We start from the raw sequence: 448723 nt of genomic DNA, 5'->3' as shown, positions 1-448723 counted from the left end.
GCGCCCGAGACGGTGGCCGACCTACTCGCCAACCATCCGCAGATCGCTAGAGGGCTGCGCAAAGCTCAGCTCGTCGACGAAGCCACCCTGCGCGAGTGGCTGGTCAACGTCGGTCGCCGCTCGGCTCCGGAGCGATTGGCGCACCTGTTCTGCGAGTTGCTCATGCGCCTGGAGGTGGTCGGATGCGCCTCGGAGGATGCCTACGAGTTGCCGGTCACACAGGTGGACCTGGCCGACACCGCCGGCCTTACCCCCGTGCACGTGAACCGCTCGCTCCGGGAACTTAGGCGGCAGGGTCTGATTGAGCTGGGGAAGGGGCGGCTGAAGATCCTCGACCTGCCGCGCTTGCGGGCGCTGGCGGAGTTCCGGCCCGACTACCTGCACCTGAGAGATCAAGCCGCCGCATGAACCTGCGCCTGCAGCCCGTGCAGGTCGCCACGAACAGTGACGACACTGAAAGCCGGCTCGTCTTCGCGGACGGCTTTCTCGTCGCGGTCCTGGTCCGCCTCTCCGAACAGCATGAGGACGAGGCGGGCAAGTGGTTTCTGGAGGCTGGGTTCGGTCCGGTCGATCCCCTTTTCCCGCCGCTGTTTGCCGATCTGGACGAGGCGCAGTCGTGGATACTGGAACAGCTGCCGTCTGAGCCGTGATGCCAGCACGACCCCGATTAAGGCCTGTTCAGAGAAGGTCTGCTTCAGAGGCCTAAAGATGGGAGAGTGGATGGCCGGATTGGGTCGGAGACGGAGCGTCCGCTTCTGGACAAAGAGCCAAGGTCCGGTCGCCACCCACAGCGGACCTAGCGCAGCATTGAGCTTCGTCTGATCAGGGGTGCTTCCCAAAGCCCACGGGACCGCCGCCTCCTCTGAGGCCACCTCATGATCCATGGAGCGTGCCTGCGGTTACAAGCAACGCGAAGAGTCCATCGAGACCAGCGTCCGAGGCTGCTCCCTCAGCGCGAGCCGTGTTGATGAACTGGTTGCTCGCGTACCTAGAGTTGACAGACCTCGCGCTTGACAGCGTTAGCCCGATGGCCAGAGCAAGCGGCAGGTGTCTAACCTGAAATGTCTAACCCTGGGGGTTAGACAGAGCAACTTGGAGCTAAGTCGTTGAAAAGATTGGCTCCCCGAGCAGGACTCGAACCTGCGACAAGGCGATTAACAGTCGCCTGCTCTACCAACTGAGCTATCGGGGATCACGGTCGCGTCTGTACACACCGGGATCGCGGGGCGCAAGGCCCTCGGCGCGCAATCTGTGCATCGCTGAAGCCTGTCGGCCGACGTTATAGGATCAAGGTGCTCGCCTGCGGCGTGACGGCAACAGACGGCGTGACCGGCACCGAACGATCGCGCACCCCGCCCTGCGGTCGGGACCGGGCGACGGCGTTCCGGCGCCGCAGGTCATCCGAGCGTCATGACCCAGGCCTACGGGACCGGCCTCGCCGGTCGAGCCGGCTTCTGCGCGCTGCACCCATGCTGACCCATTGCTGCCTCGACCCTCAGGATCCGTACGGTGAACGGGAGGTTCGCGTTGCCTTCGAGTGGATCGCCGACGGCCTGCGGCTGATCGCAGCCTTCGACGATCTGCAGGCCGACATCCTGCCCGATCTGGTCGAGGCCCAGTGCGACGACCTGCGTCGCGAGATCGTCACGGCCGTGCCCGGCCCTGAGACACGTCCGATCCGGACGGCGGAGGCGAGAATCTTGCAAGCCTGCGAGCACTGACGAGCCATCCTCGGCCGGTCGCGTCCCCGAGCCTGCACCGCGTAATGTCGACGAGCCGAGCCCGCGCCGCGCTGGCAGGCGTTCCGGCGCGACTTGAACACGGTCGGTAAATCTGCGCCCGTGAGACTGCATAGGCGCGGTGATGCCTGGCAGAGACCGAACGTAAGGTGCGCACATTTAAGTTGTTCTGAAAGATAGCGCGATAGTTCCTGTTCGTGCGCACGGTAACGATGAGAGAAAAATTATCGAATTTGCCGGCTATATTTAGATGTTCGGCACGTTCGGCGGCTGTATGTCTCGCCCGCTCCGGTTCTTCTGCGAACGTGGCCTCGGATCTATGCGCATTTCTCTGGGACTCAAGCTCTCGGCCGTCATCGGCCTGCTGGCCCTCGTGGCGGTCGGCATCTCGCTCTTCGCAATCCGCCAATCAAGCCGGGAGCAGGAGCGCGCCGCTGCCACCGACAAGATCTGGAACGCGGGGCTGCAGGCTGGGGCACTCGGGCAGGCCATCGAGCATGCCGTCGTGCAGGCGACTGCGCTCTTCACCGCCGAGGACAAGACGGAGGCGCGGACGCGTCTCTCCGCGCTCCACGAGGCCCTGACGGTTGTGGAGCAGGTCCGCGGGCCGTTTCTCGAGGCCATGACGGACCAGCTGCCCGAGGACCGGCGTCGCCGGTTCGACCTGTTCGTCAAGGAGTTCGTCGCCTACCAGAACGACACGGCCGAGTTGGGACTGACCATTTCGCCGAAGGCGGCCCTCATTCAGGCCACGGACGAGGCGACGGTCAGGAACCGCGAGCACATGATCGCCGAGATCGCTGCGCTCGGGCGCGAGGTGCTCGGCCGCCTGAACGCGCGCCGCGCCGCCGACGCGGCCGACCGCAGCCAAGCGCGGATCACCCTCATCGTCGTGCCGGCGGCGGCCCTGGCGATCGGCCTGCTTGCCGCGATCGGGATCATCGTCACGCAGGTCCGGCGGCCCCTGCACCGATTGAAGGTCTGCATGACGGCCCTTGCGGCCGATGAGCTCGACCGGACGATTCCGTTCACGAGCCGCCGCGATGAGATCGGCGAGATGGCGGACGCCATCGCGGCGTTTCGGACGGCGCTCATCGAGAAGCGGCGTCTCGACCGGGAGGCGCAGGCGCGCCGCGACCGCGACCGGATCCGGGCGCAGGCCCTGGCCCAGGCGACGCGCGCTTTCGAGATCGAGACCCGTCGCGCCGTCTTGGACCTCGCTGGCTCCGCCGAGGCGATGCAGGCGGCGGCCGACACGCTCTCGGGGAATGCCGGCGCCATGGCGGTGCAGGCAACCGTTGTGGCCGGCGCGTCCAGCCAGACTGCCGGGATCGTCGACAGCATCGCCAGCGCGGCCGAGGAACTCTCGGCCTCCGCGCGGCAGATCGAGACCCGTGTCCGCCATACCAGCGAGATCGCCTCGACGGCCCGCTCCGACACGCAGGGCCTTGCACAGACGGTGTCGAGCCTCGCGCAGGCGGCCGAGGAGATCGGTGCCGTGGTCACGCTGATCCGCGATGTTGCCGGGCAGACCAACCTGCTGGCACTCAATGCCACGATCGAGGCAGCGCGGGCGGGCGCCGCCGGCCGCGGCTTCGCCGTCGTCGCCGCCGAGGTCAAAGCGCTTGCCGGCCAGACGGCGCGCGCCACGGACCGCATCACCGGGCAGGTGGAGTCCATCCAGAACGCTGCGGATCGAACAGCCAGCGCCATTGCGGCGATCGGCGAGACGATCGCCCGGATGAGCCTGATCGCCGCGGAGGTCGCGGACGCCACCGACCAGCAGGGCCATGCCAGCCAGGAGATCGCGCGGGCGATCTTCAACGCGGCCGAGGATGCCCGGAAGGTCTCCGAGAGCGTGGCGGGTGTGCGGGCGGCCGCCGCGTCCAACGAGGCTCAGGCCGGACAGGTCCGGGGCAGCGCGTCCCGGGTGAATGCCGGCACGCACAGCCTTCAGCAGGCGATCGAGACCTTCATGGCCCAGGTCCACGGCGCGTGACTGCGGTCAGGCCCCTGGAACACGGCGAAGATCGATGAGGGGTAAGATGGAGGCCTCGCCCGGAATCGAACCGGGGTGCAAGGATTTGCAGTCCTCTGCGTAACCACTCCGCCACGAGGCCTTCTGAACGGCGCCGAAGCGCCGTGCGGAGCTTGGGCGGTCAGCTCCGGGTGCGCGTCTCTAGCAGAGGTCGGCGGCCGCAGGCAACGGCTGCGACACGCGAAGATGCAGGATCGTGTCAGCTCTGCCAGACCCGGGGCATCGGCAGGCCTCGATAGCCGGCGAGGAAGCGTGCGATCAGGCCGCGCAGCGGCCCGACGGCGCTGGACAGGGCCCGGATGGCGAGATGCCCGTTCCAGGCGCTGGCCGCCGCCTCGATCCCGGGCGCGCCGACTTCGGCCAGCCGCGCGCGCACCTCGTCCAGGCGCGTCTCGGCGCCGTCCGACGCATCGAGCAGGGTCGCGCAGGCGCCCGCCCCGCCACCGATCGCGGGCCGCGCCAGGAGCTCGCTGATCGGACCCTCCAGCACGAAGCTGTCGGCGTAGACCAGACGCCCGGCCCGGCGCACCCGCCAGGCATCGGCGAACAGTCCGTCCGCGATGCGCTCGCCCCGCGCGGCGCGACCGAACGCGACGATCTCCGCGGCAACCAGCGCGGCGCCCGGCGCGAGGTCGGCCTCGAAGCGGCGCCGCACGCGGGCGCGGTCGAAGAGGATGGTTTCCTGCGGCAGCCAGGCGAGCTTTGCGCCGGCGCTCAGGGAGACATGGTTCTCGATCCGGCTCACCGGTCCGTCCGAGCGGTAGATCTTCTCCGCGGCCGTGGTGGTCAGGACGAGATCGCCCCCCGCCGCGAGGTCAATGGCGATCGCGAAGTGATCGCCGCACGCGACGCCGCCGGCCGTGTTGACCAGCACGGCCTCGAGCGCGCCGTTGCCGCGCGGGAAACGCAGCCGGGACGGGCCGGACTCCGCAAGGTCGATGATGCGCGTCGCCCCTCCCGGATGCGCCGGGCCGGCCTGCAGCCGGACATGTCCGTTCGAGCGCTGACGCATGGGCGCCGCGCGGTCCACCGCGCGCAGCGCTTCCGGATCCGAGATGTGGCCGTGCATCAGGAGCGCTCGGAGATGTCACCGGAGACCGCCTCGATCGGCTGGGTCGGCCGGTCGAGGATGCGCCTTCCGAACACGCTGGCGACCAGCTCGACCAGCACCCGGGCACTGCGGCCGCGCTCATCCAGAAAGGGATTGAGCTCGACCACGTCGAGCGAGCGTACGAGACCGGAATCGTGCAGCATCTCCATGATCAGATGCGCCTCGCGGAACGTCGCGCCGCCCGGAACTGTCGTGCCGACCCCCGGTGCGATGGACGGGTCGAGGAAATCGATGTCGAGGCTGACATGCAGATGCGCGCCGAGGGCGGAAACCCCGTCGAGCACGCGCCGCAGCGGCGCGACCACGCCGAACTCGTCGATCGTGCGCATGTCGGTCACGCCGACGCGGCGGGCCGTGACCAGCGCGCGCTCGCCCGCATCGATCGAGCGCAGGCCGAACAGGTGGACGTGGCTCGGCGCGAGCGGCGGCGGCGCCGGCTCCGCGAACAGGCGCGGGAAGCCCGGCTCACCGCAGAGCGCGGCCAGCGGCATGCCGTGGACATTGCCGGAGGGCGAGGTCTCCGGCGTGTTGAAGTCGGCATGGGCGTCGAGCCAGAGCACGAAGAGCGGACGGCCCTGCGATGCGCAGTGGCGCATGACGCCATCGATGGAGCCGAGCGAGAGGCTGTGGTCGCCGCCGACCGCCAGGGGAAGCGCGCCGGCCTCGAGCGCGGCCAGGACCGCCCGGGACAGGGCACGCGACCACGCGGTGACCGCGGCGAGACCTCGCGACTCCGCCGGCTCGTCGGGAACGACGTCGCCGTGATCCGTGACCGCATGGCCGAGGTCGGAAAGTGCACGGACCAAGCCGGCGGTGCGCAGGGCCGCCGGACCCATGAGGGCGCCGGGCTCGCTGGTCCCGACCTCGATCGGGACGCCGATCAGCGCGATGCGGCACGCTGGGTCGGAAGTGGCCTCGCTCGTCATCCGATCTCCATCGGCCGCACGAATTCAGCGGCAACGCGTATCTCGCAGCAGCTCTAGCAGGCCCTGGGCCGCGGTTCGATCGCGGCGGCTGTCGGCGTCATCGGCCGCCGATGAGGAATCCCGCAGCGGAACGCCCCCGGATGGCCGGCCTGCTTTCGGGCCCGCCGCATGAACAGCAGATCGGCGGGACCAGCCCGACCGGGCGCCGTTTACGCGCCCTTCACGAGCGTTGCTTCTATGTTTCCGCGCAATTCTACCCCTCCAGAACGTCCAGAGCCCATCATGACCATGCTTTCGCGGCTGAGCGCGCGCCTTCCGGCGATGACCGTCGGGCTGGCGCTTCTCAGTGCCACCGCGATGGGCGGTTTCAGCTGGTACACGGCCCGGTCCGGGCTGATGGATGCGGCGCACGAGCGCCTGCAGCTGGCCGCGGCGGCGCGCCGGGACGGGATCGAGCTGGTCGCCGACCGGATGCAGGCCGACTTCCTGGCCGTCGCGGCCCATCCCCAGATCGTCTCCAACTTTCCCGACCTGATCGAGACCCTCGATCCGGCAAAGCCCGAGACCGCCGCCGTCATCGAGGCCTTCCGGGCGCCGCAGACGGTCGAGGCGCGCGTGGCGCTCGACGGCGCCGGGATGGCGTCGATGTACGGGCGCCGGCACGTCAAGGTGCAGGAGGTGGCCCGCAAGCTGATCGCCCAGCCGGGCTACGCCGACCTCATGTTCCTCGATGAGAGCGGCCGGATCGCCTACACCACGACCAAAGGCGCCGATTTCGCCAAGCCGATCTCGGACGACACCCTGGCGAGGACCGCCCTCGCGCGTCTGGTCGAGCGCCTCAAATCCGCAGATTCGAATGCCGTGCTGTTCGAGGATTTCGCCGCCTACCCGGTGGATGGGACTCCGGCCGCGTTCATCGGGCGGGCCATGACCAAGCGGGCGAACGTCGCCATGGGCACGGCTCAGGCGGCGGAGCGCATCGGCTTCATCGTCATGCGGGTCACGCCGACCCTGTTCGATCAGACCCTGGCCAAGCGGACCGGTCTGGGCGAGACGGGGCAGATCCTCGCGGCCGGTGCCGACGGGCTCCTGCGCAGCAATCCGCCGCTCAATCCGACGGTGAAGGCCGGGAGCGGGCTCGCGCCGCTCGGGATCGCCGCCGAGCAGCTCAAGGCGGGCGGCAGCGTCGGTTTCACTGCCGCCGACGGGCCGCACATGGCGGCCGTCTCGCCGCTCACCGTTCTGGGCGCGCCCTGGACGGTCATCGCGGAGCAGTCGCAGGCCGAGGCGATCGACGCCGTGCGCGCGCTGTCGCGGACGTTGATTTTGACCGGCCTTTTCGTCCTGCTGGGCACGGCTGTCCTGGGCCTGCTGCTCGCCCGCTCGATCGTGGCGCCGCTGGGCGCCCTCACCCGCGCCCTGAAGGCGCTCGCCGATCGGCAGAGCCTCGCCGACGTGCCCGGCAGCAAGCGGCGCGACGAGATCGGCGACATCGCCCGCGCCGTCGTGACGATCCGAGACATGTCCCTGGAGGATGCCGCGCAGCAATTGCAGACCACGGAGGCGGCGCGCCTGCGCGAGGAGCAGAGCCGTCGCGCCATGCTGAAGGAACTCGCGGACGGCTTCGAGCAGTCGGTCGGCGGCATCGTGCAGGGCCTGACCGGTGCGGTGGCGGCTTTGCAGGACGCCTCCGGCACCATGCGGGTCGCGGTCGCCGGCACCTCGCAGCGCTCGACCAGCGTCGCCGGCGCGGCCCAGCAGACGTCCGACAACGTCAACGCCGTGGCGGCGGCCGCGGAGGAGCTCGGCGCGACCGTGCAGGAGATCGGCCGCCAAGTGGAGCAGGCCGCCGGCATGTCGGCCACCGCCGTCGGCGAGGCCCGCCGGGCCGAGCAGACGATGGCCGATCTCGCTGCGGCGGCGACGCGGATCGGCGACGTGGTCGGCATGGTCTCGACGATCGCTGGGCAGACGAACCTCCTGGCTCTGAATGCCACGATCGAGGCCGCGCGCGCCGGTGAGGCCGGTCGCGGCTTCGCGGTGGTCGCCGCCGAGGTCAAGGACCTCGCCACCCAGACGGCCCGGGCGACCGAGGAGATCGGCCGGCAGGTGGAGGCGATCCAGACCGTGGCGCGCGATGCGGCCGGCGCGATCCAGGGTGTTGCCGGCCAGATCGAGGCAATGAGCCACGTCTCGACCAGCATTGCGGCGGCGGTTGATCAGCAGGGTGTCACCACCCAGGACATCGTCCGCAGCATGGGACAGGCATCGACCGGCACCGGCATGATGACGGCCGATATCGCGGAGGTCGCCCGGGTTGCCGGCGATGCGGGCCAAGCGGCGGCTTCCGTGGCCCAGGCCTCCGACGCCCTCGCGGCGCGCTCGGAGCAGCTTCGGGCCGAGGTTGCGCAGTTCTTGCGCAACGTGCGGGCGGCGTAGACGCGCCGGCCGCCGGGGCGGACGATTTCAGGCTGCCTTTGCCGGCATCGGCGCGGGCTTCTGCTCCCGCCGGCCGGCGAAGGTCTGGGCGGCCAGGGGCAGCTCGATCGCGGCGCAGAGGCCGCCCTCGCGCCGGTTCTCGAGGGTGAGCCGCCCGTTATGGGCCTCGACGATGGCCTGGACGATCGAGAGGCCCAGGCCGAACCCGCTCGCCTCATTGAGGTTGCGGGCCCGGTCGCCGCGCACGAACGGCTGGAGCATGGCCTCGCGCTCGGCCTCGGGTATGCCCGGGCCCTGATCGAGCACGCAGACGCGGACACCGCGCTCGGAGGCGTCCATGTGGACCTCGGCGCGGCCGCCGTACTTGATCGCGTTGTCCACGAGGTTGGTCACAGCGCGCTGCAATTCCTCCGGGCGGCCCTGGACCAGGACGTGCCGGCTGCGGCCGACGCTCACCGGCGCACCGAAATCCGAGAAATCGTCGCAGACGGTCTGAACCACCGAGGCGAGATCCACGAGGCTGTGGCTGCCGGTATCCCGGGTCTGGCCGTCGCGGACGAAGGACAGCGCGGTCTCAACCAGACCATTCATCTGGTCCAGGTCGCGCAGGGTGGCGGCCCGGGCGGTGTCGTCCTCGATGAACTCCGCCCGAAGGCGCAGCCGCGTGATCGGCGTGCGCAGGTCGTGGCTGATCGCCGCGAGCATCTGTGTCCGGTCATCGATCAGCCGGCGCACCCGCGAGCGCATCCGGTCGAGGGCCCGGGAGACCGCCAGCACCTCGCGGGGACCCGCCTCCGGCAGGGATACGTGATCGTCGCGGGTTCCGAACGCCTCGGCCGCGCCGGCCAGCCGCTTCAGCGGGGCCGTCAGGGCGCGGGTCGCCCAGACACTGAGCAGGGCCAGGGTCAGCGCCAGGAACACGACGGTGAAGATCAGCGCGCCCTGCTTAGGGGGCCGCAGCGGGTCATTGGGCAACGTCGCCTGGAGCATCGCCCCGGCGGAGGTGACGATGCCGATATGCAGCCGCGCCGGCGAGCGGTTCTGTTCCGGGTCTCCGCCCGACAGGTCCGTGATCGTCACAGGCCGCCCGGCGCCGTTGCGCAGGCGGTGGATGACAGGAAGGTCGGGAATAGGTTTCGCGCCGGGCGGCACTGTCCCGTCCCAGCTCTCAACATGGATCAGCGGCAGGCTGTGACCGCTGGCCAGGAGTGCGGGCCGGGCCGCCGGATCCACCGCATCGAGGAGCCGCGCCAGCGTGCCGAGGCGGCTCGCCGCCACGCCCGGCAGCTCGTCGGGATTCTGCGCCTCATGCAGCAGCAGGAACGCGACGGTCGCGACGACGTGCGCGACCGCGATGCCGGCGACCACTAGCAGCGCGATCTGGCCCGCGATGGTCGTCGGTCGCAACCGGAGGCGCAGGCGTCGCAGCGGGGTCATGAGCGCGTCACCTCGGGCGTGAACAGGTAGCCGCCCGAGCGGATCGTGCGAATGAACTCCGGATTGCGGGTGTCGCGCTCGATCTTCTGCCGGATGCGGGAGATCAGCACGTCGATGCTGCGCTCGAACGGACCTGCCGTGCGCCCCTGCGTGAGATCGAGAAGCTGATCACGGGACAGGACGCGACCCGGGCGCAGGCACAGCGCGTGGAGGAGGTCGAACTCGGCGCCCGTGATGGAGATTCGCGCACCCTCCGGTGAGAGCACCTGACGCAGGGAGACGTCGAGCGTCCAGCCGGAGAAATGCAGGCGCCGGCGCTCGTCCGTATCGGGCGCCTCGGCAGCGACCCGGCGCAGAATCGCCCGGATGCGGGCGAGCAATTCCCGCGGGTTGAACGGCTTGACGAGGTAATCGTCGGCCCCGAGTTCCAGTCCGAGGATCCGGTCCACATCCTCGGACTTCGCCGTGAGGATCAGGATCGGGATCTGCGAGGAGCCGCGCAGACGCTTGCACAGGCTCAGGCCATCCTCGCCCGGGAGCATCAGGTCCAGGACGACCAGATCGATGCGGGATTCCGCGAGGGCGCGGTCCATGTCGGTCCCGTCACCCGCGAGTGTGACGCGGCAATCGTTGCCCCGCAGATAGCGCGCGATCAGGGCCGAAATCTCCCGATCGTCCTCGACCACGAGGATGTGGGGTGTTGCCGGAGCAGTCATCGCGAAGGAGTCTGTGTGCGGTTCGGCCTGCATCATCAGGCTATTATGCGCCGATCCGACGACTATTCGAAGATGGTTGGCGGAACCAATTTGTAAGCGCGTGTTTCCCGCACGCATCCTGCATTGGGCTGCGACATGACGTGGGGGAACCGATGACCGAGAATGAGGCTCGGGGCGAACGGATCGCGCCGCATCCGCCGGAACTCGCCTCGCCGTGGCGGACCGACATCCGGATGGCGCTTCAGGACGAGGCCCGGACCTTCGCCCGCGACACGGTGCTCCCGCTGGCCGATGAGCTCGACCGGCAGAAGGGCGAGATGCCCCGGACGCTGATCGACGCCATGGCCGAGAAGGGGTGGTTCGGCATCACGATTCCGGAGCAGCAGGGCGGCCTGGGCTTCGGCGTGTTCGAGTACTGCCTCGTTTCGGAGGAGCTGGCGCGAGCCTGGCTCTCCGTCGGCAGCATCCTGGCGCGCGGCCAGGGGCTTGGGACGCAGACCCTCGATCCGGAGCGCCGCGCCGACCTGCTCCGGCGCTCTGCCCGCGGACAGTGGATCGGATCGATCTCCCTGTCGGAGCCCAATGCCGGCTCGGACCTCGCCGGCGTTCAGACCCGGGCGGTGCGCGACGGCGACAGCTGGCGCCTGACGGGCACGAAGCGCTGGGCCGGGTTCGCCAAGGGCGCGGACTTCGTCGAGGTCCTGGCTCGGACCCGCGACCCCGAGCCAGGAGAATCGCGCTCGGCCGGCCTGGAGCCGTTCCTAGTGATCAAGGAGCGCGACAGCTTTCCTCCCGGCATGACCGGCCGGGTCATCGACAAGATCGGCTATCACGGCTTCGAAACCTTCGAGCTGACCCTCGAGGATGTCCGCGTGCCCGAGAGCGACCGGCTCACCGGCCTCTACGGCGACCAGGGCGCCGACGCCGATTCCGGCGGGTTCGCGGCGGTCCAGCGCGGCCTCAACATCGCCCGGGTCCACACCGCGGCGCGCGCCGTCGGCGTGGCGTGGGCGGCCGTGGAAGACAGCCAAGCCTACCTTCAGGAACGCGTCCAGTTCGGGCATCCGATCGGCGACTTCCAGGCCCTGCGCTTCGCCCTGGCCGACATGGCCGCCGATGTCGCGCAGGCCCGGGCCTTCTGGCACCAGGTCGCGCATCTCCTCGATCAGGGTGAGTCCGCCGAGAGCGAGTCGGCCATGGTGAAGCTGCTGGCCACCGAGATGGCGGTGCGCGTCACCAACCAGGCCATGCAGCTGCACGGCGGCAACGGCTACACCACCGAGCGCCGGGTCGAGCGCTACTGGCGTGATGCGCGGCTGACCACGATCTTCGAGGGCACGAGCGAGATTCAGCGGCGCATCATCAGCGACCGAATGCTGCCCCGGGCCAAGACCTGAGCTGTCGTGCGGCGAATCGTCGAGCGGGACTCCCCGCTTGGCGTCGCCCGGCTACGTCCCTGAGACGATCCCGCCCGCCGCGGCGGACGCAGCCCTCCCCGGAAGCCACGTGTCGAAGCCCATCAGCGACTACGCCCTCATCGGCGATACCCATTCCTGCGCCCTGATCGCCCGCGACGGTTCGATCGACTGGCTGTGCTGGCCGCGCCACGACTCGCCCGCCCTGTTCCTGAAGCTCCTCGACGACGAGAAGGGCGGCGCCTGCAGCCTGGCCTTCGACGGCCTCGGCGGGACCACACGGCGTTACGTGCCGGACACAAACATCCTGGAGACCACCTTCGAGACCGCCACGGGCCGAGCCCGCCTCGTGGACGTGATGCCGGTCAACCCGCCGAGCCCGGAACCGGACGAAGGTCCCGACGGCGAGGGCGAGAGCCGGCTGATCCGGCTGCTCACCTGCGAGACCGGGCAGGTGACCGGCCGCTTCCTCGTGCGGCCGACCTTCGACTACGCACGCCGGGCCTGCACGCCGATCGTCGAGGGCGCCTCCGTGATCTTCGAGGCCGGAGACTGGCGGCTGCGGGTCAACGCCCATCCGCGGCCGGACCTCACAGGCGACGAGGCCGAGGTCCGTTTCACCCTGAGCGCGGGCGAGACCGCCTACATGGTACTCACCCACGGCGAGGATCAGGAGGAGGCGTGCATCGACGACTTCGCCGGCGCACAGCGCCGCATGAAGTCGACGGTCGATTACTGGCACCGCTGGTGCGCCCGCAGCACCTATCGCGGTGCCTATCGCGACGCGGTGATGCGCTCCGCGCTGTGCCTCAAGCTGCTGACCTACTCGCCCTCGGGCGGGATCCTGGCGGCGGCCACCGCCGGCCTGCCGGAAGCCGTCCCGGGCAATCGCAACTACGATTACCGCTTCACCTGGATGCGCGACGCCTCCTTCACGGTCACGGCCTTCGTGATGCTGGGCTACGTGCGCGAGGCGGCCGAATTCCTGCGCTTCCTGCGCGAGCGGGACGGGACCTACGGGCGCGAGACCCGGCTGATGTACGGCATCGCCGACGGCATGCCGCCCGAGGAGGAACTGACGCATCTCGCCGGCTGGAATGGCGTGCGGCCCGTGGTGATCGGCAACGTCGCGGAATTCCAGGACCAGCACGACATCTACGGTGAATTGCTGCGGGCGCTGTGCATCTTCCTGGAGGCGGTGGATTACGACCCGCCCGAGAAGGTCAACGACCGCCTGCCGAAGGTCCTCGATAATCTCACGGCGCGGGCGATCCGCCACCGGCACGAGGCGGATCACGGGATCTGGGAGCTTCGGACCGAGCGGCGCCAGCAGGTCCACACCAAGGCGATGATCTGGGTCGCGCTCACCGACGCAGCGCGCATCGGGCGCAACATCGCGGGCGTGCCCGAGGACAAGATCGCCGAGTGGGAGCGCGTCGCCGCGGAGGTCCGGGCGGAGTACCTCGAGAACGGCTGGAATGCCGAGAAGCAGGCCTATGTCGGCGCCTACGGCTCGCATCACCTCGACGCGGCGGTGCTGCGCGTCGCTCTGTTTGGGGCGCTGGATCCGAAGGATCCGCGCACGCGCTCGACCCTCGCGGCCGTCGAGCGGGAGCTGGGGCACGGCGACCTGATCTATCGCTACCGCATGGATGACGGCCTCGACGGCGACGAGGGCACCTTCACGGCCTGCGCCTTCTGGCGCGTGGGCTGCCTTGCCCTCGACGGCCGCACCGCCGAGGCCAAGGCCGCGTTCGAGCGGCTGATTGCGCGCGGTAACGATGTCGGGCTGTTCGCAGAGGAGATCGATCCGGAAACCGGCGAGCAACGCGGAAACACTCCGCAGGGCTTCTCCCACATGGCCCTGATCAACGCCGCCCTGCGGCTGGAGAGCAGCATCGAGCGCTACGGGCTCGCCGATCCGGCGGAGGCGGAAGAGCGCAGAGCGGCCGAGTAGGGACCTGCTCGGCGTCCGATCCGGTCGGCCGCTGCCTGTTCAGGCGGCGATCTTCACCACGCTGTCGGGCTCGGCGGCCTCCGCCGCCGGTGCGGCGGAGTCCTGGCTGGCGCGGAAGTGATCGAGCAGGCTCTCGCCGAGCCCGTCGAGCACCGCATCGGTGGCCGCCTGCGCCTCTGGATCCATCTCCGTCTCGTCGGTCCTGTACCAAGCCAGGATCTGGTCCGGCAGAGCCTCGAGGATCGCGCCGACCGGATTCTGGGGTTCCGCGGCCGCTGCAGTGGCCACGAACTCCGCCGCTGGGATGATCTCCGCCTCGTCCGTTGAGGGCGCGAATTCGGTCCGGCGCTGGCTGTCCAGGGCGGCGCGCCACGCGGCGTCGGCCGCCTGGGCATCGCGACGGGCGTTCTCCCGCGCGAGCGCCTCCGCGGCGATGGTTCGCGCGACCTCGCGGGCCTCGTCGCGGGCGGCCTCAACCTCATACCGATTCAACAGCGCGCGGACCGGATGCATGTCCGGCCCGGGCAGGTCGTCGCAAGCGCTGATCGCGCATTCGATGATCTGCCGCGACAGGCCGGCACCGCGGATTGCGGCCGGGCGGCGACTGACCGCCTGCCAAGCCGAGACCGCCGCCTGCATCGCCGGCAGGAGTGCGTCGTGCAGGCCGGCCCGCGCGTGAAGGTCGGCGAAGCTGCGCGGATCGCGCATGGCCCGGGCGACCCCAGCATGATCCTGGCCGGACAGGTCGGAAAGCGCCGCCAGGGCGAAGTCGATCCGACCGGACAGGACGGCGCGCAGGATCAGCCCGGCCGTGAGCTGATGGGTGGTGCGCAGATGGGCGACGAGCCGGGCCACGGCGGCCGCTCCCGCGCCTCCGCAGGCCTCGAGCGCAACGCGCTCGCCAGCCTCGCGGCTCAAGCGGTCGCAGCGCTCGGCTCCGAGCCAGCCGCGGTGTGTGACGAAGTCGGACAGGGCGTCCGCCACCGCGAGGCCGATCGCGTGGCGGACCTCCGGCGGCAGGTCGGCCCGGGTCAGCAGAGCCTCGCGCAGGGCGGCCTCGTCGCCGTGCCGCTCCAGCATGCGCAGCATCCGGCCGGCGGTGATCTTGGCCGTGGGATTACGCGCGAGAACCACGAGGATGTTCGGTTCACCGATTTCCGCGAGCGCCCCCGAGACGGCGTGCGTCAGGTGGTGGCGGGCCGCGATCACCGCGCGCGTCGTCTCGTCGCCGAGGGCCGCGGCATCCACGAGATCCGCATCGGTCAGCACCGGCGAGCGCGCCAGCACGAGCCGCGCGACCTCGGGCACGTCGCAGGACAGCGCGACCACCAGCGGGCGCGGCGTCCGCGCGGAGGCGGCACAGGTCTCGGCCAGGGCGCGACGGACCACCGGCGACGGATCGTCCAGAATCGTCAGCAGCGCGGTCTTGGCTTCCCACGCCTCGTCGGCCGTGAGGTTGCCGTAGAGATAGGTCCGCGCCAGGACCGCCGCGGCTTCGGCGCGGTGGTTGGCCGAGCCGTTCTGGGTCCGGGTCAGGAACTCGCGGATGATCATGGACCGCTCCGGGGGGCGAACAGGCTGGTCCTGCCGCCGGTCATGGCATTGCTCGCGGCGAACTCCGCCGGGCGGCGGGGCGGCAGCGGCGGATTGGTGAGCGCGGTCCCGGGCGGCGTCGCCGCGATCGCGGGAAGCGCGCCCGTCACGTCGGGATCGGGAGCGGTGACCCGCGCAGGCGCGTCCGAGTCGGAGCGCGGGAAGTAGGTCGGCTCGGCGTGCGCGGTGGGCTGCGCGCTGTTGCGCGCCTGCCAGAGCCGCGCGGCGGCGTCCGACACGGCCCCGCGCTGATCGGTCTGGAACAGGCTGCGCAGGTCGGAGCTTCCGCCGAACGCCGTGGCGGCGCTGGCATAGGCCGAGACGGCCTGCGTGGCCGGGGCGCTGTCCTGGCGCAGGGCGGTGATGTCGGTGGCCGCCGCACCCTGGGCGGCCGCCGAGAGGCTGGCGTAGAGTTCCGCCGCGCTGCGCGGTCGTCCCGCGCGGTCGTAGAACAGCGCGCGGTTGGCGGCCGCCGCGTCCGGAAGATCGAGGGCGGCGGCGCGCTCAGGAAACGCGCGGGCGGTCGAGATCAGGGCCGCCGCTCCTTTGGCGCCCAGGACGTGCGCCGCGTAGAGGTCACCCGCGGTCGGCTCCCGGCCGAGGGCGCCCGAGAGCGCTTCGGCATTCTGCTGCGTCAGGGCGCCGGCAAGCGTTGCGGAGACCTTCGGATCGCGGCGCAGATCGAGGATGGCCTGCCGCTGGCCCGCATCCGTGACCGTATAGGTGCCGTCGGCCTGGCGCGTGATGGCGTCGGCCTGTGCCTGGAGGCCGAGCCGCGGCCCGGCATTCTTCATCACGCCGAGCCAGGTCTGCTCGATGAACTGGAACAGCCCGGTGGCCGAGGATGTCCCGGCCTTCGCGGTGGGATCGAGGGACGATTCCCGCCTTGCCGTGGCGAGGAGGTAGTCGAACCCGACGCCGCTCGCCGTCGCGCCGTCGCGGATCGCCTGGACGACCGGTCCGGATGCGGCCGAGCCTGACGGCGCCCGCGCCTGGGGAGGCGGGCTTTCCGGAGGGCTGGACGGCGTGGTGAACAGGAACATCCGGGCGCGCACGGGGGCTGGAGACAGCCTGAACCTGCGCTCCGTATGGTAAATAAGTCCTCAATCCGCCTTGACGGACAGGTTCTCCTTTCAGGACCCGGCGAACTCGCCCGCGCCCTTCGGCCGGCGCATCTGGAACCGCGTATCCGCGGTCGCGTGGAAGTAGTCGAAATAGCCGCCGCGCATGATCGGATGCATGGCCGCGGTATCGACCATGCCGTCCTTCACGTAGCGCTCGTCGACATAGATCGACACGACTTGGCCGATGACGAGAAAGTTGTCCGCCTCCCCGCCCCCGAGCGGGACCAGTGGCACGGTCTGGAGCCATCGGCATTCCAGCGCCGCCGGCGAGGCCGCCACCCGGGGCGGACGCACCTTCTGCGAGGGCGCGGTCTCGAGGTTGGCGAAGGCGAATTCGCTCTGGCCGCGCGGCAGCGGCGCGGAGGAATCGTTCATCCCGTCGCGCAGGTCCCAGGTCGCGAGGCTGCAGACGAATTCGGCGCCGTCCTCGGCGAAGGTCATCGCGTCCTTGCGGCCCGAGGACGAGAACGCGACCATGTTGTCGGCCACGGCGTTGAAGAACGAGTACGGCGCGAGGTTGAGCTGACCGGCGCGATCCATGGCGCTGATCCAGCCGATCGGCCGCGGTGCCACGATGGCCTTGAGCGGATTGTGTGGCAGCGCGCGCGCGTCGCGCGGGACCTCGAGATCGTAGTGCACGGCCAAAGCCCCTCAGAAATACGTGACGATGTCGGCGAGCGCCGGTCGCGGACGATCGGACGGCACGTCGCGGGCCCGACCGATATGCACGAACCCGGCGAGCTTCTCGGTCGGCGATAAGCCCAACGCGTCGAGCACGCGGCGGTCGTAGGCGAACCACTCCGTCAACCAGGAGGTGGCGAAGCCGGCGGCGTTCGCGGCGATGACCAGGTTCATGGTGGCGGCCCCCGCGGAGAGGACCTGTTCCCATTCGGGGATTTTCACGTGCGGTCCCGCCCGCGACACGACGGCGATCGCCAGGGGCGCGTGCGTCAGGCGGCTGCGCTCCTGTGCGAGCCGCTCGGGCGCCGCGTCCGGATTGTCCGCCGCGTAGGTCTGGGCGATGATCTCGCCAAGCCGCTCACGGGCCTCGCCGGCGATCACGATGAAGCGCCAGGGCGCCAGCTTGCCGTGGTCCGGCACCCGCGAGGCCGCTGTCAGGATCGTCTCCAGCTGCGCGCTGTCCGGACCCGGGCCGTCCAGCAGCGGCGGCGGCACGGAGCGGCGGGTCTTCAGGAGGTCGAGGGTGGCGGTCATGCGCTCCGTCCCGGTATCGGGTCCCGATCGGGATGTGGCATGCGCGAGCCGCCGGTGGAAGAGCGGCCTTGCCGTCGCCATGGTCCGGATGCAGAGGCATTATCAGATGATCCGCCGACCAAGCCTCGGGGCTTTTGTGCGGATCTGCGGTGCGGCCCGGCGGCCGAGCCACGGGAAAGGTCGAAGAGGGTCCGAGCGATGTGCGTGAGGCTTGCCGCGATGGCGTTGGCCATGCTCGTCACGCTGCCCCTGATCGTTCCCGCGGCCGCGCAGCAGGACCCGTTCCAGGATCGCCTCGGCGGGCCCCTGCCCTCGCCTTCGATCACGACCCCGAACCTACCACCTGCCCTTCCGTCCGCCGAGCCGGACGCGCAGCTCTCGCTGTCCGCGCTCCTGTCGGGCCCCGGGACCCCGCTTCGGCAGGGGCTTGCGTGGCGCGTCTATGAGGATCGCGGCGACGGCACCAAGCCGTCGATCGTCGCCCGCTCGGCCGAGGCGGAGCCGCATTTTACCCTCGCCCCCGGCACCTACGTGGCGACCGTGACCTACGGCTTCGCCAGCGCCTCGAAGCGCATCGTGATGGGAGGCCAACCCACCACCGAGACGCTGCGCGTCGCGGCCGGCGCGCTGAAGCTGTCGGGCGCCGTCGGTGACCAGAAGATCCCGCCGGCGCAGGTCTTGTTCTCGGTCTTCGTGCCGGTGGGGACCAATTCGGAAGGCCGCCTCGTGCGCTCCGGAATCAAGACCGGCGAGCTGCTCCGCCTGCCCGAGGGCACCTATCACGTGGTGTCCACCTACGGGGAGTCGAACGCGATCCAGCGCGCGGATCTTCGGGTCGAGAACGGCAAGGTGACGGAGGCGACCCTGAACCACCGGGCCGCCACCGTGACCCTCAAGCTCGTGGCCGCAGCCGGCGCGGAGGCGTTCGCCGGAACCGCCTTCTCGGTCCTGACGCCCGGCGGCGACACGATCCGCGAGGCCATCGGTGCCTTCCCGGAGGTCACGCTGGCCGAGGGCGACTACGTGTTGATCGCCCGCCACGACGGGCAGGTCTACACGCGCGAGTTCAAGGTCGAGAGCGGTCTCGACCGCGACATCGAGGTCGTGGCCAAGTCCGGTTGAGGGCGCCAGACGGCCGGCCGGCGCCTCAGGCCAGGCGCCGCGCCAGCGCGACGCAGGCCGCGACCGCGATCGCGGCGCCGATCATCGCGGGCTCGATCCGCTCTCCGAGCACGAGGGCCGCGATGCCGAGCCCGAGGAAAGGCTGGAGCAGCTGGAGCTGACCGATGGTCGCGATGCCCCCCCGCGCCAAGGCCCGGTACCAGAACACGAAACCGATGAGCATGCTGAACAGCGCCACGTAGGCGAGGCCGGCCCAAGCCGGCATCGGGATCGCGGCCGGGTCGGCCGGGCTCAGGGCCAGCGCCAGGGGCAGGCTCAACGGCAGCGACAGCACTGTCGCCCAGGCGATCACCTGCCAGCCGCCGAGGCGGCGCGCGAGGACCCCGCCTTCCGCGTAGCCGAGGCCGCAGACTAGTACTGCGGCGAGCATGAGGCTGTCGCCGAGGCCCGGCGGGCCGTCGAGCCCGCGCGCCGCGAAGCCCACCGTGATCAGCGCGCCGACCAGCGACAGAAGCCAGAAGGCCAAAGACGGACGCTCGCCCGAACGGAGGGCTCCGAAGAGCGCGGTGGCGAGCGGCAGCAGGCCGACGAAGACCGTTCCGTGCGCGGCGCCGACAGTCCGCAAGGCCAGCGCGGTCAGCAGCGGAAAGCCGGCCACAACACCGCAGGCCACGATGACGAGCGACGGGACATCACGGCGGCTCGGCCGCTTCTGCCGGAAGGCGAGCAGGGCACTCGCTCCGGCAAGCCCCGCCAGAGCCGCCCGCGCTGCACTGAGAAACAGCGCGTCCATGCCGGTCAGGGCGAGGCGCGTAGCCACGAGCGACGCGCTGAAGATGGAGACGCCGATCAGGCCGTCGATCCATGCGCCCGGACTGCCCGCCGCGGACAAAGTCGCGCCCGAACTCTCGGCCACCATCGCTCTCCCGCCTCCAAACCTGCGAGCGGCATGCCCCGGCTCGCGCGCGGCAGCCAGGGACGATGGCGCGGCGTGCGGCCGATCTGTCCAGGCTTTCGATCAATACGGTCGTCGGATCTGGAATGGGATCACGAACCGATTTGCCGCTGCCCATCAGGCGTGCAAAGGTTCCATGTTCCGGGCATTAACATTTCGGGTAGCAACTGGAACGATCGCACAGGCTCCCGGCTTTCCAGCCACCCATTCCGGGAACTGGAGATCGCCATGCGCCGCCTCGTCCTCGCTACCCTTGCTGTCGCCGCCCTGGCCGGACCGGCCCTTGCCGCCAACGAGGCGCCCCCGACAGTCGCGCCGAAGTTCGAGACCGTCCCGCAGGATGCCGTGCTGAGCTACAACCTGATCGGGCTCACCGTCACGGACGCGCAGAACAACACCGTCGGTGAGATCAAGGACCTCGTGATCGATCACGAGAAGCTCACCGGCTACATCGTCTCGGTCGGCGGCTTCCTCGGAATGGGCGAGCGTTATGTGGCGGTCTCGCCTGCCTCGATCGCACTCGGCTACGACGCCGATGCCAAAAAGTGGAAGGCCATCATCGGGGCGAGCAAGGACCAGCTGAAGTCCGCCCCCGAGTTCAAGTACGACGGCAAGTTCAAGCGCTGATCCGCGGACACGCTAATCCAGAGCCGGGAGCGGATCGACGACGCGCCCGGCCGCTGCCTGGACGCCGTCAGGGCGCCGCGGCAGCCAGACCGGTCACGCTTGGACTTGTGCCTCCAGCGCCGCCCGCGTCATACGGGCGACGATGGCTTCCCGCTTGGCTTGCCGCATGATGATCCGGGCGGCCGCTCGCGCGTTCGCGGCGCGGAGTTCGGCCTGCGGGCCACCTTCGCGCAGGGCCCGCGACGCGAGGGCGCGGAACCACTTCACGTTGGCCAGCGCGGCGGCCCGACGGCTGATCGGCCCACCGACATCGAGCGGCTTCTCTACTGTAACGGACGCCATTGGCCTAATCCTGGACTGCGATTCGCCGCTTGTCCGTACTTAGGACAAGAGATGGCGATGTTTTGCGACTTGGGCAATAGTGACACCGATAATAAGTTCTGACGGATCGCCATGACCCGGCATCCTCGAAATGCGGTATGCCGCCGGTCGCCGAGTGACAGAAGGCACCGCATCCGCAGGTGCCCGTAACCTTACGGGAACGCCGGCCTGCAGAGATGACTTTTCTCCTCCGGAAACCGAAGCGACGCCGGAATTACTGGCGCATCCCGTGGAGGGGAGCGTGCCGACGATCTTCGATGCTCATACCTTTGCCCTGACCGCGCATGCGGGCCAGCTCGACAAGGGCGGCGAACCCTGCATGCGACACCTCGAACGCGTCGCGAACGCCGCCCTCGCCCGTGCCGGCCACGCCCGCTTGGTCGACGGACTGGACATCGACCCGATGCGAGTGATGCAGGCCGCGCTGCTGCATGATGTGCTGGAGGACACGCCACGCACGCCCGCCGACCTGCGGGCCGCGGGATTCGGCTCGGATGTGATCCGGACCGTGCTGATCCTCACCAAGCCGCAGGCCCGTATCGCCTATTCCGAGCGGATCGCCAGCCTGATCGAGGCCGGCGATCTCGCGGCGCTCCTGGTGAAGATGTCGGATACCGAGGACAACCTTTGCCCGTCCCGCATCCCGCCGAATGCCACCTTCCTGCGCGAGCGCTACGCAACCGCCTTCGCGCGCCTCAAGGAGGCTGCGACGGCGGCGGGCTATACGGGACGCTAACCGAGCGGCAGTGCCGCCGGCAGCCGGTCAGGCCCGATCCTGCGATAGGCAGTCGCGGATGAAGAGGCCGGCCTGGTCGAGGGCGCGGGCCGCTTCCGGGATCGGCGCGGCGACGAAGACGTGGCACAGGTCTTTATAGCTGTGCAGCGCAACGGACGTCTCCGCACGCGCCAGACGTTCGTGCAACCGCGTAGCGTCCGGATGAAGGAGATCGCGCGTCCCCGTGAAGATCGCCACCGGCGGCAGGTCGTCGAGCGGACCGTAGAGCGGGCTGACCTGCGGATCGTTCAGCGGCGTACCGGCGGCCCACAGACGCCCCGCCGCCCGGCAGCCCGCCACTGCGAGCATCGGATCATGGGGTTCGATGGCGAGAACGCGCGGATCCGAGAAGGTCAGGTCCAGCGCGGGCGAGAACAGCAGCAGCCCCGCCGGCAGGGCGCCGCCCCGTGCCCTCAACCGTTGGGCCATTCCCACCGACAGGCAACCGCCCGCGGAATCACCCGCGATGATCAGGCGATCACGTCCTGTGATGAGATGCGAGTCGAGCAGCCGATCGAGAAAGGCATACGTTTCGCGCCACGTGCTCTCGGGAGCGAGCGGGTAGCGCGGCACGACGACTCGCGCGCCGGTGCGGTCGATGACAGACTCGACGATCCACCAATGCGGTGCGAGCACGTCGAAAACCCAGGCGCCGCCATGCAAGTACAGGATCGTAGCATCAGACCCGCCGACGCGTGGCCGCACCTGGAAGACCTCCACGCCATCGACCATGAACGTGTCGATGGCGAACTTGCGGCGCAGGCGAGCCGAGGGACGTGCCGGCTCCACGCGCCGGTGAAGCGCGATCTGACGGCGCAAGTCGCGACCGTCGCCTGCCCTGCGCTTCATGCCGCTTAACGGCAGCACGACATCGTTGATCAGCCGGGCTTGGACACTGATGCCGGAGGTGCGCGACCAGGCAAATAGTCCAACGGCGACAATCCCGGTCGCCACAGCCGCCCAGGCCGCTCGTTCCGCATTCTTCGCCACGCCACCCGTCCTGCTCCGCGGAACTCGAGCGGTTCAATGGAGACGGTCCGCAGGCGTTCCAAGTCCGTCTCGACGAATCGTGCGGCGATCGCGCGGCCCGCAGCCGGCGAATGAAACCATCCTGCCGGACCGGGCGAACCATGAGGACCCAGGGCGCCCAAGCGCGTGTGCCGTGTCGCGCCTCTGGCAACCGGAGACGCTCAACATGGTCACGGACGGATGGATCGGCCGCGCATGGCAGGATTCGGGCAGCCACCGGCCCGCGCTCGCGCGATGGGCGCCGCTGCCGATCCGCCTGATCGTCGGATACGGCTTCCTCGAGCATGGGCTTGCCAAGGCGGCCCGGGGATTGGACGCTTTCCCATCGATCCTGCACGCCATGGGCGTCCCGCTCCCGTACCTGATGGGTGTCCTGACGATCGCCGTGGAGATCGTTGGTGGTTTCTGTGTGCTGATCGGTGCGCTCGTGCCTTTGGCCAGCCTGCCGATGGCGGCCGTGCTTCTCACGGCGATGTTCACGGTCCACTGGCAGTTCGGCTTCAGCTCGATCAAGCTGCAGGCGATCACGCCCGCCGGAGCGCAGTTCGGACCGCCCGGCTTCGAGACCGATCTTCTCTACCTTGCCGGATTGGCATCGCTGGTCCTCGGCGGATCCGGGCCTCTATCGGCAGGCCGAGGCCTGTCGCGCGCGCTGGGGCGGTCGCCGTCTGATCCTGCCGCCCAGGCTGCGCGTGAAGAACGCCCCGACATCCCGTCGATGCGACAGGACTGAAGTCGTCGCGTTCGTCGACCTGGTTCGGCGGGGCGGCTCCCGGTCAGGAACCCTGTAGTGGACCGTCCGGTTGGCCTAGGACGCGTCCGACGCGATGGCGTCAGGGCCTGCCCATCGAGGTCTGGACGATGTCCTTACCGCATAGCCGGGCCTGGACCCTGCCACCTGCGTTGCAGGCTTCGCGAGGCCGGGACTGCGCAGAGGCGGGCGCGCGATCACGCAGCAGCAGGATCCGAATGAGCACATCGAAGAAGTCTCCGGCGGCGGACCGTCATCACGGCGGCCCGGGCAGCAGCCATCAGGACGCCTCGAAGCCGCAAGCCGAGGAGCATCGCGGGCCGGCACCCGGCTCTCCGACAAGCAACTCGAAATCCCACGTTTCCGGCGGGGGCGGCGAGCGGGACAGCCACCACACGCACAGCACGCACGGCCGTGCACCGGACCGAACCGACCGGTCCCACTGAGCCCGGCCCAAGGGTACGGCGGAGATCTGCCAGAGCGACCATGCGCGCCTCGGTGCGGCGTGCGTGGTCGGCAGATCGCGCGCACCGGTGATCTCCGCGTCGGCCGTTCAGGCCGTTCCGGCGCGATTCTGAGACAGCCCCGGTATTGTGAGAAGACGCCGTGTCGACCACCGCGGAGGCGTTGTAGCGCCACATGATTGCGTCGGGTCCGCGGAAGCGTCTGCGAGCGCGCCGGTCCTCAGGCGGCTCACCGTGGCAGGCTGCTCCAGACAGTCGGGGCGGTGACGCTTCATATCCAACATTGGGTGTTCTCCGCGGGCCTCGGTGCAAGGTCAACCGCGGCCGAACTCGCGGGATCCTAGATGTTCGGCGCGCCGCCTCGCCGACGCAAGCGTGGCGGTCAGGCGCCGGCCGCCGGTAGCCCGAAGTCCCGAGACAACGGGTTCGATCCGGACCAGTCGCGGCGTGCCCAGCTGCGCCGGAAGGGACCGGCCGAACCGCCATCGACAGCCGGGAACATTTGCCCGACCGGACGGTAGATCATCTGCCCGCGACGCCTTCGCGTATCGAGGAATTCAGCTTGGTCGAGACACATCCGCGATCGACGGCCCGGATCGGGCATCATCCGATCCACGCCATGCTGGTTCCCATCCCGGTCGTGTGCTTCGTCGGGACGTTGGTGACCGACATCGCCTATTGGTACACGGCCAACATGCAATGGGCGAACTTCTCCGCCTGGCTCCTGAGTGTCGGATTGATCGTGTCCGGTCTGGCGGTCGTTGCGGGGTTGATCGACTTCTTCGGAGATCGCGGCATTCGCAGGCTTCGTCCGGCCTGGATCCATGCCGGCGGCAATGCCGTCGCGCTCGTGCTCAGCATCCTCAATATCTTCGTGCACAGCCGCGACGCCTACACGTCCGTGGTGCCGACCGGACTGATCCTCTCGGCGCTTGTCGTGCTCATCCTCTTGGTGACCGGATGGAACGGCGCGGCCCTGGTCCATCGCTACGGCGTCGGCGTCCAGTCGGGAGAGCGGGCATGACGTGCCTCCAACGGGTGCTCGCCGCGAGCGTGCTGCTGCCCCTCTCCGCATGCGGCCCCGACCCGATCGACCCGCAAACGCAGATCGGACCGAATCCGCCGCTTCCGGAGCTCCACCAGTACCTGCTGCCGCCGATGCACGTCTCCAGCGCGGTCGGCTGGAAGGACGGCGAGAAGCCGCAGGTCGCGGCTGGCCTGCAGGTCAAGGCGCTGGCGACGGGTCTCAAGAACCCGCGCTCCATCCTCGTCCTTCCGAACGGTGACATCCTGGTGGCGGAAAGCGGCGGCCCGACCCCGCCCGTCAACCGCCCCAAGGAGATCATCATGGGCTGGCTCGAGCGGAAATCCCATTCCGCGGAGACGCCCGGGCAGCGGATCACGCTCCTGCGCGACGCCGACGGCGACGGTGTTGCGGAGCAGCGCTCCGTGCTCCTCGATAAGCAGAACTCACCCTTCGGCATGGCCTTGGTGGGCAACGATCTGTACGTCGCTGACACCGATGCCGTGATGCGCTACCCCTACAAGGAGGGCGAGACGCAGATCACCGAGCCGGGCGTCAAGCTCACCGAGCTGCCGGCGGGGCACATCAACCATCACTGGACGAAGAGCCTGACGGCAAGCCCGGACGGGAGCAAGCTCTATGCCGGCGTCGGCTCGAACAGCAACGTCTCGGAGAATGGGCTCGACGAGGAGAAGGACCGGGCGGCGATCTGGGAGATCGACCGGGCGACCGGCGCGCACCGGCTCTACGCGACCGGCCTGCGCAACCCGAACGGTTTGACCTTCGAGCCGCAGACGAAGATGCTGTGGTGCGTCGTCAACGAGCGGGACGAGCTGGGGCCCGATCTCGTGCCGGACTATATGACTTCGGTGAAAGATGGCGGCTTCTACGGCTGGCCCTACAGCTACTGGGGTAGCCACGTGGATCCCCGCGTGATGCCACAGCGCCCGGAACTGGTCTCTGCTGCGATCATGCCCGACTATTCGTTGAGCTCGCACGTGGCCCCGCTCGGGATGACCTTCTATTCCGGGACCGGTCTGCCGCAGACCTATCAGGGCGGCGCCTTCGTGGGCGAGCACGGTAGCTGGAATCGGGATCCGCTGAACGGATACAAGGTGGTCTACATCCCGTTCGAGAACGGAAAGCCGGCCGGCAAGGCCCAGGATGTGGTCACCGGCTTCGTCAACGCGGACCGGCAAGCCCGCGGTCGGCCGGTTGGCCTCGCCGTCGACACGCATGGCGGCCTGCTGATCGCGGACGATGCGGGGGGCGTCGTCTGGCGCGTCACAGGTGCCCAGTCCCAATCACAGGCCGGGCAAAATCCGGTCATCCGCTGACGCCTCGGGCAGGATTCCACCGTGCCGCTCTCGTCCCGCTCACCGACCGCGATCAGCGACGAGGGCCGCCACGCCCGGGACCGCGGCGATCCGATCACCGCAAATCCCTATCCCGCCGGATCGGAGGCGCACCGGACCTGGGAGCGCGGCTATCGCATGCCGGACGCACAGGCCCAGGATCCGCCGACGAAGCCCGATGAAGCGCCACAGCCGGATTCATCGTCTTAGAACGATCGGACCGCGCAGCTGTCAGGTGAGTGAGATGAGGGCGACGCCGCCGATCATCAGCACGCCGCCGAGCATACGCCAGGGGCCTGCCGTGTGCTGCACGAAGCCGAGCCAGCCGAAATGGTCGAGGACCAGGGAGGCGACGATCGCGGCTGTGACGGTCAGGCCTGTGAAGATCGCTGCGCCGAGCTTGTCGGCCAGCAGGATCATCGCCAGGACGTAGGTGCCGCCCATCGCGCCGCCGAGCCAGGCCCACCAGGGGACAGCCGCGATGCGCGACCCGCCCGGCCAGTCGAGCCCGAGGAAGGGTGCGGCGAGGAGGTAGATCAAGGCGTTCGTGAACGCCACGATCAAGGCCGCCAGGATCGGCTGGTCGAGTGCCTTGTTGAGGCTCGCATTCGCGCCGGTCTGGACGGTGTTGAGGATGCCGGCCGCAATCGCGGCCAGGGCTATAAGGATCGGCATGCGAGAAGCGTGTCTCTGTCGTCCGGGTCTCGCATCAGGAACAGCCGTCCTGAATCGGTGTTCCCAGGAAGACCGACTGCGACGCTTCTCGATCAGCGGTCGGCAATACAGGGAGACACGCCATGAAGTTCATTGTGCTTGCCGTAGTCGGCCTCAGCGTTGCCGCCGCGCCCGCCCTGGCAGCCGAAAGCGGAGGCACGAGCCGATCCGGCACGGCCAACAGCACGGGCCCGAACGATGCCGGCTCCGGGTCGACGCCCGGCGCCAACGGCAGCGGCCCGTCGAGCGGCTCGCTGAGCCGCTCCGGGACCACGAACAGCACGGGTGCGAACGATGCCGGTTCCGGCTCGAAGCCGGGCGCCGGAAGCCGCTGACGCGACGAACGACCGTCTTCAGGCTCTGGTGAGCCGGGAGACGCTCCGCTCGACCCAGGCCGGGCGGAGCGCGGTCAGCGGAATGCTGGGCCAAACGCTCTGAATCCGTAACCTTTCGGACGCGTGACAGTGCGTCCTCGCGTCGAACCTGACCGCCACGGAGGTGTCATGCCCATTAAGCGATATGTGGTCGTCCTCGCACTTCTGTGTCTCGGCGTTTCGGCGTGCGACGACAAGCAGGCCCAGAACAACGCGCCGACCAAGCCTGACTCGACCAAGATGGAGCCGCAGACCGATCAATCCGCTCCGAGCCCGCAAAAGCGCTGACCGCTCCGGCATCGGTCTTCGGCGAGGCGTCGGACATAGCCGTAGGCCGAGCCTGAGGATCGGGGCGGCCCATTGCGGTGCCCCTGTGTCCGATCAGAAACCGATTTCTGTCGAGCGCGCATCTTCTATCGTCAGACGAAGTGCATCGGCAGCGCGCGATCCAAGACCTCGACATAGGTGCCGGCGAGCACCGCGACGGTTGCCGCGGCGACAGCGGCGGCCAGGGTCAGGCGAGCGAGAGCGGTCATGGGAAGTCTCCTTCGGTTCCGCGATTGTCGTCGCGGCATGACCCCGATGTAAGCTCAAGCTTTGCGGACCGGCGTGCTCCGGCACACCGAGTCGTCGGTGTCTTGAGCGTGTGCACGGATCATCGGCTCCGCAGCAACCGCGCGGCGACAATTCCGAGGCTCAGGCTGAAACCGAGACAGGCGACGGCAGGTCCGATGCGGTCGCCCGAGACAGATGCGTACCCCGAGACGAGCAGCAGGATTTCGCGCAGGCCGATCAGGCCGCAGGCTGCCGAGCCGAGTCCGGCGAGAAACGCCAAAGCCTTGAGCAACACCGTATCCGAACGCGTGCGGGACGAAGCGGGCGCCACTGTGCCTTTCTACTTCGAAAGGACCAGAGGTCGAATACAGGCCGGTTAAGCGGCGATGAGGCGGCTGACTAAAATAAACCGTGAAACTGCAGGTGGTTATGGATCCGAGTACGCGACGATCCTGCCTCGCGCCACCTGGGTCTTGAGCGTGACCAAAAGCTGGGGCTCGAAGCTGAGCCCGACCGCCGCGCGATCGAGCTCAGTTCACGGATGACGTCTTCGACCCGTTGGAATGGGCCGGGTGCGCTTTCGATCAGGGTCTCAGGCGGCGCGGACGGTGCCGAGGAAACGCCCGACCTCGGCGGCGAGGTGCTCGGACTGGCGCGACAGCTCGGAGGCCGCGCCGAGCACCTGGCTCGCCGCCGCCCCGGTCTCCTCCGCCGCGCCCGCCACGCCCGCGATGGTCCCGGTCACCGCGCCGGTGCCGGCCGCCGCCTGCGTGACGTTGCGCACGATCTCCTGCGTGGCCGCGCCCTGCTCCTCCACCGCCGCCGCGATGCCCGCCGCCACCCCGTTGATCTCCCGGATCCGGCCCGTGATCGCCCCGATCGCCCCCACCGCCTGACCCGTCACCCCCTGGATGCGCGCGATCTGCCCCGAGATCTCGCCGGTCGCCCGCGCGGTCTGCTCGGCCAGCGCCTTCACCTCGGAGGCCACCACCGCAAAGCCCCGGCCCGCCGCACCCGCGCGCGCCGCCTCGATCGTGGCGTTGAGCGCCAGCAGGTTGGTCTGGCCGGCGATCGAGGCGATCAGCCCGACCACGTCGCCGATCTTGGCCACGGCGGTGTTCAGCTCCTGCACCAGCGCGCCGGTCTGGTCGGCTTCCGCCGCCGCGACCCGGGCAAGTTCCGACGAGCCCTGCACCTGCCGGCCAATCTCCTGCACGGAGGAGCCGAGTTCCTCGGCCGCCGCCGCGACCGTGTTGACGTTGCTGGCAGCCTCTTCCGCGGCGGCCGCGACCGTGCCGGACTGGGCCGAGGTCTGGCCGGCGAGCGCCGACATCGCACCCGCCGTGGCCTGCAGCTCGGTGGCCGAGGCCGAGACCTGGCCGACGATGCCGCCGACCGCAGCCTCGAACCGGTCGGCCATCTCGCGCATCCCGGCCTTGCGCTGCTCCTCCGCGGCCAGCCGCGCCTGCGCGGTCTCCGCCTCCAGGGACTTCATCTGGATGAGACCGTCTTTGAACACCTGGACGGCGGTCGCGATCGTCCCGATCTCGGTCTTCGCGCCCCGATGCGGGATCTCCGCCGACAGGTCTCCGGCGATCAGGGCCTGCATCGGCCGCACGACCGAGGCGATGCCGCGGGTGACCCCGAGGACAATCACCACGCCTGAAAGGATCGAGAGGCCGAGGGCGAGGACGATCGCGACAAGGCTGACCGTCCAAGTCTCCTGGTAGACGGCCTTGCTCTGCGCCTGCGCGTCCTTGGCGCCTTCGTTGTTGATCGCGATCAGCTTCTCCAGCGCCTTGGACGCGGCGCGACGCGGGATCAGGCCCTTCGTCTCGTAGAGCTGGTAAGCCTCAGCCTTGTGGCCGCCGCGCGAGAGATCAACGACGTCGTTGCGAACGGATTTGAACATCTCGGATTCACGCGCGAACGTCTCATAATGAGTCCGCTCGTCGGCGGAGCTCATCATCGTCCGGTAGGACGCGATCTTGTCGGACAGCTTCTTGTCGAAGCTTTCCATGTCCTTCTCGATGCTCGCCAGAAGTGTCGCGTCGGTGGCTTGTGTGTGCCGCAACAGGAGGCCACTGCTGCGGGCCGTGAGGGTGTCGATCTCACCCAGGATGCGGATGCTCGGCAGCCAATTCTCTTCGATCTGGAGAGACTGCTCGCGCAGCTTGTACGTACTGACGAGCCCAAGCACCCCGAGGCCGACCGCGAAGACGGTCAGGATCGAGAAGGCGATCACCAGCTTGGTGCGGATGGAGACAGCTTGTAGCGACACGACGCCCTCTAAGCAGCCGAATAGAAGCATTCCGTGGCCGCTTGGGTCACAAGTACGGGGGATCATTTAACAACCGATAAGCAATGCTGCCGATCGCCCCGGTGCGCTGAACGGCCGACGGCTCGCCCGCGGACTGGATTTCCGAGCTGTGTCTGGGCTGAATCGCGCCGGGCCCTGCTGCCAATTGGAACGGGTCGCCGGCTGAGGTTCTGTCCGCGGCGCGGCCGCGTCGGCACCCTGAGCACCGCCCCCAGCCACTCTGCGAATCTTCAGTCCGCGCCGCGCAAGCCGTTGACGGCGCCGGCCTAGGCCAATAGATGATAGTCATAATTTTTAAGACCGCTCGGCAGAGACGGAGTACGTTAATGGACGCGAGATGGGTGATCGGGCTCGCCGGCTTGGCCCTGGCGGCATGCTCGCCGGCCGAGACCGCTGTCCCGCCGGAGCCACCCCTGGTTCAGACCATCGCGGTCGCGCCTGCGGAAGGGGTCGTCGCGCGCTACACCGGCGTCGTCCGGGCCCGGACCGAGAGCAACCTCGGGTTCCGCGTCGGCGGCAAGATCTTCGAGCGCCTCGTGGATCCGGGCGACCACGTGCGTCTCGGGCAGCCGCTGATGCGCCTCGATCGGACCGACTTCACCCTGGCGCTCAACGCAGCCCGCGCCTCGGTCGAGGCGGCCCGCGCGCAGATGATCAAGGCCAAAGCCGACGAGGAGCGCAGCCGGAAGCTCGTCGGCGACGGCTGGACGTCGAAGCAGACCTACGACCAGAACAAGGCCGCGGCGGATGCGGCCATTGCCCAATTTGCCAACGCCGAGGCGCAGGCGAGCCAGATCGCCAACCAAGCGGGCTACTCGGAGCTCCAGGCCGATGCCGACGGCGTGGTGATGGAGGTGCCGAGCGAGCCCGGCCAAGTCGTTGCCGCCGGTCAGACGGTCGTCAAGCTCGCCCGTGACGGCGCCCGCGAGGCGGAGGTGTTCCTGCCCGAAGGGAGCCGCGGCCTGGCGCAGGGTACGGCATCGGCAACGCTCTACGCCGAGGGCGAGACGACCTATCCGGCCAAGCTCCGGGAACTGTCGGCCACGGCAGACCCGGCGACCCGCACCTACCGGGCTCGCTACATTCTCCTCGGCGGCGGCGAGAGCGCGCCGCTCGGGGCAACCGTCACCCTCCGGCTGAAGCCGGCTCAGGCAGCGCCGACGACGTCGGTGTCGATCCCCCTCGGCGCCCTGTTCGACCAGGGCGGCGGCTCGGCCGTGTGGCGCTACGACGCCGAGACGCAAACCATCGCGGCGCAGCCGGTCGCCGTCGCGCGCCTCTCGGCGGAGAGCGCGGAGGTCGTTTCAGGTCTGAACCCGGGCGACCAGATCGTCGCGCTCGGCGCCCACTTGCTCAAGGCCGGACAGAAGGTCCGGCAGGCGGCCGTGCGCATCATCGGAGTCGATCGATGAGCGCCTCCGGCTTCAACCTTTCGGCCCTGGCGGTTCGTGAACGCGCCGTCACGCTGTTCCTCCTCCTCGCGGTCACCGCGGCCGGGTTCTTCGCCTTCGAAAAGCTCGGCCGGGCGGAGGACCCGACCTTCACGGTCAAGACGATGGCGGTCTCGGCCGCCTGGCCCGGAGCGACCACCGCCGAGATGCAGCGGCAGGTCGCCGATCCGCTGGAGAAGCGCCTGCAGGAACTTGTCTACTACGACCGCGTCGAGACGACGGTTCGTCCGGGCCTGCTGCTGATGAAGCTGTTCTTCAAGGACAGCATGCCGCCGGCGAAGCTCCCGTCGGAGTTCTACCAGGCGCGCAAGAAGCTGTCCGACCAGGCCTCCAGCCTGCCGCGCGGCGTGTTGGGGCCGCTGTTCAACGACGAGTTCTCCGACATCTATTTCGCGCTCTACGCGCTCCAGGCGCAAGGGTTGCCGCACCGGCACCTCGTGCTCCGCGCTGAGGACCTGCGCCAGCGGCTGCTGCGCGTGTCGGGCGTCGAGAAAATCAACATCCTCGGTGAGCAGGCGCAGAAGATCTTCGTCGAGATCTCCTATCAGCGCTTGGCCACGCTCGGCATCACCGGACAGCAACTGCTGGCCGCGCTGGCGAACCAGAACGACGTAACGCCGGCCGGCTTCATCGAGACAGACGGGCCGCGCGTGTACCTGCGCCTCGACGGCGCGATCGACGGTCTCGACGCGATCCGGAACCTGCCGGTGGCGGCCGGCGACCGCAGCCTCAAGCTCGGCGACATCGCCGAGGTCAAGCGCGGCTACGAGGATCCGAGAACCTTTGCGATCCGCAACGACGGCGAGCCGGCCCTGATGCTGGGTGTCGTCATGAAGCCGGGCTTCAACGGCCTCAGTCTGGGCGAGGCCCTCAATGCCGAGGAACTCGCGATCCATCACGAACTCCCGACCGGGATCAGCTTCATCAAGATCACCGATCAGGCGAAGGTGATCGCGGACGCCATCCACGAGTTCATGGTGAAGTTCTTCACCGCACTCTCGGTCGTGATCTTCGTCAGCCTCGTGGCTTTGGGCTTCCGGGTCGGGATCGTGGTGGCGCTGGCGGTCCCGCTGACCCTCTCGGCCGTGTTCGTGGTGATGATGGTCACCGGCCGCGACTTCGACCGCATCACGCTCGGCGCCCTGATCATCTCGCTCGGCCTCCTCGTCGACGACGCCATCATCGCCATCGAGATGATGGTGGTGCGTATGGAGGAAGGTGCCGACCGTATCTCCGCAGCGACCTACGCGTGGAGCGCCACCGCCGCGCCGATGCTGACCGGCACGATCGTCACGATCGCGGGCTTCCTACCGGTCGGCTTTGCCGCCTCCACGGCGGGCGAATATGCGGGCAATATCTTCTGGGTGGTAGCCTTCTCGCTGATCGTCTCGTGGATCGTGGCCGTGACCTTCACGCCGTATCTCGGTGTGAAGCTCCTGCCGGACATAAAACGCGTCCCCGGCGGCCACGAGGCGATCTACGCGACGAAGAATTATCAGCGTCTCCGCCGAATCGTGCGGCTGTCGGTCGATCACAAGTGGATGGCGGCCGGCATCACCGTGGCGTTGTTTGCCGCGGCCGCGGTCGGCATGGGCAAGGTCGAGAAGCAGTTCTTCCCGAATTCCGAGCGGTCCGAACTGATCGTCGAGGTGACGATGCCGACGGGGTCGGCATTCGCCGCCACCGAGGCCAGCGTCCGGAAGGTGGAGGCGGCCGTTCGGAGCTTGCCCGAGGCGCGCGAGATCACGAGCTACATCGGCCAGGGGATGCCGCGCTTCGTGCTCTCCTTCGATCCCGAGCTGCCCGATCCCGCCTTCGCGCAGATCGTCGTCCAGACCGCCGACGCCCAGGCCCGCGACGTGCTGCGGGGGAAGATGCGCCAGCTCGTCGATGAGGGGCGCTTTCCCGAGGCGCGGGTGCGCGTACTGCAGATCGTGTTCGGGCCGCCGGTCCGCTTCCCGGTGGCCTTCCGGGTGGTCGGACCCGACCTCGACGTCATCCGCGGCATGGCCGCTGAGGTGCGCGACGTCATGATGGCCAATCCCAATATGCGCCTCGTCCACCTCGATTGGGGCGACCGGACGCCGAGTCTGCACCTCGCCCTCGACCAGGAGCGTCTGCGCCTGATCGGCCTGACGCCGAAGGAGGCCGGCCAGCAATTGCAGAGCTACCTCAACGGCACGCCCGCGACGCAGGTCCGCGAGAATCTACGCGCCGTGGACGTGCTCCTGCGTAGCCCCGGCCCCGAACGCCGCTCCCTCGGCGACATCGGCGACCTCACGCTCGCCACGAAGGACGGGCGGCAGATCCCACTCTCCCAGGTCGCACACCTGGAGAGCCGCAACGAGGACGCGGTCCTCAAGCGCTACAACCGTGAGACCTACATCCGCCTGCAGGGCGACGTAATCGACGGCAAGCAGCCGCCGGACATCCACGCGCAAATCGTCCCCGAACTCGCCGCGATCAAGGCGAAGCTGCCGCCGGGTTACCGCATCGACACGGCCGGTTCGGTGGAGGAGAGCGAGAAGGCGATGAAAGCGCTGGTGACGGTCTTCCCGCTGATGCTGATCGTGACCCTGACGGTCATCATGCTGCAGGTCCGCGCGTTCACCACCATGTTCATGGTGTTCGCGACCGCGCCGCTCGGCCTCGTCGGCGCCGTCCCGACGCTGCTCGCCTTCCACCAGCCCTTCGGCTTCAACGCCATCCTCGGACTGATCGCGCTGTCTGGCATCCTGATGCGCAACACCCTAATCCTCGTGGATCAGATCCACCACGATCGCGCGGCGGGGTTGTCGGATTACGACGCCATCGTCGAGTCGACGGTGCGGCGGGCCCGTCCTGTGATCCTGACGGCCGCGGCCGCGATGCTGGCGTTCGTCCCGCTGACCCACTCGGTGTTCTGGGGCGCGCTGGCCTACGTGCTGATCGGCGGCGTCGGCGTCGGGACGCTTCTGACCCTGCTGTTCCTGCCGGCGCTCTACGCCCTCTGGTTCCGGGTGGCGCGCGAGCCGCGCGGGAAGGACGCTCCGGCCGGGCCGGAGACGATGCCGCATCGGGCCGGAGCCTGAGAGCCGCCGCAGATGGGTTCACGTCGCGATCTCGCGGCGTTCCAGGATCGCGCGCTCACCGGTGAGCGCGCGGTACGGCGACCGGCCTGCGCTTCGCCCCTCGCGCAGGCCGGCCTGTCGCCGTCGCGGGATCGCTTCCGCCTAGAGCTGCTCGGATGCCCCTTCTTTAGATGACAGCGCGCATCTATATGGGTGGCAGGAACGTCGAGGGATCAGGCCATGCCGAGAGTTTCGCAGGAACAGGCCAGGATCAACCGGCAGCGCGTCGTCGAAGTCGCCGCAGCCCTTTTCCGTGAGCGCGGTCTCCACGGTATCGGGGTGGTGGACATCATGGCTGCCGCCGGGCTGACCCATGGCGGCTTCTACGGCCAGTTCGCCAACAAGGATGCTCTGGCGGCCGAGGCGTTCGATGCGGCGCTCACCGAAGACCGGGGGGGCACGGACACCATGGTCGCGAACTACCTCTCTCTCGGCCATGTCCGGACGCCGGGCAAGGGATGTCCGCTGGCGGCGCTTGCGAACGACGTTTCCCGTGAGCTCTCGGGCAGCCTCGTCCGGCACCGGTTCACGCAAGGCGTCGAGCGACTGGCGTCCACCATCGCCGGTTTGATGCCGAAGGCATCGAAGGAGCGGCGTCGGCAACGCTCTCTCGCGACGATGTCCACGCTCGTCGGCGCCGTCGTCCTCGCGCGCGCCGTCGATGACGAAGCGTTGGCGCAGGAGCTTCTGGAGGCAGCCCAGGCCTCCGTGGCATCCTGAGACGCATGGGCTCGAGCGTCAGGCGGATCGTCCGGAGACCCTGCCTGCACAACGCAAATGAGCTTGTATGCTGCACCATTATAGATTATGAACGAAATTAAAATTCGATCCTGCGGATCGGCGCCGCCGCTCGTAGGTCGTGTCTTCTCGGGCTGCTCCCCGGCAATCCCAAGAGGTCCACCGATGACCGACGAAGCGTCTTCGAAGTCGCCTGCCTTTGCACGGCGGAGAACCGTTGAGTGGGTTGATCCCCATGTGATCGCTGCGGCGGGGCACAATGTTGCGGGGCTCGACTTCCTGCGTTCGCTGTTGGCCGGAGAAATCCCACCTCCGCCCGCGATCCAGTTGCTCGGTATCGAAATCGTGTCGGTTGATCCGGGTACGGCAAGCATGCGGATGCCGGCCGCGGAGTACCTCTTCAACCCGCTGGGCTCCGTACACGGTGGCTCCCTGGCCACGCTCCTCGACAGCGTCATGGGCTGTGCCGTGCATTCCACGCTGCCGGTCGGCCGCGGCTACACGACGCTCGAGTTCAAGATGAACTTCCTGCGTGCGGCCAACGAGAGGTCCGGTGTCCTGACCGCGGTCGGACAGGTCGTCCACGGCGGCCGTCGCCAGGCCGTAGCCGAAGGTCGCCTCAGCGACTCGTCTGGCCGCCTCGTCGCGACCGCCAGCACGACCTGCCTGCTGTTCGATCTGCCCGAGGCGGTGGCGCCCGCTCCCGCCGGCTGATCGGCAGCCGCACGCGCGGCTCCGAGTGCCGCGCACGGCGTCGTCGATCGGTCCTGCTCAGGAGCGCGCCGCGGATGACCGGTCTGCGGCTTTGCCCGCAGCGCCCATCCGAATTCATGCAGGCGCAGTGTTTTCGGGAGCCTGGGTCAGCCTGCCTTGGCACGGGTGCCGAAGGCCGATCGTCGGCCTGATCTGATGCGGTCGGCTCACGGCGTCCTACCTATCGGGTCACGCACGCGTGGCGATGTGTGGCCGGCAGTAGCTGTCGCGCACGGCCGGGATGTCATCGTAACCGTCAACGGTGCAGAAGAACGTGCATACAAGCCAGGCGGCCAGGGCGAGGCACAGCACGCCGTTGTAGAGCCACAGGCCGATCACGCGCTTGCTGGGCAGGTTCGCCAGCCCGACGACGGAGCCCGGCACCCAATCGACCGCGAACACGATGGTGCCGAAGGCGCCCAGAACGCCGGCAATCATTACGGCGAGAGCAGTGGCAGTCATTCCGCTTCTTGCCCGAGACACCCGTCCCACGCTGGCGCCGCCGCGACGGCTACGCCGAACGCGCACAATACGCGAACGGGGGACCGTTGGACCAGCACCAGGGTGACCGATCACCCCTGCCCGGTCGATGGCCCGGAGGTCAAGAACCTCCGTCGAACCGCCATCATCGCGCCGCTGTTCACGGACCTCTGGCTCAAGGATCGCAGGTCTTCGGCGGAACGTCCGGATCGTCGTCGGCAGCGCGCGGCTGCAACCGCATGACGGGGGATGACGCGGACGCTTCAGCCCGCGCCGCCAACGCGCCGGTAGACCGCCACAAACGCCTCAGCCGCCTCTTTTGTCAGGTCGGTGACGATCAAGCCCGGAACGGACACAGTCCAGAGGCCGTCGTCATTCTGCGAGATCCCGATCTCCGACATAAGAACCTCCGCTCGTCGACGTTTCTATGTCGCGAAAGCAGACGAAGTTCCGGATTGGCGACACTTACGCGCGGCGCTGCCCTGAGAAATGAGGATCGTAGGTCTCCCTGCCGGTCCGATCGAAAGTCGCCCGTCCGGACGCGGGAGGGCGGATGGGAAAATGGGGGTCGTAGATGTCGGCCGCCCGCTCGCGCGGCCTGATCGTGGCGGTCTGCGCGGCCGCCTTCGCGTTCGCTTTGCTCATCGCTGAAATCATCCTGCACCCCGCGTCCCGTTCTACCCCCGCTGGACGGGCGGATGGTTGCCGCGATGCAACGCTCGCCGCTTCACACACCGGACTCGTGGGGCACCAGTCTGGACGCCATCGACAACCCAGCCTCGACGCTGGGGAAGAGCGTCACCGACTTGGCAACTTCGTACGAACGATTGGGGCTGCGGCTGTCGGCCGGGATCTTGGTGATCGACCCTGACCTCTCGTCGGAGATCGAGAGCCTTGCCGGCCGGTTCGCCGATCGCCCCAAGATCCTCTGGCTGGCGCTCAGCGTTATGCTGTCCTTCATGCTGGCGGTCGGCGGCCGCGTCTACTGGCCGATATAGGACAAGCAGAACGACATGCGCGACGACATCAAGCATCGCGCTGGGCTGACGATCTCGGGCGCCGAGTTCGAGAATGGTCCGAAGATCGCCGCCGAATGCTGAGACGAACGTCAGGGTCAGGCGGAGCAGCGCGACAAGGACTCAAACGATGCGCGCGGAGATATGGCGGGCCAGTGACGAGCGATCCATGGACGAGCAGCACCAAGTGGACGACGTGAGGCGAGTGCTCGGAGACACGCTCAGGCTCCGCGGCGGGCTCCGGCAGATCCGGAAGCGCGTCGATGCGCTGGACGTCCATAGAGCCGCCAGGGGACGACCGGAGTCGCGCTCACTCCCGAGCGTCTTCCCGATAATCCCCAAGGCGACACCTGCCTTGAACCGCGCGGCTCCGGCCGAGGCGGCCACTTTTTTGCGCCCTGGCCGACGGCTTGTGGCTAAGGATCCGGTGCTTTAGGCCTTCAGACCTCCGCAGATACGCGGTCAATGCCTCGAAAGATCTGCGGCTCTCACGCCTTGCGGCCTCGGCCTTCGATGCCGTTGTACCCCGGATGCACGTCAATATCCGTTAAGCCGTGTTTTGCGAATAGATCTTTGAATTCATCTACCGATTGCGGGAAATCGTAGGCTGGCGATAGGAAATCGAAGATGTCCAGCACGGCAAATTCTTTGTGCCGGTGTTTATCCATGCCGGTAAGGCGCGCGCTGTAATCGTCCAGCATGAAGGACCGAAGCATCTCTACCCGAGCGGGCTGCGCCGACACCTTTCTATGAATTGGGAAAATAGCTGCCACATAGGCTCTGATGATTGAGTGAAGAAGGCGTGGAGGTAGGCGATTAAGGCCCAAACGTCTGAAGCGGTACTTGGCGCGGATGAGCTTATGACCGCCGCCTAGCTTCGGGTCAGGCCGGATGTAGCTGTCCGCGGCCAGATGCCCACCCGGACGGAGAACCTTGACTAGTTCGGCAAAGGCCTGCGCAGGGTCGGGCGTATGCTGAATCACTCCGAAGCAGTAGCAGCGATCGAACGTCCCGGGCTTGAACGGCATGGCAAACATGCTCGCCTGGACAAATAAATTGCGCGGCCCTTCTTTAACGATTTGACGTGCTTGATCGACGCTAGAGGAAAGATCCAGCGAGATTACAGTCGCTCCGCGCTCGATCGGGAATGGAGTCAGTGCACCTGGGCCGCAACCCGCTTCAAGCACCAATTCGTTTTCAAGATTTTGAGGCCATCTCGTTTCGTTGTTGAAACGCGTTCTGTACATCGTCATGTTGGAACTTAATTGATGCAGAATATCAGGATGCTTCTCCCATTCGACTCAGAAATTGTTGGCGTACCCGTCATCAGTAAAGCGTGGAATGAATTCGCGGATCGGATAGATCTTGCCCGATGCGCTCCTGAGCTCGCCGGAACGTACAAGCTCGCCTTCAAAGGTAGCGTTCAGCAACTCCAGCTCTGAATGATCCGTCGGGCAGACGAGATGCCGAATGAATGACGGGTGCATGGCGCGGTGTCTCGATCCTCTGAAAGCTCCGCGGCCTATAAGGCGAAACTCGGCTGTTCGCCAACTATCCAGGGTAGACGGCCATTGTAACGCCTGCTGCGAAACGCTCCTGACCGCGAGGCCGTCGGTCTTGAGGCCATCCGATGCGCGGGCCGCGCGTATGGCCGAGACCGTCGTCGGCAACCAGACCGCGCCCAAGGCTCCGCCCAGTGCCGGAACCCTCAGTCCACCCGCGCGTAGACCGACCTCTGATCCTCAGCGAAATCCCACTTCGAACCGCCCGGCTCCGGCCGAGGCAATTCTTTCGTGCGTCCCGGACTGTGACCTTGGACGATCCGGCGACTCGTCCCAGGCTTCTCAGCCCCGCCGGGCGGCTGCTCGGCGGGCTTTTCGCGTCCAGTCGGTGTTGACACTGACCTTGGCGCCCTTGATCGCGACCGGCTTGCCCGTGAAGATCACGTCTTTGTTGGTGGAGTAGCTGAGAGCCGACTGCCAGTAGTCGTCGAACGCCAGTTCGCGGCCCTCATGCACGAACGTGGCTTGCGCTATTTTGCTCTCGCTGATGAACAGAGTGTCGGAAGCATCATGATCACGGGTCGAAACCGCAGAGAAAAAGCCGGCTTTGACAAGGAAGGCTATATGCCGCGCCATCCGAATCCGTGGCCGCCAGACGTACTCAGCCACAGAGACGTTGGTCGTCATGAGTGCCTCTGCTGATGCGATGTGCCCTGACTGCATCCTGAAACAGAAACCGTAGTCAGGATCGTGCATCTCCCATCCATGCTCGCCTTTCATCTCAAGAAGATGGTGGGTGACGATGGAAGCTTTGGGCCAGTCTGAGTACAGAGTGACATGCCGCACCGGAATCCCGATGCTCTCGGCGATGGCCCCTGCGGCAAGGGCGCGGTGCCCGCATTCGAGATAGGGCGGGCTATCCCCATCTGCGGCGCGGACAAGCAGGCGCAGGTTCTCTTGGATATCGGGCGAGGGGAATGCTTCGCCCGCCCGCTCCATGACAGTCCGGTATTCCGAACCTGCCAACCAAATCCGTCGAGCCAGCGCTCTACGTGTGCGGTCCCGCCATATGCTGGCATCCCAGTAGTAATGCCAACTGTTCTCGTGGACGAAACGCGCGATGTCGATCGGCTTCGGTGTTCCCCCGGCGCCCGGCGATAAAGTTTCGGCTATCGCGCGAGCGATGCCCTGTTCATTGAGGTTTAAATTCTTCCAGAGCGATGGCGAGTGCGCGCGCTGACCGAAAATATACGTCGATACCTGCGACTTGAGCGCCAAGAGCATTCATCATCTGCTCGACTCCCGTCGAGCCCATCCCGCCATCGGGCTCGGGATTTATACGAAAAAACAGCCTCCCATCCTCACATAGGTTTTTTTGAACCAGATCATTGAGGAAAAAATACCATTCTTGTTGCCCCCACAGGTTGGGGCTTGAGTTGTTGTTGAAGCACGTAGCAAAGGCCATGATCAAGTCAAAACGCCCATGGTTTAGGGCCAGCGGTTCGAAAGCATTGATACGACATACAGTTCGTTTCACGCCCAGGGCCAACGTAACTTCATTGTAAAGTTGCAGTGTATCAATATCTATTGCCTCTGCGTCGTGACCGAAAGCTGAGCAAATATAGGGATAATAACCGAATCCCGTTCCGAGATCTAAAATTCTCAGCCTCGATCCTTCATTGAGCTCAAGCCGGATCATATCATTGAAATAGACTGGTATATATAATTCATAATTCAGGTATTTTTCGGCAGAAATACCAGGATTGTCGACCGTGTACTTGTTCCTGATCCCTTGAAAATTCTGATTGCGGTCAATTGAAGCTATGACATCTTTATCGGTCGTTGGTAAAACCGTTTCGGCGTTAGTATGCTGGGCCAAATCTGACATCGCGTGCACATTTTCCCCGTTTCAGGTCTCCTATATTTCGGAGTTTCTGCCGGCAATGATGAAGGTGAGGCGACGCGATCACATCTATATCAGGTGCTTGATATGAATTCGGATATTTCGCCCTGGCCGCCCCTGAGGTTCCCCGAAATGACCTCCAGCCCTGCCAGCACAGACGCGCGGGGCTTTTCATGCCTGGAGCCCCGAGCTGGGACGCGCCATGCGCCGGCCCGAAATGGCGTGGAAACGTCGCCGGTCATCCTGCCGCTGAGCCGGGCTACGTATCAGCTTGCCTCGCGCTGATGAGATCGAACGCTGCCCCGCCTGTGGTCATCGGGCCGGCGCCGAGCGGACGATTGGCGGGTCGGCAACCATTCAACCGTACCTCGCCGAAATATTCGAATCCCCGCCCGCCATTGCCTTCTGGCGCGACCAGGTCGAGCGCCGGTCTGAGCACGCCTCGCCTTGCCGGTACGTCCCGCCTGCAAAAGAAGCGGCGAGACGGGCGGTCGCGCTGGGGTTACTGAAGCTCACCGTCGAGGCGCGTCGGCTTGGCTGAAACGCTGCCGAGCTGTTCGCGGTGCAGCCTGATCGCGGAATCCTGCGCGGCGGTCACTGCGGGGCCTGATGGTAGTCGTCGGCCTGCCCGCGGTGTCGAGGCCCTGCGGATCCTGCTGGAGCCGCCGACCGTCTATCGGAACCAGCAGGGCAAGCAGTGGGCATCCCAGCCTGATAGTTTGCGGTGCGAGGCCGAGAGGACCGAGCATCACCGGATGGGCACCCTACACCTCGCTTGCTGGCGCCGATCTCGGCGAGCGGGTCGCGTCCTTCCTGCTTGATGAACCCCGCCCGGATTTCCCGTCCTGGACCGCGAGCCGCCGGAAGACGACCAGCCGGAACAGGTGCAGCGCCGGGTTCGGGGACGGACAGGCCTCGCGCCGCATCCTCCGCGGGCAAACCACGCAGTCACGCTGATGGCTGCGTACCGGGAAGTTGTTTACCGGGTTGCCCTGCCTGAGATGGGCTTTCCGGACCTGCAATCCGGCAAGGCTAAGTCTTGGTGGGCGCACTAGGGTTCGAACCTAGGACCCGCTGATTAAGAGCCGTTTTTAGGGCCATCTCGTAGGCTCTCACATCAGAACATCTCAGGCGTCAAAAGACCATGCACCGCTGCGCGTTGACGCGGTTTGCACCTCTCCGATAATAACACGGGGTAACGGCCCTTAACAGGCCATCCATGTTACCCCCAGGCTACCCAAAGCGGGCCAACTGATGGTGTCGCCGGCGTATCCTCGGGCTCAAGAGAGCCTAGATGTCGGCCTTCACCACCCGAGCCGTCGAGCTGCAAAAGCCGGATCCCGGCAGGCGTCTCGAAATTCCTGATAGCACGTTGCCGGGCTTCTACCTGGTCGTGCAGCCATCCGGCGCCAAAAGCTGGGCCGTGCGGTATCGGGCGGATGGAAAGACCCGCAAGCTTACCCTTGGCCCCTACCCTCGCCTGGGCCTCGCAGATGCCCGAGAGCGGGCGCGTACAGCTCTGCAGGCAGTATCCGAGGGCCGTGACCCTGCCGGCGAACGGACGGCGGTCCTGCGGGAGCAGGCCGCCGCCACCCGCCTCACGTTCGGTGCCGTGGTGGCCGACTTCATCCAGCGCTACGCCAAGCCGCGCAATCGCAGCTGGCCGGAAGCCGAGCGGCTTCTCAGCCGCGGCGATCTTGCCCCGTGACAGGACCGAGACGTGCGCTCAATAGGCCGGCGCGATGTACTCAACGTGATTGACGCCATGGTCGAGCGCGGCGCGCCGGTTCAGGCCAATCGCCAATTCGCTGCCATGCGGAAGCTGTTCGGTTGGGCGGTCGAGCGGGGCATCCTTGAGACCTCGCCTATGGCTACGCTCAGGCCGCCCTCGCCCGAGGTGGCCCGGGATCGCGTCTTGACTGACGCCGAGCTGCGGGCGGTCTGGTTGGCGGCCGCTGAAATCGGCTACCCGTTCGGCCATTCCGTGCAGCTGCTCATTTTGACGGGTCAGCGCCGAGCCGAGGTCCTTGAGGCCGAGTGGCGGGAATTCGACCTCGAAGGCGGCATGTGGACGATACCCCGCCAGCGCGCCAAGAATGACCGGTCGCATGCGGTCGCCCTGTCCGAGCAGGCGGTCTCGATCCTCAGCGCCCTTCCCCGCATCGGGCAGCCGGCGCGCTTCCTTTTCACCACTACCGGCACGACGCCGTTCTCGGGCGTTTCGAAAGCAACCGAGCGTCTATCGTCTCTGGCTGCAGGCAAGATGCCGGACGGCCAGGTTCTCGAGCCCTGGCGCCTTCACGACCTTCGTAGGACTTTTGCTAGCGGTTGCGCGCGGCTCGGCGTCGGCATCCACGTTGTCGAGAAGATCCTCAATCACACCTCTGGCACCTTCGGAGGCATCGTGGGTGTCTACCAGAGGCATGATTTTGCTAATGAACGGCGCCAAGCCCTCGATGTCTGGGCAAAACATCTCTCTGACCTGTCCGTTTCAGCAAGGTCAAAAGTTGATGTCCGATAACTGGACGCCTATATCGCTGTCAGAAACGCAGCTGCAACAGCTTCGGCGTGATTTAAAAATAGCCTCTGAGCCAGTACTCAATAGCGTTGTTCGTAGAATTGAAGGGGCGGCGAGCTACTTCCGGCTCCGGGTAGAGCAACGAAACAGAACGCCTGACGTGCAGACTGCTCGAACCGAAATGGTAAACGTCAGAACCCATGCTGAGTCTTTGCTTGCGGCTATAGATCTGTCAGCCCCAGCACTTTATTTGCTCGACTTCGATGGGGCCGACAGAGAGCCGGAAAATAAGGAAGAACTACACAGGCTATTATCTGGTATAGCACGACGTGCGAGAGCAGTTATTCAAGACGAAACGGCGCTGAGAGCGCTTTACGGGCTTCCAGAGGCGACTAGCGCAAACCAGAGCATCAAAACTCAATATCTGTGGCCGACACTATTCTCGATCTATTTTGACGTCACTGGTGGCTTATCCTATTCGCCTGGCGGCCCCTTGGAGCGATATCTAGGCATCGCGCACGAAGCAATTGGTCTAGAACAACCTTCCAGTGCGACGCTTCGGATAGCCGCTTCGCAGTGGCGCCTGGATAATACGTGCAGGTGAACCTCCCGGGCTTTGTCTATGGTCAAAGCTGCGGCGGAATTAGTATTGGAATTGGCCTCACGCGCGATTTGATATCTAAGCTACGCAAGCTCTCACGATATTAACGGGAGCGAATAAGTGGACGCGACGGGCAATTACCTTCCGACGAAGCGAGTGCTCGAGAGGTATGGCGTAAGCGCCATGACCCTATGGCGCTGGGAGAGAGAGGCCATTCTCCCCTTTCCGGCTCCGCTCGTAATCAATCGCCGAAAATTCTACTCACTTCCTAAAATCGAGGCGTGGGAGCGCGCTCGAGCAGCGGCGGTTGCCGGGCCCAGAGCTTCGACTGAAGAAGCGGCAGCAGCCTGAAGAAGCTAGCCGCAGCGAAATACACCGCTGTCAGCTGAGCCGACCAATACTCCAACGGCTGCCATCGTATGATGGTCCACGCGAGCCCGCGCCAGAATTCGGAGTGTTCGGCTCCGATAAAGCTAGAAAAATACCGTGCGGTGGGAGTTGCTACCTCACCGGTCTACGCATACGCCTGCAGCTTGTACCCAATAACCGAGGTATTGCCGCCGCGGAACCGAGATCCTGACAAAGCAACGGCCCCGCTCCTGGCAGAGCGAGGCCGTCTAAACCTGAAGCTTTTGAGGGCCCAGATCACAGCCCACCAAAAGCCATAACGCCCACCTTGGCGTCAAGCCGGAAATGCAATTTCCGGCAACGGGTAAGCTTTGCCCGAACCCTGGAGCGCGGCCCGATGAGGGACCGTGAAGGATGGTGTTTGACCAAATGCTGCAGGCCGTTCAGGCCGCGGCACCCGACCGGCTGAGCTCTGTCGTCAGCGCCGTTTGGAAGGCCTATGATGCCGGCGGCCTTACGGACCAGCAAGCCGAGCAGCTCGATGGGCTGCTGAATGCTCGGCGCGGCGCGGCTCGGGCGGCCTCCGCGAAGGCGCAGCCTCTCGCGGCCGTCGCGGCGCAGCTCGTCCCGGCGGTCGCCCCTCCACCTCGAGGGGAGGGAGCGCCGCCTGCCCGCTCGCATCACCGCATAGGCTCACGCCCTCGAACACCCGACAGCCTGGCTCGGCGCCGTCGCATGGCCGCGGCCGGCTATCTGCCCCCGGCACTCGCAGCCGCCTTCACGGGGGGTGAGCAGGCCGTACTGGCCGTCGTCGCCCTCGAGGTCGGGAAGCGGGGCACGTGCACGCTCGCCCTCGGCCACGTGGCAGCCATCGCCGGCGTGTGCCTGACCGTTGCCAAGCGCGCCTTGCGCCAGGCGCGCACGCTCGGCCTCGTGACTGTTGAGGAACGGCGCCTCTCGCGCTCTCGCAATGATACGAACGTCGTCCGGATCGCCAGCCGCGAATGGGCCGCCTGGCTGCGCCTACGCTTGCCCCGAGCGAGCCATGCCGGCTTCGGCAGCATAGGGGGCACAACTGCGAACGCCACGGCTACCAGGAATATCAGAGGGCCTTCCCCAAGCCATCCACAAGCTGGAAACAGGCGCCTGACAGCTCAGAATCGTACAAACCCACCTGCGACGCGAACTGTAGGCACCTGAGCCAGCCGCTTCGCTCGCATGAACGGCGAGCGGCTGGCTCAGGCTTCCGAAAGAACGTGCTCGATTCTGCAGCCTCGCGACCAGCAGGCAGGCAAAGGCTGCCGAGAAGCGGCGGGCAACCCAAGATGTCGTGAGCTAACGAGAATCGGTCGGGGTGGTATGCACGCAGCAATTTTATTGAAGGGTGTACTACAAAAGCTCATCGGAACGCTATCTAAACATCACTATGCTCGTTAACCGCAGAAGATAGTGAAATGCCGCAGACTGAAGAAGACAAAAAGCAGGCCGAGCTTGGTAGAGAGCACGTTATAGCTCTAATATTCGGGCTTCTCGGAGTCATACAAGGGCTAGCATTCACACACTTAGCAGACAAAATGGCTAAAAGTTCGCTCATATCTGATCTTGGAAGTTTGAAATTTAGATCGGAGATTTTCGCAAATTTCGTTTATTTCATAGTATGTTTTTTGATTGTCGCTCGAGTATTCCAGACGTATGCTTGCGGAGCCGTGTCTTATTCCAGATCTCGCCTGGAGACGTTTGAGCTATATGCTATTTTTCTTGCTGGATTGCTTCAATATTATATTTTCGAGGCAATATCCGAAAAGGGAGATGTAGATGCGCCTGTTCTATTTTTGCGCGTCATGTTGCTTGGGATACTAGCGCTCGCACTGCATGCAAACATAACTCGCCTTGAAAAAAAGAAAAACTTTAATGTCAAAGTTCAGTTTTGGAATATGTCCTTATCTGGCGTGATCGTTGTAATATGTGCTGCAGCAAGGTTTCTACCGATGGACTTTGTTCAAGATGATTATTTCAGATTGGCGGCAGCTTTGATTGTATGTGTTTGTTTGTTCTTGATGACCCGAAATTCTCTAAATAATACCGATTTTGGAGCACCGCCAGAGGTATTTGATACTCGTGTAGAGTGAGAAAAAATATCGAAATTTCGAAATAGGTAAAAGGATCAAAAGTCGTCATAATGCTGAATTATCTGCTCAAGCCCTTGCTATCCGGGAGCCGGACTTCCTTCGGTCAATCCGAAGCCCGAGGTCGGTCAGCTTCGGCCCAAGGCCAGATAGAGCTTCACGAAGCGCCACGTCGTCCTACCAGCCTCCTGCGGCCGCCAGAGCAGCTGCAGGATGCCGCCCGCCGGCGGCGAGCGGGGCAAGCGTGCGCACCATGCGCTCGCTCGTGCCGAGCCCGCCTGCCGTGCCGCGGATCGCAAGGGCGCCGACGTCGACCGCAAACAACCTTCCGGGCGACGAGCGCAGACCGGGCTGTACGAAACGCGTTAGCGCGCAGGCGGCCTCGACGTCTCGGGCGCAGCCTCGGCCTTCGCCCGAAGCCTGGCTATGTTCCGTGAGCTCGGCGGCCGCTTCACGGGCGCCGCGTTCGGATCAACCGGCGGCGGCACGATCCGGATCTCATGCGGGTTCTCGGCCGGATCCGGCTTGAAGCCGGCCCGGCCTGCCGCGCGTCGGCGAGCTAAGGGCATGGCGAAAGCGAGCTCAGATCAGGCGACCGGCTGCGGCGTACCGACCGCACACAAGGCCACGATCTTGCCCTTGAATGGCGCGCGGCGTGCCTGCGCGCCCTGGGTAGCGTAGACGGCGGTTGTGCGCTCGAGGCGCGGAGCCGCTGGCGCAGCATCGGGCTCGTCCGCCGGCTCGGCCGGGATCACGGTGAACGAGGCGAAGTTGACGGACCCAGCCATCGACAGAACCGACACGATCAGCTCGTGGCCCGCAGCTGCGGCCGGCACGACCGGCATGACGCTCACGGTGCCGTCGCCGACCTCGACCGAGCCGGTCCAGAGCTCGGAGAAATCCCCGTCTACCGTCGCGCGGCCGAGCAGAGTGATGGTCGCCTTTCATGATCCCCTCGTGGAATGGATGCGGCCACGCTCGCCTTGGCCGCCGAACTCATCGCGGGTGCGGAGGCGAGCTTCCCGTTTTCCGGCGGGCCGCGGCGCCGTCATGGGCCCCCGCGTAGATCAGGCCGGGCGCGCCTGGCGCCCGACAATTTCAGGCCCGCGCCTCGCTCTCGGGCGCGTCGGCGTACGGCCCCCGATACGACCGGGTCGGCGGCGGGGGCTCGAGCGCTTGCACGCGCTCGGCCCCGGGTGCCGGGATGAGCTGCGTGATGACGGCGCCTGAAGCCGAGGATGCGGGCTCAGGCTGCGAGTAGCGGAGCGCTTCCACCTGGCGGATGATCTCGCCCGGCTTCGGGAGGCTGCTCATGGGCCGCCAAATGTACGGGTCGCTTGCCAGGAAGCCCGGGAGCGAGATCTTCTCGGCAAGGCGATAAGCAGGCCTGTGCCCCGAGCCCCGCCGGAAGCGCCGCTCTGTGAAAGTGCGCATCTCGCATTGCGTACACTCGTTTACCGGCACGCCCTCAATCCTGATCACGCCCCGACCCGGGCCTGTCTTGTAGACGTTGGCCTGCTCGAACGTGCCTGGCTTGGTGTTGCCGACTGCGACCCACCTCCTGACCTCGACTTCCGAGAGAACATCATCGGCCTCAGCCGGAACGTCCCTGGCAGGATGTTCGACCGCGGCGAGCGGCTCAGCCCCGCGCGGAAGGTCGGCATTCGCGGCCTCGACCTCGACCTCAGCGCGCGCCACGAGCTCCATGAGCTTCACGATATCCTCGGCCAGAGCCGGGTAGAATTCGATGAGCGCCTTGCGCGCATCATCGGCCTGTGCGCGGGCGGCTTGATACACGGCAACCCGCTCGGCCTCGGCCTCACGGTCCCGGGCGTCGGCCAGGCGCTCGCGCAGGGTCTCGACCAGAGCCTCGGCACGCTCGACACGCATGCCGGCCTCGCGACGAGCTCCGTCGAGCTGTTGAAGGCCCTTTTCATCGGCCGTCAGGAGCCCGGCGCGGTAGGCAGCCTCGGCGCCGGCATGTGCCTCGCGGGCGGCGGCGAGCTCGGCCTCGGCTGCTGGCAGCGAGGGCAAGAGCTCGCTTGAAGTCGCATCTTCGCGCTGAGCGAGCCCAAACAGGGTCTTGAGGGCGCGGATCATCGAGATTTTCCCGGGATGAAAGCGTGAGCGGGGAGCGTGGCGTTCATGCGTGCCGCCATGCCGGCAGGGTTCCGCTCAGGTGCGCGTACGGAGGTGGGAATCACGGCATCAGGGCGAGTTTTGAGCAGCTCGGCGTTGAGCTTTGTGACCATGTCGTTCCTGGTTGCGCTGCTCACAACTGACGCATGGCCAGCGGCGCGCGTGGCCGTGGGGCTGCCCTGAGGGGTGGTGAGGCAGATGCGGCCAGCCTCGAGGTCTACAAGGGCGCCTTCAAACGAGCCGACCTCATCGGCCAGGCCGGCGTCGACGGCCGCCGCGCCCATGAAGGTCCTCGCCTGGGTCCCGCGGATTGCCTCGGCCGAGAGGTTTTTCCGGCCCGCAGCGACGCAATCGACAAAGGTCGCGTAGAAGCTGTCGATCTCGGCGCGCAGGTCCGCCCTCACGCTGGCTGGAAGCGGACCGTACGGATGGCCGTCGACCTTATGCGCGCCGGCATAGATCAGGGTCGGCTTGACCCCCGCCTTCGCCAGGGCGCCAGACACGTCTGTGTGCAGCATCACCACGCCGATGGATCCCGAGATGCCCGAGGGCGTCGTAACGATGCGGGTCGCCCCCGAGGCCATTGCGTACGCCGCGCTGGCACACAGCCCATTCACGACGGCCACCACGGGCTTCAGCGTCGCGAGACCCCGAACGACGGCGGCCGCCTCGAATGCGCCGACGGCCTCTCCTCCCGGGCATTCGAAATCGAGCAGCACGGCCCGGGTGCGGTCGTCCTGCGACGCGTGGGCGAGCTGGAACTTGAGCCCCTCGTACGACACGAGGCCGCTGCTGGCGCCGATCCAGGCGCCTCTGTTCACGGTGCTGCCGATCACGGGAATGATCGCCGTGCCAGCCGCCGTACGGCGATAGGGAAGGCTGCCCTGCGAGCCCGGCGCCTCGCGGTCGACGTGGCTGCCGACGAAGCGGGATGCCTCGGGCGTCAGCCCCGAGACCTCGAGCCCGATCCGCCCGCCGAGCACCGCGGCAATCGTCTCGAGCTTCGAAGGCAGGATCGCGAGCGGCCGGTTCAGGACTAGGCTGGCGATATGCGGCAGGGAGGTCATGGGCGGATCCGGGGCAAGCGGTCCACGAGGCGCTCGATGCTGGCCTCGGTCACGAGCGTCCGCCGCCCGACCTTCACGGCCTCAAGGGCGTGCGAGTTGACGAGCTCGCGCACCTTGGTCTTGCCGAGGCCAAGCCGAGCTCGAGTGTCATTGAGGGTGTTGAGGACGGGAGCGGGGGTGATTTTCATGCCTCGAGCCGGTCGCCTGCGGTCGGTTGCGAACTGGCACGATCATCGGCGACGGATCACGGCTCGTCATTGGCGAAAAGTTCCGCCAAGTGGTTGATTTCGCTTCGCGATAGCAATTGCCCGAGCCGGATCCAGACCAGGGGCGAGAGATTGCGCCAGCCAAGGCGGTCGAGGAGGCCTCGAGCATAGGCTCGGGCCCCGCTCGGCGCCGGCGAGTTCAGCATGGCGAGTAGGCAGCCCGAGAGGTGTACCCACGTCGCCGGCAGCCCCTCGAGCGCCCGATGCTTCCGAGCCAGCCTGCGGGCTGCTGTCTCGTGCCGCTCTGGCCCGGCGGCGAAGTCGGCACGAGCGATGATCGCGTCGCCTGCGAGGCGATGAGCGTACCTGACGCGCTGGCCACGCCCGGGCGCGAACAGCGCTGCCGCATGCCGTGCCGAGGACCAGCCGGAGCGGAGGCCGCCAAACTGAATGGGCGACGTCTCGCCGGCGAGCCCCATCGCTACCATGGCCGCGAGCGCGAACCTGTCGGGATCATCAAAGAAGCCCTTAGAGCAGTCGCCGCGCGTGCGTTTCCGGGTCCGATGATGATTCCGGTCGGCCTCGGCTTCGGCGGCGACGGCCTCGACAAGCGGTCGAAGGGAATTGGCCCTCAGGTGTCGGTTCGGCGATGTGGATAAGTCCGCCACGGCAGCTGCTCGAGCAAAATGGCAGGCTCGAGCAATGGTGCGGGCCGGCGCATCGAATGACGGAGCCAGATTAGCACATCAGGCTCAAGTACATCAGGTGGTTAGCACCAGATTTTGCGTTTTCAGACTGAAATGAAAGCGCGTTTGAGGTCCGGTGAAAAATGCGGGTTACAAGGGTTGCACATGCAGCCCGGACCATTTTTCGCTGGACGGGGCTCCTGAAGCACTCCCCTCCCCCCTCCTGCCGTGCCGCAAGGCATGCCCGAACCCCTGAGTGGGGCGCTGGCAGGTGCCGAGGCCGTGGGCGTGAGCCGGAGGGAAGTCGGCGAGCCCGTGCCCGCCAGCGACCAAATTTGCGGGCCTTGCGAGGCGAGGGCCTGTCCAGGCCTGCGCGCCTCAGCCCTGCCCCTCGAGGCAGGGGCGTGTGGGCGCTCGAGGGGGCAAGCGCCTGGCCGTGGCTGCGGGCGAGGCGTGAGCCCTGAGCTGTGCGCCTGCCCCTGTGGCCGCGCGTTCAAGGCCAAGCTCGAACCGAGCACCTCCGGCGGCGTTCGTCGTAATTGCCGGAGCGCACATGCCCGAACCTAATGAGGACAGTCTGCGCCGGGAGCTGCAAGCTCTACTGGCTGCCTCGCCGTCGCCTGCCGAACTGGAAGCAACCTACGCCGGCCGCATCCTGGCTTGGCTCGCCTCCCCAGATCCAGACACCAGCTCTGACAATATGAGCAAGCGGAGCCGGAAGCGCGCCAAGTTGCGGCGCTGAGGGGAGTGGCGGATGTAGAAAGCCCCGCCAGCTTGCAGCTGGGCGGGGCTTCAAGCTCGCGCTGCCCGGCATCCCGCCGGCGAACACGGCCTGCCCGTCGAGAGAGGCAGGCGAAGGAACGCACCGCGGCTGCGCTCCACGTGGTCGGTCAAAGCAACACGATCTCTTGAACCAAGACATGACCGAATAGGGCTGAGATTTCAAGATCAAGGGCGCCGAGCATTAGGGGCAGAGGCGTCGAAGACGAAGGATCGAGCCGGGCTGTGCTTTAAGGTCGAGCGCGACGGCTCTCTCATGCTCCCTCTAGCCGGCCTGCGACGTCGCCGGCGAGCTGCGGCTCGAGGGCTCGCGCTTTGTGGCAGAAGGGTGCGCGTTCATGATTAACGAAGAATGGCCGAGCTCGTTTCGAACCATTCACTGCGATTGTGTATTATTCCCTACATAGATCGCACATGTAGAGAGTAATCGGATGCATGAGCGTCGCTGGAAGCTTCGTGCTGACACTGCTGTTTCAGGCCGTGCCGCCTTCGCTGGGTCTGAGCACGACGTGGGATGCATGGCCCTGAACTTCTCGCCTGTCGGCGCCTGTCTCGCGTTCCCGGCGGGCACGACAGTGCCAAGGTACTTCGACTTGGTGCTCGGCCTTGAGCCCGCGCCCTCGCCCGTGAGGGTCGTTTGGCGCCAAGCTGAACGGGTCGGCGTGGCGTTCCAGGATGCCCGGCCTCACGTACCGGACGTGATGCCAGGCTGACGCGGCCGTCGGCTCTGAATAGGCACGCCAGCGAGGGGCTGCGCGCTCGCGTCTGCCCCCGGCAGCGTGAGCGAGAGCGCAGGCCCGGCCTCGCATGTGCTCGTGCGCGGGGGAGATGCACGGCCCGGGTCGTTTGGAAATCAGAACCCGGGGCAGGCGTTGGCGCTACCCGTGCCTCATGCGGCAGGGGCGGGCTCGACAGAACGGCCTTCACGCGCCCGGGGGGCGCTGGCCGCCCTGCCGACCCGCCTGAGCCAGGACGAGATGAACGTCTGCAACGTCTATGTCAGGCGGCAACGTGGCCCGGAAATGTGGATGCCTCTATACCTTCGGGAACGATCCACAAATCAGGGCCACACAGCCATCACTCGAAGGTGCCGGCCTCGAGCTCGCCGTTCCGCCGGCGCCGCTTCCAGGTGCTCTCGCTGATGCCCAGGGCATTCCACGGCTGGGTTCGCTTGAGCGACAAGGCATGAGGCTTCTTGACCTTGCCCTTGGCCAAGTTGTCCGCCCGCTGCCAAGCGGCCTTGTGGTCCAGCTGATCTCGTGCGCGCTGTTCGGGTGTCATGCCGGCCGGCCAGAAGTCGCTCAGGCCGAGAGCAAGGTACGTTTCGCGGTCGACCCCTACCATCGCGCCCTTCTGCTCGGGCGAGAAACACGTACCCTCCCGGCGCATTTTCCTGGCTAAGGCATCGATCCGCTTAAGCGACCATGTACGAGAGATCTCGGGCATGTAGAGCCTGATCCACCCATGAAGCGTTAAGGTCCACTTTTGCCGAGATGCCTCGATGGCGACGTATTGTGCTACCCCAATACGGAGCCACATCTCTTGCAATTCGACAGGCGGATGCTTGAGCCCCCAGTAGCGAAGCAGCTGCTTCAACTGGTTGAGAGTGTGGCCAGCCCTGGCGCCTGCAGCCTTCAGCCGTGCGAGGTCGGCATGATCCTCCCTCGTCGTGGTCTTCAGGAGGATGTTCCCGAAGCCGAAGACGTTCCTGGTCTGCCTAACGTTGAGAGCCTTGCGGGGTTGGTTCCGAAGCGCGGGCACGCTATGTAGACCACCATCACGAGTGGACTTGCTAAGGGCCTTCGTCGGTTGCACCCGGCGGGGCCCTTCTTCTGTTTGTATGTCGCCCGCGCCCCGTTTTGGGGCAGCTGTCATCCTCGTTTCCTCTCGCTCTCGGCTTGTGTGGCACGTACATCCAGAGCCGCGTCGAGCAGCTCGTGGGCGCAGTTTAATGCGTCTGCAGGGGTGATACCACGCCTAATCAGACGCCGTTCTACGTTGCGGCCAATTTTCACCCACTTCTTCTCAAACGCATCGTCGTAGAAGTGTGGCAAGCTCTCCACGGTAGCTGACAATACGCTGGCGTTTCTTGACAGCGGAAAGGCCAGCACAGGCGCGGAGCTCAGGTCGCGCGGCGTGCTGACACGAGAGCGCTGTCCGAGGCTCGACGGGGCCCTCGAGCGGCGGCCGCCTTCAAGGCGAGCTGCCGCGGCGCGCTCGGCCGGCGTTGGCGGCTTGGGCTTCCGGGGACGCTTCCGCCGGGAGATCGGCTCACTTTTGAGCCGATGTTCCTCGAGCACTAGGCCAGCGGCGTCGAACAGGTTGGGCGGGTCAGGTTCGGGCATGGCGGCGTTTTCCAGCTGCCTGCCTGTGCTGAGTCTCGTACGAGGCGACGCCAAGGAGGTGCGGCGAGTTATCCACAGGCCACGCGGGTCATAGATGGCGGCAGACAGTCGGCTCTGCGTTCCGGTCCCGACGCTTCGTCGTGATCGGACAGGCCAGTAACTTGATTACGGCTTGTCCTTCGGGAACGCAGCAGCCTTAAACCGCTCCCATTCCTCGCTGCTCACGCCATCAGGACCAGGGACAACCAACCTCTCGCTTGTAGGCTGAACTGCATCCGCAGCGCGCCGAGAGGGCCTTGCTGCAAATTCCAGAACACCGCCGATGACGAGGGCAACGGCGCCGATCCAGAAGAGGCCAGGGCGATACGGGTTGGCACCAACCATGGCCGCCAGTTCGATCACCTGCCCACATGGGCCGGCAACCGAATATAGGCACTGCAACGGCGGGTCAGCTTGAGCGCCAACGAAAGCGGCTACCTCGGCATAGAATTTCTGCCACCATGCAACAGAGCCGCCGACTAGCAGGACCCCCACCACCGCCAATGCGGTTCCGAGCCGGAACAGGTTCATCGCTGCCGCCTCGCTCTAATCGGCTCAGCAGCATGATCATGGTCGATACATTGCGCAACGGCGACACGGACGCCCGCTGTGGGACAGCTCAGCTGGACGCTCTGAAACCGCCGCTCAACGGATCCCAGGTACGACGCTACTGGGCCGCGTTGCGTATCGGCTCGGCTCACACGCTGGTGAGATCGGAAGCCCCCGCCTCGTGATCGGATCGAGGCGGGGCCGGCCCGAACAAACTAAATCAAGCCCACCTATAGAATTTACAGAGTTCGGGAGATGCAACGCCGCTCCAAAATTCGTTCAGGAGCTCAACGAATTTCTTTGCCGCCCTTAAAGACTTGAACCTCACTCTCATGAAGCCGCGAGCCAGTATCCTATCTACGGTTTCGCCTTTTTTACCGACAATGCCGTCTCGGCCAGTACAATCGGCCAGGGCTTGCCATTGTCTCAGCAGAAATCTCTGCCGATAGTTATTCGGCATTATCCGAACTCTAACAGAGTAGCCGTCTCTTATTCTTTTCATCGCGAGCTCCTTTTGGCCGCTCGCATTCCCTTTTTGCCATCAGAAGCGACAGGTGGGGTATACGTCAACCCAAAAAGCGCGGGCGTCGGCAGTGCCTCGGGTGCGTGCGGCAACGCGGCAGCCTCAGCCTCAGCGGCGGCGCTCGGCGCTGGCTCGGCCGCCTTCCGGCCGATCCGCGCCGTGTCCATGCGGGTCACGTTGCCGTGCCGGTCCTGATACGTGCGTGGGGCCGGCTCACTGTCATCCGATGACAGTGAAGCCCTCAGCCGAGACACGAAGTCGTTGCTAACGGCACAGCGCCGGGCAATCTCACGATCCGCCCCCGCGCCCCATTCCTCGTCCTCAAGGAGCATGAGCACGGCGCGGCGTATCGGATCGCGTTCAGGACGCTTGCACAAATTGCTTGAGTGACTGATCCATCATGGTGGTAAGGCGATGCCTAGACATAATCCTCAGATGAGACGCCTTTTCAGTCATAATCTTATACAATTCTTCTAGCCAAGGCTTTTCATCCTTCAGCTCACGGTCAAGTGCTCCAGTTTCGTAGCGAGCTTTAAAAGCGCTGAAAACCGTAACTTGGTTTTCGGGCGAAAGAGATATTATTCCATCGGCAAAAGTTGATGCGTCGATTTCTTTCAAGATCGGTATGTTATAATAGGTGCTTGCCTCAAAATTATTGATACACAGCTCTCTGAAGAATTTAGTCATGTCGGTTTGCATCAAGCTAAATAAACTAGATGCTAAGCGGGGCAGTGCAGCAAGGTAGGCCTTCTGCGCTGCTTCCATGTAGTATTCATATATTTCTCGAAATTCACTGGTTCCGGCGTTCGCTATCCCAAGACCGAAATAAGCCCTGGTAAAATCAAGACCAACGTCGTTTTCAATGCGATTGCCTATCCTATTGCTGGTGGCTAGATCATCTATGTACGCTTTGCATTGCTTTACGACCTCGCTCGCCGGATCGTTTATAGCTCCAATCTCAGAAAACATAAGCCGCAACCCAAATACGTGAAGTAGGGTGCCATTATCATCGTATTTCCTGTCGGCAAACTCTTTCTCGACTACAGGCACCACAGCTTCAAATTCGTCATCGCTTCTGTTGAAACCATGCCAAGCGATCTGCCATGGCAGCATTTCCTTTGGATCGGCGTAGTAGGAGCTTTTGTCGAGATCCTTCCTGATATTGTCCGGATCTACCCACCCGCTTACTAAGACATCCTCCAATATATCAACGTCAATGACATCTTGTGTTATGCTTACAGGAGTATATTTCTTTTCAAGTTGATCCAGCTTATCGGCCGATCCTTCTGTCTTTCTCTTCATCTGACGAAGGACCGGACTGATACTGAAAAGCTTGAAATCATCGTGATCAAGTTTGCCGCTTCGGAACTCCATGGAAAGCACCATGAAAGATTGCAGTATTTTGGCTACTACATCCTTCTTTGCCCAATGATTTTCGTTAAGGCAGCGGCCAATTTTTTCAAAATCCCAGAGCGCCTGTTTAAGGATGCGTAGATTGTCACGCAACGACTGTGAGTGAAGTTCTAGTATCGAAATCTTATACTCTTTCAGAAATTCACGCGTTTTATGATCTTTAATTTGGCCTATGAATTCGTCTATTGCTAATGGAGCGCTGGACTTAATCTCGAGCGTTTGGCCAATCAGTTTTTCTTTTATCTCTGTATATGCCGACCTCTCTTTTTCAATCAGAGGTTCTTCGTTTGCGATGATGATCGTCTTCAGTCCTTCATGTTCGACGAGTGCGTTTATGTAACCGAGGGCATTGCCTATAGGCATGTTGCATCGCTCAAGGTCGTCGAATATAAGTAAGCATTTATGAGGGTTCGCAAAGTATTTTTGAAAATCCAGATCTGGCAACGCTGAACTCACCGTTACATCGTCTTTACCGTCGCCGGTAAGGTCCAATTTGATGGCCGTTTTCAAAATAGACTTGGTAATTGAAGCCGCAATCTTCATACCTTTCGAGGAAAGTATGGGATGCAATTGGCGGAAGAACGCCTCGTCAATTTGAGCGGTTGTTGTCATGCCATACAAGCTGACATAGAGCGTCTTAAGCTCAGGATCTTCCTCTCTCTTCTCGATAAAATGTTCTATCAGATGCGTTTTGCCTGAACCCCATGTGCCTTTTATGAGAACGGCATAATCAAAATCGTTTCCACTTGAGCAATAGTATTCCAAGAAGTCATATATATGCTTGTTAGGATCCGCAATAGTGGGCGCTTCCGGCATTACATTGTTCCTGTTTCAGGACTGTTTTATCGCGAACTGCTCGCCGGCTGCCAGGATTACAAGGTCAGTAAACGAGCTGAGTAACGGCTGGCGGTTGCGGCTTTTGACAAGGCATACCCTACATCGAGGTTTGCTGACTGTGGTAGCCGTTGCTCCCTCTTCAGCACCTGCTAGCGGAAATGCCTCAACGCCGCAGCGCCTCAATCCAGGCCTTCACCGGATCGACCACGAAGGCCACGTACGCCGCCCAGGTCCGCGCCCAGCCGCCCATGTGGGCGTCGGCGTCATCCGGACGGGTAGCCATCAGGGCGTAAACGTACGCGTCCTCCTGGCCTTTGCACTCATCCAAGGCGTTGCGTTCCCGGCTGGGTCGGCTGCCCTGTTCAGGCTGCCTGTCGTAGGCCTGGCGCACACATGTATGCCACGCCCGCTCGAGCGCAGGCAGGTCGGCCGGCTCGGCCGCCAGGGCCGAGACCGGCCCGGCACTCGCCAGGGCTAGGATAAGCAAGAGAGCACGCATGGTCGACGGCTGGCCCGTCAATCCGTGGCGCCTGCGACGTGCACGATCAGACGGGAGCCGCCGCCCTGAGAGGCGTTCACGGCCCGGTCGAGCTCTGATCTGGCTATGCCGTCCGCCAGTACCACCAATCCCGCGAGCATCAGCCCGACGATAACAAAGCGACAAACGGTGAGCACGGGGATGAGCATGAGCGCGCCTCGAGGAGACGCATCACGATAGCGAAGGCGCCGGGTGTCGGCTGCCACGCTGGGAGCACACTAGGTACAGAAAGCGAACGCCTGGCGCTCAGGCTCGGCCTGCGCCACCTTCAGCAAGGCGCTCTGGTTGTTCTCGAGGCCGGCAGCCCGGGCCGCTTCCTTCGCCGCCGGCGCTATGCCGTCGATCTTCAGGGCGCGGCGGGCCTCGGTGCGCTCGATCCCGAGTTCGCGCGTAGCGGCCCGAACGCCACCCTCACGCCCGCGCCCGCAGATGAGAAACCGGGGCAACTTGCCCCACTTTCTCATCTGCGGGCGACGCCTCAGTGAGCCGGATCCACTCGGCGATCTGCTCGTTCTGCTGCAGGGTCGTGAGGTCGGCCCGGTGCAGGTTCTCGGAAATCTCCCACCGGCGGGCTTCGGCCGACCGCTCGAGCTCGCCTTACTCGCAGACGCGCACGCGCCGGATGTGCTCGACGCCGTAGGGGTCGATGAAGCCGCGCCGCTCGACGTGGCAGACTTCCTCGACGTAGGCGGGAGGCGGCGCGACGTAGACCGGGCGGCCGGGATAGTAGCCGCTGTTCGCCGAGGCGATGGCGCTGCCGGCCACGACGCCGCCGAGTGCGCCGAGGGCTACAGCGCCGCCGACGCCGATGCCGTCGCGGGCTTGGGCCGCCGGCTGGGCGCCGCACAGCACGAGGGCAGCCAGGGCGGCAGCGCCGGCAGTCTTCAGATATCCACGCATCGCCTGATCTCCACGACGTGCAGACGGCCCCGCGCGCATCAGCTGCGCGGGGCCGCTTCCACCGGCGCGTCCCGGTGCGGCCGCTCCTCAACGACCAGGGTCAGGGTGCGACGAGGCAGTTAACGAAGCCTCTACTAAAAGGTCCGTCAGTGGCTCGCCGGAGCCATCTTAGAAGCGGACCCCTTTGCAAGTGAGCCTCGCCGCAGGACCGTGCGCTCAGCCAGCGGGCGGACCCGAAGCATAATTCCCTGCTCTCGGCAGAGATCGAGGAACATGGAGGCGATCAAGGCTTCATTGGGAGACGTGCTCTCAAGCCGCGTCTCGACGCCTTCGAAGGCGCCGTTCTCGCAATGGGCCCAGGCTAGTAGCTTCACCCGTTTGCCAGCCTCAGTGTGCGCCTGCAGGGCACTGATAGCTCTCAATAAGGGCAGCAACTCGTCCAACATCTGATCGGTGTCGGGCTCGTCTGGGTAAAGCCCGGTCTTTGAGTGCATCGCTTCCATTTGATCGACCGCGTCCCAATACGCGGCGTGCAACGGCTCGAATTGCTTCCCGAGCGCTATAAGTTCAGCATCATCCGGCGAGCCAACAGACAAATGACGTTCAGTCACTAATCTCTCCTTCCAGTTAGTGAACAGCAGTCATCTATATGTATAAGCAGAGCTAGCAACCCTCCTGAGTGCGGCAAAGTGCTTTCGTGTAGCGTCAGAAGCGGCATGTACACGCAGAATGTATTTCTGACGAGCGCATCCATATTCTCCAATGCTTTAGCCGGACGTCAATTGCCCGCTGCAGCCGCGCTCAAGCAGCTAAATGCATGGTAACGCTTCGCTAACTGGCCGGCCGAACGCCGCCGGCACGTTTGGCCGAGCGGATCTTGGTCGCAGGATGTGTGCGCTGGTGCCGGGCTCGCGAGGCCTAGCCACGCGATTGAAGGCGCGGGCCGAGCGTTGAGGGGCATGAGCTCGGCCCGCCTGCCGTTCGGCTTCGTACCCCCGAAGCCGTAGCGACCCCATAGGATTACCGCATGCCGATGGCGGCCGCCATCGGTAGCCACCGCCACAGGCCTGTTAACGCTTCCTCAACCCTCCCGCGCCAGCCAAGCCCGTGACGTCATCACGAACGACCGTTCGTTCGTTGGTCACACGGGGGGTGCAGGGAGCGGGAAGCCCGTGAACAATGCCGTTTGCCCCCGCTGCGGCCTCACGGATTTTGGGACGGACGACCGAGGGTTGGACGGTACCTGGATCTGGGCCGAAGAGTTCGTGCGCCGGTGCGATCACGTGCACGAGCGGCGGCACCTCAAGGATCTGCGGACCCACACGTGCCTGCATTGGGCCAAGGCCATGCAGGACGCCGCTGAGGCTCAGGAAAGGCGGCGGTGAGGGCCGGCGCTGAACACCCGTGGGATCCCGGCGTCAAGCGGTGGAACTTGGTCTGCAACTCAGGTACGCCGAGTACAACTCACGGGCGGAAATCGAGGTCAGGCTTGATATGGCCGAAGTAACAAAAAGAAGGACAGGCGAGTTCCTGCGCACGCTTTTCGATTTATTGATCGCAGATCCAAGTGGTGTCAAGGGCTCTTCAGCTATAGCTGAAGCTCGAAAGTCTACTGAATTGACCGAATGGGAGAAGGGCCAGTATCCCTCGGGGATGATACGCTTTGACAAGGTACTAAGATTTGCGACAATCGATTGTGTAAAGGCTGGATGGCTACAGAAAGAAAAGGGTGTCTGGACGGCAACCGAGGCTGGCATCAAGGCTCATAAACAATTCAGCGATCCTGAAGTATTCTATAAAGAAGCTTGCCGCCTGTATGCTCTATGGAGGTCCCAGCGCGACGCTGTGGCGCCTGATCAAGCGACCAGTTTTTCTGATAGCGACGCCGAAGTTGCAGCCGAGAACGTTGGCATTACGTTCGAGGAGGTGCAGGACAACGCTTGGTCGCAGATTGAGCAGTTTCTGAAGACCTCCGACCCGTTCGAGTTTCAACACATCGTTGCCGATTTGCTCAGGGGAATGGGCTATCACGTAGCCTGGGTTTCCCCCCCAGGAAAAGACGGGGGCGTCGACATTGTGGCCTATACTGATCCGCTCGGTGCGATAGGACCGAGGATCAAAGTCCAAGTTAAAAGATGGCAGAGCAAGGTCGATAGCGACGGCCTGAGGTCTTTTATCGCGACGATCAACAACGGAGACGTGGGGATATTCGTTTGCTTAGCAGGCTTCACTAAAGACGCAGCTGATTACGCGAGAAATCAGGAAAGCCGAAGGGTCACGTTGCTGGACGTGCGAGATTTGGTCGATCTATGGGTAAAGAACTATAGCAAACTTGATGATACTGCTCGGCAGCGCTTGCCCCTGGTTCCTATATACTTCTTGGCCCCAAAGGATTGAGAACTTAAGCGTTCTTATAGATCGCGGAGCCGAGCCTCAGGCGTGCGGGCTGCCGAACAGGCAGCTCGGCTCTTATCAGGGGGCTCGTCAACGCGATCCGATGATCGTCTTGCTGACTCACATCCTTACGACTTTGGGGTCATCCTTGACCTCGCGACAATCACCGCCCGGCCAGGGCTTTGAAGGGGTCACAATGTCCGTTGACGCGCTGCTGCTTACACTGACGGAACACCGGGCCGCCTTTGCTGCTGCGCGCAGCCTCTATGCTCGCCGCCTCGCCCCAGATTTCAACGTCTTCGACTTCATCAACCCCGACGAGCTCCGGCTCTCCGAAATCCTGGCGTGGTTGCTGGATCCCAGCGGCACCCACGGTCAGGGCGCGCTTTTCTTGGCCGAGTTCCTGCGGGAGTTGGGTCTGTCCTGGGAGGACGAGGATCTCTGTTCAGCCCGCGTGAAGGTGGAAGTTGAGATCGACAAAGGACGCCGCATCGACTTGCTTGTGCGGCTCCCAGGCGCTGTGCTGACCGTCGAGAATAAGCCCTTCGCGGCCGATCAGCCCCGGCAAGTTGCAGACTACCTTGTTTGGCTCGATGCACAGGCGCCGCAGGGCCGACGCTGCTTGCTTTACCTCGCCGGTGCCGATGGAGCCCTGCCGTCAGAGGCCAGCATCGCAGAAGTGGAGCGATTGCTACGGCACGACGCTGGGGAATTGCAGATCTTGAGCTACGGGCAACTGCTGCCGTGGCTGGCGCGGGCACGCGGGTTTTGCCAAGCCGACACGGTCGGAGCGTTCCTCGACGCGCTGGCGCGCTACATTCAGAAGCAATTCCAAGGGGTCCGGGACATGACGGAGCGGCAACAGCTCGTTGCAGTTGTGCGGCGATCGCCAGAGAACCTGCGCAGTGCAATCCAGCTTCTAGCCGCCGCCAACGATATTCGAGACAGCCTGCTTGCTGAGTTAAACAAGCAGCTACGAGCCAAGCTGCCCGCCGATTTCAGCTTGGTCCGGGCCAACGCCAGCGCCGCCCGCTACACGGGCTTCTATATCGCTCTGCCTGGCCTGACCGACGTGCTGTTCACCGTCGAGTTTCAAGCCGGCGATTTCCGATGGCTGATGTACGGCATGCGGCGGGAGCGGTTGGACGTTGCCGCGCCGGGCATGGACAAAGCGCTCAAAAACGCTTTCGGCGCGGGCATTAACAATCAGTGGTGGCCGTGGTGCCGTGCAGCCGAGCCGGGAGAGCGGCTCCTGCCGGTCGAGGGGGATTGGCGGGCCAGCGAGAAACCTTGGCTTGATATCGAGAGCGAGGCGTTGGCCAATCGCATCGTTACCGCCGCCAAGGCATTTCAGGCAGTGCTCGCGCCGCCCGCTGCTACTTAAGTTTGGCGACTTCAAGTTTGGTGGCCAGCCGGGCAACGTCCGACTGAGGCGTCATCGCCGGTGCATGGGCGCCCGCTCGGCTCGCCGCCCTACGCGAGAGATGCGCTGCCCGGTTCCATCCTGGGCTGTAGGGAGCTCTGTTCAGGGCGGGCCTACGGTGACTGCGCCGGCGAGACCGCACCGAGGCCAGGGGGGAATAGGCCCCGGTGCGGCTCTTCCGGCGCTCGACCCCCGGGCCGATTGCTGCGGCCATCCTTACATGGCATGGTTAATGGTCCGTGAAAGGGTGCTGTCATGTTCGCGTTCCCCCATAACGCGCGATTGACGTATGCCAGCGTTCTCGGCGGCCGCCCTCGCCATGTTCTGGGCCCGTTCTATATCCCGTCTCGAGAACGGGGGATGGCTGATGGCGAGGCGCGGGGTGTTCGTCAGGGCGGAAGAGGTAGCGCTGCTGGAGGAGGCTGCCCGCTGGCGCCGGACGTGTATCGACGTGCTGTCCCGGTCCAAGCCGCAGGGACCGCTCTACAACGCGACCACGGCCATCGTGGAGGCGATCGACGGGCTGGCCGAGGTCGTGCGGCGACAGGAAGCGCTTCCATCAGGTGAGCCCGCGGACCCCTGGGCCGGATCTGCCGCCCGTGAAGTGGCGCACCGTCGAGTAGGAGAAGCGGTGTTCGCGTGGGGCCGCGTCCTGGGCACCAACAATCGCGTCTCGGCGTTCCTCTGCGTCCGTGTTGCGCCGCTGGAGAAGGGCCGTGGGGCTGATTGGGTCCTATCCCCCGCCAAAGAAGAAGAGAAGGAGCTGGCTGGGTGAGCCTGCTCCCCTTAATCCCCACGACCGAAGAGACGGCCTTTTTCAGGCGATCATGTTCGCGCTGATCGCGCTTGATCTCGTCATTAGGTTTGGGGCGGACATCTGGCACCTGCTGCAGCCGCCCGCCTAGCCGGAGCTGCGGCTAAGGACCGAAGAAAACCCGCCGCAGCGAACCGGGCGGGCTGAAGGTGTAGAAGTCCTGTGTATGACCGGAGACCCGTGAGCAGGCGATCTGTTCCCGGAGCAGCCGCTTGACCCTCTCCCAACAAGCTGCCGGTCACCCGGCGGTAACAACTTGCGGCCGACAGAGACTGTCCCGCACAGCGGGAATGTCCTCGTAGCCGTCGACGGTGCAGAAGTACGTGCACACTAGCCAAGCCGCCAGGGCGAGGCACAGCACGCCGTTGTAGAGCCACAGGCCGATCACGCGCTTGCTGGGCAGGTTCGCCAGCCCGACGACCGAGCCCGGCACCCAATCGACCGCGAACACGATGGTGCCGAAGGCGCCCAGAACGCCGGCCATCATCACGGCGAGAGCAGCGGAAGGCATTCAACTTCCTACTCACAATAACCGCTGCTGGCCCACGGATTGACCGGGGTGCGGCGAGCAGGTGCGCCGCCATGTGAGAGACATCGAGAGAGAGGCTTTGTTAACGCCCCCCCCCCCTGCCGAGCCACGTCAAACGAGCTAACTGGAAAGGCTCGGACGAGTCGAGATCAGGTGAGGAGCATCCTTGTTACCCGCTGTGTTACCCACATCGCGGATCCAAGGAATTCTGAGCCGTGATATCCGGCTAAGTCTCTGGAGTTGATGGTGGGCGCACTAGGGTTCGAACCTAGGACCCGCTGATTAAGAGTCAGCTGCTCTACCAACTGAGCTATGCGCCCGATCGCTGTTGCGATCGCCCGGCGGCCACCAAGTCCGCTGGGGTGGCGGGCTGATACCAACGCCGCCGGAGACTGTCCACCCCCGACGGCAGCTTTTTCTCATTCCGCGGCGGCATGCTGTGCATGGACGCGCACGGCATGGGCCGCGAGCTTGTTCAACGCCGAGAGATACGCCTTCGCGGACGCGACCAGCGTGTCCGGATCGGCACCGCGGGCCGTGACGCTCCGGTCGCCGTCACGCAAGCGGACCGAGACCTCCGCCTGCGCGTCCGTGCCGCCGGTCACGGCGTGGACCTGATAGAGTTCCAGCTGCGCCTGATGGGGTACCAGGGCCGTGATCGCGTTGAACACCGCATCGACCGGACCGTTGCCCTCGGCCTCCTCGATCCGCGTGCCGGTCTCATCGGCCAGGCGCAGGGTCGCGCGCTGCGGTCCCCGCGTACCGGCCATCACCGACAGGGAGACGAGACGGATCCGATCATGAGCCGTAGCGAGGTTCTCGTCGACCAGCGCCTCGATGTCCTCGTCGTAGACGTGCTTCTTGCGATCCGCGAGCGCCTTGAACCGCTCGAAGGCGTCCTGGAACTGGTTGTCGGACAGGTGCAGGCCGAGATCCTCCAACTTCGAGCGGAACGCCGCCCGGCCCGAGTGCTTGCCCATCACCAGGGAGGTCTTCGTCAGGCCGACCGAGGCCGGAGTCATGATCTCGTAAGTCTCGGAATTCTTGAGCATGCCGTCCTGGTGGATGCCGCTCTCGTGCGCGAAGGCGTTGCGGCCGACGATCGCCTTGTTGAACTGCACCGGGAAGTTTGTGGCGTGGCTCACGAGCTTCGAGGCGCGCGTCAGCATCGTCGACTCGACCCCGGTCTCGTAGGGCAGCACGTCGGCGCGGGTACGCAGCGCCATGACGATCTCCTCGAGCGCGGCGTTGCCGGCCCGCTCGCCGATGCCGTTGATCGTGCACTCCACCTGCCGGGCGCCGCCCTCGATGCCCGCCAAGGAGTTGGCAATCGCGAGGCCGAGATCGTTGTGGCAGTGGACCGAGAACACGGCCTTGTCGGCATTCGGCACGCGCTCGCGGACGTTCGCGAACATGTCGCGGTACTCGGTGGGCGTGGCATAGCCCACCGTGTCGGGCAGGTTGATCGTCGTGGCGCCGGCCTTGATCGCGGCCTCGACGCAGCGGCACAGGTAGTCGATCGGCGTGCGCGTCGCGTCCATGGCCGACCATTCCACGTCCTCGACGAGGTCGCGAGCCTGCGCCACGGTCTTCAGGATGATCTCGACGACCTCGTCCTGACTCTTGCGCATCTGATGCGCCAGGTGGATCGGCGACGTCGACACGAAGGTGTGGATCCGGGCGCGCCGGGCGTGCCGCACGGCCTCACCCGCCCGGGCGATGTCGGCGGGAATCGCGCGGGCGAGACCCGCGATGGTCGCGCGCTTCGTGCGTCGGGCAATCTCCGACACCGCCTCAAAATCGCCGATCGAGGCGATCGGGAAGCCGGCCTCGATGATGTCGACGCCCATCGTGTCGAGGAGTTCGGCCACCGCCAACTTCTCGTCGAAGGTCATGGTGGCGCCGGGGCATTGCTCACCGTCGCGCAGCGTCGTGTCGAAGATCACGATGCGGTCGCGGGCCGAAGTGGTGCTGGTGGTCGAAGTCATGGCGTTACCCTGTCGCGGGCCGCCCGGCTCTCAGCGCGGTGCGGCGTGGTGCCCGAAGGGGCGGATTCGCGAATGGAAGATCTCCCCTGAAGGCCCAGGCGCGCGCCCGGACGGCCCTCAGGGGCGGGTAAGCAGAAGCGGAAGAGCAAGCCCGGCGCGGCGCGCGCGCGACCGCGGCGCCGTCGCTGCGGCGCGGGCGGTCTCGGGCGCTGAGCCGGCTCTGGCCAAGGCTCGTCTCTCCTATCGGCGGCCCACGCGGGAAGCTCTCACGGCGCGGTGCAGCCCGTAGGTATCTCCGGAGCCGCCGGAACACAAGCGAGACGGGCGCGAGGCCTACCCCTGCTCGCCTCCGTATCACGCGCGCGGCGCCTCATGCCCGTGCGCCTCGGCGCAGATGCTCGCGGCCAGATCGTCGTAGAAGACCATCTGGCAGGCAGCCCCGAATTCGAATTCCGCCAGCAGCGAGGGATTGAAAAACGTGAGGCTGCGGCCGTCGGTCCGGATCCATCCGGCCGCTTCGGCCTCCTGCAGCAGATTGCCGACATGCGCGCGGGACACCGTTAGACGATCCGACAGCGCGCGCAGGCTCAGCGGCATCGCCGCCGGTGCGTTCGGGACCGAGGCCGCATGGTGCGCGCCGACGACCGCAATCAGCAGGAGGTAGCCGCAGTCCCGGTCGTGAGCCGCAAAACCCGCGGGAACGGCTCGGTCAGCATGCCGTGCCGCAGAACGCGGCAGGCCGATCGATAGATGAGTTCGCCGAGGCGTTCGGGCTCGGCCAGTGCCCCGGCAAGGGCCGGCTGCCTATCCGCAAGTCTGTCCATGGTCGTGACGAAGAGACGTCCGGACCGACCGATCTCGGCCACAAGGGGAGGAGCCGCCCGCAGACACTTCAGCCGGGCGTCGTCGGGATCTGATTCGACAGTGACGAAACGGGCGGCCTTCAACGTCGCCACGGAGGCGGCGGTCTGACGGGCGCTGGATCCGACGAGGGCCTGCAGCGCGGTGAGAGTCGGAGGCGGGCCGCCGTGATGGCGCCATGCGTGATCGTTGTGGATCAGCATGAACGAGACGAGATACCGTCCGGCTTGGTTGAGCATCTTGTGTGTCGGCCACACGATCTCGGTTGGTACGATAGCATTACGTCAGTATTAAGACACTCTAATGCGAAAATATGGCTTATTGATAAGCTCATATGCTCGGGACAAGAATGTCTCGCTGAGCATAGTTGGCCTGAAGGCCTTCTTTGAGCGGGTATGGGTCGAGAAAGTCGCGTGCGCATTCTCGGATATCCCTGCAAAGTTTGGACTCTGCAATTCGAGCCGGAAGACGTTACCAAGGCAACTGCTTGGATCGGTGCCGACGCGCAGGACCGCCGCTGCAGATCGATGGTGCAACTCGCACTCAGCCCGTCCGGAATCCATGTTCATCGGGAGCTAAGCCGTGTGTGACAAACATATGTCCTTCATCTCGCGTCGCGGCCTGCTGACGGCCGCCGCCAGCACGCTCGCAGCCGCATCGGCTCTCGACATCCGCGCCGAGGCCGCCGACGCCGCCGCGCTCCCCAATGCGATCAGCCCAGACGCGGCGCTGGCGCGATTGCTTGAAGGCAACGCGCGCTACGTGGCCAACGCGCCCGCCAACAAGGACTTCTCGGCCGGCCGGGCCGCGCGCTCCGCCGCGCAGTACCCGATCGCCTGCATCGTCGGATGCGCCGATGCGCGGGTCGCCCCCGATTTCGTGTTCGATCAGGGTCCGGGCGACCTGTTCGTCGTCCGCGTCGCCGGGAACTTCGTCAACACTGACAGCCTCGCGAGCCTGGAATACGGCGTGCAGGTCCTCGGTGCGCCCCTGATCCTCGTGCTCGGCCACTCGGATTGCGGGGCAGTCAAGGCGACGATCGACGTTCTGAAGACCAACGCCGCCCTCCCTGGCCATCTGCCCACGCTGATCGACGCGATCCGCCCATCGATTGATCTGGCCGAGAAGGCGCCGGCGGCGGATCCCCTCGCCGAGGCCATCGCCCAGAACGTCCGGCACAATGTCCGGCGCCTGGGACAGGCCGGGCCCATCGTCGCTGAGCGCGTCGCGCACGGACAGGTGAAAATCGTGGGCGGCTTCTACGACATCGCTACTGGCAAGGTCGCACTCCTCTGATTGCACGGCCGCCTTGCCAACGACGGCCCGCCCTCGATAAAGCCCGCCGGCACGTCGAGACCAAACCCGCGAGACCGTCATGGCCAGCTACAAGCTCCTGCTCCTCCCCGGCGACGGGATCGGTCCGGAAGTCGCGGGCGGCATGCAGGTCGTGCTCGACGCTCTCAAGGAGACCGGCCTCGCGACCTTCGAGACCGAGACCGACCTCGTCGGCGGAAGCGCCCTCGACGCCCACGGCGTCCCGCTGGCGGACGCGACCCTGCAGCGTGCCAAGGACGCGGACGCGATCCTGCTCGGCGCCGTCGGCGGTCCGAAATGGGCCGGCGTCGCCTACGAGAACCGCCCCGAGGCCGGGTTGCTGCGTCTCCGCAAGGAGCTCGACCTGTTCGCCAACCTGCGGCCTGCGATCTGCTACCCGGCGCTTGCCGAGGCTTCGGCGCTGAAGCGCGAGCTGGTCGAGGGTCTCGACATCATGATCGTGCGCGAGCTCACCGGCGGCGTCTATTTCGGCGAGCCGAAGGAGATCAGCACCCTGGAGGACGGCTCGAAGCGGGCCGTCGACACTCAGGTCTACACGACGGCAGAAATCGAGCGGATCGCCCACGTGGCGTTCGACCTGGCGGGCAAGCGCTCCGGCCGGGTCGCCTCGGCCGAGAAGCACAACGTGATGAAGTCCGGCGTCCTGTGGAAGGAGGTCGTCACCAAGGTCCATGCCGAGCATTACGCCGGTGTGCAGCTGGAGCACATCCTGGCCGACAATTGCGCGATGCAGCTCGTGCGCCGGCCCAAGCAGTTCGATGTTCTGGTGACCGACAACCTGTTCGGCGACGTCCTGTCGGACATCGCCGCGATGCTCACCGGGTCCCTCGGCATGCTGCCCTCGGCCTCCCTCGGCGCGGTCGACGCGAGCGGCCTGCGGAGCGCCCTCTACGAACCGGTCCACGGCTCGGCCCCCGACATCGCCGGCCAGGACAAGGCCAACCCGATCGCCATGATCGGCTCGCTCGCAATGTGCCTGCGCTACTCCTTCGGCCTCGGCGACGCCGCCGATGCGCTGGACGGCGCCATCACGGACGCGCTCGCGGGCGGGGCGCGGACCGCCGACATCGCCGGCGAGGGAACGAACCCCATGGGTACCCGCGCCATGGCCGCGGCTGTGGCGGACGCGCTCCGGGCGCGGGTCGGCTGAGACACGACCTCGGCGCGTCGCAGCACCGGAGGTCGATCCCCAACCGTGTGTTTCGACGCATGGCGGACCGGCGCGACCTTCGCTATGACGCGCCCATCGAAGATTGGGAGCGTCATGAAGGCCGGAGACGGGGCGTCTGAGCGCGCGAGCGCGGATTTCGGCTTCGAGCGCGTGGCGCTCGACGAGAAGCAGGGGCGCGTTGACAGCGTCTTCCACTCGGTCGCCCGCCGCTACGACATCATGAACGATCTGATGTCGGCTGGCCTGCACCGGGCCTGGAAGGCGCAGCTCGTCTCCATGCTGCGGCCGCCGCAGAACCGCGCATTCGCGCATCTCGACGTGGCCGGCGGCACCGGCGACGTGGCGTTCCGGGTTCTGGCCGCCGGAGGTCCCCGGACACGGGTGACGGTTCTCGACATCAACGAATCCATGCTGCGGGTCGGCGCGGAGCGGGCTCGCGAGCGCAAGGTCGACGAGGCCGGTGACCGGATCGCCTTCGTGACCGGAAACGCCGAGACCCTGCCGCTCCCCGACGCAGCCTTCGACGCCTACACGATTGCGTTCGGCATCCGGAACGTGCCGCGGATCGAGACGGCCCTCGCCGAGGCGCGGCGCGTGCTGAAGCCCGGCGGTCGGTTCCTCTGCCTGGAGTTCTCCGCCGTCGACATCCCCCTGCTCGATAAGATCTACGACGCCTATTCCTTCAACGTGATCCCGCGCATCGGCGCCCGGGTGGCGGGGGATGCCGAATCGTATCGCTATCTGGTCGAGTCGATCCGAAAGTTCCCGACGCGCGGCGCCTTCGCGGGCATGATCGAGCGCGCCGGCTTCCGACACGTCACCGACCGGGCGCTCACCGGCGGGATCGTGGCGATCCATTCGGGCTGGAAGGTCTCTTGACCGCCGCCGTGCGCGACGGGGGCCAGCACCGATGATCAGCGCCGCCGTCAACCTGTTCCGCGGCGCCCGGGTCGGCTTCGTGCTGGCGCGCGAAGGGGCTCTCGCTCTCGCCGATCCCACGGAGCTGCCGCCGCATCTGCGCCTCGCCCTTCGGATCGGCCGCACCCTCGAACGGCCCGGGCTCGACGACGGCGCCGCCCGGTTGTCGGCCGCGATGACCCGGCTCGGCCCGTCTTACGTGAAGTTCGGGCAATTCCTGGCGACGCGTCCGGACATCGTCGGCATGCGGGCGGCCTTCGACCTGGAAAAGCTGCAGGACCGGGTGCCGCCTTTCCCGCAGGAGGTCGCGCTCCGCACCGTCGAGATGGCGCTCGGCAAACCGGTCAACCAGCTGTTCGTCTCGTTCAGCGAGCCGATCGCGGCTGCCTCCATCGCGCAGGTCCACAAGGCGATCGTCCAGGATCCCGACGGCACGCAGCGCGCGCTCGCCGTGAAGGTGATGCGCCCCGGCGTCCGCGAGCGCTTCATGCGCGACCTCGAGGTCATGCGCTTCATGGCGCGCGTGGTGCACGCCCTGTCTCCGCAGGCGGAACGGCTACGCCCGCGCGAGGTCGTGGAGATCCTCGCCCGCTCCGTGCTGATGGAGATGGATTTCCGTCTGGAGGCTGCGGCTGCCTCCGAACTCGCGGAAAACACCAAGAACGATCCCGATTTCCGCGTGCCGAAGCCCGAATGGGAGCTGACCGCCCGCGAGGTCCTGTCCGCCGAATGGATCGACGGAACCCGGCTCCACAGCGCCGCCGACCTAACCGCCGCCGGACACGATCCGCAGACCATCGGGCGGACCGTGATCCAGAGCTTCCTCCGGCAGGCGATCCGCGACGGCTTCTTTCACGCCGACATGCATCAGGGAAACCTGCTGGTGGATGCCGAGGGGCGCCTCGTGGCGGTGGATTTCGGCATCATGGGCCGGCTCGGCCCACACGAGCGCCGGTTCCTCGCCGAGATCCTCCTGGGCTTCATCCTGCGCGACTACCACCGGGTCGCGAAGGTCCATTTCGAGGCGGGCTACGTGCCGGCCCACCATTCCGTCGAGGATTTCGCGCAGGCGATTCGGGCGATCGGCGAGCCGATCCACCAGCGCCGTGCCGACGAGATCTCGATGGCCAAGGTTCTGACGCTGCTGTTCGACGTCACGGCGCTGTTCGACATGAGCACCCGCACCGAATTGGTCATGCTCCAGAAGACCATGGTGGTGGTGGAGGGCGTGGCCCGCTCTCTGGATCCGCGGCTCGACATGTGGACCACCGCCGAGCCGGTGGTCCGCGCCTGGATCGCCCGCAACATGGGCCCGGTCGGCCGGGCGCAGAGCGGCCTCGAGGCGCTGCGGGTGGTGTCGGACGTCGTCGGCGACATCCCCGACCTCGCCATGCGGCTCAAGCGGGTGCTGGTGCGACTCGACGAGACCGGAACCGGCGATGCGCGCCGCCTCGAGCGCTTTGCCCGCAACGAGCGGTACCGGGCGATCTGGTCGACGCTGGCCCTCTGGGGCATCGCGATCGGCGCCCTGGTGATGGCGTTCCGGGGTTCCTGACCCGCACCGGCTCTCGCGCGGCCGTCTGACCGCGATCCTCAGTCTCGTCACGTTGCGAAGGTGTGACTCCGCGAAACCGGGCCGCGCGTCAGTGGCCGGACCTACCCTCGTCCGTGTCGGCCAGCATCGGCATGAGGGATCGCAGTTCGCGGGCTAGCTCCCCGAGCCCGGTCGACCCTTTGGCCAGGACACGGTCGGCATGGCCGGCGAGGCGTCGGCGGTCGTCCGCCGTGATGTCCTTGGCGGTGAGCACGACGACCGGAACTTCGCGCCAGTCGTGACGCGCCCGGACCCTGCGGAGGAACGCGAACCCATCCATCTCGGGCATCATCAGATCCAGCAGGACGAGGCAGGGCCGGTCCGCCTCCATCCGCTCCAGGGCGTCCACGCCATTCTCCGCCTCGACGACCGGGAAGCCCTCCCGCCGGAGATAGCTGCAGAGGTGCCCCCGTACGTCCGCCTCATCCTCGACCACCAGGATCGGCCCGTCCTCCGCGACAGACCGGAACCGGTCGACGATCTGGCGCAGATTGCCCCAATCGATCGGCTTCTGCAGATAGTCGGTCGCCCCGAGCGAGAAGGCGAGGTTCTGCTCGTCCAGCACCGTCACCATCACGATCGGCGTCGCGCCGATGTCGGGATCGGCGCGAAGGGCCCGCAGCACCGCCCAACCATCCATCTGCGGCATGGTCACATCGAGGAGCACGGCCCGCGGACGCAGGCGGCGCGCGAGCTCAAGGCCGCGCCGGCCATCCTCTGCGACCGCCACCGCGAAGCCTTCCCGCTCAAGGAAGCGGGCGAGCAGATCCCGGGTCGCGGAATCGTCGTCGACCACCAGGATCGTCTTGCGATCGTCTGCGGTCTCCGGCGTCCCCTCGGCATGCTCGGCCGCCGCGCCTTGGAAGAGAACGGGCAGCGTCAGCGTGAAGGTGGTGCCCGCCCCGTCGCAGCTCGCCACATCGATCGAGCCGCCGAGCATCTCGGCGAAGGCGCGGGTGATTGCGAGGCCCAGGCCGGTGCCGCCGAAGCGCCGCGTGGTCGAGGCGTCCGCCTGGGTGAAGCGCTCGAACAGCTTCCCGACCTGCTCCTGCGTCATGCCGATCCCGGTATCGGCGACGGAGAAGCGCAGCGCGTCCCCGATCCGCGCGACGCTCAGGGTGATCCGGCCATTCTCGGTGAACTTCGCGGCGTTGCTCAGGAGATTGATCAGGCACTGCCGGAGCTTCGTCACGTCGGTATGGGCGGTGCCGAGATCGTCCGCGAGATCGAGCGTGAGGCTGTTGCCCTTCTTGGCGATCAGGCCTTCGACGGTGGTGGCCACATCCCGCACCACGGCGGCGACGGCGAAGTCTTCCGCGTAGATCTCGACCCGGTCCGCCTCGATCTTCGAGATGTCGAGGACGTCGTTGATCAGCCCGAGCAGGTGCCGCGCATTGGCCTCGATCTTCTTCACGTCGGCAATGAGATCGGCTTCACCGAGGTCGTCCAGCTCCTCCTGCACCATCTCGGCATAGCCGATCACCGCCGAGAGCGGGGTGCGCAGCTCGTGGCTCATGTTGGCCAGGAACTGGCTCTTGGCCGCGTTGGCCGCCTCCGCGGCTGCTCGCGCTGCCTCGATCGCCGCCTCCGCCTCCTTGCGTTCCGTGATGTCGGTGTGGGTGCCGACCCACTCGCGCAGGGTACCGTCGGGCTCGAGGATCGGCACGGCCCGCACGCTCATGTGGCGGTAGGCCCCGCTGGCGGCACGGAGCCGGTGCTCGGTGGCGTAGGGTTGCAGCGTCGCGACGGCCTCCGACCAAGCCGTGCGGGTGTGCTCGCGATCCTCGGGATGAACGACGTCCAGGAAGCCGAGCCCGGAATAGGCGGCCTCGTCCTGACCGGTGAAGCGCGTCCAGGCGACCTGCCGCCGCTGCAGGTTGCCCTCGGGATTGGCCGTCCAGACGATCGCCGCGCTGGCTTCGATGAGGGAGCGGAAGCGCTCCTCGCTGCGGCGAAGCCGCGTCTCCGCCAAGTGGCGGATGGTCTCGTCGACGACCACGAGGCCGACACCCTCGACCTCCGGACCCGTGCCGTCCGCGGCGCCGCGCAACGGGTAGAAGCTCATCGAGAACTGGCGCACGCCTCCCGGGGCCGACAGCGTCGGTACAGCGACCGGCACGTTGGGCGAGACCAGGCCCTCGCGAAGTGCCGCGGCGAGCTTCGGCGCGAGCTCCGTGCGCAGTGTCGGCAGTATCGCCCAGATCGGCGCTCCGAGATCCGCTCCGAACCCCCGCTCGCTCATGGTCGCGAGTGCCCGGTTCATGTGCCGGATCTTCAGGTCGCGGTCGAGGAAACCGAGGCCCACCGGTGCATTGGCCAGGACCCCGTCGAGCAGCCGCGACATGCGCAGCGACTCCTGGCGGCGGACCAGGGCGAGCCGCGCCAGCAGGACGATCGCACCGAGCGCCGCGATCCCGGAGAGCAGGAACAGGATCAGCCCGCGGCGGTGCTCTTGGGCCTGCAAGGTGGCGAGGTGCTGCGCGGAAGCGTCTTGCTGCGTGGCCGCCTCGACGCGGATCGCGTCCATCAGGCGCTTGCCCTCGCCGGTCCGAACCAGCTCGGTCGCCGCCTCGAAGCCCTGTTCGCGGCGCGCCGTGATGGCCCGGGCCGCGAAGTCGCGCTTCTGCGCGATCAGTCCGGCCAGGGACGGGCCGCCGGCGCGGACCGGCTCCTGCGCCGCCGAGCCGAGGCTCGCCAGCTCGGTCTCGATCTTGGTCAGGGCGGCCGTATACGGTGCCAGATAATCCTCGCTGCCGACCAGCACGAAGCCGCGCTCGCCGGTCTCGAGGTCCTTCACCTCGGAGACGAGGCGCTCGACGCCGGCGATGGTGGCATTCGCCCGCGCCGTCGCGGCTCGGTCGGCCTCGCCCGCCAGATAGTTCGCCGTGCCCGTCGCGAGCGCCACGACGAGCAGCACGAAGGCGGCGGGCGACCCCATCAGCGGGCCGAGCGGGCCAGCGCCGCGCCAATTCCGGCGGCGCAGGCTGAAGATCGAACCGGCTCCCGGCTGGGCGCTCACGTCTCCACCAGCCCGGTGCTGGCGCCGGAGGCTTCAGAATCGGGCCGGCCATGCGGCAGGGCGAGGTACTCTCGGGAGCGCATCTCGATGAGGCGTGAGACGGTCCGATCGAACTCGAACGCCTCACGGCCCGTTGCGGCGGTGTAGAGGTCCTGCGCCTCGGCCGCCGCGGAGGCCACGAGCTTCACGTGGCGGTCGTAGAGCGTGTCGATCAAGGTGATGAAGCGCTTGGCCTCGTTCCGGTCAGCTTCCTGCATCACCGGGATCCCGTCGAGGATCACCGTGTGATAGGCCCGGGCCAGCGCCATGTAGTCCGAGGCGCCAAGCGGATTCCGGCAGAGATCGTCGAAGGTAAAGCGCGCGACGCCGCCAGCCTGTTCGGGGATCTCGACCACGCGCCCGTGCACCGTGATGGTCGCCGGGCGGCCCTGCGCTTTCCCCGTCAATCCTTTGAAGGCCGCATCCAGCGCTGCCCGTGCGGCCGCATCGGCCGGCACATGGTACACGGCCGCGCCGCCAAGCTTCTCCAAGCGGAAGTCGGTTCGCGAGTCGAGACGCACCACCTCGACCCGCTCCTTCAAGGTCTCGATGAACGGCAGGAATAGCGCGCGGTTCAGGCCGCCTTCGTAGAGCCGATCAGGCTCGACATTGGACGTCGCCACGACGGTGACGCCGCGCCGGAACAGATGGCCGAACAGGCGCCCCAGAATCATCGCGTCCGCGATGTCGGTGACGGTGAACTCGTCGAAGCACAGCAGAGTCGCCTCGTCGGCGAGCTGGTCGGCGACCGGGCCGATGGGATCGTCACCCTTCACGGTGCCGGCCTTCAGCGCCTGTCGATAGGCGTGGATGCGCTCGTGCGCATCCGCCAGGAAGCCGTGGAAGTGCACCCGCCGCTTCGGCTCCGGCGCCGCCTCGTGGAACAGGTCCATGAGCATCGTCTTGCCGCGTCCGACCGAGCCCCAGACATACAACCCTTTCAGCGCCTCGGCTTCGTCCTTTCGTCGGAACAGCCATCCCAGGGCGCTGGTCTTGCTGGCGCGTTTGCGCCGCTGAAGGTCGATGACCAAGCGATCAAGGGCGCGGACGAGCCGGGCCTGCGCCGGATCGCGCTCGATCGCCCCGGAAGCGACCATCGCCTCGTAACGCTCGTGAACGGGGCCCGGTGAGACGGCACTGGCCCGCGCCTCCGGAGACGGAGCCTGTTGCTTGCCGGATCTGTCGGTCACCGCCCCGGTCCCTCGCAGCTCACTGCGGCGCCGGATCGGCACCCCCATCCGCGTCGATCCTCACCGACCCGGGCCACCTTCCTGTGGCGTGCAAGCTCAGCGTGAATCAAGCCCGACGCCGAACAGCGATGGGTGAAGCGTCGCAACGGGCCTGTGCATGGCAGCTGCGCAAACGTGCCCGCGCGCATCGTGCTGCATTGCACAAGCACCAACGAGATGCGAGATCAGCCCCGTCTCTGGGGAGGAACGTCCGGACCAACCTGCGCACCCGCGCATGACAGACCGGAGACCCATCATGGCCGTTCAGGCGCTCAATGTGCCGGCCTACACCATCCGGCGCCTCTGGCCGGTCGACCGCGACGCGGTCCTCGATTACTTCCTGCGGCTGGACCCCGACACGCGGGCGAGCCGGTTCATGGGCAACGTCAGCGAGGCTGGCGTGCGGGCATACGCCGCGCAGGCGGTGAACTCCGAAGGCGTCATGTACGGTGCCTTCATGGAGGGTGCTCTGCGTGGCCTGGGCGAGTTGCGGCCCATGGGCCCCTGTCCGTCCCGCTTCACGCTGAGCCCGCGTGCCGAGGCCGCCTTCGCGGTCGAGCGCGCCTTCCGCCGCCGCGGCATCGGTGCGGCCCTGTTCACGCGGATCGCCCGATCGGCGCGCCATCGCGGCGTGATCGATCTGCACGTGCGGTGCTTGTCGGGCAACGGGCCGATGCTGCGGCTTGCTGCGAAGCACGGCGCGGCCCTCCAGCACGAAGGGACCGAGACGGATGGCGCGCTCCATCTGGCGCGTCCCACGCCCTTCTCGCTCTGGTACGAAGGCATCGCGGAAGCCTTCGACTTCACGCTGGCGGTGAGCTTCCCGAACCGGGACCGGGCCTCCGCCTGATCACCAGCGTGCCGCTCAACCGGCGGCCTCGCCCACCAGCGCGAAGGTCAGGAGGTCAACCGACGTCGCCCCGGCGCACAGAAGCGCGCGGGCGGCGGCATTGCCGGTGGCACCCGTGGTCGTGACGTCATCGACGAGCAGGATGCGGCGGCCGTCGATGCGGTGCCGCGCGTGGCGGGGTACCCGGAATGCGCCGCTGAGGTTCTCGGCCCGCGCCGCACGGCTCAGGCCGACCTGGGAGCGTGTCGCGCGCACCCTTTGCAGCGTCGCCGGCAGCAGCGGCCGCCGTGCAGAGGCGGCGATGAGTCTTGCGAGAAGTGCGGCTTGGTTGAATCGGCGGCGCCAGAGTCGTCCACGGTGGAGCGGCACCGGCACGATGCACTCGGCCTCGGCAATCAACATCCGGCCGCTGGCCGCCATCATCCGCGCCATGACCTTCGCGAGGTCGAGGCGGTCCTCGTATTTCAAGCGGTGCACGAGGCTGCGCGCGACACCCTCGTAGAGGGCAACCGCCCGTGCGCGCGCGAAGACCGGCGGTTCCGCGATGGCCCGCGGCGACAGGAGCGGTCCCACGCCCAGATCGACCGCGAAGGGTGTCCCGTAGCGCTGGCAGACCGGTTCATCGATCAGGCGGAGGCTCGACCAGCAGGTCGCGCACAAAGCTCCGGGATCGGCGGTGGCGCCGCCGCAACCGGCGCAGGTCGGTGGGTAGACCAATGACAAAGCCCCGCACGGCAAGCCGCGCAGGGCCGAAGCGACGACGTCGAGCGCCGTCATCCGAACAAGCGGCGTTCGATCCGGCTCAGCGAGCCGAGACGGGGCGCGCCTGCGGATCCATCGGCTGCTGATCCTGGCGGGCGCGGGCATTGGCCCGATGGCGTCCGATCGCGCAGCCGGCCGCGGCGCCGACGAGGCCGTGATGGCCGGCATAATGGCCCGCGATGCCGCCGACGATGGCGCCCTTGATGCATCCCTTAGCCTCCGCGCCGCCCGCGGTTGTGAGAGCCGCGAGGACCATGGCGGTCCCGACGAGCATGCGCTTCATGATCCGTGCTCCATGACAAAACTCGGCCGTTAGGCCGGTTGCAGCAGGAACAGCGACGCTGCCGAGTCGTTCCACCATCCTACAGCGGCTCACGACTCCGTGCGCGGTCTTGCGCGTTTCGTCGTTGGGGTGCTGGCAGGACTGCCCAGCAAGCGCCATCTGCTGCGCGATGGAAGCCCCGTCCGCCCTCTTCGATACCGACCTTGCCCGCCGCCGCCTCGCCCGAGCGCGGCAGACAGCTTACGCCGGTTTCTTGCTCGATCGGCTCGTCGAGGATCTGGACGATCGTCTGGGAGCGGTGCTGCGCAGCTTCTCGAGCGTGCTCGATCTCGGGTCGCCGGCGCCGGCTGCAGCACAGGTTCTCAGGGCGCGCTACGGCGAGGCACGGCACCTTCGCCTCGCGCCGCTGCCCGAGGACGGTGGTAATGTGATCGTGGGTGATCCCGAGATGCTGCCGCTGGCGGCCGGAAGTCTCGATTTCGCGGTCTCGCTGCTGGCGCTCCACGCCGTCAACGACCTGCCCGGGACGCTGATCCAGCTTCGCCGCGCGCTGCGTCCGGACGGCCTGTTCATCGGATGCCTTCTCGGTGGTGCCACCCTCACGGAGCTGCGCCAGAGCTTCGGCCAGGCCGAGAGCGAGATCGAGGGCGGGATCAGCCCCCGCGTCGCGCCTTTCGCCGCAGTGCGAGAGGCCGGTGCGCTCCTGCAGCGGGCGGGTTTCGCGCTTCCGGTGGCCGACACCGACACGGTGACGGTGCGGTACGCCGATCCGTTCGGGCTCATGCGCGATCTGCGGGCCATGGGCATGACCAACGTGCTCACCGAGCGTCGACGGACGCCGCTGCGCCGGACGACCCTGCTGCGGGCCGCGGAAATCTACGCCGACCGCTTCTCGGATCCGGACGGCCGGGTGCGTGCGACCTTCGAAGTGCTCTGGCTGTCGGGCTGGGTCCCGCATGAGAGCCAGCAGAAGCCGCTGAAGCCGGGCACGGCCAAGTCGCGCCTGGCCGACGCGCTTGGAACCATCGAGTTGAAGCCGGAAGGCGGGAGATCGCTGTGAAGATTCCAGGGCCTGAGCACCCCATCACGATCACGCCGGAACCGCGACGCGTCCGCGTCATGGTCGATGGGGTCGCAGTTGCCGATTCACGTAACGCCCTGCGTCTCGAGGAGGCGCGCTACCCGGCCGTCTACTACGTGCCGCGCGCGGATCTCCGTCTTGAGAGCTTCATCCCCTCCGCGCGGACGAGCCACTGCCCCTACAAGGGCAACGCGCGCTACTTCGATCTCGTCGGCGGTGAGGTCAGGCGATCCGACGCGGTCTGGAGCTACGAGGATCCCTATCCCGCTGTGGCGGCGATTCGCGACTTCGTGGCGTTCTACCCGGATCGCGTCGATGCCATCGCGGTGGAGGACTGATCGGACCGAAGGTCCGGCTCAGTCTCTGACGAGGTTCCAGAAGGCGTGCTTGCGGCCGTGCTCGCGCCGCAGTGCCTCACGGTAAGCCTGCGGGTCCGGGCTGATCGCGCCGGGCTCCATCCGCTCGGCCAGACCGTCCAACTCCATGAGGTAGCGTGCCCCATGGGTGTAGGCTGCGCTGCGCCCGAATTCGAGGATGCCGTCGAGGAGCCGGCGGTACAGGATCGTCGCGGGAAGCGGATGGTCCTGGGCGAGGGCGTCGGCTGCGGGCGCCAGCACGGCGTACTGGTCGCCCTGCCAAACTGTCGGTCGGTCCGTCACCAGCTTCGCGGCGCGACGCAGATCGGGCCACGCGGCCAGGAAGGCCAGCGCGCGATGGGGCTGCGGGAAGGTCTCGGCATGATCGAGGGCCCGCTGGAGCGCCTCCTCGTCGTCGAAATCCGGAAGCTTGGCCAGGAAGGTGCGTAGCATCGGCGCATCGAGATCGCGCTCGAACCGGGCCCAGCGCAGCGCCTGCGCCTCCTCGGTTCGGCCGAGCTTCTCGAGGATTTCGATCTCTAGCGCCTGCCGCTCACGCTCCGGCCCGCGCAGGTCAAAGCCCGCGATCAGGTCGGCCCGGGTGGCGATGCGGAGGCCAGGATCCTGCATCCGTCGGATCCAATCGAGCGCCTCGGCCGCGCGCCCGGCGTCGAGAAGACGGCGTGCGACCTCGACCCGGTTCTCGCGGCCCGGCAGGATCGCGGCCTCCAGGGCGATGTAGGCATCCGGATCGCGGCGACGGTCGGCGATGGCCTGGCGCAGGCGCACGATCTGAGCGCGCGCCGCCTCCCGGCGAGAGCTCGCCTCGCTGCGCGGATTGCCGGTTTTCGGAAGAGCCGCAGCCGCCTGCGCGAGGCGGGAGTCGATATCGGCGAGGGCGTCCTCGGCGAGCTTGGGCACCATGTCGGCAAGGACGGAACCCAGAGGGCCGAAAGGGTCGTCGCCGAAGGAGGCCACAAGGCTGGCGGCCACCCGGGCGGTATCCTCTGGCGGGAGTCCGGCCGCGATCTTAACGAAGGCGTCGGAGGCCCGCTCGAAGACGCCCTGGATCGTCCCGTTGCTGTCATCGACACGGTTCAGGACGGCATCGGCTCCGTCGAGGAAGCGCCTCAGCCGGTCGAGGGCGGCGGCGGGATCGAGCGGACGCAACTCGTTGAGGATCACCGTCACCGTCGCGTTGAGATCGGCCGTAAAGGTGCGGCGCTTCTGCCAGTCGATATAGGACTGGGCCCCTTCGAGGGCGGTGAGCCGCCGGTCGACAATCGCCGCGACGGCGTCCGGCCCCTGCAGCGAAGCGAGAGCCGCGCTCACCAGCTTTTTGAAGGCTGCATTGCGTGCGGTCTCGCCGAGGATCAGCGCGATGAGGCGATCCGGACCGAGCGCCGCCAGCGTCTCGGGAGTTGGGGTCGTGCGACGCGCGCCCTTCGGCAGGGCGCGCGCCTTCGAAGTCTCGGCGCGCGCCGCCGGCTTCACGGCCCGGGCGCGCGCCACGTTGGTCCCCGTCGGTCAGCAGGATCGCGCATGGCCGCTCGGTCCCGCGAACTTACTCCACGACCTTGGCGCGCGGCCGGTCGTTGCCCTGCGCGGTCTCGTCGTGCCAGCCGCCGGCCTGGTCCTGGTAGCGGATGCCCTCCGTCGAGCCCGGGACCTGCTGCTCCGCCGCCGCTGCCTGAGCCGCCTGCAGCGCCTCCTCGCGGCTGGGGAAGGTTTCGGAGAAGACGTCACCAACCTTGTAGGCGAAGCCGCCGTCGTGTTCGACGATGCGATAGGTAACCTCGGACATTACGCCTCCTGTACGCGGCTGGAATTGCTGTCCGCGAACCCGCCGGAGGCGCTGGGGTTCCAGGCGGCGCGGCTTTCAGCCTCCGATCCGCCCGAAAGTGAGATTATCGACGCTGGGTCTCCGCATGCTGACGACGATGATGCCGATACGACAGATCTTCGCGCTCGCCCTCATCTTGGCCGCGCAGCCCGCCGCCGCTGAGGAGGGTTTCCTCGATAAGCTCTTCGGCGGCTCGTCGCGCGGCACCCCGCCGAACCCGTTCGCGTCGAACTATCCCTCCGCGCCGCCGTCGGCCGAGGATGTCCGCGCCGAGCGCCAGCGCCGGGTCACCCGCGGCGAACGCGGCGGACAGGCCCCCCTGCCCCCGGGGCGCATCCCGGAGGAGTGAGCGGCCTCAGGAATCGCCGACGACACCCGCCGCGTCCTGTGCCTGGAGCACGTCCGGGCGCGGCATCGAGATGATGTTGTAGCCGGCATCGACGAAATGGACTTCGCCGGTGACGCCGCCTGAGAGCGGCGAGAGCAGGTAGAGTGCCGAGCCGCCGACATCCTCCAGGCTGACCGTCCGGCGCAGAGGCGCGTGGGCCCGCTGGTGGTTGAACATCAGCCGCGCGTCGGCGATGCCCGCTCCGGCGAGCGTCCGCATCGGCCCGGCCGAGAGCGCGTTCACCCGGATCCCGTCCGGCCCGAGATCGCTCGCGAGATAGCGCACCGAGGCTTCCAGCGCCGCCTTGGCGACGCCCATGACGTTGTAGTTCGGCATGACCCTTGTGGCGCCGCCATAGGTCAGGGTCAGCAGCGAGCCGCCGTTGGTCATGCGCTTGGCCGCGCGCTGGGCAATCTCCGTGAAGGAGAAGCATGAGATTGTCATCGTCCGCACGAAGTTCTCGCGCGTGGTGACGTCCACGTACCGGCCCTTGAGCTGCGCCTTGTCGGAGAAGCCGATGGCATGGACCACGAAGTCGAGGCCGCCGTCGAACCGCGCGTCCAGGGCTTCGAAGGTCGCGTCCACGGAGGCCAGGTCCTCCACGTCGCAGGGCAGGACGATGTCCGAATCGAGCTTCGCGGCGAGCGGCGCCACGCGCCGGCCTAGGGCGTCGCCCTGGTAGGTGAAGGCGAGCTGAGCGCCCTGGTCGTGGAGAGCCTTGGCTATGCCCCAGGCGATCGAGTGATCGTTGGCGACACCCATGATCAGGCCGCGCCTGCCCGCCATCAAACCCGTCATGCCGACTCACATCTCGAACGAGGACGCCGCCCCGACGACATCGGGGCGGGCCACGACCGGAACGACCGAACCGCGACAGCGTGCCTTAGCGCGGCTCGCCGCTCGATCCAAACCGGCCGAGCCCCGCGAGCGGCCAAAAAAAAGCCCCACCGTTCGGGCGGGGCGTTCACGAGGTGCCGGATGGGCTCAGAAATGCCCGTCCGTTTCGGACTGCGCCTCTTCGATCAGGGCCTGTCTGGCGTAGATCGCCGCGCAACCGGCGATAACCAGCCCACCCAAAGTTCCGAAGATGAAGGTCCCCATCGCCACCATCGCCTCTCAACATCCGGTAAACGCCGCTCTCGAGCGGCAGTTCCGGGTGCTGCGCTGTCATGCGTCGACGTGCTTGAGGACCAGCGTCGCGTTGGTGCCGCCGAATCCGAACGAGTTGGTCAGCACGTGACCGAGCTTGGCGTCGTCCCGGCGCTTGCGCAGGATCGGCATGTCGGCAAAGGCGGGATCGAGCTCGTCGATATGCGCGCTCTCGCAGATGAAGCCGTTGTTCATCATCAGCAGGCTGTAGATCGCCTCCTGCACGCCGGTGGCCCCGAGCGAATGGCCGGTCAGCGACTTCGTGGCCGAGATCGGCGGGCAGGCCTCGCCGCGCCCGAACACCTCGCGGATCGCCTCGATCTCCTTGTCGTCGCCCACGGGCGTCGAGGTGGCGTGCGGGTTGATGTAGTCGATCCGCGCGCCCTTCAGCCCGTCCAGGGCCTGACGCATGCAGCGCACCGCGCCCTCCCCTGACGGCGCGACCATGTCGTGCCCATCCGAGGTGGCGCCGTAGCCCGCCACTTCGCCGTAGATCCGCGCGCCGCGGGCCTTGGCGTGCTCCAGCTCCTCGAGCACCAGCACGCCGGCACCGCCCGCGATGACGAAGCCGTCGCGGTTGGCGTCGTAGGCGCGCGACGCCCGAGCAGGCGTGTCGTTGTACTTTGACGACATCGCGCCCATCGCGTCGAACAGTACCGATAGGGTCCAGTCGAGATCCTCGCAGCCGCCGGCGAAGATGATGTCCTGCCGGCCGCCCTGGATGATCTCGGCGGCATTGCCGATGCAGTGGTTCGACGTCGCGCAGGCGGACGAGATCGAGTAGTTCACGCCGCGGATCTTGAACCACGTCGCCAGCGTCGCCGAAGCGGTCGACGACATCGCCTTGGGAACGGCGAACGGGCCGATACGCTTCGGGCCCTTCTCGCGGGCCGTCGCGGCAGCCTCGACGATCACGCGGGTCGAGGGGCCGCCCGAGCCCATGATGATGCCGGTGCGCTCGTTCGAGATGTCGCCCTGATCGAGGCCCGCATCCTGGATCGCCTGATCCATGGCGACGTGGTTCCAAGCGGTGCCGCCGCCGTGGAAGCGCATGGCGCGCCGGTCCACCACGCCCTCCGGATCGAGGGTCGGCGCCCCGGAGACTTGGCTCCGGAAGCCGTGCTCGGCGTAGCTGGCGTCGCGCGCGATGCCCGAGCGGGCCTCGCGCAGGGAGGCGAGCACCTCCTGCGTGTTGTTGCCGATGGACGAGACGATGCCCATCCCGGTGATGACGACGCGGCGCATGATGGTGACACTACCTCCGTCGCGGCTTCGGTTGCCCGTGCCGCGTTCCGGTCAGCTAAGGTGACGCGGACACAATCTCAACAGCCGAAAGCGTTCGGCGTTGCAGCCGAGCCGTAAACGGCAGCCTCGCGGAGCCCGCTCAGCTCTGGAACAGGCCGACCCGCATGTCCTGCACTTGGTAGACGCGCTCGCCATCGGCTTCGAGCCAGCCGTCGCCAATCCCGAGCACGAGCTTGCCCTGGCGAACGCGCTTCACGTCGACGTTGTAGACGACCTTCTTGATCGACGGCAGCACCTGCCCGGCGAGCTTGACCTCGCCCACCCCGAGGGCGCGGCCGCGGCCGGGCGAGCCGAGCCATCCGAGATGGAAGCCGAGCATCTGCCACAGGGCGTCGAGGCCCAGGCAGCCCGGCATCACCGGATCGCCCTGGAAGTGGCAGGGGAAGAACCAGAGGTCGGGTCGGATGTCGAGCTCGGCCGTAACGTGGCCCTTGCCGTGGGCGCCGCCATCGGTCGCGATCGACGTGATCCGGTCGAACATCAGCATCGGCGGCAGCGGCAGCTGCGCGTTGCCCGGTCCGAAGAGTTCACCGCGCCCGCAGGCCAGAAGATCCTCGTAGGAATAGTGCGACCGGCGGTTCGCGCTCTGCACGGGTGTCTCGGCGTCTGGCGGCATGTAGGCGGCTGTTTCCTCGGATCTGTCGGACGATGCGAGTCCGGTCGTTCGGCGCGCGGGTTAGCACGGGGCGACGCACCGTTAAAGTCGTCAACCGCTCCGGCAGGGGTGCGGCGACGTTCGGGTTGCGACAGCCTGACCACTTCAATATACTGAATGGAAGTCCGTTCCTTCAGGCCCCCAGTCGAGCGTTCAGTCCAGCGATGTCCGAATCGGTGCCATTCCAGGCCGTCTTCAACGGCCGGGTCCCAGCCCCCCAGCTGGAGCCCAACGGGACTCCGCGCCGCGGCTGCCCGCTGTCCGACCTGCGCGACCGCCTGCGTCGCGCCGGCCTGCGGCCGACGCGGCAGCGTCTGTCCCTGGGCTGGCTCCTGTTCGGCCGGGGTGATCGCCACCTGACGGCTGAGATGCTCTACGACGAGGCCATGCGCGCCAAGGTGCCGGTCTCGCTGGCGACCGTCTACAACACGCTGCACCAGTTCACCGAGGCTGGGCTTCTGCGCCAGCTCGCGCTCGACGGATCGAAGGCATATTTCGACACGAACCCGAGCGAGCATCACCACTTCTATCTCGAGGACGAGAGCCAGGTGATCGACATGCCGGATTGCGGCATCACGGTCGATTCGCTCCCCGAGGCGCCCGAGGGCATGGAGATCGCCGGCGTCGAGGTCATCGTTCGCTTGCGCCGTAGCCGGCCGGCCGGTCGCCGCCAGAGCTGAACGTAGGATGCGCCGTTAGTCTTCGGCGCGTCCTTCTCGGGGGGGCATTCGACGGCCGTTCAATCGCCGCGTCATTCCGGGTCGCCGTAGGCGAGCCCGGAATTCTGAGCCGCCGAGGCGGGCAAGACTTCGAGCGACCTGTGTCTCTGGATCCCGGGCTCCGCTGCGCGGCCCCGGGATGACGCGGTGCTATCGGGCGAGCACAGTCCGCCAAATATCGGCGATCGTCGCGGCCGGAGCTGATCCGCCCGCCTCCGCCTGACGACCCCCTACTCCACCACTTCGTTCGGGTAGACGCCCCAGAGGCGGTTCTGCCGGATGTAGCCGTCCACATCCCGTTTGTTCGGGAGGGCGACGATCAGGCGGCACCACGTCCCGGTGCAGTTCTTCACGCTGCCGATCACGCCAGTCTGAAGCCGCGCCGCGTCCTCGGCGCCGTCATCAGCGCGGGCGCGCAGCGAGACGGCCGCCTTCTCGGCCCCCTTGTCGGGTCCGGCATTGACGATGGCGGTGCGCCGTCCCGAGAGCAGCGAGTGCAGAACCCAGCCCTCGGTCCCTTCCGAATCCCGGATCCGGCGCCAGGTCTCGAATTCGCCGACGATCTCCACCGGCAATCCGGCGCGCTGGAACACCCACAGGGTGCGGTGATCCTTGGACGGACCCTCGCGGAGGTTGACGCGATCGGTCTTGAGGCTCGCGTAGCGCGGCAGCGGCAGCTTGGTGACCGGCCCGACGCCCGCCTCGGGCGGGGCGGACGGCGCGGCCACGGCGACGGTCGCGGGACTGCCCAACAGCAGCGCCGCGACGGCGAAGGTGAGGCGTGACACGCGCATGGTCCAATCCCGCTCCGGACGTGACGATGGTGGGCGCCGGCCATGCCACGTGCGGACGCGTTCGGCATGCGGGACGCGTTCGGCAAGCGGGCCGGGCCGGCTTCCGATTGTGTTCCGGCCCACCTCTGGTAGAGAGGCCGATGGGTCGAAACAGGCTCCGGGACCGGCGCCTCGTGATCGATCCTGTCTGGCCGAGTTCGGTTAACGGACGCTTGCGGGAAGCGGTCCGGGCGAGAGCCACCGGGCACGAACTGAAATCAGGGCCGCGGGGCCGACAGGGGAGAGAGACGTGTCGAAGCGCAAGCCGCTGGTGGTCGTGACGCGGCGCCTGCCGGATGCCGTCGAGACGCGGATGCGCGAGCTGTTCGACGTCCGGCTCAATCCCGACGACGCGCCGATGACCGCGGAGGCCCTCGCGGCCGGGCTGCGCGAGGCCGACGTCTTGGTCCCCACCGTGACCGACGAGATCGATTCCGGGCTCATTGCCCAGGCCGGTCCCAACCTGCGGTTGATCGCCAATTTTGGAAATGGCGTCGATCACATCGACGTGGCGGCGGCGCTGGAGCGCGGCATCACGGTCACCAACACGCCCGGCGTGCTGACCGAGGACACCGCCGACATGACGATGGCGCTGATCCTCGCCGTGGCCCGCCGGGTCACCGAAGGCGCGCGCATCATTCCGGACGACGAGTGGACCACGGGTTGGTCGCCGACCTGGATGCTCGGCCGGCGGATCACCGGCAAGCGCCTCGGCATCGTCGGGATGGGGCGGATTGGCCAGGCGCTGGCCAAGCGCGCCCGGGCCTTCGGCCTGCAGGTCCATTATCACAACCGACGCCGCGTCCCGGCGGCGATCGAGAGCGCGCTCGACGCCACCTACTGGGAATCCCTCGACCAGATGCTGGCGCGGGTCGACATCGTGTCGGTCAACTGCCCGCACACGCCGGCGACCTACCACCTCCTGTCGGCGCGGCGGCTCAAGCTGCTCAAGCCCGAGGCGGTCGTGGTCAACACTGCCCGCGGAGAGGTGATCGACGAGAACGCGCTGGCCCGCTTGATCGAGGGCGGCGAGATCTCGGCGGCCGGCCTCGACGTGTTCGAGCAGGAGCCCGCGGTCAGCCCGCGGCTCGTCAAGCTCGCCCGCCAGGGCAAGGTGGTCCTGCTGCCGCATATGGGCTCTGCGACCTACGAGAGCCGCACCGATATGGGCGAGAAGGTCATCATCAACATCAAGACCTTCATGGACGGCCACCGGCCGCCGGACCGGATCCTGCCGAGCATGCTCTGACCGGAGCGGGCCGGCGCCCCTACAGGGTGTCGGCCGCGGTCGCGGGCTCCGGCGAGCGCTGGCCGCTCTGGAACAGGCGCTCGCTGGTCAGCTTCAGGAAGTAGAAGCCGAATTCCGGGTTCTGATAATAGAGCTGCTTGACGTCAGAATAGGACACGCACAGCGCGTGGCCGGCCTCGACACAGACCAGAGACGCGGTGCGGGCATTGCCCGGCGCCAGCAGGCCCAACTCGCCGACGATGCCGCCCTTGCGCACCTCGATGCCGACCTCCGGGATCCGGAACGCGCCGCTCTCGATGTAGTACATCTCGTCGGCGGTATCGCCCTTGCGGAACACCACTTCGCCGATCCCGAACGGGCGCCGCGAGCCGAACGGCCGCAGCCATTCGAGGGACAGGTCGCCGTCGGCGGCCGTCTCCACGTCGCGGACGAGCCGGAGCATCTGCCAGAGCCGGTACGCGTTGAACGGCATCTGGATCAGCTCGGTGAGCACGACCGGCATGCTGCCGATCAGGATCCCGTAGGTGATCACCGCGCAGCTCGCGCAGAGCGAGATGATCCGCAGCGGGATCATCGTGCTCATCGCGGTGGCCGAGATGGTCAATACGGTGCCGAGGTAGCCGATCCCCTCGATCCAATCCATGGCCGCCCCCTGAAGCGAAGTGTCCGGGGGATGCCCGTCTTGCCCGGCTGCGGCAAGCCGCTCGGCCGCCGGACGGGCGTGCGCATCTCAGGCTGTGCCCGCGCGGATACGCTCGACGACGGCCTCGGCGGCGCGGGTGCCCTCCGCGTAGGCGCCGCCCACGGTGCCCCACTGCTCGCGGGACAGCGCCTCTCCGGCGAACCAGACCGTGTCACCGAGGGGCTCGCGCAGGAAGTGCCGCGCCGGCGCGTGGCCCGGCGGGACCACGGCCCAAGATCCCCGGGACCATGGGTCGTGGCGCCACGTGCTCACCGCCGGGATCGTCAGGTCGCGCAGCCGCGCCCGGCCGAACAGGTCGGCCAGAACCGCGCGGACATGCCGGCGAACGCCGTCCGGCCCCGACCCGGCCGCATCGATGGCGGCGGCCTCGTGGAGATCGAGCTCGTAATAGTGGAACGGCGTGCCGTCGATCCGGGTAAGCAGTCCGGGCGGCGCGTGCCGCCGTCCGTGGATCGCCGCCAGTCGGTCCCGGCCCCGGAACGGGCTCGACGGCCAGTGCAGCACCGCGTGCTCGTAGATGCCCGTGGTGAAGCCGTCGATCGCGGCGCGGACCGCGTTCGGCAGAGGCGGCGTGAAGCTCGGCCCGTCGCGCAGAACCATCATCGGCACGGTGACGATCACCGCACGGGCCGCATGCACGGCACCGTCCGCAGCGGTGACGCGAACGCGGCCGCCCGACCAGTCGATACGCGTAACCGGCGTCGCGAGCGCCACCGGCAGCCCGTCGGCGAGGCGGGCGAGATAGCTGCCATAGCCGTCGGCGAGGAAGAAGTTGTCGCTGTATTCCAGGCTCGGGAAATCGTGGAGCGAGACCTCGTTCAGCGGCCGCCCGGAGACGAGCCCGTGCACCTGCGCCACCCGCGCGCCCCAAGGCCCGAGCCCGGACGGCAGCGCGCTGCCCGCCGGTCGGTCGGCGCCGGGCTGCGCGGCGCCGCGGGTCATGGCCTGGTCGGCCCGCGCGAAGGCCCGGGCATTGGCCCGCACCTCGTCGGCCCGCCCGCGACGGCCATCGACCCAGACATGGCTGTCCTGCGGCGCCCGGCGCAGCCGCTCCCCGCGCGCCCGGCCCAGCGCCACCAGGGGGTTGATCGGGCCCGCATGGAGCCAGTGGGCCCCGAGATCGAGGGCATGGCCGCGCAGCGACACCGTGTGGGCGCGACCGCCGACCCGGTCGCGCGCTTCCAGCACCGCAACCGGGACGCCCCGCGCGACGAGCGCCCGGGCCGCGCCGATCCCGGCCGCCCCCGCCCCGATCACCAGCACCTCCGGCGCCGCAGGCAAAGGCGCGAGCCGCGGCCGGTAGGCCGGCCCGCGTGACGGATCCGAGCCCCGCGCGCCGGGAGCCGATGGGATCGTGACCGTCACCGCTGCATCCTCCACACGTGTTCCCCGTACCCGTTCCCTTGCGACGGCATCCACCTTGCGCCCGGTGCCGCCCCGTTTCACAACGCAGCCGCGCTGCGACCGGCGCAGGCCGGATCTATCGCCCGATGCTCGTCGAGTCCGCCGCGGCGGCTTTGCGCCAGACCTTCTCGCCGCCCATGCGGGCGATCCTCTGGAAGTCCCTCGGCCTGACGCTCGGCCTCCTGGCTCTGGTCTGGCTCGGGCTGACCCGGCTGATCCAGCTGTTCCAGGCGAGCCACCACATCTCAGCCCAGTACCCGATCCTCGACAGCCTCGCCTACTACCTGGCGGGTTTCGGCCTCGTGGTCGTGCTGGCCTACCTGATGCCGGCAGTCTCGATCCTCGTGGCCGGGTTCTTCCTCGACGATGCGGCCGAGATCGTCGAGCGGACCGACTTCCCCGACGATCCGCCCGGCCGGGCCATGCCCTTCGGCACCGCCATGCTCTACGCGGTGCGCTTCGCGGGCGTGACGCTCCTCGTCAACCTCGCGGCTCTGGTGATCTTCTTCGTCCCGGTCATCGGCATCGCGGCCTTCTTCGGGGCGAACGCCTACCTGCTCGCCCGCGAGTATTTCGAGATGGCGGCCGCCCGGTTCCGGCCTGTCCACGAGGCGGCCGAGATGCGCCGCGTTTTCGCGGTCCGGACGCTCGGCGCCGGCTGCCTGCTCGCCGCGATGATGGTGGTGCCGATCCTCAACCTTCTGACCCCGCTGTTCGGGATCGCCCTGATGGTCCACCTGCACAAGCGGCTCAGCCGGCGCGCGCTCGCGGCGGGACCGCGGCTCACCTAGCGGGCGATGCGGCCAAAGCCCGCTCTGGCGGGGCTGCTCCGAGGCCGCTACGTTGCGAGTCCGGGCCGAGCATCCGGGCGGAGAGCCGATCGATGAAGGCGCACGATGCGGGCGAGGATGTTCCGCCCCCGCCCGGCAAGCTGCCATTCCTGCTCGTCGTGCTCGCTGGAGCGGGTCTTCTTGCCTGGGGCGCCTACGGGCATTGGCAGCGGGATGCCGAGGCGACCGCGACGCTGGAGGGGATCAAGAATCTGGTCCCGCAGGTGCGCACGGTCACGGCCGAGCGGGCCGAGGGTCCGCTCGATCTCGTGCTGCCGGGTGAGATGCAGGCCTTCACCACGGCGGCGATCGCCGCGCGCGCCACCGGCTACATCGCCGAGCGCCGCGTCGATATCGGCTCGCGGGTCAAGGCCGGCGACCTGCTCCTGCGGATCGCAGCGCCCGACCTCGACCAGCAGCTCGCCCAGGCCGAGGCTCAGGTCGGCCAGTTGAAGGCACAGCTGCTTCAGGCGCAGGCGCAGGTCGAGCAGGCACGCGCCAACGTGAATCTCGCCAATCTCACCAACAACCGGACCACGACACTCGCCGTCCAGGGCTGGGCGTCCCGGCAGAACGCCGACAACGCGCAGGCGGGCGTGCTGTCCCAAGCGGCGACGCTGGCCGCCGCCGAGGCCGGGGTGAAGGTCGCGACCGCCAACATAAAGGCTCAGGAGGCCGTCGTCGACCGGCTGAAGGCGCTGACGGCGTTCGAGCGAGTGATCGCGCCGTTCGACGGCGTGGTCACGGTCCGAAACGTCGATGTCGGCGATCTGGTCCGGGCCGATAACGGTGGCACGCCGCTTCTCAGCATCGACCAGGACAATACCCTGCGCATCACCGTGAATGTCCCGCAGAATGACGCGGTCGGCGTGAAGCCCGGCGTTCAGGCGGTGATCACGGTTCCCCAGATGCCGGGCAAGACCTTCGGCGGGTTCGTCGAGCGCAGCTCGGTCGCCCTGAACGCCGCCTCGCGCACCCTGACGACGCAGGTGGATGTGCCCAATCCCGACCGCCTGCTGCGGGCCGGGCTCTACGCCTACGTGACCCTGAAGATCCCGCGCAAAGCGCCCAGCGTCGCGGTCCCGGCCGAGGCGACCGTGTTCAACAGCAACGGCCTGCAGGTCGCCGAGGTGGGCCCTGACGATCGGGTGAAGTGGCGGACGATCCAGGTCCAGCGCGATCTCGGGCGGACGTTGGAGCTTGAATCCGGTCTGCCGGCCGACAGCCAGATCATCTACAGCCCGGCGCCCGAACTTCGGGATGGTCAGGCGATCGAGCGGCGCAAGTCGAACCCGGAGGCGGCGCCGCTGCGCTCGGCCCAGCGCTGATCGCGGCCCTGCCGCCTCAATCCACCCGGACGACCAGCTTCATCTTGGGATGGATGCCGCAGAGCACCTGAAACGTACCGCGCTCGGTGAAAATGACCGGCGTTCGGCTGCCCGGTTCCTGGTCACCGGAATCGAAGCTGAACGTGTCAGATTCGACGAAGACATGATGCAGCAGGTCGCTGTCGTCGTTCACGAATGTCACCGTCTCGCCGCGGGCGACCGCGAGGTTGCCGGGATGGAACATCCGGCCTTTCTGGGACACAGCGATCGCCGAGGCCTGGATCTGTCCGGCCAGCAGCAGACCGCACCCCACGCCGAGGGCCAGCGCCGACACGACGGGCGCCGCTCTCCGCGAGAGCCGGGAAACGAAGAACCGGAATTGATTGGCGGACATGCTTTTCCTCGGGTTCTGAGGATCAGCCTAGCCGACTTTTCATTGAGAAATCATTTTCCGAATGCGTGATATGTCGTAGTTCGAACGTATCCGACGACCCTTTACCGAAGTTCGTGGTCGCGGATGGATCCAATTCGGAAAGGCTCGGGCTAATCGCCTCTTAACATGTAGCAATTACATGTCACCGCACGTGTGACGCGGTGGCCGGTGCGATGCGAGACCCCGAGACAGCGACTGACGATCGGACACGAGCAGGGCTGTCGTACGCGGCGCGTGGCTTCCTGGGCTTCTTCACGACGATCCGCGGCCGGATCTTCGTGGCCTTTCTGTGCATGAGCCTGCTGTCGGGCCTGCTCGGGCTCTACGCGGTGGTGGCGATCTCGCACATCGGCACGCTCATCAACCGCACCTACGACGAATCGCTGATGTCCATCAATTATGCGCGGGCGACAGCAGCGGATTTCGCCAAGATGCGGACCGTGTTCGCGCGCCGGATGCATGCGCACGATGCGGCAGAGGCCGCCAAGCTGGATGCCGAGATTGCGGAACTCTCCACCACGCTGGCCGAGGATCTGACGATCGCCGTGGAGCGCTCGCAGTCGGACCGGGCCGTACGCACCGCCGGCGCGGTTCAGGCGGGCGTGGCCGCCTGGGAGGAGATGCGCCGGACTCTGAACCCCGCCACAGCCGTGTCAGCACGGTGGGACGAGCTGGATCAGCAGGCGCACGCGGTCGACAATCAGATCGATCTGCTGGTGAACTACACGGCGGGTGACGGCTTCACCTTCCGGCAGGCGGCCCGCGTCCTCGTCGCTCGGGAGATGCAGGTCAACGCGATCGCGGCGGCCCTCGCGGTCGTCATCTGCGGGATGATCGCGTGGCTGCTCAACCGCCGCATCACAGGGCCTCTGGCCGCCGCCTCCGCCGCGGCGAAGCGCATCGCCAGCGGCCGCCTCGAGGATCGGATCCTGGCCGGCGGGCGCGACGAGCTCGGCAGTCTGCTTCGCTCCATGGCGGTCATGCGCGACAACATCCAGGCGATGATGGCCCGCGAAGTCAGCCAGCGCCGAGTCGCCGAGGCGTTGGTGACGGACGCGCTCCAGACATCGCGCGAGGGTGTCGTGGTGGTCGACGCGGCCGGCCGCATCGCCCTCGCGAACAACCAGGCCCTGCGGTTCTTCGAAGGGCTCGGCGCTGCCATCGAGGCGGGAACTTCCCTGGCGCGGCTGGCCGGCGGATCGATGAGCAACGGCTCGGAGCCGCTGGAGGATTGCGTCCGGGCACTGGCCCAGGACGGTGATATCCAGCTGGCTGATGGCCGCTGGCTGCGGGTCAGCCGCAGCCCGACCCAGGAGGGCGGGTTCATCGCGGTCTGCAGCGACATCAGCCTGCTCAAGGAGCAGGAAGACCGGCTCACGCTGACGAATCTCCGCCTCGACGCGGCCCTCGACAACATGTCCCAGGGGCTCTGCCTCTACGACGCCCAGGACCGCCTGATGGTGGTCAATCGGCGCTACAGCGAGATCTACGGCCTAGCGCCGCGCGCCGTCGTGCCCGGGATGACGACGCTCGAAGTCATGAGAGCCAGCCTCGTGGCCGGCAATCATCCGGGCTGCGACCTCGACACCTTGGTTCGGCAGCAGCGTGAAGCCTTCGACAACGGCGCTTGGCGCACGCATTTCCAGGAACTCAGCAACGGCCGGATCGTCGCCATCGATCGGCGCGAGACGGCTGATGGCGGCTTCGTGGCGACCTATGAGGACGTGACCGAGCGCCGTCGCGCCGAGGCGCGCATCGCCTTCCTGGCCCATCACGACATGCTGACGGGGCTGCCGAACCGGGTGGCCCTGGGCCAGCAGATCGAGATGGCGGTCGCCCAGGCCGGGCGCGACTATGGCTTTGCGGTCTTCGCCATCGATCTCGACGACTTCCGGCCCGTGAACGAGACCCTCGGGCATGGGGTCGGAGACGAGCTGCTCGCCGCCGTGGCCAACCGGTTGACCGCCTGCGTGCGCGAGATCGATTGCGTCGCACGGCTCGGGGCCGACGAGTTCATCGTGGTTCAGCGCGGCATCGACCGGCCCGAGGACGCCGCGGTGCTGGCGCGCCGGATCATCGAGGTGGTGGGCGCGCCCTACAGCCTGAGCAGCCACGAGGTCAGCGTCGGGCTGACCATCGGCATCACCCTCGCGCCGAGCGACGGCACGAGCTGCGACAAGCTCCTGAAGAATGCCGAGGTTGCCCTCGACCGGGGCAAGACCGAGGCGCGCGGTTCGTTCCGGTTCTTCGAGCCCGAGATGGATGCCCGTCTGCAGGCGCGCCGGCTCCTCGAGCGCGACCTGCGCGAGGCGCTGACCCGGGAGGCCTTCGAGGTCTATTACCAGCCGATCTACAGCCTCGACACCGACCGGGTCTGCGGGTTCGAGGCCCTGCTGCGCTGGAATCATCCGGTCCGCGGCTTCATCTCGCCGGCCGAGTTCATCCCGATTGCGGAGGAACTGGGACTGATCGTGCCGCTGGGCGAATGGGTCCTGCGCCGCGCCTGCGAGGTGGCCGCCCACTGGCCGGACGGGCTCAAGGTCGCCGTCAACGTCTCGGCCGTGCAGTTCACGTCGGCGAGCCTCGTTACGGCCGTCCGGGAGGCCCTGCGGCGGACCGGCCTGCCGGGCCGGCGGCTGGAGCTGGAGATCACGGAATCGGTGCTCGTCGCGAATCCCGGGTCCACGACGGCGATCCTGCACAGCCTGAAGGCGCTCGGTGTCCGCGTCGCCATGGACGATTTCGGCACCGGCTACTCGTCGCTCAGCTACCTGCGCAGCTTCCCCTTCGACAAGATCAAGATCGACCAGTCCTTCGTGCGCGACCTGTGCATCAAGGACGGGACGGACTTCATCGTCCGCGCGGTGATCGGGCTCGGCGCCAGCCTCGGCATGACGACGACCGCTGAGGGCGTGGAGACCGAGGCGCAGCTCGCCCAGCTTCGCGCGGAGGGCTGCGACGAGGTTCAGGGATACCTGTTCAGCCGCCCGGTCCCGGTCTCGGAGGTCGCCGACGTGATCCGCCGCTGGAATGGCAACAGCCGGGCCATCGCCTGACACGTTGACGGCGGTCTGGACTGGAACGAACCTGGTCGACGGGTTCACGCAATATCGACTTCAGCCGAACCTCCCACGCCGTCTTTCCGGGGCGCCGCAGGCGAGCCCGGAAACCAGAGCCGAAACCGATACCCTATCTGGCACTGCGGCGGCTGTGGATCCCGGGCTCCGCTGCGCGGCCTCGGGATGACAAGGGGCCTTCCCGAAGCCCGGTGCGAAAATCACCGGCTTCGGTGGTTGGCGCGCTACTCCGCCGCGTCGAGACGCGGGCGCTCCACGTGACTGCGCTCGGCCTTGACCAGCTCGGCCGTGCGGAACGCGACTTCCAGCGCCTGCTCGGCGTTAAGGCGCGGATCGCAGTAGGTATGGTAGCGGTCCTGCAGGTCGTCGGCCGTCAGCGCCCGGGCGCCGCCCGTGCACTCGGTGACGTCCTTGCCGGTCATCTCCAGGTGGATGCCGCCCGCGATGGTGCCCTCGGACCGATGGACGCCGAAGAAGCCCTCGATCTCCTGCATGACCCGCTCGAACGGCCGGGTCTTGTAGCGGCCCGCCGGGATCGTGTTGCCGTGCATCGGATCGCAGATCCACACCACCTTGCGGCCCTCGCGCTCGACGGCCCGGATCAGGGCCGGCAGGTGATCGCCGACCTTGTCGGCCCCGAACCGGCAGATCAGGCTCAGACGCCCGGGCTCGTTCTCCGGGTTGAGCTGATCGATCAGCCGGATGAGGCCATCCGCCTTCATGGACGGACCGCACTTCAGGCCGATCGGATTCTTGATGCCGCGGGCGTATTCCACGTGGGCATGATCCGGCTGCCGGGTGCGGTCGCCGATCCACAGCATGTGCCCGGAGGTCGCATACCAGTCGCCGGTGGTCGAATCGACGCGGGTCAGCGCCTCCTCGTAACCGAGCAGCAGGGCCTCGTGGCTGGTGTAGAAGTCGGTGGTCCGCACCTCCGGGTGCGTCTCCGGATTGATGCCAATCGCCCGCATGAAATCGAGGGCGTCGGTCATCCGGCCGGCGACATCCTGGTAGCGCGAGGATTGCGGCGAATCCTTCACGAAGCCCAGCATCCAGCGATGCGCGTTCTCTAGGTTGGCGTAGCCGCCGGTGGCGAAGGCGCGCAGCAGGTTGAGGGTCGCGGCCGACTGGCGGTACGCCTCGAGCTGACGGCGCGGATCCGGGATCCGCGACTCCTCGGTGAAGCCGATGCCGTTGATGATGTCGCCCCGGTAGCTCGGCAGGCTTACGCCCTCGAGGGTCTCGGTGGGCGAGGAGCGCGGCTTGGCGAACTGCCCGGCGATGCGCCCGACCTTCACCACGGGCGATCCGCCCGCGAAGGTGAGCACCATCGCCATCTGCAGGAACACCCGGAAGAAATCGCGGATGTTGTCGGCGGAGTGCTCGTCGAAGCTCTCGGCGCAGTCACCGCCCTGGAGAAGGAATGCCTGACCCTCCGAGACGCGCGCGAGCGCCGATTTCAGCTTGCGGGCCTCACCGGCAAAGACGAGCGGCGGGAAGCTCGCGATCTGAGTCTCGACCGCACCGAGGGCAGCAGCGTCCGGATAGGTGGGGACCTGCTCGATCGGCAGATGCCTCCAGCTCTTCGGTGTCCAACGCTCGCCCATGACCTCTCTCCGCGCACCCCTTCGTGCGATCGCGCCTCGTGCGCGAAGCGCGGCTTATAGAGAGGTTCCCGCCGAGTTGCGAGTGCCGGAAACCGGGGGCAGGCGCGCCCCGGCGTCAGGCCTCGCCGTCCTCGACCTCGATGCCGTGCTCGGCCAGGATCCAGAAGATCGCCTCGAGGTCTTCCGCCGAGACGTCGCGCGGCGGCAGGGCCTCTTCCAGATCGTCGTAGGTCAGGTTGCGGCTCCGCTGCGCCTCCGCCTTCGCGAGCAGCCGGTCGATGGCGCGGCGGATATCGGCCGCCAGCGCGTCGTGGCTCGGCGGGCGATGGAATGCCGGGCGCAGCGCGTCCGCGAGCAGGCCATCGATGATCGCCTGCCTGCGCGCATGCGCGTCGTCCCCGCGTCGTCCCTTGCCTGCGCCCTGCTTGCCCATGCCCCTGATATGGCTCGGTCGGGCACCGCGTCGAGGCCTGGCCGCCGCGGAGACCTCAGCCGACGCCGACCGGATGCTTGGTGACCTCCGGAACCCGCATGGTCACCAGCTCCTCGGCCGCCGTTGGGTGGACCGCGATAGTCCGGTCGAAATCGGCCTTGGTGGCGCCCATCGTCACGGCGATGCCCACCGCCTGGATCACCTCGCCGGCATCGTGGCCGAAGATGTGAACGCCGACCACGCGGTCGCTGGCGCAATCGACGATCACCTTCATGAGGATCCGCTCCTCGCGGCCCGACAGCGTCGCCTTCATGGGGCGGAAGCGGGCCTTGTAGACGTCGATCTTGCCGTAGACCTCGCGGGCGGCCGCCTCGGTGTGGCCGACGACGCCGATCTCTGGGGTCGAGAACACCGCCGTCGGGATCAGGCGGTGATCGACGCAGGACGGTTTGCCGCCGAACACCGTGTCGGCGAAGGCGTGGCCCTCGCGGATCGCCACCGGGGTCAGGTTGGCGCGGTTCGTGACGTCGCCGACCGCGTAGATCGACGGGACCTTGGTCTGCGAGTAGGCGTCAACCGGGATCGCGCCGGCCGCATCCGTCTCGATGCCGACGCGGTCGAGGCCGAGCCCGGCGACGTTCGGCCGCCGGCCGGTGGCGACGAGGATCTCGTCGGCCTCGATCGTGCTGCCGTCGTCGAGCCGGGCGCAGAGGCCGCCGGCCTGCCGCTCGATGCGGGTCAGGTTGCGCCCGAGGCGCAGGTCCATGCGACGTCCATAGGCCTCGGCGAGGGCGTCGCGGACCTCGTCGTCGAAGCCGCGCAGCAGCTTGTCGCCCCGGTGCAGCAGGGTGGTGCGGCTGCCGAGCGCCGCGAATACACCGGCGAATTCCACCGCGATGTAGCCCCCGCCGATCACCAGGATGCGTTCCGGCAGGCGCTCCAGCTCGAACACCTCGTTGGAGGTGATCGCCAGCTCAATGCCCGGCACGGCCGGCTCCTTGAGCGGATGTGCGCCGACGGCCACCAGGATCCGCTCCGCCCGGACACGCCGGTCGGATCTCAGCAGGCGCACGGTGTGCGCGTCCTCGATCACGGCGCGTTCGGGCACGATCTCCACGCCGGCCCGGATCAGATTCGCGTCGTAGATGCCTTCGAGCCGGGTCACCTCGGCGTCGCGGCGGCTCTTGAGCACGCTCCAGTCGAAGCGCGGGCGCTCCAAAGTCCAGCCGAAGCCGGCCGCGTCCTCGAACTCGTCGGCGAAGCGTCCGGCATAGACCATCAGCTTCTTGGGGACGCAGCCGCGGATCACGCAGGTGCCGCCGACACGGTATTCCTCGGCCAGCATCACCTTGGCCCCGTAGCCCGCCGCGATCCGCGCCGCCCGGACCCCGCCCGAACCGCCGCCGATGACGAAGAGGTCGACGTCGAAATCGCTCATGCCGGACCGTCCTTCCCGGATGCCGTCTCCGCGCGCGGCCGGGCGGCCTCGCGCAGCCACGAGATGGCAGCGCCGAGCCCCGCCGTCCACCACGCGGCCCAGCCGTTATGCTCCACAAAGGCGATCGCGGCCGCGCAGGCGACGAGGCCGAGCGCCGCGGCCCGGTCCGGCTGGTCCAGCCGCGCCACCCGAGCGAGCATCAGCATCAGGGTGAGCGCGGCCAGGATCGCGCCGGGCAGGCCCAGCTCGGCCCAGACCTGCAGGAAGCTGTTGTGCGGATGCCCGACGCCGAGGAGCACCCGCATCTCGGCCGGCAGCGCCTGGGCGATGGGCGTCTCGGCGAAGCGCGCGCTCGTGCCGGTTCCGGCGCCGCGCCAGGGATCGGCGGCCACCGCCGCCCCGAAGCTGCGCGCGATGGCGACCCTCGCCCGCGACGAGGATTGCACCAGGCGCTCGTGGGCCGCCTCCGGCATCATCCGGGCGAGCAGGTCGCCTTCCACGGGCGCAAGCGCCACCGCGAGGCCGAGGCCGAGGCCGGCGAGCCCGAGGCCGATCCGCCGCGGCAGCAGCCTTGCCGCGACGAACATCGCGGCGCCCGCGAGAAGGCCGAGCTGCGCGGCCCCGCTGATCGAGCGCAGCACACCCAGCGCCGCCAAGACGAACGCCGCCGCGGCCCACAAGCGGGCGTCCCTGCGCCACAGCACCAGGGCGACCGGGCCGGCCACGAGATCGAGGGTCAGCGCCGGCCGGTTGTGCACGAAGGCGGCGACGCGCCGTCCCAGGGCCCGTTCGAGGGCAAGATCCGCCGCGAGGTCCACGGCGATCAGAACGCCGCCGAGGGCGAGCGCCGCCGCCGCGAGTCGGGGAGCGAAGGCCGGGATGCGGCCGGGCGCCAGGCAGGCCAGCAGGTAGGCGGCGAGCAGGGTCGGCAGGAACTCGGTGAGGACCCGCAGGGAGACGGTCGGAAACGGGCTCCACGCGAGCGCGGCGAGCGCCCAGGCGAGGAAGGCGAGCGCGGCTCCGGCCAGGGGCGTCGCCAGCGGCGCCAGCAGATGCACCCGCAGGGCTGCGCGATCCTCGACCCATCGGCCGGCCAGGAAGGCGAGCGCCGCCAGCCCGACCACGACCGGGCTGGAGCGGTTGGCGAGCACCATCGCGAGCGGCATGACGGCGAGGAGCACCCCGCCGGCCGCGTAGAGCCGGCCCGCCGCGCTCATCGGGCCGTCGTCACGACGATCCGCCGCCGGGAGCGGCCGCCCTCACTGCATCTGGTGCCCGCGCTTGCCCATCTCGGCGCGCACGCGGACCATGACGTACTCGGAGACGTCCTGGGTCCAGTCCTGCATCTCCTGCACCATCTCGTCGAGCAGCTGCGGCTGCGCCTCGACGTAGTGCTTGCCGGCGGGCGAGCGGAAGAAAGTCGCGATCTCCTTCAGCTCGGCCTCCGAGAACTTCGCCGCGTAGGTCCGCGCCGCGATGTCGATCATCCGCTGCTTCTGCAACTCCATTTCCGGCTGCAGCGAGGCCAGGACCTCGTCGAGATCCTTGGCGAGCTCGGGCCGGGTGACGGACTGCTTGCGGATCTGGTCGGCGAAGGCGGGCAGCACCGAGTCGAACGAGCGGGCGATGCCGGAGCTGAGCATCACCTCGCGGGCGAGCGCGAGATGGCTCGGCGTGTAAGCCGGAGCGGCGGGGGTGTTGGCGGCCGGCGTGCTCGGCTGCGCAGCCGGCTTGGCCGCACCGCCCTTGTTGGCCTGAGCGACGGCCGCGTGGGGGAGTGCCAGAAGCGCGAGGCCGAGCGCGAGGCTGGGCGCGGCGGTGAGGCGTCGGGACATGCTGGACTTTCTTGCGAGGAGGGCCTGCGAGGAGGGTGGCGCCTCAGGCGAGGCTGCCGAGAACAGTGACCTCGGCCTGTCCGTCCTGCGCGGCCGCCAGGATGGCGGCGTCGGCGATCCCGAGGAACAGGCCGTGCTCGACCACGCCCGGCACCGACCACAGCGCCGCGCCGAGCGTTTCCGGATCGGGAATCGCGCCGAGATGGGCGTCGAGGATATGATGCCCGCCGTCGGTGACCAGAGGCTTGCCGTCGGCGTGGCGGCGCAGCCGGACTTCGCCCGCGCAGCCGGCAGCCGCGACCGCCGCTTCGACCGCGCGGTGCGTGGCCGTGAGACCGAAGGGATTGACCTCGATCGGCAGCGGGAAGGCGCCGAGTCGGCTGACCCGCTTGGCGGCATCGGCGATGACGACCATGCGGCGGCTCGCGCAGGCGACGATCTTCTCGCGCAGGAGCGCCGCGCCGCCGCCCTTGATCAGCCGCAACTGGTCGTCGACTTCGTCGGCGCCGTCGATGGTCAGGTCGAGCTCGGGCATCGTGTCGAGGGTGGCAAGACGGATGCCGAGGCCCTCGGCCTGCACCCGCGTCGCCTCGGAGGTCGGCACGCCGACGATGTCGAGCCCGTCGCGGACCCGCTCGCCGAGCAGCGCCACGAAGGCGGCGGCCGTCGAGCCGGTGCCGAGCCCAAGGCGCATGCCGGGCTCGACGAGGTCGAGCGCGCGGGCCGCCGCGGCCCGGCGAAGGTCCGGCCCGCTCACCGGGTGAGCGTCCGCTTGGCGGGACAAATCGAACGATGGCGCGTCATGGGCTGAAAGTCTTTCCCCGAAGGTTCGTCGGCCCGTAGCACGTGACACGGCCGACCGGAACGCCGGAGGCGACGATGACGCGTTACGGCCGGCCGCCTTGTGTCGGCGTCGCGCTGGCTCCGGCCCGGCCGGGCGCCGGCCCGGTCAGGGGGGCGTCGGACGAGCCGTCGGCGCCGGGCTTACCCTGTTGCGTGCAGACGACCTGCTCCTTCTTCACCAGCACGAAGCAGATGCTCATCTCGCCCGTCCGGTAATTCACCCGGAAGACGCCGGCCTCTCGGGTGTGCCGGCTCGCCACCAGCCCGTATTCCGACGGGGTCTGCGGACCGGCGCCCTCGCCGGCCCCGAAGCAGACCGTCTGGCCGATGCCGCCGGCCGATTCCTGGAGGCCGTACTGGCAGGAGGTCACCTCGCCGGTGACCTTGTCGACGCGGTACATCCGGTTGAGGTCGGTCTGTGGCGCGGGGACGAACTCGAAGGAGGTCGCGGCGGCCGGCACGGCGTGAAGCGCGGCGCAAATGGCCAGGATGGACAGAGACGGTTTCATCGGCGGTCCCGGGGGCTGGTCTGCCGTGCATGTCGCTGGGCTTTCGGGCGAGTCTGGGGCATGCGGCCGAGGGATGCACCGCTTCAGGTCACGCGGCCGGCCGTGTTCGGGTAATCGATCTCTGTTGTCATTCCGGGGCCGTGCAGCGGAGCCCGGAATCCAGACGCACTCCGAGTGCAAAATCTGGCTACGTCCGCGGTTCTGGATTCCGGGCTCGCCTGCGGCGACTCGGAATGACGGGTGGCTGCGACGCGTGGAGCAGGGAGCCGACGGCGCCTCTGTCATTCCGTCCGCCGGCTTGCTCGCCTCTGCAGGCCCCGTTAGCGAAGGCGCCAGCCAGCAGGAGTCCCGTCATAATGTCCGCCGAACCGACGACCCGCCCGCCGATCGCCGTATTCGACCTGGACGGAACCCTCGCTGAAACCGCAGGCGACTTGATCGGCACGCTCAACGTGCTGATGAAGCGGGAGGGGCTGGCCGAGCTGCCGCTGTCGCAGGCGCGCGGGCTGATCGGTGCCGGCGCCAAGGCGCTGATCCGGCGCGGCTTCGAGGCGGAAGGCCGCGCGCTCTCCCCGGAAGACCACGACCGGCTGTTCGACGCCTTCATCGCCCATTACGGCGAGCACCTCGCCGACACCTCCCACCTGTACCCGGGCGTGGTCGAGGCGCTCGACGCACTGGAGGCGGTGGGCTTCCGCCTCGCGGTCTGCACCAACAAGTACGAGGACCAGTCGGTGGAGCTCCTGCGGATCCTGGGGATCGGCGACCGGTTCGCGGCGATCTGCGGCCGCGATACCTTTCCGCAATTCAAGCCCGACCCGCGGCACCTCACCGACACGATTGCGCGCGCCGGAGGCGACCCGGCGCGGGCCGTGATGGTCGGCGATTCCCGGACCGACATCGACACCGCCAAGGCCGCCGGCATCCCGGTGGTCGCCGTGACCTTCGGCTACACCGACCGGCCGGTCACCGAACTCGGGCCCGACCGGGTGATCGAGCATTTCTCGCAGCTGCCCGAGGCGGTCGGCGCGCTCGTGCCGGTGGCCGCCTGAGCGGTCAGCGCAGCCAGGTCCGGAGTCGCGCCACCGCCTCGCGGCACTCGGCCTCCGAGCCGGCGAACGAGAACCGGACGTGGTGGTGGCCCAGCTCCGGGTCGAAATCGAGACCCGGAGTTGCCGCGACGAGGGCCTCGTCGAGCATCCGCCGGCAGAAGGTCGGGGCGTCGTTGGTCAGGCCCGATACGTCGGCGTAGAGGTAGAAGGCGCCGTCGGCCGGGTGCACGCGGCCGAGGCCCAGGCCCGGCAGCGCGTCCAGCAGGATCGCGCGGTTACGTGCGTAGCCGTCGCGGACCGCGTCGAGCTCTTCCGTCGCGTCGAAGGCCGCCAGCGCACCGATCTGCGAGAGGTAGGGCGCCGAGATATAGAGATTCTGCGCCAGCCGCTCGATCGGGCGGACCAGCGCTTCCGGCACGACCATCCAGCCGACCCGCCAGCCGGTCATGCAATGGTACTTTGAGAAAGAGTTGATCACCACGGCGTCGGGGTCGAAGCGCAGGGCCGTCACCGTAGGGACGCCGTAGCTGAGGCCGTGATAGATCTCGTCGGAGATCAAGGGCAGGCCCAGCGCGTGCGCGGCCGTGCAGAGATCGCGCAGGGCGGTCTCGGTGATTACGGTGCCCGAAGGGTTCGCCGGGCTCATCACCAGGGCGCCGGCCACCGGCTCCCGTGCGTGCGTCTCGCGCAGCAGCGCGGCGGTCGGTGCGAAACGGTCCTCCGCGCGCAGGACCATCGGGGCCGGCACGAGGTCGAGGGCGGCCAGGATGCTCCGATAGGCTGGGTAGCCCGGCTGCGGCACAGCCACGCGGGCACCGGCATCGAACAGGCTCATGAAGGCGAGCACGAAGCCCGCCGAGGAGCCGGTGGTGATCACCACCCGCTCCGGGCTGACCGGGACACCGTGCCGCTCGGCGTAGTCGCGGGCGATCCGCTCGCGCAGGGCGGGCAGGCCGAGGGCTTCGGTGTAGGGGACGCGGCCGGTGGCGAGAGCCGCCTGAGCGGCCGCGATCACCGCCCGCGGCGCCGGCGCCGAGGGCTGGCCGACCTCCATCCGCACCAGGTCGTCGCCCGCCCGCGCCTTGGCGGCCGCGGCGGCCATGACGTCCATGGCGAGGAACGGCTGGACGGCGGCGGCTCGCCGGGAGATCGGGGTCATGGGGTTCTGCTCTGCGCCGGGCGAAGCCGGGGTCTCGGGGGTTAGACCCTCGCGGTCCCTGCCTCAAGCCGAGGCCAAGCCCGATGGCGGCGGAACCCTCCTGGGTTCAGGACCGTCTTTCCGGGGCGCCGCAGGCGAGCCCGGAAACCAGAACCACGTCGTCGGCAGGATCTGCTGTGTCGGCGGATCTGGATCCCGGGCTCCGCTCCGCGGCCCCGGGATGACGGGTCTGTGTGTGGGCGCTCCGCGCCCGCTCATCCGGCCTCGCGAACCGCTGACAGCTGCCGCGCCGCTGAACGTGGCACTGGCTGGAATTGACCGAACGCCGCGAAAACGCCTAACCCAGTCCCTACCGCTCGCGCCACGCGCGGGCCGGCTTGCCGCGCAAGCGAGGATCCATGCCCTTCATCCGCCCCCTGCCCGCGCTGGCCCTGGCGCTCGGCCTCGTTGCCGTCCCGGCACTCGCCCAGAATGCGGCGCCGCCCGCCGCGCCCTTCACGGATGCGCAGCGCGCCGGCATCGAGGCGATCGTCAAGGAATACCTGATCAAGCACCCCGAGGTGCTTCAGGAGGCCCTCGCCGAGGCCGAGAAGCAGCAGGCCGAGACGCAGCGCCTCGCCCAGGCCGCCGCCCTCAAGGAGTCGCGTGACGCCCTCCTCAACGGCCCCCACGACGTGGTCGCCGGCAATCCGTCGGGCGACGTCACCATGGTCGAGTTCTTCGATTACAATTGCGGCTACTGCCGCAAGGCGCTCGGGGACGTTCAGGCGCTGATCAAGTCCGACCCGAAGCTGCGGGTGGTGATCAAGGACTTCCCGGTGCTCGGCCAGGAATCGCTCGAGGCCAGCCAGGTGGCGATCGCGGTCCGCCAGCAGCTCAAGGGCGACAAGCTGTTCGAGTTCCACCAGAAGCTCCTGGAGACCAAGGGCCGGGTGAATGGCGCCCGGGCGATCCAGGTCGCCAAGGATCTCGGCGTGGACACGACTAAGCTCCAGAAGGACATGGCCTCCCCCGAGGTGAAGACCGCGCTGAGCGAGAACCGGGGGCTCGGCGACCGTCTGGGCCTGTCCGGCACGCCGGCCTTCATCATCGGTGACGAGGTGATCCCGGGTGCCGTCGGCGTCGAGCCGATGCGCAAGACCATCGCCGACGTGCGCCAGTGCGGCCACGCTTCCTGCTGAGCTGACGATCCGGGCCGCTGGACCCTAGAAAGCGTCGCATGCAGCCTTGTCGCGGCGGGGCGCCTTCGTCTAAGAGCCGCCAGCCGCAGGGCTGCGGTCCAGCGCCGACTCGGTTGGACGGACTGACGCGCCGCGAGACGAAGTAGGCCGGATGCCAAAGAACGACGCTATCGATCCCGAGCTCGTGCGCGAGCTCGCCAACCTCGTCACCGAGACCGGTCTGTCCGAGATCGAGGTCGAGAAGGGCGACCTGCGCATCCGCGTGGCGCGGCGGCTCGAACCCGTGAACGTCCAGGTCGCGGCGCCCGCGCCGGTCGCGGCGGTGGCGCCCGCTCCTGCCGCTGTGTCGGCGCCATCCGCCCTCGCCCCGGCCGAGCCGGCGCGGTCCCAGCCCGGCACCGTGCCGTCGCCAATGGTCGGGACCGCCTATCTGCGCCCCTCGCCCGACGCCAAGGCGTTCGTCGATGTGGGCTCGAAGGTCGAGGCCGGCGACAAGCTGCTGCTCATCGAGGCGATGAAGACCTTCAATGAGATCGTGGCGCCCCGCGCCGGCACGGTCAGCGCCATCTTCGTCGAGGACGGCCAGCCGGTCGAGTTCGGCGAGGCCCTGCTCGTCATCAGCTAGGACGTCCGCCGGGCCGATCGACGCTCAGTCCTGGAAAACGCCGCTTAACAAGAGGATAGAGCATCCTGTGCGGTCCGGGATCGCCAGGATGCCCTAACGGGTCCGATGTTCGACAAGATCCTGATCGCGAACCGCGGCGAGATCGCCCTGCGCATCCTGCGGGCGGCGAAGGAGCTCGGAATCGCCACCGTGGCGGTCCACTCCACGGCGGATGCCGACGCCATGCATGTGCGGCTCGCCGACGAGAGCGTCTGCATCGGGCCGCCGGCCGCCCGTGACAGCTACCTCAACATCCCGTCGATCATCGCGGCCTGCGAGATCACCGGCGCGGATGCGGTCCATCCCGGCTACGGCTTCCTGTCGGAGAATGCCCGCTTCGCCGAGGTGCTGGCCCATCACCAGATCGGCTTCATCGGTCCCAAGGCGCAGCATATCCGCACCATGGGCGACAAGATCGAGGCCAAGCGCACGGCGCTCAAGCTCGGTATCCCGTGCGTGCCGGGCTCCGAAGGCGGCGTCGAGGATGCCGATACCGCCAAGCGCGTGGCCGCCGAGATCGGTTACCCGGTCCTGGTGAAGGCGGCTGCGGGCGGCGGCGGACGCGGCATGAAGGTCGCGCGCTCCGAGGCCGAGCTGGAGCAGGCGATCGGCATGGCCAAGTCCGAGGCCAAGGCCGCGTTCGGCGACGACGCGGTCTATCTCGAGAAGTACCTCGAGAAGCCCCGCCATATCGAGGTGCAGGTGCTCGGGGACGGCCGCGGCGGTGCGGTCCACCTCGCCGAGCGCGACTGCTCGCTCCAGCGCCGCCACCAGAAGGTCTGGGAGGAAGGCGGCTCGCCGGCGCTCAATGAATCGATGCGCGCCGAGATCGGCGGAGTCTGCGCCAACGCCATGAAGGAGCTCGGCTATCTCGGCGCCGGCACTGTCGAGTTCCTGTACGAGGACGGGCGGTTCTACTTCATCGAGATGAACACCCGGATCCAGGTCGAGCATCCGGTGACTGAGATGATCACCGGGATCGACCTCGTCATCGAGCAGATCCAGGTCGCCTCGGGCGGCCCGCTCTCCGTGAGCCAGGCGGACATCAAGGTCGAGGGCCACGCCATCGAGTGCCGGATCAACGCCGAGCACCCGGAGACCTTCCGTCCCTCGCCGGGCGAGATCACCCACTATCACACGCCGGGCGGCCTCGGCGTTCGGGTCGATTCGGCGGCGTTCCAGGGCTACCGGATCCCGCCGAACTACGACTCGCTGATCGGCAAGCTGATCGTGCACGGCCGCACCCGCAACGAGTGTCTGATGCGCCTGCGCCGCGCGCTCGACGAGTTCGTCATCGACGGCATTGACACGACGCTGCCGCTGTTCCGGACGCTGGTCCGCAACCCGGACGTGCAGAACGGCCTTTACGACATCCACTGGCTAGAGCATTTCCTGGAAGATGGGGGCATGAAGGTCTGAGGCCGCGGGAGCCTGCGGCGGCCGCGGGCTCTGGCCTTCGGGCCGGCCGCGCGCGACACTGACGCCATGCATGATCCCACCCGCGTGGACATCACCCCCGAGATTCTGCTGAAGGCCTACGCGGCGGGCATCTTCCCGATGGCCGAGGATGCTCAGGATCCGACCCTCTACTGGGTCGAGCCGAAGGCGCGCGGCGTCCTGCCCCTCAACGGTTTCCGGGTCTCGCGGCGTCTCGCCCGGACTGTCCGGTCGGACCAGTTCGAGGTCCGGTGCGACACCGACTTCGCAGGCGTCATCGACGGCTGCGCCGCCCCCCGCCGGGACAGCGAGCGCACCTGGATCAACGGGCGCATCCGCGAACTCTACGGCGCCCTCTACGATCTCGGCTATGTCCACACCGTGGAGGTTTATGCCGGCGGGCGCCTCGTCGGCGGCCTGTACGGCGTGTCGCTGGGCGCCGCCTTCTTCGGCGAGAGCATGTTTCACGAGGTGCGCGACGCCTCGAAGGTCGCCCTCGTCCACCTGATGGGACGCCTGCGCGCCGGGCATTACCGGCTTGCCGACACCCAGTTCGTCACCGAGCACCTCACGCAGTTCGGCGCCGAGGAACTCCCGCGCCACGTCTACAAGCGGCGGCTGGCCGAGGCCCTCGACCAGGCTGGCGACTGGAACGTCTGGCCCGGAGACGGTTCGGTGACGGGCGGACAGGTGCTCGACGCGCTGGGCGGCACCTAGCCTTCGAACGCACGCGCCAAAGGCGGGACAGTGAGCTGCGGGTTTGAGTCGATGGCGTCGGCTCCGCCGTCCTTGCGAGCGGAGCAGGCAATTTAGCCAGCACCACGCTGGCCGCCGGCGCGCTGCCCTCGGTCACATCGCTGCGTTCGTGATTACGGAGCGGCGGAAGCCGCCCGCGCCCTTCAACCGGACACGCTCTGATCACGCTTTAGCGGAACAGCGCGTCGAACAGGTTCTGCGGCTGCTGCGGCGTAGGCGGCGGGGCTGCCGCGGGGCCCTCGTTCGACGGGAAGAACTTGCGCGAGGGCTTCTGGCGAGGCTGGACCGGCACGCCGCGCGGCGCCTCCACGTCCACCTGGCCGGCGGCGTTGAGCTGCTGCGCGGTCTTGGTGGCGTCCTTGCTCGGGCGCTTGGTCTTCTCGGGCTTCGCCGCCATGGCAGGAACGTCCTCCTGCTCCTTGGCCTCGGCGATCACGTCGCTGCCGCCCTTACAGTCGACCAGCCACACGTCGTAGATCGGGTGCTCGATCGCGTGCAGGCCCGGGCTCGACGCGAACATCCATCCGGTGAAGATCCGGCGATATTTGTTGTCCAGGGTCACCTCGTCGACCTCTAGGAACGCCGTGGTCTTGGCGCTCTCGGTCGGCGGGCGGGTGTAGCAGACCCGCGGGGTCAGCTGCAGAGCGCCGAACTGCACCGTCTCGTCCACCGCCACCTCAAAGGAGACGATCCGGCCGGTGATCTTGTCGAGGCCGGAGAACACTGCGGTCGGGTTCTTGATCTTGTCGGCGGCGGCAGGGCCCGCGCAGAGGGCGAGCGCGAGGCTCGACATGAGCGCGCGGCGTGCGAGGGCGGTGATGCGGCTCAAGGCTCGGACCCCTAGACGAGGGTGGCCGGCCGCGCCTTCAGTTGCGCGGCGGACGATCGGGATTGGCCCGCCATGAACACCGGAACGGTGGCGGCAAAAGGGCGCCGGAGGCCGGTGTCGCGCCCTCTACTCGCCCGGTGTCCAAGAGACGTAGTCGCCGGTGGCCGCCGGCCGCTGCCCCCAGGACAGCTGCGAACCCGCCGGCCGGTACGCGTTCGGCGTGCCGGTCTGATTCTCGATGTGCGGCTTCTGCCACGCCTTCGGCTGGTAATTCTCCTCGCTCGGGGCGAGATCGACGTTGTGGCAGAGCCAGCCGCGCCAGCCCGGGGGCACCTTCGAGGCGTCCGCGTAGCCGTTATAGACCACCCAGCGCCGCTCGGAGCCGACCGAGCGGTCGATGAGCGCGCCTTCGGCCTTGTAGTACTTGTTCCCGAACTCGTCTTCGCCAACGAAGATGCCGGTGCGCGCGGTCTGAAGCGCGAGGGAGACGGTCTGGCCGTTCCACCACGTGAAGACGCGCAGCAAAGTGTCCTTCAGCGCCATCGCCGATCCCGAAATCGTGCCGCGCCGCGGAGGCGCTTCTCGGCGCCGTTATGGTGACCGCGCGCGCGCGAGTCCAGCGGGCTGACGGAAGTGTCGCTCCCCGGCAACGCCTTCAGGGCGCGTCGAGGGATCCCCAGAAGGTTCCCGAAAAAACGCGCGCCGACCCCTGTGAATCTAAAATTTTCCCGTTCCGATTCCCGAAAGCCGGAAGGACACTTATCCGCGCCGCGGACGATATCCACAGGCTTTTGCGAGCCGGCACAACATCTAGCGGGGAACAAGCGTGCCGAACACCACTTGTTGACGTGAGAGCTAAGGCGGCGGTAATCTCCCTGTATCGGTCGCACCCCTGGATTGTGGTGCGTTGGTCAGGGGCGACCGTTCCTAGATTTCGTTCGCGAGACCGACTCACGACCCCCTGCCGGGCGTGTTCGGGCGCGAATCCCACTATCGGGCACAGACCCCGCTTCGCGCGGGTACGGGACCGTCGTGTCTCGTCGGGAGAGGTGTGTTTCATGCGGTTCGAGCGTCGTTACACCACGGCCGGCCAATCGCCCTACGCCGGGATCCCCTTCCGCAAGGCGCTGAGCGAGATCCGCAACCCCGACGGGTCGGTGGTCTTCCGCCTCGACGGCATCGACGTGCCGGAGAGCTGGAGCCAGGTGGCGAGCGACGTCCTCGCGCAGAAGTACTTCCGCAAGGCGGGCGTGCCGGCCCGGCTGCGCAAGGTCGAGGAGAACGCGGTCCCGTCCTTCCTCTGGCGCTCTGTGCCGGATGAGGCGGCGTTGGCCGAGCTGCCGGAGGACGAGCGCTTCGTCTCCGAATCCTCGGCCACGCAGGTCTTCGACCGGCTCGCCGGCTGCTGGACCTACTGGGGCTGGAAGGGCGGCTACTTCTCGTCGGAGGACGACGCCTCGGCGTTCATGGACGAGCTGCGCTTCATGTTCGCCCGCCAGATGGTGGCGCCGAACTCGCCGCAATGGTTCAATACCGGCCTGCACTGGGCTTACGGCATCGATGGCCCGAGCCAGGGCCACTATTACTGCGACCCGCAGACCGGCGTGCTGACCAAGTCGGCCTCGGCCTACGAGCACCCGCAGCCGCATGCCTGCTTCATCCAGTCCGTCCAGGATGACCTCGTCAACGAGGGCGGCATCATGGACCTGTGGGTGCGTGAGGCGCGCCTGTTCAAGTACGGCTCGGGCACCGGCTCCAACTTCTCGATGCTGCGCGGCGAGAACGAGAAGCTCGGCGGCGGCGGCAAGTCGTCCGGCCTGATGAGCTTCCTCAAGATCGGCGATCGGGCGGCCGGCGCGATCAAGTCGGGCGGCACCACGCGCCGCGCCGCCAAGATGGTGATCGTCGATATCGACCATCCGGATATCGAATCCTTCATCGACTGGAAGGTGAAGGAGGAGCAGAAGGTCGCCGCCCTGGTGACCGGCTCGAAGGTCGTCTCCAAGCACCTGAACCTGGTGATGAAGGCCTGCACGCAGTGCGAGGCCGAGGGCGACGCCTGCTTCGATCCCGAGCGCAACCCGGCGCTCAAGCGCGAGATCAAGGCCGCCCGCCGCGCCTCGGTGCCGGACGCCTACATCAAGCGCGTCGTGCAGTTCGCCCGCCAGGGCTTCACCAAGATCGATTTCCCCGTCTACGACACCGACTGGGATTCCGAGGCGTACCTCACGGTCGCCGGCCAGAACTCCAACAACTCGGTCTCGCTGACCGACGACTTCCTGCGCGCCGTCGAGGCGGATGCCGACTGGGCCCTCCAGGCCCGCACAACCGGCAAGGTCACGAAGACCCTGAAGGCCCGCGAGCTCTGGGAGCGGATCGGCGAGGCAGCCTGGGCTTCCGCGGATCCGGGCCTGCACTTCAACACCACGATGAACGACTGGCACACCTGCCCGGCGGGCGGGCGGATCCGGGCCTCGAACCCGTGCTCCGAGTACATGTTCCTCGACGACACCGCCTGCAATCTCGCCTCGGCGAACCTGCTGACGATGTACGACCGGGAGACCAAGCGCTTCGACGTGGAGGCGTTCGAGCATCTGAACCGCCTCTGGACGGTGGTGCTCGAGATCTCAGTGATGATGGCGCAGTTCCCGTCGAAGGAGATCGCGGAGCTGTCCTACCGGTACCGGACGCTCGGCCTCGGCTACGCCAATATCGGCGGCCTGCTGATGACCATGGGCCTGCCCTACGATTCCGACGCGGGCCGGGCGCTCGCCGGCGCGCTCACCGCGATCATGACCGGCGTCGCCTACGCCACCTCGGCCGAGATGGCTGCGGAGCTCGGCACCTTCCCGGCCTACGATGAGAACGCCGACGCGATGCTGCGGGTGATCCGCAACCATCGCCGGGCGGCGCATGGCGAGGCCGGGGGCTATGAGTTCCTGAACGTCGCGCCGGTCGCCCTCGACCACGCCAACATCCCGCAGGCGGATCTGGGCGACCATGCCCGTGCCGCCTGGGACCGGGCGCTGAAGCTCGGTGAGGAGCACGGCTACCGCAACGCGCAGGCTACCGTGATCGCGCCGACCGGCACGATCGGCCTCGTGATGGATTGCGACACCACCGGCATCGAGCCCGACTTTGCTCTGGTGAAGTTCAAGAAGCTCGCCGGCGGCGGCTACTTCAAGATCATCAACCAGGCCGCCCCCGATGCCCTGCGGGCGCTCGGCTACCGTGAATCCGAGATCGCCGAGATCGAGGCCTACGCGGTTGGCCACGGCTCGATGGGCCAGGCGCCGGGCATAAACCCGACGACGCTGCGCGCCAAGGGTTTCACGGACGAGAAGATCGCGGCTGTTGAGAAGGGCCTCAAGTCGGCCTTCGACATCAAGTTCGTGTTCAACCGCTGGACGCTGGGCGACGACTTCCTGACCCAGACCCTGAAGGTCCCGGCCGAGAAGCTCGCGGATCCCACCTTCGAGCTGCTGCCGTTCCTCGGTTTCTCCAAGAAGGAGATCGAGGCCGCCAACACCCATATCTGCGGGGCGATGACCCTGGAGGGCGCGCCCTTCCTCAAGCTCGAGCACTACCCGGTCTTTGACTGCGCCAACCCGTGCGGCCGGATCGGCAAGCGCTACCTCTCGGTCGAGAGCCACATCCGCATGATGGCGGCGGCGCAGCCCTTCATCTCGGGGGCGATCTCCAAGACCATCAACATGCCGAACGACGCCACGGTCGAGGATTGCAAGGCGGCCTACCTGCTCTCGTGGCGCCTCGCCCTCAAGGCGAACGCGCTCTACCGCGACGGCTCCAAGCTTTCGCAGCCGCTCAACGCCGCCCTCATCTCGGACGAGGACGACGAGGCGGATGAGGGGATCGAGGCCCTGATCCAGGCCCCGGCCGCCGCCAAGGCCGCGGCGGTGGCGGAGAAAATCGTCGAGCGGGTGATCGAGCGCGTGGAGCGGATCCGCTCCCGCGAGAAGCTGCCGACCCGCCGGAAGGGCTATACCCAGAAGGCGGTGGTGGGCGGCCACAAGGTCTATCTGCGCACCGGCGAGTACGACGACGGCCGCCTCGGCGAGATCTTCATCGACATGCACAAGGAGGGCGCGACCTTCCGGAGCCTGATGAACAACTTCGCCATCGCGATCTCGCTCGGCCTCCAGTACGGCGTGCCGCTGGAGGAATACGTGGAGGCCTTCACCTTCACGCGGTTCGAGCCGGCCGGCTTCGTCCAGGGCAACGACGCGATCAAGAACGCGACCTCGCTCCTCGATTACGTGTTCCGTGAGCTGGCGGTCTCGTATCTCGGTCGCGCCGACCTCGCCCATGTCAGCCCCGCCGAGATCGGCGGCACGGTGATCGGCGGCGGCGAGAGCGGCGACACGACCCGCGAGGGTCCGAAGCCGGCGCCGGCCTCCTCGGTCGTCTCCCGCGGCCTGCTGCGCGGCTCGGCCGATCGGCTCACCCTGATCCAGGGTGGCCCGGCCGGCGGGAGTCTGGGTGTCGGTGCGGCGAGCGCCGGCCAGTCGGCCCCGGCCGGCGGCACGGTCCACGCGATCCGCGGCAGCACGGCGCTGAAGGCCGAGCCAGAAAGTCAAAAAATCGAAGAAGTGAGCTTTGGCTTCTCACCGCCTGCTCAAGACGGTCCGAACTCCATCGCATCCAGGCGTGCAGAGGCGAAACTTAAAGGTTATGTCGGCGAGGCTTGTCCTGAGTGTGCAAACTTCACCCTCGTTCGCAATGGAACGTGTTTGAAGTGCGACACATGCGGCAGCACCACTGGGTGTTCGTGATCTAGAAGTTACAGGGTGTTCGGAGATCGGAGAGCCAAGTTTAGATCCTTCTCCGCGATTGAGGTAATCGCGGAGAAGGCTCGTAGATTTGGTGGTATCGACAATCAGATCAAGCCAAATATCGTTGATTTTATCAAAAACTTTCAGCTAAAAGATCAAATATAAGGCTTCAGCTGAATATTTATAAAAAAGAGGACTATCCTGTTGAAGCTTTTGTCAAAGCTTTAATCGGACAAGATACTATCCTGAATGTTCGTCACGATATTTGGCTTGCAGCTGAAAAAGACTTCGCACACGCCAGGTTCATATTAGCTCATGAGCTCGGTCATGTCTTAATGCATTCACATGACAATATGGCGTTCTCGGAATCAGATGAATCAGTTCTGAAATTTGTCGAGCGTGAAGAAAGAACAGAACCACAAGCCAATGATTTTGCGGACTTATTCCTAGTTCCCGAGTCAATGTTGCACGGCTTAGGTTCGGCTGCTGAGATAGAGTATCTGTTTAATGTGCCGCCAGATTGCGCTGAAAGGCGTTTTGTATACTTAGCCGACAAGCGGCGTAGGTTGAACTTGGCTGATCAAGGTGGCGAGTTGTGCCCGGAATGCGCGAACTTCACGCTGGTCCGGAACGGCACCTGCCTGAAGTGCGACACCTGCGGGAGCACCACCGGCTGCTCGTAGGCCAGATATCGGTGCTGTGGCGTGAGGCAAAAGATGGTTCGTTTTGCTTCGCGGTAGGCCGCTCCTGAAAGGCATAACTTGCAGGATCGGTACCGAGGCGTGGCGAGAGCCATGATATGCTCGCAACGGCGGGAAGTTTGCCCACTAGCCGACGTATGATGTTCTTGCCATCGTCTAGGAAAACTATGGTCGGATGTCTGCAATTGGAGAGTTATAAACTAAAATAGATATACGGAAGTAAAATACTGTTTTTATAGTCCTGCTTATAATCCGGTGATGGGCTTTGTGCCTGTCACTGGAAATGCTTCGGTGAACAAAACGGGATCAAACGAAAACTATCGGCGGCGTATTGATGGCAACGAAAACGACTTGGATCCGGGCTTTTTTGCATCGGTATTGCTCAGATCCGAGCGCCTTGATCGCAAGCTTTGAGGCGGTGCACCGGCTCGAGACCCTGCACGCCGACCGAACGCTGTGCTCGGCCAACGATGAGGCGGATTGCATCTGGATCATCGAGGATGGCCGGCTCAAGGTTCTGGCCGGCGAGTCCGTCGTCTGGCGGGGGTCTGGCGAGATAGCCGGGGAAATGGCTTTCCTGCGCGGCCGGCCCGGGGAGGCGCCGCAGCGAGGCAACAAGGTGGTCGGAGCCGACCGGACCAAGGTCTGGAAGGTCGACCGGGCGACCCTCGATGGTTTGGTACCCGGCATCCAGGCGCTCTGGTACGAGACGATCGCGGGTGTGCTCGTCGCCAAGCTCGACCAGGCGAGCGAGATGCGCGCGACCCGAGCGCGGGACCTCGCCGACGGAGACCGTATCATCGGGCGGCTCGTATGCGCCGAGGGTGTTCAGGCGACATCTGCCATCCTGTTCAACGGCGCAGATTGCATCCGCCCTGTGAAGACGAAGGCCGTGATTTGGTTCAGCGACCTATCGGGCTTCTCGGCGCATTCCGAGGGAAAGGACCCGGCCGAGGTCGGCGAGTTCCTGCGGACCCTGACAGATCCGCAGGTCGAGGAGATCCTCCGGGCAAAGGGGCAGGTCGACAAGTATATGGGGGACGCCGTAATGGCGTTCTGGCTCTGCAACGACGACGATCGGCTGAACAAGGAATTCGCGCAGGCGACGCGCGCGGCGCTGGAGGCGGCCCGCCGCGTCAGCGAGGTCGCGGATGCGTCGGGGCTGCCCATTGGCATCCGCATCGGCCTGCACGCAGGCGAGGTGTCCGTCGGCGACTTCGGGGGCGGCGACCGCATCGCCTTCACCCTCGTCGGCCAGCCCGTCAACGAGGCCGCACGCTACGAGCAGTGGCGGCCCGAACCCGGACAGCCGACCGGACGAGTCCGAGTCAGCGACAAGATCTTCGCCGGCCTTCCTGAGGACGTCCGCTCATCCTTCCCGCCAGAGGCTAACGAAAGACTTCCGTATAAACCGAGCGTCTTGATCGGACTGGGCGCGTTCGCTTTTTGCAGCGCGCCGACACCAAGGTGAAGATTCTGCTTCCGGCCAGACTACGGCATGCTGGATCATCATTGCGCGCAAGACCGGACGTTCGGCTTTGCGCCCAATCAGGACATTTGGCTGGCTGCTGCGGCATCTCGAAAGCGTACGCGACTGGTCAGGTCCTCTGACGCGCGATGACGCGTATGGGCGTCTCTGGCGTGAGGCAGTGGGGGCTACACTCAGTCGTAACGGCATCGGAGTGGGCGCAGCATCAGCGGCAAAGCGCACGCTCTCAAGACCACCAGAGGTGCCCGGAACTGTCCCGATCACGTGCGGTTCCCCAAGCGTATGGCAAGTTGCTCCCGAGGTGTATCGTGCGTGTTCGCGAGCCCGTCTCACGCCGTCATCTGATCCAATCCGGAGCTGTCGCCGCCACGAGTACCTTGTTCGGGATCAGAGGAGCCACAGGCTTGGAGACGACGTCCGACAGGCCCACCGACGCTCCGAGCGGCCGTCGAACGAAAACGCTCGATCGAGACTACTTCAAGGGCATGTATGCCACCGAAGCGGATCCGTGGCGCTTCGCCACGAGCCCGTACGAGCGCGACAAGTACGCCGCGACGCTGGCTGCCCTGCCGCGCACCCACTACGCGTCCGCACTCGATGTCGGCTGCTCGATCGGCGTGTTCACGCACCAGCTCTGTCCCCGCTGCGACGTGTTGATCGGCCTCGACGTGGTGCCGTCCGTTCTAGAGGCGGCCCGTGCGCGATGCGCCGATTGCCCGAATGCGCACTTCCTGCTCGCTCCCGTACCAGGCGCTTGGCCGGACGGTCGGTTCGACCTCATCGTGATCTCCGAGGTGGCGTACTATCTCGACCGCGCCGATCTCGCGCGCTTGGTCGCGCGTGTCGAAGGCGCTTTGTTACCCGAAGCCGATATCGTTCTGGTCCACTGGCTCGGCGTGACCCACTACCCGCTCTCCGGCGACGAGGCGGCGGAAGGCTTCATCGCGGGTGCTCGGACCTTCGCGACGGTTGTGAAGCAGTCGAGGACCGCCGAGTATCGGCTCGACGTGCTGCGCGCCGGCAAATCCAACGCCGGCTAGAGTTCGGCGATCCCACGGCGGGCGCAGGGCCGTCAGGCTCCGCGCCGATTTCGCACCGTCGCGACCGCGTACAGGACGAGGCCGGCCAGCATCAAGAGCAGACCCGCCAGGGACTGGAAGGGTCTCACGGCCACGAGATAGACCATCATGAACAGGGTCACCGCGAGAAAGATCAGCGGCGTGAACGGATAGCCCCAGGTCCGGCACGGTCGTGGCAGGTCGGGCCGCGTGATCCGGAGCTTGATCAGGCCGAGCACGGTCAGGAAGGAGCAGGCGATCAGGCCGAACTGAACGAACGCGAGCACCGCCTCGAAGCTCTGCGTCAGGAGCAGGAGGCTGGCGACCCCGCCTTGAAGCAGGATTGCGGCGCTCGGTACGCCGGTGCGCGTGCGACGCGCGAACATCCGCAGGGGCGCCACGTCCTCGCCCATCGCCACCGTCACGCGGGGACCGATCCACATCATCGCGCTGATCGTCGGTATCAGGCCGGCGCAGATCAGGAGACCGACGAGGCGACCACCCGCCTCGCCGAAGACGTGACGCCCGGCGATCAGGCCGACCTCGACCTGACCGGCGAGTTCCGTCAGCGGCGTCGTGTAGAGGAATACCGCGTTCAGCGCGACGTAGAGCACCACCACGCACCCCGTCCCGGCGAGCAGGGCTCGCGGCAGGCTGCGCTGCGGATCGCGGAGTTCGCCGACGATGTAGGTCGCGGCGTTCCAGCCCGAATACGCGTACATCACGTAGACTAGGCTGACCGCGAAGCCGGCGCTGACGATCTGCGTGAGGTCCTGCGCGCCGGGGACGAAGCCGATGGGTTGGCCACCGCCCCGGGTGACCCCCACCCCGATGAACGCGACAATCAGGGCGAGCTTCAGCAGCGTGAAGCCGACCTGAAACACGCTGCTGTGCCGCAGGCCGCGCAGGTGAACGGCCGAGACGAACCCGATCACCGCCAGACCGAGCAGAAGCGCGGGTGCACCGGGCAGAGCAGCCTCGGCATACTGCCCAAACGCCATAGCTGCGAGCGCCACTGGGGCGGCGAACCCGACGGTGGCCGAGAGCCAGCCCGCCATGAACCCGACCGCCGGCCCGTACATGTGCGAGAGGAACGTGTACTCGCCGCCGGAGCGGGGAAACATCGTGGCGAGTTCGGCGTAGCAGAGCGCCCCACAAAGCGCGGCGACGCCGCCGACGGCCCACAGCAGCACCAGGGCGAAGCCGGACGGAACGTCCCTGGCCTGGAAGCCGAGGCTGGTGAAGACTCCGACGCCGATCATGTCGGCCACCACGATGGCCGTCGCCGTCAGCGTCGAGACGGCCGGCAAGCTCCGGGTGGCCCTTGGTCGATCAACCATCACTGCCACCTGCCGGGATCCGTAGCGCTCATGACAAGCCGAATGCGCGCCAGCCAATGCTGCGTCTGTAGAAAACCAGCTGAGCGGCCGCCGCGGAGCCGTCGATTAAGTCGCAGGCCACGATGGCTCGCAAACCGGGAGACTGGACTATCGTCCGGCAGCACCCGCGCGCCGATGCGTGACCGCGCTGGCCAGACGCGGGTTGCAGCTCGTCGAGAGGCGAAGATGAATCGGCGCGCGCTGTCCTGGAGTGGGGGCGCCGACCACGGCGCGGAGCCGGGCGCCTCCGGGCTCGCCCCGATGCGCTGGCTTTCGAGCGCCGCAGAGCTGGATCCGATACGAAGGCGGTACCGATGACGATGCAGGATCTGCCGGACTTTCCGCCCGAGGCGTTCGCGAAGCCTGATTCTGCGCCCGACTCGCTCTTCTACGCGCAACCGCGTTTCGTCACGCATATCGACGCCGCAGCGATCGCCGCCGTCACCGATCTGTACAGAACGATCGTCCCTGAGGGCGGCATCGTCCTCGACCTGATGTCGAGCTGGGTCAGCCACCTCCCGGATGAAGCCGCCTACGCGCGCGTCATCGGCCACGGCTTGAATGCAGCGGAACTCGCCGCCAACCCGCGCCTGACCCAGCATTTCGTGCAGGATCTCAACGCGGAGACGAACCTGCCCCTCGAGACTGCGAGCGTCGACGTCGCTTTGATGTGCGTCTCGGTGCAGTACCTGCAGCGGCCCGGGGCCGTCCTGTCCGAAGTGGCGCGCGTGCTGCGTCCCGGCGCCCCGGTGGTGATCAGCTTCTCCAACCGGTGCTTCCCGACCAAGGCGGTCGCCATCTGGAATGCCCTCGACGGCGCGGGGCATGCCCAGCTCGTCGGTCTGTACCTCCAACGCGCCGGCTTCGCCCGTATCGAACGCCATGTCCTCAAGCCTGAGGGAGGTTCCGGCGACCCCATGACGGCGATGATCGGATGGACCGCTGCGGATTGATACACCCTGCACGGGTCGGTCCCGATGGACTGTCCGTGCGGTTCGTGCGCGCCGATCGCCCCGACGCCGAACCGACCGTCAGGACGCCGCGTCGGCGCCGGATCACACCGTTCCGGACGGGTCGTTCGCCGGGAACCAGTTGCCGTGAAAGCCCGGCGGGATCCGGTGCCCGAGGCGGACCGAGGCGACGGGTGGCGCTTCGAACGCGCGCGCATCGAGGACGGTGAAGTCCGTCGTGTCCCGCGCGGTGTCGATGACGAGCCCGACGAGCCAGCCTTCGTCCTCATCGGACCCGGCATGTGCCGGCACGAAGACGAACTCCCCCGGGACGCGGTTGGGACCGAAGTCGTGCACGCGGCGCTCGCCTGTCTCGACGTCGTGCTTGTAGAGCTGCGTCGCACCGGCGAGCTGCGTATTGCTGTCGGCCGGGACGCTCACCGTGTAGAGGTAGCGGTGGCGCTGCCCGAGACGTCGCTCGTCGATGCGGGGGAATTCCTGCGCCGCGGGATCGAGCACCCGCCGCGCGACGCGCGCCGTCGTGGGATCGACCGTCCAGCGTTCGAGCCGGCCCGGCTTGTCGAGCCCACCCCCAATAGCGGTGAACACCGTCGCGTAGGCGATCACGTCGAGGATCACCCGCCCGGCCGCGTCCTCGTAGGCGTTGGCGACGTGGAACACGAAGCAGGGATCGACCGCGCACCATACGATATCGGCGCCGTCGCCCTGCCGGGAGAGGAGGCCCACCCGGGCCCTGTGGCGGGGGTTCCATCGGAACGGGAAGCGGTAACCGGCGAGCAGGGCCCGGAACGAGAACGTGACGGGCAGATCGAGCACGATCACGAAGCGCACCGTGAACGCGCAGTCATGGATGCAGGGGCCATGAGCGACCGGGATCGGCACGTCCCGCACGACCCGACCGGTCGGCGCGACGACGACGTGGCGGACGCTGTCCCAGACGCGGCCGTCATAGGCGATCGCGTGGGTCTCGCCGGTCCGCGGGTCGCGATGCGGGTGCCCGCTGAATGAACCCGTCAGGGTGCCGTCGAACGGGTTGTAGCGCTGCGTCTCGAGGCTCCGCGCGAGTTCGACGGGAAAGCTGCCGGCCTCTACGACGGCGAAGATCCGGTCGCCGATCGCGACGACGTTGGTGTTGACGGTGTCGTTGCCGCCCCGCCGCGGCCCGGGCGCCGCAGGCCGCTTGAGCGCTGCTGCGGCTGTGCGTGAACCGATCCAACGGTTGCGGTACCAAAGCGCCTTGCCGGCCTCGATCGCGAGGCCGTGCACCATGCCGTCGCCGAGGAACCAGTCGTGGCCCCGCGTCGCGGCGCGCACGGGGTTGGCCCCCATCTTGAGGTAGAGGCCGTCGAGGCCCGGCGGGATCGAGCCGGTGACGGCCAAGTTCTCCAGCGTCAGTTCCGCACCCATTGGTTCGTGGACGCCGACCACGAAGGGGTTGGCCGTTCCTGGCAGGCGCAGCCGGTTGCAGGCCGCCCAGAAGCCGACGCCGGCCACGGCGGCGACGCGGAAGGCCGCCTGGATTCGGTTCGGCATCGGCAGGGGTTCTCCGATCAGGTCGCAGGAGCCACGATCCGCCGCCTCGGCGGACCGTGCGCGTGACGGCGTGCGGCCGTGAGCCCACGACAGACCGGTCTGACCGTGCGTGGCATCGCGCCCCGAGCCGATGGGTCCGCGGGGTGCCCCGGCGGATCCGGGTTCGATAGAGCGCAGGAACCGGGGTCTCTCATGGCAATTGGCTTGCCGAGCCGGCGTCCATGCCGACTGGGAGGATGACATGTCCGAGGATACCGAAAAGCACCGGGCCTCGCTCAGTGCCCTCAGGGCCGCACAGGGGAAAGGCGACGGCTCGTTCGAGCAGGCTGTCACGAATGCCCTCGACCACGTCTTCGAACATCTCGGACGCATGAACGATCACGTCTCCCTGGGCGGCCCAGATGGGGAAGACCGCCATCTGAAACCCGGTGAGTCGCCGACCCTGAGATAGCGACAGGTAGGTCCGTCCGGGCCGTCAGGTGACGCGCACGCGCACCCGGTGCCAGCAGGTGCAGAGGTAGCCCTTGTGGTTCCAGACGTCGTCGGGCAGCGCCGGCTGGGTCTGGCCGGCCGAGTCCCAGGCCCGGACGGCGAGGTCGTGCTCCCCCGGCGGCAGGTCGAGCTCGGCGGTCCAGAAGGTCCAGGCGAACGGCGCGTCGGGCTCGTGCTCGAGCGCCGCCTGGGTCCAGCTCCGCCCGCCATCGCCGGAGACATCGACGCGGATGACGGCCCGGTCGCCCGCGACCGCGTAACCCCGGATCCGGCACGTTCCGGCCGTGAGGCTGGCGCCGCGCGCGGGCTCGCAGATCGCCGCATTCAGCGGCATCGCGTCAATGGTGTGTCCCCGGGCCGGATCGGCCGCCTCGGCGGTCACATCCGACGGATACAGCTTGTAGTCGCTCGCCTGGATCGGATTGTCCGAGGGTTGATCCTGCACCGTGATGCGCCGCAGCCATTTGGGGCTGCGCACACCCGCAAAGCCCGGCACCACCGCGCGCAGCGGGAAGCCGTGCTCTGGCAGCAGGGGTTCGCCGTTCATGGCGAAAGCCAGCAAGGGTTCTGATGTCAGCGCCTTGGCGAGGGGGATGGAGACCCCGTAAGAGCGGCCACCGACCACGTCGTGGCTCTCGAAGGCGACGTGGCAGTCCGGGCCCGCGCGGGCCCCGGCCGCGCGCAGGAGGTCGCCGAGGCGGACGCCCGTCCAATCGGCCGTGCCGATGGCGCCGCCGTCCCAGGGGTCTCCCGAAACGGGCGCGACGGCGCGCATGTCGGCGCGCCGATTGCCGGCGCACTGCAGCGTCGCCGTCACCGTGACGGTCCGGAAACGGCGACGCAGGTCATCCAGCGAGACTTCTATCGGCGTGCCGACAGCGCCATCGAGGGTGAGGCGCCATGTCGCCGCGTCGATCTCCGGCAGGTCGCCGTGGCAGCGGACGTAGAAGTCGCCGGCCGGGGTCCGGTACGCGGCTCGCAGCCGGTCCAGGGGCGGCTCGGCATTGTAGGGTCGGTCGCCGTGGACGATCAGGCGCGCCTTGCGCTCGGTCAGACTCGACATCGGGGCATCGGCTCCATGGGTCCACTGCGCGCGTTCGGTGGGCGAAATGTGCCGGAGGGCAAGCCGTCGCCGACCCAGCCGGACCGGCTTCCCGACGCGCGGCCGCCCGCTCCCGCCGCGTGCAGGCTTGCTATTCAGCCTTGCGGTGACCGCGCCCGTGCTGGTCCTTGTCGGCGCCTGCCGCCGCCGCGGCTTCCTTCTCGGCCTTTCCCGCCGTCGCGCTGCTCGTGGCAGCGTCGCTGGTCGCGCCGACCTGTGTGTTGGACGCGGCCGATTTCGGATGGCCTTTGCCCTCCGTCGGCGCCTCGGCCTTCCCGCCCTCCGTCACCACAGGATGGCCGGCATCGGCCTTGGCGCTTCCAGCCGCTTGGACCTCGGCCGCCTTCTGCTCCTGCGCGCTCCTCGTCGAGTGCTGCTGTCCGTCACCGGACTGACCCTTCGCGGGATTCGACATCGTGACCTCATCTGTGGTGGTCCCGCAGCAACGGCCCACTGCGGACACAGTTCGGATGCGGCGATAAGGTGCGACGAATGGCCGAACGCGGCGCGCGCGGCCAGCGAGGCATCCCGGTCAGCGGGCTCGACGACGTGCGCGGGCCGGGTTGCGCCAGGGCAATCACCGTCGACAATGTCGGTCATTGCCCTCCGCCCCCTCCGAGCAGGTGGACAATCGCGCAGTCATCGGCGGAGCCGACGCTGTCTGGCGGTTTGGGCGCTGCAGTCTGCGCGAAGGCTTTATCGCCGGCGGACCGGGCGAACGCGTTGGATCAGGACGTCTGTCCGCTTCCTAACCGCTGGTTTGGGGAACGGATGGCCCGCTTACGGTCAGGATCGGTGGCTGCTGACCGCTGGCTTGAACGTCTCAGATGGGTGGCTTTCTGCGCGTCCGCTTTGAGGGATGTCCTGAAAGAAGCGGACATTGTCGTCGCCCTCTTCCGAACCAATCAGCCTGCCCTGATCACTCAGCCGGGACTGAGACAGAGCGTTGACCCTCACGATATTCGGTCCACGCCTGCCGTAGGATCTGCACGGAGGATGTCAGGAAGATGCCGGCCATGATGGCCGCCACGAGCAGGTCGGGCCACGCTGAGGCGGTGCCCCATACCGCGACGGCCGCGCCCATGACGATCACGTTGCCGATGGTGTCGTTGCGTGAGCACAGCCAGACCGAGCGGACGTTGGCATCGCCGTCCTTGTAGGGCCGCAACAGCAGGACAGACGCGGCATTCACCGCCAGCGCCAGCACGCCCACTACGCCCATGACCTCGGCCTTTGGCAGGCCGAGGATGAGGGTCTGGTAGACCGTCGTGCCGAACACCCAAAGTGTCATCAGCGTCAGCGATACGCCCTTGGCGAGCGCGGCCGAGGCACGGGTGCGCAGGCTCGCCCCGATCACCGCCAGCGAGAGGCCGTAGGTCACGGTATCGGCTAGGAAGTCGAGGGCGTCGGCCTTCACCGATTGCGATCCGGCGAATTGACCTGCCACCATCTCGCCGAGGAACATCATCCCGTTGAGGGCGATCACCGTCCAGAGGATGCGCTTGTAACGAAAGTCTACCCCGTCGAACACTGGTACCCCCTTCGGGCAGCAGGTATCGCCTTGAGTGCCATGAGCAGCGGGTACCGCCTGCGCCGACCGACCTGGCATCACGAGGGTAGGCGGTTCGCAGCAGGCGTCGTCGCTCTTGCAGCAGCTATCAGCCATAGGGTGACTCCCTTCCAGCCCTCACATAGTCTCTCTAGCCACTAGAGGTTCAAGGGCGATGGCAGAGATTTCCATTGGCGAGTTGGCGCGGCGGTCTGGCGTGAAGGTGCCGACCATTCGCTACTACGAAGGGGCCGGGTTGCTCCCCGTCCCAACCCGCACCGAAGGTCAGCAGCGCCGATACACGGCCTCCACAGCGGCGCGGCTCAACTTCATCCGTCACGCGCGCGAGCTAGGGTTTGAGGTCGCCGCTGTTCGTGAACTGCTGGCGCTCAGCGAGCAGCCTGAGCGTTCGTGCGCAGAGGTCGATGGCATCGCCCGCCGTCACGTCGAGGATATCGACCGGCGCATCGCGCAACTCGTGGCGCTCCGGCGCGAACTGCAATGCGCTCTCGACACTTGCGGTCACGGCCGGGTCGGCGATTGCCATGTCATTGAGGCTCTAGCTGATCCAGAACACGATCCGGAGTAGCGGACAGTCCACTTCAAAGTAGTTCGACTAGCCTTCCATATGCCTGCAACGGGTCGGCACCGGAAGGGCCTCTGAGGGTGGATTTCTACCTGTCCACTTGCGGACGGCATGCATTGGAGCGGACATGACCTTGGGGACCGCTCACAATCGGTCTCGAACGTTGGCGACATCCGCCGACCGGCATCCAGGATGCTTACCCCTCAGCCGTCACTCGCGTACCGCAACATCGTCCCGCTGGAGCGGAAGCCGGAGCGCGGTCACGGAAGTCACCGCATGGACGCCGCAGAGCAGCAGGAACGCCCACGCGTAGGCAATCGACACCTGGTGATCCGCGCCGTCTCTAAGCCGTCACGCCAACGCGGCCGCGCAAAGCGTCGTCAGCGTCGGGCCGCCGCACGACGTTGAGGACGATCGTCGCCATCGGCAGGTCCTGCCGGGGCACCGTGGCGTAGGTGGCCGTCGGTGACAGCAAGCCCATCCCGCTCAGACCCACCCCCTCAACAGGAGGGCGGGCAAGAACACCCGTGGCTATTCAGCGAGTTTCGTGGATCATGCAGCCTGATGAAGCACAACCAAATTATCGGTCAATCGATTTTGGTCTTACAGTCGTAACACATCTCCGACGTCTCCGTCATTCCGATGAAATACTTTTTCTATTAATTCGATGCGTCTCTACGACACTGACCTTGACGTAAATCAGGCGGAAATGGTCAGCGCCCAGATTATATTCCTTAAAGTCATCGTATCAAGACACAAAATAAAGGTAAACACAATGATGCACAACCAACGTGTCGGAAGCGCATTTAAAATCTATCTTCGTATGTTTCTTGCGATCATAGTTTCGTGTTTATTTACAAGAGATGTTTCCGCCGTGGAGCGAAAACTCGAGCCCGGACGAGGGTTTGATGTCAACGTGGGCGCAATTCACGGGGTGGCATACTATACGGATCAGAGAAATGGATTTCTGCTCGTCCTGACAGTTGCTGAGGAAGGGGGCGCGACAATGCGATTTGAAACACTCCTGAGCTTGCCTGACCAATCAATCCATATCTCTGTACCACGTGCAGCGGGCAAGCCAGCAATGATTGTAACTTTTACCCGTATGGGCGACGGTATTCGTGTCTATCAAGTTGACTCAGATCTTGATCAATCGATCTCGCAGGTCGATCTACTAACATCGAAAGAGGTCGGCCGCCATGCGGCCGTATACAATAAGCCGTAAGGCGCACAATTTTCAGTCTGAACTTTGGGCGGCCTCCAATCGGTAGCCACGGTTCGAAGTTGGTGCATCGTTAGCCGCGTGACGATGGGAGTGAAGCAAGCGGGGCTGAGCTGCTCGGTTCCGTTTGTCAGATAACTGATCGAGGCGCTGGCCGACGCCATGTGCCCGCAAAGCATCCCGGAGCACATCCGCGTGGATCAGCGTCGAACGATGACTCCTGCTACAGTCGGATCCGTCCTACCGGGCCGGAGCGCGGGCGATCGCCGCGAATATGGCGGCCGTGGACGACCGGGCCGAGATCGTGGGCGTGCCTGACAGCCTAGTGGTCAGCTCACAGGCCGAGCACTGACGCGAGACTTACGCGACGAAAGTGAGTGCCGGCGCCACCGAATTGGTACGGGGATGGCGTTACACCCGTCGAACAACTGGCCTGGGCACCGGAATGAAGGACTGCTTCCGGACATGGAGCCAGTTCTCGTTTCCCACCCCGAGCCGAAGTTGCCTGAGGACTGACGAACGGCCGCTTTCGGGAAGCGCCGGCCACTTTCTGTATGCCCGGCATGGGTCGAAAGCGGGCGCCACAGGTTCTAACGAGTGAAACGCATCAAGCACGGCTTTTGCATTGCTTAACGGGCCACGACATCAGCATGTCGTGGCCCGTTAAGCGGTCCGTCGTCCGTGTCGTTCGAGCTATCCTAGGCTGCCGGCGAACCGCTCCGCCAGACGCTCCGCCTTGAAGGCCTCAACCACCCAATCGACGAAGGCTCGCGTCTTTGCCGGTAGATGGGCGCGTGAGGCGAAGTAGAGGGAGATCGCGCCGGCATCGGCGTACCAGCGCGGCAGCAGGCGCGCGAGGTCGCCGCGTTCCAGGTCGGCGCGCACGTCGGGCACCGCCATGAGCGCGACGCCCAGGCCAAGCAGCGCCGCCTCGCGCATCGCGCTGGGGTCGTTCACGACGACGCTCTCCCGCTGCCCGGCCACCATCTCGCTGCCGCCGACGTCGCGCATGGTCCAGTGCCGGATGCGGCCGGTCTGCAGCGACCGCATGACGATGCCGTCGAAGGCTTGGAGCCCCCCCGGGTCGGTGGGCGGCACCCGACCTCGCATGTAGGCCGGCGAAGCCACAGCGATGATGTGGGCGGGGCCAAGGTGCGGGCAACGATGCCGGGGGACAAGGCGAAGCCGCCGCCGATGGCGGCGTCGTACCCTTCCGCGACGAGGTCGACGTGGCGGTTTTCGAAGTGCCATTCCGGCCTGACGCGCGGATGGCGGGCCAGGAAGCCCGGCAGGAGAGGCATGACGTGGCTCATCCCAAAGGTGGGCGGCAGGCTGACCTTGAGCGTTCCGACCGGTTCGCCGGCGTCCACGGAGACGCCGGCAATCGCGGCTTGCAGCCCCTCCAGGTTCCCGGCGACCGCCTGGCGAAAACCCTCCCCGGCCTCGGTCAGGGTGAGCTTGCGGGTCGAGCGGTGGAACAGCCGCACGCCGAGGTTGCGCTCCAGCATGGCCACGTTGCGGCTGACTGCGGCCGGCGTCAGCGACAGCCGCCGGGCGGCCTCGGAGAAGCTGCCGCACTCAGCGCTGCGCACGAAGGCTTCGAGGTTGGCCAAGGTCTCCATGCCACCTCCTTCAACGATCCGTTGAAAGCATAACAAGCCATTCGCGGCTAAACCAGGAGGAGTTCCCGATCCATCCTCATCCTCATCGAACACGCGATGGAGCGATGACATGACCCAGGTATCCCACCTTCTCGCCGGCAAGGCGGCCCTCGTGACCGGCGGATCGCGCGGCATCGGGGCGGCCATCGTCCGCCGCCTCGCCCGCGACGGCGCGGACGTCGCCTTCAGTTACGCCGCCTCGCGCGAGCGGGCTGAGGACGTCGTCCGCGAGGTCGAGGCGCTCGGCCGGCGGGCGGTCGCTATCCGGGCGGACCAGGCCGACGCCGGCGAGGTCGAGGCCCTGGTGCAGAAGGCCCACGCCGCGCTCGGTCGCCTCGACATCCTGGTCAACTCCGCGGGCGTGTTCGTCACCGGCATGGTCGACGACGCCAAGGCCGACCGGGCCGCGTTCGACCGGCAGCTCGACGTCAACGTCAAGGGCGTCGCCGTGGCGGTCCGCGCCGCCGTGCCGCTGATGACGGACGGCGGGCGCATCGTGTCCATCGGCACCACCGGCGCGGTCCACGTTCCGTTCGCTGGCGCCGCCGACTACGTCGCCACCAAGGCGGCGGTGGCGGCCTACACCCGCGGCTGGGCCCGCGACCTCGGGCCCCGCAACATCACGGTCAACGTGGTCCAGCCGGGTGCGATCAACACCGACATGAACCCGCAGGATGGCCCCTTCGCCGAGAGCCTGAAGGGCCTCGCCGCGCTCGGCCGCTACGGCCAGCCGGAGGACATCGCGGCGGCGGTCGCGTTCCTGGCCGGCCCGGACGCTGGATACATCACCGGGGCCACGCTGAACGTCGACGGCGGCCAGTCCGCCTGAATCCTCGGCCCCTCGTCAAAGGAGACAGAGCCATGACTTCCATCGGCATCATCGGCGCCGGACAGATCGGCAGCGCTATCGCGACGGCGCTCGCCCGCCACGCCATTCCCGCCACGCTCGCAAACAGCCGCGAGCCTGACAGCCTCGCGGAAACTGTCGCTGCGCTGGGACCGAGCATCACGGCGGGCACCCGCGAGGAGGCCGCGGCGAAGGACACCGTCTTCGTCGCCGTGAACTGGTCGAAGCTGGAGGCCGCCCTCGCGGGCCTGCCGGACTTCGGCGGCCGCATCGTCGTCGACGCCAACAACCCCATCGAGGCGCCGCTGTTCAAGCCGTTCGACCTCGGCGGCCGCTCGTCGTCCGAGGTGTTCGCCGGCTGGGCGCTAGGCGCGCGGGTCGTGAAGGCGTTCAACCACTTGCAGCCGCAGTTGGTCGCCGGCGACCCAGCCAGCGATGGCGGACGGCGCGTGCTGTTCTACTCAGGGGACGACGCCGAGGCGAAGGCGCAGGTGAGCACGCTAATCGAACGGCTTGGCTTCTTCGGCATCGATCTCGGTCCGCTCGCGCTCGGCAGCCGCCTCGTTCAGTTTCCCGGCGGTCCACTGCCGGCGCTGAACCTCGTGAAGTTCAATTGACCTTACGGCTTGACCACTTTCGAAGGAGGTCTTCCGTGGCCGACATCAGCCAGACCAGCCAAGGATCGGCAGAGCCCGATTACGACGGGTTGCTACGTGCCAACCTGGAGCGCGTCTTCAACGAGCGTAATGCCGACAGGCGCGCGGCTGCGCTGAACGAACTCTTCGTGGCCGAGCCGATCATGTACGAGCCGACCAACGTCGTTCAGGGGCGCGCAGCCATTTCCGCGGTCGCCGGCAACTTGCTGGACCAGTTCGTTCCGACGTTCCGGTTCACCCCTACAGGACGCGCAGTCGGCCATCACGGCCTGGGTTCGTTGCGGTGGGAGGCCGGTCCGGAGGAGGGAGCAGTCGCGATCACCGGGATGGACGTCGCAGAAATCGTCGGCGGCAGGATCGCGCGCCTCTGGGTGCTCCTCAACCCACCTGCCGCCTGAGCCTGCGATGTGGGTTGCCGCATAGTCAGCAGGTACGGTCGCATTGGCGACGCGCAGTCGACCCCTGGGCACCCGCCCAGGCAGCTCTCCGGTTCTCGGCACCCCATGCCACGACTGGCCACCGGATGCTCACCAACCCTCCCCGGCCGGCGGTCCACGCCGGCCGGGGAGCAGTCAGCTTACATCATCAGGCCTGCGCCTGACCGCCGTCGACGAACAATTCGGCGCCGTTGACGAAGGCTGCCTCGTCGGAGGCGAGGAACAGGACCGCGTTGGCGACCTCCGTCGGCTCGCCGACGCGTCCGAGTGGGATGCGCGTCCCCAGGTAATCGAGCAGGCCCTGCTGCTTCTCGGCATCGTCGCCGGCGAGGCCGACGAGGCCCGGAGTGCGCGTCGCGCCGGGGCTGACCACGTTGACGCGGATGCGGCGGTCCTTCAGGTCGAGGATCCAAGTGCGGGCGAAGTTGCGGATGGCCGCTTTGCTGGCCGAATACACGCTGAAGGCCGGCGTCCCCTCGGTGCCGGCGGTCGAGCCGGTCAGCACCACCGCCCCGCCGTCCTTCAGGAGCGGCAGCGCCTTCTGGACGGTGAAGAGCGTGCCCTTCACGTTGGTGTCGAAGGTCGTGTCGAAGTGCTCCTCGGTAATGGCGCCGAGCGGCGCGAACTCGCCCCCACCGGCGTTGGCGAAGACGACGTCAATCTGCGCGTGCTTCTGCTGGACCGCGTCGTAGAGGCGGTCGATGTCGGCGAGGTTCGCCATGTCGCCGCGCACGCCGGTGACCCGCCCGCCGATCTCCTTAACCGCCGCGTCGAGCGCGTCCTGGCGACGGCCAGTGACGAACACCGAGGCGCCCTCCCGCGAGAAGGCTTGGGCGGTGGCGAGCCCGATGCCGCTGGTGCCCCCGGTCACCACCACCACCTTGTTCTGGAACCTGCCGGTCATCGTCGTTCTCCTCGGTTCGGCTGCGTGTCAGCCGCTGGCGAGACAGATGCGCTCAGGACGATGATGCGGACAGACCATAAATCTGGCACGTAGCGTTCCAATCAGGGAACGATGATGCGCCCAGACCTCAACGACTACGTTACCTTCGCCGAGGTCGTCGCCCATGGCGGGTTCACCGCTGCGGGCCGGGCGCTCCGCGAGCCGAAGTCGACGCTGAGCCGCCGCGTCTCGGCGCTGGAGGCGCGGCTCGGGGGCCGGCTCATCGAGCGCTCCAGCCGGCGCTTCCGCGTCACCGAGGTCGGGCAGACCTTCTACGAGCGCTGCCGCGCCATGATGCTGGAGGCAGAGCGGGCCGAGGCGCTCGTCGCGGAGGCCCAGGCCGAACCGCACGGGCGCATCCGCATGAGTTGCCCACGCAACCTCGTGAAGTTCGCGTCCGGCATCGTGCGGGGCTTCCTCGACCGCTACCCGAAGGTCCAGCTACAGCTCGTCGCCTCGGACCGGGCCGTCGACCTGATCGAGGAGCGCGTCGACGTCGCGCTCCGCGTCCGGCACGATCTCACCAGTGATGCGTCGCTCACGATGCGGTCGCTGGGACGTTCACGCTGGATACTCGTCGCCAGTCCGCAGGTCGCGAGCGGCCTCGGCGCCGACCTCGCCGACCTCGCCTCCGTCCCGACCATGGGCACGAGCGACGAGGCGGGCGAGATCACCTGGGTGCTGGAGCGCGCCGACGGGGAGAGGCATGAGCTGCGTCACGAGCCGCGGCTGACCTGCGGCGATTACCCGGTTCTCTGCGATGCCGCGGCCGACGGCCTGGGTGTTGCCTTCTTGCCCGATCACGCCTGCGCGGCGCACATCGCTGCCGGCAAGCTCGTTCGCGTCTTTCGGGACTGGCGGAGCCGGGGCGGCATCGTCCATATCGTCTTCACGACCCGCCGCGGCCTGCCGCCCGCCGTCCGCGCCCTCATCGACCACTTGGCGAAGGAGTTTCCGGACCTGTGAGGGCGTAGAGCCTGCCGTGGACACACGGCTCTGGCGGCGTGTTGACGTCGGCCCATAGCCTTTTGAGGAGTCGGCGATAGAGGTCGGTCTGCCTCCGGCCCCCTGGGCAGTCCGACCGTGAGCATGTGATGGCCCATTAAGCGACCAGGTGCCTCGGCTTTTCGCACGGGCCGCGCAACTTGTCGTTTCCTCCGATGGAGTGTGGACAACGGCTGCGGTCGGAATACGTCCCAACCGTTGCCGAAAGGGCTTGAAACATACCATTTGGTTGGTATGTTTGGGCGGTAATCCGAGCCCGGGAGCATGTCCAGTTACACCGTCACCTATGCCGCCCTCGTCCTCGCCATAGTATGTGAGGTGGCCGGCACGACCCTCCTGCAGATGTCGCAGCAGTTCACGAGGCTCGTGCCCACCCTCGCCATGGCGGCCTTCTACGCCGCGGCGTTCTACTTCCTCACGCACGCCTTGAAGGCCATGCCGCTCGGCGTGGTCTACGCCGTCTGGAGCGGCGTCGAGGTCGTGCTGACCGCCGTCGTCGGTGCCACCCTTTTCGAGCAAACACTCGACGCGGCGGCGCTGGTCGGCATCGGCATGATCGTCGGCGGCATCGTGGTGATGCAGGCGTTCTCGACCGCGACCGGGCACCGGCCATGAAGACCATCTCCCAGCGCAAAAAGCAGCCGGAACTCGTACGCCGCCTGCTCCTGGACTGCGCCATGAAGCTGGCCCTGGAACACGGGCCTTCCGGCATCACGGTGCAGGCCGTCGCCGAGGCGGCCGGCGTCACCAAGGGCGGGCTCTTCCACCACTTCCCGAGCCGGCAGGCTTTGGTGGAGGGCCTTTTCGCCGACTTGGTCGAGAAGCTCGATGCCGACATCGACGCGAACATGGCCAAGGACCCGAGACCGCGCGGAAGCTTCACCCGTGCCTATGTCGGCGCGACCTTCGACGATCCGGTGCTGGGCGAAGGCAACCCGGGAGCGGCCCTGTACGTCTCCGCCCTCGCAGAATCGAGCGTGCGCGGGCGGTGGGCGGACTGGTTCGCGTCGCGATTGGAGCGGCACCGTGAGACCGACGACACGCCGATCCTTGAGATCGTGCGCCTGGCCGCCGACGGGGCCTGGCTCGCCCACCTCATGCGCGAGGACGGCGGCGTCGTCCCGGACCTGCCCGCCCTTCGGGAGCGCCTCATCGCGATGACGCTCGCGGACTAGGCCCCTCTCCCTTTCCATCCCTGAAGCAAGGACTCGCTGATCCATGAGATCGCGTGAACGCAATCCCCTGGGCATCGTACCCGTATATGCCTGCTGCCTGCTTAGAGCGTGTTGTTTTCACGCGGAAGCGTAGCCTGAGTTGGTGAGGTAGTCCGCGCATTCGTCGGGCGCGACGAGATCGAGAACGTGCCCGACGCGGCGCCATGTGGCCTCGACGGTCCTGGGTTCGCCGGCTCGGGTGAAATGCTTGAGCTTTGAGAAGAGCTGCTCGATCGGGTTGAGATCGGGGCTGTAGGGCGGCAGGAACAGCAGATGCGCGCCGGCGGCTCGGATGGCAGCCCGGGCGGCTCTGCCTTTGTGGCTTCCGAGATTGTCCAGGATGACGACGTCGCCCGGCTTCAGCTCCGGGACGAGGACGGTCTCGACGTAGCGGCGGAAGATGGCGCCGTTGATCGGCCCGTCCACGACCCAAGGCGCGCTGACCCGGTCGTGGCGGAGCGCGGCGATGAAGGTGAGCGTACGCCAGTGGCCGTGTGGGGTCTGCGCGTTCAAGCGCTGGCCGCGCGGTCCCCAGCCGCGCAACGGCGCCAGGTTGGTCTTGACCCAGGTCTCGTCGAGGAAGACCAAACGGCGCGGATCGACCTTGGCCTGATGCCTTTGCCAGCGTTGGCGCTTACGCGCGACGTCGGCCCGATCCTGCTCGCTCGCCCGCAGCGTTTTTTTTGAAGCTCAGCTCCTGGGCGCGCACGAACACCCAGACCGCACGCAGGTCCGTCTTCACCCCACGCTCGGCCAGCTCCGCCACCAAGCCCCGCAGGGTGAACCGCCCACCCCGCACCCGCTCGGAAAGCCATGTGCCCGGCTCACCCGACAGCACCGGCTTTTTGTGCCCGCCGATCTGCCCGGGGCTCAGCGTGCCCGTCTCCCGCTTGAGCTTGCGCCACTTCGAGACGCAGGACGGGCTGATCGCCAAAGCCTGAGCAATCATCCGGACCGTCTCGCCGGCCTCAGCGCGGGCCAGGGCCCGCTCGCGTAAATCCTCCGAATAGGGCTGCGTCATCCCACATCGCCCTCCGCTGCAGGGCTCACAGACAACCAGACCAGAACCGGCCCGTGAACCTCGATTCCGTCAAAAAACAACCTGCTCTAGCCTCGCGTTGATGGCCTGCCAGCCGGACGCGGGCGACTCCGCCGCGAATGCGACCGAGACGCCGCCACCGCTGGTGTCGACCGCATTGGTCGAACCGGCGACCGTGCCGCGCCTGTTGGACCTACCCGGCCGCCTTGCCTCGACGCGGGTGGCCGAGGTGCGTGCGCAGGTCGGCGGCATCATCCAGGAACGCACCTTCGAGGAGGGAAGCCTCGTCAGGAAGGGCGACGTCCTTTTCCGCATCGACCCGGCCGTCTACAAGGCCGAGGTCGATGCCAAGGCGGCGGCCGTCGCGCGGGCAGAGGCGTCCCGGGTACAGGCGCAACGCCAGTCCGAGCGTACCGAGACCCTGGTGGAGCGGCAGGCGGCCAGCACCGCCCAGAACGACATCGCGGTCGCGAACCTGCGCCAGGCCGAGGCCGACGTGGCGAGCGCAAAGGCGCAGCTTGCCCGGGCGAAGATCGACCTCGACTACGCCACCGTCAGGGCCCCCATCGCCGGCCGCATCGGACGCGCCCTCGTCACGGAAGGCGCCCTCGTCGGCCAGGGCGAGGCGACCAAACTCGCCCTGATCCAGCAGATCGACCCGATCTACGCCGACTTCAACGCCTTGGCCTCCGACCCCGGCTTCCTCGCCGAACGCGCCGCCGGCAAGCAGGAAGCCGAGGTGCGCCTCGTCCATGCCGACGGCACCCTCCATCCCGATGCCGGCAAGCTCCTGTTCTCGGACGTGAGCGTCGACCCCGGGACTGGGCAGGTCTCCTTGCGCGCCACCTTCCCGAACCCGAAGGCCGTCCTGCTGCCGGGGACCTACGTCCGGGTCCGGGTCGCGCAGGGGATGACGCCCGGCGCAGTGATCGTTCCGGCACAGGCCATCCAGCGTTCAAGCGCCGGCGTCGCCCAGGTCTTCGTGGTCGGCGAGAACAAGACGCTGGCGCTGCGCCCCCTGCGCATCGGGGCCCTGACGGACGCCGGATGGATCGTCGAGGAGGGCTTGAAGCCCGGCGAGACCGTCGTCGTCGAGGGCTTCCAGAAGATCCAGCCCGGCATGGCCGTGAACCTGGTCCCGTGGAGCGACGGCCGGACGGCCGCCGCCTCCGACCAGCACTGACCTCCGCCTTCAGGCCCGGACCCATGACCCGCTTCTTCATCGAGCGCCCGATCTTCGCCTGGGCGATCTCGCTCTTCATCATGCTGGGGGGCGCGATCTCCATCGCCTTCCTGCCGGTCTCGCAGTACCCGGACGTCGCCCCTGTCACGATCCAGGTCACCGCCGTGTACCCTGGCGCCCCGCCCGAGCGCCTCTACGACGGCGTCACCCGCATCATCGAGGAGGAGCTCAACGGCATTCCGGGGCTAATGTACTTCGAGAGCACCAGCGACACCTCCGGCGCGAGCCAGATCATGGTCTCGTTCGCGCCGGGTTCGGACGCCTCGAAGGCCACCGTGGCGGTCCAGAACCGGATCAAGCGCATCGAGGCGCGCCTGCCGCGGCCCGTGACCCAGCAGGGCGTCACGGTCGAAGAGGCGAGCACCTCCTTCCTGCAGTTCGTCACCGTCTCCTCCCGCGACGGCGCGCTGAGCGAGACCGATCTCGGCGACCTCGCCGCCCGCCGCATCCTCGGGGAGCTGCGGCGCGTGCCGGGCGTGGGCCGCGCCACCCTGTTCTCGTCCGAGAAGGCGCTACGCATCTGGATCGACCCGGTGAGGCTTGTCGGCCTCAACCTGACGCCCGGGGACATCACGGCCGCGGTCGGGGCGCAGAACGCGCAGGTCGCGTCCGGCATCGTGGGGGCTCAGCCTGCCAAGCAAGGCCAGCGGATCGCCGCCAACGTTCTGGTGAAAGGTCAACTCACCACAATCGCCGAGTTCGAGGAGGTCGTGCTGCGTGCCAACCCGGACGGCTCGCTCGTTCGTCTTCGCGACGTCGCCACGGTCGAGCTCGCCGGGCAGTCCTACACCAACCAGACACGCCTCGACGGTCGCCCGACCGCCGGCATCGGCATCCAGCTCGCGCCGGGCGGCAACGCGCTCGCTGCCGCGACCGGCGTGAAGGAGGCGGTCGTACGCCTCTCGAAGACTTTGCCGGCGAACGCTGAGGTGCTGGTGGCCTACGACACGACGCCCTTCGTCGAGGTGTCGATCCGGAAGGTGCTGACGACGTTGGCCGAGGCGATGGTCCTGGTCTTCGCGGTCATGTTCCTGTTCCTGCAGAACGTCCGCTACACCCTCATCCCGACCATCGTCGTGCCGGTCGCACTGCTCGGCACCTGCGGCGCCCTCCTAGTGGCGGGCTTCTCCATCAACGTGCTGACCATGTTCGGCATGGTGCTGGCCATCGGCATCCTCGTCGACGACGCCATCGTCGTGGTCGAGAACGTCGAGCGCATCATGGACGAGGAGCGTCTGCCGCCGAAGGAGGCGACCGCCAAGGCCATGGGCCAGATCACCGGCGCCATCATCGGCATCACGTCGGTGTTGGTGGCGGTGTTCATGCCGATGGCCTTCTTCCCGGGATCAGTCGGCGTGATCTACCGGCAGTTCTCGGCCAGCATGGCGACCTCCATCGCCTTCTCGGCCTTCCTGGCGCTCTCGTTGACGCCGGCGCTGTGCGCCACCCTGCTCAAGCCGGTCGAGGCCGGGCACGCCCATTCCAAGGGCGGCTTCTTCGGCTGGTTCAACCGGGGCTTCCGGTCGGGCACGCGGGCTTACAGGTCGGGAGTCGGCGGCATCCTGCGCCGCCCCGTCCGGGCGCTCCTCGTCTACGCCGCGCTCCTCGGCGCGCTCGGCTACGGCTACGTGCTCCTGCCGTCGAGCTTCCTACCCACCGAGGACCAGGGCTACGTGATCGTCGACACCCAGACGCCTCCGGAATCCTCCGCCGGCCGCACCCTGAACGTGGCCAAGCGCATCGAGGAGCACTTCGGCGGCGAGAAGGCAGTCGCCCGGCGGGTGCAACTCCTGGGCTTCGGCTTCTCCGGGCAGGGCCAGAACACGGCGCTCTCGTTCGTCACCCTGAAGGACTGGTCGCAGCGTGGGCCGGGCGACGACGCGGAGGCGATCAGCACGCGCGCCAAAGCGGTTCTCGGCAACCTGCCGGACGCCATCGCCATGACGCTGTCGCCGCCCGCCATCGAGGCGCTCGGCAACTCCAGCGGCTTCAGCTTCCGCCTGCAGGACAAGGGGCAGCAGGGCTACGCCGCGCTGGCGGCCGCCCGCGACCAGTTGCTCGCCGCAAGCAAGAGCCCCGTCCTGACGAGCGTCTACGTGGAGGGGCTGCCGACCGCGCCGCAGATCGAGCTCACCCTCGACCGGCAGTAGGCGAACGCGCTCGGCGTCACCTTCGCGGACATCAACGACGCCCTCTCGACCAGCCTCGGCTCGGCCTATGTCAACGACTTCCCGAACCAGTCGCGCATGCAACGGGTCATCGTGCAGGCCGAGGCCGGGCGGCGCATGAGGGCCGAGGACCTGCTCGACCTGAACGTCCGGAACGCCCAGGGCCAGATGGTGCCGCTGCAATCCTTCGCGCAGGTGCAGTGGACGATGGGCCCGTCGCAGGTGGTCGGCTACAACGGCTACCCAAGCATCAAGTTCTCGGGCTACGCCAACTGGGGCTATGCCAGCGGCGACGCCATGGCCGAGATGGAGCGGCTCGCCGCGCAGCTTCCGCCCGGCTTCGACTTCGCCTGGACCGGGCAGTCGCTGCAGGAGAAGCTCTCGGTGAGCCAGGCCGTCTACCTGCTCGCCCTGTCGCTGGTCTGCGTCTTCCTGTGCCTCGCGGCGCTCTACGAGAGCTGGTCGATCCCCCTCGCCGTGCTGCTGGTGATCCCGACCGGCATCGTCGGCGCCCTCTTCGCCGTGATCATGCGGGAGATGCCGAACGACGTGTACTTCAAGGTTGGCCTCATCACGGTGATCGGCCTGACGGCGAAGAACGCCATCCTCATCATCGAGGTGGCCAAGGAACTCGTGGCGCAAGGGCGGCCGATACACGAGGCGGCGCTGGAGACGTGCGAACTGCGCTTCCGCCCCATCGTCATGACCGCGTTCGCCTTCATCCTCGGCGTCGTGCCGCTCGCCATCGCGACGGGTGCCAGCATGAACAGCCAGCGTGCCATCGGCACCGGCGTGCTGGGCGGCATGATCACGGCAACCGTGCTCGCCGTGTTCGTCACCCCACTCTTCTACGTGCTGGCCGCGAGCGCCTTCGGCTCGCGGAATCGGGATGGCGCTGAACAACCCGTTGCCGCCGGCGCATCCGCCCTTCCGGCGTCCAAGGCGACGTGAGGCCGGGCGACAGGTCCGGGGTACGTGGCAAAGGTCGCAGGGCGGCCCTTCTTAGGAGCCTGCGATAGCGGTCGGTCTACCTCTGGCCCCCTCGGCAGGCCGACTGTGAGCATGTCATGGCACATCAACGAGAGTGTCGCTCGGCTGGCACTAACAACCATCGGCGACAAGCGCCCGCATAGGCGGTACCACCGAGCAAATGACATGTACCAGCCCGGCCGACGTTCCAACCGTCCGCGTCGGGGGCGTTCGTCGACATGTCTCCTTGCCTCCCGGCCGGCCAAACACGGGCATGTCCCGCGGGGTTGTGCAGGTCAGTCCCCGGGCCTGAACCGGCACGGCGGCCACCGCCCGGCCGAGCAACCCAGCCCAGCCCCTATTGACGAACATCATATCATGCAACATCATAAGTTTCATGAGACGTGATGGCAGGTTGTCGGGCGTGCTCCACGTCCTCCTCCACATGGCGGAGGCCGACGGACCGGTGACGTCTGACCGGCTGGCCCAGATGATGGGGACCAACCCGGTCGTGGTGCGCCGGACGATGGCGGGATTGCGCGACCTGGGGCTTGTCGCGTCCGGGAAGGGGCATGGCGGCGGCTGGACACTCGCCTGCGACCTCGACCGGGTGACCCTGCACGATGTTTACGTCGCGCTCGGCTCGCCGGAGGTGTTCGCGATGGGAAACCGCAGCAAGGAGCCGACGTGCCTCGTCGAGCAGGCGGTCAACTCCGCCCTCGCGGACGCATTCCGGGATGCCGAGGCCCTGTTGCTCTCGCGTTTGGGCGACGTCACGCTGGCCCGTCTCAGCACCGATTTCCATGCGCGCCTGGCCAAGCGCGGACCGTGCGGGCGGGAGGCCCGATCCGATGACACATAGCGCGCAGCCTGAACCGACCGACTTCGTGGCCGCCTTCTCGGACCCGGAGGCCGCCGCACGGTATGCCGACGGGCCGCGACGCTTCGTGCCCGGCTTCGAGGCACTTCACAGGATGACCGGCATCCTGCTCTCCGAGCACGCGCCGGCCGACGCACGGGTCCTGGTCCTTGGGGCGGGAGGGGGACTGGAACTACTGGCGCTGGCCGAGGCGCATCCCGGCTGGACCTTCGTCGGCGTCGACCCTGCACGGGCGATGCTCCGCCAGGCCGAACGCACGCTGGGACCGCTGATGGACCGGGTGACTCTCGTCGAGGGCTACATCGACGACGCGCCCGACGGCCCCTTCGACGCGGCGACATGCCTTCTGACCCTGCACTTCCTCGACCCGGCGGCGCGCGAGGACACCGTCCGGGCCATCCATCGTCGCCTGAAGCGGGGCGCGCCTTTCGTCGCCGCCCACGGAAGCTTTCCGCAGGACGACAGTCGCTCCCAATGGATCGCACGCTACGAGGCCTACGCGGTCGCTTCCGGCGCCGACCGCGACCAAGCTGCGAAGGCCCGCAGCGCCGTGGATGCCCACCTGCAAACCCTCGCGCCGGAGACCGACATCGCGGTCCTGACGGCGGGCGGCTTTAGGGATGCTGAACTCTTCTTCGCGGCCTTCACGTGGCGCGGCTGGATCGGACGTGCCTGACTGGCATGGGCTGGGGTAGGTGGCCAGCACTACCAGCTGCGGTGTCCTGCCCGGCAAGGTCATACCGGCCCGGCTCGGTGATGAACCTGATCGGGACCTAGCCGCTGGCCCAGCACCGCGCCGCTCCCTCGTGGGTGCGAAGGGTTTCGCCTGCCGCGATGCGGCGTTCCGGTCCGGGTGTCAGGTGGACACCGTCCAGGGCCGGGTGACCCGTGAGCGTACCATCCTCGTCAAGACCCCTGCGCGCAATGCGAGGTTGCTCGGTTGCTCGGGGCCATAGGCCGAAACCGGGACGGTTCGACGGCGCGACGACCCGGGTGCAACTCGGTGCGGCCGACCCTGGGGCGTTCTGGTTAAGGACGTTGTGTCTGAACAGGCGACGCTTGCCCTGGAAGGATCGGGCGGGTCCTGCGGACACGGGAAGCGTGCAGGACCCGCCCGGCTCAAGGCGCGTTTCCTACGGCTTGTTGGCCGGCGCCGGATTTGTCGTCGTCGCCGGAGGCGCAGGGTTCGCCGGCGCCGCGCTGGCGGGAGGCGGGGGAGGCGCGGTGTTCTCGGCCTTCTTCTCGTCCTTGCAGGCACCAAGAGCGAGCAAGCCGACGAGCGGCAGCAGGTAGGGAATACGCATGGGCGTTCCTCCGATATGGCCGGTACGGAAGTCTGAAGTCTCGTGGGATCAGCAAGCGTCACGTCCCCGCCGCCCGCATGAGCCCGGCGGGTCGTTCCGCCGGGGCGGCGCCGTCACTGGCCGGTCGTGGTGGTCGATTTCACCGGCTTCGAGCCGGGCTCGTGCGCCATGGTCTTGGTGTGGGATTCCACCTCGCCGTCGCGGACTTTCGTCTTCGTGTGCGACTTCGAGAAGGTCCCGCCGTCGTGGGCCATCGCCTTCGACTGTCCGTTCAGGCCGCCGTTACCCGTCTCATTGACGTGCGAGCGGTCCATGGTCTTGCCGCCCGCCGCGCTGCCGCCGGTGGCAAGAGACGAGCCCGTGGAACCGTTTGCGCCTGTCGAGGTGCCCCCGGTGCCGACGGTCGAGGCCGACGTGCCGCCGGCCGCGGCCGACCCGGCCGTGCCCCTGGTGGCGCTGGATTGGGCCGACGCGACCGCCGGGGCGGCGAGGAGCGCGAGGGCCGCGAGCGGAACGATGTACCTGGTCGTCATGTGATCCTCACTTCCCCTTCGGTACGGTGACGACGCAATCGCCGTCTCCGGTGGTCGTCATGGTGGAGCCGCCCGAGCTCGAACTGGAGGCCGAGCTGCTGCTCGATCCGCTTCCGGACCTCGTCGTCACCGAGGGGCCGCCGGTGGTCGAGGAACTGACGCCGTTCGGGCCCGCCGTGACGGAGCTAGTCATCGTGCCGGTGTTCTTCGCGTCGTCGGAATGCACGACCTTGCACGGCTTGCCGTTCGGGCCCGTGGTAACGGTGGTGCCTCCGGAGACGCCGTTCGGGCCGGTCGTTACCGTGCTGGTCTGGGCGTGACCCATGACCGAGCCCGCGAGGAGGAGGGCGCCACCGAGTAGCGGCATGATCAGGCGAGGCATGGTGCGGTCTCCCGTAAAACAAGGAGGGTGCGATCCTCCCGGACCGCACCCGTTGCTTTCACCCGCCGGGGGCTCAGCGCTTGTTGTGGCCCGGGGCGTTCTCGGAGTTGCCGGGGCCGCTCTTGTCGTGGCCCGGGGCGCTGCCCGACTTGCCCGCGCCGTCCGACATCCCGGACGACGAGCCGCCAGTGCCCATGGACGACGAGCTCGTGCCCTTGCCGGCCGACGAGCCGCCGGTGCCCATCGACGAGGACGAGCCCGAGCCGCTGCCGGAACCGGCCGAGGAGCCGCCCGTCCCAACCGTCGACGAGCTGGTGCCGCCGCCTGCTGAGGAGCCGCCGGTGCCCAGCGTCGAGGACGAGCCCGAACCGGTACCCGAGCCGGATGAGGAGCCGCCGGTGCCCACGGTCGAGGAGCTGGTGCCGCCGCCCGCCGAGGACCCGCCGGTGCCGACGGTCGAGGAGGACTGGGCGAGCGCCATGGCCGCGCCGCCGATGACGAAGGTGGTCGCGAGGGCGGCGACGCGCACTTGCTTCAGCATGTGTAAACTCCGATTTCCTGATCGTACGGCGCTGAAACGGGCATATTGCGCAAATCGTTCCAGCAAAAAGGCAATAAATGCGAGTTCTGACTACGTGAACAGCAGTTAAACTCACAATTCAATCTTGTTAGGCACGCCGAAATCCTCAGGTGGGAACGCTTATGCGCTCACTCACCTTTGCCGCGATGGGTGTCATCCCACGCAAGGGGGGGCGTTCCGGTTATATCCCGACGTGACGGGCGCCCAGGAACGGCGATGCCCGGAGGACCGTTCCTCCGGCGGATCGGGTGCGATCGGTTGTGGTGTTCACGTGGCAGGCAGGCGGGATGGCGTCGGTGCCGAGACCGACGACGTGCCGATGCGGTCCGACGGCGAGGGGCGCAGGTGCGGCGAACCGTCAAGCCGAGCGAGGCCGGCGACAATCCGAAAGCGCCTCGGTCATCGCCGGCCCCAACCCTGCGTCGATTGCCGCCTCAGTAGCGGCTGTAGCCGTAGCCGCCGTAGCGGCGCCCCTCGTGCATGCGCACGTCCCTGCGACCGTAGCCGCCGAACTCGCGGTGGCGGCGGTAGCCATGGGCCGGTGCCCAGGGCGGAGGGCCGCCGTGGCGGAAGCCGCGCTCGCCCCTGGCCCACGGCGGATCGGCCAGGGCAGGTGACGAGGCGGCGACGACCGCACCCGCCATCGTCATCAACCCAAGCACGGCCAAAGTCGGTTTGCGTAGCATCGAACGCCTCCCTCTCCCCCGGACATCGCCGGTCACGGGCCAGAGACGGGGAAGGCGGCGAGACCGTTCCATGAGGGACGTCCGCCCGGAAGGATGCCCATCGGTCGGCTTGCCGCCGTCGTCGCATAGCGGAGGCCTTCACGATTCGAGTGCAGAACCCTCGCGGCCAACGTGGCCCTCAATGGTGCATCGCCAGCATCCAGACGGCCATGGCGACCATCATCACGTTCTCTGTGAGCGAGACGAAGCCGAGCGGCACCTTGCTCGACCCGCCGACGCAGGCGCACTTGATGTCCCGCTTTTCGACGTAGACCGCCTTGGACACCGAGACCGCACCGACCGTGCCGATGAACAGGGCGACGGGGATCGAGATCCAGTTCAGGGCCCCCGCCACCATCAGCACGCCGGCGATGCCCTCCAGGAACGGGTAGGCGTAGGCGTAGCGGACCCAGCGCTTCCCCAGGATGTCGTAGCCCAGGAACATGGAGGAGAAGCTCTCCACGTCCTGGAGCTTGAGGAGCGCCAGCACGCACATGCTGAATGCGATGAACCACTCGGCGGCGCGCATCGTCAGCGGCGTACCGTACACGGCGTAGCTGGCCGCCAGCGCCATCAGCGCGGTCATCGAGAACACCGCGATGACGGGCGTGTAGGTCGTGGCGTTCGGATCGTTGGCGGCCTTGCCGAAGTGACGCTGCAGGTCGTCGAAGCCGCCGACGCGCTCGCCGTTGATGTATGTCTGCGGCGTCGACTTGACCTGGTGCTCGGCCTTGAAGCGGTCGGTCTCGGCCCGGTCGGTCAGGAGGTGATCCTACACCTCGAAGCCCCGGCGTTCGAGGAGGTCCTTGGCCTTCAGGCTGTAGGGGCAGGTGTGTTCGGGGGTGACCATCCGATACAGGACGGCCTTGCGGGCTGGCGGCGACATGGGTTGCTCCTTCGATGCAGGTTGGGGGGCTCGCTACTCGGCGGCGGCCCGGTGGCGCGTCGGCTCCTCGACGGCCTCCGCCCGGGATTGGTTGCCCGGCGGCAGCGTCCAGCCCTTCACGAGCGCGTAGACAGCGGGGATCACCACGAGGGTCAGCGCGGTGGAGGAGACCATGCCGCCGATCATCGGCACGGCAATGCGCTGCATGACCTCGGAGCCCGAACCGGTGCTCCAGAGGATCGGGACGAGACCGGCCATGATGGCGACGACCGTCATCATCTTGGGCCGCACCCGCTCGACTGCGCCGACCATGATGGCGCGGCGCAGGTCCTCCCGCGTCTGGGAGCGGCCCTCCCGCCCGCAGGTGGCACCGACCTCGTCCCAGGCATGGTCGAGGTAGACCAGCATGATCACGCCGGTCTCGGCGGCGACGCCGGCCAGCGCGATGAAGCCGACGGCCACCGCGACCGACATGTTGAAGCCCATCCACCAGAGCAGCCACACCCCGCCGACCAGGGCGAAGGGCAGAGACAACATGACGATGAACGTCTCGGTGAGACGCCGGAAGTTGAGGTAGAGGAGCAGGAACACGACGAGCAGCGTCAGCGGGACCACGATGCGCAGCCGCGCCTCGGCCCGTTCGAGGTACTCGTACTGCCCGCTCCACTGGAGCATCGTGCCCTGGGGCAGCTTGACCTCGTCGGCCACGGCCTTGCGCGCCTCGGCGACGTAGCCGCCGAGGTCGCGGCCGGCGATGTCGACGAAAATGTAGACCGCAAGCTGCCCGTTCTCGGTGCGGATCGAGGTCGGCCCCCGTGTCAGTTCGACCTTGGCCACCTCGCGCAGAGGCACGGCGCCCCCGGCCGGCAAGGGCACTTGCACCTCGTCGGCGATGGCCCGCGGGTCCGAGCGGAAGGCGCGCGGGTAGCGCACGTTCACGGTGTAGCGCTCCCGGCCCTCGACGGTGTTCGTCACCGCCTGGCCGCCCAGTGCGGTCGCAATTACGTCCTGCACGTCGCCGACCATCAGTCCGTATCGGCCCAGCGCCTCGCGATTCGGCGTGATGTCGAGGAAGTAGCCGCCGATCACCCGCTCGGCGTAGGCGCTCGACGTGCCGGACACGTTGCGGACCACCGCCTCGACCTGGCGGGCGACCCCCTCCATCTCCTTCAGGTCGGTCCCGAGGACCTTGATGCCGACGGGCGTGCGGATGCCGGTCGAGAGCATGTCGATGCGGGCGCGGATCGGCTGCGTCCAGGCGTTCGAGACACCGGGGAACTGCAGCGCGGCGTCCATCTCCGCCTTGAGGCTGGCGAGGGTCACGCCCGGCCGCCACTCCGCCTTCGGCTTCAGGGCGATGACTGTCTCGAACATCTCCATGGGCGCCGGGTCGGTGGCCGTGTTGGCGCGGCCAGCCTTGCCGTAGACCGAGGCGACCTCGGGGAAGCTCTTGATGATCCGGTCCTGGGTGGCCAGCAGCTCGCCGGCCTTGGTCACCGAGATCCCCGGCAGGGTCGTCGGCATGTAGAGCAGGCTGCCCTCGTCGAGGTCGGGCATGAACTCGGAGCCGAGTTGCCGGGCCGGCCAGACGGTCGCCGCCAGCACGCCCACGGCGAGCAGGATGGTGAGCACCCGCGCCCGCAATACGCCGGCGATGAGCGGCCTGTACAGCCAGATGAGCAGGCGGTTGAGGGGGTTGCGGTGCTCCGGAACGATGCGCCCGCGCACGAACAGCACCATCAGCGCCGGGACGAGCGTCACCGACAGGAGTGCGGCCGCCGCCATGGCGAAGGTCTTGGTGTAGGCGAGCGGCCCGAACAGCCGGCCCTCCTGGCTCTCCAGGGTGAAGATCGGCAGGAAGCTCACGGTGATGACGAGGAGCGAGAAGAACAGCGAGGGGCCGACCTCGCTCGCAGCCTCGACCAGGATCTCGACCCGCGGCTTGCCCTCGGACGCCCGCTCCAGGTGTTTGTGGGCGTTCTCGATCATCACAATGGCGGCGTCGATCATGGCGCCGACCGCGATAGCGATGCCGCCGAGGCTCATGATGTTGGCGCCGATTCCGAGTGCTCTCATGCCGGCGAGCGCCATCAGGATGCCGACCGGCAGCATCAGGATGGCGACCAGCGCGCTGCGGACGTGGAGGAGGAACACCACGCAGACGAGGGAGACGACGATGCTCTCCTCGACGAGCGTGTGCCGCAGGGTGTCGATGGCCGCATCGATGAGTTGCGAGCGGTCGTAGACCGGCAGGATCTCGGTCCCGGCCGGCAGGCTTTTGGCGACCTCAGCGAGCTTCGCCTTGACCCCCTCGATGACGCTTAGGGCGTTCGCCCCGAAGCGTTGCAGGACGATGCCGCCGGCGACCTCGCCCTCACCGTTCATCTCGGTGATGCCGCGCCGCTCGTCCGGCCCGAGCTCGACCCGGGCTACGTCCCGCACCCGCAGCGGCGTGCCGCCGGAGGTCTTCAGCACGATATTCTCGATGTCGGCGATGCCCTTCAGGTAGCCGCGACCGCGCACCATGAACTCGAACTCGGAGAGCTCGACGGTGCGGCCGCCGACTTCGGCGTTGCTCGACCGGATCGCGTCCCGGAGCTTGTTCAGGCTGATGCCCTGGGCGCGCAGGCGGTTTGGGTCGACCACAACGTTGTACTGCTTCACGAACCCGCCGACGCCCGCGACCTCGGCGACGCCTTCGGCGCGTGAGGCCCCGAAGCGGATCACCCAGTCCTGGATCGAGCGCAGTTCGGCGAGCGTCCGCTCCTTGGCCACCACGACGTATTGGTAGACCCAGCCCACGCCGGTCGCGTCGGGGCCGAGCGTCGGCGTCACTCCCGCCGGGAGGCGGCTCGCCGCCGCGTTGAGGTACTCCAGCACCCGGGACCGGCCCCAGTAGGGGTCGGTCCCGTCCTCGAAGATGACGTACACGAAGCACACGCCGAAGAACGAGAAGCCGCGCACCACCTTGGCCCTGGGCACCGTCAGCATGGCGGTGGTCAGCGGGGTAGGTGACCTGATCCTCGACGACTTGGGGCGCCTGCCCCGGATACTCGGTGTAGACGATGGCCTGCACGTCCGAGAGGTCTGGGATGGCGTCGAGCGGCAGGGTCCTAAGCGCCAGCACGCCGGCCGCGACGGCGAACACCGTCCCGACCAGCGCGAGGACGAGGTTACGAGCCGACCAGCCGATGAGGCGCGCGATCACGGAGTGCCTCCCCCATTGGCGGCCTGCCGGTCGTCCTTCGGGGCGGCCAGGGAGCGCAGCGCCGCCTTCAGGTTGCTCTCGGCGTCGATCAGGAAGTTCGCCGCCGTGACCACCCGGTCGCCCGCCGCGACGCCGGCTCGGATCTCGGTGTAGCCCTCGCCGCGGACGCCGACTTTCACCTCCTTCGGCTCGAATCGACCCTCTCCGCGGTCGAGGAGCACGACCTGGCGCTCGCCCGTGTCGTTGACCGCGTCGTTGGGGACGGCGACGACCGGCTTGGCGTCGCCGGTGTCGATCTGGACGTCGGCATACATGTCGGGCAGGAGCGCGCCGTCCGGGTTCGGGAGCTCGATGCGCACCCGCGTCGCCCGGGTGTCGGGGTTCACCTGCGGGTAGATCACCGACACCTTGCCGGCGAACGCCCGGCCTGGGGCCGAGCGAAGGCGCACGGTGACGACTTGGCCCACGCGCACCGCGGCGAGGTCGCGCTCGGGCACGTCGGCCAGCACCCACATCGTCGAGATGTCGCCGATCCGGAACAGGGTGTCGCCGGCCGCCGCCTTCGTGCCCTCGATGGCGGTCCGCTGCAGGACGAGGCCGTCCCGGGGCGAGGACCACGTGATGGCCATCGGCACCTTCCGGGTGCGCTCCATCTCGTCGATGACGGCCTCGGAGACGTTGAGGTTCTGGAGCCTGCGGCGCGCCCCGTCGAAGCCCGGGTTGGCGATCAACTGGGCCGCGGCCGCGTTGATCTCGGGCGAGTAGACGTGGACCAGCGCTTGGCCCTTGCGGACACGGTCGCCCGTGGTGACGTTCTCGACATGGTCGACGTAGGCGTCGGACCGGGTCGCGATCACGGTGACGCGCCGCTCGTCGAGGGCGACCGTGCCGGGCACGCGCACCGGCTGCGCCACGACCCGCCGGTCCACGACCTCCGTGCGCACTCCGGTGCGCTGGACCTTGCCGGGCGAGACGGTCACGACGTTCCCGCCCTCGTCCTCGCCCGCGTAGACGGGGATGTAGTCCATCCCCATCGAGTCCTTCTTGGGCGCCGGCGAGGTGTCCGGCAGGCCCATGGGGTTGCGGTAGTACAGGACGCGCCGATTGCCCGGGCGTGGCTCGGCCGCCCCGGCCGCCATCCCGCCCTTGCCCATGTCGTGGCCGGCCATGTCGTGAGCCGCCATCCCGGCGGGCATGGCCGTGGCCTCGGCGTCCTTCGCGTCGAAGCGCACGTCTTCGCTGGCGTGGACTGCGCGGAACTCCCGCCCGTCCCCCGTCACCATCGGCGCGAGCGAGTAGACCGGCTTCCCGTCCGGGTCCTGGTAGTACACGACCGGGCCTGACGGGACGGCGGGCTTTGCCGTGCCCGACCCCGGCGCGGACGGCATCAGATGCGCGAGGCCGTCCCACGCCTTTTCCACGAGCGCGGTCGGCAGGCTCCCCGCCGCCCGGCCCGCGAGGTCGGACACGGCGGGGCCGCCGTGCCCGTCCCAATACCCGGCTGACCCCGCCGCGAGCGCGGCGAGGGCCCCGGCGAGCCATGCGGACCGGCTCATTTTGCGGCCTGGACGATCAGCTTGTCCTCGACCGTGCCGGTCTCGCCCTGGACCTTGGCGGCCAGCGATACACGCCAGCGGCCCTGCATGCCGAGATGGGCCTTGAACCGGTAGATGCCGGGCTCGGTCGAGGGCACCTGCTCGACCCTGGTGGCCATCTCCTCCATGGCGTCGGGGGCCATGTCGAGGCGCTTGGCGAAGACTACGGCGTCGGTCACCGGCTTGCCGCTGCGCTTATCCACCAGCCGGACAGCGATGACGGCGTCGCCGACCTTGGCCTCCTGTTGGACGAGCTGGAACTGGTAGTCCTTGGTGTCCGCGAACGCGGACGAGGTCGGGGCCGGCACCGACAGCACGGCACCGAGCAGCGCCGCCGTGAGCGGGCGCGCGAGGGGGCTCTTCAACACGGGTGTCATCTCCTGAACGCGATGGGTGCCGGCGCGCGGGCGCGCGGCATCGTGCCGGCGTTCACGCCGGCGGCATCGGGTTCAGGCTCGGGGAGGCTCGGGTAGCGGCGTCCCGTGCACGCTGGCGAAGGGGGCCGGCGCGGGCCAAGCCACAGCCGCCCGCATCCCAACGGGCGCCGGGAGGACGACCGCCGTGGGCAGGAGCGAGGCGACGGTGGCGAGGCACAGCGCCATCAACGGACAGCCCTTGGCGCAGTCCGGCTTGGCCGCCTTCTCGTGCGGGCAGCATGGCATGTCGTCCATGGCCATGTCGCCCGCCGCCATGCCCGCCATGCCGACGTGACCCGAACCGTCGTCGGCCATGTCCATGCCGGCCATCGCGTGCCTGTGATGGCCGTGGACGGAGGCCGGCATCGCGGCGTGCATGCCCGCGGTGGCCGCGGGAGCGGTTACCGGCGTCAGGGTGAGGCTGAAGACCGCCAGGAGCGGGAGCAGCCGCCGAAGGGCGAGCCAGAGGTTCACGGAACCAGGATGCCAAATTTCGGGCCGGGGCGGAAGTCCGACCCGGTCATTCCACGAAATGTACGAGGACGGGTTCGGTTGCACCGGGGCCTGTCCGGTCGGGCATCACACCGGGACGGCCGGGAAACCGGCCTCGCCGATGGCCCGGGCGATCCGGTCGGCGGGACCCGATATCCCCGACACGGTCACGAGCTTGGCTTGAAGGTCGACCTCGACCTGGGTGCCAGGCTCGACGGCCTGCACTGCGCGGGTCACGGACTTGGCGCAGCCGCCGCGCCCCATCTTATCGACATTGAAACGGACAATGACGCTATCCTCGGAATGGAGTCCCGACGAGATGGAAATTTCGTGCCGGGTGAACTCCCCTGGGGTTACTTTCGTATTAACTATGTTTGTTCCGGTTTCGTCTCGCCTCGTGCAGGGTCATTCCGCGATTTTCAGGCACCGTTTTGACCCCGCAGAGAGCTCCACTCACCGGACTGCAGTATGGCTCAAAACTGCAGCAGCTTTGCGATTTGAGCTCGGGTCCGAGTTCGCCGGAGAGGTGATGCTCACCTGTCGTGCTTCGGCGTTGAGCGTAACAGGTAACGCATAACACTATTTGTTACGCGCGATCAGACATGCGACGTTGGCTGTTTAGCCGGTTTAGAGCGTTCTCGGTCTTACTTGGATCATACCTTCATCAAGCGAAGCGCGGTCTCCCTCCCCCCTTGTGGGGAGGAGGGCCCGTCGAGCCTCGTGATCCAGATCAAACCGAAACCGCTCTAGCGGGCTGCAACCGGATCGTCGCTTCGCGTACGCTCAAACCCTATTGCTTCCGCCGCCGCTCAGCGGTTGCGCCGCCTTGATCGGCGAACTGTCGAGCGAAGAAGGCCAGACCCTGGCAATCGCGACTTTAGCAGCCTCCGTCTCTGGGCCCTCACTGTATCGCCCCAGGATCAGCCCTGACCGTTCGGGGCCGACGATGAGCGCGATCAGGTCGCCGTCGACCGCGGCCCAGTTCATCTTGGTGGTGAACCAGCGACGCCAAGAGCGGAAGTTTATGAGGCTGCGCCGCTTGCACTTGACCACGTCCGCGACGCCGAGGCTGCGACGGCCTGCCGCTGATGGCCCATGCCGGGCCGAGCCGGACCGTCCCGGGGGCAGCTCGATAGCATGCGGCATCACTGTTTGCTGTCGGGTCGGATGATCTGGCGGTCGCGGCCTTCATTGACCCCGCGAACCGAACTGGGTGGAAGTTGGTGACACCCTGCCACGTGAGCCGCAGCGCCCAGGAATTGACCCCGCCGCCGCAGGCTGTTCAGGTGGGGCGGTGTCACAGGGGCACGGCACAGCGCGGGCGACGCGCCTAGGGTCTTAGCGTTCAGGATCAGCGACTTAGCGGCGAACGGGCTCCAGCTCCCTCCGTCTCCGCCATTCAGCCCATACCGCCGTAAGTCCTTGTCACCGCTCAGCGGCGACTTGCGTCGAATGGGGCTATGACCCCGATTTGTACCCGAGAAACAGGTGTGGAAACCGTGTGCGCGGCGGCAGGAGGCATCCGCCGGAGGCCTTAACGAGTGTTGCACCGCAGCTTCCAGCGGAGCGTCGGCTAATCGTCCGGCTTCAGATGGCGGTCCTCGCCGTCGGGACCTCCGAACGCGACGTGGTTGTTCAATCGACCCGAAAGCTCGAAGGCGTGCCCGAAGGCGGCGTTGACAGCCTCCTCGAAGGCGACCGTCGCTCCTGCTTTGGGCTGCCTTCTACGGTGTGGAGTTACCAGCCCTCTTCGGTGTCGCTCGACACGGCAATCTCCGCCGCCTGACTGACGGGCCAAGCGCGACCGACCACCCCTGTACCTGATCGGGCAACTGGTCGCGCTACCCGATCAATCCAGGGCGACCGATTGAAAGCGGCTGCCATGATCGCAAGATGGGGTCGCGCGATGGGGTAGCTTGAGGGTGACGGAGCCGCAGCGACTTCAAGCGTCGCCCTCTCGGTCCGACAACCAATCTTCGCCCACGCGTCTGCAGCCGTTGACGTAGGTTTCACTCGCACGGACAACCAAGCGGCTAAGGCTGGATTCGTGCACGAGTTGATGACTCAGACACCTTCGGCGCACGGTTGGGCCCCTGTCGGGGGTGGAGACCTCGGCGACCTCATCCGTAGCCACGACTGGTCGGGGACCCCGCTTGGGTCGATGGCCGCCTGGCCTAGCCCCGTCCGCACCATCGTCCAGACGCTCCTGCTCTCGCCCGTACCGATGGTGGCGATCTGGGGCCGCGAGGGTATCCTCGTCTACAACCAGGGCTACGCCGAGGTCTGCGGGCCGCGCCACCCGCGCGCTATGGGCGGACGGCTGCTGGAGACCTGGCCGGAGGCCCGCGCCTTCAACGCCCACGTCATCGAGAGCGGCCTCGCCGGTCGGCCCCTCAGCTTTCACGCGCAGGAACTCGAACTCTGGCGGCTGGGCCGTCCCGAGAGGGTCTGGATGGACCTGGAGTACACGCCCATTGTCGACGAGGGCGGCACGCCGATGGGCGTGCTCGCCAGCGTGATCGACATCACCGCGCGTGTGCTGGGCGAGCGTCGGATGGCCGCCAGCGAGAGCCGCCTGCTCTTCCTCGACCGCCTCGCCCAGGCTACCGCAGCCGCCCGCGACGCCGATGCCGTGCTGTCCACCACCACGCGGCTCGTCGCTGAGCACCTGGGCCTGTCCAACTGCGCCTACGCCGACATGGACCCGGACGGCGACGGCTTCACCATCCGCGGCAACTGGCACGCCCCGGACGCGCCCTCGATCCTGGGTCACTACAGCCTCGCCGCCTTCGGCAGGCTCGCGGTCGGCGAGCTCAACGCCGGGCGTCCCCTCGTCATCAACGACAACCTCGTCGAGATCGCGCCGCACGAGGCGAAGACGTTCCAGGACATCGGCATCGCCGCCACCATCTGCATGCCGCTGGTCAAGGACGGACGCCTCAGGGCGCTGATGGCCATCCACCACGCGCAGCCGCATCACTGGACGGAAGAGGAGCTCGGGCTGATCCGCGAGGTGACGGAACGCTGCTGGGCGCATATCGAGCGCGTCGGCGCCGAAGCGCGGCTGCGCGAGAGCGAGATCCGGTTTCGTGCCATGGCCGACGACGCGCCGGTGATGACCTGGATCACGGACGCCTCCGGCGCCTGCATCTACCTCAACCGCCGTTGGTACGAGTTCACCGGACAGACCGAGGCGGAGGGGCTCGTCCTCGGCTGGCTTGACGCCGTCCACCCGGACGACCGCGAACGCTCCGAGCAGGTCTTCTTGACGGCGAACGCGGGGCGGGAACCGTTCCGCCTGGAGTACCGCCTGCGCCGAAAGGACGGGGCCTACCGTTGGGCACTCGATGCCGCCTCCCCGCGGACCGGCACGCACGGCGAGCACCTGGGCTACTTCGGATCGGTCATCGATATCGACGAGCGGCGGGAGGCCGAGGCACGGCTGCGCACGCTGACCAACGTCGTGCCCGCCTTCGTCTGGTTCGCCTCACCCGACGGCCGCCTGCACTTCCTGAACGACCGCTGGTGCGCCTATACGGGCTTATCCCTGGAACTATCGCTGCCGGACGGCTGGACCGACGCGATCCACCCCGACGACCGCGCGCGCACAGCCGCGGTCTGGTCGGATGCGCGCGAGCGAGGCGTGACCTACGAGATCGAGGTGCGCTATCGCCGGCATGACGGCGCCTACCGGTGGTACGTGGCCCGGGCCGAGCCGCTGCGGGATCCCGGCGGCGTGATCACCACGTGGTTCGGGACCTCGACCGACATCCACGACCGTAAAGGCGTCGAGGAGCGTCTGCGCGAGTTGAACGAAACGTTGGAGAGCCGTGTTGCGGAGCGGACCTCCGAACTGCTCACGGCCGAGGAGGCGTTGCGCCAGTCACAGAAAATGGAGGCGGTGGGCCAGCTCACCGGCGGCGTGGCGCACGACTTCAACAACTTGCTCACCATCATCCGTTCCTCTGTCGACTTCCTTCGCCGGCCCGAGTTGCCCGAGGCGCGCAAGGCTCGCTACCTCGACGCGGTCTCCGACACGGTCGACCGAGCCGCCAAGCTCACGGGCCAACTCCTCGCCTTCGCGCGCCGGCAGACCCTGGACCCCCAGGTCTTCAACATCGGCGAGAAGCTGCGGGCGGTAGCGGACCTGCTCGACACGGTGACCGGCGCCCGCATCCGGGTCGTCGCGGAGATCCCCGACAGCCCCTGCTTCGTGCGGGCCGACCTGAGCCAGTTCGACACGGCGCTGGTGAACATGGCGGTCAACGCCCGGGACGCCATGGACGGCGAGGGCTCGCTCACCCTTCGGTTGACCTGCGGGGGAACGCTCCCGCCGATCCGCGGCCACGCCGGGAGTACCCAGCCCTTCGCCGCCATCGCGCTCATCGACACCGGGGCGGGCATCGATCCCGAAATGCTTGAACGCATCTTCGAGCCGTTCTTCACCACGAAGGAGGTCGGCCGCGGCACGGGGCTCGGCCTGAGCCAGGTGTTCGGGTTCGCCAAGCAGTCGGGCGGCGACATCGCCGTTTCCAGCGTCGTCGGCGAGGGCACGACCTTCACGCTCTACCTGCCCGAGGTGGCGGCCGAGGCCGCGGAGCGGGAGGAAGCGTCCGAGGCCGCGGCGTCCCCGATCGGCACGGGGCAGCGGGTGCTGGTGGTGGAGGACAACGTTGAGGTCGGCACCTTCGCGACACAGATCCTGGAGGACCTCGGCTACGAGACCACCTGGGCGGCCACCGCCGAGGAGGCGCTCGACCGGCTGGGAAGCGAAGGGGCGGATTTCGACGTCGTGTTCTCGGACGTGGTGATGCCGGGCATGGGGGGCCTCGCCCTCGCGAGGGAGATGCGGCGTCGTATGCCCCACATCCCCGTGCTGTTGGCCTCCGGCTACAGCCACGTCCTCGCACAGGACGGGCATGACGGCTTCAAGCTCCTGCACAAGCCCTATTCGGCCGAACAGCTCGCGCAGCTCCTGCAGCAGGTGACGGCGCAGGTGCCGAGGCATGAGCGCAGGGAGACAGCCTGAGCCATGGTCGGCAGGGAGTGTCGCGCCGAGGCATACCTCCGCGTGCCGGGCGGCGCGTGGATCCTCAGCCGGTGTCGGCTGGCCCCGACAGGCGGTTCAGCAACTCCCGCATGAGAAGGCGCTCGCCCGGCGTCAGCGCCTCGGCGTCATCGAGGCGGGCACCGAGACCTATCGCCAGGGATGCGAGGCTGGCTTCCTCCCGCACGGACATGTCGGTGGTGACCGCATCGAGCACCGCGTCGCGTGCCAGGGGCGAGAGCCGGGGATCTCGTTCCTCGCTCGGGACGGCGAGAAGGGTCGCCACGGTCCCGACGCCGGCGGCATGGATGAGTGCCACCGCTGACCCGACGGGTATGCGGAGCCGGCCGGCGCGTGCGATCCGCTGCACCCTCTCGCGCAGGATGGCGAGGCCCGCGAGCATGGCCGGCGACCCCGAGGCCGGCGCGCCCACCTCGTTCGTGATCGCGAACACGGCCGGATGGGACAGGCCAAAGGCGACGTAGGTGTCCCAGGCGTCCCGCAGGTCCTGCACCGGGTCGGGATGCGGCGGAAGCGCGGTCTTCCGCGCCATGAAGGCCGCCAGTCCATGCTCGGCCAACGCGTTCAGAAGGCCGCGCTTGTCGCCGAACAGGCGGTACAGGGTCGGGGCCTGGACCGATGCCGCCGCGGCCACGGCCCGGGTGGTCAGGGCCGCCACGCCACCGGTTGCGATCAGCCGGGACGCCGCCTCCAGGATCCGCGCCCTAACATCCTCCGTCTCGATCCCGCTCGCCGGTTCGTCCACCATGGCTTGCCGTACCACCGGGACGGCCACGGTGGTAGCGCCGTTTACATCATGCCGTTATCGATGTTAACGATCCGTTGTTTCCGCCGCTACCATGGTGCTCTCCATGATCGTTGTCACCGGAGCCAACGGCCAACTCGGCAGGGCCGTGGTCGAGGACTTGCTGCGCCGCGTGCCCGCCGAACGGGTGGTCGCCAGCGTCCGCGACGTCGGCAAGGCGGCCGGTCTCGCGGAGCGTGGCGTCGTGGTGCGGGAGGGGGATTTCGCCGACCCGGCCAGCCTGAGGAGGGCATTCGCCGGCGCCGATCAGGTGCTGATCGTCTCGGCCGACAAGCTCGGCGACGAGGCGCTCCGACTCCATCGAAACGCCATCGAGGCGGCGCGGGCCGTCGCTGTCGGCAGGGTCCTCTACACCAGCCACGCAGGGGCTCGGGTGGGATCGTCGTTCCTGCCCGCGGACCAGCATGCGGGCACTGAGGCCGACTTGGCGGACGGGGGCCCGGCGTTCACGTCGCTTCGCCATGGCTTCTACGCGGAGAGCTGCCTGCACATGATCGGCGACGCGCTGCGGACCGGCGAGTTGCAGACGCCCGAGGACGGACCCGTCGCCTGGACGGCTCGCGCCGACCTCGCGGAAGCCGATGCGGCGATCCTCGCCGGCGAGGGGCGATGGGACGGCATCACGCCCCCACTCACGGCCGGCGAGGCCGTGACCATGGCCGAGGTTGCGGCAATGGCGTCCGAGGCGATCGGTCGGGAGGTGCGCCATACGGTCGTCACCGACGAGGAATGGCGTGACGCGAGGATCGCGGGAGGGACGCCGGCCATCTATGCGGACATGCTGCTCGGGACGTTCCGCGCCGCGCGCCGCGGGGATTTCGCCGTGACCGATCCGGCCTTGCGGACGCTCCTCGGCCGGGCCCCGCGGACGCTCGGGGAGGTGTTGGCGGCCGCCCATCCATGACGATCCGGGCCATCCCCCCGTGCTGCCGGGGTCGACCGACACGACCGCGACCGTCACTAGCCCGACTCCCATGATCTCTGGCCGGCGCGCGCATGCCCACGTCGCAGGCTGGATGTAGCCCGGTCGAACCGCGTCGAACGCTGACGGTCCGTCTCTAAGGGCCGCGAACGATCGATTGCGGTCGGTCCATCCCAGGCATCAGGTCCGATAGCCCTCGAAGCCCGATACGGACCTGGATGCAGGGCCTGCACATCGTAGCGATGCATCCATCGAGCTACCGACGCCCGGGTGCTTCGACGACAGTCCGAGTGCCAAGCTCCGTGCCCGCGGCGAGGTGTTCGACGAGGGCATCGATGAAGGCCCGCACCTTGGCCGAGAGGCTTCGGTGGCTCGTGTACACGGCGTGTACGTCGAACGTGTCCCCCGTCAGCCCAGGCAGCAGCCGCACGAGTTCCCTGCGCGCGACGGCTTCGGCGGCCACGAAGTCCGGCAGTCGGCCGATCCCCGCCCCGCCGACCAGGACCTGCCTCAGCGACATGGGCTCGCAGATCGCGTTTCGCGGCCGGACCTCCAGCCTTTCGGCCTCCCCGCCCGGGGCGGTATAGGACCACGCCGCCGGGCGGGTGAGGCCTGCGATCAACGTGTGACTGGCCAGATCGGCGACCTGCCCCGGCGCTTCATGCGCGGCGAGGTAGGCGGGGCTCGCACAGGTCCACATCTCGGTGGACATCAGGCGGCGAGCGATGAGGCCGCTGTCGGGCAACGGGCCCACTCGGATGGCGAGGTCCACGGCCTCGACGGGCAAATCAACCACGCGGTCCTCGACATCCAGGAGCAGCTGGACCTCCGGATGCCGCGCAAGGAAGCCGGGCGTCATGGGTGCGACCAGCGTCATGGCGAGCGTGAACGGCGCGCTGACCCGCAGCGTCCCCCGCGGCGTGCCGCCGAACCCGTCCATGGCGGTGCCCGCCTCCTCGACGTCGGCGAGGATGCGGGCGGCGTGCGGGCGGAATAGCAGACCGGCTTCCGTGAGGCGGAGATGCCGTGGTGAGCGGTCGAGCAGGATGGCGCCGACCGTCGCTTCGAGGCGGCTCAAGGAACGGCTGACCGTCGACTTGGGGACGGCGAGGGCGCGAGCCGCCTGCGACAGGCTTCCGAGATCCGCCACACGGACGAACGCCCGGATATCGGACAGCTCCATCATCGTTCCGATCTCGCAACGCCACGTTTCAGTCAGGGCATATTATGCTCCGATGCGGAACGATGTAACGCTCGAACTGTCGGCCCGGCAGGGGCCATGGTGGTGCCCGGAGGTGGATCGATGACCGGCTCGGACGAACGCGACGGAAGCGCAACGACTGTCGTAGTGGCGGGCAGGAGCGGTGACCTCGGCGCACGCATCGCTTCGGGCCTCGCGCGGCGTGGGGCCAATGTGCGCGCGCTGGTGCGCCGGTCATCCTCCGCGATCCCGGCGGATACCGCCCATGGCATCACGGCGGTCGCAGTGGACTACGACGACGAAGCCTCCCTCGTCTCCGCCTGTCGCGGTGCGGCCTGCGTCGTGTCGGCGCTGAACGGGTTGGAGCCGGTGATACTCGGGGCGCAGGGGCGCCTCCTCGACGCGGCGGCCCGGGCGGGGGTACCTCGCTTCATCCCCTCGGACTTCTCCCTCGATTTCACGCGCACGCGTCCGGGCGACAACCGCAACCTCGACCTGCGCCGCGCCTTCATAGACCGGGTTGACCGCTCGCCGATGCGGGTCACGTCCGTGCTGAACGGCGGTTTCACCGAACTTCTGGCCGGTGGTGCGCCCATCGTACTGCGGGGGCCGCGCCGGATCCTGTACTGGGGGGATCCCGACCAGCCGTTCGACTTCACCACGAAGGACGACGTGGCACGCTACACCGCCGAGGTCGCGCTCGACGAGGCGGCCCCCCGCTTCCTGCGCATCGCGGGGGACGTGGTCAGCCCGAGATCCCTCGTCGAACTGATGACGAACGTGACGGGACGAGCCTACGGGCTCTGGCGCGCTGGCGACATCGACCGGCTCGGGCGGCTGATCCCGATCGCGCGCGCCCTGACATCGGGGAAGCAGGCGGTCTTCCCGGCATGGCAGGGCATGCAGTACCTTCGCGACATGGCCAGCGGACGCGGCAAGCTCCATCCACTGGACAACGACCGCTACGGCCATTGGCGCTGGACCCTCGCGCGAGACGTGCTCTCCGCGCGTCCCTGACGAGGCGGACGCGATCCGGCTGCAGCGCGGGAAGTGCTTGGAACCCATCCCCATCGGGCTCGTTTAGTGGCCGAAATGACAGCCGACTGTCATTTCGGCAGCCATCTACGAACTCGGAGCGCATCATGAGCCCTGCGCCAGGAACGCCCTCGGAGGATAGCCTCCGAACACGCCGCGCGTGGTCGGGTCTCGTCATCGACGTGTTTCGCTTGAACGGCGACCTGATCGAGGCCGGCGACGCCTTGGTGCGGGACCTGGGCCTGACCAGTGCCCGCTGGCAGGTCCTGGGCGCCATCGCCCTGTCCCCGGTCCCGCTGCCGGTCGCCCACATCGCCCGCAACATGGGCCTCGCCCGCCAGTCGGTGCAGCGCGTCGTCGACGACATGCGCGAGGACGGACTGCTGCGGCTCGAACCCAACCCCCACCACCGCCGCGCGCCCCTCGTCTCGATGACCCCGCGTGGCGAAGCCGCCTACGAACAGGCCACGGAGCGCAAGGACCTCTGGGCCGACGTCCTCACCGAAGGGATGTCCCCGGAAGCCATGGAGGCCGCCGGAACCTTGCTGCGAACGCTGCAGCAGCGGATCGGTGCCTCTCAAGGAGACTTCGCAACCATCGCCGCCGCCTCGCGGAAGGAGACCCAGGAATGAATCGCGCCTCCGCCACGCAGGGCTACGACGCCGACGTGATCGTCGTCGGTGCCGGGCCCATCGGCCTGACGACGGGCAACGCCCTGCGCCATCACGGCGTGTCATGCCTGATCCTCGAAGAACGGACCGACGTGAAGGCCTACTCGCGGGCCAACAACCTCTGGGCGCGCCCGCAGGAGCTGCTCGCCGGTATCGGCCTGCGCGACCTGCTGGCCGAGAACAGCTACGCGATCCACACCATCAACTTCTTCGTCAACGGCACCCCGACGACACCCATTCCCATCGCTGACGTCGCCAGCCCTTACCCCAAGGTCCTCTACAGCGGGCAGGACGTGATCGAGCGAACCCTGACAGACACGTTCGAGACTCGCGGCGGCCGGCTCGACCGGGGCTGCCGGGTGACCGGCGTCGAGCAGGACGAGGCGGGCGTCACAGTGGTGCTACGGCGCGGCGAAGACGGGCCGGAGGAGCGGCGCCGCTGCCGCTACCTCGTGGCGGCCGACGGTGCGAAGAGTGCGATCCGGCCGATGCTGGATCTCGACTTCGAAGCGGAGCGGCTGCCGGATTGCATGAACCGGCAGGTCGACGCGAAGCTCTCCTGGCGCCGCTCGCAGGAGCCCAATCAGCTCTGGTTCTTCTACTACGAGCGCGGCTTCGCCGGCATCCTGCCGGTCTGGGGCGGATACCATCGTTTGTTCTTCCTGGCCGACGACACTGGCGTACCGGACCGCGACCCGACCCTCGACGAGATGCAGGCGGTCGCGCGCGAGGTGACGGGCGACGAGACCCTGACCCTGTCGGACCCGCAATGGCTCACCCACAGCCGATTCCAGTACGGCGTCTCCCCGGGTTACGCCCGTGGCCGCGTCTTTCTGGCGGGCGACGCCGGACACCTGTCCCTACCCATCGGCGGGCAGGGCATGAACGCGGGCCTGCACGACGCCGTCGAGATCGCGTGGCGCCTTGCAATGACCCTGCGGGGCGAGGCTGCGCCGGTCATCCTGGACTCCTACGACGGCGAGCGGGGCGGCGAACACGCCCGCCTCAGTGCTCAGCAGGCGCGCGGCTTCCGATGGACCGTCTACCGCGGCCGGGTCACCGATACGGTCCTGGGCCTGGCCGCGAAGGCGCTCCCGAACCTCGGCTCGCTCCTGCAGGGCACGGACGACATGCAACAGATGGGTGTCGAGTACCCGAAGAGCCTCCTGAACGAGGACCGCCTGTCCGGCCTGGCGACCGTGCTGCGGCCGGGACCGAAGCCAGGCGAGCGCGCACCGGACGCAGAGGTGACGCATCGCGGCGAGACCACGAGCCTGTTCCCGTTCCTCTACAACCCGGACGGCCACACGACCGGCTGGTCGCTCCTGTGCTTCGACGGCCGGTCGTCCGACGCGGGCGCCTCGCTGCTCGATGCAGCCGACGCCGTCACGCCATGGCCTTGGGTGCGGCCGCGCCTCGTCCTGGCGGGCCCGCCGGTCGACGATGCGGACGTCCCCGTCCTCTCGGACATGGACGGCAAGGCCCATGGCGCCTACGGCCTGGAGGGCCGCCCGGCGCTCGTGCTCGTTCGCCCGGATGGCCACATCGCCTTTCGCGGCGACGCCGACCGGACCGACCGGCTAGTCGCATACTGCCGAAGGGCCTTCGGTGCGGAGGTCGCACGGTCAACGAGCGAACTCGCCGCCGCGCAACAGCCCGGTCACGCGTGAACGACCGCGTTGGGTCGGAACCGAGATGGCTGCTTGGGGTGGTTTCCAGCCAGACCGCTCTGGAGCGGAGACCGCCTCGGAGCGGACATCGCTGAGGCAGGTCACGTGGCTCGGTCAGTCGCCGAACCAGGGCGTCATAGCTCGGCTGACGGTCGCTTCATCAACAGCTGTCTCGCTTGCCCAAGCGACGATCCCGTCTGGCCGTACGAGGATGGCCCGCAAGCCCAGTCCATCCCGCGCGTTCGTTGCGACATAGCTGATCTTCTTGGACTTGCGGCAAGCAAAGGTCTGATGCGTTGCGCCTGGATCGAATTCCAAGAGCAAGCCTTTGCCGCCGCGCAAAAGGCTGCCGACCCTCTGTCCATCGTTCAGCACGAAATCGGGAACGCTGTGTCCTACCAAAGGATGGCTGCCGCTGAGGTCGTAGCGAAGCGAGACGCCCCACACCCGCTCGGCGAAGTAGGTCGCGCCATCCGGCGTCTCGATCAGGTCGCGGATGATGGCTTCAAGCGCGCGCGAGCTTCGGCTCGGCCTCATCAGCGCGACCTGGGCCCGCGACCAGTCAAGGATACGGGCGCCGACCGGATGCCGCTCGCGCTCATAGCTGTCGAGGAGGTCCGTCGGCGCATCGCCGTGGATCGTGGCGGCGAGCTTCCAGCCCAGGTTCATCGCGTCGCCGAGCCCGAGATTGAGGCCCTGTCCGCCCAGCGGGGAATGGACGTGCGCCGCGTCACCGGCCAGCAGCACCCGACCGTTGCGATACGCGCTCGCTTGGTAGGCCCGGTCGGTCCAGGTGGTGGCAAGTTCGAGCTTGGTCACCGTAACATCGGTGCCTGAGATCCTGCGCAGGACAGCCTCGACGTGTTCGCGCGTGATCGGGGCGGAGCGATGGAATGCGCCTCCGTCGAAATCGGCCATCGCGATCGTGCCGGGCGGGGTGAACAGGTACATGCCCTGCGCGGTGTACTGGCGTCCCGGCATGAGCGCGTCCGCGCCGGCCAACTCGGCCTGGACGGAGTAGCCGGTGAACTCGGGCTCGGTGCCCGTAAAGCCGACGCCGGCCGCCTTGCGCACCGTGCTGCGGGCCCCGTCGCAGCCGACGAGCCAGCATCCTCGAAATGATTGGCCGCCTGCCTGGACGACGACGAACTCGTCCGTCTGGGTAAAGCCTTCAACACCCCTGCCCCGCAGGACCGTGACGCCCGACGCCTCCGCTCGCGCGCTCAGGACAGCTTCGATGCCTGCCATCTCCGCAGCCAAGTTGCTGACGGCGCCGGGTAGGCGATGGGTCCAGCGCGCGGTGTCGATCCGATCATGGAAGAACTGGATGCCGGCGAAGTGGCCGCCCGGACGGCGGGTTTGCTTCATCCAATGCGCCGTCCCTGGCGTAGCACGGCTGGCCGCGTGAGCTTCGATCGCGTTCAACAGGCCCCGGCGATCGAGGCTTTCGATGGTCGGAACTGAGAGGCCGCGCAGTCCGAACGGGGCGTATATCAACGGTGAGGACGGATCACACGCCTGTTCGAGGACCAGCACGGAGCACCCGGCAAGCGACAGCTCGCAGGCGAGGAACAGGCCCACGGGACCAGCGCCGGCGATGATCGTGTCATAATGCGTCGGTGAAGTGGGCATGGTCGGGCTCCCAAGTCGATGTTCGACCGGAGCGTTTCCCGAACCCGAGACCCACGCGGACGAACGGCCGGACGCGCGAGGGCGTCGTTCGTTCGTCGTGGGGGTCCGCGGCACGGGGCCAAAGACCAGAGCTTTCGTTACCGAAAGGACTTGGGCTTACCAAACCAAGTCTGCCTTTTCCGACATCGCAACGGTAGCGCGCTGGTGAACGGGCTGCAACGGCTAAGCTACGCCGGTCCAAGCATCGTGATGTCAGCAGGTCCGCTTCCGGGTATCGTGTTGCGTTCGCCCACCGTCTGACATGGGTCGGTAGGAGCTCGTCCGCTTTTCTGGCAGCTTTTCTCCGAAGCGGGCCAGCCGGTTTCGGCCAAGTTCGGCCGACGCTGATGATTCCCTGGGCGTCCGAGAGGGTGGATATCCGCCGGTCTGCTTTTGAGCAGCGGATACATCGAGGCAGACATGGCCGCGGGGACCGCTCTCAATCTGGCTCGGACATTCAGAGATGATCCGCCGCCTCAGCCGAACTCCTTCGCGGTCGCTATCCACAGCGTCGTGGCGCCCCCACTTTGAGGCGACTGAACCTGTGAGATCTCCTGTGGGATGGCTCGGCCGTCGACGGGAGAGAAGCTCATGCCTACACCTCGACGACGCCCTTTCGCCGTTCCGAAAGCGATGAAACAGGATCGCCTCAACGTCCTCGTGCACCTCCTCGAAGCCGCATACTGGTTCGGAATAATTGCGGCGCTGATGTTGGAAGACGTAGCCCTATGGGTATGGGGCGCGACCGCCATCATCGTCGTTCCGTTTTACGCCATCGTCACGGTAGCGGTGCGCTCTCGCCTCGGTATCCTGCAGTGAACTGTCTGCTTCCCACACCAAATCGAGGTTGCCGGTTGGCCGACGAACGGCCGCTTGGGAGAGGCGTCATAATCGGTCTGGGCAGGTAGGTTGGATCGTGATCGGAACGGCGGCTTGGGGTGATCTGATGCCGGTGCGCTTCCGGACGGCGGATGTATGGGAGCGGACATAGCCGCGGGGACCGCTTACGGCCCTACGCTGAAGCCCGAAACGTCTGATTACAGGCTACGGGGAGGCAGAGATCTCTGGCCGGGATGGGAATCCGGCACGCCACGGGCAGGCGGCCCTGCCGCCGAAACTCCTGCACAACCAGCCTCAGCCGAGCACATCGCTAACGCGAACGTGCTGCTGTGCGGGTGTTCGGGGAGCACGCACGCAAACGGCATTAGAATGGCGTGGCGGAGTCGCACCCGCACGTACCTTGAGCCTACTAAACGGCATCCACAGCCCGTCTGGCGTCGCTTACACGCCGACCATCGCGGTGCCGTCGCGCTGATTGTGGATCGGCGTTGAAGCGGGACCCCCGACCAAAGCCAAGGCAGCGCGTTGATATCATTCGCAAAATCGAGGAGAAAGCGGGTTTCCGGTCGGCGCCGATCGAGACCCTACCTCTCGACGAAAAACGGCTGTTTGTTGAGGACGTTACCATCCTGCAGAGTGGGGTCCCGACTCGGCGCTCATCCGCCAGATGGGCTGAACCCGGTCCTTGCCCACCTGCCAGCCGTCTGCCTGCAGCAGCGCGGTGACGCGGCGGTAGCCATAACGCCCGTACTCGGACGCCAGGGCGATGATGGCCTGGGTCAGTGCATCCTCATCGGCCGGCACGGTCGGCACGGTGCGTTGCGTGCCGCGGTGCTGACCGACGATCCGGCAGGCGTGACGTTCCGAGAGACCGTACGTCTCCCGGATGCCGACCACTGCCTGCCGGCGTCGCTCGGGGGCTACAAGGTTCCCGAGGCGACGTCCGCCAACACCTGACCCACCAAGGACAGGTCAGCTACGAGCCGGCGTAGCCGCGCGTTCTCGCGCTCCAGGTCCTTCATCTTCCTGGCTTGGTCGATTTGGAGGCCGCCGTACTCTCTGCGCCAGCGGTAATAGCTCTGCTCGGGGATCTCCGCCTCTTTGCACGCCAGGGCTAAACTCTTGCCTTGGGCCGTCTGCACCTCGATCCGGCGCAGCTTCAGCACGACCTGCTCCGCGCTCGTCTTCTGACCTCGCCGCATGTCCGACGCCTCTGGTCCTGGCTGATCCTCTCAATCAGCCCGGTCCAAAGCCAGCCGGTCAGGTCACCGTAGGCGAACCCGGAACCCAGAACCGCGACGCGTGCCCAGCTTTGCGTCGTCGGCGGTTCTGGATTCCGGGCCCTGCTACGCAGTCCCGGAATGACGTGGTCACAGCCGCGCCGTCGTCGCGAGCGGACCGCGTGACGCGCGTCCAAAGGGTCCACCGGCTACCGCCTTGGGCCGCCCGGCCGCCTGCACACGCGACACCGATCCTTCTGTCATATCTGAATACAGCATCCGCCTACCCGCCGTTGCCCTTATGCAGTAGCGTCAGAATGTCATTCCGCCGGCGAGACCGGCTGGATCATCCTTCCCAGACGAGGGCTGCATGCGTTCCGGCGACACCAAGACAGATCGTTGCGGCTCCACCCGGCGGACACTCCTCCGGGCCGGCCTCTCGGCCGCCGCCTTCGGAGCGCCTCTGATCCGGTCGGGCGCCGCGCGCGCCGAGGCGGGCGAGCTGCGTATCGCGAAGCAGCCCGGCCTGTCCTACCTGCCGGCCGTGATCGCCGAGAAGCTCGGCCTCGTGGAAAAGCACGCCAAGGCCGCCGGGATCGACAACCTCCGGGTGACGTGGACGCGCCTGACCAATGGCGGCGCCAGCAACGACGCGCTGCTGTCCGGCGGCGTCGACATGGTGATCAGCGGCGGACCGAACATGCTGATCATGTGGGGCAAAACGAGCGGGCGGGTGAAGGGTGTCGTGGCGACCGGCGCCCTGCCGATGAAGCTCGTCACCAACAACCCGAACGTGAAGGCGCTGGCGGATTTCGGACCGGCCGACCGGATCGCGGTCCCGACCATCCGGGTCGGGACGCAGCCCGTGGTGCTGGGGATCGCCGTCGAGAAGGAATTCGGGGCCGGCGCCCTGGAGAAGTTCAACGCGATGACCGTCGGCATGGGCCATCCCGACGCGATGATCGCGCTCCAGAACAAGAACAACGGCGTCACCGCGCATTTCTCGCAGCCGCCGTATCAGGACCAGGAGCTCGCCATGTCGGGCGTCCACGAGGTCCTCGACTCGGTCGCGGTGATGGGCGGCCCCCTGACCAATGGCTGCGTCTACAGCACGACGACCTTCCACGACGCCAATCCGAAGGTCATCGCGGCGTTCGTCGGCGCGATCAAGGAGGCCATCGCCCTGATCGACACGGACAAGCCGGCCGCGGCCAGGATCTACCTGGAGGTCAACAAGGAGAGCATCTCGGCGGACGCCCTCGCGGCCCTGATCGCGCGGCCCGGCATGGTGTTCTCCGCGGCGCCGCAGAACCTGCTCCCGGCCGCCCAGTTCTTCTCGCGCGCCGGCTACATCAAGCAGAAGCCGACCAGCTGGAAAGAGTTCTTCTTTGACGAGGTTCACGATCTCCCCGGAAGCTGAGATCGTCAGAGCGCGCCAATCAGGTTTCCGCCGGAGGGCCGTTCACCGAGTCCAGCGCCGACATCACGTGCGCCGACGACGTGCTTCGCGCGGCCGGTAGGGACGGTCGGCACGGCCCAATCCTAATGCGACCCTTATAAGATCCGCCCTGTCCACGCCTCGAACCCTAACGCGGTTCGGGGCCACATTCCGGGTTGGCCGGAACCGGTCGCGGAGCCTCCGCGGTCGGTCCGCCGAACCGGACCCGACCACCATGCTCGACATCGTCTTCCTCGCGGGGGGACTCGCCTTCTTCGCCGCCGCGGCCGGCTACGCCGCGGCCTGCGAGCGGCTGTGAGCGAGGCCGCCATGAGCCTCGACCTCGCCCTCGGCGCCTGCGTCACCGCCGGCCTCCTCGTCTACCTCACCTACGCCCTCGTCCGCCCCGAGCGGTTCTGAGCGGCTGCGCACGGACCCCCCCATGAACCTCAACGGCTGGATCCAGATCGCGCTCTACTGCGCGGTCGTTCTGGCGCTCGTGAAGCCCCTTGGGTCGTACATGACCCGCGTCTTCACCGGAGAGCGCACCCTCCTCTCGCCCGTGCTCGCACCGATCGAGCGCGGGCTCTACCGGGTGTCGGGCATCGATGACCGCCAGGAGCAGCACTGGCTGGCCTATACGGGCGCGGTCATCCTGTTCCACGTGCTGGGCTTCGCGGTGCTCTACGCGATCCTGCGGCTGCAGGCGGTCCTGCCGCTCAACCCGGCCGATCAGGCCGCGGTGGCGCCGGATCTCGCGTTCAACACGTCGACCAGCTTCATCACCAACACCAACTGGCAATCCTATGGCGGCGAGACCACGCTGTCGGACCTGACCCAGATGCTGGGCCTGACGCACCAGAACTTCCTGTCGGCGGCGACCGGCATCGCGGTTGCGGTGGCGCTGATCCGGGGCTTCGCCCGAGCCTCTACCGGAACAATCGGTTCGTTCTGGGTCGATGTCACCCGCGCGACCCTCTACGTGCTGCTGCCGATCTGCATCCCCTACACGCTGTTCCTGGTCTGGCAGGGGATTCCGCAGACGCTCAGTGCCTACGCTGACGCCACCACACTGGAAGGTGCCAAGCAGACGATCGCGCTCGGACCAGTGGCGAGCCAGGTGGCGATCAAGATGCTCGGGACCAATGGCGGCGGTTTCTTCAACGCCAACGCCGCGCACCCGTTCGAGAACCCGACCGCCCTGTCGAACTTCGTCCAGATGGTCTCGATCTTCGTGATCGGCGCCGCGCTCACCAACGTCTTCGGCCGCATGGTCGGCGACGAGCGCCAGGGCTGGGCGATCCTCGGCGCCATGGGGATCCTGTTCCTCGCGGGCGTCGCCGTCACCTACTGGGCCGAGGCCAACGGCAGCGCGGTGCTCAACAGCTTCGGGCTGACCGGTGGCAACATGGAGGGCAAGGAGACCCGCTTCGGCATCGCGGCCTCGGCGCTGTTCGCGGTGATCACCACCGCGGCCTCCTGCGGCGCGGTCAACGCCATGCACGATTCGTTCACGGCGCTCGGCGGGCTGATCGCGCTGCTCAACATGCAGCTCGGCGAGATCATCATCGGCGGTGTCGGCGCCGGCCTCTACGGGATGCTGATCTTCGTGATCGTGGCGATTTTCGTGGCGGGCCTGATGGTCGGCCGCACCCCCGAATACCTCGGCAAGAAGATCGAGGCGAAGGAGGTGAAGATGGCCATGCTCGGCATCCTCTGCCTGCCGCTGATGATGCTGGGCTTCACGGCGCTCGCGACCGTGCTGCCGGCGGGCCTCGCCGGACCGGCCAATGCCGGCCCGCACGGCTTCACCGAGATCCTCTACGCCTACACGTCGGCGGCGGCCAACAACGGCTCGGCCTTCGGCGGGCTGACGGCCAACACGCTATTCTACAACAGCACGCTCGCCATCGGCATGCTGGTGGGGCGGTTCTTCGTGAAGATCCCGGTGCTCGCCATCGCGGGCTCGCTCGCCGCGAAGAAGAGGGTTCCGGCCTCGGCGGGCACGTTCCCGACCCATGGCGGCCTGTTCGTCGGGCTCCTCGTCGGCGTGATCCTGATCATCGGCGGCCTGACCTTCTTCCCGTCCCTGGCGCTGGGCCCCGTGGTCGAGCACCTCGCGGGCGCGGCCGGCCAGACCTTCGCGACGGGGGGCTGAGATGCCGCGCGCCCTCCCCTCCCGGCGCCTGCCGCGCCATCACCTCGTGCTGCACCGGCAACCGCGGCGAAGCGACCGCGCCCAGGCGGTGCGGACCTCCGATCTCGTGCTGGCGCTCCTCGGCGTCGTCCTGCTCGGAGGCTTCGCCCTCCTGGCCGCCTACGCGCTGACGGCCGGCAGGCTGGCCCTCTGATCCCGACAGCGCCCGGCGCGCCGCGCCGGGCACCTAACCCCTTCCGGACATCTCCCATGTCGCGTCAGACATCATCCCTGTTCAGCGCCGCCCTGATCGGGCCGGCCCTCATCGGCTCCGTCCGCAAGCTCGACCCCCGCGCCATGATCCGCAACCCGGTCATGTTCGTGGTCGAGGTCGTGGCCCTCCTCACCACCGTGCTGTTCGCCCGCGACCTGATCACCGGCGGCAGCGACCTCGCCTTCTCCGGCCAGATCATCCTCTGGCTGTGGTTCACCCTGATCTTCGCCAATTTCGCCGAGGCGCTCGCGGAAGGGCGCGGCAAAGCCCAGGCCGACAGCCTGCGGCGGACCCGCACCGAGATGACGGCCAAGCGCCTCACCGGTCAGGGCCTCGCCTACGAGATGGTGCCGGGTACGACCCTGAAGGTCGGCGACGTGGTGCTGGTCGAGGCCGGTGACCTGATCCCCTCCGACGGCGAGGTGATCGAGGGCGTGGCTTCCGTCAACGAGGCCGCCATCACCGGCGAATCCGCCCCGGTGATCCGCGAATCCGGCGGCGACCGCTCGGCGGTCACCGGCGGCACGCAGGTCCTCTCCGATCAGATCAAGGTCCGCATCACGGCGGCAGCGGGCTCGACCTTCGTCGACCGCATGATCGCCCTGGTCGAGGGCGCCGCGCGCCAGAAGACGCCGAACGAGATCGCCCTCAACATCCTGCTGGCCGGGCTCACCATCGTGTTCGTCTTCGCGGTGGCCTCGATCCCGAGCTTCGCGAGCTACGCGGGCGGCGCGATTCCGGTGATCGTCCTCGTGGCCCTGTTCGTCACCCTGATCCCGACGACCATCGGCGCGCTGCTCTCGGCGATCGGGATCGCCGGCATGGACCGGCTCGTCCGCTTCAACGTGCTCGCCATGTCGGGGCGCGCCGTCGAGGCGGCGGGCGACGTCGACACCCTGCTCCTCGACAAGACCGGCACGATCACGCTGGGCAACCGGCAGGCCACGGAGTTCCGCCCGGTCTCCGGCGTTTCGGAGCGGGATCTCGCCGATGCGGCGCAGCTCGCCTCTCTGGCCGACGAGACGCCGGAGGGCCGCTCGATCGTGGTGCTCGCCAAGGAGACGTACGGGCTCCGGGCCCGCGACATGGCCTTGCTGAACGCCACCTTCGTACCGTTCACCGCCCAGTCGCGCATGTCCGGCGTCGATCTGGACGGCTCGTCCATCCGCAAGGGTGCCGTGGATTCGGTCATCGCGTCCGTGTCGGCGCAGCCCATGGCCACCCACGGCTCCAACGCTGCCCTGGCGTTCCGTCCGGAAGCGGAGAGCGGATCCGTGGCCGAGATCCGGTCCATCGCGGAGGCGATCGCCAAGGCCGGCGGCACGCCGCTGGCGGTCGCCCGCGACGGGCGGCTGCTCGGCGTGATCTACCTCAAGGACATCGTGAAGGGCGGAATCCGCGAGCGCTTCTCGGAGCTGCGCCAGATGGGCATCCGCACCGTGATGATCACGGGCGACAACCCGATGACCGCGGCGGCGATCGCCGCCGAGGCCGGCGTCGACGATTTCCTCGCGCAGGCCACCCCGGAGGACAAGCTGGCGCTGATCCGCAAGGAGCAGGCGCAGGGCAAGCTCGTCGCCATGTGCGGTGACGGCACCAACGACGCTCCGGCGCTGGCCCAAGCCGACGTCGGTGTGGCGATGAACACCGGCACGGTGGCGGCCCGCGAGGCCGGCAACATGGTCGATCTCGACAGCGACCCGACCAAGCTCATCGAGATCGTCGGCATCGGCAAGCAGCTGCTGATGACCCGCGGCGCGCTCACGACCTTCTCGATCGCCAACGACGTGGCCAAGTATTTCGCCATCATCCCGGCGATGTTCCTAGGGCTGTACCCGCAGCTCCAGGCGCTCAACGTGATGCATCTCGCCTCGCCGCAGAGCGCGATCCTGTCGGCGATCATCTTCAACGCGCTGATCATCGTGGCGCTGATCCCGCTGGCCCTGCGCGGCGTCACCTACCGGGCCGTCGGTGCGGCCGCGCTGCTGCGCCGGAACCTGCTGATCTACGGGCTCGGCGGCGTCCTCGTGCCGTTCGTCGGCATCAAGGCGATCGACCTCGCCGTCAGCGCCCTCCACCTCGCCTGATCCGGTCCCACGGAGATCCGCCATGCTCAGACAGCTTCGCCCCGCCCTGGTCCTGCTCACCGCGTTGACGGTGATCACCGGCCTCGCCTACCCCCTCGCCATGACCGGCCTCGCGGGAGTGATCTTCCCCGCCAAGGCCGCCGGAAGCCTGATCGAGCGCGACGGCACGGTCATCGGCTCAAGTCTGATCGGCCAGAACTTCACCGGCGCCGGCTACTTCCACGGCCGGCCCTCGGCCACGACGGCGCCGGACCCCGCCGACGCCGCGAAGACGGTGCCGGCGCCCTACAACGCGGCGAACTCCTCCGGCTCGAATCTCGGCCCGACCAGCGCGGCCTTGGCCGAGCGGGTGAAAGGCGACGTCGAGGCGCTGAAGGCCGAGAATCCGGGCGCGCAGGTCCCTATCGACCTCGTCACGACCAGCGGGTCCGGCCTCGACCCGGACATCTCGCCCGAGGGCGCCTACTTCCAGGTTCCCCGGATCGCCAAGGCCCGAAACATCCCGGAGGAGCGCGTGCGCGATCTCGTGACGTCGCGCATCGAGGGCCGCACGCTCGGCATTCTGGGTGAGCCGCGCGTCAATGTCCTGGCGCTGAACCTGGCGGTCGACGAGCTCGCCGCCCGCTGACGCGAGCTCGATATCAGCTCGGGACACACCGTCAGGTCGGATCGTTGCCGATTGGTCTCACGGACACGGCGCGTGAGGCCCGATCCCTTGGGCGGACCTCGAAATGGCGTGTCGAAAATTCCGCTTCGTCTTTCCGAGCGGAGCAACCCAGTCGCGCCACGTCCCCCGGCGTCCCGCTGCCCTGGATTGCTTCGCTCCGCCCGCAATGACGCGACGATCCCGCGATATCCGCGGTGTTTTGCTAAGATGGCGATCATGCCCGAGACCGGTCGCGACCCTGCCCGCCCCTCGCCCGATGCCCTGCTCGAAGCGGTGCGCCGGGAGGAGCGGACGCGCGGCCGGCTCAAGGTCTTCCTCGGCGCCGCCCCCGGCGTCGGCAAGACCTACGAGATGCTGACCATCGGCCGGGCCCGGATGAAGGCCGGGCTCGACGTCGTGGTCGGCGTGGTCGAGACGCACGGCCGCGCAGAGACCGAGGCCCTGCTCGACGGGTTCGAGACGATCCCTCGCCGCGCCGTGCCGTATCACGGCACCGTCCTGGAGGAGATGGACCTCGACGCGCTGCTCGCCCGCCGGCCGGCTCTCGCGCTGGTCGACGAACTCGCCCACACCAACGCGCCGGGCTCGCGCCACCCGAAGCGCTTCCAGGACGTCGAGGAGCTGCTCGACGCCGGCATCGACGTCCTGACGACGCTCAACATCCAGCATGTCGAGAGCCTCAACGACGTGGTCGCGTCGATCACCCGCATCCGGGTGCGCGAGACGGTGCCGGATGGCGTCCTCGACCGGGCCGACGACATCGAGGTGGTCGACCTCAACCCCGACGACCTGATCCAGCGCCTGAGGGACGGCAAGGTCTACGTCCCAACCCACGCCGAGCGCGCCCTGAAGCACTACTTCTCTCGCGGTAACCTGACGGCTTTGCGCGAGCTGGCACTCCGGCGCACCGCCGACCGCGTCGACGACGAGCTCCTCAGCCATATGCGGGCCAACGCCATCGCGGGCCCCTGGGCGGCCGGCGAGCGCGTGCTGGTCTGCGTGAACGAGGATCCTCGCTCCTCCGGCCTCGTGCGCTACGCAAAGCGCCTGGCCGACCGCCTGCACGCACCCTGGACGGCGCTCTCGATCGAGGGCGCGCGGGCGGCCGCCCTGAGCGAGGCGGAGCGCGACCGGATCGCCGAGGCCCTGCGGCTCGCCGACCGGCTCGGCGGCGACGCCGTCACACTGCCGGGCGGACGCCGGATCGCCGACGACGTGCTCGACTATGCCCGCTCCGCCAACGTCAACCACATCGTCGTCGGCAAGGCGAACCGGTCGTGGCTGTTTGAGCTCGTGAACGGTTCGGTGGTGCACGATCTCGTGCGGCGCAGCGGCAATATCAGCGTGCACGTGGTCCCCGGCGAGGCCGTGCCGGACGAAACGCAGCCGCGCCGCGCCGTGGCTTTGGCCGCTCCGCGGTCCAGCTTCGAGGCGCGGCCCTATGTCATCGCCCTGGCGGCGGTCGCCGCGGGACTCGGCGCGGCGATCCTCGCCCAGCCCTATGCGGGCGTCGAGAATGCCGATCTCTTCCTGCTGACCGCTGTCGTCGCGGTCGCGGTGCGCTGGGGGCTCGGGCCGGCCCTCGCCGCCGTGGTGGCGGGCTCGCTTGCCTACAACTTCTTCTTCCTGCCGCCGGTCTACACGCTGACCATCGCCGACCCGACCAACGTCGCCGCCTTCCTGCTGTTCACGCTGGTGGCGGTGCTGGTCTCGAACCTCGCCGCCCGCGCCCGCCGGGTGGCGGTGGTCAGCCAGGGCCGCGCGCGGGCCACCGAGCGGCTGTTCGGCTTCTCGCGCAAGCTCGCCGCCTGCGGAACCCTCGACGACGTGCTCTGGGCCACCTGCGCCCAGGTCGCCGCGATGCTGAAGGTGCGTGTCGTTCTGCTCCTGCCCGATGGTCAGGCCGTCACCGTCCGGGCCGGCTACCCGCCGGAGGACATGCTCGACGAGGCCGACCTCGCGGCCGCGCATTGGGCTTTCGCCAACGACCGGCCCGCGGGCCGCGGCGCCGACACGCTGCCCGGCGCCAAGCGGCTGTTCCTGCCGATGCGGACCGGGCGCGGCACGATCGGGGTGATCGGCCTCGATTCCGACGGCACCGGGCCGATCCTGTCGCCGGAGGGCCGCCGCCTCCTCGACGCCCTGGCCGACATGGGCGCGCTCGCCATCGAGCGGGTCCGGCTCGTGGAAGATCTCGACCGGGCCGAGCGCGCCGCGGAGACGGACCGTCTGCGCCAGGCGCTGCTGACCTCGATCAGCCACGACCTGCGCACGCCCCTCGCCTCGGTTCTGGGCGCGGCGAGCACGCTGCGCGACCTCGAGGCGGCGCTGCCCGCGGACGCGAAGGCGGAGCTGCTGGCGACGATCATCGAGGAGTCGGAGCGGCTCAACCGCTTCATCGCGAACCTCCTCGACATGACCCGATTGGAGGCCGGCGCGGTGGCGCCGAACCTCTCCGCGCAGGACGTGGCCGAGACCGTCGACACCGCCCTGCGCCGGACGCAGAAGATCCTCGCCGACCACCGCGTCGCCGTGGCGGTGGATCCCGACCTGCCGGCGCTGGCGCTCGACCCGGTCCTGTTCGAGCAGGTTTTGGTCAATCTCCTCGACAACGCCGCGAAATACGCGCCCGGAGGCTCGACCGTGACGGTCCGGGCGCGGCGGGAGGACGACCGGGTCCGGATCGCCGTGCTGGACGAGGGCGAAGGCCTGCCCGAGGCGGAAGTCGAGCGGGTGTTCGACAAGTTCTACCGCGTCCGGAAGGGCGACCGGGTCCGGGCCGGAACCGGTCTGGGGCTCGCCATCTCCCGCGGCTTCGTCGAGGCGATGGGCGGGACCGTCACGGCCGCGAACCGGCGCGATCGAAGCGGCGCCTGCTTCACCATCGCTCTGCCGGTCCCCGCCCGCAGCGCGCCCAGGGACATCGCCGCATGAGTCCGAAGGTTCTGGTCGTCGACGACGAGCCACCGATCCGCAAGCTCCTGCGCATGGGCCTCGCCACACAGGGCTACGCCGTCCTGGAAGCGCCCGATGCCCGGTCCGCCCTGGCGCTGCTCGGCCGCGAGGGCGTCGATCTCGTGATCCTCGACCTCGGCCTGCCCGACATGCGCGGTCACGACCTGCTGCGGACGGTCCGGGCGAGTCATCCCGACCTGCCCGTCGTCGTGTTGTCGAGCCGCGACGACGAGGGCGGCAAGGTCGAGGCGCTGGATCTCGGTGCCAACGACTACGTGACCAAGCCGTTCGGCATGGCGGAGCTGCTGGCGCGCCTGCGTGCCGCCATGCGGCACCAGCTCGCCGCCCGGGGGGAGCGACCGATCTTCCGCGTCGACAACCTCTCGGTCGATCTGATCCGGCGCATCGTCAAGATCGACGAAGCCGAGGTGAAGCTGACGCCCCGGGAATACGACTTCCTGCGCGTCCTGGTGCTGCATGCCGGCAAGGTGCTGACGCACGCCCAGCTCATGCGCTCGGTCTCGTCCTCATCGGACCCGCAATACCTGCGCGTCTACGTGCGCCAGCTTCGCCAGAAGCTGGAGGCGGATCCCGAGCGTCCCCGGATCTTGCTGACCGAGACCGGCGTCGGCTACCGCCTGCGCGCGCCCGACGACGAGCCGGCGCCGCGCGCCGCCGACGGCGTGGCCGCGCCCTGACACCGAGGATCGGATGAAGCTTCTGAGCACCGGCTGCCCCGCGCGATGAGGGTCGACGAACTCCTCGCGCCGTCCGACGTACTCGTCGGCCTGCGCGCCGCCACCAAGAACGCGTTGCTCGAAGACCTAGCCCGGCGCGCCGCGACGGCCCTCGGCATCGGCCTGGACGCGATCCTTCCGGCGCTCGCCCGGCGTGAGAATCTGGGCTCGACCGGGATCGGCGACGGCATCGCGCTGCCGCATGCCCGGCTCGAGGCCGTCTCCCGGCCGTACGGGACCCTCGCGCGCCTGCGCGAGCCGATCGATTTCGAGGCGGTCGACGACAACCCGGTCGATCTCGTCTTCCTGCTGCTCCTGCCCGCGCCCGCCCGGCACGAGCCGCTGAACGCCCTCGCCTGCGTGGCGCGGCGTCTGCGCGATCCCGAGACCGCGGCGGCGCTGCGCGGTGCCCGGGACACGGCGGCCCTCTACGCGGCGGTGACCGGCGGGTAGCGCAGCGGATCGCCGGTGCGCCGGTTGTCGTAGACGCATTCGCCGGCCACCCAGGTCGCCCGCACGGTGCGGTGGTCGCCGAGGATCATCAGGACGAAGAGCAGCTCCTCGATGTCCCGGCAGGTCCCGGTGCGGAAGCCGAGGAGCGGGGTCGCGCCGAGGTCGAGGACGCAGAGATCGGCCTCGTAGCCCGGGGCGATGCGGCCGATCCGGTCGTCGAGGCGCAGGGCCTCCGCCCCGCCCAGCGTCGCGAGCCAGAAGGCCCGCAGCGCGTCGAGCTTGGTCCCCTGCAGGGCGGCGACCTTGTAGGCGTCGCCCAGCGTCTTCAGCAGCGACAGGGTCGTGCCGGCTCCGACATCCGTGCCGAGGCCGACCCGCACCGGCCGCCGCGGATCCTGCGCGTCGAACAGGCGGAACAGGCCGCTGCCGAGGAAACCGTTCGAGGTCGGGCAATGGGCGAGCGCCGCCCCCGCCTGGTGACAGGTGCAGAGATCGTCCTCGCTCACATGGATCGCGTGGCCGAAGACCGAGCGTGGCCTGACCAGTCCCGCGCGGGCGTAGACGTCGAGGTAGCTCGCCCGATCCGGGAACAGGTCCATCACCCAGGCGACCTCGTCGGTGGTCTCGCACAGGTGGGTCTGCAGGAAGAGCCCATCATGCTCGGCGAGCAGCGCGCCGGCGGCGTCGAGCTGCGCCTGCGTGCAGGAGGGGGCGAACCGCGGCGTCACGGCGTAGAGCTGGCGGCCGCGCCCGTGCCAGCGCGCGATCAGGGCCCGGCTCTCGTCGTAGCCGCGCTGGGCCGTGTCGAGCAGGGCCGCGGGGGCGTTGCGGTCCATCAGCACCTTGCCGGCGACCATCCGGGTGTTGAAGCGCTCGGATTCCGCGAAGAACGCCTCCACCGAGCCGGGGTGGACCGTGCAGTAGACCGCCGCCGTGGTGGTGCCGGCGCCCAGGATCTCGCGGAAGAACAGCTTCGCGACCCGCTCGGCATGGGCCTGATCGGCGAATTCCAGCTCGGCCGGGAAGGTGTACTTGTCGAGCCAGGCCAGCAGCTGCTCGCCGTACGACGCGATCATCTGAAGCTGCGGGTAGTGGACGTGCGTGTCGATCAGGCCCGGCAGGATCAGGGCGTTCGCGTATTCCGTCACCGGCACGCCCTCGGGCACGCGGCCGATCGTGTCGGCGTAGGGGCCGAACGCCGCGATCCGGCCGTCCTCGATCAGGATCAGCGCGTCCTCGACGTGATGCAGGCAGCCCTCGGCCCGGAACGGGTTTCCGGTGAGGCTCGCGGCGCGTCCCCGCAAGGCCGCGGACCGCATCGGCTCGGCACAGGCGGCGCCGGCCATCAATGGGCCCCGCCGGTCTCGACGAACTTGAACAGGAACACGGCCGCGATCACCCAGACGATCGGCTTCACGTCCCGGGCGCGACCGGCGAGGAGCTTGAGCGCTGCGTAGGTGATGAAGCCGCACGAGACGCCGGTGGCGATCGAGTAGGTGAAGGGCATCAGCAGCGCGGTCACGCAGGCCGGCACGACCTCGGTGAGATCGTCCCAGTCGAGCTCCACCAGCTCGCGCAGCATCAGGCAGGCCACGTAGAACAGGGCCGGCGCCGTGGCGTAGGGCGGGACCGCGGCGGCCAGCGGGGCGAAGAACAGGCAGGCCAGGAACAGCACCGCCACCGTCGCGGCGGTCAGGCCGGTGCGGCCGCCCTCCTCCACGCCCGAGGCGCTCTCCAGGTAGGCGGTGGTGCTCGACGTGCCGAGCAGCGAGCCCGCGAAGACCGCGGCGGAATCGGCCATCAGCGCCCGGTCGAGGCGGCGCATCCGGCCCGCGGTCAGCAGCCCGGCGCGGCCCGCCACGCCCATCAGCGTGCCGGTGGCGTCGAACAGCTCGACGAGGAACAGCACCAGGATCACGTTGAGCAGCCCTGCCGAAAGGGCACCCGTGGTGTCCAGGGCGAACAGCGTCGGGGCGAGCGAGGGCGGCAGCGAGACGATGCCCTGGAAGGTGTTGCCCGCGAAGACGAAGCTCAGCACCGTCACGGTCAGGATGCTGGAGAGCAGCGCCGCCCGCACCTTCCGGGCGGACAGTACGGCGACCATCAGGAAGCCGATGACCGCCAGAATGGCCTCGGGCTTGTGCAGGTCGCCCAGGGTGACGAAGGTCGCCGGGCTCGCCGCGACGAGGCCGGCGTTCTTCAGCGCGATGATCGCCAGGAACAGGCCGATCCCCACCGTGATGGCGATGCGCATCGACGGCGGGATCCCGTCGACGATGAGCGCCCGCAGGCCGGTGAGCGTGACGACCAGGAAGCACAGGCCGGAGATGAACACCGCCCCCAGCGCCGCCTGCCACGAGAAGCCCAGGCCCTGGACCACGACGTAGGTGAAGTAGGCGTTGAGCCCCATCCCCGGCGCGAGGGCGATCGGATAATTGGCGTACAGCGCCATGATCATCGAGCCGAGCGCCGCCACCAAGCAGGTGGCCACGAAGACCGCGCCTCGGGGCATGCCAGCATCCGCCAGGATGCTCGGATTGATGAAGACGATGTAGGCCATCGTCAGGAAGGTGGTCAGGCCGGCGAGCAGCTCGGTGCGCACGCTCGTGCCGTGCTCGGCGAGCCGGAAGGTGCGCTCGAGGAATCCGGAAGCGCCCGGGGCCAGTGGAACCACGTCGCGCTTCAAGTCCATTCCTGATCCCCGCTCCGTCCGGCCGCCACGGCCCGGTAGATCCTGTCGGCCGCGAAGGGCGTGTCGGTGAGCCGGATGCCGGTCGCATCGCGGATGGCGTTGCCGAGCGCCGCCGCGACGGGATTGAAGGGCGATTCACTCATCGACTTGGCACCGAGCGGGCCGACGCTGTCATGGGTCTCGGCGAACAGCACCTCGGTGTCCGGTACGTCGGCGCAGGCCGGGATGTGGTAGTCGCGGAACGCCTGTGTCACGACCTGCCCCGCCGCATCGATCCGGACATCCTCGTAGAGCGCCGCGCCGATCGCTTGCGCGACGCCGCCCTCGACTTGGCCGCGGCACTGCATCGGATTGATGACGCGGCCGGCATCGGCGGCATGGACGCTCCTCAGGATCCGGACTTCGCCGCTGACCGGGTGGACGGCGACACGGAAGCCCTGAACGTTGAACGATACCGAGCGCGGTGTGCCGTCCGCGCGGCCCGGCGCATCGAGCGGGCCGAGAGCCGCGAGCCTGAGCGATCCGCTCGCCGTCACCACGGTCTCGCCGGTGAGGCGGCAGGTCTCCGGGGCCGTACCCGACATGTCTGCGGCCCGCGCCCGGATCCGCGCCGCGAGCGCCTCGGCGGCGCGGAGCGTCGCGAGGCCCGCCACCACCGTGCCGGTGCTGCCATAGGCGCCGGTATCGTGGCCGACCGCATCGGTGTCCGCGCCGGCGACGCGCACGCGCTCCGGGACGACGTTCAGCGCCGAGGCCGCGATCTGCCGGTGCACCGTGCTGGTGCCGTTGCCGAATTCGGCCGTGCCGACCCGGACGGTGTAGTTCCCGTCGGCGTCGAGGCTGACCCGCGCGTCGGCGTGATGGCCGCGGGGCGGGATCGTGTCGATCATCGCCATCGCCATGCCGGTCCCGCTGAGCCACCCGGACTCCGGCTCCGGCCCGGGATCGGCCCGCAGGGCGTCCTCGACCAGGGTCAGGCACTGGTCGAGGCCGTAGCTGCCGAACACCACGTCGTGCGGCTCCAGACTGTTCGAGACCATGGCGTCGCCGGTCTTCACGGCATTGATCCGGCGCAGGGCGAACGGATCGATCCCGAGTCCGCGGGCGACCTCGTCCAGCGCGGATTCGAGGGCGAAGATCGTCTGGCTGAGGCCGTAGCCCCGAAAAGCGCCGGATGGCAGCGTATGGGTGTAGACCGCGTAGCCATCGACCCGCTTGTTCGGGCAGGCGTAGGCAGCCAGAACCTCGTTGCAGCCGTGGTGGATCACGCCGCCCGCGTGATTGCCGTAGGCCCCCGTGTCGGACAGTACGTCGAGGCTGATCGCCGTGAGTGTCCCGTCCCGGCGGGCGCCGATCTTCACGGCCACGCGCATTGGGTGGCGGGTCGTGGTCGCGGTGAACTGCTCCTGGCGGGTCAGCTCCCAGCGCACCGGACGGCCGGTCCGCAGGACCGCCAGCGTGACGAGATCCTCGGTGAGCATCTCCTGCTTGCCGCCGAAGCCGCCGCCGACCCGGCCGCAGAGGACGCGCACCGCGTCCCGCTCAAGGCCGAACAGGTCGCAGAGGGCGTCGCGGGTCAGGAACGGGACCTGTGTGCTCGTCCGGAGCGTCAGGCGGCCGTCCTCGGCACGCCAGCCCAGGCAGCCATGCGTCTCAAGGGCCGCGTGCTGCAGGCGCTGCGAATGGAACGTGTCCGCGTAGACGAAATCGGCCGCGGCGAAGGCCGCCTCCACATCGCCGACCTCGCCGTGCACCTCCGCGGCGAGGTTCGGGTGAAGCCCGTGCGGCGCGGCGTCCTCGCCCGGCCGGTCGCGTGGATCGTGGACCCGCGGCGCGTCGGGCGCGAGGGCGCGATCGGGGTCGATGAGCGCCGGGCGGACCTCGTAGGTCACGCGCAGTGCCCGGCAGCCGGCTTCCGCAGCAGCCTCGGTCTCGGCGACCACGGCCGCGACCCGCTGCCCGACGAAACGCAGAATCGAATCGAGGACGCGGGTATCTGCTGCGTCGTCCCGCGGATCCTCGTGGCGGCCGGTGGAGAACCGGCCCGCCGGCGCGTCCGTATGGGTCAGCACCGCGATCACGCCCGGGACGGCGCGCGCCGCCGCGTCGTCGATGGCCACGATGCGGGCATGGGCGTGCGGCGAGCGCAGGACTTTCAGATGCAGCGCATCGGTCGGCTGCCCGTCGAGTGTGAAGCCGGCCCTCCCGGCCACCACGAGCGGCGCGGCCGGCGCGGCCACGTTCCGGCCGACCGGATCGGGGTCGGACCCCGCTGCCACCGCGTGCGCGGCGCCCGCAATGGCGTCGCGGATGGCGCGGTAGCCGGTGCAGCGGCAGAGGTTGCCCTTGAGGGCGGTGCCGAGATCCTGCCTCTGGCCCTGATCCAGGGCCGCAGCCGTCATGATCATGCCCGGGGTGCAGAACCCGCACTGGAAGCCCTGCGCCGCAAGGAAGGCCGCCTGCATCGGATGGAACGATGTCGGCTCGGTCTCCTCCGGACGGCAAGGACCCGCGAGGCCCTCGATCGTCGTTACGCTCCGCTCCTCGGCGCGGAAGGCGGGGATCAGACAGCTATGGACCGGCTCGCCATCGAGATGGACGGTGCAGGCGCCGCAATCGCCCGCGTCGCAGCCCTTCTTCACGCCGAACCAGCCCGCCTCGCGGAGATACGTGCGCAGGCATTGCCCCGGGCGGGGCTCGCGCTCCTGCGCGAGGCCGTTGACGGTCAGCCGCATCGGCCAGCGTCCGCCGCGAGCGCGTCGCGGATCTCGCCGGCGAGGTGCCGGGTGACGTGGCGGCGCCAGTCCGGCCGTCCGTGGACATCGTCATGGTAGAGAGCGTCGGGGATCGCCTGCTCGAGAGCGGTCTCGACCTCCGCGCGCTCGGGCAGTCCGGCGAAGACGAGACGTACCGGGCGCCGGACGGAGGCGGTGACGGTAAGCGCGAAGCCGCCGGCCGGATCCCGTGTCCCGATCAGCAGAGCCCCCGACCGCCCGTTCGGGCTGAGGCTGATCCGCCGGAACGCGGTCCTGCGCATCAGGGCGGCGGCCGGCATCGACAGGCTGCGCAGGATCTCGCCCGGATTCAGGGCATTGCGCTGGGCACCGAGGATGAAGTCCTCGACGGGCACGTGCCGCGCGCCTCCATCCGCGGACCAGATCGCGCAGGTCGCCTCCAGCGCGGTGGCGAGCGCGATCATGGGCCCTGCCGGCAGCGCGAGGCAAAGATTGCCGCCGACAGTGGCGGTGTTCCAGATTTTGAACGAGCCGAGCAGGGCGCGGCAGCATTGCCCCACGAGCGGTGCCGCGATCCAGGCCGGCGGCAGGTCCAGGCGGTCGAGCTGCGCGAAGGTGCAGGTTGCGGCGAGAACCAGACCGTCCGCGTCGATCGCGTGCGGCGGCCACGCGAGGCTCGCGAGGTCAACGAGGCGCCGCGTTTCATCCTGCGGCTCGGAGAACAGCCACGTCCCGCCCGCGAGGCACGCGTCGCCGGCCCGCCACGCGGGCAAGTCGGACCGGCTGCGCGGTCGGAGAACCGTCTCGATGGTGTTGAGGTCCATTCCTCTCTCGTCTGCCGGGCGACCGGAGAGCTTCAGCCTCGCAATATGGCTGCCGCTGCGCCGCCGCGGTCAAGTCATCCCAGACCTATATGCGAGCGCATGGATTTTGGACCCGCGCTCACTCCCGCCCTAAGCTAGACGGCGCCCACCGCCTCCGCCGGAGACTGCCTATGCCCCTGATCGCGTCGCGCTACGGCAAGGAACAGGTCCGGGTGATGCGTCTCACCCGCGACGGTGACCACCATACGCCGCGCGAGCTGACGCTCTCGGTGATGCTGACCGGCCGATTCGATGCCGCCTGGACCGAGGGCGACAACCGCGCCTGCATCGCCACCGACAGCATCAAGAACATCGTCAACGTCACGGCGGCCCGGAATCTTGCCCTCGACAAGGAGGCGTTCGTGGCCGCCGTCGCGCGGGTTCTGCTCGACACCTACCCGCAAATCGAGACGGTCGCGATCGAGGCCGAGGAAACGCGCTGGCTGCGCCACAGCATCGACGGTCAACCGCACGGCCAAACCTTCACGCGGGACGGGAACGGCGTCGGCTTCGTCGCGCTCAAGACCGACCGGGCCGGATCGACCCTGCGTTCCGGCCTGCACGGCTACACCTTCATGAAGACCACGCAGTCGGGCTGGGCCGGCTTCGTCGACGACCAGTACCGAACGTTGCCGGACACCACCGACCGCATCGCGGCCACCAGCATGGACGCGACTTGGACGTGGGCGACCGTGCCCGCCGCGTGCGAAACCGCGAATGCACGGATTCTCGCGACGCTGCTGGCCGTCTTCGGTACTACTTACAGTCGCGGCGTGCAGGACAGTATGTACAGGATGGGCGAGGCCGCGCTCGCAGCCGTGCAAGACATCAGCGAGATCACCTTCGTGATGCCGAACAAGCACTACATTCCCATCGACCTGACAGCCTTCAGCCTGGACAATCCCGGTACCGTTTTCCTGCCGACCGACCAACCCTATGGGCGGATCGAGGCGACGGTCAGCCGCGACGGTTGATCACCGATGCGTTACTTCGAGCACACAAATAATTGATCGGCATACAATCCGTCATTCGACTCAATCTATCTCTGCTATCTTTGGTGCACTATCGGAGAGGCAAGCAACACATCGATTGTCAAATTTACTAATTTCATACGCTGGATATGGGCGAAAAACTATAAAGTGGCGACCTATTTTGGGGGGCGGTACTGGTTTCCTCAACCCACACGTAGCGCGTCCGTCCACCACCAACCCGAGGTAGTGGGTGGGACCAACCTAAGATAAGATAATGCAATCGCTGGATGAGTGACGGATTGGTCACGTTGATTTCTGGGCAAGCGGGCGGAATTACTAAAATCAAGATAGTCGAGAGTCGCTTTAACACTTAGGCAAGAAAATCGCCGTAGATCGAACTCAAGAAGAGTTTCAGTGAAGCTGATATCGAACTTGCTAACATAGATAGCTTTTTTCGAGCGGCTTACAATCATGCCGCAACCGTCAAGGTGCGCTTTCGTCGCACCAGCGGGTTGCGCACAGGGAGACCATCATGTTCGAGCGCCTCAAAGGCCGCCGGGATCAGTATGCCAAGCTGGCCGCCTTGAGCCGGTCGCTCGCCACAATCGAATTCGCGCTCGACGGAACCATCCTGGACGCCAACGCGAATTTCCTCGCCGCGATGGGCTACACCCTCGATGAGATCCGCGGCCGTCATCACAGCCTGTTCGTCGAACCCGCGCAGCGCGAGAGCGCGGCCTACCGCGCATTCTGGGAGGGTCTGCGGCGCGGCGAGTTCCAGACCGCCGAGTACAAGCGGATCGCCAAGGGGGGCCGTGAGGTCTGGATCCAGGCCACCTACAATCCCGTGCTCGATGCCGCGGGCAAGCCGGTCAAGATCGTCAAGTTCGCCACCGACATCACCGCGCATAAGCTTCGCTCCCTCGATCTCGAAGGCCAGATCATGGCGCTCCACCGCTCGCAGGCGGTGATCGCCTTCGCGCTCGACGGAACGATCCTGAGCGCCAATCAGAATTTCCTCGATGCCGTGGGCTACCGCCTGGAAGAGATCGTCGGCCGCCATCACAGCCTGTTCGTCGGCGAGGCCGAGCGAGCGGGCGAAGCCTATCGCGCCTTCTGGGCCGCGCTCGCCCGCGGGGAATTCCAATCCGGCGCGTTCAGGCGCACCGGCAAAGGCGGTCGAGAGATCTGGATCCAGGCCACCTACAACCCGATCACCGACGCGGACGGCCGGCCCGTGCGGGTCGTCAAGTTCGCCACCGACATCACCGCGCAGGTCCACGAGCGGCAGCGCCGGGCCGAAGCGCAGCGCGCGATCGGCGACGATCTCGACGCGATCGGTCGCGCCGTCGAGGATGTGACGCGGCAGACAAATCACGCCGCCGAGACGGTCGGGCGTGTCTCGAACGAGATCCGGTCGGTCACCTCGGGTGCCGAGCAGTTGTCCGTCTCCGTCGGGGAGATCAGCCAGCAGGTCAGCCACGCGGCGGAGATCGCCGGACAGGCGGTCGATCAGGCGCAGCACACGGGACGGATCGTAGCGGGGCTGAGCGAGCAGGCGACCCAGATCGGCGATGTGGTCGGCCTGATCTCTGGCATCGCCGCCCAGACCAACCTGCTGGCGCTCAACGCCACAATCGAGGCGGCCCGCGCCGGTGAGGCCGGCCGCGGTTTCGCGGTCGTGGCCAGTGAGGTGAAGACCCTCGCTGAGCAGACGGGCCGGGCGACGGATCAGATCCGCAGCCAGATTGCCTCCACCCAGTCGGCGACCCGCGAGGCCGTGGACGCGATCGGCGTCATCCAGGGCACGATCCGCACGTTGAACGAGGTCTCGTCGACCATTGCGGCGGCCGTGGAGGAGCAATCCGCGGTAACGCGTGAGATGTCCGGCAGCATGCAGACGGCGTCGCACGGCGTATCGACGATCGCATCCGGCATGGACACGATCGCCGAGGCGAGCGTTCGGGTCGACCGGGCGACGCGTCAGGTCCGGGAAGCCTCGCGGGCGATCGGCTGAGAATGCCGCGCGTGGACGGCGCGCCGGCCGTCTCAGCCCGGCTCGCCGTTCTCCTCGAAGTCGGTCTCGTCCACCACGCGTCCGACCCGTGGTGTCAGCGGGAACCGCACGGTGCACCGTAGGCCATCGGCTTCGAAGGCGAGATCGACCTTGGCGCCCAACTCATAGCTCAGCATCTCGGTCAGGACCTGCATCCCGAAGCCCTGCCGTGCCGGCGGCCCGATCCCCGCGCCGCCCGTCTCCTTCCATACGAGCGTCAGCTCCCCGCCGGATGTCGCGCCGACGCCGTCGATGGACCAGCGGACCTCGACCTCACCCTCCGCGAGGCCGAAGGCGCCATGCTCGACGGCGTTGCTGCAGAGTTCGTGGACCGCGAGCGCCACCAGCTGCGCAGCCTTCGGCCTGAGCCGGACCGCCGGCCCGTCGAGCGCCGCCTGCTCGCCCTCGCGGATGAGATGGATCATCAGCTCATCTGACATCAGGGTGTGCAGGTTGACCTCGCCGAAGGTGTCGGCGGTGACCCGGACGCGCGCGATGGCGTCGAGCCGGCCCTCGAGATGGGTCGCGTAATTCTCGACGCTGTCTGCGGTCTCGGCCGACAGGCGCAGGACTGCCCGAAGCATCGCCATCGTGTCGCGCAGGCCGTGGCGGAGCCCGTCCGGTGCACCCGCCTCATCCAACAGGCGGCGCAACCGCGTGTTGTCCGCCTCGAGCCGCACCATGCGCGCCGCGATATCGGATCCCTCTGCCATTCTGGCCTTCTCCGCGCGAAGAGCCACGAGGATGCGTTCGGCTCAAACAATGGGCGCATTGCTCACGCGAGCTTCACGCCTTGATCGGGGCCGGTCAACTGCATCGATTACGGTGCGGCCCGATGACCCGTCCCGTTTTCCGGCGACGGTGCGTCAGCGCGGCAGAACCCGCGCCGCCTGGAGGCGCCCGATTGCCGACAGCAGGGCTGCGGCGCTGTCCACGCTCTCGTCGAAGCCGGCCCGCCTGATCTTGCCCATGTCGGAGACGAGATCGAAGGCGCTTTGAAACACGAAGTCGCCGAAGCCCCAGCCGACGGCGCGCTCGTAGGGCATGGTGCTCAGGTCCTGCTCGGCGACGAGCCGATTCCAGACCGGCGCCTTGTCGGCCATATGGACCGCCAGGCGCATCGGTACCGGCGGTCCGAGGGGCAGATCCAGCGCTGCGGCGAGCTTCTCCCAGAGGCGCCGCCAGCGGAAGGGCTCGTGCACGAAGTTGAAGGCCTGATCGCGTGCGGATTCCGCGGTCGCTGCCCAGAGGCTGGCCCGCGCCAAGGCATGGGCATCCGTGACCTGCGCGAAGACACCCTCGTAGACATGGGCCGGACCGGGAAAGCGGAAGGCCGCGCCTTCCGCCCGGCACAGGGCCGCGTAGGCGCCGATCACCATGGCGATGTTCATGGCGTTGCCGGCCGCGTCGCCGATCACCACGTCCGGGCGCAGGATGGACCAGCTCGAACCGCCACGTGTCGCACGGGCCCGCAGCTCGTCTTCCTGCGTGAAGTAGAAGTTCGGGCCGATATGACGCGGATTGTCGTCCTCGTAGAAGGGCGATGGCACTGGTCCGAGATGGACTCCGTAGACCTTCGCCCCCTGATACAAGACGACGCGCCGCAACGGTGCATTCACGGCCGCTAATCCGTCGAGCAGATTGCGCAGCATCGCCCCGTTGACCCGGTCTTCCTCGGCCAAGTTCGGCTGAGGCGCCAGGGCGGCGTAGAAGAGATGCGTGGTGTCGCCGGCCGCCGCAAGGGCCGTGCGGGTCGCGCCGGCATCGGTGAGATCCGCCGCGATGGCACCAACTGTCGGGTGCGGGTGTCGCGACAGCGCGCGGGCCGTCCAATCGGAGCGGGCGCCGAGTTCTTCCATCAGCGCTTTTCCGATGATGCCGTTGGCGCCCGCGATCAAAGCTGTCCCAGATTTCTCCGTCGTCACTTCACTCTCCTCAATCATGGTACGCGAGCCGCGTGATCGCCCCTGCGCCGGATCGGATTGCTGTCCGAGGAACAGCGCCCCGTGCGATGAACCGGCGGGACCGCAGGCCGTTCGCCGCGACGGTACCTGCCGCTGCTCTGAACCGGCTCGGCGTAAGGCAGACCTGGAAGCTCAGACTGTCCCGTTAGCGGTGACGGATTCCTAACCAAGCACGCTCGAGACGTGAGGCGACAACCTTAAACAATTTAAGTCGATATATAGTTTTGCATTCTCTCCTTAACTTTACAGAAAGCGATTTAATCGCGAACATCTAATACAATAACGTCATTGAGCGGACATATCAATCCTTATTGCTGTAATAATTGAACAATGACTCCTTTGCGGGAGAGACGATTTTGGCTTAATGGCGCAGTTCGGGCGTGCCGGTAGCATTTGCGGATCTTTGCTTTAGGAGCGTATCGCCATGAATACGTCCGGTCAAACAATCTGTCTTTCCATGATCGTCAAGAATGAGGCGCATTGCATACGGCGTTGCCTCGATTCCGTCCGGCCGATCATTGATCATTGGATGATCGTGGATACGGGTTCGACCGATGGGACGCAGGATGTGATCCGCTCGGCCATGGCAGATCTGCCGGGCAGGCTAGTGGAGCGACCCTGGGTCGATTTCGCCCATAACAGGAGCGAAGCGCTCGCCTTGGCGCGCCCTCATGGCACCTACTCGCTGATCATCGACGCCGATGACGAACTGGTGATCCCGGCCGGCTATACGGTCCCAAAGCTCGATGTTCCCGGGTACACCTTCACGATTTTGGACCGTTTCACGGAGTACGCGCGCATTCAATTGGTCAGCAACGCTCTGACCTGGTGCTATCGCGGCGTGCTGCATGAGTTTCTAGATAGCGAGGACAACTATTGGACGAAGCCGATGTCCTTGGTGATGCGGCGCGGCAATGACGGCGCGCGCCATCGCGATGCGTCAACGTATCGGCGGGACGCTGAGATCCTTGAGAAGGCGCTCGTCAACGAGAAAGATCTCTTCCTGATCGCCCGGTACACCTTCTACCTCGCGCAGAGCTGCCGCGACAGCGACGAGCCGCGCAAAGCCATTATGCATTATCTTAAGCGGTCAGAATTGGGTTTTTGGCACGAAGAAGTCTATATAAGCCTACTCAGTGCTGCATATTTGAAGGATTATTTAAAGGATTCCGAGGATGAGATCCGGGTTCTCTTCGACCGAGCGATCTCGATCTGCCCGGAGCGGGCTGAAGCTCGTCACGGCGCAAGTCGTTTCTTTCGGCAGCGTGGTCAGCACGCCCACGCCTTCTTCTACGCGCAGGAGGCCCTGCACCTGAAGGCGCCCAGCGAGGCCTTGTTTTTGCAGAACTGGATCTATTCGTATGGCTTGCGCGATGAGTACGCGGTGAGTGCATTCAATACGGGGCAATACCGCGCCTGCTTCTCCACCTGCCTGGACATCCTTGATCAGGCGAACATCCCGCCGGACGTCCGGACGCGGATTGCCGGACTTGCGCGCGAGGCCTTGGCCAAGATGGTCGACCCCGCCTGGGGGTGTCAGCAATCGCCCTATAGCGCCGAGTTCTGGCCATGCTGGGAATTTGCCGCAGCGTGAACGCATCTTGCGGTCCGGTCCGGCCACCAGGGATCGCGTGTCGACCATGTCGATCCGAGGCGGTCGCCCGTGCTCTGGTGCCAAGCAGTGTGACGCGCCACGGTTTGCGGCGCGTCTCTGCCATTGGGATTGGCCGCGTATGTCATGACAACGGCATCTCCCGAACACACCACGATCGCTGAGCGCTGAGGCCGACGAAAACAGATCCGTCCATCGCGTAAGTCGCTGCTCTATACAAGCTTGTAGCACGGATAGCGGCATGTGCTATGGTGCATCAGCCAATTCGATCATGTAATATCGTGCGGGGTTATAATACCGCCGCATAGGTAAAGTATAGAAAATTTGTCTCGGAACGTTTCTGCCCGGATTACGCTGGGCAGGTCATCAAATTGCCCTATTGATCAGATGAATGCAAAATGCTGAATGCGGGTGGTGAGCGAAGCCCCAGCTTCATCCCCAGATCGTGACGCGGACAAGTCTCCAACGATGGCCGCAATTGTCCGACTTGCGCTTTTGCGCCCCTACACCTTCGTCGTGATGTCGATCCTGATCCTGATCTTCGGGGTCCTGTCGATCTTCCGGACGCCGACCGACATCTTCCCGAGCATCGGCATCCCGGTCATCAGCGTCGTCTGGCAATATACCGGCCTTCCGCCTGAGGACATGTCGGGCCGGATCGTCTCGGTCTTCGAGCGCTCGCTGACCACCACCGTCAACGATATCGAACACATCGAATCGCAATCGGTCCCGGGCTACGGGATCATCAAGATCTACTTTCAGCCCAGCGTCGACATCACGGCGGCCCAGGCCCAGGTCACCGCCATCTCACAGACGCAGCTGAAGCAGCTGCCGCCGGGCATCACGCCGCCCCTGATGCTGGCCTACAACGCGTCGAGCGTGCCCATCATTCAGCTCGCCCTGTCGAGCGACACGCTCTCGCAATCCGCCCTCAACGACCTGGCGATGAACTTCATCCGGCCCCAGCTCGCCACGGTGCCGGGGGCGCAGCTTCCCTACGCTTATGGCGGTGCCGCGCGGCAGGTGCAGATCGACCTCGACCAGTCGGCGCTCCACGCCCACGGGCTGTCGGCGGCCGATGTCGGCGCGGCGCTCGCCCGGCAGAACCTGATCACCCCTGTCGGCACGCAGAAGATCGGCAGCTACGAGTGGATCATCGATCTGAACGACTCGCCCAAGACCATCGAGGCGTTCAACGACCTGCCGGTTAAGGTGGTCAACGGCGCCGTGGTGTTCATGCGCGATGTCGCCCATGTTCATAACGGCTCGCCGCCTCAGACCAACGTCGTCCAGCTCGACGGCAAGAAGGGCGTGCTGATGTCGGTCCTGAAGATCGGCAACGCCTCGACCCTCGACATCATCGCCGGCGTGAAGGCGCGGCTGCCGGCCATCCAGGCGACCCTGCCCGCCGGCGTCGACCTGAAATACGTGGCCGACCAGTCGGGCTTCGTGAAGGAGTCGGTGGTGGCGGTGGTGCGCGAGGGCCTCATCGCCGCCGCGCTCACCGGTTTCATGATCCTGGTCTTCCTCGGCAGCTGGCGCTCGACCCTGATCATCACCGTATCGATCCCGCTGGCGGTGCTCTGCTCGCTGATCGCCCTGTCGGTCCTGGGACAGACCATCAACGTCATGACGCTGGGCGGCCTCGCGCTGGCGGTGGGCATCCTGGTCGACGATGCGACGGTGACGATCGAGAACATTAATCGGCACATGGAGGAGTTCGGCGAGGACATCGTCACGGCGATCACCCGCGGCGCGCAGGAGATCATGCCGCCGGCGACCATTGCGCTGTTCTGCATCTGCATCGCCTTCGCGCCGCTGCTGGCGCTCGGCGGGGTGGCCGGCTTCCTGTTCCGGCCGCTGGCCATGGCGGTCGTGTTCGCGATGATCGCGTCCTACGCGCTGACCTATACGGTGGTGCCGACCCTGGCGCGCTACCTTCTTACGGAGCACGCCCACGGGGACGGGGCGCACGCGGAGCCGGGTTTCTTCGGACGGTTCCAGAGGGGTTTTGAGCGGCGGTTCGAGAGCCTGCGCCAAGGCTATCTCGGCCTGCTGGCGCTTGCGCTGGCGAACCGGCGCCTGTTCGCAGGCGGGTTCCTGCTCGTCGTCGGCCTGTCTTTCGGGCTGTTGCCCTATCTCGGCCGGGACTTCTTCCCGTCGATCGAATCCGACGCCCTGCGCATGCATGTCCGCGCGCCGACCGGCACCCGCATCGAGGAGATGACGGCGCTGACCGGGCGGATCGAGAACCGTGTCCGCGCGCTGCTGCCGCCCGGGCGCGTCATCAGCGTCGTCAACAACATCGGCCTGCCGATCAGCGGCATCAACATCTCGTACGGCAACAGCGGCACGATCGGCACATTCGACGCCGACATACTGGTGACCCTGGCCGAAGGTGAGGTTTCCCCCGACGCCATCACCCGCGACCTGCGCAGCCGCCTCCCGCGGGAATTTCCCGGCGTGACCTTCTCGTTCCTGCCGGCCGATATCGTCAGCCAGATCCTCAATTTCGGCTCGCCCGCAGCCTTCGACGTGCAGATCGCCGGCCACGACATCGAGGGCAACCGTGCCTACGCGTACACGCTGCTGTCGCGGATCCGGCGGGTCGCCGGCGTCGCCGATGCGCGGATCCAGGAGCAGTCGAAAGGGCCGGCGCTCCGGGTCGATTTTAACCGCGCCCTGGCCGGCGTCGTCGGCCTGACCGAAGGCGACGCGGCCAGCAGTGTCCAGGCAAGCCTCTCGGGCAGCACGCAGACAGCGCCGACCTACTGGCTCGACCCGCGCAACGGCGTCTCATACCCGGTCTCAGTCCAGACGCCGCAATATTCCATCGACACGCTCGGCGACCTCAACAACCTGCCGATCACGGCCGCCCGCTCGGAGCAGCTCCTCGGCGGCCTCTCGACCATCTCGCCCGAGCCGCTGAGCGCGGTGGTGACGCACTACAACGTCATGGGCACGGTCAACATCCTCGCCGCCGCGCAGAGCCGTGACCTCGGCGGCACGGCCGCGGATATCCAGAGGATCATCGACGAGACGAAGGGCGCCCTGCCCAAGGGCTCGACCGTGGCGGTGCGCGGCCAGGTCGTCACCATGTCGAACGCCTACCAGCAGCTGCTGATCGGCCTCGGCTTCTCGATCGTGCTCATCTACCTGCTGATCGTGATCAACTTCCAATCCTGGCTCGATCCGTTCGTCATCATCATGGCGCTGCCGGCCGCGCTCGCCGGGATCGTCTGGATGCTGTTCGTCACGCAGACGCACGTCTCCGTCCCGGCGCTGACCGGCGCGATCATGTGCATGGGTGTCGCCACCGCCAACTCGATCCTGGTGATTAGCTTCGCCCGGGAGCAGCTCGCAGAGGGCCTGAGCGCCCTCGACGCCGCCCTGGCGGCGGGCGCGACGCGGCTGCGGCCGGTGATCATGACGGCGCTCGCCATGGTGATCGGCATGCTCCCGATGGCGATCGAGCCGGGGCAGAACGCGCCGCTTGGCCGCGCCGTGATCGGTGGCCTGCTCTTTGCCACCACGGCGACGCTGTTCTTCGTCCCCGTCGTCTTCGCCATGGTGCATGGCCGCGCGCGCGGCCCGGCGGCTGCGTCGCTCCCCGGTGCTCTTCCCACTCCGTCCGTCTGAGCTGGATCACACATGGACCCCGTCGAGACGCCAACGCCCTCCAAGCGCAAGGTCGTCGTGCTCCTGCTCGGCGTCGCGGCGGGCGCCGCGGCGCTGGCCTATACCGGCATCGCCGACCGCGCGAAGGGCATGCAGGAGGTCGAAGCCTGGACCGAGAGGCAGGCCGTCCCGACCGTCCGGGTGGTCCAGGCCCAGCGTGGCCCACGCGATCAGGAACTGTCGCTGCCCGGCACTCTGAACGCCTATTACACGGGGTCGCTCTACGCCCGCGCCAGCGGCTACGTGACGGCGTGGCACAAGGATATCGGCGCCCGTGTCCGCAAGGACGAGGTGCTGGCCGACATCTCGGCGCCGGATCTCGACCAGCAGCTCGCCGAGGCCCGGGCGACGCTGGTTCAGCTCCAGGCTGCCGTCCAGCAGGCCCAGGCCAACGCGGATCTCAGCGACGCCACCAACAAGCGCACCGCCCGCCTCGTCACGCAGGGCTGGTCCAGCGAGGAGCGGGGCGATACCGACCGCTTCACCGCGGCCTCGCGGGCGGCGGCGCTGTCCGTCGCCAAGGCCAACCTCGTCGTCCAACAGGCCGTCGTGAGCCGCCTGGAGGAGCTGACGCGGTTCAAGCAGATCAAAGCGCCCTTCGACGGCGTCGTCACCGCACGCGCCGTCGATATCGGCGATCTCCTGACCGCCGGCGGCACGTCGGGGCGGCCGCTGTTCCGCGTCTCGGACATCCACCGGATGCGCGTCTACGTGAACGTGCCGCAGGGATTCCTGGCGGTCATGAAGCCGGGACTGAAGGCGTCCCTGCACGTTCCCGGACAGGACGCCGCGTTCTCCGCCGCGGTGACGTCGACGGCCAACGCGGTGGCGGAGGATTCACGCAAGGGTCTGGTCGAGCTGCAGGCCGACAACCCCGACGGCGCGCTCTGGCCGGGAGCCTTCGTGGAGGTGCAGTTCCACGTCCCGTCGAACCCGGACACGCTGCGGATCCCCACGACGGCGCTGCTCTTCACCAAGAACGGCACCCAGGTGGCTGAAGTGCAGGACGATCATCGGGTCGCCCTGCGAACGGTCAAGCTCGGCCGCAATCTCGGCAACGACGTGGAGATCCAGAGCGGCGTGACCCTGGCTCAACGTCTCATCGACAACCCGCAGGAATTCCTGAGTTCCGGCGACGTGGTCCAGATCGCCGGTGAATCCGCCTTGCCGCGGACCGCGTCAGCGGAATGAAGCCCAGCCGTTGAGAGGAGCCGAGCAGACGACGGCACCGTCTGCTTGCGCGCCGATCGACGATGCGGGATCCCACATGCGAGCTCCTGGGCCCGTCCCGTCGCTCGGCTGCCCGGAAGCCCGCTCGTTGAGGTGATGGTCTCGGCGGCGGCCCTAAGCCGCTCTGTTGCTCGATAGCGTCGGCTTAACAAAGATCAGTTTCGCCATCGCGCACCTGGTCCGCCGAAGATCTGCGAGCCGAGGTCGGTGTCTACTCGGGAACGACATCCCGAACCTCCGGTTTGACCGATGATCTCACCAGAGATCTTCGTTCCATCGAACCGGGAGCACCCCATGAAAGCCGGACAGGTGTGCGCGGTCCTGGCCGCCGCTTTGCTGCTCATCGACGGCGCCCACACTGCCCAGGCTCAGGGCGGCGCTGCCGGCGGGGGCGCCGGCATGAGCGGCAGTCCGACCGGAGCCCGGGGGGCCCGGAGCGGCGCCGGCAGCCAGCCGAACACTGGTAGCGCAGACGACGCGAAGGGTCGGCCGCGCGAGGGCACCACTGATCCGCGCGGCACCGGCGGCTCTATGGGCGGCGGCGCCGGCAGCCCGGCCGGGACCACGGATCACTGACCAGCGGGTCCGCCGCGGCGAAAAGCTTAGCCGTAGGGCGACGGCCGGTCCCGCCCAGGGGCGATCGCATACCGCTCACGCCGGGGCTCGGACTCACCCTTGTTCCGCTCAGGCTTACCCAGCGCGCGGCTCTCACCTACCCGTAGCTGGACGTGGTTTGCGGGAGATGAATGCGTGGTGGATCAAACCGTGCGGAAGGCTGGGCGACTCAAGCGGCTCTGGCCAGGACGCGCTGCGGCGCTCCCTCCGGCACCGCGGCCGCTGCGAGCGATCGATCCGGTCCCCGTGCTGCCGCCGCGCGGCCTCACCGCCGCCGAGCTGATCGCCATGGCGCGCCAAGCCCGCGCGGTCGCGAGTCAACGGGATCCCGCTAAGTCCGCCGACGTTTCCTGAGGTCAGTCACGGTATGCCGGGAGGTCCGCCTTGGGGCTGCTCGCCTTCATAGTCTTCGTTTGCCCGTGGATGGGCTTGGCCGGGCTTTTGTGGCTGCAGGAGCGGCGGAGCCGGCCACTCTGAGAGCGGTCCGGCCGCACGCCGGGCCTGAGGTCTGCTCATCGGCCTCGATTCTTCGGAGAGGCTGAAGCGCGCCTGATCCTCCGGCCGTCTTGCGCTGGAGCCTCCAGCCATCGGCGACCGGTTCGCACTCCAGGCCTGGCGGCTGGGAGCGAAGCTGTTCGCCGATGCGGCCTAATTTGGGAGCACATTCCCGTCCGGGCGGCCTATCGTGACCGTAATCCCATAACAGATCGGCACAAGCGCCGGTTGGAGGGTTGCGTGTCCGTTCCGTCTCGTGAAGCCGCGCTCCCGCGCCTCGCTCCGGTTCACCGGCCGCGAGAGCCTTTGCACGATGGCCGGCATCAATCCGCGGTCGGGCCGGATGCAACGCTGCGCCCTCACGCTTGATCATCCGATCCAGCACCGGCCGGCGATCCTGGCCGACTTGGCGGTCTGATCGCCTCCAACCCCCGACATCGCTCCCAACAAGAACGAGGTACGATGATGACGACGCGACGCTCGGTCCTGACTGGAGCGCTGGCCCTGTCGGCGACCAAAGCTCTGGCGGCGGCTCCCTTGCGGGTGATTGCCTCCTCGGTGCCGCATGCGGAGATCCTGCAATACGTCACCGGGACGCTCGCTCCGGGCTTTCCCCTGAAGGTGATCGAGATCAGCGGCGACGTCCGGCCGAACGCGCTCCTGCGGGACGGCGATGCCGATGCCAATTTCTTCCAGCACGTCCCCTATCTCCGCGCCGAGGAGGCGGAACTGGGGGTTCAGTTCGCGGTGGTCGCCACCGTCCATGTCGAGCCGCTCGGCATCTACGCGCGGCGCGTGAAGACGCTGGCGGAAGTGGCCAAGGGTGCCCGGGTCGCCGTCGCGAACGACGTGACCAACTTCACGCGCGGGTTGAAGCTCCTCCAGGCGAACGGACTGATCCGCCTTCGGTCCAGCGATGCGGGGGCCTTCGCCACCCTGCAGGACATCGCCGACAATCCGAAAGACCTGCGGTTTGTCGAGGTCGCGCGGTCGCAACTGCCCCGTTCCCTGGACGATGTCGCGCTCGCGGTCATCAACGGTAACGACGCGCTGGAATACGGCCTCGTCCCAGCCCGCGATTCGCTGGCGCTCGAACGCGCCGAGGGCAATCCATACGCCAACGTCCTCGTCACGACGCAGGCCCTCGCCAAGGACGAGCGGATCCAGCGCCTCGCCTCACTGCTGACGTCGGCTGAGGTCGCCCGTTTCATCCAGGATCGTTACAAGGGATCGGTGATCCCGGTCCGAGCCGCGTGACGGCAGCCCCTAGGCTCGCCGTAGCTTGATCCGCGGCTTCGGATGTTTTCGATCGTGGCACGACAGAAATTCCGATCTTTGCGCGAGATCGGATTGAGCCTCGGAAGCCGCCACGATCTTGCAGCGGGGAGATTGTTCTCCAAAGCACCGGTTGATCAGTGGGCCTGATCTCGCGTGCCGGAAAGCTTTGGCCTTTGCTCGCCTTGACCCTGGGCAAGCGGCCAACGGATAAACAAAGTCCAACCTTCCCGACGTGTCGCGGACCGGCGCGTCCCGACGAGGGAGACCCGTTTGGCCGCGTCCGTATCGCCGCCGCCTGATCGCCAGGCCGGCGCAAAGCTCATTCGATTCGAGCAGGTGTCGAAGGTCTATCCGATCCCGGGCGGTGCGGACCCGATCACGGCGCTCGCCGGCGTCGACCTCACCGTGCAGGCCGGTACCATCCACGGGATCATAGGGCGCTCCGGCGCCGGCAAGTCGACGCTGATCCGGCTCATCAACGGCCTGGAGCGTCCAAGCAGCGGACGCGTCTTCATCGGCGACGTGGAGGTCTCGCGGCTGACCGAGCGGGAGATGCGCACGGTCCGGAGCCGGGTCGGCATGATCTTCCAGCATTTCAACCTGCTCTCGTCGCGCAGCGCCGCCGACAACGTCGCCCTGCCCCTGGAACTCGCGGGTTGGAAACGCGGCGCGATCCGCGAGCGGGTCGCGGAGCTTCTCGCGCTGGTGGGCCTCGACGCGGAGGCGGCCCGCTATCCGGCCGAGCTGTCGGGCGGGCAGAAGCAGCGGGTCGGGATCGCGCGGGCGCTTGCGACCGGGCCGGAGGTTCTACTCTCGGATGAAGCCACATCGGCGCTCGATCCCGAGACAACCCGGTCGATCCTGACCTTGCTCAAGCGGATCAACGTGACCCTCGGGCTCACGATTGTCCTGATCACCCATGAGATGTCGGTGATCCGGGCGGTCGCCGATGAGGTTGCCGTGATCGAGGGAGGCGCCATCGTAGAGGCTGGTTCGGCCTTCGAGGTTTTCACCCGGCCGCGATCCGACATCACCCGTCGTCTTCTGGCCACCGAGTCCGGGCTCGCCTTGCCGCCGGGCCTTGCCGCGCGGATCGGCGCCGCGCCGCGCCCCGGCGCCGAACCGGTGTTGCGGCTTCACTTCCAGGGGCCCGGCGGCGATGCGGGGCTCGTTGCGCGACTGGCCCGTGAGACCGGGATCGAGGCGGCGATCCTGGCCGGCACCGTGGACGAGATCGGCGGCCAGCCGTTCGGCACGCTCGTCGTCGCGCTGTCCCCGGGACCGGAGGTCGTCGCCCGGGCCCAGGCATTCCTCGGTGCGGCGGCGGCCACGGCGGACCTCCTCGGCTACCTCGATCGGGCAGAGGAGGCAGTCCGTGTCGCCTGACTATCTCGGGCTCCTGTCCGAAGCGACGCGCGACACCCTGACGATGGTGGCGCTCTCCGCCGTCATCGGGACCCTGGTCGGGCTGCCGCTGGGCGTGTTCTTGGCCACGAGCCGGCGGGGCGAGCTCCTCTCCGCGCCGGCCCTGAACGCGGCCCTGGGGCTCGTGGTCAACGCCACGCGTTCAACGCCCTTCATCATCCTGGTCGTGGCAATCATCCCGTTCACCCGCCTCGTCGCCGGCACGTCGCTCGGGACCGGAGCCGCCGCCGTTCCGCTTACGGTCGCGGCAGCTCCCTACATTGCGCGTCTCGTAGAAGCTGCGATCCGCGAGGTCGATCACGGGCTCGTCGAGGCGGCCCGCGCCTTCGGAGCGAGCCCGGCACAGATCATCCGCAAGGTGCTGATCCCGGAGGCGCTGCCGGGCATCGTGCTCGGGCTGACCCTAGCTGTCGTCTCGCTTATCGGCTATTCCGCGATGGCTGGCGCGGTCGGGGGCGGCGGCCTTGGGGATCTCGGGATCCGCTACGGCTACCAGCGTTTCCGGCCCGAGATGATGGCCGCCGTCGTGGTCGTCCTGATCCTGCTTGTCCAGGCGGTCCAGATGGCAGGCGACCGGCTCGCCCGACGCGTCAACCGACGCATCCGTCGCACTTGATCGATCGGAGGAGCCGAGTGCCCCCGCGTCCGGCCCTTGTCGCGTGCGCAGGTCATGAGGGCGCATGGACGATTCAGTGACTTGAGACCAACCCCCTTCGAATCATTGCGCAGCCTGCACGACTGCGCGCTCTATAAGACCATACTTTTTCAATATATCCTTTCCATCGCTTCGGTCGCTTCGAAACTTATCGCATAGCGATGATCTATTGATAATTGATCGGAATTTGATTTTCTGCTGTGGAACGGCTACAGAACGTAAAAATGGTCCGGAATAACTTGGATGTTGATTTTTAAATCCGGATCCGCGCGGAGATCGTCCGTCGGACTCCGGGCGATCATCATTGGGTCCGCGATAGTTCTGTTTGGTCTGTTCATGGCGATCGGGGCGTTCTCGATTGGCCGTCTCGGCCTGATCAACGACGTGAATCGCTCCGTCGCCGCAGAGATGAGAGCGGTGGCGATCCTGGGAACCATGAAACAACTGAGCCAGGAGCTGCGCGCCCTCGACGTCCTGGCCCACACCGCGTCGTCCGACGAGAGCCGCCGGACCTTCCGCGCACAGAGCGCCCGGGCGCAGGAAGCCTTGTCGGAGGCCTGGAGCGCCTACGCGCCGACGGTGACCGGACCGAAGGAGCAGCGGCTCGCCCATGGTCTGCGGGAGGCTTGGCAGCATTTCCTGGCCGTTGAGGCCGAGGCAGCCGCCCTGGACCAGGCCGGTGAGATGGAACTCGCCGGCAGCGTGATCACAAACGCTCTGCAGATCGATTCGGCGGATTTCTCGAAGGCGATCGACAATGTGCTGACCTATCGCCAGACCAGAGCCGTCGAACAGGCCGCGGAAGCGGATGCGGTAGGCATCGGTGCGCGGCTGTCGGTCGCCGAGGCCGTGGCTGTGGCTGCTGCCTTCACGGGTTGGATCGCCTGGTTGATCCTGCGCAGAGTGGCTGCGCCGATCGCCGCGATGACTCGCGCAATGCAGCTTTTGGCGGCGAACGATCTCGCCGTGGCACTTCCGGCCGCAGAGCGGCAGGATGAACTCGGCGCGATGGCCGGCGCGCTGCGGGTATTCCGGGAGAGCGTGCTGCTAGCCCGGGCGCGCGAGGCGGAGGCCGATCGGACGCGCGTCGCGGTCGAGCAGCAGCGCCGGATCGCGATGCAGGCAGTGGCGGCGGATTTCGAATCCGCGGTGTGCGAGATCGTCGGGACGGTGGCGTTGGCTGCGGCCGAGCTGCGCGGGACGGCCGACCGGATGCAGTCTGCGGCGGGGGAGACCGTGACCCGGTCGAGCACGGTGGTTGCCGCCCAGGAGGTCGGCTCCAATGTCCGATCGATCGTGGCCGCCGCCGAGGAACTCGGCACCTCGGTTCAGGAAGCGGGGCGCCAGGCCCAGATGACGGCCGCGATGGCCAGCGGTACCGCCATCGAGGCGGAGCGGACGACGACGCGCGTCCAGGCACTGAGCGGCGCCGCGGAACGGATCGGGGACGTCGTCCGGATCATCGCCAAAATTGCGGCGCAGACCAATCTCCTCGCTTTGAACGCCGCGATAGAGGCGGCCCGGGCCGGGGAGGCCGGAAGAGGCTTCGCGGTGGTGGCCGCCGAGGTCAAAGTCCTCGCAGGACAGACCAAGCAGGCGACCGACGACATCACGCGACACGTCGCCGTCATCCAGAGCTCCACCGCCGAAGCGGTCGGTGCCATGACGGACATCACCGCCCGGGTCGACGACTTGAATCAGGCCGCCGCCTCGATCGCCGCTATGGTCGAGGAGCAGGGAGCCGCGACCCGGGAGATCGTGCGCGTCGCGCAGGCCGCCCAGGGTACCGGCGTGGTCGGCGCACACAGCGCCGGCCTCGCCGAGACCGCTGAAACTCTGGGCGCGGCAGCGATCGGGATGCTGGACCAGGCCAGCGCCCTGTCGCGCGACGCCGAGCGCCTGAGCGACGAGGCCGCCCGCATCCTCGACAGCATCCGGGTCGCCTGACCCGTGACGAGGCCCGGTCACGATGGAACATGCCGCATGAGCCGGACACGAATTGCCTGGCTGCTCGCCTGGTTCTTCGGAGGTGCCCTGGCGGCGCTCGCATGCGGCGCGGGTCAGGCCATCGCGACCACATTCGGCGTCGCAATGACCCTGCCGGTTGCGTCGATGCCGCGTCTGCACGACAGCCTTGAGGAGCACGCGAGAGCCCGGAGCCTCCTGTTACGCTTTGCCTATGCCCCCGAAGGGGCCGCCGAGCAGCAGATCGCGCAGGTCCGGAATTTCATCACCGCGAAGGTCGACGCGTTGCTGGTCATGCCGGTCGTGCCGGCAGTGACGGTCACGATTACCCGCCTGGCCCGCGAGGCCGACATCCCGCTGGTCTACATCAACGACGGGCCGCGCAAGGATTGGTTGGCCGGGCGGATCGCTCTCGTAATCCCGAGCGACCTCGTGGCGGGCCGGCTGCAGATGCGCAAGCTCGCCCAGATGATGAACGGCAAAGGACGCCTCGCGATCCTATCCGGCCGCCCCGACGACGCGGGCTCGATCCTTCGAACGCGAGGCATCAAGGAAGTGATGGCCGCGTTTCCGGGCCTTCAACTCGTCGCCGAAGGCGCCGCCGATGGGGAGCGGAGGAAAGCCAGCACGTTGGTTTCCGGATGGCTCGCCGACGGCACCGGCATCGATGCGATCGCCGCCAGCAACGACGCGATGGCGCTCGGCGCCGCGGACGCCGTCGAGGCGTCGGGGCTCCCCGCGGGGCGCATCCTGATCGGCGGTATCGGTGCAATCGCGGACGCCATGCAGGCCATGCAGCAGAAACGCTTGGCGGTGACCCTTCACCAGGACGCCACGCTGCAGGGCCGCCGGGCGATCGACGACGCTCTGGCGCTGATCGCGCATCGGCCGGTGCCGCAATACGATTGGGTGCCGTTCACGCTGGTAACGGACCGGATCTCGACCATGCAATTCTCGAAGTAGCCGGGCCCGAGGCTCCTGCCTCCCGGACCTGTCGCGCGGGGCCTCGATCTGCTATGCAGCGCGCGTCAACCTGGGCGCGTTTTGAACGGGCGTTTGCTCGCGCCACGGCTGCGATCCCGCGGCCCGTAGGAGTTCGGAATGACTGTCCGGCCCGCGAGTCCGGAGCCCGATGCCGGTGCGGATCCGGGGCGGGACCACGCATGCCTGCACGGTCGGTCCGAAGGCGGCTGCGCCGCCTGCGATGTCCGCATGATCAGCGTTTGCGCCGCACTCACCGGTCCGGAGCTTGAGCGCCTGGAGGCGGTCAGCCAACGGATCGCGCTCGATCCGCGGCAGATCCTGTTCGCTCAGGATGATCGGGCCGACGCCGTCTACAACGTCACCGAGGGGACCATCCGTCTGTCCCGCCTCCTCCCCGACGGGCGCCGCCACGTGATGGGCTTCGCGCTCGTCGGCGATTTCCTCGGCCTCGCCCTTCCGGAGCGTTTCACCGTCACGGCCGAGGCGCTCTCGCCCGTATCGCTGTGCCGCTTCGATCGCCGCGCATTCACGGCGCTGGTCGAGGACGTGCCGCACCTGCTGCGGCGTCTGCACGAGAGTGCCGGCTATGAACTCACCCTGGCGCAAGACCACATGATGCTCCTCGGGCGGCGGACCGCCGAGGAAAAGGTCGCCGCCTTCCTGCTCGGCCTGCGGGCGCGCTACGCGCGGATCGGGCTCACCTCGGTGACGCTTGAGCTGCCCATGGGCCGCCAGGACATCGCCGACCATCTGGGTCTCACCATCGAGACGGTGAGCCGGATGCTCACCCGCCTGGATCGCGAGAGGGCCATCCTGATCGTGCCGGGCGGCGTGCGGCTCGTCGACGCCGCCCGGCTGGAGCAGCTGGCCGCCAGCTGAGCGGCGCCTCTCAATGCGCCATCAGGCAGCAGATCGCGGTGCTCTGAAGGACGTCTCGGGTCGCGCCGCCGAAGGCCCATCCCCGAAGGCGGGAATGGCCGTAGGCACCCATGACGATCAGGTCGGCCTCCTGCTCGCGGGCGAACCGAAGGATCGGTTCGCCGTCGCTCACGGTCGTGGTCAGCAGGTGCGTCGTCACCGAAGCACCGTGGCGCGCCAGATGGCGGGCGACATCCTGCGCGCCCTCGAACCGGGCGCCCTCGCCTGCCGTCACCACGAAGACCTGATCGGCCGAGCGGATGAACGGCAGGGCCCCGGAGACGGCCCGGCGTGCCTCCGGCGTATCCTTCCACGCCACGACGATGCGCCGTCCCGACAGGTCGGCCACCCGGGGCGGGACCACCAGGACGGGCCGGCCGGCCTCCATGAGAATGGGACCGAGCGCGAAGCCGAGCGGGCCCGGATCGAGGTCGCCCGGAGCAGAGCGTCCGACCACCAGGAGGTCGGCGGCCCGGCCCTGCTCAATGATGTGGACGAAGGGCCTTTCGGTGGCACCGCGCCAATCGGTCCGGGCGGTCTCCCCGGCACATCGGGCGAAGACGTCGCGAGCCCGTTCGAGCTCCTGCAGGATCTCCCCCCGCGCGCGGTCGAACTGGGCCTGCGCGTCGCGGATATCGTGCGCGAACAGCGGCGCCGGGACCTCCGCGGCGGCGGCCCCGGTCAAATCCGCATCGAACCGGCGCGCGAGGCTGGCCGCGAGGCGGATGCGGTCGGGTGCGGTCTCAGCGAGATCCACCGAGACGAGGATGTTGGCGTAGCTCATGGCGGCCTCCTCGGGACCTGTCGTCCGGCCCCGGGGCAGCAGTGTCGGCGCAGCCGTCGGGCGGAGCCTTGATCCAGCGCAAAGGGCGAGGCCGAGCCCGCCGCCTGCCTGTGCCGGGTCAGGCTTTGCGCTGGATCAAGGAACGGCTCCCCGGAGCGCGCCAGAGGTCGCGGGTCCGTTCCTCCGGAGACCGCGATGTCCGCCCTCGAACTGCCCAGTGCAGTCAACCTCGCGCGAACCCAATTCGCGCTCACGATCGTCTGGCACTTCCTGTTCCCGGCCTTCACCATCGGGCTTGCGAGCTATCTCGCGGTGCTCGAGGGCTTCTGGCTGCGGACCGGGAAGGCCGTCTACCTCGATACCTACCGCTACTGGCTGCGGATCTTCGCCATCGCCTTCGCGATGGGCGTCGTCTCGGGTTTGGTCATGAGCTACCAGTTCGGTACGAACTGGTCGGTCTTCGCCGATCGCACCGCGCCGGTGCTCGGACCCCTTCTCGGCTACGAGGTCCTCACCGCCTTCTTCCTGGAGGCCGGCTTCCTCGGCGTCATGCTGTTCGGCCTGGAACGGGTGGGCAAGCGTCTGCACTTCCTGGCGACCTGCCTGGTGGCCGGCGGCACGCTCACCTCCGCCTTCTGGATCCTGTCGGCCAATTCCTGGATGCAGACGCCGACAGGCCACGTGGTCGGGCCGGATGGGCGCTTCGCCCCGGCCGATTGGTGGGCGATCGTCTTCAACCCGTCCTTCCCGTACCGCTTCGCCCATACGGTCACGGGCGCCTATCTTACCACCGCGATGATTATCGGAGCGGTGGGCGCGTGGCACCTGTTGCGCGACCGTGCCAATCCGCGCGCCCGGCTGATGTTCTCGATGGCCATGTGGATGGCGGCCGTCGTGGCACCGGCCCAGATGATCATCGGCGACCTGCACGGCGGCAATTCCTACCAGCATCAGCCGGCCAAGGTCGCCGCCATGGAAGGACACTTCGATTCGGAGCGGCGCGCGCCCGCGATCCTGTTCGGCTGGCCCGACGCGGAGGCCGGAATGGTGCGGGATCGCATCGGCATACCCGGCCTCGCCAGCCTCTACCTGACGCACGATCTCGACGGTGAGGTCCGCGGCCTCAACGACATGCCACGGGAGACCTGGCCGACGAACCTGCCGCTGGTGTTCTGGTCCTTCCGGGTGATGGTCGGCCTCGGCCTTCTGATGATCGCGCTCGGCCTCGCGGGGCTGTGGTTGCGCCGGCAGGGCCGGCTCTACGATACCGGGTGGCTGCACCGCTTCGCCGTGGCCATGGGGCCGTCCGGACTGATCGCGGTCACGGCCGGATGGACAGTGACCGAGGCCGGCCGGCAGCCCTTCACGGTCTACGGCGTCCTGCGCACCGCCGACAGCGTTTCCCCGGTGGCGGCCCCGGCCGTCGCCGCCTCGCTGGCCGCCTTCGCGATCGTCTACCTCGCGGTGTTCGGGGCGGGCATCTGGTACCTCCTGCACCTGTTCAACCAGGCGCCCCACGCCCACGAGCCCGGGCCGCCCACCGATCAGCCGATCCGCACCGCCGGGATCACCCCCGCACCCGCGCTCATCGCCGGTGCGCAGGCGGCCGGCCGTCCCCTCGCCCAGCCCGCGGAGTAAACCCGATGTCCCTCGATCTCACGCTCATCTGGGCGCTGCTCATCGCGACGGCCGTCTTCCTCTACGTGGTGATGGACGGCTTCGACCTCGGGGTCGGGATCCTGTTTCCGGCCGTCCGCGGCAAGGCGGAGCGGGATGTCATGGTCAACACGGTCGCCCCCGTCTGGGACGGCAACGAGACCTGGCTCATCCTCGGCGGGGGCGGGCTGTTCGCGGTCTTCCCGCTCGCCTACGCCACCATCCTGCCGGCGCTCTACATGCCGCTGATCCTGATGCTGCTGGCCCTTGTGTTCCGCGGTGTCGCCTTCGAGATGCGCTTCCGCGCCGCGACCGTGCGATCGCAAGCTCTGTGGGACCGGTCTTTCTCGTGGGGCAGCTACGTGGCGGCCTTCTGCCAGGGCATCTGCCTCGGTGCGCTGGTCCAGGGCATCCGGGTGGAGGGCCGCGCCTATGCGGGCGGCTGGTGGGACTGGCTGACACCGTTCTCGCTCCTGACCGGGGCCGCCCTCGTCGCCGGCTACGGCCTGCTCGGCGCGTGCTGGCTGATCTGGAAGACCGACGGGGAACTCCAGCTTCGGGCCTACCGGCTGGCGCGGCGGCTCGGATTCGTCACCCTGGCGGCAATCGTGATCGTCTCCGCCGCCATGCCGTTCCTGAGCGCGGCCTTCAGGGCCCGCTGGATCGCTTGGCCGAACCTCGTGCTCGCCGCGCCGGTCCCGATCCTGGTCGCGCTCCTGGCCTGGCGGTTCTTCGTGGCCCTCGAGCGGCGCGCCGAGGTGATGCCGTTCCTGTGCGCGCTCGGGCTGTTCTTGCTGTCGTATGTCGGGCTCGGAATCAGCCTGTGGCCGGTGATCGTCCCGCCGGCGATCACGATCTGGGACGCGGCCACCCACCCGAGCAGCCAGGCCTTCCTGCTCGCCGGCGCCGTCGTGCTGGTCCCGATGGTGCTGGCCTATACCGGCTACGTGTACTGGCTGTTCCGCGGCAAGGTCGCGGCCGGCGCCCCGGGCTACCACTAGGAGAGCGGGCCATGACCTCGGAGACGAAACCCGGTTCATCCCTGCGCCGGCTGGGCTGGTTCATCGTTCTGTGGGCCGGCGGCGTCGGGGGCCTCACCGCCGTGGCGCTGCCGCTGCGGTGGCTTCTGAAGGCGGTGTGAGACCCAAGCAGACTCCGCTTCGCCTCGGGTGACGCGGCGTCTGGCGTCACCGCATCACGAACGGGTTCTCCGGCGTATCGCGGCTGGTCGAGATCCAGACGCTCTTGGTCTCCAGGAACTCGCGGATCGACTCGATGCCGCTCTCGCGGCCGATGCCGGAGCGCTTCATGCCGCCGAACGGCATCATGTAGCTCACCGCCCGGTAGGTGTTCACCCAGACGGTGCCGGCCCGCAATCCCTTCGACATGCGCATGGCCCGGCCGATATCCTGGGTCCAGACACCGGCCGCCAGACCGTAGATCACGTCGTTGCCGATTCTCAGTGCCTCCGCCTCGTCGTCGAAGCCGATGATCGACAGGACCGGGCCGAACACCTCCTCCTGGGCGATGCGCATGTCGTTGGTGACGCCGATGAAGATCGTCGGCTCGACGAACTGCCCGCCGATCACCCCGGGTCCGGTGGCCGGGTTGCCGCCGAACACGCAGCGCGCGCCCTCGCTCTTGGCCAGCGCGATGTAGTCGAGCACCTTCGCGTATTGCGGCGGCGTGGTGATCGGTCCGATGTTGGTGTCGGGCTGCATGGGATCGCCGAGCTTGGCGGTGCGGGCGAGCTCGACCAGCCGCGTGACGAATTCCTCGCGGATGCTGTTCTGCACGAGGAGCCGGGAGCCGGCGATGCAGGTCTGCCCGGTGGCGGCGAAGATCCCTGAGATCGTGCCCGCCGCGGCCGCCTTCAGGTCGGCATCGGCGAAGACGATGTTGGGCGACTTGCCGCCGAGCTCGAGGGAGACGCGCTTGATCTGGCGCGCGGCCGCCTCGTAGACCTTCGCGCCGGTGACGTCCGAGCCCGTGAAGGTGATCTTGGCGACGTCCGGGTGCTCGACAATGGCGGTCCCCGCCTCGCCGCCGTATCCGGTGACGACGTTGAACATCCCGTCCGGAAGGCCGGCCTCCTTGGTCAGGCGCGCAAATTCCAGCGTGCTGGCGGAGGCGAATTCCGAGGGCTTCACCACGACCGCGCAGCCGGCCGCGAGCGCGGGCGCGCATTTCCAGGCCACGAACAGCAGAGGCGAGTTCCAGGCGGTCAGCGCCCCGACCACACCGACGGGTTCGTGCCGGGTGAACGCGAAGGTCTCGGGCTTGTCGATCGGCACCTGGGCGCCCTCGACCTTGTCGGCGAGGCCCGCGTAGTACCACCACCATTCTGGCTGGTAGCGGGTCTGGCCGTACATCTCGGCGAAGAGCTTGCCGTTGTCGCGGACCTCGACCTCGGCCAGCGCCTTGGCCTCCCGCTCGACGAGGTCGCCGATCCGCCGCAGCACCTTGCCGCGGGCCGAAGCGGTCATGGTGGCCCAGGGCCCCTCCCACATGGCGCGCTTGGCCGCGGCCACGGCCCGGTCGACATCGGCGCGTGAGGCGCGCGGTATCCGGGCCCAGGCCTCACCGCGATAGGGATCGATCGACTCGAACCACGAGCCCTCGACCGGATCGACGTGCTCACCGTCGATGTAGAGCTGATAGGTCTTCACGGCGTGCATCTCCGGGCTGAGATGCCCGCCATATGGACCGGCAGGCGGGCGGCGGCGAGCCCGGCCGCTCAGGCGTTTGCGCTGAGGCGGCGGATGTCGGCGTCGACCATCTCGGTGATCAGGGCTTCCAGGCTGGTCTGCGCCTCCCAGCCGAAGGTCGCCTTCGCTTTGGCGGGGTTGCCCAGGAGCACCTCCACCTCCGCCGGCCGGAACAGGGCCGGGTCGATGACCAGGTGGTCGTCGATATTCAGGCCGACATGCTTGAACGCGATGGCGCACATGTCCCGAACCGTCGTGGTCCGCCCGGTGGCGATCACGTAATCGTCCGGCCGGTCCTGCTGCAGCATCAGCCACATCGCCTTCACGTAATCCCGGGCATGGCCCCAGTCGCGCTTGGCGTCGATGTTGCCGAGCCGCAGCTCCTTCTGCTTGCCGAGCTTGATCCGCGCCACCGCGTCCGTGACCTTGCGGGTCACGAACTCCACGCCGCGCAGCGGGCTCTCGTGGTTGAACAGGATGCCGTTCGAGGCGTGCAGCCCGAAGCTCTCCCGGTAGTTGATCGTCATCCAGTGTGCGTAGAGCTTGGCCACACCGTAGGGCGAGCGCGGGTAGAACGGCGTCGTCTCGCTCTGGCGTTCCTCCTGGATCAGCCCGAACATCTCCGAGGTCGAGGCCTGGTAGTAGCGCGCCTGCGGGGCCACCGAGCGCAGGCATTCCAGCATGTGCACGGCGCCGAGCCCCGTCACCTGCCCGGTCAGCAGCGGCTGCTGCCAGGAGGAGGTGACGAAGGACTGAGCGGCGAGGTTGTAGATCTCGTCGGGCTTGGCGGCCTGGACGATGCGTAGCAGGGCGGATTGGTCGAGCAGGTTGCCGTCGACCAGCTCGACCTCGTCCAGGATGCCGAGCCACTTCAACCGATGGTCGAAGACGCCGGCATGGCTGGAACGGCGCACGATGCCGGTGACCGCGTAACCCTTCTCCAGGAGCAGTTGCGCCAAATACGCGCCGTCCTGGCCCGTCACACCTGTGATCAGCGCTCGCTTGGCCGTCATGAACCCGTCTCGTTCCAAAGTTGACCGGCTGCTACGACCGCGAGCGCATCCGCGTCAAGGAGCGGCCAGACCTCAACATCTTCCGAAGCTGATTGCCGCCGATCCGCGGAGGATGTCCGTTGTGAGTGTATATCGATGCTGATCGATCAATATTTTTCAGTCTTGGTTCGCGTGTCTCATCCGGAAGACAGCCAGTCGACGACGCCGGAAATCGACCGGAACTCCTCCAGGGCGTGAACGCGCGCCTCCGGCAACGCCGATCGCGCCATGGTCGCCAGGGCGTGACCGGGACCGAGTTCTAGAACCCGGTCGGCGCCGTATTCGCCGCAGGCTTCCAGACAAGCGGCCCAGTCAATCGTCCGCGAGATCTGGATCGCGAGCTTTTCCAGACCCGCCTCGGCCCGGAAAACCGCGCCTCCGTCGAGACCGCTGATCAGGCGCGGCGCACCGACTGGGGGGCGCATCTGATTCGCAGTGGCCAGGATGTCCCGGAACGCGTCGGTCGCCGCCGACAGGAGCGGCGTGTGGGAGGGGGTCTGGACTGGAAGGATGACGGCCCGCTGCGCCCCCGACCCGCTCGCCTCGGAGCACAGGGCGTCGAGGGCGTCCCGTCGCCCGCCGACAACGCCGCTATCCGGGGCGTTGCGGATGGCGAGGTGACATCCATGGCGGGCCGCGAGCGTTTCCAGAACATCGAGCCGGAGGCCGCGTATCCCTGCCAGCCCGAATCCCTGGCCGGTGGCGGCGTCCATGGCCTCGGCCCGACGCGCGGCGAGCGTCAGGACGACGTCCGGTTCGAAGCGTCCGGCGACACCCCACGCGGCGAGATCGCCGATGCTGTAGCCGGCCACGATGGCGCGGGCCGGTCGTGCGGAGCCCAGGGCGCTCCAGGCGGCGAGCGCTGCCACGCAGCACAGGATCTGACCCGTGCGGTTCGCGTGCAGCTCATCGCCGCCGGTCCTGGCGATGTCGCGCGGATCCGTGCCGCCGAGGAGCGGCATGGCGGCGGCGAAGATCGCCTGAGCCTCGGGTCGGTCCGCCGTGAGGTCGAACATGCCCGGATGCTGGCCGCCCTGGCCGGAGAGCAGGATCGCCAGCGTCATCGGCGGATCGAGGCCCGCAGCGCGGCTGCCGGCACTAGAGCGACCCGGTCCAGGCTCTTGGCCACGACCGATCCGCCTTCCGGCGCGTCGCGCAGTTCCCGCCACTGCACACCGGTGCCGTCCGGCAGCAGGATCTCCCCGTCGATGCGCATGGAAGCCGAGTCCGCGACAGAGCCGATCCGGTCGAGCAGGCCGGCCGGCACGCCCGTGGCGCACGGCCAGAGCAGGTCGAGGTCGGAACTTGCGCTGAGATAGGTCAGGCCGGTCAGGGCCTGCCAGAGCAGGGCGCCGAACGGCCGCGGCACGATCGCGTGGTGGCGGCCGACCTCGACCAGGGCGCCGATGGACGGTTGCCACGCGGCGGGAGCATGTCGCCCGGAAGCGGCGAGATCCGGTGCCACCATGGGCGACAGCATCGCTGACGGTAGGGCGAGCCCGATCCGCCGCTTACCGTCGGCGGGTGGCAGCGGCAGGCCGAGAGGAACGGCATCACTGCCCTCCCCCGGGTTCCGGCGGCGGACAATCAATGGCCGACCGGCGGCGGCCCAGCCGTCGAGATGCGGCGCACCCGCAAGGTCGGGGCGCGACGCCAGCCACGCGGCCCAAGCCGTCGGATCAGCCCGCACGAGGTCGTGGCGGCTGTAGCCCTCAGCCAAGGCGCGCCTGATCGGCCACGGCCGCCGCGACGCCGCGGGCCACCGGACGGCCGCCGCGCTCCTCGCCGAGGCGATCTCGCACGTCGCCGGGCTCCATCCCCGCGATGAGATCGCGGATCTGGCCGGCCAGCGACTTCTCCGGTTCAAGGACGGCGTGCACCGCCCCCGTCGCCACCATGTTGTCGAGGCCGGGCGCGAAGACCGGTGTCGATTTCGCCATCTCCTGAAGCTTCGCCAGGGGCAGCTTCGTGACTCGGGCGACCGAGGGCAGGTCCATCACGCTCGGGTTGGCACCCGGAAGCGCCGCCAGAACCCGGGTTGCCAGCGCGGTGGCGATGAACGCGCCTGCGGCTGAATGGCCGTAGATCAGCCCGACCGTCGGATGCCCTGACCGGTCGGCGAGGAGCAGAGCCTTGGCGAGATGCGCGAGGCATTCGTTGAGGCCCAGAAGCTCGTCCCGCCGGCTCATGCGCTGGCTGTCGGAATCGACCACGACCAGGATCGGCACCTGCTCGCCCGCCCGCACCGTGTCGAGCACGGCGCGCGACAGCGACAGCGCTCCCTCGACGCCGAGGGGCGTGTCGCCATAGACGCCCACGACCTGGATCCGGCCGCCGTCGAACGGGCCGCTGCCCAACACGAGGCCATCGCGGACCGTCACCGCATGCTCCTCCGGGAACAGTGAGGCGAGGATCTCAGCGAGCGTCATGATCGGCCTCCCTGACCCGGGCCACGGTCTCGTCGAACGCCTTGGTGTCCATCCCGGGCACCGTCCCCGGATCGTTCACGCCGAGACGCGCCCAGACATCCGTCCCGTCGCGGCAATCGCCGAAGCGCGCGATCCGATCTTCGAGACGCGCCTGCTCGGCCTCGAGCGTGTCGAGATCGAAGGCCGGCGCGCGGCCAACGAGATCGACGGCGGCCGCACGGAAGGCCGTGACGGAGTCGGCGCAGAAGGCGTCGGCACCCCCGATCAGGCGGCGATGCTTGCCGCCCATGGTGCGCCAGACGAGCGCCCGGTCGCGGGAATCGAACTCCTCCGCGCCCTTGTTGGTCTCGATGACCTCGGGGCCGGACACCGAGATCCGCCCGCCCTCCGAGACGGCCAGCCGCGAACAGGTCCCGGCGATCAGGCCGCCGCCGCCGTAGCAGCCGGCCCGGCCGCCGATCAGCCCGATCACCGGGATCCCGGCTGCGCGGGCCTCGACGATGGCCCGCATGGTCTCCGCGATGGCGGTCTCGCCGGCATTGGCCTCCTGAAGACGGACGCCGCCAGTGTCGAACAGGATCAGCACCGCCGTCGGCTTCAGCGCCAACGCCGCCCGGAGCAATCCGACCAGCTTGCCGCCGTGCACCTCGCCGAAGGCCCCGCCCATGAAGCGGCCTTCCTGAGCGGCGATCAGGATCGGGCTGCCGTCGAGCCGCGCGCGGCCCACCACGATGCCGTCATCGAAGGCGCGCGGCAGGTCGAACAGCGGCAGATGCGGGCTCATGCGCCGCTCCGTCGGCGGCAGGAACTCGTGGAAGCTGCCCGGGTCGGTGAGCGCCACCACGCGCTGACGAGCGGTCGCTTCGTACCAACTCAAGGCATCCGGATCGATGCTCGCGGTGCGGTTGCCAGCCATGGTCAGGCCTCCATCAGCCGCGCGCCCTGGAGCAGGCGGAGCGACACCGTGTCGGGACGGGCACCGCCGTCGTTGATGCTGATGCGGAGGCCGCCCGGCTGCGCCCGGGCGATGAAATCGGCCACCACTGCCGCCCAGACGTCACCGTAGCCGGCGATCGGGGTCTCGATGGACACCTCGCAGGCGTCCGGCGGCAGGACCCGCTCCAGCAGGATCTCCAGATTGCCGGAGGCCACGACGCCGGTGATCGCGTTCGGCACCGAGCCGGGCAGCGGCTTCTTGGTGGTGTGGCGGAAGGTCAGGGATTCCATGGCCGCGTCCGTGCAAGAGGATCCTTGATCCAAACAGAACACCTCATCCTGAGGTGCCGAAGCGAAATGGAGGCCTCGAAGGAGCCCTCCCCATGCCACTGCGGTTCCTGGCGCCCTCCTTCGCGGCCCGCTCACGCGGGCACTTCCGGATGAGGGGAGCGATGGGAGCAGTGAGGGTAAGGTTCACCTTCTACCAGTTCCGGAACTTGGCAGGCGGCTCGTAGAGGCCGCCCGACCAGTGTACGAGATCCTTGATCGACTTCGCGGCGAGCAGCGCCCGGTCGGCGTCCAGCGGCTCGATGCCGAGATCCTCCGGACGTCGAATCACGCCCCGGGCGCGCAATTCCTCGACCTTCGCCCGGTCGCGGCCGCGTCCGACCTCGGTGTAGCCGGCCACGCCCCGGATCGCCTGCTCGCGCTCGTCGGCGTCGCGGCAGAGCAGGAGGTTGGCGATGCCCTCCTCGGTAACGATGTGGGTGACGTCGTTCGCGTAGATCATGACCGGCGCGAGCTCGAGGCCGATCTTCCTGGCCAGTTCGAGGGCGTCGAGATTCTCCACGAAGGTCGGCACCAGCTTGTCGCCGAAGGTCTCGACCAGCTGCACAACGAGCTTGCGGCCGCGCATCAGCGCGGGATCGCCGACGATCTGGCCCTCGCGGCCGGCCTTCATCCAGGCATCGGACGGATGGCGCCGGCCGTGCGGGTCTGAGCCCATGTTGGGGGCGCCGCCGAAACCCGCGACCCGCGACTGGGTGATGGTCGAGGAATGGCCCATCAGGTCGATCTGGAGCGTCGCCCCGATGAACATGTCGCACGCATAGAGGCCGGCGGTCTGGCAGAAGGCGCGGTTCGAGCGCAGGCTTCCGTCCGCACCGGTGAAGAAGATGTCGGGCCGCTCGCGGATGTAGCGATCCATCCCGACCTCCGAGCCGAAGCAGTGGACCTGCTTGACCCAGCCGGATTCGATCGCCGGGATGAGGGTCGGGTGCGGATTCAGCGCCCAATGGGTGGCGATCTTGCCCTTCAGGCCAAGTTTTTCCCCGTATGTCGGAAGCAGCAGCTCGATCGCCGCCGTGCCGAACCCGATGCCGTGGTTGAGCCGCTTGATGCCGTACTCGGCGTAGATCCCCTTGATCGCCATCATGGCGATCAGGATCTGCGTCTCGGTCATTGCCGCCGGATCGCGGGTGAACAGCGGCTCGACGTAGAACGGCGTGTCGGCCTCGACCACGAAATCGACCCGGTCGCCCGGGATGTCGACCCGCGGGACCCGGTCGACGATCTCGTTGACCTGCGCGACCACGACGCCGTTCTTGAAGGCGGTCGCCTCCACGACGGTGGGCGTGTCCTCGGTGTTCGGCCCGGTATACAGGTTGCCGTCCCGGTCCGCCGAGACGCCCGCGATCAGCGCAACGTTGGGCGTCAGGTCGACGAAATAGCGGGCGAACAGCTCCAGGTAAGTGTGAACCGCCCCGAGCTCGATCTGACCGCCGTACAGCATCTTGGCGATGCGTCCGCCCTGCGGACCGGAGTAGGAATAGTCGAGCCGCTTGGCGATGCCGGTCTCGAACACGTCGAGATGTTCCGGAAGGACGATCCCCGACTGAACCATGTGCAGGTCATGGACCTTCCCGGGATCGCAGGCGCTGAGGCCGCGGGCGAGGCAGTCGGCCTGCTTCTGGTTATCGCCTTCGAGGCAGACCCGGTCGCCGGGCCGCAGGATCGCCTCCAGCAGATCCACGACGGAACGCGCGGGAACCACCTTGCCTTGCGCATGGGCGCGACCCGCCTGGATGCGGGCATCGCGGGCCAGCTTCTCGCCGCGCCACTCGCTCATTTGCGCGCTCCAATGAGTGTACCGAACTGGACATAGCAGTCCATTCGGTATTTTCAAATCCTGGCCGATCACGGTTTCGTATACGGGATTGCGATCTTGTCAACGTTCTGCATACTGACTGCAACAGCCGTCAGGCCGACTCGGGAAGGAGACGCTCCATGACGAGCGCGTCGCCGCGGCTGCCGCACGGGGCCGGATGGACGACCCTGCTGAAGGGTCAACGCCGATGATCGTCCTCGGTGTCGCCCTGCTCGCAGCCTGCACGCTGATCGGCGTATACCTCGGTGACCTTCTCGGCATTGTCCTCGGTGTGAAGGCCAATGTCGGCGGCGTCGGCATCGCCATGATCCTGCTGATCGCCGCGCGGCTCTGGCTCTCCCGCCGGGGGCGCCTGACCAAAGGCGTTCAGTTCGGCGTCGAATTCTGGGCGGGCATGTACATCCCGATCGTGGTCGCCATGGCGGCCCAGCAGAACGTAGTGGCTGCAGTCGGCGGCGGCCCGATCGTGCTGATCGCGGCGACCGGGTCGCTGGTGCTGTGCTTCGGCGCCGTGGCCCTGCTCAGCCGGATCGGCCGCCGGGATCCGGGCAGCGCCGCCGTCGCGCACGGTGGATCGGTGATCGGCGGGGATGCCGACGCTCCCGACGTCGCACGGGCTGCGCCGGTCGTCGCCAGGGAGGGCTGAACGCCATGGTTCACGAGATCTGGCACGGCGTTGAGCATGTCTTCATCGAGCAGAGCCTCGTGGCCGCCTTCGCGGTTGTCGGAGCGCTGATCCTCGTCTCGAACTATGCCGCGAAGCACCTCACCAACGGCCGCGTCCACGGCTCGGCCATCGCGATCGTGCTGGGCCTGGTGCTGGCCTATGTCGGCGGGCTTTACACGGGCGGGAAGAAGGGCCTCGCCGACATCCCGGCGCTCGCCGGGATCGGCCTCATGGGTGGGGCGATGCTGCGCGACTTCGCCATCGTCGCCACGGCCTTCGAGGTGGATGTGATCGAAGCCCGGCGGGCCGGCCTGCTCGGCGTGTTGGCGCTCGCCCTCGGCACAATCCTGCCATTCATCGTCGGGACGCTGACCGCCGTGGCGTTCGGCTATCACGATGCCGTCTCGATCACGACAATCGGCGCGGGGGCGATCACCTACATCGTCGGCCCGGTCACCGGGGCGGCGATCGGCGCGGATTCCACCGTGATGGCGCTGTCCATCGCCACCGGCGTGACGAAGGCGGTGATGGTCATGGTCGGGACGCCGCTGGTGGCGCGGCTGATCGGCCTCGACAATCCGCGCTCGGCCATGGCGTATGGCGGGCTGATGGGCACGGTGAGCGGGGTGGCGGGCGGTCTCGCGGCGACCGATCCGAAGCTGGTGCCTTACGGCGCGCTCACGGCGACGTTCCACACCGGCATCGGCTGCCTCGTCGGGCCCTCGCTCCTGTTCCTGACGGTGCGCGCCCTCGTCGGTTAGGTCTGCGGCCGCGCATGGAACCGTGCCGTTCCCTGATCCGACACTGTGGATTAGGCTGTGGTCCCGCCTCGTCTGACACGAAGACTGGCAGTCGCCGCTCGCGGGATGGTCTAGGATCGGCGGATGCACGGCGATTTTCAGAAGATCGAGAGCGGGCTGCTCTCGGACCGGATCCGCGACGCGCTCACGGACGCGATCGCGTCGGGGACGATCGCGGCCGGCACGGCCCTCGACGAGCAGAACCTCGCAGATCGTTACGGCGCCTCGCGCACGCCCGTTCGCGAGGCCCTGCGTCAGCTCGCGGCCTCGGGCCTGGTGGAGATCCGGCCGCGTCGGGGCGTCGTCGTGGTGCGCCTAACGCCGCAGCGGATCGCCGACATGTTCGAGACCACCGCCGAGATCGAGGCGATGTGCGCGCGGCTGGCCACCTACCGGATGACGCCGCTCGAGCGGGGGCAGCTCATGGAGCTGCACGAGGAATCCGCCCAGGCGGTGGAGGCGGGCGACGTCGACGTCTACGACCGCTTCAACCGCACCTTCCACGAAGCGCTCTACACGGCGACCCACAACGGCTTCATGGCCGAGCAGGCGCTGGCGATCCGCGAGCGCCTCGCCGCCTTCCGGCGCACGCAGCTGCGCCACGCCGACCGGATCCGACGCTCGCGGGAGGAGCACGGCGAGATCCTGGCGGCGATCGCGGAAGGGGACGGCGAGACGGCGGCGCGCCGCATGCGCGCCCACATGCTCCGGGCTGCGGCCGCCCTCGGCCGCTACATCGCCGAGACCGGCTGAGACGCGTTGCCGGGCGTGCTTCTGCCCCAGCGCGGAACTGGGACGGCGAGACGCGGAGCCGGCCGGTCATCCGACCTCACGGATAGCGAAGCCGATCGACGTCGCGCTCAACCGCGCGCGGCGGATCCCCCCAGCGCATCCGCCAGCCGGCCGATCCGCTCGGCCGCACGGCCGATCCCCGTCGCGGCCCGCTCGGCATCCTCCGCGCGCCCGCGGTCGGCGGTCTCCGTGGCTTGGCGCAGCTCGGCCACCTGCGCCTCCAGCGTCGTGAGCCGTCCACGCAATTCGGACACTTCATCGGCCATCGTGAGGGCGGCCATCACCTGGAGGCGCATGTCGCCGATCTCGCCGAAATTCTTGCGCATCTCGCCGATGCGCGTGTCCAGGGTCTCGGCAAGGCCGGTGAGATGGTCTTCCTCGCCCGCTCCGCAGGCCATGCGGTAGCTGCGGCCGTCGATGGTCACGTTGATCTGCGGCAAGGGCTGCTCCGACGGGCTGCTCGGATGAACGCTCAGACGACCGGGCCGTCCGCCTCAGGCCCGTCCGAGCACATCCTGGACGGTCTCGATGGCGCGGTCGAGCCGGTGGCCGACCTCGCCGGTGGTGGCCGAGACCTCGGCGAGGCGGGCGCTCGCCGCGTCGAGGGCAGCGGCCAGGCGCGCCCGATCCTCGTCCATGAGGGCGAGCTCGGTGTCCCGGTCGTCGGGCTGGGCCGCCGTCTCGATCCGGCGGACGACCATGGCGTCCAGGCGGCTCAGGGCCGCGTCGAGACGCGCGAGGGCTTCATCGATGGAATCGGGTTCGGTCGCGTCGGCCATGGTGTTGTGTCCGCCTCGACGCGAAGCTTTCCGTCGAATGCTGCTGGATTTCCAGTCCGAAATGGCGTCCCGCACCGTGATCGATCCGGCCGCGTAATGGAACGTGGCAATCCTTGTTTATTGGTCGGTGGATCGATGAGGTTTGTCATGGCCGCGCGTTTGACAGCTAGGGGCGCCATGCTAGACAGCCGCGCGCTCCCGAGAGGGTCCGCGCGAGACAGGCCGGATAGCCGATCCGTGACAGTCCCGAGGCCTCAGCCTGCGCCGTCCGCTTCGACGGTCCCTGGCGGCGGAGCGCGGCTTAACCCGGGCCGGTTCATCGCAGGTTCAAACCCGCCCGCCCAGATCCGCCCGGCACGGCGGCGGGCCGCCGAGACCGCCCCGCGGACCGCACCCAGCGGTCCGGCGCGTGGTGCGCCGCATCAGGAAGGAGTCACGCCGTGACGAAGGTTGCCATCAACGGGTTCGGACGCATCGGCCGCAATGTCCTGCGCGCGATCGCGGAAGCCGGCCGCACCGACATCGAGGTCGTGGCGATCAACGATCTCGGCCCGGTGGAGACCAACGCCCACCTGCTCCGCTACGACTCGGTGCATGGCCGCTTCCCCGGCGAGGTCGCTGTGGACGGCGAGTTCCTGGTGGTGAACGGCAAGCGCATCAAGGTCACGGCCGTGCGCAACCCGGCCGAGCTGCCCCACCGCGATCTCGGCGTCGACATCGCGCTGGAATGCACTGGCATCTTCACCTCGAAGGACAAGGCCACGGCCCATCTCGACGCCGGCGCCAAGCGCGTCCTCGTCTCGGCCCCGGCCGACGGCGCCGACCTGACGGTGGTCTACGGCGTCAATCACGACAAGCTGTCGCGCGAGCACCTCGTGGTCTCGAACGCGTCCTGCACCACGAACTGCCTCGCCCCGGTGGCGAAAGTGCTGGACGAGGCCGTCGGCATCGAGCGCGGCTTCATGACCACGATCCACTCCTACACCAACGACCAGCCCTCGCTGGACCAGATGCACAAGGATCTCTACCGGGCCCGCGCCGCGGCGCTCTCGATGATCCCGACCTCGACCGGCGCCGCCAAGGCGGTCGGCCTCGTGCTGCCGGAACTCAAGGGCAAGCTCGACGGGACCGCGATCCGCGTTCCGACCCCCAACGTCTCGGCGGTGGACCTCGTGTTCACGGCCAAGCGCGCGACCACGGTTCAGGAGATCAACGACGCCATCAAGGCGGCCGCTGCGGGCCCGCTCAAGGGCGTGCTCGGCGTGACCGACCGGCCGAACGTCTCGATCGACTTCAACCACGATCCGCACTCGTCGACGTTCCACCTCGACCAGACCAAGGTGATGGACGGCGTGCTAGTGCGCATCCTGACTTGGTACGACAACGAGTGGGGCTTCTCGAATCGCATGGCCGACACGGCCGTGGCGATGGCCAAACTCATCTGAACTGCCTTGCCGCGGTCGCCGCCTCGTGAGAGGCCGGCGGCCGCGCCTTCCATCGGACGGCCTTACTTCGAACCAGGGACTCTTCAGGGATGACCGACGCTTCGCAGGGCACGTCAACCGGGCCGGAACTCGTGCCGCCCGCACCGCGGCCGGCCCCGCCACCGCCCACCGCGACCGTTGCCCCGGCCAACACTACGCCGTCGCACGCGCTCCCGGCCAATCAGCTCTTCGACCAGCTCGCGCGGATCGAGGACAAGTGCTCGCGTATTGAGGACAAGTACGCCCGCTCCGAGGCGCTGCTGTCCCGCGTCGAGGACAAAGTCGAGAATGCCGCGAACCGGATGAACGAATCCGCGCGCCAATCCGACCTCGCGGCGCTCCGGACGGAAATGCGCGGTCTGGCCGAGCGCACCCGGCGCCTGCCCGGGACCGGCGCCCTGGTTCTCACCGCCGTCATCACCGCCATTCTGACAGTGGTCCTGATGGTCGCCGTCCAGCGGCTCAACCTCGACCGCCTGCTGCCGCAGCGCGCCGCCATCGGCACGACCGTCCAGTAATCCCCGTCGCCCCGCACAGGACCGCAACAGACCGCATGAGCGCCTTCCGTACCCTTGACGACGCCGACTCCCTCACGGGCAAGCGGGTTCTCATGCGCGTCGACCTGAACGTGCCGATGGAGAACGGTCGCGTGACCGACGCGACCCGCATCGAGCGTGTCGCGCCGACGATCCGCGAGGTCGCCGAGAAGGGCGCGAAGGTGATCCTGCTCGCCCATTTCGGTCGGCCGAAGGGCAAGCGCGAGCCGAAGGACTCGCTGGAGCCGCTGGTCCCAGCCCTCGCGGCGGCACTGGGACGCGAGGTCGCCTTCGCGGCGGATTGCGTCGGCGAGGTGGCCGCGCAGGCTGTGGCAGCCCTCAAGGAAGGCGATGTCCTGCTCCTCGAGAACACCCGCTACCATCCGGGCGAGGAGAAGAACGAGGCGGCCTTCGCGGACGCGCTGGCGGCGAACGGTGACGTTTACGTCAACGAGGCTTTCTCGGCGGCCCATCGGGCCCACGCCTCCACCGAGGGGCTGGCGCACCGGCTGCCGGCCTATGCCGGCCGTGAGATGCAGGCCGAGCTCGAGGCCCTCACCAAGGGCCTGGAATCGCCGCAGCGCCCGGTGATCGCGCTGGTCGGCGGCGCCAAGGTATCCTCCAAGATCGATCTTCTGGAGAACCTCGTCGCCAAGGTCGACATGCTGGTGATCGGCGGCGGCATGGCCAACACCTTCCTGCACGCCCAGGGCAAGTCCGTCGGCAAGTCCCTATGCGAGAAGGATCTCGCCGAGACCGCGACCCGGATCCTGGCGGCGGCCCAGAAGGCCGGCTGCCGGATCATCCTGCCGGTCGACGCCGTCGCCGCGACGGAGTTCAAGGCGCAAGCCCCTCACGACACCGTTTCGGTGGACACGGTGCCGGAAGCCAGCATGATCCTCGATGCCGGCCCGCGCTCGGTCGCCGAGATCAATGCCGCCATCGACGGGGCCAAGACCCTGGTCTGGAACGGCCCGCTGGGCGCGTTCGAGCTCGCGCCGTTCGACGCCGCGACGGTAGCGGCCGCCAAGCACGCAGCCACGCGGACGAAGGCCGGTTACCTCGTCTCGGTGGCGGGCGGCGGCGACACCGTGGCCGCTCTCAACCATGCGGGCGTCGCGCAGGACTTCACCTACGTCTCGACCGCCGGCGGCGCCTTTCTCGAATGGCTGGAAGGCAAGGCCCTGCCGGGCGTCGAGGCGTTGCGGGCGAAGGGCTGAGGGAGCTCTTGCTCTCCTCCCCCAGCGGCGCGAACCCGTCTATTATGGCGGCCTTCATCAGCCGGGGGGCCGAGTCGCTTGGTGGCACCGTGGAGAACGCGACTTTCGAGATCCTGACGGGCATCCAGGTGAGCCCTGCACAGGTGCTCGCGTGCTTCGACAAGCTCGAGACGCGCATGGGCAATTTTGAGATGCGGATGGACGGTCTCGAAACCGGCATGCGCGAGGATCGCCGCAACGCGGCCGGGATGCTCGTAATGATGTTCGCCACGGCGGGCGATTTCGACGCGCGGGTCAGCGAGGTCGAGGAACGCGTCGCGGCCCTGGAGGGCAGAACGGGTTGAGGATCATCCGGGCAAGGAATGCGCAATTCGGCGTCTGAGATTGACCGAAAGCAAGGCTCTCGGCAGAGCGGTACGATACAGCTCAGCTGAGCGCCGCACGGCGCCATCGGCGATCGGGCAGACGACCAAACGGAAACGGGAAGACACGCACGATGGCACGCATCACCCTCCGGCAGCTCCTCGATCATGCCGCTGAGCACGAGTACGGGGTGCCCGCGTTTAACCTGAACAATATGGAGCAGGGGCTCGCCATCATGGCGGCAGCCGACGCGACGGACTCGCCCGTGATTCTGCAGGCGAGCCGCGGCGCCCGCGCCTACGCCAACGACATCGTGCTGGCCAAGCTGATCGACGGGCTCGTCGAGATCTACCCGCATATCCCAGTCTGCATGCATCTCGACCACGGCAACAACGAAGCCACCTGCGCCACCGCCATCCAGTACGGCTTCACCTCCGTGATGATGGACGGCTCACTCAAGGCCGACGGCAAGACCCCGGCCGACTACAATTATAACGTCGAGATCACCCGCAACGTCACCAAGATGGCCCATTGGGCCGGCGTCTCGGTCGAGGGCGAGCTGGGCGTGCTGGGCTCGCTGGAGAGCGGCCAGGGTGAGGCCGAGGACGGCCACGGCGCCGAGGGCACCCTCAGCCACGACCAGCTCCTGACCGATCCGGACGAGGCTGTGAAGTTCGTCGAGGCCACCAAGGTGGACGCGCTAGCGGTGGCGATGGGCACGAGCCACGGCGCCTACAAGTTCACCCGCAAGCCCGACGGCGAGGTGCTGGCGATGAACGTGATCGAGGAGATCCACCGCCGCCTGCCGACGACCCACCTCGTCATGCACGGCTCCTCGTCGGTTCCGCAGGACCTCCAGGACATCATCAACCAGTACGGCGGCCAGATGAAGCCGACCTGGGGCGTCCCGGTCGAGGAGATCCAGCGCGGCATCAAGCACGGCGTGCGCAAGATCAACATCGACACGGACAACCGCATGGCGATGACCGGCCAGATCCGGAAGGTCCTGACCGAGAACCCGTCCGAGTTCGATCCGCGCAAGTACCTGAAGCCCGCCATGGAGGCGATGACGAAGCTCTGCAAGCAGCGCTTCGAGGAGTTCAACACCGCCGGCAAGGGCTCCAAGATACGGCCGATCTCGGTCGCCGAGATGGCCAAGCGCTACGCCAGCGGCGCGCTCGATCCGAAGATCGGCGCACGGTGAGACCGCGCAGCCCCTCGCGATGAGCAACGATGCGCGTCTCGCCCTGCTCGGGCCCCACGGCCTCGACGCCGCCGACCTCGACGGTTTTGTAGCCGCCCTGAAGGGTGCGTTCGGGAGCGGCGAAGTGGCCGCGGTGATCCTGCGGCTCGCCGCGGTCGACGAGCGCGCACTGGTCGCCCGCGTCAAGCAGGTGGCGCCGGTGGCTCAGGAGCACGGCGCCGCTCTGGTCGTGGCCTGCCCGGGCTTCGTCGGCGATCTGGCCGCGGTGGCGATCCGCGGCGGTGCCGACGGCATCCATGTCGACAAGCCGCGCGACCTCAAGGACCTGCGTAGCCGGTTGAAGGAGGGCCGCATCCTCGGCGCCGGCGGCATCGAGACGAAGCACGCGGCCATGGAGGCTGGCGAAGCAGGCATCGACTACCTGATGTTCGGCGGCCTCTATCCGGACGGCATCGCCCCTGATCCCGAGGGTGTGCTGGCACGCGCCACGTGGTGGGCGGAGATTTTCGAGACTCCGTGCATCGCCGTCGCGGCGGCTGCCGACGAGATCGCGTCCTTGTCCGCGACAGGTGCCGAGTTCGTCGGGCTCGAGAGCGGGCTCTGGCTGCAGGATCCGGCCGCGGTCGAGCGGGCCCATCGGACGATGCAGGAGGCGGGAGCCTGATGACGCGGCCATCGCCGCACACCCTGGCGGTCATCGCCGCGTTCTCGGTGCTGGCCGCCCCGGCCTGGGGTGCCACTGGACCGACGGAGCCGTCGAAGAACGCGCTGCCGTCGGCCGCCTCACCCGGCGCCGAGCCCGGCAAGAAGCAGATGCCGGAGCTGCCGAGTCCCTATACGCCGAACTATACGCGGGGGGCCGTGCCCCCGGCCAACGGTCAGCCCCCGGATCTCGCCTACGGCGCGTACCAGCGCGGCCAGTACGTCACGGCCTTCCGGGAGGCGACCAAACGCATCGAGGCCAATCCCAAGGATGCGCCGGCCATGACGCTGCTCGGCGAGCTCTACAATCAGGGCCTCGGCGTCAAGCAGAACCCGGTCAAGGCCGCCGAGTGGTACAGGCTCGCGGCGGCTCAGAACGACGCCGCCGCCATGTCGTCTCTGGGCCTCATGGCCCTCGACGGACGCGGTATGCCGAAGGATGCGAAGGCCGGCCGCCGCTGGCTGGAACAGGCCACGTCCCACGGCTCACCGACAGCCGCCTACAATCTCGGCCTGATTCTGATCGGCACCGGCGCGACTGCTGACGAGGCCGCGGCCGCCGCGCAATTCCGGAAGGCCGCGGATGCGGAAATCGGGCCGGCCCAGCACGATCTCGGCGTGCTCTACCTCCAGGGTCGCGGCGTGCCCAAGGATCCCGCCATGGCGGCGCAACTCTTCCGCCGCGGCGCCGACAACGGCGATCTCGCCAGCGAGGTCGAGTACGCGATCCTGCTGTTCAACGGCAACGGCGTGAGCAAGGACGAGCGTTCCGCGGCCCGCTACTTCCTGCACGCGGCCTCGCGGGGGAACGCGATCGCGCAGAACCGAGTCGCGCGGCTCTACGCGGTCGGCCGCGGCGTGCCCAAGAACACGGTCGAGGCTGCGGCCTGGAACCTCGCCGCCGCTGGTCAGGGGCTGTCCGACGCGTGGCTCGACCAGACCCTTTCGGGGCTCTCCGCCGACGAGCGGACCCGCGCCGAGCGGCTGGCGAACGAGCGGATCGAGCAGCGCTGAAGGGCTACACCTCGGCCTTCGACCAGTCGACGCCGGCTTCCAGCTCCGGCAGCAGGACCACGCTCTCCTGCTCGTTCGGGTCGGTGCGGGCGATCACCGCCGTCACCGGCTCCGTCTGGCTGCGATTGTACGGCAGGTGCGGGACGTTGGCGGCGATGTAGACGAACTCGCCGGCCCCCGCGATGGCGTGGTTCTCGAGACGCTCGCCCCAGAAGCAGCCCGAAACGCCGGAGAGGACGTAGATCGCCGTCTCATGGGCTTCGTGCTTGTGGGCGTGGGCCCGCTCACCGGGCGGGATCTCAAGGAGCTGCATGTGCAGGGCTTTGGAATCGACCGCCTCGGCCGAGATCGCCGGACGGTAGAGGTGTCCCTGCTTGCCGCGGAATGGTGCGCTCTCGTGCACCACCAGGAAGCCTGGCTTCTGCGTTTCGGACCCGGTGCTCATGGACGTTCCTCCACCCTGAAGGCGGGATCGACGGGAATCTGCATGCCGTTGACCAGCGCGTTGGTCTGGTTCGCCATGCCGACAATCGCCAGGAATTCGCCGTGCTGCTCCGCCGTCAAGCCCTTCGCGCGCCGCGGCCGTGTGCGAATGGATGCAATAGGGGCAGCCATTCGCAATCGAGACCGCGATGTAGACCAGTTCCTTGGTCAGCGGATCGAGTGAGCCCGGCCCCATGACGGCCTTGAGACTGGTCCAGGTCCGCTCGAGCAGGGCGGGATCGTTGGCGAGCCCGCGCCAGAAATTGTTGATGAAATCGGAGCCCCGCGTCGCCCGGATGTCCGCGAACACGGCCCGCACCCGCGGCTCCGCTTCGGCCTCGGCGTCGCTCCAGAGCGTCACAGTTGCCATTGCAAGGCCTCCCTTCAGAGCTTGCAGGCACCGTCGAGGGCGCGATTCTCAGCCTCGGAAAACAGGCGCGAGCGGATGTGGAAGCGCTTCTCGCGGCCATTCTCCAGCGAGAACATGCCCCCGCGACCGGGCACGACGTCGAGGATCAGGTGCGTGTGCTTCCAGACCTCGAATTGGGACCGGCTGATGTAGAAATCCGCGCCGCCGACGCGGCCGAGATGCACGTCGCCGTCGCCGACAATGAAGTCGCCGACCGGGTAGCACATGGGTGAGGAGCCGTCGCAGCACCCGCCGGACTGGTGAAACATCACGGGGCCGTACTCGGCCCGCAGCTCCTCGACGAGCTCCAGCGCCTTGGGCGTGGCGGTGACCCGCAGCGGCGTGCCGTCGGCACCGACCTGCTCCGCGGTCGTGGCTTCAACCGTCGCATCCGTGCTCATGCTGACCTCCCCGGGTTACCTTGGATATGCGTCCGCGCGCCGGGATTTCCACATTCCCGCGGGCGGAATGGCCAAGCTGTTGCCGATCGACCCGTCCCGCGTTGCTCGCCAAGAATGCGTCCATTTCGGGCGCAGAAGGGAGAGCCGACCGGGCTGATCGACGCCATGACCCCATCACGAGCCCTCGCCCTCGCCCTCGTGTTCGCCGGCGTTGCTGCGACACCGGCCGGCGCCAACCCGCTGACGCTCCGCGTTCAGCCGCGCACCCAGCCGCTGTTCGTTCAGCACGCCTGGCACGTCGCCGGAAATCCGAACGTCACCCCGGACAACCCGATGGGCGTTGTCGGCTGGGATGGGCCGCCCGACGATGTTCCATCCGTCAGCGCCGATGCCGGTCCGATGCCGCCCGGCTCGATTGCCAGCGTGCCGTACGAAGGCTTCGGGTACGGTGTCTATTGAGCCGCCCGCTCGCCGCCCTGCTGTTCGCCGGACTGGCAAGCCCCCCTGCCCTGTCGCGCGAGGATGTCGACGCGCCGGCGCGGGAGGTCGAATTGCGAACATGCCTGAACCACCCCGCGCGGGTCGTCCCACGCGACGCCGTGATCGCGGACCGAGCGTCGTTCTGCGGCTGCTATGCCGACGGGGCGGTGTAGGCTCAGCTCTGGGAGTTCGGGAAGGGAGAGGCCAACGAAGGCGGGGAGGTTCGCCGGACGGTGGCGGACCGCACCATCAGCCTGCACGACCGGACATCGGCAGCGATCGCCGCGTCCTGCCTGAAGCGCTGACCGCGAGACTGTAAAAAGCCCCGGCTCTCAGGCCGGGGCGAAGTTGTCTCGGGGGTTGACCCGGGCAGAAGCTCAGAAGAAGCCGAGCTTCTTGGCCGAGTAGCTGACCAGCATGTTCTTGGTCTGCTGGTAGTGATCGAGCATCATCTTGTGGGTCTCGCGTCCAATGCCGGACTGCTTGTAGCCGCCGAAGGCCGCGTGGGCCGGGTAGGCGTGGTAGCAGTTCGTCCAGACGCGGCCGGCCTGGATGGCCCGGCCGAAGCGGTAGGCGCGGGTCCCGTCGCGGGTCCAGACGCCGGCGCCGAGACCGTAGAGCGTGTCGTTGGCAATCGAGAGCGCCTCGGCATCGTCCTTGAAGGTCGTGACCGACAGGACCGGCCCGAAGATCTCCTCCTGGAAGATGCGCATCTTGTTGTGGCCGCGGAACACCGTCGGCTTCACATAGAAGCCCTCGGCGAACTCGCCGTCCTTGACGTTGCGCTCACCGCCGGTGAGCAGCTGCGCGCCCTCCTGCCGGCCGATGTCGATGTAGGAGAGGATCTTCTCCATCTGCTCGCCCGAGGCCTGGGCGCCGATCATCGTGGCCGGATCGAGCGGCGAGCCCTGCGTGATTGCCTCGACCCGCTTCACCGCCCGCTCCATGAAGCGGTCGTAGATCGATTCGTGCACGAGCGCGCGGCTCGGGCAGGTGCAGACCTCGCCCTGGTTGAGGGCGAACATCGTGAAGCCTTCGAGGGCCTTGTCGAAGAAGTCGTCGTCCTCGTTCGCCACGTCGGCGAAGAAGATGTTCGGCGACTTGCCACCGAGCTCCAGCGTTACCGGAATCAGGTTCTGCGACGCGTACTGCATGATGAGGCGGCCGGTGGTCGTCTCACCCGTGAAGGCGATCTTGGCGATCCGCGGCGACGAGGCGAGCGGCTTGCCCGCCTCGAGGCCGAAGCCGTTGACGATGTTGAGCACGCCCGGCGGCAGCAGGTCGCCGATGATCTCCATCAGCACCAGCACGGAGGCCGGAGTCTGCTCCGCGGGCTTCAGCACCACGCAATTACCGGCGGCGAGCGCCGGGGCGAGCTTCCACACCGCCATCAGGATCGGGAAGTTCCACGGAATGATCTGGCCGACCACACCCAGCGGCTCATGGAAGTGATAGGCCACCGTGTCGTGGTCGATCTCGGAGATCGAGCCCTCCTGCGCCCGCACGCAGCCGGCGAAGTAGCGGAAATGGTCGATGGCGAGCGGGATGTCGGCGTGGGTCGTCTCGCGGATCGGCTTGCCGTTGTCCCAGGTCTCGGCCAGCGCGATCAGATCGAGGTTCTCCTCCATCCGGTCGGCCATCTTGAGGAGGATGCGGGCGCGCTCGGCCGGGGCAGTGCGGCCCCAGGCCTCCTTGGCCGCGTGAGCGGCGTCGAGCGCCTTCTCGACGTCCTGCGCGTCGGAGCGGGCGACCTCGCACACCACCTTGCCGGTGATCGGCGAGGTGTTCTCGAAGTAGCGGCCGGCCGCGGGCGCGACCCACTGGCCGCCGATGAAGTTCTCGTAGCGGGCCGAGAAGGGCGACTTGATCTTGGCGTCGCCGAGGAATTCCGGCTTGTTCATCGCTCTGTTTCCTCCGTAGGCCCCGGCCTCGCGAACCGCGGCTCTTGGGCGTTAGCTGGCGCCCGGGCGGCCGTTCAATCGGGCCGCATCCGGTTCCGCTGTGATCGCAGCCAATGGCTTTTGGCCGGTCGAATCAAGATGGACTTTTGGCCAGTGCGCGAGTGCGAGGATCCTACGCTCTTCCGATCGTGACCGCGAGGGGGACAATCCTCCTCGAAACCGCGAGCGCTCGAGGCCCATATTCGGGCAATCATTACGGACGGCGCGTAGACAAAAGACTGCGCTTCACGTCCGCTCGATGACGGTTGAGGCGCAGGAAATCTTCCGGCGCAGCGCACTCAATGCGGGAGCGCCAGAGGCAGCATGGCGGCGGCGAGCGGCAGCGCGACGAGGGCCGCCATCCGCAACCAGCCGGGCCGGTAGGCGATCAGCGCCACCACCGCGAGGGCCGAGGCAGTCAGGGACCCGACCCACTGGACCGGGCCAAACGCCCATCCGGACGATCCGACGGCCGCCGCGAAAGCCAGCGCGAGTCCGGACCAGCCCGCGGCGCGCAGGCCGCCGACCCGGCGCCTGGGAACCGGTGTTCGGAACGCGGCGCGGTGATGCCGATCCAGGCTCAGCGCGAGGGCCGCAAATCCCGAGAAGGCGAGGAGCAGGGTCAGCGCGTGTGCGGCCGTGGTCACGCCTGCGCCGTCCTGTGCAGGGCTGCCCCGGCGCTGCGGGGACTCAATGCGTGGCGGCGCGATGCCAGCCGAGCTGCCAGAAGCAGAAGGAGCCCCAGGGCCGACATGGCAAGGTCGAAGCCGAGGAAGCGCGCCTCGCCCACCGTCACGGCGTCGACAATCGGGATCGCGAGGAACGCGCAGCCGGCCAGACCGAGGGCGGCGGTCCAGGCCCGCGCACGCCGGTACAGGGCGGAGACGACAGCGGCGAGCAGCCAGGCCCCGAAGAAGCTTCGAACCTCCCAGTCAGCGCGGGCCTCCAGACCGAACGGCAGGACACGGTTGGCCAGGAAGTAGGCGGCGAGTCCGACCGGCAGCCCCCCAACGGTACCCAGATTGAGTACGCGCACGAGGCGCAGACCGAACCCTTCGGGATCGCTCTCCTTCGGAGCCCGCGCCACGGTCCAGAGCACGAGGCCGCTGGCGACCGTCGCCGCGCCCATGACGCCGCAGAGAAAGAACAGGAGACGCAGGGGCGCGGCGGCGAAATGCGCCTCGTGGAGCCCGGCCATGACCGCACCCGTTCGGGTTGCAGCCCCGGCCTCGCCGACACGCCCGATCTCGGCGCCGGTATCGGCTGCATAGGCGATCTGCGGGTGCAGGTGCGCGAGGCCGTGGGGCTCCTCGAAATACGCCGTGGCCGTCGCACCGGCGTCGCCCGGCATCGACACCATGAGCACTTCCGGCATCTCGCCACGGGCCGCGACCGCCCGCGCCACGATCTCGCCGAGCGGCAGCAGGGCGCCCGGCCGTCCCTGAGGCGCCCGGCCCGGCGTCATGAGACCCGCCTCGGCATAGTAGCGGAGCGCGTCCTCGCCGTAGACGGTCCTGACGCCCCAGGGCATCAGCATCGACGCCAGGGTGACCAGCCCCGTATAGACGATCATCAGATGGAACGGCAGCGCCAGCACGCCCGTCACGTTGTGGGCGTCGAGCCACCCCCGCTGAGCCGAGCGTTCGCGCCGGAAGGTGAAGAAATCCACGAAGATGCGCCGATGTGTGACGATCCCCGAGATCAGCGCGATCAGCAGGATCATCGCGCAGGCCGAGACGATCCAGCGCCCCCAGATCGGCGGCAGGTTCAATTCGAAATGGAAGCGGTAGAGGAAGTCGCCGCCGCGCGTGTCGCGCGCCCGCGACGGCTCACCCGTGGCGGGATCGAGAAGCGCGTGGTGAAAGGGGCCGACCGGGCTCTGCCACCAATAGACTTCGACGGCCGGGTTTTCGGCATTCGGCAGCCGCACGGACCAGCCCGCCGCGTCCGCCATCGTCTTCTGCAGGAACGTGCCGGCGCGCGTGGCTGCCGCAACCGGGTCCGGCGCCGCGTCGGTCAGTTCCGGACGCATCCACTGCGAGATCTCAGTGCGATAGTAGCTGGCCGTACCGGTCACGAAGATCGCGAACAGCACCCATCCGACTACCAGGCCGGACCACGTATGCAGCCAGGCCATGGACTGCCGGACGCTTCGAACTCGGCTCACGTGGGAACTCCGGCCGAGAAGGCTCCCGCGAGCCACAGCGCACAGATCATCGCCGCTGCCGGGACCGCCAGACCCAGCGCCGCTCGGGCCAGCGTCCGCGCCGCGAAGACCCAGATAATCACCGCGGCCATGATGGCGAAGCTTACGAGAGTCGCGGCGGACACAGCTTCGGCCTTCGGGCCGGGCAGGCTGACGGCGAGCAGCGCGGTCGCGAGCGCGGCGACGGCGTAGCCGCCCAAAGCCGCCAGGAGCACACGGCCTCCGACCGCGATCCGGTCGGCGAGCTTCGGCGTCGCGCGGGCGCTCATCGCACCACCTCTCGTTTCCGTGAGCCCATGGCGCGACCTAGCAGCGGCCGCCGCGACGGTGCAACGTCTATGTTCCGGAACGATTCTAGTGTGAGATGAGGCGCTTAAGGTGGCCGGCCGCTATGTCGTTGGCGCCGTTATCCCGCCGTCAGTCGCAACGCTTCGAGCAACGGCAAATCGGAGGCCCGAGATCTGCTGAGCGAATCTGCGAGGACGCAAAGGCTACTTCCCGGTGCGGTCGCTGATCTCGGAACAGGATCAATGGACCAGCCTGGCCTCAGCGCTTCGACGAGCCGCCAGCATCGCGCATTCGGAGCGCCGCGGCCGCATCGCGTGCGCTGGGCGGCAGCTCACTCCCGGGACCGGGCTTGGCCGCCTCGTATCCGGTGCTGGGTAAAGTCCCGGTCCTGTCGCGGCCGTGACCGACGGCATAGCCCGCGTTGATGCCCGCGTAGAAGCCGGAAAAGTCTTCCGCGCGCGCCGAACCCGCAAGCACGAGCAGAACGGACAACAGGACAACACGGCGCATGGCGGACCTGACATGAAGAGGGCGGCGGCTCCGCTTAAGGAGCCGCCGCCCTGAAGTCTTCGTCGTGGATCACGGCCGGAAAGCAGCCGGCGCGATCCCGTCAGTCCTCGACGTTGATGCTCTGCGCTTCGCGACCCTTCTGGCCCTCGACCACGCCAAGCGTGACCTGCTGCCCCTCTGCCAGCGAGTCGAGGCCGGCCCGCGACAGGGCAGAACGGTGGACGAAAACGTCCTTGCCGCCGTCGTTGACCGAGACAAAGCCGAAGCCCTTGGCAGGGTCATACCACTTGACGGTACCGCTCATCTCGACAGAGGGGCCGCCAGCCGAGCGGCCACCGCCACCGCCGCCATAACCACCGCCGCCGCCGCCGTAGCCGCCACCACCGCCGCCGCCACCGCCGTAGCCGCCACCACCGCCGCCGCCGAAGCCGCCGGTGCGCGGACGGAATTCGCGACGCGGCGCGGGCGCCTCGGCCGTGGAGGTGTCGACGCTCGTCACGCTGGTGACCTGCGGACCCTTCTGGCCCTGGGCCGTCGTCACCGTCAGCCGGGTACCCGGCTGCAGGTCATCGTGGCCGGCCGCCTCTACGGCGCGGATGTGGAGGAAGGCATCGCCCGAACCGTCGCCGAGTTCGACGAAGCCGAAGCCCTTCTCCTTGTTGAACCACTTAACCGTGGCATCGCGCTCCGGCCCGGACGCGACCGGTGCTGCACCACGCGACGGGCCGCGGTCGAAACCGCCCCCACCGAAACCGCCGCCGCCGCCACCGAAGCCGCCGCCGCCGTATCCGCCGCTGGGGGGAGCTTGGTCAGGCCATCTCGGCTCGCCACCCTCGTCGAAGCCGCGCTTCTGCGGCCCCCTGAAATCACGACCACGTCCCATAGAAAGCTCGCAAAAACCGTCCGCCGCCCTTGTCTCGAATACCGCGTGCGCGCCATCCCAGACAGCCCACGCCCCGCACTATCATTACCCCAGGTCGCGGTAACCAAGAATAACGCCCTAGTCCTGACGCAATCGGGCCTTGACCGCAAGGACCTTCTTGGCCCAGACGCCCTCGTTTCGTTACTTTCTTGCGGCAAACAACGCAGGCGGGCCTGCTCACGCGATGGCCTTTCTCATTCGACGGAACGCGTTAGCGAAACGCAAACGCTGACCGGGCTAGACTCGCCGCCATGTCCCGCAATGCCGGCCGGCCATGATCGCGACTCCGACCTTTCCCGATCTTTCGGCCCTCGTTGTCGACGAGAGCCTCTATATCCGCCGAATCGTCCGCGACATGCTGATGCGCGTGGGCATCAAGCGCGTGCTCGAAGCGCCGGACGGGGCCGAGGCACTCGGCGTGCTGGCGGAGAGCAAGCCCGACATCAGCATCATCGACTGGGACTTGTCGATCCTCTCGGGCGAGGAGTTCATCCGCCTCGCGCGCACGCCGACGACCTCGCCCTGCCCCACGATCCCGATCATCCTGATGCTGGCCCAGCCCCGCCGGAACGTGGTCGACCGTGCCGTGGCACTCGGGGTCAACGAGATCATCGCCAAGCCGTTTTCGCCCAAGACCCTGTGGTCGCGCCTGGACGAGGTGATCAACCGGCCGCGACCCTACTCACAGGTGAAGAGCCTCCTGCGCCCGATCCCGCGGCGCGCCAGCGCGATGAAGGCCGTCGCCTGATCGCCAATGCGATCGGACGTTGCAGTTCCCGACCGAGCCTGTAGGGTCAGACGCAACAAAGGCCGAGCGTCGCGCTCCCGGCCGACCCAAAGGATCGACGGCCGCGCCGATGAGGGACGAGTCCGCCGCGGCCGCGCCGTCCCGAATCCAGACCGGCGCCGCGCCGCTCCAGCATCCAGGCCCGCTTCCGGGCCGTGAGCGTCGTCGTGCCACCTACGCGGCGCTCGACCTCGGCACCAACAATTGCCGACTGCTGATCGCCAAGCCGACCTTCAGCGGCTTCCGGGTGATCGACGCCTTCTCGCGTATCGTGCGCCTCGGCGAGGGTCTCGGGACCTCCGATCGGCTGAGCGAGGCTGCGATCGAGCGCACCGTCGAGGCCCTGCGCATCTGCCGAACCAAGATGCAGACCCGCGGCGTGCAGCGCGCCAAGGTGATCGCCACGGAGGCGTGCCGTCTCGCGGTGAACGGGGCGGCCTTCGTCGACCGCGTCCGCCGCGGCGTCGGCCTCGACCTCGAGATCGTCGATCGGCAGACCGAGGCCTATCTCGCCGTCACCGGCTGCGCGGCGCTCGCGGACCCGCTTGCCGAATCTGTCGTGATCTTCGATATCGGCGGCGGCTCCACCGAGATCGCGTGGCTCGACGGCGCGGCGGCCAATCCCTCCACCGACCCGACCCTGCGCATCAGGGCCTGGGATTCCTTGCCCGTCGGGGTTGTCACCCTGGCCGAGCGCCACGGCGGCGCCGAGGTCACCCGGCGCATGTTCGAGGGCATGGTCGAGGAAGTGGCCGAGAAGCTGTCGGCCTTCGCGCTGCGCGCTGCGGCCGCCGCCACGGCACCCCATTTCCACCTGCTCGGCACGTCCGGCACGGTGACGACGATCGCCGCGATGCATCTGCGGCTGGCGCGCTACGAGCGGCGGCGGGTTGATGGGCTGTGGATGCAGGACGACGAGGTCACCACCGCAATCGATGACCTGCTCGACACGCGGCTCGAACAGCGGGCCGACAACCCTTGCATCGGCCGCGACCGGGCCGATCTCGTTCTGGCGGGCTGCGCGATCCTGGAAGCGATCCGTCGGGCGTTCCCATCCGAGCGCCTGCGCATCGCCGACCGAGGCCTGCGCGAAGGCTTGCTGATGAACATGATGCGGGAGGACGGGGTCTGGAACCGGAAAGCGGTGCGATGAAGGTGTCGCGATGAGCGATCGGCGCGGCGGCGCGAGTTCCGGCGGCGGCGTGCGCGGGGAGCTGAAGCAGCGGGTGAAAACCGGCCGCGGGCGAACCCTGTCGCAGAAGCGCTGGCTGGAGCGCCAGCTCAATGACCCCTACGTGGCGCGGGCCAAGCGCGAGGGCTATCGGTCGCGGGCGGCCTACAAGCTGCTGGAGATCGATGAGCGCTACAAGCTGCTCAAGCCCGGTCAGAAGATCGTCGATCTGGGCGCCGCTCCCGGCGGCTGGTCGCAGGTCGCCGCGCGGGTTGTGGGCCCGTCGGGCCGGGTCGTCGGCATCGACCTCCTGGAGATCGAGCCGATGGCCGGGGTCGAGTTCATCACCCTGGACTTTCTCAATCCCGAGGCACCGGCCAAACTCACCGACATGCTCGGCGGCCCGGCCGACGTCGTGATGTCCGACATGGCCGCCAACGCCACGGGTCACAAGAAGACCGATCACCTGCGCATCATCGGCTTGGCCGAGACCGCCGCGGAATTCGCCCGCGAGATCCTGGGGCCGGGCGGCGCCTACCTCGCGAAGGTGCTCCAGGGCGGGACCGAGGGCGCGCTGCTTACCGATCTGAAGCGCGACTTCGCCCTCGTCCGCCACGTGAAGCCGGCGGCGAGCCGTGCCGATTCGAGCGAGCTCTACGTGCTGGCGACCGGCTATCGCGGGACAGCGGCGCGGGCACCGGAACCGGACGAGGTCTGACCCGGCCGGCGATGCTGCTCGCCTGGGCGCTGTCGCTTCTCAATCCCGCGCCGCTGCGCCTGCGCCGGCTCGGCTATGTCCGGCAGAGCGGCCTGCTCCACGCCCGATCGCGTCGCTGCCGCGCCGCCTGGGCGCCGCATCTGGCGAACGCGCGCGGCATCGTCGCGGCGGCCGCGGAGACGACCCGGGGGCGGCGCCATGCCGTCGTGCTCGGTTCCGGGCTCCTCGACGACATACCGCTCGCGATCCTGGCCCAACTGTTCGGGCGGATCAGCCTGGTCGACGCGGTTCATCCCTGGCCGACGCGGCTTGCCGCACGCCGCTATCGGAACGTCGCGCTGAAGACCGCGGAGATCAGCGCCGGTTCGGCGGGGGATTGGGCCGAGGCCTGTGCGGATGCCGACCTGATCGTCTCGGCCAACCTGCTCTCGCAACTCCCCATCGTGCCGCTCGACGCCTACGAGGCCCGGGGTCGCGAGGCGCCGCCGCATCTCGGACGGCACATCATCGAGGCGCATCTTGCCACGCTGAACACCCTCGCCGAACAGGCCGAGCGCGTGTGCCTGATCACCGATACGGTGCAGCGTACAGAGGACCGCGCCGGCCAGATTACCAACAGCCTCGACCTGATGTTCGGCGTCGCCCTGCCCCGACCCGAGGCGGCTTGGGATTGGGAAATCGCGCCCTTCGGCGAGATCGGGCAGCGGCATCGCCTGGTTCACCAAGTCCAAGCCTATCCGGACTGGCGCGCGGCGCGCGCCTGACGGCCGCGCGAAGAAAAGGCCGCCCCGGTTGCCCGGGACGGCCCTGTCAATCACGCGACGTCGAACGGCCGTGCGCCTACTCGTTCGGCACATCCTCGGCGGCCGTCCCGGCGCCACCCTCCTCCGCGGCGACGCTCTCGAAGCGCGGCCGGCGGCGGCGGCGGGGCTTGGCGGCCGGTGCCTCGTCGGCGGGGACCTCCGGCTCGGCGGAGACCGGCGGCTCGGCCGCCGGGGCGGGCCGAGGCGGGGTCATCAGGAAAGCCGGCAGGCCTGCCGGATCCTCGGCGACCGCCACGGGCGCAGCCTCGCGGCGGCGCTCCCGGCGCGGCGCCGGCTCGCCCTGGCGCACGGCCTCGCCGCGAGGCGCGCGCTCAGGCCGGCCTTCCGGACGAGCCTCCTGCCGGTTGTCGGACCGGGGATTTTCGCCGCGGCCATTGTCGTAGCGGCCCTGATCGCCCCGGTTGTCGGCACGATTGTCCTGCCGCGCGTCGGACCGGTTCTCCTGGCGATTATCCAGCCGGTCCTGCCGATTCTCTTGGCGATTATCCTGCCGGTCCTGCCGGTAATCGGGACGGCCGTAATCCTGGCGGTCCTGACGGTCCTGGCGGAAATCCTGCCGCGGATAATCCTGGCGCTGGTAATCCTGACGCGGCTGATCCTGCCGCCGGAAATCCTGCCGCCCGTTGTTGTCGAACCGACGTTGGTCGCGGTTCTGGAACCGGTCCCGGCCCTGTCGACCGTCCTGGTTCAGGTCCGGACGATTCTCGTAGGGCTGCGGCTGCTGACCGGGATCGCCCTCGTCGTAGCCGTTATAGGCGTGGCCGTTCTGGGACGGGCCGTTGCCCTGACCCTCGTCGTCGCCCTCGTCCATCTCGTCGTCGTAGGGCCGGCTGGCATAGCCGCCGGTATTGGCCGGGCGGTTCTGCTCCTGAGCGCCGGACACGATCCGGAAGTAGTGCTCACCGTGCTGGAAGTAGTTCTCGGCCGCCACGGGGTCGCCCGCCGCCAGCGCGTCGCGTGCGAGCTGCGCGTACTTGTCCGCGATGTGCTGCGCGGTGCCGCGAATTTTGACGTCGGGACCGTTGGATTCGTACGAACGCGTTAGCGGATTCGGACCCTTCGGCCGATTCCGGCCGCGCATCCGTCGATTCTGGTTTGGTCTCATCGGTCTGTAATGACCCTCGTTCACGCAAACGACTGTTTTTGGAGGCGCCCGTCTCAGGATCTCGTGACGCACTCCGGCCAAGCGCACCCGGCGGCGCCGCGCGTGCAGCCGCTTTGCGACCGGCGCGCCTGTCTGACCATCCCTCGCATCGCGCCCGGACCTGACGCCGGCAACCAGTCGATTGTCAGATTCGAATGCCGTCAAACCGCCGCGCGATCACAGGCGCGCTCTGATTCAACGTCTCTGGGGGATCAGCGAACCCGTCGGCGACACGCGGTCGCCACCAACCATATGGTCGTCCGTCTTAACGAACCGTTCGCGATCTTCAAGCCGACTCTAGCGTTCCGCGGTTGATGCAACAAGAGTTTTTTCGGTGCCGGGATCGTCCGCCGACACTTAGGCATCCCTGTGGCCTGAGAGAAGACCCTCCCGCAGGCCGAAGCTCAGAACCCTGTCGTGGCCGGCAAGATCGCGGATCAGGCCCCGTTCGCTGAAACCGCTCGCCTGCGCGAGCGCCCGCACCGTCTCGGCCTGGTCGTAGCCGATCTCGACGGCGAGCGTACCGCCCGCGGCAAGCAACGCCCGCGTGCCAATCCCATCCAGGATACGCCGATAGGCTTGAAGCCCGTCCGGGCCGCCGTCGAGGGCGGCGATCGGATCGTGGTCCCGCACCTCCCGCTGGAGCGTCGCGATCACCTTCCGCCCGATATAGGGGGGATTCGACACGATGAGGTCGAAGGAGCTTTGCGCTGCGTCGCACCAATCTCCGACGAAAAAGGCAGCCCGGTCGCCGACCCCGTTCGCGGCGGCATTGTGCCGGGCCTCCGCCACCGCCGCCTCGGAGCGGTCGACGCCGATGCCGAACGCGCCGGGCAGTTCGGACAGGAGCGCCGTAAGAATACATCCTGACCCGGTGCCGAGATCGAGGCAGCGCAGGGGCGACGTTCGGTCGGCGACGGCAGCGAGGGCGACCTCCACCAAGATCTCGGTATCCGGGCGGGGCACGAGCGTCTCGGGTGCGAGCCGGAATGGCAGCCCCCAGAACTCCCAGGCGCCGAGGATGCGGGCGACGGGCTCTCCGGCGAGCCGCCGGGTCAAGGCGGCGTCGAAGGATGCCGCCTCGTCCGGGTCGAGGACTTTGTCACCGTGGAGGACGAGGTCGCGGGTCTCCAGGCCCAAAACACCGAGGAGGAGGAACCGGGCATCGCCGGCCGCCTCCGCGATGCCGCCGTCGGCCAGAAGTGCCGATCCGCGCCGGAGTGCGGCGCGGGCGCGACAAGCCAAGGCTCGACCCGGACGTCACGGCGCCGCTCAGGCCATGCCTTCGGCGGCCAGCAGTTCCGCCTGATGCTCGGTGATCAGCGCGTCCACCACCTCGTCGAGGGCGGTCCCGGCCATCACCTCCTCGAGCTTGTAGAGGGTCAGGTTGATGCGGTGATCGGTGACCCGCCCTTGCGGGAAGTTGTAGGTGCGGATCCGCTCGCTGCGGTCGCCGGAGCCGACCTGCGCCTTGCGGTCGGCGGCGCGGGCCGAATCCTTGGCGTTGCGTTCGGCGTCGTAGAGCCGGGCGCGCAGCAGCGCCATCGCGCGGGCGCGATTCTTGTGCTGCGACCGCTCCTCCTGAACGAACACCACGATACCGGTCGGCAGGTGCGTGATGCGGATCGCCGATTCGGTCTTGTTGACGTGCTGCCCGCCGGCACCCTGCGCGCGCATCGTATCGATCTTCAGATCGGCATCGTTGACGACGATGTCGACATCCTCCGCCTCGGGCAGCACAGCCACTGTGGCGGCCGAGGTATGGATGCGCCCCTGCGTCTCGGTATCAGGTACGCGCTGCACCCGATGCGCGCCGCTCTCGAATTTCAACCGCGCGAAGACGCCCCGGCCCTTCACCTCGGCCACGACCTCGCGGAAGCCGCCGACGGTTCCCTCGCTCTCGGAGATCACCTCGACGCGCCAACCCTTCGACTCGGCGTATTTCGCGTACATGCGGAACAGGTCGCCGGCGAACAGGGCGGCCTCGTCGCCGCCCGTGCCGGCGCGAACTTCCAGGATGGCGCTCTTCTCGTCCGCCGCATCCTTCGGGAGGAGCAGGAGCTGGAGCGCGCGGTGCGCGTCCTCCAGCTGTTCCTGGGCGTCCGGCTTCTCCTCGGCCGCGAGCGCCCGCATCTCGGAATCGGTGCCGGGCTCGTCGATCAGCGCTTCGAGGCCTGCCAGATTCTCCAGGGATGCCCGATAGACGCGGATCGCCGCCACAACTGGATCGAGGTCGGACAGCTCGCGCGAGAGCTGGACCACCAGCTCGGGATCGATCTCGCCCGAGCCGAGCTGCGCGGTGACGATATCGTGCCGCGCCAGGATGGCGTCGAGGCGCTCAGTTGGAAAGGGGATCATCGCCCGTGTTTCTAAAGGTCTGCGCGCGGCGGTCAGTGCCGGACGCGGGTCATGTCTCGGGCGGGAGAGGGTGTGGCTCGGAGGGTTCTCGACCCGGCAAGACTTCCCCCTTCCCACGCCTGTTCCGTTCGAGAGCGGAAGCCGTGGCGCGTCGACCGAGATCGTCGTGGCGTTGCCGTACAACCCCGGCCGAATGTTCGGCAAGGGTCGCGTACGCGCTTAGATAGGGACGCCGTTGGCGTGTGCGAAGGCGGTGAGCGCCGGCCGCAGGGAATCGCCATCGTGCATGCGCGACATCTCCGCATCGATCAGCTCGGCCACGGCCCGCGCCTCGAGGCTGAGCACCATCGCCTTGACCGGACCGATGGCGGCCGGCGACATCGACAGGTCGCGGTAGCCGAGGCCGATCAGCGCCATGGCGTCGAGGGGTCGCCCGCCGATCTCGCCGCAGACCGTCACCGGGCAGCCGGCGGCGTTCGCCCGCTCGGCGATCAGCCGGAAGGCCCTGAGCGCCGCGACGCTGAGCGGGTCGAAGCGGTCGGCGACGCGGCGGTTCTCGCGATCCACCGCGAACAGGAACTGCATCAGGTCGTTCGAGCCCACGGAGAGGAAGTCGGCCTCGCGGGCGATCTCGTCGATCTGGAACAGGAGCGAGGGCACCTCGATCATGGCGCCGAGCCGGCACTCGGTCGGGAGCCGGTAGCCGTGGCGCTTCAGATAGGCCTTCTCGCGCTCGACGATGCCTCGGGCGCGGACGAACTCGTCGACCGTCGCGACCATCGGGAACATGATCTTGAGCGGGTCGCCGTCGGCGGCCTTCAGAAGGGCGCGCAGCTGCATGCGCAGCAGGGCCGGCCGGTCGAGGCCGATCCGGATCGCCCGCCATCCGAGCGCCGGGTTCTCCTCCTCGAGCTTGGCCATGTACGGGAGGATCTTGTCACCGCCGATATCCAGGGTGCGGACCGTGACGGATTTCCCCGCCGAGGCCGCGAAGACCTTGCGGTACAGCTCCTCCTGCTCGGCGGCCGAGGGCATGCGCTGCGCGACCATGAATTGCAGTTCGGTGCGGAAGAGGCCGACCCCCTCGGCACCGGTCTCCTGAAGGTGGCTGAAATCGACCAGCAGGCCGGCATTGAGATGCAGGCCGACGCGCACGCCGTCACGGGTCTGGGCCGGGACGTCGCGCAGCGCCCGGTACTGCTCCTGCCTACGGGCACGCAGGCGCACCATCTCGGCATAGGCGGCCTCGACCTCGGGCCCGGGCCGGACGTGGATCTCGCCGGCCACGCCGTCGACGATGATGGCATCGCCGGCATCGCACAGGGCCGTGGCGTTCTCGACCTCGCCGACCGCCGGGATGCCGAGCGCCCGCGCGACGATGGCGACGTGGCTGGTCGGACCGCCCTCCTCCAGGACGATGCCGCGCAGCGTCGAGGCCTCGTAGTCGAGGAGGGCCGCCGGCCCCATGGTGCGCGCCACCAGGATGGCATTCTCCGGTAGCACGACCGTGCCCGTTGCCTCGGAGCCGATCAGCGTGCGCAGAAGCCGGTTGGCGAGGTCGTCGAGATCGTGCAGCCGTTCGCGCAGGTACGGATCGGATTGCCGCATCATCCGGGCGCGGTTGTCCGACTGGACCCGCTCCACGGCAGCCTCGGCGGTGAGACCCGAGGCCACGGCCTCGCGCATACGCCGGAGCCAGCCCTTGTCGTGGGCGAACATGCGGACCGTTTCGAGGACTTCCCGCGACTCGGCGGTGCCGATCCGGTCGCCGCGCTCCACCAACGCGTCGATCGCGGAGCGGACCTCCTCGATCGCCTCGTCGAGGCGGGCGACCTCGCGATCGACGTTCTCGGCGATCAGGGTCTTCACCACGACGCGGGGCTCGTGCAGGACCACGTAGCCGAGGCCGATACCGTCGGCGAGCGCGATGCCGCGCGACAGCACGGGCCGTCGGGCCGCCGTGCCGGCATCCGGCGCCAAGCCCTCCAGCTCGCCCGAGGCGATCATCTCCGAGAGCACCATGGCGGTGGTCTGGAGCGCCTCGATCTCCTCCTCGGAGTAGACCCGGTAGGTCTTGTTCTGGACCGTCAGGACGCCGAGCGTGTTGCCGGCCCGCAGGAGCGGCACGCCCAGGAAGGCGTGGTAGGCCTCTTCGCCCGTCTCCGGCCGGTACGAGAAGGCCGGGTGGTTCTGCGCGTCGGACAGGGAGAGCGGCTCGGCCGTGCGCGCGATCAGGCCGACGAGGCCCTCGTCGGTGCGCATCCGGGTCTGGTGGACCGCCTCGCGGTTCAGACCTTCGGTGGCGAACAGCTCGAGGGAGTTGTCATCCCGCAGCACGTAGACCGAGCAGACCTCGGCCACGACGTTGGCGGCGATCAGGACGACGATCCGGTCGAGGCGCGCCTGAGGGCTGACCGGCTCCGCCATCGCTTCGCGGAGGCGGCGCAGCAGCAGGCGCGGGCCTCCGGGCGCAGCGGGCATCGGTTCGTCGTTCCAGCGTTGGTGAGTGGCCTTGGCGTCGACCACCCTGCAACCTTGGCGCCAAGTTCGGGACGGCCGGCGCCGGATGGACCGTGCCGCTAGGCCCAGAGGCGCTCTGGATCCCACGGACCGGCCCGTGACTGTTCAGTTCAAACCGCGCGACCCGCTCGAAACCGCGTCGTCCAGGTTCAGGCCTGATCGAGGCCGTATAGCGAGTGAAGCGTGCGAACGGCAAGCTCCGTATAGGCAGCATCGATCAGCACGGAGAACTTGATCTCCGACGTCGTGATCGCGCGGATGTTGATTCCCTTCTCGGCGAGAGCGCGGAAGGCCTTCGCGGCGACCCCCGCGTGGCTGCGCATGCCGACGCCGATCGCCGACACCTTCACGACGTCGGTGGCGCCCTCGATCTGCGCGTAGCCGATCTGCGTGCGGGCCTCGTCGAGGATCTTCCGGGCACGCTCATACTCAGCGGACGGGACGGTGAAGGTCATGTCGGTGGTCGACTGGTCCCCCGACACGGTCTGGATGATCATGTCGACGTTGATGTTGGCGTCGGCGAGCGGGCCGAAGATCGCCGCAGCCACGCCGGGGCTGTCCTTGACCTTGCGCAGGGTGATCTGCGCCTCGTCCCGGGAGAAGGCGATCCCGGTGATGATCTGCTGTTCCACGATGTCGTCCTCGTCGCAGATGAGGGTGCCCGGACGCGCGGCGTCCGGCGGATCGAAGGAGGACCGGACCGTGGTCGGCACACGGTGGACCATGGCGAGTTCCACCGAGCGGACCTGCAGCACCTTGGCCCCCAGCGAGGCCATCTCCAGCATCTCTTCGAAGGTCACCCGCTCCATGCGCTGGGCCTTCGGCACGATGCGCGGATCGGTCGTGTAGACCCCGTCGACATCGGTGTAGATGTCGCAGCGCTCGGCGCCGATCGCGGCCGCCACGGCCACCGCCGAGGTGTCCGATCCGCCGCGCCCGAGGGTGGTGACCCGGCCGGTCTCGGCGTGGATCCCCTGGAAGCCGGCGATCACCGCCACCTCGCCCTGGGCGAACCCCGCCGCGAGGTTCTTCGGGTCGATCTCGGCGATGCGCGCCGAGCCGTGCGCGTCCGAGGTGATCACGGGAATCTGCCAGCCTTGCCAGGAGCGGGCCTTGATCCCGTCCTTCTGGAGCGCGATCGCCAGGAGGCCCGCGGTGACGAGCTCACCCGAGGCGACGACGGCATCGTACTCGCGCGGATCGTAGAGCGGGTTGGCGTCCTTGACCCAGTCGACCAGCTCGTTGGTCTTGCCCGACATGGCGGACACGATCACCGCGACGTCATAGCCGGCCGCCACCTCGCGGGCGACGTGGCGCGCCACGTTGCGGATGCGGTCGACGGTGGCGACGGACGTGCCGCCGAATTTCATCACCAGACGGGGCATGGTCTCTTGATCGCGGGTTCCCGGTGGCGACTGGACGGAGCGCTTCAGCCCGGCCCGGACGGTGCCCGGCGGGTACAAGCGGCTCGGTAGAGTGTCAACAACCTGCCAAGCATGGCGCCCGCGCGCCGCGGCGACTTCCAGCGCGCCCGCGTGCTAAGGCGCGGCCAGAACCTATCGAACGGATCACGCATGGACAGGCCAGCCACGGACAGCCCCTCGGAAGGCTTCGTCGATCGCGGCGAAGTTGCGCGCTTCGACGCCCTCGCGGCGACCTGGTGGGACGAGTCCGGTCCGATGCGGGTCCTGCACCGATTCAACCCGGTGCGGCTCGCCTATATCCGCGACGCGCTCTGCCGGCATCATGGCCGTGATCCGCAGGCGCCCTTCCCCCTCGACGGGCTCACGATCTGCGATGTCGGCTGCGGCGGCGGCGTGCTGTCGGAGCCGTTGGCGCGGCTGGGCGCCACGGTGACGGGCCTCGATCCGGCGGAGCAGAACATCGCGGTGGCCCGGGCGCATGCCGAAGCGGCCGGCGTGCCGGTCGATTACCGCGGCGAGACGATCGAGGCCGTGGTCGCCGCCGGTCGCAGCTTCGATGCCGTGCTGATCATGGAGGTCGTGGAGCACGTCTCGGACATGCCCGCCTTCGTGCGCACCGCCTGTTCCGCCGTGAAGCCCGGCGGCATGCTGTTCGCCGCGACCCTCAACCGGACGATGCGCTCCTTCGCGCTGGCGATCGTCGGAGCCGAATACGTGCTCGGCTGGCTCCCCCGCGGCACGCACGATTGGGAGAAGTTCGTGACGCCGGACGAGCTCGGCCGGGCGATCCGGGCGGGCGGCCTCGCCGTCACCGACACGGTCGGCGTGGTCTACAATCCACTCACCGACGGCTGGCGCACCGGGCGTGACACGGCGGTGAACTATATGGTCGCGGCCGCGCATCGGGGCTGAACCGGAGGAGCCGCGCGCCGTTGGGTCGGCGGCGGAGGAACCGGCGATGCTCGAGAAGATACCCAGCGTGATCGGGGAGGCCCTGTCGGGCCTGAAGGCCGGCCGGGAGAAGACGGCCTCTCACGCGGCCTTCGCCGACGTCCCGGAGACGCTCACGCTGACGAGTCCCGCCTTCGTCGACGGGGCGGACATGCCGGCCCGGTTCACCGCGGACGGCGCGGGTGTCTCCCCGCCGCTGGCCTGGACCGGCCTGCCTCCCGGCACCGCCGCCCTGGTCGTGCTCGTCGAGGATGCCGGCAGCCCGACGCCGCAGCCGCTGGTCCATCTCATCGCCTGGAATCTTCCGCCCGAGTCGGCGGGCCTCGATGAAGGCGCGCTGCCGAGTCCCGGCCGCCCGAGCAGCACACAGCGGATGGGCCGGAACAGCTTCCTGCGTCCCGAATGGCTGCCCCCGGATCCGCCGAGCGGGCACGGACGGCACGACTACGTCTTTCAGATCTATGCCCTGCGGCAGCCGCTTCATCTGGCCGACGAGCCGGGTCGCGGTGCGCTGATCGAGGCGATGCAGGGTCACGTGCTCGCCAAGGGACACCTGACCGGAGGTTACGCGCGCTCCTGAGCTGCCTCGGGAACGGGCAGGATTGCCACGGACCGGCCTGCCGCGGCGTTGTGCCGTTGCCGACGCGTCGGTATTGTATCGACCAAGCTTGCCCTGTCGGGTCAGCATCTTGGACCAGGATCGGAGATCAAGCCCGTGGCCGTCGACGCACGGACGAAGCGGCGCGGTAGCGCGAGCGTGGCGCGGGCGCTGGCGGCGTCGGATGTCGGCACCTGGGAATGGCACATCGCGGACGACGTCCTGCGCTGCGACGCCGCCGCGGCGTCGATGCTGGGCGTCCCACAGGCCCGCGGCGACCGTGGCGCGACCTTCGCGCTGTTCCTGGATCGGATCCACCCGGAGGATCAGCGGCGCATCGGTACATTGGTCGATGACCTTCGCCGCAACGGCGGGCTCTACATCGCGCAGTACCGGACCGTTCCGGAGCCGGGCGACGTCCGGTGGGTTCTGGCGCGTGGCCGCTTCGGCCAGAACGGAGATGGGGTCGTGAGCGAGGCGCGCGGGATCGTCATCGACGTCACCGAGAGCAGCCGCGACGGCTTCCTGGATGAGGCCGCCTTCAGCGTAACCGACGCCTCGGCGGGGGGGCTCGACCGGGTGGCCGAACTCGCGCTGGCCCTGTTTTCATCGGCGGAGGCCGGCCTGCCCCGGGTGGGCTTCGACCGGCTGAAGCCGCTGCTGGAGGCGCTGCTGCATGAGATCGGGCGGCAGCTCGTGAGCGCGCCGCCGGTGCCGGACCTCGACAGCATCCACTGATCCCTCGCCCTGCGACGCCTTGCCTAGCGGGGGCGAATCCTGATAAGGCGGCGCCATTCCGCGATGCGTGTGCCGTGATCGCCGGACGCGACTGCGCGTCCTGCCTCGTGACCACGTTCCCGACACCCTACAGATGGACGGCCCTCCGGGCTCGAGAGACCCATGAAGATCCGCAACTCCCTCAAGTCCCTGCGTGGCCGCCACCGCGACAACCAACTCGTGCGCCGCAAGGGCCGGGTCTACGTGATCAACAAGACCCAGAAGCGCTTCAAGGCCCGCCAGGGCTGAGGACGACGCGGCCGGCCTGCAAGGCAGCTTCGTCGCATCGAAAGCAGCCGCGCCCAGCCGGGCCGCGGCTGCTTTCGTTTGCGCGGCACCAACGCACGTTGACGGGCACGGTGACCGCGCCCAGTCTGACGCGATGATGCCGCTCCGCCTCCGCGTCGCCCTCGTCTGTCTCTCGGCACTCGCCGTGGGGGCGACGAATGCACTGGCAGCGGCGGAGACGAACCGGCCCGCCCGCGCGGCGCCCGAGGCGAAGCCGGTACCGAAGCCGCCGAGCCTCGACGATCTGTTCGCCCGGCTGCGCGCCAGCGAGGATCCCGCCGAGGCCAAGGGCATCGCCCGGCTGATCGAGCGGCGGCTCGCCGGCTCCGGAAGTCCGACCGCCGACCTGCTCACCGACCGCGCCCGACAGGCCGTGACCGCCCACGATTTCGCGCTCGCCGCCGAGCTGATGGACCGGGTAACGGCCCTGGAGCCCAACTGGTCCGAGGGGTGGAACCGGCGGGCGACGGTGTTCTGGCTTCTGACCGACAAGGACGACGCCATCGCCGACCTACAGCGGGCGCTGGTGCTCGAGCCGCGCCACTTCGAGGCCTGGATGGCCCTGGGCCGGATCTACGAGGCGAACGACGACAAGGCGCGGGCGCTCGCGGCCTTCCGACGGGCACGTGCCCTCTACCCGCAGATGGACAAGATTGGCGAGGCGATCGACCGCCTCGCCCCGGAGGTCGACGGCCGCGACCTGTGACCCGGGTGTTCGCCGTTCTCCTCACGATCCTGGCCCTGCCCTTCGCGGTCGCCGGATTGGTCCTCGCGGTCGGCGCGCTGGCGAGCCTCGCGATCAGCCTCCGGGTCGGTGCCGCCCATCCTCCGGCAGGCCCGTTCGTCGCGGTGACCGGCGGCCGCCTCGCCACGATCCAGGACGGGCCGGCAGACGGCCCGCCGGTCGTCCTCCTGCACGGCGCCTCGGCCAATGCCTCGGACCCTATGGAGGGCATCGGCCGCCGGCTCGCCGCACAGGGCTTCCGGGTCGTCGCGTTCGACAGGCCCGGCTTCGGATGGAGCGACAGGATCGCCGGTGCCGAGGCCGCCGCCCCCTCGGTGCAGGCGCGGCTGATTGCCGAGGCCCTGGAACGCCTGGGCGTCGGCCCGGCGCTCGTGTTCGGCCATTCCTGGGCAGGCTCCCTGGCCCTGGCCCTGGCCCTCGATCACCCCGAACGGGTCTCCGCCCTGGCCCTCGCCGCACCCGTGGCAATGCCCATGCCGGACCGGATGCCGGACCTGCCCTGGTACTGGAAGCTCGCCGTGAAGCCGCCGGTGGCTTGGCTGCTCAGCCGCACGATCGGACCGCCTCTGGCGCAGCGTTTCCTGTCGGAGGCGGCGCGCCGCGTGTTCCAGCCCCAGGCGGCGAACCCGGACTACCCGCAACTGGCGCGCGCCGACCTGGTTCTGCGACCGGGGACGCTGCTCGCCAACGTGCAGGACCTGCTCGGCCTGTCGGCGGCGCTCGCGGCGCAGAGCCCGCGCTACCGCACGATCCACGTCCCGACGCTGGTGATCTCCGGCGAAGCCGACCCGATCGTCCGAAGCGACATGCAGGCGGTGCCGCTGGCGCAGGCGATCCCGGGGGCGCGGCTCGTGCTGCTTCCAGGGATCGGCCACATGCTCCAGTACGTGGCTGCGGAGCGCGTGACCGACGAGATCGTTCGGCTCTCCGCCGAGGTGAAGAAATCGGTCAGTGCCATGCCGGCCGCGACCCGCTGAACCGCGGGCCGATCAGTCTCGTCTTACCCTTGCCGGCCACTGCTTTCGATCAGCTTTTTCCGTTGTCAGTCCGGGGCGCCAAAGGCGAGCCCGGACCCGGAAGAGCACGCCGGTGGCGCGCAATCCAGACGCGCTGTCGCTGCTTATACGTGGCGCATTGGCGGCTCTGGACCCCGGGTTCCGCTGCGCGGCCCCGGGATGACGGTGCGCGAGGACTCGTCAGGCTTTCTCGGCGTGCTCGCGGGTGATGAAGGCGAGACGCACGAGATTCGTCGCCCCGGGGGTACCGAACGGCAGGCCCGCCACCACGATCACCCGGTCGCCGACAGCGGCGAACTTCTCGCGCACGGCGAACTTGGCGGCGCGGAACGACATGTCGTCCACGTCGCTGGCGTCCTTGGTGACGATCGGATGCGTGCCCCAGGCGAGGGCCAGGCGCCGCGCGGTCTCGCGCCGCGGCGTCAGCGCGATCACGGTGGCGTTCGGGCGCTCTCGGGAGAGGCGCAGGGCCGTCGAGCCGGAATTGGTCCACGCCATGATCGCGTCGAGGTTCAGGGCATCGACCATCTGGTGCGCGGCGGCTGCAATGGCGTCGGCCGCGGTCTCGTCGGGCGTCGCACTCTGCGCCCGGATGATCGACCAGTAGATCTGGTCCCGCTCCACCTGCTCGGCGATGCGGTTCATGGTCTCTACGGCGCCGATCGGATGGGCGCCGGAGGCGCTCTCGGCCGAGAGCATCACGGCGTCCGCGCCCTCGTAGACCGCTGTCGCGACGTCCGAGACCTCGGCGCGCGTGGGTACGGGCGCCGTGATCATGGATTCGAGCATCTGCGTGGCCACGACGACGGGCTTGCCGTAGCGCCGCGCCCCACGTGTGATGCGCTTCTGCACGCCCGGAACCTGCTCGAGGGGCATCTCCACGCCGAGGTCGCCGCGGGCGACCATCAGCCCGTCGGAGATCTCCAGGATCTCGTCGAGCCGTGTCAGCGCCTGCGGCTTCTCGATTTTGGCCATGACCAGGGCGCGCCCGGCACAGACCTTCTTCACCTCGGCCACGTCCTCAGGCCGCTGGACGAAGGACACGGCGATCCAGTCGGCGCCGGCGTTCAGCCCGGCATCGAGGTCTGCCCGGTCCTTCTCGGTCATCGCCGGCACCGGGATCACGGTGTGCGGCAGCGACACGCCCTTCCGGTTCGAGATGCGCCCGCCGACTTCGACGCGGGTGACGGCCCGGTTCTCCGACGTCTCGACCACGGAGAGCCGCAACTTGCCGTCGTCGAGCAGGATCGCGTGGCCCGGCTCAAGCGCCTCGAGGATCTCGGGATGCGGCAGGTGGCACCGGGTGGCGTCGCCGGGCGTCGTATCGCCGTCCAGCACGAAGGTGGCCCCGGCCTCGATCATCGCGGCACCCTCCGCGAAGGTGCCGAGCCGCAGCTTCGGTCCCTGCAGATCGACCAGGATGCCGATCGGCCGCTTCGCCTCGCGTTCGATCGTGCGGATGGCCTCGACCTTCTCGGGCAGCTTTTCCCGCGGAAGATGGCTCATGTTGAGCCGGAAGACGTCGACGCCCGCGCGGAACAGCCGCTCGATCATCTCCGGCGAATCGGAGGCCGGGCCCAGGGTGGCAACGATCTTCGTGCGGCGCGAGCGTTTCAAGCGTCATCCTCCAAATGTTTTTATGGCAAGCCCTTAAGCATTGCCGAGTCGTTGTTCTTTATGCGGGTGTGAGCATCCCAGACCGGACAGCGTCAAGGGCGCTGTCGTCACGTCAGGGTTTCGCGGGGGCGTCGGCCCGGTTGGGGTCGGTAAGCTGAATCGTCCAGCTCTTCTGCTCGCCGGTATCGACTTCGAAGAAGCCGTTACGATCGTACCCCCGGGCCAGACAATCCTCGTTGCCGCGAATCGTGAATTCCGAATCGCGGGTACACATCAGAGAGCGCCCGCTCCACTCGCCGCCGCGCGTGTAGTCGACTGCGAAGACGTAGTAGAACCGCGCGGCCAGCGCGCCCTTGAGCAGAGTCTCGCAGGCTTTCGGTGCGAGATCCCACCAGCCCTCCGTGACCCAGCCCTGCGGGTCGCGGTAGCCCAGCGAGATCCCGACCTTGCTGCCGGTCTGGTTGCACAGGCGTAGGTCCGCTCGCGCCGGTGTCGCGCAGAGAAGCGCGAGACCGCATGCCGTTAGTGCTGGAAGAACCTGAGCCGCCGGGGCGCGACGCCTAATTGACGAGAATGATGCGGCAGTCGTTGACATTGGTACGGGTCGGGCCGGGGTTCACGAGGTCGCCGAGGGCCGCGAAGAACGCGGTTGAGTCGTTCTGCTCCAGCATCGCGGCCGGGTCGAGGCCGGCGGCCTTCGCGCGCGCCAGGGTGGTGGGGTCGATCAGACCGCCCGCCGGGTCGGTGGCGAGGCCCCGGCCGCCATCGGTGCCGTCCGTGTCGGCACTGATCCCGAAAATGCCGGGCTCCCCGTCGAGCGCCACCGCGAGCGCCATCGCGTATTCCTGATTCGGACCGCCGTTGCCGTCGCCCCGGATCGTGACGGTGAGCTCCCCGCCCGAGATCAGCGCGACGCGCCGCCCGGCCGCCTTATGGCGCTTGGCCTCCACCGCGTGCTCGGCCGCGACCGCGCGGGCTTCGCCCTCAAGATCCGCGCCCAGCATCACCGGCTCGTAGCCCGTGGCCCGGGCCGTCTCGGCGGCCGCGTTCAGGGCATCGATCGGGCGCGCGATGATCCGGTATTCGGCTCGCGCGAAGGCCGGATCGCCGGCCTTCGGCGTCTCGTTGTTCGGATCGTTCAGGAGACGCACCGCCTCCTCGGGCAGCGGGATGCCGCGCTTCTCACAGATCGCGCGGGCGTCGGCGAGCGTTGAGGGATCCGGCACCGTCGGGCCGGAGGCGATCACCGCCGGATCGTCAAACGGGACGTCCGAGATCGCCAGCGTCAGGATCCGTCGGGCGTTGCGGGCGGCAAGGGCGAGGCGCCCGCCCTTGATGCGGGAGATGTGCTTGCGCACCGTGTTGATCTCGCCGATCGGCGCGCCCGAGCGGAGCATGGCCCGGGTGATCGCCTGCTTCTCGATCAGCGTCAGGTCGCCGGCCGGCGCGATCCAGTTGGCCGAGCCGCCGCCCGAGAGCAGCACCAGGACCTCGTCTTCCGGGCCGGCCTCCGTGGCGAGGCGGAGCGCTTCCTTGGTGGCGGCGATGCCGGCTTCGTCGGGAACGGGGTGGCCCGCCTCGACCATGTGGATCCCCGGCGCCTCCTGACCGTAGCCGTGACGCGCCACAGCGAGGCCGACGATCCGGTCGTCGCCCAGCCCGTGCTGCTGCCGATAGAACCGGCTCGCCACGGCGCTCATGCTGCCCGCGGCCTTGCCGGCGGCCAGGATGATCAGCCGGCCCGGGCTCGGCGCGGGCAGATGCGGCGGCAGGGCGAGATCGGGATGGGCGGCGCGGATGGCGGCCGTCAGGATCGTCTCGAGCAGCGCGCGCTGCGCCTGGATGGCCGGATCGGCAACGGGCGGAACGGTCTCGGTCATGGCGTCGGACGGGCTCCTCTCTCGATTATATCGCGCGATCCCCGCCCGTTTCTTCCGGGGGCGGCGGGCCCGTTTCTTGCCGTGAGCGCACGATCCTTGATAGGTGATCTGCCCGAGCGGCCCCGCCACGGCAAGCGCCATCGGCGTCCTCGCACAGAACTGAAGACCTCGGAGCCCCGTGACCCGCCCGGAGACAGAAGCGGCCCTATCGCCTGTACACCCCTGCGAGATCATTCCCGGCAATCCCGGCTGCAGCCTGGTCATTGCCTGCGATCACGCCTCGAATTACGTGCCGCCGGACATCGATCTCGGCGTGCCGGCCTCCGAGTTCGCCCGGCACATCGCGTACGATATCGGCGCCGCGGGGGTGACGCGGCGGCTGGCGGCCCTGCTCGATGCGCCCGCGATTCTCACGAACTTCTCCCGCCTGATCATCGATCCGAATCGCGGTCGCGCCGACCCGACGCTGGTGATGCGGCTCTCCGATGGCGCCGTCGTGCCGGGCAATGCCCGCATCGACGAGACCGGCAAGCAGGCGCGGATCGCCCGGTTCTACGCGCCCTTCGATGCCGCGATCGACGATGCGGTAGTCGCGGCAGAGCGTGCCGGCCGGCCGCCCGCGATCCTGACCATGCACAGCTTCACGCCCTACTGGCGCGGCATCGCCCGGCCCTGGCAGGTCGGGATTCTGTACGACCGTGACGCGCGGTTTGCCCGGCCGCTGATCCAGGCGCTCGAGGCCGACCCGGCCGGTCTGACCGTCGGCGACAACCAGCCCTACGGCGGCGGCCTGCCGGGCGACACGATCGACCGCCACGCCACCGCCCGTGGCCTGCGCAACGCGCTGGTGGAGATCCGCCAGGACCTGATCGCCGGCGAGGCGGGCCAGGAGGCTTGGGCCGAGCGCTTCGCCCGCATCCTGCGCCCGCTGATCGCGCCTTGATCCGCGGGTGGATAGCCCCGAAATGCGGCTGGACAGCCAGAACCGGAAAGCGCCACGACCGATGAGCGAGATCGACCTGCAGACCCAGACCGAGCTCGAGGCGGCGGTGTTCCGCCGCCTCGTCGCGCATCTGCGCAACCGCACGGACGTGCAGAACATCGACCTGATGAACCTCGCCGGCTTCTGCCGGAACTGCCTGTCGAACTGGCTGAAGGATGCCGCCGACGAGAAGGGCGTCCCGCTCACCAAGGATGACAGCCGCGAGGTCGTCTACGGGATGCCCTACGACGCGTGGAAGGCCCAGCACCAGAAAGAGGCGAGTGCCGAGCAGCAGGCGGGCTTCGCCGCTCAGCAGGCGAAGGGGCACTGACGCGGCGTCGCGGTCCCCCTCGACCCGGGAATCGGCTAAGCTTCCGGTAAGGCCGGCCCGTTAACCACGGGTCAGGGCGCAACCGCGCCGTGCATTTCGGAGAGCCCCATGAACGCCCATTCGATGCCCACCGCGGCCCAGCGGCCCGGCGGCGACGTCTCCTCGGCCGAGGGCGTCGCGGCCGACGAGCTGAAGCAGTTCATCGAGCGCCTGGAGCGCCTCGAGGAGGAGAAGGCCGGCATCATGGGCGACATCAAGGAGGTGTTCGCCGAGCTGAAGGGCCGCGGCTTCGACGCGAAGGCCGTGCGGACGATCCTGCGGATCCGCAAGCAGGATCACAGCGAGCGCCAGGAGCAGGAAGCGATCCTGGAGCTGTACATGCAGGCCCTCGGTATGGCCTAGTCGGGCCGCACGGCACCGCATCGTTTCAACCCGTGGCCCTCATCGAGAGGTGCCGGAGCGCAGCGGAAGCCTCGAAAGAGGCTCCCGGACAGCCGTGCGATCCCTTCACCGCCCTTGCGGCTTCCCGCTGCGGCCACGCCAAAATGAGGGCGTGGCGGGATAGCCTTCTCTGCCCTCCACCCAGTAGCCGGGACCGAAAATGGATCCCGACACCGACGGGGGTGAGGCTCAATGCGCCTCCGCGGCTGCCGTGAGCGCGGGGATGTCGAGCCCGAGGGTGCGGCCGGGATATCCGGCAGCATCGAAGTAGCGGGTCTCACCCACCGTCTGATAGGCCAGCACCGTGACGTGGCCGGCAGCATCCGGCTCCGAGCGGAGCACCGCCCTGGCGAAGGTCGGCGTGCTGCCGTTCGCAAGGGCCTCGGTCAGGACGCGCCCGACCAACTGGCCCTTTCCGGGGATCGTGAGGCCGAGGAGCTGAGCGATCGTCTTGCCGAGATCGGCATTGCTCGCCGGCACGGGGCTCGCGAGGCCGGCCCGGAAGCTCGGCCCCATCGCACCCATGACGTTGCGGGTGTCAGCACGCGAGAAGCTGCCGTGCATGCCCTGGCCCTGCTGCAATCCAGTATCCGAGACCTCGACACCGCAGGTCGTCGGATCTGAACAGCCCGTCGAGAAGCTCCGGAAATTGACCACGATCGCCGGCATCGGGGTTAGCGCCGATCCGTCGAGGGCGATGGCGGAGAGTGGCAGCGTCCCGGGAATCGGCCCCAAAGCGGCACTCACGAAGAGGCCGCTCACGTAGTCCTGGCGCGCCAAGGCATCGACCACCTTGCGGGCCAGCGCCTTGTCGCCGTTCGGCAGGTAGACCAGATCCGAGCCGCCATTGGCGGCGACGACCACGTCGGGCTTTGCCGGATCCGTGCCGATCAGGCCGTTGGCCCGGCTGGGAAAGGCGTCGGCGGCGAGCTTGGCGCCCTTGGCATCGGGGTCGAACAGGCCAAGCCCGAGATCGTGAGCGAGGTCGATGGCGAGGAACCCCGGAGGGATCTGGCCCTGCGGAACGCCCTTGTAGGCTTGCGTCGCGGAGAAGCTGGTCGCGCTCTCCTTCGAAATGGTCGAGAAGCCGTGATCGGAGGTGAGGATCACGTCCGTGTTGTCCGATAAACCCTGTTCCTTCAGAGCAGAAAGCAGCGTGGCCAGGTTGGTGTCCGCGTTGCGGATCGCCGCGAGGCTGGTCGGACCGTTGATCCCCGGCACCAGTCGCCCAAGACTATCGCCTTGATTGTGCTGCGTCCCGTCGGGATCGCGCGACCAGAACACCAGCACGAACGGTTTCCCACGTTCCCTGAACAGCGGCAGGACCGCCTTCGTGGCCACGTCGGCGAAGTAGTTCTGTTGCTCGACGTTTGCCGAGAGTGTTCCGCGCGTCTCCGCGGTCCCGGCCTGCCCGTTGGCACCCCGCGCGGGCGCCTGAGCCGGCAATCCGGCCGCGCTGAGACGCGTGGAGAGTTCCTCGCTCAGCGGGATGCCGCCGGGCCGGCCCGTACTGTCATCGACCAGGATGCTGTCCTGTCCGGAACGCGCCGTGTGGTCGAAGACCAGCGACGGCCCGAGCTTGCCGATGCTGGCGGTCGGGAGGCCCTGGGCGTGGGCCGCGCGCAGGATCGTCTCCTCGTTGAGGTAGTTGCCCGCAAAGTGCGCGTCGACATCGCCGAGAACCGGGTCGCTCTCCAGGAACGGGGTCAGGCTCTCGCCGGCACCCGGGACCGGGAATGCCGTGTAGATCGTGTTCCCGAACTGCCCGGTATCCCCGAGCATATGGCCCGTCGCCATCGCAGTGGCGTTGGGCATGGTGAAGGTCGGGAAAAGGGAGTGCGTATTGGTGAACCGCACGCCGGCCCGCATCAGGCGGTCCATGGTCGGCGCATTCGCGGCGTTCACCATGCCGTCGCGAAGCCCGTCGGCGATGAACAGGACGACGTTGCGGGCTTGCGGCTGCGCCTGGGCCGATCCGGCGAGGCTCAGGCCGACAAGACAGGAAAGAATGACGCGCCGCATACCCGAATCTCCGAGTGATCCGGGCAGCGGCGTGAGCCTGAACGATGACAGGCGCGTGACGGAACCGAGGAATGCTGTCCCACGAATCCGGATCCGGGACCCCTCCCGGCGGGAGGGGGAATGGCCTTACGCGGCGTGCTTGGCCCGGTTCAGCAGCTTGCGGTTGATCAGGACCTCGGCGATCTGAACCGCGTTCAGGGCGGCGCCCTTACGCAGGTTGTCGGAGACGCACCAGAAGTTCAGGCCGTTCTCCACCGTCGCGTCCTCGCGGATGCGCGAGATGTAGGTCGCGTCCTCGCCGGCCGCCTCGTGGGGCGTCATGTAGCCGCCGTTCTCGCGCTTATCGATCACCAGCACACCGGGGGCGGCGCGCAGGATCTCGGTGGCCTTCTCGGCCGAGAGCGGCTGCTCGAACTCGACGTTCACCGCCTCGGCGTGCCCGATGAAGACCGGGACGCGGACGGCGGTGGCCGTCAGCTTGATCTTCGGGTCGAGCATCTTCTTGGTCTCGGCGACCATCTTCCACTCTTCCTTCGTGTAGCCATCCTCCATGAACACGTCGATGTGGGGGATGACGTTGAAGGCGATGCGCTTGGTGAATTTTCCGCCCTGCTTGATCTCGCCGGCGGTGAACACGGCGCGGGTCTGGTTGAACAGCTCGTCCATCGCCTCCTTGCCGGCGCCGGAGACCGACTGATAGGTCGAGACCACGACGCGCTTGATCGTGGCCGCCTCGTGAAGCGGCTTCAGCGCGACGACGAGCTGCGCGGTCGAACAGTTCGGGTTGGCGATGATGTTGCGCTTGGTAAATCCGACTACAGCGTCGGCATTCACCTCGGGCACGATCAGCGGCACGTCGGCGTCGTAGCGGAACGCCGATGAATTATCGATCACCACGCAGCCCTGCTGGCCGATGCGGGGCGACCACTCCTTCGAGGCCTCACCGCCGGCCGACATCAGGCAGATGTCGGTGTCGGAGAAGTCGTACGTGTCGAGCGTTTTGACCTTGAGCGTCTTGTCGCCGTAGGAGACCTCCTGACCCTGGCTGCGGCGCGAGGCCAGAGCCACGACCTCGTCGGCGGGGAAAGCCCGCTCGGCCAGGATATCGAGCATTTCGCGGCCCACGTTACCCGTGGCGCCGACGACGGCGACCTTGTAACCCATCTCTCGTCTCCGCGCGGAAAACCCCGATTGATCCGGGTGCCGCGCTCCTGCCAGCGAATTCGGCCGAAGGATCGTTCGTGCCGGACGGCGCCCGTGAAACGGGCGCGGCCGCAGATCCCGTCCTCGCAGGAGGTGGGATCGACGGCCGCGTTGAGCAAGGCGCCGATGGCACGGCGGTGTCAAGGCCGCGTCCCGGTCAACGAAGGATTCACCCTACAGGAACGAAGCCGGTGATGACCAGGCCGGAGGGAAAGGGAATGTAATCCTTCCCGGCCAACCTCGCTGCGGCTTGACGGAACAGCCGTCCGCACGGGGTGCCATGCTGACCAGGGCAACACGAGACGACGTGATCCGCGACGCCGGGCCGAATGTCGGCCGGCCGAGGCTGTCGGTCCTGCGCGCCAGCGTGCAGCTCGCCCTCGCGGCAGCCGTGATCACGGCTTTGTCGTTCTACGCGCGGACGAACGTTGAAACCTCCGGTGCCGCACGCCCCCCGACGTCCTTCGTCCCGACGAAGCCAGCTGTTCAGGCCCCTCCCCCTGCTTCGGTCGCGCAGTTCGGATTGGCGGAACCAGGCTCCGACCCGGTTCGGGTCGCTTCCGGGCGAGTCGACACTCGGACGGGCCAGCGTGAAGATTCGCTGACACGCGGAGACTTCGACACGATGGAGGCCCCCACGTTGCGGGTCACCCTCACGCGCGGTCCGTCCGCCGAACGCCCGGCGAGCCTTTTCGTGCTCGTCGCCCGGCGCGCCGCTGCCGGTCCCGAGATCGGCCGCGCTGCCCTGTCCGTGGTTCGGACCGGCCCGTACGGCCGGATCGACACGAAGCTCGGGGCCGTGGAGCTTCTTGAGGTGACTCTCGGCGGTGCGTCGCGGCGCACATGCACTGGCTTCGTGACCCGAGAGGCGGCTTTTCGCCTGGATGGGTGGATGTGCGCACCGCTAGGGCAACCGCCGGAGGCACAAACCGTCGCCTGCATGATCGACGCGCTCAGCCTCGTCGACCTTGCCGATCTGGACACGACCGCGGCCTTCTCGGCGGCGCCTAGAAACGCTGACGCCTGCGCTTTCGCCAAACCCACCGCGGAGGCAGCAAGCCGGACAGGATCAATCGCTCAGAGGGCGCGATCTAAGAAATGAGGCTGGAGTGTGGCAAAACACACAAGCTCGACCGTTTCGCTGGAACAACAGCCTCGCCCAAGCGTCTTCTTCTCAAAGGCGGCGAACTGTTAAGCTTCCACCGCCATATTGATGCCACTCTCAGACAAGGTTGGCCATGCGCTCGCTCAAGATCGCCCTTCTCGGCGTCATCGCCGCTGCCGGCTTCGGCGCCGCGGTCCCGGCGCCGGCCCAAGCCCAGGACGGCTTCGTTGCCGGTCCGATCTACCGGGTCAGCCGGCCCCTGCCGATCCGCGTCCGCCCGCGCAGCTGGCTTGATGCCGGCAACGTGCCGCTGACCTCGAACGTTCCGGGTGCCGGTGGTTCTCGCAATCCCGCCCTGAACCCCTACCTTATTGCGGCTTCGAACCAGCTGACCCCGCCCTACGGGCCGACCGACCGCTTCGGCCGCGGCATCCTGCCGGATCCGATCACCAACGGCCCTTTCATCGGCGCCCGTTCGTCGGCGATCCGGAACGTCGACCTGTCCTTCGTCGACCGGTTGGATCCGACCTCGCCGCTCTACGGCCGTCCCTACTAGGATCACCCGGCCTCTTCGGCTGACGGTGCGGAGCGCGGGCCTTAGGGTCCGCGCTTTTCGTTTGTGATCCGGGCCCCTCTCGCCTTCATCGGCGTCGGTAATCCTGTATGCCAATCGTCGCGGCGACATCTTTGCCGCCGCGACGGGATCGATGACATGAAGCCGTTCAACTGGGTGTCCGGGTATCCGTCGCTGCGCATGCCGATGTTCGGCCGCAACTGCGTGGCGACCTCGCACGCACTGGCCGCTCAGGCCGGAATTCAGATGCTTCAGGCCGGCGGCAATGCCGTCGACGCGGCGATCGCGACGGCCGCGGCCAAGACCGTCACCGAACCCTGCAGCAACGGGCTCGGCTCGGACGCCTTCTGCATTCTGTGGGATGGGAAGGCGCTGCACGGCCTCAATGCGTCCGGCGGCGCGCCGGCAGCCTGGAATCCGGACTACTTCTTGCGGAAATACGGGGCGTCCGAACGGCCGCCGATGCGCGGCTGGGATTCCGTCACGGTTCCCGGTGCGGTTGCCGCCTGGGTCGCGCTCAGCGAACGCTTCGGCCGCCTCCCCTTCGCAGACCTGATGCAACCGGCGATCCGCATCGCCGAGCGCGGCTACCTCGCCCCCGTCGTCGTGCAGCAGAAATGGGCGGCTGCCGCCGGTGTGGAGGCGATCACCCGTCAGCCGGGCTTCGCCGAGTTCTTCCTGCCGCGCGGCCGCGCCCCGAATGTCGGTGAGCTGGTGACGTTCCCGGGTGCCGAGAAGACCCTGCGGCTGATCGGCGAGACCAAGGGCGAGGCGTTCTACCGGGGTGAGATCGCCGAGGCGATCGCCGCACACGCGCGGGCTCATGGTGGGGCCATGACGGCCGCCGACCTCGCGGCCTTCCGGCCCGAATGGGTGACGCCGACCGCCAAGGATTATCGCGGCTACACGCTGCACGAGATTCCGCCGAACGGTCAGGGCATCGCGGCGCAGATCGCGCTCGGTATCCTGGAGCAGTTCGACCTCGCCGGCCTGCCGGTCGACGGTCCCGAGTCTCAGCACCTCCAGATCGAGGCCATGAAGCTCGCCTTCAGCGACACCTACCGGTACGTCGCCGACCCGCGCAGCATGGAAGTGACGCCGGAGGCGATGCTCGATCCCGCGTATCTGTCTGAACGCGCGAAGCTGATCGATCGCAATCGTGCCCAGGTGTTCGGACCCGGCAAGCCGCCCGCTGGCGGCACGATCTACCTCACCGCGGCCGACGAATCCGGCATGATGGTGAGCTTCATCCAGTCGAACTTCATGGGCTTCGGCTCCGGCGTCGTCGTCCCGGGTTGGGGGATCTCGCTGCAGAACCGCGGCTACGGCTTCGTGCTCGATCCGGCGAGCCCGAACGTGGTGGCGTCGGGCAAGCGCCCGTTCCACACGATCATCCCGGGCTTCCTCACCCAGAACGGCGCGCCGGTGATGAGCTTCGGTGTGATGGGCGGCAACATGCAGCCCCAGGGTCATGTCCAGACGCTGGTGCGGATGATCGATCACGGCCAGAATCCGCAGGCGGCCTGTGATGCGCCGCGGTGGCGTGTGAACGAGAGCCTCGACATCAACGTCGAGGCGGCGATGCCCGCCGCAACCCTCGACCGCCTGAAGGCGCTGGGCCACCATCTGGAGGTGATCGAGGACAGCTACCAGGATTTCGGAGCCGGCCAGTTCATCTGGCGGATGGGCGACCCGGCGGTGGAGGGCTACGTCGCGGCGAGCGATCCGCGTCGGGACGGCCAGGCTGTGGTGTGGTGAGGCGCTACTTCACCTGCACGCTGTCGACCACCTCGCGGAACTTGGCGAGCACACCGGTCCGCTGATCCTCGCGGACCACCCCGAGGGCGCGCAGGTAGCCGTCCGGCGCGAACCGGATTGTCTGCGAGACGACCACCGGCACGTTGGTTGGCTGGTCGATGGCGCGGGCCACGATCTCGTGCCAGTCGACGCCGTTCGAGCGGTAACTCTGCGAGCGCTCGATCACGAAATCCTTGAGGGTCTGGTTCGACGCGAGGGCGGCCCGGGCGAAGCCGTCCCGCTGCTCCGCCGTCGGCGGCTGCTGCACGGCTTGGGCCAGCACCAGGATCGGCTGCTCCAGATTCTGCATCTGGTCCTTCGGACCCTGTGTCAGCAGGACCGAGTTTCCCGCCAGAACCCGCACCGGCCTGAAGCCTGCCAGGTCGGCGATGCGGAACGGCAGCGCGTCGACCTGCTGAGTCAGGCTCAGGGCCGGCCGCAGGATCACGCCGGTCACCATCTTGCGCATCGTCGCTTCGGTCTCGGCGTCGGGCAGCGCCTGTGCGATCACGAGGCCGGTCACGCTCGGCGTGCCGACGACGAGGATCCACTTGCGGATCGCCGGCGCGGAGGCGTTCGGATCGGCAGGCTGCTCACCGGTGTAGAGCATGCCCTCGTTGTCGCCGATCTTGACCTCCTCGCGCTTCTCGACCGCGAAGCCCTGGCTCAGCAGGTTGGCGTCGGTGAAGCCGCTGACGAGTTCCGCGAAGGCGTTTGCGGGTAGTTCCACGATCGACAGCGTCGCGCCGCCCTCCTTCCGCTCGAATCCCGAGAAGCGGCGGGACAGCACCATGTCGGCGGGCGGCTCGAAGCCGAACCGCGAGCCCGGCGGGAAGACGGGGTCGGCGGCACGGGCGGCGGAGCCAAGGCTGGCCGCCAGCGCTGCGGCGCAGAGAACCCGTCCGAGACGCAGCATCAGGTTGCGCATCAGCATCGAATACCGGTTCTCCTGGTGAACCCAACTTGGGGTTAGCCCGCAGGCGATGGGTCTGCCCGGCAGTTCGATCTGTCAAGCCGGCAGCGCGGCGCGCCTGCGATCACGATGAAGGGAAACCGCCAGCAGAGCGGCCGCACCGATGCCGGCGGCGTAAGCTCCGAAGTTCCACACGGAGAAGATGTTGCCGAGCAGGAGCTGGCCGGCCACCGTCGATCGGAACGCGTCCAGGGCTGCGGTGTGGATCAGCCGGCTCGTTTCGATGAGCGCCGCACCGATCGCGGCGGCGATCACGCAGCCGCGCAGGCCCCATCGCGCCGGACGGAGGGCGGCTACGAGCAGGAACACCATCGCACCCCATAGAATGCCGCCGCCGTAATGGTGAACCGGGAGCGGCAGATGCCAAGCCGGCACCCGCAGCAGAAGGCCCAGCCCGATCACAGCAATGGCGAGGCCGAGGTGCGTCCAACGAGCGGCCGGGAGGCGTGGCAGTGCCGTCATCGGGGTCGCGGCCGGCCAGCAGGCGACCCCGTTCACCCGGGCGACGAGGGTGTAGTACACGATCATCAGCAGGAACCAGGAGGAGAGCTTGGCCACTGGAACCATGGACCAGTGATGCCTCTGGCTCGGATAGAGCCAAGTGCCCGAAAGAGTACCCAGGTTTTCCGCGAACCAGATGAACAGCGCAACGAACAGAAGTCCGAGCAGCAGCGGCATCGCGCGGTGCTGTCGCCAGATCTTGAAGTACACGATCGCGGGGGCGAACGCTGCCGCGGCGATGAGAAAAAGTGGAACGCGCAGATCGTAGCCAAGATGATCGGTGAGGAAGTTGACGTAGATCGCCACCGACAGCGGCGCCAACAGGCGCAGGCTCGGATGCCGTTTGAACCGGAAGTCGAAAAGGCGCCACACGCGAGCGAGATAGCTGCCAACGGCCGCGTACATGAATCCCGTGAACAGCGGGACGCCACCCAGACGGAAGACGTTCGCTTCCGGATAGACCCAGCTTCCGATTGCCGTCTTATGGATCTCCATCGCGGTGCCGATGACGTGAAAGACCAGGATCACCCTGGCTTCGGACCACGTCTCCATCCGCAGCCGCAACAGGATGGCTTGGAGCGCCACAGCCGCGAGGAACAGCGCGTCGTACCGTGCGATTGGCGCGTGCTCCGGCCAGACCAAGCGTGTGCCGAGCATCAGCGCCAACAGCAGGCCGCCGAAAAGGCAGGCCCAGCCCTGCTTCAGCCCGAAGCGCACGAATTCATAGATCCCGGCCGTGAAGCGGCCATGCGCGACGACAGCCGCCTGCAGGCGCGCCTCAACGGCGATGAAACGCCCGATCGCCGGCCATTGCGCCGCTGCGCTGACACCGTTCATCGGCGGAGCCGATACGTCGGACGTTTCGCGATCAGGCTCTGACGTCAACGACCCGCCCCACCCGCAGCCGTGACCCGACGAAGGGTCAGGTTGCAGCGACCGCCCGGCGGCAAGAAGGCGAGCCCGCCCTCCTCGTCGAGGAGGTCGGCGCTCGGGTAGAGCCGGTCGATCCCGTGGTAGATCAGCCGCGACGCGCCGCCGATTACCAGGGCATCTCCGGTCTGAAGGCGCACCGAGCGGGTCGGATCGGAGCGGTTCAGGCCGCCGTAGCGGAACAGCGCGGCGGCACCGAGGGACAGCGACAGGACCGGCGCCGCGAGATCCGCCTCATCCCGATCCTGGTGGAGGCCCATGCGGGTCCCCGGCGCGTAAAGATTGATCAGGCAGGCTTCCGGTGGGACCGGATAAGCCGCCAGCGCCTCCCAGGCCGTGCGGGCGGTCGGCGGCAGAGGCGGCCAGGCGTGCCCCGTCTTGGGATGCGTCGGCTGGTAGCGGTAGCCGCTGATGTCCGAGACCCAGCCGAGGGGGCCGGCATTCGTCATTCGCACCGAGAACGGCTTGCCGGTGCGGGGCATGCGCGGCGTGACCGGCGGGGCGGCTTCGAGGATCGCGGCGATCTCGGCGGCGAGACGCGCGCGGGCTGCCGCGTCAAGGAAGCCCGGATGATGGATCAGGCCGGGCGCGAGTTCGGTCGCCACTCAGGGGCCGGCATCGCCGTCCCACGCAAGCACCGTCTTGGCGGCGATCGTGGTGTCGGCTTTGAGGCGATAGACCAGCGGGACGCCGGTCCTGATCTGGAGGTCCGTGACGGTGTCGCCGTCCAGGCGGTCGAGAACCATCACCAGGGCGCGCAGCGAGTTGCCGTGGGCCGCTACCAGGACCCGCTGGCCGGCCATGACCCGCGGCAGGATCGCGGTGATGTAGTAGGGCAGCACCCGCGCCGCCGTGTCCTTGAGGCTCTCGCCTCCAGGTGGACGCACGTCGTAGGACCGCCGCCAGGCATGGACCTGCGCGTCGCCCCAGCGGGCCCGAGCATCGTCCTTGTTGAGGCCCGAGAGTTCGCCGTAGTCGCGCTCATTGAGGGCCCGATCGCGAATAACCGCGAGATCGCCAAGGCCCATCTCCTCCAACAGCAGGGCGCAGGTCCGCTGTGCCCGCACCAACTCCGACGTGAACGCCGCGTCGAAGCTGTAGCCCTCCCGCTTCAGCCCGCGCCCGGCCGCGCGGGCCTCGGCCACGCCGCGCTCCGTCAGGTCGGGGTCGCGCCAGCCGGTGAACAGGTTCTTGAGGTTCCAGTCGCTCTGGCCGTGCCGGACGAGGACGAGGAGCCGTTCCATGTCCGCACCGAGTGTCACAGGCCGAGTACGTCCGCCATCGTGTAAAAGCCCGGCGGCTTCGGATGCGCCCAGAGCGCGGCCTTTACCGCACCGGTCGCGAACAGGCCGCGGTCGCCGGCGTGGTGGCTTATCGTGAGGCTCTCTCCGGTGCCGGCGAAGATGACGCTGTGGTCGCCCACGACGCTGCCGCCCCGGAGCGTGGCGAAACCGATGTCACCCGGCTTGCGGGCGCCGGTATGCCCGTCCCGGGTCGAGACCCGGACCGCCTTCAGATCGACGCCGCGACCCTCCGCGGCGGCCTCGCCCAGCATCAGCGCCGTGCCGGAGGGGGCGTCCACCTTCATGCGGTGGTGCATCTCGCAGATCTCGATGTCGAACTCGTCGCCGAGCGACTTGGCCACGCGCCGCACCAGTTCGGTCATCAGGTTGATGCCGAGGGACATGTTGCCCGACTGCACGATTCGGGCGTGATAGGACGCGGCGCGCAACTTGGCGAAGTCGTCCTCGGACAGGCCGGTCGTGCCGACGACGTGGACGATGCGGGCCTGGGCCGCGAGTTCGGCGAACGCGACCGTGGCTGCCGGCGCGGTGAAATCCAGCACGCCGTCGGCCGCCGCGAAGGCCGCCAGGGGATCGTCGGTCACCGGCACGTCGAGGGGCGACAGACCGGCCAGCGTGCCCGCATCCTGCCCGAGGGCCGGGGAGCCCTCGCGCTCGATTGCCGCCGACAGGGTGCAGCCTTCGGCCTGCGCCACCGCGCGCACCAGCATCCGCCCCATGCGCCCGTCGGCGCCGACCACTACGAGCCGCATCCGGTTTCCAACTCCGTCACAAGGTTCGCGGGGCCCGGGCCGACGAGGCCCGCTCCGCCGCGTGCCGTCTGTCGGGCGCCCGATCCATCGCAATCATGACGGGCGCCCGCGCAGTTATTCCTTCTCCGGGGCGATCTGCTCAAGCCCGCCGATATGCTTCTGCGCGTAGAGCGGCAGGCCGATCTGCTTGATCAGCTCCAGCTGCGTCTCGAGGAAGTCGATGTGACCCTCCTCGTCCTCGGCCAGATCCTCGAACAGGCGCTTGGACACGCGGTCGTTGATCGAATCGCAGTACTTTGCGGCCTCGAGGTAGAGGCTGCGGGCCTCGTTCTCGGCGGCGAGATCGGAATCCAAGATCTCCTGGACGTTCTGGCCGATGCGCAGAGGATCGAGTTCCTGCAGGTTCGGAAAGCCGTCGAGGAACAGGATCCGATCAATGAACCGGTCCGCGTGGTTCATCTCCTCGATCGATTCCTTGCGCCAGAACTTGGCCAGCTCAACGTAGCCCCAGTCATTGAGCATCCGGAAATGCAGCCAGTACTGGCTGACAGCGGTCAGCTCGCTGCGCAAACCCCGATTGAGGTACTCAATGACCTTGGTGTCGCCCTTCATGCCCCCGTACTCCTTACCGTGTTTTCAGGCGGGGGGCAGAAGCATCAGGCCGCGACTCCCTCATCCGCAGTTTGGAATTTCACCAAACTACACGCACTTGCGCAAGCGGTCGTGCAGGCATGGCTGCTCTCCGCTTGCGCAGCTTGGCCCAGGGCGGTCTCCATGATCGAGCGGATGGTCCGGGCGCAGCGGCCGCATTTCGGGCTGCAGCCCAGACACGCATAGACCTGGGCCGGGGTGCGCGGGCAACCGGGGCCGGGCGAGAGGCAACCGCGCACCGCGCCGTCCGAGATGACATTGCAAGAACAGACGATCATGCGCGCCGCAGATCCCGCCTTCTCCGAGCCGGTCGCAGCCTCACTGGGCCGAACCGGGCACATCCGCCAGTTTAGAAACTTTGAAAAGTAGCTGACTTTTCAATCATTTACTGGCCGGCGCTGCACATGACACCCGCGCCCGTCTGGGTCAAGTCATCGATCCGGCACGGGCGGTGTCGCAAAACGGATCAGCGCGCAAGCTCCCGCAAGCCCAGGCGGATCAGCACCCTGGCCTCGGCCTCCTCCCCGGCGCTCTTGAGGGCGGCGGCGACCGCGGTGGCGGCCTGGACCTGGGGGTAACCGAGATTGACCAGAGCCGAGATCGCGTCGGCCACCGGCTGCGGGGCGGCGCCCGCGCCCACGGCGTCGGTTAGGGCGATCAGCGACGGATCCACCGGAGCGAAAGCCGGGGCCTTGTCCTTCAGTTCGGCGGCCATCCGGGCTGCGAGCCGGGGTCCGACGCCCGGTGCGCGGCTGATCGCAGTCTTGTCGCCTGTGGCGATTGCGTTGGCGAGCGCCTCCGGCTCAAGGGCCGACAGGACACCCAGGGCTACGCGGGCCCCGACCCCCTGGACGGTCTGGAGCAAACGAAACCATTCCCGTTCGGCATCGGAGCGGAAGCCGTAGAGCCGAATCATGTCCTCGCGAACATGAGTCTCGATCGACAGTTCCGCCGGCTCGCCCGCCTTCGGCATGCGCTGGAGCGTCCGCGCCGAGCAATGCGCGATGTAGCCGACGCCCGAGACGTCGAGGATGACGAAATCCTCGCCGAACGAGTCCACGATTCCCTTGAGCTTGCCGATCATGCCTTGCCTGTCCGCCAACCCGGGATGCCTACAGAAGCGCAACCGCCTCCGCCAGACATGCTTGAGCCGGCCTGGACTTCATGAAATCAGGTTTGCTGCGCGGGCCGAGCTTGGCCGGCACGGGGGGACGACCATGCGTGTGCCATTTCTTGCCCTGATCGGGCTGCTGTGCCTGGCTCCGGCCCAGGCGGCGGACAATCCTGCACCGCCCGTGGGCCCCAGTGCCGATCCCACCCAGGTGCGACCGGGCACCTACGTGCTCGATCCCGATCACGGCAAAATCACGTGGTCAGTCTCCCATCTCGGCTACTCGACCTATTACGGCCAGTTCACCGGCCTGACCGGGACCTTGCAGCTCGATCCGAAGGCGCCGGAGAAGAGCGGCCTCGACGTCACCGTGCCGCTTGGCGGCGTCATCACCGGTGGCGCGCGGCTGAACGAGCATCTCGCGGCGCCGGATTTCTTCGATGCGGTCAAGTTCCCGAACGCCACCTTCAAGGCCACCCAGATCGAGCCGACGAGCCCCACGACGGCGCGGATCACCGGCGACCTGAATCTCCGCGGCACCGTCCGGCCGCTCGCCATCGACGCGACCTTCAATCAGGCCGGCATCCACCCGGTCGATCAGCGCTACACGGTCGGCTTCGATGGGCGGGCCGTGATCAAGCGCTCCGATTTCGGCATCAACGCGTATCTGCCACAGCTCGGCGACGAGGTGACCCTGCGGATTGAGGGGGAGTTCAAGGCCGCGCCCTGACGCGGTCGGAGCCCGGCCCGTGACGGCGCCGCTGCACAGGTGTAGTCAGCCGCCACCGCGGGCGGCTGCGGAAGGATAGCCGCGCGTGTCGGTGGCATCAGGAGATCCGAGCGGTGCGGGGTACGAGACTCTTCGGCGTCATCCTGACTCTCACGCTCGTCGGCCCGGCCAGCGCACAGGTGCCGGCACCGCCGCCGGCTGTTCCCAGCGCGCCGGCCAGCCCGCTCTCGCCCCTCGACAATTACGCCGCCGCGGCCTCAACCACGATCATCGCCGAGCAGGCCTGTCCGGGCGTTCAGGTCAGGGCCGGGCAGCTCACGACCCTGCGCCTCGCGGCCCGGGTCAATCCCGGTCAGGAGGCTGTGCTGGAGGAGAAGCTGCGCACGCGGGCCTCGCAGGTTCGGCAGCAGCTCGCGGCCGATGGCCGGGAGGCGTGGTGCGCCGAGGCTCTGGCCGCCTTCGGCCCGCAGGGGACCATCGCCAAAGGCGTCCTGGCCACCGGCGCACCGATCCGCTGATCCGTGCTGCGAGCCGGCCGTGAGGATTGACACGACGCCGCAGCGCCCGTAGTGACCCCCTATGGCGCGCGGCCTCTCCTGAGGTCCGCGCGTTTCGCGTTGTCCGGGCTCAAGCCCGCGCAATGACTTCAAACAAGAAGCCGGTCCAGGGGCAGCCCCCCGGAGGCCGTTCGAGAACACGAGAGAACGATGTTCGCAGTCATCAAGACGGGCGGTAAGCAGTACCGCGTCGCCGCTAACGACACCATCACCATCGCGTCGCTCACCGGCGAAGCCGGCGAGGCCGTGACCTTCGGCGAGGTCCTTCTGTTCGCTGACGGCGCCGGCGCGACCCAGGTCGGCGCCCCGACCCTGTCGGGCATCAGCGTCACGGGCGAGATCGTGCGCCATGGTCGCGACAAGAAGGTCATCGCCTTCAAGAAGCGCCGCCGGCAGAACTCGCGCCGCAAGCGCGGTCACCGGCAGGACCACACGGTGGTGCGCATCACCGGCATCTCGGCCTGAGGCACGGCGCAAGCGCTGGGCGCGTCACGGTCCCTGAGGACCCGATCCGCGACCGCATCCAAGCAGATCAGAATTCGGAGCTCATCCCATGGCACACAAAAAGGCTGGCGGCTCGTCCCGCAACGGTCGCGACTCGGAAGGCCGGCGCCTCGGCGTCAAGAAGTTCGGCTCGGAAGCCGTGATTCCGGGCAACATCATCGTGCGCCAGCGCGGCACCAAATGGCATCCCGGCGCCAATGTCGGCATGGGCAAGGACCACACGCTCTTCGCGCTGGTACCGGGCCATGTCCGCTTCGAGACGCGCCGCGGGCGCGCCTTCGTAGCCGTAGCACCGCTGGCCGAGGCCGCGGAATAACAGGCGGGCGCCCGAGAGGCGAAGCTGGCGTCCCGCCCGGTGTCCCACACCGGACCGGAGACGTCGTTGCCGAGCCCCTGACGGGCCGGATCGGACGGAACACCGGGGAGGATGGGACGCCATCCTCCCCTTCGTCGTCTTGAGGCGGTGCCCCGGAGCCGGGTGCGCTGCCCAGCGAGGGCACGATGTTCCCCGATCTGACCCGTGATGACGTCTTCCGGATCGAGACGCGCCGGCTGTGGCTGCGCTGGCCGGCCGCCAAGGACCGCGACGCGATCCTGAAGCTGGCCGGGGATCCGGCCGTGTCGGAGATGCTGGCGCGGGTCCCACACCCGCTGCCGGCACCCGTGGTGGATGCCTTCCTGCTGCAGACGCGCTCGGAGAACGCGGCCGGGTCGGCGCTGACTCTCGCCCTCGCGCGGCGCGCGGCCCCTGCGGCTGCGATCGGCGTCGTCAGCATCGAGGTCGGGCCTGATCGGGTGCCGGAACTCGGCTACTGGCTCGGAAAGCCGTATTGGGGCGCCGGCCTGATGCGCGAAGCGGTGTCGAGCCTGTGCCACGCCTTCTTCGCCTATGCCGGAGGAACCGAGCTCGCGGCTTCGGCGCGCAGCGTCAACCCGGCGTCCCGGCGCGTCCTGGAGTCATGCGGCTTCCAGCATGTCGGCACCGGCCTGCGGCCGTTTCCGGCTCGGGGCGCGGATCTGCCGGTCGATCGCTTCCGCCTCGACAGGCGGCGGTGGCAGACGCTGGTATCCGAGCCCGCGATGACGGAGGCTGCCTGAGGGCAGCCCCGCGGAGCCGGCGATGGCCGGCGACCGCTGACGAGGATGATGGTGCGGGTCTGGGATCCGCACCCGATTAGGGAATCGAGCCGTGAAGTTCCTCGACGAAGCCAAGGTCTATGTCCGCTCCGGGGACGGCGGTCCCGGCTGCGTCTCGTTCCGGCGGGAGAAGTTCATCGAGTTCGGCGGCCCGAACGGCGGCGATGGCGGCCGCGGCGGCGACGTCTGGGTCGAGTGCGTCGAGGGGCTCAACACCCTGATCGACTATCGATACCAGCAGCACTTCAAGGCCAAGAAGGGCGAGCACGGCATGGGCTCGAACTGCCACGGCGCGAACGGGACTGACGCCGTTCTGAAGGTCCCAGCCGGCACGCAGATCTTCGCCGAGGACGGCGAGACGCTGCTCGCCGATCTGACCGAGGTCGGCCAGAAGATCCGCCTCGCCAAGGGCGGCAACGGCGGCTTCGGTAACGCCTACTTCACCACCTCCACCAACCGCGCCCCGAAGCACGCCAATCCCGGTCAGGAAGGCCAGGAGATGTGGATCTGGCTGCGGCTGAAGCTGATCGCCGATGCCGGCCTCGTCGGCCTGCCGAACGCCGGCAAGTCGACGTTCCTCGCCAGCGTCACAGCGGCCAAGCCGAAGATCGCCGACTACCCGTTCACCACCCTGCATCCCGGCCTGGGCGTCGTCCGCTCGGACGGGCGCGAGTTCGTTCTCGCCGACATCCCGGGCCTGATCGAGGGCGCGCATGAGGGCGTCGGGCTCGGCGACAGGTTCCTGGCTCATGTGGAGCGCTGCCGCGTGCTGCTGCACCTCGTGGACGGCACGAGCGAGCATGCCGGCAAGACCTACAAGCTGGTGCGCGGCGAGATCGAGGCCTACGGCAACGGCCTTGCCGAGAAGCCCGAGGTCGTGGCGCTCTCCAAGGCCGACGCCCTCGATGCCGAGACCCTGAAGAGCCAGGTGGCCAAGCTGAAGCGCGCGGCCGGCCGCGCTCCGCTGGTCCTGTCCTCGGCGAGCCGGAAGGGCGTGCCGGAGGCGCTGCGAGCGCTTCAGGCCGAGATCGACGCCAGCGCGGAGGCGGATCGGGAACCTGAGGCTGCCTGGCAGCCGTGAGAGGTCGAAGGCTCTGGTAGCGTGAAGGCGCCGGCAGGGCCGCTCGCTGCGAGCCCTGCCGGCGATCCGTTTCTGTGCGTGCGATCAGCCCTGCTTCAGCTTGGCGATCGTCTCGGCCGGCACGCCGGCAAAGTTGTTCGACACGAGATAGTTCGGGCTGGCCTTGATCCAGGCATCGAGGTCGATCTCCTCGAACTTGCCGTTGTCCCAGGTCTGGATGATCTCCAGGTCTTCGTCGCCGACATTCTTGATCGCGTGACCGAAGCCCTGGGGGATGTAGGCCACGTCGCCAGGATTGAACTCCGCGACCTTGCCGCGACCGCCCGAGCCGAACAAAGCCACCTGGCCCTTACCCTTCAGGTAGAAGTGCCACTCGTTGGCGTTCACGTTCCAGTGGAACTTGCGCATCTGGCCGGGCCGGATGGTCATGACGCCGCCCGACATCGACTTGGAGACCGGCCACTCGTCCACGGTGGCGAGGCGGAAGGTGCCGCCGTCGAACTCGCGCACAGCGCGCGGGTCCTTGAGGAGCCGGAACTTGTGCGTCGATTCCTTCGGCCAGGGCGCATCGAGCGCCTGGGAGAGCGGGATCACCGGACCGGCCTGGATATAGGCCTCGCCCTTCGGGAAGGCATTGAGCGCCTCCTTCGGCAGCCCGAAATCGGCTGCCAGCATGTCCTTCGGGGACACGTCCACCCAGTCGGTGATCGAGAAGGTGCCGTGCTCCGAGAAGGCGCCGTTGTCGAACGACAGGATGAAGTGGCACGGCTTGTCACCGATCGTCTGGATCGAGTGGCCGTGGCCCTTCGGGAAGAACCAGAGGTCGCCCGGCTCGTAATTGTTGATCTCGCTCGCCCCCGACGGGTCGAGAACCACGGTCTGGCAGCGACCGTCGATCACATAGGCCCACTCGGCCGCGATCGCGTGCCAGTGCAGCTCGCGCGAAGCGCCAGGGTCGAGGAACATGTGCACACCCGCGATCCCCTTGCTGATGGGGAACTGATGGACCGTGGCCTCCTTGGCCCAGCCGCCGGACGTGATCTTCGGCACGTTGCCGTCGAGCGAGAAGTGGAAGTCGGGCATGGCGCCGACATCCTTGGGATCGTGATAGGCAACCTGAGCGCCCGGGGGGAGCTGCTGAACGTCGCGGCCGAAGCCGCCGGCGCCCGGCGCGCCGTGGTCGGTAGCCGCCGCAGCGGCCTGCTGGGTGAGAGCGACGAGACCGCCGGCGCCGAGCGCGGCGGTCCCGAGAAACGCGCGTCGATTCGCGTCCATCGTATCTGTGTCCTGTCTGTCGTGAGGCCGGGCGACCCTGCGCCCGCTACGGCGCGCCACCCGTAGGGCCCGGCGCGCTGTCGCGCTGCAATATCGACATTTGGCATGCCAAATACTCACGAGGTCGTGAGGGATGATGACGCTTCTAAAAACGTGTCAGGCGTGACGGTCGACCGGAAGCGGCGAATGTTGACAGGGCTCGGCAAGGCGGCCCCGAGGCTGCACTGCGCCCCGGTGGCTGTTCAACAGCCCGGTCTTCGTCCAAACCGCGTCGGTCCAGCCGCCGCTACAAGAATCATGATCCCTGCCCTCGAAGATTTCCGCCGCATCGTCATCAAGGTCGGCTCGGCGCTTCTGGTCGATCGCGGCGCCGGCCGCCTGCGGCATGCCTGGCTTGCGGCCTTGGCCGAGGACATCGCGGAACTGCACGCCCGCGGGGTCGATGTGCTCGTCGTATCCTCGGGCAGCATCGCGCTCGGGCGGACGGTGCTCGGTCTGCCGGCCGGCGCCCTGCGGCTCGAGGAGAGCCAGGGGGCTGCCTCCGTAGGTCAGATCACCCTCGCGCGGCACTGGGCCGAGGCGCTGGGCCACCACGGCATCGTCGCCGGGCAGATCCTGGTGACGCCCCAGGATACCGAGGAGCGCCGCCGCTACTTGAACGCCCGGGCGACGGTGCTGAAGCTTTTGGAAATGCGCGCGGTGCCTGTGGTCAACGAGAACGACACGGTGGCGACCTCCGAGATCCGCTACGGCGATAACGATCGGCTCGCCGCTCGGGTCGCCACCATGATCGACGCCGACGTGCTGGTCCTGTTCTCGGATATCGACGGCCTCTACACGGCGCCGCCGAAGAGCGATCCAGACGCGCGCCACCTGCCGGTGGTGGAGCGCATCACCCCCGAGATCGAGGCGATGGCGGGGGGCCCGGCCTCGGAACTGTCGCGGGGCGGGATGCGCACCAAGGTCGAGGCGGCCAAGATTGCCGCGTCCGGCGGCACGCATCTGGTCATCGCCGACGGGCGGGGGAAGAACCCGTTGAAGGCGATGCGGGACGGGGCTCGCTGCACGTGGTTCCTGTCGGGCTCCACGCCGACCGCCGCACGCAAGACCTGGATCGCCGGTTCGCTGGAGCCGCGCGGGACGCTGATCATCGATCCCGGTGCGGTCAAAGCCCTGCGCGGTGGCGCCAGCCTGCTCCCCGTCGGCGTGCGCGCGATCGAGGGCAGCTTCTCTCGCGGCGACGCCGTGGTGATCCGTGATCCGGAGGGCCGCGTGCTCGGCCGAGGTCTTGTGGCCTACGACAGTGCCGAGGCCGGATTGATCATTGGACACCCGAGCGCCCGTATTCCGGACGTGCTCAATTATCCAGGCCGTGCCTGGATGGTGCACCGCGATGACTTGGCATTGTTCTAGTTAATTCAGTTCGCTCGCAATCTGCTTAATCTTTCCGGGATCGATTATTGAGCCGAAGGGCAAGCAAGCGCTCTTGTATGTGCGGCGTCCGGTGTGCAAATACCGTCCCTCAACCCCGTTCGGCCAGATGAGCGGCCGTCGCGTAGCGAGGACGCCGAAGTGCCCGTCCTGAACCTGAGATCGGATTTCGCCGAGGCTGACGCGCTTCCGGAGCAGATGGCCGCCATCGGCCGTCGCGCTCGGGCCGCGGCACGGCGGATGGCGCTGGCTTCGGCCCGGACCAAGGATCTCGCCTTGAAGGCGATCGCGGAGCGCCTGCGGGCGAGCCGGGACGAGATCCTGAACGAAAATGCCCGCGATGTCGCGGCGGCCCGCAATGCCGGCCAGAGCGCCGCGCTGATCGATCGGCTGACCCTCGATCCCGGCCGCCTCTCCGCCATGGCGGATGCCGTGGAGAAGGTCGGATCGCTGGCCGATCCGGTGGGGCGCCAGCTCGCCGCGATCGAGCGGCCGAACGGCCTGCTGATCGAGCGCATCGCGGTGCCGCTCGGCGTCGTCGGCGTGATCTTCGAGAGCCGCCCGAACGTCACCGCGGATGCCGGCGCCCTATGCCTCAAGGCCGGCAACGCGGCGATCCTCCGGGCCGGGTCCGATTCTCATCGGACAGCCATGGCAATCGCCCGGGCGATGAGCCGCGGTCTGGCCGATGCCGGTCTGCCGGAGGACGCGATCCAGCTCGTGCCGACCCGCGATCGGGCCGCCGTCGGCCTGATGCTGGCCGGCCTCGACGGCTGCGTCGACGTGATTGTGCCCCGGGGCGGCCGCGGCCTCGTCGAGCGCGTTCAGGCCGAGGCTCGGGTGCCGGTCTTCGCGCATCTCGACGGTATCAACCACGTCTACGTCGCCGCCGCGGCGGACCTCGACATGGCCCGGACCGTCCTGCTGAACAGCAAGATGCGGCGGACCAGCGTCTGTGGCGCCGCCGAGACGCTGCTGGTCGATCGCGCCTGCGCGGCGACGCATCTCGCGCCCCTCGTCACCGCGCTGGTCGATGCCGGCTGCGCCGTCCGGGGCGATGCCGAGACCCAGGCGATCGACCCGCGCGTGACTGCCGCCTCCGAGGAGGATTGGCACACCGAATATCTCGACGCGATCATCGCGGTCCGCGTTATGGACGGGATCGATGCGGCCATCGAGCACATCGAGACCTACGGCTCGCACCACACCGACGCGATCATCACGCAGGATGATGCCGAGGCGACGCGCTTCCTTGCGGAGGTGGATTCCGCGATCGTGACCCACAACGCCTCGACGCAATTCGCCGACGGCGGCGAGTTCGGATTCGGGGCCGAGATCGGCATCGCCACCGGGCGCATGCATGCGCGCGGGCCGGTCGGAGTCGAGCAGCTGACCACCTTCAAGTATCGCGTCCACGGCAGCGGTCAGATTCGCCCGTGAGGCCAGCACCAGGCCCGGCGTGCGGCTGAACCTGCCGCCGAGCGCGCCCGGGATGCGGATCGGCCTTTACGGCGGATCCTTCAACCCGGCCCATGCCGGCCATCGCCACGTCACCCTGATGGCCCTGCGCCGGCTCGGGCTGGACCGGGTCTGGTGGCTCGTGAGCCCAGGCAACCCGCTCAAGAGTCGGAACGCTCTGCCGCCTGTCGAGGAGCGGTGTCGCCAAGCCGAGCGGATCGCCCGGCATCCGCGCATCGCCGTGACCGGCGTCGAGGCGGCGCTCGGCGTCCGCTTTACCGTGCAGACCCTGCGCGTTCTCACCCGCCGATGTCCCGGCGTGCATTTCGTCTGGATCATGGGGGCTGATTCGCTCGGGACGTTTCACCGCTGGAAGGGCTTCGCCGAGATCGCGCATCGCGTGCCGATCGCCGTCATCGACCGGCCCGGCTGGACCCTGACCCCGCTGAGCGCGCGGGCCGCGCGGCGCTTGGCGGGAACGCGTCTGCCGGAGGCGGCCGCGCCGACGCTCGCACTGCGGCCGCCCCCCGCCTGGGTCTTCCTGCACGGTCCCCGATCGCATCTCTCCTCGACCGCCATCCGCAACGGAATGCAGGGAAGTCGTGAGCGACAGGTCGCGGCGCAGTTGCAATCGGCGCCCGAAGCCGCCAATTTCATACCATCCCACGAGGCATGATGCGGTCGCGTGGCATCACGAGGAACTAGGACTCTGCCCGAGACCATCCGCACGGAGACGATCCGCACCCCCGTCCAGACACCGGAGGAATCCGGTCAGGCGCGCTCGGACGATTTGAAGGCTCTCGCCCTCGGATGCCTCGACGAGATGAAGGCCGAGGAGACGATCGCGATCGATCTGGCCGGCAAGACATCGCTCGCCGACACGATGATCATCGCGTCGGGACGTTCGCAGCGCCATGTCGGCTCGATCGCCGACAAGATCATCCAGGAGATGAAGAACCGCGGCTTCGGGAATGCCCGGGTCGAAGGTCTGCCGGCCTGCGACTGGGTCCTGATCGATGCCGGCGACGTGCTGGTTCACATCTTCCGCCCCGAGGTGCGCGGCTTCTACAATCTTGAGAAGATGTGGGGCGCGGACCGTCCGGTCGGGCTCGCGGCCGGCTAGGCGTCTCACCCGCTTGCGCCTGCTCCTCGCAGCGGTCGGGCGGCTGAAGGCCGGCCCGGAGCGCGAACTCGCGTCACGATACCGCGACCGGGCCGCTCAGTTGGGCCGCGGGCTCGGCTTCCCGTCCTGCGACAGCATCGAGATCCCGGAATCCCGCGCACGGAGGGCCGTCGATCGTTGTAGCGAGGAAGCTGTGGCGCTCGCCACTCTGCTGCCCTCCGGCGGCGTCCTCGTCGCGTACGACGAACGTGGTCGGGCCGATCTGCCGAGCGAGGCTCTCGCGCAGCGCGTCGCCGCGTGGCGCGATGTCGGTCGAACGGCGCTGGTCGTGGCGATCGGCGGGCCCGATGGTCTGGACGCCTCAATTCGGACGAAGGCGGAGCTGATCCTGTCGTTCGGGGCTGCAACTCTGCCCCACGGACTCGTGCGCGTGCTGGCTCTGGAACAGATCTATCGCAGCCTGACCATCCTGGCCGGCCACCCGTATCACCGGGGCGAAGCAGGCTGATTCGACGTGGCGACCGCAGACGCAGGCCCGACTGGTCACGCCAATCAAGTTCGCGCGTTCCGGAGGGTCCTCACAGGGCTCCTGGCTGTGTCGGCGTTCGTGTCGCTCGCCATGCCGGTCTGGGCGGAAACGCCGCCGCCGAAGGACGCGGAGGCGATCCAGCGCGCGGACGAGGAGCGTGCCCGCCGGGCCGAGAACCTGAAGCGAGTGCAGGACGCGCTCGCCGCCAGCGCCGGCCAGCGGACGCAGTTCGAATCCGAGATCGCCGCGATCGGTTCCGACCGCGCCAAGCTGGACGCCGCCCTCCTCGATTCCGGACGACAGGCGCAAGCCACCGAGGAGCGGCTGAGCCGCCTCGAGGAGCGCCTGAAGGCGATGAGCGAGAGCGAAGCCGCCATCCGGCATTCGCTCCAGGCCCGGCGCGGCATCGTGGCCGAGATCCTGGCCGCGCTGCAGCGGATGGGACGCAGGCCTCCGCCCGCGGTGCTGGTCAGCCCGGAGGACATGCTGGCGGCAATTCGGACGTCGATGCTGCTCGGCGCGGTGGTCCCGGAACTGCGCGGGGAGGTCGATACCCTGGCGGCCGATCTCGCGGAGATGATCCGCCTGCGCGGCCTGATCGCGCAGGACAAGGAAGGCCTCAGCAACGACCTTGCGGGCTGGGCGCGTGAGCAGCAGCGGCTTCAGGCGCTGGTCGCAGCCCGGCGCGCCCGCCAAGCCGAGATCGAGAGCGGCCTCACCGCGGAGCGGCGCCGCGCCGCAGAGCTCGGCGTCCAGGCCAAGAACCTGAAGGATCTGCTGGACAGGACCGAGGCGGAAGTCGTAGCGGCGAAACGGTCGGCCGAGGAGGCGAAGGCCGCGGCCGAGCGCGAGATCCGGGTGACGCAGGAGCGATTTGCCGCGGCGGGCTTCCGGGATCCCGCCCGTCTGGCACCCAAGATGCATTTCGCCGACGCGCGGGGCGAAGTGCCGCGGCCGGTGAGCGGACGCATGGCCCGGGGCTTCAACCAGCCCGACGGCAACGGGGGCAGCACCCGCGGCGTGTCCTTCGCGACGCGCCCGAAGGCGGTAGTGTCCTCGCCGGCGGATGGGTGGGTGCAGTTCGCCGGCCCTTTTCGGTCCTATGGCCAACTCTTGATCATCAACGCGGGCGACGGCTACTATCTTTTGCTCGCGGGGATGGATCAGATCAGCGTCGAGGTCGGCCAGTTCGTGCTCGCGGGCGAACCGGTCGGCAACATGGGCGAGAAGGGTGCGGGCCCTGGCGGGTCCGACGGCGATCGCACCCTGTACGTCGAGTTCAAGAAGGACGGCGGCTCCATCGATCCGGAGCCGTGGTGGGCGAAGAGCCCCAACAATACGGTACTTGGCGAGAAGGTTCGCGGCTGATGCGCAAGACATCCCTGATCATGCTGGGCGCCTTCCTGGGTGCCGGCACCTCCATGGTGGCCACCCAGACCGACTTCCTGTCGGGTCCGCGGGCCGTGGCCGCCTCGGCCGAGACCTATCGTCAACTCAGCCTGTTCGGCGACGTGTTCGAGAAGGTCCGCACCGACTACGTCGAGAAGCCCGACGAGTCGAAGATGATCGAGGCCGCGGTCAACGGCATGCTGACCTCGCTCGATCCGCATTCGAGCTACATGGACGCCAAGGCGTTCCGCGACATGCAGACCACCACCCGCGGCGAATTCGGCGGGCTCGGCATCGAGGTCACGATGGAGGACGGCCTGATCAAGGTCGTCACCCCGATCGACGACACCCCCGCCGCCAAGGCCGGCCTGCTCGCCAACGACGTCATTACGCAGATCGACGACGATCAGGTCCAGGGCCTCACCCTGAACCAGGCCGTCGACAAGATGCGCGGCCCGGTGAACTCGAGCGTCAAGCTCAAGATCTCCCGCAAGGAGTCGAAGGAGCCGATCGACGTCACGCTCACCCGCGACGTGATCAAGATCAAGCCGGTGCGCTCGAAGGTCGAGGGCGGCGACGTCGCCTACATCCGTCTCACCCAGTTCAACGAGCAGACCTTCGACGGCATGCGCGCCGCCATCGACAAGCTCACGAGCGATATCGGTGCCGACAAGATCAAGGGCTACGTCATCGACCTGCGCAATAACCCGGGCGGCCTGCTCGATCAGGCCGTAATGGTCTCGGACGCGTTCCTGGATCGCGGCGAGATCGTGTCGACCCGCGGCCGCAACCCGGATGAGACGCAGCGCTTCTCGGCCAAGTCCGGCGACCTGACCAAGGGCAAGCCGGTGGTGGTGCTGGTCAACGGCGGCTCGGCCTCCGCGTCCGAGATCGTCGCCGGCGCCCTCCAAGATCACAAGCGCGCGACCATCATGGGCACGCGGTCCTTCGGCAAGGGCTCGGTGCAGTCGATCATCCCGCTCGGCGGTTCCGGCGCGCTGCGGCTCACGACGGCGCGCTACTACACGCCGTCGGGCCGCTCGATCCAGGCGAAGGGCATTGAGCCCGACGTCGAGGTGCTGCAGGACGTTCCCGACGAACTGAAGGGCAAGGACGAGACCAAGGGTGAGGCTGGCCTCAAGGGGCACCTCAAGCAGAAGGATACCGACGAGCGCGGCGGTTCGTCCGCCTACGTGCCGCCGGATCCGGCCAAGGACAAGCAACTGATCTCGGCTGTGGACTTCCTGCACGGGATCCAGAAAGGCGCGGCCAACGGCACGCCGGCGGCGCAGCAGCAGAAGCCGAGCCTGCCGAACTGATCCTGTCTCAGACACAGGACGACCAGCGGTCCCGTCCGGCACACCAGCCGGGCGGGATTTTTGTTTTCCGGAGCTGGCATTAGCGGAACGTTAACCATGCCGGACGGGAATGGAGCGGGATCCGCGCCGCGCTCGCCGGCGCATGGACCGCGATCCCGCAAGAGATCCGCTTGACCGAGTCCACCGACGATATCCTCACGCGGCCCCTCGGGCTGCCGGAGGCGCCGGAGCCACCCGCCGGCCGGTTCGAGCGCCTCGTCGCGGTGCTGCGCCGGCCCATGGTTGCGGGCAGCGCGATCGCGATCGCCCTCGCCGGTTCGGCCGGCCTCGTCCTGCTGCTCGGCGATCCCCAGGGCGGCGAGCCGCGCGTCGAGGCGAAGATCACCCTCCGCGAACCCTCGATTCGGCCCGCTGCTCCGATTCCGACCGCCGTCGATCCGCAGGCTACAGCGCCAGCGCCCGCGGCGTCCCGGCTCCAGCGGAGCGCCGAGGAGCTGGAAACCGCGTCCGGCGTCACGGTCGTGCGTCCGGCCGGCTCCGGGCCCACCGATGCGGTGCTGATCCGGATCCCGCCGCCAACCGCGCCGCGGCTCGCCCCTGCGCCGGATCCGCGGATCAGCGAGACGGGACGCCACGGCCTTTTGCCGAAGCTCGGCGAGGGCCGCGTCCGCGCGCTCGACGTCTACGCCCGGGCCGAGGAGCCCGGCACCGGCCCGCGCATCGCCGTCGTGGTGACGGGCCTCGGCGTCGGTCAGGCCGCCACGGCGGGCGCGACGGCGCGTCTGCCGGCGGCCGTCAGCCTCGCCTTCCTGCCCTACGGCGGAGAGGCCGAGCGCGCCGCGGCCCGGGCCCGCGATGCCGGCCATGAGGTCTTCCTCCAGCTGCCCATGGAGCCGTTCGACTACCCCGACAGCGATCCCGGCCCGCAGACCCTTCTGACCGCACTCAAGGGACCGGAAAACGCCGAGCGCCTCGCCTGGGCGCTGGCGCGGTTTCCCGGCTACGTCGGGGTGGCGAACTTCATGGGCTCCAAGCTGATGGCGGACGCCGCCTTCGAGCCCGTTCTCCGCGAGATCGGCGCCCGCGGTCTCGGCTTCCTCGATGACGGGACCGGGCCGAAGCCGGTCAACCTGCCCGCCAACAAGAGCCGGACGCCGATCGCTCGTGCCGAGATCGTCCTCGATGCCACGCCGCGCGCCGAAGCCATCGATGCGGCCCTGGCCCAGGCCGAGGCGCGAGCGCGCGCCGACGGATTCGTCCTCGTCTCGACGAGCGGATCCGTCCTCAGCGTCGACCGGATTGTCCGCTGGGCCAAGGATCTCGATGCGCGCGGTCTTCGCCTCGTGCCGGCCAGCGTGGCGCTGCGCGGCGCCCGCGACAAGCGCGTCTCTACGGCTGATTGAGTGATCAGTCGGTTTTATAGCGGGCAAGTCGATCCGGGGGCCATGCCGGGATCTCGTTCGGCGATCGCCGTTGCCGCGCCGGATACGGCTGACCTATGGTCCTGGCGATGATGACGGATTCGGACCCGGGCGACGCCCTGCCCTACCGGCCCTGCGTGGGCATCGCGCTGATTGCGCCTTCGGGCGGCGTCTTCGTCGGGCGCCGGAGCAAAGATGCCGGACCCGAGCATGTGGCCGGCCCGCATATGTGGCAGATGCCGCAAGGCGGCATCGATCCGGGCGAGGATCCGGAAGTCGCGGCCCGTCGCGAGCTGTTCGAGGAGACCAATGTTCCGCCGGAAGCGGTCAAGCTGCTCGCGGAGATCCCGGATTGGCTCGCCTATGACCTGCCGCCCGCCGTCAGGAAGCAGGCCTGGAAGGGTTGCTATCGCGGGCAGTCTCAGAAGTGGTTCGCCTACGGCCTCCTCGGCAGCGAGGATCTGATCGACGTGCAGCGTCCGGGCGGCGGCGCCCACAAGCCGGAATTCGACGCGTGGCGCTGGGCGCGGATATCCGAGCTCCCCGACTTGATCGTGCCGTTCAAGCGACCCGTCTACGAGAGCGTGGCCGCGGCATTCTCCGGCCTCGAATCATGGGCGAGCCGGCCATGACGCCGCCTCCGGGAATTTGAGGCGGTGCGCTGGCTGGCGATCCCGCTCGGCATTGCCCTCGCGTGGCTCGCCTTCACGATGAGTCCGCTCTGGTCGCTCTACGATCTTGCCCAGGCGGTCCGGCGGCACGACACCGTCTATGTCGAGAACCACGTGAACTTCCGGACGCTCCGGCTGTCCCTGGTGCGCCAGATCACGGCCGCCATGCGGAGCGCTTCGGAGACCGATCCGGATCTGGAACCTCGTGACCGCCAGCGCCTCAACGATGCCGCCTACGGGCTTGCGCTGGCCCTGTCCGAGACGATGGTCACGCCTGAGACCGTCATCGATCTGCTGGCGAACGGCTGGCCGGACAAGCTCGACGTGGAGCGTCCGGCCGGCACGCGACCGGAGGGCCTCGCGATCCGCAGTGTCGGGCGGCTGATGCCGTATTATGCGGCGCTGGAGATGCGGGGCTTTCGCGCCGTCGTCATCCCGATTCCCCCCGACGCGCCCCGCACGGAGCGGACCCGGATACGCCTGCGCCTGCGCGGTCTCGCCTGGCGATTGGTCGACATCGAGATGGCCGACATGCTGCGCGAACAGATTGCCGCGAAGCTCGGTCGGGCGCTGGCGCGCGCCAAGATCGGAGCCAGCGTGGGAGAGGAGCGTCAGTGACCTGCGGGCGCCGGCGTCACTTCGCCTTGGTGCCGGACGCGTCCTTGGGCTCCCGCGCCTCGACCAGGCCCTCGGCCTTGTCCTCGTCGGTGTCGCCGCCCTGCTCGATGGTCTTGCCCGGATTGGCCAGCAACGACTTCGCGATCCCGAGCAGGACCTCGCATTCTCCGGGAAACTTGTACGTCTCGAGAACGATGGCGGCGTCGCGCAACGTGCGCAGGTCCCGCACCGTCTGAGCGTTGGCGTCCGCGCGCAGCTCGCTCTTGGCGGCGATCGCTTCCTCGATCTGCGCACCTTTCACATCGCAGGCAGCCCGCGCCGGCAGAGCGGCGGCCGCAAGGGCGAGAGAGAGGCCGGTCGCTTTTAGGGAGCGCCACATGGCGGTGATCCTCGAAGATCCAGTTCAGGCGTGGTGAAGGTGCGCGACGCGCAGGATGTCGTGGGTGAGTCCCACAAGCTGGCTGGGGCGGTAGGGCTTCGGCAGAAACACCGCATCCGTGACGGCCTCGCCGGCGGGCAGGCAGGCTCGGCCGCCCGAGGTGTAGACCACCGGAAGATCCGGGCAGAGGCTGCGCGCCCGGCGCGCGAGCGACAGGCCGTTCGTATTGCGGGCGAGGTCGATATCGGTGAAGAGCATGTCGATGCTCTCTCGGGCAAGGATCGCCTCGGCTTCCCAAGCATCCGCGGCGGTGATCACCCGATACCCCTCGTCGATGAGCACTTCGGCGGCCAGCTCGCACACGGTCGGCTCGTCTTCGACAACCAGGATCGTGGCGGCGGCCGAGTCCAGCACAGGCATGGACGGGCAGACGAAAGCGGCGGCGAACGGAACCATGACGCAACTCCCACTCACCCGGCGGGGGCACGGTGTCCCCGGACCGGATCGCAGGGGCAACGGTCCCCTCCGACGGGGTGTTCACCCTGTTACGATCAAATTGCTTCGGTTTGGTGAGCGGTGCGTTAACCCCGCCCCGGCACTCCTCAACGAAGCGGCCGGAATGGTTAACGACTGGTTACCGAGACGCGACCACGGAGCCGAAGCGTGAGCCGGTCCTGGCAGCTGGGCATCGGCCTCCTGCTGACCGGGCTTGCCGGATATGTCGACGCCCTCGGTTTCGTGCGCCTCGGCGGCCTCTACACCTCGTTCATGAGCGGCAACACCACGCAGCTCGCCGTCTTCGGCGCGGCGGCCGAGCTTCACCGGATGGTGCTGCCCGCGACACTGCTCCTCGCCTTCCTCACCGGATCCGTCCTGGGCAGCGGATTGGCGATCCTGGTGCCCTCGCGATGGACGACGCCGATCGTGCTCGCCTACGAGTCGCTGCTGATCCTCGGCGGCCTTGGGCTGGGGCTCGAATCGCCTGAGCTCGGCCTCGCGGCGTTCTTCGTCGCCGTGGCGATGGGCTCGCAGAACGCGGTCCTTGCGCAGGTGAAGGGCTTCCGCGCCGGCACGACCTTCGTCACGGGCGCGCTGTTCAGCCTGGGCCAGAAGATCGCCCAGGCGTTGACCCGCACCGGTGATCCCCTGGGCTGGGTCGGCGACGGGCTGGTCTGGCTGTCTCTGCTGTTCGGCGCGTATCTCGGGGCGCACGCCTACGGGATCTTCAGCCTCTACGCCCTGATCGCACCGGCCGCGATCTCGGGCGGTCTCGCGCTGATTACCGCCATTCTCGTCTTGCGCGCCGGTTCGCCCGCCACGAAAGTTCCTTCGCTATGAGCAGCTCCGTCAGCAATCCCTCCCTCACCGAGCACGTCACCGCCCTCGAAGCCGGCGCTCACGTCGTCGCCGCGCAGTTCCTGAAGGACATCCCGGCCCTGGCGCTCAGCGATGGCACGGTCGCCCTGTTCCGCGGCGACGCCGCCACGCGTGTTGCCGCTCATCCCGAGAGCGGGATCCTCGTTGCGGCCAGCGGCGGCGACCGCTTGGTGACCGGTGGCGACGACGGTCGCGTGGTCGCGATCCGGGCCGACGGGGCGATGGACCAGCTCGGCCTCGCCAAGGGCGGCGCCTGGATCGACGCGCTCGCAGTCCATCCGGACGGCGCGGTGGCGTGGTCGGCCGGCCGCGCCGTCGTGGCGCGCGACGCCAAGGGCCGAGAGCGCAGCTTCGAGGCGCCCTCGACGGCCCGCGGCCTCGTCTTCGCGCCCAAGGGCTACCGGCTCGGGGTCGCCCACTACAACGGCGTCAGCCTCTGGTACCCGAACCTCGAGACCCCCGCCGAGGTGATCAGCTGGAAGGGCTCGCATATCGACGTGACGTGGTCGCAGGACGGCCGCTTCGTGGTCTCGACCATGCAGGAGAACGCCCTCCACGGCTGGCGTCTTCAGCCGGATCGCGGCCACATGCGGATGTCGGGCTATCCCGGCAAGGTCCGCTCGATGTCGTGGTCGTCGGACGGGCACTGGCTTGCGACCAGCGGCGCCGAGGCGGCGATCGTCTGGCCGTTCGACTCGAAGGAGGGCCCAACCGGAAAGGCCCCGCGGGAATGCGGCGTCCGGCCGGCGCGGGTCACCCGGGTCGCCTTCCACCCGAAGGCGCCGGTCCTGGCGATGGGCTACGAGGACGGCTGCATCCTGCTGGTACGCTTCACCGATGCCGCCGAACTTCTTGTGCGTCCCGCGGTGCCGGGCAGCGGCGTGACGGCTTTGGCCTGGGACAGCCGCGGCAGCCGGCTGCTCTTCGGCTGCGGCGACGGCAAGGCGGGGCTGCTGACCCTGCCGGGCTGAGCCGCTGCTGGAACCGGGACCGCCGGCATGCTCTTTGTCGGTGACCGATTCACCCCGCCGGAGTTTCGCCGTGTTCCGCGTCATCCGCACCTTCGGCCTTGCCCTGGGCCTGCTTGGCGGCGTGGTCGCGGCGCAGGCGCCCGAATTCGCGCAGCAATACGCGCAACGTCTCGGCGGTGCCGCCGATGAGCTGCGCCGGCAGGTGGCCGTGCTGGAATCCGACGCGCAGGCGTCCGGCACGACCCGCGACGGCGCCGTCGACCGGCTTCGGTCGAATCCCGACCAGCTCGTCGCGCGACGCGGCGAGGCAGCGCGCGACGACATCGCCCGGCTGGCCCGGCTCAGCGCCCAACAAGAGGCCCTGGCCACGGCGAGCAGCCCGCTTGGCCGTGTCGTGGCCATGCTGCGCGATCCCGACCTTCCGGTCGCTCGAGCCGCCTACCATGATTTCAGCCCGGCCGTTCCCACCACCGCCGACGGCTTGGCGGCCGGGCTGATCGGGTTCTTCGCGGCCTGGGGCGGCTGGCGCGTCGTGTCGGATGTCGGCCGGCGGGTCGTGCGCCGTCGCCCGCGCACGGCCGCGACGGTCGCCTGAAGGCAGCGCGCAACCGGAAGTGCGCAGCGCAGTGTGGCGCAACGTCTACAGCGGCTTGCGCGAGCCTTGCGTATCGAGCAGGGATCCGACCGTCCCGGTCCGGGAAAAGGCACACGATGCCGCGCGCGTCGAAATCCACGACCATCGACCCGGCGCTCGACGCCGCCGCGCTGCTGCGGCGCATCGGCTTCTTCGGCCTGTTCGTCGTGCTCCCCGTCCTCGCGCAGGTAGCGCGGCGCGCCTCCGTGATCCTGGCACCGATCGCCGTGATCCTGCTGATCATCGCCAGCGTCATCGACAGGCGGCAGCGTCCGGTGCGGCCGGCCACCTCCCGCCTGCTGACTGCCCCGGCCTTCCTGGCCGGGATGCTGGTTGTGCTGTGGTCGACCCTGTCGCTGACCTGGACGCCGTTCCCCGGGGCTGCCCTCGAACGGCTGGCGAACCTCGCTGCCACGATTGGGCTGGCGCTGCTGGGCTACCTGGCGCTGCCCGACCGGATGCGCTCGGCGAACCTCTATCTGCTTCCACTCGGCGTCGTGGCAGGCGCCATCGTGGCGATCGTGCTCGGCGTCTTCGGGGCTCATATGGCGCCGTCCGGCACCGAGGATGACGGCGCCCTGGATCGCGGCCTCGTCCTGCTGATCCTCCTCGTCTGGCCGGCTCTGGCCTGGCTCCGGTCCAGGCGCCGCGACCGCGAGGCCCTCGGGCTCGCCCTCCTCGTCGCCCTCGCCCTCACGGTCCAGCCGGATGCGACCCAGATCGCCGCCCTCGCGGTCGGCGCCCTCGCCTTCGCAGTTACGAGCTACCGGCCGAAGCTCGGCGTCACCCTGACGGCGACCCTGTCGGCCCTGCTGCTGGCCGTGGCGCCGCTGCTGCCCTTCCTGGCGCGCCCGGTCGGCGCGACCATCCTGGGACCCCTCGCCCCGGCGGTGCTGTCGCTGAAGAGCTGGCAGAAGGTGGTGACCACCGACCCGGTGCGGCTGATCACCGGCCACGGTTTCGAGACGGCCCTGCGCGGGCGTCTGGTCGGGCTTCTGCCGCTGAATGCGCCGACCACGGCGCTGTTCGAGTTCTGGTACGAGCTCGGCATCGTCGGGGCGCTGGCGGCCGCCTTCGCGCTCTACGCCTCGATCCGGCGGGCGGGACGGGACGGGCCGGCCCTGGTCCCGGGCGCGATGGGCTGCTTCGCGGCCGCCTTCACGGTCGCGTGTCTCGGCGTCGGCCTGACGGCGATCTGGTGGCTCACGACGCTCGCCATCGCGATCGTCGTGTTCGTGTCGGTGGAGCGGGGCCAGTTCCGCACCAGCCGGCCGAAGGTCGCCAAGCTGCACCGCCTGAACACCAGCGAGAGCTGAGGGATCAGCTCCGCAGGAAGCCGTGCAGCCGGATCCAGGCCAGGAACAGGCCGGGCCAGGCAGCCACGGGCGTGCCGGGCGCGCCCAGACCAAACCCGTGGCCGCCTCGCTCGAACAGGTGGAGCTCGGCCGGAACCCGCGCCTTGCGCAGGGCGGAGAACATCAGCAGCGGGTGGTCGGCCACCGCCACGGGATCGTCGATCGCCTGCACCAGGAAGGTCGGCGGCGTCTCCGGCCCGACCTGCAGGTCGACCGAGTAGGTCTTCATCTCCAGGGGCGTGACCTCGTCGCCCACCAGGATTCGGCGGGTGTGGGTCCGGTCGAACGGCTTGCGCATGGTGATGACCGGGTAGATCAGCCCGGCAAGGGCCGGCCGCACCGGCTGGGAATCCACCGCGTCGACGCCCGGGTAGAGGTCGAGGGCGCTGCCCACCGCCGTCTCGCCCATCAGATGTCCGCCCGCCGAGAAGCCGAGGACGCCTACCCGCGCGGGGTCCACGCCGAGCTCCGTTCCGCGCGCCCGAACCAGCCGGAGGGCGCGCTGCGCGTCCTGCCGCGGGGCGTCCGGCCCCGCCCCCCAGCCCTCGGCGGGCAAACGATAGATCAGCAGGAAGACCGTGATGCCCGCCGCGTTGAGCACCCGACCGACCGGAACGCCCTCGTTGCCGAGCGCGATGAACTCGTATCCGCCCCCCGCCGCGACGATCACCGCCGCGCCGTTGGCATTGGCCGGCCGCATGACCAAGAGGCAGGGCCGGGCCACGCGGGTGATGTCGCCGAAGGTCCCCTCAACGTAGCGATACCCGTCGGCGTCGGGTCCGCTGCCGCCGCCCGGCGGAGCGCCGGGCCAGAGATCGATTACCTGCAGATCCGCTCCCGGCAGCGAGCGCGGCAGTGCGCGGATCGCCTCGTGCGGGGCCGCCTGGGGAGAGGCTTGCGACGTTCCCTCGCTCTCAGCCCGCGCGGAGCGCAGACCGAAGGCGCTCCCCAGTCCGGCGAGCAGCAGTCGGCGGTCGAGGCGCAAGGGCATCTCCGGGATGAGGCCGCATTCGAGGCCGCCCGTCGACGGACCCGGCTCACGCGGGAGCCCGGGTCCAACGTCGCGGTCCCGCCGCGGTTTCGCGCCTCAGCCCCGTCGGGCGATCACAGCCACGTAGAAACCGTCTGTGCCGGTGCGCAACGGGCTCATCTGCACGCCGTGCGCGGTGATGCGCACCGCGTCCCGCAGCGAGGCCGGTCCCGCAGCCAGCACATCCTCCGCTGGAACGACGTCGAAGCGACCGCGCCACTGGGAGATCAGGCCGGCCACTGCCGCGTCGTTCTCGGACGGGAGCAGCGAGCAGGTTATGTAAATGATCCGCCCTCCGGGCTTCACCAGCCGCGCCGCCCGGTCGAGGACCTGGGCCTGCTCGGCCGTCCGCAGCGCCAGGCTGCCGGGCCGCAGGCGCCACTTGGCGTCCGGGTTGCGGCGCCACGTGCCGGAGCCGGTGCAGGGCGCGTCGACCACGACCCGGTCGACGCGGCCATCCAGATCCTCCAGGACGTCGACGCGCGCCTTGCCGGTCCGCGGCGTGCGCACCTCGGCCACGGCGCCCGAGCGGCGGAGGCGTTCATGGATCGGCGCGAGGCGGCGCGGGTCGCCGTCGGTGGCGATGAGGCGCGCGCCGTTCCGGGTCTCGGCGGCAAGGGCCAGGGTCTTGCCGCCCCCGCCGGCGCAGAGGTCGACGATGGTCTCGCCGGGCCGCGGCGCGGCCAGGAGTGCGGCGAGCTGCGAGCCCTCATCCTGGATCTCGTACCAGCCGTCCAGGAACTCCGCCTCGACGTGGAGGGCAGGCCCGCGCCCATCCGCGCCGATCGGGATCCGCAGGCCCTGCGGCGCGCGGGGAGCCGGCGCCGCCTCGAAAGCCGCGAGGGCCGGCATCACGTCCTCGCGGCTGCCGCGCAGGGCGTTGACGCGGATATCCAGAGGTGCGCGCCGGGCCAGCGCCTTCAGCTCGGGAACGAGATCGTCACCGAGCGCGGCCGCCAGCTCCGGAAGCGCGAAGGCCGGCGCATCGCCCGCCACCTCGGGCGGCGCGTCCTGCAGCGTGCCGGTCTCCAGACGGACGCGCTCCACGTCGCTCAAGGGCTCCGGCGCGAAACGATCGCCCGAGAACAGGGACGCCACCGAGGCCGCGGCGAGCCCCTGCTGGAGCCGCAGCGCACCGATCAGGATGGCGCGCGGCGTGTCCGAGCCCATGATCCATGCGGCCGACGACCGGCGGCGGAGGGCGTCGTAGACCAAGCTCGCGATGCCGGCGCGGTCGCCCGATCCGGCGAAACGGTGCGCGAGGCCCCAATCCTTCAGCGCATCGGCGGCCGGCCGGCGGCGCTCGGCGATATCGGTGAGGACTTCGATGGCGGCGGAGCAGCGAGCGGCGGGGGTCAGGGTTCGGATCCTTTGGAATGCGTCAACGACAACGTAAAACGGCCACGCTTGGCACACGAAGCCGCCACGATACGGCCGAGCTTCCAGCACGTTCGCGGCTCAGACCGTCGGGCGGTTGGTCCATCGCGGCCCGCCGCGTGTCCTATGGCATCCGTCTGCGGCCGACCAGCGCGGACCGCCGCCGGTCGCCTCTCAGGAGTATCTCAGCCCATGACGAGCGTTGTTCGGGTCGCCTGCGCGGCCCTGGTCGCCGCTTCCCTCGCTGCCTGTGCGAGCGCACCCGCCGCCCAGCCGGACCTGACGCCGCCCCCGCGCCGGCCGGTCGATGCCAAGACCCAGCTGGAATACGGCAACCCGCCTCCGCCGCCGCCCGGCCGGTACTGAGCGATCGCCGCGGGGTGCGGCTCAGGCCGCTTCCCGCGCCCGGCGGGCCTCATAGGCCTTGAGGCCGGTATAGACCGCGGCCAGAACCGGGAACGACGCCTCCGGCGCCAGCCGCTGGCCACGGGCGATCAGATCGCCGATCACATGGTCCGCCTCGATCCGCCCCTTGTTCTCGATGTCGCGCAGCATTGAGGCCGTGAACGTCGACCCGACCGTGGTCAGCTGCGCTCGGGCCCTTTCCGCCACGACGGCCCGCGGCTCGAATCCGCTCGCGGCGGCCACGGCCGTGCATTCCGCGTGGAGCGCCGCGATGAACGCGGTCCCCTCGGGGGCCGCCACGATGTCGCCGACGGCGGCGCGCATCAGGGTCGTGGCGCCCGCAAGCGTCGCGAGGAAGACCCACTTCTCCCACATCTCGAGCAGGATCACGTCGCTGAGCCGGGATTGGAACTTCAGCCCGCGCATCAGGGCGTCGACCGCCTCGATCCGGCTTGAGCGCGATCCGTCCCGCTCGCCGTAGGTGATACTGCACAGCTCGCTCATATGCCGGATCGCGCCGTCCGGGGCGACAGTCGCGGCGATCGCGCAGGATCCGCCGAGCACCCGTGCAGCACCGAAGCGGGAATCGAGCGCGTCGAGATGCGACATGCCGTTCAACACCGGCAGGATCGCGGTCTCCGCTCCCACGGCGGGGGCGAGATCCGCGAGGGCGCTGTCGAGGTCGTAAGCCTTGCAGGACAAGAGGATCAGGTCGAAGCGCCCCGCCTCAGCCAGCCGGTCGGCCGTGACCGTCGGCGGGTTCGGCAGATGCAGGTCGCCCAGCGGGCTGCGGACGACGAGCCCGTCCGCCGCCAGCTTCGCCGCCCGCGCCGGCCGGACCAGGAAGGTCACGTCGGCACCCGACTCGGCGAGCCGGGCCCCGTAATAGCCGCCGGTCGCGCCGGCTCCGACGATCAGCGTGCGCATCGGTGCCTCAGGTCCGCGACGGGTAGTTCGGGCTCTCGCGGGTGATCGTCACGTCGTGGACGTGGCTCTCGCGCAGGCCGGCATTGGTGATGCGGATGAACCGCGCCCGCTCCTGGAACTCCGGGATCGTGGCGCCACCCACGTAGCCCATGGCGGCGCGCAGGCCGCCGGCGAGCTGGTGGAGGACGTTGCCGACCGGACCCTTGTAGGGCACCTGCCCCTCGATGCCCTCGGGCACGAGCTTGTGGGTGTCGTTCACCTCGGCCTGGAAGTAGCGGTCGGCCGAGCCGCGGGCCATCGCGCCCACCGAGCCCATGCCGCGGTACGACTTGTACGACCGGCCCTGGTAGAGGAACACCTCGCCGGGCGCCTCGTCGGTGCCGGCGAGCAGCGAGCCGAGCATCGCCACGGAAGCGCCCGCCGCGATCGCCTTGGCGAGGTCGCCCGAGTACTTGATGCCGCCGTCGGCGATCACCGGGATGTCGGCGTCGGACGCGGCCTCGACCGCTTCCATCAGGGCCGTCAGCTGCGGCACGCCGACGCCTGCGACGATGCGGGTCGTGCAGATCGAGCCCGGGCCGATGCCGACCTTGATGGCGTCGGCGCCGGCGTCGATCAGCGCCTGGGCGCCCTCGCGGGTGGCGACATTGCCGGCGACCACCTGCACGGCGTTGGAGAGCTGCTTCACCCGCGCGACGGCGTCGAGCACCTTGATCGAGTGGCCGTGGGCGGTGTCGACCACGATCACGTCGCAGCCGGCGTCGATCAGGCGCTCGGCCCGCTCAAAGCCGCTGTCGCCCGTCGTGGTGGCGGCGGCGACCCGCAGGCGGCCCTGCTCGTCCTTGACGGCGTTCGGGTAGGTGACCCGCTTCTCGATATCCTTGACGGTGATCAGGCCGATGCAGCGGTAATGATCGTCGACGACCAGCAGCTTCTCGATCCGGAACTGGTGGAGCAGGCGCTTGGCCTCGTCCTGCGTGACGCCCTCGCGGACCGTGATCAGGCGGTCCCGGGTCATCAGCTCGGCGACCGGCTGGGCCGAGTTGGTGGCGAAGCGGACGTCGCGGTTGGTCAGGATGCCGACGAGCTTGCCCCGCGAGCCGTTGGGCCCCCGCTCGACCACCGGGATCCCCGAGATCCGGTTGAGCTTCATCACCTCGAAGGCGTCGGCCAGCGTCTCGTCGGGGTGGATGGTGATGGGGTTCATCACCATGCCGGACTCGTATTTCTTGACGAGCCGGACCTGCTCGGCCTGCTCCGGCGGCTCTAGGTTGCGGTGGATCACGCCCATCCCGCCGGCGGCCGCCATGGCGATGGCCATCGGCGCCTCGGTGACCGTGTCCATCGCGGAGGCGAGGATCGGAAGGTTCAGGGGGATCGTGCGGGTGAGCCGGGAGGCCACGCTCACCTCGGTGGGCATCACCGAGGAGGCGGCGGGCCGCAGGAGCACGTCGTCGAAGGTCAGGCCCTCGATGATCGATGCGGTTTCTACTCGGGCCATGTGCCAACTTTCCTCGGACGGCGGCGCGTTGGGGGTCGCGCAGCGGGATCGGGTTGGCAAGTGCCAGTATCACGGGCCCCACGAAGGCGCCAATGCACGCTTGCCGCGTCGTCCTACGAAAACACGCATGGCTCGCGGCTTTTCCACGCTTGGCTGTGCAGGAAATTCACGCCGCGGCGTTGACGTAGATCCGGGTCAACTCGGGCACGGATCCTGCGGGGTCGATCCGGACCGCCCGGCGTTGTCTCAGCCGCCCGGCCGGAGGATCTCCCGCATGCCTATCGATGCCGTCACGCTGGCGCAGCAGCTCATCCGCTTCCCGTCGCTCAATCCGCCCGGCCTCGAGAAGGAGTGTGCCGCGTTCCTCGCGGAGCTGCTGTCGGAGCACGGTTTCGCGGTCGAGAGCTACGCCTTCGCGGAGAATCGCCCGACCCTCATCGCGCGCATCCCCGGAACAGGCAGCGGCAAGCCGCTCTGCTTCACCGGCCATATCGACGTCGTGCCGGTGGGCACGAACCCGTGGAGGTTTCCCCCCTTCGCGGGGATCGTGCACGAGGGCCGGCTGTACGGGCGCGGCGCGAGCGACATGAAAGCGGGCGTGGCCGCCTTCATCGCGGCCGCCTGCAACGTGCTGGCGGACGAACCTCGCTTCCACCGAGGCCTCACCCTTGTGATTACGGCCGGCGAGGAGACCGGCTGCGAGGGCGCCTTCCATGTCGGCCGGGAACAGGTCCTCGGGCCGGCAGCACTCCTGATCGTGGCGGAGCCGACCTCGAACGCCCCGATCTTCGCCCATAAGGGCTCGCTCCGCGTCGTCGTGACGGCGCGCGGCCGCACCGCGCATTCGTCCATGCCGGAGGAGGGGCAGAACGCCGTCGCCAGGGCTGCGGCCTGGATTCAGGCCCTCGGCACGCACGATTTCGGTGTCCGCCATCCGCTGCTCGGGACGACCACGGCCTGCGTCACCACGTTCCGCGGCGGCGAGAACATCAACTCCGTGCCGGATTGGGCCGAGTTCTCCGTCGACATCCGCACCCTGCCCGAGCAGGACCACGGCCAGCTGCTCGATGCGCTGAGAACGCTTTTCGGCCCGGATGCCGAGATCCGTGTCGTCACGAGCTTCCCGGGCTTCTCGACGGCGGTCGACGATCCCGCTGCGGCACCGCTGCTCGCGCTGCTGCACGAACGGACCGGGTTGACCGCCGAGCCGGCGGGCGCGCCCTACTTCACGGACGCGTCCGCCCTAGTGCCCGCCTTCGACAATGTCGCGACCGTGGTGATCGGCCCCGGCGAAGCAGCGCAGTGCCACAAGACCGACGAGCATTGCCGCGTCGACCGGATCGAAGAGGCGCAGGCCCTCTACACGGCTCTGATCCGGCGGCTGTGCATCGACGAAGCGGGCGGCTAGCCGCTCGTGCGGCCGGCTCAGCGCATCGCCGGCGTTCTGGCGCCCTTGTCGGTGTATTCGGGCGGCAGGCCGATATAATCGCCCAGCATCCCGTCAATGCCGGGCGCCCGGCCGTACGCCTCGCAATCCGGATCCAGCGGTGCCTCGCCCAACGTGGTGATGCGGATGCGGTCCCAGGTCGGAAGCGTGTTGGGCGCCGTGAACGGATCCTCGCCGGTCGCCAGCATGAAGCCGAAATCCTGCCCGAACTCGCCGGCGAGATCGTAGGCGTCGCTCGCCCGCGAGAAGCGCGGCTGGCTGGTGAAGGAGTTCGCCGCCCCGCCCCAGACCATGGCGGCGCGCTGCTCGCGCCTGCGGTCGAGCGCCTCCGCCTCAACCGTCAGGCTGCCGAGACCGATCGGCACACGCGGGATCGGCACGCGCCCGACGCCCTCTGCGAAGCTCAGGCCGAGCTGCGACGCGACCGTGACGCCGGCAGAGCCGGCGATCGTGGCCCCGGCCCCGAGCAGATCCGTCGGGTCCACCCGGGTGACCTGCGCCCGCACGGTCAGGTCCGCATCGCGGCTCGTGACGATGTCGTACTTCAGCGACAGGTCGTAGCAGAGCGCCCGGTCGGCGGCGTTGGCGATGAGGCGCCGTTCAGCCTGGGTCAGCGGCGCGGCCCCGGCGACATCGGCGTGGAAGGCCGTCGGGATGATGCGGACGGTGCGGGCTTTCGCCAGCGCCGGCCGGTCGACGTAGATCCGCGAGGCCGACGCCACCTGGTCGCTGGACTTCAGACGGTCATAGCGGGTGAGCGAGCCGCGGTCGTTGAGCAGGACGGTGCCGCACGCGGCCACCATCGAAAGAAGCGCGACGCCGGCGGCGATCCGCGTCAGGGAGCGGACCTTGTCGGGGCTGGACTGCATCATTTCCTCGTGGCCCGACATCGTGCCGGCTGCAGCCACTTCACGGCCGCGTGATTAAACGTAGCCATTCGGCCGCCCGTGAAAAAGGTGGCCGACCTCTGGCGCCCGACGTCTGTTGCAAGAGAGATACAATCGCGAAACACGAGGGTGCGAGTTGGCCGCGCTGCCGTGCAACCGCCGCGGCACGACATGCGTCTGCTGTCTGATGCCCCCTACAGCCCAAAGACCGCTCTGGATCGTCCCGCTGACGGTCGCCACCGCGCTGTTCATGGAGAACACCGACTCGACGGTGATCGCCACGGCGCTCCCCAGCATCGCGGCGAGCCTGCACGAAGACCCGATCGCGCTGAAGCTCGCCCTGACCTCCTACCTGGTCAGCCTCGCGATCTTCATCCCGGTGAGCGGCTGGATGGCCGACCGCTACGGGTCGCGGACCGTCTTCCGCGTCGCCCTGGTGGTGTTCATGGCGGGCTCGCTCGCGTGCGCGGCCGCGAACGGTCTGGCCTGGTTCGTCGCGGCGCGGTTCCTCCAGGGCATGGGCGGCGCCATGATGGTGCCGGTCGGGCGCCTGGTGGTGCTGCGCAGCGTGCCGAAATCGCAGCTCGTCACCGCGCTGGCCTACCTGACCTTTCCGGCTCTGGTGGGCCCGGTTCTCGGGCCGCCGGTCGGCGGCCTGATCACCACATGGTTCGATTGGCGGTGGATCTTCTTCATCAACCTGCCGATCGGCTGCGCGGGGATCGTGCTGGCGAGCCTGTATTTCGAGGATATCCGCGAGCCGGAGCGGCCGCCCCTCGACCTGCTCGGCTTCGTGCTGCTCGGCACCGGGCTTGCCGCGCTGATGCTCGGCCTCGCATCGCTAGGCCGCCACCTCCTGCCGTCCGCAATCTCCTGGGGCTGCCTCGCGACGGGGGCGGTCCTGCTGCCGGTCTATTTCGCGCATGCCCGGCGGGTCGCCCATCCGATCGTGCGGCTCGACCTGATCCAGCGCCCGACCTTCCGGGTCGCCGTCATCGGCGGCAGCCTGTTTCGGATCGGCACCGGGGCGATCCCGTTCCTGCTGCCGCTGATGCTGCAGGTCGGCTTCGGCCTCGACGCCCTGCATTCCGGCCTGATCACCTTCGCGGCGGCCGCGGGCGCCATGTTCGTGAAGACCCTGGCGCCCAAGATCCTGCGCCGCACCGGGTTCAGGACGCTGATGGTCTGGAACGCGCTGCTCGCCTCGGTCTTCCTGGCGGTCAACGGGCTCTACACTGCCGAGACGCCCCACTGGATCATGCTGGCCCTGCTGTTCATCGGCGGCTGCTCGCGCTCGGTCCAGTTCACCTGCGTCAACGCCATCGCGTATGCCGATCTCGAATCGCGCGAGATGAGTGCGGCGACCAGTTTCGCGAGCGTCTGCCAGCAGCTCTCGCTGAGCCTCGGCGTCACCCTCGGGGCGCTGGCCCTGGAGGGGACCGCCGCCTGGCACGGTCGGACCCAGATCGAGGCCGGCGATTTCGGGCCGGCCTTCTTCGCCGTGGCGATGATCTCGGCGGCCTCCGTCCTAGGCTTCCGGCAGCTGTCGGCGGATGCCGGAGCCGAGGTCTCCGGCCGGAAGAGGGCCGCGGCGACGCCGCCGTCGGCCGAGATGACGCCGCGGCACGGCTGATCAGGCCGCGGCCCGGGCGGGCTGGCGACCGGCCGTGCGCTTGCCCCCGCCGCGCGCCGCGGCACTCTTCGCCGGGGTCTTGGCGGCCGGCTTGGCGCTCGGCGCTGGCGCCATCGCACCTGCGCGCCAGCCCTGCCAGCTCCAAGCGCCCGGTCCGGTGAGGGCATACATCAGGAAGCCGCCCGCGAGGCCGAGATCGGCCAGCATCAGCGTGCGCTCGGCGACAGCCGTCGGCCCGATGTAGTGCCAGAAATCGTGGATCACGAAAGCCGTCGCGGTCGCGAACACGGCGAGGGCGAGCCCGGTCAGGCGCGGCAGCACGCCGAGGATCAGCGCCAAGGGCCCGAAGACCTGGACCACCACGGCCGCGGTCGCGACGCCGTTCGGAAACGGCATGCCGTTGCCGGCCAGCGTCAGCGCGAAGCCCGAGACGTTGAGCGCCCGGGCGATCCCGGTGGGCAGCAGCGCGGCGGCGAGCAGCAGACGCGCAGCGAGGAGGGTTCCGTCCTGGGCGCGGGCGATCATGGGCGGGTCCGGTCAGCGGGGATGAGGACCGGAGCTTGACGGTTTTCCGCTGAAGACCGCGTTAAGCCCGAAGCCTCAGCCGCCGACTCCAGCGCGGAACAGCCGGCCCCGTTCCGTCCAGGCCACCACGAGTAGCGCCAGGATGCCCAGGCTCGCGTAACCGATCCCGACCGGCAGCACGGTCCCGTCGAACGCCTGACCGATCACGAAGCCGCACAGGGCGCCCAGGATCGTCGTGTAGAAGCCGAGGAACGACGAGGCGGTGCCGGCGATGGCGCCGAGCGGCTCCAACGCCAGCGCGTTGAAGTTCGGCATCGCGAAGCTCATCAGGAACTGGTTCAGTGCCAGCAGTGTGAGGAACAGCGCCAACGGCGGACGGCCCTGGTAGGCGAAGCCGACGCCGACCTGCACCAGAGCGACCAGCGTGAAGGCGATGATGCCGCCGTGGGACATCGCCCGCATCCCGACCCGCCGGACGACGCGCGCATTGATCAGCGTCGCCGCGCCCATGGCGCCCGCCACCAGCCCGAAGGCCAGGGGAAAGAGCGGGCCGAGATGGTACAGGCCGGTGTCGAACACCTGCTGGGCCGAGCCCACGTAGCCCATGATGCAGCCGGTCATCAGGCCGAGCGCGGTGGTGTAGCCGATGGCGACGCGGGTCCTGAGCGTCAGGCGGATCGCCTCCCAGGTCGCGGCCGGCGAGAGCGGCCGGCGGTATTCCGGATGCAAGGTCTCCGGCATGCGCAGGGAGAACCACAGGGTCAGCCAGAAGGCCAGGACCAGCATCGAGACGAAAACGTAGACCCAGGAGCCCAGCGCCAGCATCAGGCCGCCGATCGCCGGCGCGATCATCGGCACGATCAGGAACACCATCATGGTGAGCGACATGACGCTCGCCATCTCGCGGCCGGAGAAGCGGTCGCGCACGATCGCCACCGACAGCACGCGCCCGCCGGCCGCGCCGATCCCCTGGATGATCCGCGCGGCGAGCAGCCAGCCGAAGCTCGGCGCCACCATGGCGAGGCCGCAGCCGACCACGTAGATCGCGAGGCTCGCGAGCAGGACCGGCCGCCGGCCGAGGGCATCGGAGACCGGCCCATAGACGATCTGCGCGACGCCGAAGCCGATCATGTAGACGTAGACGAGGAGCTGCAGCCGGTTCGGATCCGGCACGCCGAACCGCGCCTCGATCGCCGGGAAGGCCGGCAGCAGGTTGTCGATCGAGATCGCGGTGACCGCCATCATCAGCGCGATGATGGCGACGAACTCGGCAAAGCCCGGCCCCGACCAGGGGCGCGGGGCGCGGACGTCCTGGACCGGCGGCACGGGCCGGATCGCGATGGTCAAGGCGGGCTCTCGGGATGCGCTGGGACGGGCCGGTAAGGGCTCGTCCTTCGCGGCACACTTGTGACAACCGCGCCCGCCCGACGCAGTTCAGGCCGGCAGCGGACGCAGGACCGGCTCGGCGGGCTTGCGCCCCACGAAGGCCGCCATGAGCGCCGCGACCAGGCAGAGCAGGCCCGCCGACACGAAGGCGCCCAGATACGTGCCGGTGTCGGTCCGCACCATGCCGGCGAGCCACGCCGCCGAGGCCGCGCCGATCTGATGGGCGGCCGCGATCCAGCCGAACATCAGCGCGGCGTTCTCCTCACCGAAGGACTTGCCCGCGAGCTGGACGGTGGGCGGCACCGTCGCGATCCAGTCGAGCCCGTAGAAGACCGCGAACAACGACAGGCCGTAGAAGCTGTAGTCGAAGGAATACGGCAGGAAGATCAGCGAGAGGCCGCGCAGCCCGTAATACCACGCCAGGAGCTTGCGCGAATCGAACCGGTCCGTGAGCCAGCCCGACGCCGTGGTGCCGATCAGGTCGCAGATCCCCATCAGCGCGAGGAGACCCGCGGCGGTCACCTCGGCAATGCCGTGATCGATGCAGGCGGGGATGAGGTGCGTGCCGATCAGACCGTTGGTCGAGGCGCCACAGATGAAGAACGTGCCGGCGAGCAGCCAGAAATCCCGGGATTGCAGCCCGATCCGCAGGCCGCGCAGCGCGCGACGCGCCGGGTTCTCCGTGAGGACGGGCGTCGGCGTAATCGCCGCCTCGCCGTAGCGGGGCAGGCCGAGATCGGCCGGACGGTCGCGCAGCAGCAAGGCAGCGAGCGGGATCAGCGCCAGCGTGGCGGCCGCCACAACCAGGGAGACCGAACGCCAGCCCTGCTCGACCGCCAGCGAGGCGAGCACCGGCAGGAAGACGAGCTGGCCGGTGGCGCTGCTCGCCGTCAGCATGCCGAGCACCAGCCCGCGCCGCTTGGCGAACCAGCGCCCCGCCACGGTGGCGCCGAGGACGTTCGCGACCATGCCCGAGCCCGAGCCGACCACGATGCCCCAGAGCAGAACCATCTGCCAGGGCCCGGTCATCAGGCTGGTGGCGGCCGTGCCGACCGCCAGGATGAAGAGGGCACCGCAGACCGAGCGGCGCAGGCCGAACCGCTCGATGATCGCCACCGCGAAGGGACCGATCATCCCGTACAGGAAGATGTTGAGCGCGATCCCGACCCCGATCGTCGCCGCCGTCCAGCCGAATTCGCGCTCCCACGGCACGATCAGCACGCTCGGCGTCGCCCGGACGCCGGCCCCGACGAGCAGGACTAGGAACGTCACCGCGGCGATGATCCAGGCGTAGTGGAGGCGCTGCGCGGGGCGCGTCTCTGAGCGAGCGGGCATGTCGGGCTCCGGTTGAAACGGCTGCTTCTGGTCGATCAGGCGGCGGAAATGAGGGCGTCCGTCAGGGCCACGACCGCCCCGGGTGCGATCCGGGCGTTGATGCGCGCCTGCGCATCCCGCCAGTAAGGCATCGCCGCCGCGATGGCTTCACGCCCCGAATCCGTGAGCGTGACGACGCGTTCGCGGGCATCCGCCGCACCCGCCGCGATCTGCACCAGACCGCGACGCTCCAGCGGATCGAGGTTGCGTCCCATCGTGGTGCGCTCGAGAGCGGCCTCGGCGGCGAGACGCGTCACCGGGCTCGGTCCGAGGCGCTCCAGCAGGCGCAGGATCGCGAATTGCGTCACCCGAAGCCCGGACGGGCGCAGCGCCGCATCGTAGGCCGTCGTCACGGCGCGGGTCGCCCGCCTCAGCGCGGAACAGGTGCAGGGTTCGACCGGCGGTTGGTCTGTCATGATGCGTGTATATGCACGTTTTCTCGGGAATACAATTGACGCCTGACGGTTCGCACCGATCGACACAAACGGGGCGGCAAACTGGTGGGGAGTGTCATCGACACCTCCGATCACGCTGCTATCGCTTAGGCGAGTGACCCGGTTCGGGAGAAGCGCGATGACACTCGAAACTGCGACGGCGTTGTCCTCATCGGAGCAGAAATCGGCCCGCACGGGGCTGATCGATGCGGCTGCCGACATCGTCACCGAGCAGGGCGGACCGGGCGGGTTCGTGCGCGACCTGTTCGGCCGGGTGACGCCCGAGGATCTGGCTCCATACCCCGCCGACGTCCTGGCAGAGCTGGCCGGCCGGGCCCGCGCCTTCCTGGCCGAGCCGCGGCGGACGCAGGATCCCGCCCGGATGCGCCTGGTCGACGCTGAGCTGTCGCGGGCCGGCCGGCGGCACGAACTGACGATCTTGGAAGTCATCAACGACAATCGTCCGTTCCTGCTCGACTCGACCCTCGCGGAGCTGACCGAGCAGGGCCTGTCGCCCCACCTCGTCGCCCACCCGATCCTCGGCGTCGAGCGCGATCCGGACGGCTCCCTGATCCGCGTGGTCGGCGAGACGACGGCGGACGCGCACGGCAGCCTCGCGCGGGAGAGCTTCCTCCACATCCACCTGGACCGGCTGGACACGGAGGCCGGGGAGCGGCTGCTGGACGCCCTCGCGCCGGTCTACCGCGATGTCGCCCTGGCGGCCGTCGACCATGACGCCATGCTGGCGCGCCTGTCGGACCTGGCGACAAATCTCGGCGGGGCACCCACACCGATGCCGCAGGAGGAGACGGCCGAGGCGCGCGCCTTCCTCGACTGGCTGACGGACGGCCAGTTCCTGATCCTCGGGATGCAGCAGCACGGGATCGACGGCGAGGCCCATCCCCTGATCGAGGGGTCGAGCCTCGGCGTCCTGCGCGATCCCGGCGCCACGCCCCTGCGCCGCGGCCGGACGCCGGTCGACTACACGCCCGAGATCCTGGCCTTCCTTGAGGAGCCGCAGCCGCTCATCATCACCAAGGCGAGCGTGCGCTCCCGCGTCCACCGGTCGGCCTATCTCGACTATGTCGGCGTCAAGCTGTTCTCCGCCCACGGCAAGCTCTCGGGCGAGATGCGGATCGTCGGGCTGTTCACCGCCTCCGCCTACACGAGCCCCACCCGCGAAGTGCCGATCCTCCGCCGGAAGGTGCAGTCAGTGGTCCAGCGCGCGGGCCTCGATCCGACGAGCCATGCCGGTCGGAGCCTGCTGGCGGTTCTGGAGAGCTACCCGCGCGACGAGCTGTTCCAGATCGACGTCGAGCGGCTCTACCGCTTCACATTGGCCATCGCCAATCTCGCCGACCGGCCGCGGATCCGGGTGCTGTCGCGGCCGGACCGGTTCGGCCGCTTCGTCTCGCTCCTCGTCTACGTCCCCAAGGACCGCTACGACTCGACGGTCCGGCAGCGGATCGGCGGCTTCCTCGCCGAAGCCTACGGCGGACGGCTCAGCGTCGCCTATCCGGACTATCCGGAAGGCCCGCTCGCCCGCATCCACTACATCATCGGCCTGCCCGACCAGGGCGCGCCGGAGCAGGACCCGGCCGCCCTCGAAGCCGGGATCGGGGACTTGGTCCGGACCTGGGGCGACGCTTTGCGGGCCGCTCTCGCCGAGGCGCAGGGCGGTGACCGCGCGCGGATCCTGTCCGCGCGCTACGGCGACGCGTTCTCGGCCGCCTACCGCGACAATTTCCAGCCCGAAATAGCGGTGGCGGACGTCGCCATCCTCGAAGGTCTCGGCGGGGCGCAGCCGCGCGCCGTGCATCTCGGTCGCCGCCCGTCGGATTCGGATGCGCAGGTCCGCCTGAAGGTGTTTTCCCGCGGCACCGCCATCGCCCTGTCCGACCGCGTTCCCGCCCTGGAGAATCTCGGCTTCCGCGTCATCAACGAGCGGACCTACCGGGTCATGCCCGCGGGCGCCGACGAGGCCGATCGTGTCTGGCTGCACGACATGCTGATCGAGCGGGCCACCGGCGCGGCGATCGACCTCGCGGCGCTGGAGCAGCCGCTCGAAGCCGCCATGCTCGCCATCGCGGACGATCTGGCGGAATCCGACGGCTACAACCGGCTCGTCCTCGAGGCCGCCCTGCCCTGGCGCGAGGCCGCCCTGCTCCGGGCGCTCGGGCGGTACCTGCGCCAGCTGCGGATCCGCTACGGGCAGGATTACCTCGCCGGCACGCTGAGCCGGCATGCCGGGATCGCCCGGGCGATCGTCGCGCTGTTCCGCACCCGGTTCGACCCGGCCCTGACGGGGGATCGCGACGCCCAGCAGGCGGAGGTCCGCGCCGGCATCGAGGCGGCGCTCGCCGAGGTCACCAGCCTCGACGACGACCGGATCCTGCGCCGGTTCGTCAACCTGGTCGAGGCGGCGGTCCGGACCAACTTCTTCCAGACCGGCCCGGACGGAAAGCCCCGGGAGACGATTAGCTTCAAGTTCGCCTGCTCCAAGGTCACGGCGATGCCGCTGCCGCGGCCGCTCTTCGAGATCTTCGTCTACGCGCCCCGCGTCGAGGGCGTGCATCTGCGCTTCGGCTACGTGGCCCGCGGCGGCCTGCGCTGGTCGGACCGGCCGGAGGATTTCCGCACCGAGATCCTGGGCCTCGTGAAGGCCCAGCAGGTGAAGAACGCCGTGATCGTCCCGGTCGGCGCCAAGGGCGGCTTCTTCCCGAAGCGCCTGCCGCCGGCCTCGGACCGCGCCGCCTGGATGCAGGAGGGGACCGAGAGCTACCGGATCTTCATCCGCACGCTCCTCGAACTCACCGACAACATCGTCGACGACGCCATCGTGCCGCCGCCCGACACCGTCCGGCACGACCCCGACGACGCCTATCTGGTGGTCGCGGCCGACAAGGGCACAGCCACCTTCTCGGACATCGCCAACGCCCTCTCGCTGGAGAAGGGCCACTGGCTGGGCGACGCCTTCGCGTCCGGCGGCAGCCAGGGCTACGACCACAAGGGCATGGGCATCACCGCCCGTGGCGCCTGGGAGGCGGTGCGCCGCCATTTCCGCGAGCTCGATGTCGACGTGCAGACGGATCCGATCGTCACGGTCGGCGTCGGCGACATGTCGGGTGACGTGTTCGGCAACGGCATGCTGCTGTCCGAGAGCATACGGCTGATCGCGGCCTTCGATCACCGGGACATCTTCCTCGACCCGAACCCCGATGCGGCCGCGAGCTTTGTCGAGCGGCGGCGGCTGTTCGATCTCGGACGCTCCTCCTGGGCCGAATACGACCGGAGCCTGATCTCGGAGGGCGGTGGCGTATTCTCGCGCAGCCTGAAGACCATCCCCCTCTCGGAGCCGGTGCGCGCCGTCCTCGGGTTCGACCGCGCCGAGGCCACGCCCACCGAGCTGATGCAGGCGATCCTGAAGGCCCCGGCCGACCTGCTCTGGTTCGGCGGCATCGGCACCTACGTCCGCGCCACCACGGAGACCGACGAGGATGCCGGCGACCGTGCCAACGATGCCGTGCGGATCACCGGGCCGGAGCTGCGCGCCAAGGTCGTCGGCGAGGGCGCCAATCTCGGCCTGACCCAGCGCGGGCGCATCGAGGCGGCGCGCGCGGGCGTCCGGCTCAACACCGACGCGATCGACAACTCGGCCGGGGTCAACACCTCGGACGTCGAGGTGAACATCAAGATCGCGCTGATGACGCCCGAGCGGGACGGCCGCCTGAGCTACGAGGCGCGCAACGCCCTGCTGGCGGCCATGACCGAGGAGGTCGGGCACCTCGTCCTGCGCAACAATGAACTGCAGACGCTCGCCCTGTCGCTTGCCCAGCGCGGCGGCCTCGACGAGACCGGCTTCGCGATGCGGACCATGCAGGCGCTCGAGGGCGAGGGGCGGCTCGACCGCGCGGTCGAGTTCCTGCCCGACGATGCCGCGCTGACCGAACGCATGCGCCGGAACGAGGGGCTGACCCGTCCGGAATACGCGGTGCTCCTGGCCTACGCCAAGCTGTCGCTGCACGATGCGATCCTCGACAGCGCCGTGCCGAACGACCCGTATTTCGACCGCGAGCTGCAGCGCTACTTCCCCAAGGCGTTGCGCGAGCAGTTCCCGGATTCGGTGCAGGGGCATCGCCTGCGGCGCGAAATCATCGCCACCGCGCTGGCGAACATCATCGTCAACCGAGGCGGCCCCTCGCTGATCACACGCCTCGTCGACGGGACGGGTGCCGATGCCGCGACCATCGCCAAGGCCTATGCGGTGACCCGCGACGCGTTCGGGCTGATGGAGCTGAACCTCGCCATCGACAGCCTTGCCGGCCGCATCTCCGGTCAGGGCCAGCTCGGTCTGTACGCGGAGGTCCAGGGTCTGCTGCTCAACCGGATCGTCTGGTTCATCCGGAATCTCGATCTGAGCGGTGGCCTCGACCCGGTGGTCGCCCGCTACCGCGACGGCATCGCCGCCGTGGAGGCGGCGCTTCCAAATGTTCTCGCCGAGGAGGCTCTCGCGGCCATCGGAGCCCGGGAGGCGGAGCTGGCCGGGCTCGGCATGGCGCCGGCCCAGGCCCGGCGCCTCGCTTCGCTGAGCGCCCTCATCTCTGCCCCCGACATCGTCCGGGTCGCCGAGGCGAGCGGGCGGCCGGTGGAGGCGGTGGCGGCGACGCACTTCGCACTGGAGCACGCCTTCCGGCTGGACGACCTCGCGGCCGCGGCGCGGACCGTACCGGTCGCCGACACGTTCGACCGCGTTGCGCTGGAGCGCGCGGTCGCAGGCATCGGGGCGGCGCATCGCAAGCTGACGGCCGAAGTCGTGACCGATCTGGGCGCCGGTCCGGACGCGGTCGAGGCCTGGGCGAAGGCCCGGGGTGCGCCGCTGGCGCGCATCCGCGAGGCGGTGGACGCCATCGGCGATTCCAGCCTCACGGTCTCAAAGGTCACCGTGGCGGCGAGCCTTCTCGGTGACCTCGTCCGGAGCGATTAGAGGCGGTCGAATCCGCGATCACGGCCTCGTCGCGGACGGCGACAGCATGCGCCGGCCGGTCCGGCTGACGGCCGTGAGCACCAATCCGAGGCCGACCAAGGATACGGCCGCGGCAATCAAAGGAAGCTGGGCGTAGCCCGCCCCCAGCGTCAGGGCCGTACCGCCGATCCAGGCGCCGGTCGCGTTGCCGAGGTTGAACGCGCCCTGGTTCAGGGTGGAGGCGAGGTTCGGGGCGTCGCTCGCGGCTTCGACCACCCAGATCTGGAGCGGGGAGACCAGCGCGAAGACCAGGGCCGACCACAGGACCAGCACCGCCAGCGTCATGCCCGGATGATGGGCGACCGCGGCGAGCAGGAGCAGCGCCGCGACGATCCCCAGGAAGCTCCCGATGATCGTCGCCATCTGCCCGCGATCGGCGAACAGACCCCCGGCGAGGTTCCCGATCGTCAGACCCATGCCGGCGGCGAACAACACGCCGGTCACACCCTGCGGCGAGTACCCGCTCACGCCGGTCAGGAACGGCGTGATGTAGGTGAACACCGTGAAGAAGCTCACCGAGGACAGGGTCGAGATCAGCATCGGTCGCAGCACCGGCCAGCGGCCGAGCGCGCGGAACTCGCTCACCAGCCGGCCGCGCGTGCCCGGGAGCCCGGCCGGTACGCAGAGCTGGATCGCAAGGCCGGCCGCGAGGCCGATCGCCACCACGGCCCAGAACGTCGCCCGCCACCCGACGGCCTGTCCAAGGGCGGTGCCGAGGGGCACGCCGAGCACGTTGGCGAGCGTGAGGCCCGCGAACATCAGGGAGACCGCCTGGGTGCGCTTCTCCCGGGGCACCAGATCCCGGGCGACCACGGCGCCGATGCCGAAGAACGCGCCGTGCGCGAAGGCTGTGAGGATTCGCGCCGCCATGAGCAGGCCGTAGCTCGGGGCCAGGGCGCAGCCGAGATTTCCGATCAGGAAGACGCCCATGAGGGCGAGCAGCGCGGTCTTGCGCGGCATGCCCGCGGTCGCGATCGCTACGATCGGTGCCCCGACCACGACGCCCATCGCATAGCCCGAGACGAGGTAACCGGCCTGCGGGATCGTGACGCCGAAGCTCTGCGCCACCTCCGGCAGCAGCCCCATGATGACGAATTCGGTCGTGCCGATCCCGAACGAGGCGACGGCAAGAGCGAGAATCGGCAGTGGCGGCACGCGGTCATTCTCCGGCGCAGGATCTTCGCACGATTGTGCGGAGCAACATGCGCAGGATGGCAGCGTGGGACGTTCTGCCTAGCCGAAAGGACGCGGCGCACGGTTGCGCGACGCGCACGCGCAGGCTTTTGCCGGGTTGGCCGTTAATACAGCGTCGCGCAGCCCGTCTTCGCCTGAAGCATCTGCGCCTGACACAGCCGTTTTGAACGCCCGACGCACTCTCAGAGCGAGCCGCTGCTGCCAGAAGCAGCGGCGGAGGATCGGACTTCTACTCTGCCGGCGCTTTCCGTCGGGCCCGCGCCTTCCGTGTTGCCGCCGCCGGTGCCTCTGCAGGTGCCGATGATGCACCGCGGTGCTTGCGGCGCTGCTGACCGAGCCCCAGGGCGCGGGCGAGCTCGGAACGTTGGGCCGAGTAACTCGCCGCGGTCATCGGGTAGTCGCGCGGCAGGCCCCACTTCTCCCTGTAGGCATCGGGCGAGAGCCCGCGCAACGTCAGGTGCCGACGAAGGGTCTTGTACGGTTTGCCGTCCTCGAAGCTGACGATGTGATCGTGCGTGACCGACTTCCGAATCTGAGCCGGACTCAGCTTTTCGACGGTCGATTTGGATGTTCGTCCGGCAGTCGAGAGACTGTCTAGAGCGGCGTGGATCACGCCGATCAGGCCCGCCAACTCCGACGACGGTACCGAGTTGTTCGACACATAGGCCGCGATGATATCCACCGCGAGCTCAACGTGCTCAGCATGCCCGCTGACTGTGCTTTCGTTCACGGCCCACCTCTATCTTTGTAATGATTCGGACCAATCAATCCCTCGCGGATACGATTGAATTCTGGAAGACAATATCTGATTGTAAAACAAATCTCAATCGGCTGTGCCGTGTCGACCGAAGGTTCTGAGGCAGATTTCAAGTGCCGTCAGCCTCGGCCGTTGACGCTGCATTAACCATGAGTCCGCTAGCCTTCGTTAACCATGCCGATGACCAGTTTGGCTGCGGCGTGACCAGTGAATCCCAGCCCTCGGTGCTCGGGACTTTGGCGGGGACCGTGATCAGGTGCGGACGGCTGGGGCTGACCGGCGGAAACGACAGGAGATGCGGCTCGCTGTCGCTGCGCTGGCGCTCGCGTTCGCGGCCTCCCCTGCGCGTGCCCAGCGCTTCGACGCCACCAGCCCGGTTACGGGGCAGCCCGACAACCCGGGCGTCGGCCAGGACACCGCACCCAACGGCTTGCCGGCGCTGCGGCGGCGGATCCCGGACGGTCTCTCGCGCGACGACGGGCGCGGCTCTCCGGGCGGCGACGCGACGAGCGGCGACCAGACCGGCGGCGACAGCCTGAGCTCGCCGCTCTCGCCTCCAACGATCCCGACACAGACGCAAGGGCAGCCGGGCGTCTCGCAGCTCAACACACGCATCACCAGCGGCGGTCAGCGCACCGGCGGCAGCGGCACGACGCCAAGCAATCTGGCGCCGTCAAATCTTCTCCGGACCCGGGCGGCGCCACCGCGGCGGATCGGGTCGGCGACCCGCAGGATCACCCAGGAAGTCACGCAGGTCCCGAGCCCGGCGTTACGGCTGACGCCGATCATTCAGCAGCCCGTGGTCGGGGTTCCCCTGCCGCCGGTGGCGGCGCCCGTCCGAACGATCCTGCCGCTCCTGGCGATCTCCCCGGCCCTCGGCCTTCTGACGCCGGGCTTCATTCTCGGCACCGACTTGGCGCGCGCGATCCCGACGGATCCCGCCTACGCGCCGATCGGCTACCAGTTCGGAAGCTTCACCATACTGCCGACCTTCGCGCAGAGCCTCGGCTACGATTCAAATCCGGACCAGACGAGCCGGCAATTCGCCAAGGGCTCGGTGGCGCTTCGTACCGACGCCTCCCTCGATTTCCAGAGCAACTGGTCCTCGAGTTCGTTTCAGGGCTCCTTGCGCGGCTCGTACCTCGAGACGCCCCAGAACGAGGCCGCGAGCCGCCCGGCCGCCGACGGAGTCGTGCGCCTGCGGATCGACGCCAACCGGGACCTGCACATCGACGCGGAGGGCCGGTTCCTCGTCGATACGCAGCGGACGGGAAACCCCAACCTGCTGGCCGCCGCCGGCAACGTCCAGATCGCGACCGCGACCAGCCGACCGCTGCTTGCCGTCTACGGCGCGTCGCTCGGGGCGACCGAGACCTTCAATCGTCTGTCGGTCACGCTGCGCGGCTCGGTCGACCGCTCGGAGTTCGACAATGCCCGCCTTTCGGACGGGACAATCATCAACCAGTCCGACCGAAACCTGAACCAGTACAGCCTGCAGCTTCGCACCGCGTTCGAAGTCAATCCAGACTTCAGCCCGTTCGTCGATATCACCGGCGATACGCGCGTCTACGATCTCCGCCGCGATACGACCGGCGTCCAGCGGGATTCCGATGGAATATCTCTGGCGGTCGGCGCGAGCTTCGGGCTCGCGCGGTCCCTGACGGGCGAGATCTCGGCCGGGATCCAGCATCGGACCTACGTCGATCCGACCCTGCGCGACATCAACGCGCCGCTGGTCAACGCGGCCCTGGTCTGGTCGGCGAGCCCGCTCACGACGGTCCGACTGACGGCCGCGACCGGTGTCACCGAAACCACGATCCCGGGCTCCAGCGGCATCTTCACGGATGTCGCGACGCTGGAGGTCCAGCACGACCTGCTGCGCAACCTGTCGCTCGTGGTCGGCGGCTCGTTCCTGCAAAACGTTTATCAAAACAGCACGATCCGGGAGAACGGCTTCTCCGCGACCGCGCGGCTCGACTACCATTTCACACGCTGGCTAACCCTCAGGGGCACCTACATCTACCAGCAGATCAACAGTACGCAGGTGGGTTCGAGCTTCCGGGACAACACGTTCCTGCTCGGCTTGCGGGTCAACCCGTAATCCGGATCAGAACCGCTCTACCCAGGGACGCAGCTCAAGCTCCGACGTCCAAGCGCTCCGATCCTGGCGCAGCAGGTCGCGGTAGCCTCGCGCGATGGCATCCGGATCGAGGTGGCTGTCGGGAGCGTCGGCCGGCTCGCCGCCGCGGTCGGGATTCCGGATCGCGCCGTCGATGACGATGTGGGCGACGTGGATGCCCTGCGGCTGCAATTCGCGGGCGAGGCTCTGTCCCAGCCCCCGCAGGCCGAATTTGCCCATGGCGAACGGTGCCGAGCCCGCGAATCCCTTCACGCTCGCCGACGCGCCCGTGAGCAGGATCGCCCCGTGGCGGTGCGGCAGCATGCGGCGCGCCGCGGCCTGCGCCACCAGGAAACCGCCATACGCCGACACCATCAGCGACCGGGCGACCGCGTCCGGATCCAGATCCGCGATGGAGCCGCGCAGCCGCCCGCTGGCATTGTAGATCACGACGTCCGGGGCGCCCCCGAGGGCCGGCTCCAGCCGCGCGAACAGCGCCTCGACCTCGGCAGGCCGGCTCGCATCGCAGGCATGCACGGCCGCACCGGTCTCGGCGGCCAGGGCCGCGAGCTTCTCGACGTTCCGTGCCGCGAGACCGATCTTCAGGCCGTCCGCCGCCAGGAGCCTCGCGAGCGAGGCACTCAGGCCGGAGCCGGCGCCGACGATCAGGGCACGTGCATAGGTCGGGATCATCGTGCTGGCCTCCGGTTCTACGAGAACGTGGGACCTGGGCCGGCATCCGCCAGTCCTATGTCCGTTTCTCCGCGAAGAACGCGCGCAGCAGTTCGGCCGCCTCGCGCTCGCGAAATCCGCCATAAACTTCCGGCGCATGATGGCAGGTTGCCTGGTTGAAGACACGCGGACCGTGCTCGACGCCGCCGCCCTTCGGATCGGCCGCGCCGTAATAGAGCCGTCGGATCCGCGCGAAGGAGATCGCGCCCGCGCACATTGGGCAGGGCTCCAGGGTCACGTAGAGGTCACAGCCGACCAGACGCTCGTCGCCGATCGCCGCGCAGGCCGCGCGGATGGCCAGGATCTCGGCATGCGCCGTCGGGTCCAGAAGACGCCGCGGCTGGTTGTGCGCGACGGCCAGGAGCACGCCGTCCCGCACGACCGCGGCGCCGACCGGAACCTCGCCGGCAGCGCCCGCGGCCCGCGCCGCCGCGAACGCGTGATCGAGGGCGGTCAGCGAAGCCGATGCGTCCAACCTCGGAGCGTGGATCGGATCTGCTGCCAAGATGTTCCTATCCCATCGCCGATGCGGGCCTTCACGAATGCGGCTGCTTAACACAGGGCAATGTTAAGGCCTGGAACATTCGAGCGACCGTGACCGTTTGTTGGATGAACGCGGCGCCGCCGCAGCAACCACAAGGACATCGCCATGAGCAGCACCACCGACAAGATCAAGGGCGCCACCAACGAGGCTCTCGGCAAGGCCAAGCAGGGCATCGGCGACGTGTCCGGCAACGACAAGATGAAGGCCGAGGGTGCGGCTCAGGAGCTCAAGGGCAAGGCCCAGGGCACTGTCGGCGACGCGAAGAGCGCCGTGAAGTCGGCGACCGACAAGCTCTGATCATAGACCCTCAACTGGAACGGGACCCGCTCTTTGCGGGTTCCAACCTTGGATCGACTTGAACAACGCGAGGATGCCATGATCGGCTGGGCAGTCACATTTCTCGTCGTCGCATTGATCGCCGCTCTGCTCGGCTTCGGCGGCATCGCGGGCACCGCCATGGAGGCGGCCAAGATCGTCTTCTTCGTGGCGATTGCCTTGTTCCTTATCTCGGCAGTGTTCGGCGTAATGCGCGGCCGCTCGCCGAGACTCTGACGCCAGCGGTCCGGCATTCGCTCCGGGGGCGGTCCATGGGCCGCCCCTTTTGCGTGCGGGCCTCGTCTCAATGCGGCTGCAGAACCCGTCTCGCCTGACGGTACGGGCTCTGGTAAGGCCCTGGTATGAACGACGTGCCGAACGACAAGACGCCGGAGGGTTCCGACCGCCCGGACCCCGAGATCTCGCGCGGTAAGGGCTGGACGCCTGCGACCGATGCGGGCAGCGAAGATCAAGACCGCGAGCGCGCCAAGGCCGCTCCGCGCAAGAGTGCGGCGGACCCGAAGACGCCCCGGCCTGAGCCCGACAGCGTGACCGTCGATGAGGCTGCGGCCTCGACCCCGCCGGGCGAGCGCATCGCGAAGGCGATGGCGCGGGCCGGCATCGCCTCGCGGCGCGACGCCGAGGCGATGATCCTGGCCGGCCGGGTCAGCGTCAACGGCGAGACCCTGATCTCACCGGCGCGCAACATCACCGAGGACGACCGGATCCTGATCGACGGCGAGCCGATGCCGTTGCGGGAGCGGAGCCGCCTGTGGATCTTCCACAAGCCGCGCGGTGTCGTCACGACGGCGCGTGATCCCGAGGGTCGGCAGACGGTCTTCGACATCCTGCCCGAGGATCTGCCCCGGGTCGTCGCCATCGGGCGCCTCGACATCAACACCGAGGGGCTGCTGCTGCTGACAAATGACGGCGGTCTCGCCAAAGTGATCGCCCATCCCGACACCGGCTGGCTGCGCCGGTACCGCGTTCGCGCGCACGGGGATACCGACCAGGCCCAGCTCGACCGCCTCGCCAAGGGCGTGACCATCGAGGGCATGGAATACGGCCCGGTCGAGGCCAGCCTCGATCGCGTTCAGGGCGACAACGTCTGGCTGACGCTGGGCCTCCGCGAGGGCAAGAATCGCGAGGTCAAGCGGATCCTCGAGCATCTCGGCCTCTCGGTGAACCGTCTCATCCGGCTGTCCTTCGGGCCGTTCCAGCTCGGCGACCTGGAGGTCGGCCTCGCCGAGGAGGTGCGGACCCGCGTGCTCAAGGATCAGCTCGGCAAGGCGCTGTCCGAGCAGGCCGGCGTCGATTTCGAGAGCCCGGTGCGCGAGCCCATCACGCCGTTCGGCGGACCGAAGAAGGCCGATTCCACCGCCAAGCCCGCGCAGGCATCAAGCGCCGGCCGCCGCAACGCCGCCCGTCCCGCACCGGCGCCGCGTGTTTCGACGGGCGGGTCGGGATCCAATCCGCGCAACGCGACGTGGCGGGATGAGGACGCCTCGAAGCCCCGAGGGACGCGCGTGCCGCGCCGGGGTGCCGACCCGCGCGCCGCGCAGGCGAGCGCCGCGGAACGGGGCCGCGAACGGGTCGGCTCGATCCGCGCCGGCGAGCGCCGGGTCGTCGTCGAGCGTCTTTCGGCGACGCCGGTCGAGGCCGCGCCCGCCATCAAGCCGCGCCGCCGCTACGCCGAGGACGGACCGTCCGAGCGACCGCCGCGCCGCGAGGGCGGACGCCCGGGACGGGATGCCGGGCCATCCGGCGAGCGCGGCTTTGCGCCCCGCGGCGAGCACCGATCGGGACCGCGTGGCGACCGCAGACCTGACTCGCGCGGCGAGCGCGGTGAGGGCGAACGTCCGCGTCGTGACATGGCGCGGTCTGCCGACGGTCCGCGCGGCCAGGTTCGACAGGACGAGCGCCGCGGTCCCAGACCGGACGGTCGGCCCGGGAAATCCTTCGGATCTGGCCCTTCCGAGGGCGGACCGCGGGCGAAGGGTGGATTCCGGTCCGAGAGAGCGGACTCGCCGGCTGGCAAACCGCGCTTCGGTGGCCCCAAGCCGGGCGGTTCCAGGCCGGGCGGCTTCGCCGGCAAAGGCGCCGGCAAAGGGGGAGGTACGGGCGGCGGCAATGCGCGCCCCGGCGGACGGCCCGGTACGTCACGGGGCGGCGCCAAGCCCGGCGGCGGACGACCGCCGCGCGGGACACGATGAGGATTGTCGGCGGGACGTGGCGGGGCAGACGACTCGCAACACCGCGCACCGACGCGATCCGGCCGACCTCGGACCGCCTCCGCGAGTCGCTGTTCAACGTGCTGCTGCACGCCTACGACGAAACTTTCGCGGGCGCGCGGGTCCTCGACCTCTTCGCCGGTACCGGGGCGCTCGGCTTCGAGGCGCTCTCGCGTGGGGCCGCCTACGCGCTGCTGGTCGATGAAGGCGCCGAGGCCCGCGCGGTCATTCGCGCCAACATCGAGGCGCTGGGCGCTGAGGGCGTGACCCGGCTTTTCCGCCGGGACGCCACGCGTCTGGGACCTGCCGGCTCGGCCGGCCAATTCTCCCTCGTGTTCTGCGATCCGCCCTACAGCCGCGATCTGGCGCCGCGCGCGCTCGCGAGTGCAGCCGCGGGGGCATGGCTGACACACGGCGCCCTGGCGGTGGTCGAAGAGGCCGAAGGCGCGTCGGTCACGTGGCCGGAGGGGTTCACCGAACTCGAACGCCGCGTCTATGGGGAGACCGCCGTGAGCTTCGCGCGATACGCCGCCTGAACGTGGTTCAGCCAGCCTCCACCAACTCGCTATCGGGTCCGAAATGGATCGCGAGCCAGATCGTCGGCGACTCGGTCCGTTCCACGCGATGCCGGCGATGCGCCGCGATCAGGACGGCGTCTCCTGCGAGGAGGTGTTGCGGCTCCGCCTCGTCGGCGAATCGCAGATCGGCGGAGCCCGCCAGGACCGCCACCCATTCCGCCTGCGGCTGATCATAGTATAAGCCCGGCGGGCTCGCTTGGCCGGTGGAGACAATACGCTCCACGCGCAGCCCCGGCACGGCGAGAAGCACGGACACGACCTCCTCGGGAGAGTCGGCGGGTAGGTCCGCCAGGAGGTTGATGACGTTCGTCGGGGACTTCATCGCCCTACCCGTGCGCGACCCGGCGGTCCGGCGCGCTGGGGCTCACCCGGCGCATGCGGCTCGATCGACGGCGATCAGGCGCCTTTGGCAGCGTCGCGCGAGTCGGATTCGCGAGAGGGCGCCTCGTCGGTCGCCCGGCTCTGTCCGACCCGAGCCGCGGACTTCACCAACGACAGCACGTCGCGACGCATCTGATCGTCGGCAATCTGATTATAGGCGCGCAGAAGCTCGACGGCGCCGGAGATGCGCAGCAGAGCCGGCCCGCTGTCGCCCGCCACTTCCGGCTCGGGCTCGAAGAAGCTCGACACCGGGACACCCAGCCGCTCGGCGATCGCCTGGAGGCGACCCGCCCCGACCCGGTTCTTGCCCGTCTCGTACTTCTGAACCTGCTGGAAGCTCACGCCCAGCGCGCTGGCCAGCGCCGACTGGCTCAGCCCGTTCGCGGCCCGCAGGAATGCGATGCGGCTGCCGACCCCGTGATCGATGGCCGTGGTCTGCTTCGGCTTGAGGGTGGGATTGGCCATGTGAGGTAGTCCGAACGTCGTGTCAGTTGAAAGGCATGCTCGGCTGGACCAATGCCGCCGACAACAACCCTCAGGTGCTTCATCGCGCGGCGGAGATCCCGGCCTGACGGCCGTTGATGCCACAGTCCCGCCGCGCACGCAACGAATGGTCACGCTCGTGAAATCTCAGGTCATCAGCATATCCGATCCGCGCATGACGTGACGGCCCTCTAGACCAATGAAATCCTTGATTCACGCCCATGGAAAACGAGCAAAAGTACGCAGAGATTGACTATCGAACATTTGATCACGCCGACGAAATTTTACGGCATCGGGGTGTGGGTCGACGGATCGATTGCGGTCGCCCGCGACGTTCTCTCGAGCAGCCAGACGAATCCGCGGGCAGGCCGCGATCGGCACCGCTCTCACGCGGCCGGACCGAGCCAGTCGGTCACGATCTTGAGTTGATCGTCATCCAGCAATGCGGGCGCGTGGCCGCAATCCGGAATCTCGACACGCTCCGTCGGCGGGCCGCGCCGCGTCATCTCGTCGGCCGTCGAAGCCAGGAGCAGGTCCGATTGCGCGCCGCGCAGCAGCAGGACAGAACAGGTGATCGCGTCCCAGTCGCGCCACATGCTGACGCTGTAGACCCGCCCGGGCCGGAACGCGTCGCCGATGCCGGGATCGTAATGCGGGCGCCATCCGCCATGCGGTTCGCGGAAGAAGCTGTGCTTGGCGATGTGGCGCCACTGCTCGTCGGTCAGCGATCCGAACGCGGCCAGCACGGTGCGCAGGCGCGATTCGCCCGAGGCGAGGTTGTGGTGCAATCGCGGCGCGTCGCGCAGGCGCGAGCCGATGTGGCGGATCGGCGCCCAGGGCAGGAACGGGCCGATGTCGTTGATCACCATGCGGCGGATCGGCGTGTTGGCCGCCGCGGCCAGAACCATGCCGGTCAGGCCGCCCAATGAGGTCCCGACCCAATCGATCTTCCCGGGAACGCGGAGATGGGCGATCAGCGCCGCCATGTCGGCGGCGTATTGCGGCAGGGCGTAATGTTCTGGATCCTTCAGCCACCCGCTGAGGCCACGCCCGGGCAGGTCCGGGCAGACGACCCGGTAGCCCATCTTGGCCAGCCGGTAGCCCAGAGGATCGAAGTCGCGGCCCTGCCGGCTCAGGCCGTGGACGCAGACGACCACGTGCGGGCTGTCCGGATCCCCCCATTCGACATAGGCGATCCGGTGGAAGTCGTGCGGCGCGTAGGCCCAGAACTGCCCGGTCCGGAACGGCACGTCGGCACGGCTGAGATCGTCCAGACGCGGCATCGTTGCGGCCGGACCCGCCGCGACCTGCCCCCCCGAGAGCATGGTCACGGTGCTTCGGTACGGGCCGCCGCCTCTCGGGCGAGACGGCTGGTCGTCTGGTGAAGATCGACCATCTGCTCCGTCAGCCGGCGCGACTGTTCCTGCAGGAAGGTGACGTTCAGCGCAGCGACTTCCCGGGCGTCGGCCGCCTTGGCGACGCGCTCGGCGAAATCCAGCGTGGCGCGGACGTTCGTGTCCGTGGCCACCAGCATCCGGTGACCGATCTCGCGCATCGCCGCCATGGCGTGGACGGCGTTATCCTCGAAGGCGTTGTAGAGCCGCGCGCCGGCCGCGTCCCATTGCTCCCGCATCTTGCGTGCGCCGGCCACGTTGCTGTCGGTGAGCTGGTGCGCGGTCTCGCGGCTGGACCCCATCACCGAGCGCCAGCCCTCGAAACTCTGGGCCATCGAGGCCTCGAACGCGTTGAGCGCCATCTCGCCGGCCTCCGCGAAGCGCTCGTAGGTCTCGCGCGCCCGCGCGACGCCGCCCTCCGCCATCGCGCGCCCGGCCTGGCCGGAAACCGCCGGCAGGTTGTCGTTCCCCACTGTCGTCTCCCGTTGCTCGCGAGACGCCGGCCGCCCGCAACACCGGCATCCGTCAGCGGCGTCCCGTCGTCAACCGTACCTTGTGACAGAAACGGATCCGGGCCCCGACCAGAGCGGCGTTCACGATTGACAGCGGGCTGTGCCGCGAAATCATTTCATCCCGGGAGCGAACGCCACGCCAACCGCCCGACCAGAAGGCAGAACGATGCCGGAGACCTGCCCGCCATCCCTCCGGCCAAGTGTACCCGGCCGTCATCCCTACGAGACGGGGCTGGACCGGACGCCCGCCAATTACGTGCCGCTGACCCCCGTGAGCCTTCTGGCGCGCGCCGCCGCCGCATCGGGAGCCAAGATCGCCGTCATCGACGGCAGCCGGCGCCTCACTTACGCGGACCTTTACACGCGAAGCCGCCGCCTCGCCTCCGGCCTCGCGCGTCTCGGAACCGGACGGCTCGACACCGTGGCGATCCTCGCGCCGAACGTGCCCGAGATGATCGAGGCCCATTTCGCTGTGCCGATGCTCGGCGCCGTGCTGAACCCGCTCAACACCCGCCTCGACCCGGCGACGATCGCCTTCTCCCTGGCGCATGGCGGCGCCCGGGTGGTGATCGTCGAGGCCGAGTACGGAGCGCTCGCGGCACGGGCCCTGGCGGATCGGGCCGAGCCCATTCTCGTTGTGACGATCGGCGAGACCGGCATCGCCGGGGCGATCCCGTACGAAGCGCTGCTGGATTCAGGCGACGCCGACTACGCCTGGACCGGCCCGGAAGACGAATGGCAGTCGCTCTGCCTCCTGTACACGTCCGGCACGACCGGCGACCCGAAGGGGGCGGTCTACAGTCACCGTGGCGCCTATCTTCAGGCCTTCGGCAATGCCGTGACCTTCGGCCTGACCGCGGAGAGCGTGTATCTCTGGACCTTGCCGATGTTCCATTGCAGCGGCTGGTCGTATCCCTGGGCGAGCGTCGCCGCCTGCGCGACCCAGGTCTGCCTGCGTAAGGTCGAGCCGGCGGCAATCTTCCGTCTCATCGCCGAGCACGGCGTAACGCATCTCTGCGGCGCCCCGATCGTGCTCTCGATGATCGCGCACGCGCCGGAGACCGACCGCGTGGCCTTCCCGCAACGGGTGCGATGCGCGGTCGGCGGCGCGGCCCCCTCCTCGACGATCATCCGCACGATGGAAGAACTCGGCTTCCAGGTGACGCATCTCTACGGCGCCACCGAGAGCTACGGGCCGGCCACGGTTTGCCTCGCGCAGCCCGACTGGACCGCTCTGACGGACGACGACCGTTACGCCCGCATGGCGCGTCAGGGCGTGCCGCTCGCGACGCTCGAAGGCGTCTCGGTCATTGATGGAGCGAGCGGCCGGCCCGTCGCGCAGGACGGCGTGGCGGTCGGCGAGATCTGCCTGCGCGGCAACACCGTGATGAAGGGCTATCTCGGCAATCCCGACGCCACCGGACGCGCGCTGGCCGGCGGCTGGTACCGGACGGGCGACCTCGCCGTCTGGCATCCGGACGGCTCCGTCGAGATCAAGGATCGGGCCAAGGATATCATCATCTCGGGCGGCGAGAACATCTCGAGCCTGGAGGTGGAGGAGGTGCTGATGCGCCATCCGTCGGTGATGCTGGCGGCGGTCGTGGCGCGGCCGGACCCGACCTGGGGCGAGAGCCCTTGTGCGTTCCTCGAAGTGAAGCCGGGCGGCGACGCACCGACCGACCAGGAGGTGATCGCTTTCTGCCGCGAGCGCATGGCGCGGTTCAAGGTGCCGAAGACGGTCGTGTTCGGCGTGCTGCCGAAGACCTCGACCGGCAAGATCCAGAAGTTCGTGCTGCGCGAGCAGGCGCGGACACTGTGAGCCGCTGAAACGACATATCCAGCAACCCTCCTCATCCTGAGGTGCCGGAGCATCGCGGAGGCCTCGAAGGAGGGCTCCAGCCGGCTGCGCAATCCCTGGAAGTCTCCTTCGAGGCCCGCTGGCGCGGGACCCTCAGGAGGTGGGCGCGGGTGAAATCTCTGCTCTCGGCCGCTGCCCGCCCGCTCAGCCTTGTGCGACGGCAGGCTTCCAGACCTGCGCGGCGGTCTCCGCAGCCGCCGTGAGCGCGGCGTGCAAGTCTGGATCGGCGTCGCTCGTGCCTGCGCGGATCGCCTGGACCAGCGCCTCGACCGGCGCGCCGGCCAGCACGCGCTTGGTCGCCGCCTGCAAGGCATCGGTCTCGGCGATCTCGCGGGCGGCGATCCCGATCGCGTTGGCGACCATCAGCGCGACGTAGCGCGGCCGACCGGTCAGGCCGGGGATTACCTCCTCGGTCAGTGCCCGGCGGGCCGCGTCGAGGAGGGCGGCGCCGGAAGGCTCGTCCTGCATGATCAGCTCCAGGCACCGGGGGCGGTCGCCTGCAGGATGGTCCGTTCCAGGTCGGGGACCATCCGGCCGGTCAGCGCCAGTTCGAGGGAGAATTCACGGCCGGAGACGTGGCGGGCGCCCTGCTCCAGGGCGATGACCGCCCAGCGCAGATGGGCCAGTACCTCCCAGTACGCCACGCGGTCCGGATCGATCCGGCGACCGCTCGCAGCGGTGTAGCCGCGGTAGAAGGCGGTGCGGGACCCGATCCCGCCGGCCTCCAAGTCCGGTCTGCCGAACCGCCAGCAGGCGGCGCAGAACCAGCCGAGATCCTGCGTAGGATCGCCCCAGCCGGCGAATTCCCAGTCGAGCACGGCGGTCAGGCCCGACCCGTCGACCATGTAGTTGCCGGTGCGGAAATCCCGATGGACCAGGGTCGGCTCCGGGCAATCGGGCGCGCGCACCTCGCCCCAGCGCAGGCCCCATTCGATCGCCGGCCGCCGCACACCGATCCCGTCGAGGCTCGCGCGGAGCCGCGCGATCTCGGCGCGGGCCGGGTCCGCCTCCGGCGCCCCGAGGAAGGCCAGTGCGGGCGGCAGCGGCTCGCGCACATCGAGCGTGTCGTGGATCTTGGCGAGTTCCCGTCCAAGATCTTCCGCGAGGCGCTCGCGGTCACCACCGAGGCTCAGATCCTTCGCGATGCGCGGACCCAGGCCGACACCCTCCACCAGGCCCATGAGCGCGAACGGCGCGCCGACCACGCCCGGGTCCGTGCAGAACCCGACCGGCTCCGGCACGCGCACACCGGCGCGCCAGACGGCCTCCAGGATACGGAACTCCTCCGCGCGCGAACGGCTCGACGCGATGGTGGCGGCGGCATCCATGCGCAGCACGTAGTTACGGACGCCATCGCCGAGGCGGCAGCGCACCAGCCTGTTCTCCTGGATCGAGCCGCCGCCGAGCGGGCGGATCTCCTCGATCGCAATGTCCGGGCGGCCGAGATGGCTGGTCATCCAGTCGCGCAGGCGATCCGAATCCATCGGTTACAGGCCCGAAACGAGGTGGCCGCCATCCACCGCGACGACACTTCCGGTCATGTAGGCGCCGGCATCGGAGGCGAGCAGCAGCAGCGGGCCGTCGAGTTCGGCCGCCTCGCCGAGCCGGCGCTGCGGAATGCGCCTGATCAGGGCTTTGCCGGCATCGGACTCGAAGAACGCGTCGTTCAGCTCGGTCTTGATGTAGCCCGGCGCGAGGGCGTTGACCCGGATCCCGTGGCGCGCCCATTCGAGGGCGAGGCTCTTGGTGAGCTGGACGACCCCGGCCTTCGAGGCAGCGTAGGGCGCGAGCCCGCCAGCGACCCGCAACCCTAAGATCGACGCGATGTTGACGATGCTGCCGCCGGCGCCGTGGCGGGCCATGCGCCGTCCGGCCGCTTGAGCGACCAGCCAGACGCCCTTCAGGTTCGTGTCGAGCACCGCATCCCAATCGGCCTCGTCGAGATCGAGGGCGGGCTTCGTCGCGGTGACGCCGGCATTGTTGACGAGCACCCGGACGGGACCGAACCGCGCCTCCGCGGCATCCAGCGCCTGCTCGACGCTGGCCGCGTCGGTCACGTCCATCACCACCGCGTGGGCCTGGCCGCCCTCCCCTTCGACGCGGGTGACGGTCTCGGCCAGGGCATCGGCCCGCCGCGCGCAGAGGGTCAGGTGCGCGCCGGCCCGCGCCAGCGTCCCGGCAAAGTGGCGGCCGAGGCCGCTCGACGCGCCGGTCACCAGGACGTGCCGGCCGGCGAGATCGAAGGCGTTCGCCATTTCAGTGCAGCCGCTCGACCGCCAGGGCGATCCCCTGGCCGCCGCCGATGCACATCGTCACCAGGCCGTAGCGCCCGCCGCTGCGGGCCAGCTCGTAGAGCGCTTTCACGGTGATGATCGCGCCGGTGGCACCGATCGGGTGACCCAGCGCGATGGCACCGCCATTGGGATTGACCTTGGCGGGGTCGAGGTCGAGTTCGCGCGACACCGCGCAGGCCTGGGACGCGAAGGCCTCGTTCGACTCGATCACGTCGAAATCCGCCGCGTGCAGACCCGTGCGCTCCAGCAGGCGCCGCACGGCCGGGATCGGGCCCATGCCCATCTCGGACGGATCCACGCCCGCATGGGCGTAGCCGACGATGCGCGCGAGCGGCGTGCGGCCGTCGCGCTCCGCGCGGGCCGCGCTCGACAGGACCAACGCGGCGGCGCCGTCGTTGAGGCCCGAGGCGTTGCCGGCCGTGACGCTGCCGGTCTTGGAGAAGGCGGGGCGCAGCTTGGCGAGGTCCTGGGCGCTGGTCGATTTCGGGTGCTCGTCGGTGTCAAACGCCACCATCTCGCGCTTGCGCTGGATCTCGACGGGCAGGATCTGCTCGCGGAACCGGCCCTCCTTGATCGCCCGAGCCGCACGAGCCTGGCTCTCGGCGGCGAAGGCATCCTGCGTCTCGCGGGGGATGCCGTAGCGCTCCGCGATGTTCTCGGCGGTCACGCCCATATGGCCGTTTCCGAACGGGTCGCTCAGCGCGCCGAGCATGTAATCGACCAGCACCGCGTCGCCCATGCGCTGCCCGGTGCGCCCGTTCTTCAAGAGATGCGGCGAACGGCTCATGCTCTCGGCGCCCCCGGCCACCGCCGTGTCGGCATCGCCGAGCAGGATGGACTGCGCCGCGGAGACGATCGCCTGGAGGCCGCTGCCGCAGAGGCGGTTGACCGTCATGGCCGGCACCTCCTTGGGAATGCCGCCCTCCATGGCCGCGACGCGGGCGATGTAGGCGTCACGCGGCTCGGTCGGGATCACGTTGCCGAGCACGACGTGCCCGACCGCCTCCGGCTGCGTGCCGGCCCGGCGCAGCGCCTCCGCGATGCATCGGGCCGCGAGTTCGGAGGGCGGGATCGCGGCCAGCGCGCCGCCGAAGGTGCCGATCGCGGTCCGCACTGCGCCTGTGATCACGACGTCGGTCATGCTCGTCATCTCTCGCTTACGCGCCCACCGGCCACGACCAGAAGGCATCGCCCTCGGCTTCCAGGTTTCGGTTGAGCACCATCTTGTGAACCTCGTCGGCCCCGTCCACCAGCCGCGCTTGCCGGGCGTAGCGGTAGATCCATTCGAGCGGCGTGTCGGTGGAATAGCCCCGGGCGCCGTTGATCTGGATCGCCACGTCGGCGGCCGCGTGCAGCAGGTTGGCCACGTGGACCTTGGCCATCGAGACTTCCTTACGGGCGAAGCTGCCCTGGTCGAGCGCCCAGGCGGCCTTCATGACCAGAAGGCGGCCGATCTCGATCCGCATGGCGAGGTCGCCCAGCATCAGCTGGATGCTCTCCCGGTCGGCCAGGCGGATACCGAAGCCGTGGCGCTCGGCCGCGTAGGCCCGGGCGATCTCGACGCAGCGCTTCGACAGGCCGAGCCAGCGCATGCAGTGGGTCAGTCGTGCCGGGCCGAGGCGAATCTGCGTGAGCTTCAGGCCGTCGCCCTCGTTCATCAGGATGTTCTCGGCTGGGATCTCCAGCCCCTCGAACAGCAGCTCGCAATGGCCGCCATGCTCCTCCGGTCCCATGATCGGGATGCGGCGCAGGATCCGCCAACCGGGCTGGTCCTTGTGGAACAGGAAGGCGGTCAGACCTTTCCGCGCGTCGTCGGAAGTGCGGGCCATCAGGATGAAGTGGTCGGCTTCCTCGGCGCCGGTGATGTACCATTTCCGGCCAGTGACCACGTAGGTGTCGCCCCGGCGTTCGGCCCGGGTCTGGATCATGCCGGGATCGGAGCCGCCGCCAGGATGCGGCTCGGTCATCGCGAAGGCTGAGCGGACCCGTCCGTCCACGATCGGCGCAAGCCAGCGCTCCTTCTGGGCCGGGGTTGCGACCTTCTCCAGCACCATCATGTTGCCGTCGTCCGGCGCGGCCGAGTTGAACACGACCGGCCCGAAGATCGAGCGGTTCATCGCCTCGTAGCAGACCGCCATGCCGACCTTGTCGAGCCCGGCGCCCCCGGTCTCGGGCTTCAGCTGAAGGCACCACAATCCCTGCTCGCGGGCGAGGCCGCGCAGCCGGGCCAGCTCGGCAAGGCTGATGTTGCCGTGCCCGTCATAGGCTGCCGGCTCGGATTCGAGCGGCACGATGTGGGCATCCACAAAGTCGGCGATCCGGGTGCGGTACGCCTCGACGCGGGGCGAGATGGTGAAGTCCATGGTCGCGGCCTCCGGCAGATGCCCGTGCGCGGTCGGGAGGCGCCCGTCGGGCTGGGCGCACCCGCTCTCGTCCGTTCTCTCCACGATCGGGACCCGGTCAGGCAACCGCAAGGCGAAACGAAGTGCCGCGGCTGTTCGGCGCCCGTGCCGTTTGCGGCGGTGGTCAGCGTCTGCCGAACAGCCGCTCGATGTCGGACAGCTTCAGCTCGATCGATGTCGGACGCCCGTGATTGCACTGACCGGAGTTGGGCGTCGCCTCCATCTCGCGAAGCAGGGCATTCATCTCCTCCGGGCGCAGACGCCGCCCGGCGCGGATCGAGCCGTGGCAGCTCATCCGCGACAGGACGGCGTCGAGGCGCCGCCCGAGCGGACCGCCCTCCGTGGCCGGAGCGCCGCCCTCCTCGTCTCCGCTGGCCTCCAGGGCGTCGAGGATGTCGGTGACCAAGTCCCGTACCGAGGCGCCGATCAGCGCCGCCGGCACCTCGCGCACCAGCACGGCGCCGGGGCCGAAGGGCTCGATCGCGAGTCCGAGGCGGTCCAGATCCGGCGCCGCGGCGACCAGCCGCTCGGCTTCCTCCGGGCTCATCTCCACCACGTCGGGGATCAGCAATCCCTGACGGGCGATGCCGCCACGTGCCCGCTCGGCCTTCATCCGTTCGTAGACGAGCCGCTCGTGCGCGGCGTGCTGATCGACGATCACGAGGCCGTCGCGGGTCTGAGCGAGGATGTAGGTCTCGTGGATCTGGGCCCGCGCCGCGCCGAGCGGGTGGTCGATGGCCTCCGCGGCCTCGGCAACGGCCCGGACATCCGCCTGGGGCGGGGCCTCGATCTCCGGACGTGCGAACGGAGCCTGGGCCGCCTCGGCGAAACCGCGCTCGTCCGACAGGGCAAAGGCCGGATCCGGCGTGCGCGCCGCCTGTGCAGGCCGCCAAGCGTCCGACCGGCCGTAACCGGGAGGCGCCGCCACCGAGGGCGCATGGGCCGGAAACGGACCCGGTCGCGCGGGCTGAAATAGGCTCGGCGCGGCAATCCCGGTATGGATCGCGAGCGGCGGCCCGGCCGGCCGCAGGGCATCGAGGGTCCGGGCCGCGCCGGTCGTGGCCGAGCGGGCGCCGCCACGTCGCAGCGCATCGTGGATCGCGCTCACCACAAGAGCGCGCACGAGGCCGGGCTCGCGGAACCGCACCTCCGTCTTGGCCGGATGGACGTTGACGTCGACGAGCTCCGGGTCGCACGCGATGCTCAAGCCGAGCACCGGGTGCCGGTCGGAGGCCAGTGTGTCCGCGTAGGCGCCGCGCACCGCCCCGAGCAGCAGACGGTCCCGCACCGGGCGACCGTTGACCGCGAGGTGGATGTGGGTCGCCGCGGCCCGATGATAGGTCGGCAGCCCGACATGGCCCGTGACCGCGAAGCCCTCGCGTGCAAGGGACGCCGGCAGGGCGTTGGAGGTGAAATCCGGTCCCAGCACCGCGGCGAGCCGGCGCAGATCGGCCTCCGGCCCACCTTCCGCCGGCAGAACCAGCGGCTGGGCGGCATCGGCCCGCAGGGTGAAGCGGATCCCGGGCTGGGTAACGGCGAGCCGGCGCAGGATCTCGGCGATGGCCGCGTTCTCGGCGCGATCGGACTTCAGGAACTTGAGCCGGGCCGGCGTTGCGGCGAACAGCTCGGTCACCTCGATCCGCGTGCCGCGCTGTGCCGCCGCCGGGCGCACCGGCCCCTTCAGGCCAGCCTCGATGGTGAGGCTCGCACCCGCCTCGGCATCCGGGGTCCGGCTGACGATGGCGAGCCGCGACACCGCGCCGATCGACGGCAAGGCCTCGCCGCGAAAGCCCAGCGTGTCGATCGCCGTCAGATCGCCCCCGGGCAGCTTCGAGGTGGCGTGACGCTCGACCGCGAGGTCGAGATCGTCCGGCGTCATGCCGCGTCCGTCATCGACGACGCGGATCAGCCGCCGGCCGCCGGCCTCGACCGTGACCTCGATGGTCCGCGCCCCGGCATCGATGGCGTTCTCGACGAGTTCCTTCACGGCCGAGGCCGGGCGCTCCACGACCTCGCCGGCCGCGATGCGGTCGACGAGCACGGGATCGAGGCGGCGGACGGAGGGCGCGACGGCGGTCATGGACATCTGCCGCCAAGATAACCCTTGGGCGGTCCCGATCCAATCGGGCGCCGGCAGAGGTCCGGCGCTCAGGCGCGCCGCTTGGACCCGCCCAGGGAGATCCGGCCGGCGCTGCCGGTTCGCGTTCCGTGGTTCGGCGCCGCGTAGGGCCGGCGGGACAGGTCGTAGAGGACGTTGCCGACGAGCCCGGCCGTGCGCCGCAGCGTTGCGCCGTCGCAGGTTGCTGCGACCCGGACCCCGATCTCGTGCGTGTGGCTGCGGCCGTAGAGCCAGACGGCCAGCCGCGCTCGGGTGGCTTCCGGGATGCCGTCGAGCAAGTAGGTGGCGCCCTCGGCGTCGGATTTGATCAATTGCCCCACCGTCTCGGGCGAGACGGGGCAATCGTTGGCGGGATCGTCGACGCTGAGCGCGCGGTCCTTCGTCATGGCGGCACCTGACCGTTCTGGAACTTCAGGTTGAACGTTCTTGGTTAACGAACGGTGACCACGGGCGACGGCTTGTTTCATGCTCCGACGAGAGGGACTGCTCCACCGGCTTGAGCGGCGCAGCCCGGAAGCGATATTTCAGAGCGGTCTGCGGATCAGGCGCGCGATCAGGCCGATGATGCCTTCGCGGAACAGCAGAACACAGAGAACGAAGACGCAGCCCTGGATGATCGTCACCCAGGCGCCGAACTGGGCGAGGTATGTCTCCATGGTGACGATCACCAGCGCTCCGACGATCGGCCCGAACACCGTGCCCATGCCGCCGACCAGCGTCATCAGCACCACCTCGCCCGACATCGCCCAGTGAACGTCGGTCAGCGAGGCGAGCTGGAAGACGATCGCCTTGGTGGAGCCGGCGAGCCCCGCCAGCGTCGCCGAGAGCACGAACACCGCGAGCTTGTACTGGCTGGCCCGGTAGCCAAGCGAGATCGCCCTCGGCTCGTTGTCGCGGATCGCCTTCAGCACCTGCCCGAACGGCGAGTGGATGATCCGGTAGATCAGCAGCATCCCGGCCAGGAAGATCACGGCGACGACGGCGTACATCGCCCGATCGTCCGCGAGGCTGATCACCCCGAACAGCGCACCGCGCGGCACCGCCTGGATGCCGTCCTCGCCGCCGGTGAACTTCGCCTGCAGCGAGAAGAAGTAGGCCATCTGGGCGAGCGCCAGGGTGATCATGGAGAAGTAGATGCCCTGCCGGCGGATCGCCAGCGCGCCGAAGACCAGCCCGAGCAGGGCCGCCGTCGCCGTGCCGGTGAGGATCGCCACCTCGGGCGTGAAGCCGAGATGCTTGGCGGTGTAGGCGCAGAGATAGCTCGCCATGCCGAAATAGGCGGCGTGACCGAAGGAGAGCAGGCCGCCGTAGCCGAGCAGCAGGTTGAAGGCGAGTGCGAACAGCGCGAAGCACAGCACCTTCATCAGGTAGACGGGGTAGAGCACCAGCGGCGCCACGATCAGCAGAACGGCGATGCCGACGAAGATCAGGCGGTGAAGTGCCTTGTCGTCCCGGGTCGTCGGCAGAGCGGCGGCGATCGGGGCGGCGTCGATGGCGGCGGTGTCGGCCATGGGAGATGCCTCAGTTCGCGGTCAGGCCGTGCGCCCGAACAGGCCGGCGGGTTTGACGAGCAGCACCAGCACCATGATCACGAAGATCACGGTCGCCGAGGCTTCCGGATAGAACACCTTGGTCAGCCCCTCGACCAGGCCCAGGGCGAAGCCGGTGATCACTGAGCCGATGATCGAGCCCATGCCGCCGATCACCACCACGGCGAAGACGACGATGATGATGTCGGCGCCCATGTTGGGGTTCACCGAGTAGATCGGCGCGGCCAGCACCCCGGCGAAGCCCGCGAGCGCGACGCCGAAGCCGTAGGTCAGCGTCAGGAACAGCGGCACGTTTACCCCGAAGGCCTGGACCAGGGTCGGATTCTCTGTGGCTGCCCGGAGATAGGCGCCGAGCTTGGTCTTCTCGATCACGAGCCAGGTGGCGATGCACACGGTGAGCGAGGCGACTACCACCCAGGCCCGGTAATTCGGCAGGAACATGAACGGCAGCCGCTGGCCGCCCGACAACTCGGCCGGGATCGCGTAGGGCAGGCCCGAGACGCCGTACTGGTTGCGGAACAGACCCTGGATGATCAGCGCGAGGCCGAAGGTCAGCAGCAGGCCGTAGAGATGGTCGAGCTTGTAGAGCCGGGCGATCAGCACCCGCTCCAGCACGATCCCGAAGGCCCCAACCACCAGGGGCGCCAGACCCAGCGCCCACCAGTAGCCGAGGCCGACATAGGTCAGCAGCATCCAGGCCACGAACGCGCCCATCATGTAGAGCGCGCCGTGGGCGAAGTTGATGATGTTCAGGAGCCCGAAGATGATCGCCAGCCCCAGCGACAGGATCGCGTAGAACGAGCCGTTGATCAGGCCGAGCAGCAATTGCCCGAACAGGGCCTGCGTCGGCACTCCGAAGATCGTGGTCATGGCCGTTCTCCGCGCCCCGATCGCATGCTCAGCCCTTCACGAGAGGGCAGTTGCCCTCGTTGAGCGGCCGGAAGACCTGATCGCCCGGGATGGTCTCGAGCGTCTTGTACAGATCCCACTCGCCCTTCGATTCGGCGGGCTTCTTGACCTCGAACAGGTACATGTCGTGGATCTTGCGGCCGTCGGCGCGGATCGTGCCCTTGCCGAACAGCGGGTCGTCGGTTGGCATCGCCTTCATCTTGGCGACCGTGGCGGCGCCGTCGGCGGTCGATTTCAGCTCGGCGACGGCCTTCAGGTAGTGGAGCACGTCCGAGTAGACGCCGGCATGGTTGGCGGTGGGCTTCGAGGCGTTCTTCATCTGCTTGGCGAAGCGGTCCGAGAAGGCTCGGGTCTGGTCGTTCAGGTCCCAGTAGAACGGCTCGGTCAGCACCAGACCCTGCGCGACCTTCGTGCCGAGGGAATGCACGTCCGAGGAGAAGACCAGGAGGCCGGCGAGCGCCTGCCCGCCCTCGGTGATGCCGAACTCACCCGCCTGCTTTATCGAGTTGATCGTGTCGGTGCCGGCATTGGCGAGGCCAATCACCTTAGCGCCCGATCCTTGCGCCTGGAGCAGGAAGGACGAGAAGTCCGAGGTCGGGAACGGCGTCTTCACCGAGCCCACGACCTTGCCGCCGTTCTTGGTGATGACCGCGCTGGTGTCGCGCTGAAGGGTCTGGCCGAAGACGTAGTCGGCAGTGAGGAAGAACCACGTATTGCCGCCGCGCTTCACCATGGCACCCCCGGTGCCGTTGGCCAGCGCCACCGTGTCGTAGACCCAATGGATCGTGTTCGGCGTGCATTGCGGGCCGGTCAGATCGGCGGTGCCGGCGCCGGTGTCGATGAAGACCTTGTTCTTCTCCTTGGTGACCTGGCTGATGGCGAGCGCCACCGAGGAGGTCACGCCGTCGGTGATCATGTCGACGGCGTCGCGGTCGTACCATTGCCGGGCGATGGCCGCGCCGACATCCGGCTTGTTCTGGTGGTCGGCCGAGACGATCTCGACCTTCAGGCCGTGCTGCTCCGGCTTGAAATCCTCGACGGCCAGCTTGGCGGCGACCACCGAGCCCTCGCCGCTGATATCCGAATAGGCACCCGAGCGGTCGCCCAGGATGCCGATCTTCACGTTCGTCTGCGCGGCCGCGGTGCCCATCATCAGTGCGCCCGCGAGGGCGGCGAGAGTCACGGGCCGACCAATACGTCCGAACATGTGCGTTTCCATCCTTGATCTTGTGCACCCCCTCGCGCCGACCCGGTATTCGGGCTGACGGGAAGTGGTCGAGTTGCCAAGCGTCGTCGAATTATTGAGCTGGTATTTGTCACCGTCATTCCGGGGCCGCGCAGCCGAGCCCGGAATTCAGAGCCGCCGTCGGAGCTGATTGTTGCACGACGCTCCAAGCCCGCGGAGTTTCTGGATTCCGGGCTCCCGCTTGCGGCGAGCCCCGGTACGACGGCGTCTTGATCTGCCGCGATCCGTTGATTGGACCGATCCGAGACATGATGTCAGACGCCGAGATAGGCGTGAAGCTTGTCGATATTGGCGTCAAGCTCGGCATTGGGGATCATGTCGACCACCCGCCCCTGCTCGATCACAAAGTGCCGGTCCGCCAGCGTCTGGGCGAAGCGGAAGTTCTGCTCCACCAGCACGATGGTGTAGCCTTGAGCCTTCAATTGCTGGATCGTCCGGCCGATCTGCTGGACGATGACCGGCGCGAGACCTTCGGTCGGCTCGTCGAGCAGGATCAGCTTGGCGCCGGTGCGCAGGATCCGGCCGATCGCCAGCATCTGCTGCTCGCCGCCGGACAGCTTCGTGCCCTGGCTGCCGGCCCGCTCCTTCAGGTTCGGGAACAGCGTGTGGATCTCGGCCACCGACATGCCCCCCGGCTTCACCCGGGGCGGCAGCATCAGATTCTCGTGCACCGTCAGGCTCGCGAAGATGCCGCGCTCCTCCGGAACGTAGCCGAGCCCGAGCCGGGCGATGTTGCGCGATGCCATCCGGATCGTCTCGACGCCGTCGTAGACGATGGACCCCGAGCGTCGGCCGAGAATGCCGATGATCGCGCGGAGCGTCGTGGTCTTGCCGGCGCCGTTGCGGCCCAGAAGGGTGATCACCTCGCCGGCCCGGACGTCGATGTCGATGCCGTGGAGCACGTGGCTCTCGCCGTACCAGCCCTCCAGGCCGCGGACGGTGAGTAGCGAGCCGGTCGCGCCGGCCGGAGCCGGAGTCTTCAGGGCCGCTTCAGGCATGTCCCGCCCCGATATACGCTTCGACCACGCGCGGATCCTTGGAGACGGTGGCGTAATCGCCCTCGGCCAGCACCTGGCCGCGGGCCAGGACGGTGATGCGGTCCGATAGGGACGCCACCACCGAGAGGTTGTGCTCGACCATCAGGATGGTCCGGTCCTTCGACACCCGGCGGATCAGCTGCGCCGTACGCTCGACATCCTCGTGGCCCATGCCGGCCATGGGCTCGTCGAGGAGCAGCATCTCGGGGTCGAGGGCGAGCGTCGTAGCGATTTCCAGGGCGCGCTTGCGTCCGTAGGACAGCTCCACCGCCAGCACGTCGGCGAAGTCCGAGAGGCCCACGGCCTCCACCAGCGCCAGCGCCTCGCCGTTGAGCGCCCGCAGAATCCGCTCGGGTCTCCAGAAGTCGAACGAGTCGCCGCGCCGCCGCCGCTGCAGCGCGATGCGCACGTTCTCCATGACCGTCAGATGCGGAAACACCGCCGAGATCTGGAAGGAGCGCACCAGCCCGAGCCGGGCAACATCGGCCGCCTTCACACCAGTGATGTCGCGGTCCTTGAAGCGGATCGTCCCGGCAGTCGGGATGAGGAACTTCGTCAGGAGATTGAAGCAGGTCGTCTTGCCGGCGCCGTTCGGCCCGATCAGCGCGTGGATCGTCCCACGCTCAACCTGCAAGGCTACGCCGTTGACGGCCCGGAATCCCTTGAATTCCATCGTCAGGCCGTCCGTCGTCAGGATGACGTCCCGTGCCAAGCGTGCCCCTCCCGGGTATGAATTCTTGCCCGCCATATCGCCGATGCAAGCGGGACCAGTCCATCGCAAACGCTCGATGCGGCGCGACAATCCCCCGGGAGTGATATTCAAACCTCCGCGCTGAAGCCCGTCCCGTATGCCGAGCTTGACCGTTTGCCGCCACGCGATTAACTCAGACAAATATTGACCGGGAGGGCTCGATGGCCGACCGCGCGGCCTACATCGCCATCGATTGGGGCACGACCAACCGCCGAGCCTACGCGATGACGCGTGAGGGTGCGGTGCTGGACAGCCTGCACGACGATCGCGGGGTCCTCGCCCTCGCGGCAGATCAGTATCCGGTTGAGATCGCGGCGCTGCGAGAGCGTCTGGGTACCTATCCGGTCATCGCCGTCGGAATGGTCGGCTCCAACCGAGGCTGGCTCGAGGCGCCCTACATCGCAGCTCCCGCAACGCTGGAGCGTCTCGCCGACGCCTGTGCCGAGGCCGCCCCGGGCGTGCACATCGTTCCCGGCGTCGCCCTCCGCGACGGCAAACGGCCGGACGTAATGCGGGGCGAGGAGATTCAGATCTTGGGCGCGATCCGCGCCGGCGCCGCACCGCCGACGGCGCTGTTCTGCCAGCCCGGCACACACAACAAGTGGATCGAGACCGTGGACGGCGCGATCACAGACTTCACGACGGTTATGACCGGTGAGGTCTTCGCGCTTCTTCGCCATCACGGCGTGCTGGCCGGGATGCTGGACGGCCCAGTCGCGGATGGTGCACCATTCCGGAGAGGGCTGCGCCGCGGGATCGCCTCGCACAACCTCGCCTCCAGCCTGTTCGAGGTCCGCGCCGGCATCCTGCTCGGCCGGTTGGCGCTCGACGACGCCGCGGCCTATGCCAGCGGGATCCTGATCGGTGCCGATATCGGCACCCGGGAGGATCTCGCCCGCCGCCCGGTCCACGTATTCGGCGGCGGGTCCCTAAGCGCCCTCTACGCCGTCGCCATCAGAGAGGCCGGCGGAATGCCGGTGCTCGTGCCGGACGGCTCCTCGACGGCCGGCATCCACGCCATCTGGAGTTTGCGGGCATGACCATCCGCGATCGGTTCGAGAAGGCTTTCGCGGCCTGCCCGCTCGTCGCCATCCTGCGCGGGCTGACGCCCGACGCGGCGCCGGACGTGGGCGACGCGCTGGTCGAGGCCGGGTTCACGCTCATCGAGGTTCCGCTCAACTCGCCCGAGCCGCTGCGTAGCATCGGGCTTCTCGCCGAACGGCTGGCCGGACGCGCCCTCGTCGGCGCCGGCACCGTCCTGACGCCGGCGCAGGTCGGGGCGGTCGCCGACGCGGGCGGAACCCTGGTGGTATCACCCAATACCGATGCCGCCGTCATCGGCGCGACGGTCGGGGCCGGCCTCATCGCGTTGCCGGGCTATCAGACGCCGACCGAAGCCTTCGCGGCACTCGCGGCCGGAGCCACGGCACTCAAGCTGTTCCCCGCGGATGTCGCCACCCCCCTCGCCTTGAAGGCGCATCGGGCGGTGCTGCCGGCGGGCACGCGCGTTCTCGCGGTCGGCGGCGTCACGCCCGACAGCATCGCCGGTTGGCGTGAGGCCGGCGCCGACGGCTTCGGCCTCGGTTCAAACCTCTACCGACCGGGCAAGGCGGCGGTCGACGTCGCTCGCGATGCGGACGCCTTCGTGGCAGCCATCCGACACGCCGGCTGAGGGACCCGCGCCGCCCACTCTCGTCGAGATCCCGGCTTGGACCCGGGTCCCGGGCAGCCTATCAGGCCGCTGCGTCAGCGAGGACAGGAGCGGGTCGATGATCGGTCAGAGCGGGACGGGTACGGAGCGCGACGGCCTCGGCGGGCTCGACACCCCATGCCTCGTCCTCGACGCGGACAAGCTGCGGGCCAACATCGACCGGATGCGCCGGCATCTCGATGCGATGCACGTCACCCTGCGTCCGCATCTCAAGACCGCCAAATCCCTCGATGTCGCGCGCGCCGCCATGGCGAGTCCCGATGGTCCGGCCACCGTATCGACCCTGCGGGAGGCCGAGTATTTCGCCGAAGGCGGGGTCCGCGACATGATCTACGCGGTCGGGATCGCGCCACACAAGCTTGATCGGGTCGGTGCGATTCGCCGGCGCTGGAACACGGACCTCGCGATCATCCTCGATTCGGTTGCGCAGGCGGACGCGGTGGCGGCCTGGAGCCGTCAGAACGGCGATCCCCTGCCGGTGCTGATCGAGGTGGATGCCGACGGTCACCGCTCCGGTGTCGCGCCGCGCGATGCCGACACGCTCATCGCCATCGGCCGCGCGCTCTCCGACGGCGCCGCCCTGCGCGGCGTGCTGCTCCATGCCGGCGACAGCTACGGGCTGAGCGACCCCGCCGCGCTGCGCGCCGCCGCGGAGGCCGAGCGCAGAGCCGCCGTCGCGGCCGCCGCGATCCTACGGGACGCTGGGCTGCCCTGCCCGATCGTCAGTGTCGGCTCGACCCCGACGGCCCGCTACGCCGAGACCCTGGACGGCGTAACGGAGGTGCGCGCCGGCGTGTTCATGATCGGCGACCTGTTCCAGGCCGGCGTCGGCTCCTGCGCGGTGGACGATATCGCGCTCACGATCCTCACGACGGTGATCGGGCACCAGCGCGACAGGGGCTGGATCATCACGGATGCCGGCTGGATGGCGCTCTCCCGAGACAGGGGCACGGCCCGCCAAACGGTCGACCAGGGCTACGGTCTCGTCTGTGACCGGGCCGGCCTGCCCTATCCGGATCTGATCGTGCGGGACGCCAATCAGGAGCACGGCATCCTGGCCCTGCGAAAGGGCTCGTCCGCCGCACTGCCCGATCTGCCGATCGGCACGCGCCTGCGCATCCTGCCGAACCACGCCTGCGCGACCGGGGCCCAGCACGACCGCTACCACGTGATCCGCGGTGGCGCGATGACTGGCCAGGTCTGGCCGCGCATCAACGGCTGGTGAATCAGTCGTACGGTTTCAACGGCGGGCAGCCACCGACCGCATCGGAGCGTCGGATTCCTCCATGACGGTCCGGCATAAAGGGCTGAGGGTGGCGCGCCTCTCATGCAGGCAGGCCGTGATCGCGCCGGCATTTGGAATCTGGGCGGCGCATAGGCGCAGCACGTCGGGTGTGCATGCGGAGCGCTCGGCCCGCGTTTCCGCAACTGCAGGCACCGCTCCGGCAACGACGGCCAGAAGGGCGAAGGTGGCGGACTTCATCGAACCGGATCCTTTCCGGCGAAGCGGCCGGCGCGTACGCGCAGGTCGCGGGGCCGGGCAAGAACGCCGGTAACCGCCGAGGTTGCCGTCGGATTGGTGCACAATCTGTCGCAGAGCTGCGGAGATCTTTGCGGGAGAGCCGCGGGCTTAAGGGCGCCCGGCGGGCGTGATCGCGCCCGTGATGGCGGGCTCGCCCACCGCCGCGCCAGGCACCGGCGACGTGCGCTGTCGGTCGAGCTTGTCGGCAGACACCAGTGCGGCGGCGATCAGGGCCGACACGGCGAGCGTCGCCTTCACCACGTCCCAGACCCGCGCGAGCATGGCCAAACCTCAGGGGCGTCACTGCGTCCAAGCCGCGGATGCACCTCGAGGGGCCGCGGTCCTGCCATCCTGTGAGGCAGCCCTTCCCAAAACCTTTCCCGATTCGGACGCGAGCTCTGTCGCTCGCGACCTGATGCATTCAGGCCTCACCTGTGGGGTGGGCGCGTCGCGGCCTCGGCCGCCAGGGCCTCAAACACCAGCGCGTGCCGTTGGGCCAGCGCCTCCACATCCGTCGTGTATCCGCCGCCGATCACCGCCACGAGCGGAATGCCGCGGGCCCGGGCCTGCGCGACGACGTAGCGGTCGCGGGCCAGAAGGCCCGCGTCGGAGAGGCAGAGGCGCCCGAGGCGGTCATCCCGGTGGGGATCGACTCCGGCATTGTAGAAGACCAGATCGGGCGCCAGCGCATCGAGCAGCGGCGGGAGGTGCGTCCGCAACACTTCGAGGTAGCCGGCATCGTCGAGCCGATCCGGCAGACCGATATCGAGGTCGCCTGCGATCTTCTGGGCGGGGTAGTTGTTCTCGCAGTGGACGGAGAGCGTGAACAGCTCCGGACACAGGGCGAGGCAATCCGCGGTGCCGTCGCCCTGATGGACATCCAAGTCGACCACGAGGGCGCGGCGGACCAAGCCCTCGGCCTGGAGCGTGCGGGCCGCGACTGCGACGTCATTGAGTACGCAGAAGCCGGCGCCCTGCTGCCGCCTGGCATGATGAGAGCCGCCGGCCGCGCTCCCGGCCAGCCCCTCCGACAGCGCCAGGCGCGCCGCCAGCAGGGTCCCACCCACGGATGCGCGCGAGCGCCGGACCACGGCCGGATCGATCGGCAGGCTGATGGCGCGCTCAATCTCGCGCGACACCGTGCCCGTCAGCACCGCCTCGACGTAGCGATGATCGTGCGCGCGGACGAGGATCTCGGCGGTGGCCAACTCTGGCGTCACGAAGCCGAGCGGCGCGAGCCCTTTGGCGATCAGGGTCTCCGCCAGCAGCCCATACTTGCGCATCAGGAAGCGGTGTCCGGCCGGCAAGCTCGCCTCATAAGCCGGATGGAACGCGATCGGCGGAATCATGCGGCCCCGTTCAGGTCGGCCGCGATCGTCCGGGCCAGCGCCGCCCCGCTGTCGTGGGCGGCCTCGATACGCGCCCCGAGGCACCAGTCGCCGGCCGCACCGAGACCGAGAGCCGGATCGTACAGGCTGGCCACGTCCAGAGCGGTTTCGACTTGTGCGTAGCGCCAACGATGGGCCTCCACATGGGTCGGCCGGAGCGCAACGCGAAGATGCCGCGCCGCAGCCTCGATGAGGCTGGCGGTGATCGTCTCGCGCGGCTCCTCCAAATGGCGGCGCGACCAATCGGCCGTCGCGTGAATCGTCAGGCGAACGCCTTCCGGGCGGCCCGGCTTTGACGCATCGAGAGCAATGAGACCGACCGGGTCCTCCCGCGGCTCGATCAGGTCGCCGGTCGGCCCGCCTTCGGCGGCCACCATCACCGACCAGCAGGGCGCATACGAGGCGCGTTCGACATCGGTGAGCGCGTATCCGGATCCGTCGAGCAGAGCGGCGGTCTGCGGCGCCGGAAAGGTGATCGCCACGGCGCCGAACGGGCCGTGCACCCCACCCCCAGCGTCGTCGAGATACCAAGCGCCGTCGTCCCGTCGAATCCGCGTGATCGTGGTCGCAGATCGCACGGACAGGCCGGCCAGGAGATCGCGAATCGGCGCGGTCATGTCGGGGACGCCGACCCAGCGCTCCGCCCCGACCCAGGGGGCGACGATCCCCCGTTGCTCCCACGCCGCGAGGCGCGCCGCCAAGACGGATCCGCGCGACCGCATGAACTGGGCACCGTGATCGAATTGCAGGGACGCGCTGCGGCGGGTCGCCATGCGGCCGCCGACCGCCCGCCCCTTATCGAAAACCTGCACGGTCAGGCCAGCATCGGCGAGCATCCGGGCGGCGGTCGCACCGGCCATGCCGGTTCCGAGGATCGCGACGGTTCGGCGCTTCTTCACACCCTCGATCCACTCCCAAGGCCGGCCCGCTCAGCCGGCCGCGTCAGAAAGTAGGAGCGTGGCCAGCAAAGTCAGGGGAAGGCTTGGATGGTTGCGCGGCACCGTGCGTGCAGGATGCCGCAGCCGTATTCCGATCACGGGCGCGCATGGTGCGGGTAGAGGGAATCGAACCCCCACGCCTTTCGGCTGGCGATTTTGAGTCGCCCGCGTCTACCAGTTCCGCCATACCCGCGTGCCCGGCGCTCTTCGCACGAACCGGCCGCGGGGGCCAAGTGTGTTTTTCGCGCCCGCGGTCGATCTGGCCAAGACCGGGCACCTATGCTCAAAGGGCGACCGGTCTTTCCATCCAGGATGTTGAATGCTCCGCCGGCTCTACGCGTGGATCCTGGCCCTCAGCGGCCGGCCCTCCGCGCCCTACGCGCTCGGCGCCGTGGCATTCGCCGAAAGCTCGTTCTTCCCGGTCCCGCCCGACGCCATGCTGGTGCCGATGGCGGTCAGCCGTCCGGACCGGGTCTGGTTCTACGCGACCATCGCCACGATCGCGTCCGTTCTCGGGGGTCTCGTCGGCTACGCGATCGGCGCGCTGCTGTTCGATTCCGTCGGCGAGTGGCTGATCCGCCTGTACGGCCTGCAGAACTCAGCCGCGACGTTCCAGGATTCGTACGCGCGTTACGGCCATTGGGTGATCCTGCTCAAAGGGCTCACGCCGATCCCGTACAAGCTCGTCACCATCACCTCGGGCTTCGCCCATTACAGCCTGTTCTGGTTCACGGTGCTGTCGATCGTGACCCGCGGCGCGCGGTTCTTCATCCTGGCCGGATTGCTCGGACGCTACGGCGTCCAGATCCGCGGCGTTCTGGATCGGCACCTCAACGCGGTGGCGGCAATCTCCGTTGCCGTCATCGTCCTCGGCTTCCTCCTCTTCAAAGTGATCCTGTAGTGATGAACACGGCGGCAGCACTGCGTGTGAAGACGGCTGGCCTGTGGCTTGCGATCTTCTCCGCCCTCACGGTGGGGACCGTTCTCGTGCTGCAACACGGATACGGTTACGCGCCCTGCAAGCTCTGCCTGACCGAGCGTCTGCCCTTCTACGCCGCACTGCCGCTCGGGCTAATCGCCCTGCTGGCACCGGAGCGGATCGGCCGGATTGCCCTCGGTCTCGCCGCCCTCGGCCTCCTCTATGGGACGGGCGTCGGGGTCTATCACGCCGGCGCCGAGTGGGGGTTCTGGCCGGGACCGTCCGATTGCGGCGGCGGCACCGGCGCCAACCCTGGTCAGGTGGGCGACTTCCTCAACGCGCTGGGATCCACGAAGGTCGTGGACTGCTCCGTCGCCGCGCTTCGGGTGCTTGGCATCTCCCTCGCCGGCTGGAACGCGCTCGTCTCCTTCGCGCTGGCCTCCCTCGCTGGCACCGCGGCTGCGCGCCCCTGATCGGGCCCGTGTCTTAAGCCTGGATGATCCCGGCCTAAGGCACGCGCCTGGAGGCTTAGCCTCCGCCCTGGAGGATGAACCGCAGATTCAGTTGCGATCGTCGGGCAGGATCGGGATCGCGGCCACCTCGATGCCCTCTTCGATGAGCGCGCGCGCCTCGGCGGCGCTCGCCTCACCATAGATCGAGCGGCCTTCCGTTTCACCGTAATGGATCTTGCGGGCCTCCTCGGGGAAGCGTTCGCCGACATGTTCCGAATGGGCCACGACGTGTTCGCGCAGCGCCCGCAGCATGGCCCGGACCTGTCGCTCCGGCTCCGCGATCAGGGTCTGCGGCTGGTCCGGTTGCGCCGGGACTGGGACAGATGAGCGCTCGCGATCCGTGCGGGCGACACGCGGCACCATCAGGGCCTTGCTGACTTTCGCGCTGTCGCAGACCGGGCAGGTCACGAGCCCGCGTGCGGCCTGTTCATCGTAGGAATCCGAGGACGGGAACCAGCTCTCGAAGCCGTGCCCGGCCTCGCAGACGAGACTGTACCGGATCATTCTCTTGCTTGCTGTTCTGTCTACTGTGCGGCCCGGATCTGAGGACCAACCCGTTCAACGGAGAAGGTGCGGCCGTGCTTGAGCGAGGGGATGCGCGCCCGGGCATCCGCGACCTGCGCGAGGTCGATCTCCGCCAGGATCACGCCAGGCTCTGAGCCACCCGCGTCGGCGAGGACGCGGCCCCAGGGATCGACGATCAGCGAGTGGCCGAAGGTCTCGCGGCCATCCTCGTGGAGACCGCCTTGAGCCGCCGACATGACGAAGGAGCCGGTCTCGATCGCGCGCGCCCTTTGCAGGACATGCCAATGCGCCTCGCCGGTCTGGCGGGTAAAGCAGGCCGGCGCGGTCAGCACCTCCGCCCCCGCCTCGGCCAGAGCCCGGTACAGGCCGGGAAACCGGATGTCGTAGCAGATCGTGAGCCCGAGCATGGCCCACGGCGTCGCCGCGACCACCGCGCAGGCGCCGCCTGTATAGGTGGCCGATTCCCGCCAGCGCTCGCCGCTGGGCAGGTCGACATCGAAGAGATGAAGCTTGTCGTAGGATGCGAGGATCTCGCCGTCCGAGCCGATCAGGTAGGCGCGGTTGGCGATCTTGTCGCCAGACCGCACCGCGATCGAGCCGATCTGAACCACCGCGCCCGTCTCTCGTGCGGCCTCGCGCAGGGCAGACAGGGTCTGGTCCTGATCTTCGCCGGTGACATGTGCGAAGAGACGCTCCCGATTCCGCTCAACCAGAGACGTCATCTCGGGGGTCTGGACATAATCCGCACCGCGCGACGCCGCCTCACGGACACCGGCCACAGCCGCATCGCGGTTCACGCCCGGATCGCGACCGGAGCGCATCTGCACGCAGGCGGCCGTGAAGCGTGCGTCAGGCATCGGCCGTGTCCTTCAGCAGTCGATCCAGCTTGCCCGCCCGATCAAGCGCGTAGAGATCGTCGCAGCCACCGACATGCGTGCCGCCGATGAAGATCTGCGGCACGCTCGTGCGGCCGCCTGCCTTCTCCACCATGGTGCCGCGTGCGCCCTGCACGCGCTCGACGTCGATCTCCTGGAAGGCGACGCCCTTCTCCTTCAGCAGGCTCTTGGCCGCCGAGCAATAGGGGCACCAGGCCGTGGTGTAGATGGTGACCGGCTGCATGGCGTTCATCGTCCCGCGCGTGATCTCCCGCCATATAGGAGCGCGCGATCCGAATTGCCTATGCCCGTGTGGTCACAGGAGGACTCGTCCTCCCGCTGCGGCGTGCCGAAGGCCGGCACTCCGCTCCGCCGGTCTTGCCGTCAGGCCGCCAGCAGCTTCTCGACCTCGTTGACGAGGTCGCGCAGATGGAACGGCTTGGACAGGACCTTGGCGTCCTTCGGAGCCTTGGAATCCGGGTTCAGCGCGACCGCCGCGAAACCGGTGATGAACATGACCTTGATGTCGGGGTCGAGTTCGGTCGCCCGCCGCGCAAGCTCGATGCCGTCCATCTCCGGCATCACGATGTCGGTCAGCAGCAGCTCGAACGGTTCCTCGCGCAACCGGTTGTAGGCCGAGAGGCCGTTGTCGAAGGACAGGACGTCGTATCCCGCATTCTGCAGCGCCTTCGCCAGAAACCGGCGCATATCGTTGTCGTCTTCCGCCAGCAGGATTTTCATCGGCCGGATCCGAGCCTTCGAGTCGCGTTGTTGATCCCATAAAGGGAGGCGATGGTAAACAAGGTGTTAGGATGGACCCCGCAGCGCACGCCGCGTGACCCTTTGGCGACGGCACCCTTGGCGGGCGCCGAGTGGACAGGCGGTCGATCGCGCCGCACAGTGCGGACCTGCCGTGCTTTCACAACCGCCGGGGTGTCCACCAGCCGATGATCGCGCCCGTACCGGTCGAGCCAGACGTCTTCGGATTTGCCCCGGCCTTCGCGGTCGACGAGCCGGCGGCGCACATCCTGCCCTTCGTCTTCAATACCGGCCATTCCGGAGCCGTCTACCCCCCCGACTTCGTCGCGGCGTCCCGACTCGACGCGCTTACGCTGCGCCGCTCGGAAGACGCGTATGTCGATCGCCTGTTCGCATCGGTGGTCGCCCTCGGTGCGCCGCTCCTGCGGGCCAACTTTCCGCGCGCATTCCTCGACGTGAACCGCGAGCCCTTCGAACTCGATCCGCGCATGTTCGAGGGCCGGCTGCCGTCGTTTGCCAACACGCGCTCGATGCGGGTCGCCGGCGGGCTGGGAACGGTTCCGCGGGTTGTTGCCGACGGGCAGGAGATCTACGCGCGCAGGTTGCCGGTAACCGAGGCGACGGCACGGATCGAGGGGCTCTACAAGCCCTATCACCGCGCGCTGCGCGGCCTCGTCCAGCGGACGGCGCGCAGCCACGGGCATTGCGTGCTCATCGATTGCCACTCAATGCCGTCCTCAAGCCTCGGGCGCGATCCGGAGATGAAGGCCGACGTGGTGCTGGGTGACCGCTACGGGACGGCCTGTGCCCCGAGCCTCATCAACGGGTTCGAGACCGCTTTTCGGGCGCGGGGTTTCCGCGTGGTTCGCAACAAGCCCTATGCGGGCGGCTTCATCACCGAGCATTACGGCGAGCCGAATCTCGGGCGCCATGCCTTGCAGATCGAGGTCAGCCGCGGGCTCTACATGAACGAAGGCAGTCTCGCGATGACGGCGGGCTTCGATGATCTCGCGGAGGCGCTGACATCCATCATCGCCGAGGTCGCGTCCGATCTGGGCGATCTGACGCCCCGCCGAATGGCGGCGGAATAGAAGCGGGATACCCAGCGTTCACCAAGAGACCGCAACGCCCAAGAAAAAAGGCCACTCCCGAAGGAGCGGCCCGAAGTCTAGGGAGGAAACGCCCAAGAAGGGCTACGTGACCGCGACGCCATCGCGATCTCGCAACGCACAAAATAAAGTGCGCCGCACAAGACGCAAGGGCAATCTGGGTCTAGGCTCCGCCCTCAGTGCATACCTGAGCCGCGTGTCCGAAGCGCCCGCCGGTCTCCAGCGAACGGAACGAGCGTGCTCACCCGAAAAAATGGCCCGGCCGCGTTTTCCGCGCCGAGCCATCTTGGCGTCATCCGGAGTAATGCCGAGAGCGCCCCGGCCTTCCCTGTCGAGATCCGCAGGCGAGAAGGCCCGGCGCCTCAGTGCTGCTCCTTCAGGAGCTTGGCGATCTCGGACCGCAAGGGCCCTGCGAGATCCTCTCGCTCCAGGGCGTAGGCCAGGTTCGCCGTGAGGAACCCGAGCTTGGAGCCTGTGTCGTAGGTCCGGCCCTCGTAGTGCATGCCGAAAAAGTCCTGCGACTCCATCAAGTCGATCATCGCGTCCGTGAGCTGGATCTCGCCGCCGGCCCCCTTCTTGCCGTGCTCGAGGATCCCGAAAATCTCGGGCTGCAGGATGTAGCGGCCGGAAATGATGAAGTTCGAGGGCGCCGTACCCTGCTTGGGCTTCTCGACCATGCCGGTGATCTGGAAGGACTGCCCGTAGGTCTCGCCGACACTCACGATCCCGTACTGATGGGTCTCCTCGGGCGCGACCTCCTCGACGGCAATGACGTTGCCACCATGACGCTCGTAAGTTGCCAGCATCTGCTGCATGCAGCCGCGGCTCAGCATGTCCGGCAGCAGCACGGCGAAAGGCTCGTCGCCGACGATCTCGCGGGCACACCACACCGCGTGGCCGAGGCCGAGGGGCGCCTGCTGACGGGTGAAGCTGGTCTGACCAGCCTTGGGCAGATCCTTCTTCAACTCCTCGTAGGCAGCAGTCTTCCCACGCTCTTGCAAGGTGTGATCGAGTTCGAAGGCGATGTCGAAATGGTCCTCGATGACCGCCTTGCCGCGGCCCGTGACGAAGATGAAGTGCTCGATGCCGGCTTCGCGCGCTTCATCGACGACATGCTGAACGACGGGTCGGTCGACGACCGTGAGCATTTCCTTGGGGACCGCCTTGGTCGCGGGCAGGAAGCGCGTGCCCAGGCCCGCGACGGGCAGGACGGCCTTGCGGATCGGTTTCATCGAAAGGTAACCCCGGCAACGGAACGGAAGAACGTGGTCAACGGTGCGGCCTGTCAGATAGGCTATCGCGAAGCGTCGCAAGAGCGCTGCGGCAATAGTATGAGGCAAACCGCCGTAAATATACCGTCTGCATGGGCGTGCGCGGGCGTGGCGAGAACGGCACCGGAGGGGGTGACATGGCGGTCCTTGTGACGGGAGGCGCCGGCTACATCGGCAGCCACATGGTTCTGGCGCTGCTCGATGCCGGCCATGAGGAGGTCGTCGTCCTGGACGATCTGTCGACGGGCTTCGATTGGGCCGTCCCGGAAGGTGTCAAGCTTGTGGTCGGCGACGTGGCGGACCAAGCGCTCGTCACGCAGACGATCCTGCAGCACAGGATCGATGCGCTGGCTCATTTCGCCGCCCGGATCGTGGTGCCGGACTCCGTGTCCGATCCGCTGGGCTACTACCTTGCCAACACCGTGAAGACGCGCTCCCTGATCGAGGCCTCGGTGCGTGCCGGCGTGCGGCATGTGATCTTCTCGTCGACGGCAGCCGTCTATGGGGAACCGGAGGTCGTGCCCGTCCCCGAGGATCTGCCGCTGAAGCCGATCAACCCCTACGGCCGATCGAAGCTCATGAGCGAGTGGATGATCGCCGACGCGGCGGCCGCCCACGGCTTCTCCTACGTGATTTTGCGCTACTTCAACGTGGCCGGTGCTGATCCGGCCGGCCGCTCCGGGCAGTCGACGCCCAACGCCACGCACCTGATCAAGGTCGCCACGCAGGCCGCCCTCGGGCAGCGCGAACGGCTCGACGTGTTCGGGACCGACTACGCGACGCCCGACGGCTCCTGCCTGCGCGACTACATCCAGGTCTCCGACCTTGCCGCAGCCCATAGGGTCGCGCTCGATCACCTGAGAGCCGGCGGCGAGAGCCTGACGCTGAATTGCGGTTACGGCCGCGGCTACTCGGTGCTCGAAGTCATCGATGTGGTGAAGCGATTGTCCGGCCGCGATTTCGAGGTGCGTCTCTGCCCGCGCCGGCCCGGAGATCCGGCGCAGATCGTCGCCGAGGCGGGGCTGATCCGCGATCGGCTGGGCTGGAAGCCTCGCCACGACGACCTCGACGCGATCGTCGCCCAAGCGCTCGCCTGGGAGCAGCATCTCGGCACGCGCAATCGGCTCTGACCGGATGCCGTCGCGCAGAACACTGCTGGCCGCCAGCCTGTACCTGGCCGCTGGCCCGATCCGGGCCACCGCGGCTGCAGGCGACGACGGCGCGTTTCGGGCCTTCATCGAGGCCCTGCGCCCCGACGCCGCTTCACGCGGGGTATCCGCACAGACGTTCGACGCGGCCTTTCGCGGGATCTCTGCGCCGGACGAGGCGGTCCTGGCACGAACGCGGCGTCAGACCGAATTCGTGCGGCCAGTCTGGGACTATCTCGTCGGCGCCGTGTCGGCGGGGCGGATCAATCGGGGCCGGGCGCGAGCCGCGTCGCTCGCCACGACCCTCAGGCAGATCGAGGGTCGGTACGGTGTGCCGGGCCCGGTGATCCTGGCGTTTTGGGGCATCGAATCCGATTTCGGAGCGAGCGCGGGCAGCGTCTCGACGGTCCGGGCCCTGGCGACCCTCGCCCAGGCACGGCACCGGGGCGACCTGTTCCGGGACGAGCTCCTCGCCGCGCTGACGATCCTGCAGCGCAAGGACATCAGCCCCGAGCGCATGAGCGGCAGCTGGGCAGGCGCCATGGGTCAGGTCCAGTTCCTGCCCTCCACCTATCTGGCCCACGCGGTCGATTTCGACGGCGACGGCCGCCGGGACATCTGGACGAGCGACGCGGATTCGCTGGCTTCCATCGCCGGCTATCTTAAAGACTTGGGCTGGGATCCGTCCGTGTCCTGGGGCTATGCGGTGCTGTTGCCGGACGGCTTCGACCTGTCCCGCTATACGGGCGACCTGAGCGCGTTTGCGCAGAGAGGCGTTCGTCGTGCGGATGGGAAACTGCTGCCGGAGGGCGGTCGCGCCAGCCTGTTCCTGCCGGGCGGGTTGGGCGCGCCGGCCTTCCTGATCACCGACAATTTCGAGGTGATCCGCGGCTACAACACGTCGGATTCCTACGCGTTGGCCGTTGGCCACCTGGCCGACCGTCTGGATGGGGGTCCGCCGCTCGCATTGCCGTGGCCGGCAGCGGGAGCGAGACTGGATGGCGCGGGGTTGCGGGCGCTCCAGACCGCTCTCGCGCGGGCCGGGTTCTACGACGGACCGTCGGACGGCCGTGCAGGCCCGAAGTTGCGCGAGGCGGTCCGGCGTTATCAGATCAGCGTAGGCCTGCCGGCAGACGGGTACGCCACTCCGAAACTTCTCGCGCGGATTCAGGGCGGCACAGAGCCCCACCAGTAAGGTCGCGCACAAGGTCTTGGCCGGGAGCCGGGCCGATTGCGCGTGAGCCGTTCCGCAATGGCGCCGTTCGGGATAAGGTCGGAGGATGCGCATGAAAGTCGCTGACCGGCGTCCCGCGATACGCCCTGTGTTTCACGGCCTGGAGACCTTGCTGTGTCTGGCCTGCCTATCGCTGCTTGGCAGCGTGCCGGCGCTGGCGCAATGGGGCGACGGCTACCAGCAGCCCGGTCCCGGTGCCACTTACGAAGCACCGCCGAGGCGCCGGTCCCGCGATGCATATTACCGGGACGACGGGACCTACGGCCGCCAGCCCCGCTACGCGCCCCAGCAGGAGGCTCCGCGACAGTTCTACTGGCCCTGGGAGGACCGGCCCCAGCCCGTCGCCCCTCAGCCCGAGCGAACCTATCGGGCGCCGCGACCCCGGCCGAACTACGCCCCGGCTGAAGCACAGCGCCCAGCGCCCGCGATCAAGCGGCGCGTGCGTCCGGCCCGGGCGCCGACCCCGCCCAAACCCGCCATCGCCAAGAGCGAGCCGAACGTCCAGATCGCGGTGTTCGGCGACTCGCTGGCCGATCATCTGGCGAAGGGCCTCGATGACGTCTTCGAGGACAATGCCGATGTCGCGGTTCTCGATCGTGCCAAGGGCGACAGCGGCCTCATCCGCAAGGACGTCGTCGATTGGCCCAAGGTCGCGCAGGATTCCCTGCAGGGCAATTCCAAGATCCGTTACGCGCTGGTCATGCTGGGCGCGAACGACCGGCAGCCGATCCGGGACGGCGACGAGACCATCGATCCGCTTACGGATCGCTGGCGTGCCCTGTACCACGCACGCGTCGATGCCCTCATCAAGGTCTTCACCGACAAGAAGGTGCCGCTGGTCTGGGTCGGCCTGCCGCCCGTCCAGAGTGAGGCCCTCAGCCGGGATCTCGCCGCCATCAACGACATCATTCGCGACAGCGTGACCAAGGCCGGCGCGACCTACGTCGATATCTGGCCCGGCTTCGTCGATGACCGGGACAGGTACGCCGCCTCGGGCCCGGACCCGGAGGGCCAGATCGCCAAACTGCGCACTGCCGACGGGGTCCATTTCACGAAGGCCGGCGACCGGAAGCTGGCGCATTTCGCCGATGTCGAGCTGAAGCGGCTGATGGGCACGGCGCCGCAGCCGGCCGACCAGCCGCCGACAGCCACGATCGCGCCGAGCGTGCCGCCCGCGGCCACGGGTCCGAGCCTCGACGGGTCTCCGCAGCTCACCGACACGGCGGCGATCGATCGCCAGATCACCGCGATGCTTCCGAGCCTGCCGGAACCTCCGGGCGTTCCGGCCTTGCCGGTGAAACCGGCGGCCGGACCGGTGGTCCCGCTCAGCCGGGCCGAGGTCTCACCCGGTGGTGCGCTGCTGAGCGGCCGGCCTCGCGATCCGGACAATCTCGGTACGATCGAGCGGACGCTCCTGCGCGGGAATGCGCCCATGCCGCAGCCCGGCCGCGCCGACGATTTCCGCTGGCCGCCCGGGTGACGCCGTACGGCTCTGCGGATCGCCAATCGCCCTAGCGCGGCAGGACGCTCGAACCCATCAGCGTCTCGTCGATGGCGCGCGCCGCCTGCCGTCCCTCCCGGATGGCCCAGACCACCAGGGACTGGCCGCGCCTCATGTCGCCGGCGGCCCAGATCTTGGAATCCGAGGTCTGGTAATCGTCCTCGTTCGCTTCGACGTTGCCGCGCTTGCTGACGCCGATGCCCGACTGCTCGAGAAGCCCCTTCTGCACTGAGCCGGCGAAGCCAATCGCCATGAAGACCAGATCGGCGGGCAGCACGAATTCGGTCCCGACGATCGGCTGGCGCTTGGCATCGACCCGGGCGCAGACCACGCCGGTCAGCTGCCCCTTCTTGTTGCCTTCGAGGCGGAGCGTCGCGGCCTGGAATTCGCGCTCGGCGCCCTCGGCCTGGCTGGAGGAGGTCCGCATCTTCGTCGGCCAGTAAGGCCACACGGTCAGCTTGTCCTCGCGCTCCGGCGGCCGCGGACGGATGTCGAGCTGCGTCACCGACAGCGCACCCTGACGGAACGCCGTGCCGACACAGTCCGAGGCTGTGTCGCCGCCGCCGATCACCACCACGTTCTTGCCGCTGGCCAGGATCGGCACCTCGCCGTTGCCGCGCATCGGCTCGTTGTTCACCCGCCGGTTCGACTGGACGAGGTACGGCATGGCGTAATGGACGCCCTCCAACTCCTGTCCAGGAAGCTGCGGATTGCGGGGATCCTCGGCGCCGCCGCAGAACATCACGGCGTCAAACTCGGCCTTGAGTTCGTCCACCGACTTCGTCACGCCGATGTTCTGGTTGTAGTGGAAGACGACGCCTTCGGCCTCCATCTGGCGCACACGCCGGTCGATGTGGCGCTTCTCCATCTTGAAGTCCGGGATGCCGTAGCGCAGCAGGCCGCCGGCCTTCGGCTCGCGCTCGAACACGTGGACGTCGTGCCCGACCCGGGCGAGTTGCTGGGCGGCCGCCATGCCGGCCGGCCCCGAGCCGACGATCGCCACGCGCTTGCCGGTGCGGGTCTGCGCCGGCTCGGGCTTCACCCAGCCCATGTTCCAGGCGCGGTCGGCGATCGCCTGCTCGATCGTCTTGATCGCCACCGGCTGGTTCTCGAGATTCAGCGTGCAGGCCTCCTCGCAGGGCGCGGGGCAGATGCGGCCGGTAAACTCGGGGAAGTTGTTGGTCGAATGGAGGTTGCGTGAGGCTTCCTCCCAATCCGACTGGAAGACGAGGTCGTTCCAATCCGGGATCTGGTTGTGGACCGGGCAGCCGGTCGGACCATGGCAGAACGGGATGCCGCAATCCATGCAGCGGGCCGCCTGCTTCGTGAGGTCGTGCTCGTCCAGCGGCAGCGTGAACTCGCGGAAGTGCCGAACCCGGTCGGCGGCGAGCTGATACTTCTGCTCCTGCCGGTCGAATTCGAGGAAGCCTGTGATCTTGCCCATTGGTCAGCCCCTGGGCCGGCCAGTCTGTGACTGCGCTGCCCGCATCGTCTCGTCTCGTGTGTGCGGGACCGGGCGGCGCACCGCCCGGCCTTGTGCGCAGGCTACTCCGCGGCCACCGGCATCCGCGCCATCTCCATCTCACGGAGAGCCCGGCGGTACTCCACCGGCATCACCTTCACGAACTTGGTGCGGTAGGCCGACCAGTTGTCGAGGATGGTCTTCGCCCGCGGGCTGCCCGTGTACTTGAGGTGATTGGTGATGAGCTGCGTCAGCCGCTCCTCGTCGTGGCCCGACATGTCGGCCAGGATGTCGACCCGGCCCTTGGTCTCCAGGTCGCCGTCCTGGTGGAAGCGGCGCATCAGATCGTCCTCTTCCTCGACGGGCTCCAGATCGACCATCGACAGGTTGCAGCGCGCCGAGAACGAGCCGTCCTCGTCGAGCACGTAGGCGATGCCGCCCGACATGCCGGCCGCGAAGTTGCGGCCGGTCTCGCCGATCGACACCACGACGCCGCCGGTCATGTACTCGCAGCCATGGTCGCCCATGCCTTCGACCACCGTGATGGCGCCCGAGTTGCGCACGGCGAAGCGCTCACCGGCCGCGCCGCGGACGTAGCACTCGCCGGCAATTGCCCCGTAAAGCACGGTGTTGCCGACCATGATGGTCCGATCCGGCGGCGATTTCAGCGCATCGCTCGGCCGAATGATCAGCTTGCCGCCCGACAGGCCCTTGCCGACATAGTCGTTGCCGTGGCCGGTCAGCTCGATGGTCACGCCCGCCGCGACCCAGGCGCCGAAGCTCTGGCCGGCGGTGCCGGCGAGTTTCACCACGATCGTGTCGTCGGGCAGGCCTTCATGGCCGTGCGCCTTTGCCACCGCGCCCGAGAGCATCGCGCCCGCCGCCCGGTCCGAGTTGCGGATCGTGTCGGTGAGGACCACCGGCTCGCCGGTCTCGATGGCGTGCTGGGCCCCAGCGATCAGGCGACGGTCGAGGACCGTGTCGATCGGGTGGTGCTGCACATCGACGTGGCGGATCGCCGTGCCCTCGGCCACCTTCGGCCGGTGGAACAGCTTGGTGAAGTCGAGCCCGCGCGCCTTCCAGTGGGCGATGGCTTCGACCTTGTCGAGCACGTCGGAGCGGCCGACCGCCTCCTCCAGCTTCGTGAAGCCGAGGGACGCCAGGATCTCCCGGACCTCCTCGGCCACGAAGAAGAAGTAGTTCACCACGTGCTCGGGCGTGCCCTTGAAGCGCTTGCGCAGCACCGGGTCCTGGGTGGCGACGCCGACCGGGCAGGTGTTCAGGTGGCACTTGCGCATCATGATGCAGCCGGCCGCGATCAGCGGGGCGGTCGAGAAGCCCATCTGGTCGGCGCCGAGGAGCGCCGCGATGATCACGTCGCGCCCGGTCCGGATGCCGCCGTCCGCCTGGAGGGCGACGCGCCCGCGCAGGTTGTTGAGCACCAGCGTCTGCTGGGTCTCGGCGAGACCCGTCTCCCACGGTCCGCCCGCGTGCTTCAGAGACGTCAGCGGCGCCGCGCCGGTGCCGCCGTCGAAGCCTGAGATCGTGATGTGATCGGCGCGCGCCTTGGCGACGCCGGCCGCCACAGTGCCGACGCCGACCTCGGAGACGAGCTTCACCGACACGTCCGCCGACGGGTTCACGTTCTTCAGGTCGAAGATCAGCTGTGCCAGATCCTCGATCGAGTAGATGTCGTGGTGCGGCGGCGGCGAAATCAGTCCGACGCCCGGGGTGGCGTAGCGGACCTTGGCGATCTTGGCGTCGACCTTGTGGCCGGGCAGCTGGCCGCCCTCGCCGGGCTTGGCACCCTGGGCGACCTTGATCTGCATCATGTCGGAATTGACGAGGTATTCCGTCGTCACGCCGAAGCGGCCGGAGGCGACCTGCTTGATCGCGGACCGGCGCGAGCGCCCGTCCGGCAGCGGCTTGAACCGCTCCACCTCCTCGCCGCCCTCGCCCGAGTTCGATCGGCCGCCGAACGAGTTCAGCGCGATGGCGAGCGTCTCGTGCGCCTCCTTGGAGATGGAGCCGTACGACATGGCGCCCGTGGCGAAGCGCTTGACGATCTCGGAGGCCGGCTCGACCGACTCGAGCGGAACCGGCGCCCGGCCGATCTCGGCGGCAGACCTTAGGCGGAACAGGCCACGCAGCGTCTTCAGCTGGTGCTCCTGCTGGTTCACCAGCGCGGCGTATTCCCGGTAGCGCTCGGGCACGTTCAGGCGCACCGCGTGCTGCAGCGTCGCAACCGTGTCGGGCGTCCAGGTGTGGGTCTCGCCGCGCAGCCGGTAGGCGTATTCGCCGCCAACATCCAGCGCGTTGCGGTAGACCGGCGCGTCACCGAAGGCATCGCGATGGCGGCGGGCCGTCTCCTCGGCGATCTCGGCCATGCCGACGCCCTCGATGGTCGTCGCCGTGCCGAAGAAGTCGCGGCCCACGAAGGTCGAGTTCAGGCCGACCGCGTCGAAGATCTGCGCGCCGCAATAGGACTGGTAGGTCGAGATGCCCATCTTGGACATCACCTTCAGCAGGCCCTTATCGATCGCCTTGATGTAGCGGTAGATGATCTCGTCGTCGGTGAGGTCCGGCGGGAACTCATCCTTCATCTCGAGCAGCGTCTCGAAGGCGAGATACGGGTTGATCGCCTCGGCGCCGTAGCCGGCCAGGCACGCGAAGTGATGCACCTCGCGCGGCTCCCCCGACTCGACCACGAGGCCGACCGAGGTCCGCAGACCCTTCCGGATCAGGTAATTGTGCACGGAGGCCGTGGCCAGCAGAGCCGGGATCGGGATCCGGTCCGGCCCGACCGCCCGGTCGGTCAGCACGATGATGTTGTAGCCGCCGCGCACCGCCGCCTCAGCACGGTCGCAGAGCCGGTCGAGCGCCCCGTCCATGGCGGCTGCGCCGGTCTCGGCCGGGTAGGTCATGTCGAGGGTCTTGGTGTCGAACCGGTCCTCGAAATGGCCGATCGAGCGGATCTTCTCGAGATCCGCGTTGGTGAGGATCGGCTGGCGAACCTCCAGGCGCTTGCGCCGGGACGCGCCCTCCATGTCGAGCAGGTTCGGCCGCGGCCCGATGAACGAGACGAGGCTCATCACGGCCTCCTCGCGAATCGGGTCGATCGGCGGGTTCGTGACCTGCGCGAAATTCTGCTTGAAGTAGGTGTAGAGCAGCTTCGACTTCTCGGAGAGGGCCGAGAGCGGCGTGTCCGTGCCCATCGAGCCGACCGCCTCCTGGCCAGTGACGGCCATGGGCTGCATCAGCAACTTGAGGTCTTCCTGCGTGTAGCCGAAGGCCTGCTGCCGATCGAGCAGGCTGACATCGCCGCGCGACTCGCGCGGCTGGACCGGACGCAGCTCTTCCAGGACGATCTGGGTGTTCTTGACCCAGTCGGCATAGGGGTGCGCAGCAGCGAGCTCGCCCTTGATCTCCTCGTCGGAGACGATGCGGCCTTTCTGCAGGTCGATCAGCAGCATGCGGCCCGGCTGGAGGCGCCAGGACTGCACGATCTTCTCGTCCGGGATCGGCAGCGTGCCCATCTCGGAGGCGAGCACCACGAGTCCGTCGTCGGTGACGATGTACCGGGCCGGGCGCAGGCCGTTGCGGTCGAGGGTCGCGCCGATCTGGCGGCCATCAGTGAACGCCACAGCGGCAGGGCCGTCCCACGGCTCCATCAGGGCGGCGTGGTACTCGTAGAAGGCGCGCCGCTCCTCGCTCATCAGCGGATTGCCCGCCCAGGCCTCCGGGATGAGCATCATCATCGCGTGGGCGAGCGGGTAGCCGCCCTGCACGAGGAACTCGAGGGCGTTATCGAAGCAGGCGGTGTCGGACTGGCCCTCATAGGAGATCGGCCACAGCTTCGAGATGTCGTTGCCGAACAGGTCGGAATCGACGCTCGCCTGACGTGCCGCCATCCAGTTGACGTTGCCGCGCAGCGTGTTGATCTCGCCGTTATGGGCAACCATCCGGTACGGGTGCGACAGCCGCCAGGTCGGGAAGGTGTTGGTGGCGAAGCGCTGGTGGACGAGGGCGATCGCCGAGACGAAGCGGTCGTCCTTCAGGTCGAGGAAGTAGCCGCCGAGCTGCGTGACCAGCACCATGCCCTTGTAGACGATGGTCCGGGTCGACACGGAAACCGGGTAGAACTCCTTCACCCGCGGGTCGTCGAGGCCGTAGACCTTGTTGGAGATCACCTTGCGGGCGACGTAGACGCGGCGCTCGAACGCGTCCTGGTCGGCAACCGAGGCCGGACGTCCGATGAAGACCTGACGGTGATGCGGCTCGGTCGCCTTCACGGCCTCGCCGAGATCCTCCGGATCGACCGGCACGTCGCGCCAGCCGAGCAGCGGCAGACCCTCGGCGGCGAGCGCCGATTCGACGATCTCCTGAATGATCGCGCGCGGCTCCTCAGCCTTCGGCATGAAGAACTGGCCGATGGCGTAGTCGCCGGCCGGCGGAAGCTCGAAGCCGAGGCGCGAGCATTCCTCGGCGAAGAACCCGTGCGGAATCTGCGTGAGGATGCCGCAACCGTCGCCCATCTTGGGATCGGCGCCGACCGCCCCGCGATGATCGAGATTCTCGAGGATCTTCAAGCCCTGCTCGACGATGGCGTGCGTGCGCCGGTCGTGCATGTCGGCGATGAAGCCGACGCCGCAGGCATCGCGCTCGTGCGCGGGATCGTAGGCACCCTGCGCTTTCGGCAGGGCGGGATCGCGCACCGTGAGCGGCATCGCGCCACCGCGCGGAGCGGCAGCCTGGACCGTGGAAGCAGCAAACTCTTCAGCGGGTCTGCGATGTGACATGCTTCGTCTCGTCCCCAACCTCGACACCGTCCGCCGAACCTTTGGCTCACGAGCACGTTTCGTGCCCGTGAGCCGTCGGTGCCCGCCGCTCCGACCCCATGTCGCAGGCCATGCGGCCGGTCCCTCCCGGGACACGTCCGCCAACCTGCGTTCATCGAGGACCCAGACCGCTCGAGGAGCGGTGCGCTGGCGCGCCCGTATCCGTCTGCCGGATTTCTCGCCTGCGCGCGAGACGGCGACGGCCGGGATGCACGGCCGATGGGACAGTTCTGCTGTCCTAAGTCGCGAAATTGCCAGATTGAAATGTTTTCAGCAAGTGACCGCGAGACGCAGCGGACCGGCCGCTGCGGAAGGCCGGTCCGGCCCCGATCTTCCGCCTCCGCAATCTCGCCCGAATCGCACGCTCTACCCGGCTGGCCGAGCACAAGCGGCATGCGGGGCAACGACCTCGCCGGCATGGTCGTGGTCCGGATCAACCGGTCCGGGCCATGCCGGAACCGGGTACTCTGCCGGGTCTCCAAAACGGGAACGCACCAGAGTGACAATCAAGCTCAGAACGGCTTCACGCTTTCGGATTTCCGCAAGGTCGGCGGTCTGTGCCGCTCTCGTGTCGGGCGCAGGCGTGCTGGGGTTTTGTCAGAGCGCCAACGCCCAATTCGCCTTCGAGGAAGAGGTCCTGCCGCCGCGGGTCGTGGCGTGGCGCCTCGCCGACCGCGGCTTCACGGGTGTGGGCCGCCCACGCTTCGACGGCCGGGTCTACGTGGTCGATGCGGTCAGTCCGACGGGCGTGCCGGTCCGGCTGTTCGTCGATCCGGGCATGGGAGCGATCGTGGGTCGGCAGCGTCTCGGCGCGCCGGAGACCTATGCGAGGCTCGAGCGTCCGGCCCCCGGATTCGGCTGGACCGAAGAGGATGCCGGCCCCCGGCGTGTCGCGCGGCCACTTCCCCCGGAAGGTGACCCAACTCTGCGGCCTCAGCGTCGGCCTACGGGCGAGGCCATGCGTCCTGAGCCGAATCCCGATGGTGTGAACCCCGACGGCGTCGGCCGGTCGTCGCGGAAGATCGCCCGGGTGAATCCGGTCCGCCCGCCGGAAAAGGCAGCCCGCCGCGTCAGCCCCGAGGCGCCGGCACCGAAGCTCGCGCCCGCCGAAGCGGCGAAGACCGAGTCGGGCCCGGACGCCAAGCCGGAGACCAAGTCGGCGGCCATCGACAAGGCGCCGCCGGCAAGCACCGCACCCACCCCGGCGGCGAAGACCTCCGAGAGCACCCTGGCCGCAACCTCGAAGCCGCCGGCTCAGGACTGGAAGGACCCGCCGGCCGACAAGAAGCCCGTGCGGGTGATCGGGGGCGCGACCATCGTTCCCGGTACCGCGGACAAGGAACAGGGCGCGGCACAGTGATCCGTTAGGGCACGAGCAGCCGCTCCGCGCCGGTAAAGACCGTGACCGTGTCGGCGCGCGCGATGGCGCAGAGCGTCAACCCGTTCGCCCGGGCTCGTTCGAGCGCCAGCGAGGTCGGGGCCGAGATGGCGACGATGACGGCCGCGCCGAGGCGGGCCGCCTTCTCGACCATCTCGAACGAGCAGCGGCTGGTGATCACCAGGAAGCCCTGATCGACGTTCGTGCCGGACCGCATCAGGGCGCCGATCAGCTTATCCAGAGCGTTGTGCCGGCCGACATCCTCCCGGGCGACCGCCACGGAGCCGTCGAGCCGCGCCCAGGCGGCCGCGTGGACCGCCCGGGTCTCGGCTCCGAGAACCTGGGACGCGTCGAGGTTCGAGAGCGCGGCGGCAATCGCCGGCAGCGTGACCCGAACGGCCGGGGCATTCCGCAGCTGTGCATGCGGGAGCTGCGCCAGGTCCTCGATCCCGCAGACACCGCAGCCTGTGCGGCCGCTGATCGCGCGTTTGCGCGCCAGGTGTTCGCGGAGGCGGCCAGGCGCTAGTTCAACATGGAGACGCAGCCCGTCATCGCCGACCTCGACGCGCGTGGACCGGATCTCCGACGCGCTCTCGACGATGCCCTCCGTCAGGCTGAATCCGTAGGCGAAATCCTCGAGGTCGGCGGGTGTCGCCATCATGACGGCGTGTGGGACGCTGCCGTAGACCAGGTTGACCGGTGCCTCGACCGCAAGGGCCCGCGTGTCGGAGCGCGGCGGCGCGCCCGTATAGGCCACGACCTGCATCGGAACGCGCACCGAGGCGGAGGGCAGTTCAGTGGGCAGGCTCTCGGCAACCGTCGACATTCAGAGCTCCGATGGCGGACGTGAACCGTATTCATCGGCCGCTCCCCGATGCAACGGCCAGGGTACGAATTGCACAAATGGCCGGTGCGACCACGCCACGCACGATCTTGAAGTGCTTGGAAAGCGCGCGATGCGACGCTTGTGCGGTTGCACCGCGTCGGCCCTTGTGGTCTGAAGCGCCGGTCGGATAATGCCGGGTGACACAACCGGTACTCCGTCACGTCGGTACAATCCCGCACGCAATCAAGACGGGAAGGTCCGGCGTCAGCCAGATTGTCAGGGGAGCCACGAGAGGCAGATGCGGACGGTGCGGACGATCAACCGGTCACTCTGGAGCCTCGCCGCCTTCGGCGCCCTGCTCTCCCCGATATCGCTTGCTCACGCTGCGGGCTTCGGTCAGCCCGTGCCGTGGGAGATGAGCCGTCAGGTTCAGGTGACCGAGAACGGTCGCGATATCCTCAGCTTCGAGATCGGCCTGCACTGGCTGTCGCTCGGCATCTCGGTGTTCGTGCTGGGCCTGATCCTGTGGTGCATCTTCCGCTTTGGCGAGAAGCGGAACCCGACGCCGTCGCGCACCACCCACAACACCGCCATCGAGGTCGCCTGGACCATCGTTCCGGTGCTGATCCTGGTCGCGGTGGCGATCCCGTCCTTCCGCCTGCTGCGCACGCAGCTCTCGGATCCGAAGGCCGACATGATCGTCAAGGTCATCGGCCACGCGTGGTACTGGTCCTACGAGTACCCGCAGACCGAGGCTGGCGGCGGCTTCACCTTTGACGCCAACCTCGACGAGGACAAGCAGCCGCGCCTGCTGCAGACCGACAACGAGATGGTGGTCCCGGTCGGCAAGATCGTGAAGATCCAGGTCACCGCCGCCGACGTGCTGCATTCCTGGGCCATGCCGGCCTTCGGCTTCAAGATCGACGCCGTGCCCGGCCGCCTCAACCAGATGTGGTTCAAGGCCGACAAGGAAGGCACCTTCCACGGCCAGTGCTCCGAGCTGTGCGGCCAGCGCCACGCCTACATGCCGATCGTGGTCCGCGTGGTCAGCGAGCAGGCCTACGCCGACTGGCTGAAGGAGGCGAAGACCAAGTACGCCCGCATCGACAACGGCACGAGCTTCGCCGAGGCGCGCTGAGCCCCGGCTGACCGGACCGAACCGAACCCATCAGATCCACAAGGCACCCGAATCCATGGCTACAGCCGCAGCCCATGCAGAGGCCCACGAGGTCCACGACCACAAGCCGTCGTTCTTCGCCCGCTGGTTCCTGTCGACGAACCACAAGGACATCGGCACCCTCTACCTGCTCTTCGCCTTCTGCGCCGGCATGATCGGCGCGTTCCTCTCCTTCGGCATCCGGATGGAGATGGAGCAGCCCGGTCTGCAGTACTTCTCGAATCCCGCGACCTACAACGTGTTCGTCACGGGCCACGGCCTCATCATGGTGTTCTTCATGGTGATGCCGGCGCTGATCGGCGGGTTCGGCAACTGGTTCGTGCCCCTCATGATCGGCGCGCCCGACATGGCGTTCCCGCGCATGAACAACATCTCGTTCTGGCTGACGGTGGCGGGCTTCTGCTCCCTGCTCTGCTCGCTGTTCGTCGAGGGCGCGCCCGGCGCGTCCGGCGCCGGCACGGGCTGGACCGTCTACCCGCCGCTCTCGACCGCCGGCCATCCCGGTCCGGCCGTCGACTTCGCGATCTTCGCCCTGCACCTTTCCGGCGCGGGCTCGATCCTCGGCGCGATCAACTTCATCACCACGATCCTGAACATGCGCGCCCCGGGCATGACGCTGCACAAGATGCCGCTCTTCGCCTGGGCCGAGCTGGTCACCGCCTTCCTGCTGCTGCTGTCGCTGCCGGTGCTCGCGGGCGCCATCACGATGCTGCTGACCGACCGCAACTTCGGCACGACGTTCTTCGATCCGGCCGGCGGCGGTGATCCGATCCTGTACCAGCACCTGTTCTGGTTCTTCGGTCACCCCGAAGTCTACATCATGATCCTGCCGGCCTTCGGCATCGTGTCGCACATCATCGCCACGTTCTCGCGGAAGCCCGTGTTCGGCTACCTCGCGATGGCCTACGCCATGGTGGCGATCGGCGTCGTCGGCTTCGTCGTGTGGGCCCACCACATGTACACGGTCGGCCTGTCGCTCCAGACACAGTCCTACTTCGTGTTCGCCACGATGGTGATCGCGGTGCCGACCGGCGTGAAGATCTTCTCATGGATTGCCACCATGTGGGGCGGCTCCATCCGCTTCACTGCCGCCATGCACTGGGCGGTCGGCTTCATCTTCCTGTTCACCGTCGGCGGCGTGACCGGCGTCGTGCTCGCCAACTCGGCCGTCGATAAGTACCTGCACGACACCTACTACGTGGTCGCCCACTTCCACTACGTCCTGTCGCTGGGCGCTGTGTTCATCATCTTCGCCGGTGTCTACTACTGGTTCCCGAAGATGACCGGTCACATCATCCCGGAATGGGCCGGCAAGCTGCACTTCTGGCTGGCCTTCATCGGCGCGAACGTCCTGTTCTTCCCGATGCACTTCCTCGGGCTCGCCGGCATGCCGCGTCGTTACGCCGACTATCCGGACGCCTTCGCCCAGTGGCACAAGGTTTCGACCTACGGCGGCCACATCTTCGGCCTCAGCATGTTCGTCTTCGTGATCGGCGTCGTCCTCGCCTTCCGCTCCAAGGAGCGGGCTGCGGACAACCCGTGGGGCGAAGGTGCGACGACCCTGGAGTGGACGCTCCCCTCGCCGCCCCCGTTCCACCAGTTCGAGACGCTGCCCCGCATCGTCGACGAGCCGGGCGTGCACTGATACACCCTCCGCGAGGGCCGCATCGGCGGCCCTCGCCCTTCCCCGGAGGCCGGATCCCGACCTCCCGGCAAGGGCGACTGATAAGGGCGATACGCCCGGGCCGCGCTCAACGCGCGCGACCACCCTTGGAACAAGTCGATTTCGAGAGACGACTCGGCCGTGACGCGCGCGGCCGGGCGCCGGCACAGCAGCGGCAGACGCGATGACAAGCCTCACGAACAGCATCGGACCGGACGTGCCGGCCCCGGCCCTCTCGGCCGCCGGCGGCGACGTTCCGGACTATTTCGCCCTGCTGAAGCCGCGGGTGATGGTGCTGGTGATCTTCACCGCGCTCGTGGGCATGGTCGTCTCGCAGGGTCACGTGCAGCCGGCGATCGGCGCGATCTCGCTGCTCGCCATCGCGATCGGTGCCGGTGCGTCGGGCTGCCTCAACATGTGGTGGGACGCCGACATCGACGCCGTCATGACCCGCACCGCGACCCGTCCGATCCCATCGGGCCGGATCACGCCGGAGGAGGCTCTAGGCTTCGGGCTGTTCCTCTCGGTGGCCTCCGTGCTGGTGCTCGGCCTCACGGCGAACTGGCTGGCCGCAGGGCTGCTGGCCTTCACCATCGTGTTCTACGCGGTGGTGTACTCGATGTGGCTGAAGCGGGCGACGGCGCAGAACATCGTCATCGGCGGCGCTGCCGGCGCCCTGCCGCCCGTGATCGGCCAGGCGGTCGTGACCGGCTCGGTCGGCATCGAGTCGCTGATCCTCTTCGCGATTATCTTCATCTGGACGCCGCCGCACTTCTGGGCGCTGGCGCTGATCAAGGCCGACGAGTACGCCCGCGCCGGCATCCCAATGATGCCGAACGTCGCCGGCCCGGCCTCCACGCGCCGGCAGATCGTGTGGTACTCGCTGTTCCTGGCGCCGCTCGGCCTCGCGCCGGTCGCGCTCGGCTTTGGCGGCCTGCTCTACGCGGTGATCGGCCTCGTCGGCGGCCTCGGCATGGTCGCCTTCAGCATCCGCGTGCTCCGGAATCGCGAGGGCGAAGCAGAGAAGCGCGCCGCCATGGGCATGTTCGGCTTCTCGATCCTCTACCTGTTCGCGCTGTTCTCGGCGCTGCTGGCCGAGCAGAGCTTCGGCCTGTTCCGTCCGGTCCTGGGCTGATCGCCATGCCCGAGCCCGACGTCCAGTACCGCCCGCTGACTCCCGCCGAAGAGGCACGCCGCCGGAAGCGCTCGGTGGCGATCGCCCTGGCGCTCGGCGCCTGGGTTCTGCTGTTCTTCGTGCTGACGATCGTCAAGCTCGGGCCGCAGATTCTCAGCCGGCCGCTCTGAAGAGGTCGCGATGACCGCAAACCGTCCCGATCCCGCCCGCGGCGCAACACGGACCGCGCTCGCTTGCGCCGGGCTCGCGGTCGGCATGATCGGCCTCGCCTTCGCGTCGGTGCCGCTCTACGACGCCTTCTGCAAGGCCACCGGGTATGACGGCACGCCGCGCCAGGGGCCGGCGCTCGCGGCCTCGGCAGCGCGCACCGACGACAGCATGGTCGTGCATTTCGACACGAACGTCGCGCCGGGGCTGCCCTGGAAGTTCGCGCCCGAGGCGAACAGCATCGACGCGAAGCTCGGCGAGACCAAGACCGTCTTCTTCCGGGTGCAGAACACCGGCAGCAAGCCGTCCACCGGCGTGGCCACGTTCAACGTCCAGCCCGGCCTGATGGGTGGCTACTTCGTCAAGATCGCCTGCTTCTGCTTCAACGAGCAGACGCTGCAGCCGGGCGAGACGCTGGACGTGCCCGTGGTCTTCTATGTCGATCCGGCGGTCCGCGACGATTCCAACACCGCGCATCTCTCGGAGATGACGCTGTCCTACACCTACTTCGCCTCGAAGAACGGTCAGCCGATGACGGCCGCCGTGGCGAATTCCGGTTCTTCGGGCACGAAGCGGGATTTCTGATCGCGGACCCGTGACAAGACGGGCCCGCACCGACTACACGTGCGGACAAGCTTGGGTGTGGTCGGTGCCGCGCCCGGCCAACAAGTCTGCCAAGAGCAAGCGACAGGCCGGAAGCCGGGAACGGCGCAGGGCGCGAGGGTGAGGAGCGACGGGACGATGGCCGAGGCGCACGCCAAGAATCATGACTTTCACATCCTGAATCCGAGTCCGTGGCCGCTGATCGGCGCCTTCTCGGGCTTCCTGATGGCGTTCGGCGCCGTCTTCTGGATGAAGAGCCTGCAGATCGGCACCCTGACCCCGGGCCCGTACATTTTCGGCGCCGGGACGATCGGCGTCCTCTACACCATGTTCTCGTGGTGGAAGGACGTGGCGCACGAGGCCAATTCCGGCGATCACACCCGCGTCGTCCAGCTGCATCACCGCTACGGCATGATGATGTTCATCGCCTCCGAGGTGATGTTCTTCGTCGCGTGGTTCTGGGCCTATTTCGAGGCCGCACTCTACACCGCCGACCCGATCCAGGTCTCCCGCGTGGAGTTCACCGGCGGCGTCTGGCCGCCGAAGGGCATCGAGGCGTTCGATCCCTGGCATCTGCCGCTTCTCAACACGCTGATCCTGCTCACGTCCGGCACCACCGTCACCTGGGCGCACCACGCCCTGCTCCACGGCGACCGGAAGGGGCTGAAGTACGGCCTGTGGCTGACGATCATCCTCGGCGTGCTGTTCACCGCCTGCCAGGCCTACGAGTACAGCCACGCCGAGTTCGGCTTCTCGGGCAGCATCTACTCGTCGACCTTCTTCATGGCGACGGGCTTCCACGGCGCCCACGTCATCATCGGCACCATCTTCCTGGCCGTCTGCCTGTTCCGCGCCTATGCGGGCCAGTTCACCCCGCGCCAGCACCTCGGCTTCGAGTTCGCCGCTTGGTACTGGCACTTCGTCGATGTCGTGTGGCTGTTCCTGTTCGCCGCCATCTACGTGTGGGGCTCGGGCGTCTTCCACGGCGGCGGCGCCCACTGAGGCGATCCATCCCGCCGCTGCATGGCGGGTTTGCGAAGGGCGGCTCCGGCCGCCCTTTTTCGTATCCGGCCGCCGTGAATCCCCATATCGCGGTGGAGGGCTTGGACACCGCGTGATCGCGCTGTCCCCGGCCCGGTCTGGAGTGTGCACGTGGATCAACGACATTATGCGCCGCCGCCGCCGATCCCGACGGGCTTGCGGGGTCGCTGCCCACGCTGCGGCGAGGGCCACCTGTTCAAGGGCTACCTCACCCTGCGCCCGTCCTGCGAGGCGTGCGGGCTCGATTATGCGAGTTTCGATTCGGCAGACGGTCCGGCCTTCTTCGTCATGTCGATCGTCGGCCTGATCGTGGTCGGTCTCGCCCTCTGGATGGAGATCACCTACGAGCCGCCGATCTGGGTCCACGCGCTCGTGGCTGGCACGCTCTCGATCGGGCTCAGCCTGATCCTGGTCCGGCCGCTCAAGGGCATGCTGATCGCGCTCCAGTACAGCAACAAGGCCGAAGAGGGACGCTTCGAGCGGTGACCGGATCGCGTCGCGCTGCTTGGCGGGACCTCGTCGCGCCGGGGCTGGCCTCCCTGATCGCCCTGGCGATCCTACTGGGCCTCGGAACCTGGCAGCTCGAGCGCAAGGCCTGGAAGGAGGATCTGATCGCCCGGATCCTGCAGCAGAGCCGGGCCGAGCCCGTCGCGCCGCCGGCACCGGATGCGTGGAACGAGGTTCGTGACGAATTCCGTCACGTCCGCGTCTCGGGCCACTTCCTCAACGATCGCGAGACGCTGGTCCACGGCCTCGCCGCGGGAGAGACCCCGGGCCGGGCCTTGCAGGGCTATTACGTGCTCACGCCGTTCGCGCGCGTCGAGGGCGGCACCGTTCTGGTGAACCGCGGCTTCGTGCCGACGGAGCTGAAGGCGCAGGCCGACCGGCGCGACGGGCTGGTGGAGGGGCCGACGGTCGTCACCGGGATCCTCCGCGCCAGCGAGGCGCGCGGGATGTTCGTACCGGAGCCGGACCCGGCGCGCGGCGAGTGGTTCAACCGCGACGTTCCCGGCATCGCGGCCGCCCGGGGCCTGACCGACGTCGCGCCCTACCTGATCGAGGCCGATGCGATCCCTGGTCAGACCACGTGGCCGCGCGGCGGCCAGCTTCGGGTCGATCTGCCCAACAACCACTTGCAATACGCGTTCACGTGGTTCGGCTTGGCGGTTTGCCTGGTGGCGGTCTTTTCGGTCTTCGCGTGGCGGCGCCTGCACGAAGCCGACGGGGCGCGGACCGCATAGAACAAACCCGCGTCTGGCACCGCTCCCGAAAGAAAACTGTCGTCAATTGGCGCGCCAAAAAAGCAGCGCATTCCTTTGACCTGAGACGATCGCGACGGAATACTTTCCGTGTTCTTGAGCGATCGACCGCCTTCTGCATAGTGTATTCAGTTTGCGGCGATCATCCGAAGAGAACACGACGCGCCGACGTCGTGCAATCAGAGGTTACGCCGGATGACCAGCCATTTCGTCGACCAAGCGCCGCGGGAGCCGATCCGCTTCGCCTACTGGGTGCCCAACGTGTCGGGCGGCCTCGTGATCAGCAAGATCCCGCAGCGGACCAGCTGGGACGGCGAGTACAACCGCCGCCTCGCGCAGATCGCCGAGGAGGCCGGGTTCGATTACGGCCTGACCCAGATCCGGTTCACGGCCGGCTACGGCGCGGAGTACCAGCACGAGTCGGTGGCCTTCAGTCATGCTTTGCTGGCCGCCACGTCGAAGCTGAAGGTGATCGCCGCGATCCTGCCGGGACCCTGGAACCCGACGCTCGCCGCCAAGCAGATCGCCACGATCTCGCAGCTCAGCGGGGGCCGAATTGCGGTCAATATCGTCTCGGGCTGGTTCTCGGGCGAGTTCCGGGCGATCGGCGAGCCCTGGCTCGACCATGACGAGCGCTATCGCCGCTCCGAGGAGTTCATCCGCAGCCTGCGCGGGATCTGGACCCAGGACAGCTTCACCTTCCGCGGCGATTTCTACCGATACAGCGACTACACGCTGAAGCCGAAGCCCGTGGAGCCGCTGCCCGAGATCTTCCAGGGCGGCTCGTCGCGGGCGGCGCGCGACATGGCGGCCCGAGTATCCGATTGGTATTTCACCAACGGCAACACGCCGGAGAACATCCGCGCCCAGGTGGACGACATCCGCGCCAAGGCCGCTGAGACCGGCAACCATCCGCGGATCGGCGTGAACGCCTTCGTGATCGCGCGCGATACCGAGGAAGAGGCCCGGGCGGTTCTGCAAGAGATCATCGATCACGCCGATCCGGATGCCGTGAAGGCCTTCGGCCACGAAGTGAAGAATGCCGGCAAGGCCTCGCCGGAGGGCGAGGGCAACTGGGCGAAATCCAGCTTCGAGGATCTCGTCCAGTACAACGACGGCTTCAAGACCAACCTGATCGGCACGCCCGACCAGATCGCCGAGCGGATCCTGGCCCTCAAGGATGCCGGGGCAGACCTCGCGCTGCTCGCCTTCCTGCACTTCCAGGAGGACGTGGCGTATTTCGGCGAGCACGTCATTCCGCGGGTCCGCGCCCTCGAAGCCGCGCGCGAGAAGCGCGCGGAGGCGGCCTGACCGGTTCGGATCGAAGCCACCTGTCTGTCGGAGTGAGCCATGAACATTGCTGTCGATGCGCGCACGCTCGAACCGCAGCGCCCGGGTGCCCCCGGCCCCGCGCGTCCGCCCTCCCCCGCCCACGTGATCCGCGTCGATTCCGAGGCGCTGGCCATCGCCCGACGCCTCGCCGGCGCGTTTCGAGCCGGCGCCTCGGAGCGCGACCGGGATGCGGTCCGGCCGCTCGCCGAACTCGATGCGTTCTCCCAGAGCGGCCTGTGGTCGATCAACGTGCCGCGCGCCTATGGCGGTCCGGAAGTCTCCTACCGGACGCTCGCAGCTGTGATCGCCATCATCGCGGCGGCCGATCCGGCGATCGCGCAGATCGCCCAGAACCATCTGGGCATCGTGGCGGCGATCCGGACCGCCTCCGACGAGGCGCAGAAGCGGCTCCTGTTCGGGGAGGTGCTGCGCGGCACCCGCTTCGGAAACGCCTTCTCGGAGCGGGGCACCAAGCGGGCGGCCGATTTCGACACCCGCTTCACCGACCACGGCGACCATGTCGTGGTGCGCGGCCAAAAATTTTACGCCACAGGCGCGCTCCTCGCGCATCTCGTGCCGATCGTCGCCCTCGATGACCAGGGCCGTGCCTGGTACGCCATCGCCGAGCGGGACGCGCCGGGGCTCACCGTCATCGACGACTGGTCGAGCTTCGGCCAGCGCGGCACGGCGAGCGGCACGGTGCTGATCGAGGATGTGCGTGTGCCCAAGACCCATCTGGTCCCGGCCTGGAAGGGGTACGAAGTGCCCACTGCCGATGGTGCCGTGTTCCAGATCATCCAGGCGGCGGTCGATGCCGGGATCGGCCGCGAGGCCCTGGACGACACCGTCCGGTTCGTCCGCGAGAAGGCGCGGCCCTGGATCGACAGCGGGCTGGAGCGCGCCTCCGACGATCCCTACACGATTCAGGCGATCGGCGACCTGACCATCCGTCAGCACGCCGCGGAGGCGCTCCTCGACCGAGCCGGTCTCGCCCTGGATGCGGCAGTGGCCCAGCCGAGCGCGGAGAGTGTCGCGGCGGCGCAGCTCGCCGTGGCCGAGGCGAAGGTGCTGACCACCGAGGTCGCGCTGGCGGCCGCCAACAAGCTGTTCGAGCTGTCCGGCACCCGCTCGACACTGGCGGCCGAGAATCTCGATCGGCACTGGCGGAACGCCCGCACGCACACGCTGCACGATCCGGTGCGCTGGAAATACGCGATCATCGGCAACCACGCCCTGAACGGCGTGAACCCGCCGCTCCACGCCTGGAGCTGAGGGAGGCCCTTCACACGGCCACGCAGCTTGCCAGAGACTGGGATGGCGACGCGGCGCGAAGGGCGCCGCGTTTCGTCACTGCGTCAGCAGGATCTTCCCGTTGACCGGCCCGACACCCTTCGGCACCGGAACGCTGGTCGCGTCGTAATTGGCATTCAGATACAGGGTCGGCCCGTCGTAGAGGTCCAGCAGCTGCACCACGATGACGGTGTAGGCGGACTGGTCGCTGACGGCCGCGCTGCCGTCGATGATCAGCCGGCCGGACGGCAGGTAGATCGTGCCCAGCATGGTGCGGGCATTGTTGCTGATGATCCGGTACTCGCGCAGCGGTTTGGAGGGCGGTCCGGGCGGTGACGGCGGCGAGCCGGCCGGACCCGGCGGCGGTGGCACCGGCGCGGATACGCCGGGCTGCTCCGTCATCAGGAAGCCCGCGAGTGGTCCGCTGACCGGCGCCGCGAGGCTGATCGTCGTGTTGGCATCGAAGCGCAAGCCGGCGGCGTCGCCCATGAAGTAGAAGCCGACATCCTGACCGGTCATACTCGCTTGGCCGTCCACGATCAGCGGGCCATCCTTGATGATGTAGACGCCTGGGTTCAGCGTGACGTTCGCCGATCCGGAGATGTGCAGCCCGCCGCAATAGGTGCCGGGATCGAGCGTCGTGCTGGCGGTGATGGCGACGTTTCCGGCGGCCGGGCCCCCAGGGCCCTTCCCGGGGCCGGGCCCGGCCGACGCGCTCACCGTGACGCAGCTTCCGGGCACCGGCGCCTTGACGGTCACGGCCAACGGGTCGGCGATGGCCGGGCATCCCGACGTGACGGGCGGCGCAAAGTTGGCGCGGCTCGTGTTCGAGCCACCGACGCTGCAGATCGTGTCGGCTTTGGCAATGGCGTTGTCGTCGCCCTGGATGGCCTTCGGACTATTCGAATCCGCGTAGAGCGAGCAGGACGTCGCCGACAGGTTGGCGTTCTTCTCAAGATGAAGGCTGCCGACCGCGGCCGGGTCCAGCGTGAGCAGGCACAGGCGCATTTTCCCCATGATCGTCGCGGTCGAGCGCACGGTGATCGGCACAACCTTGAGCCCGACGAAGGCGCCGAAGGCCAATTTGAATTGATCGGTTGCGGTCGCCGAGACGCTGGTCTTGTCGCTGCTGACGCTGACCACCACGGAGAGCGGTCGATCCGGCGGCGACGGCGCGTTTTCCGCGACGAGACGCTGGACAATGCTGGCCACAGCCGTGGCGTTCGAGGGGGAAAGCTTCAGCGTATTGCCTCCGCCGAGCACCGCTGCATCGACGGCATTCTGCATCTGGCTGCGGCGGTAGACCATGCGGCTGTAGTCGATGCCGCCCCCGACGAGGCCGAGAAGGACGGTGCCGGCCAGTCCGAAGATGAGGGCGACGGCGCCGCTGCGATCGGCGGCAAGTCGTGACCAAGCGCGGCGCGTTCGGTTTTTGTGGGTTTCGGAGCGCTCCGGAATCCAGCGCGGCCTGGCCATACCGGCCTCATGTGCGATTGTGTTCCCCCGAACACCGTAACGACAACACAAATACGTAAAGATTATCTTCGTTCAGATTGTAAAAGCCGGGTCTCAAGCTGATTTGTCGAATTGGGGGGAGATTTTGTTTCTGAGTGACCAGCTGTGGCAACACAGGCTCGGAACGCCGCTCTGTTTGCCAGCCAGATAGAAGTCCCGCTGACTCGTAGACCGCCCATTCTGGCGACCGACCAGCGGCCCTGCGCCATTGGCGCCGAGCGCGCCGGCCGGACGGCCTGGCCCGGAAAAGAGGCCAAGGCTCTCGTGCCGTCCGGAACAGCTAGAGCACCGGCAGGCCCCGCGCCTTCGCTTCTTCGCCGGGCTCGACGTGGATCGTGACGACCGCCCCTGGGATCGTGGTCTCGAGCGCCGATTCCAATCGGTCGCAGATGGCGTGTGAATCCTCGACCGTCATCGCGCCCGGCACCACGAGATGGAAATCGATGAAGGTCGCCTGCCCGGCTGAGCGGGTCCGGACGTCGTGGGCTTCCAGCGCCCCCTCCCCGTGCCGCGAGATGAGCGCGCGGATCTCCGACACCATCTCGGCGGGAGCCGCCCGGTCCATCAGACCGTCGACCGATTCGCGCACCATACGGAAGCCCGACCACAGGATATTGAGCGCGACCAGGCCTGCCACGACCGGGTCGAGGATCGGGTAGCCGGTAACCACGACGGCACCGACGCCGACGAGAACCCCGGCGGACGTGACCACATCGGCGAAGACATGGCGCGCATCCGCGATGAGGGCCGGGGAACGCCACCGGCGCCCCCAGCGCATCAGGGCGACAGCCCAGGCGGCGTTGACGATACTCGCGCCGACATTGATCGCCAGACCCACGGCCGGCGCATCGAGGGGCTTGGGGGCGAGCAGACCGAAATACGCCTCGCGCAGGATCATGAGCGCCGCCACGACGATCAGCGCACCCTCGATCACCGCGGAGAAGAACTCGGCCTTGTGATGGCCGTAGGGGTGATCCTCGTCGGCCGGACGCGCGGCGACCCGCAGGGCCACGAAGGCGCCGACCGCCGCAACCACGTTGATGATGCTCTCCAGCGCGTCCGAGTACAGCGCGAGGCTGCCGGTGAGCCACGCGGCGTAGAACTTCAGGGCCGTGACGGCGACGCCGATACCGGCACTGAGCAGGGCGGCTTTCTGGGTGCGGTCCATGGGATCTGCCGAGCAGGTGTCGACGGGCCCATACGGGAACAGCGGCGGCCAAGGCCACGGCAAAGGTTCGACGCTGCCGAATAGAAATTAGCCTCGGCTAAGCCTTTGGGTCGCGCAACGCGGGATCGCGAGCGGCCTCGCGCGCGCGACTGACCTGCGCCTTGGCGCGCGCGGCCTCGGCCTTTCGCAGGTAGCGACGGCGCTGCCACGCAAAGCGCGCGCTCCCGGCCAGACCGTCCAGCCGCGCGGCCTCGCGCTCCCAGTAACCAAGAAGCTGCCCGTCCAGGGTGACCCTGCGCGGCCGTTCCGCCATCGTCATGGCCTTAGCCCCGCTCGGCGGGCGGCTCGCCCGTCTCCGACACGAGCAGCGCGTCCGGATCGTTGCGGAAGCTCCCGGCCCCGGCATCGGGCATCGGCGACGCCGGGCTTCCGAAGGGCTGGCTGGGATAGGCCGTCGTGAACTTGTCCCGGGCCTCGTCCGGATTCTCGGCCTTGAGGACGATCTCCGCCGTCCCGGGCAGAGGCCATCGAGGATCGGCTTCGTCACGGGGGCGCACGGCGAACCAGGGCATGGGGGGAGCGTCTCGCGTTTCGGTGACGCGTGAAACGGACGGGCGTGGGACCGGTTCCGCGGTTGAAACCGGGTGCCGTTCGGTGCAGGCAGCCGGCGATGCGCGTGGACCTGTTCGATTTCGACCTGCCGGAGACCAGCATCGCCCTGCGCCCGGCCGAGCCGCGGGATGCCGGGCGGATGCTGATCGTGCGTCCGGGCGAGGCGCCGGCTGACCGGTTCGTGCGCGACCTGCCCGGCGCCCTGCGGCCCGGCGATGCCCTGGTCTTCAACGACACGCGGGTGATCCCCGCCCGGCTCAACGGCGTGCGCACCCGCCCCGGCGCGCCCGGTCAGCGGACCGAGGTGCTGCTGCACCTGCGTGAGGCGCCCGACCGCTGGCGCGCCTTCGCGCGTCCGGCCAAGCGGCTGAGCCCCGGCGACACGCTGCGCTTCGGCGACCTGACGGCCACGGTGCTTGAGAAGGGCGAGGCCGGCGAGGTCGTGCTCGCCTTCGATCGGGCCGGCCCGGACCTCGACGCCGCCATCGCGGTCGCGGGAGCCCTGCCGCTCCCGCCCTACATCGCCGGCAAGCGCGCCACCGACGCGCGCGACGCCACCGACTATCAGACGGTTTACGCCCGCAATCCTGGAGCGGTGGCCGCGCCGACCGCCGGCCTCCATTTCTCGGAGGCGCTCCTGGCGGATCTCGACGCTGCCGGCCTGCGGCGCCACCACGTCACCCTGCATGTCGGCGCCGGCACCTTCCTGCCGGTCAAGGCCGAGGATACCGACGGGCACCGGATGCACGCCGAAATCGGCCTGCTCGACGCGGCCACGGCCGAGGCGCTCAACGCCACCCGGGCCGACGGCGGCCGGATCGTCGCGGTCGGCACGACGGCACTGCGCCTGCTGGAAAGCGCCGCCCGGCCGGACGGCACGCTCGCGCCGTTCTCCGGTCCCACCGACATCTTCATCACCCCGGGCTACCGCTTCCGCGCGATCGATGCCCTGGTGACGAACTTCCACCTGCCGCGCTCGACCCTGTTCATGCTGGTCTCGGCCTTTTCGGGGCTGGATACGATGCGCGCCGCCTACGCGCACGCGATCCGGGCCGGCTACCGGTTCTACTCCTATGGCGACGCCAGCCTGCTCTTCCCGGGCCCCGGCGCGGATACCCCATGACCGATCCCGTTCCCTTCGGCTTCACCCTGCGGGCGCAGGATGGCACGGCCCGCACCGGCGAGATCGCGACGCCGCGCGGCACCATCCGCACGCCGGCCTTCATGCCGGTCGGCACGGCCGCGACCGTGAAGGCGATGTATCCCGGGCAGGTCCACGAGCTCGGCGCCGACGTCGTGCTCGGCAACACCTATCACCTGATGCTCCGCCCGGGGCCCGAACGCATGGCGCGGCTCGGAGGCCTGCACCGGTTCATGAACTGGGACCGGCCGATCCTGACCGATTCCGGCGGCTTCCAGGTCATGTCGCTGTCGGCGCTGCGGAAGATCGACGAGCAGGGCGTCACCTTCCGCTCGCATATCGACGGCACCGCCCATCACATGAGCCCGGAACGCTCCATCGAGATCCAGGGTCTGCTGGGCTCCGACATCCAGATGCAGCTCGACGAGTGCGTCCGCCTGCCGGCGGATCACACGGCGATCGAGAAGGCCATGCACCTGTCGCTGCGCTGGGCCGAGCGCTGCCGCGTCGCCTTCGGCGAGCAGCCGGGCCGGGCGATGTTCGGAATCGTTCAGGGCGGCGACGTGCCGGCGCTCCGGGTCGAGAGCGCCCGCGCCCTGACCGACCTCGACCTGAAGGGCTACGCGGTCGGCGGCCTCGCGGTTGGCGAGCCGCAGGAAGTGATGTTCGCCATGATCGAGACCGTGGAGCCGCACCTGCCACAGGCCAAGCCCCGCTACCTGATGGGCGTCGGCACGCCGGACGACATCCTGGGCGCGGTCGCCCGCGGCATCGACATGTTCGACTGCGTGATGCCGACCCGCGCCGGCCGTCACGGCCTCGCCTATACCCGCCACGGCCGGGTCAACCTGCGCAACGCCCGCCACGCCGAGGACACGACGCCGCTCGACGAAGCCTCGACCTGTCCGGCGGCGCGGGACTATTCCCGGGCCTACCTGCATCACCTCGTCCGGTCGAACGAGATCCTGGGCATGATGCTGCTGACCTGGAACAACCTCGCCTATTACCAGGACCTGATGAAAGGCGCCCGGGCGGCGATCCGCGAGGGCCGGTACACGGATTACTGCGCCGCCACACGCGAGGGCTGGGCACGGGCCGAGCGCGCCGCCGCCTGAGCGCCCGCGTCAGGGATGCGCGAGCACGCGGTAGACGCCGTCCGGATCATCCGCTCCGGTCGTCGCCGCGGCCTTGAGGTCCGCGACAATCCGGGCGGCCACCGGCAGCCGGTAGTGCAGCGCGTCCCAGTAATTTGCGTCTGAGGTCGTGAGCGGCGAGACGCGGCGGAAATCCACAACCACCGCGCCGCGGCGGGCGCCGATCGCCACGACCCGCGCCTTGCACGCCGCCTCGCGCCGGCTGGCGGGCGTGCCGGGCGCGCCCTGGGCCACCGCGTGCACCGGCATGAAGGCGAGAAGCTTCAGCGCCTCCGCCGGCACACGGCCGAGGAGCGCGTCGAGCCGTGCAAGGGCCGGCATGGGATCGTCCGGCGCGTCGGCTCTCGCTGCCGGGTCGACGGCGCCGGCACGGATATGGACGCGGGCTCGCTCGGGATCGTAGCGGTCTTCCGGCGGCGTGAAGACCGCGTAGCCGTCGCGGCGGATGCGGGGACGCGCGAGGCCGAGGCGGGCGAGGCCGGCCTGCACGGCGACCGTGGCGGAACGCAGGCTCACCTGCCGCAGCACGCCCCACGACGCGCCCTCCGCGTAGAGCCAGTCGGGGAACGCGTTGGCGGTCCGCGCCGGCGGATCGGCGGCGCACCATGTGACGTCGAGACCGAACAGGATTGCCCGCACAGGCCGGTGCGCCAGGAACAGGTTCGCGAGGCGGATCTGCTCGTCGGGTGTCGCGGCGTTCACCGCGAGGTTGGCGAACCGCGCGTCGAACGCGGCGTCGAGGGCGGCGGGATCGAGCAGGCGCGCCGTCGATGTCCCGAAGACCGCCGCGTCGAACCGGCCGCCGCGGGCGATCTGCGGATAGGAGAGCCGCTGGTTGGCGTCCATGATCGGCCCTGGCGGCCGTCCCGGCGCGGCCCGCAGGCCGTAGGGATCGAGCATGGCGATGAGGACGACCACTGCGACGCCCAGCAGGGCGGCGCAGCCGACGAGGGTGCGGGCGAAGCCGGACCAGTCGGCGAGCCGAGCTGCCGCGGGGTCGCGCGCAGGCGTACCCAGCGACCCAGGAGAGCCGGTCTGATCCATCTGCTGAGGCTGGCGGGAAATCTTGGTCGGAGTGGCAGGATTTGAACCTGCGACCCCCACGTCCCGAACGTGGTGCGCTACCAGACTGCGCTACACTCCGAAGGCCGTCCTGCGTCTCCGTCAGGGCCGGCGAGCGGGTGTATAGCCGCGCCTTTCCCGGGCCGCAAGCGCACTCTTGCGGGATTCAGCCGAGATCCTTCGGCCAATCGGCCGGAAGGCGGTGCGACGTCACCTGTGCGTCGGCCGACCGGACCGCGACCGTCGCGGCATAGTCGGGGCCGACGTCGATTTCCGCCAGGCTCCAGCCGCCCGCACCCGGCCACCGCAACAGGCGCGGCGGCGCGGGCGGCAGGGTGACGCTGAAGCGGTCGAGGGGAAGCGACAGACCCGTGCCGTGCGCCTTCACGACGGCCTCCTTCCGGGACCAGAGACCGTAGAACACGCCCTCGACCGCGTCCGGCGGCAACGCCATCAAGGTGGCCACCTCGTCGGCGGCGAAATGCGTCCGCGCGATCTGGCCCGCATCCGGGATCGGCCGGACCAGCTCGACATCGACCCCGATCGCGGCCGCGGGCGCGAGGCCGATCAGCGCGCGCGCCCCGGAATGAGACAGGTTGAAACCGAGGGCTCCACGGGCCGATCCGGCGAGTTCGGGCTTTCCATCCGCGCCGGCCGCGAACCGGATCTCGGCCGGATCGCAGTCGAGCGTCTCGGCGAGGATCCGTCTGAGCGCGGCGTGGCTCGCCACGTAGCGTGCCCGGTCCACGGGCCGCAGGAACCGGTCCGCCCGGTCGCGCTCCGGTCGATCGAGCACGGTCCAGCACAGGTCGAGCTGATCCGGAGAGACGGCGAGATCGACGATCCAGACGTCGGCCGCGCTCACGCGACGCCTCGCCGCGGTGGTGGGCAGAGGCTAACGTCGTTGCAGTGAGGCGGCACGGGGGACGCGTCCGGTGAGAGCGGGATGAGGAGCATCGTCGTCCTACGCCGGGCCGGCAAGGGCTGCCGAACGTGAGCACCCCGACGGCCGCTCTGATCCGCAGCGCCGCCTGGACGCTGCCGAGCCTGGCGACACGCCGCGCCCGCTACGGCGTCTTCTTCGCGACTTACCTGTATCAGGGGCTGATCGCCGGCTTCTCGCTGACCGCGCTGGCCAACCACCTGGCGGCGCGCGGTGTCTCGGCGGCGGAGGTCGGCTTCCACTTCGCCCTCGCCGGCCTGCCCTGGACCCTGCAGCCGATCCTCTGGGGACCGGTGATCGACCGCGCCGGCGATTTCCGGATGGGGCGGCGGCGCCCCTTCGCCGTTGTGGCGATCCTGGGCGCCCACGCGGCGCTCGCGCTTCTTCTCCTGGCGCGACCCGATCAGGTCGGCCTGCTGGGGTTGATCTTCCTGGCGCACAGCCTGTTCGCCTCGCTCCTCGATACCGCCTGTGACCGCATGATCATGGACCATGTTCCGGCACTGGAACTCGGCCGGGTCAGCGCCTGCACGCGGGCCGGATTTGTGGCCGGCACCAGCCTCAGCGCCGCGATCTTCTCCTGGATGCTCGCCGCAGAGGGGCTCGTCGCGAGCGCGCGCTGGCTGCTCGCCGCCGCCGTCCTGGCGAGCCTGCCGATGCTGCTGATCCGCGAGGCGCCCAACGACGCGTTCGCCGCCCCGGGCCGGCGCGGGCCGCCGCCGCGGCGCCTGCCCTTCCGTCGCTTCCTGCGCCGGCTCGGCGTGGCCCTGCGGCGGCCCAGGGCCTTGCGGCTCCTCGCCCTCTGCTTCGGGCTGGACGGGGCACTCGGCCTGTTCGAGCTGCCCTTCTCGGTCGATCTGCTCCAACGCCAGGGCTGGGATCCCGCCGCCCTCTCGCGTCTTCAGGCGGGGCTGGCGCTGACGAGCGGCACGGCCGGCGCGCTGGCGATCGGCCTGTGGGCGGACAGGGCCGGCGCGGTGCGGCCGCTGCGCGCCCTGCTGCTCGCCAGCGCCGGAGCCTTCGCGCTGGCCGCGGCCCTGATCGGTGCGCGGCTCGTCGGACCGGCCGGGCCGGTGATCCTCGCGCTCACCAACATGCTGCCGGGTCTGCTGATCGTCGCGCTGATGCCGGCCTTGCTGCAGGCCAGCCGCGGACGCGCCGGGGCGGCCACGCAGTTCGAGGTCTACATGGCGGCGATGAATCTGGGCTCGGTTGCCGGGACGGCGCTCGCCGGCTGGCTCGCCCCCGTCCTGTCGCTTTGGGCCGTGGCCGCCCTCGTGGCCGGTGTGTTCCTGGCCGCGGCCCGGATGGTCGGCCGCGGCGATCTGCTCGGCCCCCGCGGGTAACGGAAACCGGGGATGCCAGCCCGAGGACGGCTCCCGGCCGGCTCGCGATGGGTTAGAAGCCCATCATGGCCGCCGTGAAATCCGAAACGCCCGATCTCGACCTGACCGCCGAGGAGGCGCGCGCCGAGCATGCGCGCCTGTCCGAGGCGATCTTGGAGGCCGACCGGCTCTACTATCAGGAGGATGCGCCCGAGATCTCGGACGCGGAGTACGATCGCCTGCGCCGGCGGCTGGAGGACATCGAGACCCGTTTCCCGGACCTTGCCGGGACGGGCGCGGCCAGCACCTCGGTCGGCGCCAAGCCGTCGGAGAAGTTCGCCAAGGTGCGGCACGCGGTGCCGATGCTGTCGCTGGGCAATGCCTTCGACGACGCCGAGGTTGCCGAGTTCGTCGCCCGCGTGCGCCGCTTCCTCGGCTGGCCCGACGAAACGCCCCTCGCCTTCACGGCCGAGCCCAAGATCGACGGCCTGTCCCTGTCGCTCCGCTACGTCAACGGCCGCCTCGACACCGCGGCGACCCGCGGCGACGGCGAGGTCGGCGAGAATGTCACCGCCAATGCCCGCACCGTGCAGGACATCCCGGCGGCGCTCGCCGGGTCTGGATGGCCGGAGATCTGCGAGGTGCGCGGCGAGGTCTATCTGTCCCACGCCGACTTCGCCGCCATCAACGCCCGTCAGGAGGCGGCCGGCAAGCCGCTCTTCGCCAATCCGCGCAACGCCGCCGCCGGCAGCCTGCGCCAGCTCGATCCGGGGATTACCGCCTCCCGGCCGCTCAAGTTCTTCGCCTATGCCTGGGGCGAGCTCTCGGCGCCGATCGCGGAGACGCAGTCCGGCGCCCTGCAGCGCTTCGCGTCCTGGGGCCTGCCGGTAAACCCGCTCACCGAGACTTTCACCGACACCGCGGAGATCCTCGCCCATTACCGCCGGATCGAGGCGGACCGGGCCGGGCTCGGCTACGACATCGACGGCGTCGTCTACAAGGTCGACGACCTCGCGCTCCAGAAGCGGCTCGGCTTCGTCTCGCGCTCGCCGCGCTGGGCGCTTGCGCACAAATTCGCCGCGCAGGAGGCGACGACCGTCGTCGAGGACATCGTCATCAATGTCGGCCGGACCGGCTCGCTGAACCCGCTGGCCAAGCTGAGGCCGGTGACCGTCGGCGGCGTGGTCGTGTCCAACGCGACCCTGCACAACGAGGGCTACGTGAAGGGCGTCGGCGCCGACGGCGAGCCGATCCGCGACGGCCGCGACATCCGGGTCGGCGACACCGTGACGGTGGTCCGCGCCGGCGACGTCATCCCGAAGGTGATGGATGTCGATCTCACCAAGCGCCCGGCGGATTCGCAGCCCTACGCCTTCCCGGAGACTTGCCCGGCCTGCGGCAGCCGCGCGGTGCGCGCGATCAACCCGCGCACCGGCCGCGCGGACGCGGTACGCCGCTGCACCGGCGGACTGATCTGCCCGGCGCAAGGGGTGGAGCGTCTGAAGCACTTCGTGTCGCGCAACGGCTTCGACATCGAGGGTTTCGGCGAGACCTATATCGAAGTCCTGTTCGAGGCGGGGCTCGTGCGCCAGCCGGCCGACCTGTTCCGGCTCGATTTCGAGAAGCTGAAGGCCGCCATCGTGGCGCGGCGCGAGGCGCTGTCGGCCGAGCGGCGGGCGGAATCCGGCACGGCCGAGCCGCCCAAGAAGGCTTCCAAGAAGAAAGGCGAGGAGGAAGACAAGGCGATCAAGAACCTGCTCGCCGGGGTCGAGGCGCGCCGCCAGGTCCCGATGAACCGCCTGCTCTTCGCCCTCGGCATCCCGCAGATCGGCGAGGCGACCGCCAAGGCTTTGGCCAAGCGCTTTTCGGACATGCCGGCCCTGATTGCGGCGATTCGCGCGGCATCGGCCGCACAGCCGGGCCCCGACTGGGTCGAGCTGACGGCCGTCCCGCGGGTCGGGGGCACGACCCGGGACCGCCTGCTCGATCTCGGCTACCCCGAGGACGGCGCGACGCCGGCCAAGGAGCGCGCCCGCCTCAGCACCGTGCAGCGCGAGAATCTGCTCGCCCATTACGGCGACGCCGACGCCGTGCGCGCGGCGATCGCCCGGGCTGCCGAGCAGCGGCCCGGGGACGCCTACAGGGTCTTCGCCGATGACGGCGAGATCGGCCCGGTCGCCACCGACGCGCTGCTCCTGTTCTTTGCCGAGCCGCACAACGCCGACGCCGTCTCGGCTCTGCTCGACGCGGTCCAGGTCGAGCCCATGGAGCAGGCCGCTTCGGCATCCGCCTTCGCGGGCAAGACCGTCGTCTTCACCGGCACGTTGGAGAAGATGACCCGCAACGAGGCCAAGGCGGTGGCCGAGCGCCTCGGCGCCAAGGTCTCGGGCTCGGTCTCGGCCAAGACCGATCTCGTCGTCGCGGGTCCGGGAGCCGGGTCAAAGCTGAAGGACGCCCAGAAGCACGGTGTGCGGGTGGTCTCGGAAGACGATTGGCTCGGGATGGTGGCGCAGGGTTGAAGCCGGAGTCCCGGCAGCCTAGACCGCTTGGGGAACACCCCGAGAACTCCTGCCCGCCATGGTTCACCCGCGATGACGGTCCTGGCCCTCGACTTCGAGACGGCCAACGAGCGGCGTGACAGCGCCTGCGCGGTCGGGCTCGCCTGGATCGCGGACGGCCGGGTGATCCGCCGCGAGAGCCACCTGATCCGCCCGCCCGAGATGCGCTTCGCGCCCGGCAACATCCGGGTCCACGGGATTTTGCCGGCGAACGTCGCCGACAAGCCGGGCTTCGGCGCCGTGATGGCGCCGTACCTCGATGACCTCGCCCGCGGGCTCATCCTCGCCCACAATGCGAGCTTCGACATTGGCGTCCTGCGCGCCGGGCTCGCCCGGGCCGGGCTGCCGGTGCCGGATCTCTCGTATCTCTGCACGGTCCAGGTCGCGCGCCGGGTCTTTCCGGCGCCGGAAGGCTGCGGCCTCGGCAAGGTGGCGCGACGCCTCGGCATCCGCTTCGAGCATCACGATGCCGGCGAGGATGCCTATGCCTGCGCGGAGATCGCCCTCGCGGCGATGCGCGAGAGGGAGGCGGCGGATGTCCACGGCCTCGCGGCCGCCATCGGCCTGCCGATCACGCGGGCGATGGGTGGCCCTGCCCGGCCCAGCCGTGACCCCGGAGGGATCAGTGGCCGGGCTATGGCGGCCTTCCCGGCAGCGTCCGCGGCGCTGAGCTTCACCATGCGGGGATCGACCGGCAACCGCTACCACGTCGCGTTCGAGGAGCGCCCGGGCGGTCCGCAGCTGCGCTGCACCTGCACGGCCGGTCGCTACGGCATGCGCTGCCGCCACGTGAAGGCGCTGGAAGTCGGCGACATCACCGATCTTCTCTCCGACAACGCCTCCGACGTGGCGCTCCTGGCACGCATGCTCGGCACGAGGGTCCGCGCCGTCGGGGCGGCCTGAAGCGCGGTCAAGCCGCCTCAAGGCAGGTTCGGAAGGCCGCGATCGCGCGTTCGATGTCGGCGGCGGTAATGTGCCGGTGCGTGACCAGCCGCAGGCGAGCCTCGCCCAGCGGCCGGGTTCGCACCCCGGCAGCCTCGAGATCGTCGACCCAACGCGCGCTGCCGCGCCCTGTCGCAGCGAGGTCGACCTGCACGATGTTGGTCTGGGGGTTGTTGGCCGACAGGAGAGGTCTCAGCGCGTTCAGACCTTCGCTGAGCTGCCGCGCGCGTTCATGGTCCTCGGTGAGACGCGAGCCCATGGCGGTGAGAGCTTCGAGGCCCGCAGCCGCCACGACCCCGACCTGCCGCTGCGTGCCGCCGATCATCTTGCGGAGGCGCCGCGCCGCCGCGATCACCGCCTCGCTCCCCGCCAGGACCGCACCGACAGGCGCGCTCAATCCTTTTGACAGGCAGAGCGAGACCGTATCGACACAGGCAGAGACTTCGGCCGGCGCGATGCCGAGATGCGCGGCGGCGTTGAACAGACGCGCCCCGTCGAGATGGACCGGGATGCCCCGCGCCCGGGCGAGGCTGGATACGGCCGTCATATGGGCAAGCGGCAGGACGGCGCCGCCAGCGGCGTTGTGTGAGGTCTCCAGAGCGATCATGCCGGTCCGGAGCGGGCTCGCAGCCGGACGAAGGGCGTCCTCCAGCTGATTGAGGTCCATGGCGCCGTCCGTGCCGGCAATGCCGAGCAGGAAAGCGCCCGTGAGTGTGGCGGCGCCGCGCTCGGTGTTGATCATGTGTGCCTGCGCTTCCAGCAGGATCTGCTCGCTGCGCTGGACCTGGGCCAGGATCGCCAGCAGGTTGCCCATGGTGCAACTCGGCACGAACAGGCCGGCCTCCTTGCCGAGAATTGCCGCGGCGGTCTCCTCCAGCGCACGCGCGGTCGGATCGCCGTCGAGCCCGTCGTCGCCCAGAGGCGCGGCGCGCATCTGCGCGTACATGGCCTCGGTCGGTCGGGTGACCGTGTCGCTGCGCAAGTCGACCGAGGCCGGCGATGCGGCGTCGCTGCTGAATTCGTCGCGCTTCATGGGTTCGCCCGTGCCGCGTCTACCGGTAAGCGGCCTCGTCGCCGGAATCGGTCGGATTGGCCAGGGCGCGCTTGAGGACGTCGCTCATCGGCAGCTCGAGATTGATGCCCCTCGGCGGGATGGGATGCTCGAAATACCGCGCGTAGAGCCGCGCCACCGTGCCGTCCTGGATCAGCTCGACCACCGCCTTGTCGACCGCCGCCTTGAAAGCCGCGTCATCCCTGGGTTCGAGGATTCCGTAGGGGGCGAATTCGAGACCCTTGGTGCCGATCTTGTAGTCTCCCGGGCGCTTGGCCCCGGCGACGGTCGCGTGGGCCAACGCGTCGTCATTGATCGCTCCGGCTGCGCGGCCGGTCTCCACCAGCAGGAACACCTCCGCGGTGTCCTTGGCGGGCATCACCTGGATGTCGAGCTTATCGCGGACGTTGATGCGGGTCGCGACCCGCTGGGTCTCGCCACCGGCCTGCGCCGAGATCGCCTTGCGGCGGAACGTGGCGATGTCGTCGACGTCCACCGGCGCGTCCTTCTTGGCCACCAGCACCACCTGCGCCACGAACGTGGTCGGCGCGAAGGAGACCAGCTTGTGCCGCTCCGGCAGGTTGCTGGCGGTGCCGCATTCCAGATCGATCGTCCCATTGTTGATAAGCGGAATCCGCGTCGCCGACATGACCGGCACATGGCGGATGTCGATCTTGGTCAGCCCGAGAGCCGCCTTCAGCTTCTCGGCAACGTGCTCGCATATCTCCAGTGAATAACCGACCGGCTTGGCGTTCTGGTCGAGGAAGCCGAAGGGCGGGGACGCATCAGGAAAGCCGAGGCTGATCTGGCCGGTCGACCGGATCTTGTCGAGGCGCCCCTCCGCCGAGACGGGCGCGGTGATCCCGACGCAGCACAAGGCTGCGATCACGAGCGAAAGCGTCCTCGACATGATCCGTGCCCCCTTCGATAATCCGTCGGACCTCGGTGCTTGAGCCCCACGATGACGTGCGCCCGGCTCGAAGCTTTGCCGTGCGATCCTAAGGGCTTGGCCAAGCCGGCGTCCAATTCCGATTCATCTGGGGACCATACGGATCTGATATGGCCGAACGACGCCTGACCTTCCGGCACATCGAGGCGTTCCGCGCCGTGGTGGCGTCCGGCTCGATGACCGAGGCAGCGCTGCGCCTCCACACCTCGCAGCCGCAAATCAGCCGTCTGATCGGGCAGCTGGAGGCGATCACGGCACTGCCCCTGTTCGATCGCAGCGGCGGCCGCGTCATTCCCTCTCTCGACGGAACCCGCTTCCACGCCGAGGTCGAGCGTGCCTTCGTGGGGCTGAGCAGTCTGGAGACGGCGGCGGCGCGGATCCGCGCCTTCGGCGCCGAGCGCCTGCGGGTCGCCGCGATGCCCCGCCTCGCGGGGGGCTTGCTCGCCCGTGCCGTGGTCCGGTTCAGATCGAAGCATCCGGACGTGATCGTGGCGATCCATTCCGGCGACGACGAGACCGTGAATGGCTGGATCGCGAGCGGCTTCTGTGATGCCGCACTGACCATGCTGTACGGCGAGATCCCGGATGCACGGCTCGATCATGTGGAGACGCGCGCCTGCGTCGCCATTCTGCCGCAAGACCATCCGCTCGCCGCCCGCACAATGCTGGAACCGGCGGACCTTCGCGGCGTGCCGTTTGTGGCGTCTCCGCTCGGAAGCGCATTGCGGAGCAGCACCGAGGCGGTCTTCGCCCAGGCCGGCATCCCCCTGATGGTCACCGCGGAGGCGGGGCTTGGCGCCTCAATCTGCACGCTGGTCTCGGCGGGCCTCGGCTTCAGCGTGATGAATCCGCTGGCCGCCCACGAGGAGGCCAAGGTCTCGCCGATCGCGATCCGGCCCTTCCTCCCGGCACTACCGGTGCGCTTTGCCCTGCTGTTCCCACCCGACCACGCCCGTGGACGGCTCATGCGGGCCTTCGGCGCCTGCGCGCGCGGTGTCCTCTTGGAGGAGCTTGCGCATCTGCCGGACGCGCCGTCCGAGCGTCCGGCAGAGTGATCTTACGCGGCGCGCCGATCGGCTTCCGCGTAGAATGTACCGCCCCGCTCGGCCATCGCGGACAAGTTGTCCGGAACGTGGAAGCGGGGGCCGTGCTTTGCCTCGAGCTGGCGGGCGAGATCGACGAAGGCCGCCGTGCCCATGAAATCGATGTACGACAGGGCGCCCCCGGTGAACGGCGCGAAGCCGAAGCCGAGGATCGAGCCGACATCGGCCTCGCGCGGATCGGTCACCACGCCCTCACCCACCGTGCGGGCGGCTTCCAGCGCCTGCACCACCAGCAGCCGCTGCTTGAGCTCGGTGAAGTCGACCGCCTCCGGATCGAGCCGGTTGGGCTGCAGGTCCTTCAAGCCAGGCCAGAGACGCTTTGGCGCGCCCTCGGGATAGTCGTAGAAGCCCTTGCGGTTCTTCCGGCCGAGCCGGCCCTGGTGCTCGACCATCTCGGACAGGATCGCCTTCTGGGCAGGATCGACGGCGCCCTGCCCCACCTGCGCCTCGGTGGCCTTGGCGATCTTGAGGACGAGATCGAGGGCGACCTCGTCGTTGAGCGAGAGCGGACCGACCGGCATGCCGGCCTGACGCCCGGCACTCTCGATCATCGCGGGCGGCACGCCCTCGGCCAGCATCTTGTGGCCTTCGAGGATGTAGGCGCCGACGCAGCGGTTGGCGAAGAAGCCGCGGGCGTCGTTCACGACGATCGGGGTCTTCTTGATCAGGCGCACGTAGTCGAGGGCCGTGGCCAGCGCCGCGTCTCCGGTCGCCGCGCCCTTGATGATCTCGACCAGCATCATCTTCTCGACGGGCGAGAAGAAATGGATGCCGACGAACTGCGCCGGTCGCTGCGAGCTCTTGGCCAGCCCGGTGATCGGCAGGGTCGAGGTGTTGGACGCGAAGATCGCGTCGGGACGGATGACCGCCTCGACCTTCTGGATCACCTCGGCCTTGACCTTGGGATCTTCGAACACCGCCTCGACCACGAGGTCGCACTCCGCCAGCGCGTTGTAATCCGCCGTTGCAGTGATGCGGCCGAGCAGCGCGTCGCGGTCGGCGGTCTTGGCGCGGCCCTTGTTGATCTGGCCGGTGATGAGCGTGTGGGCGTAGGCCTTGCCCTTCTCGGCGGCCTCCACCGACTGATCGACCAGCACCACCTCGATGCCGGCCTGAGCCGTCACGTAGGCAACGCCCGCGCCCATGAAGCCGGCGCCGATCACGCCGACGCGGCGGAGGTTCGTGGCCGGCACGTCCTTCGGACGGCGCGCGCCCTTGTTCAGCTCGCCCATCGAGATGAACAGCGTGCGGATCATCGCCGCCGCCTCGGTCGAGCGCAGGATGTGGGCGAAGTAGCGGCTCTCGACCCGCAGGCCGAGATCCATCGGCAGCTGCAGGCCCTCGTACACGGAGGCCAGGATCGCCTTGGCGGCCGGATAATTGTCGTGCGTCTCGCGCCGGTAGATCGCGTTGGCCGGCGGCCAGATCATCATGCCGGCGGGCGAGTAGACCTTCCCGGAGGGCGCCTTGAACTTCGGCACGTCCCACGGGGCCACCGCCGAACCGCCCTCGCGGATCCATGCCTTGGCCCGCTCGACGATCTCCGCCTGCGGCGCCACGGCGTGGATCAGCCCCATGCCCTTCGCCATGGGCGCGCGGATCTGCTCGCCCTTGAACAGCATCTGCAGCGCGTCGCCGGTCTGCATGAGCCGCGCGACGCGCTGCGTGCCGCCGCCGCCCGGGAACAGGCCGACCTTGATCTCCGGCAGGCCGACCCGTGTCTTCCCGTCGTTGGAGGCGACCCGGTGGTGGCACGACAGCGCCAGCTCGAAGGCACCGCCCAGGCACAGGCCCTGGATCGCCGCCGCGAAGGGCTTGCCGCAGGTCTCGAGGCGGCGGAACAGCAGCGAGAGCCGCCGGGACGCCTCGAAGAAGTGGCGCATCGCCACCTCCTCGCCCTGCTCGGCCTTCAGCTGCTCGTAGGCCCGGCCGAGGCCCTGCAGCATGGTGAGGTCGGCGCCGCCGGAGAAATTGTCCTTGCCGGTGGCGATGACGCAGCCCTTGATCGCCGGATCGGACGCAACCTGCTCGATGATCTGCTCGAGCTGGTCCATCACCCCCTCGGTGATCACGTTCATCGAACGGCCGGGCATGTCCCAGGTCGCCAGAGCGATGCCGTCGGGATCGGTCTCGAAACGGAAATCGGTCAGCGTCACGGTGCCGTCCTCCCAGGAAAGCGTCAGCGGGATACCAACGCGGCCACGTTAAGGTTGTGTAGAGCGCGCACGTCCAGAGTCAGCGGGCCGGGGAGTACCGACGGACGCCGCCTATGACGAACGATATCGGATGCCGGGCCTGCCGCGCCGGAACCAAACTCGGCTTCGACTTCACGATGGCTTTCCAGCCGATCCTCGATCTGGCGGACGGGTCGGTCTGGGCCTACGAGGCGCTGGTGCGGGGGCCGAACGGCGAGCCGGCCTACACGATCCTCGATCGCGTGACCGATGAGACCCGCTACCAGTTCGACCAGGCCGCCCGCGTCAAGGCGATCGAACTCGCCGGTCGCCTGTTCCCCCGCGATAGCGGCACGCGGCTGTCGATCAACTTCATGCCGAACGCCGTCTACGAGCCGAATGCCTGCATCCGCGCGTCCCTGGACGCCGCGCGCCGGGTCGACTTCGCACACCAGCGCATCATGTTCGAGTTCACCGAGCAGGAGCGCTTCCGCGACATCGACCACGTGAAGCGCATCGTCGCCGCCTACCGGAAGCAGGGGTTTCTCACCGCGCTCGACGATTTCGGCGCCGGCTTCGCGGGTCTGAGCCTCCTGGCGAATTTCCGCCCCGACCTGATCAAGATCGACATGGACCTGCTCCGCGGCCTCGACGCCGATGCCGGCCGCCACGCGATCGTCTCCGGCGTGGTCGCGATCGCCCAGGCCCTGGGCGTGACGGTGCTGGCCGAGGGTGTCGAGACCGCCGCGGAACTCGATGCCCTGCGCGGCCTCGGGATCACGCTCGTGCAAGGCTACCACTTTGCCAAGCCTCTGCTGGAGGAGCTGCCGCCGGTCGCGGGCTTCGCCCCGACGACCGCGCGCGCGGCCTGAGGCCAACGGGGCGCGCGCGGCCGGCATCGACTTACTTCTGAGCCGGCGCCGCGGCGGGCGGCACAGGCGGCTGACCCGGCTGCGGCGAATTGTCGGTCGCCGAGGCCACGGCCAGCATGTTGAGCAGCTTGGTGACCGAGTTCTGCGAGATCGCCGTCACCGACGAGTTCGGGTCGGCGTTCATCGTCTGGAACTTGAGATAGGTCGGGTCGGAGTAGATCTCGTCGAGATGCTTCAGCTCGGCGAGGCTGAACTTGTCGGCGTAGTCCTTCGACAGCCCCTCGATCATGATGCCGCGCTGCTTCTCGAACTCGGCCGTCAGTTCCTTGCGGACCGCCTCGGCGCGGGCTTCCGGCATCGGGGCGACGGTCTTCTCCAGGGCGACGTTGAACCCCGTCTGAAGATTCTTGATCAGGGTCTTGTTGACGAGGGTCGTGGCCGCGGCGACGCGGTCCGCGGCCTCGTCGGCGCGGGCGGCGAGCGGCAGGCTCAGTGTGACGCCCAGGCAGAGCGTCGCGATCAGGCGGTTCAAGGGCTTGTCTCCCATCGATTTATCGTCCGGCCCCGGTACGGGCCGATCGTCGCCCGCGCCTCTAGCAGCGTTCCCGGACTTTGGGGAGCGGCGGCACGCCGCTCCCATGTAGGCGTGCCTCAGACCCGCTCGATGATCGTGGCGGTGCCCATGCCGGCGCCGATGCAGAGCGTGATGAGCGCGCGCTCCTTGCCGGTCCGCTCCAGCTCGTCCAAAGCCGTGCCGAGGATCATCGCTCCCGTCGCACCGAGCGGATGGCCCAGGGCGATGGCGCCGCCGTTGACGTTGACCGCCTCAGGATCGAGGTCGAACGCCTGGCAGAACCGCAGCACGACGGCCGCGAAGGCCTCGTTGACCTCGAACAGGTCGATGTCGGACAGGCTCAGCCCGGACTTCGCCAGGACCTTGCGGGTAACGTCCACCGGCCCGGTGAGCATCAGGGCCGGGTCCGAGCCGATATTGGCGAAGGCGCGAATCCGCGCGCGCGGGCGAAGGCCGGCGGCCTCGCCGGCCGCCTTCGAACCGATCAGCACGGCGGCCGCGCCGTCGACGATGCCGGAGGAATTGCCGGCGTGGTGGACGTGATCCACCGTCTCGACATCCGGATGCGCGTCGGTGGCGACGGCATCGAAGCCGCCCATCTGGCCCATCTGCACGAAGGACGCCTTCAGCGCGGCCAGCGACTGCATGTCGGTGCCGGGCCGCATGTGCTCGTCCCGGTCGAGCAGCGTGATGCCGTTCACGTCGCGCACCGGAACCACGGAACCGCCGAACAGACCCTCGGCCCAGGACTTGGCCGAGCGCGCCTGCGAGCGGACCGCATAGGCGTCGCAATCGTCGCGGGTGAAGCCATACTTGGTGGCGATCAAGTCCGCCGAGACGCCCTGCGGCATGAAGTAGGACTTGATGGCGATCGCCGGATCCACCGGCCAGGCGCCGCCCGAGGCGCCGATGCCGATGCGGCTCATCGATTCGACGCCGCCGCCGACCGCCATCTCGTGCTGGCCGCTCAAGACCTGGGCGGCGGCAAAATTCACCGCGTCGAGGCCGGAGGCGCAGAAGCGGTTGATCTGCACGCCCGGAACATGCGCGCCGTAATCGGCCACCAGGGCCGCGGCGCGGGCGATGTCGCCGCCCGCCTCGCCCACAGGGTCGACGCAGCCCAGGACCACGTCGTCCACGAGGCCCGTGTCGAGCCCGTTGCGGTCCTTGAGGGCGCGCAGGGCGGTCTCCGCCAGCCGGAGGGCCGTCACCTCGTGGAGGGAGCCGTCCGCCTTGCCGCGCCCGCGCGGCGTGCGAACGTGGTCGTAGATGAAGGCGTCCGTCATCAGCTCTCCCCCGGGGCGTCGGTTCTCGCCGGTCGGCGACGCGGCCTTACAGGGCCGTCTCGGTTCACGCCAGTCTGCCACGGCGCGCGCGCCCTCGGCCAGCCCCGAAATGGTCGGAACCGGCGGAGAGCGCGTAACAACGCAGAGCGTTTGGAAGTGATCGTCCGGCCGGCGCGCCGATCAGAACCGATCGAGCGGCGCCTCGCGTGAACCTGGACGTGACCGTCGCTGGACCTGGAAGAGTATCGCTTCCAGCGACGCAGGTTCTGCTTCAGTCCTGAAGCATGCGCTTCAGGAGTTCGACCTCATCACCCAGAACCGTATCTTCGCCGATCTGCTTCTCGATCTTGCGCACGGCGTGGAGCACCGTGGTGTGATCACGCCCGCCGAATCGGCGGCCGATCTCGGGAAGCGAGCGCAGCGTCAGCACCTTCGAGAGGTACATGGCGATCTGGCGCGGCTTGACGACGGCGGCCGTCCGCCGCTCCGACAGGATGTCCGACCGCGAGACGTTGTAGCGCGAGGCGACGAGCTTCTGGATGTCCTCGATCTTGATGCGCTTCGGCTCGCGGTTCTTCACGAGGTCGCGGATCGCGCTCTCGGCGGTCTCCATCGTCACCGCGGTGCCGGTGAGCGTCGCGTGGGCCAGCAGGCGGTTGACCGCACCCTCGAGATCGCGGCCGTTGGCAGTGATCGCGCGGGCCACGTAGGAGGCCACCTGCGGCGAGACGTCGAAGCCCGGATGCGAAGCCCGCACGGCGGCCAGACGCGCCGACAGGATCGACACGCGCAGGGCCTCGTCGAGGGCGGTGATCTCGACCACGAGGCCGCCGCCGAGCCGGGAGCGCACGCGCTCGTCGAGGGCTTCCAGCTCAGTCGGGGGCCGGTCGGAGGCAACCACGACCTGCCGGCCGGCATCGATCAGCGCGTTGATCGTGTGGCCGAACTCGGCCTGGATCGACTTGCCCTGGATGAACTGCACGTCGTCGAGGATCAGCAGGTCGATGCCGCGCAGGCGCTCCTTGTAGGCCAGCGCCGACTGGGTCTTCAGGGCGTTGACGAAGCCGTACATGAAGCGGTCGGCCGTCAGGTAGATCACCCGCCGTCCGGCTTCGCGGGCAGCATGTCCGATGCCGTGCAGCAGGTGGGTCTTGCCCAGGCCGACACCGGCATGGAGGTAGAGCGGATTGTAGAGCGCACCCTCCCCCTGGTGGTTGGCCACGCGCTCGGCGGCGGCATGGGCCAGGGCATTGGAGCGCCCGATCACGAAGCTCGCGAAGGTCAGCCGGTTATCGAGGGGGGTGCCGCTGAGATCGCCGCCGGCTTCCGCGCTCCGAGCATCCTGTGCGGGCGCGACAGCCGCGACCGGCATCGGAGCGCCGGCGGCGTGGAGGCGCGCGAGCGGCCCGCTGGCCGGATTGGGCTTGGCGGCACCCGCGGTGACCGGCCGGACCGGGGCGCCGGTCCCGCGCACACCGACCTCGATCCGCGCGATCTCCTCGACCTCGGCCTTGAAGGTGTTCAGCACGCGATCGAGGTAGTGCGACTCGATCCAGCTCTTCAGGAAGCGGGTCGGCACGGTGAGGCGCGCCGCGCCGCCAGCGACCGACTCCAGCTCCAGGCGTGCGAACCAGCTAGCGAACACGTCCTCGCCGAGTTCCGCGCGGAGCCGGCGCTTCACCCGCGCCCAGGCAGATCCGTAATCGGTACCGCCGCCGTTGCGGCCACCCTCGTCGTCGCTCGCCACCGTTCCGTCGACACGCATCACTGGCTCTCCCGACGCTGCCCACGGAAATCCGCAGGCCGCGCGTACGCACGAATTACGCCCTCAGCGTCCCGCAAGAACGGGCGGGACAGAGTCCAACTCATGGAGTCAACCCCTCCACGGGGACCATTTGCCGATTGGAAGAGCCTATCAACAATTACCTACAGTTCCTTTAACACTGGGACTTGCGGGGATGGCGCGGAGCGCTGTCGGCAAGTGTTCCCACGGGCGTTCAAGACGGTCGCTAGAGTCTTGGCGAATCAGATTGATTCTCTGGAGTCCCGAAATCGCTTTGTTTTGCTTGTGGAGTGTCAGTTTCTGTTAAGCTACACGCCGATCCCGGACTCTGCAATCGCGTCGATTCTTGGATAGGGTTAACGGTTCGGACTCACGCGCGCCGGCGAACGCCGCCTGGACAGCGCGCACGAAAAAGCCCGGCGCGAAGGCCGGGCTTGAAACCGTCTGAACTGTGTGGGTGCGTTAAGCGGCGAGCGCCTTCACCCGGGCGGCGAGGCGCGAGACCTTCCGCGAGGCATTGTTCTTGTGAACGATGCCGTGCTGCGCTGCGCGCATCATCTCGGGCTCGGCGGCGCGGAGGGCGGCCAGCGCATCCTGCTGGTTGCCCGTGGCGATGGCCTCTTCAACCTTGCGGACGAAGGTGCGCATGCGCGAGCGGCGCGAGCGGTTGATCGCCGTGCGCTTGGCGATCTTGCGGGTCATCTTCTTGGCCGAAGCGGTGTTGGCCATGTACGTCCTCGTGTTTCTCGTCGGGCGATGCCGACGGGCCGGCTGTGCCGGAAATCGGTCGTCGCGTCAGGTTGTCTGGCGATGGCCGAGACGCAGCGCGCGCGAAAGCGCGGCCCCTCGGCGAAGCGGCTTCTATAGTCAGAGGGCCGCCCTGCGTCAACGCGGAACAGACCGCGCGCCACGGAGCAAGCCATGTGTCTTAAATCTTGACATTTTTCCTAAGTTCCTGTGTTGTGAAGGCTGAACCGCGGAACGGCGGAGCGAGGCGACGATGCGTGACAAGTCTCAACGCACGGCGAGGCGATCATGCTGCGCAACGTTCTTGCCGGCCTCGCCCTGGAGACCAAGCTGATCCGCCTGCAGCGGCAACTCCAAGACAAAGGCTGGGAGACGCAGCCGCACGCACCAGCGGGACAGCCAAACGGCGGCGAGTGGGTGCAAGGCCCCGGAGGTGGCCGATGGGCCTCAATCCACGAGGATCAGCCCAGCGGCCCCTCTCCTCAAGACCCGCCCCCGCTCCCGGAAGCCACAACGCTGGAAGATGGGACGCGCGTCCTGTCGGTCCGAATACACACAGGGCGAAAGCCCTTCGACGAACAACACACGGTCATCGCGCCGGATGGTGAAAGCCGGATCTTCGAGACATCCGGGGAGACGCAGACGATCCAGGACGGTCAGACCGGTGATGTGCTGTCGCGCAGCACGTTGACGGCGACGGACCTCGTCTCGGAGCCCCTCGTGCAGCCGGCCTTTCTGCCAGCTGTGCCGTTGGCGATCGAAGGTGCGCTCGCCGCGATTCAGTCGGCGCGAACACTCGATCTCGCCCTATCGCCGCTGACGGTTTTGTCCGCGCGCAAGAATGGCTTCGGAGCGGCACTGGGTCTGACCGCACACGAATATGCGATCGACGAGAATTCTCAGGCGAACGTGGCGATCTGGGTCGGCCCGATTGGCCAGCAAGCTCTCAACGGTGCTTGCCCATGCAACGGCGAAGTTCTAGCCATGACCAACGATGTCGCGAAGGCGGTCAGGGCGTCGGGAAATTATCTGAACGCGACGGATTTCGGCAACAAGGTACATATCGAAATCAAGAGGCGCGTAGATCTACATAACGATCAAGATTTCAAAGCCGAGATCCTGCTCGATCTCTCTGGAATGAGGCCGAACGCACGAAACCCTGGAAACGTTAGGCTCGACCTGCTGGAAAACGTCAGAATCTCGCAGACCGTGTGCATCTACAACCACAAAACCAGCAACAGGGAGATCTCAAGGGCTCGTGCCCGACGATCTCCGGACCGACAGCGCTCGAGCGTCAAGCCTCACTCCGGCCAGCGCAAAGCCGCCGCCGCCGCCAGTGTTCCCACCACGGCGGCGATCAGCGTCAGAGCGCCGAGCACGGCCAGCGGCACGAGAAACGGCACCGTCCCGCCGCTGGCCGCCTGAGCGGCCGAGACGCCGAAGATCAGCGTCGGGATCATCAGCGGCAGCACCAGCACGGCGAGGATCAGCCCGCCCCGCCGAATCGACGCCGTCAGCGCGGCCCCCACCGCGCCGATGAAGCTGAGCGCTGGCGTCCCGGCGAGCAGCGTCAGGGCCGTCGCGCCCATGGCGGTGCCGTCGAGGGCGACGAGCAGGCCGAAGAGCGGCGCGGCCAGCGCCAGCGGCAGGCCGGTGGTCAGCCAATGCGCCGTCACCTTGCCGAGCACCACGAGTTCGAGGGGCACCGGCGCGGCGGTCATCAGGTCGAGGGAGCCGTCCTCCTCGTCGGCCTGGAACAGGCGGTCGAGGCCGATCAGCGTCGCCAGCACCGCGGCGAGCCACAGGATCGCCGGGCCAATCCGCGACAGCAGGTTGAGGTCGGGCCCCAGCGCGAAGGGCACCAGGGCGACGATCATCAGGAAGAAGACCAGCGACAGGGCGCCGGAGCCGCCGACGCGGCCGGCGAGGCGCAGGTCGCGGGCGATGAGGGCGAGAAAGGCCCGAGTCACGCCCATTCCTCCAGCACGTCCGATGCAGGCGCCGTGGCGGCCGCCTCGATGCGCAGTTCCGCAGCGCCGGCCAGGCCGAGGGATTGGTGGGTCGCCGCGATCACCAAGCCGCCGCCGGCCCGATGCCCTTCCATCAGTTCGGCGAGCACCGCCTGCGAGGTGGTGTCCAGGGCCGCGGTCGGCTCGTCCAGGAGCCAGAGCGGCCGGGCGCAAACCAGCAGCCTGGCCAGGGCAACGCGCCGCCGCTGGCCCGCCGAGAGATAGGCCACCGGCAGGTCATGGGCATGGCCGAGACCGAGGCGCTCCAGCGCGGCGCGCGGGTCGAGGCGCGGCGCACCGAGGAGCCGCTGCGCGAATAGGAGGTTCTCCCCAGCCGTCAGGGTCGACTTCAGTCCGTCGCGGTGGCCGACCGTGTGCAGGCATTCCGGCAGGCTCGCCTCCCCGACATCGGCGACCGTGATCCGCCCGGCATCGGGCCGCAGCCGCCCTGACAGGATCGCGAGCAGGCTCGACTTGCCTGCGCCGTTCCGCCCGGTTACCGCCAGGGCGTCTCCGGGTCCGAGGGCGAAGGACAGGTTGGAGAAAATGCGGCGCCCGGAGCGGCGGCAGGCCAGATCGTCCACGCTGAGCCGCACTCGATCCCCCGCCCCCGTCCCGACGCCGCGCAGCTGTTCTGCGAAGTCGTCTACATGCCCGATTGCGCCGGGGAACGGAACCGCACGGTCCAGCTGCGCTTTCGTTCTGCAACGGAGGATTGCCCATGGCCGAGGCGAGAAACCCGAACGAGGCGGACGTCGCCGCGACGCCGGACGCGGTGGCCGGCCGCGCCAAGGTCGAGGCGCGGATGGCCCAATGCACCGTCGAGGAGCAGGCGGCGTTCTGGGAGGCGGTCGGCCGCTGCTTCGGCGGCGGCAAACCGCCAGAGATTGAGCCGGCCTCCGGCTGATCAGGCCCCCTTGCGGGTCAGGGCCCGCAGCGCGCCGCGGAACGTCCTCACATCCTGCTCGGTCAGGCTCATGCGGTGGAGCATGTCGCGCATGTTGCGCGCGATGATCTCCTTCTTCTCCGGCGGATAGAAGCCGGCCTCGTCGAGCGCCGCCTCCAGGCTTCCAAACAGCGCGATCAGCGCTTCGCGGGTCGCCGGCGGCGAGAGCAGCTCGCCCGAGAAGGGCAGCCGCGCCCGCCCGCTCGCCTGCCGCCACGTGTAGCCGACCAGCAGCACCGCCTGCGCGAGGTTGAGCGAGGGAAAATCCGGCGAGACCGGGAAGGTGATGATCGCGTCGGCGAGCGACACCTCGTCGTTGGTCAGCCCGACCCGCTCGCGCCCGAACATCACCGCGGTGCGCTGGCCCTCCCGGGCCACGAGCTCACCCATGGCCTCTTCGGGCGCGAAAACCCGTTTCATCTGCCCGCGCTCGCGCGCCGTGGTCGCCAGCACGTACCGGCAATCCGCGATGGCCTCGGCGACGCTGCCGAAGATCACGGCCCCGTCCAGGACATGCGTCGCACCCGAGGCCGCCTCGCGGACGCCCTTCTTGGGCCAGCCGTTCTTCGGGTTGACGAGGCGCAGCTCCGAAAGGCCGAAATTCGCCATGGCGCGGGCGGTCATACCGATGTTCTCGGCGAGCTGCGGCTCCACCAGGATCACGGCCGGGGCGATCCCCGGCGGGATTTCGGTGGCCTTCCTCTGGGCGACGTCCTGGGAATCGCGGCTGGTCATGCAGGCCGTCTGGCACGGTCGGCCCTCGCCCGTCGAGGGTTGGGTGACGAAGCCGGCCGGATGACAGCGTGCGCCTTCCGTCGCCGGAAGCCCCGCGCTATGTCGCGGGGCGATTCCGGCCCGAGACGCCCACAACGGCTCTCAGGGTGGCGACCGCACGGCCCTTGCATGCCGTGCACCGGAACAAGGCGGGAAGGCATCGGCCCATGGCGAAGATCAAGGTAGCAAACCCCGTCGTCGAGCTCGACGGCGACGAGATGACCCGGATCATCTGGGCCGAGATCAAGAACAAGCTCATCCACCCCTATCTCGACGTCGACCTCGAGTACTACGATCTCGGCGTCGAGCACCGCGACGCCACCAACGACAAGGTCACGGTCGATGCCGCCGAGGCGATCAAGCGCCACGGCGTCGGCGTGAAGTGCGCCACCATCACCCCCGACGAGCAGCGGGTGCAGGAATTCGGCCTCAAGGAGATGTGGCGGTCGCCCAACGGCACGATCCGCAACATCCTCGGCGGCGTGATCTTCCGCGAGCCGATCATCTGCAAGAACGTGCCGCGCCTCGTGCCCGGCTGGACCCAGCCCTTCGTGATCGGCCGCCACGCCTACGGCGACCAGTACCGCGCCACGGACTTCAAGGTGCCCGGCAAGGGCCGCCTCACCATCAAGTTCGAGGGTGATGACGGTACCGTCATCGAGAAGGAGGTGTTCAAGTTCCCCGAGGCCGGCGTCGCGATGTCGATGTACAACCTCGACCAGTCCATCATCGACTTCGCCCGCGCCTCGCTGAACTATGGCCTGGCGCGCAAGTATCCGGTCTACCTGTCGACCAAGAACACCATCCTCAAGGCCTATGACGGCCGGTTCAAGGACCTGTTCCAGAAGGTCTACGAGGAGGAGTTCGAGGCCAAGTTCAAGCCGCTCGGCATCACCTACGAGCACCGCCTGATCGACGACATGGTCGCCTCGTGCCTGAAGTGGTCGGGCGGCTACGTCTGGGCCTGCAAGAACTACGACGGCGACGTGCAATCCGACACGGCCGCCCAGGGCTTCGGCTCGCTCGGCCTGATGACCTCCGTGCTGATGACGCCGGATGGTCAGACCGTCGAGGCCGAGGCCGCCCATGGCACCGTCACCCGCCACTACCGCGAGCACCAGAAGGGCCGCGAGACCTCGACCAACTCGATCGCGTCGATCTTCGCCTGGACCCGCGGCCTGTCCCACCGCGCCAAGCTCGACGGCAACGACGATCTGGCGAAGTTCTCCGCCACCCTGGAGAAGGTCTGCGTCGACACGGTCGAGGCCGGCTTCATGACCAAGGACCTGGCGCTGCTGGTCGGGCCCGATCAGAAGTGGCTGTCCACGACGGGCTTCCTCGACAAGGTCGACCAGAACCTGAAGACCGCCATGGGTGCGTGAGGCACGCGCACGACCTTGAGAGCGGCGGGCGTTCCGGACGCCCGCCGTTTCCCGTCGGCACCCCGTCCGCCGAGAAAGCTTCGACCGGGGCGCGGAACGAACGGGCGCTCAGGCGGCAACCAGCAACGCGGCGCCGGCGACGCCGGACAGAACGAGCCGCAGGCGGCCCAGCCAGAGCGGTGCGAGGCCGCGGCGGGGTAGGTCCTGATCGATAAGCCCCCAGGCCAGCACGAGACCGCCGAGGATGCGCAGGTCCCAGGGCGCCGGCGCCGCCATGGCGGCCCAGGCCACCAGGGACGGGACGATCGCCACGATGTAGTCGCCGTTTCCGGCATTGCGCGCCGCCGCGGCACCCCAGCGGATTCCGCCCAGGAAGGAGGCGATCACCGCCCCGTAGGCGGAGAGGATGGTGCGCGGCGCCAATCCGATGCTGCTCAACCCGCCATCGGTGCCGGAGACGGCCAGGGCCGCAAATCCGAGAAACGGGATCAGACCGGCCACACCCAGAACGATGGCGCTGATCGGGACAGGGTTCCGGTGCGCCATCCATCCTCCGAGCGGCGGCCAGGGTGGGTCACCCGCACGATCCGGAACCGGTCCGACGCCGCCCGGCCGGAGCGTTCCCGCATCGCGGCACGGCGGTCAAGCTCGGATCGCGGGCCTCGCGGGGCGGCAGCTCGCCGCTAGGTCCGCCGTGCGGGCGCCGAGAAGGCCACCGTGTTCGGCGCGGGCGCGCCGAGGAGCGACATCGGGGCGTTTGCACCGGCCTTCGGGGCCGGCGGCTCGTTGACGGCCGCGTCGATCTTTCGCGGCTTGAACGTCGCCGCCAAGCCCTTCGCCTTGGCGAGGTCGGCCGGGCTCAGCTTGTTGGCGACGTCGTCCCGCTTCTTGGCGGCGTCGTCGTCGCCCTGAGCTGCCGCCGCCGCGAACCACGCATACGACTGCACGAGATCCTGCGTCAGCCCCAGCCCCCGCGCGTACAGCACTCCCAGATTGTATTGGCTGTCGCGGACGCCGAATTCGGCGCCCTGTCGAAACCACGAGGCGGCCGAGGCGAAATCCGGCTTGCCGCTGGCGGCGGGATTTTCGGCGTAGAGCACCGCGAGATTGTGCATCGAGCGGGCGTGTCCCTGCTCGGCGGCGCGGCCGTACCACAGCTTCGCCTTGTCGAGATCCCGAACGAGGCCGGATCCCTTCTCGTACTGACCGCCGAGCTTGTACTGAGCCGGGGCGTAGCCGGCCGTGGCGAGCTTCTCGTAGAGCTTGGCCGCGACCGCGAGGTCGCGGGGCATGCCGCGGCCGTCGGCCTCCCGGGTCGCAAGATCGAAGATCGCCGCGCCGTCGCCGTCCAGTGCGGCCGCCTTCAGCTTCGCGAGAGCCGGCGGCAGGTTGCCGAGATCAGCCTGCAGGCTGTTCATCCCCGAGATCTGCGGCACCGACGCCTTGGAAGCCGGCGGGTGCGCCTCGGCCGGAGGCGGGGTCGGCAGGGCCTGCGTGGTCGTCGGTTCGCTGACCGGCGCCTTCGCAGCCGGCGTGTCCTTCGGCGCTTCCTTGGTCTCGTCGCGGCCGGCATCCGGCACAGCCGCCTTCGCCGGCTCCTCACGGACCGGGGCGGCCTGGCTCGCGACGACCGGACGCTGCTCCTCCGCGCCGCGCATGGTGATCGCCTGAAGCGCGCCCAGGGCCAGCACGATGGCGGCCAGGCCGAGCAGCAGCGGCCGGCGGCGGCGGTCGATCTCGGCGCGCAGGCGCGCGAAGCGGCCGTCTTCCGACACTGACGGCGTCAGCACCATCTTCTGGTCGCGCGCGTCGCGGCGCTCGGCCGGTGCCTCCGCGGCGAGTTCCGCCTGAGCGGCTTGCGCAGCGCGGCGCGCCGCCGCGATGAAGCTGGTCTTGATATCGGTTTCGGCGGCAGCCTCCCCGGTCTCACCGGCCCGGATCAGGTCCGCGGTGCGCTGCTTCACAGAGCGGCGCGCACCGGCCTCCCGGCCCGCACGCGAAGCACGGTTGGGACGCCCGCTGCCCGGCTCGAGGAGGTCGTCGGAGATCCGCAGGGACTCGGCGCCGTCCTGCCGGGCCGCAACCCTTGCCTCCGCCGGGGCCAGAGCGGCCTCCGGGCTGGTCGAGGATTTCAGGCGCTCGTCCAGGGACGGCGCCCGCGCGCCGACGGCATCCACCGGGCCGAGGCGGTCGATCAGCCGTTCGAGCGCGGATTGCACCCCGTTCAGCGTGGCGCCGAGGCGCTGATCCGAGGTGACCTGCCGCGCCTGCATGTCCGCCAGGCTGGCCCGCAGCAGGCCGATTTCGCCGCTGTCGGCGCCGATCGCGGAGCCCTTGAGGGTCTGGGCCACGGCGCTGCGCGCGGCGCGTTCCACCACAGCTTCGTTCGGCGCAGCTTCGCGCAGGGCCGTCACCTGCCGCAGCAGCTCGCCCATCGTGTGCTCGAGGCTGACGAGCGCCGGATCAGAGACGCGCGGGGCATCGAGCCGGCCGGCCAAGGTGACCACCTGCCGCTCAAGCGCATCGAGCCCTTCGTGCTCAGAGCGGATGCCGACCTGGTCGACCTTGTCGGCGAGGCTGCGCAGCATGGCGTGGATGGAAGCCATCTCGCCGGACCGCGCACCCGTGCCGTCCCCGGCGTGCTCGGACCAGTCGTCCCGCGCGCAGAGAAGGTCGACCTTGCCGGCCATCGCCTGGATCTGCTCGGCCAGGGCCGCCGGCGCGGCGATCTTCACGTCGCTGCGGATCTCCTCCAGCAGCGGCCGCAGATCCTGGCCGGTCCCGACCCGCTGCAGCTGCGCGATCTGCGCGCTCACGGCCTGCAGGCTGTTCGCGAGGCTCTGAATCCGCTCGGGACCCGCCAGGGTACCGATCAGGCGGCGGATCTCCTCGAGTTCCGAGAATAGGCCGGCGAGGGTCTGCCCGTGGGGATCCGCGGCACCCGTGGCGGCGATCGTGTCGAGGCGCTCGGCAAGGCGGCGCACATCCTCGGCGACGCGGCTGTGAACATTCTCGGCGACCTCTTCGGCCAGGCGCTCGACCTGAGCCCGGACCTGCTCGATTGGGACCGCGATAGCGGTGAGATCGGTCCCCGCCTGGGCGCGCTCGACGCCACTCGCCAGCGAAACGACAGCCTGCTCCAGCGCACCGATATCGCGGCTCGTAGCCAGCTGATTGATCGCCTCGCGCAGGCGGGCAGTCTCGTCCTGCAGCTCGGACAAGGCCGCAGAAGGCGCGGCAACCTCCTCGATCCGGGCTTCGAGCCGGCGGGCGAGGTCCAGGCGCATGCTGGCGACCACGCCCCCGTCGGAGGCGGCATCGAGCGTGGGTCCGGCGGCGACCTCTTGCGACAGCTCCCGCTGCCGCTGGCGAATATCCTGGACCGCGTTGCGGATGTCGGCGGCTGCGGGACGGGCGCGGCGGCCCGGCGGGCGGGTGGCGGCGACCTGCTCCCCGAGCTGCGACATCCGGCGCTCAATATCGCCGAGACGGTCGGTGACTTCCTGGACGGGCGCAGCCTTCAGGGCGCGCTCGATGCGCGCCTCGATCTCGGCGAGCCGGCGGGCCTCGGCCTCCTGGGCGCTGCGCCGCTCCTCGTCGAGCCCCCGGTTAAGGCCGTCGAGGCGGTCCATCAGGGCGTTGATGCCGTTGCCGTAGCCTTCGGCCGATTCGGCCTTGGCCGCACGGCGTTCCTCGGCGGCCACGGTCTCGGACCGGCCGGTGCTATGCGCGAGTTGCTCGGCGCGATGACGGCGACGGTGACGCCGATTGCCTCCCGGCGCCGGCTGCCCCTGCGGCACCACCGAGGCGATCCAGGTCTCCAGCGGAACACCCGCGCGCGCCGCGACATCCCGGGCGGCATCCAGCACCTCGGGATCGAAACTGTCGAGCTGCGGCATCGCGTTGCGGGTCATCGGTGGCCTGTCGTCGGCAGCGTTCGGCAACCGATCCTGTGCACGACGGAGACAGCCCGGCTGGGCATCCACGGAACGCGCACATCGGATCGTTCGAGCGTGACGATTAACTTTCTTGGTAAACACGAGGTTAAGGGTTCGATTGTCCGGTAATCACCAAGCCTGGAAGATCGTGATGGCTGAGGCCGGGCGTCACCCTGCGGCAAGGCTTCGCCGTTGATCGCCGGGCGGCGGACCGTTTACATGCGGCCAACGCGGCGGATCGATGCAAAAGGTCCGCGCACAGCCGGGGGAAGCCAGAGATGCCGCAGTACCGCGCACCGGTCGACGACACGCTGTTCCTGCTCACGGACGTCCTGGGATTTCACGCGCGCGACAACCTGGCCGGGTTCGCCGACGCTTCGCCGGACGTCGTCGAGGCGGTCCTGCGCGAGGGCGCCAAGCTGGCGGAAGAGGTGCTGGCCCCGCTGAACCGGACGGGCGATGTCGAGGGCTGCCGCCGGGAGGCCGACGGCACCGTCCGCACGCCGACCGGCTTCAAGGCGGCCTACGATACCTACGCGCAAGGCGGCTGGATGGGCCTCTCGGTTCCCGAGGCCTATGGCGGGCAGGGACTGCCGCACACGCTCAACACGGCGATCCAGGAATTCGCCTCCGGCGCCAATCTCGCCTTCGGGATGTATCCCGGCCTGACCCAGGGTGCGATGGCCGCCCTGCTGGTCCACGGCACCGAGGAGCAGAAGGCGCTCTACCTGCCCAAGATGGTCGAGGGCGCCTGGACCGGCACCATGAATCTCACCGAGCCGCATTGCGGCACGGATCTCGGCCTTTTGAAGACCAAGGCGGTTCCGAACGGCGACGGCTCGTACAGCCTCACCGGCACCAAGATCTTCATCTCGGCCGGCGATCACGACCTGGCCGAGAACATCGTGCACCTCGTCATCGCCCGGATCGAGGGCGCGCCCGCCGGGACCAAGGGCATCTCGCTCTTCGTCGTGCCCAAGTTCCTAGTGAACGCGGACGGTTCGCTCGGCGCGCGCAACGGCGTGTCCTGCGGCTCCCTAGAGCACAAGATGGGCATCCACGGGAACGCCACCTGCGTCATGAACTACGACGGGGCGACCGGCTGGCTGGTCGGCCAGGAGAATCGCGGCCTCAACGCCATGTTCGTGATGATGAACGAGGCGCGGCTCGCCGTGGGTGTCCAGGGCCTCGGGCAGTCGGAGGTCGCCTATCAGAACGCCGCCGCCTACGCGAAGGACCGCCTCCAGGGCCGGGCGCTCACCGGCGCGAAGGCGCCCGAGAAGGCGGCCGACCCGATCATCGTCCATCCAGACGTGCGGCGCACGTTGATGCAGATCCGTGCCTTCAACGAGGCGGCGCGCGCCCTGATGCTCTGGACCGCGCTTCAGGCCGACATCCTGCACCGCTCCGAGGATGCCAAGGAGCGGCAGGCCGCCGACGATTATCTCGGGCTGATGACCCCGGTGGTGAAGGGCGTGCTCACCGATCGCGGCTTCGCCAACGCGGTTGAAGCGCAGCAGCTCCTCGGCGGTCACGGCTACATCGAGGAATGGGGCATGTCGCAGTTCGTGCGCGATGCCCGCATCGCGATGATCTACGAAGGCGCCAACGGCATCCAGGCCATGGACCTGATCGGCCGCAAGCTGCCCAAGGACGGCGGCCGGGCGATGATGGCCTTCCTGGGGGAGGTCCAGACCTTCCTCAAGGATCACGGCGAGGACTCGGCCATGGCGCCGTTCGTCAAGCCGCTTCAGGCCGGGGTGAACGACCTGCAGAGCGCCGTGATGTGGCTGATGCAGAACGCCTTCGCGAAACCCGACAATGCCGGGGCGGGCGCGACCGACTTTATGCACCTCTTCGGCCTCGTGGCCCTGGGCTACATGTGGGCGCGGATTGCCAAGGCGGCCCTGGCCAAGCACGCCGAGGCGCCCTCTCCGCGCTGGGAGTCTAAGCTGGCAGGCGGCCGGTTCTTCATGGAGCGGATGCTGCCGGAGACCGGCCTGCGCCTGACGCGGATCAAGGCCGGGGCCGAGAGCACCATGGTCCTCGAGGCGGACGCTTTCTGAGCGTCTCGCCGACCGCGCCCTTGGAGGCGTAGCGCGCGGCGGACTGTCAATCCCTTTCCGCCGTCCTTGCGAGCGGAGCGAAGCCATCCAGGCAACACCGCGATCCCAGACCGCGCACTGCCTCGGGTCGTTTCGCTGTGCGTGCGATGACGCGCGGGATCAGCTGCCGAGTGCCGCGTCCAGATCCTCGATCAGGTCTGCCGGATCCTCCAGGCCGATCGACAGCCGGACCACGTCCGGACCCGCACCGGCGGCAGTTTTCTGCGCGTCGGTCAGCTGGCGGTGCGTGGTGGAGGCCGGGTGGATGATCAGCGAGCGCGTGTCGCCGATATTCGCGAGGTGCGAGAACAGCTGCAGGTTCGAGACGAGCTTGACGCCGGCCTCGTAGCCGCCCTTCAGCCCGAAGGTGAACACCGCGCCCGCCCCGTTGGGCGTGTAGCGCCGGGCGAGCTGGTGATAGCGGTCGCTCTCCAGCCCGGGATAGCTGACCCACGAGACCGCCGGATGCGTCGACAGATGCTTGGCCACCGTCAGCGCGTTGTCTGAATGGCGCTGCATGCGCAGCGGCAGCGTCTCGATGCCGTTGAGGATCAGGAAAGCGTTGAACGGCGACAGGGCCGGCCCGAGATCGCGCAGTCCTAGGACCCGGCAGGCGATAGCGAAGCCGAAATTGCCAAAGGTCTCGGCCAGCACCATGCCGGAATATTCCGGCCGTGGCTGGCTCATCATCGGGTAGCGCGCATCGCCCGCCCACTGGAACGAGCCGCCGTCGACGATCAGGCCGCCGATCGAGTTGCCGTGGCCGCCGAGGAACTTCGTCGCCGAATGCACGATGATGTCGGCACCGTGCTCGAACGGGCGGATCAGGTACGGCGTCGCCATGGTGTTGTCGACGACGAGAGGAATGTTGTGCTTCTTGGCGATCTGCGACAGCGCCGCGATGTCGGTGATGACGCCGCCGGGATTGGCGATCGACTCGCAGAAGATCGCCTTTGTGCGTGGCGTGATCGCCGCCTCGAAGGAGGCCGGATCATCGTTCTCGGCCCAGGCCACCGACCAGCCGAAGTTCTTGTACGAGTGATTGAACTGGTTGATCGAGCCGCCGTAGAGCTTGTTCGAGGCGACGAACTCGTCGCCCGGCTGCATCAGGGCGTGCATCGTCAGGAACTCGGCGGCGTGGCCGGATGCCACCGCCAGAGCAGCCGTTCCGCCTTCGAGCGCAGCGATGCGTTCCTCCAGCACGGCGTTCGTGGGATTGGTGATCCGCGTGTAGATGTTGCCGAAGGCCTGGAGCCCGAACAGCGAGGCTGCGTGATCGACGTCGTCGAATACGAAGCTGGTGGTCTGGTAGATCGGCGTCGCGCGCGCGCCCGTAGCTGCGTCGGGCGCGGCGCCCGCATGGATCGCCAGCGTGTTGAAGCCGGGCAGGCGGTCGGTCATCGTCGAGTCTCCTCGGATCACCCAAGCCTGTACGCCCGCGCGGGAGCGTGGCGCAAGGTCGAGCCGTGCGCCACGCCCGGGCCGAGACCACTACGGGTCAGGCGCGTATCCGATGTCGACGTGGGGCTGTCCGGCATCGACCAAGGCGCGGTCCACGGCCTCGATGGCCAAAAGCGTCCGCGTGAGATCCTCGGCCATCGAGATCGGCGCCACGTCGAGGCCGCTGAGCCGCCGCGCGATGGCGTTCCGCTGCCGCGCCAGCGCCGCGCGGGCCCGGTTCAAGTCCTCGATCTCCTCGGACGTCATCTGCACTCCTCCACCGGATCGGTCCCCGCTCAGCCGCCCGGCGCCCAGTCGATGTTCGGTCGCTGGGCCAGCATCCGCTCGAAATAATTGGCCACCGCCTGGGCACCATCGGTGTGCATCATGGCGACGGGATGCGCGAGGTAGGCGCGCGCGAGATCCAGGGGAATCTGGCCGGATTGGAGCGCGCTCAAGACCTCGTCGATGAAGGCATCGTTGGCCTCATTGAAGTCGTTCGACAGCTTGTTCCGGTCGTTCAGGGCCTTGATCGGCATTCCGCGTCCTTGTCGCTCGGTGGTGGTATCGAACCCGATCGTTCCCGTCCCGCCCGAACCGGACGGGACCGCCGAAGGTTCCGGCGATGGACGCGGGACCCGATACCGTGTGTGCAACGCCGCATCTCAGTAACCGTCCGAACAGCGCGATTGGAGCGGAAGCCCGATCCTGGACGTTAACCCGGCATGTCGATCGAATCTGCCCGCACCCACTCCGTCGAGATCGTCCCCTGCGTGGACGATCCGCGGTGTTACCGCTGGATCATCCGCGCCCGCAGCGGCGCGGTCGTCGAGCACTCGCCCTACGCGTTCGTGACATCGAACGGCGCGCGCATCTCCGGTGAGTGCTGGATGCGCGAGCATTTCGACGAGGGACGCGGCGGTTAGCCTCTCTCCTGATCCCGTTTCGACTTGGTGGACGGCGACGAGGCAAAAAGACGTGACCTCCCGCATTCCCGCCCGGGAGTAGGCTCCTCTTCGCAGAAATTCCGGCGCGGCAAAGCGCAACGCTTCATCCTGCCAGACGATCGCACGTGATCACGGTTGCCGCTGCACCGTCTTTTCGAAAGCCCAAAGCGAGACGCAATATGGCGTCTGGTCAGCGCTCATTGTCCCTCCCTGCATGTCGTGAGCCGGGACGGGAGGAGCAGCATCCGGGACCGGGCCTCGGTAGAGCGCACGCACGATGCCTTAGCATCCTTTGACAGCATCGTGACCGCATGCACGTGGCGCCAGCGCGTGTCGCAACGATTGCGCACGTCGCTATGCAACTGTTGATACAGGCCAGGATCTAAGCCGCATTACTCGATGATCTGAGTAGGCAATGATTAATCATCTCACCGCCTGAACTCTATCATAGTTGGATCTTTAATACCGCTCGTGCAGTCTCGGCGCACGTCCGAGAAGCGGCCGAGGAGTGAGCGATGCTGAGCGCCGACAGGATGGACCGGGATGGGGCGCCCATGGCTCGAACCGGCTCCGTCACCTCCATCGACGGATCCAAGGTTCATCTCGCCCTCGCCGGCCAGCATGGCCGTCCGGACGTGCGTGTGACCGTCGGCAATTTCGTCCGGATCCACGCCGGGAACGCCCTGCTCATCGGCATCATCACGACCCTGTCGTCGGGCAGCGACCACGGGCGCCAGCCCGGCGCCTATGCCAGTCTCGACCTCCTCGGCGAAATCGTGATCGAGGAGGGCGCGCAGCGCTTCCGTCGGGGTGTCACCGCCTATCCTGCCATCGGCGACTCGGTCGATCTGCTGCCCCCCTCGGAGCTGCGCGTGGTCTACCAGGCTACGGCCTCCGACACGGCTTCTGTCGGCGCGCTGTATCAGGACCCGGATATCCCGGCCTGCATCAAGATCGAGGACCTGCTCACGAAGCATTTCGCGGTGCTGGGCACGACCGGGGTCGGTAAGTCGAGCGGCGTCGCGGTCATCCTCGATCAGGTGATGCGTGCGCGGCCGAGCGTGCGCATCTTCCTTCTGGACGTCCACAACGAGTACGCCGCCTGCTTCGGCGACCGTGCCAGCGTCATCAATCCGCGCAACCTCAAGCTTCCGTTCTGGCTGTTCAACCTGGAAGAGATTGCCGACGTGATCTACGGCGGCCGTTCGCCGGTCGACGAAGAGATCGAGATCCTCGCGGAGGTGATCCCGCTCGCGAAGAGCAAGTACGCCCAGTACAAGGAGGCGAGCGATCGACAGATCGTCAAGCGCTCGATCGGCAAGGGCGCCGGCTATACGATCGACACGCCCGTCCCCTACATGTTGCAGGACCTGATCGCGCTGATCGACGAGCGGATGGGGCGTCTGGAGAACCGCGTCTCGCGGATGCATTACCACCGCCTGATGACCCGGATCGAGGCGCTCCGGAACGACCCGCGCTATGCCTTCATGTTCGAGAACGCCAATGTCGGCGGCGATATGATGGGCGAGATCCTGGCGCATCTGTTCCGGCTCGATCCGGACGGGCGCCCGATGACGATCATGCAGCTGGCGGGCCTGCCGATGGAAGTGGTCGACGCCGTCGTCTGCGTCCTCTGCCGCCTCGCCTTCGAGTTCGGGATCTGGAGCGAGGGCGCGATCCCGCTCCTGTTCGTGTGCGAGGAGGCGCACCGCTACGCCTCGGCCGACCGCTCGGTCGGTTTCACTCCGACGCGCCGCGCCCTGTCGCGGATCGCCCGTGAGGGCCGCAAGCACGGCATCTATCTCGGTCTCGTGACGCAGCGCCCCGCCGAGCTCGATCCGACGATCATGTCCCAGTGCAGCACGCTGTTCGCCATGCGGATGACCAACGACCGAGACCAGGCCTTCCTGGCGGCGGCCGTCTCGGACGCGGTCAATCTGCTCACCTTCGTCCCCTCTCTGGGCACCGGCGAAGTCATCGCTTTCGGCGAGGGTGTGCCGATGCCGGCGCGGATGACCTTCTATCCCCTCCCGCCCGAGCGGCAGCCGCGCAACGATATGAGCGGGCGCGCGCCCGAGGATGGCGCGTCAATCGCCGGCGCGGCCTTCGTGGGCGCCGTCGTGGAGCGCTGGCGCGGCGCGACCATGAGTAAGGTGATCGGGCTTGAGGCGGACCAGTCAGCGCTTTCGCGGCTCGGCCGCGAGGCGGGCGGCGATGGCGGACACGGCGCGGCTCTCGATCAGGTCCATCGCCGCCTTCTCCGGCGGCCCCTCGATGGAAGCGACGCCGCCGCGGAGGCCGGCTTGCGGTCCGCCAAGACGCTCTGGCAGCAGGGCTGAGCGTGAGCCAATCCCTGCCCAGCGACCGGCAGAGCCTGCTGGAAGCCGCGATTCAGACGCTTCCGGTCGGCGTGGTGGTCCACGACGCCCACGGCCTGTGCGTGCTGGCCAACGCGGCCGCGCGCGCCCTCGGTCCGAAAGCCCTTCACGACCTGCCGGAGGCGGCCTGCAATCAGCCCGAAGGCGCGGTGATCGAGGAGATCGGCGAGCGCGTGGTCGAGGCGCGGGCTTTACCGCTACAAGCCGAGCTGGATACCTTCACGCTCACCACCCTCGCTGACGTCACGCAGCATCACCGGATCCAGCGCGAGCTGATCGCCCGGGCGTTCATCGATGCCCTGACGGGCCTGCCGAACCGCACGATGTTCGAGCAGAGTATCGAGGAACTCCTCGTGGAGGTGGGACCGGCGGATCGCTTCGCCCTGGCCTTCATCGATCTCGATAACTTCAAGCATATCAACGACTATTACAGCCACGACGCGGGCGACGCGCTGCTGCGCAAGGTTGCCGACCGGGTTCGCGGCGCGTTGCGTCCGAGCGACTTGCTGGCGCGGATCGGCGGCGACGAATTCGTGCTGCTGCTCAACCCGATCTCCGATCCGAGCAGCACCCTGGCGACGGTGCAGGGCATCTCCGAACGCCTGAAGCAGCCGTTCTTCATCGACGGTCACGAGATCTTCGCGTCGGCGTCCATCGGGCTGAGCCTGTTCCCGGAGCACGGCACCACCTACGAGGTGCTGCGACGCCAGGCCGACAACGCCATGTACCGGGTGAAGGGTGGTGTGAAGGGCGGCGTCAGCGTCTTCGAGGAGACGATGAGCCACGCCGCCACCGCGCGCATGGCAGTCGAGCAGCGACTCAGGCTGGCGATCCGCGACCGCTGCTTCTGCTGCGCCTTCCAGCCGAAGGTCGACATGCGCACCCACGCGGTGCTCGGCGTCGAGGTGCTCCTGCGCTGGCGCGACGAACTGGGCATGATTCAGGCCCCCGGCGACTTCATCGAGCTCGCCATCGAACTCGGCCTGATCAACGAGATTACGCTTCAGGTCCTGACCGAGACCGTGCGGGCGATGCCCGACATCGACGAGATTTTCGGGCCCGACGTGTCGGTGAGCCTCAACATTGCCGCCAAGCAGGCTTGCGACGTCCCGTTCATGGCGGCCTTCTGCGACGCCCTCGGCGAGACCGGCCTGGCACGACGCTTCGTGCTCGAACTCACCGAGGAGGCCTTCTTCACGAAGGGCCGCTTCCAGCGCGACGTCCTGCCGCGGATCCGGGCCATCGGCGCGCGGGTCTCCATCGACGATTTCGGCGTCGGCTACTCGTCGCTCGCGGCGCTCGCGGAGATCACCGCGGACGAATTGAAGATCGACCGTTCGTTCATCACCGACATCGACAAGCGGCCGCGCAGCCAGATCGTCCTGAAGGCGATCGAGTCACTCGGGCTGGCACTGGGCATGTCGGTGGTGGCCGAAGGAGTCGAGACCTTCGAGGAGGTCGCCTACCTGCTTGGGGCGACCCAGATCCGTTGCGCGCAGGGCTTCTACTACGCTAAGCCGATGCTGATCGATCAGATCCGCCTGACGGAAGAGCGTGCGGCCGGGCCGCGGTCTACGGTTGCGCACAGCCGGAACTCGGATTTCCGGTCTCCGAACCTCCTGAGGCGGGCCTAGACGGCCGCCGAGAAGTTGGGACGCTTGGGGCGCCGCGCTGGCGCCCCTCTTCAGGTCGACGAGCCCACTTGGTCCATGCGGCTCGTCCAAGGGAAGGCTGCCACGAGCAGCCAGAAACGACAAAGGCCGCAGGGAGCTGCGGCCTTGGAAGTCGTTCGTCTGGTTGGGAAAACTGGAGCGGGCGAAGGGATTCGAACCCTCGACCCCAACCTTGGCAAGGTTGTGCTCTACCCCTGAGCTACACCCGCTCACTGTACCGTGCCGCCCGGACTTTCGTGCCGGCGGCCCCCGGCGGCGCTCTCTAAACACCATTCCGCCGGGCGACGCAAGCGCCTCTTTTGCGAACCGTCACGATTCACCAATTCGGGTCCGGCGGAAGCCCGTCGCGGATCTCCCGCAGGCGGGCCCGGGTCCCGCGGGTGGTGCCCTCGGGCAGGGCGTCGACCGGAAAGAAATCGCAGGCCGCGATCTCCCGGTCTGGCGCTTTGGGGCGCAGCATCGTGAAGGCAGGCAGGACGAACAGGGCGACGTGATCGCGCGGCGCGGCCACCACGTTACGGTAGAGCCCGTGCAGGCGCGGCTGCCCCTCGGGGACGATCTCCGCCTCCTCGCGGAACTCACGCACCATCGCGTCGAGCGCGGTCTCGCCGCGCTCGACGCCGCCGCCCGGCAGATGCCAGCCGCTGACGTAGGTGTGGCGCACCAGCGCCACGCGGCCTTGCGGGTCGATGGCGATCCCGCGCACGCCGAGGGTCATGCCGCGGGAGGCAAGCGCACCGAGATGGAACAGGTGCCGTAGCAGGCGCCGGTCGAGGAGCATGCCGGGTCAGACGACGTCGAGGGTGATGTATCCGAGGCCTTCGACAGCACCGACCATGCGCTGACCGCGCTCGACGGGGCCGACGCCGGACGGCGTCCCGGTGAAGATCAGGTCGCCCGGCTGCAGATCGAAGTATCCCGACAAGTAGGCGACCTGCTCGGCCACCGACCAGATCATGTCGGCGAGGTCGCCCTTCTGGCGCGTCTCGCCATCCACCGTAAGGGTGATCGCGCCGCGCGCCGGATGCCCGATCAGCGAGACCGGATGGAGCGCGCCGATCGGCCCCGAGCCGTCCGCGGCCTTACCGGTATCCCAAGGCCGGGACATCTTCTTGGCCTCGTCCTGGAGATCGCGCCGGGTCATGTCGAGGCCGACCGCGTAGCCGTAGACATGATCGAGGGCGCTCTCGACCGGGATGTCGCTGCCGCCGCCTGCGAGCGCGGCCACCATCTCGATCTCGAAATGGTAGTTGCGCGTCTTTGGCGGATAGATGTGCTTGGCGGGTTCGGACCCGACGATCTGCAGCGCGTCGGCGGGTTTCATGAAAAAGAACGGCGGCTCGCGATCCGGATCGGCCCCCATTTCGCGGGCATGGGCCGCGTAGTTGCGCCCGACGCAGTAGACGCGGCGGACCGGGAAGAGATCGCTGCTGCCGACGATGGGGAGCGCGACGCGGGGCGGGTTCTGGATAACGGAGAGCATCACTGCCTCTGCGGTGGATCGTCCGGATGGCCGGGCGCTGAACCGCCCGAGACCTAGGAAATCGTTGTAAGGTGCGCATCGCCGCGCGCCATAGCGGCGCTTGCCAAGACGGCGCCCTGGCCTACAAAATTTTACCGATGACTCCGAACGCGGTCTCCCCAGGCACCTCCCACGACACCCTGCTCACGGCGCTGCGTGACGCGCTCGGCGCGCGGCATGTCCTGACCGACCCGGAGGATCTGGCGCCCTATCTGGTCGAGACGCGGCGATTGTTCACCGGCTCGGCCCTGGCAGTGCTGCGGCCGGCAAGCACCGAGGAAGTCGCCTTCGCGGTCCGCGCCTGCACGCAGGCGGGCATCGCCGTGGTCCCGCTCGGCGGCAATACCGGACTCACCGGCGGCGGCGTGCCCTCAGGCGGCGTGGTGCTCTCCCTCGAGCGGATGGCCCGCTTGCGCGCGGTCGATCCGGTGGACGCCACGATCACAGTCGAGGCCGGGATGATCCTGCAGGATGTGCAAAACGCGGCGGATGCGGCCGGCATGCTCTTCCCGCTCTCCTACGCGTCCCGCGGTTCGGCGCGGATCGGCGGCGGCATCAGCACCAATGCGGGTGGGATCGCGGTTTTGGCCTACGGCAACGCCCGGGACCTCGTCCTCGGGCTGGAGGTGGTCCTGGCCGACGGGCGGGTCTGGAACGGGCTCAAGGCCCTGCGCAAGGACAATGCCGGCTACGATCTCAAGCAGCTGTTCATCGGCTCCGAGGGCACGCTGGGCATCGTGACGGCGGCGGTCCTCAAGCTGTTTCCGAAACCGCGCTCGACCAGCGTCGCCTTCGTCGGCCTGGATTCGGCGCAGGCCGCCCTGGATCTGTTCGTGTTCCTGAGGGGCCGGATGGACCGCGACCTCACGGCCTTCGAATACCTGCCGCCCTTCGCCCTGGAGATCGTCCTGCAGCACGTTCCGGGCGCCGTACGCCCGCTCGACGGCGCCCACGGCGCCTACGCGCTGATCGAGGCGGCCTCGGCGCGTCCGGATGCCGACACCCGTGCCGAGCTGGAATCGGCACTGGGCCAAGCGCTCGAGGACGGGCTGATCGCCGATGCCACGATCGGCGCGAGCGGCGCCCAGAACGACGCCCTGTGGCGTCTGCGCGAGGGTGTGCCGGAGGCGCAGACCCGTGAGGGCGCCTCGATCAAGCACGACATCTCGGTGCCGCTGTCGCGCCTGCCCGCGTTCCTCGACCGGGCAAGCGCCGCCTGCGTCGCCGCGATGCCGGGTCTGAGGCCCTGCGGCTTCGGCCATTTCGGCGACGGCAACATCCACTTCAATCTGACGCAGCCGGCCGACATGAAGCCGGCCGCGTTCCTGGCCGAATGGGGCCGGTTCAACCGGATCGTCCACGACATCGTGCACGAACTTGGCGGCTCGATTGCGGCCGAGCACGGCGTCGGCCTGATCAAGCGCGACGAATTGGAGCATTACGGCGATCCGGTCGGGCTCGACCTGATGCGGCGGCTCAAGGCCGCCCTCGATCCGCAGGCCCTGCTCAATCCGGGCAAGGTCGTCGCCGCGCCCGAACGCGACCCTCCCGCCGTCTGAGAAATTTGTGCGGCGCGCCATAATTCGGCGCGCAGACGGGTGCAGGAGTGCCACGCGTCGTCGCGTTCCGCCGCGGACGCGCGGGGTGTTAAGCGGCTGCTAACGCTTCGGACTGACCTTTATCACAGACGGCGGGGACATGTCTGTCAGCATCAGGCATGGCATTTGCTCTCGGCACTACCTATCTCGCAGATGCGAGATCGATCGACGACCCGTCAACGACAGACAGCTTGCCATTCTTCTGGAGACCGACGGAATGCCCACCTCACAGGCCCGCGTGCAGACCACGGAAGCGAGCCGTTACCTGCAGCAGCTCTGCCGGCACTGGAGCCACAAGTTCAAGGTCGAGGCGACCCCGGAGCACGGCACCGTGCCGTTCGGCGAGGACCGTGTGTGCACGTTCGACGCCGAGCCGGACGCTCTGGTGATGCGCATCGACAGCGCCGACCCAGTCAACCTCACCCGGCTGGAGAACGTGGTCTCCGACCACCTCGCCCGCTTCGCCTTTCGCGAGAGCCTCGGCGATATCCGCTGGTCCCGCGCCGCCTAACGACGTTCACGCGGCCGGTCTGATCGGCTGATCTGCCTGCGCCCGGTGCCATGCCGGGCGACTGAACCCGTTCGGCTGCCAGCCGGGCGGGTTTTCTCGTTCTCGGGCGCCGGGATGCCGAGCCGCTGGCGTAGCATTTGCGAACGCCGGGCCGCGCGCCCCTTCGCCGGCGCATCGGGGACCCATCGATGAAGCGACGCACGCTGCTGCGAGGCGCCGGCGCCCTGGTTGCCGGGACGCTCGCCCGGCCGGCTCTGGTCCGGGCAGCCTCCGCAACCACGCTGAAATTCGTGCCCTACGCCGATCTCGCGCTGCTCGACCCGATCATCACCACCAACTACGTCACCCGCACCCACGCGCTGATGGTGTTCGACACCCTCTACAGCCTGGATTCCGGGTATCGCGCACAGCCCCAGATGGTCGCCGGTCATCAGGTGTCGGATGACGGTCTGACTTGGCAGCTCGCCCTGCGCGACGGCCTTCGCTTCCACGACGGTACGCCGGTGCTCGCCCGCGACGTGGTCGCGAGCCTCAAGCGCTGGGCGTTGCGCGACGCCTATGGTGGGGCGCTGTTCGCGACGGTGGACGCGCTGACGGCACCGTCCGACACGGCGGTGACGTTCCGCCTGAAGCGGCCATTCCCGCTCCTGCCGGACGCGCTTGCGAAGCCGACCTCCTACCTCCCCGCCATCATGCCGGAGCGGCTGAGCACGATTCCGGCCACCCAAGCTGTCTCGGAGATCGTCGGCAGCGGACCGTATCGCTACGTCCCGGATGAGCGGGTGCCCGGCTCGCTCAACGTCTACCGGCGGTTCGAATCTTACCGTCCCCGTGAGGGCGGCACGCCGAGCTTCACGGCGGGGCCGCGGATCGCACATTTCGACCGCGTCGAGTGGCGCACGATTCCCGACGGCGCCACCGCGGCCGGCGCCCTGCGCTCCGGCGAGATCGACTGGTGGGAGCAGCCGCTGGTCGATCTCGTGCCCGACCTGCTGCGACAGCCGGCGTTGCGCGTCGATCTCGTGGAGACGGCCGGGCTGATCGGACAGATCCGGCTCAATCACACGCTGCCGCCGTTCGACAACCCGGCGATCTGCCGGGCCCTGCTGTCGGCCGTCGACCAGGCCGAGATGATGGACGCGGTCGCCGGCAGCGATGCCACGATCCGGCGCGGTCCGGCGGGCGTGTTCACGCCCGGCGGCCCGATGGCGTCCGAAGTCGGCCTGGAGTCGCTCACCGGCCCGCGCGACCTGACGGCGGCGAAGCGGGCGCTCGCGGATGCGGGATACAAGGGCGAGCGGGTCGTCCTGCTCGCCGGCACGGACGTGCCGCGGATCAACGCGATCTGCGAGGTAATGGCCGATCTCTGTCGCAAGCTCGGGATGAACGTCGATCTCGTCGCGACCGACTGGGGCACGGTGAACCAGCGCATCCTGAGCCCGAAGCCCCTCGACCAGGGCGGCTGGTCGATGTTCGGGATCTTCTCCGGCGGACTGGACCATCTGTCGCCGGCCTATCACTTGGTCATCCGCGGGAACGGTCGAGCCGGCGTTCCGAGCTGGCAGACCGACACCGCGTTGGAGGAGCTGCGCAGCGCCTGGTTCGCTGCGCCCGACCTCGCATCCCAGAAGGCGGTTGCGGCGCGGATCCAGGCGCGCGTGCTGGAGATTGGCGCCTACATTCCGTGCGGCCAGTACTTCCAGCCCACCGCCTACCGACGAGACCTCGAGGGCATGCTCACCGGCCTGCCGCTGTTCTGGAACCTGCGCCGCTCGGCCTGACCACCGACGCGGCCATCAGCCGACGCTCATCAGGCTGGCATTGCCCCCCGCCGCGGCCGTGTTGATCGCGGTGGAGACCTCGTCGACGAGCCCGATCGCGGTGTAGAGGTCGCCCCCTGCCAGTGCCTCCGGGGTCCGGGCCTGGACCGGCAGGATCGCCCCGGCGCGCGCCGCGACGGTCCGGTTCAGACCCCGAAGGCCGTCGGCATCGCCCTCGAACAGGATAGCCGCGACGTCGCCAGCTGCCTCCAGAGCCGGAGCGTCGTCAACGCGTGCCGCGCAGGCCTCCGGCAGACCGTGAAGCGCGGCCCGGATCGGCTCAGGCGCGATGACGACGGCGCGATTTCCGCACGCCAGGATCGCGCCGACCTGAAGGAAGAGGCCCGGCTCCGTCGCGGCGATGGCCGCGACACGCCCGCGTGCTCGGAGGCCGTAAAGGTTTCGCTCGCCGACCGGCCCCGGGAGGTCAATCTGCGCGGCGGCCGGGTACCGGGCGGATGTGAGGGCCTCCGCCAACCGACCGTACCCCTTCGATCTCAGCCACGCCGCGTAGGGACATAGGAGCGTATCGCCGGTTCCGAGCCCGTCCAATGAAGCGGCCGGCTGCCTCCGGACCAGTCGGCCCAGATAAAGCGGGCCGCCCGCCTTCGGACCCGTCCCCGACAGCCCGGATCCGCCGAAGGGCTGCACGCCCACCACCGCGCCGATGATGTTGCGGTTCACATAACGGTTTCCGGCCCGGACGCGGTCCAGCACATGCGCGATCGTCTCGTCGATGCGGCTGTGCAGGCCGAAGGTGAGGCCGTAGCCAGTGGCATCGATCGTATCGAGGAGCCGGTCGAGATCCGTGCGGCGGTAGCGCAGCACGTGCAGCACCGGCCCGAAGACCTCGCGCTCGACATCCGCGACGCGGCTGATCTCGATCAGGGTCGGCGGCACGAAGGTTCCGTTTGCCGCCTGCGTCGGACACGCGAATTGCTCAACGGCAAAGCCGCGGTCGCGCATCGTCGCCACGTGGGCGGTGATCGTGTGCGCGGCCTCGGCGGTGATGACCGGGCCGACATCGACGGAGAGCTGGCGCGGGTCCCCGAGCGCGAGTTCACGCAAGGCGCCCCGAAGCATGTGCAGCGTGCGATCTGCGATCTCTTCCTGGAGGCACAGGATCCGCAGCGCGGAGCAGCGCTGGCCCGCGGAATCGAACGCGGACGCGATCACGTCCGCCACCACCTGCTCGGCCAGCGCCGAGGAATCGACCACCATCGCGTTCTGACCGCCGGTCTCGGCGATCAGCGGCACCGGCTCACCATGGCGGCTCAGGCGCTCGGCGAGGATGCGCTGGATGCCCTTGGCCACTGCCGTCGAGCCCGTAAAGATCACCGCTTCGATGCGCCTGTCGCCGACGAGGGCGGCACCCACGGCGCCGTCGCCGGGCACAAGCTGGAGCGCGTCTTCCGGGACGCCAGCCTCATGCAGCACCCTAACCGCTTCGGCGGCGGTCAGGGGCGTCTCCTCGGCCGGCTTCGCGAGGACCGGATTACCCGCCGCCAGCGCGGCCGCGACCTGCCCGACGAAGATCGCCAGCGGGAAGTTCCAGGGTGCGATGCAGGTCACCGGCCCGAGGGAAACCTGCGCGCCCTCGAAGATGCGCTGTGCTTCGGCCGCATAGTAGCGCAGGAAGTCCACGGCCTCGCGGATCTCCGCCACGGCGTTGGCATAGGATTTCCCGGCCTCGCGCACGATCAGCCCGATCAGCACCGGCATCCGCGCCTCGAGCGTGTCGGCGGCGCGGCGCAGGCACGCCGTGCGGGTGCCGAGCGGGGTCGAGGCCCAGGCTTCGGTGGCGCGTTCGGCGCGTGCGAGTGCCGCCTCGATGTCCGGCGGTGAGGCCGGACGCCAGGCCCCGACATGATCCCGATGATCGGCGGGATTGCGCACCGGATTGTCCGCCGAGGCCGGATCCGCACCGGTCGGGACCGAACGCCAGGGTATCCGGCCGCTCGCCGCCAGGGCCTCGGACAACCGGGCCAGCGCGGCCTCGTCGGCGAGATCGAGGCCCGCCGCGTTGGCCCGGGCCGGGGCGTAGAGCGCGCCTGGGCGCGCGATGCGCTCGTGCGGGGCGCCGGGCCGCGGCATGGCTTCCACCGTCGCGACCGGATCGGCGATCAACGTCGCGATCGGCACGGCCTCGTCGGCGACCCGGTTCACGAAGGACGTATTGGCTCCGTTCTCCAGAAGCCGCCGGACCAGGTAGGCGAGCAGCGTCTCGTGCGTGCCGACCGGCGCGTAGATCCGGCACGGCCGCCGCAGGTCGGTTCCGGCGACGACGGCTTCGTAAAGCGGCTCGCCCATCCCGTGCAGGCATTGGAATTCGTACTGCCCGAGCCGGAACGCCGGGCCCGCCATCTCGACGATGCTGGCCAGGGTCTGAGCGTTGTGGGTCGCGAATTGCGGGAAGACGGCGTCGGGCGCGGCGAGAAGCCTGCGTGCGGTGGCGAGATACGATAGGTCGGTGTGGACCTTACGGGTGAAGACCGGGAAGTCGGCCAGCCCATCCACCTGCGCGCGCTTGATCTCGCTGTCCCAATAGGCACCCTTCACGAGGCGCACCATCAGACGGCGCCGGCTGCGCCGGGCTAGGTCGATCATCACGTCGATGACGAACGGGCAGCGCTTGCCGTAGGCCTGAACGACGAAACCGAGCCCGTCCCAGCCGGCAAGCGCCGGATCCAGCGCGAGGGCTTCGAGGATGTCCAGGGACAGATCGAGGCGGTCGGCCTCCTCGGCGTCGATGTTGAGGCCGATGTCGTAGCCCATCGCCAGAACGGCGAGCGCCCGCACCCGGGGGACAAGCTCCGTGAGGACACGGCCGCGCTGCGCCCGCACGTAGCGGGGATGGAGTGCTGAGAGCTTGATCGAGATCCCCGGCCCGCGGAGCACGCCCCGCCCGGCGGACGCCTCGCCGATGGCCCGGATCGCCCCCTCGTAGGAACGGGTGTAGCGCTCCGCATCCGCGGCGGTGAGCGCGGCTTCGCCGAGCATGTCGTACGAGTAGGTGAACCCCTTCGCTTCCATGCGGGCGGCGTTGCGCAGGGCTTCCGCGATGGTCCGTCCGGTCACGAACTGCTCGCCCATCATCCGCATGGCGAGATCGACCCCCGTGCGGATGACCGGCTCGCCGCCGCGGGCGATCAGCCGGGTCAGCGCGGCGGAGAGGCCGGCCTCGTCGCGCGTGGCAGCCAGGTGGCCGGTGACCAGCAGGCCCCAGGTCGCCGCATTGACGAGCGGCGACGGGCTGTGACCGAGATGGGCGCGCCAGTCGCCGCCCGCGATCTTGTCGCGGATCAGCGCATCGCGGGTCGCCGCGTCGGGGATGCGCAGGAGCGCCTCGGCGAGGCACATCAGCGCCACGCCTTCCTGGCTCGACAGCGCGTATTCGTGGATCAGGCCCTCGACCCCGCCGCGGCGGGTCTGCCGACGCAGGGCCTCGACCAAGTGCCGGGCCTGTTCGGCCACGCGCCGGGCGGCATCGGGCGAGAAGCGCGCCTGATCGAGGAGCGGCGCGACGCAATCCGGTTCGGGCCAGCGGCAGGCCGCGACGACGGCCGCCCGGAGCGGAGACAATTCAGGCAGCGCCGCCGCGAAGGCGTCGAACGGCCCGGCAATATCGTCGATCGCATGGGATGCGTGCATGGATCATCCCCCCGGGTGCGGCTGGCAATCCTCTCGCCGGCCCGGGTGCAGGCTACGCCGTCTGCTGCTGCGATTTAAGCGCCACTCACCGATCGAGGATGCGTCGTGCGACCACGGGGCATCGCTGAGCACCGACAGCGCTCACGCGGCCCGCGCGTTTTGACAGCGGCGAAAGCGGTGGCAGAAGCCCGACATGACCGCGATCCTGATCTACGGCGCCAACGGCTATACTGGGCAGCTCTTGGCCGAGCACGCCGCCGCCCAAGGTTTGCGCCCGATCCTGGCGGGTCGCGATCCGGACAAGCTGCAGCCGCTGGCCGCGCGCTTGGGGCTGGAAACGCGCGCCGCGCGCCTCGACGATCCTTCGCGCCTGCGCGCCATTCTGGCAGGGGTCGCGACGGTGATCCACGCGGCCGGTCCGTTCTCCATGACGGCGCGGCCCATGGCCGAAGCCTGTCTCGCCGCGGGCGCGCATTACCTCGATATCACCGGTGAGATCGAGGTTCTGGAAGCCCTCGCGGCGCGGGATGCGGACGCGAAGGCGGCTGGGATCGTCCTGCTTCCGGCTGCCGGCTTCGACGTGGTCCCGAGCGATTGCCTCGCGGCCCATGTGGCGCGCCGCCTGCCCGGCGCGACGCAGCTTCGGATCTCGATCGGCGGCTTCGGCGGGTTCAGCCGCGGCACCGCCCGCACCATGGCCGAGGGCATCGCCTGGGGGACGCGGGTGCGCCGGGACGGCCGCATCGTCGAATTGCCGAGCCCGCCCCGCAGCAGCGCCGATTTCGGCCGCGGCCCGCGGCGCACCGTCGGGCTCGGCTGGGGCGACGTGTCGAGCGCATGGTATTCCACCGGCGTCCCCAACATCGACGTGTATTTCGAGGCATTCCCGGCCATGGCGGCGGCGGCCGGGCTGCCGGCCGGCCTTAGGAAGATCATCGCCGGACGCACCGCGCAGCGTCTGATCAACCGCGGCATCGACCGGCTGCCGGCAGGGCCATCGGCCTCGGCGCGGGCTTCGGCCCGCAGCACCTTTCTGGCGGAGGCTTGGGATGCGGCCGGCCACCGGACGGCGAGCCGCATGGAGACGCCAGAGGGCTACACCCTGACGGCTTGGACGGCACTGGAGGTCGCCCGGCGCCTGGCCTCCGGCGCGGTGGCGGCGGGCTTCCACACGCCGGTCACCGCCTTCGGCCCGGACTTCATCCTGGGCTTTCCGAACGTGGTTCGGACGGATCTCTGACGATCATGTTCCGTCGTCATCCCGGACCCGCCTTCGGCGTTCCGGAATGACGGGGCGGATTATCGCAGGTGGACCAGAATACCTCCGGGACGAGGGTTTCAATTATCCCGGAGAATGCAAACGACACTCAGCGTATCACACCGTCGCGCCGATCTGCCAGGGCGCGAACTCCGACGAACCGAAATCGAACTGCTCGCTCTTCGTGCGCTCGCCGCCGGCGACCTTCAGGATCAGCTCGAAGATCCGCTGTCCGGCCTGCTCCACGGTTTCTTCTCCGTCGAGGATCGTGCCGCAATTAACGTCCATGTCCTCCTCTAGCCGTCGGTACATGGCCGAGTTCGTGGCGATCTTGATCGACGGCGCCGGCTTGCACCCGAAGACGCTGCCGCGGCCGGTGGTGAAGCATACGAGATTCGCCCCGCCCGCCACCTGCCCCGTCGCCGAGACCGGGTCGTAGCCGGGCGTGTCCATGAACACGAAGCCCTTGGCGGTGACCGGATCTGCGTAGCGCAGCACCTCGACCAGGTTGGTGCTCCCAGCCTTCGCCATGGCGCCGAGCGACTTCTCCAGGATCGTGGTCAGGCCGCCGGCCTTGTTGCCGGGCGACGGGTTGGCGTCGATCTCCGAGCCCTCCTTGCGGGTGTATTCCTCCCACCAGCGCATCAGGTCGACGAGCTTCTGGCCGACCTCAGGGCTCACCGCGCGGCGGGTGAAGAGGTGCTCCGCCCCGTAGGTCTCGGTGGTCTCCGACAGGATCACCGTACCGCCATTCTGCACCACGAGGTCGCTGGCGATGCCGAGCGCCGGGTTCGCCGAGACGCCGGAATAGCCGTCCGAGCCGCCGCATTGCAGGGCGACGATCAGCTCGCTTGCCGGCACCGGCTCTCGATGGACCACGTTCGCCTCAGCCAGGATGCCCTTCACGAAGTCGATGCCGGCCTCGACGGTCTTCCGGGTCCCGCCGAGGCTCTGGATGTTCATGCTGCGGATCCGGTCGCCGAGGCCCTGCTCCTCCAGGAAGGCGCCGATCTGGTTCACCTCGCAGCCGAGCCCGATCATCACGATGTGCGAGAAGTTGACGTGCCGCGCGTAGCCCGCGAGCGTCCGGCGCAGGAGCCGGAGCGGCTCGCCCATGGCCATACCGCAGCCGGTCTTGTGGGTCAGCGCCACGACGCCGTCGACGTTCGGATACGCGGCCAGCGGATCGAGCCCGAGGATCGGGTGGCGCCGGAAGGCGTCGGCAATCAGATCGGCGACGTGGGCGCTGCAATTCACCGACGTCAGGATGCCGACATAGTTGCGCGTCGCCACACGGCCGTCGGGGCGGCGGATGCCCTGGAAGGTGGCCGGCGGGGTGACCAGCCGCGTCGGCCTGGCATCGACGCCGAACGCGTAGTCGCGGGCGAACTCGCCCATCCCGAGATTGTGGACGTGGACGTGCCGGCCGGCCGCGATGTCGTCCTTCGCGAAGCCGATGATCTGGCCGTACTTGGTCACCGCCTCGCCGCTCCGGTGCGGACGCACCGCGACCTTGTGGCCGGCCGGGATCCGCTCGGCGGCCGTGACGCCGTCCGCGACCGGCGTGCCCGGCTCGATGGCACCGCGGGCAACGACGACGCCGTCGTCGGGGCGGAGGGTGATGACGGGATAGGCGCACATCGGTCTCTCCTGACAATCCGTCGTTGCGGCTTCGCTCATCGGGCCGCTTCGGGCCGGAGGGCCGGGGCGCGGGCGTCCCGGACCGGCAGCGGCGCGATCTCGCCGACGACAAAGAGGTAGATGAAGGCGCCCAGCAGGCAGAAGCCGCCGGCCACCATCAGCGGGATCGCGAACGAACCCTGGGTCACGGTCAGCATGAACCCCGTGAAGGTGGTCGTCACGATCCCAGCGACGTTCGAGGCGAAATTCTGGATGCCGCCGATCGACGCGACGTGGGCGGGTGTCGGCGCGACATCCCCGGGCAGAGCCCAGATCGACGCGGCCGTGAAGGCGAGGCTGCCATAGGCCACGGCGAAGCAGAGCAGCGCCACGTAGATGTTCGGCGCGATGATCGACAGGGTGATCACCGACGACATCAGCATGCCGCCGACCAGGCAGGTCTTGCGCGCCGCCGTGAGGCTCCAGCCCCTGCGGTAGAGCGCGTCCGACGCGAAGCCGCCGAGCCAGCCAGCCGGGATCGAGGCGAGCGCCGGGAGGCTGCCCAGCGTGCCGAGCTCCGCGAGCGAGAAGCCGCGCGCCTTGACCAGGTAGGTCGGAAACCACGTGATGAAGAAGTAGATCACGAAATTCAGGCAAAAGAATCCGGCCATCATCCCCCAGACCGTGCGGTAGCGGAACAGGGACAGCCACGGCACCTGGTTCTGGGCATCGGCGACATCGGCGGCATCGACCGCTTTCGGCCGCTCCTGCGCGGCCCGCAGCGCCGCGAGTTCCTCGGGTGTCACCGCCGGATGGTTCTCGGGCTCGCGGTAGAGCCACATCCAGAACACCGCCCAGACGAAGCCGAGCAGGCCGGTGATGATGAAGGATTCGCGCCAGCCGAGCGTCGCGATCACCCACGAGACCAGTGGGATCGCGAGCGCCGATCCGACCCGGGAGCCGCTATCGAAGATGCTGCTGGCGAAGCTCCGCTCCGAGCGCGGGAACCACGAGGCCGCGACCTTGGCGAAGGATGGATAGGCCCCGGCCTCGCCGACGCCCAGCAGCATGCGCAGTCCGAGCAGGGACAGGAAGCCTCGGCCGACCGCGGTCAGCGCCGTGCAGGCCGACCACCAGACCACCGCGACCATCAGAGACAGCCGCGCCCCGACCCGGTCGGCGACGTAGCCGAAGGGCAGCTGCATCACCGCATAGGTCCAGAAGAAGCCCGACAGGATCAGGCCCATATCGGTGGCGCTGAGGCCCAGCTCCTTCGACATGGTCGGCGCGGCCACCGCGAGGTTGGCGCGGTCTATGTAGTTGATGGCGTTGGCGGCCATGCAGAGGCCGATCATGAGCCAGCGCAGTCTGGACATCCTGTTCCTCCCGAGTCGCGGGGATGGCGTCCCCGGGCAGTGCGGCGCCCCGTTATCCGAGGGTCTTCCGCAGGCGCATCTCGTCGAGTCCGGGGCGCGCGGCTCCGGTTCAGTCGCGATAGGCGTTGCCGTCCAGCCCGTGCGGACGTCCGGCGGCGAGCAGGGTCTCCCAGACGGGTTCGGGCAGCGGGACGCCGTCGGCGAGGCGTTCGGTTCGCATCCGCCGCTCCGGCTCGCCGGGCAGCAGCACCTCCGCGCCGGGCATCGGCTTGGCGCTCTTGAAGAAGTCGAGGTAGGTCCGCGCCTCCACGGCGAGGGCGTTCTCGGTCCCGAAGGCCTCGGGCATCACGTAGATCGACAGCATGCCATTGCAGATCCGCCGCTTGCCCGGCCCGGCGGCGCCGGACCCGGTGAACGCGCCGGCGAGAAGCTCGCAGATCAGCGCGAGACCCGAACCCTTATGCTCGCCGAAGGCCCGGATCGCCCCCGCGCCGCGCTGGTTGTCGCGCTCGACGCCCTCGAGCGGTCCGAAGAGCGTGGCCGGATCGGCGCTGAGGCTTCCGTCCGGCTCGATGAGCGCGCCCTCCGGCAGCGGCTTGCCGCCCCGGGACGCGACCAGCACCTTGCCCTCAGCCACGGCCGAGGTGGCGAAGTCGAGGATGATCGGATCCGCGCCCGGAACCGGGAAGCCAGCGGAGAACGGCGCCGTGGAGAACCGGCGTTCCACCGAGCCGAACGGTGCGACCAGCAGGCTCCCCGCCACGTTGACGAAATGGATCGAGATCAGACCGGCCGCAGCGGCGCGCTCCGCCCACTCGCCAATGCGCCCGAGATGGCCGGCATGGCGGAGCGCGACGATGGCGACGCCCGTCTCCTTGGCCTTGGCGATGCCGAGATCGGTGGCGAACGGCCCCGCCGTCTGCCCGAAGCCGTATTGCGCATCGAGGAGCGCGAAGGACGGGGCGTCGGTGATGATCTCGGGCGTTCGGCCGGCCTCGACCTCGCCCGACCGCAGCCATTCCACGTAGCGGGTGACGCGGACGACACCATGGGAGTCATGGCCGGTGAGGTTGGCGGCCACGAGGAAGCGGCCGATCCGCTCGGCCTCCGCCTCCGCGCAGCCCTCGCGCACGAAGATGTCTCGCACATAGGCAGACAGCCTGTCGGCCGAAATCCGCATCCCGTGTCCTCCCTGGCCGCGCCTCGTCGGGCGCGTGCGGGATGAACCTAGCGCCCTCACACGTGCTGCGCGAGCACCCGCGGTGACGGCACGGCGGTGAATGTCGTCCCGGTCACGGCCCCGGTTGCGGCGGATCGCCGTAGGGGAAGAAGTCGGCCGCCCGCATCTGGCTGTAGGGCAGATGGTCGAGCCGGACCGTGCCGAGGAACGGGTCCGGCGGCTCGACCAGCAGGATCGTCCGGGCGTAGCCGCTGTCGTCGAAGCCGCGCCGGAAATGCACCCGCGATTTGATCGCCACAACGTCGAACGCGGCCGGGTCGAGGCCGAGGCTCCAGAGCTCGGCGGGCTCGACGATCTGGGCGAGTTGCGGGCTGAGCACCAGAACGTTGCCGGATCCGAAGCCGATGCAGATCCAGTGGCCGCCCCCGCCACCGCTCCCGGCGACGCCCGGCGCCGGCGCGGCGACCACCTGCAGCACGGTTCCGGTGATCCGCACCGGCGTTCCGGCGGACGGGTCGGCGCCGCCGCCCACGTTCGCATCGAAGGCGTCACCTGGCCTGAGACCGCAGGCCAGAGCGTCCGTGACGGTTTCGGCCGATGCGATCGTGGCGACGAGGGTCCGGGTCAGGCCCTGCGCCGCGATCTCGCGCAGCAGCCACGTGGCCTGCCCGGAGCGGTCGCTGTGGTCGGCCAGCACGACGGGCCCCTCCCCCACGGCGACGGCCTCACGGGCAAGCCGCACGCCGTCCGCGATGGGGTGAATCCGCGCCGCGTCCAGCAGACCCTGCCGGTGGCGCCACGCGAAGGCGGCGACGTCTCGGGCCACTCTGTCGGCGAGGTCGGGATCGCCGTTGGTCATCGCCTGCACGGTCATGCCGCCGTCCACTGCGTCGCCCCAGGGGAAGCCGAAGAAGACGTTGACGTAGACGTCGGGCTCGCGCGCCTCCCAGACCAAGGCCCGCTGGACGAGGTCGGACCACGGTGCGGCGCCGGTCCACTGCACCACGGTGGGCGAGAGGATCGGGACCTTGATCACGCGGTGGGCCGGCCGGTAGTCGCCGCGCACGGCCCGGACCAGCATGCGGGCAGCGCGCTCGCCCTGGAGATGGCCGTCGTAGTGGGGGAAGTACTTCACCGCGAACGCCATGTCGGCATAGGCGAGAAACGCGTCATCCTCGTTGCCGTGCAGGTCGAAGGTCCCGGCGATCACGGCCCGCGTCCCGACCGCGTCGCGGACCTGCCGGGCGATATCGGCCTCCGGACGGGCTACCCCGTGCACCGCCATCGCGCCGTGCAGCGCCATATAGACGCCATCGAAGGGCCCCTGCGCCTGCAACTCCGCGACCATGTTTCCGAGGAAGTACGCGTAGGCGTCGGCGGTGATCCAGCCCGAGGCGGTGCCGGTGCGCGGCCAGAGCGGCGAGGTGATCCCGACGAGTTCGACGCCCGGGTACTCGCGCGCCACCCGCACGAAGCCGCCCATGTAGCCCTTCGGATCGGTCGCGAGCAGCGCCTCTCCGGAGGCGGGCGAGCCCGGATAGATGAAGTCTTCCCGAGCCGTGTCGTTCGGCAGGAAGGTCACGGTCTCGTGCGTGAACTGGAGCACGGCAATGCGCATCGGGGAGAGATCCTCGGCGATTCGGGGGCGGGTCAGGAGATCTCGCGCACCAGCTTGGCGATGAGGGCGCGCCCGAACGCTGCGAAGCTCTCGGCGCTCATCACGAAGGCCCCTTCGCCCCCGATCACGACGGAGCGGTAGTAGGCCGCCAGACCGCCAGCCGGGTTGGTGTGCTCCTTCAGGAAGCCGGGCATGCCTTCCGGATCGGTGAGGATGACGATGCCGTTGACGGTGCTGCCGGCCGCGACAGCCGCGTCCCGGGCCTCCGTGACGGACGGGCCCGCATTGCCGGTGCCGTCGCCGGAGATGTCGATCACCCTGCGGTCGGTCCGATACGGCGCCTGTGCCAGAAGCGTGGAGGCGAAGCGGAGCGCCGAGCCGATCGCCGTACGGCCGTAGAACGGTCGCGGCGCCGCGGCGAGCTTGGCCGCGAAAACGTTCGCGTCCCGCGGGGAGGCGATCACCATCCAGTCCACCGCGATCTGCTGCTCCCCGGGTCCCGCCCAGTCGAACAGCGCGACCCCGATGCGGCCGGTTGGCCCCTCTCCAATGGCGCGCAGGACGCGCGGATCGCTGAACGCCTCGGCATAGCCGCGCCGTTCGAGTTCGAACCTGTCCTCGCTGATGCTCAGCGACACATCGACGGCGAGGACCAGCAGGACATCGACCGACTGCTCGGCGGCACCGGCGCGGCGGCCCGCCAGCGACACAGCGGCGAGCATCCCGGACAGAAGATGGCGTCGCCGCATGGCCGACACTCGGTGAGGGGCGCCCACACGGGACGGCGGACGGCCACCTCCATGCAACGAGCCTGCCGCTCCTCTGGTTCGGCTCGAGCCGCCCCGGGACGACCGGCCGCTGTGCCGCAAGCCCGGAAAGTTCCGCGCGTGGCGCTCGGGGCTGCTCCGCTTTCCGCCTCATCCCGACCGGACGCCGGCGCGCTACTTCGCCCGCTCAGCGGTGCGGTCAGCACTGTCTCCAGCAAGGTCTGCTACATGCGAATTGTTCATCGGATCGGACGCGTCATCGAGACCCTTGTGGTCGGAGGCGTCGCCGGTACGGTCGCGATGGTCAGCCGCGCGCTCGACGCGACGATCGGGCTCGTCGGCCGCCTGTCCGAGCGCCTGGATGCGCAACTGGCGGAATTGGCCCGCGAGTCCAGGGCGCGGCGCAGGCAGCAGGGCCGCCGACAGATCGATCCCGTCACCCTCAAATGAACCCCGCGCGCCCGCGGTCGGTCGCTAAAGCCCTGGCCCCTTGGCCGCCCCGAAGATGCGGCCCGGGCGGCCGTCCGCGGCTCCCTGAAGCAAAACGACCCAGCTGTCGGCGTCGGCCGTCTTCGTCTGCGTGAAGGGCACGTCGAAGCGCGTCGCCTGCCCGGTCCAAGACCCGAGACGCTGCATGCCCCGCACGACGTTGACGTAGGTCGCCGTGCGGCCGCCATTCTCGCCGCCCTGGATCGCGATCGCCCGACTGCGCAGCACCGGCACCAGCCAGACGTCGCCGCGCAACTCGGTCTTGGCCTCGGGCGCGGCGCCGACCTCGACGAGGATCCGGTCACCCTGCCGCTCGCTCTGCACCGGGACCGGCAACCCCCCACGCTGCGCGGCGTCGCGCAGGAGCCGATCCAGCGTGCTCCTGTCGGAACCGACCGCGAAGGCGCTGCCGTCGACCACAACCTGCGGGGTGAAAACCTGGCGCGCGCCGCGGCCCCTGGCATAGGCACGCTGGCGCTCGGTGAGCGGGCGCAGGGCCAGCGTGTCCTTCCAGCCGAGATAATCCCAGTAGGTCACCGGCAGGGTCAGGGCGATCACGCCGGGCTGACGGGACAGATCGCGCAGAACCGGATCGGCCGTGCGGCACGCGCCGCAACCCTGGCTGGTGAACAATTCCACCACAGCGCGAACCGGCTCGGCCCGCGCCGCCGACGCCAGCACCAGGGTGAAGAACAGAACGGCAGCGCAGAGCGCGCGGCTGTCGCGGGTCAGGGCGCGGTGCCGGGGCGTCATTCGGGTATCAGAACGTCTGGGACACCGTCTGTGAAATCACGTTGGCTTGAGAGCCTTCTACCATCGGTTGAGGTGCCGTCGAGGTCGGCCGCGGCTTCGGCAGCATGTCCGGGCGCCAACGCCGGTGCATCCAGAGCCACTGGCCGGGATTCTCGCGCACCCAGCCCTCGACTACGGACGTCATCGCCTGCATGGCGCCCGCGACGTCGATGGTCCCGTCGGAGGCGCGCGGCAGGTCGAGGGGCGGCGTCAGCTCCAGCCGGAAGCGCCCCTCGGGCAGCCGGACGACGCGGACGCCGTGCACCGGGCACTCGTAGTGCCGGGCGAGCTTGGCCAGCAGCGGATTGGCAAGGCACGGCCGACCGAGGAACTGAACCACGACTCCACGGGTGAAGTGCTGGTCGATGAGCTGACCGAGGTGCCCGCCATTCGCGACGACATCGCGCATGGCGAAGACGGCACCCGGCGTCGAGGCGGCCAGCCCGCCCATGGACCGGCGGCGTACCTCCTGGACGAGGCGGGCTGCGGCCGGATTGTTGGGCGGTCGGAACACGGCGGTCGCGTCCAAGCCGAAGCGGGCCGCGCAGATGGCCGGCAGCTCCCAATTGGCCAGATGGGCCGAGAAGATCAGGCCCGGCTCGCCGTCGTCGCGCAGGGCGAAGAAATGCTCGATTCCCGCGACCTCGGTCCGCGTGGGTGCCGTGGCCGCGGGATCGTAGTCGAACAGGCTGTCGAGATGGGCGTACTCGGCGCCTGTCCGGCCGAGATTGTCCCATGCCTCAAGGGCGATCCGCTTTCGCTCCGCCTCCGTCTTCTCCGGAAAGGCAGCCCGGAGGTTGGCCAGGGCGGTGCGGTGTGCCGGCATGAGCGGGCCGACGACCCGCAGCAACGCGGCCCCGAGGGCGGTCGACCGCTGCGGCCCGAGGGCCCGCGCGAGCCAGACCAGCGTTCGGATCAGGGGGATGGTGGCGAAGCCGGCAAGGCGCGGATACGACCGTTTCAACAGGAGAGCGAGACGCAGCACAATCGAATCCTGGGCCTGACACGGGCGGCCCCCCGACGCGTCCGTAGGGCGAAGCTTAAGCCATGTCTCCTGCAGTGCGAAATGGGCGTGACCGCCCCGCCGTTGATCCTCGCCGTTAGATCCGATTCGGCGCCATCGTTCCGGGGCGCCGAAGGCGAGCCCGGAACCCAGAACCGCAGGCAGAGCCCGGAACGATAGCGCGCGTGCGGCGTAGCCATTACTCAGAGGCTGACGAGGATCTTCCCGAAGACCCGGCGCGATTCCAGCCGCTCGAGGCCCTGCGCGAAGTCGGCCAGCGGGTAGACGGTATCCACAACCGGCCGGATGCCGGCCGCCATCTTGTCGAGCGACTCGCGGATGTTGGCGAGCGAGCATCCGAACGAGCCGGTGATCCGGTACTGCTGCTGGAACAGCTGCATCAGGTTCATGGTAGCCGAGACGCCGGAGGTCGATCCGCAGGTGACGAGCCGGCCGCCGCGCTTCAGGCACAGCAGGGAGCCGTTCCAGGTGTCGGCCCCGACATGCTCGAAGACCACGTCGACACCCTTCCGCTTGGTCAGGCGCCGGACCTCGCCTTCGAAGCGCTCGGTGCGATAGTTGATCACGTGGTCGGCGCCGAGTTCGGCGGCCTTGCGGCCCTTCTCGTCGTCTCCGACCGTCGTGTAGACCGTGCAGCCGATCGCTTTGGCCATGCGGATCGCCGCGGTGCCGATCCCCGACCCGCCGGCATGGACCAGCACGCTCTCGCCGGGCTCCAGCCGGGCATTGTCGAACAGCATGTGCTGCACCGTCCCGAAGGCGATGCCGGCGCAGGCCGCGTCGGTGTCGCTGACGCCGTCCGGCACCTTCACCACCAGCCGCGCCGGCATCGTCACACACTCGCGGGAAAACCCGTCGAGGTGAAAGCCCATGACCCCCGAGACATCCTCGCAGAGGTTGTCGCGGCCTTCGCGACAGGCGCGACACCGCCCGCAGGTCATGGCGCCGTAGGGGACGACCCGGTCGCCGGGTGCGAGATCGGCCACGCCCTCCCCCACCGACTCGATGATCCCGGCGGCCTCGGCCCCGACGATCAACGGCATCTTCCGCTTGGCGAAGGCCATGCCGCGGAACCCCCAGACGTCGATGAAGTTGAGGCCGACCGCACGAATACGGACCTGCACCTCGCCGGCGCTGGGCGCGGGCGGCGCTTCGATTTCGCTCAGGCGCAGATCGCGGTCACCGAACAGCTGGAGGGCTTGCATAAGCGTTGTTTTCCGTTGGCGGCGCGGCGACGGGGTTCGTGCATGGCAGGGAAAATCGGGGCTCGGAACCCGCCGCTAGTCCGGCGCCAGGTAGCGTCGCCGCGCCCAGCCGAGAACCCGGCCGGCCTTGACCCGGCACCACGTGGTACGGCTCGGGGTCTCGTTGGTGCAGCCGAAGACCAGGGCGCGCGACCGGATCTCGCCGATCTGCTCGGCCGACGGGTCGGGCTCAGCGCGAATGCTCAAAGCCTCGCCGGGCGCCAGGCCCGAGATGCGGTACGTCTCAGGCTCGGCCCGGGCTGGGTACGCCGCGAGCGGCGCGATGCAGAGAGCGACAGAGAGGGCGAGGCGGGCGCGCATCGGCAGGGTCGTCCGGTTCGGCGGCGTCACCGGTCAGGTCCGATGCACGCCCATCATGGCGGTCATGCCGCCATCCACGGGCAGCACGGCTCCGGTGATGTAGGAAGCCCCATCGCCCAGCAGGAAGGCGGCAAGCGCGGCGACATCCTCAGGACGCGCGAAGCGGCCTGCGGGGATCTGGCGCTCCATACCGTCCCGATACGCGGCGTAGCGCTCCATCATGGCGGTGTCGACGAAGCCCGGCGCGATCACGTTGACGGTGACGCCGCGCTTGGCCGTCTCGATGGCGAGGGTCCGGCAATAGGCGATGAGCGCGCCCTTGGTCGCCGCGTAGGCGGCGTTGCCGGCATTGGCCCGCAGCGCTGCGACCGAGCCGATCGCCACGATCCGGCCGTACCGCGCCCGGGTCATCTCGCGCACCAGGGCCTTCGCGAGGCGGGTCAGCGAGAAGAAGTTGACCTGCATGGCGGCCTCGGCCCGCTCCTGATCGAGCATGGCCGCGAGCGCGTCGCAGGATTGGCCGGCATTGTGAACCAGCCCGTAATAGCCCGCCGCCTCCACGGTCTCGCAGAAGCCGTCAAGCGCCACCTTGTCGGCGAGGTCCAGGGCATGGGCCGCGAAGGCACGCTCCGGATGCGCGGTGCGCAGATCGGCAAGCAGGGTCTCCGCCGCGTCGGCCGAGGCGCGGTAGGTGAAGTCGACCGCGTGACCCGCACCAGCGAGCGCGCGCACGATCGCCGCGCCGATCCCGGAGGCGCCGCCGGTGACGAGGACCCGGCGCGGGGTGGTCACGCCGCTCACGCCGGTTCCGCGCCGAAGACCAAGCAGGTGTTCTGGCCGCCGAACCCGAAGGAGTTCGACAGCACCGTGCGGACCGGCAGATCGCGGGCGGTCTCGACCACGTCGAGGACGATCGTGGGATCCGGCACCCGATGGTTGATGGTCGGCGGGATCCGGCCGTTCCGCAGCGTCAGCAGCGACACGGCCGCCTCGATCGCACCGGCGGCGGTGAGGGTATGGCCGATCATCGACTTGTTTGACGTCACCGGCAGGGTGGCGGCCCGGGCGCCGAAGACGGCCCCGAGACCGAGACCCTCCATCTTGTCGTTCTCCGGCGTCGAGGTGCCGTGGGCGTTGACCGTGTCGATCGCGTCGGCCTCGATCCCGGCATCCTCCAGGCTCGCCCGGATTGCCGCGATGATCGGCGCCCCGTCCGGGCTGGAGCGGGTGCGATGGAATCCGTCGCCCTTCTCGCCGCAGCCGAGGACGTAGCCGAGGATCGCCGCGCCCCGGGCGGCGGCGGCCTCCGCGTCCTCGAGGACCAGAGCCGCCGCGCCCTCGCCCATGACGAAGCCGTCGCGGTCCTTCGAGAACGGCTTCGAGGCCGCTGCCGGATCGTCGTTGCGGGTCGAGAGTGCCGAGAGCAGCGAGAAGCGGATCAGCGATTCCGGATTCACCGACCCGTCGGTTCCGATGCAGAGCGCCGCCGCGGTCTCGCCGCGCCGGATCGCCTCGACGCCGAGCTGGATGGCGGTGGCGCCCGACGAGCAGGCGGTCGACAGCGAGATCGGCGAGCCCTTGGTGCCGAAGCGGTCGGCGATCCGGTCGGCGACGGTGCCGAAGATGAAGAGGTCATGCCAGGGATCGAACCGGCGCGTTGCGGCGGCCCGGAGCAGGCCGGCATAATCGACCGGCCCGTTGCCGCCGGCGGCCTCGGCCAGAGCCTGCCGCTGCGGCCACTCCATCTCGACCGGCGGCACCGCGATGAACAGCGCCCCCGGGAAATCGCCCTTGGTCCCGATCCCGGACTGCGCCACCGCCTCCTCGGCGGCGACGGCGGCGAAGCGCTCGGACAACAGCGGCGCCACCAGCGGCTCGGTATTCAGGAAATCCACCGTGCCGGCGATGCGCGTGCGCAGGCCGTCCGTGGGGAACCGGCCGATGGCGTGGATCCCGGACCGGCCCTCGGTCATGGCGGCCCAGGTGTCCGTCTGGCCCTGGCCGAGGGAGGAGACGACGCCGATGCCGGTGACCGCGACGAGCGGCCGGCCCTTGGCGTCGCGGTACGATCGCGCGCTCATGCCGTGGTCCTTAAGGGATTTTTACGCTTTCGCACACCGGGCGACGCAACGTGGTCCGAAGCGCCGCCACCGGCTGCGGCGATCCGGACCACGCTCCGGCCGGTCAGGCGGCTGTCGCCGCCTTTGGGGCGTTGGCGAGCCGCAGCACCGTCTGCAGCAGCACGTCGGCTCCGGCCGCGCAGTCGCTCTGGGTCGCGGATTCCGCCTCGTTGTGGCTGATCCCGTCCTTGCAGGGCACGAAGATCATCCCAGCCGGCACCTTGCCGGCGAGATTGCAGGCATCGTGGCCGGCGCCCGAGATGATCCGGCGGCGGGCATGCCCCAGCCCTTCGGCAGCCTCATCGATGGCCGCCACGATGGCGGCATCGAACGGCACCGGCTCCTTTCGCCAGATCCGGTTCAGCGCGATCTCGAGCTTGCGCCGCGCTAAGATCTCGGCCGCCGCCTCTTGGAGTGCTGCCTCCATGGCGTCGAGGGTTTCGGAGCGCGGGTCGCGGACGTCCACCGTGAAGGCGACCCGGCCCGGCACGACGTTGCGGGACGGAGCCAGGATCGCCGCCTCGCCGATCGTCGCCACCGCCGAGGGCGCGTGCGCCAGGGCGATCCGCTCGGCGGCCAGCGCGAACTCCGACAGCGCCAGCAGCGCGTCCCGGCGGCGCGGCATCGGCGTGGTGCCGGCGTGGCTCTCGAAACCCGTGATCACGCCGTCGAACCACATGATGCCCTGGCCGCCCTCGACCACGCCGATGGTCTTGCCCTCGGCCTCGAGGATCGGTCCCTGCTCGATGTGCAGTTCGACAAAGGCGCCGATTTCCTGCGCGCCCACGGCCTCGGCGCCGCGATAGCCGATGGCGTCCAGGGCTTCCGCGACCGTCGTGCCGGCCGCGTCGCGCTTGGCCAGGATCGCGTCGGTGGTGAATTCGCCGGCATAGGCGGCCGAGGCCATCATGGCAGGGGCGAAGCGCGAGCCCTCCTCATTGGTCCAGTTCACCACCATCAGCGGCGCCTCGGTCTCGATGTTGGCGTCGTTCAGACTGCGCATCACTTCGAGACCGGCCAGGACACCGAGAACGCCATCGAACTTCCCGCCGGTGGGCTGGGTGTCGAGATGCGATCCGAAGGCGATCGGCTTCCGGCTTATGTCGCGGCCGGGCCGGAGGGCGTATTGGGTGCCGAGCGCGTCGACCGAGACCGTCAGGCCGGCCGCCTCGCAGGCGTCCCGGAACCAGTCGCGCACGCGCCCATCCTCGGGCGAGAGGGTCAGCCGGTTGATGCCGCCGGCCGGCGTACCGCCGAACGCAGCGGTTTCCAGAATCGTGGACCAGAGCCGCGTGCCGTCGGCGCGCAGATTGTGGGTCTTGCTCGGGATCGTCTCGGCCATGCCGGTTCCTTTCACGGCGCAACGCCGTGGGACAAGTGCTTTGTGAGGAAACGCCGCCGTCTCTGCGACGCACGCCCGTCCAGCAACGCCGATGCCAACCGCACCGGTCAGGCTGGCGGATGGCGGACCGGATTGGCTCGCAGAAGCCCGACGCCGTCAACCCGCAGCGCCGCCGCGATCTCGCCGAGGGCGCTCGCCTCGATGTTGCTGATCCCGTCCTGGTCGGCGACATCCGCGGCGATCAGGAACACGTTCTCGCGCTGGATCGCGGGTCGCTCGGAAATCGCCCCGACATGGCGCAGGTTCTCGGCACGGCCGAGGCGCGTGCGCGCCCGGGCGATCCCCTCGTAGAGCTCGGTCTCCAGCATCAGCGCGTCGTAGCCTTTCATCAGCACCGGATCGGCGCGAAGGCCCTGGAGGGCGGCGTCGAATTCCCGACCAGCGACCTCGCCGTCGGCCACGATGACGTTGGCGGCCGCCGAGACGGCGGCGAGCATCAGCGCCTTGTCGCCCGCGTAAGCGGTCACGGTGCGGCCGACTTGGCCGATGATGTCGCGCAGGAGGCTCATGGCGGACGATCGCGAGTGGCTGCGGAAAACGCGTGAGGGATAGCAGAGCACGGCTGCGAGGGAAGCCGCTGCGGTGCAGGCCGTCGCCGCAACACTGGTATGGGCAGATGACAGACGGTCGGCTTCGCCGAATATAGGCCAAACGCTCATCGGTTCGGCGGATAGACACGCTTCGGCAACATGCGTGTGCGACTCATCGTGACAACCGCGCCGCCAAAGCGCGGTCGGCGGATCGCAGGCTCCGACATCCCCCCTCAGCCGGATCCTGTCCCGTCGTCACGCCGCCGGAACGTTGTTCGGGTGCCCCCCAGGCCCGGGCGTCGTGCCGGCGGCGGTCTCGTTGGCAAGATGGTCCACCACGGCCGAGAGCGCTGCGCGCTCCGTGGCTCCGGACCGGCGCGCTGCCGCAAACACCGCCATCTGGCGATCCGCGCTCGTCCCTTCGGCCGCGATCGTGCGGGCGTGTCTGCAGGCCTCGGCGCAGTGCAGGGCGTCTGCGTCCTCTCCGATCAAGCCGAGCACATCGTCGACGCACGTGACCAAGGGTATCGCTTCAGCGCGAGCCTCATCGATGAGCGTAGCCTGGATGCCGTCGCGCTCGGCCCGCCACAGGTTCTCCATGACGAAGCCCCGCGAGGCCGCGGTCAGGCCGGCATTGCAGGTCCGGTCCCGCACGACGTGCCGTACGAGACACCGGAACAGCGACGCGATGCAGAGCGCATCGTCGAGGCGCGTGCAGCTGTCGGCCACCCGCAATTCGAGGGTCGGATATTTGAGCGAGGCGCGCAGGTGCCACCAGAGATAGCTGGAATCCGCTATGGCGCCGGCCCTGGTCATGACGTCGACGTAGCGGACGTAGTCGGCCGCGTCGGCGAACAGCTCCGGCACGCCGGTCCGCGGCAACTCGGCGTAGGCGCGCATACGGTAGCCGGCCAGCCCGGTCTGCTGACCCTGCCAGAACGGCGATGAGGTCGAGAGCGCCAGCAGCACCGGCAGGAACGGCAGCAGCCGGTTGATCAGCCCGATCCGTGCCTCCGGGTCCGGAACCTCCACGTGGACATGAAGGCCGCAGACGAGGTTGCGCCGGCCGAGCATGCGCAGGTCGGCCATGATGCCGTGATAGCGCGCCTTGTCGGTGGGACGCTGGTCGCGCCAGCGCGCCGTAGGGTGAGTGCCCGCCGCGAAAGGCAGCACTCCCCGGTCGGCGCCGATCTCCGCGAGGCTGCGCCGCAGGCCAGCGAGGTGCTCCCTGGCCTCGGCGATATCGTCGCTCGGCGGCGAGGCCACTTCGACCTGACACTGAAGCTGCTCGCGTTCGGCATGGTCGAGGCGGGCCCGCACGGCGGCGTGAAAGGCCCGGAGCCCGGCGCGCGGTGTCCCGCGTGTGTGGGCATCGGCGAGGAAGAACTCCTCCTCGATACCGAACCTGTAGGCGTGGGCCATCGGCGCTCCCTGCCCGCGCCCGGGCGGACCTTCCGGCGAACGCCACCGCACCGGCCGAGTTCCGGACCGTGCGGCGGCGCGCGCGACGCGTCAGCGCCAGAACGGCTTCACGTCGATGAGCTCGGCCCGGGCTTCCGCGGCCGCCTCAAGCAGCTTCTGTACCCCCGGGTCGTCCGGACCCGGCATCGGCGGCCCGGACAGGCTCTCGGTCATCGCGCGGGCGGTCTCCTGATCGTTCAGCACGCCGAGATGGTCCTGCAGGTCCGACAGGGCCGCCCCGAACTTGTCCTGCCGCCGCCGTGACTTCTTCTTGTGGAAGAGACCGGCGAAGAACTCCGCGCCGTAGCGCAGCTTCTTCGCGGCGATTCGGGCACGGTGGCGGGTATGGGGGTCGAGCTTCTTGAGGCCGCGACCGCGCTTCTTGAGCCTCAGCCGAGCCCGATCGAGCACGCGGCCCGCGAAATCGCGACCGTCCTCGTTGGCCGCGGGCTGTGCCGCCCAGGAGCCGGTCTCGATCCAGCCGGCAAACTCGATGATGAGTCCGCGCCATTGCGGACTCTCCAGAGTTGCGAGAACCGCGTCGTAGGCGCGCTCCCGCTCCGCCTCGGCCCGCTCGCGCAGGCCGTCGAGACCCTGATCATCCGGACGCTCCTCGACCAAGCTCGGCAGCGTGTGCCCGAGGAACACATCGAGGTTGCGGGCGTGGCCGAACGGCTCGGTCACCCGCTTGATCTCGTCGTTGAAGCCCTCCGCGCGCGGATCGCCCTCCAGCATGGGAGCGAACAGCGACAGGGCTGAGCGCAGCCGGCGCAGCGCCACACGGATCTGATGAAGCGCCTCCGGGGGCCGGCCGCCCTCCAGGAACGCCGTCTCGTTGAGTCGCATGTGGCGCAGGCAAGCCCGCGCGACGCGACGGAAGACGTCGCCGGCGCTCGCGCCCTCGGGAAGGTCCAGCGTCTCTGCCTTGACGATCGACGGGCCCTTGCCGTCGAGCAGCGCGAAGCCGACGGCACTCTTGGCCTTCACCGACAGGCGCAGGGGCACGGTCTCGGCGAGCCCCTGAGCGACCAGGAAGAGGTCGGCCGGGTCGCCCTCCTGAAGCTCCAGCTCGATCTCGCAGAGCGGCGCATCGCCGGTCGGGGCCTCGACACGGCCTTCGTCCAGGGTGACCAGGATCTTCGACGCGCCTTGCACGACCGGGATCTCACGGCGCCTCACCACGGTGGAGAACAGACGCTCCACGGGCGCATCGGCGTCGCGTAAGACCTGCTCTGCCGCAGTCTCGGCCCAGGCCGCCGGGTCCGGCGTCTCGCCGGCGATCTCGGATTCCCACTCGGCCCGGTTAAACAGGCCGACATTGCCGCCGCCCGCCTTCACGGTCTGGATATAGCGGCCGCCCTTCGCGCGCACGCGCAAGGTCAGGCCCGCCGCCCGGAGGTCACGGCCCGGCGTGTCGTAGTAGGTCGTGACCAGGAGCTCGGGGTCTACGGCCGCAGCGCCCTGGAGCCGCGGATGGGCGGCGAGCGCGGTCAGGTCCGGACCGGCGCAGTCGAGCTTCAGCTCGATCTCACGGGGCTCTGCCGGGGCGGCGCTATCGGTGTCGCTCATGCTCTCCTCTTTGTGACCTGCCTTGCCTAATGGCGCGAGGCGCTCATCCGGTTGCATCGAAGAGTCGCGCTGCTGCGGCTCGGGCTGGCCATCCAACAAAGCATCCTGAGGGACATAGACGCTTCCACGACGTCAAGCAGGACGCAAGAGCACCGCCGTATGCGCATGAGGCATGTTGCGCTGCGTTAAAAACGCGCTTTCCCAAATTCGAATCGCGTGGCAAAACAAATTGTCCACAATCCAATCTACCTCGCACGCTCCGGTCCCGACCGTCCGGCGGCTCGCGGTTCAACGTTGAGCCGGTGAGGCAGACTTCCCCTGCTGCGTGAGTGGTGCGCCCGGCGTGGACGGCGGCACCGCGGAGATGGTCCGGTCGGTGGCTGCGTTGAAGACCCTCCTCGTCGGCGTGATCGGGCATGTCGATCACGGCAAGACCGCTTTGGTGCGTGCGCTCACCGGGATCGAGACGGACAGGCTCAAGGAAGAACAGGCCCGCGGCGTGTCGATCGTCCCGGGCTTCGCCCTGCTGTCCTCGGACCAGGGTGAGATCGACCTCATCGACCTGCCCGGTCACGAACGATTCGTTCGCGCCATGGTGTCGGGCGCCACCGGCATGCGGGCCGTCCTTCTCGCCGTCGATGCGCAGGAAGGCATCAAGCCGCAGACCGTCGAGCATCTGGAGATCGCCCGCCTGATTGGCGTCCGCCGCGGTGTGCTGGCGCTGACCAAGACGGATCTCGCGTCGCCCGAGGCGATCGCGGCGCGGTCGGCCGAGATCGCCGCCGCGGCGTCCCGCGCCGGGATCGAGGCCGGTCCCGTCATCACCACCTCGACGATCACCGACGCGGGCCTCTCTGAGCTTGCCGCGGCTCTGTCCGCGCTGCTGGTCGAGGCAGAGCCCGGCATCGACGGCGGCTTCCCCTATCTGCCGGTCGACCGGGTCTTCTCGCGGCCGGGTTTCGGCACGGTGGTCACCGGCACGCTGCGTCGCGGTCCGCTCGCGGTCGGAGACAATGTGGAGATCGTGCCCGGTGGCCGGACCGCAACGGTGCGCGGCCTTCAGATCCACGGCCGCCCGGTCGATCGCGCCGAGCCCGGGCGTCGGACCGCCGTCGCCCTGCGCGGCGTCGGCCTCGACGAGATCGCCCGGGGTCAGGCCCTGTCGCTGCCGGGCCTGCTCGCCCCGAGCCAGTGGATCGACGTGGCGATCACGGCCGCGACCAGCGCGGAGGCGGCGCTGGCCGGCGGCACCGGTTGCCGCCTGCTGGTCGGCACCACGGAGGTCGAGGCTCGGCTTCGACTGCTCGACCGCGACGCCCTCGAGCCCGGCGCGAGCAGCCAGGCGCAGCTGCACCTCGCAGACCCGGTTTCGGTGCCGGCTCGGGAGCCTTTCGTCCTGCGGCTCGACTCGCCGGCGGCGACGGTGGCGGGCGGTCGTGTGATCGATCCGACCAGCCGGCGGCGCCGGCGGAACGATCCGCGCGTGATGGCCGATCTCGCCGCGCTGGCGACGGGGCGGCCGGCCGAGGTGATTGCGGTCCGTCTCGGGCAGGCCGGCGCGGCCGGCGCGTCGCTGATCGAGCTGGCACGCCTCGCGGGTGTGGCCCCGGACCGGGCCGGGGCGTTGCTGCTCGAATCCGACGCGCGGGAGGTCGGCGAGCGGATCATCGGGGCCGGAGCCTTCGAGGCCCTCCGGACCGGCGCGCTGGCAGCCCTCTCCCAGCACCATCGTGACAACCCGATGGAGCACGGCATCGCAATCGAGCGTCTGTCCCGCTCGCTGTCTCTCACCGAGGCGCTCACCGGCACGGTCCTGCGGGCTCTCGCCGCTTCAGGTGCGGTCACTCAGGCCGGCACTCTGTGGCGGCGTGCGGATTTCGATCCGGCTCGGAACGAGAACGAGGTCGCGCGCCGGCTGGAGCAGCTCTTCCGCCGCGCCGGCCTCAACCCGCCAGACGAAAGCGACGCCGTGGGTCGCGACGTGCGCCGACGCGAGGCCCTGACCTATCTGGTCGGCGCCGGCACGGTGATCCGCGCCGTCGATCGCGTGCAACGCCGCGCGGTGCTGTTCCACCGGGAGGCGGTTGCCGGTGCCCGGACACGTTTGACCGAGGCCTTCCCGAACGCCACCACGGCCGAGTCGGGCTTCCTGGCTCGAGAGGCCGGAGCGACCCTGGGGATCTCGCGCAAGTTCTCGATCCCGCTCCTCGAGCACCTCGACGCGGTGGGCTTCACCCGGCGGGCCGGAGATCGCCGGGTGATCGTCGGCCTGGAGCCGGGCTTTCCCAGCCGGGGTTCGGCCTAGAAATCCTCGCCGGGCCAGTCGCCGGGGCCCGGCTCGTAGCAGGTGTAGCCGATCAGGCAGTTCGGGTTGTCGCGGGTCGGCCGAAACGCGCGTTTGGCGATCTCGGTGGGCTCGCAGAACGAGCGGTCCCGAACAAAGCGATCGTAGGTCATGCCGCCGGTCCCGAGCACCAGGGCACCCCGCGTTTGGATCAAACGCACAGTCTGCTGGCAGGTCATGCTCGTGCTCGAGGGCCGGGTCTGCGCTACGGCCGGGGTTGCGGCCAGGATCAGCGCCGCGGCAATCCGGATCTTCATCGCCTCTGCCTGTCGTTCGCGGAGAGATGTGCGAACAACCCGGCCGGTCCGGGCGCTTTCCCTGTGTCGGTTCGCCACGTCGGCTCCCAGGCGCGAGCCTATTCCTCGAAGGACTCGATATGGACGGTTCCGGGGCCCTGGCGGCGCGCCGACGTCTCGATCCGGGCCAGCTGGGCTTGGGCCCGGCCGAAGGGGAAACCGTAGCGGGCGCGAACGCGCTCGCTGGCGATACCGAGGGCCAGGCGGCTCAGGGCCACGAACTCCTCGACGGGGTAGTCCTGCCCGACCGCAAGGTGATCCTTGATGACCAGCGACGGCGAGTAGCACGTATCCCGGGACCCGTCCGGCCAGCGGATGTGGAAGTGCATCTCAGGCATCGCGCGGGAACCGCTGAATATTCCAGGCTGCCGAGCCCGTGGCCACCGGCATCAGAGGTGCGGGCCCCGGCGCGAACGATTCGTAGGTCGGCAAGTGGCGGGCCGCGCATGTTGCCCAGGTGTGGGCCCGGGCGACCGCGCGGCCGGCGTTGCGAAGCTGTGCGCGGCGCGCCGGCACCAGGCTGGTCCGCATCGCCGCTGCGACCGCAGCGGCATCGTCCGGGTCGGCCGCGAGGGCCTCGACCGACGCGGTGCCAACCACGCCGGGCTCCCGCGCCGAGATGATCGCCGGCGTCCCGCACGCCATCGCTTCCAGGACGCAGAGACCGTAGCCGCCGGTCAGCGACGGCGCGATCAGCGTATCGGCGAGCCGGTAAAGGCCCGGCATGTCCGCCTGCGCCGTCGGACCGGTGCGGATGACCGGCTGGCCCGGACCGACTGCCAAGCCCGCGCGCTCCAGCGACGCGCAGCACCGGGCCTCGTAGCCCGCATGGTCGGGGCGCGCCGCGTCGCCAGCCACGACGAGTTGCGCATCCGGCACAAGCTGCCGGACGGTCGCGAAGGCCTCGATAATCGTGAGCGTGTTCTTGCGTGGCTCGAACCCGCCGACGCTGAGGAAGACGGGCCCTGCGCCGAGCCCGAGCCGCCGGCGCAGATCACCGTCGCCGGGCTCGGGTTCGGGCCGATACACGGCGCTGTCGACACCATGGCCGACCATCTCGGCCCGTGCCCCGTACGCGGCCAGCAACGCTGCGGCGCCGGTCCGGCTGACGCAGAGCAGCCGGGCGGCATCGACGATCGCGCGCTCCTGCCACTGCGCCATCTGGGGGTCGGAGACCGCGTTCACGCGATGCACCGTGCGCACGAAACCGGCGATGAGGCGCCGGCGGGTCAGGGTCGCCAGTGCATTGCCGCTGATGCCGCATTGCGCGTGAAAAACGTCGAAGTCACACGCCGCCGGCGTCGAGAAATGGGCGAGGTAATCGGCGATCCGGGTCTGTACCTGGACCGCGGCCGATCCGGTCACCGGCTTGGCCGACACCGAAACCACAGGGCAGCCTGCATCCCGGAAGAAGCCGCGCCCGCTGGGATCCGGGACGTGGACCACAGCTTCGTGCCCCTGCGCACAGAGGGCTTCGCCGAGGGCGAGCGCGTGGACCGTGCTGCTGCAGGGTTGGCTCGAGCGCGTGAGGATCGCGATGCGCAAGCTGTCGACCCTGGGACGGTCAGTCGTGGCTCGCAGCCGGTCCGGGCGTCGCGCCCGCATTCCCGAACCGCGTTCTCCGCCGCCCTGCCGGAGATCCGCAGCCGGCTCGACGCATGGTTCGTGCCGCGCGCAGATCTCGGCGCCGGCCTTCATCATTGATCCGTTGACCGGCACGGCCAGCCGACGACAGGCGCCGGCACCAAGATCAGCCTTGTCCGCATGGCGGGACCTGATCTTTCGTCACGGTCGCCGTTCGGATCCGCGAAGGGGGTCGGAGCAGCGCCTCGGCAGCCCAGCTTCGCTAATTTTGTGTTACGAATTCATCATGCTTTCAAGCGGCGGGCGGAACCCCACTTTGCAAGCCCATGTGTCAGATTGTATCCGTTACTCACGAGAGCCGGAGCCGTCGGTCCCGTGTCCCAGACTATGAACAGCTTTGGTCCCGCCCGGCCAGTCCGCAAGATGCTGCGACGGCTTGGTGTCCTCTGTAGCCTCCTCGTCTTGCCGACAGCTGTCCTGGCTTACGCGGACCTGCTTCCGGAATCGCTGGATCTTCTCGGGCTCGACCTGCGTGAGAGCCCGGACCTGCCGCACGTTGCCCGTCAGATCGCGATCGGCGCTCCGTTGAAGATCGTGGCGTTCGGCTCGTCCTCGACGGAAGGGGTGGGCGCTTCCAGCCCCGCGAACGCCTATCCGGCCCGTCTCCAGATCAATCTGCGCAAGAAGCTGCGCGGGATCGACGTCGCCGTGATCAACCGCGGCATCGGCGGCGAGCACGTGGACGACATGCTGGCACGCCTCGATCGGGATGTGATCGCGGCCGAGCCGCAGCTGGTCATCTGGCAGACGGGGAGCAATGATCCCCTGCGCGGCGTCTCGATCGACCATTTCCGCGAAGCCACGGTGGCGGCGATTCGGCGGATCCGCGAAGCGGGCATCGATGTCGTGCTCATGGAGCCGCAATGGTGCCCGAAGCTCGAGGCGACACCCGGTTCGTCGCGGTTCCTGGAGGCGGTGCGCAGCATCGGCGATGAGCTCGACGTGCCGGTCATCCGCCGCGCCGACCTGATGCACGGCTGGGTTCGCGAGGGAAAGCTGACTCCGAAGCAGCTTTTCGCCTCCGACGGCCTGCATATGGCTGATCGCGGCTACGCCCTTCTCGCCGAGGCTGCGGCGCAATCGATCCTGCAGGACGCCGGCAGCACGCAGACGGCCGAGGCCGTTGCGGAGTAAGTCTCGCCATCGCGAAGGGTGCGGGTGCCGCGAAGCGGGCACTGTGGGTCAGCGGCTGGACGGCGCCGACAAGGCTCCCCATCTCGGCGCGATCGAGAGCGGAGCCGAAACTTGAGCCAAGACGCATTCAGGTATGACGACCGGGGCAATCCGCCCCAGATGCACGCGACCACCATCCTGATGGTCCGGAAGGGCGGCCGTGTCGTGCTCGGCGGCGACGGTCAGGTGAGCCTCGGCCAGACGATCGTGAAGGGCAATGCCCGAAAGGTCCGGCGTCTTGCGAAGGGTGCGGTGATCGGCGGGTTCGCGGGTGCCACGGCCGACGCCTTCACGTTGTTCGAGCGCCTCGAAGCCAAGCTCGAACAATATCCCGGCCAGCTGACCCGCGCCTGCGTGGAGCTCACGAAGGACTGGCGAACCGACCGGTACCTGCGCCGCCTCGAAGCGATGATGCTGGTCGCCGATCGCGACGTCAGCCTCCTCCTGTCGGGGTCAGGGGACGTGCTTGAGCCGGAGAGCGGCGTGATGGCGATCGGCTCGGGCGGCAATTATGCCCTCGCGGCCGCACGCGCCCTGGAAGATGGCGAACTCGACGCCGAGGCGATCGTGCGCCGCGCAATGGCCATCGCAGCCGAGATCTGCGTCTACACGAACGGCAATCTCGTGATCGAGGCGCTCGACGCGGCTTGAGGCCATCCGGCAGGCCCGCCTGATCGAAACGCCCTGACGGGTGAGATGGAGATCCGAAGAGCGATCCTGAGTGGGCCAGTCCGCGGCGTCGACCGCAGACTGGCCCCGCATCGCGTTCCCGACCCCGAGGGAGTCCAGCGCGGGCATCTTCGCCGAGATCGAGAATACGCGTCCAGGCAATTGCTTTCTCCACGCCTGAACGAAGTCTGATATTCAGCCGTGATTTGACCGGACAGAGTTCGGGCACGGCACCTGCTCGCTCACGAAGTACCTAGCCGCTCGCCGCGCCGACGTCCTCAATACCCGGTATGAATATTTGCGGCTCGACTGCGAAGCGTCCGGCGCTCACGCAGTCAGATGCTTGTCTATGTCTTCGAGCGCGCACCCGGCCCGCATGAAGTAAGACAAACTTTACATCATGCAAGTTAATACGTTCGTGCGAGATCAGCAAATCGCCGATGTCGCCGCGTAATGGGAACTGCAGGATGCGCTTCATCAACGACACCGGAATCGTGACCAAGCTGTCGGTCGCATTCGGAACGCTCGCTGCAGTCACTATCGGCATCAGTGCGATCGGATACAGTCGCCTATCGGCTATCGAGCTCACCAATGGCATGACGGAACACAGCTATAAGGTTCTGACAGAGCTCGAAAGCGTGACCACGTCGATGGTCAATCAGGAGACGGGTCTGCGCGGATACCTGCTGTCGGCCGATCCGAAGTTCCTTGAACCCTTTCGGGCCGGCCAGAAGGCCTACAGGGCCTCCTTCGAGGCGGTGCGGGCCTTGACTGCCGACAACGGCGAACAGCAACGGCGCCTCGACGCTGTCGGTCAGTCCGCCCAGACGTGGTCCGACGTCGCCGCCAAGGAGATTGCGCTCGTCGAAGCGGGCAATCTCGCGAAGGCCCAGCAGAGCGAAGCCGGTGGCGCCGGAAAGGCATCGATGGACGCGTTGCGCGCCAAGGTCGGCGATGCGGCGCAGGCCGAGCGGGATCTTCTCGCCATCCGGAGCACCGCGCAGGAGCAATCCTTCAGGACGGCCTATCTCACGAGCATCTTGGGCAGCGCAGCCAGCGTCGTAATCGCAGGTCTGCTGGGGATGCTGGTCTTCGCAATGCTCACACGGCCGCTGAGCCGGCTCGTGGCCGTGCTTCAGCGGATGGCGCGGGGAGAGATCGAGGCGCCGATTGCCGAGGCGCAGCGCGGCGACGAGATCGGTGCGGTCGGGAAGGCCGTGGAGGGCATCAAGGCAATGGTGGCCAAGAAGGCGGCCGAGGACGCCGAGACGAAGCGCATCGCCGATGCGGCGGCCGCGGCCGAGCGGCGGAAAACCATGATCGAGCTGGCCGATGGCTTCGACCGCGCCGTCGGCGGCATCGTCGGCATGGTCTCGTCCTCGGCCACGCAGTTGCAGGCTACGGCCAGGACCATGTCGGCGACCGCGACCGAGACGTCGAGCCAATCGACCACCGTGGCGGCCGCGGCCGAGGAAGCCGCCTCGAACGTCAACACCGTCGCGGCGGCGGCCGAGGAGCTGGGATCGTCGGTCCAAGAGATCGGCCGGCAGGTCAACGGCTCGGCCCAGCTGGCCCAGCTGGCGGTGAGCGAGGCCGACCAGACCGGCGCACTCGTCCAGGAGTTGAGCGGGTCGGTGTCCCGGATCGGCGACGTGGTCGGCCTGATCTCCAACATCGCCGGACAGACCAATCTTCTGGCGCTCAACGCGACCATCGAGGCCGCCCGGGCCGGCGCGGCGGGCAAGGGCTTCGCCGTGGTGGCCGCGGAGGTGAAGGCCTTGGCCGAGCAGACTGCGAAGGCCACGCATGAGATCTCCGGCCAGATCGCTCAGATCGAGGCTTCGACCGGGCAGGCCGTGGCAGCCATCGGCGGCATAACCGGGCGCATCCGCGAAATCAGCAGCGTCGCCACGTCGATCGCGGCGGCTGTCGAGGAGCAGGGCGCGGCCACGCAGGAGATCGTTCGGAACGTCGCTCAGGCGGCACTCGGCGCCGGCGAGGTGACGACCAACATCTCCGGCGTCGCGGGCGCCGCCGAAGAGACCGGCGCCGCAGCTGATCAGGTCCTGAACGCGGCTTCGGAATTGTCGCGCCAGTCCGGAAACCTCACGTCCGAGGTCGGACGCTTTCTGGCAACCGTGCGGGCGGCGTGACGGAGAGAACCGGACTCGTCGAACTGACAGGCGCACCTCTCAGCCAGTGGAGGTCGGGAGGTGCAGGTCGGAGAGCGCCGAGGTTGGTCTTCAAGCGGACGATCGGCCGGATGTTCTATCGCGCGTGGTCCGGAGATTGCCGGACGCCTCTCGGATCTGGCCGGGATTTGTCGGATACCGATATCGCCCCGGGTCTTGAGTTAACGACCCCTTGAACAATTGACGCCATTTTGCCTCCAACCACGCCTCAGGGTTGGAATACAATGCAAATCGGCGGAAAGATCCTGGGGTTCGTCGGCGCCTGCAGCCTGACGACGTTGGTCGTGGCCGGTGTCAGCGTAGCGACGCTTCAGAGCTTCGAACGCTCGTTGACCAGAGTCGAGAGCGCCTCGATCCGGTCGCTGAATGCTGCGAACTTCAACCGCCTCGCCGCCGAAGTCACGATGGATTCGCGCGGCGTCTACGCGTCCGCCGACCGGACCGAGGCCGCGAAATACGCCGCCGGCGTCCGCAAGGGCTTGGCCGACATGGACGCGCTGCGGGCCGAGTGGGCGCCGCAGGTGACGGAGGCGGAGCGTCCGCTCTTCGACGCAATGGCGCGCAATGCCGACGCGTTCCGCGCGCTGCGCACGGCCCTCGCCGAAGCGGGCGAGACGGTGAGCCCGCGCGCCGCCGCCGATCTCGGCTTCAACGACGCGAACCGCGCCAACCGCAAGACCTTCCAGGCGAGCATCGACACCCTGGTGAATCAGGGGCGTGCCGAGATGGCGGCGATCAAGGGCGAGACGCAGGCGCTGTTCCAGGCGCGGACGCTGCTCCTTCTGGGTCTCGCCCTGGCCGGAGCCCTGATCTGCGGCGCGCTCGGCCTGCTGGTCGGGCAGCGCCAGATCGCGCGGCCGCTGCGGGCGGTCTCGGACGCGATCCAGCGCCTGTCGCGCGGCGATCACGCCCTGCCGGCCATCAAGCCGGGCCGCGACGAGATCGGGGCGATCTGGACGAGCATGCAGGTGTTCAGCGCGGCGATGCGGGACGCGGAGGCCCTGCGCCAGGATCACGAGCGCATGGATGCCGAGGCGACGATGCGCAAGCGAGCCGAGATGTCGAGTCTCGCGGACCGGTTCCAGGGCAGCATCGGCGGTCTCGTCGATCATCTCGCAGGCGCCGCGAACGGGATGGAGCGTGCCGCCGCCGCGATGGCCGGCAATGCCGAACATACCGGCACGCAGTCGCAGGCCGTGACCCGTGCGGCCGAGACGACGGCCCACAATGTCGAGGCGGTCGCGGCCGCGACCGAGGAGCTGGCCGCCACCGCCAGCGAGATCGGGGTCCAGGTGACCCAGACCTCCACGGCTGCCGAGAGCGCCGTCGAGGCGGCGCGCCGGACGCGCTCCAGCGTCCAGGCGCTCGCCCGGAGTGCCGACGGCATCGGGCAGGTCGTCTCTCTCATCTCCACGATCGCAGGCCAGACCAATCTCCTGGCGCTGAACGCCACGATCGAGGCGGCCCGGGCCGGCGAGGCCGGCCGCGGCTTCGCGGTGGTCGCCACCGAGGTGAAGGATCTCGCGACCCAGACCGCCAAGGCCACCGAGGAGATTGCCGGCCAGATCGCCGCCATGCGCGCCGCGACCCACGAGGCGGTCGCCGCCATCGAGGAAATCGGCGGCACGATCGAGCAGGTCCACGGCATCGCGCTCGGCGTCGCCGCGGCGGTGGAGGAGCAGCAGCTCGCCACGCAGGAGATCGCCCGCAGCGTCTCCGAGGCCGCGAGCGGCACCCGGTCGGTCACCGAGACGATGGCGCATGTCCTCGAGGCCGCCCGCCAGACCGGCGCCAGCGCGGCCGAGGTTCTGGACGCCGCCGCCGACATCGCGCGCCGCTCCAACGGCCTCGGCGGCGAAGTCGCCGGGTTCGTAGCACAGGTGCGCGCCGCCTGAGCCACGGCGGCGCTTCGCGGCGATGTTGCATTGCAGCGCCGGGCCCCGTAGGGTCCGGCCATTCGCAAGGACCCGGTGAAAGCCCGGGTGGCTCTTCCGGCCGCCGATCCGCCGGACCACGCATTCGAGACGCTGATCGCTCCGCCCAAGCCGGCGGACCCGCGTCCCGTGCGGAATGTTCATGTCACGCAATATATTCGGAACTGCCGGCCTCCTTCACGGGTGGAGGTCGAACGTGCGTGCCGACGCCCTCTCGGGGATCGTGGTCGCCCTCGCGCTGATCCCCGAAGCCATCGGGTTCTCGGTCATCGCCGGAGTCGACCCGAAGGTCGGCCTCTACGCCTCGGTGGTGATCGCCTGCACGATCGCATTTGCGGGCGGCCGCCCGGCGATGATCTCGGCGGCCACAGCCGCCACCGCGGTGGTGATGGTCGATCTCGTGCGCGAGCACGGCGTCCAGTACCTGTTCGCCGCCACCATCCTGATGGGGCTGATCCAGATTCTCGCCGGCCTGCTGAAGCTCGGCCGGTTGATGCGCTTCGTGTCGCAATCGGTCATGACCGGCTTCGTCAACGCGCTGGCGATCCTGATCTTCCTGGCGCAGCTTCCCGAGCTGACCGGCGTAACGCCGGCCACCTACGGGTTGATCGCCCTCGGCCTCGTGATCATCTACGGCTTCCCGCGGATCACGCGGGCGATCCCGTCGCCGCTCGTGGCGATCGCGGTGCTGACCGCGCTCACGGCGGCGTTCCACCTCGACGTCCGGACGGTCTCGCATCTGGGCGCCCTGCCCTCGGCGCTGCCGAGCTTCGCCCTGCCCGACGTTCCGCTCACCCTCGAGACCCTGCGGATCCTGCTGCCCTACGCGGTGACCCTGGCGGCGGTGGGATTGCTGGAGAGCCTGCTCACCGCGCAGATCGTCGACGACATGACTGATACCGGCAGCAACAAAAATCGCGAATGCATGGGCCAGGGTCTGGCCAACATGACCTCGGCGGTGTTCGGCGGCATGGGCGGCTGCGCGATGATCGGCCAGTCGGTCATCAACGTCTCGTCGGGCGCGCGCGGCCGGCTGTCGACGCTGGTGGCCGGCGCCTTCCTGCTGGTGCTTCTCGTCGCGCTGCAGGGTCTGCTCGCCGTCGTCCCGGTCGCGGCCCTCACGGCCGTGATGATCATGGTCTCGCTGAACACCTTCTCGTGGCGCTCGCTGGCGCAGCTGCGCACCAACCCGCTGCCGTCCTCGGCGGTGATGCTGGCCACCGTCCTGGTGGTCGTGGCGACCCGGGACCTCGCCATCGGCGTCCTCGTGGGCGTGCTCCTGTCCGGCGTGTTTTTCGCCGGGAAGGTGTCGCGGCTGAGCCGGGTGACCGCCGCGCTGTCCGCCGACGGCAGGACCAGGACTTATCACGTCACCGGCCAGGTCTTCTTCGCGTCGGCCGGCACCTTCACGGACGCGATCGACGTGCTGGAGCCGGTCGAGCATCTCGTGATCGACGTGCACGCCGCGCACTTCTGGGACATCTCGGCGGTCGCCGCCCTCGACCGCGTGGTCCTCAAGGCCCGCGCCCGGGGACGCAGCGTCGAGGTGATCGGGCTCAACGCCGCGAGCGCCACCCTGGTCGAGCGTTTCGGCACGCACGACAAGGCCGGCGCAGCGCCGGCGCTGGCGAGCCACTGAGGCGGCTATTCGCGCGCGCGCCGCCCCTTGCGCGCGGCGGCGCGCGACCCCATTCCCGGCGCAGGGCCTGCGTGTCGGGCCGGGGAACAGGGATGGCTAAGCGGTGACGACGTTCTCTCCGCGCGAGATCGTGTCCGAACTCGATCGCTTCATCGTCGGGCAGCACGACGCCAAGCGCGCCGTCGCGATCGCGCTGCGCAACCGCTGGCGCCGCCAGCAGCTCACCGGGCCGCTGCGCGAGGAAGTGGCGCCCAAGAACATCCTGATGATCGGCCCGACGGGCTGCGGCAAGACGGAGATCGCCCGGCGCCTCGCCCGACTCGCCAACGCGCCGTTCCTGAAGATCGAGGCCACGAAGTTCACCGAGGTCGGCTATGTCGGCCGCGACGTCGAGCAGATCGTTCGCGACCTCGTGGAGGTGGCGATCGGCCTGACCCGCCAGGTGAAGCGCGAGGGCGTGAAGGCCAAGGCCGAGGCCGCGGCCGAGAACCGGATCCTCGACGCTCTGGTCGGCCCCACCGCGAGCGCCGCCACCCGCGATAGCTTCCGCCGCAAGCTCCGCAACAGCGAGCTCGACGACAAGGAAGTCGAGCTGGAACTGACCGCCGGCGCGCCCGCAGGGCTGCCGATGTTCGAGATTCCCGGCATGCCGGGCGCGTCCATGGGTGCGATCAACATCGGCGACATGCTGGGCAAGGCCCTCGGCGGCCAGCGCGGCAAGCCGCGCCGCGTCCTGGTCCGCGACGCCTACGCGCCGCTGATGGCCGAGGAATCCGACAAGCTCGTCGACGACGAAGCGCTGGTGCGCGAGGCGATTCGCGAGGTTGAGAACAACGGCATCGTCTTTCTCGATGAGATCGACAAGATTTGCGCCCGCGAGGGCCGCGCGTCCGGCGATGTCTCCCGTGAAGGCGTGCAGCGCGACCTGCTGCCGTTGATCGAGGGCACGACAGTCGCCACCAAGCACGGCCCGGTGAAGACCGACCACATCCTGTTCATCGCCTCCGGCGCCTTCCACGTGTCGAAGCCTGCGGACCTGCTGCCGGAGCTTCAGGGGCGCCTGCCGATCCGGGTCGAGCTGCAGCCGCTCACCGTGGACGACTTCAAGCAGATCCTGACCACCACCGAGGCGAGCCTGATCAAGCAGACCGTCGCCCTGATGGAGACCGAGGGTGTGACCCTCGCCTTCACGGACGACGCGGTGGACGCGCTCGCCCGCGTTGCCGTCGAGGTGAATTCCTCGGTGGAGAATATCGGTGCCCGGCGGCTGCAGACGGTCCTGGAACGGGTGATCGACGAGATCTCCTTCACGGCCACCGACCGATCGGGAGAGACTGTCCCGATCGATGCCGCCTATGTGCGTGCCCGGGTGCAGGATCTCGCGGCCAACGCGGATCTGAGCCGGTTCATCTTGTGAGCATCCTCGGGCGGGGCGCCCCGTCCGCAGTCGCGCTGTCGGTCGCGGCCCTGGTCACCGGCATGGTCTCGCTCCAGTGCGGGGCGACCTTCGCCAAGAGCCTGTTCCCGGCCGTCGGTGCGGCCGGGACCTCCGCGCTGCGGGTCGGCTTCTCGGCACTGATCCTGATTGCCGTATGGCGGCCGTGGCGACGGAGCCTGCCGGCGCGGGAGGCGGGCTGGATCGCGCTCTACGGCGCGGCCCTGGGGCTGATGAACCTGCTGTTCTACCTCGCCCTGGCGCGACTGCCCCTCGGGCCGGCTGTGGCGATCGAGTTCGCCGGGCCGCTGGCGGTCGCGCTGATCGCGTCGCGGCGCCGGTCCGATTTCCTGTGGATCGGCCTCGCAATCCTCGGGCTGATGCTGCTCCTGCCGATCGCCACCACCGACGGGCTCGACCCCGTCGGTGTCGCGCTGGATCTCGGGGCGGCGCTCGCCTGGGCGCTCTACATCCTGTTCGGCCAGCGCGCCGGCCGGGTCGATGGCGGCCAAGCGGTCTCGCTCGGCATGTTCACCGCCGCGCTCGTGGTGGCACCTTTCGGGGTGGCCGAGGCGGGGGCGAGCCTCCTCGCACCCGGAATCCTGCTCTCCGGTCTCGCGGTGGCGATCATGTCGAGCGCCCTGCCCTACTCGCTGGAGATGACGGCCCTTCGCCGCCTCGATCGGAAGAGCTTCGGCGTGCTCATGAGCCTGGAGCCGGCCGTCGCGGCCTGCGCCGGCCTCGTGCTGCTGGGTGAGCGAATCAGTGCCGTTCAATGGCTCGCGATCGGCCTCGTCATCGCGGCCTCCGCGGGAATCACCGTCGGTTCGCGGCGATCCGCACCCCAGGCGGCGATCCTGGAGACGTGAGCGGCGTTACTTGCCGGCGAGAACGCGCGAGGCGACGTTGATGTACTTGCGTCCGGCTTCCTGGGCGTGAAGCACGGCGTCGCCAAGCTTTTCCTCGTCGCGGACGCTGGCGAGCTTGATCAGCATCGGCAGGTTGATCCCCGCGACGACTTCGACCGAACCGCCGTTCATGCACGAGAGCGCCAGATTGGAAGGCGTGCCGCCGAACATATCGGTGAGCACCACCACGCCGTCTCCGGTATTGACGCGACAGACCGCGGACATGATGTCCCGTCGTCGCAGCTCCATATCGTCCTCCGGCCCGATCGTGATCGTTTCGATCTGATCCTGCGGGCCGACCACGTGCTCCAGAGCGGCCTTGAACTCGGTCGCCAGCAGCCCGTGAGTGACGAGCACCATGCCAATCATCGACACGTGTTCCAACGTCCTGTGTGTGCTGCCATGTTGTGCATCGCACAGCCCCCCACAAGGCGAACGCGACTTTTTTGCCCGGACATTGCGGTGATCATGCCATGGCTGCCTCGTGCGCGCCATGGGGGCATACCACCGTTGCGCGACTCGGCGCACCTGTGCGGCTGCGAAGTCACGGCTGCGCTTTTCGCAGCGCCGAACGGATGATCAGCGGCGCGAGGCCCGCGGAACGCACGCCGGCGTCCAGGACGACCCGCAGGAGACTGACCCCGAGGACGATCGCGGCGTCGGCCGGTTCAGGAAGGCGCGGCGCCTCCGCGACGAGATCGACCGCGAGTTGCAGGACCGTCTCGGCCCTTGTCTCAACGCCGAGATCGGCGAGCGCCAGTATGCCCTGCCCCCGCACCTCGACCCGCCCGGCCAGCGTGGGATGGGGCCGGGCCACCAGCCGCCCCTCCTCGACCGCGCAGACGACCCGGTCGTCCGCCACGAAGGTTCCATCCTCGCCGGACGCGAGCAGCAGCGCCAAGCTCGACTTCCCGGACCCGGACTCGCCGCGGACGAGGATCCCAGCGCCTCCGAGCGTGCAGCAGGCGGCGTGGAGAACGATCATCAGGCGTGAAGCTGGCGGGGCGCCGCCGGCAGGCGCACGATGAAGCGCGCGCCGCGGATCGTCGGCTCGCCCTCCTCGTCAGGTGCGCCGGGACGGTTCTCGGCGCGGATCGTCCCGCGATGCGCCTGGACGATCTGGCGCGAGATCGACAGGCCCAGACCCGAATTCTGGCCGAAACCCTGCTCGGGACGGTCGGTGTAGAAGCGCTCGAAGATCCGCTCCAGCGCATGCTCCGGAATCCCCGGCCCCTCGTCCTCGCAGACCAGCTCGACCTCGCCCCGGATCCGCCGCAGCACGACGCGGACCTTCGCGTCCGAGGGCGAGAACGAGCGCGCATTGTCGAGGAGGTTGTTGACGACCTGTCCGAGCCGGCTGTCATGGCCGATGATCGTGAACGGCGCATCGAGGTCCGACGCCGTCGCCTCGACGTCGAGCTGGATGAGGCAGTCCTTGGGCCGGCGTCGCTCGTTGGCCACCGACACGACCGTGGTGAGCAGCCGCCGCAGGTCGACCCGGCGCGCCTCCGCCCGGGCCAGCTCGGCATCGAGGCGCGAGGCGTCGGCGATGTCGCTGATCAGCCGGTCGAGGCGCTTCACGTCGTGCTGGATGATCGCCATCAGCCGCCCGCGCGAATCGTCGGTCTTGGCGAGCGGCAGAGTCTCCACCGCGCTGCGCAGCGAGGTGAGCGGGTTCTTCAGCTCGTGGCTGACATCGGCCGCGAAGCTCTCGATGGCGTCGATCCGCCGGTAGAGCGCCTGGGTCATGTCGCGGAGCGCCCCGGACAGGTGCCCGATCTCGTCGGTGCGCTCGGTGAAGTCCGGGATCTCCTCGCGGGTCTTGATCCCCATGCGCACCTTCTCGGCGGCCTCCGCGAGGCGCCGCACCGGGCCCGCGATGGCGCCCGCGAGCAGGAATGACAGCACCACCATCACGGCCGAGGCGACCAGGAAGACCTGCAGGAGGCCGAAGCGCTCCGAGGCGATGACGCGGTCGATGGCGTCGCCCTGCGTCGAGATGAGTAGCGCGCCGCGGACCGAGCCGGCCCGGTGGATCGGCACGGCCACCGAAACGGTGGTCTCACCGAGCTTGTTGCGCCGGACGAGGCTGCCGCGGTTGCCGCCGAGCGCGGCCTGGACCTCGCGGAGCGAATGGCCGTTGACCGGACCGGTCTCCTCGGCCTGCTCGGTGCGGCTGCGGAACAGGCCACCGAGCTTGGTCTGGATCGTCTCGAAGGCGGATTCGAGCATACCCGGCTTGTGCGGCTTGGGCTCGAGCGGATCCGGCCGCCCGGCATCGCCGCGCTTGAACAGAGTGCGGGTGTCGAACAGGAGGCCGCCCTCCTGGTCGTAGACCCGGGCGCGGTTGCCGGTGGGGGTGACGAGGCGCGAGAGGAGCGGCGCCACCTTCTCGGGGTTGAGCGAGAAGGCGAGCGGCTGCGATTCCTCTTCCACCGCCTCCCCGGCCTGCTGCTGGAGCAGCTTGTCGGGATCGATGCGGATCGTGTCGGTATCGACGGACGCGGAAGCCGCGATCGCCCCCGCGATGATCTCACCCTGGATGGCGAGACTCTGGATCCGGGCCTGGATGAGGCCCTGGCGGAACTGGTTGAGGTAGAGGAACCCGACGAGCAGCGCGATCAACCCGACGAGGTTGAGGACCACGATGCGGCGCGTCAGGCTCGACGAGGCGCGCTGGCCGACCGCGTCCCAAAGGGCGCGGGGCCAACCGAGCGGACGGGACAGGGCTTGGGCCAGCGAGGGACGGGCCGGGGCATCCTCGGCCTGGGCGGGTATGCGGGCGGACACGCGGCGGATCCTGAAGATCACGCCTCCTTGAACCGGTAGCCGACGCCGTAGAGCGTCTCGATCATGTCGAAGCTCTGATCGGTCACCTTAAACTTCTTGCGCAGCCGCTTGATGTGGCTGTCGATGGTGCGGTCGTCGACGTAGACCTGATCGTCGTAGGCCGCGTCCATCAGGGCGTTCCGGCTCTTCACCACGCCGGGACGCTGCGCGAGGGCCTGGAGGATCAGGAACTCCGTCACCGTCAGGGTGACGGGCTCACCCTTCCACGTGCAGGTGTGGCGCTCCGGATCCATCATCAGCGCGCCGCGCTCCAGCGAGCGGGCGGCGACCTCCTCGGCCCCGCGCGGCGTGGCACCGGGAGCCTCCTTGGCGAAGCGGCGCAGGACCGCCTTCACCCGCTCCACGAGCAGCCGCTGCGAGAACGGCTTATGGATGAAGTCGTCGGCGCCCATCTTGAGGCCGAAAAGCTCGTCGATCTCCTCATCCTTCGAGGTCAAAAAGATCACGGGAAGGTCTGATTTCTGCCGCAGGCGTCGGAGAAGTTCCATTCCGTCCATGCGCGGCATCTTGATGTCGAAGATCGCGAGATCGGGCGGCGAATGCCGCAGACCGTCCAGGGCGGAGGCGCCGTCCGTATAGGTCTGGATGCGGTAGCCTTCGGTCTCAAGCGCGATCGACACCGACGTGAGGATGTTCCGGTCGTCGTCGACGAGGGCGATGGTCGGCATGCGCGGTCCCTGACTGAACGGGCTCAGGCGCGGTCCCGGCTCAACGCACAGGCCGCGCCACGTCCCGGCCCCCGAGGGGCAGGCGGACACGCGAGACAGACCGGTTTTGGCACAGCCCGGCTCGCGCAAAGGGACAGGTGCTTTAGTACGGCCGATCGGAAAAAGCGAGCGGCGGTCATAGCTTGGCCGTAACGTCGGTGGTCGCGGCCGATCTGACGCGGTCCCGCCGCCTCGCGCGCCGTCAAGGGCGCCCCTAATGTGGCGGCGGACACGGGCTGCGCTCGCAACGGGGGGAGAGTGCGCGAATGAGCGAGACGATCGAGACCGGATCTGGACCGGGCAGTCCGGCGCGGCCGCTCCCGGCCGAGGCCGCACCGTTCGACGCGATCGGCCTGTCGCGCACCCTCCTGCGCAGCATCCGCTCCGGTGCACTCGCGACGCTCGATCCGGACGGCACGCCCTTCGCCTCGCTGGTCACCATCGCCACCGACACGGACGGCACGCCGCTGATGCTGCTGTCGCGGCTCTCGGCACATACCCGCAACCTGCTCGCGGATCCCCGCTGCTCGCTGCTGTTCTCCCAGGGCGGAAAGGGCGACGCCCTCGCCCATCCCCGGCTGACCGTGGTCGGGCGCGCGGCCCAGACCACCGACGCCCGTGTCCGGGACCGGTTCCTGGCCCGGCACCCGAAGGCCAAGCTCTACGCCGACTTCCCAGATTTCGGCTTCTTCGCCCTCGATCCGTCGGCCGGCCACCTCAACGGCGGCTTCGCCAAGGCGGCGACGCTGACGCGGGACCAGCTGCTCCTCGATCTCGCCGGCGCGGACGCAGTCGTGGCGGGCGAGCGCGGCGCCGTGGAGCACATGAATGCCGATCACGCCGACGCGCTGGCGCTCTACGCCGCCGGATCGGGTGCGGACGCCGGCCTGCCCTGGCGACTCACCGGCCTGGACCCCGAAGGCATGGACCTGATGGCAGGCGATCGCACCGCGCGAGTCCTGTACCCGGAGCGCGTCACCGACATGGGTACGCTGCGCAAGAGCCTGGTTGCCATGGCCGCGCAGGCACGCGCGACCGGCACTGAGGCCTGAGAGCGCAAGGACTTCACGAAGGGGCATGGCGAAAAGTCGCCGGATGCCCCATATCGGGCGCATGAGTGAGACGCAGACAGATACCTACCCCTTCAGCCTTGATGTGGAGCCGGTCGGCGAGAGCGGCTCGTTGTTCCAGTGGAGCATCCGCAAGCACGGCAAGCTGCACCAGCGCTCGGACCGGAAGCATCCGACCGAGGCCAAGGCGCGCTCCCACGGCGAGGCCGAGATCGAGCGCCTGATCCGCGACCGCGGCCGCTGAGCGGCCGTTCGCTCGTGAGCGCCTGACACGTCCTTGAACCGGGGGCCGGCCTATGTTGGCCCCCGTTCTTTTCGTGTCTTGGCCGACCGGATCCGTTTCAGTCGTCCTCCCGGGCCCTACCGCGCAGTCCCGGAATGACAGCGGATGCTTCAACCGGGCTTCGCATCCTCGTCGGCGCTTAGGCCGCGCTTGGCGCCTTCCCGCCACACTGATATCTCGCGCGGGAGCCGCCTCATCCGAACACGTCCCGACGTCAGACGGTGCGCGCCGGCGCGCGCCCCAACGGAATGCCGATGACAGCCCCGATCGACACCATCCGCAACTTCTCGATCGTCGCGCATATCGACCACGGCAAATCGACCTTGGCCGACCGGCTGATCCAGGCCACCGGCACCGTCGCGCTGCGCGACATGAGCGAGCAGATGCTCGACTCGATGGACATCGAGAAGGAACGCGGCATCACCATCAAGGCGCAGACCGTGCGCCTGGAGTACAAGGCTGCAGACGGCAAGGACTACGTCCTGAACCTGATGGACACGCCCGGCCACGTGGACTTCGCCTACGAGGTCTCGCGCTCGCTCGCCGCCTGCGAGGGCTCGCTGCTGGTGGTGGACGCCTCCCAGGGCGTGGAGGCGCAGACGCTCGCCAACGTCTATCAGGCGCTCGACGCCAACCACGAGATCGTCCCGGTCCTCAACAAGGTCGACCTGCCGGCCGCCGAGCCGGACCGGGTCAAGGAGCAGATTGAGGAGGTGA

416 protein-coding genes, 6 tRNA genes, 9 pseudogenes and 1 other annotated feature (2 of these 432 only partly in view) are annotated in these 448723 nt (G+C 68.4%); of the genes and pseudogenes, 204 read left to right on the top strand and 227 right to left on the bottom strand.

The window, feature by feature from the left end:
• Together ABIE45_RS13350 and ABIE45_RS13345 are read left to right on the top strand one after the other, a co-directional pair.
• A protein-coding gene (locus ABIE45_RS13350; protein ID WP_192707156.1) for a helix-turn-helix domain-containing protein crosses the window boundary here: on the top strand, positions 1 to 408 show its end. It extends 726 nt beyond the left edge of the window; only the last 408 of its 1134 coding nucleotides appear in the window; its start codon lies beyond the left edge, outside the window; its stop codon occupies positions 406 to 408.
• Positions 405 to 650 (top strand): hypothetical protein, encoded by a 246-nt coding sequence (locus ABIE45_RS13345; RefSeq protein ID WP_192707155.1) that lies wholly within the window; start codon positions 405 to 407, stop codon positions 648 to 650. Before ABIE45_RS13350 ends, ABIE45_RS13345 begins: the two co-directional genes overlap by 4 nt.
• A 466-nt stretch (positions 651 to 1116) precedes the next feature.
• Here ABIE45_RS13345 and ABIE45_RS13340 read toward each other — a convergent pair.
• Positions 1117 to 1192, bottom strand: a tRNA-Asn gene (locus ABIE45_RS13340).
• Between the two features lie 277 nt (positions 1193 to 1469).
• Between ABIE45_RS13340 and ABIE45_RS13335 the strand changes: the two genes are divergently transcribed.
• Together ABIE45_RS13335 and ABIE45_RS13330 are read left to right on the top strand one after the other, a co-directional pair.
• Complete coding sequence (locus ABIE45_RS13335) at positions 1470 to 1721, top strand: hypothetical protein (protein ID WP_192707154.1); 252 nt, start codon at positions 1470 to 1472, stop codon at positions 1719 to 1721.
• 337 nt (positions 1722 to 2058) lie between these two features.
• Entirely contained in the window at positions 2059 to 3738 is a 1680-nt protein-coding gene (locus ABIE45_RS13330) for a HAMP domain-containing methyl-accepting chemotaxis protein (protein ID WP_192707153.1), read from the top strand.
• A gap of 47 nt (positions 3739 to 3785) precedes the next feature.
• On the opposite strand, the gene ABIE45_RS13325 is transcribed toward ABIE45_RS13330, so the two are convergent.
• From ABIE45_RS13325 to rocF, 3 genes are all read right to left on the bottom strand, one after another.
• A tRNA-Cys gene (locus ABIE45_RS13325) sits at positions 3786 to 3859 on the bottom strand.
• A gap of 117 nt (positions 3860 to 3976) precedes the next feature.
• Positions 3977 to 4846: an urease accessory protein UreD gene (locus ABIE45_RS13320; RefSeq protein WP_192707152.1), complete on the bottom strand. Its 870-nt coding sequence runs from the start codon at positions 4844 to 4846 to the stop codon at positions 3977 to 3979.
• Positions 4846 to 5814 (bottom strand): arginase, encoded by a 969-nt coding sequence (gene rocF / locus ABIE45_RS13315; protein ID WP_192707151.1) that lies wholly within the window; start codon positions 5812 to 5814, stop codon positions 4846 to 4848. The genes ABIE45_RS13320 and rocF overlap by 1 nt, the downstream gene beginning before the upstream one ends.
• Positions 5815 to 6096: 282 nt before the next feature.
• Between rocF and ABIE45_RS13310 the strand changes: the two genes are divergently transcribed.
• Complete coding sequence (locus ABIE45_RS13310; protein ID WP_192707150.1) at positions 6097 to 8253, top strand: methyl-accepting chemotaxis protein; 2157 nt, start codon at positions 6097 to 6099, stop codon at positions 8251 to 8253.
• 27 nt (positions 8254 to 8280) lie between these two features.
• Here ABIE45_RS13310 and ABIE45_RS13305 read toward each other — a convergent pair whose 3' ends face one another.
• On the bottom strand, positions 8281 to 9690 hold the full coding sequence (locus tag ABIE45_RS13305; RefSeq protein WP_192707149.1) for an ATP-binding protein: 1410 nt from the start codon (positions 9688 to 9690) through the stop codon (positions 8281 to 8283).
• Positions 9687 to 10442 (bottom strand): response regulator, encoded by a 756-nt coding sequence (locus tag ABIE45_RS13300; RefSeq protein WP_192707148.1) that lies wholly within the window; start codon positions 10440 to 10442, stop codon positions 9687 to 9689. The genes ABIE45_RS13305 and ABIE45_RS13300 overlap by 4 nt, the downstream gene beginning before the upstream one ends.
• Before the next feature lie 116 nt (positions 10443 to 10558).
• Here ABIE45_RS13300 and ABIE45_RS13295 point away from each other — a divergent pair, with 116 nt between their 5' ends.
• A complete protein-coding gene (locus tag ABIE45_RS13295) occupies positions 10559 to 11803 on the top strand; it encodes an acyl-CoA dehydrogenase family protein (RefSeq protein WP_192707147.1) in 1245 nt (414 codons plus the stop codon).
• Between the two features lie 109 nt (positions 11804 to 11912).
• Positions 11913 to 13778 (top strand): glycoside hydrolase family 15 protein, encoded by a 1866-nt coding sequence (locus ABIE45_RS13290; protein ID WP_192707146.1) that lies wholly within the window; start codon positions 11913 to 11915, stop codon positions 13776 to 13778.
• A 39-nt stretch (positions 13779 to 13817) separates the two neighbouring features.
• Here the strand turns inward: ABIE45_RS13290 and ABIE45_RS13285 are convergent, their stop codons facing one another.
• The 4 genes from ABIE45_RS13285 to ABIE45_RS13270 all read right to left on the bottom strand — a co-directional run bounded on the left by ABIE45_RS13285 (position 13818) and on the right by ABIE45_RS13270 (position 17710).
• Entirely contained in the window at positions 13818 to 15332 is a 1515-nt protein-coding gene (locus tag ABIE45_RS13285; RefSeq protein ID WP_192707145.1) for a DUF2336 domain-containing protein, read from the bottom strand.
• The gene (locus tag ABIE45_RS13280) at positions 15329 to 16414 is read right to left on the bottom strand and encodes a lytic transglycosylase domain-containing protein (RefSeq protein ID WP_192707144.1); all 1086 of its coding nucleotides are present in this window, start codon (positions 16412 to 16414) and stop codon (positions 15329 to 15331) included. The genes ABIE45_RS13285 and ABIE45_RS13280 overlap by 4 nt, the downstream gene beginning before the upstream one ends.
• A 90-nt stretch (positions 16415 to 16504) precedes the next feature.
• Positions 16505 to 17134, bottom strand: a complete 630-nt coding sequence (locus ABIE45_RS13275) for a flavin reductase family protein (RefSeq protein WP_192707143.1) — start codon at positions 17132 to 17134, stop codon at positions 16505 to 16507.
• 12 nt (positions 17135 to 17146) lie between these two features.
• On the bottom strand, positions 17147 to 17710 hold the full coding sequence (locus tag ABIE45_RS13270; protein ID WP_192707142.1) for a nitroreductase: 564 nt from the start codon (positions 17708 to 17710) through the stop codon (positions 17147 to 17149).
• A 198-nt stretch (positions 17711 to 17908) separates the two neighbouring features.
• Between ABIE45_RS13270 and ABIE45_RS13265 the strand changes: the two genes are divergently transcribed.
• Positions 17909 to 18832 (top strand): hypothetical protein, encoded by a 924-nt coding sequence (locus ABIE45_RS13265; protein WP_192707141.1) that lies wholly within the window; start codon positions 17909 to 17911, stop codon positions 18830 to 18832.
• 25 nt (positions 18833 to 18857) lie between these two features.
• Here the strand turns inward: ABIE45_RS13265 and ABIE45_RS13260 are convergent, their stop codons facing one another.
• Positions 18858 to 19751 carry a DMT family transporter gene (locus ABIE45_RS13260; RefSeq protein ID WP_192707140.1) on the bottom strand — a complete coding sequence of 298 codons (894 nt, stop codon included), beginning with the start codon at positions 19749 to 19751 and terminating at the stop codon, positions 18858 to 18860.
• A 264-nt stretch (positions 19752 to 20015) separates the two neighbouring features.
• Here ABIE45_RS13260 and ABIE45_RS13255 point away from each other — a divergent pair, with 264 nt between their 5' ends.
• On the top strand, positions 20016 to 20414 hold the full coding sequence (locus tag ABIE45_RS13255) for a PRC-barrel domain-containing protein (protein WP_192707139.1): 399 nt from the start codon (positions 20016 to 20018) through the stop codon (positions 20412 to 20414).
• A gap of 93 nt (positions 20415 to 20507) precedes the next feature.
• Here ABIE45_RS13255 and ABIE45_RS13250 read toward each other — a convergent pair whose 3' ends face one another.
• A complete protein-coding gene (locus ABIE45_RS13250; RefSeq protein WP_192707138.1) occupies positions 20508 to 20756 on the bottom strand; it encodes a hypothetical protein in 249 nt (82 codons plus the stop codon).
• Between the two features lie 154 nt (positions 20757 to 20910).
• Between ABIE45_RS13250 and ABIE45_RS13245 the strand changes: the two genes are divergently transcribed.
• Positions 20911 to 21531, top strand: a complete 621-nt coding sequence (locus ABIE45_RS13245) for a phosphohydrolase (RefSeq protein WP_373622334.1) — start codon at positions 20911 to 20913, stop codon at positions 21529 to 21531.
• 27 nt (positions 21532 to 21558) lie between these two features.
• Here ABIE45_RS13245 and ABIE45_RS13240 read toward each other — a convergent pair whose 3' ends face one another.
• Positions 21559 to 22560, bottom strand: a complete 1002-nt coding sequence (locus ABIE45_RS13240) for an alpha/beta hydrolase (protein ID WP_192707137.1) — start codon at positions 22558 to 22560, stop codon at positions 21559 to 21561.
• A gap of 172 nt (positions 22561 to 22732) precedes the next feature.
• On the opposite strand from ABIE45_RS13240, the gene ABIE45_RS13235 reads away from it, so the two are divergent.
• The 4 genes from ABIE45_RS13235 to ABIE45_RS13220 all read left to right on the top strand — a co-directional run bounded on the left by ABIE45_RS13235 (position 22733) and on the right by ABIE45_RS13220 (position 26175).
• Positions 22733 to 23332: a DoxX family protein gene (locus ABIE45_RS13235; protein WP_373622333.1), complete on the top strand. Its 600-nt coding sequence runs from the start codon at positions 22733 to 22735 to the stop codon at positions 23330 to 23332.
• A 236-nt stretch (positions 23333 to 23568) separates the two neighbouring features.
• Positions 23569 to 23796 (top strand): hypothetical protein, encoded by a 228-nt coding sequence (locus ABIE45_RS13230; RefSeq protein ID WP_373622332.1) that lies wholly within the window; start codon positions 23569 to 23571, stop codon positions 23794 to 23796.
• A gap of 637 nt (positions 23797 to 24433) precedes the next feature.
• Positions 24434 to 24838, top strand: coding sequence for a DUF2231 domain-containing protein (locus tag ABIE45_RS13225; protein ID WP_192707135.1), 405 nt, complete (start codon positions 24434 to 24436; stop codon positions 24836 to 24838).
• On the top strand, positions 24835 to 26175 hold the full coding sequence (locus ABIE45_RS13220) for a sorbosone dehydrogenase family protein (protein WP_192707134.1): 1341 nt from the start codon (positions 24835 to 24837) through the stop codon (positions 26173 to 26175). The genes ABIE45_RS13225 and ABIE45_RS13220 overlap by 4 nt, the downstream gene beginning before the upstream one ends.
• 249 nt (positions 26176 to 26424) lie before the next feature.
• Here ABIE45_RS13220 and ABIE45_RS13215 read toward each other — a convergent pair whose 3' ends face one another.
• Positions 26425 to 26868, bottom strand: coding sequence for a DMT family transporter (locus ABIE45_RS13215; RefSeq protein WP_192707133.1), 444 nt, complete (start codon positions 26866 to 26868; stop codon positions 26425 to 26427).
• A 122-nt stretch (positions 26869 to 26990) separates the two neighbouring features.
• On the opposite strand from ABIE45_RS13215, the gene ABIE45_RS13210 reads away from it, so the two are divergent.
• On the top strand, positions 26991 to 27242 hold the full coding sequence (locus ABIE45_RS13210; protein ID WP_192707132.1) for a hypothetical protein: 252 nt from the start codon (positions 26991 to 26993) through the stop codon (positions 27240 to 27242).
• Between the two features lie 168 nt (positions 27243 to 27410).
• Positions 27411 to 27569 carry a hypothetical protein gene (locus tag ABIE45_RS13205; protein ID WP_192707131.1) on the top strand — a complete coding sequence of 53 codons (159 nt, stop codon included), beginning with the start codon at positions 27411 to 27413 and terminating at the stop codon, positions 27567 to 27569.
• Positions 27570 to 27936: 367 nt separating this feature from the next.
• On the opposite strand, the gene ABIE45_RS13200 is transcribed toward ABIE45_RS13205, so the two are convergent.
• Both ABIE45_RS13200 and ABIE45_RS13195 read right to left on the bottom strand, forming a co-directional pair.
• Complete coding sequence (locus ABIE45_RS13200) at positions 27937 to 28128, bottom strand: hypothetical protein (protein ID WP_209578309.1); 192 nt, start codon at positions 28126 to 28128, stop codon at positions 27937 to 27939.
• A 300-nt stretch (positions 28129 to 28428) separates the two neighbouring features.
• Positions 28429 to 30117, bottom strand: a complete 1689-nt coding sequence (locus ABIE45_RS13195; protein ID WP_192707129.1) for an MCP four helix bundle domain-containing protein — start codon at positions 30115 to 30117, stop codon at positions 28429 to 28431.
• A gap of 365 nt (positions 30118 to 30482) precedes the next feature.
• On the opposite strand from ABIE45_RS13195, the gene ABIE45_RS13190 reads away from it, so the two are divergent.
• The 4 genes from ABIE45_RS13190 to ABIE45_RS13175 all read left to right on the top strand — a co-directional run bounded on the left by ABIE45_RS13190 (position 30483) and on the right by ABIE45_RS13175 (position 36169).
• Positions 30483 to 31568 (top strand): efflux RND transporter periplasmic adaptor subunit, encoded by a 1086-nt coding sequence (locus tag ABIE45_RS13190; protein ID WP_192707128.1) that lies wholly within the window; start codon positions 30483 to 30485, stop codon positions 31566 to 31568.
• A complete protein-coding gene (locus tag ABIE45_RS13185; RefSeq protein WP_192707127.1) occupies positions 31565 to 34678 on the top strand; it encodes an efflux RND transporter permease subunit in 3114 nt (1037 codons plus the stop codon). The genes ABIE45_RS13190 and ABIE45_RS13185 overlap by 4 nt, the downstream gene beginning before the upstream one ends.
• Positions 34679 to 34897: 219 nt before the next feature.
• Positions 34898 to 35437: a TetR family transcriptional regulator gene (locus ABIE45_RS13180; protein WP_192707126.1), complete on the top strand. Its 540-nt coding sequence runs from the start codon at positions 34898 to 34900 to the stop codon at positions 35435 to 35437.
• Between the two features lie 183 nt (positions 35438 to 35620).
• On the top strand, positions 35621 to 36169 hold the full coding sequence (locus ABIE45_RS13175) for a PaaI family thioesterase (protein ID WP_192707125.1): 549 nt from the start codon (positions 35621 to 35623) through the stop codon (positions 36167 to 36169).
• Between the two features lie 228 nt (positions 36170 to 36397).
• On the opposite strand, the gene ABIE45_RS13170 is transcribed toward ABIE45_RS13175, so the two are convergent.
• Complete coding sequence (locus ABIE45_RS13170; protein WP_192707124.1) at positions 36398 to 36670, bottom strand: hypothetical protein; 273 nt, start codon at positions 36668 to 36670, stop codon at positions 36398 to 36400.
• Positions 36671 to 36951: 281 nt separating this feature from the next.
• Entirely contained in the window at positions 36952 to 37089 is a 138-nt protein-coding gene (locus tag ABIE45_RS13165; RefSeq protein WP_192707123.1) for a hypothetical protein, read from the bottom strand.
• A gap of 297 nt (positions 37090 to 37386) precedes the next feature.
• On the opposite strand from ABIE45_RS13165, the gene ABIE45_RS13160 reads away from it, so the two are divergent.
• Positions 37387 to 37686 carry a hypothetical protein gene (locus tag ABIE45_RS13160; RefSeq protein ID WP_192707122.1) on the top strand — a complete coding sequence of 100 codons (300 nt, stop codon included), beginning with the start codon at positions 37387 to 37389 and terminating at the stop codon, positions 37684 to 37686.
• A 506-nt stretch (positions 37687 to 38192) separates the two neighbouring features.
• Here ABIE45_RS13160 and ABIE45_RS13155 read toward each other — a convergent pair.
• From ABIE45_RS13155 to ABIE45_RS13140, 4 genes are all read right to left on the bottom strand, one after another.
• Positions 38193 to 38957, bottom strand: coding sequence for a class I SAM-dependent methyltransferase (locus tag ABIE45_RS13155; RefSeq protein ID WP_192707121.1), 765 nt, complete (start codon positions 38955 to 38957; stop codon positions 38193 to 38195).
• Positions 38958 to 39005: 48 nt separating this feature from the next.
• The gene (locus tag ABIE45_RS13150; RefSeq protein ID WP_192707120.1) at positions 39006 to 39191 is read right to left on the bottom strand and encodes a hypothetical protein; all 186 of its coding nucleotides are present in this window, start codon (positions 39189 to 39191) and stop codon (positions 39006 to 39008) included.
• 357 nt (positions 39192 to 39548) lie between these two features.
• Positions 39549 to 40490 (bottom strand): hypothetical protein, encoded by a 942-nt coding sequence (locus ABIE45_RS13145; protein ID WP_192707119.1) that lies wholly within the window; start codon positions 40488 to 40490, stop codon positions 39549 to 39551.
• A complete protein-coding gene (locus tag ABIE45_RS13140; protein WP_192707118.1) occupies positions 40399 to 41094 on the bottom strand; it encodes a hypothetical protein in 696 nt (231 codons plus the stop codon). Before ABIE45_RS13140 ends, ABIE45_RS13145 begins: the two co-directional genes overlap by 92 nt.
• Positions 41095 to 42403: 1309 nt before the next feature.
• Here ABIE45_RS13140 and ABIE45_RS13135 point away from each other — a divergent pair.
• The 3 genes from ABIE45_RS13135 (at position 42404) to ABIE45_RS13125 (ending at position 46705) form a co-directional block, all read left to right on the top strand.
• Positions 42404 to 42817 (top strand): Arm DNA-binding domain-containing protein, encoded by a 414-nt coding sequence (locus ABIE45_RS13135; RefSeq protein ID WP_192707117.1) that lies wholly within the window; start codon positions 42404 to 42406, stop codon positions 42815 to 42817.
• A gap of 45 nt (positions 42818 to 42862) precedes the next feature.
• Positions 42863 to 43630 (top strand): site-specific integrase, encoded by a 768-nt coding sequence (locus ABIE45_RS13130; RefSeq protein WP_192707116.1) that lies wholly within the window; start codon positions 42863 to 42865, stop codon positions 43628 to 43630.
• 2400 nt (positions 43631 to 46030) lie between these two features.
• The gene (locus ABIE45_RS13125) at positions 46031 to 46705 is read left to right on the top strand and encodes a hypothetical protein (protein ID WP_192707115.1); all 675 of its coding nucleotides are present in this window, start codon (positions 46031 to 46033) and stop codon (positions 46703 to 46705) included.
• Between the two features lie 584 nt (positions 46706 to 47289).
• Here the strand turns inward: ABIE45_RS13125 and ABIE45_RS13120 are convergent.
• The 5 genes from ABIE45_RS13120 to ABIE45_RS13100 form a co-directional block, all read right to left on the bottom strand.
• Positions 47290 to 47556, bottom strand: a complete 267-nt coding sequence (locus tag ABIE45_RS13120; RefSeq protein WP_373622331.1) for a hypothetical protein — start codon at positions 47554 to 47556, stop codon at positions 47290 to 47292.
• A gap of 244 nt (positions 47557 to 47800) precedes the next feature.
• Positions 47801 to 48802 carry a hypothetical protein gene (locus tag ABIE45_RS13115; RefSeq protein WP_192707113.1) on the bottom strand — a complete coding sequence of 334 codons (1002 nt, stop codon included), beginning with the start codon at positions 48800 to 48802 and terminating at the stop codon, positions 47801 to 47803.
• Positions 48799 to 49908 carry a S49 family peptidase gene (locus ABIE45_RS13110; protein WP_192707112.1) on the bottom strand — a complete coding sequence of 370 codons (1110 nt, stop codon included), beginning with the start codon at positions 49906 to 49908 and terminating at the stop codon, positions 48799 to 48801. Before ABIE45_RS13110 ends, ABIE45_RS13115 begins: the two co-directional genes overlap by 4 nt.
• Positions 49905 to 50096 carry a helix-turn-helix domain-containing protein gene (locus ABIE45_RS13105; RefSeq protein ID WP_192707111.1) on the bottom strand — a complete coding sequence of 64 codons (192 nt, stop codon included), beginning with the start codon at positions 50094 to 50096 and terminating at the stop codon, positions 49905 to 49907. The genes ABIE45_RS13110 and ABIE45_RS13105 overlap by 4 nt, the downstream gene beginning before the upstream one ends.
• A gap of 56 nt (positions 50097 to 50152) precedes the next feature.
• Positions 50153 to 50782, bottom strand: coding sequence for a hypothetical protein (locus ABIE45_RS13100; protein WP_192707110.1), 630 nt, complete (start codon positions 50780 to 50782; stop codon positions 50153 to 50155).
• Between the two features lie 1229 nt (positions 50783 to 52011).
• Between ABIE45_RS13100 and ABIE45_RS13095 the strand changes: the two genes are divergently transcribed.
• A complete protein-coding gene (locus tag ABIE45_RS13095) occupies positions 52012 to 52293 on the top strand; it encodes a PilZ domain-containing protein (RefSeq protein WP_192707109.1) in 282 nt (93 codons plus the stop codon).
• Between the two features lie 364 nt (positions 52294 to 52657).
• On the opposite strand, the gene ABIE45_RS13090 is transcribed toward ABIE45_RS13095, so the two are convergent.
• The 9 genes from ABIE45_RS13090 to ABIE45_RS13050 all read right to left on the bottom strand — a co-directional run bounded on the left by ABIE45_RS13090 (position 52658) and on the right by ABIE45_RS13050 (position 59335).
• Positions 52658 to 53455 (bottom strand): hypothetical protein, encoded by a 798-nt coding sequence (locus ABIE45_RS13090; RefSeq protein ID WP_192707108.1) that lies wholly within the window; start codon positions 53453 to 53455, stop codon positions 52658 to 52660.
• Positions 53452 to 53925 carry a hypothetical protein gene (locus ABIE45_RS13085; protein WP_192707107.1) on the bottom strand — a complete coding sequence of 158 codons (474 nt, stop codon included), beginning with the start codon at positions 53923 to 53925 and terminating at the stop codon, positions 53452 to 53454. The genes ABIE45_RS13090 and ABIE45_RS13085 overlap by 4 nt, the downstream gene beginning before the upstream one ends.
• Before the next feature lie 165 nt (positions 53926 to 54090).
• Positions 54091 to 54495, bottom strand: a complete 405-nt coding sequence (locus ABIE45_RS13080; RefSeq protein ID WP_192707106.1) for a hypothetical protein — start codon at positions 54493 to 54495, stop codon at positions 54091 to 54093.
• 901 nt (positions 54496 to 55396) lie between these two features.
• A complete protein-coding gene (locus tag ABIE45_RS13075; RefSeq protein ID WP_192707105.1) occupies positions 55397 to 57265 on the bottom strand; it encodes a P-loop NTPase fold protein in 1869 nt (622 codons plus the stop codon).
• 184 nt (positions 57266 to 57449) lie between these two features.
• The gene (locus ABIE45_RS13070; RefSeq protein ID WP_192707104.1) at positions 57450 to 57785 is read right to left on the bottom strand and encodes a hypothetical protein; all 336 of its coding nucleotides are present in this window, start codon (positions 57783 to 57785) and stop codon (positions 57450 to 57452) included.
• A gap of 17 nt (positions 57786 to 57802) precedes the next feature.
• The gene (locus tag ABIE45_RS13065) at positions 57803 to 57973 is read right to left on the bottom strand and encodes a hypothetical protein (RefSeq protein ID WP_192707103.1); all 171 of its coding nucleotides are present in this window, start codon (positions 57971 to 57973) and stop codon (positions 57803 to 57805) included.
• Positions 57974 to 58042: 69 nt separating this feature from the next.
• Positions 58043 to 58270: a hypothetical protein gene (locus tag ABIE45_RS13060; RefSeq protein ID WP_192707102.1), complete on the bottom strand. Its 228-nt coding sequence runs from the start codon at positions 58268 to 58270 to the stop codon at positions 58043 to 58045.
• A gap of 151 nt (positions 58271 to 58421) precedes the next feature.
• Positions 58422 to 58724, bottom strand: a complete 303-nt coding sequence (locus tag ABIE45_RS13055; protein ID WP_192707101.1) for a hypothetical protein — start codon at positions 58722 to 58724, stop codon at positions 58422 to 58424.
• Between the two features lie 146 nt (positions 58725 to 58870).
• A complete protein-coding gene (locus tag ABIE45_RS13050) occupies positions 58871 to 59335 on the bottom strand; it encodes a hypothetical protein (RefSeq protein WP_192707100.1) in 465 nt (154 codons plus the stop codon).
• Positions 59336 to 60149: 814 nt separating this feature from the next.
• Here ABIE45_RS13050 and ABIE45_RS13045 point away from each other — a divergent pair.
• The 3 genes from ABIE45_RS13045 to ABIE45_RS13035 all read left to right on the top strand — a co-directional run bounded on the left by ABIE45_RS13045 (position 60150) and on the right by ABIE45_RS13035 (position 63316).
• Positions 60150 to 61121: a restriction endonuclease gene (locus tag ABIE45_RS13045; RefSeq protein ID WP_373622330.1), complete on the top strand. Its 972-nt coding sequence runs from the start codon at positions 60150 to 60152 to the stop codon at positions 61119 to 61121.
• A 100-nt stretch (positions 61122 to 61221) separates the two neighbouring features.
• Entirely contained in the window at positions 61222 to 62502 is a 1281-nt protein-coding gene (locus tag ABIE45_RS13040) for a PD-(D/E)XK nuclease family protein (RefSeq protein WP_192707099.1), read from the top strand.
• A 328-nt stretch (positions 62503 to 62830) separates the two neighbouring features.
• Positions 62831 to 63316: a hypothetical protein gene (locus ABIE45_RS13035; RefSeq protein WP_192707098.1), complete on the top strand. Its 486-nt coding sequence runs from the start codon at positions 62831 to 62833 to the stop codon at positions 63314 to 63316.
• A gap of 277 nt (positions 63317 to 63593) precedes the next feature.
• On the opposite strand, the gene ABIE45_RS13030 is transcribed toward ABIE45_RS13035, so the two are convergent.
• The 5 genes from ABIE45_RS13030 to ABIE45_RS13010 all read right to left on the bottom strand — a co-directional run bounded on the left by ABIE45_RS13030 (position 63594) and on the right by ABIE45_RS13010 (position 66972).
• Positions 63594 to 63866 (bottom strand): hypothetical protein, encoded by a 273-nt coding sequence (locus ABIE45_RS13030; protein ID WP_192707097.1) that lies wholly within the window; start codon positions 63864 to 63866, stop codon positions 63594 to 63596.
• A 262-nt stretch (positions 63867 to 64128) separates the two neighbouring features.
• Positions 64129 to 64204, bottom strand: a tRNA-Lys gene (locus tag ABIE45_RS13025).
• A gap of 99 nt (positions 64205 to 64303) precedes the next feature.
• Positions 64304 to 65872, bottom strand: a complete 1569-nt coding sequence (locus ABIE45_RS13020; RefSeq protein WP_192707096.1) for a 2-isopropylmalate synthase — start codon at positions 65870 to 65872, stop codon at positions 64304 to 64306.
• A 354-nt stretch (positions 65873 to 66226) separates the two neighbouring features.
• Positions 66227 to 66469, bottom strand: a complete 243-nt coding sequence (locus ABIE45_RS13015; protein ID WP_373622329.1) for a hypothetical protein — start codon at positions 66467 to 66469, stop codon at positions 66227 to 66229.
• Positions 66470 to 66522: 53 nt separating this feature from the next.
• Positions 66523 to 66972, bottom strand: a complete 450-nt coding sequence (locus ABIE45_RS13010; RefSeq protein ID WP_373622328.1) for a hypothetical protein — start codon at positions 66970 to 66972, stop codon at positions 66523 to 66525.
• Positions 66973 to 67315: 343 nt separating this feature from the next.
• Here ABIE45_RS13010 and ABIE45_RS13005 point away from each other — a divergent pair, with 343 nt between their 5' ends.
• The 4 genes from ABIE45_RS13005 (at position 67316) to ubiB (ending at position 71712) form a co-directional block, all read left to right on the top strand.
• Positions 67316 to 68029 (top strand): carbonic anhydrase, encoded by a 714-nt coding sequence (locus ABIE45_RS13005; protein ID WP_373622327.1) that lies wholly within the window; start codon positions 67316 to 67318, stop codon positions 68027 to 68029.
• A gap of 79 nt (positions 68030 to 68108) precedes the next feature.
• Positions 68109 to 69218 (top strand): 3-isopropylmalate dehydrogenase, encoded by a 1110-nt coding sequence (gene leuB, locus ABIE45_RS13000; RefSeq protein ID WP_192707095.1) that lies wholly within the window; start codon positions 68109 to 68111, stop codon positions 69216 to 69218.
• Between the two features lie 114 nt (positions 69219 to 69332).
• Complete coding sequence (gene ubiE / locus ABIE45_RS12995) at positions 69333 to 70118, top strand: bifunctional demethylmenaquinone methyltransferase/2-methoxy-6-polyprenyl-1,4-benzoquinol methylase UbiE (RefSeq protein WP_192707094.1); 786 nt, start codon at positions 69333 to 69335, stop codon at positions 70116 to 70118.
• Between the two features lie 31 nt (positions 70119 to 70149).
• A complete protein-coding gene (ubiB, locus tag ABIE45_RS12990; RefSeq protein ID WP_192707093.1) occupies positions 70150 to 71712 on the top strand; it encodes a 2-polyprenylphenol 6-hydroxylase in 1563 nt (520 codons plus the stop codon).
• Positions 71713 to 71800: 88 nt separating this feature from the next.
• Here the strand turns inward: ubiB and ABIE45_RS12985 are convergent, their stop codons facing one another.
• Both ABIE45_RS12985 and zapE read right to left on the bottom strand, forming a co-directional pair.
• Positions 71801 to 74770 (bottom strand): response regulator, encoded by a 2970-nt coding sequence (locus ABIE45_RS12985; protein ID WP_192707092.1) that lies wholly within the window; start codon positions 74768 to 74770, stop codon positions 71801 to 71803.
• The gene (gene zapE, locus ABIE45_RS12980) at positions 74767 to 75999 is read right to left on the bottom strand and encodes a cell division protein ZapE (RefSeq protein WP_192707091.1); all 1233 of its coding nucleotides are present in this window, start codon (positions 75997 to 75999) and stop codon (positions 74767 to 74769) included. The genes ABIE45_RS12985 and zapE overlap by 4 nt, the downstream gene beginning before the upstream one ends.
• A 295-nt stretch (positions 76000 to 76294) precedes the next feature.
• On the opposite strand from zapE, the gene ABIE45_RS12975 reads away from it, so the two are divergent.
• Entirely contained in the window at positions 76295 to 76888 is a 594-nt protein-coding gene (locus ABIE45_RS12975; RefSeq protein ID WP_192707090.1) for a GNAT family N-acetyltransferase, read from the top strand.
• A 15-nt stretch (positions 76889 to 76903) separates the two neighbouring features.
• Here ABIE45_RS12975 and ABIE45_RS12970 read toward each other — a convergent pair whose 3' ends face one another.
• Positions 76904 to 77665, bottom strand: coding sequence for a ComF family protein (locus ABIE45_RS12970; RefSeq protein WP_192707089.1), 762 nt, complete (start codon positions 77663 to 77665; stop codon positions 76904 to 76906).
• Between the two features lie 25 nt (positions 77666 to 77690).
• Entirely contained in the window at positions 77691 to 77933 is a 243-nt protein-coding gene (locus ABIE45_RS12965) for a hypothetical protein (RefSeq protein ID WP_192707088.1), read from the bottom strand.
• A gap of 169 nt (positions 77934 to 78102) precedes the next feature.
• Here ABIE45_RS12965 and ABIE45_RS12960 point away from each other — a divergent pair, with 169 nt between their 5' ends.
• Positions 78103 to 78993 carry a methyltransferase domain-containing protein gene (locus ABIE45_RS12960; protein WP_192707087.1) on the top strand — a complete coding sequence of 297 codons (891 nt, stop codon included), beginning with the start codon at positions 78103 to 78105 and terminating at the stop codon, positions 78991 to 78993.
• Positions 78990 to 79352, top strand: a complete 363-nt coding sequence (locus ABIE45_RS12955; RefSeq protein WP_192707086.1) for a DUF427 domain-containing protein — start codon at positions 78990 to 78992, stop codon at positions 79350 to 79352. Before ABIE45_RS12960 ends, ABIE45_RS12955 begins: the two co-directional genes overlap by 4 nt.
• A gap of 18 nt (positions 79353 to 79370) precedes the next feature.
• Here the strand turns inward: ABIE45_RS12955 and ABIE45_RS12950 are convergent, their stop codons facing one another.
• The gene (locus ABIE45_RS12950) at positions 79371 to 80882 is read right to left on the bottom strand and encodes a DUF6880 family protein (protein ID WP_373622326.1); all 1512 of its coding nucleotides are present in this window, start codon (positions 80880 to 80882) and stop codon (positions 79371 to 79373) included.
• A 52-nt stretch (positions 80883 to 80934) separates the two neighbouring features.
• The gene (locus tag ABIE45_RS12945; protein ID WP_192707085.1) at positions 80935 to 81174 is read right to left on the bottom strand and encodes a hypothetical protein; all 240 of its coding nucleotides are present in this window, start codon (positions 81172 to 81174) and stop codon (positions 80935 to 80937) included.
• 124 nt (positions 81175 to 81298) lie between these two features.
• Between ABIE45_RS12945 and ABIE45_RS12940 the strand changes: the two genes are divergently transcribed.
• Positions 81299 to 81562 (top strand): hypothetical protein, encoded by a 264-nt coding sequence (locus ABIE45_RS12940; RefSeq protein WP_373622325.1) that lies wholly within the window; start codon positions 81299 to 81301, stop codon positions 81560 to 81562.
• A 6-nt stretch (positions 81563 to 81568) separates the two neighbouring features.
• On the opposite strand, the gene fabI is transcribed toward ABIE45_RS12940, so the two are convergent.
• The 3 genes from fabI to fabA form a co-directional block, all read right to left on the bottom strand.
• Complete coding sequence (gene fabI, locus ABIE45_RS12935; protein WP_192707084.1) at positions 81569 to 82399, bottom strand: enoyl-ACP reductase FabI; 831 nt, start codon at positions 82397 to 82399, stop codon at positions 81569 to 81571.
• A gap of 369 nt (positions 82400 to 82768) precedes the next feature.
• Positions 82769 to 83995, bottom strand: a complete 1227-nt coding sequence (gene fabB, locus ABIE45_RS12930; RefSeq protein WP_192707083.1) for a beta-ketoacyl-ACP synthase I — start codon at positions 83993 to 83995, stop codon at positions 82769 to 82771.
• A 139-nt stretch (positions 83996 to 84134) separates the two neighbouring features.
• On the bottom strand, positions 84135 to 84671 hold the full coding sequence (gene fabA / locus ABIE45_RS12925) for a 3-hydroxyacyl-[acyl-carrier-protein] dehydratase FabA (RefSeq protein WP_192707082.1): 537 nt from the start codon (positions 84669 to 84671) through the stop codon (positions 84135 to 84137).
• Between the two features lie 203 nt (positions 84672 to 84874).
• Between fabA and irr the strand changes: the two genes are divergently transcribed.
• Positions 84875 to 85390 carry a Fur family transcriptional regulator Irr gene (irr, locus tag ABIE45_RS12920; protein ID WP_238198595.1) on the top strand — a complete coding sequence of 172 codons (516 nt, stop codon included), beginning with the start codon at positions 84875 to 84877 and terminating at the stop codon, positions 85388 to 85390.
• 269 nt (positions 85391 to 85659) lie between these two features.
• On the opposite strand, the gene ABIE45_RS12915 is transcribed toward irr, so the two are convergent.
• Positions 85660 to 86223: an SH3 domain-containing protein gene (locus ABIE45_RS12915; protein WP_192707081.1), complete on the bottom strand. Its 564-nt coding sequence runs from the start codon at positions 86221 to 86223 to the stop codon at positions 85660 to 85662.
• Positions 86224 to 86512: 289 nt separating this feature from the next.
• Between ABIE45_RS12915 and ABIE45_RS12910 the strand changes: the two genes are divergently transcribed.
• The gene (locus ABIE45_RS12910; RefSeq protein ID WP_192707080.1) at positions 86513 to 87511 is read left to right on the top strand and encodes a D-glycerate dehydrogenase; all 999 of its coding nucleotides are present in this window, start codon (positions 86513 to 86515) and stop codon (positions 87509 to 87511) included.
• 19 nt (positions 87512 to 87530) lie between these two features.
• Here ABIE45_RS12910 and ABIE45_RS12905 read toward each other — a convergent pair whose 3' ends face one another.
• Positions 87531 to 88154, bottom strand: a complete 624-nt coding sequence (locus ABIE45_RS12905) for a cyclic nucleotide-binding domain-containing protein (protein ID WP_192707079.1) — start codon at positions 88152 to 88154, stop codon at positions 87531 to 87533.
• Positions 88155 to 88241: 87 nt separating this feature from the next.
• The gene (locus ABIE45_RS12900) at positions 88242 to 89477 is read right to left on the bottom strand and encodes an NAD(P)/FAD-dependent oxidoreductase (RefSeq protein ID WP_192707380.1); all 1236 of its coding nucleotides are present in this window, start codon (positions 89475 to 89477) and stop codon (positions 88242 to 88244) included.
• Between the two features lie 227 nt (positions 89478 to 89704).
• Here ABIE45_RS12900 and ABIE45_RS12895 point away from each other — a divergent pair, with 227 nt between their 5' ends.
• Both ABIE45_RS12895 and ABIE45_RS12890 read left to right on the top strand, forming a co-directional pair.
• Positions 89705 to 90409, top strand: coding sequence for a sulfate transporter family protein (locus tag ABIE45_RS12895; protein ID WP_192707078.1), 705 nt, complete (start codon positions 89705 to 89707; stop codon positions 90407 to 90409).
• Between the two features lie 92 nt (positions 90410 to 90501).
• Positions 90502 to 91776: an efflux RND transporter periplasmic adaptor subunit gene (locus tag ABIE45_RS12890; RefSeq protein WP_192707077.1), complete on the top strand. Its 1275-nt coding sequence runs from the start codon at positions 90502 to 90504 to the stop codon at positions 91774 to 91776.
• 16 nt (positions 91777 to 91792) lie between these two features.
• Here ABIE45_RS12890 and ABIE45_RS12885 read toward each other — a convergent pair whose 3' ends face one another.
• The gene (locus ABIE45_RS12885; protein ID WP_192707076.1) at positions 91793 to 92170 is read right to left on the bottom strand and encodes a plastocyanin; all 378 of its coding nucleotides are present in this window, start codon (positions 92168 to 92170) and stop codon (positions 91793 to 91795) included.
• A 212-nt stretch (positions 92171 to 92382) separates the two neighbouring features.
• On the opposite strand from ABIE45_RS12885, the gene ABIE45_RS12880 reads away from it, so the two are divergent.
• Positions 92383 to 95265, top strand: a complete 2883-nt coding sequence (locus ABIE45_RS12880; protein ID WP_192707075.1) for an EAL domain-containing protein — start codon at positions 92383 to 92385, stop codon at positions 95263 to 95265.
• Between the two features lie 245 nt (positions 95266 to 95510).
• Here the strand turns inward: ABIE45_RS12880 and ABIE45_RS12875 are convergent, their stop codons facing one another.
• From ABIE45_RS12875 to ABIE45_RS12845, 7 genes are all read right to left on the bottom strand, one after another.
• A complete protein-coding gene (locus ABIE45_RS12875; RefSeq protein WP_192707074.1) occupies positions 95511 to 96893 on the bottom strand; it encodes a class II 3-deoxy-7-phosphoheptulonate synthase in 1383 nt (460 codons plus the stop codon).
• 115 nt (positions 96894 to 97008) lie between these two features.
• A complete protein-coding gene (locus ABIE45_RS12870) occupies positions 97009 to 97326 on the bottom strand; it encodes an RNA polymerase sigma factor region1.1 domain-containing protein (RefSeq protein ID WP_192707073.1) in 318 nt (105 codons plus the stop codon).
• A 55-nt stretch (positions 97327 to 97381) separates the two neighbouring features.
• Complete coding sequence (gor, locus tag ABIE45_RS12865; RefSeq protein ID WP_192707072.1) at positions 97382 to 98764, bottom strand: glutathione-disulfide reductase; 1383 nt, start codon at positions 98762 to 98764, stop codon at positions 97382 to 97384.
• On the bottom strand, positions 98761 to 99981 hold the full coding sequence (locus ABIE45_RS12860; protein ID WP_192707071.1) for an O-antigen ligase family protein: 1221 nt from the start codon (positions 99979 to 99981) through the stop codon (positions 98761 to 98763). The genes gor and ABIE45_RS12860 overlap by 4 nt, the downstream gene beginning before the upstream one ends.
• A gap of 42 nt (positions 99982 to 100023) precedes the next feature.
• A complete protein-coding gene (locus ABIE45_RS12855; RefSeq protein ID WP_192707070.1) occupies positions 100024 to 100599 on the bottom strand; it encodes a DUF2059 domain-containing protein in 576 nt (191 codons plus the stop codon).
• A gap of 43 nt (positions 100600 to 100642) precedes the next feature.
• Positions 100643 to 101356 (bottom strand): ribose-5-phosphate isomerase RpiA, encoded by a 714-nt coding sequence (gene rpiA / locus ABIE45_RS12850; protein WP_192707069.1) that lies wholly within the window; start codon positions 101354 to 101356, stop codon positions 100643 to 100645.
• Positions 101357 to 101486: 130 nt separating this feature from the next.
• Positions 101487 to 101951, bottom strand: a complete 465-nt coding sequence (locus ABIE45_RS12845; protein ID WP_192707068.1) for a hypothetical protein — start codon at positions 101949 to 101951, stop codon at positions 101487 to 101489.
• A gap of 356 nt (positions 101952 to 102307) precedes the next feature.
• On the opposite strand from ABIE45_RS12845, the gene gph reads away from it, so the two are divergent.
• Entirely contained in the window at positions 102308 to 103003 is a 696-nt protein-coding gene (gene gph, locus ABIE45_RS12840) for a phosphoglycolate phosphatase (RefSeq protein WP_192707067.1), read from the top strand.
• Between the two features lie 4 nt (positions 103004 to 103007).
• Here the strand turns inward: gph and ABIE45_RS12835 are convergent, their stop codons facing one another.
• Positions 103008 to 104162, bottom strand: a complete 1155-nt coding sequence (locus ABIE45_RS12835; RefSeq protein WP_192707066.1) for an aminotransferase class I/II-fold pyridoxal phosphate-dependent enzyme — start codon at positions 104160 to 104162, stop codon at positions 103008 to 103010.
• Between the two features lie 398 nt (positions 104163 to 104560).
• Between ABIE45_RS12835 and ABIE45_RS12830 the strand changes: the two genes are divergently transcribed.
• The 4 genes from ABIE45_RS12830 (at position 104561) to aat (ending at position 108161) form a co-directional block, all read left to right on the top strand.
• Positions 104561 to 105343: a DsbA family protein gene (locus ABIE45_RS12830; RefSeq protein ID WP_192707065.1), complete on the top strand. Its 783-nt coding sequence runs from the start codon at positions 104561 to 104563 to the stop codon at positions 105341 to 105343.
• A gap of 151 nt (positions 105344 to 105494) precedes the next feature.
• Positions 105495 to 105968 carry an acetyl-CoA carboxylase biotin carboxyl carrier protein gene (gene accB, locus ABIE45_RS12825; RefSeq protein WP_192707064.1) on the top strand — a complete coding sequence of 158 codons (474 nt, stop codon included), beginning with the start codon at positions 105495 to 105497 and terminating at the stop codon, positions 105966 to 105968.
• 105 nt (positions 105969 to 106073) lie between these two features.
• Positions 106074 to 107426 carry an acetyl-CoA carboxylase biotin carboxylase subunit gene (gene accC, locus ABIE45_RS12820; RefSeq protein WP_192707063.1) on the top strand — a complete coding sequence of 451 codons (1353 nt, stop codon included), beginning with the start codon at positions 106074 to 106076 and terminating at the stop codon, positions 107424 to 107426.
• Between the two features lie 66 nt (positions 107427 to 107492).
• Complete coding sequence (gene aat / locus ABIE45_RS12815) at positions 107493 to 108161, top strand: leucyl/phenylalanyl-tRNA--protein transferase (protein WP_192707062.1); 669 nt, start codon at positions 107493 to 107495, stop codon at positions 108159 to 108161.
• A 208-nt stretch (positions 108162 to 108369) separates the two neighbouring features.
• Here aat and ABIE45_RS12810 read toward each other — a convergent pair whose 3' ends face one another.
• Positions 108370 to 109029 (bottom strand): DUF2155 domain-containing protein, encoded by a 660-nt coding sequence (locus tag ABIE45_RS12810; protein WP_192707061.1) that lies wholly within the window; start codon positions 109027 to 109029, stop codon positions 108370 to 108372.
• 126 nt (positions 109030 to 109155) lie between these two features.
• Positions 109156 to 109572: an NADH:ubiquinone oxidoreductase subunit NDUFA12 gene (locus ABIE45_RS12805; protein WP_192707060.1), complete on the bottom strand. Its 417-nt coding sequence runs from the start codon at positions 109570 to 109572 to the stop codon at positions 109156 to 109158.
• Positions 109573 to 110087: 515 nt separating this feature from the next.
• Between ABIE45_RS12805 and ABIE45_RS12800 the strand changes: the two genes are divergently transcribed.
• The 4 genes and pseudogenes from ABIE45_RS12800 to ABIE45_RS12785 all read left to right on the top strand — a co-directional run bounded on the left by ABIE45_RS12800 (position 110088) and on the right by ABIE45_RS12785 (position 117052).
• On the top strand, positions 110088 to 113822 hold the full coding sequence (locus tag ABIE45_RS12800) for a vitamin B12-dependent ribonucleotide reductase (protein ID WP_192707059.1): 3735 nt from the start codon (positions 110088 to 110090) through the stop codon (positions 113820 to 113822).
• Between the two features lie 161 nt (positions 113823 to 113983).
• Positions 113984 to 114283, top strand: a pseudogene (locus ABIE45_RS12795) (ImmA/IrrE family metallo-endopeptidase); the annotation flags it as partial.
• Positions 114284 to 114857: 574 nt separating this feature from the next.
• Positions 114858 to 115994: an adenylate/guanylate cyclase domain-containing protein gene (locus ABIE45_RS12790; protein ID WP_192707058.1), complete on the top strand. Its 1137-nt coding sequence runs from the start codon at positions 114858 to 114860 to the stop codon at positions 115992 to 115994.
• A gap of 503 nt (positions 115995 to 116497) precedes the next feature.
• Positions 116498 to 117052, top strand: coding sequence for an SAM-dependent methyltransferase (locus tag ABIE45_RS12785; RefSeq protein WP_373622873.1), 555 nt, complete (start codon positions 116498 to 116500; stop codon positions 117050 to 117052).
• A gap of 32 nt (positions 117053 to 117084) precedes the next feature.
• Here ABIE45_RS12785 and ABIE45_RS12780 read toward each other — a convergent pair whose 3' ends face one another.
• The gene (locus ABIE45_RS12780) at positions 117085 to 118410 is read right to left on the bottom strand and encodes an amino acid permease (protein WP_192707056.1); all 1326 of its coding nucleotides are present in this window, start codon (positions 118408 to 118410) and stop codon (positions 117085 to 117087) included.
• A 353-nt stretch (positions 118411 to 118763) separates the two neighbouring features.
• Here ABIE45_RS12780 and ABIE45_RS12775 point away from each other — a divergent pair, with 353 nt between their 5' ends.
• Positions 118764 to 119402, top strand: a complete 639-nt coding sequence (locus ABIE45_RS12775; RefSeq protein ID WP_192707055.1) for a methyltransferase domain-containing protein — start codon at positions 118764 to 118766, stop codon at positions 119400 to 119402.
• A gap of 102 nt (positions 119403 to 119504) precedes the next feature.
• Here the strand turns inward: ABIE45_RS12775 and ABIE45_RS12770 are convergent, their stop codons facing one another.
• Positions 119505 to 120953 carry a carotenoid oxygenase family protein gene (locus tag ABIE45_RS12770; RefSeq protein WP_192707054.1) on the bottom strand — a complete coding sequence of 483 codons (1449 nt, stop codon included), beginning with the start codon at positions 120951 to 120953 and terminating at the stop codon, positions 119505 to 119507.
• A 241-nt stretch (positions 120954 to 121194) separates the two neighbouring features.
• On the opposite strand from ABIE45_RS12770, the gene ABIE45_RS12765 reads away from it, so the two are divergent.
• Positions 121195 to 121404, top strand: a complete 210-nt coding sequence (locus ABIE45_RS12765) for a hypothetical protein (RefSeq protein WP_192707053.1) — start codon at positions 121195 to 121197, stop codon at positions 121402 to 121404.
• A 24-nt stretch (positions 121405 to 121428) separates the two neighbouring features.
• Here ABIE45_RS12765 and ABIE45_RS12760 read toward each other — a convergent pair whose 3' ends face one another.
• From ABIE45_RS12760 to ABIE45_RS12750, 3 genes are all read right to left on the bottom strand, one after another.
• Positions 121429 to 122508 (bottom strand): molybdopterin-dependent oxidoreductase, encoded by a 1080-nt coding sequence (locus ABIE45_RS12760; protein ID WP_192707052.1) that lies wholly within the window; start codon positions 122506 to 122508, stop codon positions 121429 to 121431.
• Between the two features lie 130 nt (positions 122509 to 122638).
• Entirely contained in the window at positions 122639 to 122962 is a 324-nt protein-coding gene (locus ABIE45_RS12755; RefSeq protein WP_192707051.1) for a hypothetical protein, read from the bottom strand.
• A gap of 504 nt (positions 122963 to 123466) precedes the next feature.
• On the bottom strand, positions 123467 to 124213 hold the full coding sequence (locus ABIE45_RS12750) for a cation transporter (protein ID WP_192707050.1): 747 nt from the start codon (positions 124211 to 124213) through the stop codon (positions 123467 to 123469).
• A 58-nt stretch (positions 124214 to 124271) separates the two neighbouring features.
• On the opposite strand from ABIE45_RS12750, the gene ABIE45_RS12745 reads away from it, so the two are divergent.
• Positions 124272 to 124685: a helix-turn-helix domain-containing protein gene (locus ABIE45_RS12745; RefSeq protein WP_192707049.1), complete on the top strand. Its 414-nt coding sequence runs from the start codon at positions 124272 to 124274 to the stop codon at positions 124683 to 124685.
• 340 nt (positions 124686 to 125025) lie between these two features.
• Here ABIE45_RS12745 and ABIE45_RS12740 read toward each other — a convergent pair whose 3' ends face one another.
• A complete protein-coding gene (locus ABIE45_RS12740; RefSeq protein WP_373622324.1) occupies positions 125026 to 125157 on the bottom strand; it encodes a hypothetical protein in 132 nt (43 codons plus the stop codon).
• A gap of 192 nt (positions 125158 to 125349) precedes the next feature.
• Between ABIE45_RS12740 and ABIE45_RS12735 the strand changes: the two genes are divergently transcribed.
• Positions 125350 to 125907: a hypothetical protein gene (locus ABIE45_RS12735; RefSeq protein WP_192707048.1), complete on the top strand. Its 558-nt coding sequence runs from the start codon at positions 125350 to 125352 to the stop codon at positions 125905 to 125907.
• A gap of 690 nt (positions 125908 to 126597) precedes the next feature.
• On the opposite strand, the pseudogene ABIE45_RS12730 reads toward ABIE45_RS12735, so the two are convergent.
• A pseudogene (locus tag ABIE45_RS12730) lies at positions 126598 to 127526 on the bottom strand (LysR substrate-binding domain-containing protein).
• A 109-nt stretch (positions 127527 to 127635) separates the two neighbouring features.
• Between ABIE45_RS12730 and ABIE45_RS12725 the strand changes: the two are divergent.
• Genes ABIE45_RS12725 through ABIE45_RS12715 form a run of 3 tightly spaced genes read left to right on the top strand, consistent with a single transcriptional unit; the run spans position 127636 to position 129466 of the window.
• A complete protein-coding gene (locus tag ABIE45_RS12725; RefSeq protein ID WP_192707047.1) occupies positions 127636 to 128394 on the top strand; it encodes an SDR family oxidoreductase in 759 nt (252 codons plus the stop codon).
• 32 nt (positions 128395 to 128426) lie between these two features.
• Positions 128427 to 129029, top strand: a complete 603-nt coding sequence (locus ABIE45_RS12720; RefSeq protein WP_192707046.1) for an NAD(P)-binding domain-containing protein — start codon at positions 128427 to 128429, stop codon at positions 129027 to 129029.
• A gap of 35 nt (positions 129030 to 129064) precedes the next feature.
• Positions 129065 to 129466 carry a nuclear transport factor 2 family protein gene (locus ABIE45_RS12715; protein WP_192707045.1) on the top strand — a complete coding sequence of 134 codons (402 nt, stop codon included), beginning with the start codon at positions 129065 to 129067 and terminating at the stop codon, positions 129464 to 129466.
• A gap of 187 nt (positions 129467 to 129653) precedes the next feature.
• Here ABIE45_RS12715 and ABIE45_RS12710 read toward each other — a convergent pair whose 3' ends face one another.
• Positions 129654 to 130409: a glucose 1-dehydrogenase gene (locus ABIE45_RS12710; RefSeq protein WP_192707044.1), complete on the bottom strand. Its 756-nt coding sequence runs from the start codon at positions 130407 to 130409 to the stop codon at positions 129654 to 129656.
• 111 nt (positions 130410 to 130520) lie between these two features.
• On the opposite strand from ABIE45_RS12710, the gene ABIE45_RS12705 reads away from it, so the two are divergent.
• The 3 genes from ABIE45_RS12705 to ABIE45_RS12695 all read left to right on the top strand — a co-directional run bounded on the left by ABIE45_RS12705 (position 130521) and on the right by ABIE45_RS12695 (position 132628).
• The gene (locus ABIE45_RS12705; protein ID WP_192707043.1) at positions 130521 to 131414 is read left to right on the top strand and encodes a LysR substrate-binding domain-containing protein; all 894 of its coding nucleotides are present in this window, start codon (positions 130521 to 130523) and stop codon (positions 131412 to 131414) included.
• 303 nt (positions 131415 to 131717) lie between these two features.
• Positions 131718 to 132068: a multidrug efflux SMR transporter gene (locus tag ABIE45_RS12700; RefSeq protein ID WP_192707042.1), complete on the top strand. Its 351-nt coding sequence runs from the start codon at positions 131718 to 131720 to the stop codon at positions 132066 to 132068.
• On the top strand, positions 132065 to 132628 hold the full coding sequence (locus ABIE45_RS12695) for a TetR family transcriptional regulator (RefSeq protein WP_192707041.1): 564 nt from the start codon (positions 132065 to 132067) through the stop codon (positions 132626 to 132628). The genes ABIE45_RS12700 and ABIE45_RS12695 overlap by 4 nt, the downstream gene beginning before the upstream one ends.
• Positions 132629 to 132745: 117 nt before the next feature.
• On the opposite strand, the gene ABIE45_RS12690 is transcribed toward ABIE45_RS12695, so the two are convergent.
• Positions 132746 to 133688, bottom strand: a protein-coding gene (locus ABIE45_RS12690; protein WP_209578311.1) for an IS630 family transposase whose coding sequence is annotated in 2 segments (ribosomal slippage) — positions 132746 to 133352 and positions 133351 to 133688 — 945 coding nt in all. Because the reading frame shifts where the segments join, the coding sequence is not laid out codon by codon here.
• A 100-nt stretch (positions 133689 to 133788) separates the two neighbouring features.
• Between ABIE45_RS12690 and ABIE45_RS12685 the strand changes: the two genes are divergently transcribed.
• The 4 genes and pseudogenes from ABIE45_RS12685 (at position 133789) to ABIE45_RS12670 (ending at position 139642) form a co-directional block, all read left to right on the top strand.
• A complete protein-coding gene (locus ABIE45_RS12685; protein WP_192707039.1) occupies positions 133789 to 134889 on the top strand; it encodes an efflux RND transporter periplasmic adaptor subunit in 1101 nt (366 codons plus the stop codon).
• 23 nt (positions 134890 to 134912) lie between these two features.
• A pseudogene (locus ABIE45_RS12680) lies at positions 134913 to 138068 on the top strand (multidrug efflux RND transporter permease subunit).
• A 415-nt stretch (positions 138069 to 138483) separates the two neighbouring features.
• Positions 138484 to 138948 carry an Rrf2 family transcriptional regulator gene (locus ABIE45_RS12675; protein ID WP_192707038.1) on the top strand — a complete coding sequence of 155 codons (465 nt, stop codon included), beginning with the start codon at positions 138484 to 138486 and terminating at the stop codon, positions 138946 to 138948.
• On the top strand, positions 138938 to 139642 hold the full coding sequence (locus ABIE45_RS12670; protein WP_192707037.1) for a class I SAM-dependent methyltransferase: 705 nt from the start codon (positions 138938 to 138940) through the stop codon (positions 139640 to 139642). The genes ABIE45_RS12675 and ABIE45_RS12670 overlap by 11 nt, the downstream gene beginning before the upstream one ends.
• A 457-nt stretch (positions 139643 to 140099) precedes the next feature.
• Here the strand turns inward: ABIE45_RS12670 and ABIE45_RS12665 are convergent, their stop codons facing one another.
• Both ABIE45_RS12665 and ABIE45_RS12660 read right to left on the bottom strand, forming a co-directional pair.
• Positions 140100 to 140270 (bottom strand): hypothetical protein, encoded by a 171-nt coding sequence (locus ABIE45_RS12665; protein ID WP_192707036.1) that lies wholly within the window; start codon positions 140268 to 140270, stop codon positions 140100 to 140102.
• A 113-nt stretch (positions 140271 to 140383) separates the two neighbouring features.
• A complete protein-coding gene (locus ABIE45_RS12660; protein ID WP_192707035.1) occupies positions 140384 to 140803 on the bottom strand; it encodes a hypothetical protein in 420 nt (139 codons plus the stop codon).
• Positions 140804 to 140862: 59 nt separating this feature from the next.
• On the opposite strand from ABIE45_RS12660, the gene ABIE45_RS12655 reads away from it, so the two are divergent.
• The gene (locus ABIE45_RS12655; RefSeq protein WP_192707034.1) at positions 140863 to 141123 is read left to right on the top strand and encodes a hypothetical protein; all 261 of its coding nucleotides are present in this window, start codon (positions 140863 to 140865) and stop codon (positions 141121 to 141123) included.
• A gap of 135 nt (positions 141124 to 141258) precedes the next feature.
• Here the strand turns inward: ABIE45_RS12655 and ABIE45_RS12650 are convergent, their stop codons facing one another.
• From ABIE45_RS12650 to ABIE45_RS12610, 9 genes and pseudogenes are all read right to left on the bottom strand, one after another.
• On the bottom strand, positions 141259 to 141726 hold the full coding sequence (locus ABIE45_RS12650) for a hypothetical protein (protein WP_192707033.1): 468 nt from the start codon (positions 141724 to 141726) through the stop codon (positions 141259 to 141261).
• Between the two features lie 473 nt (positions 141727 to 142199).
• Positions 142200 to 142451: a hypothetical protein gene (locus ABIE45_RS12645; RefSeq protein ID WP_192707032.1), complete on the bottom strand. Its 252-nt coding sequence runs from the start codon at positions 142449 to 142451 to the stop codon at positions 142200 to 142202.
• A 178-nt stretch (positions 142452 to 142629) separates the two neighbouring features.
• Positions 142630 to 143376: pseudogene (locus tag ABIE45_RS12640) on the bottom strand (glutaredoxin family protein).
• Positions 143377 to 143409: 33 nt separating this feature from the next.
• Positions 143410 to 146584: pseudogene (locus ABIE45_RS12635) on the bottom strand (efflux RND transporter permease subunit).
• A complete protein-coding gene (locus tag ABIE45_RS12630) occupies positions 146581 to 148140 on the bottom strand; it encodes an efflux RND transporter periplasmic adaptor subunit (RefSeq protein WP_192707030.1) in 1560 nt (519 codons plus the stop codon). The pseudogene ABIE45_RS12635 and the gene ABIE45_RS12630 overlap by 4 nt, the downstream one beginning before the upstream one ends.
• Positions 148137 to 148547 carry a FixH family protein gene (locus ABIE45_RS12625; protein WP_192707029.1) on the bottom strand — a complete coding sequence of 137 codons (411 nt, stop codon included), beginning with the start codon at positions 148545 to 148547 and terminating at the stop codon, positions 148137 to 148139. Before ABIE45_RS12625 ends, ABIE45_RS12630 begins: the two co-directional genes overlap by 4 nt.
• 81 nt (positions 148548 to 148628) lie before the next feature.
• On the bottom strand, positions 148629 to 149069 hold the full coding sequence (locus ABIE45_RS12620) for a hypothetical protein (RefSeq protein WP_192707028.1): 441 nt from the start codon (positions 149067 to 149069) through the stop codon (positions 148629 to 148631).
• A gap of 105 nt (positions 149070 to 149174) precedes the next feature.
• On the bottom strand, positions 149175 to 149375 hold the full coding sequence (locus tag ABIE45_RS12615) for a heavy-metal-associated domain-containing protein (RefSeq protein ID WP_192707378.1): 201 nt from the start codon (positions 149373 to 149375) through the stop codon (positions 149175 to 149177).
• Positions 149376 to 149870: 495 nt separating this feature from the next.
• Positions 149871 to 150140 (bottom strand): hypothetical protein, encoded by a 270-nt coding sequence (locus ABIE45_RS12610; protein WP_192707027.1) that lies wholly within the window; start codon positions 150138 to 150140, stop codon positions 149871 to 149873.
• Positions 150141 to 150678: 538 nt separating this feature from the next.
• Between ABIE45_RS12610 and ABIE45_RS12605 the strand changes: the two genes are divergently transcribed.
• A complete protein-coding gene (locus tag ABIE45_RS12605) occupies positions 150679 to 150873 on the top strand; it encodes a hypothetical protein (RefSeq protein ID WP_192707026.1) in 195 nt (64 codons plus the stop codon).
• Positions 150874 to 151248: 375 nt separating this feature from the next.
• Positions 151249 to 154116 (top strand): PAS domain S-box protein, encoded by a 2868-nt coding sequence (locus ABIE45_RS12600; RefSeq protein ID WP_373622323.1) that lies wholly within the window; start codon positions 151249 to 151251, stop codon positions 154114 to 154116.
• Positions 154117 to 154180: 64 nt separating this feature from the next.
• Here the strand turns inward: ABIE45_RS12600 and ABIE45_RS12595 are convergent, their stop codons facing one another.
• A complete protein-coding gene (locus ABIE45_RS12595; protein WP_192707025.1) occupies positions 154181 to 154903 on the bottom strand; it encodes a TetR/AcrR family transcriptional regulator in 723 nt (240 codons plus the stop codon).
• Between the two features lie 103 nt (positions 154904 to 155006).
• Between ABIE45_RS12595 and ABIE45_RS12590 the strand changes: the two genes are divergently transcribed.
• Positions 155007 to 155864 carry an SDR family oxidoreductase gene (locus ABIE45_RS12590; protein WP_192707024.1) on the top strand — a complete coding sequence of 286 codons (858 nt, stop codon included), beginning with the start codon at positions 155007 to 155009 and terminating at the stop codon, positions 155862 to 155864.
• Positions 155865 to 156138: 274 nt separating this feature from the next.
• Here the strand turns inward: ABIE45_RS12590 and ABIE45_RS12585 are convergent, their stop codons facing one another.
• Positions 156139 to 157068, bottom strand: a complete 930-nt coding sequence (locus ABIE45_RS12585) for a LysR family transcriptional regulator (RefSeq protein WP_192707023.1) — start codon at positions 157066 to 157068, stop codon at positions 156139 to 156141.
• Between the two features lie 117 nt (positions 157069 to 157185).
• Between ABIE45_RS12585 and ABIE45_RS12580 the strand changes: the two genes are divergently transcribed.
• The 3 genes from ABIE45_RS12580 (at position 157186) to ABIE45_RS12570 (ending at position 160459) form a co-directional block, all read left to right on the top strand.
• On the top strand, positions 157186 to 158100 hold the full coding sequence (locus tag ABIE45_RS12580; RefSeq protein WP_192707022.1) for an aromatic alcohol reductase: 915 nt from the start codon (positions 157186 to 157188) through the stop codon (positions 158098 to 158100).
• A gap of 125 nt (positions 158101 to 158225) precedes the next feature.
• Positions 158226 to 158750 carry a MarR family transcriptional regulator gene (locus tag ABIE45_RS12575; protein WP_192707021.1) on the top strand — a complete coding sequence of 175 codons (525 nt, stop codon included), beginning with the start codon at positions 158226 to 158228 and terminating at the stop codon, positions 158748 to 158750.
• Complete coding sequence (locus tag ABIE45_RS12570; RefSeq protein ID WP_192707020.1) at positions 158747 to 160459, top strand: FAD-dependent monooxygenase; 1713 nt, start codon at positions 158747 to 158749, stop codon at positions 160457 to 160459. Before ABIE45_RS12575 ends, ABIE45_RS12570 begins: the two co-directional genes overlap by 4 nt.
• 114 nt (positions 160460 to 160573) lie before the next feature.
• Here the strand turns inward: ABIE45_RS12570 and ABIE45_RS12565 are convergent, their stop codons facing one another.
• Entirely contained in the window at positions 160574 to 162091 is a 1518-nt protein-coding gene (locus ABIE45_RS12565; RefSeq protein WP_192707019.1) for an FAD-dependent monooxygenase, read from the bottom strand.
• Positions 162092 to 162763: 672 nt separating this feature from the next.
• Here ABIE45_RS12565 and ABIE45_RS12560 point away from each other — a divergent pair.
• The gene (locus ABIE45_RS12560) at positions 162764 to 162949 is read left to right on the top strand and encodes a hypothetical protein (protein WP_192707018.1); all 186 of its coding nucleotides are present in this window, start codon (positions 162764 to 162766) and stop codon (positions 162947 to 162949) included.
• 681 nt (positions 162950 to 163630) lie between these two features.
• Here ABIE45_RS12560 and ABIE45_RS12555 read toward each other — a convergent pair.
• Positions 163631 to 164172: pseudogene (locus ABIE45_RS12555) on the bottom strand (transposase); the annotation flags it as partial.
• Between the two features lie 388 nt (positions 164173 to 164560).
• Here ABIE45_RS12555 and ABIE45_RS12550 point away from each other — a divergent pair.
• The 9 genes from ABIE45_RS12550 to ABIE45_RS12510 all read left to right on the top strand — a co-directional run bounded on the left by ABIE45_RS12550 (position 164561) and on the right by ABIE45_RS12510 (position 174938).
• Entirely contained in the window at positions 164561 to 165610 is a 1050-nt protein-coding gene (locus ABIE45_RS12550) for an ABC transporter substrate-binding protein (RefSeq protein WP_192707017.1), read from the top strand.
• A gap of 333 nt (positions 165611 to 165943) precedes the next feature.
• The gene (locus tag ABIE45_RS12545; protein ID WP_209578313.1) at positions 165944 to 166048 is read left to right on the top strand and encodes a K(+)-transporting ATPase subunit F; all 105 of its coding nucleotides are present in this window, start codon (positions 165944 to 165946) and stop codon (positions 166046 to 166048) included.
• 22 nt (positions 166049 to 166070) lie between these two features.
• Positions 166071 to 167786 (top strand): potassium-transporting ATPase subunit KdpA, encoded by a 1716-nt coding sequence (kdpA, locus tag ABIE45_RS12540; protein WP_192707016.1) that lies wholly within the window; start codon positions 166071 to 166073, stop codon positions 167784 to 167786.
• Position 167787: 1 nt separating this feature from the next.
• The gene (locus ABIE45_RS12535; RefSeq protein ID WP_192707015.1) at positions 167788 to 167979 is read left to right on the top strand and encodes a hypothetical protein; all 192 of its coding nucleotides are present in this window, start codon (positions 167788 to 167790) and stop codon (positions 167977 to 167979) included.
• Between the two features lie 56 nt (positions 167980 to 168035).
• Positions 168036 to 170126 (top strand): potassium-transporting ATPase subunit KdpB, encoded by a 2091-nt coding sequence (kdpB, locus tag ABIE45_RS12530; RefSeq protein WP_192707014.1) that lies wholly within the window; start codon positions 168036 to 168038, stop codon positions 170124 to 170126.
• Between the two features lie 22 nt (positions 170127 to 170148).
• Positions 170149 to 170754, top strand: a complete 606-nt coding sequence (locus ABIE45_RS12525; protein ID WP_192707013.1) for a K(+)-transporting ATPase subunit C — start codon at positions 170149 to 170151, stop codon at positions 170752 to 170754.
• A 255-nt stretch (positions 170755 to 171009) separates the two neighbouring features.
• The gene (locus tag ABIE45_RS12520; RefSeq protein WP_192707012.1) at positions 171010 to 173727 is read left to right on the top strand and encodes a sensor histidine kinase KdpD; all 2718 of its coding nucleotides are present in this window, start codon (positions 171010 to 171012) and stop codon (positions 173725 to 173727) included.
• Positions 173724 to 174446, top strand: a complete 723-nt coding sequence (locus ABIE45_RS12515) for a response regulator transcription factor (protein WP_192707011.1) — start codon at positions 173724 to 173726, stop codon at positions 174444 to 174446. Before ABIE45_RS12520 ends, ABIE45_RS12515 begins: the two co-directional genes overlap by 4 nt.
• Positions 174447 to 174491: 45 nt before the next feature.
• Entirely contained in the window at positions 174492 to 174938 is a 447-nt protein-coding gene (locus ABIE45_RS12510) for a PTS sugar transporter subunit IIA (RefSeq protein WP_192707010.1), read from the top strand.
• On the opposite strand, the gene guaD is transcribed toward ABIE45_RS12510, so the two are convergent.
• The 4 genes from guaD to ABIE45_RS12490 are packed head-to-tail and all read right to left on the bottom strand — an operon-like array spanning position 174914 to position 181189.
• Positions 174914 to 176284 (bottom strand): guanine deaminase, encoded by a 1371-nt coding sequence (guaD, locus tag ABIE45_RS12505; protein ID WP_373622322.1) that lies wholly within the window; start codon positions 176282 to 176284, stop codon positions 174914 to 174916. The two genes, ABIE45_RS12510 and guaD, sit on opposite strands and share 25 nt — an antisense overlap.
• The gene (locus ABIE45_RS12500) at positions 176284 to 177630 is read right to left on the bottom strand and encodes an NCS2 family permease (RefSeq protein WP_192707009.1); all 1347 of its coding nucleotides are present in this window, start codon (positions 177628 to 177630) and stop codon (positions 176284 to 176286) included. Before ABIE45_RS12500 ends, guaD begins: the two co-directional genes overlap by 1 nt.
• Positions 177621 to 180365: a molybdopterin cofactor-binding domain-containing protein gene (locus tag ABIE45_RS12495; RefSeq protein ID WP_192707008.1), complete on the bottom strand. Its 2745-nt coding sequence runs from the start codon at positions 180363 to 180365 to the stop codon at positions 177621 to 177623. Before ABIE45_RS12495 ends, ABIE45_RS12500 begins: the two co-directional genes overlap by 10 nt.
• Positions 180356 to 181189 (bottom strand): FAD binding domain-containing protein, encoded by an 834-nt coding sequence (locus ABIE45_RS12490; protein ID WP_192707007.1) that lies wholly within the window; start codon positions 181187 to 181189, stop codon positions 180356 to 180358. The genes ABIE45_RS12495 and ABIE45_RS12490 overlap by 10 nt, the downstream gene beginning before the upstream one ends.
• A 170-nt stretch (positions 181190 to 181359) precedes the next feature.
• Between ABIE45_RS12490 and pucL the strand changes: the two genes are divergently transcribed.
• Together pucL and ABIE45_RS12480 are read left to right on the top strand one after the other, a co-directional pair.
• A complete protein-coding gene (pucL, locus tag ABIE45_RS12485; protein WP_192707006.1) occupies positions 181360 to 182202 on the top strand; it encodes a factor-independent urate hydroxylase in 843 nt (280 codons plus the stop codon).
• A 529-nt stretch (positions 182203 to 182731) separates the two neighbouring features.
• Positions 182732 to 184216, top strand: coding sequence for a PAS domain-containing protein (locus ABIE45_RS12480; protein ID WP_192707005.1), 1485 nt, complete (start codon positions 182732 to 182734; stop codon positions 184214 to 184216).
• Positions 184217 to 184248: 32 nt separating this feature from the next.
• On the opposite strand, the gene ABIE45_RS12475 is transcribed toward ABIE45_RS12480, so the two are convergent.
• Both ABIE45_RS12475 and ABIE45_RS12470 read right to left on the bottom strand, forming a co-directional pair.
• On the bottom strand, positions 184249 to 184968 hold the full coding sequence (locus ABIE45_RS12475; protein ID WP_192707004.1) for an HWE histidine kinase domain-containing protein: 720 nt from the start codon (positions 184966 to 184968) through the stop codon (positions 184249 to 184251).
• A gap of 153 nt (positions 184969 to 185121) precedes the next feature.
• Positions 185122 to 186180, bottom strand: coding sequence for an SDR family oxidoreductase (locus ABIE45_RS12470; protein ID WP_373622321.1), 1059 nt, complete (start codon positions 186178 to 186180; stop codon positions 185122 to 185124).
• Positions 186181 to 186643: 463 nt separating this feature from the next.
• Between ABIE45_RS12470 and ABIE45_RS12465 the strand changes: the two genes are divergently transcribed.
• The 10 genes from ABIE45_RS12465 (at position 186644) to ABIE45_RS12420 (ending at position 201035) form a co-directional block, all read left to right on the top strand.
• Entirely contained in the window at positions 186644 to 187813 is a 1170-nt protein-coding gene (locus ABIE45_RS12465) for a glycosyltransferase (RefSeq protein ID WP_192707002.1), read from the top strand.
• Between the two features lie 486 nt (positions 187814 to 188299).
• The gene (locus ABIE45_RS12460; RefSeq protein WP_192707001.1) at positions 188300 to 191470 is read left to right on the top strand and encodes an efflux RND transporter permease subunit; all 3171 of its coding nucleotides are present in this window, start codon (positions 188300 to 188302) and stop codon (positions 191468 to 191470) included.
• A gap of 12 nt (positions 191471 to 191482) precedes the next feature.
• Entirely contained in the window at positions 191483 to 192700 is a 1218-nt protein-coding gene (locus tag ABIE45_RS12455) for an efflux RND transporter periplasmic adaptor subunit (protein ID WP_192707000.1), read from the top strand.
• Between the two features lie 333 nt (positions 192701 to 193033).
• Positions 193034 to 193315, top strand: a complete 282-nt coding sequence (locus ABIE45_RS12450; protein ID WP_192706999.1) for a hypothetical protein — start codon at positions 193034 to 193036, stop codon at positions 193313 to 193315.
• A 996-nt stretch (positions 193316 to 194311) separates the two neighbouring features.
• A complete protein-coding gene (locus ABIE45_RS12445) occupies positions 194312 to 195106 on the top strand; it encodes a MetQ/NlpA family ABC transporter substrate-binding protein (RefSeq protein WP_192706998.1) in 795 nt (264 codons plus the stop codon).
• A 291-nt stretch (positions 195107 to 195397) separates the two neighbouring features.
• Positions 195398 to 196513 carry an ATP-binding cassette domain-containing protein gene (locus ABIE45_RS12440; RefSeq protein WP_192706997.1) on the top strand — a complete coding sequence of 372 codons (1116 nt, stop codon included), beginning with the start codon at positions 195398 to 195400 and terminating at the stop codon, positions 196511 to 196513.
• Positions 196503 to 197168 carry a methionine ABC transporter permease gene (locus ABIE45_RS12435; protein ID WP_192706996.1) on the top strand — a complete coding sequence of 222 codons (666 nt, stop codon included), beginning with the start codon at positions 196503 to 196505 and terminating at the stop codon, positions 197166 to 197168. Before ABIE45_RS12440 ends, ABIE45_RS12435 begins: the two co-directional genes overlap by 11 nt.
• A gap of 282 nt (positions 197169 to 197450) precedes the next feature.
• Positions 197451 to 199154: a methyl-accepting chemotaxis protein gene (locus tag ABIE45_RS12430; RefSeq protein WP_373622320.1), complete on the top strand. Its 1704-nt coding sequence runs from the start codon at positions 197451 to 197453 to the stop codon at positions 199152 to 199154.
• A 36-nt stretch (positions 199155 to 199190) separates the two neighbouring features.
• Positions 199191 to 200135 (top strand): substrate-binding domain-containing protein, encoded by a 945-nt coding sequence (locus ABIE45_RS12425; protein WP_192706994.1) that lies wholly within the window; start codon positions 199191 to 199193, stop codon positions 200133 to 200135.
• Between the two features lie 249 nt (positions 200136 to 200384).
• Complete coding sequence (locus ABIE45_RS12420) at positions 200385 to 201035, top strand: Crp/Fnr family transcriptional regulator (RefSeq protein WP_373622319.1); 651 nt, start codon at positions 200385 to 200387, stop codon at positions 201033 to 201035.
• A 10-nt stretch (positions 201036 to 201045) separates the two neighbouring features.
• Here ABIE45_RS12420 and ABIE45_RS12415 read toward each other — a convergent pair whose 3' ends face one another.
• Positions 201046 to 201858, bottom strand: a complete 813-nt coding sequence (locus ABIE45_RS12415; RefSeq protein WP_192706992.1) for a universal stress protein — start codon at positions 201856 to 201858, stop codon at positions 201046 to 201048.
• A gap of 195 nt (positions 201859 to 202053) precedes the next feature.
• Here ABIE45_RS12415 and ABIE45_RS12410 point away from each other — a divergent pair, with 195 nt between their 5' ends.
• The 3 genes from ABIE45_RS12410 to ABIE45_RS12400 are packed head-to-tail and all read left to right on the top strand — an operon-like array spanning position 202054 to position 204655.
• On the top strand, positions 202054 to 203496 hold the full coding sequence (locus ABIE45_RS12410) for a cytochrome ubiquinol oxidase subunit I (protein WP_192706991.1): 1443 nt from the start codon (positions 202054 to 202056) through the stop codon (positions 203494 to 203496).
• Positions 203497 to 203501: 5 nt separating this feature from the next.
• Positions 203502 to 204515, top strand: a complete 1014-nt coding sequence (gene cydB / locus ABIE45_RS12405) for a cytochrome d ubiquinol oxidase subunit II (RefSeq protein ID WP_192706990.1) — start codon at positions 203502 to 203504, stop codon at positions 204513 to 204515.
• An 11-nt stretch (positions 204516 to 204526) separates the two neighbouring features.
• A complete protein-coding gene (locus ABIE45_RS12400) occupies positions 204527 to 204655 on the top strand; it encodes a DUF2474 family protein (protein WP_192706989.1) in 129 nt (42 codons plus the stop codon).
• Between the two features lie 46 nt (positions 204656 to 204701).
• Here ABIE45_RS12400 and ABIE45_RS12395 read toward each other — a convergent pair whose 3' ends face one another.
• The 8 genes from ABIE45_RS12395 to mdcA all read right to left on the bottom strand — a co-directional run bounded on the left by ABIE45_RS12395 (position 204702) and on the right by mdcA (position 212767).
• Entirely contained in the window at positions 204702 to 206183 is a 1482-nt protein-coding gene (locus tag ABIE45_RS12395) for an aldehyde dehydrogenase (RefSeq protein WP_192706988.1), read from the bottom strand.
• Positions 206184 to 206251: 68 nt separating this feature from the next.
• Positions 206252 to 207235, bottom strand: a complete 984-nt coding sequence (gene gmd, locus ABIE45_RS12390; RefSeq protein ID WP_192706987.1) for a GDP-mannose 4,6-dehydratase — start codon at positions 207233 to 207235, stop codon at positions 206252 to 206254.
• Between the two features lie 176 nt (positions 207236 to 207411).
• A complete protein-coding gene (locus ABIE45_RS12385) occupies positions 207412 to 208338 on the bottom strand; it encodes a malonate decarboxylase subunit epsilon (RefSeq protein WP_192706986.1) in 927 nt (308 codons plus the stop codon).
• On the bottom strand, positions 208335 to 208994 hold the full coding sequence (gene mdcG, locus ABIE45_RS12380) for a malonate decarboxylase holo-[acyl-carrier-protein] synthase (RefSeq protein ID WP_192706985.1): 660 nt from the start codon (positions 208992 to 208994) through the stop codon (positions 208335 to 208337). The genes ABIE45_RS12385 and mdcG overlap by 4 nt, the downstream gene beginning before the upstream one ends.
• Entirely contained in the window at positions 208987 to 209703 is a 717-nt protein-coding gene (gene mdcE / locus ABIE45_RS12375) for a biotin-independent malonate decarboxylase subunit gamma (protein ID WP_192706984.1), read from the bottom strand. Before mdcE ends, mdcG begins: the two co-directional genes overlap by 8 nt.
• On the bottom strand, positions 209690 to 210619 hold the full coding sequence (locus ABIE45_RS12370) for a biotin-independent malonate decarboxylase subunit beta (protein ID WP_192706983.1): 930 nt from the start codon (positions 210617 to 210619) through the stop codon (positions 209690 to 209692). Before ABIE45_RS12370 ends, mdcE begins: the two co-directional genes overlap by 14 nt.
• Before the next feature lie 2 nt (positions 210620 to 210621).
• Positions 210622 to 210930: a malonate decarboxylase acyl carrier protein gene (gene mdcC, locus ABIE45_RS12365; protein WP_192706982.1), complete on the bottom strand. Its 309-nt coding sequence runs from the start codon at positions 210928 to 210930 to the stop codon at positions 210622 to 210624.
• 190 nt (positions 210931 to 211120) lie between these two features.
• Positions 211121 to 212767: a malonate decarboxylase subunit alpha gene (gene mdcA / locus ABIE45_RS12360; RefSeq protein WP_192706981.1), complete on the bottom strand. Its 1647-nt coding sequence runs from the start codon at positions 212765 to 212767 to the stop codon at positions 211121 to 211123.
• A 226-nt stretch (positions 212768 to 212993) separates the two neighbouring features.
• On the opposite strand from mdcA, the gene madL reads away from it, so the two are divergent.
• The 3 genes from madL (at position 212994) to ABIE45_RS12345 (ending at position 215026) form a co-directional block, all read left to right on the top strand.
• The gene (gene madL, locus ABIE45_RS12355) at positions 212994 to 213452 is read left to right on the top strand and encodes a malonate transporter subunit MadL (protein ID WP_192706980.1); all 459 of its coding nucleotides are present in this window, start codon (positions 212994 to 212996) and stop codon (positions 213450 to 213452) included.
• Between the two features lie 17 nt (positions 213453 to 213469).
• Positions 213470 to 214234, top strand: a complete 765-nt coding sequence (gene madM / locus ABIE45_RS12350) for a malonate transporter subunit MadM (protein WP_192707374.1) — start codon at positions 213470 to 213472, stop codon at positions 214232 to 214234.
• Positions 214235 to 214357: 123 nt separating this feature from the next.
• Positions 214358 to 215026: a GntR family transcriptional regulator gene (locus ABIE45_RS12345; protein ID WP_192706979.1), complete on the top strand. Its 669-nt coding sequence runs from the start codon at positions 214358 to 214360 to the stop codon at positions 215024 to 215026.
• A gap of 107 nt (positions 215027 to 215133) precedes the next feature.
• Here ABIE45_RS12345 and ABIE45_RS12340 read toward each other — a convergent pair whose 3' ends face one another.
• Positions 215134 to 215505: a cell division protein ZapA gene (locus tag ABIE45_RS12340; protein WP_192706978.1), complete on the bottom strand. Its 372-nt coding sequence runs from the start codon at positions 215503 to 215505 to the stop codon at positions 215134 to 215136.
• A 54-nt stretch (positions 215506 to 215559) separates the two neighbouring features.
• On the bottom strand, positions 215560 to 215844 hold the full coding sequence (locus ABIE45_RS12335; RefSeq protein WP_192706977.1) for a DUF4164 family protein: 285 nt from the start codon (positions 215842 to 215844) through the stop codon (positions 215560 to 215562).
• A 440-nt stretch (positions 215845 to 216284) separates the two neighbouring features.
• Between ABIE45_RS12335 and gap the strand changes: the two genes are divergently transcribed.
• The 7 genes from gap (at position 216285) to ABIE45_RS12300 (ending at position 222367) form a co-directional block, all read left to right on the top strand.
• Positions 216285 to 217289, top strand: coding sequence for a type I glyceraldehyde-3-phosphate dehydrogenase (gap, locus tag ABIE45_RS12330; RefSeq protein WP_192706976.1), 1005 nt, complete (start codon positions 216285 to 216287; stop codon positions 217287 to 217289).
• A gap of 89 nt (positions 217290 to 217378) precedes the next feature.
• Positions 217379 to 217846: a hypothetical protein gene (locus ABIE45_RS12325; protein ID WP_192706975.1), complete on the top strand. Its 468-nt coding sequence runs from the start codon at positions 217379 to 217381 to the stop codon at positions 217844 to 217846.
• Between the two features lie 35 nt (positions 217847 to 217881).
• Complete coding sequence (gene pgk / locus ABIE45_RS12320) at positions 217882 to 219084, top strand: phosphoglycerate kinase (protein ID WP_192706974.1); 1203 nt, start codon at positions 217882 to 217884, stop codon at positions 219082 to 219084.
• Between the two features lie 44 nt (positions 219085 to 219128).
• Complete coding sequence (locus tag ABIE45_RS12315) at positions 219129 to 219428, top strand: hypothetical protein (RefSeq protein WP_192706973.1); 300 nt, start codon at positions 219129 to 219131, stop codon at positions 219426 to 219428.
• A 152-nt stretch (positions 219429 to 219580) separates the two neighbouring features.
• Positions 219581 to 220651, top strand: coding sequence for a class II fructose-bisphosphate aldolase (gene fba / locus ABIE45_RS12310; protein WP_192706972.1), 1071 nt, complete (start codon positions 219581 to 219583; stop codon positions 220649 to 220651).
• A 19-nt stretch (positions 220652 to 220670) separates the two neighbouring features.
• Positions 220671 to 221315 carry a thiamine phosphate synthase gene (locus ABIE45_RS12305; protein ID WP_192706971.1) on the top strand — a complete coding sequence of 215 codons (645 nt, stop codon included), beginning with the start codon at positions 220671 to 220673 and terminating at the stop codon, positions 221313 to 221315.
• Positions 221315 to 222367: a tetratricopeptide repeat protein gene (locus ABIE45_RS12300; protein ID WP_192706970.1), complete on the top strand. Its 1053-nt coding sequence runs from the start codon at positions 221315 to 221317 to the stop codon at positions 222365 to 222367. The genes ABIE45_RS12305 and ABIE45_RS12300 overlap by 1 nt, the downstream gene beginning before the upstream one ends.
• A 4-nt stretch (positions 222368 to 222371) precedes the next feature.
• Here ABIE45_RS12300 and ABIE45_RS12295 read toward each other — a convergent pair whose 3' ends face one another.
• From ABIE45_RS12295 to ABIE45_RS12285, 3 genes and pseudogenes are all read right to left on the bottom strand, one after another.
• Positions 222372 to 222812, bottom strand: a complete 441-nt coding sequence (locus ABIE45_RS12295; protein WP_192706969.1) for a cupin domain-containing protein — start codon at positions 222810 to 222812, stop codon at positions 222372 to 222374.
• Positions 222809 to 223220 (bottom strand): annotated as a pseudogene (locus tag ABIE45_RS12290) (carboxymuconolactone decarboxylase family protein). Before ABIE45_RS12290 ends, ABIE45_RS12295 begins: the two are co-directional and overlap by 4 nt.
• A gap of 14 nt (positions 223221 to 223234) precedes the next feature.
• The gene (locus tag ABIE45_RS12285) at positions 223235 to 223660 is read right to left on the bottom strand and encodes a DUF779 domain-containing protein (protein ID WP_192706968.1); all 426 of its coding nucleotides are present in this window, start codon (positions 223658 to 223660) and stop codon (positions 223235 to 223237) included.
• Positions 223661 to 223825: 165 nt separating this feature from the next.
• Here ABIE45_RS12285 and ABIE45_RS12280 point away from each other — a divergent pair, with 165 nt between their 5' ends.
• Together ABIE45_RS12280 and ABIE45_RS12275 are read left to right on the top strand one after the other, a co-directional pair.
• A complete protein-coding gene (locus ABIE45_RS12280; RefSeq protein WP_192706967.1) occupies positions 223826 to 224119 on the top strand; it encodes a hypothetical protein in 294 nt (97 codons plus the stop codon).
• Positions 224116 to 224313 carry a hypothetical protein gene (locus ABIE45_RS12275; RefSeq protein ID WP_192706966.1) on the top strand — a complete coding sequence of 66 codons (198 nt, stop codon included), beginning with the start codon at positions 224116 to 224118 and terminating at the stop codon, positions 224311 to 224313. Before ABIE45_RS12280 ends, ABIE45_RS12275 begins: the two co-directional genes overlap by 4 nt.
• Positions 224314 to 224517: 204 nt before the next feature.
• Here the strand turns inward: ABIE45_RS12275 and adh are convergent, their stop codons facing one another.
• The 6 genes from adh to ABIE45_RS12245 form a co-directional block, all read right to left on the bottom strand.
• Positions 224518 to 226041 carry an aldehyde dehydrogenase gene (adh, locus tag ABIE45_RS12270; protein WP_192706965.1) on the bottom strand — a complete coding sequence of 508 codons (1524 nt, stop codon included), beginning with the start codon at positions 226039 to 226041 and terminating at the stop codon, positions 224518 to 224520.
• Between the two features lie 338 nt (positions 226042 to 226379).
• Complete coding sequence (locus ABIE45_RS12265) at positions 226380 to 226727, bottom strand: DUF3325 domain-containing protein (RefSeq protein WP_192706964.1); 348 nt, start codon at positions 226725 to 226727, stop codon at positions 226380 to 226382.
• Positions 226724 to 228247, bottom strand: a complete 1524-nt coding sequence (locus ABIE45_RS12260) for a PepSY-associated TM helix domain-containing protein (RefSeq protein ID WP_373622318.1) — start codon at positions 228245 to 228247, stop codon at positions 226724 to 226726. Before ABIE45_RS12260 ends, ABIE45_RS12265 begins: the two co-directional genes overlap by 4 nt.
• The gene (locus ABIE45_RS12255; RefSeq protein ID WP_192706963.1) at positions 228244 to 228555 is read right to left on the bottom strand and encodes an iron transporter; all 312 of its coding nucleotides are present in this window, start codon (positions 228553 to 228555) and stop codon (positions 228244 to 228246) included. Before ABIE45_RS12255 ends, ABIE45_RS12260 begins: the two co-directional genes overlap by 4 nt.
• A 277-nt stretch (positions 228556 to 228832) precedes the next feature.
• The gene (locus tag ABIE45_RS12250; RefSeq protein WP_373622317.1) at positions 228833 to 229066 is read right to left on the bottom strand and encodes a hypothetical protein; all 234 of its coding nucleotides are present in this window, start codon (positions 229064 to 229066) and stop codon (positions 228833 to 228835) included.
• Between the two features lie 118 nt (positions 229067 to 229184).
• Positions 229185 to 229967: a cold shock domain-containing protein gene (locus ABIE45_RS12245; protein ID WP_192706961.1), complete on the bottom strand. Its 783-nt coding sequence runs from the start codon at positions 229965 to 229967 to the stop codon at positions 229185 to 229187.
• 313 nt (positions 229968 to 230280) lie between these two features.
• Between ABIE45_RS12245 and ABIE45_RS12240 the strand changes: the two genes are divergently transcribed.
• The 4 genes from ABIE45_RS12240 (at position 230281) to ABIE45_RS12225 (ending at position 233446) form a co-directional block, all read left to right on the top strand.
• The gene (locus ABIE45_RS12240) at positions 230281 to 230754 is read left to right on the top strand and encodes a response regulator (RefSeq protein WP_012317168.1); all 474 of its coding nucleotides are present in this window, start codon (positions 230281 to 230283) and stop codon (positions 230752 to 230754) included.
• A gap of 109 nt (positions 230755 to 230863) precedes the next feature.
• A complete protein-coding gene (locus ABIE45_RS12235; protein WP_192706960.1) occupies positions 230864 to 231946 on the top strand; it encodes a Ppx/GppA phosphatase family protein in 1083 nt (360 codons plus the stop codon).
• A gap of 10 nt (positions 231947 to 231956) precedes the next feature.
• Positions 231957 to 232682: an RlmE family RNA methyltransferase gene (locus ABIE45_RS12230; protein ID WP_192706959.1), complete on the top strand. Its 726-nt coding sequence runs from the start codon at positions 231957 to 231959 to the stop codon at positions 232680 to 232682.
• Positions 232683 to 232693: 11 nt separating this feature from the next.
• Entirely contained in the window at positions 232694 to 233446 is a 753-nt protein-coding gene (locus ABIE45_RS12225) for a hypothetical protein (protein WP_192706958.1), read from the top strand.
• Positions 233447 to 233522: 76 nt separating this feature from the next.
• Here ABIE45_RS12225 and ABIE45_RS12220 read toward each other — a convergent pair whose 3' ends face one another.
• The 5 genes from ABIE45_RS12220 to ABIE45_RS12200 all read right to left on the bottom strand — a co-directional run bounded on the left by ABIE45_RS12220 (position 233523) and on the right by ABIE45_RS12200 (position 240913).
• Positions 233523 to 234587, bottom strand: a complete 1065-nt coding sequence (locus tag ABIE45_RS12220; RefSeq protein WP_192706957.1) for a DUF4167 domain-containing protein — start codon at positions 234585 to 234587, stop codon at positions 233523 to 233525.
• Positions 234588 to 235007: 420 nt separating this feature from the next.
• Positions 235008 to 235895, bottom strand: a complete 888-nt coding sequence (gene prmC / locus ABIE45_RS12215) for a peptide chain release factor N(5)-glutamine methyltransferase (protein ID WP_373622316.1) — start codon at positions 235893 to 235895, stop codon at positions 235008 to 235010.
• Positions 235896 to 235922: 27 nt separating this feature from the next.
• Positions 235923 to 237008, bottom strand: coding sequence for a peptide chain release factor 1 (gene prfA / locus ABIE45_RS12210; protein ID WP_192706955.1), 1086 nt, complete (start codon positions 237006 to 237008; stop codon positions 235923 to 235925).
• A 219-nt stretch (positions 237009 to 237227) separates the two neighbouring features.
• A complete protein-coding gene (gene ptsP, locus ABIE45_RS12205; protein WP_192706954.1) occupies positions 237228 to 239489 on the bottom strand; it encodes a phosphoenolpyruvate--protein phosphotransferase in 2262 nt (753 codons plus the stop codon).
• Positions 239490 to 239677: 188 nt separating this feature from the next.
• Positions 239678 to 240913, bottom strand: a complete 1236-nt coding sequence (locus ABIE45_RS12200; RefSeq protein WP_192706953.1) for an aspartate kinase — start codon at positions 240911 to 240913, stop codon at positions 239678 to 239680.
• Positions 240914 to 241102: 189 nt separating this feature from the next.
• Here ABIE45_RS12200 and ubiG point away from each other — a divergent pair, with 189 nt between their 5' ends.
• The 6 genes from ubiG to ABIE45_RS12170 all read left to right on the top strand — a co-directional run bounded on the left by ubiG (position 241103) and on the right by ABIE45_RS12170 (position 245288).
• Positions 241103 to 241864, top strand: coding sequence for a bifunctional 2-polyprenyl-6-hydroxyphenol methylase/3-demethylubiquinol 3-O-methyltransferase UbiG (ubiG, locus tag ABIE45_RS12195; RefSeq protein ID WP_192706952.1), 762 nt, complete (start codon positions 241103 to 241105; stop codon positions 241862 to 241864).
• 46 nt (positions 241865 to 241910) lie between these two features.
• Positions 241911 to 242483, top strand: coding sequence for a YbhB/YbcL family Raf kinase inhibitor-like protein (locus tag ABIE45_RS12190; protein ID WP_192706951.1), 573 nt, complete (start codon positions 241911 to 241913; stop codon positions 242481 to 242483).
• A gap of 135 nt (positions 242484 to 242618) precedes the next feature.
• Positions 242619 to 243239 (top strand): PAS domain-containing protein, encoded by a 621-nt coding sequence (locus tag ABIE45_RS12185; protein WP_192706950.1) that lies wholly within the window; start codon positions 242619 to 242621, stop codon positions 243237 to 243239.
• 162 nt (positions 243240 to 243401) lie between these two features.
• Positions 243402 to 243527, top strand: a complete 126-nt coding sequence (gene ykgO / locus ABIE45_RS12180) for a type B 50S ribosomal protein L36 (protein ID WP_003601867.1) — start codon at positions 243402 to 243404, stop codon at positions 243525 to 243527.
• A gap of 133 nt (positions 243528 to 243660) precedes the next feature.
• Complete coding sequence (locus ABIE45_RS12175) at positions 243661 to 244272, top strand: tetratricopeptide repeat protein (protein ID WP_192706949.1); 612 nt, start codon at positions 243661 to 243663, stop codon at positions 244270 to 244272.
• Positions 244269 to 245288, top strand: a complete 1020-nt coding sequence (locus tag ABIE45_RS12170; protein ID WP_192706948.1) for an alpha/beta hydrolase — start codon at positions 244269 to 244271, stop codon at positions 245286 to 245288. The genes ABIE45_RS12175 and ABIE45_RS12170 overlap by 4 nt, the downstream gene beginning before the upstream one ends.
• A gap of 219 nt (positions 245289 to 245507) precedes the next feature.
• Here ABIE45_RS12170 and pyk read toward each other — a convergent pair whose 3' ends face one another.
• The 3 genes from pyk to ABIE45_RS12155 all read right to left on the bottom strand — a co-directional run bounded on the left by pyk (position 245508) and on the right by ABIE45_RS12155 (position 248824).
• Entirely contained in the window at positions 245508 to 246944 is a 1437-nt protein-coding gene (pyk, locus tag ABIE45_RS12165) for a pyruvate kinase (RefSeq protein WP_192706947.1), read from the bottom strand.
• Positions 246945 to 247056: 112 nt separating this feature from the next.
• Entirely contained in the window at positions 247057 to 247539 is a 483-nt protein-coding gene (locus ABIE45_RS12160; RefSeq protein ID WP_192706946.1) for a DUF1036 domain-containing protein, read from the bottom strand.
• Entirely contained in the window at positions 247505 to 248824 is a 1320-nt protein-coding gene (locus tag ABIE45_RS12155; RefSeq protein WP_192706945.1) for a glycerate kinase, read from the bottom strand. Before ABIE45_RS12155 ends, ABIE45_RS12160 begins: the two co-directional genes overlap by 35 nt.
• 178 nt (positions 248825 to 249002) lie before the next feature.
• Here ABIE45_RS12155 and ABIE45_RS12150 point away from each other — a divergent pair, with 178 nt between their 5' ends.
• From ABIE45_RS12150 to ABIE45_RS12140, 3 genes are all read left to right on the top strand, one after another.
• Complete coding sequence (locus tag ABIE45_RS12150; RefSeq protein WP_192706944.1) at positions 249003 to 249767, top strand: N-formylglutamate amidohydrolase; 765 nt, start codon at positions 249003 to 249005, stop codon at positions 249765 to 249767.
• Positions 249768 to 249828: 61 nt separating this feature from the next.
• Positions 249829 to 250137, top strand: coding sequence for a DUF1244 domain-containing protein (locus ABIE45_RS12145; protein WP_192706943.1), 309 nt, complete (start codon positions 249829 to 249831; stop codon positions 250135 to 250137).
• 123 nt (positions 250138 to 250260) lie between these two features.
• Positions 250261 to 250539, top strand: coding sequence for a DUF2312 domain-containing protein (locus ABIE45_RS12140; protein WP_026604676.1), 279 nt, complete (start codon positions 250261 to 250263; stop codon positions 250537 to 250539).
• A 228-nt stretch (positions 250540 to 250767) separates the two neighbouring features.
• Here ABIE45_RS12140 and ABIE45_RS12135 read toward each other — a convergent pair whose 3' ends face one another.
• Together ABIE45_RS12135 and ABIE45_RS12130 are read right to left on the bottom strand one after the other, a co-directional pair.
• Complete coding sequence (locus ABIE45_RS12135; RefSeq protein WP_192706942.1) at positions 250768 to 252600, bottom strand: nucleotide pyrophosphatase/phosphodiesterase family protein; 1833 nt, start codon at positions 252598 to 252600, stop codon at positions 250768 to 250770.
• Between the two features lie 126 nt (positions 252601 to 252726).
• Positions 252727 to 253764, bottom strand: coding sequence for an aspartate-semialdehyde dehydrogenase (locus tag ABIE45_RS12130; protein ID WP_192706941.1), 1038 nt, complete (start codon positions 253762 to 253764; stop codon positions 252727 to 252729).
• Between the two features lie 346 nt (positions 253765 to 254110).
• On the opposite strand from ABIE45_RS12130, the gene ABIE45_RS12125 reads away from it, so the two are divergent.
• The 3 genes from ABIE45_RS12125 (at position 254111) to ABIE45_RS12115 (ending at position 257240) form a co-directional block, all read left to right on the top strand.
• The gene (locus tag ABIE45_RS12125) at positions 254111 to 254905 is read left to right on the top strand and encodes a hypothetical protein (protein WP_192706940.1); all 795 of its coding nucleotides are present in this window, start codon (positions 254111 to 254113) and stop codon (positions 254903 to 254905) included.
• Between the two features lie 136 nt (positions 254906 to 255041).
• Positions 255042 to 255464 carry a hypothetical protein gene (locus ABIE45_RS12120; protein ID WP_192706939.1) on the top strand — a complete coding sequence of 141 codons (423 nt, stop codon included), beginning with the start codon at positions 255042 to 255044 and terminating at the stop codon, positions 255462 to 255464.
• Between the two features lie 156 nt (positions 255465 to 255620).
• Entirely contained in the window at positions 255621 to 257240 is a 1620-nt protein-coding gene (locus ABIE45_RS12115) for a gamma-glutamyltransferase family protein (protein ID WP_209578315.1), read from the top strand.
• Positions 257241 to 257244: 4 nt separating this feature from the next.
• On the opposite strand, the gene ABIE45_RS12110 is transcribed toward ABIE45_RS12115, so the two are convergent.
• The 8 genes from ABIE45_RS12110 to ruvA form a co-directional block, all read right to left on the bottom strand.
• Complete coding sequence (locus tag ABIE45_RS12110; RefSeq protein WP_192706938.1) at positions 257245 to 258213, bottom strand: hypothetical protein; 969 nt, start codon at positions 258211 to 258213, stop codon at positions 257245 to 257247.
• Positions 258214 to 258288: 75 nt separating this feature from the next.
• Positions 258289 to 259590, bottom strand: a complete 1302-nt coding sequence (locus ABIE45_RS12105; protein ID WP_192706937.1) for a DUF817 family protein — start codon at positions 259588 to 259590, stop codon at positions 258289 to 258291.
• Between the two features lie 44 nt (positions 259591 to 259634).
• On the bottom strand, positions 259635 to 260288 hold the full coding sequence (locus ABIE45_RS12100; RefSeq protein ID WP_192706936.1) for an alpha-ketoglutarate-dependent dioxygenase AlkB: 654 nt from the start codon (positions 260286 to 260288) through the stop codon (positions 259635 to 259637).
• Positions 260289 to 260927 (bottom strand): 2,3-bisphosphoglycerate-dependent phosphoglycerate mutase, encoded by a 639-nt coding sequence (locus tag ABIE45_RS12095; protein WP_192706935.1) that lies wholly within the window; start codon positions 260925 to 260927, stop codon positions 260289 to 260291.
• Positions 260928 to 260941: 14 nt separating this feature from the next.
• Positions 260942 to 261739: a 4-hydroxy-tetrahydrodipicolinate reductase gene (gene dapB / locus ABIE45_RS12090; RefSeq protein ID WP_192706934.1), complete on the bottom strand. Its 798-nt coding sequence runs from the start codon at positions 261737 to 261739 to the stop codon at positions 260942 to 260944.
• Between the two features lie 114 nt (positions 261740 to 261853).
• A complete protein-coding gene (gene bfr / locus ABIE45_RS12085) occupies positions 261854 to 262351 on the bottom strand; it encodes a bacterioferritin (protein WP_043380322.1) in 498 nt (165 codons plus the stop codon).
• Positions 262352 to 262395: 44 nt separating this feature from the next.
• Positions 262396 to 262668 carry a bacterioferritin-associated ferredoxin gene (locus tag ABIE45_RS12080; RefSeq protein ID WP_373622315.1) on the bottom strand — a complete coding sequence of 91 codons (273 nt, stop codon included), beginning with the start codon at positions 262666 to 262668 and terminating at the stop codon, positions 262396 to 262398.
• 188 nt (positions 262669 to 262856) lie between these two features.
• Positions 262857 to 263474: a Holliday junction branch migration protein RuvA gene (gene ruvA / locus ABIE45_RS12075; RefSeq protein ID WP_192706933.1), complete on the bottom strand. Its 618-nt coding sequence runs from the start codon at positions 263472 to 263474 to the stop codon at positions 262857 to 262859.
• Between the two features lie 133 nt (positions 263475 to 263607).
• Here ruvA and ABIE45_RS12070 point away from each other — a divergent pair, with 133 nt between their 5' ends.
• The 6 genes from ABIE45_RS12070 to obgE all read left to right on the top strand — a co-directional run bounded on the left by ABIE45_RS12070 (position 263608) and on the right by obgE (position 267510).
• A complete protein-coding gene (locus ABIE45_RS12070) occupies positions 263608 to 264231 on the top strand; it encodes a YceI family protein (RefSeq protein ID WP_192706932.1) in 624 nt (207 codons plus the stop codon).
• 113 nt (positions 264232 to 264344) lie between these two features.
• A complete protein-coding gene (locus ABIE45_RS12065) occupies positions 264345 to 264749 on the top strand; it encodes a hypothetical protein (protein WP_192706931.1) in 405 nt (134 codons plus the stop codon).
• 189 nt (positions 264750 to 264938) lie between these two features.
• Positions 264939 to 265253, top strand: a complete 315-nt coding sequence (gene rplU / locus ABIE45_RS12060; protein WP_192706930.1) for a 50S ribosomal protein L21 — start codon at positions 264939 to 264941, stop codon at positions 265251 to 265253.
• Positions 265254 to 265341: 88 nt separating this feature from the next.
• A complete protein-coding gene (gene rpmA / locus ABIE45_RS12055; protein WP_091781540.1) occupies positions 265342 to 265608 on the top strand; it encodes a 50S ribosomal protein L27 in 267 nt (88 codons plus the stop codon).
• 185 nt (positions 265609 to 265793) lie between these two features.
• Positions 265794 to 266390 (top strand): GNAT family N-acetyltransferase, encoded by a 597-nt coding sequence (locus ABIE45_RS12050; RefSeq protein WP_192706929.1) that lies wholly within the window; start codon positions 265794 to 265796, stop codon positions 266388 to 266390.
• Positions 266391 to 266481: 91 nt separating this feature from the next.
• Complete coding sequence (gene obgE, locus ABIE45_RS12045) at positions 266482 to 267510, top strand: GTPase ObgE (RefSeq protein WP_192706928.1); 1029 nt, start codon at positions 266482 to 266484, stop codon at positions 267508 to 267510.
• An 84-nt stretch (positions 267511 to 267594) separates the two neighbouring features.
• Here the strand turns inward: obgE and ABIE45_RS12040 are convergent, their stop codons facing one another.
• Positions 267595 to 268785, bottom strand: a complete 1191-nt coding sequence (locus ABIE45_RS12040; RefSeq protein WP_192706927.1) for a cupin domain-containing protein — start codon at positions 268783 to 268785, stop codon at positions 267595 to 267597.
• A gap of 297 nt (positions 268786 to 269082) precedes the next feature.
• Here ABIE45_RS12040 and proB point away from each other — a divergent pair, with 297 nt between their 5' ends.
• From proB to ABIE45_RS11990, 10 genes are all read left to right on the top strand, one after another.
• The gene (gene proB, locus ABIE45_RS12035) at positions 269083 to 270198 is read left to right on the top strand and encodes a glutamate 5-kinase (protein ID WP_192706926.1); all 1116 of its coding nucleotides are present in this window, start codon (positions 269083 to 269085) and stop codon (positions 270196 to 270198) included.
• 159 nt (positions 270199 to 270357) lie between these two features.
• On the top strand, positions 270358 to 271656 hold the full coding sequence (locus ABIE45_RS12030; RefSeq protein WP_192706925.1) for a glutamate-5-semialdehyde dehydrogenase: 1299 nt from the start codon (positions 270358 to 270360) through the stop codon (positions 271654 to 271656).
• 19 nt (positions 271657 to 271675) lie between these two features.
• Entirely contained in the window at positions 271676 to 272350 is a 675-nt protein-coding gene (locus tag ABIE45_RS12025; RefSeq protein ID WP_192706924.1) for a nicotinate-nucleotide adenylyltransferase, read from the top strand.
• A 9-nt stretch (positions 272351 to 272359) separates the two neighbouring features.
• On the top strand, positions 272360 to 272797 hold the full coding sequence (gene rsfS, locus ABIE45_RS12020) for a ribosome silencing factor (protein WP_192706923.1): 438 nt from the start codon (positions 272360 to 272362) through the stop codon (positions 272795 to 272797).
• Between the two features lie 13 nt (positions 272798 to 272810).
• Positions 272811 to 273305, top strand: a complete 495-nt coding sequence (rlmH, locus tag ABIE45_RS12015; protein WP_192706922.1) for a 23S rRNA (pseudouridine(1915)-N(3))-methyltransferase RlmH — start codon at positions 272811 to 272813, stop codon at positions 273303 to 273305.
• Positions 273306 to 273416: 111 nt separating this feature from the next.
• Positions 273417 to 274694 carry a murein hydrolase activator EnvC gene (locus ABIE45_RS12010; protein ID WP_373622871.1) on the top strand — a complete coding sequence of 426 codons (1278 nt, stop codon included), beginning with the start codon at positions 273417 to 273419 and terminating at the stop codon, positions 274692 to 274694.
• Entirely contained in the window at positions 274694 to 276034 is a 1341-nt protein-coding gene (locus ABIE45_RS12005; RefSeq protein WP_192706921.1) for a S41 family peptidase, read from the top strand. The genes ABIE45_RS12010 and ABIE45_RS12005 overlap by 1 nt, the downstream gene beginning before the upstream one ends.
• A gap of 170 nt (positions 276035 to 276204) precedes the next feature.
• On the top strand, positions 276205 to 277437 hold the full coding sequence (locus ABIE45_RS12000; RefSeq protein ID WP_192706920.1) for a divergent polysaccharide deacetylase family protein: 1233 nt from the start codon (positions 276205 to 276207) through the stop codon (positions 277435 to 277437).
• Positions 277438 to 277532: 95 nt separating this feature from the next.
• Positions 277533 to 278087, top strand: coding sequence for an RNA pyrophosphohydrolase (locus ABIE45_RS11995; RefSeq protein WP_192706919.1), 555 nt, complete (start codon positions 277533 to 277535; stop codon positions 278085 to 278087).
• Between the two features lie 24 nt (positions 278088 to 278111).
• Entirely contained in the window at positions 278112 to 278744 is a 633-nt protein-coding gene (locus ABIE45_RS11990; protein WP_192706918.1) for a DUF2939 domain-containing protein, read from the top strand.
• A 16-nt stretch (positions 278745 to 278760) separates the two neighbouring features.
• Here the strand turns inward: ABIE45_RS11990 and ABIE45_RS11985 are convergent, their stop codons facing one another.
• Together ABIE45_RS11985 and ABIE45_RS11980 are read right to left on the bottom strand one after the other, a co-directional pair.
• Positions 278761 to 279123: a photosystem reaction center subunit H gene (locus ABIE45_RS11985; RefSeq protein WP_192706917.1), complete on the bottom strand. Its 363-nt coding sequence runs from the start codon at positions 279121 to 279123 to the stop codon at positions 278761 to 278763.
• Between the two features lie 24 nt (positions 279124 to 279147).
• On the bottom strand, positions 279148 to 279579 hold the full coding sequence (locus tag ABIE45_RS11980; RefSeq protein WP_192706916.1) for a response regulator: 432 nt from the start codon (positions 279577 to 279579) through the stop codon (positions 279148 to 279150).
• Between the two features lie 207 nt (positions 279580 to 279786).
• Here ABIE45_RS11980 and ABIE45_RS11975 point away from each other — a divergent pair, with 207 nt between their 5' ends.
• The 4 genes from ABIE45_RS11975 (at position 279787) to ABIE45_RS11960 (ending at position 283421) form a co-directional block, all read left to right on the top strand.
• Positions 279787 to 280461, top strand: coding sequence for a YoaK family protein (locus ABIE45_RS11975; RefSeq protein ID WP_192706915.1), 675 nt, complete (start codon positions 279787 to 279789; stop codon positions 280459 to 280461).
• Complete coding sequence (locus ABIE45_RS11970; protein ID WP_192706914.1) at positions 280458 to 281471, top strand: WD40 repeat domain-containing protein; 1014 nt, start codon at positions 280458 to 280460, stop codon at positions 281469 to 281471. Before ABIE45_RS11975 ends, ABIE45_RS11970 begins: the two co-directional genes overlap by 4 nt.
• Positions 281472 to 281541: 70 nt before the next feature.
• On the top strand, positions 281542 to 282066 hold the full coding sequence (locus ABIE45_RS11965; RefSeq protein WP_192706913.1) for a DUF2937 family protein: 525 nt from the start codon (positions 281542 to 281544) through the stop codon (positions 282064 to 282066).
• A 116-nt stretch (positions 282067 to 282182) separates the two neighbouring features.
• Positions 282183 to 283421 (top strand): peptide ABC transporter permease, encoded by a 1239-nt coding sequence (locus tag ABIE45_RS11960; RefSeq protein WP_192706912.1) that lies wholly within the window; start codon positions 282183 to 282185, stop codon positions 283419 to 283421.
• Positions 283422 to 283425: 4 nt separating this feature from the next.
• Here the strand turns inward: ABIE45_RS11960 and ABIE45_RS11955 are convergent, their stop codons facing one another.
• Both ABIE45_RS11955 and ABIE45_RS11950 read right to left on the bottom strand, forming a co-directional pair.
• Positions 283426 to 284445, bottom strand: a complete 1020-nt coding sequence (locus ABIE45_RS11955) for an alpha/beta hydrolase (protein WP_192706911.1) — start codon at positions 284443 to 284445, stop codon at positions 283426 to 283428.
• Between the two features lie 102 nt (positions 284446 to 284547).
• A complete protein-coding gene (locus ABIE45_RS11950; protein WP_373622869.1) occupies positions 284548 to 285906 on the bottom strand; it encodes an RsmB/NOP family class I SAM-dependent RNA methyltransferase in 1359 nt (452 codons plus the stop codon).
• A gap of 153 nt (positions 285907 to 286059) precedes the next feature.
• On the opposite strand from ABIE45_RS11950, the gene ABIE45_RS11945 reads away from it, so the two are divergent.
• Positions 286060 to 286233, top strand: coding sequence for a hypothetical protein (locus tag ABIE45_RS11945; protein ID WP_192706910.1), 174 nt, complete (start codon positions 286060 to 286062; stop codon positions 286231 to 286233).
• 21 nt (positions 286234 to 286254) lie between these two features.
• Here the strand turns inward: ABIE45_RS11945 and panE are convergent, their stop codons facing one another.
• Positions 286255 to 287199 (bottom strand): 2-dehydropantoate 2-reductase, encoded by a 945-nt coding sequence (panE, locus tag ABIE45_RS11940; protein WP_192706909.1) that lies wholly within the window; start codon positions 287197 to 287199, stop codon positions 286255 to 286257.
• 7 nt (positions 287200 to 287206) lie between these two features.
• A complete protein-coding gene (gene guaB, locus ABIE45_RS11935) occupies positions 287207 to 288700 on the bottom strand; it encodes an IMP dehydrogenase (protein WP_192706908.1) in 1494 nt (497 codons plus the stop codon).
• A 274-nt stretch (positions 288701 to 288974) separates the two neighbouring features.
• Here guaB and ABIE45_RS11930 point away from each other — a divergent pair, with 274 nt between their 5' ends.
• The gene (locus ABIE45_RS11930; protein WP_192706907.1) at positions 288975 to 290108 is read left to right on the top strand and encodes a M20 family metallopeptidase; all 1134 of its coding nucleotides are present in this window, start codon (positions 288975 to 288977) and stop codon (positions 290106 to 290108) included.
• 17 nt (positions 290109 to 290125) lie between these two features.
• Here the strand turns inward: ABIE45_RS11930 and ABIE45_RS11925 are convergent, their stop codons facing one another.
• Positions 290126 to 291016 carry a DUF3313 domain-containing protein gene (locus ABIE45_RS11925; protein ID WP_192706906.1) on the bottom strand — a complete coding sequence of 297 codons (891 nt, stop codon included), beginning with the start codon at positions 291014 to 291016 and terminating at the stop codon, positions 290126 to 290128.
• A 205-nt stretch (positions 291017 to 291221) separates the two neighbouring features.
• Here ABIE45_RS11925 and ABIE45_RS11920 point away from each other — a divergent pair, with 205 nt between their 5' ends.
• Positions 291222 to 292667, top strand: coding sequence for an MFS transporter (locus ABIE45_RS11920; RefSeq protein ID WP_192706905.1), 1446 nt, complete (start codon positions 291222 to 291224; stop codon positions 292665 to 292667).
• On the opposite strand, the gene ABIE45_RS11915 is transcribed toward ABIE45_RS11920, so the two are convergent.
• The 4 genes from ABIE45_RS11915 to ABIE45_RS11900 form a co-directional block, all read right to left on the bottom strand.
• Positions 292668 to 293192 carry a DoxX family protein gene (locus ABIE45_RS11915; RefSeq protein WP_192706904.1) on the bottom strand — a complete coding sequence of 175 codons (525 nt, stop codon included), beginning with the start codon at positions 293190 to 293192 and terminating at the stop codon, positions 292668 to 292670.
• 75 nt (positions 293193 to 293267) lie between these two features.
• The gene (locus ABIE45_RS11910) at positions 293268 to 294539 is read right to left on the bottom strand and encodes a multidrug effflux MFS transporter (protein WP_192706903.1); all 1272 of its coding nucleotides are present in this window, start codon (positions 294537 to 294539) and stop codon (positions 293268 to 293270) included.
• An 87-nt stretch (positions 294540 to 294626) separates the two neighbouring features.
• The gene (locus tag ABIE45_RS11905) at positions 294627 to 295913 is read right to left on the bottom strand and encodes an MFS transporter (RefSeq protein ID WP_192706902.1); all 1287 of its coding nucleotides are present in this window, start codon (positions 295911 to 295913) and stop codon (positions 294627 to 294629) included.
• A 35-nt stretch (positions 295914 to 295948) separates the two neighbouring features.
• On the bottom strand, positions 295949 to 296368 hold the full coding sequence (locus ABIE45_RS11900; RefSeq protein WP_192706901.1) for a MarR family winged helix-turn-helix transcriptional regulator: 420 nt from the start codon (positions 296366 to 296368) through the stop codon (positions 295949 to 295951).
• Positions 296369 to 296525: 157 nt separating this feature from the next.
• On the opposite strand from ABIE45_RS11900, the gene ABIE45_RS11895 reads away from it, so the two are divergent.
• Positions 296526 to 301370: an NAD-glutamate dehydrogenase gene (locus tag ABIE45_RS11895; protein WP_192706900.1), complete on the top strand. Its 4845-nt coding sequence runs from the start codon at positions 296526 to 296528 to the stop codon at positions 301368 to 301370.
• Between the two features lie 18 nt (positions 301371 to 301388).
• Here ABIE45_RS11895 and ABIE45_RS11890 read toward each other — a convergent pair whose 3' ends face one another.
• Positions 301389 to 302564 (bottom strand): MFS transporter, encoded by a 1176-nt coding sequence (locus ABIE45_RS11890; RefSeq protein ID WP_192706899.1) that lies wholly within the window; start codon positions 302562 to 302564, stop codon positions 301389 to 301391.
• Positions 302565 to 302832: 268 nt separating this feature from the next.
• Positions 302833 to 303333, bottom strand: a complete 501-nt coding sequence (locus ABIE45_RS11885) for a MucR family transcriptional regulator (RefSeq protein WP_192706898.1) — start codon at positions 303331 to 303333, stop codon at positions 302833 to 302835.
• Between the two features lie 322 nt (positions 303334 to 303655).
• Here ABIE45_RS11885 and ABIE45_RS11880 point away from each other — a divergent pair, with 322 nt between their 5' ends.
• Positions 303656 to 305461: an outer membrane beta-barrel protein gene (locus ABIE45_RS11880; protein WP_192706897.1), complete on the top strand. Its 1806-nt coding sequence runs from the start codon at positions 303656 to 303658 to the stop codon at positions 305459 to 305461.
• A 6-nt stretch (positions 305462 to 305467) separates the two neighbouring features.
• Here ABIE45_RS11880 and ABIE45_RS11875 read toward each other — a convergent pair whose 3' ends face one another.
• Both ABIE45_RS11875 and ABIE45_RS11870 read right to left on the bottom strand, forming a co-directional pair.
• Positions 305468 to 306172: an SDR family NAD(P)-dependent oxidoreductase gene (locus ABIE45_RS11875; RefSeq protein WP_192706896.1), complete on the bottom strand. Its 705-nt coding sequence runs from the start codon at positions 306170 to 306172 to the stop codon at positions 305468 to 305470.
• A gap of 55 nt (positions 306173 to 306227) precedes the next feature.
• Positions 306228 to 306686 (bottom strand): nucleoside deaminase, encoded by a 459-nt coding sequence (locus tag ABIE45_RS11870; RefSeq protein WP_373622314.1) that lies wholly within the window; start codon positions 306684 to 306686, stop codon positions 306228 to 306230.
• Positions 306687 to 306860: 174 nt separating this feature from the next.
• Between ABIE45_RS11870 and ABIE45_RS11865 the strand changes: the two genes are divergently transcribed.
• The 4 genes from ABIE45_RS11865 to rsmD all read left to right on the top strand — a co-directional run bounded on the left by ABIE45_RS11865 (position 306861) and on the right by rsmD (position 309837).
• Positions 306861 to 307052, top strand: coding sequence for a CsbD family protein (locus tag ABIE45_RS11865; protein WP_192706894.1), 192 nt, complete (start codon positions 306861 to 306863; stop codon positions 307050 to 307052).
• Positions 307053 to 307130: 78 nt separating this feature from the next.
• Positions 307131 to 307307, top strand: a complete 177-nt coding sequence (locus tag ABIE45_RS11860) for a DUF1328 domain-containing protein (RefSeq protein WP_010683547.1) — start codon at positions 307131 to 307133, stop codon at positions 307305 to 307307.
• A 125-nt stretch (positions 307308 to 307432) separates the two neighbouring features.
• On the top strand, positions 307433 to 309283 hold the full coding sequence (locus ABIE45_RS11855; protein ID WP_192706893.1) for a pseudouridine synthase: 1851 nt from the start codon (positions 307433 to 307435) through the stop codon (positions 309281 to 309283).
• Positions 309280 to 309837 carry a 16S rRNA (guanine(966)-N(2))-methyltransferase RsmD gene (rsmD, locus tag ABIE45_RS11850; protein WP_192706892.1) on the top strand — a complete coding sequence of 186 codons (558 nt, stop codon included), beginning with the start codon at positions 309280 to 309282 and terminating at the stop codon, positions 309835 to 309837. Before ABIE45_RS11855 ends, rsmD begins: the two co-directional genes overlap by 4 nt.
• A 7-nt stretch (positions 309838 to 309844) precedes the next feature.
• Here rsmD and ABIE45_RS11845 read toward each other — a convergent pair whose 3' ends face one another.
• From ABIE45_RS11845 to ABIE45_RS11830, 4 genes are all read right to left on the bottom strand, one after another.
• Positions 309845 to 310201 carry a cupin domain-containing protein gene (locus ABIE45_RS11845; RefSeq protein WP_192706891.1) on the bottom strand — a complete coding sequence of 119 codons (357 nt, stop codon included), beginning with the start codon at positions 310199 to 310201 and terminating at the stop codon, positions 309845 to 309847.
• A 74-nt stretch (positions 310202 to 310275) separates the two neighbouring features.
• Positions 310276 to 310725, bottom strand: a complete 450-nt coding sequence (locus ABIE45_RS11840) for a helix-turn-helix transcriptional regulator (RefSeq protein WP_192706890.1) — start codon at positions 310723 to 310725, stop codon at positions 310276 to 310278.
• 404 nt (positions 310726 to 311129) lie between these two features.
• A complete protein-coding gene (locus tag ABIE45_RS11835) occupies positions 311130 to 312068 on the bottom strand; it encodes an alpha/beta fold hydrolase (RefSeq protein WP_373622868.1) in 939 nt (312 codons plus the stop codon).
• Positions 312069 to 312070: 2 nt separating this feature from the next.
• Entirely contained in the window at positions 312071 to 312610 is a 540-nt protein-coding gene (locus ABIE45_RS11830) for a phasin family protein (RefSeq protein WP_192706889.1), read from the bottom strand.
• Positions 312611 to 312815: 205 nt separating this feature from the next.
• Here ABIE45_RS11830 and ABIE45_RS11825 point away from each other — a divergent pair, with 205 nt between their 5' ends.
• Positions 312816 to 314468 carry an AMP-binding protein gene (locus ABIE45_RS11825; RefSeq protein ID WP_192706888.1) on the top strand — a complete coding sequence of 551 codons (1653 nt, stop codon included), beginning with the start codon at positions 312816 to 312818 and terminating at the stop codon, positions 314466 to 314468.
• Positions 314469 to 314651: 183 nt separating this feature from the next.
• On the opposite strand, the gene ABIE45_RS11820 is transcribed toward ABIE45_RS11825, so the two are convergent.
• From ABIE45_RS11820 to ABIE45_RS11765, 12 genes are all read right to left on the bottom strand, one after another.
• Positions 314652 to 314975 carry a DUF6285 domain-containing protein gene (locus ABIE45_RS11820; protein ID WP_192706887.1) on the bottom strand — a complete coding sequence of 108 codons (324 nt, stop codon included), beginning with the start codon at positions 314973 to 314975 and terminating at the stop codon, positions 314652 to 314654.
• Between the two features lie 2 nt (positions 314976 to 314977).
• Complete coding sequence (locus ABIE45_RS11815; RefSeq protein ID WP_192706886.1) at positions 314978 to 315991, bottom strand: phosphotransferase family protein; 1014 nt, start codon at positions 315989 to 315991, stop codon at positions 314978 to 314980.
• 3 nt (positions 315992 to 315994) lie between these two features.
• Positions 315995 to 316762: a glucose 1-dehydrogenase gene (locus ABIE45_RS11810; RefSeq protein ID WP_192706885.1), complete on the bottom strand. Its 768-nt coding sequence runs from the start codon at positions 316760 to 316762 to the stop codon at positions 315995 to 315997.
• Position 316763: 1 nt separating this feature from the next.
• Positions 316764 to 317942, bottom strand: a complete 1179-nt coding sequence (locus ABIE45_RS11805; RefSeq protein ID WP_192706884.1) for an acetyl-CoA C-acyltransferase family protein — start codon at positions 317940 to 317942, stop codon at positions 316764 to 316766.
• A 16-nt stretch (positions 317943 to 317958) separates the two neighbouring features.
• Complete coding sequence (locus tag ABIE45_RS11800) at positions 317959 to 319164, bottom strand: acyl-CoA dehydrogenase family protein (RefSeq protein WP_192707368.1); 1206 nt, start codon at positions 319162 to 319164, stop codon at positions 317959 to 317961.
• 163 nt (positions 319165 to 319327) lie between these two features.
• A complete protein-coding gene (gene mutL, locus ABIE45_RS11795) occupies positions 319328 to 321283 on the bottom strand; it encodes a DNA mismatch repair endonuclease MutL (RefSeq protein ID WP_192706883.1) in 1956 nt (651 codons plus the stop codon).
• 68 nt (positions 321284 to 321351) lie between these two features.
• Complete coding sequence (locus ABIE45_RS11790; protein ID WP_192706882.1) at positions 321352 to 321708, bottom strand: hypothetical protein; 357 nt, start codon at positions 321706 to 321708, stop codon at positions 321352 to 321354.
• Between the two features lie 138 nt (positions 321709 to 321846).
• Entirely contained in the window at positions 321847 to 322833 is a 987-nt protein-coding gene (locus ABIE45_RS11785; RefSeq protein WP_192706881.1) for a branched-chain amino acid ABC transporter permease, read from the bottom strand.
• A gap of 21 nt (positions 322834 to 322854) precedes the next feature.
• Positions 322855 to 323742 (bottom strand): branched-chain amino acid ABC transporter permease, encoded by an 888-nt coding sequence (locus ABIE45_RS11780; RefSeq protein WP_043380394.1) that lies wholly within the window; start codon positions 323740 to 323742, stop codon positions 322855 to 322857.
• A 28-nt stretch (positions 323743 to 323770) separates the two neighbouring features.
• On the bottom strand, positions 323771 to 324988 hold the full coding sequence (locus ABIE45_RS11775; protein WP_192706880.1) for an ABC transporter substrate-binding protein: 1218 nt from the start codon (positions 324986 to 324988) through the stop codon (positions 323771 to 323773).
• Positions 324989 to 325281: 293 nt separating this feature from the next.
• Positions 325282 to 326025, bottom strand: coding sequence for an ABC transporter ATP-binding protein (locus tag ABIE45_RS11770; RefSeq protein ID WP_192706879.1), 744 nt, complete (start codon positions 326023 to 326025; stop codon positions 325282 to 325284).
• Positions 326018 to 326776 carry an ABC transporter ATP-binding protein gene (locus ABIE45_RS11765; protein ID WP_192706878.1) on the bottom strand — a complete coding sequence of 253 codons (759 nt, stop codon included), beginning with the start codon at positions 326774 to 326776 and terminating at the stop codon, positions 326018 to 326020. The genes ABIE45_RS11770 and ABIE45_RS11765 overlap by 8 nt, the downstream gene beginning before the upstream one ends.
• A 200-nt stretch (positions 326777 to 326976) precedes the next feature.
• On the opposite strand from ABIE45_RS11765, the gene ABIE45_RS11760 reads away from it, so the two are divergent.
• The 3 genes from ABIE45_RS11760 (at position 326977) to ABIE45_RS11750 (ending at position 329751) form a co-directional block, all read left to right on the top strand.
• Positions 326977 to 327855, top strand: a complete 879-nt coding sequence (locus ABIE45_RS11760) for a 2-dehydro-3-deoxygalactonokinase (RefSeq protein WP_192706877.1) — start codon at positions 326977 to 326979, stop codon at positions 327853 to 327855.
• Entirely contained in the window at positions 327852 to 328487 is a 636-nt protein-coding gene (locus ABIE45_RS11755) for a 2-dehydro-3-deoxy-6-phosphogalactonate aldolase (protein WP_192706876.1), read from the top strand. The genes ABIE45_RS11760 and ABIE45_RS11755 overlap by 4 nt, the downstream gene beginning before the upstream one ends.
• 97 nt (positions 328488 to 328584) lie before the next feature.
• Positions 328585 to 329751 carry an alanine racemase gene (locus tag ABIE45_RS11750; protein ID WP_192706875.1) on the top strand — a complete coding sequence of 389 codons (1167 nt, stop codon included), beginning with the start codon at positions 328585 to 328587 and terminating at the stop codon, positions 329749 to 329751.
• Positions 329752 to 329766: 15 nt separating this feature from the next.
• On the opposite strand, the gene ABIE45_RS11745 is transcribed toward ABIE45_RS11750, so the two are convergent.
• The 5 genes from ABIE45_RS11745 to ABIE45_RS11725 form a co-directional block, all read right to left on the bottom strand.
• Positions 329767 to 330009 (bottom strand): hypothetical protein, encoded by a 243-nt coding sequence (locus tag ABIE45_RS11745; protein WP_192706874.1) that lies wholly within the window; start codon positions 330007 to 330009, stop codon positions 329767 to 329769.
• 147 nt (positions 330010 to 330156) lie between these two features.
• The gene (locus ABIE45_RS11740) at positions 330157 to 330330 is read right to left on the bottom strand and encodes a hypothetical protein (protein WP_192706873.1); all 174 of its coding nucleotides are present in this window, start codon (positions 330328 to 330330) and stop codon (positions 330157 to 330159) included.
• A 146-nt stretch (positions 330331 to 330476) separates the two neighbouring features.
• On the bottom strand, positions 330477 to 331397 hold the full coding sequence (locus ABIE45_RS11735; protein ID WP_192706872.1) for a histone deacetylase: 921 nt from the start codon (positions 331395 to 331397) through the stop codon (positions 330477 to 330479).
• On the bottom strand, positions 331394 to 332335 hold the full coding sequence (locus ABIE45_RS11730) for an NAD(P)/FAD-dependent oxidoreductase (protein ID WP_373622313.1): 942 nt from the start codon (positions 332333 to 332335) through the stop codon (positions 331394 to 331396). Before ABIE45_RS11730 ends, ABIE45_RS11735 begins: the two co-directional genes overlap by 4 nt.
• A gap of 147 nt (positions 332336 to 332482) precedes the next feature.
• Positions 332483 to 332567 (bottom strand) — tRNA-Leu (locus ABIE45_RS11725).
• A gap of 126 nt (positions 332568 to 332693) precedes the next feature.
• Between ABIE45_RS11725 and ABIE45_RS11720 the strand changes: the two genes are divergently transcribed.
• Both ABIE45_RS11720 and ABIE45_RS11715 read left to right on the top strand, forming a co-directional pair.
• Positions 332694 to 333275, top strand: coding sequence for a YqaA family protein (locus ABIE45_RS11720; protein ID WP_192706871.1), 582 nt, complete (start codon positions 332694 to 332696; stop codon positions 333273 to 333275).
• 2 nt (positions 333276 to 333277) lie between these two features.
• Positions 333278 to 333766, top strand: a complete 489-nt coding sequence (locus tag ABIE45_RS11715; protein WP_192706870.1) for a disulfide bond formation protein B — start codon at positions 333278 to 333280, stop codon at positions 333764 to 333766.
• A gap of 87 nt (positions 333767 to 333853) precedes the next feature.
• On the opposite strand, the gene ABIE45_RS11710 is transcribed toward ABIE45_RS11715, so the two are convergent.
• The 4 genes from ABIE45_RS11710 to cpdR all read right to left on the bottom strand — a co-directional run bounded on the left by ABIE45_RS11710 (position 333854) and on the right by cpdR (position 335946).
• Positions 333854 to 334309, bottom strand: coding sequence for a DUF1178 family protein (locus ABIE45_RS11710; protein ID WP_192706869.1), 456 nt, complete (start codon positions 334307 to 334309; stop codon positions 333854 to 333856).
• Between the two features lie 20 nt (positions 334310 to 334329).
• Positions 334330 to 335187 (bottom strand): carbon-nitrogen hydrolase family protein, encoded by an 858-nt coding sequence (locus ABIE45_RS11705; protein ID WP_192706868.1) that lies wholly within the window; start codon positions 335185 to 335187, stop codon positions 334330 to 334332.
• The gene (gene grxC, locus ABIE45_RS11700; RefSeq protein WP_192706867.1) at positions 335180 to 335449 is read right to left on the bottom strand and encodes a glutaredoxin 3; all 270 of its coding nucleotides are present in this window, start codon (positions 335447 to 335449) and stop codon (positions 335180 to 335182) included. Before grxC ends, ABIE45_RS11705 begins: the two co-directional genes overlap by 8 nt.
• 140 nt (positions 335450 to 335589) lie before the next feature.
• Positions 335590 to 335946 (bottom strand): cell cycle two-component system response regulator CpdR, encoded by a 357-nt coding sequence (cpdR, locus tag ABIE45_RS11695; protein ID WP_003603128.1) that lies wholly within the window; start codon positions 335944 to 335946, stop codon positions 335590 to 335592.
• Between the two features lie 206 nt (positions 335947 to 336152).
• Here cpdR and ABIE45_RS11690 point away from each other — a divergent pair, with 206 nt between their 5' ends.
• Positions 336153 to 337055, top strand: coding sequence for an N-formylglutamate amidohydrolase (locus tag ABIE45_RS11690; protein ID WP_192706866.1), 903 nt, complete (start codon positions 336153 to 336155; stop codon positions 337053 to 337055).
• Positions 337056 to 337435: 380 nt separating this feature from the next.
• Here the strand turns inward: ABIE45_RS11690 and galU are convergent, their stop codons facing one another.
• Positions 337436 to 338305, bottom strand: a complete 870-nt coding sequence (gene galU, locus ABIE45_RS11685) for a UTP--glucose-1-phosphate uridylyltransferase GalU (RefSeq protein ID WP_192706865.1) — start codon at positions 338303 to 338305, stop codon at positions 337436 to 337438.
• Positions 338306 to 338481: 176 nt separating this feature from the next.
• On the opposite strand from galU, the gene galE reads away from it, so the two are divergent.
• From galE to ABIE45_RS11670, 3 genes are all read left to right on the top strand, one after another.
• On the top strand, positions 338482 to 339474 hold the full coding sequence (gene galE, locus ABIE45_RS11680; RefSeq protein WP_192706864.1) for a UDP-glucose 4-epimerase GalE: 993 nt from the start codon (positions 338482 to 338484) through the stop codon (positions 339472 to 339474).
• Between the two features lie 4 nt (positions 339475 to 339478).
• Positions 339479 to 340687 (top strand): lytic murein transglycosylase, encoded by a 1209-nt coding sequence (locus tag ABIE45_RS11675; protein ID WP_192706863.1) that lies wholly within the window; start codon positions 339479 to 339481, stop codon positions 340685 to 340687.
• A gap of 85 nt (positions 340688 to 340772) precedes the next feature.
• Positions 340773 to 342206, top strand: coding sequence for a DUF459 domain-containing protein (locus tag ABIE45_RS11670; protein ID WP_192706862.1), 1434 nt, complete (start codon positions 340773 to 340775; stop codon positions 342204 to 342206).
• 31 nt (positions 342207 to 342237) lie between these two features.
• Here the strand turns inward: ABIE45_RS11670 and ABIE45_RS11665 are convergent, their stop codons facing one another.
• Positions 342238 to 343671, bottom strand: a complete 1434-nt coding sequence (locus tag ABIE45_RS11665) for a glutamate synthase subunit beta (protein ID WP_192706861.1) — start codon at positions 343669 to 343671, stop codon at positions 342238 to 342240.
• A 101-nt stretch (positions 343672 to 343772) separates the two neighbouring features.
• Positions 343773 to 348488, bottom strand: a complete 4716-nt coding sequence (gene gltB / locus ABIE45_RS11660; protein ID WP_192706860.1) for a glutamate synthase large subunit — start codon at positions 348486 to 348488, stop codon at positions 343773 to 343775.
• A 622-nt stretch (positions 348489 to 349110) separates the two neighbouring features.
• Between gltB and ABIE45_RS11655 the strand changes: the two genes are divergently transcribed.
• Entirely contained in the window at positions 349111 to 349887 is a 777-nt protein-coding gene (locus ABIE45_RS11655) for a hypothetical protein (RefSeq protein WP_373622312.1), read from the top strand.
• A gap of 4 nt (positions 349888 to 349891) precedes the next feature.
• On the opposite strand, the gene fdhD is transcribed toward ABIE45_RS11655, so the two are convergent.
• Positions 349892 to 350731, bottom strand: coding sequence for a formate dehydrogenase accessory sulfurtransferase FdhD (fdhD, locus tag ABIE45_RS11650; RefSeq protein ID WP_192706859.1), 840 nt, complete (start codon positions 350729 to 350731; stop codon positions 349892 to 349894).
• Between the two features lie 298 nt (positions 350732 to 351029).
• Here fdhD and coxB point away from each other — a divergent pair, with 298 nt between their 5' ends.
• From coxB to ABIE45_RS11600, 10 genes are all read left to right on the top strand, one after another.
• Positions 351030 to 351869, top strand: coding sequence for a cytochrome c oxidase subunit II (gene coxB, locus ABIE45_RS11645; RefSeq protein WP_192706858.1), 840 nt, complete (start codon positions 351030 to 351032; stop codon positions 351867 to 351869).
• 55 nt (positions 351870 to 351924) lie between these two features.
• Positions 351925 to 353553: a cytochrome c oxidase subunit I gene (ctaD, locus tag ABIE45_RS11640; protein WP_192706857.1), complete on the top strand. Its 1629-nt coding sequence runs from the start codon at positions 351925 to 351927 to the stop codon at positions 353551 to 353553.
• 202 nt (positions 353554 to 353755) lie between these two features.
• Positions 353756 to 354706, top strand: a complete 951-nt coding sequence (locus tag ABIE45_RS11635) for a heme o synthase (RefSeq protein WP_192706856.1) — start codon at positions 353756 to 353758, stop codon at positions 354704 to 354706.
• Positions 354707 to 354711: 5 nt separating this feature from the next.
• A complete protein-coding gene (locus tag ABIE45_RS11630; protein ID WP_192706855.1) occupies positions 354712 to 354876 on the top strand; it encodes a hypothetical protein in 165 nt (54 codons plus the stop codon).
• Positions 354877 to 354886: 10 nt separating this feature from the next.
• Positions 354887 to 355498, top strand: a complete 612-nt coding sequence (locus ABIE45_RS11625; protein ID WP_192706854.1) for a cytochrome c oxidase assembly protein — start codon at positions 354887 to 354889, stop codon at positions 355496 to 355498.
• A 156-nt stretch (positions 355499 to 355654) separates the two neighbouring features.
• A complete protein-coding gene (locus ABIE45_RS11620) occupies positions 355655 to 356518 on the top strand; it encodes a cytochrome c oxidase subunit 3 (RefSeq protein WP_192706853.1) in 864 nt (287 codons plus the stop codon).
• Between the two features lie 150 nt (positions 356519 to 356668).
• A complete protein-coding gene (locus ABIE45_RS11615; RefSeq protein ID WP_192706852.1) occupies positions 356669 to 357043 on the top strand; it encodes a DUF983 domain-containing protein in 375 nt (124 codons plus the stop codon).
• Positions 357040 to 357798 carry an SURF1 family protein gene (locus ABIE45_RS11610; RefSeq protein WP_192706851.1) on the top strand — a complete coding sequence of 253 codons (759 nt, stop codon included), beginning with the start codon at positions 357040 to 357042 and terminating at the stop codon, positions 357796 to 357798. Before ABIE45_RS11615 ends, ABIE45_RS11610 begins: the two co-directional genes overlap by 4 nt.
• 213 nt (positions 357799 to 358011) lie before the next feature.
• Positions 358012 to 359127 (top strand): dimethylsulfone monooxygenase SfnG, encoded by a 1116-nt coding sequence (gene sfnG / locus ABIE45_RS11605; protein WP_192706850.1) that lies wholly within the window; start codon positions 358012 to 358014, stop codon positions 359125 to 359127.
• Between the two features lie 39 nt (positions 359128 to 359166).
• Positions 359167 to 360420 carry an SfnB family sulfur acquisition oxidoreductase gene (locus ABIE45_RS11600; protein WP_192706849.1) on the top strand — a complete coding sequence of 418 codons (1254 nt, stop codon included), beginning with the start codon at positions 359167 to 359169 and terminating at the stop codon, positions 360418 to 360420.
• Between the two features lie 75 nt (positions 360421 to 360495).
• Here ABIE45_RS11600 and ABIE45_RS11595 read toward each other — a convergent pair whose 3' ends face one another.
• The 4 genes from ABIE45_RS11595 to ABIE45_RS11580 form a co-directional block, all read right to left on the bottom strand.
• A complete protein-coding gene (locus ABIE45_RS11595) occupies positions 360496 to 361914 on the bottom strand; it encodes a TadE/TadG family type IV pilus assembly protein (protein WP_192706848.1) in 1419 nt (472 codons plus the stop codon).
• Positions 361915 to 362233: 319 nt separating this feature from the next.
• On the bottom strand, positions 362234 to 363121 hold the full coding sequence (locus ABIE45_RS11590) for a cation diffusion facilitator family transporter (RefSeq protein ID WP_192706847.1): 888 nt from the start codon (positions 363119 to 363121) through the stop codon (positions 362234 to 362236).
• Between the two features lie 97 nt (positions 363122 to 363218).
• Positions 363219 to 363440: a hypothetical protein gene (locus ABIE45_RS11585; RefSeq protein ID WP_192706846.1), complete on the bottom strand. Its 222-nt coding sequence runs from the start codon at positions 363438 to 363440 to the stop codon at positions 363219 to 363221.
• Positions 363441 to 363444: 4 nt separating this feature from the next.
• Positions 363445 to 363693 (bottom strand): hypothetical protein, encoded by a 249-nt coding sequence (locus ABIE45_RS11580; RefSeq protein ID WP_192706845.1) that lies wholly within the window; start codon positions 363691 to 363693, stop codon positions 363445 to 363447.
• A gap of 98 nt (positions 363694 to 363791) precedes the next feature.
• On the opposite strand from ABIE45_RS11580, the gene queA reads away from it, so the two are divergent.
• Positions 363792 to 364856, top strand: a complete 1065-nt coding sequence (gene queA, locus ABIE45_RS11575) for a tRNA preQ1(34) S-adenosylmethionine ribosyltransferase-isomerase QueA (protein WP_192706844.1) — start codon at positions 363792 to 363794, stop codon at positions 364854 to 364856.
• Positions 364853 to 365989, top strand: a complete 1137-nt coding sequence (gene tgt, locus ABIE45_RS11570) for a tRNA guanosine(34) transglycosylase Tgt (RefSeq protein ID WP_192706843.1) — start codon at positions 364853 to 364855, stop codon at positions 365987 to 365989. Before queA ends, tgt begins: the two co-directional genes overlap by 4 nt.
• A 9-nt stretch (positions 365990 to 365998) precedes the next feature.
• Here tgt and ABIE45_RS11565 read toward each other — a convergent pair whose 3' ends face one another.
• The 3 genes from ABIE45_RS11565 to ABIE45_RS11555 form a co-directional block, all read right to left on the bottom strand.
• Positions 365999 to 367072 carry a hypothetical protein gene (locus ABIE45_RS11565; protein ID WP_373622311.1) on the bottom strand — a complete coding sequence of 358 codons (1074 nt, stop codon included), beginning with the start codon at positions 367070 to 367072 and terminating at the stop codon, positions 365999 to 366001.
• A 23-nt stretch (positions 367073 to 367095) separates the two neighbouring features.
• Positions 367096 to 367172, bottom strand: a tRNA-Pro gene (locus tag ABIE45_RS11560).
• Between the two features lie 84 nt (positions 367173 to 367256).
• The gene (locus tag ABIE45_RS11555) at positions 367257 to 367955 is read right to left on the bottom strand and encodes a 4'-phosphopantetheinyl transferase superfamily protein (RefSeq protein ID WP_192706842.1); all 699 of its coding nucleotides are present in this window, start codon (positions 367953 to 367955) and stop codon (positions 367257 to 367259) included.
• A gap of 128 nt (positions 367956 to 368083) precedes the next feature.
• Between ABIE45_RS11555 and ABIE45_RS11550 the strand changes: the two genes are divergently transcribed.
• Complete coding sequence (locus ABIE45_RS11550; protein WP_373622310.1) at positions 368084 to 369379, top strand: MFS transporter; 1296 nt, start codon at positions 368084 to 368086, stop codon at positions 369377 to 369379.
• A 65-nt stretch (positions 369380 to 369444) separates the two neighbouring features.
• Positions 369445 to 371241, top strand: a pseudogene (gene ligA / locus ABIE45_RS11545) (NAD-dependent DNA ligase LigA); the annotation flags it as partial.
• Here the strand turns inward: ligA and ABIE45_RS11540 are convergent.
• Positions 371223 to 371324: pseudogene (locus ABIE45_RS11540) on the bottom strand (hypothetical protein); the annotation flags it as partial. The pseudogenes ligA and ABIE45_RS11540 sit on opposite strands and share 19 nt — an antisense overlap.
• A gap of 298 nt (positions 371325 to 371622) precedes the next feature.
• On the opposite strand from ABIE45_RS11540, the gene ABIE45_RS11535 reads away from it, so the two are divergent.
• The gene (locus ABIE45_RS11535) at positions 371623 to 371877 is read left to right on the top strand and encodes a BRCT domain-containing protein (protein ID WP_373622866.1); all 255 of its coding nucleotides are present in this window, start codon (positions 371623 to 371625) and stop codon (positions 371875 to 371877) included.
• A gap of 72 nt (positions 371878 to 371949) precedes the next feature.
• A complete protein-coding gene (locus ABIE45_RS11530; protein ID WP_192706840.1) occupies positions 371950 to 372819 on the top strand; it encodes a 3'-5' exonuclease in 870 nt (289 codons plus the stop codon).
• Positions 372820 to 372826: 7 nt separating this feature from the next.
• Here ABIE45_RS11530 and ABIE45_RS11525 read toward each other — a convergent pair whose 3' ends face one another.
• Positions 372827 to 373891 (bottom strand): GntG family PLP-dependent aldolase, encoded by a 1065-nt coding sequence (locus ABIE45_RS11525; protein ID WP_192706839.1) that lies wholly within the window; start codon positions 373889 to 373891, stop codon positions 372827 to 372829.
• A gap of 19 nt (positions 373892 to 373910) precedes the next feature.
• The gene (locus ABIE45_RS11520; RefSeq protein ID WP_192706838.1) at positions 373911 to 374819 is read right to left on the bottom strand and encodes an amino acid ABC transporter substrate-binding protein; all 909 of its coding nucleotides are present in this window, start codon (positions 374817 to 374819) and stop codon (positions 373911 to 373913) included.
• 149 nt (positions 374820 to 374968) lie between these two features.
• Between ABIE45_RS11520 and ABIE45_RS11515 the strand changes: the two genes are divergently transcribed.
• Positions 374969 to 375913, top strand: coding sequence for a LysR substrate-binding domain-containing protein (locus ABIE45_RS11515; protein ID WP_192706837.1), 945 nt, complete (start codon positions 374969 to 374971; stop codon positions 375911 to 375913).
• A 2-nt stretch (positions 375914 to 375915) separates the two neighbouring features.
• Here ABIE45_RS11515 and ABIE45_RS11510 read toward each other — a convergent pair whose 3' ends face one another.
• Positions 375916 to 378117, bottom strand: a complete 2202-nt coding sequence (locus ABIE45_RS11510) for a 3-hydroxyacyl-CoA dehydrogenase NAD-binding domain-containing protein (RefSeq protein WP_192706836.1) — start codon at positions 378115 to 378117, stop codon at positions 375916 to 375918.
• A 113-nt stretch (positions 378118 to 378230) separates the two neighbouring features.
• Between ABIE45_RS11510 and ABIE45_RS11505 the strand changes: the two genes are divergently transcribed.
• Positions 378231 to 379007 (top strand): EAL domain-containing protein, encoded by a 777-nt coding sequence (locus ABIE45_RS11505; protein WP_192706835.1) that lies wholly within the window; start codon positions 378231 to 378233, stop codon positions 379005 to 379007.
• A 31-nt stretch (positions 379008 to 379038) separates the two neighbouring features.
• Here the strand turns inward: ABIE45_RS11505 and ABIE45_RS11500 are convergent, their stop codons facing one another.
• The 6 genes from ABIE45_RS11500 to ccmA all read right to left on the bottom strand — a co-directional run bounded on the left by ABIE45_RS11500 (position 379039) and on the right by ccmA (position 386002).
• A complete protein-coding gene (locus tag ABIE45_RS11500) occupies positions 379039 to 379539 on the bottom strand; it encodes a hypothetical protein (protein ID WP_192707363.1) in 501 nt (166 codons plus the stop codon).
• 119 nt (positions 379540 to 379658) lie between these two features.
• The gene (locus ABIE45_RS11495; protein WP_192706834.1) at positions 379659 to 380867 is read right to left on the bottom strand and encodes an acetyl-CoA C-acetyltransferase; all 1209 of its coding nucleotides are present in this window, start codon (positions 380865 to 380867) and stop codon (positions 379659 to 379661) included.
• Between the two features lie 271 nt (positions 380868 to 381138).
• A complete protein-coding gene (dnaA, locus tag ABIE45_RS11490; RefSeq protein ID WP_192706833.1) occupies positions 381139 to 382632 on the bottom strand; it encodes a chromosomal replication initiator protein DnaA in 1494 nt (497 codons plus the stop codon).
• Between the two features lie 480 nt (positions 382633 to 383112).
• The gene (gene rpsT / locus ABIE45_RS11485; protein ID WP_007561677.1) at positions 383113 to 383379 is read right to left on the bottom strand and encodes a 30S ribosomal protein S20; all 267 of its coding nucleotides are present in this window, start codon (positions 383377 to 383379) and stop codon (positions 383113 to 383115) included.
• A gap of 1319 nt (positions 383380 to 384698) precedes the next feature.
• A complete protein-coding gene (ccmB, locus tag ABIE45_RS11480) occupies positions 384699 to 385367 on the bottom strand; it encodes a heme exporter protein CcmB (RefSeq protein WP_192706832.1) in 669 nt (222 codons plus the stop codon).
• Positions 385364 to 386002 carry a heme ABC exporter ATP-binding protein CcmA gene (gene ccmA, locus ABIE45_RS11475; protein WP_192706831.1) on the bottom strand — a complete coding sequence of 213 codons (639 nt, stop codon included), beginning with the start codon at positions 386000 to 386002 and terminating at the stop codon, positions 385364 to 385366. The genes ccmB and ccmA overlap by 4 nt, the downstream gene beginning before the upstream one ends.
• A 125-nt stretch (positions 386003 to 386127) precedes the next feature.
• Here ccmA and ABIE45_RS11470 point away from each other — a divergent pair, with 125 nt between their 5' ends.
• Positions 386128 to 386313: a hypothetical protein gene (locus ABIE45_RS11470; protein ID WP_192706830.1), complete on the top strand. Its 186-nt coding sequence runs from the start codon at positions 386128 to 386130 to the stop codon at positions 386311 to 386313.
• On the opposite strand, the gene ABIE45_RS11465 is transcribed toward ABIE45_RS11470, so the two are convergent.
• Positions 386314 to 387087 (bottom strand): RNA methyltransferase, encoded by a 774-nt coding sequence (locus tag ABIE45_RS11465; protein ID WP_192706829.1) that lies wholly within the window; start codon positions 387085 to 387087, stop codon positions 386314 to 386316.
• A 206-nt stretch (positions 387088 to 387293) separates the two neighbouring features.
• Between ABIE45_RS11465 and ABIE45_RS11460 the strand changes: the two genes are divergently transcribed.
• Positions 387294 to 388508, top strand: coding sequence for an NADP-dependent isocitrate dehydrogenase (locus ABIE45_RS11460; RefSeq protein ID WP_149312273.1), 1215 nt, complete (start codon positions 387294 to 387296; stop codon positions 388506 to 388508).
• A 108-nt stretch (positions 388509 to 388616) separates the two neighbouring features.
• On the opposite strand, the gene ABIE45_RS11455 is transcribed toward ABIE45_RS11460, so the two are convergent.
• Positions 388617 to 389054, bottom strand: a complete 438-nt coding sequence (locus tag ABIE45_RS11455; protein ID WP_192706828.1) for a DUF3429 domain-containing protein — start codon at positions 389052 to 389054, stop codon at positions 388617 to 388619.
• 137 nt (positions 389055 to 389191) lie between these two features.
• Positions 389192 to 392422: an SEL1-like repeat protein gene (locus ABIE45_RS11450; RefSeq protein WP_192706827.1), complete on the bottom strand. Its 3231-nt coding sequence runs from the start codon at positions 392420 to 392422 to the stop codon at positions 389192 to 389194.
• 302 nt (positions 392423 to 392724) lie between these two features.
• On the opposite strand from ABIE45_RS11450, the gene ABIE45_RS11445 reads away from it, so the two are divergent.
• Positions 392725 to 394512, top strand: a complete 1788-nt coding sequence (locus tag ABIE45_RS11445) for an acyl-CoA dehydrogenase C-terminal domain-containing protein (RefSeq protein WP_192706826.1) — start codon at positions 392725 to 392727, stop codon at positions 394510 to 394512.
• 159 nt (positions 394513 to 394671) lie between these two features.
• Here ABIE45_RS11445 and ABIE45_RS11440 read toward each other — a convergent pair whose 3' ends face one another.
• The 3 genes from ABIE45_RS11440 to ABIE45_RS11430 all read right to left on the bottom strand — a co-directional run bounded on the left by ABIE45_RS11440 (position 394672) and on the right by ABIE45_RS11430 (position 396530).
• The gene (locus ABIE45_RS11440) at positions 394672 to 395952 is read right to left on the bottom strand and encodes an O-acetylhomoserine aminocarboxypropyltransferase (protein WP_192706825.1); all 1281 of its coding nucleotides are present in this window, start codon (positions 395950 to 395952) and stop codon (positions 394672 to 394674) included.
• 90 nt (positions 395953 to 396042) lie between these two features.
• Positions 396043 to 396258 (bottom strand): hypothetical protein, encoded by a 216-nt coding sequence (locus tag ABIE45_RS11435; RefSeq protein WP_192706824.1) that lies wholly within the window; start codon positions 396256 to 396258, stop codon positions 396043 to 396045.
• Positions 396259 to 396287: 29 nt separating this feature from the next.
• On the bottom strand, positions 396288 to 396530 hold the full coding sequence (locus tag ABIE45_RS11430) for a hypothetical protein (protein ID WP_192706823.1): 243 nt from the start codon (positions 396528 to 396530) through the stop codon (positions 396288 to 396290).
• A 186-nt stretch (positions 396531 to 396716) separates the two neighbouring features.
• Here ABIE45_RS11430 and ABIE45_RS11425 point away from each other — a divergent pair, with 186 nt between their 5' ends.
• From ABIE45_RS11425 to ABIE45_RS11415, 3 genes are all read left to right on the top strand, one after another.
• Positions 396717 to 396917: a hypothetical protein gene (locus ABIE45_RS11425; protein ID WP_192706822.1), complete on the top strand. Its 201-nt coding sequence runs from the start codon at positions 396717 to 396719 to the stop codon at positions 396915 to 396917.
• A gap of 536 nt (positions 396918 to 397453) precedes the next feature.
• Positions 397454 to 399277 carry a helicase HerA domain-containing protein gene (locus ABIE45_RS11420; protein WP_192706821.1) on the top strand — a complete coding sequence of 608 codons (1824 nt, stop codon included), beginning with the start codon at positions 397454 to 397456 and terminating at the stop codon, positions 399275 to 399277.
• Between the two features lie 2 nt (positions 399278 to 399279).
• Positions 399280 to 400950, top strand: a complete 1671-nt coding sequence (locus ABIE45_RS11415; protein WP_192706820.1) for an EAL domain-containing protein — start codon at positions 399280 to 399282, stop codon at positions 400948 to 400950.
• Positions 400951 to 401123: 173 nt separating this feature from the next.
• Here the strand turns inward: ABIE45_RS11415 and ABIE45_RS11410 are convergent.
• The 3 genes from ABIE45_RS11410 to ABIE45_RS11400 form a co-directional block, all read right to left on the bottom strand.
• Positions 401124 to 401198 (bottom strand) — tRNA-Gly (locus tag ABIE45_RS11410).
• A 107-nt stretch (positions 401199 to 401305) separates the two neighbouring features.
• A complete protein-coding gene (locus ABIE45_RS11405; protein WP_192706819.1) occupies positions 401306 to 401770 on the bottom strand; it encodes an NUDIX domain-containing protein in 465 nt (154 codons plus the stop codon).
• 6 nt (positions 401771 to 401776) lie between these two features.
• Complete coding sequence (locus ABIE45_RS11400) at positions 401777 to 402472, bottom strand: fumarylacetoacetate hydrolase family protein (RefSeq protein ID WP_192706818.1); 696 nt, start codon at positions 402470 to 402472, stop codon at positions 401777 to 401779.
• Between the two features lie 137 nt (positions 402473 to 402609).
• On the opposite strand from ABIE45_RS11400, the gene ABIE45_RS11395 reads away from it, so the two are divergent.
• From ABIE45_RS11395 to ABIE45_RS11385, 3 genes are all read left to right on the top strand, one after another.
• Positions 402610 to 404070: an FAD-binding oxidoreductase gene (locus ABIE45_RS11395; protein WP_192706817.1), complete on the top strand. Its 1461-nt coding sequence runs from the start codon at positions 402610 to 402612 to the stop codon at positions 404068 to 404070.
• A gap of 256 nt (positions 404071 to 404326) precedes the next feature.
• Positions 404327 to 404620 (top strand): DUF2218 domain-containing protein, encoded by a 294-nt coding sequence (locus ABIE45_RS11390; protein ID WP_192706816.1) that lies wholly within the window; start codon positions 404327 to 404329, stop codon positions 404618 to 404620.
• A 188-nt stretch (positions 404621 to 404808) separates the two neighbouring features.
• Positions 404809 to 406401, top strand: a complete 1593-nt coding sequence (locus ABIE45_RS11385; protein WP_192706815.1) for an ABC transporter substrate-binding protein — start codon at positions 404809 to 404811, stop codon at positions 406399 to 406401.
• A gap of 15 nt (positions 406402 to 406416) precedes the next feature.
• Here ABIE45_RS11385 and putA read toward each other — a convergent pair whose 3' ends face one another.
• Entirely contained in the window at positions 406417 to 410091 is a 3675-nt protein-coding gene (gene putA, locus ABIE45_RS11380; protein WP_192706814.1) for a trifunctional transcriptional regulator/proline dehydrogenase/L-glutamate gamma-semialdehyde dehydrogenase, read from the bottom strand.
• 193 nt (positions 410092 to 410284) lie between these two features.
• Here putA and ABIE45_RS11375 point away from each other — a divergent pair, with 193 nt between their 5' ends.
• Positions 410285 to 411331: a saccharopine dehydrogenase NADP-binding domain-containing protein gene (locus ABIE45_RS11375; protein ID WP_192706813.1), complete on the top strand. Its 1047-nt coding sequence runs from the start codon at positions 410285 to 410287 to the stop codon at positions 411329 to 411331.
• 135 nt (positions 411332 to 411466) lie between these two features.
• Here ABIE45_RS11375 and ABIE45_RS11370 read toward each other — a convergent pair whose 3' ends face one another.
• The 5 genes from ABIE45_RS11370 to ABIE45_RS11350 form a co-directional block, all read right to left on the bottom strand.
• Positions 411467 to 412990: an altronate dehydratase family protein gene (locus ABIE45_RS11370; RefSeq protein ID WP_192706812.1), complete on the bottom strand. Its 1524-nt coding sequence runs from the start codon at positions 412988 to 412990 to the stop codon at positions 411467 to 411469.
• A 35-nt stretch (positions 412991 to 413025) separates the two neighbouring features.
• Positions 413026 to 414345: an MFS transporter gene (locus tag ABIE45_RS11365; protein ID WP_192706811.1), complete on the bottom strand. Its 1320-nt coding sequence runs from the start codon at positions 414343 to 414345 to the stop codon at positions 413026 to 413028.
• A 109-nt stretch (positions 414346 to 414454) separates the two neighbouring features.
• Positions 414455 to 415525: a malate/lactate/ureidoglycolate dehydrogenase gene (locus tag ABIE45_RS11360; RefSeq protein ID WP_192706810.1), complete on the bottom strand. Its 1071-nt coding sequence runs from the start codon at positions 415523 to 415525 to the stop codon at positions 414455 to 414457.
• Positions 415526 to 415637: 112 nt separating this feature from the next.
• Positions 415638 to 417143: a M81 family metallopeptidase gene (locus ABIE45_RS11355; protein ID WP_192706809.1), complete on the bottom strand. Its 1506-nt coding sequence runs from the start codon at positions 417141 to 417143 to the stop codon at positions 415638 to 415640.
• Positions 417144 to 417175: 32 nt separating this feature from the next.
• A complete protein-coding gene (locus ABIE45_RS11350) occupies positions 417176 to 417892 on the bottom strand; it encodes a DUF1194 domain-containing protein (protein WP_192706808.1) in 717 nt (238 codons plus the stop codon).
• Between the two features lie 138 nt (positions 417893 to 418030).
• Between ABIE45_RS11350 and ABIE45_RS11345 the strand changes: the two genes are divergently transcribed.
• The gene (locus tag ABIE45_RS11345; protein WP_373622305.1) at positions 418031 to 418360 is read left to right on the top strand and encodes a hypothetical protein; all 330 of its coding nucleotides are present in this window, start codon (positions 418031 to 418033) and stop codon (positions 418358 to 418360) included.
• Positions 418361 to 418384: 24 nt separating this feature from the next.
• Here the strand turns inward: ABIE45_RS11345 and ABIE45_RS11340 are convergent, their stop codons facing one another.
• The 10 genes from ABIE45_RS11340 to ABIE45_RS11295 all read right to left on the bottom strand — a co-directional run bounded on the left by ABIE45_RS11340 (position 418385) and on the right by ABIE45_RS11295 (position 428862).
• Complete coding sequence (locus ABIE45_RS11340; RefSeq protein WP_192706807.1) at positions 418385 to 419152, bottom strand: DUF1223 domain-containing protein; 768 nt, start codon at positions 419150 to 419152, stop codon at positions 418385 to 418387.
• A 7-nt stretch (positions 419153 to 419159) separates the two neighbouring features.
• Entirely contained in the window at positions 419160 to 420176 is a 1017-nt protein-coding gene (locus tag ABIE45_RS11335; RefSeq protein ID WP_192706806.1) for a lipid A biosynthesis lauroyl acyltransferase, read from the bottom strand.
• 221 nt (positions 420177 to 420397) lie between these two features.
• Positions 420398 to 421420 carry a zinc-binding dehydrogenase gene (locus ABIE45_RS11330; RefSeq protein ID WP_192706805.1) on the bottom strand — a complete coding sequence of 341 codons (1023 nt, stop codon included), beginning with the start codon at positions 421418 to 421420 and terminating at the stop codon, positions 420398 to 420400.
• Between the two features lie 75 nt (positions 421421 to 421495).
• Entirely contained in the window at positions 421496 to 421810 is a 315-nt protein-coding gene (locus ABIE45_RS11325) for an SH3 domain-containing protein (RefSeq protein ID WP_373622304.1), read from the bottom strand.
• A gap of 3 nt (positions 421811 to 421813) precedes the next feature.
• Entirely contained in the window at positions 421814 to 422581 is a 768-nt protein-coding gene (locus ABIE45_RS11320; protein WP_192706804.1) for an SDR family NAD(P)-dependent oxidoreductase, read from the bottom strand.
• Positions 422578 to 423861: a beta-ketoacyl-ACP synthase gene (locus ABIE45_RS11315; RefSeq protein WP_192706803.1), complete on the bottom strand. Its 1284-nt coding sequence runs from the start codon at positions 423859 to 423861 to the stop codon at positions 422578 to 422580. Before ABIE45_RS11315 ends, ABIE45_RS11320 begins: the two co-directional genes overlap by 4 nt.
• Before the next feature lie 103 nt (positions 423862 to 423964).
• Positions 423965 to 425242, bottom strand: coding sequence for a Zn-dependent hydrolase (locus ABIE45_RS11310; RefSeq protein ID WP_192706802.1), 1278 nt, complete (start codon positions 425240 to 425242; stop codon positions 423965 to 423967).
• 107 nt (positions 425243 to 425349) lie between these two features.
• Entirely contained in the window at positions 425350 to 425811 is a 462-nt protein-coding gene (locus tag ABIE45_RS11305) for a tellurite resistance TerB family protein (protein WP_192706801.1), read from the bottom strand.
• Between the two features lie 276 nt (positions 425812 to 426087).
• Entirely contained in the window at positions 426088 to 427254 is a 1167-nt protein-coding gene (locus tag ABIE45_RS11300; RefSeq protein WP_192706800.1) for a carboxylate-amine ligase, read from the bottom strand.
• 90 nt (positions 427255 to 427344) lie between these two features.
• Positions 427345 to 428862 carry a CYTH and CHAD domain-containing protein gene (locus ABIE45_RS11295; RefSeq protein WP_192706799.1) on the bottom strand — a complete coding sequence of 506 codons (1518 nt, stop codon included), beginning with the start codon at positions 428860 to 428862 and terminating at the stop codon, positions 427345 to 427347.
• A gap of 364 nt (positions 428863 to 429226) precedes the next feature.
• Here ABIE45_RS11295 and selB point away from each other — a divergent pair, with 364 nt between their 5' ends.
• A complete protein-coding gene (gene selB / locus ABIE45_RS11290) occupies positions 429227 to 431167 on the top strand; it encodes a selenocysteine-specific translation elongation factor (RefSeq protein ID WP_210331614.1) in 1941 nt (646 codons plus the stop codon).
• Here the strand turns inward: selB and ABIE45_RS11285 are convergent.
• The 3 genes from ABIE45_RS11285 to ABIE45_RS11275 all read right to left on the bottom strand — a co-directional run bounded on the left by ABIE45_RS11285 (position 431164) and on the right by ABIE45_RS11275 (position 433107).
• Positions 431164 to 431463: a hypothetical protein gene (locus ABIE45_RS11285; protein ID WP_192706797.1), complete on the bottom strand. Its 300-nt coding sequence runs from the start codon at positions 431461 to 431463 to the stop codon at positions 431164 to 431166. The genes selB and ABIE45_RS11285 overlap by 4 nt on opposite strands.
• A gap of 98 nt (positions 431464 to 431561) precedes the next feature.
• Positions 431562 to 431840, bottom strand: a complete 279-nt coding sequence (locus tag ABIE45_RS11280; RefSeq protein ID WP_192706796.1) for an MSMEG_0570 family nitrogen starvation response protein — start codon at positions 431838 to 431840, stop codon at positions 431562 to 431564.
• Positions 431833 to 433107, bottom strand: a complete 1275-nt coding sequence (locus ABIE45_RS11275) for an MSMEG_0565 family glycosyltransferase (RefSeq protein WP_192706795.1) — start codon at positions 433105 to 433107, stop codon at positions 431833 to 431835. The genes ABIE45_RS11280 and ABIE45_RS11275 overlap by 8 nt, the downstream gene beginning before the upstream one ends.
• A 354-nt stretch (positions 433108 to 433461) precedes the next feature.
• On the opposite strand from ABIE45_RS11275, the gene ABIE45_RS11270 reads away from it, so the two are divergent.
• A complete protein-coding gene (locus ABIE45_RS11270) occupies positions 433462 to 434280 on the top strand; it encodes an SGNH/GDSL hydrolase family protein (protein ID WP_373622865.1) in 819 nt (272 codons plus the stop codon).
• Positions 434281 to 434439: 159 nt separating this feature from the next.
• The gene (hslV, locus tag ABIE45_RS11265; RefSeq protein WP_192707359.1) at positions 434440 to 434970 is read left to right on the top strand and encodes an ATP-dependent protease subunit HslV; all 531 of its coding nucleotides are present in this window, start codon (positions 434440 to 434442) and stop codon (positions 434968 to 434970) included.
• A 271-nt stretch (positions 434971 to 435241) separates the two neighbouring features.
• Here hslV and ABIE45_RS11260 read toward each other — a convergent pair whose 3' ends face one another.
• Positions 435242 to 435535: a hypothetical protein gene (locus ABIE45_RS11260; RefSeq protein ID WP_192707398.1), complete on the bottom strand. Its 294-nt coding sequence runs from the start codon at positions 435533 to 435535 to the stop codon at positions 435242 to 435244.
• Here ABIE45_RS11260 and ABIE45_RS11255 point away from each other — a divergent pair.
• The 5 genes from ABIE45_RS11255 (at position 435456) to ABIE45_RS11235 (ending at position 443057) form a co-directional block, all read left to right on the top strand.
• A complete protein-coding gene (locus ABIE45_RS11255; protein WP_192706794.1) occupies positions 435456 to 437141 on the top strand; it encodes a CHASE3 domain-containing protein in 1686 nt (561 codons plus the stop codon). The genes ABIE45_RS11260 and ABIE45_RS11255 overlap by 80 nt on opposite strands.
• Positions 437142 to 437404: 263 nt before the next feature.
• Complete coding sequence (locus ABIE45_RS11250) at positions 437405 to 439075, top strand: methyl-accepting chemotaxis protein (protein ID WP_192706793.1); 1671 nt, start codon at positions 437405 to 437407, stop codon at positions 439073 to 439075.
• A 65-nt stretch (positions 439076 to 439140) separates the two neighbouring features.
• Positions 439141 to 439196: a sequence feature (sul1 is cis-regulatory element that is thought to sense ions involved in sulfur or methionine metabolism; They are found in Alphaproteobacteria), on the top strand.
• A gap of 60 nt (positions 439197 to 439256) precedes the next feature.
• Positions 439257 to 440753 carry a SulP family inorganic anion transporter gene (locus ABIE45_RS11245; RefSeq protein ID WP_192706792.1) on the top strand — a complete coding sequence of 499 codons (1497 nt, stop codon included), beginning with the start codon at positions 439257 to 439259 and terminating at the stop codon, positions 440751 to 440753.
• Positions 440754 to 440856: 103 nt separating this feature from the next.
• Positions 440857 to 442170, top strand: coding sequence for an ATP-dependent protease ATPase subunit HslU (gene hslU / locus ABIE45_RS11240; protein WP_192706791.1), 1314 nt, complete (start codon positions 440857 to 440859; stop codon positions 442168 to 442170).
• A gap of 2 nt (positions 442171 to 442172) precedes the next feature.
• Positions 442173 to 443057 carry a DMT family transporter gene (locus ABIE45_RS11235; RefSeq protein WP_192707358.1) on the top strand — a complete coding sequence of 295 codons (885 nt, stop codon included), beginning with the start codon at positions 442173 to 442175 and terminating at the stop codon, positions 443055 to 443057.
• Positions 443058 to 443063: 6 nt separating this feature from the next.
• Here ABIE45_RS11235 and ABIE45_RS11230 read toward each other — a convergent pair whose 3' ends face one another.
• The 4 genes from ABIE45_RS11230 to ABIE45_RS11215 form a co-directional block, all read right to left on the bottom strand.
• A complete protein-coding gene (locus ABIE45_RS11230; RefSeq protein ID WP_010682249.1) occupies positions 443064 to 443465 on the bottom strand; it encodes a PTS sugar transporter subunit IIA in 402 nt (133 codons plus the stop codon).
• Positions 443466 to 443640: 175 nt separating this feature from the next.
• On the bottom strand, positions 443641 to 444081 hold the full coding sequence (locus ABIE45_RS11225) for an aldolase (RefSeq protein WP_192706790.1): 441 nt from the start codon (positions 444079 to 444081) through the stop codon (positions 443641 to 443643).
• Entirely contained in the window at positions 444081 to 445835 is a 1755-nt protein-coding gene (locus ABIE45_RS11220) for a HAMP domain-containing sensor histidine kinase (RefSeq protein WP_210331612.1), read from the bottom strand. Before ABIE45_RS11220 ends, ABIE45_RS11225 begins: the two co-directional genes overlap by 1 nt.
• 68 nt (positions 445836 to 445903) lie before the next feature.
• Positions 445904 to 446614 carry a response regulator transcription factor gene (locus ABIE45_RS11215; RefSeq protein WP_010682252.1) on the bottom strand — a complete coding sequence of 237 codons (711 nt, stop codon included), beginning with the start codon at positions 446612 to 446614 and terminating at the stop codon, positions 445904 to 445906.
• A gap of 305 nt (positions 446615 to 446919) precedes the next feature.
• On the opposite strand from ABIE45_RS11215, the gene ABIE45_RS11210 reads away from it, so the two are divergent.
• The 3 genes from ABIE45_RS11210 to lepA form a co-directional block, all read left to right on the top strand.
• Entirely contained in the window at positions 446920 to 447705 is a 786-nt protein-coding gene (locus tag ABIE45_RS11210) for a DUF2470 domain-containing protein (protein ID WP_192706788.1), read from the top strand.
• A 25-nt stretch (positions 447706 to 447730) separates the two neighbouring features.
• Positions 447731 to 447967 (top strand): hypothetical protein, encoded by a 237-nt coding sequence (locus tag ABIE45_RS11205; RefSeq protein WP_373622302.1) that lies wholly within the window; start codon positions 447731 to 447733, stop codon positions 447965 to 447967.
• 293 nt (positions 447968 to 448260) lie between these two features.
• Positions 448261 to 448723: the 5' portion of a translation elongation factor 4 gene (gene lepA, locus ABIE45_RS11200; RefSeq protein ID WP_192706787.1), read on the top strand. Its footprint extends 1340 nt past the window's final position; the window shows 463 of its 1803 coding nt (coding positions 1-463); its start codon is at positions 448261 to 448263; its stop codon lies beyond the right edge, outside the window.

The organism is Methylobacterium sp. OAE515 (assembly GCF_041806315.1).
Taxonomy (GTDB): Bacteria; Pseudomonadota; Alphaproteobacteria; order Rhizobiales; family Beijerinckiaceae; genus Methylobacterium; species Methylobacterium tardum.
The sequence above is the reverse complement of the archived record's forward strand: the minus strand, read 5'-3'. Positions and strand labels throughout refer to the sequence as shown.

Excerpts from the sequence above, each read along its gene's own strand:
- ABIE45_RS13345 (WP_192707155.1), top strand. The coding sequence starts at position 405 with ATGAACCTGCGCCTGCAGCCCGTGCAGGTCGCCACGAACAGTGACGAC.
- ABIE45_RS13335 (WP_192707154.1), top strand. The coding sequence starts at position 1,470 with ATGCTGACCCATTGCTGCCTCGACCCTCAGGATCCGTACGGTGAACGG.
- ABIE45_RS13330 (WP_192707153.1), top strand. The coding sequence starts at position 2,059 with ATGCGCATTTCTCTGGGACTCAAGCTCTCGGCCGTCATCGGCCTGCTG.
- ABIE45_RS13320 (WP_192707152.1), bottom strand. The coding sequence starts at position 4,846 with ATGCACGGCCACATCTCGGATCCGGAAGCGCTGCGCGCGGTGGACCGC.
- rocF (WP_192707151.1), bottom strand. The coding sequence starts at position 5,814 with ATGACGAGCGAGGCCACTTCCGACCCAGCGTGCCGCATCGCGCTGATC.
- ABIE45_RS13310 (WP_192707150.1), top strand. The coding sequence starts at position 6,097 with ATGACCATGCTTTCGCGGCTGAGCGCGCGCCTTCCGGCGATGACCGTC.
- ABIE45_RS13305 (WP_192707149.1), bottom strand. The coding sequence starts at position 9,690 with ATGACCCCGCTGCGACGCCTGCGCCTCCGGTTGCGACCGACGACCATC.
- ABIE45_RS13300 (WP_192707148.1), bottom strand. The coding sequence starts at position 10,442 with ATGATGCAGGCCGAACCGCACACAGACTCCTTCGCGATGACTGCTCCG.
- ABIE45_RS13295 (WP_192707147.1), top strand. The coding sequence starts at position 10,559 with ATGACCGAGAATGAGGCTCGGGGCGAACGGATCGCGCCGCATCCGCCG.
- ABIE45_RS13285 (WP_192707145.1), bottom strand. The coding sequence starts at position 15,332 with ATGATCATCCGCGAGTTCCTGACCCGGACCCAGAACGGCTCGGCCAAC.
- ABIE45_RS13280 (WP_192707144.1), bottom strand. The coding sequence starts at position 16,414 with ATGTTCCTGTTCACCACGCCGTCCAGCCCTCCGGAAAGCCCGCCTCCC.
- ABIE45_RS13270 (WP_192707142.1), bottom strand. The coding sequence starts at position 17,710 with ATGACCGCCACCCTCGACCTCCTGAAGACCCGCCGCTCCGTGCCGCCG.
- ABIE45_RS13265 (WP_192707141.1), top strand. The coding sequence starts at position 17,909 with ATGTGCGTGAGGCTTGCCGCGATGGCGTTGGCCATGCTCGTCACGCTG.
- ABIE45_RS13260 (WP_192707140.1), bottom strand. The coding sequence starts at position 19,751 with ATGGTGGCCGAGAGTTCGGGCGCGACTTTGTCCGCGGCGGGCAGTCCG.
- ABIE45_RS13255 (WP_192707139.1), top strand. The coding sequence starts at position 20,016 with ATGCGCCGCCTCGTCCTCGCTACCCTTGCTGTCGCCGCCCTGGCCGGA.
- ABIE45_RS13250 (WP_192707138.1), bottom strand. The coding sequence starts at position 20,756 with ATGGCGTCCGTTACAGTAGAGAAGCCGCTCGATGTCGGTGGGCCGATC.
- ABIE45_RS13230 (WP_373622332.1), top strand. The coding sequence starts at position 23,569 with ATGAGCACATCGAAGAAGTCTCCGGCGGCGGACCGTCATCACGGCGGC.
- ABIE45_RS13225 (WP_192707135.1), top strand. The coding sequence starts at position 24,434 with ATGCTGGTTCCCATCCCGGTCGTGTGCTTCGTCGGGACGTTGGTGACC.
- ABIE45_RS13220 (WP_192707134.1), top strand. The coding sequence starts at position 24,835 with ATGACGTGCCTCCAACGGGTGCTCGCCGCGAGCGTGCTGCTGCCCCTC.
- ABIE45_RS13215 (WP_192707133.1), bottom strand. The coding sequence starts at position 26,868 with ATGCCGATCCTTATAGCCCTGGCCGCGATTGCGGCCGGCATCCTCAAC.
- ABIE45_RS13210 (WP_192707132.1), top strand. The coding sequence starts at position 26,991 with ATGAAGTTCATTGTGCTTGCCGTAGTCGGCCTCAGCGTTGCCGCCGCG.
- ABIE45_RS13205 (WP_192707131.1), top strand. The coding sequence starts at position 27,411 with ATGCCCATTAAGCGATATGTGGTCGTCCTCGCACTTCTGTGTCTCGGC.
- ABIE45_RS13190 (WP_192707128.1), top strand. The coding sequence starts at position 30,483 with ATGGACGCGAGATGGGTGATCGGGCTCGCCGGCTTGGCCCTGGCGGCA.
- ABIE45_RS13185 (WP_192707127.1), top strand. The coding sequence starts at position 31,565 with ATGAGCGCCTCCGGCTTCAACCTTTCGGCCCTGGCGGTTCGTGAACGC.
- ABIE45_RS13180 (WP_192707126.1), top strand. The coding sequence starts at position 34,898 with ATGCCGAGAGTTTCGCAGGAACAGGCCAGGATCAACCGGCAGCGCGTC.
- ABIE45_RS13175 (WP_192707125.1), top strand. The coding sequence starts at position 35,621 with ATGACCGACGAAGCGTCTTCGAAGTCGCCTGCCTTTGCACGGCGGAGA.
- ABIE45_RS13170 (WP_192707124.1), bottom strand. The coding sequence starts at position 36,670 with ATGACTGCCACTGCTCTCGCCGTAATGATTGCCGGCGTTCTGGGCGCC.
- ABIE45_RS13165 (WP_192707123.1), bottom strand. The coding sequence starts at position 37,089 with ATGTCGGAGATCGGGATCTCGCAGAATGACGACGGCCTCTGGACTGTG.
- ABIE45_RS13160 (WP_192707122.1), top strand. The coding sequence starts at position 37,387 with ATGGTTGCCGCGATGCAACGCTCGCCGCTTCACACACCGGACTCGTGG.
- ABIE45_RS13155 (WP_192707121.1), bottom strand. The coding sequence starts at position 38,957 with ATGACGATGTACAGAACGCGTTTCAACAACGAAACGAGATGGCCTCAA.
- ABIE45_RS13150 (WP_192707120.1), bottom strand. The coding sequence starts at position 39,191 with ATGCACCCGTCATTCATTCGGCATCTCGTCTGCCCGACGGATCATTCA.
- ABIE45_RS13145 (WP_192707119.1), bottom strand. The coding sequence starts at position 40,490 with ATGCTCTTGGCGCTCAAGTCGCAGGTATCGACGTATATTTTCGGTCAG.
- ABIE45_RS13140 (WP_192707118.1), bottom strand. The coding sequence starts at position 41,094 with ATGTCAGATTTGGCCCAGCATACTAACGCCGAAACGGTTTTACCAACG.
- ABIE45_RS13135 (WP_192707117.1), top strand. The coding sequence starts at position 42,404 with ATGTCGGCCTTCACCACCCGAGCCGTCGAGCTGCAAAAGCCGGATCCC.
- ABIE45_RS13125 (WP_192707115.1), top strand. The coding sequence starts at position 46,031 with ATGCCGCAGACTGAAGAAGACAAAAAGCAGGCCGAGCTTGGTAGAGAG.
- ABIE45_RS13115 (WP_192707113.1), bottom strand. The coding sequence starts at position 48,802 with ATGATCCGCGCCCTCAAGACCCTGTTTGGGCTCGCTCAGCGCGAAGAT.
- ABIE45_RS13110 (WP_192707112.1), bottom strand. The coding sequence starts at position 49,908 with ATGACCTCCCTGCCGCATATCGCCAGCCTAGTCCTGAACCGGCCGCTC.
- ABIE45_RS13105 (WP_192707111.1), bottom strand. The coding sequence starts at position 50,096 with ATGAAAATCACCCCCGCTCCCGTCCTCAACACCCTCAATGACACTCGA.
- ABIE45_RS13095 (WP_192707109.1), top strand. The coding sequence starts at position 52,012 with ATGCATGAGCGTCGCTGGAAGCTTCGTGCTGACACTGCTGTTTCAGGC.
- ABIE45_RS13090 (WP_192707108.1), bottom strand. The coding sequence starts at position 53,455 with ATGACAGCTGCCCCAAAACGGGGCGCGGGCGACATACAAACAGAAGAA.
- ABIE45_RS13085 (WP_192707107.1), bottom strand. The coding sequence starts at position 53,925 with ATGCCCGAACCTGACCCGCCCAACCTGTTCGACGCCGCTGGCCTAGTG.
- ABIE45_RS13080 (WP_192707106.1), bottom strand. The coding sequence starts at position 54,495 with ATGAACCTGTTCCGGCTCGGAACCGCATTGGCGGTGGTGGGGGTCCTG.
- ABIE45_RS13075 (WP_192707105.1), bottom strand. The coding sequence starts at position 57,265 with ATGCCGGAAGCGCCCACTATTGCGGATCCTAACAAGCATATATATGAC.
- ABIE45_RS13070 (WP_192707104.1), bottom strand. The coding sequence starts at position 57,785 with ATGCGTGCTCTCTTGCTTATCCTAGCCCTGGCGAGTGCCGGGCCGGTC.
- ABIE45_RS13065 (WP_192707103.1), bottom strand. The coding sequence starts at position 57,973 with ATGCTCATCCCCGTGCTCACCGTTTGTCGCTTTGTTATCGTCGGGCTG.
- ABIE45_RS13055 (WP_192707101.1), bottom strand. The coding sequence starts at position 58,724 with ATGCGTGGATATCTGAAGACTGCCGGCGCTGCCGCCCTGGCTGCCCTC.
- ABIE45_RS13040 (WP_192707099.1), top strand. The coding sequence starts at position 61,222 with ATGATCGTCTTGCTGACTCACATCCTTACGACTTTGGGGTCATCCTTG.
- ABIE45_RS13035 (WP_192707098.1), top strand. The coding sequence starts at position 62,831 with ATGCCAGCGTTCTCGGCGGCCGCCCTCGCCATGTTCTGGGCCCGTTCT.
- ABIE45_RS13030 (WP_192707097.1), bottom strand. The coding sequence starts at position 63,866 with ATGCCTTCCGCTGCTCTCGCCGTGATGATGGCCGGCGTTCTGGGCGCC.
- ABIE45_RS13020 (WP_192707096.1), bottom strand. The coding sequence starts at position 65,872 with ATGACTTCGACCACCAGCACCACTTCGGCCCGCGACCGCATCGTGATC.
- ABIE45_RS13015 (WP_373622329.1), bottom strand. The coding sequence starts at position 66,469 with ATGCCGCTGAGCCTGCGCGCGCTGTCGGATCGTCTAACGGTGTCCCGC.
- ABIE45_RS13010 (WP_373622328.1), bottom strand. The coding sequence starts at position 66,972 with ATGCTCAACCAAGCCGGACGGTATCTCGTCTCGTTCATGCTGATCCAC.
- leuB (WP_192707095.1), top strand. The coding sequence starts at position 68,109 with ATGGCCAGCTACAAGCTCCTGCTCCTCCCCGGCGACGGGATCGGTCCG.
- ubiE (WP_192707094.1), top strand. The coding sequence starts at position 69,333 with ATGAAGGCCGGAGACGGGGCGTCTGAGCGCGCGAGCGCGGATTTCGGC.
- ubiB (WP_192707093.1), top strand. The coding sequence starts at position 70,150 with ATGATCAGCGCCGCCGTCAACCTGTTCCGCGGCGCCCGGGTCGGCTTC.
- ABIE45_RS12975 (WP_192707090.1), top strand. The coding sequence starts at position 76,295 with ATGGCCGTTCAGGCGCTCAATGTGCCGGCCTACACCATCCGGCGCCTC.
- ABIE45_RS12970 (WP_192707089.1), bottom strand. The coding sequence starts at position 77,665 with ATGACGGCGCTCGACGTCGTCGCTTCGGCCCTGCGCGGCTTGCCGTGC.
- ABIE45_RS12965 (WP_192707088.1), bottom strand. The coding sequence starts at position 77,933 with ATGAAGCGCATGCTCGTCGGGACCGCCATGGTCCTCGCGGCTCTCACA.
- ABIE45_RS12960 (WP_192707087.1), top strand. The coding sequence starts at position 78,103 with ATGGAAGCCCCGTCCGCCCTCTTCGATACCGACCTTGCCCGCCGCCGC.
- ABIE45_RS12945 (WP_192707085.1), bottom strand. The coding sequence starts at position 81,174 with ATGTCCGAGGTTACCTATCGCATCGTCGAACACGACGGCGGCTTCGCC.
- ABIE45_RS12940 (WP_373622325.1), top strand. The coding sequence starts at position 81,299 with ATGCTGACGACGATGATGCCGATACGACAGATCTTCGCGCTCGCCCTC.
- fabI (WP_192707084.1), bottom strand. The coding sequence starts at position 82,399 with ATGACGGGTTTGATGGCGGGCAGGCGCGGCCTGATCATGGGTGTCGCC.
- fabB (WP_192707083.1), bottom strand. The coding sequence starts at position 83,995 with ATGCGCCGCGTCGTCATCACCGGGATGGGCATCGTCTCGTCCATCGGC.
- fabA (WP_192707082.1), bottom strand. The coding sequence starts at position 84,671 with ATGCCGCCAGACGCCGAGACACCCGTGCAGAGCGCGAACCGCCGGTCG.
- irr (WP_238198595.1), top strand. The coding sequence starts at position 84,875 with ATGTCCGAATCGGTGCCATTCCAGGCCGTCTTCAACGGCCGGGTCCCA.
- ABIE45_RS12915 (WP_192707081.1), bottom strand. The coding sequence starts at position 86,223 with ATGCGCGTGTCACGCCTCACCTTCGCCGTCGCGGCGCTGCTGTTGGGC.
- ABIE45_RS12905 (WP_192707079.1), bottom strand. The coding sequence starts at position 88,154 with ATGGATTGGATCGAGGGGATCGGCTACCTCGGCACCGTATTGACCATC.
- ABIE45_RS12895 (WP_192707078.1), top strand. The coding sequence starts at position 89,705 with ATGCTCGTCGAGTCCGCCGCGGCGGCTTTGCGCCAGACCTTCTCGCCG.
- ABIE45_RS12890 (WP_192707077.1), top strand. The coding sequence starts at position 90,502 with ATGAAGGCGCACGATGCGGGCGAGGATGTTCCGCCCCCGCCCGGCAAG.
- ABIE45_RS12885 (WP_192707076.1), bottom strand. The coding sequence starts at position 92,170 with ATGTCCGCCAATCAATTCCGGTTCTTCGTTTCCCGGCTCTCGCGGAGA.
- ABIE45_RS12880 (WP_192707075.1), top strand. The coding sequence starts at position 92,383 with ATGCGAGACCCCGAGACAGCGACTGACGATCGGACACGAGCAGGGCTG.
- ABIE45_RS12875 (WP_192707074.1), bottom strand. The coding sequence starts at position 96,893 with ATGGGCGAGCGTTGGACACCGAAGAGCTGGAGGCATCTGCCGATCGAG.
- ABIE45_RS12870 (WP_192707073.1), bottom strand. The coding sequence starts at position 97,326 with ATGGGCAAGCAGGGCGCAGGCAAGGGACGACGCGGGGACGACGCGCAT.
- gor (WP_192707072.1), bottom strand. The coding sequence starts at position 98,764 with ATGAGCGATTTCGACGTCGACCTCTTCGTCATCGGCGGCGGTTCGGGC.
- ABIE45_RS12860 (WP_192707071.1), bottom strand. The coding sequence starts at position 99,981 with ATGAGCGCGGCGGGCCGGCTCTACGCGGCCGGCGGGGTGCTCCTCGCC.
- ABIE45_RS12855 (WP_192707070.1), bottom strand. The coding sequence starts at position 100,599 with ATGTCCCGACGCCTCACCGCCGCGCCCAGCCTCGCGCTCGGCCTCGCG.
- ABIE45_RS12845 (WP_192707068.1), bottom strand. The coding sequence starts at position 101,951 with ATGAAACCGTCTCTGTCCATCCTGGCCATTTGCGCCGCGCTTCACGCC.
- gph (WP_192707067.1), top strand. The coding sequence starts at position 102,308 with ATGTCCGCCGAACCGACGACCCGCCCGCCGATCGCCGTATTCGACCTG.
- ABIE45_RS12835 (WP_192707066.1), bottom strand. The coding sequence starts at position 104,162 with ATGACCCCGATCTCCCGGCGAGCCGCCGCCGTCCAGCCGTTCCTCGCC.
- ABIE45_RS12830 (WP_192707065.1), top strand. The coding sequence starts at position 104,561 with ATGCCCTTCATCCGCCCCCTGCCCGCGCTGGCCCTGGCGCTCGGCCTC.
- accB (WP_192707064.1), top strand. The coding sequence starts at position 105,495 with ATGCCAAAGAACGACGCTATCGATCCCGAGCTCGTGCGCGAGCTCGCC.
- accC (WP_192707063.1), top strand. The coding sequence starts at position 106,074 with ATGTTCGACAAGATCCTGATCGCGAACCGCGGCGAGATCGCCCTGCGC.
- aat (WP_192707062.1), top strand. The coding sequence starts at position 107,493 with ATGCATGATCCCACCCGCGTGGACATCACCCCCGAGATTCTGCTGAAG.
- ABIE45_RS12805 (WP_192707060.1), bottom strand. The coding sequence starts at position 109,572 with ATGGCGCTGAAGGACACTTTGCTGCGCGTCTTCACGTGGTGGAACGGC.
- ABIE45_RS12800 (WP_192707059.1), top strand. The coding sequence starts at position 110,088 with ATGCGGTTCGAGCGTCGTTACACCACGGCCGGCCAATCGCCCTACGCC.
- ABIE45_RS12790 (WP_192707058.1), top strand. The coding sequence starts at position 114,858 with ATGGCAACGAAAACGACTTGGATCCGGGCTTTTTTGCATCGGTATTGC.
- ABIE45_RS12785 (WP_373622873.1), top strand. The coding sequence starts at position 116,498 with ATGTATGCCACCGAAGCGGATCCGTGGCGCTTCGCCACGAGCCCGTAC.
- ABIE45_RS12780 (WP_192707056.1), bottom strand. The coding sequence starts at position 118,410 with ATGGTTGATCGACCAAGGGCCACCCGGAGCTTGCCGGCCGTCTCGACG.
- ABIE45_RS12775 (WP_192707055.1), top strand. The coding sequence starts at position 118,764 with ATGACGATGCAGGATCTGCCGGACTTTCCGCCCGAGGCGTTCGCGAAG.
- ABIE45_RS12770 (WP_192707054.1), bottom strand. The coding sequence starts at position 120,953 with ATGCCGAACCGAATCCAGGCGGCCTTCCGCGTCGCCGCCGTGGCCGGC.
- ABIE45_RS12765 (WP_192707053.1), top strand. The coding sequence starts at position 121,195 with ATGTCCGAGGATACCGAAAAGCACCGGGCCTCGCTCAGTGCCCTCAGG.
- ABIE45_RS12760 (WP_192707052.1), bottom strand. The coding sequence starts at position 122,508 with ATGTCGAGTCTGACCGAGCGCAAGGCGCGCCTGATCGTCCACGGCGAC.
- ABIE45_RS12755 (WP_192707051.1), bottom strand. The coding sequence starts at position 122,962 with ATGTCGAATCCCGCGAAGGGTCAGTCCGGTGACGGACAGCAGCACTCG.
- ABIE45_RS12750 (WP_192707050.1), bottom strand. The coding sequence starts at position 124,213 with ATGGCTGATAGCTGCTGCAAGAGCGACGACGCCTGCTGCGAACCGCCT.
- ABIE45_RS12745 (WP_192707049.1), top strand. The coding sequence starts at position 124,272 with ATGGCAGAGATTTCCATTGGCGAGTTGGCGCGGCGGTCTGGCGTGAAG.
- ABIE45_RS12735 (WP_192707048.1), top strand. The coding sequence starts at position 125,350 with ATGCGTCTCTACGACACTGACCTTGACGTAAATCAGGCGGAAATGGTC.
- ABIE45_RS12725 (WP_192707047.1), top strand. The coding sequence starts at position 127,636 with ATGACCCAGGTATCCCACCTTCTCGCCGGCAAGGCGGCCCTCGTGACC.
- ABIE45_RS12720 (WP_192707046.1), top strand. The coding sequence starts at position 128,427 with ATGACTTCCATCGGCATCATCGGCGCCGGACAGATCGGCAGCGCTATC.
- ABIE45_RS12710 (WP_192707044.1), bottom strand. The coding sequence starts at position 130,409 with ATGACCGGCAGGTTCCAGAACAAGGTGGTGGTGGTGACCGGGGGCACC.
- ABIE45_RS12705 (WP_192707043.1), top strand. The coding sequence starts at position 130,521 with ATGATGCGCCCAGACCTCAACGACTACGTTACCTTCGCCGAGGTCGTC.
- ABIE45_RS12700 (WP_192707042.1), top strand. The coding sequence starts at position 131,718 with ATGTCCAGTTACACCGTCACCTATGCCGCCCTCGTCCTCGCCATAGTA.
- ABIE45_RS12695 (WP_192707041.1), top strand. The coding sequence starts at position 132,065 with ATGAAGACCATCTCCCAGCGCAAAAAGCAGCCGGAACTCGTACGCCGC.
- ABIE45_RS12685 (WP_192707039.1), top strand. The coding sequence starts at position 133,789 with ATGGCCTGCCAGCCGGACGCGGGCGACTCCGCCGCGAATGCGACCGAG.
- ABIE45_RS12675 (WP_192707038.1), top strand. The coding sequence starts at position 138,484 with ATGAGACGTGATGGCAGGTTGTCGGGCGTGCTCCACGTCCTCCTCCAC.
- ABIE45_RS12670 (WP_192707037.1), top strand. The coding sequence starts at position 138,938 with ATGACACATAGCGCGCAGCCTGAACCGACCGACTTCGTGGCCGCCTTC.
- ABIE45_RS12665 (WP_192707036.1), bottom strand. The coding sequence starts at position 140,270 with ATGCGTATTCCCTACCTGCTGCCGCTCGTCGGCTTGCTCGCTCTTGGT.
- ABIE45_RS12660 (WP_192707035.1), bottom strand. The coding sequence starts at position 140,803 with ATGACGACCAGGTACATCGTTCCGCTCGCGGCCCTCGCGCTCCTCGCC.
- ABIE45_RS12655 (WP_192707034.1), top strand. The coding sequence starts at position 140,863 with ATGGTGGAGCCGCCCGAGCTCGAACTGGAGGCCGAGCTGCTGCTCGAT.
- ABIE45_RS12650 (WP_192707033.1), bottom strand. The coding sequence starts at position 141,726 with ATGCTGAAGCAAGTGCGCGTCGCCGCCCTCGCGACCACCTTCGTCATC.
- ABIE45_RS12645 (WP_192707032.1), bottom strand. The coding sequence starts at position 142,451 with ATGCTACGCAAACCGACTTTGGCCGTGCTTGGGTTGATGACGATGGCG.
- ABIE45_RS12630 (WP_192707030.1), bottom strand. The coding sequence starts at position 148,140 with ATGAGCCGGTCCGCATGGCTCGCCGGGGCCCTCGCCGCGCTCGCGGCG.
- ABIE45_RS12605 (WP_192707026.1), top strand. The coding sequence starts at position 150,679 with ATGGCGGTCCTCGCCGTCGGGACCTCCGAACGCGACGTGGTTGTTCAA.
- ABIE45_RS12600 (WP_373622323.1), top strand. The coding sequence starts at position 151,249 with ATGGCCGCCTGGCCTAGCCCCGTCCGCACCATCGTCCAGACGCTCCTG.
- ABIE45_RS12595 (WP_192707025.1), bottom strand. The coding sequence starts at position 154,903 with ATGGTGGACGAACCGGCGAGCGGGATCGAGACGGAGGATGTTAGGGCG.
- ABIE45_RS12590 (WP_192707024.1), top strand. The coding sequence starts at position 155,007 with ATGATCGTTGTCACCGGAGCCAACGGCCAACTCGGCAGGGCCGTGGTC.
- ABIE45_RS12585 (WP_192707023.1), bottom strand. The coding sequence starts at position 157,068 with ATGATGGAGCTGTCCGATATCCGGGCGTTCGTCCGTGTGGCGGATCTC.
- ABIE45_RS12580 (WP_192707022.1), top strand. The coding sequence starts at position 157,186 with ATGACCGGCTCGGACGAACGCGACGGAAGCGCAACGACTGTCGTAGTG.
- ABIE45_RS12575 (WP_192707021.1), top strand. The coding sequence starts at position 158,226 with ATGAGCCCTGCGCCAGGAACGCCCTCGGAGGATAGCCTCCGAACACGC.
- ABIE45_RS12570 (WP_192707020.1), top strand. The coding sequence starts at position 158,747 with ATGAATCGCGCCTCCGCCACGCAGGGCTACGACGCCGACGTGATCGTC.
- ABIE45_RS12565 (WP_192707019.1), bottom strand. The coding sequence starts at position 162,091 with ATGCCCACTTCACCGACGCATTATGACACGATCATCGCCGGCGCTGGT.
- ABIE45_RS12560 (WP_192707018.1), top strand. The coding sequence starts at position 162,764 with ATGAAACAGGATCGCCTCAACGTCCTCGTGCACCTCCTCGAAGCCGCA.
- ABIE45_RS12550 (WP_192707017.1), top strand. The coding sequence starts at position 164,561 with ATGCGTTCCGGCGACACCAAGACAGATCGTTGCGGCTCCACCCGGCGG.
- kdpA (WP_192707016.1), top strand. The coding sequence starts at position 166,071 with ATGAACCTCAACGGCTGGATCCAGATCGCGCTCTACTGCGCGGTCGTT.
- ABIE45_RS12535 (WP_192707015.1), top strand. The coding sequence starts at position 167,788 with ATGCCGCGCGCCCTCCCCTCCCGGCGCCTGCCGCGCCATCACCTCGTG.
- kdpB (WP_192707014.1), top strand. The coding sequence starts at position 168,036 with ATGTCGCGTCAGACATCATCCCTGTTCAGCGCCGCCCTGATCGGGCCG.
- ABIE45_RS12525 (WP_192707013.1), top strand. The coding sequence starts at position 170,149 with ATGCTCAGACAGCTTCGCCCCGCCCTGGTCCTGCTCACCGCGTTGACG.
- ABIE45_RS12520 (WP_192707012.1), top strand. The coding sequence starts at position 171,010 with ATGCCCGAGACCGGTCGCGACCCTGCCCGCCCCTCGCCCGATGCCCTG.
- ABIE45_RS12515 (WP_192707011.1), top strand. The coding sequence starts at position 173,724 with ATGAGTCCGAAGGTTCTGGTCGTCGACGACGAGCCACCGATCCGCAAG.
- ABIE45_RS12510 (WP_192707010.1), top strand. The coding sequence starts at position 174,492 with ATGAGGGTCGACGAACTCCTCGCGCCGTCCGACGTACTCGTCGGCCTG.
- guaD (WP_373622322.1), bottom strand. The coding sequence starts at position 176,284 with ATGGCCGGCGCCGCCTGTGCCGAGCCGATGCGGTCCGCGGCCTTGCGG.
- ABIE45_RS12500 (WP_192707009.1), bottom strand. The coding sequence starts at position 177,630 with ATGGACTTGAAGCGCGACGTGGTTCCACTGGCCCCGGGCGCTTCCGGA.
- ABIE45_RS12495 (WP_192707008.1), bottom strand. The coding sequence starts at position 180,365 with ATGCGGCTGACCGTCAACGGCCTCGCGCAGGAGCGCGAGCCCCGCCCG.
- ABIE45_RS12490 (WP_192707007.1), bottom strand. The coding sequence starts at position 181,189 with ATGGACCTCAACACCATCGAGACGGTTCTCCGACCGCGCAGCCGGTCC.
- pucL (WP_192707006.1), top strand. The coding sequence starts at position 181,360 with ATGCCCCTGATCGCGTCGCGCTACGGCAAGGAACAGGTCCGGGTGATG.
- ABIE45_RS12480 (WP_192707005.1), top strand. The coding sequence starts at position 182,732 with ATGTTCGAGCGCCTCAAAGGCCGCCGGGATCAGTATGCCAAGCTGGCC.
- ABIE45_RS12475 (WP_192707004.1), bottom strand. The coding sequence starts at position 184,968 with ATGGCAGAGGGATCCGATATCGCGGCGCGCATGGTGCGGCTCGAGGCG.
- ABIE45_RS12465 (WP_192707002.1), top strand. The coding sequence starts at position 186,644 with ATGAATACGTCCGGTCAAACAATCTGTCTTTCCATGATCGTCAAGAAT.
- ABIE45_RS12460 (WP_192707001.1), top strand. The coding sequence starts at position 188,300 with ATGGCCGCAATTGTCCGACTTGCGCTTTTGCGCCCCTACACCTTCGTC.
- ABIE45_RS12455 (WP_192707000.1), top strand. The coding sequence starts at position 191,483 with ATGGACCCCGTCGAGACGCCAACGCCCTCCAAGCGCAAGGTCGTCGTG.
- ABIE45_RS12450 (WP_192706999.1), top strand. The coding sequence starts at position 193,034 with ATGAAAGCCGGACAGGTGTGCGCGGTCCTGGCCGCCGCTTTGCTGCTC.
- ABIE45_RS12445 (WP_192706998.1), top strand. The coding sequence starts at position 194,312 with ATGATGACGACGCGACGCTCGGTCCTGACTGGAGCGCTGGCCCTGTCG.
- ABIE45_RS12430 (WP_373622320.1), top strand. The coding sequence starts at position 197,451 with ATGTTGATTTTTAAATCCGGATCCGCGCGGAGATCGTCCGTCGGACTC.
- ABIE45_RS12425 (WP_192706994.1), top strand. The coding sequence starts at position 199,191 with ATGAGCCGGACACGAATTGCCTGGCTGCTCGCCTGGTTCTTCGGAGGT.
- ABIE45_RS12420 (WP_373622319.1), top strand. The coding sequence starts at position 200,385 with ATGATCAGCGTTTGCGCCGCACTCACCGGTCCGGAGCTTGAGCGCCTG.
- ABIE45_RS12415 (WP_192706992.1), bottom strand. The coding sequence starts at position 201,858 with ATGAGCTACGCCAACATCCTCGTCTCGGTGGATCTCGCTGAGACCGCA.
- ABIE45_RS12410 (WP_192706991.1), top strand. The coding sequence starts at position 202,054 with ATGTCCGCCCTCGAACTGCCCAGTGCAGTCAACCTCGCGCGAACCCAA.
- cydB (WP_192706990.1), top strand. The coding sequence starts at position 203,502 with ATGTCCCTCGATCTCACGCTCATCTGGGCGCTGCTCATCGCGACGGCC.
- ABIE45_RS12400 (WP_192706989.1), top strand. The coding sequence starts at position 204,527 with ATGACCTCGGAGACGAAACCCGGTTCATCCCTGCGCCGGCTGGGCTGG.
- gmd (WP_192706987.1), bottom strand. The coding sequence starts at position 207,235 with ATGACGGCCAAGCGAGCGCTGATCACAGGTGTGACGGGCCAGGACGGC.
- ABIE45_RS12385 (WP_192706986.1), bottom strand. The coding sequence starts at position 208,338 with ATGACGCTGGCGATCCTGCTCTCCGGCCAGGGCGGCCAGCATCCGGGC.
- mdcE (WP_192706984.1), bottom strand. The coding sequence starts at position 209,703 with ATGACGCTCGCTGAGATCCTCGCCTCACTGTTCCCGGAGGAGCATGCG.
- ABIE45_RS12370 (WP_192706983.1), bottom strand. The coding sequence starts at position 210,619 with ATGGCTGGCAACCGCACCGCGAGCATCGATCCGGATGCCTTGAGTTGG.
- mdcC (WP_192706982.1), bottom strand. The coding sequence starts at position 210,930 with ATGGAATCCCTGACCTTCCGCCACACCACCAAGAAGCCGCTGCCCGGC.
- mdcA (WP_192706981.1), bottom strand. The coding sequence starts at position 212,767 with ATGAGCGAGTGGCGCGGCGAGAAGCTGGCCCGCGATGCCCGCATCCAG.
- madL (WP_192706980.1), top strand. The coding sequence starts at position 212,994 with ATGATCGTCCTCGGTGTCGCCCTGCTCGCAGCCTGCACGCTGATCGGC.
- ABIE45_RS12345 (WP_192706979.1), top strand. The coding sequence starts at position 214,358 with ATGCACGGCGATTTTCAGAAGATCGAGAGCGGGCTGCTCTCGGACCGG.
- ABIE45_RS12335 (WP_192706977.1), bottom strand. The coding sequence starts at position 215,844 with ATGGCCGACGCGACCGAACCCGATTCCATCGATGAAGCCCTCGCGCGT.
- ABIE45_RS12325 (WP_192706975.1), top strand. The coding sequence starts at position 217,379 with ATGACCGACGCTTCGCAGGGCACGTCAACCGGGCCGGAACTCGTGCCG.
- pgk (WP_192706974.1), top strand. The coding sequence starts at position 217,882 with ATGAGCGCCTTCCGTACCCTTGACGACGCCGACTCCCTCACGGGCAAG.
- ABIE45_RS12315 (WP_192706973.1), top strand. The coding sequence starts at position 219,129 with ATGGCGGCCTTCATCAGCCGGGGGGCCGAGTCGCTTGGTGGCACCGTG.
- fba (WP_192706972.1), top strand. The coding sequence starts at position 219,581 with ATGGCACGCATCACCCTCCGGCAGCTCCTCGATCATGCCGCTGAGCAC.
- ABIE45_RS12305 (WP_192706971.1), top strand. The coding sequence starts at position 220,671 with ATGAGCAACGATGCGCGTCTCGCCCTGCTCGGGCCCCACGGCCTCGAC.
- ABIE45_RS12300 (WP_192706970.1), top strand. The coding sequence starts at position 221,315 with ATGACGCGGCCATCGCCGCACACCCTGGCGGTCATCGCCGCGTTCTCG.
- ABIE45_RS12295 (WP_192706969.1), bottom strand. The coding sequence starts at position 222,812 with ATGAGCACCGGGTCCGAAACGCAGAAGCCAGGCTTCCTGGTGGTGCAC.
- ABIE45_RS12285 (WP_192706968.1), bottom strand. The coding sequence starts at position 223,660 with ATGAGCACGGATGCGACGGTTGAAGCCACGACCGCGGAGCAGGTCGGT.
- ABIE45_RS12280 (WP_192706967.1), top strand. The coding sequence starts at position 223,826 with ATGACCCCATCACGAGCCCTCGCCCTCGCCCTCGTGTTCGCCGGCGTT.
- adh (WP_192706965.1), bottom strand. The coding sequence starts at position 226,041 with ATGAACAAGCCGGAATTCCTCGGCGACGCCAAGATCAAGTCGCCCTTC.
- ABIE45_RS12255 (WP_192706963.1), bottom strand. The coding sequence starts at position 228,555 with ATGAGCGCCCGCGCGACGCCGAAGCTCGCCGACCGGATCGCGGTCGGA.
- ABIE45_RS12245 (WP_192706961.1), bottom strand. The coding sequence starts at position 229,967 with ATGGGACGTGGTCGTGATTTCAGGGGGCCGCAGAAGCGCGGCTTCGAC.
- ABIE45_RS12240 (WP_012317168.1), top strand. The coding sequence starts at position 230,281 with ATGATCGCGACTCCGACCTTTCCCGATCTTTCGGCCCTCGTTGTCGAC.
- ABIE45_RS12235 (WP_192706960.1), top strand. The coding sequence starts at position 230,864 with ATGAGGGACGAGTCCGCCGCGGCCGCGCCGTCCCGAATCCAGACCGGC.
- ABIE45_RS12230 (WP_192706959.1), top strand. The coding sequence starts at position 231,957 with ATGAGCGATCGGCGCGGCGGCGCGAGTTCCGGCGGCGGCGTGCGCGGG.
- ABIE45_RS12225 (WP_192706958.1), top strand. The coding sequence starts at position 232,694 with ATGCTGCTCGCCTGGGCGCTGTCGCTTCTCAATCCCGCGCCGCTGCGC.
- ABIE45_RS12220 (WP_192706957.1), bottom strand. The coding sequence starts at position 234,587 with ATGCGCGGCCGGAATCGGCCGAAGGGTCCGAATCCGCTAACGCGTTCG.
- prfA (WP_192706955.1), bottom strand. The coding sequence starts at position 237,008 with ATGATCCCCTTTCCAACTGAGCGCCTCGACGCCATCCTGGCGCGGCAC.
- ptsP (WP_192706954.1), bottom strand. The coding sequence starts at position 239,489 with ATGCCCGCTGCGCCCGGAGGCCCGCGCCTGCTGCTGCGCCGCCTCCGC.
- ABIE45_RS12200 (WP_192706953.1), bottom strand. The coding sequence starts at position 240,913 with ATGCCCCGTCTGGTGATGAAATTCGGCGGCACGTCCGTCGCCACCGTC.
- ubiG (WP_192706952.1), top strand. The coding sequence starts at position 241,103 with ATGGACAGGCCAGCCACGGACAGCCCCTCGGAAGGCTTCGTCGATCGC.
- ABIE45_RS12190 (WP_192706951.1), top strand. The coding sequence starts at position 241,911 with ATGCTCGAGAAGATACCCAGCGTGATCGGGGAGGCCCTGTCGGGCCTG.
- ykgO (WP_003601867.1), top strand. The coding sequence starts at position 243,402 with ATGAAGATCCGCAACTCCCTCAAGTCCCTGCGTGGCCGCCACCGCGAC.
- ABIE45_RS12175 (WP_192706949.1), top strand. The coding sequence starts at position 243,661 with ATGATGCCGCTCCGCCTCCGCGTCGCCCTCGTCTGTCTCTCGGCACTC.
- ABIE45_RS12160 (WP_192706946.1), bottom strand. The coding sequence starts at position 247,539 with ATGTCAACGACTGCCGCATCATTCTCGTCAATTAGGCGTCGCGCCCCG.
- ABIE45_RS12155 (WP_192706945.1), bottom strand. The coding sequence starts at position 248,824 with ATGACCGAGACCGTTCCGCCCGTTGCCGATCCGGCCATCCAGGCGCAG.
- ABIE45_RS12145 (WP_192706943.1), top strand. The coding sequence starts at position 249,829 with ATGAGCGAGATCGACCTGCAGACCCAGACCGAGCTCGAGGCGGCGGTG.
- ABIE45_RS12140 (WP_026604676.1), top strand. The coding sequence starts at position 250,261 with ATGCCCACCGCGGCCCAGCGGCCCGGCGGCGACGTCTCCTCGGCCGAG.
- ABIE45_RS12135 (WP_192706942.1), bottom strand. The coding sequence starts at position 252,600 with ATGCGGCGCGTCATTCTTTCCTGTCTTGTCGGCCTGAGCCTCGCCGGA.
- ABIE45_RS12130 (WP_192706941.1), bottom strand. The coding sequence starts at position 253,764 with ATGGGTTACAAGGTCGCCGTCGTCGGCGCCACGGGTAACGTGGGCCGC.
- ABIE45_RS12120 (WP_192706939.1), top strand. The coding sequence starts at position 255,042 with ATGCGCTCGCTCAAGATCGCCCTTCTCGGCGTCATCGCCGCTGCCGGC.
- ABIE45_RS12115 (WP_209578315.1), top strand. The coding sequence starts at position 255,621 with ATGAAGCCGTTCAACTGGGTGTCCGGGTATCCGTCGCTGCGCATGCCG.
- ABIE45_RS12110 (WP_192706938.1), bottom strand. The coding sequence starts at position 258,213 with ATGCTGATGCGCAACCTGATGCTGCGTCTCGGACGGGTTCTCTGCGCC.
- ABIE45_RS12105 (WP_192706937.1), bottom strand. The coding sequence starts at position 259,590 with ATGAACGGTGTCAGCGCAGCGGCGCAATGGCCGGCGATCGGGCGTTTC.
- ABIE45_RS12095 (WP_192706935.1), bottom strand. The coding sequence starts at position 260,927 with ATGGAACGGCTCCTCGTCCTCGTCCGGCACGGCCAGAGCGACTGGAAC.
- dapB (WP_192706934.1), bottom strand. The coding sequence starts at position 261,739 with ATGCGGCTCGTAGTGGTCGGCGCCGACGGGCGCATGGGGCGGATGCTG.
- bfr (WP_043380322.1), bottom strand. The coding sequence starts at position 262,351 with ATGAAGGGCGACACCAAGGTCATTGAGTACCTCAATCGGGGTTTGCGC.
- ABIE45_RS12080 (WP_373622315.1), bottom strand. The coding sequence starts at position 262,668 with ATGATCGTCTGTTCTTGCAATGTCATCTCGGACGGCGCGGTGCGCGGT.
- ruvA (WP_192706933.1), bottom strand. The coding sequence starts at position 263,474 with ATGATCGGCAAGCTCAAGGGAATCGTGGACTCGTTCGGCGAGGATTTC.
- ABIE45_RS12070 (WP_192706932.1), top strand. The coding sequence starts at position 263,608 with ATGCGTGTGCCATTTCTTGCCCTGATCGGGCTGCTGTGCCTGGCTCCG.
- rplU (WP_192706930.1), top strand. The coding sequence starts at position 264,939 with ATGTTCGCAGTCATCAAGACGGGCGGTAAGCAGTACCGCGTCGCCGCT.
- rpmA (WP_091781540.1), top strand. The coding sequence starts at position 265,342 with ATGGCACACAAAAAGGCTGGCGGCTCGTCCCGCAACGGTCGCGACTCG.
- ABIE45_RS12050 (WP_192706929.1), top strand. The coding sequence starts at position 265,794 with ATGTTCCCCGATCTGACCCGTGATGACGTCTTCCGGATCGAGACGCGC.
- ABIE45_RS12040 (WP_192706927.1), bottom strand. The coding sequence starts at position 268,785 with ATGGACGCGAATCGACGCGCGTTTCTCGGGACCGCCGCGCTCGGCGCC.
- proB (WP_192706926.1), top strand. The coding sequence starts at position 269,083 with ATGATCCCTGCCCTCGAAGATTTCCGCCGCATCGTCATCAAGGTCGGC.
- ABIE45_RS12010 (WP_373622871.1), top strand. The coding sequence starts at position 273,417 with ATGCCGGTCTGGGCGGAAACGCCGCCGCCGAAGGACGCGGAGGCGATC.
- ABIE45_RS12005 (WP_192706921.1), top strand. The coding sequence starts at position 274,694 with ATGCGCAAGACATCCCTGATCATGCTGGGCGCCTTCCTGGGTGCCGGC.
- ABIE45_RS11995 (WP_192706919.1), top strand. The coding sequence starts at position 277,533 with ATGGTCCTGGCGATGATGACGGATTCGGACCCGGGCGACGCCCTGCCC.
- ABIE45_RS11985 (WP_192706917.1), bottom strand. The coding sequence starts at position 279,123 with ATGTGGCGCTCCCTAAAAGCGACCGGCCTCTCTCTCGCCCTTGCGGCC.
- ABIE45_RS11980 (WP_192706916.1), bottom strand. The coding sequence starts at position 279,579 with ATGGTTCCGTTCGCCGCCGCTTTCGTCTGCCCGTCCATGCCTGTGCTG.
- ABIE45_RS11970 (WP_192706914.1), top strand. The coding sequence starts at position 280,458 with ATGAGCAGCTCCGTCAGCAATCCCTCCCTCACCGAGCACGTCACCGCC.
- ABIE45_RS11960 (WP_192706912.1), top strand. The coding sequence starts at position 282,183 with ATGCCGCGCGCGTCGAAATCCACGACCATCGACCCGGCGCTCGACGCC.
- ABIE45_RS11945 (WP_192706910.1), top strand. The coding sequence starts at position 286,060 with ATGACGAGCGTTGTTCGGGTCGCCTGCGCGGCCCTGGTCGCCGCTTCC.
- panE (WP_192706909.1), bottom strand. The coding sequence starts at position 287,199 with ATGCGCACGCTGATCGTCGGAGCCGGCGCGACCGGCGGCTATTACGGG.
- guaB (WP_192706908.1), bottom strand. The coding sequence starts at position 288,700 with ATGGCCCGAGTAGAAACCGCATCGATCATCGAGGGCCTGACCTTCGAC.
- ABIE45_RS11930 (WP_192706907.1), top strand. The coding sequence starts at position 288,975 with ATGCCTATCGATGCCGTCACGCTGGCGCAGCAGCTCATCCGCTTCCCG.
- ABIE45_RS11925 (WP_192706906.1), bottom strand. The coding sequence starts at position 291,016 with ATGCAGTCCAGCCCCGACAAGGTCCGCTCCCTGACGCGGATCGCCGCC.
- ABIE45_RS11920 (WP_192706905.1), top strand. The coding sequence starts at position 291,222 with ATGCCCCCTACAGCCCAAAGACCGCTCTGGATCGTCCCGCTGACGGTC.
- ABIE45_RS11915 (WP_192706904.1), bottom strand. The coding sequence starts at position 293,192 with ATGATCGCCCGCGCCCAGGACGGAACCCTCCTCGCTGCGCGTCTGCTG.
- ABIE45_RS11905 (WP_192706902.1), bottom strand. The coding sequence starts at position 295,913 with ATGCCCGCTCGCTCAGAGACGCGCCCCGCGCAGCGCCTCCACTACGCC.
- ABIE45_RS11900 (WP_192706901.1), bottom strand. The coding sequence starts at position 296,368 with ATGACAGACCAACCGCCGGTCGAACCCTGCACCTGTTCCGCGCTGAGG.
- ABIE45_RS11895 (WP_192706900.1), top strand. The coding sequence starts at position 296,526 with ATGACACTCGAAACTGCGACGGCGTTGTCCTCATCGGAGCAGAAATCG.
- ABIE45_RS11880 (WP_192706897.1), top strand. The coding sequence starts at position 303,656 with ATGCGGCTCGCTGTCGCTGCGCTGGCGCTCGCGTTCGCGGCCTCCCCT.
- ABIE45_RS11875 (WP_192706896.1), bottom strand. The coding sequence starts at position 306,172 with ATGATCCCGACCTATGCACGTGCCCTGATCGTCGGCGCCGGCTCCGGC.
- ABIE45_RS11865 (WP_192706894.1), top strand. The coding sequence starts at position 306,861 with ATGAGCAGCACCACCGACAAGATCAAGGGCGCCACCAACGAGGCTCTC.
- ABIE45_RS11860 (WP_010683547.1), top strand. The coding sequence starts at position 307,131 with ATGATCGGCTGGGCAGTCACATTTCTCGTCGTCGCATTGATCGCCGCT.
- ABIE45_RS11855 (WP_192706893.1), top strand. The coding sequence starts at position 307,433 with ATGAACGACGTGCCGAACGACAAGACGCCGGAGGGTTCCGACCGCCCG.
- rsmD (WP_192706892.1), top strand. The coding sequence starts at position 309,280 with ATGAGGATTGTCGGCGGGACGTGGCGGGGCAGACGACTCGCAACACCG.
- ABIE45_RS11845 (WP_192706891.1), bottom strand. The coding sequence starts at position 310,201 with ATGAAGTCCCCGACGAACGTCATCAACCTCCTGGCGGACCTACCCGCC.
- ABIE45_RS11840 (WP_192706890.1), bottom strand. The coding sequence starts at position 310,725 with ATGGCCAATCCCACCCTCAAGCCGAAGCAGACCACGGCCATCGATCAC.
- ABIE45_RS11835 (WP_373622868.1), bottom strand. The coding sequence starts at position 312,068 with ATGCTCTCGGGGGGGCAGGTCGCGGCGGGTCCGGCCGCAACGATGCCG.
- ABIE45_RS11825 (WP_192706888.1), top strand. The coding sequence starts at position 312,816 with ATGCCGGAGACCTGCCCGCCATCCCTCCGGCCAAGTGTACCCGGCCGT.
- ABIE45_RS11820 (WP_192706887.1), bottom strand. The coding sequence starts at position 314,975 with ATGCAGGACGAGCCTTCCGGCGCCGCCCTCCTCGACGCGGCCCGCCGG.
- ABIE45_RS11815 (WP_192706886.1), bottom strand. The coding sequence starts at position 315,991 with ATGGATTCGGATCGCCTGCGCGACTGGATGACCAGCCATCTCGGCCGC.
- ABIE45_RS11810 (WP_192706885.1), bottom strand. The coding sequence starts at position 316,762 with ATGGCGAACGCCTTCGATCTCGCCGGCCGGCACGTCCTGGTGACCGGC.
- ABIE45_RS11805 (WP_192706884.1), bottom strand. The coding sequence starts at position 317,942 with ATGACCGACGTCGTGATCACAGGCGCAGTGCGGACCGCGATCGGCACC.
- ABIE45_RS11800 (WP_192707368.1), bottom strand. The coding sequence starts at position 319,164 with ATGGACTTCACCATCTCGCCCCGCGTCGAGGCGTACCGCACCCGGATC.
- mutL (WP_192706883.1), bottom strand. The coding sequence starts at position 321,283 with ATGACCGCCGTCGCGCCCTCCGTCCGCCGCCTCGATCCCGTGCTCGTC.
- ABIE45_RS11790 (WP_192706882.1), bottom strand. The coding sequence starts at position 321,708 with ATGACGAAGGACCGCGCGCTCAGCGTCGACGATCCCGCCAACGATTGC.
- ABIE45_RS11785 (WP_192706881.1), bottom strand. The coding sequence starts at position 322,833 with ATGGCCGACACCGCCGCCATCGACGCCGCCCCGATCGCCGCCGCTCTG.
- ABIE45_RS11780 (WP_043380394.1), bottom strand. The coding sequence starts at position 323,742 with ATGACCACGATCTTCGGAGTGCCGACGCAGGCCCTGTTCGGGCAATTG.
- ABIE45_RS11775 (WP_192706880.1), bottom strand. The coding sequence starts at position 324,988 with ATGTTCGGACGTATTGGTCGGCCCGTGACTCTCGCCGCCCTCGCGGGC.
- ABIE45_RS11770 (WP_192706879.1), bottom strand. The coding sequence starts at position 326,025 with ATGCCTGAAGCGGCCCTGAAGACTCCGGCTCCGGCCGGCGCGACCGGC.
- ABIE45_RS11760 (WP_192706877.1), top strand. The coding sequence starts at position 326,977 with ATGGCCGACCGCGCGGCCTACATCGCCATCGATTGGGGCACGACCAAC.
- ABIE45_RS11755 (WP_192706876.1), top strand. The coding sequence starts at position 327,852 with ATGACCATCCGCGATCGGTTCGAGAAGGCTTTCGCGGCCTGCCCGCTC.
- ABIE45_RS11750 (WP_192706875.1), top strand. The coding sequence starts at position 328,585 with ATGATCGGTCAGAGCGGGACGGGTACGGAGCGCGACGGCCTCGGCGGG.
- ABIE45_RS11745 (WP_192706874.1), bottom strand. The coding sequence starts at position 330,009 with ATGAAGTCCGCCACCTTCGCCCTTCTGGCCGTCGTTGCCGGAGCGGTG.
- ABIE45_RS11740 (WP_192706873.1), bottom strand. The coding sequence starts at position 330,330 with ATGCTCGCGCGGGTCTGGGACGTGGTGAAGGCGACGCTCGCCGTGTCG.
- ABIE45_RS11735 (WP_192706872.1), bottom strand. The coding sequence starts at position 331,397 with ATGATTCCGCCGATCGCGTTCCATCCGGCTTATGAGGCGAGCTTGCCG.
- ABIE45_RS11720 (WP_192706871.1), top strand. The coding sequence starts at position 332,694 with ATGCTCCGCCGGCTCTACGCGTGGATCCTGGCCCTCAGCGGCCGGCCC.
- ABIE45_RS11715 (WP_192706870.1), top strand. The coding sequence starts at position 333,278 with ATGAACACGGCGGCAGCACTGCGTGTGAAGACGGCTGGCCTGTGGCTT.
- ABIE45_RS11710 (WP_192706869.1), bottom strand. The coding sequence starts at position 334,309 with ATGATCCGGTACAGTCTCGTCTGCGAGGCCGGGCACGGCTTCGAGAGC.
- ABIE45_RS11705 (WP_192706868.1), bottom strand. The coding sequence starts at position 335,187 with ATGCCTGACGCACGCTTCACGGCCGCCTGCGTGCAGATGCGCTCCGGT.
- grxC (WP_192706867.1), bottom strand. The coding sequence starts at position 335,449 with ATGCAGCCGGTCACCATCTACACCACGGCCTGGTGCCCCTATTGCTCG.
- cpdR (WP_003603128.1), bottom strand. The coding sequence starts at position 335,946 with ATGAAAATCCTGCTGGCGGAAGACGACAACGATATGCGCCGGTTTCTG.
- ABIE45_RS11690 (WP_192706866.1), top strand. The coding sequence starts at position 336,153 with ATGATCGCGCCCGTACCGGTCGAGCCAGACGTCTTCGGATTTGCCCCG.
- galU (WP_192706865.1), bottom strand. The coding sequence starts at position 338,305 with ATGAAACCGATCCGCAAGGCCGTCCTGCCCGTCGCGGGCCTGGGCACG.
- galE (WP_192706864.1), top strand. The coding sequence starts at position 338,482 with ATGGCGGTCCTTGTGACGGGAGGCGCCGGCTACATCGGCAGCCACATG.
- ABIE45_RS11675 (WP_192706863.1), top strand. The coding sequence starts at position 339,479 with ATGCCGTCGCGCAGAACACTGCTGGCCGCCAGCCTGTACCTGGCCGCT.
- ABIE45_RS11670 (WP_192706862.1), top strand. The coding sequence starts at position 340,773 with ATGCGCATGAAAGTCGCTGACCGGCGTCCCGCGATACGCCCTGTGTTT.
- ABIE45_RS11665 (WP_192706861.1), bottom strand. The coding sequence starts at position 343,671 with ATGGGCAAGATCACAGGCTTCCTCGAATTCGACCGGCAGGAGCAGAAG.
- gltB (WP_192706860.1), bottom strand. The coding sequence starts at position 348,488 with ATGTCACATCGCAGACCCGCTGAAGAGTTTGCTGCTTCCACGGTCCAG.
- fdhD (WP_192706859.1), bottom strand. The coding sequence starts at position 350,731 with ATGTCGACGGTTGCCGAGAGCCTGCCCACTGAACTGCCCTCCGCCTCG.
- coxB (WP_192706858.1), top strand. The coding sequence starts at position 351,030 with ATGCGGACGGTGCGGACGATCAACCGGTCACTCTGGAGCCTCGCCGCC.
- ctaD (WP_192706857.1), top strand. The coding sequence starts at position 351,925 with ATGGCTACAGCCGCAGCCCATGCAGAGGCCCACGAGGTCCACGACCAC.
- ABIE45_RS11635 (WP_192706856.1), top strand. The coding sequence starts at position 353,756 with ATGACAAGCCTCACGAACAGCATCGGACCGGACGTGCCGGCCCCGGCC.
- ABIE45_RS11630 (WP_192706855.1), top strand. The coding sequence starts at position 354,712 with ATGCCCGAGCCCGACGTCCAGTACCGCCCGCTGACTCCCGCCGAAGAG.
- ABIE45_RS11625 (WP_192706854.1), top strand. The coding sequence starts at position 354,887 with ATGACCGCAAACCGTCCCGATCCCGCCCGCGGCGCAACACGGACCGCG.
- ABIE45_RS11620 (WP_192706853.1), top strand. The coding sequence starts at position 355,655 with ATGGCCGAGGCGCACGCCAAGAATCATGACTTTCACATCCTGAATCCG.
- sfnG (WP_192706850.1), top strand. The coding sequence starts at position 358,012 with ATGACCAGCCATTTCGTCGACCAAGCGCCGCGGGAGCCGATCCGCTTC.
- ABIE45_RS11600 (WP_192706849.1), top strand. The coding sequence starts at position 359,167 with ATGAACATTGCTGTCGATGCGCGCACGCTCGAACCGCAGCGCCCGGGT.
- ABIE45_RS11595 (WP_192706848.1), bottom strand. The coding sequence starts at position 361,914 with ATGGCCAGGCCGCGCTGGATTCCGGAGCGCTCCGAAACCCACAAAAAC.
- ABIE45_RS11590 (WP_192706847.1), bottom strand. The coding sequence starts at position 363,121 with ATGGACCGCACCCAGAAAGCCGCCCTGCTCAGTGCCGGTATCGGCGTC.
- ABIE45_RS11585 (WP_192706846.1), bottom strand. The coding sequence starts at position 363,440 with ATGACGATGGCGGAACGGCCGCGCAGGGTCACCCTGGACGGGCAGCTT.
- ABIE45_RS11580 (WP_192706845.1), bottom strand. The coding sequence starts at position 363,693 with ATGCCCTGGTTCGCCGTGCGCCCCCGTGACGAAGCCGATCCTCGATGG.
- queA (WP_192706844.1), top strand. The coding sequence starts at position 363,792 with ATGCGCGTGGACCTGTTCGATTTCGACCTGCCGGAGACCAGCATCGCC.
- tgt (WP_192706843.1), top strand. The coding sequence starts at position 364,853 with ATGACCGATCCCGTTCCCTTCGGCTTCACCCTGCGGGCGCAGGATGGC.
- ABIE45_RS11565 (WP_373622311.1), bottom strand. The coding sequence starts at position 367,072 with ATGGATCAGACCGGCTCTCCTGGGTCGCTGGGTACGCCTGCGCGCGAC.
- ABIE45_RS11535 (WP_373622866.1), top strand. The coding sequence starts at position 371,623 with ATGGAGCAGGCCGCTTCGGCATCCGCCTTCGCGGGCAAGACCGTCGTC.
- ABIE45_RS11530 (WP_192706840.1), top strand. The coding sequence starts at position 371,950 with ATGACGGTCCTGGCCCTCGACTTCGAGACGGCCAACGAGCGGCGTGAC.
- ABIE45_RS11525 (WP_192706839.1), bottom strand. The coding sequence starts at position 373,891 with ATGAAGCGCGACGAATTCAGCAGCGACGCCGCATCGCCGGCCTCGGTC.
- ABIE45_RS11520 (WP_192706838.1), bottom strand. The coding sequence starts at position 374,819 with ATGTCGAGGACGCTTTCGCTCGTGATCGCAGCCTTGTGCTGCGTCGGG.
- ABIE45_RS11515 (WP_192706837.1), top strand. The coding sequence starts at position 374,969 with ATGGCCGAACGACGCCTGACCTTCCGGCACATCGAGGCGTTCCGCGCC.
- ABIE45_RS11505 (WP_192706835.1), top strand. The coding sequence starts at position 378,231 with ATGACGAACGATATCGGATGCCGGGCCTGCCGCGCCGGAACCAAACTC.
- ABIE45_RS11495 (WP_192706834.1), bottom strand. The coding sequence starts at position 380,867 with ATGACGGACGCCTTCATCTACGACCACGTTCGCACGCCGCGCGGGCGC.
- dnaA (WP_192706833.1), bottom strand. The coding sequence starts at position 382,632 with ATGCGTGTCGACGGAACGGTGGCGAGCGACGACGAGGGTGGCCGCAAC.
- rpsT (WP_007561677.1), bottom strand. The coding sequence starts at position 383,379 with ATGGCCAACACCGCTTCGGCCAAGAAGATGACCCGCAAGATCGCCAAG.
- ABIE45_RS11470 (WP_192706830.1), top strand. The coding sequence starts at position 386,128 with ATGGCCGAGGCGAGAAACCCGAACGAGGCGGACGTCGCCGCGACGCCG.
- ABIE45_RS11465 (WP_192706829.1), bottom strand. The coding sequence starts at position 387,087 with ATGACCAGCCGCGATTCCCAGGACGTCGCCCAGAGGAAGGCCACCGAA.
- ABIE45_RS11460 (WP_149312273.1), top strand. The coding sequence starts at position 387,294 with ATGGCGAAGATCAAGGTAGCAAACCCCGTCGTCGAGCTCGACGGCGAC.
- ABIE45_RS11455 (WP_192706828.1), bottom strand. The coding sequence starts at position 389,054 with ATGGCGCACCGGAACCCTGTCCCGATCAGCGCCATCGTTCTGGGTGTG.
- ABIE45_RS11450 (WP_192706827.1), bottom strand. The coding sequence starts at position 392,422 with ATGACCCGCAACGCGATGCCGCAGCTCGACAGTTTCGATCCCGAGGTG.
- ABIE45_RS11445 (WP_192706826.1), top strand. The coding sequence starts at position 392,725 with ATGCCGCAGTACCGCGCACCGGTCGACGACACGCTGTTCCTGCTCACG.
- ABIE45_RS11440 (WP_192706825.1), bottom strand. The coding sequence starts at position 395,952 with ATGACCGACCGCCTGCCCGGCTTCAACACGCTGGCGATCCATGCGGGC.
- ABIE45_RS11435 (WP_192706824.1), bottom strand. The coding sequence starts at position 396,258 with ATGACGTCCGAGGAGATCGAGGACTTGAACCGGGCCCGCGCGGCGCTG.
- ABIE45_RS11430 (WP_192706823.1), bottom strand. The coding sequence starts at position 396,530 with ATGCCGATCAAGGCCCTGAACGACCGGAACAAGCTGTCGAACGACTTC.
- ABIE45_RS11425 (WP_192706822.1), top strand. The coding sequence starts at position 396,717 with ATGTCGATCGAATCTGCCCGCACCCACTCCGTCGAGATCGTCCCCTGC.
- ABIE45_RS11420 (WP_192706821.1), top strand. The coding sequence starts at position 397,454 with ATGCTGAGCGCCGACAGGATGGACCGGGATGGGGCGCCCATGGCTCGA.
- ABIE45_RS11405 (WP_192706819.1), bottom strand. The coding sequence starts at position 401,770 with ATGCTCCTCGACCGGCGCCTGCTACGGCACCTGTTCCATCTCGGTGCG.
- ABIE45_RS11400 (WP_192706818.1), bottom strand. The coding sequence starts at position 402,472 with ATGCTCTCCGTTATCCAGAACCCGCCCCGCGTCGCGCTCCCCATCGTC.
- ABIE45_RS11395 (WP_192706817.1), top strand. The coding sequence starts at position 402,610 with ATGACTCCGAACGCGGTCTCCCCAGGCACCTCCCACGACACCCTGCTC.
- ABIE45_RS11390 (WP_192706816.1), top strand. The coding sequence starts at position 404,327 with ATGCCCACCTCACAGGCCCGCGTGCAGACCACGGAAGCGAGCCGTTAC.
- ABIE45_RS11385 (WP_192706815.1), top strand. The coding sequence starts at position 404,809 with ATGAAGCGACGCACGCTGCTGCGAGGCGCCGGCGCCCTGGTTGCCGGG.
- putA (WP_192706814.1), bottom strand. The coding sequence starts at position 410,091 with ATGCACGCATCCCATGCGATCGACGATATTGCCGGGCCGTTCGACGCC.
- ABIE45_RS11375 (WP_192706813.1), top strand. The coding sequence starts at position 410,285 with ATGACCGCGATCCTGATCTACGGCGCCAACGGCTATACTGGGCAGCTC.
- ABIE45_RS11370 (WP_192706812.1), bottom strand. The coding sequence starts at position 412,990 with ATGTGCGCCTATCCCGTCATCACCCTCCGCCCCGACGACGGCGTCGTC.
- ABIE45_RS11365 (WP_192706811.1), bottom strand. The coding sequence starts at position 414,345 with ATGTCCAGACTGCGCTGGCTCATGATCGGCCTCTGCATGGCCGCCAAC.
- ABIE45_RS11360 (WP_192706810.1), bottom strand. The coding sequence starts at position 415,525 with ATGCGGATTTCGGCCGACAGGCTGTCTGCCTATGTGCGAGACATCTTC.
- ABIE45_RS11355 (WP_192706809.1), bottom strand. The coding sequence starts at position 417,143 with ATGCGCATTGCCGTGCTCCAGTTCACGCACGAGACCGTGACCTTCCTG.
- ABIE45_RS11350 (WP_192706808.1), bottom strand. The coding sequence starts at position 417,892 with ATGCGGCGACGCCATCTTCTGTCCGGGATGCTCGCCGCTGTGTCGCTG.
- ABIE45_RS11340 (WP_192706807.1), bottom strand. The coding sequence starts at position 419,152 with ATGACGCCCCGGCACCGCGCCCTGACCCGCGACAGCCGCGCGCTCTGC.
- ABIE45_RS11330 (WP_192706805.1), bottom strand. The coding sequence starts at position 421,420 with ATGCAAGCCCTCCAGCTGTTCGGTGACCGCGATCTGCGCCTGAGCGAA.
- ABIE45_RS11315 (WP_192706803.1), bottom strand. The coding sequence starts at position 423,861 with ATGAGCGCGCGATCGTACCGCGACGCCAAGGGCCGGCCGCTCGTCGCG.
- ABIE45_RS11310 (WP_192706802.1), bottom strand. The coding sequence starts at position 425,242 with ATGGCCGAGACGATCCCGAGCAAGACCCACAATCTGCGCGCCGACGGC.
- ABIE45_RS11305 (WP_192706801.1), bottom strand. The coding sequence starts at position 425,811 with ATGAGCCTCCTGCGCGACATCATCGGCCAAGTCGGCCGCACCGTGACC.
- ABIE45_RS11300 (WP_192706800.1), bottom strand. The coding sequence starts at position 427,254 with ATGGCCCACGCCTACAGGTTCGGTATCGAGGAGGAGTTCTTCCTCGCC.
- ABIE45_RS11295 (WP_192706799.1), bottom strand. The coding sequence starts at position 428,862 with ATGAGCGACACCGATAGCGCCGCCCCGGCAGAGCCCCGTGAGATCGAG.
- selB (WP_210331614.1), top strand. The coding sequence starts at position 429,227 with ATGGTCCGGTCGGTGGCTGCGTTGAAGACCCTCCTCGTCGGCGTGATC.
- ABIE45_RS11285 (WP_192706797.1), bottom strand. The coding sequence starts at position 431,463 with ATGAAGATCCGGATTGCCGCGGCGCTGATCCTGGCCGCAACCCCGGCC.
- ABIE45_RS11280 (WP_192706796.1), bottom strand. The coding sequence starts at position 431,840 with ATGCCTGAGATGCACTTCCACATCCGCTGGCCGGACGGGTCCCGGGAT.
- ABIE45_RS11275 (WP_192706795.1), bottom strand. The coding sequence starts at position 433,107 with ATGCGGGCGCGACGCCCGGACCGGCTGCGAGCCACGACTGACCGTCCC.
- hslV (WP_192707359.1), top strand. The coding sequence starts at position 434,440 with ATGCACGCGACCACCATCCTGATGGTCCGGAAGGGCGGCCGTGTCGTG.
- ABIE45_RS11255 (WP_192706794.1), top strand. The coding sequence starts at position 435,456 with ATGCGCTTCATCAACGACACCGGAATCGTGACCAAGCTGTCGGTCGCA.
- ABIE45_RS11260 (WP_192707398.1), bottom strand. The coding sequence starts at position 435,535 with ATGCCGATAGTGACTGCAGCGAGCGTTCCGAATGCGACCGACAGCTTG.
- ABIE45_RS11250 (WP_192706793.1), top strand. The coding sequence starts at position 437,405 with ATGCAAATCGGCGGAAAGATCCTGGGGTTCGTCGGCGCCTGCAGCCTG.
- ABIE45_RS11245 (WP_192706792.1), top strand. The coding sequence starts at position 439,257 with ATGTCACGCAATATATTCGGAACTGCCGGCCTCCTTCACGGGTGGAGG.
- ABIE45_RS11230 (WP_010682249.1), bottom strand. The coding sequence starts at position 443,465 with ATGATTGGCATGGTGCTCGTCACTCACGGGCTGCTGGCGACCGAGTTC.
- ABIE45_RS11225 (WP_192706790.1), bottom strand. The coding sequence starts at position 444,081 with ATGATCGTTCTCCACGCCGCCTGCTGCACGCTCGGAGGCGCTGGGATC.
- ABIE45_RS11215 (WP_010682252.1), bottom strand. The coding sequence starts at position 446,614 with ATGCCGACCATCGCCCTCGTCGACGACGACCGGAACATCCTCACGTCG.
- ABIE45_RS11210 (WP_192706788.1), top strand. The coding sequence starts at position 446,920 with ATGAGCGAGACGATCGAGACCGGATCTGGACCGGGCAGTCCGGCGCGG.
- ABIE45_RS11205 (WP_373622302.1), top strand. The coding sequence starts at position 447,731 with ATGGCGAAAAGTCGCCGGATGCCCCATATCGGGCGCATGAGTGAGACG.